The sequence below is a fragment of the Streptomyces sp. NPDC006925 genome (genome assembly GCF_042869575.1).
In the GTDB taxonomy this organism is placed as follows: domain Bacteria; phylum Actinomycetota; class Actinomycetes; order Streptomycetales; family Streptomycetaceae; genus Streptomyces.
In genome coordinates this window covers 1-454,348 of record NZ_JBIAGB010000002.1, presented here as the reverse complement: position 1 = coordinate 454,348, position 454,348 = coordinate 1, and the positions used below count along the sequence as shown (strand labels likewise).

Genomic DNA, 454,348 nt, shown 5'->3' with positions numbered 1-454,348 from the left:
CCCGCGCACGGCCGCCGAGCGGCTGGCCCGGGTGGGAGAACTCCAGCCCCCCGAGGCCGAGGCGGTGCAGCGGATCGCACTCGCGGTCGAACAGGTGCTGTACGCGCCCGAGCCGCGGCCGGCCCCCGGGATCACCCGCGACGTGCAGCGCGTCCGGGCCGGGCTGCGCGCCGCGGCGCCCCGCACCCTGCGGGTCCGGGCCCTGCTGCTGCCCCCGTCCACGGGGCGGCTGCTGCGGGCCGCCGGCCACCGCGGGCGGACGCTGCGGGCCCGCTGGACCCGCGCGGCGCGCCGACCCCGCCCGGCCGAGTAGCCGGGCGGGGCAGCCCGGCACCGGCTCCGGGTCCGGTCGGGTGACCCGGGGCCGCACGGCGGTGCGCCGGACACGGTGGGCGGGACAGCATCCCGCGGGAACACGTGCGGCGGTGCGGGAGCCCCGTGAGGGTTCCCGCACCGCCGGAGGATCTGCGTTCGGAGGACCGCGCCGCCGTCGCCGTAGGGGCCGTCGCCGCGCAGCGGGGGCACCGCGGGCACGACACGGGCGGTTGTCCGGGCCGCGTCACGCCGCCGCGTGACGTTGCGAGGAAGGGCGAAAGTATGCGGAACGGGGTGGTGACCCCGCCGTCAGTGGTGGCCCTCGTCGCGGCGGCGCTGCCACCGCTCCTCGATACGGGACATCACCGACCTGCGGTTCCGTGGCTGCTGGCGACGCGCCGAACCCGAGCCCTGCGAGGACTCGCCCTGGCTCGCGGCCTGCTCCTCACCCTGCTTGGGCGCCTTCCGCCACCCGGTCACGGCGAGGACCGCACAGCCGAGCATGACCAGGAAGCCGACGACGCTGATCCAGATCTGCTGAGCGACCATTCCGGCCATGAGGAGCGCGATACCCACCAGAAAGCCCGCCACCGCTTGGTAGACCCGCTTGCGGGTGTACCGACGCAGCTCACTTCCCTCGAGCGCTGTTGCGAACTTGGGATCTTCGGCGTACAGCGCTCGCTCCATCTGCTCGAGCATCCGCTGCTCGTGCTCAGAGAGCGGCACGGAGTCCTCCTACTCGTCGGTCGCGGGGGCGACCGGATGCGACTCTTTCAGGATAGGCAGGGAATCGCCCCCGTGAAACCCGCCCCTCTACGCCAATTCCTCCCACCACACCCGATATGACGGACGGGGTGCCCACGGTGTGCTCCGTTCATTCCCGCACCACCTTTCCGCCATGCCGGACGGCGTGCTTCGATCATACGGCGCGCAGCGGTTGATCGGGCGGTCGTGCGAGCAGACCCCCGCCGGACGGCGGGTGCGGCGTCAGCGGTCGGCGGGTCGCAGCCCGCGGGGCGGGATCTCGGCGAGCACATGGAGCTGGCTGGCCACGGACTGGAAGTCGGGCAGCTCGGCGGCGGCCGCCTCCAGCCGGGCCAGCGCGTCCAGCGCGTCCGGCTCGGTGTCCACCAGCGCGCCGGGCACCAGATCGGCGAAGATCCGTACGCCGTGCACGGAGATCACCTCGAGCCCGGTGCTGGTCACCAGCGCCGTCAGCTGCTCGGGGGTGAAGCGGCGGGGCATGGGGTCGCTCTCGCCCCACCGCCCGCCGGGCGAGGCGAGGGCGTGCCGGGCCTCGGTGAAGTGCCCGGCCAGCGCCCGCGCCAGAACGGCCCCGCCCAGTCCGGAGGCCAGCACACTCAGCGTGCCGCCCTCCTCGCGCAGCGCGGCGACGGCGTTGCCGAGGCCCTCGGCCGGGTCGTCGACGTACTCCAGGACGCCGTGGCAGAACACCACGTCGTACGCACCCCGCTCGGCGACCTCGAAGAGGCCCCGCACATCGCCCTGGAAGCCGCGCACCCGGTCGGCCACTCCGGCTTCGGCGGCACGCCGCTCCAGCGCGAAGAGGGCGTCGGGGCTGGGGTCGACGACGGTGACGCGGTGCCCGAGGCGGGCGACGGGCACCGCGAAGTTGCCGGTGCCGCCGCCGGTGTCGAGGACCTCCAGTTCGGTGTGGTCCGCCAGTTCGGCGCGCTGGTCGAGGGCTCCCCTGAGGACGTCCCAGACCACGGCGGTCCGGAGGGTTGCGCTGGGGCGGGACATGCGGTGGCTCCTCGGCTCAGGGACGGGCGGATCCCACCCTATTGCCTCCGCCGCCCGCCGATCCGCCCGGCGGGGCCCTGGCCGCCACGGCTCCTCACCCCGCCCGCCGGTCCCGGGGGTGGGCGGGCCGGGCGGGGTGCTCGTCCCCCTCGGCCGTGCGGGGCTGCGGCAGCGCCGGCTGGGTGAGGAGCATCCGCTCGACGAGCCGGAGGAACATCCCGGCGTAGTGGGTCAGGTCGTCGGCGTCGCGCGGGTCGGCGGCTCCGGCTATGCCCGCCTCGGCCCGTGCCCGGCGGTCGGCGCCGGAGGCGAAGAGCGCCGCCCACTCGGCCAGTTCGGGGGCGACTTCGGGCAGCACCTCCCAGGCGCTGCGGATGGCGGGGCGGCGCGGCCTGCGCGGGGCGCCGCCCCGGCGGCGGGCGGGGGCGGGGTCGGCGGTGCCGCGTACGGCGAGGACGGCGGCGGCCGTGCGCAGTGCGGCGAGGTGGGCGGTGGCGTACCGCTCGTTGGCCGGCTGGAGCGCCGCCGCTTCGTCGAGCCCGTGCCGGGCCTGCGCGAGCAGGTCGCGTGCGGCGGGCGGGGCGGTGGCCCTGCGGAGCACGGGGTGGATGTCGTGGGGGTGGCTGGCGGGCGGCGCTGTCGGCTGCGGGGGCACCGGGCGTGCTCCCCGGGACGGACGCTTCACGTGGATCAACCTCCCGTCGGCTGATACCGGTTCGGGAACCGGTCGTATGGGCACATCGTGGCGCATGCCACTGACAATCGGCCCTGACCTGCGCATACACCGCGTCGAGCGGCGAACTGCCGGGACTCCGTCGGCCGGAGGTGCCGCCGGATTGGCGCACCGGGCGCGGTCTGCTGCATACTTTGAACTGACCAGTCAGTTCAAAAGTTGCCGTGCCCGGCGCCGGGGGGCCGGGCACGGCGCGCCGGCCGCGGCACAGCGTGTCGCTGCGCCGGCCCGCGCAGCGACACGCAGACACAGCGGGAGGGGCCGTGGCACACGGGCGAGGAGCCGCCGTCTCGGCGGCGGACTTCGGGCTGAGGGGGCCGCGCGGGCCCGTCTTCGACCGGGTGGGATTCACCGCCGGAGCGGGCTCGCTGATCGCGGTGACCGGGCCGTCGGGCTCCGGCCGCACCTGCCTGCTGCTGGCCCTGACCGGCCGGATGAAGGCAGGCAGCGGACACGCCGAGGTGGCCGGGCATCCGCTGCCCGAACGGCTCGCCGCCGTCCGCCGGATCACCGCGCTGGGCCCGGTGCCCGGCGTCAACGACCTGGACCCGGCGCTGACCGTCACCGAGCAACTCCGCGAGCGCGTGCTGCTCCAGCGGCGGTTCGACGGTCCGCTCCGCACCCTGCTGCGGCCCCGCCGGGAGCGGGCCGCGGCCAGCCGGGAGCGACTGGAGGCGGCCCTGGACACCGCCGGCCTCGACCTTGACGCGCTGCCCAGGGGCGGGCGCACGGCCGTGCGGGACCTGGGGCGGCTGGAGGAGCTGCGGCTCTCCATGGCGCTGGCACTGCTGGGCGAGCCCCGACTGGTGGCCGTCGACGATGTGGATCTGAAGCTGTCGGAGACCGAACGCGCCGCGGCCTGGGAGCTGTTGCGCGCGGTGGCCGACGGCGGCACCACGGTGCTGGCGGTGTGCAGCGAACCGCCGCCCGAGGGGGCCGTGGTGGTCCGTACCGGCGCGGCGCGCCCGGACGGCGCGCAGACGGGCCCGGACGGCACCGGGCCCTCCGGCGACGCCCCCGAGGACGACGAGACGGACGAGAAGGAGGGGGCGGAGGATGCGCTCGCCGAGGCTAGCCGCGCTTGAGCTCAAGCGGTTCGGCAGGGGGCGGCTGCCGCGGGCGGCGATGGCCGCGATGCTGCTGCTTCCGCTGCTGTACGGAGCCCTGTACCTGTGGTCGTTCTGGAACCCCTACGAGCGCCTGGACCGGGTGCCGGTGGCGCTGGTGAACGAGGACCGGGGCGCCACCGTGCAGGGAGAGAAGGTCGACGCGGGCGCCGACATCGTCAAGGGGCTGCACGACAGCGACTCGTTCGACTGGCAGGAGACCAGCGCGGCCGACGCCCGCAAGGGAGTCGAGGACGGGCGGTACTACCTGTCGCTGACGATACCCGCCGACTTCAGCAAGCGGGTCTCCTCCAGCTCGGGCGACTCCCCCGAGACGGGTGCGCTCAAGGTGCGCACCAACGACGCGAACAACTACATCGTCGGGCAGATCTCCCGCACCGTCTTCTCCGAGGTCCGCTCGAGCGCCTCCAGCAAGGTCTCGCGCGGCTTCTTCGACAAGATCTACGTCTCCTTCTCCACGCTGCACAGCAAGACCACCGAGGCCGCCGAGGGCGCGGACGACCTGGGCGACGGCATCGGCAAGGCGAAGAAGGGCGCGGGCAGGCTCAAGAACGGACTCGGTGACGCCGAGGAGGGCAGCGGCCGGCTGAAGAACGGCACGGCCGACCTGCACAAGGGCGCCGGGTCCCTGGAGAAGGGCGCGGACCGGGTCGCCGAGGGCACCCAGAAGCTCACCGACAAGGTCAACGGAGAAGCCGAGAAGGTCCGTCCATTCCTGCGGGCACACAGCGGCGACGTCGGCAAGGCGGCGCGGGAGGTGGCCCGGACGAGCAAGACGCTGAAGAAGAACCTCGGCAAGCTGCCCGGCGAGGCGCGGCGCGCGCAGACCGACACCCGCAAGGCCGCCGACGCGCTCTCCACGCTCTACGAAGCACGCTGCGGCAAGGGCGTCCCGGGGACACCCGCGCCGTCCCCGACCGGGACGCTCCCCGAAAGCGGCGGGAGCACCGGAGGCGAAGGCGCCGACGGCGGCGGCACGCCGCAGCCCGGCGCCGGGGCCTCCGCGACCGGGCAGCCCACCCCGTCCGCCGCCCGGCCCGCCGGCCTGGCCCCCGACTCCTGCCCGAAGCTGAAGAAGGCCGTGGCCGCCGCCGAACGTTCGGCGAAGGTCGCCGCGAAGGTCAACGGGTACGTCAAGAACGAGCAGAACCTCGACGAACTCGGCCGCCACCTCGACGACCTCAACCGCGCCGCGGACGCCGTCGCCGACCGGGCCCCGCACCTGGACCAGGACGTGGCCGACGCGGTGCGGCAGATCAACGAGCTCAACAACGGCGCCCACAAGGTCGCCAAGGGCGCCGGGAAGCTGCACACCGGACTGGGCACCGCCAAGAGCGGGGCCGCCTCGCTCGACACCGGACTGGGCAAACTCTCCGACGGCGCCGCCTCCCTCGACGGCGGTCTGTTCAAGCTGGCCGACGGCTCCGGAAAGCTGGCGAGCGGCCTGCACGACGGCGCGGAGAAGATCCCGGACTACGGCAAGAAGGAGCGCGAGGACCGCACCGGGGTGATGGCCGACCCCGTCGACCTCGCGTCCCACAAGGCGCACGCGGCACCCAACTACGGCACCGGATTCGCGCCCTACTTCATCCCGCTCTCGCTCTGGGTGGGCGCGATGATCGCCTACATGCTGCTCCAGCCGCTGAACCGGCGGGCGCTGGCCGCGGGCGCCCCGGCCTGGCGGATCGCGCTGGCGGGCTGGCTGCCGGTGGCCGCGATCGGAGTGGCCCAGGTGGCCGCGCTGATGAGCGTGCTGCACTGGGGGCTGGGACTGCAGATGGCTCGCGGCCTGGCCACGGTGGGCTTCCTGATGCTGGTGACGGCGTGCTTCACGGCCGTCGTCCAGTTCCTCAACGCGCGCTTCGGGCCCGCGGGCCGGATCCTCGTCCTGGCGATGCTGATGCTCCAGCTGACCTCGGCCGGGGGCACCTATCCGATCCAGACGAGCCCGCACTTCTTCAACGTGCTCCACCCGCTGCTGCCGATGAGCTACGTGGTGGAGGGGCTGCGGCACCTGATCACGGGCGGCGAACTGTGGCCGGTGCAGCGGGCCTGCCTGGTCCTGCTGGCCTTCACCGCGGGCGCCCTGGCGCTCACGACGGTCACCGCGCGCCGCAAGCAGGTGTGGACGCTGGACCGGCTGCGTCCGGAGATCTCGCTGTGAGGCCCGGACGGCTCCGAGAGGAGAATGACCGCATGACAAGCGCCCGGACCAGCCCTTCCACTTCCCGCAGCCGCAGTGCCACCAGGGACAAGCTCTTCCATGCGGCGGTCACCCTCATCGCCGAGCAGGGGTTCTCCTCCACGACCGTGGAGGAGATCGCCGAACGGGCCGGGGTGGCCAAGGGCACGGTCTACTACAACTTCGCCAGCAAGACCGAGCTGTTCGAGGAGCTGCTGCGGCACGGCGTGGAGCTGCTCACCGCCGATCTGCGCAAGGCAGCGGAGGAGACCGACGGCCGGGGCGGCAGCCGGGTGGACGCGCTCGACGCGATGGTCCGCGCGGGGCTGCAGTTCATCGACCACTACCCCGCCTTCACCCAGCTCTACGTCGCCGAGCTGTGGCGCACCGGACGGGCCTGGAACGACACGCTGCTGATGGTGCGCAAGGAAGCGGTCGCGGTAGTGGAGGGCGTGCTGCGGGCCGGCGTCGCGGAAGGGGAGCTGAGCGAGGAGATCGACGTCCAGCTCACCGCCGCCGCGCTGGTCGGGATGGTGCTGGTGGCCGCACTCGACTGGAAGGCGTTCCAGCCGGAGCGCTCGATCGAGGACGTGCACGGGGCGCTGTCCCTGCTGCTCCAGGGCCGGGTCGGCGCAGGCCGTCCCGGCTGACCGCGGACCGGCCCTCTCCACAGGTGGGGCGGCCCCGCCCCCCTCGCGGGGCCGCCCCACCTGTGGAGAGGGGTGGCTTCCGGAGGGGCGCCGGCACCGTTCCGCGGCCCCGTGTCGGCGGTGCGGCCCCGTGCCCTTCCGTTGCCCTCACTCTGCCGTCCGCACGGATGGCGGCCCATCCGTGCGGATACTCAAGATCTCTTCTGAGTACGGGTACCTACTCCGCCGTCACCGCTGTTCTCACTTCTCGCACTTGAGGGCGCGCCTCACGGAGTCCTCGAACCTCTTGGCCAGGGAGTCAGGGCCCGCCTGATGCTTCTCGCTGTACTTCCGGATGGCGTCCTGCTCGGACCCCGACCCCGGATACAGGACCTGCAGCAGATACTCCTGGCTGCCGCACCACATCACCTTGGAGCGTTCCCCTGATGTCGTGGACGGCGCCTGGCAGGGCCGGCGAGGCGCACAGCAGTCGGCCGAAGGGATCGGCGATGACCTGCACGTTCATCCCGTGCCTCTTGTGTTTGCCGGAGCAGAACGGCCGGTCCGCGGCAATGCGCTCGATCGGCAGGAGCGTGCCGTCCAGGATCGGATACGCCTTCACCGAGGCGGTCCGCACCGCGTCGGCCAGACAGGGGCGAGAGCGGCCAGGAGCCCGACCGCCTCGGTGACATAGCGGTAAGCCGTCGTGGAGCCGACGCCGAACCCGGCCGCGAGCTTGCGCACACATGTGTCCCATCCGTAGATGAGCGAGAGTGCGCAAGAGCCTGGCGGCCGGCGCTCAGGCGCCGCCATCGGCAGCCGACCGTACGGCGGTGCCGCCGCAACTGCTGCGTGAGGAAGCGGAGGGCGGAACTGGACACGTCGAGCCGGACGGGTAGACAAGCACGTGAAACCTCTGGTGGAGACGGTCCCCTTGGTCGAAAACCCACCTACCAGGGGCTTCACCCGACTGTCAGCCCAACTGGCCAGGACTACTGGCAGGTCGGAAAAGGCTCAGCCCATAGATTCTTAGACCAGTCAACTTCAGTTCAGCGCAGAGGCCACGTTAGCTTCATGGACGATGTCACTGAGACGACTACCAGTGTCCTTCATCGTGGATTCCAGGATCCCAACCGCGTGAGCCCGGTCATAGAGCAATCTACGCAACCATGGGAAGCCGTGTCGTTCATATTCACTGATACGCTGCGCCCGTTTATCATCACCGCTTCCAAAGGTATGGATCTTGATCCTGGCCAGTGAACCGACGACCCGGCCTGTCTGGTTTCCAATGACAATAGCTCGATCAACCTCGCCCTTCCGGGGAGATCGCGCAAAGTCTGAACGCTTCAACTCATCTATTCGGTTCTTGATATGGTCTTGTTGAGATTTCCTCAGCACCCGCCAGGCAGAATCATCGCGGGCGATGGCATTCAAAACGTGCACCAAAGACTCGCGCATCAATTTCGGTTCCTTGGCAGGTGAGCGCCCGCTACCCCAGGCGAGACTTTCGAACACCTCACCGGGATGCCGTGCAAGTGCCTCTGCTACGGCCGCACGCACCGGCCCAGGCATTTTCCTGGAATCCTTGGCAACACGACGTCCGTAAGCGTCAACCGTACTTTGCCGCACCTCCCTGTTACGCAGCATCGCCTGCTGCAGGTCGGAGGCGCACTCCTTCAGGGATCTGTTCGTGGTGCCCCCACCCACCGAGCCCTTCGCCAGGACTCGCCGACAGAAATCTCTCTCTTGCGTCTCGAGGTCATCGCCACGCGACCTAACGACGAGCGCACTCACCACTCCCACGGCGAGAGCAATCATGGCCACTGCAAATGAATATTTCCTACCTTTAGACCACATCAATCCGTTCCACCCGTACTGGATTTAGAATTAGTGATACCAGTCCCGTACCAAATCTTGCGCATCTCCGAGTAGATCTCCCATGCCGCTACCAGAATCCTTGATCTCATTTTCTGAGATTCCGACATCTATTGCTCTCCGGGTGAGCAGTTGCTGAAGCCGTGGGTACCCCTTTTCGGAATAAAAATCTATAAGCTCTTGACGCGTCTTATCGCCGGCCGCAACGTTCAGCGATTCTGCATGTTTACCCGCGACAATATCCACGAGGCGCTGAGCCGAATCTCCCACATAAGGGATACCCGTAAGCGGAGTCCCGATCAAGTGATACTGGTATGTTTTCGACCAGTTGTTCCTGTCGATCTCCGCATCACGCTCACTCCCTAGTACATCCGCACGTATACGATCCAACGCCCCCATCGTCTTTGCAGATTCCCGGACGACGTCCTTATCATCCGAGCCATGATAATTATGGAAGTCTTCATTATTCAAATTCGAGATAGACTTGGCGATTTCTGACATTTGCGAATCATGAATTGTTCGAAAAGCGCCGCCGTCCTCGGAAACACCACGCAAAAAGAGATGCATAGTCGGGTTACTAATCTTCAGGTCATTGGCGTCAGTGCCAGTTGACAACTGGGTATAATCCGCTGATCCGCCTATAATGTCACGCACATCTTGTGGATAGGAGGCTACAGTGTTTGCCAGGTTCTGACGTATACCTTCGGGAATCGAACTCAGATCGCGACCTGCATCAGCCCCGTAAGATTTCACAACTTTCTCGAACAACTGAGCCTCGGCCTCGCTGTGCTTGCCGAAGTCATCAGGCTTCGCGGCACCAGATGCGTCACCCGTCATCGCTGCTTCCAGCAAGGCGCCGTAGCCACTACGCGCGTCCTTGTCTTCCGTATCGTGAGCACTGATGATCTGCACCTGACCGGTTCCTGAGACATGCGAGACCTTACTGTTGACCAGGTCCCAATCACGTTCATTTTTCAGGTAGTTAAACCGGTCCTCACCTTCCTTCGTCTGTGGATCCAAATAGTCGGTCGCAGCTTTCGGATTCCTACTCATGACATCAAGCACACCGTCTAGCGGATCGTTGGCAAACCGTCCAGATCCACTATGGTCAAAGAGCCCGCTCTTCTTTCCCTTTTCTCCCGAGAAGTCACCTTCCAAGTCCCAGATATCGGGATCTCCGGGATCTCCGTCATTCTTGGGATCTTCAGCAGCGCGAATATCGTCGGCCAATCCATGAAGAAAATGGATTCCGTATTTTCTGTCGCTGTGTTCCATCAAGCTCGCGAGGGCCTGATAGCCACGGATCTTCTGTCCTCCACCTTTCTTCGAGGCCAGTTCGAGATCGTATTTCTTCAGCCCATCGCTGCGAAGTTCCGAAAGCCATTTGTCAGTGAATGCTCGGGCAGCGCCTGGGGGCGCCTTTGCGTCAACGCCATCCTTGCTCGTCGCCGTGGCGAGATTCGTCGCCAACCCGTCCCTCAAGGCAAGGTAGGATTTCTTGTTTCCCTTATCGTCGTAGTAGGCCAAGTCATCGAGACGGTTCTGTATCTTGATGACTCCCTCCGGACCGCCAACTGAGTTGAGTAGTGTGCGGCTGAACTCAGGATCGTCGCTCTGTCCCCGTACCAAAACGCTTGCTTCGCGCAGTTTCTCAGAGGATGGTGTCTTGCCGTCCAAGATACTCTTGTACGTCTTGGCAGCCCTCTTTGCGTTGGCCTTGACTGCGTCGTCGCCGATACTGCCATCGAATCCGTTGGGGAGACCCTTCTCCGACTCCTTCGGTTCTGCCATGAAGGCGGTCTTCATCGCCGAATCAGCAGCCTGCGCATCCTTCACAGCTTTCTTGATCGCATCTGTCCAGTGCCGCTCAACCTTGGTGCGAGAAGCTGCATCTTTCCGATATCTATCAGCAACGTCCTCGCCCTTTTGGGCCGCTACCCTGTCCAGGTCCATAGTGCATCGGCCGTGGGAGTCCACGTGCATCCCCGCGTCCTGAGCGTCATCCCGGACTTTCTCAACCGCCTTTTTGTGCGCATCAAGGGTGGCATGAGCCATCCGGAGCAGCGCCCCTACTCCACGCGCCTCTCCCTTGGCCTGATCATACTCCTCGGCTGTCTTGCCTCCCCATTTTCCGAACATTTTTGCTGACTCACCCTGCCAGCTGTCGGCATCCACAGCTGTGCGAACGTGATCTCTGTATTTCTGGCCCAGGCTTCCGAACTTCTTACCCATGTCCTCCCAAGCCTTGGCGGCATCCTCGAGGGAGCCCAAGTTCGCGTTCACAATGTCGTCGTATGAAATTGCCATGACGCTGTCCTCAGAGGTTGTCGAGCGCATTCTTGCGGCCGGAGCGAACGACTGAATCGTTCACTTTCTCTGCAACATGGAGATCGGTACCGCTAAGGATCTTGTTGGCATCGAGAAGCGCCTCACGTTCGTAGGCCAATTTTTGTGTGAGATGCTTATTATGCTTACGCCAAACCGTCAGACGATGACGTACAGCCGTCCATACCTCCCGCCCATGCAGCTTCCCACGCGGCGAGGTGGGACTCTGCGGATTCCCCGCGATCGGTTCGGTATCCTCGTCCGCCTTGGCACCGGCCTTCTGCGTCTCAGGGCCCAAAGTTTCTTCATGATAGCGGGCAGCGGTCCTCTTCTTCGACTCCGCATGCACCGAGTCCGAGTTCCGCGGCAGATGCCCTCCCGGCTTCATTCCGGGCATGGATTTCTTGGACTTTTCTCCGTCACTCCCCATGGCTACGCCCCCTCTCTCATTTGAACGGTCTTCGGTTTTCTGTAAATCTGGGCAATACTGTCGGATTCACACAGAAGTGACCCGTTGCTCGACTGTTCGGTAAGTCTCTCCAAAGTTAGCAGGGGCTATTACGTTCCGCTACTGACGGCGTCGGAGGGTGATAGGCGCTCAAGCTGTTGGGCCACAGCCCATGCAGCGCCGCTGCGTCCCATGCCGGGCGGCATCGACTCACTCGGCGCGCGCTACGCCTTCGTAGCCCGCGCGATGCGAGGGTCAGTCACGGCAGCTGTAGTTCTTGATCACAACTGATCGTGATGGCGGTGTCGTTGCTGGTGGCAGGCTGTCGCAACGGCTTGGTGCCGACGGCGCCAGGGGTCGGTGCAGGACGTGGGCACGGTCGTGGACAGGCAGCCGGCAGCACGAGGGCGCGCAGGAGGCGGAGGAGTTCGGGACAGGACAGCGGAGTGAGCCTGGCCGCACCAGCGGGGTGGGTGTGCGTCGTCGTGAACGCGAGGGTGAGGGGGAGGACGGCGGCGACGATCAGGGAAAGCAGTGACCAGCGCATCCAGGACTTCCAGCAGGTCACCTGACCTTGATCGAGTCCGGTGAAGCCCTTAGCGAGCTGGAAGGTCTCCTCGATCCGTCACCTGCGGGAGATCACTTCCACCAGCGTGCCGAGTGAGACGGAGCCCGGAGACCAGCAGCGGAAGTAGGACACCTCGCCGGTGGGCGGCGCGCGACGAGCACGCTCGTCCCCGCCACGTTCTCGTTCTCGTCGGGGGTGTCGTCGGGGCGGACGTCGAGCCAGGCCCAGTCGTATTCGCAGGTGCCCTTCGTGCCGTGTCCGGTCTGCCGACGCATCCGCTGCTCGGGCCGCACCTTGTTGATCAGTTTGGGGGCCTCCCACCGGCGGCCGGCCCCGTCGGTGACCTGGTACGTACCAGCGACGCCGACCGTGTAGCCGAGCCCCAGCGCCCTTGTGCCCCGGCGTAGACCGCGGCCGCAGTACACCTCGTCGCCGGCGAACCAGCGGGCGTGGATCCCGATCGAGAGCGCACCGGCGACCATGGACAGTTCGGAGTTCCGCTTCAGGAGCTACTCGCTTGGCGGTGGCTCTACCAGCGCACCCCGGGTGGGCGGTGACGTGTGGCTCGATAGGGTCGGTGGACATGGCACGGGTTGTGGTGGTCGGGGCGGGGATGGGCGGCATGGCGGCGGCGGCCAGACTGGCCGTCGCGGGACACGAGGTCGTGGTGCACGAGCGCACCGGGACCTATGGAGGCGCCGTGCGGCAGTACGCGCGCGACGGCTTCGCGTTCGACACCGGCCCGGGGCTGCTGCAGCTTCCGGCCGTCTACCGCGACCTGTTCGTCAAGACTGGCCGGGAGCGGCTGGAGGACGTGGTGGAGCTGGTCCAGGTTCCCGTCACCGCCCGCCACGTGTTCGCCGACGGGAGCGCCGTCACGCTGCCGGATGCCTCCCGGGGCAAGGTGATGGCCGCGCTGGACGGGGCGCTGGGCGAGGGCGCGGGCGAACGCTGGTCCGCGGTGCTGACCCGGGCGCGCACCGCATGGGAGGCCACCCGGCGGCCGCTGCTGGAGGAGCCGCTGCGCGCCGAGCCCTCCTCGCGGGACCTGCTCGCTGCGGACGGCGCCTATCCCGCGCAAGGCCCGAAGGGCCTGCTGCGCCTCTCCCGGGCGCTGCGCGGACGGGGGAGCGCCGGGCCGACGCTGGCCGAGGTCGCCCGCGACGAGCTGCGCGACCCCCGGCTGGCGGCGATGCTGTGCGGCTCCGTCTGGACGCAGGGCCTGGACCCGGCGACGGCACCCGCGAGCGCCGCCGCCCTCGCCTACGTCGAGGACACCTTCGGCACCTGGTACGTGCGCGGCGGTCTGCGGGCGCTGGCCGACGCGCTGCACGCGCGCTGCCGGGCCCGCGGGGTGGCCTTCCACTTCGACAGCCCGGTGGCGGGAGTGCGGGAGAAGGACGGGCGGGCGGCGGGTGTCGAACTTGCCGACGGCTCGGCGGTGGACGCGGAGGTGGTGGTCGCGAGCGGCGGACCGGCCGCACCCGGCGGGCAGGGAGGCGCGGACCGGGGGATGTCCCGGATCACCGTGCTGCTCGCGCTGCGCGGTGCCCGTCCCGCCGGTACCCCGCACCGCACGCTGGTGCACCGCGCGGAGGCTCCCGGACAGCCGCTGACCGTGCTGCGGCCGGACGATCCGGCGCTGCGCCCGGACGACTCGCACGAGACCGCCGTGCTCACGCTGCCGGTGCCCGGTGGCCTTCCGGCGGAGGCGGCGGAGCCGCTCGCCGAGAGCCTGCTGGCGGCGACGGACGCGGCGGGTCTGGGGCTGCGGGAGCGGGTGCTGTGGCGCGAGGTGCGCACCCCCGCCGACGTCGAGGCGGAGACCGGGGCCCCCGGCGGCCGGGTGCCGCCGCCGGGACTGTCCGGCGGCGGTGGGGCCTTTCTGTACCCCGCCAACACGACGGGGCTGCAGGGGCTCCACGCGGCGGGCGGCTGGTCCCATCCGGGCGGCGGACTGCCCGCCGCGGGGATGACGGGCGCCATGGTGGCCGGGCTGGTGCAGGACCCGGAGTGGCGCGGCTCGGTCTGAGCAGGCGGCCCGGGCCCGGTGCGGATCGTCGCCGTGGCGCGGCCGGGGCTCAGTACGGGCCGCTGCCGTAGTAGTCCTGCGGATACTGCGGGGCCTGCTGCGGATACGGCTGGGGCTGCTGGGCGGCGGCGTCGTCGGCGTACGGGTCGTAACCGTAGGGCTGCGGCTCCGCCGGGGGCAGTGGTGCGCCGCCCTCGCGCTGCTGGGGGACCCAGACCCCGCCCGGCGGTGTCTCGGGCACCTGGGGCTGGTAGGGCTGCTGCGGATAGCCGTATCCGTCGCCGCCGTACTGGCCGCCGTAGCCCCCGTAGGGGTCCTGGTACTGCTGGTAGCCGGCCTGGTCCTGGTATCCGGAGTGGTCCGCCTGGTCCTGGTATCCGGAGTGGTCCGCCGGGTCCTGGTATCCGGAGGGGTCCGGGTATCCGGCGACCCCGCCGACCGGGGTGTGGCCCTGGTAGCCGGCGTACTGCTCGTATCCGCCGTACTGCCCGTGCCCGCCGTCCCCGTGGGCGGGAGGCTGGTCGGAGACCGGCGCGAAGACCGAGGTCTCCTCCTCGTAGCCGCCGTAGCCCCCGTAACCGCCGTAGGGGCCGTAGGTGTCGTGGCCCGGGTAGCCGTAGCCGGTTCCCTGGCTGCCCGGATCGCCGTCCGCGCCGCCCCAGCCTTCGGGCTCCTGGTGGCCGTACCCCTGCTGGCCGTAGTCGTCGACCGGATCGGGCACCGGGGCGATGCCCGCGGCCGGGGTGTCGGCGGGGTCGTGGGTGCGCAGGTCGGAGACCTCCAGCGAGGCCGTGTCCGGACCGGGGGACGCGCCGCCGCGGCGGCGCCGGCTGGAGCCGGGGCCACCGCCGAGTGCCCACCCGGCGGTGAACCCGCTCCGTACCGAGAGCGTGACGAAGGTCTGGCCGACGGCGAAGGCCGCGATGCCGAGGCCGATCACGACGACCGACGGCAGCGCCGTCCCCGCCACCACGCCGAGGAAGCCGGTGAAGGCCAGCAACCGCCAGCGCAGCCGGGCCTTGTACTGGAGCAGTGCCTCGCCCAGCAGCCACAGCGCAACGATGCCGAACGCGATATAGAGGACCGTCCAGCCCATCTACGCCCCTCTTCCGCTCCCGCCGCCCCTTGGGCGGCCCCGTGGCTCAAGCCTTGCGAAGGCCCAGGGTAGCCCTCTCCCGGAGACCGAGATTCTGGTGGATCTCCAGCGTCGCCGTGGAGTGGTTGAGCGTGATGAAGTGCAGCCCCGGAACCCCCTCGGCGAGCAGCCTCGCACACAAGTCCGTGGCGTACTCGATCCCGACCGAGCGTACCGCCGCCGGATCGTCCTGGACCGCGTGCAGCCGCTCGATCATCCCGGCCGGCAGCGTGGCGTTGCTCAGCTGCGCGAACCGCTCGATCTGCTGCACGCTCGTGACCGGCATGATCTCCGGGATGATCGGCGTACTGCAGCCCGCGGCGGCGACCCTGTCCCGCAGCCGGAGATAGTCCTCCGCCTGGAAGAACATCTGGGTGATCGCGTAGTCGGCGCCGGCATTGCACTTGTTCACGAAATGCCGGATGTCGCTGTCCCAGTCGGCCGAGCGCGGGTGCATCTCGGGGAAGGCCGCGACACCGACGCAGAAGTCGCCGGACTCCTTGATCAGTTCGACGAGTTCGGAGGCGTAGTCGATCCCCTCGGGGTGCTTGACCCACTCGCCCAGCGGATCGCCGGGCGGATCGCCGCGCAGTGCGAGCACGTTGCGGATGCCCGCGTCGGCGTACTGCCCGATGACGTTGCGCAGTTCCGCCCGCGAGTGGCTGACCGCCGTGAGGTGTGCGACGGGGGTCAGCGTGGTCTCGTTGGCGATGCGCTCGGTGTTGCGGACCGTGCCCTCACGTGAGGAACCGCCCGCGCCGTAGGTGACGGACACGAAGGTCGGGGACGCCGCCTCGATGCGTCGCAGCGCGTCCCACAGCGTCCGCTCCCCTTTCGCGGTCTTCGGCGCGAAGAACTCGAAGGAGAAGGACTGCTCTCCGCTCGCGAGCAGATCACGCACGGTCGGCGGACGGTCTGTCCTGGGAGCTGAGATACCGATGGCCATATCTGCAGGCTAGCGGCCTGGCCTGCAGAGCGGCTCGACACCGGGGTGTTACGGGCGGATCTGTCCGTTTCCCGGATGGCCGAGGTCCACCTGTTGGACAGTCCCGCCCCCCGTGCTAAGCGGCCGGTGCGGTCACGGCGCCGGTGGACGGGCATCCGCGGCAGCCGCCTCCCGCAGCCGCGCGGCCAGCGAGGCGGCCGCTGCCCCGGGATCATCGGCCTCGGTGAGCGCGCGGACCACCACCACCCTGCGGGCCCCGGCGTCCAGCACTTGGTCGAGATTGCCCGCATCGATGCCGCCGATGGCGAACCACGGCCGAGACGTCGGATCTGCGGCGGTACGGGCGGCGGTGTGACGGACGAGATCCAGCCCCGGTGCGGGACGGCCCGGCTTGGTGGGGGTCGGCCAGCACGGACCGGTGCAGAAGTAGTCGACGCCCGGCTCGACCAGCGCCGCGTCCGCCTCGGCGGGGCTGTGCGTGGAGCGGCCGATCAGCACCTCGTCGCCGAGCAGGGCGCGGGCCGCGGGGACCGGCAGATCGCCCTGGCCGAGATGGAGCACCTCGGAGGCGGCGGCGTGGGCCACGTCCGCGCGGTCGTTCACGGCCAGCAGGGTCCCGTGCCGGCGGCAGGCCTCGGCGAACACGTCGAGCTGCGCCAGTTCCTCGGCCGCCTCCAGCCGCTTGTCCCGGAGCTGGACGATGTCCACACCGCCCGCCAGGACGGCGTCCAGGAACGCGGGCAGGTCGCCCTGCGCCGTGCGCGCGTCGGTGCACAGGTAGAGCCGTGCCTCCGCGAGCCGCTCACGGGCGGGAGCGGGCCGCGGGGACGCCGCGGACGGGGTGGTGGTGCTGCGGGACATGCGGGACATGGCGGTGTGCGGTTCCCCCCGGGAGGGGGTGCGCGGACCCCGGGAGGTCCACGCACCCGGTGCTGTCGGTGTGCTGGTGCGCCGCCGCGGGCGGCGGGGTCAGACGGCGAGTGCCTGCGCCCGGCGCTTGACCTCGGTGCCCCGGTTCTCCCGCAGCGCCGTCACCGGCGAGCCGGGCAGCGACTCGTCCTCGGTGAACAGCCATTCGAGCATCTCTTCGTCGCTGAATCCGTCGTCCCGCAGCAGGGTGATGGTGCCCGCCAGGCCCTTCACGATCCGGCCCTCGCCGACGAAGGCGGCCGGAACCTGCAGCACCCGGTTCCCGGACTCCGCCTCCCGCCGCACCGCGAGCAATTGGCCTTCCTTCACGAGCTGCCGCACCCGGGTCACCTCGACGCCGAGCATGTCGGCGACGTCGGGGAGGGCGAGCCAGGCGGGGACGAGCGCGTCGGTCTTTGCGTCAATCTCGGTCACGGGTTCCAGACTGCCATCCGAAACCGGCGGTCACTACCGCGCGGCCTTCTTCAGGGCCACGGCCGCGTCGCCCAGCACGGCCCGGTCCACGGCTGTGCCCTGCTGAATCAGCTTCCGGCCCTGCGCGAGATCGCGCGGACGGCCGACGGCCAGCAGCGCGGTCGGCCGCTCGCCACGCAGCCAGCACACGCTCCAGGCGGGGTCCCGCGGCGAGCCGCGCCACACCAGCTCGTCGCCGGGAGCGTGGTGGCCGACGTACTGCACGAAGCGGCCGAACTGCTCGGACCAGAAGTAGGGCACCGGATCGTAGGCGACGCTCTCCGGCTCGCCGTCGGCGTGCCCCTCGGCGAGCAGGTTCGCCGCGACCGTACGGGGGCCCTGGAGCGCGTTGTCCCAGTGGTGGATCAGCAGCCGCTCGCCGTAGCGGGCCGAGGGGAAGGAGGCGCAGTCCCCCACCGCGTAGCAGTCGGGGGCCGAGCTGCGCAGCCGCGCGTCGGCCAGCACGGAGCCGTCGGACCCGAGCGCCACCCCGGAGCCGGCCAGCCATCCCGTGGCGGGCCGGGCCCCGATCCCGACCAGGACCGCGTCCGCCGGCAGCCGCGCCCCGTCGGCGAGCAGTACCGCGCCGCGTTCGACCGCCGCGACGGCCGCGCCGGTGCGCAGTGTCGCCCCGGCCTCCGCGTACCAGTCCCGCATCGGCGCGGAGACCTCGGCCGGCAGGGCGCCCGGCAGCGGTGCGGCGGCGGTCTCCACCACGGTGACCTCGCAGCCCCACTCACGGGCGACCGTCGCGAACTCCGCGCCGATCCACCCTGCGCCGACCACCACGACCCTGCCGCGGGAGGCCAGCACCGGCCGCAGCCGCCGCGCGTCGTCCAGGGTGCGCAGCACATGGACGCCGGGCACGCCCTCGCTCCCGGGCAGGGTGCGAGGCTCGGCGCCGGTGGCCAGCACCAGCCGGTCGTAGTGGACCGGGCCCGCGTCGGTGACCAGCAGCCGCTCGCCGGGGCGCAGCCCGGTGGCGGTCCGGCCCAGTTCCAGCTCGATCCCCAGCGCCGCGAAGTCGATGTCGAAGAGCGGCACCTCCGCCTCCTCGCCCCTGCCGAGCAGCACGGCCTTGGACAGCGGGGGCCGGTCGTAGGGCGGGTGCGGTTCGGCCCCGAGGAGCCGCACGGAGCCGGGCCAGCCCTGTTCGCGGAGCTGCACGGCGGTCTGCACGCCCGCCATACCGGTGCCCACGATCACGACTCGCTGCTGTTTCTGACTGTCGCTCACATCGCTCACTGTAAGCCGGTCGGCTCCCGGAGCCATCGGCCACCGGACGGAGACGGCGTCCGGTCGCGGTCGTAGGGCCGCCCGCCGCGGGGCTCCGGCGGGCCTTACCGGCGCCGCGCGCACCGCAGTAGGGTGGGGCGCGGTAGTCACGACATACGCGGGAGCCCGGACGCACCGGGCTGAGAGGGAGGCTGCGGCGGCCTCCGACCGTCCGAACCTGATCCGGGTCATTCCGGCGAAGGGAGCAGCAGCAGCGCCATGCGCGGCACAGGAACCGGTACCCACGCGGCGAGCCCCGACGTGCTCGTCCTCGGCGGCGGCCTGATCGGCCTGGTGACGGCCTGGCGGGCCGCGAAGCGCGGCCTGGCGGTCACCGTGGCCGACCCCGAACCCGGCGGCGGCGCCGCACAGGTGGCGGCGGGCATGCTGGCAGCCGTCACCGAACTGCACTACGGCGAGGAGACCCTGCTGGACCTCAACCTCGCCTCGGCGGCGCGCTACCCGGAGTTCGTCGCCGAACTGGAGGACGCCTCCGGCCTGGACACCGGCTACCGGGCCTGCGGCACCCTCGCGGTCGCGCTCGACTCCGACGACCGCGCCCACCTGCGCGAGCTGCACACGCTCCAGCAGCGGTGCGGGCTGGAGTCGCAGTGGCTGACCGGCCGCGAGTGCCGCCGCCTGGAGCCGATGCTGGCGCCCTCGGTGCGCGGCGGAACCCGGGTGGACGGCGACCACCAGATCGACCCCCGGCGACTGGCCGCGGCGCTGCTGCGCGCCTGCGAGCGCGCGGGAGTCGCCTTCCGGTGCTCCCGCGCGGTGCGGCTCCTGCACCACCGGGACCGCGCCGCAGGGGCGGCGCTTGCGGACGGCACCGAGCTGCGCGCGGAGCAGACGGTGCTCGCGCTGGGCGCCCGCAGCGGCAGCCTGGAGGGCCTGCCCCCGTCGGTGGCGCCCCCGGTGCGCCCGGTGAAGGGGCAGGTGCTGCGGCTGCGGATGCCCGGCGGTACGGCCGGCCCCTTCCTCTCCCGCACGGTCCGCGCGGTGGTCCGCGGCGGCGCGCTCTACCTGGTGCCGCGTGCGGACGGCGAGCTGGTGGTCGGCGCCACCAGTGAGGAACTGGGCTGGGACACCACCGTCACCGCGGGCGGCGTCTACGAGCTGCTGCGCGACGCGCACGAACTGGTGCCCGGCGTCACCGAACTGCCACTGGCCGAGACCCGCGCCGGACTGCGCCCCGGCTCCCCCGACAACGCACCGCTGCTGGGGCCCACCGCGCTGCCCGGACTCCACCTGGCCACCGGCCACTACCGGCACGGCGTCCTGCTCACCCCCGTCACCGGCGACGTGCTCGCCGAACTGCTGGCCACGGGCGAGCTGCCCGCACCGGCCCGGCCCTTCGCACCGCAGCGCTTCGCCTCCGCAGACTCCCGCGCGACCCAGGAGCAGCCCGTATGACCTCCACCCCGACGACGACCGTCTCGGTCAACGGCGAGCCCCGCCGGGTGACCGCGGGTCTCACCCTCGACCGGCTCGTGGCCGATTTCACCGCCGCGCCGAGCGGGGTGGCCGCGGCGCTCAACGAGGACGTGGTCCCCCGGGGCCGCTGGGCTCAGACCCCGCTCGGCGAGGGCGACCGCGTCGAGATCCTCACCGCAGTCCAAGGAGGCTGAGCCGCCATGGCCGACGATCCGCTGACCATCGGCGACACCGCCTTCACCTCCCGGCTGATCATGGGCACCGGAGGCGCGCCCAGCCTGGACGTCCTGGAACGGTCGCTGCTGGCCTCCGGCACCGAGCTGACGACGGTCGCGATGCGGCGCCTGGACCCCTCGGTGGGCGGCTCCGTGCTGTCGGTGCTGAACAGGCACGGCATCCGCGTGCTGCCGAACACCGCCGGGTGCTACACCGCGGGTGAGGCGGTGCTCACCGCACGGCTCGCGCGGGAGGCGCTGGGCACCGACTGGGTGAAGCTGGAGGTCATCGCCGACGAGCGCACCCTGCTGCCGGACCCGGTCGAGCTGCTGGAGGCCGCCGAGACGCTGGTGGACGACGGCTTCACGGTGCTGCCGTACACCAACGACGACCCGGTGCTGGCGCGGAAGCTGGAGGAGGCGGGCTGCGCGGCGATCATGCCGCTCGGCTCCCCCATCGGGTCCGGACTGGGCATCCGCAACCCGCACAACTTCCGGCTCATCACCGAGCGCGCGGGCGTGCCGGTGATCCTGGACGCGGGAGCCGGTACGGCCTCGGACGCGGCGCTGGCCATGGAGCTGGGGTGCGCCGCGGTGATGCTCGCCTCGGCGGTGACCCGGGCCCAGGAGCCGGTGCTGATGGCGGAGGGCATGCGGCACGCGGTCGAGGCGGGGCGGCTCGCCTTCCGCGCGGGCCGCATCCCGCGCCGCCACTTCGCCGAGGCGTCGTCGCCCACCGAGGGCGTCGCGGCGCTGGACCCGGAGCGCCCGGCCTTCGGCTGAGGGCCCGCTGCCGCCCCGGCGGCGCCGCCCCATCCCTCGGTCGGGCACCACGGAGTGTCACCGTTCGGCCCCAGAACAGCGGCAACCCGCAACCGCGCGGCCCCGCCGCCGCACCGCCCTCGTAAACTCGGCGCAATGGACACCACCCTCCAGGACCCGTCGCCTGCCTCCGGACGAGGAGACCCGTTGGTCGGGCAGGTGCTCGACGGCCGGTACCGCGTCGACGCGCGGGTAGCCATCGGCGGCATGGCGACCGTCTACCGCGCGGTGGACACCCGCCTGGACCGGGTGCTGGCCCTGAAGGTGATGCACACCTCCCTCTCCGCGGACGAGACGTTCGTGACCCGCTTCATCAGGGAGGCCAAGTCCGCGGCCCGGCTGGCGCACGCCAACGTGGTCGGGGTCTTCGACCAGGGCACCGACGGCACCTACGTCTATCTGGCGATGGAGTACGTGGAGGGCTGCACGCTCCGTGACGTGCTGCGGGACCGCGGCGCCCTGCGCCCCCGGGCGGCACTCGACGTCCTGGAGCCGGTCCTGGCGGCGCTGGGAGCGGCGCACCGGGCCGGTCTCGTGCACCGGGACGTGAAGCCGGAGAACGTGCTGATAGGGGACGACGGCCGGGTGAAGGTCGCCGACTTCGGCCTGGTGCGGGCGGTGGACAGCCAGACCTCCGCGACGACGGACTCGATCCTGGGCACGGTCTCCTATCTGGCGCCCGAGCAGATCGAGGACGGCACGGCCACGCCGCGTACGGACCTGTACGCGTGCGGCGTGATGCTCTACGAGATGCTCACCGGCAGCAAACCGCACTCGGGCGGCTCGCCCGCGCAGGTGCTCTACCAGCATCTGAACAAGGACATGCCGGCGCCCTCGGCCGCGGTGCCGGGGATGGCGGCGGCCCTGGACGGCCTGGTGGCGCTGGCGACGGCGCGCACGCCCGAGCAGCGCCCCGAGGACGCGGTCGCCCTGCTGGCGCGGGCCCGCACGGTCCGCGCGGAGCTGACCGACGAGGAGCTGGACGCGGTCCCGCCGCAGGCCACACAGGGTGGCACCGGCCCGGCCGAGGACGCGGCGCGACGCTCGGGGGTCTCGGGGATCTCCGGAGACATCGCCGCCGCGGCCGCGCACGCCACCGCCGGAACCGAGGCCGACACCTATGTGATCCCGCGCCCCGCTGGGGGTCCCGCCGCCGACCCGGCCCCGGACGCGGATCTCAACCGCACGGCGCTGCTGTCGCCGCCGCCGTCCGACCCGCCGGGCGGCTCCGACGCGGGTTCCGGAGGACGGCGGCGGAGGGTGCAGCCGCGCTGGGTGCTGGTGACCCTGGCCGTGCTGCTGGTGGCGCTGGTCGGCACGGGCATCTGGTACGTCAACTCCGGGCAGTTCGTGCGGACCCCCGCGGTGCTGGACGAGACCCGCGCCGAGGCGACCAAGACGCTCTCGGAGGCGGGACTGGATGTGAAGGTGACGGAGGACTTCAGCGAGCGGGTCGAGCGCGGCCACGTCATCGGCACCGACCCGGAGCCGGGTGAACGCGTCCGCAAGACCGGCACGGTCACGCTGACCGTCTCGCGCGGCCCGCACGTGGTGAAGGTGCCCGATCTCAAGGACACCCCGCTGTCGGACGCCCGCCGCAAGCTCAAGGACGCCGGACTGGAGCCGGGGACGGTCGAGCGGCGGTTCGACGAGAAGACCGCGCGGGGCTCCGTGCTCGCCACCGACCCCGAGCCGGGCAGCAAGCGCAGGCCGGGCGCCGCGGTGGCCCTCACCGTCTCCAAGGGGGCGCCGGTCGAGGTGCCCGATGTGGTCGGCGACAAGCGGAGCGACGCGACCGAGGAGCTGGAGGACGCGGGCCTGAAGGTCCGGATCGCCACCGAGCGCGTCCACTCCGAGCACGACAAGGGCAGCATCGCCCGCCAGTCGCCGACCGACGGCGCCCGGGCCGCCGAGGGCGACACGGTGACGCTGACGGTCTCCAAGGGCCCCGACATGATCGAGGTGCCGGACGTGGAGGGCAGCAGCGAGGACGAAGCCACCGAGAAGCTGGAGGGTGCGGGCTTCGAGGTGACGGTGCGCCGCATCTTCTTCGGGGACACCGTCTTCAACCAGTCCCCCGACGGTGGCGAGAAGGCACCCCGCGGCTCGTCGATCACCATCTGGCTGCGCTGAGCCCACGTCGGGCGCGGCCCGGGCCCGTGCCAGGGCTGTCGCGGCTCCCGCGTACTGCGTCGGTCCCCGTCGGGCCTTCGCGGAGTCCTCGGGGCCTCGCGGCTCCTCCTCCGGCCCCGGCAGTTCTCCTCCGCGACCGGCTCGGGCCTTCGCAGCCCCGGAAGCTCCGCGGACGGCACCCGGTCCGCTGCGGAGTCCGGCAGCCGGCCCCGGCGCCCGGCGGCTCCGCGCAGGGCCGCACCCGGGGGCTGCCCCGGCAGCTCTCCGGGTGACCGACCCGCCGCACCCTGGCGCACTATGTCCGACTTGACGCGCATATCCCATCACGGGGTGTACCAGGCGACTTGGTGGCGTGTGACCCCACCCATAGGACGCACGTCACCTACGAAAACGCGTAGTGGAAAGAAATCCGCAGCGCGACCTGGAATGCAACTCCGGAACACCCGCCCACCGGCGACCCCCGCCACGAATTCGGGTAGTACGTCACACCTTTGATTCCGCAGAACGGGCCCTTTAACAATTGCGGTCGTCGCACGGCGCCGAATCAGCACTCGGCGCGTCTCCCCGGCTCCCCGCCACTGCGACACGACGCCAGCGATGAAAGGTTCCGTACTTCCTCATGCCCAGCATCTCCAGCCTCAGTCTCAGCCCCAAGGCCAAGAAGATCTCGACCATAGGCATCGGCACCGCGGGCGCGGCGGCCCTGGCTCTCACCGTCCTCCCCGGCACCGCGCACCACGGCGACGCCGGCCAGGCCACGGCGAAGAAGGTCCAGGCCGACAGCGTCGCCTTCAGCTCCGACTCCTCGGTGCTGCCCGCCCAGGGCAAGGACCTCACCGCCCAGCAGCAGTCCGTGGCCCCGGTGCCCGCCGACACCCAGCAGGTGGCGAGCGTGAAGAACGCGGCCACCACCGCCAAGAGCTTCACCAGCACCGACGAGGCGGCTGCCGCGATCAAGGCCGACGCCGAGAAGCGCGCCGCCAAGGCCGCGGCCGAGAAGAAGGCCGAGGCAGCGGCCGCCAAGGAGCGCGCCGCCAAGGCCGCGGCCGACCGCTCCAAGCGCGCCGCCGCGCCCAGCTACCCGGACAACCTGGACGGCTGGATCCGCGAGGCCCGCGCCATCATGGCCAAGCACGGCATCCCCGGCTCCTACGAGGGCATCAAGCGCAACATCATCCGCGAGTCCGCCGGTGACCCCCGCGCCATCAACAACTGGGACATCAACGCCCAGAACGGCGTGCCCTCCAAGGGCCTGCTCCAGGTGATCAAGCCCACCTTCGACACCTACCATGTCGAGGGCACCGCCTGGGACCAGTACGACCCGGTCGCGAACATCGTCGCCGCCTGCAACTACGCGGCCGACCGGTACGGTTCGATGGACAACGTCAACTCGGCATACTGAGTGGTGTGACCACGAACGAGACGCAGCACCTGCGCAATCCCATTGGCGGCCATGTCCCCGTAGCCGGGGGCCTGGCCGCCACTGGCCTTTCCTACGCCGCCGACATCGAAGCCGAGACGCTCCAGGTTTTCGTCGCGAATCCACGCGGCTGGGCGACGCCGAAGGGAAACGCGGAACAGGACGAAGCTTTCCGCACCGCCTGCGCAGCCCGTGGAATTCCGGTTTATGTCCACGCTCCTTATCTCATCAATTTCGGCTCGCACAACGAGGACACCGCGACCAAGTCGGTCCACTCGCTGCGGCATTCGCTGCGGCGCGGACGCGACATCGGCGCGCTGGGCGTCGTCGTCCACACCGGCTCCGCCACCGGAGGACGCGCCCGGGCGACGGCACTGGCCCAGGCGCGTGCGCTGATGATGCCGCTGCTGGAGGAGCTGACCCACGAGGACGACCCGTGGCTGCTGCTGGAGCCGACGGCAGGGCAGGGCGCGTCGCTCTGCTCCCGGATGCACGAACTCGGCCCGTACTTCGAGGCGCTGGAGCAGCACCCCAAGCTCGGCGTCTGCCTGGACACCTGCCATGCCTTCGCCGCGGGGGACGACCTGGCCGCACCCGGCGGGGTGGCGCGGGCACTCCGCGAACTGGAGTCGGTGACCGGTCCCGGAAGGCTGCGGCTGATCCACGCCAACGACTCCCAGGATGTGGCGGGTGCGTGCAAGGACCGGCACGCGAACATCGGCGCGGGCCACATCGGGACGGGCCCGTTCGCCGAGTTGCTGGCCCATCCGCTGACGGAGGGCGTGCCCCTGGTGATCGAGACACCGGGCGGCAAGGCGGGGCACGCGGGCGACGTGGCGTTGCTGAAGAAGCTCAGGGAGGCATGACCCGGGTGCCGGGAAGGCCGGGCCCCTCCGGGAGCGGGCGCGCGCCCGGAACGGAGAGCCCGACCCCTTCGGCGGCGCGCCCGGCCCGGAACCGGGACCGCGGCAGCCGGCGGCTCAGGGGTGCCCCACCGGGTCAGGGCTCGGGACCGTCCCCCGGCTCCTCCTGGTAGGAGTAGCGCTGCTCCCGCCAGGGGTCCCCGATGTTGTGGTAGCCGCGCTCCTCCCAGAAGCCGCGGCGGTCCGCCGTCATGTACTCGATGCCGCGGACCCACTTGGGGCCCTTCCAGGCGTACAGGTGGGGCAGCACGAGCCGGACCGGGAAGCCGTGCTCGGCGGTCAGCAGCTCACCGGCGCGGTGCGTGGCGAAGATTGTCTTCGCGGAGGTGAAGTCCGACAGCCGTACGTTCGAGCTGAAGCCGTACTCCGCCCAGACCATCACATGCGTGGCGTCGGGCGCGGGCGGGGCCAGTTCGAGGATGCTGCGCGCGAGCACGCCGCCCCACTCGGCGCCCAGCATGCTGAACTTCGCGACGCAGTGCAGATCGGCGACGACGGTGCGGTACGGCAGCGCGGAGAACTCCTCGTGGTTCCAGCAGTGCTTCTCGCCGTCCGCCGTGGCCCCGAAGACCCGGAACTCCCAGCGCTCCCGACGGAACTTCGGTACCGGGCCGTAGTGCGTCACCGGCCATCCGCGCTGGAGCCGCTGCCCGGGCGGAAGCTCCGGTTGCTCCCCTTCGCGGCTTTGCGGCTGACCCATGCCCCCATGGTGACAGACCCCGGGCCATGGTCTCGACCAACCCCCTGGCGGGTGGTCCGCGCGTTGTCGTCGCAGCTCACCTCCGCAAATACGGGCACATCCGGTAAGCCTTCACTTACTGGACCCGGCCGGTGGGCGGTGACAGGATGCGCGATTGCGCGCCACGCGCGTTCTGCCCGGTACCCGCGCCATGCCCCTGGAAGGAGCCCGCCACCATGCAGGGCGACCCCGAGGTCATCGAGTTCCTCAACGAGCAGCTCACCGCCGAGCTCACCGCCATCAACCAGTACTTCCTGCACGCGAAGATGCAGGAGCACCTCGGCTGGACGAAACTCGCCGAGTACACCCGCTCCGAGTCCTTCGACGAGATGCGGCACGCGGAGCGGCTCACCGACCGCATCCTCTTCCTGGAGGGCCTGCCGAACTACCAGCGGCTCTTCCATGTGCGGGTCGGCCAGACCGTGACGGAGATGTTCCGGGCGGACCGGCAGGTCGAGGTGGAGGCGATCGACCGGCTCAAGCGCGGCATCGAGCTGATGCGCAACAAGGGCGACATCACCTCGGCCAACATCTTCGAGGACATCCTCGCCGACGAGGAGCACCACATCGACTACCTGGACACCCAGCTCGATCTGGTCGACAAGCTGGGCGAGTCGCTGTACCTCGCCCAGCAGATCGAACAGAAGGCCGCGGACGAGGCCTGAGGACCGAAGCGGAGACGCAGCAGGCGGCGGGCGGCAGCGGACCGCCGTGCGAGTCGTGGTGCGCGGTCTCCGGGATCAGGCGGTGCGCGGCGTCCGTCCCGGATCAGGCCGCGTGCGCTGCCGCAGCCGGCTCCGCGGCGACGGCGATTCCGGCCGGTTCCGCGGCGACGGCCGACGCCGCGCGGGTGACGTGAGGTGCCTCGCCGCGGCCCGGCGCCGCCCTGCGGGGGCACTCACCGCGGCCCAGGATGCCCTGGATGCGGCGCACGCAGGAGCCGCAGTCCGTACCCGCCTTGCTGGCGGAAGCGATCTGGCGCGGGGTGCACGCCCCCGCCGCCGCGTGCTGTTGCACCTGCTCTTCGGTGATGCCGAAGCACGAGCAGACGTACACGCGGGTCACCTCCGCCTCGGATCGGTCAGCCTTGCTGAGGTTAACCTAACCTTACTCGTCCGGGTGTGTCCACATACACCGCTGGGGCCCGCGTCACACCGGACGCGGGCCCCAGCGGTGGGGTCGCGGAGCGGCTCACCCACAGCCGCGGCACCTCACTGGTCCCTCACTGGTCGCGGTACATCTCCGCGACGAGGAAGGCCAGGTCGAGGGACTGGCTGCGGTTGAGCCGCGGGTCGCAGGCCGTCTCGTAGCGCTGGTGCAGATCGTCGACGAAGATCTCGTCACCGCCGCCCACGCACTCGGTGACGTCGTCGCCGGTCAGCTCCATGTGGATGCCGCCGGGGTGGGTGCCCAGGCCCTTGTGGACCTCGAAGAAGCCCTTGACCTCGTCCAGCACGTCGTCGAAACGGCGCGTCTTGTGGCCGCTCGCCGCCTCGAAGGTGTTGCCGTGCATCGGGTCGCAGACCCAGGCGACCGTGGCGCCGGAGGCGGTCACCTTCTCCACCAGCTCGGGCAGCCGGTCGCGGATCTTGTCCGCCCCCATCCGGGTGATGAAGGTGAGCCGGCCCGGCTCGCGGTCCGGGTCCAGCCGCTCGATGAGCGCGAGCGCCTCCTCGGAGGTCGTCGTCGGCCCCAGCTTCACCCCGACCGGGTTGCGCACCCGGGAGGCGAACTCGATGTGGGCGCCGTCGAGCTGCCGGGTGCGCTCCCCGATCCAGACCATGTGCCCGGACACGTCGTAGAGATCGCCGCTGCGCGAGTCGACCCGGGTGAGCGCCGACTCGTAGTCGAGCAGCAGCGCCTCGTGCGAGGAGTAGAACTCGACCGTCTTCAGCTCTTCGGGGTCCGTGCCGCAGGCGTGCATGAACTTCATCGCCTGGTCGATCTCGCGGGCCAGGGCCTCGTACCGCTGCCCCGAGGGGCTGGACTTGACGAAGTCCTGGTTCCAGGCATGCACCTGGCGCAGATCGGCGTAGCCGCCGGTGGTGAAGGCGCGGACCAGGTTCAGCGTGGCGGACGAGGCGTGGTACATCCGCTTCAGCCGCTCCGGGTCCGGCCTGCGGGCCTCCGCGGTGAACTCGAAACCGTTGACCGAGTCGCCCCGGTAGGTGGGCAGCGTGACCCCGTCCCGGGTCTCGGTCGGCTTGGAGCGGGGCTTGCTGTACTGGCCGGCGATCCGGCCGACCTTGACGACCGGAACCGAACCCGCGTACGTGAGCACCGCGCCCATCTGCAGCAGCGTCTTGAGCTTGTTGCGGATGTGCTCGGCGCTGACCTGGTCGAACGCCTCGGCGCAGTCGCCCCCCTGGAGCAGGAACGCCTCACCCCGCGCGACCGAGCCCAGCCGCTCCCGCAACTGGTCGCACTCGCCCGCGAAGACGAGCGGCGGATAGGACTCCAGCTCGGTCAGAACCGTACGCAGCGCCTCGTGGTCCGGCCAGTCGGGCTGCTGTGCTGCAGGGAGGTCTCGCCAGGTCTGGGCACCGGCGTCGGAGTGGGCGTTCACAGTCACGGACCCAAGGTTACGGGGTTCCGCGCGCACTCCGTCCGGCTGCCCGCCATCCGAGACCGCGATCACAGCCCCGGCGAGACCGCGGTCACAGGCAGACGCCGGCACCGCTTGCCGTCGCCGGTTCCGCTGCCTGCGCCGCTGCCGGTGCCGTCGCCGCCCCGGGCCACCCCGTCGAGCCGCCGCGCGGGAGCCGCGTCCGCTAGGGTGTCCGGCATGCACGCGCTGTCGACCATGAACTGGTGGTGGCCCGCCCGCACGGCGGCCCGCCACGACGCGCGTATGCACTGAGAGCTCAGCCACGCGCCAGGCCGCCCGAGGGGCGGCCTTTCGCATGTCCGCGGCCGTTCCTCCGTACTCGCGAAGGGACCCCGCATGCACCACTCCGCCGCACCCGCACCCACCTCCCCACCCGCCACCGCTTCACCCGCCACCCTCGTCGCACGGCTGGCCAGGGACGACGCGCCGCCGTTCGCGCTGCTGCGCAGGCGCACACCCGGCCGGGACGCCGACGTCGTCGAGGTGCTCATCGGCAGCGTGCGGCACCCGGCGCGGCTGGCCGACCTGCCGGTGCCCCCGGCGGACCGCGCCGGCGCGCTGGCGCTCGTGCCCTTCCGGCAGATCCGCGAGCGGGGCTTCGACGTCCGCGACGACGGCACCCCACTGTCCGTGCTGCTGCCCGAGGAGCGCCACGAACTGCCCCGCGCCGACACCCTCGCCGCGCTGCCCGACCACCGCGTACGGGTCGAGCAGGGCGCCTTCGACGTGCCGGACGACGCCTACGAGGAGATCGTCCGCCGGGTCGTCACCGACGAGATCGGAGCGGGCGAGGGCGCCAACTTCGTGATCCGCCGGGACTACGAGGCACACGTCCCCGGCTTCTCCCGCGCCGACGCGCTCGCCCTCTTCGGCCGGCTGCTCCGCGGCGAGCAGGGCGCCTACTGGACGTTCGTCGTGCACACCGGCGACCGGGTGCTGGTGGGCGCCAGCCCGGAGGTGCACGTGCGGATGAGCGGCGGCACCGTCGTGATGAACCCCATCAGCGGCACCTACCGCTACCCGGAGCAGGGCCCGGACGCGGCGGGGCTGCTGGACTTCCTGGCCGACCGCAAGGAGAGCGAGGAGCTCTCCATGGTCGTCGACGAGGAGATGAAGATGATGTGCACCGTCGGCGACGAGGGAGGCGTCGTCGTCGGACCGCGGCTGCGGGAGATGGCTCACCTGGCGCACACCGAGTACGAGCTGCGCGGCCGCAGCACGCTGGACGTGCGCGAGGTGCTGCGCGAGACGATGTTCGCCGCCACGGTGACCGGCTCCCCGGTGGAGAACGCCTGCCGGGTTCTCGGCCGGTACGAGCGGGGCGGACGCGGCTACTACGCGGGAGCGCTCGCCCTGCTCGGCCACGACGAGGGCGGCGCCCAGACACTGGACGCCCCCATCCTCATCCGCACCGCGGAGATCGACCCCCGCTCCGGGCGGCTGCGGGTGCCGGTGGGCGCCACGCTCGTGCGCGCCTCCGACCCGGCCGCCGAGGTGGCGGAGACGCACGCCAAGGCGGCGGGAGTGCTCACGGCGCTGGGCGTGCGCGAGGCCCCTGCGGGCGCGGCCGGCGGCCCCCGCCCGCAGCTCGCGGACGACCCCCGGGTGCAGGCCGCGCTGGCGGAGCGGCGCTCCGGGCTCGCACCGTTCTGGCTGCGGATGCGGGTGGGGCAGCCCGCGCGGACCGGTGCGGCACCGGTGCTCGTCGTCGACGGCGAGGACACCTTCACCTCGATGCTGGCGCACCTGCTGGGCGCGACGGGACACCGGGTGCGGGTGCGCCGCTACGACGAGCCGGGGCTGCACCGGGCGGCGCTGCGGCACGAGGGACCCGTCGTACTGGGACCGGGCCCCGGCGATCCGCGCGACGCGGCCGACCCGAAGATGCGGCTGCTGCGCGCGCTGACCGCCGATCTGGTGCGCGCCCGGCGGCAGACGCTGCTGGGCGTCTGCCTCGGGCACGAGCTGCTCGCAGCCGAGCTGGGACTGGAGCTGGTCCGCAAGCAGCGCCCGCACCAGGGCGCGCAGGAGGTGATCGACCTGTTCGGGCGGCGGGAGACGGTCGGCTTCTACAACTCCTACACCGCCCGCTGCGACGAGGAGGCCGCCGGCGAGCTGGCGCTGCACGGCGTCGAGCTGAGCCGCGATCCGCTCAGCAGCGAGGTCCACGCGCTGCGCGGGCCCGGCTTCGCCGGGGTGCAGTTCCACCCGGAGTCGGTGCTGACGCTGGACGGCGCGGCGGTGGCGGCACGGCTGCTGACCGCGGCGGACGCGGAGCGCCCCGCGGCGCGGGGCGCGGCACGGACCGCGGACTGACCCCCGGGGCTGCCCGGGCGGGGGTGCGCCTCCCTTCCGGCCCGGGCCTCTCCGGCTGGGGCCTCTCCGGCTGGGGCCCGGCCGCCGGGCTCAGACCGGCCGCCGGGCTCGTGTCCGCCTTCCGGGCCCGGGCTCGCGGGGCCTCGGACTCGTCCGCCGGGCTCAGGCCCGGGGGCCGGGGCTGCGGTCGGGCCGGGGCACCGGCCCCCGCCCCCGTTGGCGTCCCGCGACGGCGACGGCGCCGCTCCGGGGACCGCCGGGCGCCGAGCGCCGGCCCGCCGCCGTCACCCGAAGAAGACGCCCGCCTCCTCGTAGAGCGCCGGGTCGACCGTCTTCAGCTTCTCTGTCGCCTGCGCGAGCGGGACGCGGACGATGTCGGTGCCGCGCAGGGCGACCATGCTGCCCCACTCCTCGCCGCGCACCGCGTCGATGGCGTGCAGGCCGAAGCGGGTGGCCAGCCAGCGGTCGTACGGCGTGGGGGTGCCGCCTCGTTGGATGTGCCCGAGCACCGTGGTGCGGGCCTCCTTGCCGGTGCGGGACTCGATCTCCTTGGCCAGCCACTCGCCCACGCCCGACAGCCGGACATGCCCGAAGGAGTCCGTGGACCCGTCCTTGAGGACCATCTCGCCGTCCTGGGGCATCGCGCCCTCCGCGACGACGACGATCGGCGCGTAGCTGGCCTTGAAGCGGGAGGTGACCCACCCGCAGACCTGCTCGGTGTCGAAGCGCTGCTCGGGGATGAGGATGCAGTTGGCGCCGCCCGCCAGTCCCGAGTGCAGCGCGATCCAGCCCGCGTGCCGCCCCATGACCTCCACCACCAGCACCCGCATATGGGACTCGGCGGTGGTGTGCAGCCGGTCGATGGCCTCGGTGGCGACCGTGACGGCGGTGTTGAAGCCGAAGGTGTAGTCGGTGGCGGACAGGTCGTTGTCGATTGTCTTCGGTACGCCGACGCAGCGGATGCCGTGCTCGCCGGTCAACCGGGCCGCCACACCCAGGGTGTCCTCGCCGCCGATCGCGATCAGCGCGTCGACCTCGTACTTGGCGAGGTTCTCCTTGATGCGCCGGACGCCGTCCTCCTCCTTGAAGGGGTTGGTGCGTGAGGAGCCGAGGATGGTGCCGCCGCGCGGCAGCATGCCGCGCACCGCCGGGATGTCCAGCCGGACCGTCTCCCCCTCCAGTGGTCCCCGCCAGCCGTCGCGGAACCCGGTGAAGTCGTAGCCGTACTCCTGGACTCCCTTACGGACCACGGCCCGCATGACCGCATTGAGACCGGGGCAGTCGCCGCCGCCGGTCAGCACTCCGACCCGCATGGGATCTCCCTTCTCCGCGTGGACGCGCCTGGACGCGCGCCGTGAGAACGGCGCACCGTCCGTCACGCTAGCGGTGATCCACGTCACACGGGATGCGGTGTGCGGGGGTTTTCGTTGGGAGATGCGGGATTTGAGCCCCAGGCCATCACTCGTACGAAGGACGGACGTCCGGATGCGCCCGGGTCAGCCGCACGGTGCTGCGCGCCACCGTGCGCGTACCCTTCGCGGCACCGAGCCCCCCGCACCCCCGCACCCCCGCACCCGGCAAGAACTCCTGCCCGCTGGACCGGAGCGGCGCCTCAGTCGTCCAGACCGCGCTCGATCGCGTACCGCACGAGCTCCACCCGGTTGTGCAACTGCAGCTTGCCCAGGGTGTTCTGGACATGGTTCTGCACGGTGCGGTGCGAGATGACGAGCCGCTCGGCGATCTGCTTGTAGCCCAGCCCCTTGGCGACCAGGCGCAGCACCTCCGTCTCCCGCTCGGTCAGCTTCGGCACGTCCGGGCCCTCCTCGGCGGCCGGGGCCGGGTCGGCGGCCAGCCTGCGGTACTCGCCCAGCACCAGTCCGGCGAGCCCCGGGGTGAAGACCGGATCGCCCAGCGCCGTACGTCGCACCGCGTCCAGCAGCTCCTGCGGGCCCGCGGACTTGACCAGATACCCCGTGGCCCCGGACTTGACGGCCTCCAGCACATCGGTGTGCTCGCCGCTGGCCGACAGCACCAGCACCCGCGGTGCCGCCCCGGGGCCGACCAGTTCGCGGCAGACCTCCACCCCGGGCCTGCCCGGCAGGTTCAGATCCAGTACCAGGACGTCGGGCGCGGCGGCGCGCGCCCTGCGGATCGCCTGCTCGCCGTCGCCGGCCGTGGCGACGACCTCGAACCCGGCCTCGGCCAGATCCCGGGCGACGGCCTCGCGCCACATCGGATGGTCGTCCACGACCATCACCCTGACGGGTGCCGCGCCGCCGTCCGGCCCGCTCCGCCGCTCCTCACTCGCCATCCTTGGGAACCCTCATCTCCACTTCCGTCCCCTGCCCGGGCACCGACACCAGCTCGGCGGTGCCGCCCAGTTCCCGCAGCCTTCCCCGGATGGACAGCGCGACGCCCATCCGCCCCTCCGCCTCGGCGGCCGCCAGCCGTCCCGCGGGGATGCCGGGACCGTCGTCCCGCACGGACACGATCACCGCGCCCGGCTCGTCCTCCAGCAGGATCCAGGCGTGCGCCCCGCCCTGCGTCCCGCGCCCGGCGTGCCGGTCCACATTGTCCAGCGCGGCGCCGACGGCGGCCGCCAGCTCCGCGGCCGTCCGGCCGGGCAGCAGCACCGGCGCGCCCGGCTCGGCGAACGTGACCCGGGCCCCCGCGTACGAGGAGAGCAGCGCCCGCACGTCGCACGGTTCCGCTCCGGCACCGGCCCCCGCACCGGCCCCGGGATCGGCCCCGGGATCCGCCCCGCCGCGGGGACCGTCCCGCGGGCCGGGCACGGCACCGGCCTCCGAGGCGGCGGCAGGGGCTCGTCCCGGTTCGGGCACCACCCCGCTGGAGACCAGGGCACGCAGGGCGACCTCCTGTTCGCCCGCCATCCGGCCGAGCTCCGCCGCCTCCCCGCCCAGGGCCGTGCCCCTGCGCTGCACCATGGCCAGCACCTGCAGGACGCTGTCGTGGATGTCGCGGGCCAGCCGCTCCCGCTCGCGGGTCGCCGCCTCTATCCGGAGCGCCCTCGCCAGGGTGCGCTCGCTGGCGCGGGCCACCTCGATGACGTAGCCGATGGCGACGCTCGCCACGCAGACGAGCAGCACGTTGTGGAAGGTGGAGCGGGTGATCATGCCGCGTTCGACGACGTTGGCGATCCCGACCAGCACCGAGGCACCCGCGGCCCAGCGCCAGCCGCCCTTGAGCGCGAACGCGAGGACGGGTCCCGCCACCCAGATGGACGGCAGGGTCGGGCCCACCTGATGGTGCCCGTCCACCACGGGCGTCAGGAGGATCCCGGCGAGCCCCAGCGCGATGTCCGTGACCAGGAACGGCAGCGTGCAGCGGTCGGCCGAGCCGAGATTGCGCAGGGTGGCGAACGTCCAGCAGCCGAGCAGCAGCAGGAACAGCACACCGGGGAGCGGCGTGCTGTACTGCGGGTAGCTCCAGGCGAAGACACCGGCGGCGTAGAGCACGGCGAGGATCCGGTAGCCGGTCAACGCCCGCCACAGCGGCTGCTCGACGGACATCGTGCGCACCGCCACACCCGCCCCCTCTCTCCGCGGCGAACGCCTCCCCGCGGTCGTTCCGCACTCCCCGCCCCGCGTCACGTCCGACCGGGCCGGGACCGGCCCCTCGGCCGGACCGGATCAGGCCCGCGGGCCCCGCACACCGGAAGGCCCGTCCGGGCAGCTCCCGGCCCGCCCGGACGGGTAGACCTCAGGCCGCCCGGCCGCCCCCGGCCCGGTCCTGCCCGTCCTGCCCCTGCGCCGGGCGCTCCTTGCGCGCGGCCTCGGCAGCCTTCTCCGCCTTCTCCGCCTTGGCCGCCTCGGCCAGTTGGCGCTTGGCCGCCGTCGCGTAGATGTCCACGTACTCCTGCCCGGAGAGCTTCAGGATCGCGTACATCACCTCGTCGGTGACCGCGCGCTGGATGAACCGGTCGTTGTCCATGCCCTGGTACCGGCTGAAGTCCAGCGGCTCACCGATCCGGATGCCCGGGCGCATCAGCTTGGGTACGACCTTGCCGGGCGGCTGGATCTTCTCCGTGTCGATCATCGCCACCGGGAGCACCGGCGCACCCGAGCGCAGCGCGACCCGCGCCAGACCGCCGGGCTTGCCGCGGTAGAGGCGCCCGTCGGGCGAGCGGGTGCCCTCGGGGTAGATCCCGAACAGCTCGCCGCGCTCCAGTACCTCCAGCCCGCTGCGGATCGCCGCCTCGCCCGCTCCGCGCACGCCGGAGCGATCGACCGGAAGCTGGCCGACGCCCTTGAAGAACGCCGCCGTCAGCTTGCCCTTGACCCCGGGTGAGGTGAAGTACTCGGCCTTCGCGATGAAGGTGACCTTCCGGTCCAGGACGGCGGGCAGGAAGAAGGAGTCGGAGAAGGAGAGGTGGTTGCTCGCCAGGATGGCGGGCCCCTCGGCGGGCACGTTCTCCAGGCCCTCCACCCAGGGCCGGAACGCGAGCTTCAGCGAGCTGCCGACCGACAGCTTCATCGCGCTGTAGAACAACCTCGACCTCCTTGGTGGGACCGGCACCGACCCTATCCCGCCCCGGTGCTCCCGGAACCCGGCCGCCCGCACCCGGCCGCGGACGGCCTGACTCCACCCGGCGGGGCTCCGGTCGGTCAGGTTCCGTCCCGCACGGCTGCGTCCCGCACGGCTGCGTCCGGCCCGGTCCGCCCCGGCACGACGGCCGCGCAGGGACCGGGCTGCCGCCGGGGGCCGCAGCCGCGCCCCGGCCGGGGTACTCCTGTGAGCCCCCTGGACACTGCCGGAGTGCCCGGCGACGAATTAGGGTGGCAGCACTCCTTGCCGAGTTCCGACCGCTGAGCCTCTGGAGGCCCACCGTGCCGCCCATCCTCCCCGGAGCCGAGCCCTTCCGCCACGACGGTTCGTCGACCGGCGTGCTGCTCTGCCACGGCTTCACCGGGTCCCCGCAGTCGCTGCGCCCCTGGGCCGAGGACCTGGCCGGGCACGGCCTGACCGTCTCCCTGCCACTGCTCCCCGGCCACGGCACCCGCTGGGAGGAGCTGGCGATGACAGGCTGGGAGGACTGGTACGCGACAGTGGACCGGGAGCTGCGACTGCTGCGCGACCGATGCGAGCGGGTCTTCGTCTGCGGCCTGTCGATGGGCGGTGCGCTGGCGCTGCGGCTGGCCGCCCGGCACGGCGCTGCGGTGCAGGGGATCGTCCTGGTCAACCCGGCGACGACGTTCCCGCGGATGCAGGGGCACGCGCTGACCCTCGGCCGCTTCCTGATCCGCTCGGCGCCGGGCATCGCGAACGACATCGCCAAAACCGGCCGGCACGAGCTGGGCTACGACCGGGTGCCCACCCGGGCCGCGTACGCGATGCGCGACCTCGTCCGCGTCGTCCGCGACGACCTGCCGAAGGTGACGCAGCCGCTCCTGCTGCTGCACAGCAGGACGGACCATGTGGTGCCGCCCACCGACTCCGCACTCGTCCTGAGCCGGGTCTCCTCCACCGACGTGACCGAGACCGTGCTGGAGCACAGCTTCCACGTCGCCACCCTCGACCACGACGCGGAGCAGATCTTCGCCGACAGCCGCGGCTTCATCGACCGGCTCACCGCCGCCGAGGACGCGCCGCTCAGCACGGCACGGAGCGCTCGTGACAGCGCGTGACCCGGACGAGGAGGAGCCGCACGAGTCCCGAGACGCGTCCGCAGCGCGCGGCGGCGGCTCGTCCCTGCCTCCCGAGGAGGAGGCGGCCTGGGCCGCGATCGTCGCCGCGTACGGCGAGGAGCCCGCGGCTGACACGGCGGACGGCGCGTCCGGGAGCCGCAGCACGGACGGGGACCGCGAGGAGGACCGGGACGGCGCCGGGGAGCCGGACGGCGACATGCTCGCCAAGCCCCGGCCCGCTCCCGACACGGAGCCCCCGGCGCGCAGCTTCACCGTCTACGCGGCCGGAACCGGGCCGCGCGACTGGCAGCCCGCACCGCCGGAGGGTGCGGACGACGAGGACGGCGAGGGGCACTTCGAGCCGCCGGAGCCGCCACCGCTGCCCGAGACGGACACCACCACCAAGTTCGCCTGGGTCGCCGCGCTGGGCGGGCCGCTGCTGCTGATCGGCGCCGTGCTGCTGCAGGCCGATCTGACGTGGTGGATCGTCACTCTGGGGATCGGCGGATTCCTGGGCGGGTTCGCCACCCTGGTGACCCGGCTGCGGGACGGCCGGGACGACGATCCGGACGACCCGGGGCGCGGCGCGGTGGTCTGACCGGACCCGGTTCACCCCGCGGGGACGCGCCCGGTTCATCCCGCGGGGACGCGCAGGGCCGCCAGCACCGGGAGGTGGTCGGTGGCGGCGGCCAGATCGGCCTCCGCCACCCCCGGCAGCCCCCGGGGCACACCCGCGCCCAGTACCTCGACTCCCTCCCCCGCGAAGACGGCGTCGATGCGCCGCCGCGGCGCCGCGGCGGGCGAGGTGTGCTCCCCGCTCCAGGGCGCGGCGGCCCAGGCGTCCCGCAGTTCCGTACCGAGCAGCGCGAACGTCCGCCCGCCCGCCCGCTCGTTGACGTCCCCGGCGGCCACCACGGCGGGGCCCAGCGCGGCGGTCCGCTCCAGCAGCGCGCGGGCCTGCTCCCGCCGTTCGCGGGCCTGCAGGCTCAGGTGGAAGCTGACCACGCCCAGCCGGGCCGCGGGCCCGAACCGCAGCCGGGCGAGGGCGAGCCCGCGCCGGTGCAGCCCGGGCGTACGCGGCAGCAGCACGTCCTCGGTGTCCTCCACGTGGGCCCGCAGCGAGGCGAGGAGGAGCGGTCCGGCAGCCGTCGCACCGCCGGTCACATAGGTGAGGCCGGTGCGCCGCGCCAGCCAGGCGGCACGCTTGCGCCAGCGGAAGAAGCGCGGCGCCTCCTGCACGCACACGACGTCCGGGGCGCACGCCCGGACGATCCGGACGAGCGCCTCCGGATCGTCGCGCAGGGAGCGGATGTTGTAGCTGAGCAGCCGGACGACGGCCGCGCCGTCGGGCTCCGTGCGGGAGCGCGGCAATTCCGCGGCCCGTGCGGGCCGCGCCCCGGTGGTGTGCCCCGTCATCGGCGCGGCCCCCGGTCCGGTCAGCCCTGGCGGGCGAGGTCCGCGACGCCCACGAGGCCCGCCTTGTTGCCCAGTTGGGCGGCGAGCACGTCGGCGTGCGGGCGCCAGCGGCTGCCGACGAGCCAGCGCCGGTAGGACTTGCGGATCGGGTCGAGGACCAGTTCACCCTCGTCGGAGACGCCGCCGCCGACGATGAAGGCACCCGGGTCGAAGAGGGAGGCCAGGTCGGCCAGGCCGGAGCCCACCCAGCGGGCGAGCTCGCGGAAGGAGTCGATGGCAACCGGGTCGCCCTGCCGGGCCGCCTGGCTGACGTGCTTGCCGTGGATGCCCTCGGTGGTGCCGTCCCCCAGCCCCAGCAGGATCTCGGCGTTGTCCGGGGTGGCGGTGGCGCGCTGCCGGGCGTAGCGCAGCAGCGCGCGCCCGGAGGCGTACTGCTCCCAGCAGCCCTGGTTGCCGCAGCCGCACAGCAGGCCGTCGGGGACCATCCGGATGTGGCCGAACTCGGCGGCCACTCCGTACCGTCCGCGGTGCAGCTTGCCGCCGATGATGGTGCCGCCGCCCAGGCCGGTGCCGATGGTGATGCAGACGACGTCCTCGTGCCCGGTGCCGACGCCGAACTTGTACTCGCCCCAGGCCGCGGCGTTGGCGTCGTTCTCGATCACGACGGGCAGGTCGATGCGCTGCTCGACCTTGTCCTTGAGCGGCTCGTGACGCCAGCTCAGGTTGGGCGTGAACAGCACGGTGGCACGCTTGTCGTCCACGTACCCGGGGGCGCCGATCCCGACGGCCTCCACCTGGTGTTCGGCACTGGCCTGGCGGACGGCGTCCGCGATGGCGTCGATCACGGCGTCGGGGGTGTCGGGTGTGGGCACCTTGCTGGTCTCGAGGATCGTGCCTTTCTCGTCCACAACGCCAGCCGCGATCTTGGTGCCGCCGATGTCGACCCCGATTGTGAGTCCCATGTGTCCCTCGGTCATCCGATGTGATCCCCGCCGCAGCCAACCGTACCGGAGCACACCGGCCCACCGGGCACGGTCGGGCACGTGCCGGGGACGGACAGGCGTCCGCCGGGCCGGGCGCCTGCCCCGGGTGCCTTCGGCGCCGACGGCTGCCGGGGGCCGGGCGCCTGCCCGGGGTGCCCTCGCCGGCGCCGACGCCGGTCGGGACGCTCAGGCGCTGCCGCGCGCCTCCGTGCCCCCGGGATCGCCGCCGTCCCCGTCGCCGCGCCCGGTGCCGCCCGACGCCTCGCCCCCGGACGGCTCCGCTGAGGGGCCCGCCGGAGCCGGGCCGGGTGCCGCGTCCGATGCGGTGCCGGAGCCGGGACCGGCATCGGCATCGGCATCGGCATCGGCATCGGCGCCCGGCTCGACCACGACCTCCTCCACCACCCGGGCGTCGCGGTCGGCGGCGCGGGTGCGGTCGGCGGCCTCCTCGACGTCGATCCGCTCGCCGCCGGCGGCCCGGCCGGACGCGTTCGCGTCCCGCGGCTCGCTCCAGCGGCGCTCGGACTCCTGGACCACGGAACGGTAGGCGGCCAGCAGCTCCCCGCCGGCCGCCGCGAGGTGGTCGAAGAGCTGGGGATTGCGCTCGACGACCGGCTCGAAGGTCGCCTTGGCCTGCTTGAACAGCTGCTGCGCCACGCCGTGCGCGGCGGCCGATCCGACCGTGCCCGCCAAGGGCTTGCCGAACTCGGCGACCTTCTCGGTGACCGCTTCCGCCAGCTTGCGCAGTTCCTCGGCCGCGCTGCTCGGCGGCGGGCCGTACCGGGCGCGACGGCGCGCCTTCTCGGCGGTCAGGTCCTCCTCGCACGCGGTGGCCCAGGCGTCGGGGTCCGGGGCGTCGGGGCGCTCGGCTTCATCGCTCATGGCGGGCTCCTACGGCGGCGGGTGGCGGACGGTGCGCGAAGGTGCGCGGCGGGTGCTGACGCGGGTCCGCGCACCTTCCGACGTTACCCGAACAGCGGCGCCGGGTGCGGGCGTCCGGCCGCGGAGGCGGACCGCCGGACGCGGCCGCCCGATCCCTGCCCGCCCGATCCCTGCCGACGCGTCCGTGCCGACGCGTCGGTGCCGACGCGTCCGTGCCGACGCGTCCGTGCCGACGCGTCCGTGCCGACGCGTCCGTGCCGACGCGTCGGTGCCGCCCCGTCCGTGCCGACGGGTCCGCTCAGTCCGTACGTCCGGCGGGCCGGGAACCGGCCTGCTCGGGCCACAGCTCCGGGTCGGGCGTGAAACGGACCCCCAGCACCCCGCCCTTGAGGCCGGCGCCGGAGACACGGCAGCGGCGCAGCGCCGAGGGGAGCGGCAGCACCCGGCGGTAGGGGCCGACGCCGACGGTCAACTCGTCCCCGCGGCGCACCAGTTCCAGCTCGCTCCGGTCGGCGCCCGGCAGCGGAAGCTGCCACACCAGCCGGCCGTCCCCGGCCAGCCGGTCCTCCAGCCAGCCGTAGGCGACATCGGTGCCGGACCCGCTCTCGGCCCCGGCGGGCGGGTGCAGCCCGGGGCCGCTGTCCCGGTCGGGCGTCACGGCGGTGCGGGCTGCGGCGGCCAGTGCCCCCAGGTCCGCGGGGCCGCGCGGATCCCGGCCCAGGTGCGGCAGCTCGCACAGCGGGACGCCCTCGGCCTCGCACTTCTCACGCAGTGCGGCGAGCGCGGTCTGCTGCTGCCCGACCAGCTCCGCCAGCCAGGAGTCCGCGGAGCCTGCGGGCAGCAGACGGTTGGCGACGACGGACTCCAGCGCGAGCCCGTGCAGCCGCAGTCCGGCCCCGGCCGTGCGCAGGGCCTCGGCAGCGAGTGGTCCGGGCTCGGTGACCAGTCGGACGACCGTCGCCGGGGACTCCACGACCCGCTGGACCGCGGCCAGCTCCTGCGACCAGCGCGTGGCGGACTCGTACAGCCACTGCGCGGGCATCGGAGCGCCGGCGAGCTGGGCCAGCACAGGGCGCAGGGCGCGGGCCGCCTGCCGCTCGGCGGGGACGAGGCGGCGCAGGTAGCGGCGCAGCTGTGCGGGCAGCGCGAGCAGGTTGATCCCCTGCGGGGAGGGGGGCATGTCCGCGACGACGATGTCCCAGCCGACGTCCCAGCCGGCGTCCCCATCGGCGTCCCAGCCGGCGCCGTCCCGGCCCTCGCTCCCACCGCGGTCCGCCGTCCCGTCGGCGCTCCCCGCGGCCTCGTCGTGTGCCAGCAGCAGCGCACGCAGCAGCGCGAACGTCTCCGCGCCGGGCAGTTCGGTCAGCTCGTCCTCGTCCAGCGGTACGGCGCCCAGCAGGTCGAGCACGGTCTTGCCGCGCTCCTGGAGGGCGACGGCCCGGCTGCGGAACTCCGCGCCGGAGTCGATGCGCAGCAACCACAGCCCCGGCACCGCGGCGACGGGTTCCGGCACGCCCGCCGCGGACGCGTCCGGCGGGGGAACCGGTGCGGCGGCCGCCGCACCGTCGGGTGCCGCACCGAGCAGCGCGGCCAGGTGGCGGGCCGGCTCGGCGCTCAGCAGCAGGGTGCGGTGCCCCTGGGCGGCGGCCGCGCACGCGGTGGCCGCGGCCACCGTGCTGCGCCCCGCTCCGCCCGCGCCGGTGACCAGGACGGTCTGCGGGCCGGTGGGCGCGGAGCCGGGGGCCGTGCCGGTCAGTTGCCGGCCTCGGACGCCTCGGCGCCGCCCGCCTCGACACGCTTCTTCAGCCCGTCGAGCGCGCGGTCGATGATGACCTTCTCCGCCTTGCGCTTGATCATGCCGAGCATGGGGATCTTGACGTCGACGGTGAGCTGGTAGGTGACCTCGGTGCGCGCGCCGCCGTCGACGGGGGTGAGCCGGTAGAGGCCGTCCAGGGAGCGCAGCATCTGGGACTTGACCAGGGACCAGCGCACCTCGTGCGGCTCGGCGCCGCCGATCCACTCGTAGGCCAGGGTGTGCTCGTCCTTGATGGCTCCGGCGTCCAGCAGCAGGCGCACCTGTTCGGCGTGGCCGTGCTCGTCCCGGCCGAGGACCTCGGCCTCCTTCACCTCGCCGGCCCACTCCGGGTAGCGGGGGAAGTCGGAGATCACGCCCATCACGGCCTCGGGCGCCGCGTCGACCGTGATGCTCGAGCTGGTGTGTTCCGCCATCGCCATGGCCCTCCGATATACCGTGTCCGAATTGTCCGCCGCGCGACACCCGCCGCACAGGGACGAGCGCGCGACACCCGCCGCACAGGGACGAGACCGTGCGGGATGCCCGCCGGGGGGCGGGGATGCGTCTGCCGTCGAAGGCTACCCCGCGCCCCCTGGGCGCGGGCCCGCACGGGTCACCACTCCAGCACCCAGGGGGTCCCGGTGGCGTTGAAGTGGCCGACATTGACGCACTCGGTGGCGCCGATCCGCATCCGCCGGACCAGCGGCTGATGGACGTGGCCGAAAAGGTGGTAGCGCGGCCGCACCTCGTGCAGCGCCTCCAGCAGGTGCGTGCTGCCCCGCTCGAAGCGGCGCGCGACGGTGTCGTAGCACAGTTCGGGCACCTCGGGCGGGATGTGGCTGCACAGCACGTCGACCTCGCCCAGTGCGGCGACCTTCGCCGCGTAGGTCTCCTCGTCGATCTCGTAGGGCGTGCGCATCGGGGTGCGCAGACCGCCGCCGACGAAGCCGAACCGCCACCCCCCGATGTCGGCCGTCTCGCCGTCGAGGACCCGGACGCCCTCGGGCGCGTACTCCGGCCACAGGGGCGGCACGTCGACGTTGCCGTAGGTGGCGTACGTGGGCGTGGGGAAGGCCGCGAAGAGTTCGGCGTACTGCTTGCGCACCGCCCGCTCCGTCGCCGCGTCGCGGTCGATCCCGGCCCACAGCTCCCGGGCGAAGGCGCGGGCCTCGGTGAAGCGCCGGGCCGTGCGCAGGGCGACGATGCGGTCCGCGTTCTCGACGCCGAACAGGTCGGGGAAGATGCCGCGCGAGTGGTCGGCGTAGTCCAGGAAGAGGACGAGGTCTCCCAGGCAGATCAGCGCGTCCGCGCCTGCGCCCGCCTTTCCGAGGTCGGCGCTGTTGCCGTGTACGTCGCTGACCACGTGGACTCGCATGCACCCACCCTAGGTCGCCCCGCGCGCGGCCGGGAGAGGGAGCCGCCCCCGGGCGGCGGGCGCGGACCGGTGCTCCCGTCCGCCGGGACGGCCGAAAAGTGCGGTACGCGCCGCTGTTCCCGCTCTCTCCCCCTCGCGACTTCCGTGTCCGTGAACACCTCTACTAGGCTGCTATCAGCCATCTCCACCTGTGACGCACAAAACATCTGTGCGCCACCCTCTACCCCCACCCCCATACCGATGGGTAACGTCCGGGCCGTCATTCTTCCGGGATCGTCCGCCGACCCCGGACCGAGCCAACGGAGGCCGGCCCCCGCGGCCCCCTTTTTGGCGCGCCGACGAGGAGCAGCAGTCTTGCGCGAGTACAGCCTTCCGGCCCTCTATGAAGTCCCCGCAGAGGGAAACCTGACGGACCTCATCCGCCGGAACGCGGCTCAGCACCCGGACCTCCCCGTCATCGGGCGCAAGCGGAACGGCCGCTGGGAGGACCTGACCGCCGCCGCGTTCCTCGCCGAGGTGCGGCAGGCCGCCAAGGGCCTGATAGCCGCGGGTGTGGAACCCGGCGACCGGGTGGGTCTGATGTCCCGCACCCGTTACGAATGGACGCTGCTGGACTTCGCCATCTGGAGCGCGGGCGGCGTCACCGTCCCCGTCTACGAGACCAGCTCGCCCGAGCAGATCTCCTGGATCCTGGGCGACTCCGGCGCCGTCGTCTGCCTGGTGGAGACCGAGGCGCACACCGCCGCCGTGGACTCCGTCCGCGACCGGCTGCCCGCGCTGCGGAACGTGTGGCAGATCGAGCCCGCGGACGCCGAGAGCGCCGAGGAGAGCACCGCCGTCGCCCGGCTCGCCGCGCTCGGCGCCGGGATCAGCGACGAGCAGGTCGAGGAGCGCAGCTCCGCCGCCGACGCGGACTCCCCCGCCACCATCGTCTACACCTCCGGCACCACCGGCCGCCCCAAGGGCTGCGTACTCACCCACCGCAGCTTCTTCGCGGAGTGCGGGAACGTCGTCGAGCGGCTGCGCCCCATGTTCCGGCCCGGCGAGGGATCGGTGCTGCTGTTCCTGCCGGTCGCCCACGTCTTCGGACGGCTGGTGCAGGTGGCGGCCGTGATGGCGCCGATCAAGCTGGGGCACGTCTCGGACCTGCGGAACCTCACCGACGAGCTGGGCTCCTTCCGCCCGACGATGGTGCTGGGCGTCCCCCGCGTCTTCGAGAAGGTCTTCAACTCAGCCCGGGCCCAGGCCGTCGCCGGTGGCAAGGGCAGGATCTTCGACCGGGCCGCCGAGGTCGCCGGCGCCTACAGCAGCGCCCTGGACGACCCGGCCGGCCCGTCGCTCAAGCTGCGCATCCAGCACAAGGTCTTCGACAAGCTGGTCTACAGCAAGCTGCGCGCCGTCCTCGGCGGCCGGGCCACCCACGCCATCTCCGGCGGCGCACCGCTGGGCGCGCGGCTGGGCCACTTCTTCCGCGGCGTCGGCTTCACCGTGCTGGAGGGCTACGGGCTGACCGAGTCCTGCGCCGCGACGGCCTTCAACCCCTACGACCGCCCCAAGATCGGCACCGTGGGGCAGCCGCTGCCGGGCTCCGTGGTGCGGATCGCCGACGACGGCGAGGTGCTGCTGCACGGCGAGCACCTGTTCACCGGCTACTGGAACAACCAGCAGGCGAGCGACGAGGCGCTGACCGACGGCTGGTTCCACACCGGCGACCTGGGCACCCTGGATGCCGACGGCTATCTGACCATCACCGGGCGCAAGAAGGAGATCCTGGTCACCGCGGGCGGCAAGAACGTCGCCCCCGCCGTGATCGAGGACCGCATCCGGGCGCACGCGCTGGTCGCCGAGTGCATGGTGGTCGGCGACGGCCGCCCCTTCGTCGGCGCACTGCTGACCGTGGACGAGGAGTTCCTGCCGCGCTGGGCCGCCGAACACGGCAAGGAGCAGCTCGCCCACGAGAAGCTGCTGGCCGACCCCGAGCTGCTCGCCGAGCTCCAGACCGCCGTGGACGAGGGCAACAAGGCCGTCTCCAAGGCCGAGTCGGTCCGCAAGTTCCGGGTGCTGCGGGAACAGTTCACCGAGGAATCCGGCCATGTCACCCCCTCGCTGAAGCTCAAGCGGGGCGTGGTCGCCAAGGACTTCGCCGACGAGATCGAGGCCCTCTACACGGCGTAGGCCCGCACCTCGCGGGTCCGGTACCGCATGCGGCGCCGGGGCGCCGCCCCGGCGCCCGGGTCACAGCAGTTCGCGCAGCCGTTCGGCCAGCAGGTCCCAGCGCCAGCACTCCTCCACCCATCGGCGGCCCCGGGTGCCCATCCGGGTGCGCAGCGCGGGGTCGCGGAGGAGTTCGATCAGGCGGTCCGCGGTCCGCGCGGGGCTGCCGCCGGGGACGACGTGGCCGGTCTCGCCGTCCAGCACGGCGTCCGGTGCGCCGCCGGAGTCCCCGGCGACGACGGGCAGTCCGGTCGCCGACGCCTCCAGGTAGACGATGCCGAGCCCCTCCACGTCCAGCCCGCCGCGCCGGGTGCGGCACGGCATCGCGAACACGTCGCCCGCGCCGTGGTGCGCGGGCAGTTCCTCCCAGTCGACCGGGCCGGTGAAGCGCACGGCGTCGGTGAGGCCGCGGGCGGCGGCCAGCCGCTCCAGGTCGGTGCGGCGGGGGCCGTCGCCGACGAGCAGCAGCACCGCGTCGGGCACCGCCTCCAGCACCCGGGGCATGGCCTCGATGAGGGTGTCCTGCCCCTTGCGGCGCACCAGGCGCGAGACGCACACGACCACGGGCCGGTCGCTCAGGCCCAGCCTTGCCCGGACCGCGTCGCCGCCCGAGCCGGGATGGAAGGTCTTCTCGTCGACGCCGGGCGGCAGTTGCACCATCCGGTCCGCGGCCCCGGGAGAGAGCACGGCGGCGATCCTGCGGCGGGTGTAGTCGCCGAGGTAGGTGAGGGTGTCGGTGCGGTCCCCGATCCTGCGCAGCAGTCCGCGCGCCACGGGGAGCTGCGCCCAGCCCGCCTCATGGCCGTGCGTGGTGGCCACGATCCGCTCGGCGCCCGCCCTGCGCAGCGCGGGCGCCATCAGCCCGAGGGGTGCGGCGGCCCCGAACCACACCGCGCGGCAGCCGTGCTCCGCGAGCAGCGAGCAGGCACGCTTGGTCACCCGCGGAGTGGGCAGCAGCATCGTCGTACGGTCGCGGACCACTGTGAAAGGCTGCTCGGCGTCGAAGGCCGCGGTGGCCTCCGCGCCTTCGCGGCCCCGCTTCCAGGTAGAGGCGTAGACAACGACCTGGGACGGGTCCAGGCGCAGCGCCATGCTGTGCAGGAACGCCTGGATGCCGCCGGGGCGCGGCGGGAAGTCGTTGGTGACGATCAGGGTCTTGTGCATCGTCGCCGACAGTACCGCGCGGCGGTCCGGCCGGATCGGGCGGCGGCGCGGCGCAGGGCGCGAGGAAGGACAGGTGTGCGAGGCGAGCCGAGGAGGGCCCGCGGTGCGGTGGCGCCCGTGCTGGTGTGGTCGGTCACCCGGGCGGTGCTGCTGTTCTACGTCTTCAAGGTCCTCACCGTGCCCGGCGGTATGGACATCACGTCCGACGTCTCGGTGATCTACCACGGCTGGTTCGGGCAACTGAGCGACGGAACGTTTCCGTCCGACGATGTGACCTGGCAGTACCCGCCCGGCGCCGCGCTGGTGATCCTCTCCCCCGGGCTGCTCACCGGGGTGCTCCCGCTCGGCTACGCCTCCGCGTTCTTCGTGCTGGCCTGCGCCGCCGACGCGGTGGTGCTCGGACTGCTGCTGTACGCCGCCCGGCGGCGCGGGCCGCGCGCCCCGGAGGCCGGCCTGCGCGGCCGGGCCGGGGTGTGGGCCTGGGTCGTCGGAGTGCCGCTGCTGGGGCCGACGGCGTACGCGCGCTACGACCTGATGGTGACCGTTCCCGCCGTCGCGGCGCTGCTGGCCGCCGCCCGGCATCCTCGTGCGGCGGGAGTGCTGGCCGGGCTGGGGGCGCTGGTGAAGGTGTGGCCGCTGCTGCTGCTGCTCGGTACCCCGCGCGGCCGGGCGACCCGCGCCGCCTGGCTGAGCGCGCTGCTGACCGTGCTGCTGGTGACGGCGGGCTTCGCCGCCGCGATGCCGGGTGCGCTGGACTTCCTGTCGGCGCAGGGCGGCCGGGGAACCGAGGTCGAGTCCGTCGGCTCGCTGGCGCTGCACGCCGCCCGGCAGTTCGGCTGGGAGGGCCGGGTGCTGCTGCGGTACGGCTCGATGGAGTTCGTGGGCCCGGGCGTACAGGCCGTGAGCGACACCGCCGTGGTGCTGACGGGGGCGGTGTTCGGCTGGCTGCTGCTGTGGCGGCTGCGGGCGCGGAACTGGTCCCCGACCACCCTGGCGGACGCCGCCCTCACCGCCGTGCTGCTGTTCGTCGTCACGAGCCGGGTGCTGAGCCCGCAGTACCTGATCTGGCTGCTGGGGCTGGCCGCGGTGTGTCTGACGCTGCGGGCCGGACGCCAGGCGCTGCCCGCGTGGCTGGTGCTGGTGGCGACCGGGCTGACCCAGTTGGAGTTCCCCGTCTGGTTCGCCGACGTGGTCACCGGCGAGGCCCGGGGCACGATGGTGCTGGCCCTCCGCAACATGCTGCTGGTCGCCGCCGCCGTGCTGTCCTGCGTGCGGCTGTGGCGCTCGACGGTGCCCGGCAAGCCGGAGGGCACCGCGGACCGGGACGGCGGCCGGGAGGCGGTACCCGCCCCGCGGAGCACCTGCCCCGGCACGGACCCGGAGCGGGACGGCGTGCCCGGGATGCGCCGCCCGGACGGCGACCGGATCCCGGCGTCCGACCCGACCGGTCCCTGATCCGGGGTCTCCGGCCCAGGGTTGTCGACTTGACCCGGTCCTGAAGGACCGGGCTTGGAGGCAGTGCCCAGCTGGCTGCTGGGTGGACTCCTCCGTCCAGACACCCCTTATGGGGTGGCAGGGACGCGTGACTCACGCCCCGCGTTCCACACCACGGCGCCTCGCTGGGCGATGTTGTCAACAGCACAGACTCGTGGACACCCGCGGGTCAGAGCGATCCAGAGAAGCGCTTCCTCCCGGGCGTAAACGCCCGGGGTTCCGCGCTAGATCAAGCTGAACCTGACCCCCTGGTTCCGGGGGTCGGCCCGACCGTGCCGAGCGGCCCGCGCGAAGGGCTCTAGGGTTCCAGCACCCGGGTGGCGTACGCACGCCAGCGCTCGGTGAATTGCGCCTTCCCCACGCCCAGTACGGACCGCAGCGCCGCGTCCGGATCCGGGCGCCCGCCGCCGTTCGCACGGCCTGCCCGCGTGTACAGGGCGAGCAGCTTCTCGGCCCCCCACTCCTCGGCGACCATCCGGCAGGCCAGCCAGCCGCCCTCGTAGGCACGGGCCAGCCCGGCCGGGTCGTTGCCGAAGCGGAAGTCGGCGTCCGTCGGCAGGGCGCGCAGGGCCGGGGCGGTGCCGCCGTCCGCCGTCCGGCCGGCGAGCGCACGCGCCAGTTCCGGCGCCGCCTCGCGGGGCGCCAGGTGCGAGCGGCGGTAGCCCGCCCAGTCGGCGATGCCCTCGGAGAGCCACAGCGGGGTCGCCGAGGTGGTCTGCCGCCGGGTGGCGACATGCGTCGTCTCGTGGGTCAGCACCACGTGCCGCCCCTCCTCGCTGAGCAGCCCGTAGGTCTGCGGGTTGACCACGATCCGGTCCGCCGGTGCGTCCCCGCCGCCGGTCCGGGAGGCGCCGCCCGCCTCGCCCGTGGTGACGGCGGCGATACCCGCGTATGTGCCGGAGTCCGCGGCGGGCGTCCCCAGCAGGCGCGCCATCTGCCGCGCCGAGGCGGGCGCCTCCAGCACAGTCCTGCGGGACCAGCCGTCCGGCCAGGTACCGGCGACGGCGGGCACCGCACGGTCGGCGGCTTCGGCGAGGGCCCGCAGTTCGGTGCGGTCCCGGCCCACTCCCATGACCAGGCTGTGCGCGCCCCGTACGACCGTCATGGCGCCCTGCTCCCACAGTTGGGAGTCGCTGCCGGACGCCTCGCCGGCGATGCGCCATCCGCTCTCGCGCCGGACGAACCGGAACCGCTCGGTCGCCGTGGTGGTGACCCGGTCGTAGTCCGCGAGCCGGTAGCGCAGCGCCGCCTCGACGGTCACCGTGTCCCCCGCCGCCGTCCCGGACCCCCCGGCCTCGCCACCGTCACGCTGCGGCGCTGCGACCTCGCGGACCTCGTACGCCCAGCTGGACAGCGGCAGTCGGCGCAGATTGTGGAAGGCCTGCCGCTGTGCGCCGCGGTGGCGGGGGGCCTGCGGGTCGACGGCGTCGAGGTAGCCGCGCTCGTCACCGGCGCGCAGGGCCGCGGCCTGCCGGTCGAGCACCCGCTGGAAGGGCGCCGGGTCCTGGCCGTCCCGGTCGGCGACCACGAAGGCGCCGAGCGCACACAGCAGCGCGAGCGCCGCGGTTCCGCTCAGCGCTCGCGCGTACCGGAGGATGCCGTGCCGCCGCTCGCCCACGCCACCGAGGGTACGGGGGTGGGATCCGGGCCGGCCGGGGCCTCCCGAGCGGCCCGCCCGCCGCACCCGCCATGACCGCCGCGACCGCCGCGACCGCCGCGACCGCCGCGACCGGGGGGAACGACGGACCGGGCCGTCGGGGCCGACCGGTCTGTCAGGGTCTGGTGACCGCGGAGACCGGCAGCATGCCGACCGGGTCGTAGCGCACGGACGCGCCGGGGTGGGGCGCGTGCACGACCTGGCCGCCGCCCACGTACATGGCCACATGGCTGGCGTCGTCCCGGTAGATCACCAGGTCGCCGGGGCGGGCCCGGCCCAGCGGTACCTGCTGCCCGGCCGAGCGCTGGGCCTGCGAGGTGCGCGGGATCGAGGTGCCCGCCTGCCGGTACGCCCACTGGGTGAGCCCCGAGCAGTCGAAGGAGCCCGGCCCTGCGGCGCCCCATGCGTAGGGGCGTCCGACGGCGGACCTGGCGGCGGCGACCGCGGCGGCGGCCCGCTGCGAGGACGGGGCGGAGCCGCCGGGACCGATGCCGGGGCCGCCGGCGCGGGAGCGGTGGCCGTCCCGCGAGGCGCGCTCCTCGGGGGAGAGCCTCGCCAGCAGCCGCCGCGCCTCGGCCAGCTTCCGCCGGACGTCCTTCTTGCGCTGTTCGAGGGTCTGCTGGAGTCCGGCGAGCTGCTCCAGCTTGTCGGCCGCCTCGGTGCGCCGCTGTCCGAGGACGCGCTGCGCGGACTGCAGTCGGCGCAGCTTGGCGAGCTGGCGGCTGCCGATGCGGTCGAGGGTTGCGGCCTTGGCGAGGTAGCTGTCGGGATCCTCGGTGAGCATCAGCGTCAGCGCGGGATCGATGCCCCCCGAGCGGTACTGCGCGCCCGCGAGCGCGCCCAGCGCGTCGCGCAGCCCGTTCACCTCCGTCTGGCCCCTGGCGACACCGTCCTGCGCGTGGGCCACCTGCTCGCGCAGCTTGCCGGTGCGCTCGGCCACCCCGTTGTACTTCTCCGTCGCGACTTCCGCCTGCTCGTAGAGCCGGTCGATCCGGGAGTTGAGGGTGGCGGCGGAGAGCTGGTTGTCGGGCTCCGCGCCCGCGGGGGCCGCGGGGACGAGGGCGACCGCCGCGCCGGCGGCTGCTGCCGACAGCACGGTGACCCGCGCCGGCCGGCCCTGGCCGGGCAGCGGGGTATGTCGAGGGGACCGGTGCGATGCCACTGGAGGAGGCGTTCCTTCCGCTAGGCGACGTGCGCCCGCAGAATGTAGCCGTGCCTCCAGGGGGGACAAAGGACCGTGGACCGCCGGTAAGTCCGCTCCCGCGCCCCGGGGTTCACTGATCGCGCAGGTCACCGGGCGGGTCGGAAGTCCGCCCCCGCCAGGGCGGGTTCACTCGGAAGGGCGAAGTTTAAAGGTCATCACACTGGCGGGTGATCTTCCGGGAGGACCCGGCCGCGTTCCGCGGCCCTGCCCCCTACGGTCCCTGCGCCGGAGAGGGGTCCGGTCGCCCGCCGGGTCAGCCGACCCGGACGCCGAACTGGAACGGCATGTTGCCCATGGCCTCGAACCGCACCGAGGCGCCGGGCTTGGGTGCGTGCAGCACCTGCCCGTTGCCCGCGTAGAGGCCGATGTGGTGCAGGTCGCCGTAGAAGAGCACCAGGTCGCCCGGCTTGAGCTGGCTCTGGCTGGAGATCCTGGTCCCGGCGTTGGCCTGCGCCTGCGAGGTGCGCGGCAGCGAGACGCCGGCCTGCTTGTAGGCCCACGAGGTGAGCCCGGAGCAGTCGAAGGAACTGGGGCCGGTGGCACCCCACACGTACGGGCTGCCTATCTTGCCCTTGGCGGCGGACAGCGCGGCAGCCGCATGGCCGGAGCCGGGGGGCAGGTCGCCGAGGTCGGCCCGGTTGCTGGAGGCACGGTCGGCGTGCTGCTGCTTCTCGGCGAGACGCGCCTTCTCCTTGGCGGTCAGCGTGTTGAGCAGCCGCTGGGCCTCGGAGAGCTTGCCCTGGATCTTCTTCTTCTTCTCGCCGAGCTCCTTGCGGGTGCTGGCGAGGTCCTTGAGCTTGCCCGAGGCTTCCTTGCGCTGCTGCGCGAGGGTGCGCTGCTTGGCCTGGACCTTCTTGAGGGCGCCGGCCTGCTTGGTGCTCAACTGGTCCATGGCCGAGGCCTTGTCCAGGTAGCTGTCCGGGTCGGAGGAGAGGAACAGCTGCACCGACGGGTCGATCCCGCCCGAGCGGTACTGCGCGGTCGCCAGCGAACCCAGCTTGTCGCGCATGCTGTTGAGCTCGCCCTGGCCGCGGGCCACGCTGTCCTGCAGGTTCTCGACCTCCTCGGAGAGCTTGGACTGCTTCTCCTTGGCGCCGTTGTACTTCTCGGTTGCCGCCTCGGCGTCCTCGTACAGCTTGTCGACCTTCTCCTTGACGTCCTTCTTGGACGACTGGGGGTCGGCATGGGCCGCCTGGGAGGTGAGTGCGACAGCCGCGGCCGCGGTCATGGTGAAGACACTGACACGTGCGCGACTCGGCTGCTTGGGACGACGGTGGGACGCCACTGGGGCGAGCTCCTTCTTCCTCAGCCGCCTGCCGGTCTGGTCATCTCCGGCTCCACAGCACAGGACTGGGCGATCCCGGCGTGCGGAACGAGGCGGTCCTCCGCTGCCACCCCGGATAGGTGATCAACCGAGCGGAGGTTCGGGCCAGACATTAGCCACGCGTAGTGATCCGATCAAATCCCTCAGGAAAAAAGACGTCCCGCAGCCGCATTCTTTACCCGGCACCCACGCACGGCGAGCACAGCCTCACACACCGCGCACGACCCCGTCCGTCGCAGCCGCTCCCCGACACCCCGCCCCGGCACCGGAGCGGACCGGCGCGGCAGCGGAGTTGAGAAGATACCGGCGCCGGAGCACGAGGGCATCCACGGGCGCCGGGCAGCGGCATGCGCGCCTGCGGACTGCGCCCTCAACTACGGGCGAGCCGCTTGAGCAGCAGCGCGGAGGCGACGGGCCGCGCCCCGGCCGCCGCACAGCCGTCGGCGACCTCGCGGTCGCTGGAGACCACCACCACCGCGCGGCCCGGCGGTTCGGCACGCACCAGGCGGCGGATCAGCTCGTCCGCGGTCTGGCCCGGCTTGGAGAAGAGCACCCGGACTCCGCGCGGCGGCGCCAGCAGCACCGGCGCCGCCAGTTCGGCCCCGTCGAACACGCAGGTGACCTCGGCACCGGACTGGGCGGCCAGCACCGCGAGGCCACCCAGCAGCCGCAGCCGCTGCTTCTCCAGCGGCAGCGCGGGATAGCCGGTCTTGGTGACGTTGTAGCCGTCCACCACCAGGTGGGCCTGCGGCAGGGCCAGCAGTTGGTCCAGCAGCGCCGGATCGGTGTCCGAAAGCGCCCGGGCCGCCACGTCCTTGGGCGACATCCGGCCCGGCTCGACCGCGTCGACGGTGTCGGCCGGCCGGGTCTCGGACGGCGGGAGCGCCAGTTCGCGGCGCAGGCCCTGGGCCGCGTCCAGCACGGTGTCCAGGAGCAGCCGCACCCGCATGTCCTCCACGCTGCGGCCCTCGCGCGCCGCGCGCCGCCCGGCCTCCAGCGCGGACTCGGCCTCGGCCAGCCGGGACTTGAGCCGGCGCAGCTCGCTGTCCAGCGCCGCCTTCTCGGTGCCGGCCGACGCGCGCACCCCGTCCAGCTCCTCCTGCAGCTTGCGCAGCGACGCCTCCCGGCGGCGGACGTCGGCCTGCGCGCTGCGCAGCTTGCGCTGCGTGCCGTCCAGCTCCTTGCGCAGCGCCTCCTGCTCGCGGCGGCCGCGCTCGGCCTCGTCCCGGGCCGCCCCCCTGGCCTGGGAGAGCTCCTCGCGCAGCTGGGACAGTTCGCGCTGGGCCTCCTCGCCCGCACGTTCGGCCTGCGCCCGCTGGGCCTCCTCGCCCGCCGCCGCCACCAGTTTGGCCCAGCCGGAGGGCCGCAGCACATAGGCGGCGGCCGCCACATCCACCGGGTCGGCGGCCGGCGGCGGCGTGCCCTCGTCGAGCGCGGTCGTCAGTTCCGGGAACTGCTCCCGCACCCGGGAGGCGATGCGCTGCCGGAAGACGGCGTCGCTCTCCAGCGCCGCGGCCATCGCGTTGCCGCCGAACTTGGCGCGGCGCTGCGGGGTGAAGCGTGCGTACTGCCGCAGCGGGGGCGGCAGTTCGGCGACCGTCAGGCCGCCCAGCGCGTCCCCGGTGAAACCGACCACCCGCCGCCGGACCTTCTCCGGCAGCGGGCGCTCCAGGCTCTCCGGCTCGGTGTCCGGGCGCGCCCCCGGATCCGACGCCGGCTCCGCGCCCGGGTCCGGCTCCGGGTCGGCGCCCGGAGCCGGCGCGGCGGAGCGGGGCTCGGCGGAGTCCGGGCCCGCCGGGGCCGCGGCACTCTCAGCGGCCGGCCGGGCAGCGGGCCCGGCGCCCTCCCCGGCAGCCGGGTCCGGCCGCCGTTGGTCGCCGCCCGTCCGTTCCTCCACCGGTCACACCTGCCGTCTCTGGGACCTGAGCCCTATACCTGAGCGCTGGGCCGGTCCACCAGTTCGACCTGATCCACGGCATTGCACCATCTGCAGCGCACGGATTCGATGCTCTCACTGAGCACCTCCTGCTCCTCGACCGCCGGGGCGCCGGCCAGGTCCAGATGGACGTACTCGACCACCTTGCTGGAACGCGTCACGTCGAACCGGGTCAGGTTGCCGCACAGCGTGCAGCGCCAGCGGGTCTCGTCCGTGGGCGTGGGGACCGCCATCGTCTCGTCCTCGTTTCCTGAAGAGTCGGTACTGGTCGGTGCTGGTCGGTGCTGCTCAGCGCCGCCGTGCCGCGGACCATCACGGATACGCGGCGCGGGGTCACGTCCCGTAAACCCTACGGCCTAGGACCGTCCGCGTGCCCCCCGCGTGTGTCGAGGAGCATGCCCGGGCGGCGAGGCGTCATGATCCGCTCATGGACGGCACCGGCCACGCCGAGACCCGGCACGCGGACCCCAGCGCGGAGCCGCGGCCCCTGGTCACCTACGCCCTGATCGGCTGCTGCTGCCTGGTCTTCCTCGTCGGACCGGCCTCCGGCCTCCTCCCCTCCCACGGTACGGGGCAGGCGCTGGAGGAGGTCAGGGCGGCCTACTTCCGCCGGTGGGGCGTGGTGCCCCACACGCTGTTCAGCGGTGCCCTGCGTCCACTGCCGACTCCGCTGACCGCGCTGTTCCTGCACGCCGGCTGGCTGCATCTGCTCGGCAACCTCCTGTTCCTCGTCGTCTTCGGCGGCCCGGTCGAGCAGCGGATGGGACCGCTGCGCTATTTCCTCTTCTACCTGGGCACCGGCTACGCGGCGATGCTCTGCTACGCGGCAGCCCACCCGGTCTCGGACGAGACGCTGGTCGGCGCCTCCGGAGCGATCTCCGCCGTGCTGGGCGCCTTCCTCTGCCTGCACCCGCGTACCCGGGTGACGAGTGTCTTCCCCTTCCTCTTCTTCCTGCCGCTGCGCTTCCCGGCCTGGGCGGTGCTGCTCTTCTGGCTGACCCTCCAGTGGCTGGCCGCCCGGCAGGACGCGGAAGGGCCCGGCGTCGCCTACCTGGCCCACGTGGCCGGATTCACGCTGGGCTTCCTGTCCGTCTGGCTCCACCACCGCCGGGCTAGAGTGGCCGGGCCAACCCCGGCGTCCGAGGGAGAGACCCCACCGTGATCACTTCCATCGTCCTCATCCGGACGAGCACCGACCGCATCCCCGAGATCGCCGAGCAGATCGCCGCCATCGAGGGCGTCAGCGAGGTCTACTCCGTCACCGGTGCACACGATCTGATCGCCATGGTCCGCGTCGCCCAGCACGACGACCTCGCCGACATCATCCCCGGCCGGATCAGCAAGGTCTCCGGCGTGGAGTCCACCGAGACCCACATCGCCTTCCGCACCTACTCCCAGCACGACCTGGAGTCGGCCTTCGCCATCGGCCTGGACGCCTGAGCCCGCCTGCCTCCCGCGGCGGGCCGGACGGTCAGCGGTCCCGCCCGACCCTCGCCCGCGGTGCGGCCGCGGGCTCCGGGACACAGCGGCCGCCCTCCGCACGGTAGGTCCAGCGTGCGCCGTCACGCACCAGCTCGCGCACGGCGGTGACGAACCGGTCCACGTGCTCGTCCGGCGTCCCGGCGCCGAAACTGACCCGGATCGCGTCGAGCGCGGGCGCCTCCCCGGCCGACTCGCCGAGCCCCCCGCACTCGCCGGGCGCGTCCCCCTGCTGTCCGAGCAGGGTGCGCAGCAGCGGATGGGCGCAGAAGAGGCCGTCCCGGACCCCGATCCCGTACTCGGCGGAGAGCGCCGCAGCGAAGTGCGAGCTGCTCCATCCCTCGACGACGAAGGAGACCACCCCCACCCGGTCGGCGTCCTCCCCGAACAGCGAGAGGACCCGCACCTCGGGCAGCTCCGCCAGCCCGCCGACAAGCCGGGCCAGCAGCTCCTCCTCCCGGGCGACGAGGCGGTCGAACCCGGCCTCGGCCAGCGCCCGGCAGGCGGAGGCGACGGCGTACGCGCCGATGACGTTGGGCGAACCGGCCTCGTGGCGGGCCGCGGTGGTGTGCCACTCCACATCCACCCCGCCGTCCGCGGCACGGGCCACCCGGCGGCTCGCACCGCCGCCTGCCAGATACGGCTCCGCCGTGCTCAGCCAGTCGGCGCGGCCCGCCAGCACCCCGGCGCCGAACGGCGCGTACAGCTTGTGCCCGGAGAGAGCCACCCAGTCCGCCTCCAGCTCCGTCAGGCTGACGGGCCGGTGCGGGGCGAGCTGCGCCGCATCCAGGACCAGGCGGGCGCCGTGCCGGTGGGCGGCGCGCGCGAGCTCACGCACCGGCCACACCTCACCCGTCACGTTCGACGCACCGGTCACGCAGACCAGCTTGGGTCCGGCCGGCGCGGCATGCAGCGCCGACTCCAGCGTGGCGACCGCCTGTTCGGGCGAGCGGGGTGCGTCCAGATACGCCACCTCGTGCGCCCGCCACGGCAGCAGCGAGGCATGATGCTCGGTCTCGAAGACGAACACCCGGGTGCCGGACGGCAGCGCCCCCGCCAGCAGGTTGAGCGAGTCGGTCGTCGCCCGGGTGAAGACGACCTGGTCGCCCTCGCGGCACCCCAGGAAGTCGGCGACGGTCCGCCTGCTCTGTTCGAACAGGTCCGTCGACAGTTGCGAGAGGTGGCCCGCGCCCCGGTGCACGCTGCCGTAGTACGGCGCGTACGCCGCCACGTCGTCCCACACCCGCTGCAGCGCGGGCGCGCTGGCCGCGTAGTCCAGCGCCCCGTACGTCACCTCCCCACCGGTGACCAGCGGCACGCGGACGTCACGGCCCAGGACGGGAAGCGGGGCGGACTCCTCACGACAGGAATCAGAAACCGGTACAAAAGGTGCGGTGAACGGCATGGAAGTACTCCGGACGGGGTGAGCGGCAAGGAGGCGCCTGGCGGCGCGCCGAAACATGACAGAACGTCAGGAGGAGGGCCGAAAACGGGTGTGCGGCGCTGCGGCGCTGCCCGTCGGCCCTAGCGCATTCGCTTGCTCACGGAGAACTCCCTCGAAGACCAGGACCCCTGGCGTGAGGGATCCGCGCTTGCCGCAGACCTTGTTGTCCTACGGCCTGGTCATCACCCGGGGCACCCCGCCACGGACGGAGGGTTGCCGGACAGCGGGCCGGGGCCCTTTCTCGCTGTCACTCGTGACCTGCGAGGCAGTATGCCACACCCTTCGCGGAGTACGACGTCGCGGGGTCGGTTCCCCCTCCGCGGACTGCGTTTGCGTTGTGGGGGCACGCCCCCCGTCGTTTTCGGCTGCCGCCGAGAGGTCGTGTCGGGGGGCGCTGCCCCCCAACGGCCCCCCGCCAAGGGGGCTCCGCCCCCTTAGACACCCCAGGCACCCAGACCTGAGCCTCTCCTTTCCCGTATCCGGCAACCGCCGGAGGAATCCCGACTGCGGGAGCGCTCTTGCGCTGTGACGGACGGCATCAGGACACTTCCCGCAGACAACGGACCAGGACACTGGTCCGGAGCACACGAACGCAAGCTCTCGCGTGGGTGCGGCTGGGGGTCCTAGGGGGCGAAGCCCCCTAGCGGGGGGTGTTGGGGGGCGGAGCCGCCCCAACGCCCGTCCGGCGAGGACAAGGGGGTTCGGGGGCGAAGCCCCCGACAACGAACGCCGCACCCGGCAAACAACGGACGGGGGCCCCGGGGGCCCGGGGCAAAGCCCCGACAGGCGAGGCGGCCCGCGGAGGGGGCCGCGCCCCCGCAAGGGGGCGGCGTCAGGGGGCGCAGGCCGCGGCGGGATCGAGGGCGATGCGGTACCCGCGTTTGGTGACGGTCTGCACCACAGAGGGCGCCCGGAGGGCGGCCCGCAGACGAGCGACGGCAGCCTCGACGGCATGCTCGTCGGTCCCCCCGCCGGGCAGGCACCCCAGCAGATCGGCGCACGAAACCACCGCTCCGGGCCGCCGCGCAAGCGCCCGCAGCACGGCCATGGGTGCCGGGCTGACGGGCCGCAGTTCGCCGTCGAGGAGGGCGGCGGTGCCCCGCACCTCCAGCGTATGTCCCGCCGCGGGCAGCACCGGCGCGGTGGCGGGCAGTCGCTCGCCCAGCAGTCGGACGAGGGCGCCGACCCGGAATCGCTCGGGCCAGTAGGCGGGGATGTCCCGGTCGAGCAGGGGCGCGGCGGTGACGGGGCCGACGCAGGCGACCTGGGTACGGCTGCGGAGTACCCGGGTCAGGTCGTCGACCGCTTGCGCTCCGCGTTCTTCGGCGCGGGTGTAGAGCCCGGCGGCGGCCAGCGCGCTGGTGAAGGTGAGGGCGTCCACGCCGCCGGCCAGCACGGCGTCGATGAGCCGGTCGAGGGGGGCGGGGTCGACGGGGCCCGTCCACCGGTAGACGGGCACCGGCACGACCTCGGCACCGGCGCCGCGCAGTGCGTCGATGAAGTCGCGCAGCGGTTCCCCGTGGAGCTGGACGGCAATGCGGAGTCCCTCCAGGTCCGCGCGGGCCAGCAGGCGTTCGAGGACCTCGGTGGAGGACTCCGAGGCCGGGGACCAGGCTTCGCGGAGGCCGGCCGCGCGCAGCGCGCCGCACGCCTTGGGGCCGCGGGCCAGCACCTCGCTCCGGGCGAGGACGCCGCGCAGGGCTTCGCCCTGGCCCCAGCCGTCGGCGGCCTCCATCCAGCCGCGGAAGCCGATGCCGGTGGTGGCGACGGCCACGACCGGCGGGCGGGCGAGGAGTTCCTCGGTGGCGTCGCGGAGTTCCTCGTCGTCGGCGAGCGGGGCGATGCGCAGTGCGGGTCCGTGGACGACCTCGGCGCCGCGCCTCTCCAGCAGCGCGCCCAGCTCCTCGGCCCGGCGCGCGGCCGTGACCGCGACGGTGAACCCCGCCAGCGGGGGAACGGATCCCGTGCGGCTTCGCGACGGTTGAGGTGCCGACACCGCGTCTCCTCTCAGTTCCTATGTGGGCGCTGGGTGCTGTTCATACTCCCCCGACCAGCGTTTCCACCGTATTTCGCCGGGCCGAGACCTCGATCACTCTGCCGGTCAGCCGCACGTCGTGGACGGGGAGACGGGCGGTCTCGTCGTCCAGGCAGCGGCCGGTGGCCAGCTCGAAGACCTCCTTGCCGAGAGGGCCCGTGACGACGGGGACGCCGTCGCGGTCGCCGACGATGCCGTGGCAGATCACGGGTGCCCCGCTGAAGGGGTCCAGATTCCCGACCGCGTACACCTCACCGGTGTGCAGCCGGAAGAGGGCGACGGCGCTGCCGTCGGGCAGCAGCGCGGCGCGCCCGTGTTCGACGGGAAGGACGTCCAGCGGGCAGACGGCGGACCAGTCGGCCGTGGAGTCGGCGGGATCGGAGGCAGGGGTCATGGTGGTCATGGCGGTCACCTTTCGGCTCTTACGGGCGGGAGTGCTCAACGGGCGCGCGCCCCCTCGGCGGCGGGCACCTCGGGCATGCCGAGAGACATCGGGCCCGGCACAGGCACCGGCTGCTCCCGCTCGACGGCGAAGGAGATCGCCGGGTCGGGCGTCCCGGGGGCGTTGACGAAGGAGGTGAAGCGGGCCAGCTTCTCGGGGTCCTCCAGGACGCCGCGCCACTCGTCGCGGTAGTCGGCGACGTGGCGTTCCATGGCGGCGTCCAGTTCGGCGCAGATGCCGAGCGAGTCGTCCATGATGACGGCCCGCAGGTGGTCGAGGCCGCCCTCCAGGTTCTCCAGCCAGGCGGCGGTGCGCTGGAGGCGGTCGGCGGTGCGGATGTAGAACATCAGGAACCGGTCGATCGTGCGCACCAGGGGGTCGTGGTCCAGGTCGGACGCGAGGAGTTCGGCGTGGCGGGGGGTGAAGCCGCCGTTGCCGCCGACGTAGAGGTTCCAGCCCTGCTCGGTGGCGATGATCCCGAAGTCCTTGCTGCGGGCCTCCGCGCACTCCCGGGCACAACCCGAGACGCCCGCCTTGAGCTTGTGCGGGGCGCGCAGCCCCCGGTAGCGCAGCTCGAGTTCGATGGCGAGCCCGACCGAGTCCTGGACTCCGTAGCGGCACCAGGTGGAGCCCACGCAGGACTTCACCGTACGGACGGCCTTGCCGTAGGCGTGTCCGGACTCGAAGCCGGCGTCGGTGAGCCGGCGCCAGATGGCGGGGAGCTGTTCGAGGCGGGCGCCGAGCAGGTCGATGCGCTGGCCGCCGGTGATCTTGGTGTAGAGGTCGAAGTCGCGGGCCACCTCGCCGAGCACGATGAGGCGGGCCGGGGTGATCTCGCCGCCGGGTACCCGGGGCACGACGGAGTAGGTGCCGTTGCGCTGCATGTTGGCCAGGTGGCGGTCGTTGGTGTCCTGGAGTCCGCCGCGCTCGCCGTCCAGGATGTGGGTGCCGCTGTCGCGGGAGGCGAGGATCGCGGCGACGGCGGGCTTGCACACGTCGCAGCCGCGCCCGCGCCCGTGCTCGGCCACCAACTGCGAGAAGGTGGTGATGCCGGTGGCCGCGACGATCTCGAACAGCTCGGCCCGCGAGTGGTCGAAGTGCTCGCACAGCGCCTTGGACTGCTCGACGCCGGCCGCTTCGAGAAGCTGCTTGAGCGCCGGTACGCACGAGCCGCAACCGGTCCCCGCCTTGGTGCAGGACTTCAGCGCGGGGACGTCGGCGCAGCCCTGTCCGGTGATGGCCTCGGTCAACTCGCCCTTGGTGACGGCGTGGCAGCTACAGATCTGTGCGGCGTCGGGCAGTCCGGCCACTCCGGCGCCGGTCGCCCCGCCGCCCTCGGACTGCGGAGCCAGTAGCGCCGACGGGTCGGCGGGCAGGGCGCTGCCGACCAGGGGGCGCAGCAGCGGATAGCCGGAGGTGTCGCCGACGAGGATGCCGCCGAGCAGCGTCTTGGCGTCGTCGGAGACGACGAGCTTGCCGTAGGTGGCGGCGACCGGGTCGTTGAGGACGACCTCCAGGGCGCCGGGCGTGGTTGCGTGCGCGTCCCCGAAGGAGGCGACGCCGACGCCGAGCAGCTTGAGCTGGGTCGCGGTGTCGGCGCCGGGGAAGCGGGCCTCGCCGCCCAGCAGCCGGTCGGCGACCGTCTCGGCCATGGCGTACCCGGGTGCGACCAGCCCGAGGGTCCGCCCCTCGACGCAGGCGACCTCGCCCACGGCCCACACATGGGGGTCGGTGACGGAACGGCAGGTCTCGTCCACGACGACGCCGCCGCGCTCCCCCACCTGAAGGCCGGCTTCCCTGGCGAGTTCGTCGCGGGGCCGCACGCCCGCGGCGAAGACCACCAGGTCGGTCTCCAGGAAGGTGCCGTCGCTCAGCTCCACACCGGTGGCGGCGCCGGTCTCCGGGTCGGTGACGACCTGCTTGGTGCCGGTGCCGGTGTGGAGGGCCACGCCCAGCTCGCCCACCATGCGGCCGAGCAGCGCGCCGCCGCCCTCGTCGAGCTGGACGGCCATCAGATGCGGGGCCATCTCGACGACGTGGGTGGTCAGGCCCAGCAGCCGCAGCGCGTTGGCGGCCTCCAGACCCAGCAGCCCGCCGCCGACGACGAAGCCGCGCCCGGTGGTGGATTCCTCGGCCGCGGTCCGGATGGCGTCGATGTCGTCCAGGGTGCGGTAGACGAGGCAGCCGGGGGCCGTGGAGCCGGGCAGCGGCGGCACGAACGGCCGCGAGCCGGTGGCCAGGACGAGCGCGTCGTAGCGCACCCGCTCGCCGGACGCCGTCAGTACGGCGTTCGCCTCGCAGTCGAGCGCGGTCACCGGGTCGCCCAGCCTCAGGTCGATCCGCTCGGGGTCGTGCTCGGGCAGCCGCAGGGCGCTCTCGTCGGCGCCGTCGAAGCAGGAGGAGAGGGTCACCCGGTCGTAGGCGGGACGCCCCTCCTCGGCGAGCACGGTGACCTCCCACTGCCGCTCCGCGTCACGGGAGTCGAGGGCTTCGACCAGCCGGTGGCCGACCATGCCGTGGCCGACGACGACGAGCTTGCGCGGGGCTTCGGAGTGCTGGGGGATGGTCATGGTGTTCACCTCGGGGCGGTCGTGGCAGGAGTGTCACGGCTGGAGAGCGGGTCGGTCTCGGCGAGCCAGGCGGCGATCTTCTCGACGGCGCCGCGGCAGCCGCCGCAGCCGGTGGTGGCGCGGGTGGCGTCGGCCAGTTCGCGGGCCGAGCGGGCGCCGTCGTACCAGGCGGAGCGCAGGGCGCCCTTGGTGACGCTGTTGCAGCGGCACACCATCGCGTGGTCGGGCAGCGCCTCGCCCGTCTCGCCCGCCGTCTCGGGCGGCAGCGCCCGGCCGAGCATGAGGGCGAGGCGGTCGGAGGGGGCGGGCGCTCCCTTGTCGTAGAGCTGGACGAGGCCGGCGGCGGCGTCGGGGACGCCCAGCAGGATGGCGCCGGTGACCCGGTCGCCGTGCAGCACGAGCTTGGCGTAGCGCTCGCGGGACGGGTCCTCCAGCCGGAGGACCTCGGGGCCGCCGTCGTCCGGGAAGTCCCCCTCCGCGGGACCTTGCCCGCCGGGACCGCCACCGGCCGGGGCGTGGCCGGCGAAGCCGTCGTCCGTCACGAACGGGTCGCCCAGGCAGGCGAGTTCGATACCGGCCGCCTTCAGTCGGGTCACCCGCGGGGAGCCCAGGTAGCGCGCGTACAGGTCCTCGCCGGTCAGCCGCCCGGCCAGCACGCTCGCCTGCTCCCAGCCGGGCTGTACGAGCCCGGGCTCGGCGTCGGCGCAGTCGCCGAGCGCGTGGATGTCCGGGTCGGAGGTGGTGAGGGTGTCGTCGACGGCGATCCCGGCCGGGCCGACGTCCAGCCCGCACTCCTCGGCGAGCCCGGTCTCGGGCCGCGCGCCGGTGCACAGCAGCAGTCCCGCGGCGGTCAGCACACTGCCGTCGTCCAGGTGCAGCCCCTTGCCGGGCTCCCAGCGGACCGCCATCACGCCCAGTCGCTGCTCGATGCCGGTACGGCGCAGCGCACGGCCCAGCACCCGCCCGGCGGGCGCGTCCAACTGCCGGTCCATCACATGCGGTGCCGGGTGGACGACGGTGACGGCGACGCCGCGCGCCACCAGGGCCCGCGCCGCCTCCAGGCCGAGGACGCCGCCGCCGAGGACGGCGATCCGCGCGCCGACGGCTCGGGCCCGGTCGGCGAGGCGGCGCAGTCGGCGCGCGTCGCCGAGCGTGCGCAGCGCGGTGACGCCCCGTGCCAGTGCCCCGATCCCCTCCTCCGTCTCCTCCCGCAGCCCCGGCAGCGGCGGTATGGCGGTGCCGGCGCCAGTGGCCAGCACGAGCCTGTCGTACGGGAGTTGCCGTCCGTCGGCGGTACTGACGGTGCGGGACGTGCGGTCGATTCCGGTGACGGTGGTGCCGGTCGCCAGCGGGTTCTCCCCGGACTCCGCGGGCGCCAGATCGTTCTCCGTCAGCGAGCCGGACAGCAGTCCGGGCAGCAGGACCCGGTTGTAGCCGCCGACCGGCTCGGCACCCAGCACGGTCATCCGCACCCGCCTGCTCCTGGGGTCGCGCCGCAGTGTCTCCTCGTACAGCCGCGCGCCGACCATTCCGTTGCCGACGACCACGACGTTCAGGGCCCGGTTCACGCGGCCTCCTCGGGACTCGTGGCGCCGCCCCCGTCGGCACGCTCCAGCCGTACCGCGCTCAGCTTGAACTCCGGCATCCGGCTCACCGGGTCGAGCGCGGGGTTGGTGAGTGCGTTGGCGGCCCCGTCGCCGGGGAAGTGGAACGGGAGGAAGACGGTGTCCGGGCGCAGGCTGGCGACGCAGCGGGTGCGGGCGAGGACGGCGCCGCGCCGCGAGACGATCCGCGCGGTGTCCCCCTCGGCGAGCCCGGCGCGGCGGGCCGTGTCGGGGTGCACCTCGACGTAGGGTCCGGGCCCGGCGGCGGCCAGTTCGGGCACCCGGCGGGTCTGGGCTCCGGACTGGTAGTGCTGCAGCTGCCGCCCGGTGGTGGCATACAGCGGGTGTGCGGCGTCGGGCAGTTCGGCCGCGTCCCGGTGCTCGACGGGCAGGAAGCGGGCCCGCCCGTCCGGGTGTGCGAACCGGTCGAGGAAGAGGCGCGGGGTGCCGACGGCGCCGGTAGGCTCCGCCGCACCGGCACTGGGCGGCGCCGCGGGGACGGGCCAGTACACGGGCCGTTCCGCGTCGAGGAGTTCCGGCGCGGCACCGGCGTAGTCGGCGGTGCCGCCCGCCGAGGCGCGGCGCAGCTCGTCGAGGACGGCGGCCGGGTCGGTGGGGAACTCGTGCCCGGCCCGGCCCAGCCGCACCGCGAGGCCGTGCAGCACCTCCAGGTCGGTCCGCACGCCGGGCGGCGGGGGCTGGGCGGCGCGGCGGCGCAGGACGCGGCCCTCCAGGTTGGTCATGGTGCCGGACTCCTCGGCCCACATGGCGACGGGCAGCACCACGTCGGCGAGTTCGGCGGTCTCCGAGCGGAAGAAGTCGGCCACGACCAGCAGGTCCAGCGCTCCCAGCCGGTCGGCGACGTGGCGGGTGCGCGGCGCCGAGACGACCGGGTTGGAGCCCATCACCAGCAGCGCGCCGGGACCGTCCGGGCTGCCGAGCGCGTCCAGCAGCTCCCAGGCGCTGCGTCCGGCGCCGGGCAGCGACGCAGCGGGCACGCCCCAGACCCCGCCGACGTGCGCGCGGGCCGCGGGGTCCTCGATGTGCCGGTAGCCGGGCAGCTGGTCGGCCTTCTGGCCGTGCTCGCGGCCGCCCTGCCCGTTGCCCTGCCCGGTCAGGCAGCCGTAGCCGGAGCCCGGGGTGCCGGGCAGTCCGAGGGCCAGGGCCAGGTCGATCCAGGCGGAGACGGTGTCGACGCCCTTGCTGTGCTGCTCGGCGCCGCGCCCGGTGAGGATGTGGGCGCGCGGGGCCCGGGCCAATGCGGCGGCGGCGCGGCGCAGGTCGGCGGCGGCCACTCCGGTCAGCCGCTCGGTGCGCTCCGGCCACCAGCGCGCGGCACATTGCCGTACGCCCTCCCAGCCGACGGTGCGCTCCCGGCGGTAGGCAGTGCGCTGCGGCGTGTCCAGATGGCCCTCCACCAGCGCGACGTGGAGCAGGCCGAGCGCCAGCGCGAGGTCCGTACCCGGAGCCGGCTGGAGGTGGATGCCACCGCCGTCCAGCGCGGCCTGCGCGGTGGCCGTGCGGCGCGGGTCGACAACGATCAGCCACGCGGGGTCGAAGTGGCCCATAAGCGGCGGCATCGTCTCGGCGGGGTTGGCTCCGACCAGCACCACGGCCTGGGAGTTGTCCAGGTCGGTGACGGGGAACGGCAGCCCCCGGTCGAGCCCGAACGCCTTGTTCCCGGCCGCCGCGGCCGACGACATGCAGAACCGGCCGTTGTAGTCGATCTGCGAGGTGCCCAGCGCGATCCGGGCGAACTTGCCGAGCGCGTACGCCTTCTCGTTCGTCAGCCCGCCGCTGCCGAAGACGGCGACGGCGTCGGCTCCGCGCCGCTCGCGCAGGGCGGCGAAGCGCCGGGCCACCAGGTCCAGGGCCTCGTCCCAGTCGGCGGCGCGGAGCGGGCCGGCCGCGGCATCCCGGATCAGCGGGGTGGTCAGCCGGTCGGGCGAGTCCAGCAGCTGCGCGGAGGTCCAGCCCTTCTGGCAGAGGCCGCCCCGGTTGGTGGGGAACGGGCGCGGGGCGACGGTGGGGCGGGCCGGTGCGGACGGCGTGCCCGGTGCGGCGCCGGGGGCGGGCCCGGGGATGAGGGTCATGGCGCACTGCAGGGCGCAGTAGGGGCAGTGGGTGGCGGTGGCGGGTCGGGGGGCGGCGGAGGTCACCTCAGGCCCCCCGCTCGGCGGCGGCCGGCTGCGGCTGGGCATCCGGCGCCGGTTGCCGCCGCACCTCGGCCGCCCGGGTGGCGGGGCCGGCGGCGGGCCGCCGCAGGTATCCGGCCCAGGTCACCACCAGGCACAGCAGATAGAAGACCAGGAAGGCGCCGATCGCCGCGTCCGCGTCACCCGTGCTCCGGTACGACTGGCGGAAGGCGAGATTGATGCCGACCCCGCCCAGGGCCCCCATCGCGCCCGAGACGGCGATGACAGCACCGGCCAGTCGGCGTCCCCGGGCCAGGGCGGCCTCGGGGTCGGCCCCGGCCTCCACGGCGCTCCGGGCGCGTGCGGCGTAGCGGGCGGGGATCATCTTGTAGGTGGCGCCGTTGCCCAGTCCGGTCAGTACGAACACCGCCGTGAAGGCGGCCACGTAGGCGGCGAACGAGTCGGCGGCCGAGGCGGCCAGCACGCATCCGGCGCCGCAGGCCAGCGCGAGGAACGACCAGGCGGTGACCCGGGCGCCGCCGCACCGGTCGGCGAGCCGGCCGCCCAGCGGCCGGGAGAGCGAGCCCAGCAGCGGCCCGAGGAAGGTCAGCGCGGCGGCCTGCGCGGGGCTCTTGCCGAACTCGTTCCGCAGCACCAGCCCGAAGCCGAAGCCGAGGCCGATGAAGGATCCGAAGGTACCGATGTACAGCAGGGAGAGCGTCCAGCAGTGGACGTCGCGCACCGCGCTGCGGAAGGCGCCGTAGTCGGTGCGGTTGGTGGCCAGGTTGTCCATCCCCCGGTGGGCCAGCAGCGCGGCCAGCAGCAGGGCCGGGACGAACAGCAGGGGCAGCATCTCCGGGTGTGCGACCCCCGCGGTGGCCAGTACGGCCAGCCCCAGCAGCTGCACGGTGGCGACCCCGAGGTTGCCGCCCCCGGCGTTCAGCCCCAGCGCCCAGCCCTTCTCCCGCTCGGGGAAGAAGCCGTTGATGTTGACCATGGAGGAGGCGAAGTTGCCGCCTCCCAGACCGGACACGGCGGCGCACAGCAGCAGCACCCACAGTGGTGTGTCCGGGCGGCGCACCAGTAGCGCCGCCGACGCCACGGGTATCAGCAGGGCCAGTGCGGAGCACACCGTCCAGGTGCGGCCCCCGAACCGGGTGACGGCGAACCCGTAGGGCAGCCGCAGCAGCGCGCCCACCAGGGACACCAGCGACACCAGCAGGAACTTCTCGTCCGGGGTCAGGGTGAAGCCGGCCTGCGGCGTCATGAACAGCACCAGTACCGACCACAGGCTCCAGACCGCGAACCCGATGTGCTCGGCGAACACGGACAGCCACAGGTTGCGCCGCGCCGTGCGCCGTCCCTCGCTCGCCCAGAAGCCCGGGTCCTCCGGCTCCCATCGGGTGATCCACCGTGCTCGCACATCGTCTCCTGTCCGCTGGAAGGAACACCGATGCTAGGAGCGGGCCGTTACCGCCTCCGGGCGGTCTCGTAACGCACACGAAAGGGAGTGCTCACGCGGGCCGCGGGGACGGTGTGAGGGCATCTCACCGCGGGGCCGATGAATTCCGGCGCCGCGGCCGGTCTCTCCTCCGAGGACACCCTGGCGGCCGATCCGGTACCCCGGTCCGCCGCACCGATCGCTCAGGAGGGCGCACCATGATGCAGCCGCAGAAGATCAAGACGTTCCTCTGGTACGACGGGCAGGCCGAGGAGGCGGCGCGGTTCTACGTCTCCCTCTTCGGCGACTCCCGCGTCGTGGAGGTGACCCACTACAACGACGCCGCCCCCGGTGAGACGGGCTCGGTCATGACGGTCGTCTTCGAGTTGGCCGGGCAGCAGTTCGTGGCGCTCAACGGCGGCCCGGAGTTCTCCTTCACCGAGGCGATCTCGCTGCAGGTGGACTGCGAGTCGCAGGACGAGGTGGACGACCTGTGGGCGAAGCTGACCGCCGACGGAGGGCAGGAGGGACCGTGCGGCTGGCTCAAGGACAAGTACGGCCTCTCCTGGCAGATCGTCCCGCGCCGGCTGCTGGAGCTGGTCGGCTCCTCGGACCCGAAGGTGTCCGAGCCGGCCACCCGCGCCATGCTCCGGATGCACAAACTCGACCTGAACGCGCTGGAGGAGGCCGTGCAGCAGGGATCCGCCTGAGCGGCGGGTGGCCGCTCGCGGTGTGCGCGGCCGGGCCGGAATCCGGGCCGGGCCGCGCACACCCGCCGCGGCCGGCGGCGGGCCGCCGTCCTGGCCGTTCTAGGGGCGGTTGCTGGCCGCCACCCACCGCTCCAGCACCGCACGCGCCGCGCCCGAGTCGAGCGACTCGGCGGCGCGGACCATCCCCGCGGCGATCTGCTCGCTCAGCGGGGCGCCGGTCGGGTCCAGCGCCGCCAGCGCGGCGGCGGAGTTGAGCAGCACGGCGTCCCGCACGGGACCGCGCTCCCCCTCCAGCAGCCGGCGCGCGACGTCGGCGTTGTAGGCCGCGTCCGCGCCCCGCAGCGCCTCCACCGGCACCAGCTCGATGCCCACGTCACGCGGGTCGAAGGTCTCCTCCCGCACGGTGCCGTCACGGACGGTCCACACGGTGGAGGTCGCCGTCGTCGTGAGCTCGTCCAGCCCGTCGTCCCCCCGGAAGACCAGCGCCGAGGAGCCGCGTGCCGCCAGCACCCCGGCGATGATCGGCGCCATCCGCGCGTCGGCGACCCCGGTCGCCTGCGCGCCTACCCGGGCGGGGTTGGTGAGCGGGCCGAGGAAGTTGAAGGGGGTGGCGACTCCCAACTCCTTGCGGGCCACGGCGACGTGCCGCAGCGAGGGGTGGAACCTGACCGCGAAGCAGAACGTGATTCCCGCCTCGTCCGCCATCCCCGCGACCCGGTCGGGCGGCAGCTCCAGGTTGACGCCGAGCTTCTCCAGCACGTCCGAGGCGCCGCTGGCGCTGCTCGAGGCGCGGTTGCCGTGCTTGACGACCCTGGCGCCGGTGCCGGCGACGACGATCGCCGACATGGTGGAGATGTTGACGGTCTTCGCCCGGTCGCCGCCGGTGCCGACGATGTCGACGGTGCGGCCCGGCACCTCGATCGTGCGGGCGTGCGCGTACATCGCCCGGACGAGGCCCGAGATCTCCTCGACGGTCTCGCCCTTGGCCCGCAGCGCCACGGCGAAGCCCGCGATCTGCACATCGCTCGCCTCGCCCCGCATGATCCGGTCCATCGCCCAGGCCGTGGCGTCGGCGTTCAGGTCCTCGCCCGCCAGCAGGGCGCTCAGCACGTCGGGCCAGGTACGCGCCGCCACGGTGTCGCCTCCGGCGGGGACAGCAGCGCTCATGGGGACCACTTCCTGGCAATAGAACCGACGCGTATGTGCGGGCCACCCTACCGATTCCGGGGGCTCGCCCGGTCATCCGTCCGACCTGCGGGCAGGAGGCGCGCAGGCGGTGCCCGGAATGCCGGAAGGGGCCCACGGGCGTACCCGTGGACCCCTTCGGTGTGGCGTGTCCGGTTGCCAGAACCGGTCAGTGGTGCCCGTGCCCGCTCTCGACCTCGCGGTACTCCTCGCGGGTGGGCTTGGGGATCTGTCCCGACTCCCCGAAGTAGCCCTTCGAGAGCTTGGCGCGCAGCTTCTGCCCGCGGGAGATCTTCCGCTCCACGCCGTTCTCGTCCGTGCCGGGACCGACCTCCAGCGGCTGGTACTGATCGTGCGCGGTGAGCGAGTGCAGCTGCTCCTGGGAGAGCGGCTCGTGGATCTCCACGAACTCGCCGTGCGGCAGCCGCTTGATCGTGCCGGTCTCCCTGCCGTGCAGGACCTTCTCGCGGTCCTTGCGCTGCAGGCCCAGGCAGATCCGCCGGGTGACCCAGAAGACCAGGACCGGCAGGACGAAGAACGCCACGCGGACGAACCAGGTGATCGAGTTGATCGACAGGTTGAAGTGGGTCGCCCACAGGTCGTTGCCGCCGCCGACCAGGAGCACGAAGTACCAGGCGATCCACGCCGCCCCGAAGCCGGTCCGGGTCGGCGCGTTGCGCGGCCGGTCCGCGATGTGGTGCTCGCGCTTGTCGCCGGTGACCCACGCCTCGATGAACGGGTAGACCGCGATCGCGACGAGGACCAGCGGGAAGACGATCATCAGCGGGATGGCCACACCGGGTACCAGCGTGTGGCCCCACAGGTTGATCTCCCAGCCGGGCATCACCCGGATCAGGCCCTCGGAGAAGCCCATGTACCAGTCGGGCTGCGCGTTGGTGGAGACCTGGTCCGGTCGGTAGGGGCCCAGCACCCAGATCGGGTTGATCGTGAAGAGCGCCGCGATGGCCGAGATCACGCCGAAGACCAGGAAGAAGAAGCCTCCCGCCTTGGCCATGTAGACCGGCAGCAGCGGCATGCCGACCACGTTGGAGTTCTTCCGGCCGGGACCCGCGAACTGGGTGTGCTTGTGGTAGAAGACCAGGATCAGGTGCGCCACCAGCAGTCCGAGCATGATGCCCGGCAGCAGCAGGATGTGGGCCGAGTAGAACCTGGCCACGAAGTCGTGTCCCGGGAACTCCCCGCCGAAGAGGAACATCGACACGTAGGTGCCGACAATCGGCGTCCCGAGGATCGCACCTTCCATGAACCGCACACCGGTGCCGGAGAGCAGGTCGTCCGGGAGCGAGTAGCCGGTGAAGCCGGTGAACATGCCCAGGACGAAGAGCAGGAACCCGAAGACCCAGTTGACCTCGCGCGGCTTGCGGAACGCCCCGGTGAAGAAGACGCGCATCATGTGCACGAACATCGCCGCCAGGAAGATCAGCGCCGCCCAGTGGTGGATCTGCCGCACCAGCAGACCACCGCGCACGTCGAAGCTGATGTCCAGGGTCGAGGCGAACGCCTCGGACATCCGGACGCCCTGCATCGGCGTGTACGCGCCGTGGTACTCCACCTCGTTCATCGACGGGTGGAAGAACAGCGTCAGGTAGACACCGGTCAGGATGATGATGATGAAGCTGTAGAGCGCGACCTCGCCCAGCATGAAGGACCAGTGGTCCGGGAAGATCTTGCGCATGTTGGCCTTGGCGAGGCTGTAGATCCCCAGCCGTCCGTCGGCCCAGTCGGCGACCCGCTCACCCGCGGGTGCCTTCTTCTTGCCCTCGGCAGCCGCGCTGCCCGGGGTCTCGGTTGCAGTACTCATCCGCGCTCCCAGAAGGCCGGACCGACGGGCTCCGCGAAGTCGCCCTGCGCTTCGAGGTAGCCGTCCTTGTTGACGCTGATGTCGAGCTGCGGCAGCGGGTGGCCGGCCGGACCGAACAGCACGCGCGCACCGTCGGACAGGTCGAAGGTCGACTGGTGGCACGGGCACAGGACGTGGTGGGTCTGCTGCTCGTAGAGGCTGACGGGGCAGCCGACGTGGGTGCAGATCTTCGAGAAGGCCACGATGCCCTCGTGCGACCAGTCCAGCTCGCGCTTGTCCTTGATGTCGCTCGGCTCCAGCCGCACGATCATCAGTGCGGCCTTGGCGATCTCCTTCTGGAACTCCTCGTCGTCCTCCTCCAGGCCCTCGGGCTTGGCGAAGGTGAGCGAGCCGACGGCGATGTCCTCCGGACGCAGCGGCTCGTTCGTGTTCTCGTTGACGAGCAGCTTGCCCTTCTTCCAGGCCGTGTGCCGCAGCTTGTCCTCGGGCAGCGGGCCCAGGTCGCGCAGCAGGACGACGCCGGAGAGCGGCACCAGGGCCACGGCACCGAACATCGTGTTCCGGATCAGCTTCCGGCGGCCGAGCGCGGACTCCTTGGCGCCCTGCTTGAAGTCGGCGAAGACCTTCTCGCGGACCTCGGGGGGCGCGGCGACGGCGTGCCGCTCGTCGACCATCTCCTCGTCCGACATCAGCGTGCGGGCCCAGTGGACCGCTCCGGCGCCGATGCAGAACAGGGCGACACCGAGGGTGAGGCCGAGGGAGAGGTTCAGCGCGCTGATGTGCCCGAGCGGCCAGACGTAGATGATCTCGTCGATCGGGAAGGCCACGAAGGAGGCGATGAAGCCCACCGTGGCGAGCATCGACAGGGTGAAGAGGAAGGCGACGGTGCGCTCGGAGCGCTTGGCCGCCCGCTCGTCGATGTCCTGGATGCGGTGCTCGTGCGGCGGCAGTCCAGGATCCACGAAGGGGTCGCCCTCGGCGACTTCCGCGCCGTGGGCCGTTTCCTGCTCAGCAGGCAGGTTCTCGTCTGACACGTTCTCGTCCGGTCCAGTCTCGCTACTCATGACTTCTTGGCCTTTGCGGTCCGAGCGGCGACCCAGACAGCGACGGCGATCAGCACGCCGAGACCGAAGACCCAGGCGAACATGCCCTCGGCGACCGGGCCGAACCCACCGAGCTTGAACCCACCGGGGCTCTCCGACTTGCCGCTGTTGACCTCCTTCACGTACGCGACGATGTCCCGCTTGTCCTTCTCGGGAAGGGCACCGTCGGTGAAGGACGGCATGTTCTGGGGGCCGGTCTGCATGGCCTCGTAGAGGTGCTTGGGGTCGACGTCGCCGAGGTCGGGGGCGTACTTGCCGTGGGTGAGCGCGCCGCCCTCACCGGTGAAGTTGTGGCACTGCGAACAGTTGGTGCGGAAGAGTTCCCCGCCCCTGGCGATGTCGGCGCCGGCCGGGTCGTACATCTCCTTGGTGGGCCGGCTCGGGCCCGAGCCCAGCGAGGCGACGTACGCGGCGAGCTGGTTGATCTCGTCCTGGTCGTAGATCCTCTTCTTCTTGGGCACCTGGGCGCCGGGCTGCTGGGCCGGCATCCGGCCGGTGCCGACCTGGAAGTCCACCGCCGCGGCCCCGACACCGACCAGGCTGGGACCGTCGCTGGTCCCCTGGCCGCCGGTCCCGTGGCAGCTGGAGCACCCGGTGGCGTAGAGCTTCTTGCCCTCCTCGATGGCGAGGGACTGGGTCGACTCCTGCTCGGCCTTGGCCTCGCCCGCGGGAGCGAACGCGGTGTACAGCCCCCCGGTGGCCGCCAGCGCGAAGAGTAGAACGACGAGCGCCGCCAGCGGATGGCGCCGTCGTGCGGAGAGCTTTTTCACGGATTACCCCGGTGTCAGGATCTTCTCGTCGATGCTGTGTCTGTCCGTCTGTTCCGTGGTCCGCCTGCGCGGCACGGCGCGCGCGGCGGAACCGCGCCCCGGCCCGTTACCGGATCAGGTAGATCGTGGCGAAGAGGCCGATCCAGACGACATCGACGAAGTGCCAGTAGTAGGACACGACGATGGCGGCGGTGGCCTGGTGGTGCGTGAACCGCCTGGCCGCATAGGTGCGTCCCAGGACGAACAGGAAGGCGATCAGACCACCTGTCACGTGCATGCCGTGGAACCCGGTGGTCAGGTAGAACACCGATCCGTACGGACTCGAGGAGAGTGAGGTGCCCTCCTTGACCAGCTCCGTGTACTCGAAGACCTGGCCGCCGATAAAGATCGCGCCCATGATGAAGGTGACGACGAACCACGCGCGGAGCTTCTTCACGTCACCGCGCTCGGCCGCGAAGACGCCGAGCTGGCAGGTGAGCGAGGAGAGCACGAGGATCGTGGTGTTCGTCGCCGCGAAGGGAAGATTCAGCTCGGAGGCATGCTCCTTCCAGTACTCGGCGCCGGTCACCGACCGAAGGGTGAAGTACATCGCGAAGAGGGCCGCGAAGAACATCAGCTCGGAACTCAGCCAGATGATGGTTCCGACGCTGGTGAGGTTCGGCCGGTTGACCGACGGGTGCGCGTGCCCGGTTTCTACTGCTGTTGCTGTCGCCACGACCGACATTATGTCGGTCGCTTATCCCGGCCTCACTTCGGGGGTGCCGTTCGGTGTGTCCGTACCCGGCGGCCGGGCTGTAACCAGGGACGACAGCCCCGGCGGCGGCCCCGGTTCCCGGGTACGGGTGCGTGCCGACCGGTGTTGACGGTGCGTCGGAGGGAGTAGCATCCGAGCGGCGCCACCGCGGAATGTGCCCGAAGCCGCCCGGTGCGTCAGCGGTTCACCCGATACGGACGCGGAGGAACGATGCAGCCGACCGCCACGGTGCTGGTCTACAGCGACAACGCCACCACCCGCGAGCAGGTGCGGCTCGCAGCAGGCCGCAGGCCCGCAACCGATGTGCCCGAGATCCGTTATGTGGAGTGCGCCACCCTGCCGGCGGTGCTCTCCACCCTGGAGGAGCTGCACGTGGACGCCTGCGTGCTGGACGGCGAGACCGCCCCGGCGGGCGGCATGGGCGTGTGCCGGCAGATCAAGGACGAGATCTTCGACTGCCCCCCGGTGCTGCTGCTGATCGGCAGGCCGCAGGACGCCTGGCTGGCGACCTGGAGCCGGGCCGAGGCCGCGGTCTCCCACCCGGTGGACCCCCTCGCGCTGGCCGACGCGCTGGCCGGGCTGCTGCGGGACCGCGCCGCCAGGAGCGACCTGGCCCGCGCCTGAGCCCCGGCAGGACCCCTTCTACAAGGTGACGCGCCCGTGCACCCCTCGTTCGAGGGATGCACGGGCGCGTCGTTCCGTTCTCCTCCGGGGTGGGTCACACCGAAGGACGCAGCCGCGCGGCATCCGCGGGGCCGCTGCCGACGGGCTTGGTGTTGACGGCACTGCCCGCGCGCCACTTCTTCCAGCCCAGATTCCAGTCGCCGAAGCCGTTGCCGAAGGGCGCCATCCGGTCGCCGGCCGTGTTGACGTGCTGGACGATGTCGCCCTGCCGGACGTGGTCGAAGAACCACTTGGCGTTCGAGCTGCTCATCCCGGTGCAGCCGTGGCTGGTGTTGGACACGCCCTGGGAGGCGACCGACCAGGGGGCACCGTGCACGTACTCGCCGCTGTTGGTGAGCCGGGTGGCCCAGTGGACCCCCAGGTCGTAGAAGTCCCCGGCGCCGATGCTGGCGCTGGTCATCCGGACGTAGGGCTCCTTGGTGAGGATCACCTTGATGCCGTTGCGGGTCTCGTAGCCCGACTTCCCGGTGGTCACGGGGATGGAGCGGATGGTCCTCCCGTTCTTCTTGACCCTCATGACCAGGGACGAGGCATCGGTGATCGCTTCTATTCGGTCCCCGGTCCGCATCCGGACGGGTTCGGTCTTCCCGCCGTAGAGACCGTTGCGCACTTTCAGCCCTTCGAGTGAGGAGCGGAGCGTGATGGAGGCGTGCGCGGGCCAGTAGGAGCGGGGCCGGTAGTGCAGCTCCTTGCTGTTCACCCAGTGCCAGGAGCCGTCCACATGAGGGGTGGACTTCACCTTCAGTGCACGCTCGACCAGCTCCCGCTGCGCTGGTTTCTTGATGGCCCGGCCCAGCTTCGCCGTGAGCGGCTGCCCGACGCCGTAGGTGCCGTTGTCCGGGCCCAGCTTGACGCTCAGGTGCTTGGAGGCCGCCTTGGTCCGGAAATGGACCGTGCGCCGCCCTGGGGCGCCCTCGTCGTTCTCGGTGCTGACCTTGAGGGTGTAGCGGGCATCGGCGGCCAGCGGCCCGGTGCTGCGCCAGTGCTTGCCGTCCTCGGACAGCTCGCCCTGGACCACGTGGCCCGAGGCGTCGCTGGCGAAGATGTCGGTCAGGGTGTCGCCGTGCTGGGCGGTGACCTCCAGCGCCTTGTCCGGGTCGACGTCCTTGCTGTCGGCGTCGGCATTGACGGCCACGGCGTCCGTGGCGTCGTAGGGCGCGGAGGCGAGCGAACTCCCGTCGCTGCCCCCGCTGCAGGCGGCCAGCCCCACGGAGAGGGGAGCGAGCAGCAGGGCGCAGCTGCGGACCACTCGGCGCTTGTGCTTGCGGGAGACGGTGCGGGGGGTGAGGACCCCCTCGGCTATCGCGGTGTTATGGCTGTGGCTCATGTGCCCAAAATATGAAGAATCGTCATTTCGGGCCCGCTGAGTGCGTACAAACGGGTCGGCCCCCCGGAGTGTCGGGGGGCCGGTCCTTGCTCTTCGGTTGTGGTGCTGTTCCGCCGGACCGCTGCGCGGCCGGCTCAGCGGCTACTGGGTGCGGCTCTCACCGTGGTAGTACTCGAACACCCAGCCGAACAGGCCGATCAGCAGCAGCGGCGCCGAGACGTAGACCAGCCACCAGCCGATGGCCACGCCCAGGAAGGCGAAGGCGCCGCCGAGGCCCAGCGCCAGCGGCTGCCAGCTCCACGGGCTGAAGAAGCCCAGCTCGCCGGCGTCGTCCGCGACGTCCGCCTCCTTGTTGTCCTGCGCCCCGGTGTCCACCCGGCGCGCGGTGAACGCCAGGTAGTAGCCGATCATGATCGACAGGCCGAAGGCCAGGAAGAGGCCGGTGGTGCCCACCGGCTCCTTCGACCAGAGCCCGTAGGTGATGGCGACTGCCAGCAGGAAGACCGACAGCCACAGGAACATCTTGCCCTGGATCTTCACTTCCCGGCCTCCTTGCTGCCGGCGAGCGCCTTGTCTTCCCTGCCCAGGTTCTCCAGCTCGTCGAGCGCGGAGATCTCCGGGTGGTGCAGGTCGAAGGCCGGGGATTCGGAGCGGATACGCGGCAGCGTGAGGAAGTTGTGCCGCGGGGGCGGGCAGCTCGTCGCCCACTCGAGGGAGCGGCCGTAACCCCAGGGGTCGTCGACCTCGACCTTCTCGCCGTACTTGTGCGTCTTCCACACGTTGTAGAAGAACGGCAGCATGGACATACCGAGCAGGAACGAGCTGATGGTGGAGATGGTGTTCAGCGCGGTGAAGCCGTCGGCGGCCAGGTAGTCCGCGTACCGCCGCGGCATGCCCTCGGCACCCAGCCAGTGCTGCACCAGGAAGGTGCCGTGGAAGCCGATGAACAGCGTCCAGAAGGTGATCTTCCCGAGCCGCTCGTCCAGCATCTTGCCGGTGAACTTCGGCCACCAGAAGTGGAAGCCGGCGAACATCGCGAAGACCACGGTGCCGAACACGACGTAGTGGAAGTGCGCGACGACGAAGTACGAGTCAGAGACGTGGAAGTCCATCGGCGGCGAGGCCAGGATGACACCGGTCAGACCGCCGAAGGTGAAGGTGATCAGGAAGCCGATGGTCCACAGCATCGGCGTCTCGAAGGACAGCGAGCCCTTCCACATCGTGCCGATCCAGTTGAAGAACTTCACACCTGTCGGCACCGCGATCAGGAAGGTCATGAACGAGAAGAACGGCAACAGCACACCGCCCGTCACGTACATGTGGTGCGCCCAGACCGTCACCGAGAGGCCGGCGATGGCGATGGTGGCACCGATCAGGCCGATGTAGCCGAACATCGGCTTGCGGCTGAAGACCGGGATGACCTCGGAGACGATGCCGAAGAACGGCAGCGCGATGATGTACACCTCAGGATGGCCGAAGAACCAGAAGAGATGCTGCCACAACAGCGCTCCGCCGTTGGCGGCGTCGAAGACGTGCGCCCCGAATTTGCGGTCCGCCTCCAGGGCGAACAGCGCGGCGGCCAGCACCGGGAAGGCCAGCAGCACCAGCACACCGGTGAGCAGCACGTTCCAGGTGAAGATCGGCATGCGGAACATCGTCATGCCGGGTGCGCGCATGCAGATGATCGTGGTGATGAAGTTGACCGAGCCGAGGATGGTGCCGAAGCCGGAGAGGGCCAGACCCATGATCCACATGTCGGCACCGACGCTCGGCGAGCGGACCGCGTCCGACAGCGGCGAGTAGGCGAACCACCCGAAGTCGGCCGCGCCCTGCGGGGTGAGGAAGCCGCCCACCGCGATGAGCGAGCCGAAGAGGTAGAGCCAGTAGGCGAACATGTTCAGCCGCGGGAAGGCCACATCGGGCGAGCCGATCTGCAGCGGCATGATCCAGTTCGCGAAGCCGGCGAACAGCGGGGTGGCGAACATCAGCAGCATGACCGTGCCATGCATGGTGAACGCCTGGTTGAACTGCTCGTTCGACATGATCTGCGTGCCCGGACGGGCGAGCTCGGCGCGCATGAGGAGCGCCATGACGCCGCCGACGCAGAAGAAGACGAACGACGTGATCAGGTACAGGCTGCCGATCTTCTTGTGGTCCGTCGTCGTCATCCAGTCGACAACGATCTGGCCGGGCCGCTTGGGCCGTCCGGAGGCTGTCGCCGGAGCTGTCGCGGCGGCGGCACCCTGGGGTTCGTTGAGGATGCTCACGGGTTATTCGTCTCCGCATTCTTGGCGCCGCCCGTGGTGGCGGTACCCGCCGGGATGTAGCCGGTCTGGCCCTTCTTCGCCAGGTCCTCCAGGTGCTTCTGGTAGCGCTCCGGGGAGACGATCTTCACGTTGAAGAGCATCCGGGAGTGGTCGACGCCGCACAGCTCGGCACACTTGCCCCGGTAGGTGCCCTCCTTGTTCGGGGTCACCTCGAAGCGGTTGACGTGGCCCGGGATGACGTCCTGCTTCATCAGGAACGGGATGGCCCAGAAGGAGTGGATGACGTCCCGGGAGGTCAGGATGAACTGGACCTTCTCGCCCTTGGGCAGCCACAGTGTGGGCCCCGGGTTCTTGGTCTGCGGGTTCACGTCGGCCGGGGTGCCCGCCGTGTAGACGCCCTCGGCGCCCTTCGGGAAGCCCTTGGTCATCCGGTCCGGGATGGCGCTCAGTTCCTTGTCCAGCGCCTTGTCCGTGTTGACGTCCGTCTTGGGGTCGCCGTCCACGTCCTCGATGTAGTTGAAGCCCCAGCTCCACTGGTAACCAACGACGTTGATCACGTGGGTGGGCTTCTTCGAGGTCGCCAGAAGCTTGGTCTCGTCCCGGGCCGTGAAGTAGAACAGCACCGCGATGATGATGATCGGGACCACGGTGTACAGGGCCTCGATGGGCATGTTGTACCGGGTCTGCGGCGGGATCTCGACCTTGGACCTGGAGCGCCGGTGGAAGATGACGCTCCACAGGATCAGGCCCCACACCAGCACGCCCACGGCGAGCGCGGCCGCCCAGGAGCCCTGCCACAGGGAGAGGATCCGCGGCGCCTCGTCCGTTACCGGGGTGGGCATGCCGAGGCGGGGGAAGTCCTTGGATGTGCAACCGGTCGCGGTTGCCAGGACCAGGCCCGCGGCCGACGCCTGCTGCAGCTTCCGCCGCATCGGGCGCCGCGACGTGGGGGTGCCACCCACGGCGCCCGAAGGGCGCTCGTGGGGGAGGTCGGAGCCGTTGGGACTCACGTAGCGCCTTCCCGAGAGTCTCGCCCGCGTCGGTCGGGCGCGGCCCTCTTACGTGGTCGGGCGCCGGCCCAGGCGCGGGCAGGGGTTTGGATGTTTATGCGGACCAAACCCTAGCCGACGCCATTTGGGGTCGCGCGGGGAGGGGGCACAACGCGCCGCGTGCCACCCCGATGGGCCGGGACGCACCCGCGCCGCCCCCGAACTGAGGCTGTACAGGCCGCTTCCCGGCCGGGAACGGCACCGAGTACGCACGGTACGGGTGCGGCGGTAGCGTACAAGTGTGTCCTATTTCGATGCCGCGTCCTCGCTCCCCCTCCACCCGGTCGCGCGGCAGGCTTTGCTGGCGGCAGTGGACGAGGGGTGGGCCGACCCGGCACGCCCGCACCGGGAGGGCCGGCGCGCCCGGATGCTGCTGGACGCGGCCCACGAGACGGCAGCCGAGGCGCTGGACTGCCGTCCGGACGAACTGCGCTTCACCTCTTCGGGTACCCAGGCCCTGCACACCGGGATCGGCGGCACACTCACCGCGCGGCGGCGCGCCGGGCGGCGACTGGTCGTCTCCGCGGTCGAACACTCTGCCGTGCTGCACGCGGGCGAGGCCCACGAGCGGGCGGGCGGACTGCTGCACCGGGTGCGAGTCGACCGTACCGGGCGGGTCGACGCACAGGAGTGGGCACAGGCGCTCGGCGACGACTGCGCGCTGGCCTGTCTGCAGTCGGCCAACCATGAGGTCGGCACCGTACAGCCGGTGGCCCGGGTGGCCGAGGTCTGCGCCGAGGCGGATGTGCCGCTGCTGGTGGACGCAGCGCAGTCACTTCCCTGGGGGCCGGTGGAGGGGCCCTGGTCACTGCTGACCGGCAGCGCCCACAAATGGGGAGGGCCGCCCGGAGTGGGACTGCTCGCCGTGCGCAAGGGCGTGCGGTTCGCTCCGCCCGGGCCGGTGGACGAGCGGGAGTCCGGAGTCGCCCCCGGCTTCGGGAACATCCCCGCCGTGGTCGCGGCGGCCGCGTCGCTGCGTGCCGTACGGGCCGAGGCGGAGGCGGAGGGCGCCCGGCTGCGGGCGCTGGTGGACCGGATCCGGGCCCGGGTGCCCGGGCTGGTCCCGGACACCGAGGTCGTCGGCGACCCGGTGCGCAGGCTGCCGCACCTGGTGACCTTCTCCTGTCTGTACGTGGACGGCGAGGTGCTGCTGCACGCGCTGGACACCGCCGGGTTCTCGGTCTCCAGCGGCTCCTCCTGCACCTCCGGCACCCTGACACCGAGCCATGTGCTGCGGGCCATGGGTGTGCTCTCGGAGGGCAATGTGCGGGTCTCGCTCCCGCCGGGGACGCAGGAGAGCGAGGTGGACCGGTTCCTCCGGGCGCTGCCCGGGGCCGTCGCGGAGGTACGGGCGCAGCTGGGGGCCGGGGCCGTACCCGCGGCCGGGGTCGCCGAGCAGAGAGCCGGGGCCGCCGGCGCCGACCGGGACGCGGCCGCGGACGGCGACGCGGCGGGGGCCGCTGCCCCGGAAGGAGCCGGCGGGATCACCGTCGACGCGCGCGGGACGCTGTGCCCGCTGCCGGTGATCGAGCTGGCCAAGGCCGTGGGGCGGGCTCCGGCGGGGGGCTTGGTGCGGGTGCTGGCCGACGACGAGGCCGCCCGGCTCGACATCCCGGCCTGGTGCGAGATGACCGGACACACCTTCGAGGGGGCGGAAGGCACGGAGTACCGGGTGCGGAGGGCGGGGGGCACCGGGTGAGCGCCCCCGCGGCGGAGTGGGCCCCGGTCACAGGAACGCCCCCGAGGGGATGTACGGCGACGGGGGCCGCAGGCCGCGGAAGCAGACGAACCCCTCGGAGCGGAGTTCCAGGCCGGCGCGGAGACCCACGTCGACCGCCCACTGCTGCTCGGCGGTGACGTCCTGCACCTCCACCTCGGTCCCCTCCGGCACCCCGTGCAGTGCGGCGGTGAGCACCCGGGTGGCGATCCGCCGGGAGGTGGCGCCCAGCAGGGCGACTCTGCTCCCGTCGGCGGTGAGATAGCAGTAGCCGCTGCCGGCCAGGTCGTCGGCGACGACCAGCCGGTGGTACCGCATCAGGAAGTCGTGGTCGGGACCGTGCGCCCCGCCGCGCAGCCGCCGGTCCACGGAGTCGAGCAAAGCGCGGTCCCGGGGGCCGCCCTCGACCGCGGCGCCCTCGGCGCTGCCCAGTCCGGCCCGGTCGACGGCGCCCCGCATCCGGATGGTGGGGTGCAGCGCGAACCCGGCCTGCCGGTAGACGCGCGCGGCGGCCGGGTGGCGCGAGCAGCAGATGATGCCGCGCAGGCAGCCGCGCCCGTACTCCAGAGTGCGCTGCAGCAGGGCCCGGCCGACGCCCTCGCCCTGCGCCCCGGGGAGGACGACCAGCAGGGCGAGGCCCCAGGTGCCCTCGCGGATGTGGGACTGGGCGGCGCCGACGGCCCGGCCGTCGGCGTCCTCGGCGATCCAGCAGCCCGCGGGGTCGTGCCGGACGATGTGCAGGATCTGCGCGCGTTTGTGCGCCGCACGGTCCGCCGAGTGCGGATGCGGGGCGTCACCCTTGAGTTCGTGCGAGGCCCCGAACGCCGCCTCGGCCAGCGTCCGTACCGTCTCCGCGTCGTCTTCGGTGTCCCTGACAGGTCGCAGCAGCATCGGAGCACGCTACGGCAGCCCGCCGCGACCCGGCGAGCGCCGCCGCGGCCGGGGCCGGCACCGCGGCGGCGGGACTCGCGCCCGGGAGTGCCGGAGCGATGCCCGGCCCCGGCCGTCACGGCAGGGCGAGCATCCGCTCCAGGGCGAGCTTGGCGAACTTCTCCGTCTCCGCGTCGACCTCGATCCGGTTGACGACGGTGCCGTCGGCCAGCGACTCCAGGGCCCACACCAGGTGCGGCAGGTCGATGCGGTTCATGGTGGAGCAGAAGCAGACGGTGCGGTCCAGGAAGACGATCTCCTTGTCCTCGGCGGCGAAACGATTCGCCAGCCGTCGGACGAGGTTCAACTCGGTCCCGATGGCCCACTTGGATCCGGCGGGAGCCGCTTCCAGGGCCTTGATGATGTACTCGGTGGAGCCGACCTGATCGGCCGCGCCGACGACCTCGTGCTTGCACTCCGGGTGCACCAGGACGTTGACGCCGGGGATGCGCTCGCGCACCTCGCGGACCGAGTCCAGCGAGAAGCGGCCGTGCACCGAGCAGTGGCCACGCCACAGGATCATCCGCGCGTCGCGGAGCTGCTGCGGGGTCAGCCCGCCGTTCGGCTTGTGCGGGTTGTAGACGACGCAGTCGTCCAGCGTCATGCCCATGTCGCGGACGGCGGTGTTGCGGCCGAGGTGCTGGTCGGGCAGGAACAGCACCTTCTCGCCCTGGCCGAAAGCCCACTCGAGCGCCCGCTTGGCGTTGGAGGAGGTGCAGATCGTGCCGCCGTGTCGCCCGGTGAACGCCTTGATGTCCGCCGAGGAGTTCATGTACGAGACCGGGACGGTCGTCTCGGCGACCCCGGCCTCGGTCAGCACGTCCCAGCACTCGGCGACCTGCTCGGCGGTGGCCATGTCCGCCATGGAACAGCCGGCCGCCAGGTCGGGCAGGACAACCCGCTGCTGCTCCGAGGTGAGGATGTCGGCCGACTCGGCCATGAAGTGCACACCGCAGAAGACGATGTACTCGGCCTCGGGCCGGGCCGCCGCTTCCCGCGCCAGCTTGAAGGAGTCACCGGTCACATCGGCGAACTCGATGACCTCGTCGCGCTGGTAATGGTGGCCGAGGACGAAGACGCGGTCGCCGAGCTTCTCCTTCGCGGCGCGCGCCCGGGCCACCAGGTCCGGATCGGAGGGGGCGGGGAGGTCGCCGGGGCACTCGACCCCGCGCTCGCTCCTGGGGTCGGCCTCGCGGCCGAGCAGCAGCAGCGCGAGCGGGGTCGGCTGCACGTCCAGCGGCTGGGCGGCACTCAACAGGACCAGCCCTTTCTGTAGCTCAGTAGCGTCGGAGGCGCCACACGGAGCCGTACCGGTCAGGCGCGGGACACGCTCCCCGCGCGGCCTTCCGGTGCGGCCTCCCATCGGATTCTCGTCTAAGTGACGCTATCTATCATAACCGCTTCACGTCAGTTTGACGATGCCCATCGCGTCGATGTGACGCATTCCCACGCGCTCCGGCGGTGTGCGAGCATGAAGTGACCACTCCTGGAATGAATCCGGGATGCCGCCGGTTGAGCCGACGGTAAGAGTGCAGTCCGTACAACCCGGGAGAGAAGCAGATGTCCGTTTCGGACGAGACCGCTGTAAGCGAGGGCATCATCCTGTCCGACGCCGCCGCCGCGAAGGTCAAGAACCTGCTGGAGCAGGAGGGCCGCGACGATCTGGCGTTGCGCGTCGCCGTCCAGCCGGGTGGCTGCTCCGGCCTGCGGTACCAGCTCTTCTTCGACGAGCGCTCGCTCGACGGCGACGTGGTCAAGGACTTCGGTGGCGTCAAGGTCGTCACCGACCGGATGAGCGCCCCCTACCTCGGCGGTGCCTCCATCGACTTCGTCGACACCATCGAGAAGCAGGGCTTCACGATCGACAACCCGAACGCCACCGGCTCCTGCGCCTGCGGCGACTCGTTCAACTGAGCCACCGGCCCGCGGGGCCGCCGACGGCGGACACCGGGCGGCCCGGGCCGGGTCACGGCCATGGCGAGGGCGGCGGACTCCCCCCACCAGGAGTCCGCCGCCCTCGCCGGTTCCGGGCGGGCGGCGCCGCGCTCACTTCCTCGGCAGCTTCTCGCCGTTCCGCGCGTCCAGCACCTTGCGGTCGCCCAGCTTCTTGTCGAGTTCCACCTCGACCGTCTGCCGTTTGGCGATCTTGACGCAGACCTTCTTGCCGGCCTTGCCGGCCTTGCTGGCCTTGTCGCCCTTGCCGGCCTTCTTCTCACCGGCTTCGACGGAGACCCGCACCGCGGACCCCGACTCCTCGGCCTCGGCCCGGTAGGTGTCGCACACCCCGCCCCAGAAGCTCAGCTCCAGCGTGCGCCCGTGCACCTCGTACGACTCGACCGCCTGCGAGGGCTTCTTCCCCGGCCCCGTGCCGCCGTCCGGCACCGGAGGGTGGCCGGAGGTCTTCGACGGCTCGAGGTACTCCGGCGACACAGCCGGATGGGTGACCTCCAGGTCTCCCCCGCCCGACCGCTTGACCTGGTAGATCCACGCCGGCACCAGCAGCGGCTCGCCGTGCGAGCGCTCCAGCGCGAGCCCGAAGGACGCGCCGCCGATCCTGGTCGGCTCGTTCCCCTGGGCCCCCTCGCGGTGGCCGCCGCGCGCCTGCTCGGCCTTGTTCAGCCGGTCGAGCGTCGCGGTGGCGCTCTCCACCGGGTAGTCGTCGCCCTTGCGGGTCTTGTTCCAGTTCCCCTGCGCCCGGGTGACCGCACCCTTGTCGTCCACCACGAAGGTGCTGTCCCAGCCGTGCGTGGGCAGACCTGCCACCTCGGGCGAGGCGGTCACGGTACGGGTGCCGCCGACCGGGGACCCGGCGTCCAGCGAGGCCTCCTGGAGCCCGAGCGCGCGCAGCGCGGGACGCACGGCCTTCTTCGCCTCGGCGGCGGAGAGCGGCTCACCGCCGGGCGCGGGGTCGGGGTCGGCGTCCAGCGGCACCGTCCCGCCGTTCTGATACGTCCACGCGCCGCCGCCGGCTCCCCGCTCGACGGTCAGCCGGGGGTCCTTCCCCTTGCTGTCGCCGCCCGCCTGCCAGCGGCCCGCCTCGGCCTCGACCCCGCCCTCGATCTCGAACGCCTTCGCGAGCCGGGCCGCCTCGGCGCGGCTCACCCGGTGTCCGGGCTTGCGGACGGCGGCGGACTCGGGACCGTCCGGCAGCTCTCCCTCGGCCCGGTAGCCGCGCGGTCCCATCGGTTCGCCCGGCGCGATGCCCTCGCCGCTGTCCTGGGCGGACGCGGTCGTGCCGTCCAGTGCCAGCTTCGGAGGGCCGCCGTCCCCGTCGGCTGCGGCGCTCTCGGAGTCCGGGCCGCCGGAGAAGGCGGAGGACGCCCAGTACGCGCCACCCCCGCCTGCCAGCAGTACGGCGGTCGCCACGGCCGCGACGGAGAGCCGCCGCCGCCTGCTCCGGGGGGCCGGCCGGTCCTCGGTCTCGGGGGACTGGTCTGTACTCACCGAAAACTCCTTTGGCTCCGCATCCATGGGACGCTCCCTCGTCGCGAGGTCCTCCCGCACACCCTCCCCTCACGCGAGGGAGATGCGCTCCCTCATGCGAGGGGACGTGAGTGGGACGGGGAGCGGGAGCCGACGGTTCCAGGCGGGCGCCCGGCGAGCGGTTCGGCGGCCTCAGTCGCCGTACTCGGACATCCCCTCCAGGAGGCGCGCGGAGCGTACCGGAACGCGCACGCCGTGCAGCACAGGCAACGGCGCGCGGTGCCGCTCCTGCGCCCCCGCGGGCGGAACCGTCCAGTGCGGGGCCATCCGCGCGCAGTCGCCGAGGAGTTGCTCCATCGACTCGTGCTCGGCGTATCCGGCCGGGAAAAGCGCTGTTTTCGGCATGAGGATCACGCTACGGATCCGATGACCTGCCCGTAAGACCCTACTATGAGGTAGTTGTGTCCTGTTCGGCTCGGCGGGCCCAGCGGGTAGCGTGGCGCTGGCCTTCCCCCCGTGCGCTGGGCGTACGGGGGTACCCGATGTCTCTCAGGAGCAGAATTCGTCGTGCGTATCGCAGTCTGCGGCTCCATCGCAAACGACCACCTGATGACCTTCCCGGGGCGCTTCTCCGACCAACTGGTCGCCGACCAGTTGCACACGGTCTCGCTCTCCTTCCTCGTCGACGGCCTCAACATCCGCCGAGGCGGCGTCGGCGCCAACATCGCCTTCGGCATGGGCCAGCTCGGCGTCCAGCCGATCCTCGTCGGTGCGGCGGGAGAGGACTTCGAGGAATACCGCGCCTGGCTCGAACGACACGGTGTGGACACCGAGTCCGTGCACATCTCCGAGGTCGCGCACACCGCACGATTCGTCTGCACCACCGACGCGGACAACAACCAGATCGGCTCGTTCTACACCGGCGCCATGACCGAGGCCCGGAACATCGAGCTCAAGCACGTCGCCGACCGGGCGGGCCGGCTCGACCTCGTCCTCATCGGGGCCGACGACCCCGAGGGCATGATGCGGCACACCGAGGAGTGCCGCGCCCGCGGCATCCCCTTCGCCGCCGACTACTCGCAGCAGATCGCGCGGATGGACGGCGACGGCATCCGGGCGCTGACCGACGGCGCCACCTACCTCTTCTCCAACGAGTACGAGAAGGAGCTGATCGAGACCAAGACGGGCTGGAGCGACGAGGAGGTCCTCCAGCGCGTGGGCACCCGCGTGACCACCCTCGGCAAGAACGGCGCCCGCATCGACCGCGCGGGCGAGGAGCCGATCCTGGTCGGCTGCGCCGAGGAGAAGCAGAAGGCCGACCCCACGGGCGTCGGCGACGCCTTCCGCGCCGGGTTCCTCTCCGCGCTGGTCTGGGGCGTCGGCCTGGAGCGGGCCGCGCAGGTGGGCTGCATGCTCGCCACCCTCGTCATCGAGACGGTCGGCACCCAGGAGTACGAGCTCAGGCGCGTCCACTTCATGGAGCGCTTCACCAAGGCGTACGGCCACGACGCCGCCACCGAGGTCCAGGGCCACCTGGCCTGATCCCGGATCGCCGCGACCCCGCCCCCTACCGCCCCGCCGCGGGTGGTACGGGGCGGCGGCGCCGCGCACCGGGCCGGCCGATCGCCCCGGGACAGCACGCTCGGCCGACGGTCACTCCGGGACGGCGGGCCGCACCAGCCCGCTCTCGTACGCGGCCACCACCAACTGCGCCCGGTCCCGGGCGCCGAGCTTGGCCATGGCGCGGTTGACATGGGTCTTGACGGTGAGCGGGCTGACGTCGAGCCGGGCGCCGATCTCGTCGTTGGACAGCCCCCCGGCCACCTGCACCAGCACCTCGCGCTCGCGGGCGGTGAGCGCGTCGAGCCGGGCAGCGCGCCCCCCGGCCATCGGATCGTCTCCCTCCGCGGCGCCGCCCTGCGCCAGGAACCTGGCGATCAGCCCCTTGGTCGCCACCGGCGAGAGCAGCGCGTCCCCCTTGGCCGCCGTCCGCACCGCGGAGAGCAGTTCACCGGGCTCGGCGCCCTTGCCCAGGAACCCCGAGGCCCCGGCGCGCAGTGCGGCGACCACGTACTCGTCCACCTCGAAGGTGGTCAGGATGACGACCCGCACCTCGGCCAGCGCCGGGTCGGCGCTGATGGCCCGGGTGGCGGCCAGCCCGTCGGTGCCGGGCATCCGGATGTCCATCAGCACCACTTCCGCGCCCTGCTCCCGCACCAGCGCGACCGCCTCGGCCCCGTCCGCCGCCTCGCCCACCACTTCCATGTCGGGCTCGGAGTCCACCAGCACCCGGAAGGCACTGCGCAGCAGCGCCTGGTCGTCGGCGAGTACGACACGGATCATGCGGGGGTCTCCTTCCGGGGCGCCGTCGTCTCCAGCGGCAACCGTACGTGGACCCGGAATCCGCCACCGGGCAGCGGCCCGGTCTCGCAGACGCCGTGCAGCGCGGCGGCCCGCTCCCGCATGCCGACGAGGCCGTGCCCGCCGGTGCCGCCCGCGGCCCGCCCCGGCTCGTCCCCGTCCGCGGGGTCGGCCGCTTCGTCGGGAACGGTGTGCGTGGTGCCCGCCCCGTCGTCGACGACGACGATCTCCAACGCCTCCGCGTCCCGCTGTATCCGCACCTCGGCGTGGGCGCCGCTGCCCGCGTGCTTGTGCACGTTGGTCAGGGCCTCCTGGACGACCCGGTAGGCGGTCAGGTCCACCGCCGAGGAGAGCGGCGGCCCCCCGGTGGTCGGCGGCGCCTCCACGTCGACGGACATCCCGGCGTTGCGGAAGCCGTCCACGAGGTCGTCCAGCACCTCCAGACCGGGCGCGGGTTCGGTGGGCGCGGTGCTCTCCCCGGACTGGCGCAGCAGCCCCACGGTGGTCTGGAGTTCGGCCAGGGCGTGCCGGCTGGCGTCCCGCACATGGGACAGCGCCTGCTTGGCCTGGTCGGGACGCGTGTCCATGACGTGCGAGGCCACCCCGGCCTGGACGTTGACCAGGGCGATGTGGTGGGCGACCACGTCGTGCAGCTCGCGGGCGATGCGCATCCGCTCCTCGGCGACCCGCCGCCTGGCCTCCTCCTCACGGGTGCGCTCGGCGCGCTCGGCCCGCTCCTGGATGGCGTCGACGAAGGCGCGCCGGTTGCGCACGGCCTCGCCGACGGCGGCGGCCAGCGCGGTCCAGGCGAAGATGCCGAGGTTCTCCTGCGCGTACCACGGCCGGGCCCCGAAGAGCATGCTCGCGCCCGTGAGCACACCGACGCTGACCGCGCCGACCTGCCAGCTGGTACGGCGGTCGGTGGTGTTGCTGACGGTGTAGAGCGCGATGACGGCGGCCGAGACGAGCGGCGCCTCGGGCGCCGATCCGCCGGTGGGCCCCTCGCCCGCGGCGAGCGCGAGGACCGATATCGCCCCGGTCAGCAGCAGCACCGGCATGGGAGCCCGGCGGCGCAGCGCCAGCACCCCGCAGGAGAGCGCCGCCAGCAGTACCGTCTGCCCGCTGATCTCGCGCTCCGCGAACCGGGGCTGGCCGTCGGGTCCGTGCGGCTCCGTCGAGGCGCCGAGGAGGATGCAGCAGAAGGTCCCGACAGCGATGAGGGCATCGACCGCGTGGGGATGCGCGCGGAGTCGCTCGCGGATGTCGCGGAGGGTTACAGCAGGCACCGTATGCCCGGCTCTCCTGGTGTGTGTGCCGTCGTGGTCTGCGTGCGGGTCGTGGGGCGGGCGGGGGAACGGGGGCGCCGGTTCGTGCGGCGCGGGTCGCGGGCTAGCCGGGGATGAGTCCGTCGTCGCCGAGCATCTTGCGCACCTCGTCCAGATCGGCCTCGGGCGCGGGCAGGATCAGCTCGGAGGGTTCGAGCGCGTCGTCGGGCAGCGGGCTGCCCAGTCGGCGGACGGCGTCGAGCAGCGCGTGGAGCGTGCGGCGGAAGCCGCTCTCGTCTCCGCTCTCCATCTCCTCGAGCAGCTCGTCATCGAGCCGGTTCAGTTCGGCGAAGTGGCTGTCGTCCAGTCTGACCTGGCCCTCGCCCATGATCCGTACGATCATGCCGTTCTCCTCCTCAGGCTGCGCGGGGTGCCGCTGAGGCCCGGTTCACTCCTTGTTGAACCTGGGCGCGTCCTGCTGCCGGCCGTTGGCCTGGCCTTCCTGGTCCTGGCCCCCCTCGATGGCCTGCTGGCCGCCGCTGCCGCTGCCACCGGCCAGCTCCGCCTTCATCCGCTGCAGCTCCAGCTCCACGTCGCTGCCGCCGGAGAGGCGGTCGAGCTCGGCGCTGATGTCGTCCCTGGCCATGCCGGAGGGGTCGTCCAGCGCCCCGGAGGCCAGCAGCTCGTCGATGGCGCCGGAGCGGGCCTGGAGCTGGGCCGTCTTGTCCTCGGCCCGCTGGATGGCCATGCCGACGTCGCCCATCTCCTCGGAGATGCCGGAGAACGCCTCACCGATCCGGGTCTGCGCCTGAGCGGCGGTGTAGGTGGCCTTGATGGTCTCCTTCTTGGTGCGGAAGGCATCCACCTTGGCCTGCAGCCGCTGCGCCGCCAGAGTGAGCTTCTCCTCCTCGCCCTGCAGCGTCTGGTGCTGCCCCTCCAGGTCGGTGACCTGCTGCTGGAGGGCGGACCGGCGCGAGAGAGCCTCCCGGGCCAGGTCCTCGCGGCCCAGCGCGAGCGCCTTCTTGCCCTGCTCCTCCAGCTTGGAGGACTGCCCCTGCAGCTGCGTCATCTGCAGCTCCAGGCGCTTTCTGGAGGTGGCGACGTCCGCGACGCCGCGGCGCACCTTCTGCAGCAGTTCGAGCTGCTTCTGATACGAGTAGTCGAGCGTCTCACGCGGGTCCTCGGCCCGGTCCAGGGCCTTGTTGGCCTTCGCGCGGAAGATCATCCCCATACGCTTCATGACACCGCTCATGGGCCTCGCGCGCCCCCTTCGTAACGGACTCAAACCCTCGGCAACCTACAGACCCCAGGGTACGGGGCTGTCTTCCATTACCGCACCGTTCGAGTGCGGAAACGCTCCTCCGTGAGGACGATCAGCCTCCCGCGCTCTCCGGCGCAGGGAGTAGGCACCCGTCCGCGACAGGGACCGGTGATTCCGGTCCCTACCCCTGGGGGCTGGGGCGCACTCCGCGGCACACCGTACTCTTGAGGTGTGTTCCGTAGCCGTTCGAAAGCAGGGCAGGTCGGCTCATCCCAGGTGATGGCGGCCGAGCCCCACCAGCCCCGCGACCCGCAAGCACCCAAGGGTCGCCCCACTCCCAAGCGCAGCGAGGCGCGCGGTCCGCGCCGCCCGATGGCCTCCGGGCCGCAGGGCCGCAAGGACGCGGCCAAGCGGCAGCGCGAGGCTCGCCGGGCCGAGCTGGCCAAACAGCGCGAGGCGCTGGCCAGCGGGGACGAGCGCCATCTGCCCGCCCGCGACAAGGGTCCGGTGCGGCGCCTGGCGCGCGATTTCGTGGACTCCCGGTTCAGCGTGGCGGAGTTCTTCCTGCCGCTGGCCGTGATCATCCTCGTCCTGAGCATGCTGCCCTCGCTGCAGCTCAAGAACATCTCGCTGCTGCTGTGGCTCGTGGTGATCGTGCTGATCGTCATCGACTCCATCGGCACCACGGTGCGGCTCAAGAAGCGGATCCAGGAGCGCTACCCGGACGAGAACCGCCGGGGCGCCATCGCCTACGCGCTGATGCGGACCCTTCAGATGCGCCGCATGCGCCTGCCCAAGCCGCAGGTAGCACGCGGCGAGAAGCCCTGATCAGGCAGGAGCTGGTCGCCCGGCAACTCGAGGAGCGGATAGCCGCGCACTTCGAGGTGGGGCGCCGGCTCCGGGTACTGGACGCCGGGCTGGGCGACGGCGCGCAGGCGCTGCGGCTGGCGCGGGCCGGTCATCAGGTCACCGGCCTGGAGTCCGATCCGACGCGGCTCGCGGCGCTGGACGCGGCGCTCGCGGAGGAGCCCGAGGGGATACGCGCCCGCTTCCGCACCCGGGCCGGCGGCGGCCAGGACACCGGGGCGCACTTCCTGCCCGGCACCTTCGACCTGGTGCTCGGCCACGACGTCCTGGGCCGGTCCCGGGACCCGGACAGCACACTGGCCGGGCTCGCCCGGGTGCTCGACACCGGCGGGCTGCTCTCGCTCGTCCTGCCCAACGTGGCGGCCCGGGCGATGCGGCCCGGGCTGGCCGGGGACTGGGCGGGTGCCCGTGCGGCGCTGGAGGCCGAGCCCGGCGAGAGCGACCGCTTTCTGCGGCTGGAGGCCCTGACCTCCTTCCTCGCCCGGATCGGAGTGCCCATGGACCGCTGGTACGGCGTGGGGGTGCTCGCACCCGGCGACCCGGCCGGTCCCGCCGAGGCCCTGGAGGCGGAGGAGCGGGCCTGCCGCATGGACCCCTACCGGGGTGTGGCCGAGTCGCTGCACCTGTTCGGGGTGCGGGGCTGAGGCCCGGAGTGCGGGGCTGAAGCTTGTTCGGGGTTCGGGGTCCGAGGGCCGAGGGCCGAGGGCCGAGGGCCGAGGGCCGTGGGCCGAGGGCCGAGGCCGCTGGGTGCGGGGCCGAGGCCGCCCGGCCGTGCCGGGGCCGTCCGGACGGTGCCGGGGCCCGGTCTGCGCAGCCCCGCTCGGCTCTCCCGGAGACGGCCGCAGCTCAGCCGGCGGCGGGCCGGAACTCGGGAGGATCGCGCAGCTCGATGTCGGCCGGCTCGATGCCCTGCTCCCGGGCGAGGTGGGCGAGGGTCTCGGACCGGGCCTGCTCCGGCGCCTGGGTGTCGATGAAGGCGCCCAGCCACTCCCCCGTCCGCCGGTTGTAGGCCAGCTGCCGGGCGGCCGCGGCGCTGCTGATGGTGCCCGTCTCCTCGACCGTGAAGTCGGTGCCGATGGCCGCCTTGGCCACGTGGGCCGCGCACACGTCCATGAAGCGGGGACTGGGCCGCTCGTCACCCCCGTGGAAGAAGGCCTCGACCGCGTCGGGCCCGCGAACCGACCGTTCGGCGAAGATCCCGGCCTTCTTCAGCGTCGCCAATGTCCGCTCCACCTTTTCAGCCGGGCCCCGCAGCACCACGTAAACCGCACCTCGTACGTCCATGCGCACCGAGGGTAGCGGCTGTCCGACACCGGCGAGACCAGTCGCCGACCGGGCTGCCGCACGGGCTTCGGGCCGAGCGCGGGGCGGGCTCCGTGGTGCGCGGGGCGCCGCCCCGTCACCCGGAGGCGGTGTCCCCGGTGTCCGCCTCCGAGGCCGAATGCAGGCTCATCGGGCCGTAGACGGTGCTGTCGTCCTCCCGGAGGGTCACCTGATCGGTGCCGCCCTCCAGCAGCTCCCGCCACACCTCGCCGATCCACGACTCGGCGTCCGACTGGGTGGGGAACTCCTCCGGCTCCACGGCCGGTTCGGTCTCCGTGCCGTCGGCCTTCTCGAACCGCCACGTCCACGCCATCAGTGCCTCCGTAAGATCGCCGGTTGCTCCCGGAAGCGTAGTCCCCCGTGCGCACGCGACGGCAGGTCACGAGACGATCGGAGGGTGGAACTCACTCTGCTCGGCACCGGCGGTCCCGCCGGCCTCCCGCTGCCCGACTGCCCCTGCGCCCGCTGCGCCGCCGCCACCGGCAGCGAGGCACGGGCGGCGACGGCGGTGCTGGTGGACAGCACCCTGCTGCTCGATCTGACCCCGGGGCCCGCGTTCGCCGCGGCACGGGCCGGGCGGTCGCTCAGCGGGGTGCGGCAGGTGCTCCTGACCCATCCGCACGACGGTCCGGCCCCGGAGGTGCCCGCCGGGCTGCCGGCCCCCGTCCGGCTGCCGGACCGCCAGGAGTTGGCGCTGATCAGCGGGCACCGGGTGCGGGCCCTGGCGCTGGACTCGCCCGGCACCGGCTATCTGGTCACCGGCCCCGACGGGGAGCGGCTGCTCCACCTGCCGCCGGGCGCCGCACCCGCCGGGCTGGGCGGCGGCGTCGGGCACGGCGGCCCCTGCGACACCGTGCTGATGGACGTCGCCGGGCGACCCGGCGCGCTGGCCGGGCTGCGGGAGGCGGGCCTGGTCGGCGCGGGCACCGATGTCGTCGCCGTCCACCTGGGGCACGCGGTGCCGCCGGGTGCGGAGCTGCACCGGCGGCTGGCCGCCGCCGGGGCCCGGGCCGTGCCGGACGGTACGACGCTCACCGTCGGCGCGTACCACGGTGGAGCGGACGGCCCCGAGGTCCCGCGCCGGACGCTGGTGCTGGGCGGGGCACGGTCGGGCAAGTCGGTGGAGGCCGAGCGGCGGCTGGCGGCGTTCCCCGGGGTGGTGTACGTGGCGACGAGCGGCACCCGCGACGGCGACCCCGAGTGGGCCGCGCGGGTGACCGAGCACCGCGAGCGGCGTCCCGCCTCGTGGCGCACCGAGGAGACCTGCGACCTGGTACCGCTGCTGGAACGGGAAGGGCCGCCGCTGCTGATCGACTGCCTGGCGCTGTGGCTGACCCACGCCATGGACGAGGTGGAGGCGTGGGACGACACCCGCTGGGCGCGGGGCGGCGCCGCCGAACTGTCCGCGCGGGTGCACACGCTGCTGGAAGCCGTACGCCGCACGCCGCGGCTGCTGGTGGCGGTCAGCAACGAGGTGGGGTCCGGGGTGGTGCCGGCGACCTCGGCCGGGCGCCGGTTCCGCGACGAACTGGGCAGGCTAAACGCGCGGTTCGGCGAGGAGTGCGAGCACGTGCTGCTGACGGTCGCCGGAGTGGCGCTGCCGCTGCGGTGAGGAGACGGGGCCGGCCGCCGGTGCCGTCCCCGCTCCCCGCTCCCCGCTCTCCGCTCTCCGCTCTCCGCTCTCCGCTCTCCGCTGAACTGCCGTACGGGGGCTGCTGAAGCGGCCGTGCCACTCACGTACGCTCGGCGAGCATGAGCGAGCGCAGCCTGGATCTGGACGACTTCTCCGACCTCATCGAACGGCCGCACGGCGGCCTGCGCCAGGAGGCCGAGGAACGGCGGGCGCTGACCGGGCTGCCCCCGCGGGCCCTGGGACGGCTGGAGGACGTGGGCGAATGGCTCGGCTCCGCGCAGGCCCGGGTACCGGTGCGGCCGGTCGCCCGCCCGCGCGTGGTGGTCTTCGCCGGGGACCACGGCGTCGCCGAACTCGGCGTCTCCACCCGGCAGCCGGGCACCGCCGCCGAACTGGTCCGCGAACTGCTGGACGGCGCCTCCCCCGCGGGCATCCTCGCACGGCAGTTCGAGGTGCCGGTGCGGGTGGTGGACATGGCGCTCGACTGCGACCCGGAGACGCTGCCCGCCGAGGTGACCCGGCACCGGGTGCGCCGCTCCTCGGGCCGTCTGGACACCGAGGACGCGCTGACCCGCGAGGAGGCCGAGGAGGCGTTCCGCGCGGGGATGGCACTCGCGGACGAGGAAGCCGACGCCGGGACCGACCTGGTGGTGCTCGGCGACCTGAGCGTCGGCGGCACCACCGCGGCCGCGACGCTGATCGCCGCGCTGTGCGGCACCGACGCGTCGGTGGTGACCGGACGCGGCGGGGGCGGGATCGACGATCTGACCTGGATGCGCAAGTGCGCCGCCGTGCGGGACGGGCTGCGCCGCGCCCGGCCGGTGCTGGGCGACCAGCTCCAGCTGCTGGCGGCGGTCGGCGGCGCCGACCTGACGGCGATGACGGGCTTCCTGCTGCAGTCCGCGGTCCGGCACACCCCGGTGGTGCTCGACGGTGTCGTCTCCGCGGCGTGCGCGCTGGTCGGCCAGCGGGTGGCCTTCCGGGCCCCGGACTGGTGGCTGGCGGGCCAGGCGGGCAGCGAACCGGCGCAGGCCAAGGCCCTGGACCGGCTGGCCGCCGACCCGCTGCTGGAGCAGGGCGTCGAGCTGGGCGGCGGCACCGGTGCGCTGCTGGCGCTGCCGCTGGTGCGGGCGGCGGCGGCGCTGGCAGCCGAACTCCCGGTCCGGGAGGGCCCGGTGGCGGACCCGGAGGAGCCGGCCGGGGACCCGGTCGCCGGACGGGGCAGCGGGCCGGAGGCCCTGGACGCCACCTGAGCACCGGCGGGTGCCGGGCAGCCGGGCGGGACGGCGCGCGTCCTCGGCCCGTGCGGAGCCCGGCCCGCTCCGGCGGGTGCCGCCGGCCCCGACCCCGGGACCGGGGCCGGGACCGGGACCGGGACCGGGCGGAGGGCGCGGGTAGCCTGCTCCGCCATGGACGCCTCCTCCCCCGCCGGTACTCCCGCCGGTACTCCCGCCGGCGCTCCGGCCTCCGCGGCCGAGGGACTGCGGTTCGCTTTCGGCACCTTGACCGTGCTGCCGGTACGGGTCGCCCGCTGGGACCGGTCGGCCGCGCGGGCGGGCATGGTGTGCGCCCCGGCGGTCGGGCTGGTGGTGGGCGGCCTCGCTGCCGCGGCGGGGACCGCGCTGCTGCTGTGCGGCGCCTCCGCGCTGCTGGCCGGGGTCGTGAGCACGGCGGTGCCCGCCGTGCTGACCAGGGGACTGCATCTGGACGGGCTGGCCGATGTCGCCGACGGACTGGGCAGCGGGAAGCCCGCCGACGCGGCGCTGCGGGTGATGAAGCAGTCCGATATCGGACCGTTCGGCGTGGTCACTCTGATGTTCGTGCTGCTGGCGCAGGTGGCCGCGCTCGCCGAGCTGTACGCGCGAGGGTGGGGCGCCGGGGCGGCCGGTGCGGTGGCCGCCGCCGTCGCCGCCCGCGGCGCGCTGGTCCTCGCCGCCCGCCGGGGCGTGCCCGCCGCGCGGCCCGAGGGCCTGGGGGCCGCCGTCGCGGAGACCGTGCCGCGGGCGGCGGCGCTGACCGCTGCGGGCTGCTGCGCCGTGCTGTCGGCCGGGTGCGCCTGGCCGGCGGGCCGCACGGCCGCCGCAGGGGCAGCAGCCGGCACGGTCCTGGGACTGTGCGCCGCCGAACTGCTGCTGCGGCACTGCGTCAGGCGGTTCGGGGGCGTGACCGGGGACGTCTTCGGCGGGGTGGCCGAGGCCGCGACGAGCTGCACGCTGGTGGTGGCGGTCCTGTTGTGAGCGCCGCGGCCCGCCGCCGGCAGGCCGGAAGGTGGCAGGAGGACCTGCGACGGGAAGAAGAGGGCGGGCATACCATGCCCGGAGCGTCCGAAACCGGAGCCGCTTCGCTCTCCGGAGCCCCGTCCAGGAAGAAGGTCTTTCCCACGTGTCTGCACTGACTCTCAGCACCTCGTCCGCTGCGACGCTGCGCGCGGACGCTGTCGTCATCGGTATCGCCAAGGGCGGCTCCGCCGGCAAGGCGGGCCGGGCGGGCGGCTCCGCCGTCGTCCTCGCCTCCGGCGCGGAGGCCGTGGACAAGGCGTACGGCGGGAAGCTGGCCGCGACGCTCGAGACGCTCGGCGCCGGCGGCGGCGAGGGCGAGGTCACCAAGCTCCCGGCGCCGGCGAGCGGGGTGAAGGCCCCGCTGGTACTCGCGGTCGGCCTGGGCGACGCCCCCGGCAAGCAGGAGACGTACGGCACCGAGGCACTGCGCCGGGCGGCGGGGGCCGCGGCGCGCGCGCTGGCGGGCAGCCGGAAGGCCGGGTTCGCGCTGCCGCTGGAGGACGCCGAGGCGGTGGCCGCGGTCGCCGAGGGCGCGCTGCTGGGCGCCTACTCCTTCACCGCGTACCGGGGCAAGGGCAGCGAGTCCGAGGACGGCAAGGGCGGCAAGGGCAGCAAGGACGCCTCGGCGCCGCTGGCGGAGGTCGCGCTGCTCGGCGGCAAGCCGCGGGACAAGGCGCACAAGGCGGCCGTCGACCGGGCCCTGGTCGTCGCCGAGGAGGTGCACCGCGCCCGCGACCTGATCAACACCCCGGCCAACGGGCTGGACCCCAAGGCGTTCGCCGCCGAGGCCCGCGCCGCGGCCAAGGCGCACGGCCTCACCTTCGAGGTGCTGGACGAGAAGGCGCTGGCCAAGGGCGGCTACGGCGGCATCCTGGGGGTCGGCAACGGCTCGGCGCAGCCGCCGCGGCTGGTGCGGATCGGCTGGTCGCACCCGAAGGCGAAGACGTCCCTGGCGCTGGTCGGCAAGGGCATCACCTACGACTCGGGCGGCATCTCGCTCAAGCCCGCCGGCCACAACGAGACGATGAAGTGCGACATGAGCGGCGCCGCCGCCGTCTTCGCCGCGGTCGTCGCCGCCGCCCGGCTGGGGCTGCGGGCCAATGTGACCGGGTGGCTGGCGCTCGCGGAGAACATGCCGTCCGGCTCGGCAACCCGTCCGGGTGATGTGCTGACCATGTACAGCGGCAAGACCGTGGAGGTGCTCAACACCGACGCCGAGGGCCGGCTGGTGCTGGCGGACGCGCTGACCCGGGCCGGCGAGGAGCGGCCGGACGCGATCGTGGACGTGGCCACCCTGACCGGCGCGATGGTGCTGGCGCTGGGCAACCGGACGTTCGGGATCATGGCGAACGACGACGCGTTCCGCGGGGCGGTGCACGAGTCCGCGGAGGAGGCGGGCGAGGCCGCCTGGCCGATGCCGATGCCCGGCTACCTGCGCAAGAGCATGGACTCGCCGGTCGCCGACCTCGCCAACATCGGCGAGCGGATGGGCGGCGGCCTGCTGGCCGGGGTCTTCCTGAAGGAGTTCGTCCCCGAGGACACCCGCTGGGCGCACCTGGACATCGCGGGCCCGGCCTTCAACGAGTCCGGCCCCTTCGGCTACACGCCCAAGGGCGGCACGGGCTCGGCGGTCCGTACGCTGGTCCGGCTCGTGGAGCGCACCGCGGAGAGCGGTCTGGACTGAGCCCCGCGGCGGGCGCGGGTCCACCGCGGCCCGCGCACCCGGCGCGACCCCGGCCGCCACCGGCACCCGACGGCGGCCGCCGCACGCCCCGGGCCCGGGGTTTTCCGGGTAGCGGGGGCCCGCGTCCCGGTTTCCGGCAACAGGTGCGAAGATGGATGACCGGCAGGACAGGGCCCCGCACGGCTTGACAGTAGCCGACACGACAAGGGCCGAGCAGACACACAGCGGCCGAACCTCAAGCCGCCCGGTCACAGGAGACCGGCTACGGCGTACCCATGCATGGAGGACGTGACGTGGCGAACGACGCCAGCACCGTTTTCGACCTAGTGATCCTCGGGGGCGGCAGCGGCGGTTATGCCGCCGCCCTTCGCGCCGCGCAGCTCGGTCTCGACGTCGCCCTGATCGAGAAGGACAAGCTGGGCGGTACCTGCCTGCACCGGGGCTGCATCCCGACCAAGGCGCTGCTGCACGCGGGCGAGGTGGCCGACCAGTCCCGCGAGAGCGCCGAGTTCGGTGTCAAGACCTCGTTCGAGGGCATCGACATGGCCGGTGTCCACAAGTACAAGGACGGCGTGATCTCCGGCCTCTACAAGGGCCTGCAGGGGCTGGTCGCCTCCCGCAAGGTCACCTACGTGGAGGGCGCCGGCCGCCTCTCCTCGCCGACCTCGGTCGACGTCAACGGCCAGCGCTACGAGGGCCGCCACATCCTGCTGGCGACCGGCTCGGTGCCGAAGTCGCTGCCGGGTCTGACCATCGACCACGAGCGCATCATCAGCTCCGACGACGCGCTGGTCATGGACCGGGTCCCGAAGTCCGCGATCATCCTGGGCGGCGGCGTCATCGGCGTCGAGTTCGCCTCGGCGTGGAAGTCCTTCGGCGCGGACGTCACCGTCGTCGAGGGCCTCAAGCACCTGGTGCCGGCCGAGGACGAGAACAGCTCCAAGCTCCTGGAGCGGGCCTTCCGCAAGCGCGGCATCAAGTTCAACCTGGGCACCTTCTTCGACAAGGCCGAGTACACCGACGGCGGGGTCAAGGTCACCCTGGCCGACGGCAAGGAGTTCGAGGCCGAGGTGCTGCTGGTCGCCATCGGCCGCGGCCCGGTCTCCGAGGGCCTGGGCTACGAGGAGGCCGGGGTCGCCGTGGACCGCGGCTTCGTGACGGTCGACGAGTACTGCCGCACCAACGTGCCGACGATCTCCGCCGTCGGCGACCTGATCCCCACCCTGCAGCTCGCACACGTGGGCTTCGCCGAGGGCATCCTGGTCGCGGAGCGGCTGGCGGGGCTGAACCCGGTGCCGGTCGACTACGCCGGGGTACCGCGGGTGACCTACTGCAACCCGGAGGTGGCCTCGGTCGGCCTGACCGAGGAGCAGGCCAAGGAGCGGTACGGTGCCGACAAGGTCGTCACGCTCAAGTACAACCTCGCGGGCAACGGCAAGAGCAAGATCCTCAAGACGGCAGGCGAGGTGAAGCTCGTCCAGGAGCGCGACGGTGCCGTGGTCGGCGTCCACATGGTCGGTGACCGCATGGGTGAGCAGGTGGCCGAGGCCCAGCTCATCTACAACTGGGAGGCGCTGCCCGCCGAGGTGGCCCAGCTCATCCACGCCCACCCGACGCAGACCGAGGCGCTCGGCGAGGCCCACCTGGCGCTGGCCGGCAAGCCGCTGCACTCCCACGACTGACCGCCGAGTTCGAGTCAGGGCGCGACCCATCCGCACAGCTTTGTAAGGAGCAACAGAAACCATGGCGGTTTCCGTAACCCTGCCGGCGCTCGGCGAGAGCGTGACCGAGGGCACCGTCACCCGATGGCTGAAGGCCGAGGGTGAGCACATCGAGGCCGACGAGCCGCTGCTCGAGGTCTCCACCGACAAGGTCGACACCGAGATCCCGGCGCCCGCGTCCGGGACCATCTCCTCCATCAAGGTCGCCGAGGACGAGACGGTGGAGGTCGGCGCCGAGCTGGCCGTCATCGACGACGGCTCCGGCGCACCGGCCGCGGCACCGGCCGCCGCCGAGGAGCCCGCCGCCGCACCGGCGGCCGAGCCCGAGCAGCCCGCGGCACCGGCCGCCCCGGCCCAGCCCGAGCCCGCCGCCGCTCCCTCCGGCGGCGCCGCCGAGGGCACCGACGTGGTGCTGCCCGCGCTGGGCGAGTCCGTCACCGAGGGCACCGTCACCCGCTGGCTGAAGCAGGTCGGTGACGAGGTCGAGGCCGACGAGCCGCTGCTGGAGGTCTCCACCGACAAGGTCGACACCGAGATCCCGGCGCCCACCGCCGGTACTCTGCTGGAGATCAGCGTCGGCGAGGACGAGACGGCGGAGGTCGGCGCCAAGCTGGCCGTCATCGGTGCCGCCGGTGCCGCGGCGCCGGCCCCCGCCGCGCAGGCCCCGGCGGCCCCCGCGGAGCCCGCCCCGGCCGCGCAGGCCCCCGCCGCCGCTCCGGCGCAGCCCGCCGCGCCGCAGACACCTCCGGAGCCCTCGCAGGGCCAGCCGGCTCCCGCGCAGCCCGCCCCGCAGGCCCAGCCCGCCCCGGCGGCGGCTCCCGCCCCGGCAGCGCAGGCCCCGGCGGCACCGGCACCGGCATCGGCTCCGGCGCCGGAGAGTGACGGCGCCTACGTGACGCCGCTGGTCCGCAAGCTGGCCGCCGAGCAGGGCGTCGACCTCTCCGCGGTGCGCGGCAGCGGTGTGGGCGGCCGGATCCGCAAGCAGGACGTCATCGAGGCCGCCGAGGCCAAGAAGGCGCAGGCCCCGGCCGCGGCGCCCGCCGCCGCGGCGTCGGCCGCTCCGAAGTCGCCGAAGCTGGAGCCGTCGCCGCTGCGCGGCCAGACGGTGAAGATGCCGCGGATCCGCAAGCTCATCGCCGACAACATGATGAAGGCGCTGCACAGCCAGGCGCAGCTCTCCACGGTCGTCGAGGTGGACGTCACCCGGGTCATGCAGCTCCGGGCCCGCGCGAAGGACTCCTTCGCGGCGCGCGAGGGCGTCAAGCTCTCGCCGATGCCGTTCTTCGTGCAGGCGGCGGCCGAGGCGCTGAAGGCGCACCCGTCCGTCAACGCGCGGCTGAACGACGACGGCACCATCACCTACCACGACGTGGAGAACATCGGCGTCGCGGTGGACTCGGAGAAGGGCCTGATGGTCCCGGTCATCAAGGAGGCCGGGAACCTCAACCTGGCGGGCATCGCCCGCAAGACCGCCGATCTGGCCAAGAAGGTCCGCGAGGGCGGGCTGGGCCCGGACGACATGTCCGGCGGCACCTTCACGATCAGCAACACCGGTTCGCGGGGCGCGCTCTTCGACACCATCATCGTGAACTACCCGCAGGTCGCCGAGCTGGGCATCGGTGCCACCGTGCGCCGCCCGATGGTGGTCAACCACCCGGACCTGGGCGAGACCATCGCGATCCGCGACATGGTCTACCTGACCCTGTCCTACGACCACCAGCTCGTGGACGGCGCCGACGCCGCCCGCTACCTCAACGACGTCAAGGCCCGCCTGGAGGCCGGCGAGTTCGAGGGCGAGCTGGGGCTGTAAGCCCGCGGTCGCCGCGTACCGAAGGTGCCCCCGCCATGGCTGTGGCGGGGGCACCTTTGTACAAGAGTCCGGTCTGCACCAAAGCACTGCCCCTGCGGGGTGGCGGGCTATTCGATGTCCGACCTGAGGTTTGAGCCCCGGGGGGCTCTTGAGCGGTCTCCCCCAAAGGAGCGCCGTCCGGACAGAGGGAAGTCATCCACAATCCCTTGGTCAGGGTCTCCGGCTCCGGAAGATGCAAGCACCTTCGGCAGGAAGGCTGAAGAACCGCAGGGCTGTGTCGTACCGCGAACCGATCCTGAAGGCAGCACCCGGTCGGCGGCCTCATCCGGTACCCGCACACCCAGCTTCCGGTTCAGCGACACTGGTGGTTGCTTTCTTCCAGCAGCACTTCTTTTTCTGTTCGGTCTGATCCGACTCCGCCGCGTCGGCGAGCAGCGACCTCGCGACAACCAGCGCAGTGACACCGCCCCCGACTGCGGCATCGATCTTACGAGCCAGGCGCGAAGTCAGAGCATGGTCCTGCTGGTGATCCTCAGGACCTGTCGGCTCTGGACCACCGCGTGCGACTGTCTCGGCTACCTGAACGCGACCTGGACCCTCCAAAGTATCGGTTGGTGATTGGACCGCACCGGCGAACCGACGGTCGGGCGTTTGTCTGATCACCAATCTCGTTTTCGACCAGTCGACCGACGATTCGGATGCCTACGAAACTTGATCAAATCCAGGCCGGGTGACCGGATCAAGGGCCGCCACATCGCCACACCCGCCGGAGTCACCGCACCGGGATATCCGGGGAGACGATGGGCCCTGCCCTTGTGGTCCGTACGTGTATATTTACTCACGTGTCGTGGTAGACGCTGGAGGACGGCGCCCCGGGGGCTCGGCGCCGACTTGCAACGGGGGGAGAGGCATCATGACCGATGCTCACCAGGCGGGGAAGCCAAGCGAGGCGGCCCAAAGACGAGCGGCCCTACTCCAGGATCGGTACGAAGATGCGATGGCCGACCTCTCCAGCCTCCGAAGCAAAGGATTGACAGACGCGGACGTCCTCACCCCAGAGGCCATCAGCTTCTTCGAGCAGTTCGGCCCCGCCAGTAGCTCGATACTCGACGCGTGGTTCGAGGAGGTAGGACACAGCCTCACCCAGTCGTTCATCGACCTTGGAGCCGCAGAGAGCGATCTCGCCCTCCTGGAATTCCTCCAAGTTCCAGGACCCGAAATCACCGCTGGTTGTGAAACCTATAGTGACGGCTCGTCATTGATCCGTATGTATGACGGGATGATCGCACTCACGGTTCTCTACACCTCGCATCTTGCCCTCACCTACGTCAAAGAGGGAATTTGGGCCACGCTCCGCGAGGCGGCACACAGAGCTCGCGGACTACCTGGAACTGATGATGAACTACTCGTCGCTGCACTGCGATATGCCGCGTTGAACCAACGCATGGGTTTTAGACTACTGGTGCCGTACTTAAAGTTGGATGACCGTCCGATGGAGCACGCGGAGGCACTCCAGACGCACACCTTGCGATTCATCATCGCGCACGAATTAGCGCACCTGACGCTCGGACATTCCAGACTGTCCGGCGGTGGATCCTGTCATTCCGACCCGGCGCGAGAAGCAAGAGCGGACCAGTTGGCCGTGCAGGCGGTACTCAAGACTCATGAACGTGAGGGGTCGGGGCCCGCGACCTACGCCGCCCTGGGGGCTCTCGTTGCCGTGGTGGCAATCTCCTTCTCGGAACAGGCCCTCCTGCTGCGCCGCGGCGGCACCCACCCTCCGGCCCTGGAGCGTCTGGAGTATCTGCTCTCAGCGATGCCGCCTCGGCTCTCTGCGCAGACAAAGATATTCGGGTTCCATCTGGTGCATCTTACGGGGCGCGCATCCGACTTCTCCCTGAATTCCCCGCGGATACCATGGGAACTGGCAATCGATCACCCACTGACCGGCTGGCAGCCGGGTGATGACGCAGCACGCAGGCAGCTGGCTACAGCGGCAGAGATCCTCGCGACCAGCCCGGACGAACAAATACAGTACCTCCGAGAGGAGGATACCCGGTGCGGTACGAGATTGACTGCAGGCGCCGAAGCCGTGCTGGACGACCGCATTCACGAAGGACTGCGCCTGTGGGGCGTAAAGGAGCGTGAATTGGGGGCGATCACGGACCCCTTCATAGCGCTCAGCTTTTCAGGACTACTCAAACAGATTCAAAATGGTCTCGGCCTCAGCGGCCTACAGGCGGACTTGCGAGCTACGACACTCGTAGCACAACGTCTCACAAGGTTGGAGAATAGTGCATGACCATCTCACAGGATGTTCTCCGTAAGTACGAGGCCATGGATGAGGATGAACTCTTCGAGCAGCTAGGGTTCGTGCTCCTTGGTTCTGGCCCGGGAGCAGCTCCGGAGGACAGGTCAGAGGCGGGGGAGCACGGACGTCGCTGGTTCAGGAATCGATACAGCCAGCTGCAGAGGGCCATCTGTCTGAACTCTGGAGCGCCCCGGAAGGTCAATTCCGCCGTGGACTCACTCACTGCTGCCGATATTCTTGACTTGCTGCCATCCGAGTATAGCCAATCAGTCCATGGCGCAATCATTGCAGCCCTCGTCGTGCGCATGGGGCTCACGTCCTTCTGTGCCGGAGTCACTCCGCAGGACTAGCCAGCACTGGGGAATCGCGGCAGCGAAAGCGAGGAGCCCGTCCCCACCTGGGGCTGTCAAGGCGGGCACGGAGGCCGGAAGGAACCTGCCGATCACCGCCAGGCTTACTGACACAGGGTGACGGTCACGTCGATGTGGGACTGTGCACATGTCGACTACCAACCTCAGTGGGCAGCACGAGGGCGCACGGCAGCAGGCGGGTGTACGCAGCCGCCCGGCCACGGGACCTCATCAACCGCGTTCGCGCTTGTCCCGTCTCCCACTGGAACCGGCACGGAAGAAGGTCATAAACGGCGCAGGGCATCAAGACGACCACGGCCGATTTCGCCCCAGAGCACGGATATTAGTGCTGTGCGCCTGCTTGCCCGGCAGCCAGGTTCGCCCGGCAGCTCCCGACGGGGCAGACGCAATGTACCCCCGCCCCCGACGGCACCCGAGGCGCGGCGGTAGTCCCGGTGCCCAACGAGGTCGGGGCCGGTCCAGGGTCGTTCCCTCCCGACGCCGGACGTCCCTACCCACGCGCCGAGCATCACGCTGCGCAAAGAGGCGGCGGGTTCGTGGCCGGGTCTCCGTTTCCGGTGATCGGCTCGGCTCGGTCGACCACCCGGCCGGAGTAGTCGCGTGACGGATACCTCACCGTACGCAGTGGCACTGCGTGCCCGGTCACGCCGTATCGTCTAGGAGCCCACCACCTCGTTGCGAGGAGCATCTTCATGACCCCGCCCGTCGTCCAGTCGCTGCGCGAGCAGATCCGCGAGCATCTCGTGGAGGGGATCGTCAGCGGGCGGTGGAAGCCCGGTGAGCGGATCGTGGAGCGGCGGATCGCGGTGGAGCTGGAGGTCAGCCAGACGCCGGTGCGGGAGGCGCTGCGGGAGCTGGAGGCGCTGCGGCTGATCGAGTCGGCGCCGAACAAGGGCGTGCGGGTGCGGGAGCTGTCGGCGGCGGATCTGGAGGAGATCTACCCGGTGCGGGCCGGGCTGGAGCAGATCGCCGCCGAGCTGGCGGTGCCCCGGCTGGCCGGGGACGTCTCCGCGCTGCGGCCCCACGTGGAGGCGCTGTACGAGGCGGACCGACTCGGGGACGGGGAGGCCCAGGTGCGGCACACGGTGGCCTTCCACCGGGAGCTGGTCCGCGCCGCGGGCAACAGCGTGCTGCTGCACACCTGGGAGGGGCTGGGGATCGAGGTGTGGACGGCGCTGTCGATCCGCTGGCTCGGCACGGTGCAGGAGTCGTACGCGGAGGAGCACGAGGCCGTCATGGCGGCCATCGAGCGCCGCGACCCGCACATCGGTGCGCTGGTCAAGGAGCATGTGCTGGGCTGCGCGCCCGCCCCGCGGGACTGAGGCACGGCAGCCTGGCATTCGGTGCCGAATTTCGGGGCACGGAATGCCATTTTCGGTCTGCGGGCGGGTTTTCCCTTCAGAACCTTTGATCGATCATCGATCAGAGGCGTACAGTCCCTTCGTTGGGTTCCCCTGTCCTGCCCGTCAGGGTCCACAACCCACCCGCACAACCGCCCTCCCGACCCGTTTGGAGGGGCCTACACGTCCGGAAGGTGGCCACCATGCCCGATCCCGTACGCCCGCCGTATCCGAGCGAGCTGGACCAGCTCCCGGACCGTGATCCGCAGGAGACCGGCGAGTGGCGCGAGTCGCTCGACGCCGTCGCGGCACACGCGGGCGACGAACGAGCCGCGTACCTGGTGCGTCGTACCGTCGAGCACGCCCGGGACAGCGGCCTGGCCGTACCGGCGCTGCTGGAGACGGAGTACGTCAACACGATCCCGACCTCGGCCGAGCCCGCCTTCCCGGGCGACGAGGCGATGGAGTCCCGCATCACGGCGTGGAACCGCTGGAACGCGGCGGCCATGGTCACCCGCGGCAGCCGCCAGGGGCTCGGCGGCCACATAGCCACCTTCGCCTCCGCCGCCTGGCTCTACGAGACCGGGTTCCAGCACTTCTTCCGCGGGAAGGAGGGCGAGGACGGCTCCGGCGACCAGCTCTACGTCCAGGGGCACGCCTCCCCCGGCGTCTATGCCCGCGCCTTCCTCGACGGGCGGCTCACCGAGGCGCATCTGGACCGCTTCCGCCAGGAGGCCGGCGGCGAGGGACTGCCCTCGTACCCGCACCCGCGGCGGCTGCCCTGGCTGTGGGAGTTCCCCACCGTCTCCATGGGTCTGGGCCCGATCTCGGCGATCTACCAGGCGCGCTTCAACCGCTATCTGACCCACCGCGGCATCAAGGACACCGCCGGATCGCACGTGTGGGCCTTCCTCGGCGACGGCGAGATGGACGAGCCGGAGTCGACCGCGGCGCTGGCCCTGGCCGGGCGCGAGCAGCTGGACAACCTCACCTTCGTGATCAACTGCAACCTCCAGCGCCTCGACGGCCCGGTGCGGGCCAACTTCAAGATCGTGCAGGAGCTGGAGACCCAGTTCCGTGCGGCCGGATGGAACGTCATCAAGTCGCTGTGGGGCAGCGCCTGGGACGAGGTCTTCGCGCTGGACACCACAGGTGCGCTGACCCGGCGGCTGCGCGAGGTGCCGGACGCGCAGTTCCAGACCTACGCCACCCGCGACGCGGCCTACATCCGCGAGCACTTCTTCGGCGCCTCCCCCGCGCTCGCCGAGCTCGGCAGGCTGCTGACCGACGACAAGATCACCGAGCTGTTCACCGCCTCCCGCGCAGGCCACGAGCCGCGCAAGGTGTACGCGGCCTACAAGGCGGCCGTCGAGCACGAGGGCGCGCCGACGGTGATCCTGGCGCAGACGGTCAAGGGCTGGACGCTGGGCCCGGGCTTCGAGTCCCGGAACGCCAACCACCAGATGAAGAAGCTCACGGGCAAGGAGTTCCGCGCCATGCGGGACCTGCTGGAGCTGCCGATCCCGGACAGCAAGCTGGACGACGAGCTGGTGCCGTACGTCCACCCGGGTGCCGACTCCCCCGAGGTGCGCTACCTGCAGGAGCGGCGCGCCGAGCTGGGCGGTCCGGCCCCGGCCCGCAAGGTGCACTCCGTCGGCCTGCCCGCGCCCGCCGACAAACCCTTCGACGTGCTCAAGAAGGGCTCCGGCTCGCAGGAGATCGCCACCACGATGGCGTTCGTGCGGCTGGTCAAGGACCTGATGCGGGACAAGGAGACCGGGAAGCGCTGGGTACCGATCGTGCCCGACGAGGCCCGCACCTTCGGTATGGAGTCGCTGTTCCCCTCGGCCGGCATCTACTCGCCGCTCGGCCAGAACTACGACCCGGTCGACCGCGACCAGCTGCTGTACTACAAGGAAGCCAAGGAAGGCCAGATCCTCAACGAGGGGATCACCGAGGCCGGTTCGCTTGCGGACTTCACCGCGGCCGCGACGTCGTACGCCACCCACGGCGAGCCGATGATCCCGTTCTACATCTTCTACTCGATGTTCGGGTTCCAGCGCACCGCGGACCAGTTCTGGGCGCTGGCCGACCAGCTCGGCCGCGGGTTCGTCATCGGCGCCACCGCGGGCCGCACCACGATGACCGGTGAGGGCCTCCAGCACGCCGACGGCCACTCGCACCTGCTGGCCTCCACCAATCCGGCGGTCGTCTCCTACGACCCGGCGTTCGCCTACGAGGTCGGTGCCATCGTCAAGGACGGCCTGCGCCGGATGTACGGCCCGGACGCCGCGGCGCAGGAGGACGTCTTCTACTACCTGACGGTCTACAACGAGACCAAGGTGCAGCCGCCCATGCCCGCGGGCGAGGGCGTCGAGGAGGGCATCCTCAAGGGGCTGTACCGCTTCCAGGAGGCGGAGGACGCAGCGGACGACGCGCCGCGCATCCAGCTCCTGGCCTCCGGTACGGCGATCCACTGGGTGCTGGAGGCGCAGCGGATCCTCGCCGAGGAGTGGGGCGTGGCGGCCGACGTGTGGTCGGCGCCGTCCTGGACGGAGCTGCGGCGCGAGGCCATGGAGTGCGACGCGGCGGCGCTGCGCGGCGAGGAGCGGGTGCCGTATGTGACCCGCGCGCTGGAGGGCGCTCCCGGTCCGGTGCTGGCGGTCAGCGACTGGATGCGGGCCGTGCCCGACCAGATCAGCCAGTGGGTGGAGCAGGACTGGGCCTCGCTGGGCACGGACGGGTTCGGGCTCTCCGACACCCGGGAGGCCGCGCGTCGCTACTTCGGTGTGGACGCCGAGTCGGTCGTGGTCGCCGCGCTGTCCCGGCTCGCGCGCCGGGGCGAGGTCAAGGCGGAGGACGTCCGCCGCGCCGCCGAGAAGTACGGCCTGGCCTGACGCGGCCCGCCGCGTCCCGCCTCGGCGGCTCGGAAGAGCTCCGCGGGGGACACGGCGGAAGGCACAGCAGGAACGCGCGAAGGCCCTGCCCCGAGGAATGGGGGGCAGGGCCTTCGCGCTGCTCCGGTGCGCGGTGGCCGGTGGCCGGTGTCAGTACCGGTCATCGGCCACCGGTCGCCAGTCACCGCGCTCCGGTCACTCCTGCTCGGGGTGCTTGCGCAGTCGGAGAATGGCGGCTACCAGGCCGCCCCAGACGATGAGGATGGCCACGGCCATCATCACGATGGCTCCGGTCGACATCAGCGCACCTCCTCACTGTCGGCAATGCTCTCGGCCTCTCCCCCACCGGGTGCCCCGCGCCAGGGGATGAGCGAGATCAGTACGCCCACCAGCAGCGCGCCGGCGGCGACGCCCCATCCGGCCCAGGCGAGGAAGGAGAGGGGGTATCCGGCGTAATTCTCGTCCAGCTCCTTGCGGAAGCTGTCGATCATCATCCAGCCGAGCACCAGCGGGGTGATGACCCCCAGGCAGACCCGCCACCACGTGCCCAGCCGCACCGCCGAGGTCTCGTCGGCGTGGGCCTGGAAGGTCCGCAGCCGGCGCAGCACCCAGGCCATGACGACGAGGAAGACGAGCGCGGCGAGCGCGATGCCGTACTGGTTGATGAAGTGGTCGGCCGCGTCCAGCAGGGACAGGCCCGTGTCCGTGGGGAAGAGGGCCAGCGAGACCACCGCCAGCAGGCCGCCGACGGTCCACACGGCGGGCACCCGGCGCATGCCGGTGCGGTCCTGCACGGCCGAGATGACCACCTGCACGATGCTGATCAGCGAGGAGAGTCCCGCGATGGTCAGCGAGACGAAGAAGACCACCCCGAAGGCCGCGCCCAACGGCATCTGCGAGATGACCGCCGGGAAGGCGATGAAGGCCAGCCCCACCCCTTCGCTGACGACGTCGCCGACGGCGGCGCCGCTGGACTGCGCCATGAAGCCCAGGGTGGCGAAGACTCCGATGCCGGCCAGGATCTCGAAGGAGCTGTTGGCGAAGCCGGCCACCAGCGCGGAGCCGGTCAGGTCGGCGCGGCGCCCCAGGTAGGAGGCGTAGGTGACCATGATGCCGAAGCCGATGGAGAGCGAGAAGAAGATCTGCCCGTAGGCGGCGACCCAGACGCTGCCGTCGGTCAGCGCGCTCCAGTCGGGGGCGAAGAGCGCATCCAGGCCCTTGGCCGCGCCGTCCAGCGTCACGGCGCGGACCACCAGGACGACGAAGAAGAGCACCAGGGCCGGGATGAAGATCTTGTTGGCCCGCTCGATGCCGCGGCGCACACCCAGCGCCAGGATGACCAGCACGATCAGCCAAACGGCGAGCAGCGGCCAGAAGACGTTGCCGACGAAGGAGCTGGGGAGCCCGGGTTCGGCCGCGGCGTGCAGGAAGTCGCCGCCGAAGAACCCCTCGGGGTCGTCGCCCCAGTCCTTGCCGAAGGAGAATCCGGCGTACCGTACGGCCCACGCCACGATCACGGCGTAATAGGAGGCGATGACGAAGCAGATGGCGACCTGCCACCAGCCGATCGCCTCGGCCGGGCGGGAGATCTGCCGGAAGGCCGCGGGCGGCGACTTCCGGTACTTCCGACCGACGGTGTATTCGAGGATGAGCAGCGGGAGGCCCGCTGTGAGCAGCGCGACGAGATACGGGAGCAGGAAGGCCCCGCCGCCGTTCTTGTAGGCCTCAGCGGGAAAGCGCCAGATGTTTCCCAACCCGACGGCGGAACCGATGGCCGCCATCAGGAATCCGGCCCGCGAGCCCCACTGTTCGCGCTGTTCGCGATTTTGCTGAGACATGACCGTTTCCTAGTTCGCTGTATAACGGGCGGAACGTTAACAGCGGGCCACGGCCCACGGGAGGAGTATTCAGCATGCGGGCAGCCCGGCTGATCAGGATGGTGCTGCTGCTCCAGGCGCGGCGGGAGCTGACGGCCGCGGAGCTCGCAGCGGAACTGGAGGTCTCCGAGCGTACTGTCTCACGTGATGTCCTGGCACTCTCCGAGGCTGGCGTGCCGGTGTACGCGGACCGCGGACGCGCGGGCGGATACCGGCTGGTCGGCGGCTACCGCACCCGGCTGACCGGGATGGGCCGCAGCGAGGCGGAGGCGCTGTTCCTGTCCGGGGTGCCGTCGGCGCTGCGGGACCTGGGGCTGGCCGACGCGGCCTCGGCGGCACGGCTGAAGGTCTCGGCGGCGCTGGACCCGGCGCTGGGCGATGTGCACGACAGTGCGGCGCAGCGCTTCCATCTGGACGCGCCCGGCTGGTGGCAGGCGCCCGAGACGCCGGCGCTGCTGCCCGCGCTGGCCGACGCCGTCTGGTCCGACCGGAGGATTCTGGTCCGCTACCGCCGCGGGAACGCACCCGGTGACCGGGAGGTCGAGCGGGAGCTGGAGCCGCACGGCCTGGTGCTGAAGGCGGGCCGGTGGTATCTGGCGGCCCGCGTCCCCGCGGACGCGGGGCGTGCGGACCGGTCCCCCTGGCGGGTCTACCGGGTGGGGCGGTTCACCGAGGTCGCCGTGCACGACGCGCACTTCGACCGGGACGGCGGATTCGACCTGGCCGGCTTCTGGACCGAGCACGCGGCGGCGTTCGCGCGCTCGCTGCTGCGGTCGGAGGTGACGCTGCGGCTCACCGGTCCGGGCGCCCGCCGGCTGCGGTACGTCACCGACCGGGCCGCTGCCGACGAGGCGCTGGCGGGCGGCACCGAGGACGGGCGGGGCCGCACGACGGTGGTGCTGGGGGTGGAGAGCGAAGAGGTGGGCTTCGAGCAGCTCCTGATGCTGGGGCCGGAGTGCGAGGTCCTGGGGCCGCCGTCGCTGCGGCAGCGCTTCGCGGACGCGGCGCGGCGGACGGCGGCCCTCTACCTGGACGCCGCGGACGATCCCGGCCCGGGGGACGCCGGGCCTGGGGACGCCGGGCCGGGGGACACCGGGCCGGGGGACACCGGGCACGGGCCGCCTCCGGAGCCGAGGCCGCAGAGGGCCCCGGGACCGGAAAGGGACCCGGGGCCGCGGAAGGACCCGGGACCGGCGGCGGGTCTCGCGGCGAGCCCGGTGGTGGGCGCCGCGGCTGACCCGGATGCGGGCGCCGCGGCGGACCGGGAACCGGGCGCGGACGCTCAGCGGTAGTCGGCCGCGTCCACCGGCGTGTCGTCGTCGGCCTGCTCGATGTCGACGAGGTAGCGCCAGGCGTCCGGCGCCGAGCCGTCCGCGTCGGTGAAGCCGTAGACCCGGGCCAGTCCGCCGCTGGAGAGGGACTGCCCGCTCCAGCGCGCCCGCTGCGCGTCGGCGGCGAGCGCGGCCACGGCGCGGCCCACGAAGACGGGGCTCTCGGAGATGGCGAAGTGCGGGTCGACGGCGCAGCCGGCCCGCCAGTTCTCCTCCGTCACCCGGAAGTGGGTGTCCAGCATCGCCTCCGAGCGCAGCCAGCCCGGGGTCAGACAGACCACGGTGGTGCCGTACTCCGCGGTCTCCTGGGCCAGCGCCCGGGCGACGCGCAGCGGCGCGGACTTGGCCAGGTCGTAGTAGACCGGCTCCCGGTAGCGCCGGTTGTACTCCTCGGTGCCGTCGGTGACCTCGACGAGCAGCCCGCCGGGACGCCGGGTCAGCAGCGGCAGCGCATGGCTGCTGGTGATCAGGTGGGCGTCGATGCTCAGCCGCAGCACCCGCAGCCCGTCGGCCAGGTCGTGCTCCCACAGCTTCTTGCCCCAGCCGACCAGATGGTCACCACCCCACAGGTCGTTGACCAGGATGTCGAGCGCGCCCGCCTCCCGGTCGATGCGGGCGATCAGCGCGCGCACCCGGTCGGGGTCGAGGTGGTCGACGGCGACGGCGGTCGCGCTGCCCCCGCTCTCCCGACCGGCTTCGCTCGCCAGTTCGGCCGTCTCCTCGATCGTCTCGCTCGCCCGGCCGACCTCGCTGGTCGTGGCGCGGGTGGTACGGCCGGTGGCGTAGACGGCGGCCCCGGCGCGGCACAGTTCGACGGCCATCGCCCGGCCCGCTCCCCTGGTGGCTCCGGCGACCAGGGCGACCTTGCCGGCCAGCGGCCCCGGGGAACTGCTCTGCTCCTGCACCTGTTGCTCCTTCTCACGCTTCACACGCTTCTCACGACGTGTCTCGGCTTCGCACGGACCTCTCGCGGCGTCTGCGACCTGCCGCGGCGCACCGCGGCGTCCGGGCGCCGCTGCCGCGTCCGTTCCGGTGGGACACGCTGCCCGCGATACCGGACACGGCCTGTCGGGTATCGGAACCGGAATTGCCGCGCGGTGCACCTCTCGTAACGACACAGCCGCATCTGGCGCACTCCGCGTGCATTGCGGGCCTCCAGGCCCGATGCTGAGGGCGTGATGGACGAGACGGAGTTCTGGGAGCTGATCGACTCCACCCGGCAGGAGGCCGACAGCGACCCCCAGGAGCAGGCGGATCTGCTGGTCGAGCGGCTGACGCAGCTCGATCCCGACGCGGTGACGTACTTCGCCCGCCACTTCGAGTCGCGCTACAACCGGGCCTACCAGTGGGATCTGTGGGCGGCCGCCTGGATCCTGCTGGACGGCGCCAGCGACGACGTCTTCGACGCCTTCCGCTGCTGGCTGATCGGCCAGGGCCGGGAGGTCTTCGAGGGCGCGGCCCACGACGCGGACGCGCTCGCCGAGCTGCTGGACGACTTCGACGAGGAGCTGGACGGCGACGGCGAGGAGCTGGGCTTCGCGGCGGACGAGGCGTACGAGCAGCTCACCGGCACCGTCCTGCCCGACCTGGGGCTGCCGGAGGCTCCGCCCGACCCGGAGGGCGTCGCCCTCGACATGGAGGACGCCGGGGCGCTGGCCGATCGCCTGCCCCGGCTGTGGGACCGCTTCCGGGGCGAGTGACCCCGGCACCCGCGAGCCGGTCCGCGCCCGCCGTCGGAGACGGAGCCGCGACCACGGCCGGCCCGGCCGCGCCTCCGAGGGCGGGCTGCCGGCCCTCGCGTCCGGCGCCTCACTCCGGCCGTACCGTCCCCAGATACGCCTCGCACCGGCCGAGCAGCGCGATCAGCTGAGCCCGCTCCTCCTCGGTGAACTCGGCCGACAGGCCTCGCTCGACCCGTACGGCGCCCTCGTCAGCGCGGGCCAGGGTGTCGGTGCCCAGTTCGGTCAGCCGGGTCTCCAGCACGTTGCGGTGCCAGGCGTGCGGGGTGCGAGTGATGAGCGCGCGCTGTTCCAGGTTCTTGAGGATCGTGTTCATCGTCGGGGCCGTCACCCGGCAGGCCCGGGCCAGGGCGGCGGCCGGCATTCCGGGGTTCTCCGCGAGCTGGAGCAGCGCCGCGTACTGCGGGACCGTCAGCCCCGCGGGTTTGAGCACGGCGTGCTTGGCCGCCATCAACGCGTTGGACGCGTCCTTGAGGTACGAGCCCAGGCGCTCGCCGACGGGCATGGAGGTCATCCGGGCATCGTAACGACCAGCACGGGGATAAGCATCTTGACGATGATTAGAGTTCTAACTAATGTGCGTGCACATCTCATAACGAGAGGTCTTGGTCCTGGACCGCCGCGCCCGGCGCCGGACCCCGTCCTGCCCCTGGAGGCACACCATTCCCCGCACGGCTCCTTCCCGCACGGCACCCCGCCCGTCCGTCCGCCGCCGCACCGCCCTGGCCGCGCTCGCCGCCACCACGGCGGCCACCGCACTGACCGCGGCCGCTCCGGCGCCCGCCCCTCCCGCACCCGCACACTCCGCGTCCGCCACCTCGGCAGCGCACCCGTCCGGCCTGCGCATCTCCACCGCGTACGAACTGCCCGGCGACCGCGTCTACCCGGAAGGGATCACCCACGACCCCCGGACCGGCAGGCTGTACGCCGCCTCCTACGAGACCGGCGCCGTCTACCGGATGACGCCCGGACACCGCGTGGCCGAGACGTTCCTGCCCGCCGGTGCCGACGGGCGGCACACCGCCAACGGGCTGGAGGTCGACCGGGCAGAACGGCTGTGGGTCATCGACTCGACCCGCGGAGTCTCCGTCTACGACCTGCGCTCGCGACGGCTGCTCGCACGGTTCGACGTCCCGGGCGACGCCCCGTTCTTCATCAACGACCTCGCCCTGACCCCCGACGGCACCGCCTATCTGACCGACAGCGTGCGCAACGTCGTCCACCAGGTCACTCCCGCGCAGTTCGCCCGCGCCCGCGCCACGGGCGGACGCGGAGAGCTGAGCACCCGCTTCGACCTGACCCGACTGCTGCCCTCGCACCCGGACCGGGCACCGGCGCTGAACGGGATCGCCGCGGGACCCGGCGGCCACTGGCTGCTCACGGCCGACATGGTCGGGGGCGGCCTCTACCGGCTCGACCCGCGGACCGGCCGCGCCTCGCGGGTCGACACGCACGGGACGCGGCTGCGCAACGCCGACGGCCTGGAGACGGCGGGCAACAGAATGTGGGTCGTGCACAACACGGACGACGCGCTGAGCAGATGGCGGCTGAGCCACGACGGCACCAGGGCACGCCAGGAGGCCCGCCGCAGCGACCCCGACCTGCAACTGCCCACGACGCTGACCCGCTCGCGCGGCACGCTGTACGTGGTCCGCTCGCAGTTCGACCAGGGCGGCCCGATGGGACCGGGCACGCCGCGGACACCGTTCACCATCGCCGCCGTACGCGGCCTGTGAGCCGCGGCCGACAACACCCCGGTGCGTAGGTCAGGATGGGCGCATGCGTATCGCGGTCACCGGCTCCAGCGGACTCATCGGCTCGACGCTCACCCGCTCCCTGCGGGCAGCGGGCCACGACGTGCAGCGGCTGGTACGGCGCCCGGCGGCCGCGGGCGACGAGGTGCGGTGGGACCCGAGAGCGGGCCGGGTGGACACCGCGGGGCTGGCCGGATGCGAGGCCGTCGTCCATCTGGCGGGCGCCGGAATCGGCGATCACCGCTGGACGGACAGCTACAAGCGCGAACTGCGCGACAGCCGGGTGCAGGGCACCCGGACCATCGCCGAGGCACTGGCCGGACTGGACACCCCGCCCCGCACCCTGATCGTCGGCTCGGCGATCGGCTACTACGGCGACACCGGGGACCGGGTCGTCGACGAGTCCGCCCCGCCCGGTGAGGGATTCCTGGCGGAGCTGTGCCAGGACTGGGAAGCGGCGGCCGGTGCCGCGCAGGACGCCGGGATCCGCACGGTCCTGGGCCGCACCGGCCTGGTCGTCGCCCGCGGCGGCGGCGCGTGGGGGCGGCTCTTCCCGCTGTTCAAAGCGGGCCTCGGGGGGCGGCTGGGTGACGGGCGGCAGTACTGGAGCCATATCGCACTGCACGACCATGTGGCGGCGCTGCGGTTCCTGTTGGATGAGGAGGCACCGGCGGGACCGGTGAACCTCACCGCACCGGAACCGAGCACCAACCGCGAGGTGACCGCCGCCATGGGGCACGTGCTGCGCCGCCCCACCCCGTTCCCGGTGCCCGCGCCCGTCCTGCGGGCCGCCCTGGGCGAGTTCGCCGGGGACGTGCTGGGCAGCCAGCGCGTCCTGCCCCGCCGGCTGCTGGACGCGGGCTTCCGGTTCGCCTTCCCCACCGTCACCGAGGCCATCCGCAGCGCCCTGTGAGCCGCTGCCCCTCCGGCGGCGGACCCGGGCGACCGGCGCCGGGTCCGGAAGCGGGTCCGGGAGCGGCGTGCCGCGGCGGTGGACGCCGGGGATGTGCATCCGGGCGCCCCTCGCGCGACGTACCGCGCGGACGGCCGCACACGAACGCTCGAACACGGGTATGAGCTGAGCGCGCGGGGGCATCAGGACGGCAGCCGACGCCCGCAGCAGCACAGGGACCCACGCACCCGGACAGGTCGGAACACGCCCGCACAGGCGCGGACACCGGCACACGCAGCAGCCGCAGGCAGCACTCGCGGCACACGTACCCGCACACGCACGGACGCGGAGAAGCACCGCCGCACACACGCACAGCAGCACCGCCGCACACGCACAGCCGCACACGCACAGCCGCACAGCACGAGAACAGGCAGCAGCGAGAAGGCAGACCCATCGGCCCGTACGCGCGTCGACGTCGGGAGGAAACGTGCTGATCAGCAGCGCATACGCAGGCACCCGGACAGGGACCGGCGACGAGGAGGTGGAGGGCCGGGGCAGGGCCAGGACCGCGGACGTGGTGATCGTCGGGGCGGGACTGGCAGGACTGGCCGCGGCGCACCGGCTGACCGGCGCGGGGTTGCGCGTCCTGGTCCTGGAGGCGGCGCACCGCGTCGGGGGCCGGTCGCGGACCGACCGCGTCCAGGGATTCCGGCTGGACCGGAGTCCCGGTGTGCTCAGCCTGGACCGGGACACGGAGGCGCTCACCCGGCTGCCGGCCCTGGAGGGGCTCGCGCTGCGCCCGTTCCCGCCGGGGGCGCTGCTGCACTCGGAGGGCCGCACGCACCATGTGGCGGCCCGGTCGGCGGAGCGCCACTGCCCGCCGCCGCGGACGGGCCGTGCGGTGCTGTTCGACCGGCGCACGAGGGGCGCAGGGAGCACTCGGGGCGCATTCACCACCGCCCGCGCGCTCACCGGGGCGCGGAGCCGGGCCGACATGTCCGACGCCCTGGGCCTTGCCCGGCTGCGCGCCTCCCTGGACCGGTTCGCCGCGGTGCCGCCCCAGGGTCTGCTGTCGCGGCCCGAACTGCCGGCCAACCAGGCGCTGTCCGCACGCGGGCTGCCCACCCGGCCGACGGAGACGCTGGTGCGCCCGCTGCTCACCGCGCTGCTGTCGGATCCCGCGCTGACCACCTCCAGCCGGGTCGCCGATCTGACCCTGCGCGGTTTCGCCCGCGGCGGGCTGGGCGTACCGGCAGGCGGTCAGGAAGCCGCCGTGGAGTTGCTGGCCGCCGCACTGCCACCGGACTCGGTCCGCACGGGCGTACGGGTCACCTCGGTGAGCACGCACGCCGTGCGCACCGCCGAGCACGGCACGTTCGGCTGCGAGGCGGCGCTGGTGGCCACCGGTGCCCGGTCGGCCGCCGCGCTGCTGCCGGGGCTGCGGGTACCGGAGTTCCACCCGGTGACCGTGCTGCACCACGCCGCGCCCGAGCCCCTCCCGCCCGGCGCGGACGGACCGTCGTTCACGGTGTGCGCCGAGCGGGAGGGCGCGGAGCCGGGTCCGGTCAGCCACACCTGGGCGGCCTCGGCCGTGGACCCGTCGCGTGCCGCGCCGGGCCGGGCGCTGCTGACCTCGGTCGTGCTGGGCACGCGTGCGAGTGAGCCGGCCGCTGCACTGGACACGGCCGCCCGCTGCCAACTGGCCCGTGTCTACGGGGTGCCGACGGACCGCTGGGAGCTGCTGGCCGCGTACCACGACCCGGACGCGGTACCGGCGATGCCCGCGCCGCACGACCCGCGTCGTCCCGTCCGGGTGCTGTCGGGCCTGTACGTGTGCGGGGAGCACCGGGACACCAGCACACCGCGCGGGGCCCTGCGTTCGGCCGAGCGCGCGACGGAGCAGATCCTGCGGGACTTCGGCCGCCCGGCAGCCCTGGGGCAGGGCGCGCACGCGTCCGCCGCGCCGGACGCGCGAGAAGCGGCGCGGGAGCCCGTGCGAGAGGCGGCGCAAGAGACCGCCGCATAATCGAACACGAGTCCCGAACTCCGGGATGACCAGCGGGTTTTGTCAGTGGGGCGGGGTAGAATATGGGGTAGTAATCAGGAAGCGCACCGACGTCTGGAGGAGGCCGTCGATGACTGCTGTCCGTTCCCGAACCCCTCGTTCGCACTCCCGCCCCACGACCCGTACCACGACCCGCACCACGACCCGCACCACCCGCGCGGCGTCTCCGCAGCAGCAGCACCTGCCGAAGATGTCCACCCTTCCCGTGCTGCCCAAGAAACCGCTTCCGCCCGGCCGGCCGCGCGAGTGGTACGAGGCGCACAACCGGCGCCTCAAGGCCATGCGGATCGCGATAGCCCTGCTCGACACCGGTGTCCACACCGCCGCGCAGGCCCGGAACCGCACCATCCGTACGACGGCGCACCGCATCGGCGTGCACCCGCCGTCCCTCACCACCTGCCGCATGGTGCGCTCGCTGCTGCCCTGATCCCGTCCTTCCGCGCCGCCCGGCCCTCGCCATCGGCCGGGCGGCGCGGGGCGGCTCCGCCGCGCCGACATCGGGCACCGAAAAACCGGTGGCGTCATGAGCATGGGTGCTTTACGGTCCTGACAGTCACGGACGGTCAGGCGAACCCATGAAGGAGCCCCCATGGCGGCAGACGAAAGACGTACCGATGCCAAGGCGCTGGTGGCGGCCGCCGTCACGGTCGTGCTGTGGGCCTCGTCGTTCGTCTCCATCCGCAGTACCGGCGAACACTTCACCCCCGGCGCACTGGCCCTGGGACGACTCGGAGCCGGTTCCCTCGTACTGTGCGCGGTGCTCCTCGTGCGCCGGGAGGGAATCCCGCCGCGCGCCGCCTGGCCCGGCATCATCACCTCCGGACTGCTGTGGTTCGGCGGTTACATGGTCGTCCTCAACTGGGGCGAGCGCCTCGTGGACGCCGGGACGGCCGCGATGCTCGTCAACATCGGCCCCATCCTGATGGCGCTGCTGGGCGGCTGGCTGCTCAAGGAGGGCTTCCCCACCCGGCTGCTGGCCGGGATGGCGGTCTCGTTCGCGGGCGCCGTCGTGGTCGGCCTGTCCGTCTCCGACGGCGGGGGTTCCTCGCCGCTGGGGGTGGTGCTGTGCGTACTGGCGGCCGTCGCCTACGCGGTCGGGGTCGTCAGCCAGAAGCCCGCGCTGCGGCACGCCTCACCGCTCCAGGTCACCGCGTTCAGCTGCCTGATCGGATTCGTCGCCTGCCTGCCGTTCGGCGGGCACCTGGTCTCCGACATGGCGGACGCGCCGCTGTCCGCCACCCTCAACACCGTCTACCTGGGAGTGTTCCCGACCGCGCTGGCGTTCTCCACCTGGGCCTACGCGCTCTCCCGCAGCACCGCGGGCCGGATGGGATCCACCACCTACGTCGTGCCCGTCCTCGTCGTGCTGATGTCCTGGATCGTCCTGGACGAGGTGCCCGGCCCCCTGGCCCTGGGCGGCGGTCTGCTGTGCCTGGCGGGGGTCGCGGTCTCCCGCTCCCGAGGCCGGAGCCCGCGCCCCCCGCAGCCGGTCGCCGCGGCTACCGCGACGCCAGCCGGGCAGCCGACGTCCCCAGCCCCGTCGGGCCGTCGAACGGCCAGTTAGGAAGGAAGTGGCGGCGCAGATCGGCCTCCCCGTAGCGGCGGCAGTCGCGGTGCCACACCAGGATGCCGGACATCCAGTTCTCCAGTTCCCGCACATAGCCGTCCAGCGCGGCCCGGCTCGCCTCGTCCAGCCCGAAGTCGTCGTAGAGCACGGGGAACTCGTGCGCGGCCACATGCTGGAACTGCCGCATCCGGGACTTCATCAGGTCGTCGACGATGCGCAGCGCGGTGGGGTAGTCGCAGTCGAAGAAGTTGCGCACCACCAGCACCCCGTTGTGCAGCTCACCCTCGAACTCGATCTCCTTCTGGTACGAGAAGACGTCGTTGAGCAGGCAGGCGTAGTCGGCGGCGGCGTTCTCCAGCGACTTCATGGGCCCGCTGCGGTAGACGGCCTCCGGGATCGTGTCCGGCTGGGCCAGCCGGCACAGGCTCATCGTCAGGTCGGAGCCGAAGGTCCTGCGCCGCATCTCGACGTAGTCGACGGGGTCGGGGATGCGGTTGAGCGCCTGGTTGTCCAGCTCCCACAGCCAGCTCTCGGCCATCACCTCGATGGCGGTGCGGAAGCGGCGGCGCTTGGCGGGCGTCATCGGGCCGGCCGTCCTGGCCCACAGGTCGGCCAGCGAGCACTCCAGCGGACTGCCCGGCGGCGGCGCGGGCTCCCCGTCGACGGGCATGAAGAGGGAGAGCCGCCGGGTGCACTCCCTGGCGCCCGCCAGGTCCCGGGTGCGGCCGAAGCGGACCGGATAGTAGTCGTCGCCCCAGGTGCCCCAGGCCAGCCAGGCCGAACTCAGGTCGAGTTGGGCGGCGCTCGCGTCCGGGTGGATCCCGGCGGCGCACAGCGGCAGGTCGTAGTCCCGGATCAGACCCTCGTCCCACACCCGGCCGCCCGCCACGTCCGGCTGCGGGCCCAGCAGCCCCGTCCCGTGCGCCCAGGCGACGACCCGCTCCCGGGCCCCGTCCAGATGCGGGCTGAGCCGGTCGGGGAAGGGCATCTCGAACTGCGGCAGCACCGAGGGGCCGGTGCGCTCGTGCGGTGCGTGCGCGAAGGAGCGGGCCCGGCGCGCCTGCGCCCGGGGAGCGGGGCGCAGCGTCGCCAGCGCCGAGGTGCCCGGCCCCGAAGGGGCGAACGGCAGCCGCGCCGGGCGCCCGGCGACCGCTCCCCCGCCGTTCATGTAGCGGCTGGAGCGCATGTGCCACTCGTGACCGCCCGACTGCCAGTCCTGGAGCCCCTTGACATAGGCGGCGACATCGGCGCAGGCGGCCTGATCCAGCCCCTCCTCGGCGCAGAGGGCGGGCAGTTCGGTCAGCGCCGTGTGCTCGAACTGCTGGAGCCGGGAGGTCAGCAGGTCGTTCACGGACTCGGCGGCCTCCTGGGTGGTGCACTCCAGGAAGGTCTCCAGCACCAGCACGCCGTTGGACAGTTCACCCTCGTCGCCGATCTCGCGCTCGTAGGAGAACAGGTCGTTGCGCAGGTGCACGGCGTCGGAGAAGGTGTCGCGCAGCACGCACAGCGGGCGGGACGCGGCGACGGCCGCGGGCACCTCGGCGTGCTCGGCGAACTCCACCAGCCCGGCCGACCAGGGGGCGCCGCCGACCTTGCGGCGCATCTCGATGTACTCGACCGGGTTGGGCACCCGGCCGATGTTGATGTTGGACAGCTCCCACAGCGACTCGTTGAGCAGGTTCTCGGTGCTGACGGCGAACCGCGCGCGCCAGTCCGCCGACATCGACGGCACCGTCCTGGCCCACAGGTCGGCCAGCCCCGCCTCGACCGGGTTGGCGGGCCGGGGCGGCGGCACCGTCGGGTCGTCCTCCAGCGGCATGAACAGCGGCAGCCGGTCCAGATACGCCTTGCCGCCCACGCGGTCCTGGGTGCGTTTGAACTCTTCCAGGAAATGGTCGTCGAAGAAGAAGACCCACACGTACCAGTCGGTGACCAGCGCCAGGTCGTCGGCGGTGGCGTCGGGGTGGGTGTAGGCGCACAGCAGCGCGTAGTCGTGCGCGTCCAGGTCGGCGGTGTCCCAGATCCCGGACCCCTCCAGCATTCCCATCTGCCGTGCCCACTCCCGGGAATGGGTGCGCGCCTGGTCGACGTGCGGGTTGAGACGGGCGGGGTAGGGCACGTAGAAGTCGGGCAGTTCGAAGGGTTGCGACAACGTTCGTCCCTCGGCTCGTCGATTCGGTGCGGGATCGGCCTACCCGGCCTGGAATGACGAACATCCTTTTTCACCCGGATGTGTGAGGGGCGCTCCGAGGCGCTGTCGAACAAAACCGTTGGCTGTGCGCCGAGTCGGGCTGCTAGCTTCGCTTTCGTGGCGAAGCTGAATCAGATCATCGCAGTCGAGAAGGGCGTCAAGTCCAAGGTGGTGCAGGACCTGGCGCAGGCCCAGCACGGGCTGACGAAACCGCAGATGCTCGCGGGTATCTCGCGTACGTACCAGCCCAAGGACGAAGAGGGCGAGCAGCTTCCGCCGGAGTCGACACGCGTCCAGGTCAAGGCCGAGGATGTACTGAAGGAAACGGCGAAGATCCTCACGCGGCTGTTCGATGTGACGGCCACCAAGGACTGGTCGAACCTCACAGCCCGCGCGGACGTCTCGGTCGACGGCCGTACGGTGCTCTCCGACGTGCCGGTCTCCTACCTGCTGTTCCTGGAGAAGCAGCTGGGCGAGCTCGGCTCGTTCCTGCGGAAGCTGCCGATCCTGGACGGCGCCGAGGCGTGGGAGATCGACCCCTCCACCGACTGGTGGAAGACGGAGCAGGTCCGCACGGTGCGCACCAAGAAGGTGCCGCGCAACCACGTGAAGGCGGAGGCCACCGAGAAGCACCCGGCCCAGGTCGAGGTCTACTACGAGGACATCCCCGTCGGCTACTGGACCACGGTCAAGTACTCCGGGGCCCTCCCGGCCCGACGGGTCAACGAACTGCTGGAGCGGCTGGACAAGCTCGCGGCCGCGGTGAAGTTCGCCCGCGAGGAGGCCAACGGGACCGAGGTCGCCGACAAGCGGGCCGGCGAGGCCGTCTTCGGGTACCTGTTCGCCTGACCGCTCGCACCGGTGCCCCGCTCCGGTGCGGGCGTCCGCGTCCCGGACCTCCGCGTCCCCGACCCTCCGTATCCTGACCGTACGGCTGTCCGTGTGCCGTCCACCCGACCGATCCGGGAGAGTGCCCGCGACCGACCGACACCCCAGACTCCCCGGGCCAGGGGCCGACGCCCCGTCGGCCCGGGGTGCGCCAGGAGCGCAAAGCTGAAACTGAAGCTGATGTGTGAACCCCCGGCCGCACTGTGTCTCGCAGGCGCCGGTCAGTCTCAACCTCTCGCTCCACGCTCAGCATCGCCGTTCATCGCCCGGCAACCGGGGCGGTGACGACCTCGAGACGCTGGTTCGAACCCAGCCGGCGCGTCCACGCTGCGCCGTGGTGGAGTGGCTCCACGCGAGGACATCGCCGAACGATCCGCCCATGAACCGTCAGGGCGTGCGAACGAGCGGCACCCAGGACCCCGGGGCCGGGTAAAGCCCCGGGGTCCCTTCTCCTCTCCCCCTACGCAGGGTTCCGGGGCACTGCCGCGCCCGTCCCCGGCGTCCGGGTGCGTGGTACGTTGCAGCAGCCAGTCAAACCCTTGATCGGGTCAGGGAATCCGGTGCGAATCCGGAGCTGACGCGCAGCGGTGTGGGACTGGGGCGTGCACGAGGCCACTGGGGCGCAGCCCCCGGGAAGGCGCACCGCCCCCGCAGTCCCGAGTCCGAAGACCTGCTGGCGGCCGCGCCCGGAAAGCCCCCGGCGCGGTACGACGCCGGGCCCCGCGATCGGGCCTCTGACGGAGAAGGATCTGCTGGCCATGCGCCGACCGCGCCGCATCCGCGCCCTCGTGCCGGGCCGTCCCCCGGGAGCCGCCCGCAACCGCTCGGCCGCCGCCGGCCGGACCGCCGCACACCCGCGCCCGCCGCACCGCACCGGCCGCGCGGTCCTCACCTCGCTGCTGCTGATATCCGTGACCGCCTGCGCCGGGGGGTCCGGCGACGGAGGCGGAGACGCGCGCGGCTCCTCCGCCGAGGGCTTCCCGTACACCGTCACCAACTGCGGGGTGAAGACCACCTTCACCGAGCCGCCGCAGCGGGCGGTGACCATGAACCAGCACGTCACCGAGATCATGCTGGCGCTCGGCCTGCAGGACCGGATGGTCGGCACCGCCTACCTGGACGACCGGATCCTGCCCCGCTACGCGAAGGCCTACCAGGGCATCGACGTCCTGGCGAAGAAGTACCCGTCCAAAGAGACGCTGCTGGGCGCCGCACCGGACTTCGTCTACGGCGGCTACGCCAGCTCCTTCGACAAGACGGAGGGCCGGTCGCGCGCGGCACTGCGGGAGAGCGGCATCACGACCCGGCTCGACCTGGAGTCCTGCACCGAGGACGTGGACATCGACACGCTGCACCGGGAGTTCCGGGAGGTCGGCCGGATCTTCGGCGTACCGGAACGCGCCGCGGCGCTGGTCAGGAAGCAGGACCGGCAGCTGGCAGCCACCGCGAAGCGGCTGAAGGGGACGGAGAGCACCCGGGTGTTCGTCTACGACAGCGGGGAGAGCTCCGCGTTCACGGCGGGCGGCGCGGGCATCGGCGACGAGATCCTGCGCCGGGCCGGCGCCCGCAACGTCTTCGCCGACCTCGACAAGACGTTCGCCGACGTCTCCTGGGAGCAGGTCGTCAAGCGCGAGCCGGAGGTCGTGGTGATCTACGACTACGGCGGAACGACCGTCGCGCAGAAGAAGAAGCGGCTGCTGGAGGACCCCGCGCTGGCCGACGTGCCCGCGATCGAGCACGAGCGGTTCGCCGTGCTGCCGCTCTCCTCGGCGGTACTGGGCCCGCGGGTGCCCGACGCGGTGGACGCGCTGGCCCGGCAGCTGCGCCCGGAGGACACCGGTGCGCAGTAGCACCGCGCCGCGCGCCTCCGCCGATCCGCTGCGGTGCGCCCTGGTCTGCGGCGTGCTGGCCACCGTCCTGGTCGCCGGGGCGCTGGCCGGGCTGGCGCTCGGCGCGGCCCGGATCCCGCTCCCCGACGTGCTGGCGGCCCTGACCGGCCGGGCGCAGCCGGGCCCGTTCACCACCATCGTGCTCGATGTGCGGCTGCCGCGGGTGCTGCTGGCCGCCGTCGTCGGCGCCGGACTGGCACTGGTGGGCGCGGTGCTGCAGGCACTGGTGCGCAATCCGCTGGCCGATCCGTATCTGCTGGGCATCTCCTCCGGCGCCTCCACGGGCGCCGTCCTGGTCGTCGTCCTGGGCGTCGGGGCCGTCTCGATGCAGGCGGGCGCGTTCGCCGGGGCGCTGCTGGCGATGGTGACCGTCTACGCGATGGCGCGGAGCGGCGCGGCGGTGACGACGGGACGACTGGTGCTGGCCGGAGTCGCGGTGCAGTACGTGCTCTCCGCGCTGACCAGCCTGGTGCTGGTGACCTCCGCGGAGAACGAGCATCTGCGGGCCATCCTCTTCTGGACGCTGGGCGGGCTGGGCCAGGCCCGCTGGCAGACCCTGCTGCTGCCCGCGCTGGTGCTGGGCGCCGGGCTCGCCCTGCTGCTGGCGCTGGCCAGGCCGCTGGATCTGCTGCTGGTCGGTGAGGAGGGCGCCACCGTGCTGGGGCTGGACACCGGACGCTTCCGCGCGGCCTCGTTCGTGCTGGCCTCCCTGGTGACGGCGGTGCTGGTCACGGTGAGCGGCGCGATCGGCTTCGTCGGGCTGATGGTGCCGCACGCGGCGCGGATGGCGGTCGGTGCCGGGCACCGGGCGCTGCTCCCCGTCGCGGCGCTGGGCGGGGCGGCCTTCCTGGTGCTGGCCGATCTGGCGGCGCGCACCGTCGCAGCGCCCGAGGAGATCCCGGTCGGTGTGCTGACGGCTCTCACCGGCGGGCCGTTCTTCCTGTGGCTGTTGCGCCGCACCCGGCGCGCCGAGGGGGTGATGGGGTGACGCCGCCGCACGCCCTGGACGTCGAGGAGGTGTCCTACCGGGCGGCGCAGGGACGCGTCCTGCTGGACGGGGTGCGCCTGCGGGCAGCGCCGGGCGAGACCGTCGGCGTCGTCGGGCCGAACGGCAGCGGCAAGACCACCCTGCTGCGGTGCGTCTACGGGACGCTGCGGCCCACCGGCGGCCGGATCACGCTGGGCGGCCACGACGCGGCGGCACTGAGCGTCAAGGGCCGGGCGAGGCGGGTGGCGGCCGTGCCGCAGGAAGCGGGCGGCGGATTCGGACTGACCGCGGGCCGGATCGTGGCGATGGGCCGCTCCCCGCACAAGCGGTTCTGGGAGGGCGACACCGCAGCGGACACGGCCCGGGTCGCCGAGGCGCTGGAGCGGACGGGCGCCGCCGCGCTGGCCGGGCGGCCCTTCGACGAGCTGTCCGGCGGCGAGCGGCAGCGGGTGCTGGTGGCCCGCGCCCTGGTGCAGGACCCCGGACTGCTGGTGCTGGACGAGCCGACAAACCATCTGGACGTGCGCTATCAGTGGGAGTTGCTGGCGCTCGTGCGGGACCTGCCCGCCACCGGTCTGCTCGCGCTGCACGACCTCAACCTCGCCGCGTACTTCTGCGACCGGCTGTACGTGCTGGAGGCGGGCCGGGTCGTGGCGGACGGCACGCCCGAGGAGGTGCTCACCCCGGGACTGCTGGCCGAGGTGTACGGGGTGCGGGCCGAGGTGGACGTGCATCCGGAGACGGGTGCGCCGACGGTGGTGTACCTGCCGCCGCGGGAGCCGCGGGGGTTGCCGCACCCGCGGGAGCCGCGGGAGACACAGGAGCCGCGGGAGCCGCGGGAAGGGCTGCGGGGATGACCGGCGCGGGCGGGCCCGCCGAACCGGACGAACTGACGGCGCTGTGCGCGCTGACGGACCTGGCCTCCGCGCACGGCCCCCGCTACCACATGCTGCCGGGCGAGCCGCCTCCCGCGGAGACCGCCGCCGGGGCGTGGCTGCCCGCGGACCGCCTGCTGGACGCGGACAGCGCCGAGCTGGCGCGGCTGCTGTCCGCCGAGTGGCAGGGCAGCGGACACCGTTCGGCGCACGCGGCGGCGCTCACCCTGATCGCGGTGTACGCGGGGCGGGTGACGGCCGCGGCGGTGCTCGACTGGGTGCTCGACGGGCGCGTGTGGGACGTGCGGCCGGGGAACATCCTGGTGCGGCCCGGCGGCCACGGGATCGCCGGCGTACGGCTGCGGACTCCGCGGCTGCTCGCCGCGCCCTCCGCCGAACCGGCCGGCACGCTCTCGGCGCTCCACGAGGCCGTGCTGGACTCCCATCTGCTGCCGCTCGCCGCCGCGCTGCGCCGCGCGACCCGTGCCGGACTGCGGCAACTGCACGGCGGAGTGGCCCACGGCTGCGCCACCGCGCTGAGTGCCGCCGCGGCCCGCCCGCCCCAGGAGCTGGCCCGGCGCTGGGCGGAGTTCGTCGGCCCGCGGCCGGAGCTGGTGCGGCTCGGTGACCTCGCCGAGGTCACCGGTGCCGACGGCGGCCGCCGGCTGCGCTACCTCCGCAACACCTGCTGCCTCTACTACACCAGCGCGGAAGCGGTCCGCTGTGCGAGCTGCTGCCTGACCCCGCGCGCCGACCGGCTGCGCGCCTACGCGGCGCGCTGAACCGGCCGGACGGTCGGGACGGCACGGCCCGACAGCCGGGACCGTGCCGCTGGCTGCCGGGCCGTGCCGTCACCACAGCTCGGTGCTGTGCCGCTCCACCAGGGTGCCGATCCGCGCGACGACGTCGTCCTCCGGCAGCGGGTCGAGCCGGCGTCCGTCGCGCAGCCGTACCGCGATCCGCCCGGCTGCGGCCTCCCGGCGGCCGAGCACCGCCTGGTAGGGGACCCGGCGGGCCTCCCGTACCCGGGCGCCCAGGCTGCCGCGCTCAGGCGGAGCGAGTTCGGCGCGCAACCCCGCGGCGGTGCAGCGCCGCACGAACGCCTCGCCCGCGGCCCGTTCCGCTTCGGACACCGGCAGCACGGCGAGCTGGAGGGGCGCCAGCCAGGCGGGGAACGCGCCGCCGTGCACCTCGATCAACTGCGCCACCGCGCGCTCCACGCTGCCGAGCACGGCGCGGTGGACCATGACCGGCCGGTGGGCCCGGCCGTCCGCGCCGGTGTAGCGCAGATCGAAGCGCTCGGGCTGGTGCAGGTCGACCTGGACGGTGGAGAGGGTCGCCTCCCGGCCCGCCGCGTCGGCGATCTGCACGTCGATCTTGGGCCCGTAGAAGGCGGCCTCGCCCTCCGCGGCCTCGTACGGCAGCCCGGCGTCCTCCAGCGCCTCGGTCAGCAGCGCGGTGGCCTGCCGCCACGCGTCCGGGCCGGGCAGCCGGTCGCCGCCCGGCGCGGGCAGGGAGAGCCGGTAGCGGGCCGCCTCGATGCCGAGCGCCCGGTAGGCGTCCCGGATCAGCTCCAGTGCCGCCCGGGCCTCGGCCGCCACCTGGTCGAGGGTGCAGAAGATGTGCGCGTCGTTGAGCTGGATGGCGCGTACCCGGGTGAGTCCGCCGAGCACTCCGGAGCGCTCGGCCCGGTACATGGTGCCGAGTTCGGACATCCGCAGCGGCAGTTCACGGTAGCTGTGCGCGCGGGAGCGGTAGATCACCGCGTGGTGCGGGCACAGGCTGGGGCGCAGCACCAGCACCTCGCCCGCCCCGGCGTCCACCTCGTCCGCCTCGTCCGCCTCGGCGTCTCCCTCGGGGGCTTTCTCGGCGTTCCCCGCACGCCGCTCCAGGGGCGGGAACATGTCGTCGGCGTAGTGGTCCCAGTGGCCGGAGAGTTCGTACAGTTCGCGCTTGCCGAGGACGGGCGAGCAGACGTGCCGGTACCCGGCGCGGCGCTCGACTCCGCGGATGTACTCCTCCAGCGCGTGCCGGACGGTGGCGCCGTCCGGCAGCCAGTAGGGCAGTCCTGCGCCGATCAGCGGATCGGTGCCGAAGAGCTGCAACTCGCGGCCGAGCGACCGGTGGTCGTGGCGGGCTGCGGTCATGGGGTCCTCCCTCGTGGGCACGGGCCGCCCGAGGGGGACGACGAAGCCCCGGGCACTCGGCCCGGGGCTTGACGGGTTCGTCGGTCAGCGCGCCGGGACTTCGTCCGGCGTCGTCGTCCTGGCGATCTGTACGGCGCGCTGCTGCATGGAGGCAACCTAGCAGCGCGGGCCGTACCCCGTCCGCCGGGTTTTCCGGGCCCCCAGCCGGAGCCCGGGCCCCGGTCGGGGCGGTGGGGCCCCGGTCGGCGCGGTGGGTAGCATCGCGGCACTGCGCGCGGCACCGCGGCAGTCGATCGATATACGGGGGAGCACGTGTTCGGGATCGTCAGGCCCTGCAGGCACCGGTTGCCGGAGGGACTCAGGGCCGAGTGGACGGCGCATCTGTGCGGGCTGTGCCTCGCACTGCGCGACGGCCACGGGCAGTTGGCGCGGATCGTGACGAACTATGACGGGCTGCTGGTCTCCGTGCTGACCGACGCGCAGGCCGGGACCACCGCCTCCCGGCGCCGCACCGCGGGACCGTGCCCGCTGCGGGGCATGCGGACCGCTTCGGTCGCCCGGGGTGAGGGGGCGCGGCTGGCGGCCTCGGTGTCCCTGGTCCTCGCCTCGGCGAAGATACGGGACCACATAGCCGACGGGGACGGGGTGCTGCGCCGCCGTCCGCTGGCCGCCGCCGCCCGCCGGACGGCCGCGGGCTGGGACCGGGCCGGTGCCCGGACCGGGGGCGCGCTGGGCTTCGACACGGCGCTGCTGGTCGACGCGGTGGAGCGGCAGACGGACGTGGAGCGCGCCGCGGGCCCTGGCACTCCGCTGGCGACCGTCACCGAGCCGACCGCGACGGCCACCGCGGCGGCCTTCGCGCACACGGCGGCCCTCGCGGGCCGCCCCGGCAACGCGGCCCCGCTCGCCGAGGCGGGCCGTCTCTTCGGACAGCTCGCGCATCTGCTGGACGCGGTCGAGGACCGTGCGGCGGACGCCGCGGAGGGGGCCTGGAATCCGCTCACCGCCACCGGCACCACCCCGGCCGAGGCGCGGAAGGTGTGCGACGAGGCGGCGCGGGGCATCCGGCGGGCGCTGCGCGGTGTGGACTTCGCGGACCGGCGGCTGGCGCACGCCCTGCTGGCGCACGAGGTGCCGCGCGCCGTGGACCGCGCGTTCGGCACGGCGGCGTGCGCGCACTCCGGTGCACCGGCTGCGGTCGCGGGCCCGCACGGGGACGCCGGGCCGCACCCGCAGCCTTACGGGCAGCAGCCCTACGGGCAGGAGCTGTACGGGCAGCAGCCGGGGCGGCCGCCCTACGGTCAGGCACCGCCCACTCTCAACGGCCCCGGAAATCCGTTCGCGGGCGCGGGCGCGGCCGGCGGGAGCGGCGACGGAGGCGGCAGCACCGGCGGCCCGGGCGATTCCGGGGGCCGCGGTCCGGGCCGGCAGCGGCCGCCGCGCGGCTTCTGGGCGGGCTGCGCTGCCTTCGTCGGCCTCTGCTGCACGTGCCAACTGTGCTGTGCCTCGGAGTACGAGGGTCCCTGGTCCCGCAAGAAGCGGGAGGGGTGCCTGGACTGCGGCGATTGCTGTGACTGCTGCGACTGCTGCAGCAACTGCAACTGCGACGGGTGCGGTTGTGACGGCTGCGACTGCTGCGGCTGCGACTGCTGAGGGCGCTGCCCCCGCTCACCCTCCTTCCCGCCCCGATGGCCCCGCCGGCCCGGGGGGAGGAACTGACGTGGTTCCCATGGCCGTCCGCGGGCACCCGTGCGCGGACGATGGGGAGGATCCATGGACATCACCGTCCCGAGACGTCGCAAACAGGGCGGCCGTATCCGCGGATTCCGCGGCAGGGCAGGGAAGTCAGGCGCCGGGAAGGCGACACGGCAGGCCAGGTCCACGGCGCGGCCGGTGCTGAGCGGTGCCGCGCGGGCCGGGTTCACCGGGCGCGGCGTGACATATCTGCTGGTCGGCGTGCTGGCGGTGCAGGTGGCGTTCACCGGCGGGAAGGGCGGCGAACAGGCCGACCGGGGCGGGGCGCTCCAGCAGGTGGCGGAGCAGTCCTTCGGCGGCCTGCTGCTGTGGGCGCTGGGCCTCGCGCTGGCCGGCATGGCGCTGTGGCGGCTGTCCGAAGCGGTCTGGGGCGCCGCGGGGCCGGACGGCGACAAGGCGACCAAACGCCTGGCATCCGGGGCACGGGCCGCCTTCTACACGTTCGTCGCGTACTCCGTACTGGCCTTCGCCGCGGGTGACAAGGGCAGCGGCAGCGGCGCCTCCGACAAGCGCTCGCGCGATGTGACGGCCGACGCGCTGGGGCTGCCCGGCGGGCAGTGGCTGGTGGGCGCCGCGGGCGCCGCCGTGGTGATCGGCGGTGTGGTGCTCGGCGGGCGCGCTGCGCTGCGGAAGTACCACAAGCATCTGCGCACCCACCGGATGTCGGCGCGGCAGCGGAAGTTCGTGGACACCACCGGGGTGGCGGGCGGGCTCGCCCGCGGTCTGGTGTTCGCCGCCGCCGGCGGCTTCCTGATCCGCGCCGCGCTCACCTACGACCCCGACCGGGCCAAGGGCATGGACGACACCCTGCGCGCCTTCGCCGAGACCCCGGCGGGGCCGTGGCTGCTGGTGGCCGTGGCGGTGGGGCTCGTCCTCTTCGGGCTCTTCTCGTTCGCGGTGGCGCGCTGGCGCAGCACCTGAACCGCAGGCGGGCCGGGGCCGGGGACCGCAGGGCCCGGGAACGTCCGGTGCCCGGAGAAACCGCAGGGCCCGGGAGCGGCGTCGGCCGGTCCCGGGCCCCATGGGCGAGCGAGTGCGAGGTCAGCGCAGCACGGCCAGCGCCTCGTTGAAGGTCTTCGACGGACGCATCACGGCCGCCGCCTTCTCCGTGGACGGCTGGTAGTAGCCGCCGATGTCGGCGGGCTCGCCCTGCACGGCCAGCAGCTCGTCGACGATCGCCTGCTCGTGCCCGGCCAGCGTCCCGGCCAGCTCCGCGAACGCCTGGGCCAGCTCCGCGTCCTCGGTCTGCGCCGCCAGCTCCTGCGCCCAGTACAGGGCGAGGTAGAAGTGGCTGCCGCGGTTGTCGATGCTGCCGAGCTTGCGGCTGGGCGACTTGTTCTCGTTCAGCAGCGTGCCGGTGGCGCGATCCAGGGTGTCCGCGAGGATCTGGGCGCGTGCGTTGCCCGTCTTGTGCGCGAGGTGCTCGAAGCTGACGGCCAGCGCGAGGAACTCGCCCAGGCTGTCCCAGCGCAGGTAGTTCTCCTTGACGAGCTGCTGCACGTGCTTGGGTGCCGAGCCGCCCGCACCCGTCTCGAAGAGCCCGCCGCCGTTGATCAGCGGAACGATGGAGAGCATCTTCGCGCTGGTGCCCAGCTCCATGATCGGGAACAGGTCGGTCAGGTAGTCGCGCAGCACGTTGCCGGTGACCGAGATGGTGTTCTCGCCGCGGCGGATGCGCTCCAGGGAGAACGTCATCGCGTCGGCCGGGGACATGATCTCGATCCGCAGCCCCTCGGTGTCGTGCAGCGGCAGGTACTCGCGGACCTTCCCGATCAGGTTCCGGTCGTGGGCGCGGGTCTCGTCCAGCCAGAAGACGGCCGGGTCGCCGGTGGCGCGGGCGCGGGTGACGGCCAGCTTGACCCAGTCCTGGATCGGCACGTCCTTGGTCTGGCACATCCGGAAGATGTCGCCCTCGCCCACGGCCTGCTCCAGCACCAGCTCGCCCGCGTCGTCGAGGACGCGGACCGTGCCGGTCGCCGGGATCTCGAACGTCTTGTCGTGGCTGCCGTACTCCTCGGCCTTCTGCGCCATCAGGCCGACGTTGGGCACGGAGCCCATGGTGGCCGGGTCGAAGGCGCCGTTGGCCCTGCAGTCCTCGATGACGGCCTGGTAGATGCCCGCGTAGCTGCTGTCGGGGATGACCGCGAGCGCGTCCTGCTCCTGGTCGTCCTTGTTCCACATGTGCCCCGAGGTGCGGATCATCGCGGGCATGGAGGCGTCCACGATGACGTCGCTGGGCACGTGCAGGTTGCTGATGCCGCGGTGCGAGTCGACCATCGCCAGGTCCGGGCCCTGGGCCAGCTCGGCGTCGAAGGACGCCTTGATCTTGTCGCCCTCCGGCAGCGACTCCAGACCCTTGTAGATGCCGCCCAGACCGTCGTTGGGGGTCAGCCCGGCCGCGGCGAGCTGGTCGCCGTAGGCGGCGAACGTCTTCGGGAAGAAGGCGCGCACGGTGTGGCCGAAGATGATCGGGTCGGACACCTTCATCATCGTCGCCTTCAGGTGCACCGAGAACAGCACACCCTCCGCCTTGGCCCGCTCGACCTGCGCGGAGAGGAACTCGCGCAGCGCGGCGACGCGCATCACCGCGGCGTCGACGACCTCGCCGGCCTGCACCGGCACCGACTCGCGCAGCACCGTGGTCGAGCCGTCGTCGCCGTGCAGCTCGATCCGCAGCGCACCGTCCTGGGCCAGCACGGCGGACTTCTCGGTGGAGCGGAAGTCGTCACCGTCCATGTGCGCGACGTTCGTCTTCGAGTCGGCGCGCCAGGCGCCCATGCGGTGCGGGTTGGCCTTGGCGTAGTTCTTGACGGAGGCCGGCGCGCGGCGGTCGGAGTTGCCCTCGCGCAGGACGGGGTTGACGGCGCTGCCCTTGACCTTGTCGTAGCGGGCGCGCACCTCCCGCTCCTCGTCGGTCCGCGGGTCGTCCGGGTAGTCCGGCAGCGCGTAGCCCTGCTCCTGCAGCTCCGCGATGGCGGCCTTGAGCTGCGGGATGGACGCCGAGATGTTCGGCAGCTTGATGATGTTGGCCTGCGAGGTCTTGGCCAGCTCGCCGAGCTGCGCCAGCGCGTCCTCGATGCGCTGGTGCTCCTCCAGCCGCTCGGGGAAGCCGGCGATGATCCGGCCGGCCAGGGAGATGTCGCGGCTCTCGACGGCGACGCCGGCCGTCGAGGCGTACGCCTCGACCACGGGCAGGAACGAGTACGTCGCCAGGGCCGGGGCCTCGTCAGTGTGCGTATAGATGATGGTCGAGTCAGTCACCGCTACTCCGCTTCGCGTCTACATCGTCTCGATATCAAGATATCCCGTGACGGGGCGGCGCGGTGAAGCGGCCCGCGCTTGGCCGCGCGGAAGCCGGGCGCCCTGGCCGCCGCCCGGGGCACCCCCGTACGACACCGCCCCGCGGCACCCGGTCCCACCAGCGGCGACGTGCCGGGCCGGCCCGGAGACCGGTGCCCGCAACCCGCACCGGCCCGCGCCGACGGATGTCGGGGCGGGCCGGAGTGAGGACCGGGGTCAGGGCCGACGTGGGAGCCGGACGCCGGAGTCAGGAGCACAGCCGGGCGCCGGGTCCGGGTCCGGGCGGGCTCGCCCCCGGCCCCGCGGCCGGTTCAGGCCACCGGGGCCGGGAAGGTCGGGTACTCGGCTCCGGAGACATGCTGGACAACCCGGACGACCTGGCACGAGTAGCCGAACTCGTTGTCGTACCAGAGGTAGAGGATCGCGTTGTCCCCCTCGACCTTGGTGGCGCCCGCGTCGACGATGGAGGCGTGGCGCGAGCCGATGAAGTCGTTGGAGACCGCGTCGGGGGCGCTGGTGAAGTCGATCTGGCGCTTGAGCGGCGAGGTCAGCGAGACGTCCCGGAGGTGGTCCAGCACCTCCTCGCGGCTGGTCTCGCGGGCGAGCTGCAGATTGAGGATGGCGATCGAGACGTCCGGCACCGGGACGCGGATCGAGCTGCCGGTGATCGTCGCCTCGAGGTCGGGCAGCGCCTTGGCGACGGCCGAGGCGGCGCCGGTCTCGGTGATGACCATGTTGAGCGGCGCCGAACGCCCGCGCCGGTCGGACTTGTGGTAGTTGTCCAGCAGGTTCTGGTCGTTGGTGAACGAGTGGACGGTCTCCACGTGACCGCGCAGCACCCCGTACTCGTCCGCCATCGCCTTCAGCGGCGGGACGATCGCGTTGGTGGTGCAGGACGCGCAGGAGATGATCCGCTCGTCCGGCTTGATCATGTCGTGGTTCACGCCGTGCACCACGTTGGGCACGTCGCCCTTGCCGGGCGCGGTCAGGATCACCTTGTCGATGCCGGGGCGCAGGTGCTGGGAGAGCCCCTCGCGGTCGCGCCACCTGCCGGTGTTGTCGATGAGGACGGCGTCCTTGATGCCGTACGCCGTGTAGTCCACCGACGTCGGGTCGTCGGAGTAGATGACCTTGATCTCGTTGCCGTTGGCGATGATGGTGCTGTTCGCCTCGTCGACGGTGATGGTGCCCTGGAACTGCCCGTGGATCGAGTCGCGGCGCAGCAGCGAGGCCCGCTTGACCAGGTCCTGGCCGGCGGCCCTGCGGACGACGACGGCGCGCAGCCGCAGGCCGTTGCCGGAACCGGCCTTCTCGATGAGCAGGCGGGCGAGGAGGCGGCCGATGCGGCCGAACCCGTAGAGGACCACGTCCCGGGAGGCCCGGCGGTCGATCTTGTCGGCGCCGGTCGCACCGGCCACGGCCTGCGCCGTGAACTCCGCCACGGACAGACCGCGGTCGTCGTTCCGGTAGGTCGCGGCGAGCATCCCGATGTCGATCTGGGAGGGGCCGAGGTCGAGCGCGGTGAGCGCGTGGAGGAACGGCAGCGTCTCGGTGACGGACAGTTCCTCCCCGGCTATCTGCCGCGCGAAGCGGTGGGCCTTGAGGATGCTGATCACCGACTTGTTCACCAGGGAGCGGCTGTGCAGCAGGACAGTGACGTCCCGCTCCCGGTGCAGCTTCCCGATGATCGGGATCATCGATTCCGCGATCTCCTCGCGGTGCTTCCAGTTGGTGAACACGTCGTCGTTGACAGTCACAGATCTATCTTTCGAGCTAGGCGGCGCTCATATGCTAACCCGTCCACGGAGCGGCCCGTACGAGCGGCCGGACGAACAGCCGAACACCTGGGCGAGGCGGCCGGGCTCCCCGGGCCGGACCCTGGATCCGGTGCCGACCGCCCCCGGGCGGCGGACGCGACGTCTCCCGCCGGGACGTCCCCGGGTTCGGTACGCGGCCTCGCGGGCAGGAAGGCGCGGGGAGGGATATCACACGCCCGACCGCCTCAGGAGCACCGTCCGGGCCGTCCCGCCGCCCGGCGCAGAGGGGAGAGAGGTGCCGATGTCTCCCGCACCACGGCCCGAGGAGCCCCCGGCCCCGCCGAGCGCACCGGGATCCCTGACCCTGCTCGGGGCGGCGGTGGTCGTCCACGACCCGGAGACCGGCCGCATCCTGCTCCTCCAGCGCGGTCCGGACGCTTCGTTCGCACCCGGCATGTGGGACATCCCCGGGGGCAAGAGCGAGCCCGGCGAGCCGGTCACCGGCACCGCGGTGCGCGAGTTGACCGAGGAGACCGGTCTCACCGTCCGGCCGGAGCACCTGCGCCTCGCGCATCTGACCCACGGCGCCCGGACAGCCGGTGTCCCCCACGGCTTCCTCACCGTCGTCTTCGCCGCCCGCACCTGGTCCGGCACGCTCGAGAACCGCGAACCGGACAAACACCCCCAGGTGCGCTGGGTCGACCCCCGCAGCCTCCCCGAGCCGTTGGTGCCCAGCACGGCGACCGCCCTGCGCGGATACCTCGACCTCGCCGACGGCCCCGGCATCGCACTCCGCGGCTGGTGAAGACCCCCACCGCACGACGACTCCCCGCGGACGGCGAAGCCCCGCGGCGCCCCTGTGGCGACGCAGGACCGGCCGTGTCCCGGTACGCAGTCCGGCCGCGCCCGGCGCCGGGCCGGGCCGCCGGTCACCGCCGGTGGCCCGTCCCGTCGGTCCCATCGGTGACGCGGATCGCGAGGACGGCCATGTCGTCGTGTCCCGGGGAGTTCTTCACGCCTCGGGAGAGCGCCTCCAGGAGCTGCGGCAGGGGACGGTCCCCGTACGCGGAGAGGGTGGACATCGCCCGCCGGATCCCCTCTTCGATGTCGCTGTGCCGGCGTTCCACCAGGCCGTCGGTGTACAGCAGGAGAACGGCGCCCGGCGGGATCTCGTACTCGTGTTCGTAGCGGTCGAGGCCGATCGCGGCGTCGAGCAGCAGGAGGTCATGGTCGTCCAGCGTCGAGACCCGGCCGTCGGGCAGCCGCAGCAGCGGCGGCGGATGCCCGGCGTTGGACATCGTCAGCCGCCACCGGTCGTGGTGCGAGTCCAGCCGGGCGTGCACGGCGGTGGCACCCGGCCCCAGCGGCAGGGCGGCGAAGGCAGCCTCGACCGCCGCCAGCGCGACGGCGGGCGAGCGCTCCGGGTGGCCCAGCGTGGCCTGGCGCAGCATGCTGCGCACCTGCCCCATGACGACGGCGGCCCGCATGTCGTGCCCGATGACATCCCCGATGGACGCCACCAGGCAGGGCTGCAGCCCACCCGGTCCGGGCGGCAGCACGTAGGCGTCGTACCAGTCGCCCCCCACCATGTCCTGGTCCTCGGCGGGCAAGTACAGGGTGGACATCTCCAGACCGGGCACATCCGGCAGTTCGGTGAGCATGGCGGACTGGAGCTGCTGCGCCGTGCTGAGCCGGCTCTCGACGAACCGCATCCGCTCCACGGCCTGGCTCACATATCCCGCGACCGCGGTGAGCACGGCCTCCTCGGTCACACCCATCGCGTGGGCGCCCGCCCAGGACCAGGTCAGCACCCCGCGGCGGCGGGCCAGCGGGACGCAGAACGCGGAGGCGAGCCCGAGGGCGTCGTACCCCGCCACCGCGTCCGCGCTGTAGCCGGCCTCCAGGGCGGCATGGTCGGGGACGAAGACCGCCCGCTGCTCACGCATCGCCCGGGCGCTGGGGAAACCGGAGTCCACCGCCATGGACGGGACGGCGGCCTCCACCGGCCGCACGTCGTCCGGTTCGACGACGCGCCGCAGCTCCCGCCCGTCGGCGAGCAGCAGGCCCACGTAGGACGGCTTGGCGGAGCCGTCGAACAGGTGGCGCAGCCGGCGGACCACATCCGTCAGGTCGCGGGAGCGCGCCAGCTCGACCGACGCGCGCAGCAGGAGCCCGGCGTGGTCCCGGTCGCGCCGGACCTGCTCGCTGGCGATCCGCAGCCGCAGCTCGACCGAACAGGCGGCCGCGAGGTCGGCCAGGTCGTGCAGCTCCGACTCGGTCCACTCGCGGGGCTCGTGATCGATCGCGCACAACGACCCCAGGACGTGCCCGTCGGCGTCCGTCAGCGGCATCCCCGCATAGGCGATCACCTGGAGTTCGGAGACCGCCAGACTCGAACGCGTGAGCGAGTCGAGTCGCGAGTCGTTCAGGACGAGCGGCTCGCCGCTGTGGACGACGTGCTGGCAGAAGGAGCGGTTCAGGGGTGTCTGGCGCCGCCCCGCCCAGGGCTCCGCCAGCCCCACCATGCCGGGGAAGACCTGCCGCTCGGTCTCCAGCAGGGACACCAGCGCCACCGGGACGTGGAGGAACCGGGTGACGAGCCGCGCGAACCGGTCCATCCCGGGGTCGGCGGCGGCCGTGAGCCCCGCGAGCCGCAGCGCCTCCGACCTGCCCAGCTCCCCCGTCACAGTCCCTCCACCGATGGCTCACGGGAGTCGCGGCACCGACCCGGCACCCCCACTGCGCACAGCCCGCATCGATGCCGCAACCGACATCCGCCAAAGCGAATGTATGCGGATACAAGTGAATATATCGCAAGAATCTGACGCTGTCGTGCGGCTGCCGTGCACCTTTCGCAGACATGACAGGCATTCCGCCCGGCGCGCCGCCCCTCCCCCACACCCTTCCGGGCCCGGCGGAAGGTGTTCCGCCGGGCCCGGAAACAGGCGCCTCATCCGCGGGTCTGATCCGCGAACCCCGTCCGCGGGCCCCGTCCCCGGGCCCCGTCCCCGGGGGCTCATCCGCGGGGCTCAGCAGCGGGGCTCAGCAGCGGACGAGACCGTTCGCTCACCCGCGGTTCCCCTCGTCCGGAGCCACGGCGCCATCCGCCGCACCGGCCGCGTCCGCCGCCCAGGTCTCCCCGGAGGCCAGCGGCGTCATGCGGGGCAGGAGCTGCGCGGCGAGCAGCGTCGAGAGCGCCGAGCTGTCCCCGCTGCCGCCGTCGGTACGCACGACGACCGGCCGGGGTGCCTTCCCCGCCAGCTCCGCGCCCACCTCGAGGCGGCGGCGGGCCAACTCGTACTGCAGCACCGCACGGTTGTCGCGGTAGGCCTTGGCCAGCGCGCGCTGGGCCCGGGCCTCGTTCTCGGCGGCGATCAGACCGCTGCGGCCCTCCGTCTCGATCTCGAACCGCACCCGCTGCGCATTGGTCTCCTGCTCCTCCAGCAGCTGCGCCACCTGCTCGCGGGCCTTGTTCAGCGCGGCCTTCACCTCGACGATGCGCGCGTCCCGCACCTTCTTGGCCCGCTCGATGTCCATGCCGAGGCTGTCGATCCGGCGCTTGCGCGTCAGACCCCACTCCTGCTCGTAGGCCGTACGCTCCTTGGCGACCCGCTCCCGGGTGGCCAGGTGCTGCTGGTACTGGGCAGGGAGCTGGACGTCCGGGATGTTGGAGCCGGTGATGCGCACCCCGTAGCGGGACAGCAGGCGGTTGAGCAGCTCCTGCATGTCGGCCACGTCGGAGCCGCGCAGGTCGTACGCGTGCTCGGTGTGCACCAGGCGGGCACGCTGGCGGATGGCGTCCTGCACGGCGCTGGAGAGGACCAGGTCGAAGTTGCCCGCGCCGATCGTCCGGACGAAGAGCACCGCGTCGTTGATGCGGAACTTCAGGAAGAACTCGATCGACCGCAGCGGCACGTTCTCCTGCGTCGGGCAGGCCATCACCGGCGCCGAGTACGGGATCTCGGTGGCCGTGTCGACCACGAAGTCGACCCGCGACCAGGGGTGCCACAGGTAGTGCCGCCCCGCGTCCAGGGTGCGGGTGACCGCACCGTACCGGGTCAGCACCCCGTGGGTGCCCTGCTCGATCTCCACGATCGAGGAGCGCCACCACCAGAGCCCGCCGATCACCAGCAGCACCGCGCCGAGGGCGTAGGAGAGCCCGGCGAGCGCGCCGTAGGCGAGATCGGAGGCGCCCTCGGCGTCGGCCCCGCGCAGCGAGAGCATCACTCCCGCCAGCAGGGCGAACAGCCCGAGCCACAGCGGCAGCATCCACCACAGCCGGCGCCGGTGGCGCGGGATGATGACCGGGATCAGGGTGCCGGCCTCGCCGCCCCGCAGCAGTTGGGCAATCTCGCTCCAGGGCGCCACCGCCTCGGAGATGACCGACCTGCGATTCGTGTGTGCGCTGCTCACTGGTCGCCCTCCTCGGAGTGGTGCGGGACGTCGGTCGCGGACCCAGCGGACCCAGCGGACCCGACGGTCCTGGCAGTCCCGGCGGTCCCGGCGGCCGCTTCCGTCTCGTCCCTCCAGGCGGGCTCACCGGCCCCGCCCGACCGGCCGGAGGCCTCGGGGGCGCCAGGTCCGTCGGGAGCACCGGGCACGTCGGACGTCCCGGTCGGCTCGGGGGCCACCGTGGGCCGCTCGGCCTCCAACAGCGCACCGATCTCGCTCTCGCGGTCGGAGATACGCGCGGACACCTCGTCCAGGCGCTCCCGGACAGCCGCCATGTCGGCCTCCGTGAACAGCTCGCCGCCGTGCTCCCCCACCAGTTCGCGGGCGAGCCGCAGGAAGTCGACCCCGGCCGCGTCGCCGCCGTCGGCCGTACCGCCGATCCGCACCAGCCGCGGCAGATGGTCGGCGACCTCCACCAGGGCGTCGAGGATCTGCCGCTGGTAGCGGTACTCCAGGATCTCGGGCGCCTCGGCCGCCGTCACGGCCCGGATGTCGAGAGCCTGGGCCTCCAGCAGCGCCGCGTTCGCCTTCGCCTCGGACTCGGCCTGCACATAGCGCTGCCGGGCCAGTGCCTCGGCCCGGTTGGTCTCGCGCTCCACGGCCGTGTCCATCTGCGCCTGGTACTGGGCGATGTCCGCCTGGATCGCGGAGAGCGTCTCGTGGCTGGTCGCCAACTCCTTGGTCAGATCGCCCTCGTCCTGCTCCTTGCGCAGCATCAGCGCGTACTCGTGGGTGTACGCCTCCTTCGCCATCCGCACCATCTCCGGAGCGGCCAGGTCCATCCGGTAGCCCCGGTCGGCCGGCTCGGCGTGCGTGATGTTGGCGTTGGTCAGCTCGACGGCGGGCCGGAACTGCTGGTTGAGCTGCTCCAGCAGCCGACCGGTGTCCTCCCCGACCATGTCGTAGATCCCGGCGGCCTCCTGCTCGTAGATGAGGCTCCGGATGGTCTCGCTGACGGCGTTGCTCAGCTTCTCCTCGAAGCCGCGGACCGCACCGAGCGTGTAGACGAACTCAGTCGGGTCGCTGATCCGGAACTGGATGAAGAGGTCGATCGACGCCTTCACCCCGCCCTTGGTCGGCGCCTCCCGCACCGGCGCGTTGAACGGGTACTCGCGAACGGTGTTGACGATGTACGACACCCGCTTCCACGGGCTGATCAGAATGACCCGGCCGGGCCCGACGACCTTCTCCAGCTTCCCGAACCGGGTGATCAGCGCCTGGCAGCCGTCCGGAACCATGACCATGCCCTGCCGCCACCACACGAAGCCGATCGCGGCCAGCGCCACGACCCAGTAGTGCAGTCCGAAGAGCGGATTGGTCAACGGCGAGTCGTCCACGGTCGACACCACCGCGGTCCCCACCGCGCCCAGCACCAGCAGCATCAGCACCGGGAGCATGCTCAGGAACGAACGCCCCTTCGGCAGCACCATCGGGCAGATCTCATGAACCTGCTCGCCGTCCTCGCGCTTGTGCCCGCTCTGGTTGAGCGCCTCACCCGCCTCGTCCAGCGAAACGGTCCGCTGCGCCATCACCGTGGCGATCGAACCGCCCTGCTCCCGGGCGGCCGGGAAGTCCGCGGGATCCATCCCCTCGTCCTGCGGTTCCTGCACGTCCTGGCCCGCCTCCCCCTGGCTCGTGCCCTCGGCACTCCGCCCCCGCGTGGGCCCCCGCCCGGCGGAGCGGCCCGTACGCCTGCGGACCTCCTCCTCCGCCACCTGCCGGGGATCGGCACCGGAAGCCACCGCGGAGGCCACCCTCCGTACGTTCTGCGCTCTCGCTCGCGCCACAGTTCCCCCTTTGTCTCATCGTGCGCTCCCGCCATCCCACACCACGAGCAGCGCCGCGGCCACGGCGGGAGCCCCGATCGTGACAGCACGGCGAACCCTTCGTTGCCTCCGGTACACAACGCCCGCCGCCCACACGGGCCGCCATCCCGTGCGGGCGGCGACCACCCGGCCCTGGAGGCCCGCCGGCCCGACCCACTACGCACCCAGGGACGAAGTCGGACGGACGAGCAACAAGCTGAAGGCCCATCGGGCTGTGGCAACGCGCGCTGATGAACGGGCTGCATCTTCCACGGCACCGTCACCGCCGCCGGGATCCGGCTCTGGCCTCCCCCGGGAACCAGGCCCGGCTCATCACTCGGCACGTGCCGATCGGCTCAAGGGTCGCCAGGCCGAGGGCCAGACCACGTCCCGGTTGACCTGACCAGTCACCCCCAGACTGGCCCTCGCGCACTCGAGGTACCGCCGCTGTGCATCTCTGAACTCCGAGTACGCCTGGTCCCAAAGCTGCTCGACTTCCGTGGGCACGCCCCGCGCCAAGTGCTCCAGCCGCCACAGGCAGTGGTTCAGCGTCTTGGAGGCGGTGTTCGTGTCAGTGTCGCCCAACAATTCGCAGATCTCTCCCAGCGCCGAACGGCGGGCCTCAGCCACGCCGAGCTCGGCGAGCACCTCGGCGGTGAGCTCCAGCGGTGGTGGACCGGTCACCAGCCCGCGGCCCGCAGCGATGCTCTGATAGCGGCCCGCAAGCTCTTTGACCACGTGGATGTACTCGCCATAGGCGTCCAGACGCCGCCCATCCCAGCGCACGGACTGCTCACGCCGCCACCGTGCCCGGTCGTTCAAACTGCTCACCAGGAAGGATCCGACAGCGCCCAGCGCAACACCCACCAGCGGAAGTATCTGTCCCGACAAACTCACAGGGCCCCCTCACATAGTCGAACGGCTCCCCATTCTCCCGACCGGAGCCCAGCGAAGCCGATGATGCCGTCACCCGCAGCCACTGGTGACTCCTCGGACACGCCCTGGCTGACCCGGCCTTCTGCTCATGACCCCCAAGCCCGTGGAGCCGAACGCGTCGGAGCCGGCATGCTCGCCGAGCAGACGCCTGCCGGAGGGGGCAGCCGCGAACAACGTCCCGGAGACGGTGAGACCGGACTCGAAGCGGCATCGCTTCTGCTCAAGAGCTGGCGCAGCGAGCCGGCCATTCGTCTCGCCGGCCGGGGACGACAAGCATCTCCTCCATGCCCTTGCGGACCGCCAAGCGGCTCCTCAGTCGAACAAGTGACGTCTTGGACGATGAGTGTGGCGATGCGGCCCGGTGTCGCGGTCAGCAGCACGACGAACCGCCCCGCTGCGCCCGACCGGGCATCTTCTACCCGGAATCTGGTGGGTGTCCGCTGAGCGGCTCTCTCATGTGGCAGAACAGGAACCGTTGCGGATCGAGAAGCTGACGGAGCTGTAGCCGTACTTGTTCGCCAGCGCGGTGACGGTGAGGCACAAAGCGGTGTCGGTGCCGTCGGCGGTGACGGTGTAGTCCGCCTCCTCCACACTCTCGCCGAAGTAGTCGTGCTCCGGCTGCGGGGAGGCGAGCGCGGCCACGACCCCAGCATCGTGCTCGCTGCTGTGGGGGCTCTCGCTGTGAGGGCCGTGCTTCGCAATCCGCGACTGCAGGACCTCGCCGTAGCTGGGCATGCCAGGGCCGAACTGCGCCTCTTCCGACAACTCGGCTGTCGCTCCCTTGACGGCCGACCGCAGTTCGCCCTCCTCCCACTGAGGAGTGCTCCGGTGATTGCTGGCATAGAGGAGACCGAAGACGAGCAGTCCCAGGCCGACGAAGACCACACAAGCGACCGGGTTGCGGAAGTTGAACACGTAGTCGTTGGTGCCCCACCGGCTGCGGATGAGTATGCGGTCGTCACGGTCGTCGGCCATGTACAGGATTCTCCTGCTCGAGCACGTCTCACCGGTCGGCACCCCCGCCCTCCGCAACCCGACCGCCACAACCGTCGTCTGAAGCGTCGCTGAGGGGCGGGTTGCATCCGCCCCACGAGTACGCGTTCACCGCCGGTGGACCGGGACGTGCTCAGCTTCGGTGTGGCTCCTGATCGGGTGCGCGGTGGAGTGCGGTGAGGCGGGCGGTTTCGTCGTCGCGGAAGTTGCGGACTTCCGTGCAGCGGTGGCTCATGACGAATTCGCCGAGGGGGATGCAGAGGTCCATGCGCTGGATGCAGACGCCGATCATGAAGGGGCCGTTCTTGGCCCTCGCCTCCGTCCAGGCCGAGGCCCACGCGCACCTGGGCAACCTCGACTCTTGCCAGCGCGCCCTGGACGAGGCCAGAAGGTCACCGACCTCCCCGGCCCCGTCCACAACGGGGGATGGCTCCGCTTCGACGGCTCCCGCCTCCCCGAAGAACGTGGAGCGCGCTTCGTCCAACTCGGACGGCTCGACCTCGCGGAGAAGGCCCTCAAGAGCGCCCTCGACTCCACCGCGCTGGCCAAGGGAACCTCCTACCGTCGCCGAGGCTCCGTCCTAGTCGACCTCGCGCTGATCGGCGCCAGACGCCACGACGCGGAACAGGCCGTCGTCCATGGCCGCGAGGCGTTGCAGCTCGCGCGGCAATCGGGCTCGGGCTACGTCGCCCGTAGACTCCAAACGCTACGGGACGATCTCCGCTCTCACGGCCGCGATCGCCGCGTAGCCGAACTGGCCGCCGACATCGGCAGCCTGCACGCGACGTGAGGAGAGGGGTAGGCATGACGGACACCGAGGGCGCCCGCCTGTTCCGGGAGACTTGGATCGCGGGAGTCACCAAGCACTACCCGGGCGAACCCAAAGCCAGCTACGTCACGCCCTGGGAAGACACCCCCGACTGGGAACGCGAAGCCGCCGGAGCCGTCTACCAGCAGGTGCGCCACTTCCTCGGCCTGAGCGACGGCAACGCCAAGCGCCTCACCCGCGAACAGAAGGGCCGCTTCGTCGCCACCTGCTGGACGGCCCAGATGTACAAGCACTTCGGCGACCCCAAGCCCGCCTACGTCGCCGACTGGCCCGACCTCCCGGACTGGCAGAAGGAAACCGACTCCGACATCTTCGAAGCCATCGAGACGGCAGCCCCACAGCAGTAGGCAAGTGGATCGCGGCTGTGGGAGCCAGCAGGAGCACGTACCCGCGATGCCCGCGACAGTGTCGTGGTCTGTCATCCGAGGTCGAGGTCCCCGAGACCGCGATCAGTCCCCTACTGGAGGACCCGCGTGGAGCTGATCACCGGCGTCGAACGCAACCTGCTCATTGAGACCTGTGAGCACGACGCGTTCCACCTGGAACTGCGGGACGACTACTCGGTGCCCGACGAGGACGGCCCCTTCGAGAGCTGGCTGCGCGACGAGCCGGTGGACTACGCGTTCATGAAGCCGTGGACGCAGATGGTCAAGCGGCTGACGGGCGAGGGGAGAGCCGTTCGACGCGTCCGCGTCGTCTCCCACCCTCACACGCCGTACATCCGATGGGAGCACCGCACCACTCCCCGCAACGTGGAAGCCGGTGAGGACATCCGCTGGCTCCCCCGCCACACCGTTCCCGGTGAACTGGTCTTCCCGTTCGACGGCAAGGACTGGTGGCTCATGGACGGCCGCCTCCTGGCGGTGGGACACACCGTTGCCGGACGGGTGACGGGACACGAGATCATCGACGACCCCAAGTGCATCGCTGAGGCCGTCGCGCTCCGCGATGCCCTGTGGTCCCTCGCCATCCCGCACAGCGAGTACCGGCCTTGACATCCATGATGCGGGCCAACGGTGGCCGAGCCGACGACGAGGGCCGCCATCCCGGGCAGGGACGGCGGCCCTCACATCTGTCCTGACGTCACGCCAGGGAACCGACCGGTCGGTGCACACCTGGTGTACAGGAGCCCGGAAGTCAGCCGGGACCAGTGAGAAACAGAAAGCACTGTTTCCGCAGTTCGCAGCAGATTTCCAGGGCCCCTGCCCAGGTAGCCCGACCCCGCTCTTTAGAGGTCGAAGTACAGCTCGAACTCGTGCGGGTGGGGGCGGAGCTGCATGGGGGCGATCTCGTTGGTGCGCTTGTAGTCGATCCAGGTCTCGATCAGGTCGGCGGTGAAGACGCCGCCGGCCTGGAGGTACTCGTTGTCGGCCTCCAGGGCGTCCAGGACGGCCGGGAGCGAGGTGGGGACCTGGGCGACGTCGGCGTGCTCTTCGGGGGCGAGCTCGTAGAGGTCCTTGTCGATCGGCTCGGCGGGCTCGATCTTGTTCTTGATGCCGTCCAGGCCGGCCAGCATCAGCGCGGAGAAGGCCAGGTACGGGTTGGACGAGGGGTCCGGGGCGCGGAACTCGACGCGCTTGGCCTTGGGGTTGGAGCCGGTGATCGGGATCCGCATCGCGGCCGAGCGGTTGCGCTGCGAGTAGACGAGGTTGACCGGGGCCTCGAAGCCGGGGACCAGGCGGTGGTAGGAGTTCACCGTCGGGTTGGTGAAGGCCAGCAGCGAGGGGGCGTGGCGCAGGATGCCGCCGATGTAGTAGCGGGCGGTGTCCGAGAGGCCCGCGTAGCCCTGCTCGTCGTAGAAGAGGGGGTTGCCGCCCGACCACAGGGACTGGTGGACGTGCATGCCGGAGCCGTTGTCGCCGAAGATCGGCTTGGGCATGAAGGTGGCGGTCTTGCCGTTGCGCCAGGCCGTGTTCTTGACGATGTACTTGAACAGCATCAGGTCGTCGGCCGCGGCCAGCAGCGTGTTGAACTTGTAGTTGATCTCCGCCTGGCCCGCGGTGCCGACCTCGTGGTGCTGGCGCTCGACCTGGAGTCCGGCGCGGGTCAGCTCGAGGGAGATCTCGGCGCGGAGGTCGGCGAAGTGGTCGACGGGCGGGGCCGGGAAGTAGCCGCCCTTGTAGCGGACCTTGTAGCCGCGGTTGCCGCCGTCCTCGAGGGCGCCGGTGTTCCAGGCGCCCGCCTCGGAGTCGATCTCGTAGAAGGAGCGGTTCGCGGTGGTCTCGAAGCGGGCGCTGTCGAATACGTAGAACTCCGCCTCCGGGCCGAAGAACGCGGTGTCGGCGATCCCGGAGGAGGCGAGGTACGCCTCGGCCTTCTTGGCCACGTTCCGCGGGTCACGGCTGTACTGCTCGCCGGTGATCGGGTCGTGGATGAAGAAGTTGATGTTGAGGTGCTTCTCGGAGCGGAACGGGTCCAGCCGCGCGGTGGACAGGTCCGGGACGAGCGCCATGTCGGACTCGTGGATGGCCTGGAATCCGCGGATCGAGGAGCCGTCGAACATCAGGCTCTCGGCCGGGTCGAAGGACTCCGCGGGAACGGCGAAGTGCTGCATGACGCCGGGCAGGTCGCAGAACCTGACGTCGATGAATTTGACGTCGTTGTCCGCGATGTACTTCTTGGCCTCGTCGGCGTTCTGGAACATCCATCCTCCTAGTCCCGCCGCGTCGGGACGGGTTTGCTCCGGCTCCGGGTGCGGGCACGAGGGCTCCGCACGCCTGGTGGCCGACATTAGGCAGGGGCCATTTCTCCAGCATGACTCAACTGTTTCGCTGATGTTAACCACCAGGCGGGGCCGGTATCGGTTAACCGTGCGGAGTGCGACTGTTACGTTCGGTTTGCGCGGGTCTTGCGAACCGTTTGCCCGGGGAGGCGCCCAGGGAGGCGTCCGACGCCCGGCAGTGGGCTCGCGGAGCCGTCCCTCCCGGGGCCTCCGGGGGCGGAAGCCCGCGGAGACGTACGCCGTACGGTGATCATCGTACGGCGTACGGGCTGCCGCTGCCCGCCGGTCCGGAGCGTCGCCCGGTCACCCGGTCGCCCGGCGGGCCGGTCGCCGGACGGGGCCGGTCCGCGGGGAAGGCGGCGCGATACCGTTGCCGGGTGGACAACAGGGAAGCAATCGGGTCATGGCTGTCCGGACCGCGGGCGGCCGCGGAGGAGATGGGCGCCGACTTCGGCTACCGCGGCAAGCGGCTCGGGCTCCCCGCCGAAGGGCCCGGCTCGATCGCGCCGGTCGGGCGGAGGGTCGGTGCGCTCTTCATCGACTGGGCGCTCTCGGCCCTCATCGCGTTCGGGCTGCTCGCAGGGCGCCGCCTGGAGGCCACCAACAACTGGGCGCTGGTCGTCTTCCTCGTCATGAGCCTGCTGACCGTCGGCACGGTCGGCGCCACCCCCGGGAAGCGGCTGCTGGGGCTGCGTGTGGTCGCGCTGGACGGGCTGGAGAGGCTGCCGGTGTGGCGGGCCGCGGTACGTACGGTGCTGCTCGGCCTCGCCGTGCCGGCGCTCGTCTGGGACCGCGACAACCGCGGACTGCACGACCGTCTCTCGGGCTCGGTCCAGGTGCGGGCCTGAAGCGTTCGCACCCGTCCCCGCACCGGGCATGAGGGCTTCGCACCCGTCCCCGCACCGGGCATGAGGGCCGCCCGCCCCTCCCCGCACCCGGCAATGAGGCCCGCGCCCCTCCTCGTCGCACCGGGCATGAGGAGGGGGCGGAGCCCCTCTTCGGAGCCCCGCCCCCTGCCGCTGCCTCTTGGCTCGCCGCCCCGTGCGATTGCGCGAAACGCCGCTAGCGGCCCTGCGGGCCCTTGGGGAGCTTCATGCCCTTGGGCATCGGGCCCTTCGGGATGGGCATGTTGCTCATGAGGTCGCCGAGCGCGCGGAGGCGGTCGTTGATCTGGGTGACCTCGGAGCCCTGGAGCGTGCGGGGCAGCTTCATGATCCTGACGCGGAGTTTCTTCAGCTCGACCTGGCCCTCGTCGTTGCCGACGACGAGGGTGTGGACCGGTACGTCGCCGACGACGCGGCTCATCTTCTTCTTCTCGGACGCCAGCAGGCCGCGCAGCCGGTTCGGGTTCCCCTCGCCGACCAGGACGATGCCCGCCTTGCCGACCGCGCGGTGGACCACGTCCTGGCTGCGGTTCATCGCCACGGCCGGGGTGACCTGCCAGCCGCGGCCGATGTTCTCCAGTACGGCGGCCGCCGCTCCCGGCTGGCCCTCCATCTGCCCGAACGCGGCCCGCTCAGCGCGGCGCCCGAAGATGATCGCGCACGCCAGCAGGCCCAGCAGTACGCCGACGATCCCCAGGTAGACCGGGTGACCGATCAGAAAGCCGACCGCGAGGAGTACACCGAAGGTGACAAGCCCCACGCCGGCCAGGATCCAACCGATCTTCCGGTCCACGCGCCGGGTCATCTTGTACGTCTGGGCGATCTGCTTGAGCCGCCCAGGATTCTCGGTGTTGTCCTTCCTCGCCATGCGGGGAAGTTTACGTGGGAGCGGGGGCGGAGTGCTGCGCGGCCGGGGCTACTGAGCCCGGCGGCCGAAACCGGCCCGGTCGGAGCCCGGACGGGAGGCTCGGTTCGCGCCCGGACAGGCCCCGGGAAGGCCGCCGACCTCCGGCGCGAACCCGCAGGCCGGGACCGGCGGGACCACCCCACGGACCAGGCCTGTCGGGACGACCCCGCGGACCAGGCCCGCCGGTGCGAACCCGGGGGCCGGGACCGGTGGTGGACCGGGCGGGGCTCAGCCCCGGGACGTCAGCAGTGCCCGGTGGTCCGAGGCCGCCTCCAGCACGGTCTCCGCCTCGTGCCGGGCCCGGGCCCGGCGGCGGTCCTCCAGGACGGCCGTCCATGCGTTGCGCCGGGCGACGCGCTGCCCGTTGCCGAAGAAAAGGTGTTCCAGACCTTCCAGTGCCCACAGGGTGGTCCGCACTGTCGTCCCCTCCGTCACATCCGTCTGAACCGGGCGCCTCGCACGGCCGTACGGGCCGTGTGTGCGCGGTACGTGGTTTCAGCGTTACGCATTGGTGTTACCAGGCGATGACCGGAGGGTCAAAGTCCATGAAAGCCTGTGCGGCGAAGCTCACGTCGATGAAGCCCGCATTCCGCTTCGCCGCACGGGTCGAGCCGCCCGGATCCGGCCACCCGGGATCGCTCATGGGCGGGCTCGCCCATGAGCGACCGGTGCGGCCCCGGAGGCCGCTCAGGCTGCCGACGTCGTTCCGGCGCGCCGAGCCTCGACCGCCTGCTGGTACAGGCGTCCGGCGCGGTAGGAGGAGCGGACCAGCGGTCCGGACATGACGCCCGCGTACCCGATGGCGTCGGCCTCGTCCTTCAGTTCGACGAACTCCTGCGGCTTGACCCAGCGCTCGACGGGGTGGTGACGCGGGGAGGGGCGCAGGTACTGGGTGATGGTGATCAGCTCGGTACCGGCCTCGTGCAGGTCCCGCAGGGCCTCGCTGATCTCCTCGCGGGTCTCGCCCAGGCCCAGGATGAGGTTGGACTTGACGACCAGCCCGGCCTCGCGGGCACGGGTGAGGACCTCCAGGGACCGCTCGTAGCGGAAGCCGGGGCGGATGCGCTTGAAGATGCGCGGCACGGTCTCGACGTTGTGCGCCAGCACCTCGGGACGGGAGGAGAAGACCTCGGCGAGCTGGTCGGGTTCGGCGTTGAAGTCGGGGATCAGCAGCTCGACACCGGTGTCGGGCATCATCCCGTGGATCTGGCGCACGGTCTCGGCGTAGAGCCAGGCGCCGCCGTCGTCGAGGTCGTCGCGGGCCACGCCGGTGATCGTCGCGTAGCGGAGTTCCATGGTGCGGACCGACTCGGCGACCCGGCGGGGCTCGTCCCGGTCCAGCTCGGCGGGCTTGCCGGTGTCGATCTGGCAGAAGTCGCAGCGGCGGGTGCACTGCTCGCCGCCGATCAGGAAGGTCGCCTCGCGGTCCTCCCAGCATTCGAAGATGTTGGGGCAGCCCGCCTCCTGGCAGACCGTGTGCAGCCCCTCGCTCTTGACCAGGCTCTGGAGGGCGTTGTACTCGGGGCCCATTTTCGCCCGGGTCTTGATCCACTCGGGCTTGCGCTCGATGGGGGTCTGGCTGTTGCGGACTTCAAGGCGGAGCAATCGCCGGCCGTCAGGCCTTGGCATTGACTGCCCGTCGGGTGCGACAGCGGACACGTCCGGCTCCCTACGTACTTTCGATTCAGCGGCGGCTCTCAGCCTACGCCTGCGGTTCACTGCTTGCGCACGGGCCGGAGCCCGGGAAATCTCGCCGGCCCGCACGCGGGCCGGCCGGTGGACCCGCCCCGGACCCCGGGCGGGGTCAGACTGCGCGAGGCATCGGGGTGTCGGACTCCAGCACCTCGCGCAGGTGCTTCTCCATGAGGGGAAGCACTTCGGCGACCGGGACATTCCTGCCCAGCTCCTGGGAGAGCGAGGAGACGCCCGCGTCGCGGATGCCGCAGGGGACGATCCGGTCGAAACCGGTCGTGTCCGGGTCGCAGTTCAGGGCGAAGCCGTGCATGGTCACGCCCTTGGCGACCCGGATGCCGATCTGCGCCAGCTTCCGGTCCTCGCCCCGCTGGCCCGCGTTGGAGGGCGCGTACTCGGGGCCCATCAGGCGCGGGTCGTAGTCCTCCGGAACCGGCGGCCGGCCGTCCTGGCCGAGCCGCGGATCGAAGTCCAGGGCCAGGCCGGAGGCGGCGGGCGGCCCGGCGGCCCGGCCGAGGTCCTCGCCCAGGACCCACACGCCGCTGCGGCCCTCCACGCGCGTGGTCTCCAGACCGAGCTCGGCGCAGGCGCGGATCATGGCCTCCTCGAGGCGGCGCACGTGCGCGACGACATCCACGGGGCGCGGCAGCTTCAGGATCGGGTAGCCGACCAGCTGCCCGGGGCCGTGCCAGGTGATCTTGCCGCCGCGGTCGACGTCCACCACCGGGGTGCCGTCGAGCGGGCGCTCGCTGTCCTCGGTACGCCGTCCGGCCGTGTAGACCGGGGGGTGCTCCAGCATCAGACAGGTGTCCGGCACCTCGTCGGCGAAGCGCGCGGCGTGCACCCGCTTCTGCTCCTGCCAGGCGTCCAGGTAGTCGACGGCGTTCTCGCCGAATCCGAGGTGGACGAAGCGCAGTTCGCCGTCCGCCGGACCCGTCGGCCGGGAGTCTCCCATGCCTTCTCTCCTTCGTAAGCCCGCTGCGCGCACCCGGGGTGGCGGGCTGCTCCACACGCGCGCCCCCCGCCACTCTACGGCTGCCGCGGACCGTCCCCGCAGGTGGTCGCCTACTCACACGTACGGATGAATGCGCGACGAAGGGGGCGAACGCCGTACGGGGGGCCGTTACATTCGCGCCGTTCCAGCAGGGCGCCCCGGCGTCTGACACAAGCCGTGAGGGCAGGAGACCGCATACCTGATGACGATGGAACGACCTGGGGAAACCGTGGCCGACGCGGCACCGTCCTCCCAGCAGCGCATCCCCAACCGCCAGCTCGCCGCTCTGATCGCGGAGGCGGGCTTCTCCAACGCGGGCCTGGCCCGGCGGGTGGATCAGCTCGGCCTCGAACACGGCCTCGACCTGCGCTACGACAAGACGTCGGTGACCCGGTGGCTGCGCGGCCAGCAGCCCAGGGGCACCACACCCGCACTGATCGCCGAGGTCTTCACCCGGCGCCTGGGACGGCGGCTGACGGCGCAGGATCTCGGACTCGACGCGTGTGCGCCCGTGTACGCCGGGTTGGAGTTCGCGGCGTCCCCCGCCGAGGCGGTGGACATCGTCAGCGGGCTGTGGCGCAAGGACTCCGGCAGCCACGCGGAGCTGCGGAAGATCGCGTTCACCCCGGCGGGGCTCGTGGTGCCGAGCCGGGACTGGCTGATCGGCAGGGCTGACGAGCGGGTGGCCCGCGGGCCGGAGCCGGAGAGCCCGGGCGGGCCGACGGGACCGGGTGGCGGCGGTGCCGGCGGTTCGGGCGGCCCGCCCGCGGCCGGGGTCGGCGCCGCCGTCGGCGCATCCCGCGGGCAGGGCTCCGGACCCGGGCTCGGCGCCGCGGCTGCCAGGCCGGGCGGCGCGGGTCCCGGTGGCGGGCTGCGGGTTCCGGCCCAGACCCGGGTCGGCGGCGGCATCGGGATGGCGAGCAGAGCCCCGTCGCTGGCGGCCGCCCGGCTGGAACGGGTGGAGCGGGGCCCGGGCCAGCGGGTCTCGGGAGGCGACGTGGCGGCGCTGCGCTCGGTGTGCGAACTCTTCCGGGCCCTGGACCACGCCTACGGCGGCGGGCACGCGCGGCAGGCGCTGGTGCGGTATCTGGAGCACGAGGCGGAGCCGATGCTGCGCGGCGTCTACGGCGAACAGCTCGGCAGACGGCTCTTCGGCGCCGCCGCCGACCTGACCCGGCTGGCGGGCTGGACCTCCTACGACATCGCCGCGCACGGGCTGGCACAGCGCTACTTCGTGCAGGCGCTGCGGCTGACGCAGGCCGCGGGCGACCGCGCGTTCGGCAGCTATGTGCTGGTGACGATGAGCAGGCAGGCCGTCTACCTGGGGCACGGGCGGGAGGCGGTGCAGCTGGCCCGGGTTGCGCAGCAGGGCGTGGGGACCTCGGTACCGCCGGTGGTCCAGGCGCTGCTGCACGCGGCCGAGGCGCGCGGGCACGGGGTGCTGGGCGAGGTGCGAGCCTGCACGGCGTCGCTGGCCCGCGCCGAGCGGGCGCTGGAGGCGGCCCGCCCGAGCGAGGACGTGCCCGGGTGGGCGCGGTTCTTCGACGAGGCGCAGCTCGCCGACGAGTTCGGGCACTGCCATCGCGATCTGCAGCAGTACCGCGCCGCGGCGCAGCACGCGGAGCGGTCGCTCCAGTTGCGCGGCGCCGGGTTCGCCCGCAGCCGGCTGTTCTGCCGGGTGGTGCTGGCCTCGGCGCGACTGGGCCTGGGCGAGATCGAGCAGGCGTGCGGGCTGGCCGCCGAGGCCGCGCACCAGGCCGCGGAGATGCGGTCGGTGCGGGCACACGAATATGTACGGGACTTCGAGCGGCGGCTGGAGCCCTACCGGGACGCGGCGGCGGTGCGACAGTACCGGGAGAAGGTCTCAGCCCTGGTGTGAGGGCCGGAGCCGGAGCGCGGCCGCCACGGGCAGCACGGCGGCCGTCAGGGCGGCGAGGACGCCGAAGGTCGCGGGCAGGCTGAGGGAGAAGGTCTGGGCCACGGCGCCGGTCAGCAGTGCACCGGCACCGTAGGCCGAGTCGAAGGTCATGTTCCAGGCGGCGCTGATCGCTGCGTGGCGCTCGGGTCCGGTCCGGTGGAACATCGCCACGAGTGTGTCGTTCTGCAGCGCACCCATGCCCAGTCCGAACGCGAGGGCTGCCGCAACTGCCGCGACCGTGCCTGCCGCGGCGCCGCCGCCCTCCGGCGCCGCGGGGCCGCCTCCGACGACGGCGAACGCCGCTGTCGCCAGCGCGCACAGGGCCGCGCAGGGTGCCATGAAGCGTCCGGTGCCGCCGCGCCGGTCGCTCCACTCCCCCGCGGCCCAGCGGCCGATGGTCAGCGCGGCGGAGAGCGTGAGCAGCGCGGCCGGTGCCGCCTGGGGCGCGAGCGCGAGCGGGAGGAAGGACATCAGGCTGCCCAGCGCGCACACGGGCGCCAGCAGCAGGAGGACGGGCGCCGCCAGCAGACGTATGGGCAAGCCGCGCATCGGGCCCGGTCCGCTCCCGGTGCCCGGCGCCGAGTCGGTACGGACCACCACCGTGCGGGCGCTGCAGGCTCCCGGTCCTGAGGTGCCCGTCCCCGGAGTACCCGGCCCGGCGGTGCGTGCCCGGAGGCTGAGGCCGCGGGAGGGATCGCGGCCGGCGAGGACCGCGGCGCCGAGCGGGACGCCGAGCATCCCCAGCACGGCGGAGGCCGCGAAGACGGGGACGAAGCCGAACTCCGCCACGGCCCACACCGCTGCGGGGACCAGCGTCGCGGCCGGGAGCCCCACGGCGACGCCGTACCAGCCCAGCGCCCTGCCGCGCTGGCCCGGGCCCGCCAGGCGGGCGGCGAGTGCGCTGCCCGCGACGGTGACCAGACCGAAGCCCGTCCCGCGGAGGGCCGAGACCGCCACCGTCCAGGGGAGCGCTGCGGTGAGCGCGTACCCCAGGCAGGGCAGGCCGATCAGCAGCGCTCCCCCGGCCAGCACCCAGGAGGCCGGTATCCGGCGCAGGATGCGGCCGGTGGTGAGCTGCGTCGCCACCGTTGTCGCCATGTGCACGGCTGTCGTCGCACCCGCTCCGCCGTGTCCGCTTCCGCCGTGCTCGGCCCACAGCGGGACGATCGAGAGCATCGGGGTGGCGCTGCCGAAGACGGCGAAGGTGGCGGCGAGCAGGAGGAGGAAGTCGCGGCTCGCCAGCCCGGGCGCGACGGCGCCCCCGGGCGCGACGGACGTCCCGGACGCGGGACCGGACGGGGCTCCGGCTGCGACCGCGGCCGCAGCGGAGGGACGGTCGGGGGAACTCGGCCGCGTCCGGTGGGGGCGGCGGAAGGGGAGAGTGCTCATGAACGAGTTGTAGAACGCCGGTACTCATCGAGTCCAACGAACGTTCCCGATCAGATGCATCGGCAGTGCCGATGCATGGAGTTAGCCTCGACAGCCATGGAGCTGAAGCATCTGGAGACCTTCCTGGTCGTGGCCCGCCACCTGCACTTCACCCGCGCGGCACGGGAGTTGGGATATGTGCAATCGAGCGTCACGGCACATGTCAAGGCACTGGAGACGGAGTTGGGGGTGGCGCTGTTCGAGCGCCCGGGGCGGCGGGTGACGCTGACCGAATCGGGCCGGGAGCTGTGCGGGCACGCGCGGGTGCTGCTGGGCCGGGCCGAGCAGGCCCGGGACGCCGTACGCGGCGCGGGCGAGGATCCGGACCGGATGCGGGGCACGCTGCGGATGGCGGCGCCGGAGAGCCTGTGCGCGCACCATCTGCCGCCGGTGCTGCGCGCCATGCGCACCCGCTTCCCCCGGCTGCACCTGGCCTTCCGGCCCGCGGGACGCGGTCCCCTGCTGGACGCGCTGGCCGAGGGGACGATCGACGCGGGGTTCCTCCAGGAGGAGGCGGTCACCGCGCCCGGGGTGGTGGCCGAGCGGATGCGGCGCGAGCCCCTCCGGCTGGTGGCCCGGCCGGAGCATCCGCTGGCCGGGAAGCGGCGGGTCGCGACGGAGGAGCTGGCCGGGGAGACGGTACTGCTGCTGGAGCCGGGATGCGTGCAGCGGGTGGTGATGGAGCGCGAACTGAGCCGGGCGGGGCTGTGCCCGCCCACGGTCGAGTTCTTCAGCCTGGAGGCGCTGCGGCGCTGCGCGGCGGCGGGACTGGGAGTGGGGGCCGCGCCGGCCTCCTCGGTGGACGGGGAGATCGCCCGCGGCGAACTGGCTGCCCTGGCCTGGGAGCACCGGCCGGTGCTGGACGTCTTCTTCGTCCGGCATGCCACCCGCTCGGTGCCGCGGGCCGTCCGGGAGCTGGCGGCGTTGGCCCGCGAACTGTGGTCCGGCCCGGAGCCGGCGGCCTGAACGCCGGGGCCGGAGACGGGCCCGCGTCCGGACCCGGAACCGGCCGGGAGTCGCCGGGCTCGGGCCGGTCCGGGAGGCGGCGCGGCCGGCGGACCACGAGGCGCGCGCCCCGGAACCGGGGCGGGAGCAGCGCCGGGCTCAGGCCCGGGGCCGGGCGCCGGGCACCGGGCGGCAGGGGATCTCCAGGGTGACCATGGTGGGGCCGCCGGGCGGGCTGCTGACGGCCACGATGCCGTCGAAGGGGCCCAGTCGGCGCTCGATTCCGGCGATCCCCGACCCCTTCGAGGCGTCGGCGCCGCCCTGTCCGTCGTCGGTGACGGAAATCCGCAGCATGCCGCCCGCTTCGTAGGAGTAGTGGATGTCCAGCCAGATGCGCGCGGCCCGGGCGTGCTTGACCGCGTTGGTGAGGACCTCGCTGACCGCGAAGTACGCCGCCGACTCGACCGGTTCGGCGAACCGGCCGGGCAGCTCGATGTCGGTCTCGACCGGTACCTGCGTCCGCAGCGCGAGGGCTTCGGCCGCGTCGCCCAGCCCCCGTTCGGCGAGCACCGGCGGGTGGATGCCCCGCACCAGGTCGCGCAGTTCGGTCAGCGCCTCCGCCGAGGAGGTCCGGGCCTGGCCGAGGAGCTGCTTGGCCTTCCCTGGGTCCTGCTCGACCAGCGCCTCGATGGTGCCCAGGCTCATGCCCATGGCGACCAGCCGGGCCTGCGCGCCGTCGTGCAGATCCCGCTCGATGCGGCGCAGTTCGGCCGCCGAGGTGTCCACCGCGTCGTGCCGCGTCTCGTACAGCTGCTCGACGCGCTGGGACAGCCGGGCGCCGCGGGTGGGGGCCAGCAGTCCCCCGGCCAGCCGGAAGTGCGCGGTGACCAGGTGCGGATTGACGTACCGGGCCAGCACCAGCAGGGCACTGCCGAGGGCCGCGCACAGCGCCGCGTCGCCGAAGGTCTCCAGGTGGACGAAGCCGTACCAGTAGTCGCCCGCGACGGCCCGCCACACGCCCGCGAACATCACCCAGCCCTCCAGGCCGTAGCCGATCAGCGCGGTCGGCAGCAGCGCGAGGACGAAGCCGGCGACGGCATCGGTGAGCAGCCAGCACAGGTCCCGCCAGGTGGCCGGGTCCTTGAGCATCAGCACGCAGCGCTCGACGTGCCCGGCGAGGCCGTGCGGGCCGGGCGGCAGCGGCCGGTAGGGGCTGGGGATGTCCAGGCCCGCCCACTCCCGGGCGAGCACCCGGCGCTGGTCGGCGTGCACCCGCACGACGTGCAGGAGCCACGGGGTGCTGGCGGCTCCGATGCCGAGCAGCGTCAGCACCAGCGACACCAGCGTCATCACGAACAGGGCCAGGGAGACGCCGAGGGAGAGCGCCATCAGGACGAGGCCGCGCCCGGCCGCCAGCAGCGCCGCGCCCGTCGGGCCGCCCACCCGCCGCCCCGGGGGCGCGGCTCCCGGCCGCCTCTCGTCCGTCCGCCCCGCCGCTTCCCGGGCTTCGGCCGCCCCGCTCACGTCCACCGTCCGACTCCGGTCACCGCTGGTCCCCGCCTTCCTCGCACGTCGCTCAAGCCTCGTACGTCTCGTCCGCCGGGTGCACGCCACCCGCGGAGCGGGCTCGGTTCCGACGTCCGGACACGGGCTCCAGTCTGCGTTGCCGCGGGCCCGCCGGCACGGGCCCGGGCCGCCTTACCGGGGTGCACCTAGCACCACCACCGGGGTCTCCTTCCGGCTCCGCGGTATGGGGGCTCGGCGCTCCGCGGTACGGGGGCTCGGCGGCTGTGGGCGGCCGCCCGGCGTTCCTAGCGTCGTTCCTGCCCGGCGCGGACAGGATCGGCGGCCGCTTCGGGGCCCATCGGCGCAGTATCGACGAGACGGGGAGCACCCATGCGCAGAGCGACCACACCCAGCAGCCCTCCGGGAGGTGCCACCCGGCCGTCCCCGCGGGGAGCGGCCGCGCGGCTCGCGGACTGGAGCGTCCGGCACCGCAGGTCGGCGGTGATCGGCTGGCTGCTCTTCGTCGTACTCGCCACCGCGCTGGGTGGGATGGCCGGGCTGACGGAACCGACCGACAGCGAGCAGTCCGTGCGGGACTCGGCGCGGGCGACCGCCATCCTGGAGGACGCCGGGATCGACGAGCCGCCGGCCGAGTCGGTGATGGTCACCAGCCCGGACAAGGGCGGATGGCGGGCGACCGCGGACGAGGTCGCCCGCGCCGTCCGCGCGACCGGCGAGGTCGAGCACGTCCGCGAGCCCGTACCGTCCGCCGACGACCGCGCGGGCCTGATCGGCTTCCGGATGCGGGACGAGACGGACGGGGCCGACGAGGGGCCGATCGACAAGGTGCTCGGCGCCGTGGACCGGGTCCGCGACGCGCACCGCGGCGACGGCGTCGAGATCCGCCAGTACGGCGAGGCCAGCGCCATGAAGTGGCTGAACGGGATCCTCGGCGACGACTTCGCCAAGGCCGAGTGGACGGCCGTCCCGCTGGCACTGGGCATCCTGCTGGTGGCCTTCGGGGCGCTGGTGGCCGCGCTGCTGCCGGTGGCGCTCGCGCTGACGGCGTTCCTCGCCGCGAACGGCATCCTGGCGCTGGTCTCCGGCGCGCTGCACATCGACGAGACGACCAACTCGGTGATGCTGCTGATGGGCCTCGCGGTCGGGGTCGACTACTGCCTGTTCTACCTGCGGCGGGAGCGGGACGAGCGGGCCGCGGGACGGGATCCGGAAACCGCGCTGCGGATCGCCGCCGCCACCAGCGGCCGCGCCGTGCTGGTGTCGGGCCTGACGGTGATGGTGGCGATGGCGGGCATGTTCTTCTCCGGGCTGCTGCTGTTCAAGGGCTTCGCCGTGGCCACGATCCTGGTCGTCTGCATCGCGATGCTGGGCTCCGTGACGATCCTGCCCGCGCTGCTGTCCTGGCTGGGCGACCGCGTCGAGAAGGGCAAGGTCCCCTTCCTCGGCGGTCGCAGGCGGGACCGGGCGGCCGGGCGGCGCAGGCCGGCGGGCCGGATCTCCGGTGCGCTGCTGCGCCCGGTGCTGGCGGCCCCTGGGGTGTGCGCGGTGCTCGCCGCCGTGGCGATGCTGGCGCTGGCGGCCCCCGCGCTGGGGATGAGGACCGAGCAGCTCCCGCTGGACAAGCAGATGCCGAAGGACGCCGGGCTGCGGATCGACGCGGAGAAGATCGGCGAGCGGTTCCCCGGTGGCCCGGCCCCGGCCCGGGTCGTCCTCAAGGCCGACGACGTGGAGGCGCCGAGGACCCGCGCGGCGCTGGCGGAGTTCACCCGCACGGTGCGCGGTGACAGCGGCCACTTCGGGCGCGGTGTGGAGACGGCGGTGCACGCCGGGCAGGACGTCGCCGTCATCGACGTCCCGCTGGCGGGCGACGGCACCGACGCGACCTCGCTGGCCGCGCTGAAGGTGCTGCGCGAGCACATCGTCCCGGACACGCTGGGCCCGGTCGCCGCCGACGGGCAGGTCTACACGGCCGGGGAGCTGGCCGGCTCGGAGGACTTCAAGGACCAGTTGAAGGACGGCATCGTGCCGGTGCTGGTCTTCATCACCACCGTCACGTTCCTGCTGATGCTGGTCTGCTTCCGCTCGGTGCCCGTCGCGCTCGCCTCCATCGTCCTCAACCTGCTGTCGGTGGGCGCCGCCTACGGGGTGATGACGGCGGTCTTCCAGCACGGCTGGGGGGCCTCGCTGTTCGGCACCGAGGCAGTGGGCGCCATCGAGTCGTGGATGCCGCTGTTCGTGCTGGTCGTCCTCTTCGGCCTGTCGATGGACTACCACGTCTTCGTGGTCTCCCGGATCCGCGAGGCCAGGGACCGGGGCATGAGCACCCGCGATGCCATCGGCGACGGGATCCGGGCCACGGCCTCGGCGGTGACCGGTGCGGCGCTCATCATGGTCGCCGTCTTCGCGGTCTTCGCGACGCTGTCGATGCAGGACATGAAGCAGATGGGCGTGGGGCTCTCGGTGGCCGTGCTGCTGGACGCGACCGTCGTGCGGATGGTGCTGCTGCCGGCGGTGCTGATGCTGCTGGGCGAGCGCAGTTGGTATCTGCCGCGCGCACTGCGCGGGCTGCCGCACCTGGCGCACGGGGACGGCGGGAGCGAGGGGACCGTCGGGCCCGACGGGTTCGACGTCGACGACGGGTTCGGCCCGAACGCGACAGGTGCGGCCGCGGGCGCCGCACCGCGGGACGCCTGGGGCGCCGGACCCGGTGGGCACACCGGGCGCCGCTCCGGCGAGCGGCCTCCCGAGCGCATCGGGTAGCCGGCACGGCCCGGTCGGACGGCGGCGCTCCGCGGATCTCCGCGGGGCGCCGCCGCCGCGCTCAGCGCGCCGCGTGCCGGGGCTGGGGCACCGCGTCGCCGGACGGGGCGTCGCCGCGACCGTAGTGGTGGGTGGTGAACATGTACACCAGCCCGGCGGCGACGACGACTCCGCCGCTGAGCAGCACGATGTAGTTGGAGTACCAGGGCTCCTCGGGGGTGCGGGCCCAGCAGATGTTGACGATGGCGAAGATGCCGTAGGCCAGGGCCGCCCCGTTGACCAGCAGGCCCCAGCGGCCGAGGGTGAACTCGCCGGTGGCGCGCCAGCCCTTCAGCCGGGCCCGCAGCGCGGCGAGGACGACCATCTGGAACGAGCCGTAGATGCCGAGGATCGCGAACGACACGATCTTGGTGAGGGCGTTCTCGGAGACCAGCGAGCCGAAGGCGATCAGTCCGGGGATGACGGCGGCCACCAGCAGCGCCACCTCGGGTACGGCCCGCTTGTGCGAGAAGCGCCGCAGCAGCTTGTGGCCGACGACCATCCGGTCGCGGGCGTAGGAGTAGATGAGGCGGCCCGCGGCGGCCTGCAGGCTGATGGTGCAGGAGAGGAACGAGATGAGGACGACGGCCATCACCAGACGCGCCCCGGCCTCTCCCATGGCGTCGAAGAGGACGTTGACCACCGGGTCGGAGTCCTCGCCGGAGATCACCGCGCCGTAGTCGGTGACGGACAGCAGCAGCGAGCCGCAGGTGAAGGTGGCCGCGGCGCCGCCGACGTAGATGGTGCGGCGCATCGCCTTGGGGATGACCAGGCCCGGGTGGGCGACCTCCTCGGCGGTGTCGCCGCACGCCTCGAACCCGTAGTACTGGTAGAAGCCGATGATGGCGGCGGCCAGGAAGACCGGCGCGTAGGAGCCGTCGCCCTGGGTGCCGTAGGTGTCGAAGATGACGCCGAGGCCGTGTTCGCGGTGGGTGACCAGCAGATAGACGCCGACGATGAGCGCGCCGATCAACTCGGCGCTGAAGCCGATCAGCGCCGCCAGCGACAGCGCCTTGGTGCCCGCGTAGTTGATGAGTGCGGCGACGACGATGAGGACGACGGTGCAGATCACCGTGTTGTGCACGCTGGCGCCGAAGCCGAACAGGATCGCGATGTAGGGGCCGGCGCCGTAGGCCACGCTGGTGATCGTCACCAGCAGCGCCCACATGTAGACCCAGCCGGTCATCCACGCCCAGCGCATCCCCCACAGCCGCCGCGCCCACGGGTAGACGCCGCCCGCGATGGGGAACTGGGCGACGATCTCGCCGAAGACCAGCGACACCAGGAACTGTCCGCAGCCGGCCAGCAGGAACGCCCAGATCATCGGCGGCCCGCCCTCGGCGAGGGCCGAGCCGAAGAGGGTGTAGGTGCTCACCACGGGTGAGAGGTAGGTGAAGCCGAGGGCGAAGTTCGCCCAGGGGCCCATCTCCTTGCGGAACTCCGAGCCGGGGGCTCCGTTCCCACCGTTCCCGCCCGCCGCGGCGGCCGCGGGCTGGGGTGCTCCGCCCATCAGCGCTCGCCCCCCTCGGGCTGCGGGCCGGGCCGTCCGGTGATCAGGTCGGCGGCGCGTTCGGCGACCAGCAGCACCGTCACCATGGGGTTGATGCTGGGCATGGTCGGGAAGACCGAGGCGTCGACCACCCGCACTCCTTCCTGGCCGCGCAGCCGCAGCAGCGGGTCGACGACGGCCGTCGGGTCGTCGGCGGCGCCCATCCGGCAGGTACCGGCCGGGTGGTAGACGGTGTGGGCGACCCGCCGCCCGTACTCCGACAGCTCCGCGTCCGAGGTCACGCCGGGTCCGGGCGCGATCTCGCGCTTGAGCCAGCCGCGCAGCGGTGCGGTGTTCGCCACCTCGCGGGCCAGCCGCAGCCCGTCGACGATGGTCTGCTCGTCGTAGCCCTCGGGGTCGGTGAAGTAGCGGAAGTCCAGCGCGGGGTGGGTCTCCGGATCGGCGCTGCGCAGCCAGAGCCTGCCGACGGAGCGGGCCCGGGGCACGTTCGGCGTCATGCACACGCCGTGCGGAGGGGTCGGATAGCCGAGGCGCTCGGTGTTGACGGTGAAGGGCACCTGGTAGAAGTGCCACATCAGGTCGGGCCGGGGCTGGGCGGTGTCCCGGCGGACGAACAGCCCGGCGTCGGAGTCCATCGCCGAGTTCGGCGGCAGCGGTTCGTGGGTCTCCCAGACGATCACCGATTCGGGGTGGTCGAGCAGGTTCTCGCCCACCCCCGGCAGGTCGGCGCGCACCTCGATGCCGAGCGCCCCCAACTCGTCGGCGGGGCCGATCCCGGAGAGCAGCAGCAGCCGCGGGGTGTCCACGGCCCCGGCGCACAGCAGCAGCTCCCGCTCGGCGCGGACCGTGCCGGTGGTGCCGTCGGCGTTCCGCACCCGGACGCGGGTGAGCCGCCCGGCCTCGTCGGACTCCAGGCGGTAGGCCCACGTCCGCAGCTTCAGCGTGAGGTTGGGCCGCTTGTCCATGATCGGATGGAGGTAGGCGACGGACGCGGAGGAGCGGGTGTTGGTGGCCGGGTCGTAGGCGAGCGAGAAGAATCCGGCGCCGTCCGCGAAGGGGCGGCGGTTGAAGTCCTCGACGACGGGCACGTGCAGCGCCTCGGCGGCGGCGGTCACGAAGTCCCGCGCGATCGGATTGCGGTCCTCCTCGCCGACGGGGACGATGGTGTTCCGCAGCCGTCTGCGGTAGGGCAGCACGGTCATCGGGTCCCAGCCCGCGCAGCCCATCCCCACCCACTCGTCCAGGTCCTGGGGGAAGGGCAGGAAGCTGATCAGCGTGTTGTGCGAGGAGCAGCCGCCCAGCACCTTGGCGCGGGAGTGCACGATGTGCGAGTTCCCGCGCGGCTGTTCGGTGGTGGTGTAGCCGTAGTCGTACTCCGACTCCAGCAGGTTGATCCAGTTGCGCAGCCGCAGCACCCGCTCGTCGCCGACGTCGCTGGGCCCACCCTCGATGACGCACACCCGGCAGTCCGGGTCCTCGCTCAGCCGGGCCGCCAGCACGGAGCCGGCGGTCCCGCCGCCGACGATGACGTAGTCGTAGCCGTGCTCGCCCGTGTCCTGGCCGTTCTGGTCCGTCGCGTTCATGCCGGTCCTCTTCTCCCCGTCGTGTTCCGCAGCTTCGTCAGCCCTTGAACCAGCCGGAGGGGGCCGGTGAGAGGTTCTGGTAGATGTGCTTGGCCTCCTGGTACTCGCGCAGCCCGGTCGGGCCCAGTTCGCGGCCGATGCCCGAGCGGCCGAAGCCGCCCCACTCGGCCTGCGGCACGTAGGGGTGGAAGTCGTTGATCCAGACGGTGCCGTGCCGCAGCCGGTTGGCGACCCGCTGGGCGCGGCTCGCGTCGCTCGTCCACACCCCGCCGGCCAGCCCGTAGCGGGTGTCGTTGGCCAGTTCGACCGCCTCGTCCTCGGTGCGGAACCGCTCGACGGTGACGACCGGGCCGAACACCTCCTCCTGGACGATGCGCATCGAGCGGTCGCAGTCGGCGTAGACGGTCGGCAGCAGGAAGTAGCCGTCGGCCAGTTCGGGGTCGTCGGGCCGCCGCCCGCCGGTGACCAGCCGGGCGCCCTCCTCGCGGGCGATCTCCAGGTAGCGCTCCACCTTCGCGCGGTGCTCCGCCGAACTGAGCGGGCCCGACTCGGTCATCGGCTCCAGGCCGCTGCCCAGCCGGATGGCGCTCGCCCGCGCGCCCAGGGCCGCCACGAACTCGTCGTGGATCTCCTCCTGCACCAGCAGCCGCGACCCGGCCGAGCAGACCTGCCCCGAGTGCAGGAAGGCGGCGTCCAGCGCGTAGTCGACGGCGGCGGCGAAGTCCGCGTCGGCGAAGACCACGTTGGGGTTCTTGCCGCCGAGTTCCAGCGCGAGGTTCTTCACGCCGGGCGCGACACTCTCCATGATCTTCTGTCCGGTCGCCAGCCCGCCGGTGAAGGAGACCAGGTCCACCTCGGGGTGGGTGGTCATGGCCGCGCCGACCGTCGTACCGGAGCCCAGCACCAGGTTGGCGACCCCGGGCGGCGCTCCGGCCTCCGCGATCAGCCGGATCATGGCGAGGGTGGACAGCGGTGTCGTCTCGCTGGGTTTGAGCACGAAGGTGTTGCCCGCGGCCAGCGCGGGGGCGACCTTCCAGGACGCCTGGAGCAGCGGATAGTTCCACGGCGCGATCAGGGCGCAGACGCCGACCGGCTGGTGCACGACGCGGCTGAGCACGTCGGGCCCGACGTCGACCACGCGGCCACCGTCCTTGCCGGCGAGTTCCGCGAAGTAGCGGAAGGCGCCCGCCACGTCCTCGATGTCGACCCGGGCCTCGGTGAGGGTCTTGCCGGTGTCGAGGGTCTCGGTGCGGGCGATCTCCTCCTGGTCGCGCAGCAGCAGTTCGTGCACCCGGTAGAGCACGTCGGCGCGGACCCGGGTGGGCGCCGCCGACCAGTCGGCCCGCTCGAAGGCGCGTTTGGCGGCGCGTACGGCCAGGTCGACGTCCGTCGCGTCGGCCTCGTCGACGGTGGCGAGCACGGAGGCGTCGAACGGATTGATCACATCCCGCCGCCCGCCCGCGGTGGCCTGCCGCCACTCCCCGTCGATGAACAGCTCAGCCATCGCCCGTCTCCCTCGCTCGCACCCGACCGGCGTCACGATCGCGCCGTGCGGCACCGCTGGCTACGGGACGCACCGGGCGGCGGCGCCTCCGCGGCGATAATCGGCACCGATGGGGCAATCCGCGCCGCTCCCGAGCCGCCTGCGCGGAGCTCGGCACAGGGGCGCGGGTGCCGTCCGGGTACGCCGGTCCCGAGCCGCCTTCGCACCGGTCCGCGGCGGGCCCGGGACGCGGGGGACGTGGGACGCCGCGGACGCGGGACGCCGCGGGCGTACCGCCCGTACGCTGCTCGGTATGAAGTTCGGACTGCTGGGCACCGGGCCCTGGGCGGAACGCACGCACGGCCCCGCGCTCGCCGCGCACGAGGAAGTGGAACTGGTCGGCGTCTGGGGGCGCCGCGCCGAGCCGACCCGGGCCCTGGCCGAACGCCTCGCGACCCGGCCGTTCGAGGACGTGGACGCGCTGCTCGGGGCGTGCGACGCGGTGGCCGTGGCCCTCCCGCCGGACGTGCAGGCACCGCTGGCGCGCCGCGCGGCCGACGCGGGATGTCATCTGCTGCTCGACAAACCCGTCGCCACCGCGCCCGAGGGTGCGCGCGGCGTCGCCGAGGCGGTGGAGCGGGCCGGGGTGGGGTGCGTCGTCTTCTTCACGCTGCACTTCAGCGAACCGACCGGTGGCTGGCTGCGCGAACAGGCGGCGCACGGGGCCGCCGTACCGCCGCAGGCCCCCGGCGCCGGGGCGCGGTCATCGGCCGGGAACGGCTGGCTGCTCGGGCGCGCCGACTGGCTCTCCCCCGTCTTCGGCGGCGCCGACTCGCCGTACACCGCCTCCCCTTGGCGGCGCGAGAAGGGCGCGCTGTGGGACGTGGGGCCGCACGCCCTGTCCGTGCTGCTGCCGCTGCTGGGACCGGTCGCCGAGGTGACGGCGGCACCCGGCGGTTTCGGCGACACCGTGCACCTCGCCCTGCGGCACGACTCCGGGGCCTCCAGCAGCTGCACGCTGAGCCACTCCGTGCCGCCCGCCGCCGCCGGCGTCACGGCCGAGGTGCGGGGCGCCGCCGGCGTGGCGGAGCTGCCCGTGCGGGAGGAGGCCCCGGCCGCCGCCTTCGGCCGCGCCGTGGACGCCCTGCTGCGGGAGGTCCGCACCGGCGAGGCGCACCTGTGCGGGGCGCGCTTCGCCGAGACGGTCACCGCGCTGCTGCACTCGGCTCAGCAGCAGTTGCCGACCCGGTGAGCCCGGACGGCTTCCGGCCCGTCGGGTCCTTCCGGCCCGTCCGGTCCGGCAGCAGCGCGAGGGCGAACGCGCACAGCAGCAGGGCCGCTGCCGCCACCGGTACGTAGCGGACCCCGGCCGCGCCGATCACCGCTCCGCCGAGGGCCCCGGCCACGCCCGTGCCCAGATAGAGGCCGGAGATGTTCAGCGCCAGTGCCGTCATCCCGGCCTCCGGACCGGCAGCAGCCAGGACGCTGCCCTGCACCGGGGGGTTGAGACCCCAGGCGAAGACCGCCCAGCAGCCCACCACCAGGGCGAGCACGGCCGCGCCGACCCCGCCCGCGAAGACCGCCACCGCCGCGGCGCCGAGGGTCAACGCGTGCCCGCCGAGCACCAGGAGCAGCCCGCGGCGGGGTCCCCAGGCGTCCGTGGCCCGGCCCGCGAGCAGCGCCCCGGCGAGCCCCGCCGCACCGACGAGCAGCAACAGGAGGGACAGCAGCCCGTAGGAGCCGGTGGCGACCTCGGCCGTGTAGCTGCCCAGATAGGTGTAGAACATCAGTCCGCCGCTCGCGGCGAGGAACGTCACGGCGACCACGCGCAGTACGGCCGCCTGCCGCAGCGGTGCGAGCCGGCGGCGCAGCGGGGCGGGTGCCGCGCCCGGCACGGCCGGTGCCGTGGCCAGTACGCCGAGGGCTGCGACGGCGCCCACGGCGGCGATCAGCCAGAAGGTGGCGCGCCAGCCGAACGCACCGCCGAGCCAGGAGCCGACGGGGACGCCGGTGAACAGCGCCGTCGTCATACCGGCGGTGACGTAGCCCAGGTAGCGGCCCTGCGCACCCGGGGGCGCCCCGGCGGCCGCGGTGGCGAACGCGGCGGCGGTGACGACGGCGGCGCACAGTGCCGCGGCCACCCGGGCCGCCAGCAGCCACCAGTAGCCCGGCGCGAGCGCCGCCACGATGTTGGCGGCGACGAAGAGCGCGAGCCCGGCCGCCGTCACCGTACGGCGCGCGAAACGCTCGCACAGCACGGCCAGCGTGGGGGCGCCGAGCGCGTAGACGACGGCGAAGACGGTCACCAGCTGACCGGCCGCCGGGACGCCGACGTCCAGGTCGTCGGCGATCCGGGGCAGCAGTCCGGCGATGATGAACTCGTCGGTGGCGGTGGCCACCAGGGTGAGGAAGAGGAGGTGCAGCCAGTTCGGCAGCCGGCCGACGGCCGCGGTCGGGGTACTCATGCGGCGCACGGTAGGTGGTGACACCGGTGTCACCCGCAAGCCGGAGACACCGCTCAGGGGACGGAGCCCGGCCCGGAACGGACCGGACCCAGGACGGACCGGACCGAGCACGGGCCGGCCCGGGGCGTGGACCCGGGAACGGGGCAGGGCACCCGTCCGGGCGGGGACCGGGTCCCGCGCACGGACGGCCGGTGGTCAGGCGTCGGGCTCCCGGGCGGCGCCGCGGCGGAGGAGTTCGGCCAGCGCTGTACCGGGCTCGTCGGCGCGGAGCTGGGCGATCCGGTGCACCAGCCGGGCCCGGTACCGGTCGAGTTCGGCCGCCTTCTCCTCCAGCGCGGCCAGCCGCCGCTCGTACATCTCCAGCGTCTCCGCGGGGCTGGCCCGGCAGGTGAGGAACGCCTCGGTCTTCATGTCCAGGCAGGGCGCGACCTGGCGGATGTCCTCGGTACCGAGGCCCGCGGCGAGCAGTTCCCGCACGTTGCGCACCCGGTTGACCGCACTGTCCTCATAGGTCCGCCAGCCCTTGGCCGAGCGCCGGGAGGCGAGCAGTCCCTGCTGCTCGTAGTAGCGCAGGGAGCGCTTGCTCACGCCCGTCCGCTCGGCCAGTTCCCCGATCAGCATGGAAGTCGCCATGCCCGGTCCAACGCGGCGGCGGGCGGCGGGCTTCCCGCCCGACGCCGCGCCCCGCGCCCGGGTCACCGGGACCGGGGGCGTCGGCCCGTCAGGACGGTGGCGGACAGTTCGGGGTCGGTGCTGACGGCGGTCTCCAATCCGGCGTCGGCCAGGATGCGGGCGGCCGCGGCGGCCTGCCGGGAGCTGGTCTCGGTGAGCAGGGTGCCGCCCGGGGCGAGCCAGTCGGGCGCGGCCGCGGCGACCCGTCGCAGCAGGGCCAGGCCGTCGGGTCCGCCGTCCAGCGCGGGCCGCGGTTCGTGGTCGCGGGCCTCGGGCGGCAGGAAGGGTATGTCCGCGGTGGGGACGTAGGGCACGTTGGCCGTCAGCACGTCGATCCGGCCCCGCAGCCGGTCGGGCAGCGCGGCGAACAGGTCGCCCCGGTGGACGTGGTCGCCGGGCACCGGGAGGTTGCGCCGGGCGCACCGTACGGCGGCGAGGTCGAGGTCGGCGGCGTGCAGTTCGCCGCGTCCGCCGAGGGCGGCGAGCAGTGCCGCACCGACGGCGCCCGTGCCGCAGCACAGGTCCACGAGGACGGGGGCGCCGGTGCCGGGCGCGCCGGCGGCGGCGCACCGCACCAGGAACTCGGTGCGGCGGCGGGGGACGAAGACGCCCGGGTCGACGGCGATCCGCAGGCCCGCGAACTCTGCCCAGCCCAGTACGTGTTCGAGGGGGTGCCCGGCGATCCGGCGGGCGGTCATCCGGGTCAGTTCGGCCGCGTCGCGCGCGGTCTCGGACAGCAGTCGTGCTTCGTCCTCGGCGAAGACGCAGCCGGCAGCGCGCAGCTGCCGGGTGAGTTCGGCCTGCGGGGTGGTGTGGTGCATGGAAGCCCTTCCAGTACTGGAGCGCTCCCGTCGCCCGCGGCGGTCTCCGCTATTCGGTGCGGGGCCGTCCGCCGTGAGGCGAGAGCGCGTGGTCTGCCGGAGCGGAAATGCCTCTCACCTCCCTCTGTCACCGCGTCGAACATCCGTTGCCGGTCGGCCGCACCTTATCCCGAGCGCGGGACCGGTGCACCCGTGGGGCCGCGCCCGGCGGGCCGGCGGCGGGCCCGCCGGGCGGAGTGCCGGCTCGGGGAGCGCACGCGCCGGTCCGGGGAGACCTCCGGTGGTCACGCCAACGCCCCATGGACAAGCGGAAGTTGAGCGGATGGGATGGGCCCCTCCACCGGCGCCGGGCGGCGTGCGCCGGTCGGTGGTCCGGTGCCGAGACGAACGGGAGAAGAGGACATGCTCATCACAACCAGCAAGCGCACTCCGGGAAACCGCCAGGACCGGCGCACCCTCCCCGGCACCGGCAGGACCGCCCGCACACTGTGCGCCTCCGTGCTCGGGCTGGGCCTGGCGATGGCGGGTACGACCGCGCACGCGGCCCAGGACGCGAGCAGCGGCGGCGGCTCCGGGGCCGGCACGACGATCATCGGCGGCGGGGAGTCGACCGAGGAGTACTCCTTCGTCGTCTCCCTGCAGAAGCAGCGGGGCGACGACCCCGACGGCCACTACTGCGGCGGGACGCTGGTCGCGGCCGACTGGGTGCTGACGGCGGCGCACTGCGTCACCACGACGGACGGGGTGAACGACCCGGAGGCGTACCACGTGCGGGTCGGCTCCCTGGACCGCACCGAGGGCGGCGAGGTGGCCGGGGTGGCGGAGTTCGTCGTGCACCCGGGCTACACGGCGTACGAGGACGAGGGGAGCGCCCACGACCTGGCGCTCATCAAGCTCTCCTCCGCGGTCTCGAAGACGCCGGCCCCGCTGGCGGCCCGCACCCCCGCCGCCGGGGACAGCATCAAGGCGACCGGATGGGGCTACACGAAGGCGACCGGCAACGACCCCTCGCAACTGCCCGTCGAGCACCGCGAGGTCGACCTGCCGGTGCTCGCTCCCGACAGGCCCGAGTGCGTCTCCGGAGCGGCGGACGGAGACGCCTGGGGCATCCGCGAAGGCGACTTCTGCACCGGCAACCCGGACGGCCGTGCCGGTACCTGCGGAGGCGACTCGGGCGCGGCGGCGCTGACGCGGGCGCACGGCCGCTGGCTGCTGTCCGGCGTCACCAGCCGGGCGGTGGGCGACTGCGGGACGACACCGGACATCTACCCGAGCGTCGCCGAGCACCGTGACTGGATACACGACGTCGTGGGCTGATCCGCGACGTCGCGTCCGGGTGGGAGGGACCCGGCGGTGCCGGCACTGCCCACGACGTCTCCGATGCCCCGCGGGGAGGGGCGGCCCGGTAGATTCAGAGCGCCCTGCGGCCATCCGGCCCAACCTGTCGTGTATTTGGAGTTCTCCGTGCGTGTCGTGATCGCCGAAGACCTGTTCCTGCTCCGGGACGGGCTCGTACGGATGCTGGAGGCGTTCGACTTCGAGATCGCCGCGGCGGTGGACAACGGGCCGGAGCTGAGCCGGGCGCTGCGGGAGCAGGAGCCGGACGTCGCGGTGGTGGACGTCCGGCTGCCGCCCTCCTTCAGCGACGAGGGGCTGCAGTGCGCGCTGGAGGCCCGCCGCAGGCGGCCGGGGCTCCCGGTGCTGGTGCTCTCGCAGCACGTCGAGCAGCTGTACGCGCGCGAGCTGCTGGCGGACGGCAACGGCGGGGTGGGATACCTGCTCAAGGACCGGGTGTTCGACGCGGACCAGTTCGTGGACGCCGTCCGCCGGGTCTCCGCGGGCGGTACCGCGATGGATCCGCAGGTCATCCAGCAATTGCTGTCGCGGCGTGCGCAGGATGCGCCGCTGGGGAACCTGACGGCGCGGGAGAAGGAGGTGATGGAGCTGATGGCGCAGGGCAGGTCGAACGCGGCCATCGCGGCGCAGCTCTTCGTCACCGAGCGGGCGGTCGCGAAACACACCTCCAACATCTTCGGAAAGCTGGGGCTGCCGCCCTCGGACGACGACAACAGGCGGGTACTCGCCGTGCTCGCCTACCTCGACCGGGGCTGACCGCTTCGTTACCGTGCCTCCCCGTACGTGTCTTTGGTCACATACGGCAGGACATCCGCCACTGGAGGCGCCCCCCATGTACGAGCCGATCAATGAGCGTGAAAGATACGACAATAACGACCAGTCCGGTCATACCGGTAATCGGTCCGTGCCCCCGGCCCGCTCCGCTCCCGGCAGACGCGCCGTCCTGGGCAGCACCGGAGCGCTCGGCGCGGGTCTCGCGCTGGGCAGCGGGTATGTCCCCGCCATGGCAGCGGACCGGACCGGCACACCGCGCGAAGCGTCCCCCACCGACGCCGCGCAGGCAGCGCTGCGGCGGCTGCTCCCCCGGCACGCCGACCAGATCACGCTCCAGCAGATCGGCGGCCCGGAGCGCTTCAAGGTCACCGGCGGCGCGGGCCGGATCCGGGTGGCGGGTACCGGCCCCGTGGCCCTGCTCACCGGCGTGCACTGGTACCTCAAGTACAGCTGCGACGCGCACCTCTCCTGGGCGGGCAGCCGGCTCGACCTCCCCGAAACCCTGCCCGCGCCCCGCGCGCAGCACGCCCGGCGCGCCACCGTGCCCAACCGCTTCGCGCTCAACGACACCCACGACGGGTACACAGCCCCGTACGCCGACTGGACGCACTGGGAGCGCTTCCTGGACATCCTGGCGCTGCACGGCTTCAACGAGGTCCTGGTCACCGCGGGCCAGGAGGCTGTCTACCACCGGACGCTCCAGGACTTCGGCTACAGCGACCGGGAGGCCCGCTCCTGGATCCCGGCGCCCACCCACCAGCCGTGGTGGCTGCTGCAGAACATGGCCGAGTACGGCGGCCCGATCAGCACCGAGCTGCTGGAGCGGCGCACCGCCCTGGGCAAGCGCATCGTGGAGCGGATGCGCGAGCTGGGCATGAAGCCGGTGCTGCCCGGCTACTTCGGCACCGTCCCCGGCGACTTCGCCAAGCGCAACAAGGGCGGCCGCACCGTCCCGCAGGGCAAGTGGGCCGGGCTGGACCGGCCGCCGTGGCTGGACCCGCGCACGGCGGTCTTCCGCAAGGTGGCGGCCGCCTTCTACCGCCACCAGAAGGAACTGTTCGGCGACGTCGACCACTTCAAGATGGACCTGCTGCACGAGGGCGGCGACCCCGGCGACGTGCCGGTCCCGCAGGCGGCGCGGGCCGTGGAGAAGGCGCTGCACACCGCACGGCCGGGCGCCACCTGGGTGATTCTGGGCTGGCAGGAGAACCCGCGCCGCGACCTGCTCGACGGGCTCGCCGCCAAGGACAGCATGCTGATCGTCGACGGCCTCTCCGACCTGGACAGGGTCACCGACCGGGAGCAGGACTGGGGCGGGGTGCCGTACGCGTTCGGCACCATCCCCAACTTCGGCGGCCGCACCACCATGGGCGCCAAGACCCACATGTGGACCGAGCGCTTCACCGCGTGGCGCGACAAGTCGGGCAGCAAGCTGGCCGGCACCTGCTACATGCCCGAGGCCACCCACCGCGATCCGGCGGCGCTGGAGCTGTTCGGCGAGCTGGCCTGGCGGGAGGAGGCCGTGGACCGGGGCGGCTGGTTCGACGACTGGGCGAGAATCCGGTACGGCGGCGCGGACGGCAAGGCGAAGGAGGCCATGACGGCGCTGCGGGAGACGGCGTACCGGATCAGCAGCAAGGACGGACGGCCGCACGACAGCATCTTCGCCGCCCGCCCCAGCCTCTCGGCCCGCTCCGGCGCCTATTACGCCACCCACACCCCCGCCTTCGACCTGCCCGCTTTCGACGCCGCGTTCGACGCGCTGCTGGGCGTCGACAAGGCGCTGCGGGACAGCGACGCCTACCGCTACGACCTCACCGACATCGGCCGCCAGGCGCTGGCCAACCGGTCCTGGTCGCTGATCGGGCAGCTCCAGGACGCCTACAAGCGCAAGGACGCGGCCACCTTCAAGAAGCTGGCGGCGCTGTGGCTGAAGCTGATGGAGCTGGCCGACGACATGTCCGGCGGCCACCGCGCGTTCCTGCTGGGCCCCTGGCTGGCGGCGGCCCGCGGCTCCGCCGCCTCCGCGCAGGAGCGGGCCGACCTGGAGCGCACGGCCCGGGTGCTGGTCACCACCTGGGCGGACCGCCCGACGGCGGACGGCGGCCATCTGGCCAACTACGCCAACCGCGACTGGCAGGGTCTGATCCGGGACTTCCACCTCCCGCAGTGGCGAGCGTTCCTCGACGATCTGCAGGACGCGCTCGACCAGGGGCGCGCACCGAAGAAGTTCGACTGGTACGCCCGCGAGGAGCCCTGGACCCGGAAGACCGACGAGTACCCCAGCAGGCCACTCACCGACCCGTACGCCACCGCCACCCGGGTCCGCGACGTGCTGGCCAAGGCCCCCTACCAGGGCTCGCTGAAGGTCGCCGCCGAGCCGCGCGCGGTCGCGCCGGGCGAGGCGAGCACCGTGCGCGCCGTCTTCCGGAACGAGAACGGGCTGAGCCCCACCGGCGCCGTCGACCTCGGGCTGCGCGGGCTGGACGGCGCCCGGGCGCAGGACCCGACCTCGCACCGGGCCGTCAGCCCCGGCGGTACGGCCACCGTGCGCTGGCGCTTCACCGCGCCCGCCGGACGGCAGACCGAACCGCTGGAGCCGCTGGAGTACACGGTGGAGGCCGAGAACGGCCCCGCGGGCCAGGAACGGGTCACCCTCGGCCGGGCCGGCCGGATCTACCGCGCGGGCCCGCTCCCCGGCGGAGTGCGGACCGCCACGACCAACGAGGCCGTCTTCGGGCACCTGGACGGGCGCTGGGCCGTCGACGGCGCCGGGGCCGACCTGTGGCGGTCCACCGCCGAGTTCGGCACCGTCTACCGGCCGCAGGCGCTGCGCGACGGCGGCACCGTGACGCTGAAGGTCGTCTCCCAGGAGGACAGCGGCCCGTGGGCGCGTGCGGGCATCGTGGTCCGCAACAGCCTCGCCGAGCCGGACGCGGCGGGCTTCGTGAACCTGGCGGTGACCCCGGCCCACGGCGTCGTACTGTCCTACGACAGCGACGGCGACGGCACCCTGGACACCTACCGGGCCGTCTCCGGCATCAGGACTCCGGTGCTGCTGCGGCTCTCCCGATCCGGCTCCTCCTACAAGGGAGAGCTCTCGACCGACGGCGGGAAGAGGTGGCGTACCGTCTCAACCGTCGAGGTCCCCGGCGCGTCCGGCAGACAGGACGCCGGGCTTTTCATGTCCGCGACCAACGGCGGCAGTGGTGACCGCGCGCTGGTGGAGTTCGCGGACTGGCGGACCGGGTAGCACGGCAGGGCGGGCGGAGAACGGGTGGAGGACGCGGAGACGTGACGGAGGACAGACCGCGGGCCGCGGTGCAGTCGCACGAACTGATGCTGGCGCTCGTGAGGGGGCCCGCCCTCGCGGTCGTCACCCTCCCGCTGTCCATCCTGCTGTTCACCCTCTCCCTCGTCTCGATCGTGCTGCTGCCGATCGGGGTGGGCGTCGTGACCACGCCGCCCACCCAGCAGGCCGTGCGCTGGTACGCCAACCAGCGGCGGCGGCTGGTGCACGCCTGGGCCGGGCTGGAGGTGCCCGAACCGTACCGGCCCTGGCCGCGGGACCTGCGCGGCGGTGTCGTCGGGCAGGTGGAGCGGTGCACCCTGCTGCTCAAGGACCCGGCCACCTGGCGCGACATGGCGTGGCTGTCCGCCGACACGACGGCCGGTTTCGTCACCGCGCTGCTGCCGCCCTTGCTGCCGCTCAACCTCCAGCTCACCAAGGGGATGCTGGAGCCCACCCGGGAGATGCTGCTGTCCCGGCGGGTGACGGAGCTGTACGAGACGCGGCACGACGCGGTGGACACCTCGGCGGCCGAACTGCGCCGCATCGAGCGGGACCTGCACGACGGCGCACAGGCCCGGCTGGTCGCCATGGGCATGAGCCTGGGCACCATCGAGGCGCTGGTCGAACGGGATCCGGCCCGCGCCAAGCAGATGATCGCGCAGGCGCGGGAGAACTCCGCCGAGGCGCTGACCGAACTGCGCGACCTGGTGCGGGGCATCCACCCCCCGGTGCTCGCCGAGCGCGGGCTGCCCGACGCGCTGCGGGCGCTGGCGCTGCGGATGCCGGTGCCCGTCGAGGAGGACATCGAGCTGCCGGGCCGATTCGAGGAACCCCTGGAGTCGGCGGTCTACTTCGCCGTCAGCGAGCTGCTCACCAACGCCGCCAAGCACTCCCGGGCCGCGAAGGTGTGGCTGGACGTGCTGTACGTCGGCGCTCCGGACGGCTCCGCGATCCGGGTGACGGTGACCGACGACGGCCGGGGCGGCGCTGCGCTCGGCTCCGGCTCCGGCCTGGAGGGCGTCCAGCGCCGGCTCGCCCAGTTCGACGGCGTACTGGCGCTGAGCAGCCCGCCCGGCGGACCCACGATGATCACCCTGGAGGTCCCGGCCGTCCACGCGGCCGAGTGAGGTGACCCCCGGCCCGGACACCTCGTTCAGTGGGTGTGAGTGAGCGGACCGCGACGCTGGACGTCGAGCAGGCCGAACTCGCCCTCGTGGAGCACTACGGGAGGCTGGTCCGGCTCGCCTACTGCGTGCTGGAGGACGGCCCCCGCCGCGCTCCCGCCGCGCACGCGGTGACCTGCGGGGCGCTGCCCCGCCGGTGCACGTCAACGGCGGCCCTTCCCCGCCCGCAGACGGCGGACGAGGACCCGGTCTACGTGTGGCTGCGGCTGCGGGTGCTCCGCGCGGCACTGGCCCGGCCGCGGGGCCCGTGGCTGCCGTGTTCCCTCCCCCGCGGCGGTGCCCCGGCCCGCGCCGCGTACGCGCTGCGGCACCTGGAGCGGATGGCCGATCCGGACATCCGGCAGCTGCTGCGCGCCGCCCGCGTCCGGGACCCGGACGCGGCGCTGGCCCGGGCCCGGGCGGCGGCCCCGGCACCAGCGGCGGCCGGCCCCGCCGCACCGGAGCGGCCCGCGAGCGGCACGGGTGCAGCGGACGCAGTGGACGCGGCGGACGTGGCGGACGCAGTGGATGCGGCGGACACGGCAACGGACACGCCACAGGCGCCGGCCGCGGCGAAGATGCCGGACGCACCCGGTGGCCCCGGAGCACCCGCACCCGCCTCCGCACCGGGCGGGAAGCCGTGCCCCCTGTGCGGGGGCGGCGCCGGGATCCGGCACGCCCTCGACACGGTGCGGCGGCGCCGGCAGCGGCGGAGGTCCGGGGCCGCGGCGCTCGCGGCGCTGGTGTGCTGCGGGCTGCTCGGGGTGCCGGGCGACACCTGGGGGCCGGACGCCGCCGCCCGGCCCCCGCTGGTGCGCGGCTCCGACGCGGAGCACGCCCTGGATCCGGGTGCGCTGGTGCGGGCGCGGGCCGGTGCCTGGCGGCGGGCCTCCCGGACGGACTTCGGGGCCTGGCCGGCGCGCGGTGCGCTCACCCGCGACGAATCGTTGCTGCGCCGGGCGCTGGTCACCTGGGCGCGGCCACGGGCCGACGTCCGGGTCGAAGCCGCTCCCGGCACCCCGAAGGGCCCACCGCCCGGACCGCCGCAACTGCTGTACGCGGGGCGGCCGGCGGGGGCCGCCGTGGTGCTGCTGTACGACGGGCTGCGGGTGGCGCGGTACACCGAGCCGCTGGACCCGGACGACGGCTCGGCCACTGCCAGGGACGGGGTTTCGCTGGAGCTGGCCCGCGCGGCAGGTGCGGGGACGGCGGAGTCCGGGGCCCTGGCCGTGACCCGGCGCGGCGGCGAGGTGCGGTATCTGACGGCGCCGTGGATCACCCGCGCGGCCCGGGTGGACCTCCTGGACCCGGCGGACGAGGCGGGCCGGACGCTCTCCCGCAGCGCGGACGGGGTGACCGGACCGGTGCCGCTGCCGGTCACGCTGCCGCGGCACTGCGAGAGCTGGCCGGGGCTGGCGCTGCGGGGCAGCCCGGGGGCGGCGCGGCGCCTGCAGCTCTACACGGATCTGGGCGAGTTGACCCCGGCACGGCTGACCGACGGCGCCGAGCGGGCGCCCGCGACCGGCGCCGCGGCCCGCAGGCGACTGGCGCGTACGGCATGCCACCTCCCGGCGGTGCTGGACCGGGGGGTCAGGGCCGTCAATTCCTGGCAGTTCGCACGGCAGCGGCTGCCGGACGGGGACGGCGAGGCGGCGTGGGTGTGCACCAGGGCCGCGACCTGGCGGGGGACCGGGGCCCGGGTGATGACGCAGTTCCAGCCGCCGGCGGGTGCTCCGGGCCGCCCCGGGGCGGTGACCTCCCGGCTGGAGGACAGCCGGGTGTGCGGGCCGCAAGCGCGGGCGGTACTGACGGGGCTGCTGTGGCGGTCGACGGAGGGCCGCTGGTATGTGCTGGCCGCCGGGGACGAGGGCGTCAGCCGGCTGCGGGCGCGCGGCGAGGGCCTGTTGGGCGGCCCGGCGGAGGCGGTGGGCAACACGCTGGCGGTGCGCGCCGGGCGGGAGGCGTCGGTCCGGCTCGCGGCGACGCGCGGGAACGGCACCGCCCCGGCGGTACCGCCCGCCCCCGTCGACCCGCCGGACTGACCCGAGACCTGCCGCACCCCGGCCTCCGGCCCGACACCACGTCACCAGGCGCCGGGTCACCGGGCACCGGGTCACCGGGCACCGGGTCACCGGGCGCGGCCGGCGCTGGTGGTGCGCTCCTGGGTGGGGCTCGCCGGGACCACGGCGCCGTCCTGGTCGGAGGCGCCGCGGGCGCTGCCACGCCAGGAGCTGGAGAGCCGGCTCGTGCACAGCTTCGTGGCGCCGGTCGCGGTGAGCGCGCTGCACGACGAGCAGAGCCGCCGGGTGCTGCGGGCATCGTGCGGCAGGAATCCGAGGACGGCCCCGCTGGGCGAACTGGCGGCCCGGCTCGCCGCGTTGGCGCCGGGCCGCCGAGCCCGCAAACCGGCCTCACGCATCCCGGCGGCGGCTCACCATCGCGGCCAGCAGCAGCGCGCCCAGCGCCCACACCAGCAGGGCCAGCAGTCCGCCGGGCCGCTCCACAGTGCCGTTGCCGCCCAGCAGCCAGGCTTCGGAGGCGCTGCCCGGCAGCAGGTCGATCGCGGTATCGGCGCCGGGCACCGGGTCCAGCGCCACCGGGAGCAGGAACAGCAGTCCGAACAGCGCCGTGATCGTGCCCGCCGAGCGGCGCACCACCACGGCCAGCCCCAGCGTGAGCGTGCCCAGCAGCGCGGCGTGCACCGCGACGGCCAGCAGCTGACCGGCTGTCCCGGCGGCGTCGAACGTGCTCCGGTCCAGGGCCAGTGCGCCGCAGACCGCGCCCAGCAGCGCGCACGCCAGCCCGGCGGCGAAGACGACCGCGCCCAGGGTGAGCGCCTTGGCGGTCAGCAGCCGGATGCGGTCGGGTACGCACAGCAGGGCCGTCGCCGCACCTCCGGTGGCCTGCTCGCCCGTCACCGCCAGCATGGCGAGCGAGGCCAGCACGAGGCAGGTGCCGTTGAGTTCGGCCACCACGGCCGGGTCGCCGGGCGAGGCGCCCGGATCGTGGGTGAGCACCCCCGTGGCGGAGGCGACCAGCCCGGTCAGGGTGAGCGCGCCCAGCAGCAGGTACCAGGTCGAGCGCAGGGACACCAGCTTGGTCCCCTCGGCGGCCACCGCCCACCGCAGGGCGGTACGGCGGCGGACCGTGCGGGCAACCGGTTCCGCGGCGGCGGTCACCGGACCACCTCCGCTTCCCCGGCGGCGACCCGGTCCTGGTCGGCCGCGCCGGTCTGCGCGTACTCCACGCTGTCCGACGTCAGCCGCAGGTACGCCTCCTCCAGCGACGCCTCCTCCGCGCGCAGTTCGTGCAGCCGGACGTGCGCCCGGTGGGCGAGGTCGCCCACGTCCTCGACCGACGCTCCGGCGACGGCCAGCGCTTCCGGACCGGTCCAGTCCACCTCGGCGCCCGCCGCCACCAGCCGGTCGGCCAGCAGCCGCAGCCCCCCGGGCTCGGGCCCCCGCACCCGCACGGTGCGGCGGGTACCGGCGGCGACCACCTCCGCGACGGTCCCGTCGGCCAGCAGCCGGCCGCGTCCGATCACCACCACCCGGTCGGCGGTCAGCTCCAGTTCGCTCATCAGGTGGCTGGAGAGGAAGACGGTGCGGCCCTCGTCGGCCAAGGAGCGCAGGAACGTGCGCACCCAGCGGACCCCGTCCGGGTCCAGCCCGTTGACCGGCTCGTCCAGCAGCAGCACCGCCGGGTCGCCGAGCAAGGCGGCGGCGATGCCCAGACGCTGGGACATGCCCAGCGAGAAGGACCCGGCCCGCTTGTCCGCCACGTCGGCCAGGCCGACCGCCTCCAGCACCTCGGGCACCCGGCGTGCGGGGATGCCGTTGCTGCGGGCCATCGCCAGCAGGTGCCGGTGCGCGGTGCGGCGGGGGTGCGCCGCACGGGCGTCGAGCAGCGCGCCGACGGTGCGCAGCGGGCGGTCGAGACCGGCATAGGGCCGCCCCTGGACCAGCGCGCTGCCGGAGGTGGGCCGGTCCAGTCCCGTGATCATGCGCATGGTGGTGGACTTGCCCGCGCCGTTGGGGCCCAGGAAACCGGTGACCTTGCCGGGCGCCACGTCGAGGGTCAGGTCGTCGACGGCGGTCTTCTCGCCGTATCTCTTGGTGAGTCCGCGCAGTGTGAGCATGCCGGGGACGCTATGCGGCCCCCGGAGCGGGGACAGGGCACGTGGGTCAACGGCATCCCTGCACTTTCGTCAGGGTCCGCGGCCACGGCACACGGAGGTTAGCGTGAGAGCCTCACCACGGGTGAGGACACGGGCGAGGACGGGGAAGACACCATGATCCGGGTACTGCTGGCGGACGACGAGGCGATGATCCGGGCCGGGGTCCGGGCGATCCTCGCGTCGGCCGGGGACATCGAGGTGGTCGCCGAGGCCGCCGACGGGCGCGAGGCGATTGCGCTGGCCCAGCGGCACCGTCCGCACGTGTGTCTGCTCGACATCCGGATGCCGCACCTGGACGGTCTGCGGGCCGCGGCCGAACTGCGCCGTACCTGCCCACAGAGCGCGGTGATGATGCTGACCACCTTCAACGAGGAGGAGTACATCGCGACCGCACTCGGCTCCGGTGCCGCCGGGTTCGCGCTCAAGTCGGGCGACCCCGGTGAACTGCTCGCCGGGGTGCGCGCGGTGCACGGCGGAGGTGCCTACCTCTCCCCCACCGTGGCCCGGCATGTGATCACGCAGATGGCGGGCGGGCGGCTGGGCCGCCGGGCCGACGCGCGGGCCCGCACGGCGGCCCTGACGCCGCGCGAGCGCGAGGTGCTGGGTCTGGTCGGCGCGGGCCTGTCCAACGCCGAGATCGCGGACCGGCTGCATGTGGTGGAGGGCACGGTGAAGACCTACGTCAGCCAGGTCCTCGCCCGCCTGGAGCTGAGGAACCGCGTCCAGATCGCGGTCCTGGCCCACGAGGCGGGCCTGGTGCCGGACGGTACGGACGCCGGCGCGGAGGGCTGACCCCGCGGTCGACGCGGCTCCCGTCGGCCGGGACCTGGCGGGACCGGCCGGGACCGGGCGGGACCGGGCGGATCAGCGGCCGTCGCGGACCGAGCGGAAGCCGGGGTGCACGCCGGGGGCGAGCCCCTGCTGTTCGGCGACGCACTGCAGCAGCCCGGTGAGCTGTCGGCGCTGCGCGTCCGAGAGCCCCTCGGTCAGCTGTCTCTCGTGTCGGGCTCCCAGCTTCCGCAGTTCGCCCAGCAGTTGTTCACCGCGGTCGGTCAGGTGAACCGCGTACAGGCGTCGGTCCGCGGGATTTCTGCGCCGCTCGATGAGGCCGCGCTGCTCCAGTTCGTCGGCGAACGCGACGAATCTGCTCGGCGGCATGCCCAGGTCGTCGGCGAGTTCGCGCTGGCTGCGGCCCGGAGAGCCGGCCAGCAGCCGGAGCAGGCCGCTCTGCGGCGGGGTCAGGTCGAGCTCCGCGATGCGCTCGGCGAACAGCTTGGCTGCGTGCGAACCGAGTTGGGCCAGCAGGAACGCGGCGCCGACCGGGGGCGCGTCCGGTCGCTCGCCCTCATGAGTCATTCCCATGGGGACATCATAGCGGCTTGACAATCGTTTCGTACTGTAATCATTATCCAATGCATCGACCGTCTGGTCGGCCAACGGGAGGAGCACCCATGTACCCGTCCACTCCGGCCGCCGCCGCACCGGCCCCCGAGCACGGCACCGCGTCCGGCCCCGAACCCGACCGCCACCCGCACGGCGGCCCTCCACTGCTGGCACCCGTACTCGCCTTCGTCGCGCTGACCATCGGCTACGTCGTCGCCAACAGCTCGACCCCGCGTCCCGACGCCGAAGGCCGAAAGGTGCTCGCATACGCACGGGACAGCAGCACCACCATCGAGGTCGGCTCCCTGCTGCTGCTCGCCTCCGCGGTGCCGCTGGCGCTCCTGGCAGCTCTCGTCCACCGTCGGCTGCGGGCGCTCGGGGTCACCGCTCCCGGCCCGACCATCGCCCTGGCCGGCGGCGTGCTGGGGGCCGCAGCGCTGAGCGGCAGCGCACTGTTCGGCCAGGCCGTCAGCCGGCTGCCCATGGACGCCGATCCGGCGCTCGCCCGCGCGCTGGCCGACCTGTCGTTCCTGTTCGGCGGCGTCGCCTACACGGCGATGTTCGCCCTGCTCCTCGCGGGCGTCTCGGTGACGGGCCTGCTGAGCGGGCTGCTGGCCCGCACGCCGGCCTGGGCCGGACTGGTGCTGGCCGGGGCAGGAATGCTCTCGCTGCTGTCGCTGGTGGCCGACCCGTTCAACTTCCTGCTGCCGGTCGTCCGCTTCGGCGGGCTGGTGTGGCTGGTGTGCGTCGCGATCCTGCTGCCCCGCGCCCGGCCCACGCCCCGCCGATGAGCCACCGGCCGCGGCCACGACGGGTGCCGCACCCCGCGGGGTGCGGCACCTCCGGCGCACCGGTCAGCCGCGGGGTGCGTGCGCCGTCGAGCCCCGGACCACCAGCTCCGGCTGGAAGACGAACTCCGTGTCCGCCATCGGGCTGCCGCCCATCGGCTCCAGCAGGGCGTGCACGGCGGCGTTGGCCATCGCCCGGACCGGCTGACGGACGGTGGTCAGCGGCGGATCGGTGAAGGCGTTGAACTCGGAGTCGTCGTAGCCGACCACCGACACCTCCCCCGGTACCGCCAGCCCCCGCTGCCGCGCGGCCCGTACCGCGCCCAGGGCCATCGGGTCGCTGCCGCACACGATGCCCGTGCAGCCCGCGTCCAGCAGCGCCCCGGCCGCCGCGTGCCCGCCCTCGACGGTGAAGAGGGTGTGCCGGATCGACGGCTCGGCCCCACCGCGCTCCATGGCGCGGGTGAACCCGGCCACCTTGCGCCGGGTGGGGACGAACCGCTCCGGGCCGACGGCCAGCCCGATCCGCTCGTGGCCCAGTTGGCGCAGATGCTCGACGGCCATCGCCGCGGCCGCCTCGTCGTCCGGGGAGACGAACGGCGCGCTGATCTCGTCGTTGTACCCGTTGATCAGTACGAACGGCACGCCGCGGGCCGCCAGTCGGGCATAGCGGGAAGGATCGGCCGTCAGGTCGGCGTGCAGCCCGGAGAGGAAGATGATCCCGGAGACATCCCGCTCCACGAGCTGACCGACCAACTCGTCCTCGGTGGCGCCGCCCAGCATCCGGGTCCCGAGCACCGGCGTGAACCCGTACCCGGACAGGGACTGCTCGATGACCTGGGCGAACGCGGGGAAGATCGGATTGGTCAGCTCCGGGATGACCAGCCCCACCAGCCCCGCACTCCGCTGCCTGGCCCGCGCCGGGCGCTCGTAGCCGAGCACGTCGACGGCGGCCAGCACCCGCTGCCGGGTCGCCGCTGCCACCCCCGGCTTGCCGTTCAGCACCCGGCTGGCCGTGGCCTCGCTGACCTCGGCCTGCACGGCGATGTCGGCCAGCCGCGCGGTGAGCGCCGTGGTCATCGCCCGGCCCACCAGGCGGTCGTGTCGCCGGGCAGTACGGTCCTGCCGGGCTCCGCCCCGGGCAGCGGACCGCTGGCGAGGAGGAGTGCGCCGGTACGGAAGTCCAGTGCGACCGGCTCGGTGCCGGTGTTGGCCGCGCACACGAACCCACCGCGGCGGAAGGCCAACACTCCCCCGGGCGCCGTGAGCCACTCCAGCGGTTCGCCGTCGCCCAGCTCGGGGCGCTCGCGGCGCACCCGCAGCGCGGTCCGGTACAGCTCCAGGGTGGAATCCGGGTCGCCGGTCTGCGCCGCGACGGACAGCTCGCCCCACTCGGGCGGCTGCGGCAGCCAGCTTCCCCCGGTCCCGAAGCCGAAGGAGGGCCCGTCGCTCTCCCAGGGCAGCGGTACGCGGCAGCCGTCGCGGAGGCCGTCCTGCCCGTTGTCCCGGAAGAACGAAGGATCCTGGCGGGCCTCGTCGGGCAGTTCCGTCACCTCCGGGAGGCCCAGCTCCTCGCCCTGGTAGACGTAGGCGGAGCCGGGCAGCGCCAGCATCAGCAGCGAGGCGGCACGGGCGCGGGACGCACCGCCGCCCAGCCGGGTGCGGTGGCGGACCACGTCGTGATTGGACAGCACCCAGGTGGCCGGTGCGCCGACGGCGCCGAGCGAAGCGAGGGAGGCGTCGATGACCTCGCGGAGCGCCGGCGCGTCCCAGCCGGTGCCCAGATAGTGGAAGTTGAACGCCTGGTGCAGCTCGTCCGCGCGGACGTACAGCGCGGTGCGCTCGGCGCTGGGCGCCCACGCCTCGGCGACACCGATGCGCTCCCCGGGGTACTCGTCCAGCACCTGCCGCCAGGAGCGGTAGATCTCGTGCACCCCGTCCTGGTCGAAGAACGGCAGCTCGGCGGTGCCCAGCAGACGGAGCTGCTCGCCGCTGCCCATGTCGGGCAGCCCGGCCGCCTTGACCAGGCCGTGGGCCACATCGACGCGGAAGCCGTCCACCCCCAGGTCCAGCCAGAACCGCAGCACGGAACGGAACTCGTCGCGTACCGCGGGATGCTCCCAGTTGAAGTCGGGCTGCTCCGGCGCGAACAGGTGCAGATACCACAGCCCTGGAGCGCCGGGCACCGGGCTCCAGGCGGGACCGCCGAAGACCGACTCCCAGTCGTTGGGCGGCAACGCGCCCCGCTCCCCGCGGCCCGCGCGGAAGTGGTAGCGCTCACGGGCCGCCGGATCGCCCGCCAGCGCGCGCACGAACCACTCGTGCCGGTCGGAGGAGTGGTTGGGGACGATGTCGATGATGACGCGCAGCCCGAGCGCGTGCGCGTCCCGGATGAGGGCGTCCGCGTCGTGCAGCGTGCCGAACATCGGGTCGATGGCCCGGTAGTCGGCGACGTCGTAGCCGGCGTCGGCCTGCGGTGAGGCGTAGAAGGGGCTGAGCCAGACGGCGTCCACCCCGAGCGCGGCCAGGTGCGGCAGCCGCTGCCGCACACCGGGCAGGTCGCCCATGCCGTCCCCGTCGCCGTCGGCGAACGAGCGCGGATACACCTGGTAGATCACCGCGTCCCGCCACCAGCCGGACGCGCCGGACGGCGCCGAGGAGGCGGCGTCCGGACGCGCGGCCCGGACGCGCGGGCCCACGGCGCCGTCGGCCTGCGGTGCGCTGCTGTGCTGAGTCATGTCGTCCCTGAGGGGTTGGCGTGGTCCCGCCGTCGGCGGGATACGGATCGGGGTTCGCCGCGGGGGCGTGGGCCTAGGTCTTCGTGGCGCCGGCCGTGAGGCCGCCGACCAGATGGCGCTGCGCGAAGCCGAAGACCACGGCGGCCGGTACGGCGATGACCACGGCCGCCGCCGTCATGGCACCCCAGTCGGCGCCGTAGCGGTTGACGAAGGTCTGCAGGCCGCCCGCCAGAGTCAGGTTCTCCTCGCCGGTCATGAAGGCCGTCGCGTAGGCGACCTCCGCCCACGCGGTCACGAAGGTGTAGAAGCCGGTGACGGCGATCCCGGGCTTGGCCAGCGGCAGGATCAGCCGCCAGAACGTACCGAAGGGGTTGAGCCCGTCGACCCGGCCCGACTCGTCGATGTCGACGGGGATGGTGTCGAAGAAGCCCTTCATCATCCACGCGCAGAACGGCACGGCGATCGTCAGATAGGTGATGATCAGCCCCAGCGGCTGGTTGAGCAGGCCCAACTTCGCCATCGTGTTGTAGAGCGGGACGATCAGCACGGCCATCGGGAACATCTGGGTGATCAGCAGTACCCACATCAGCGGCCGCATACCGGGGAAGCGGAACCGGCTGAGCGCATAGCCGGTGGTGGCCGCGATGAGCACGCCGACCACCGTGGTGCCGACCACGACGATCAGCGAGTTGCCGAACCAGGTGAGGAAGTGCGTGTCGGCGATGACATGCCGATAGTTGGTGAAGGTGAAGTCCCTCACCAGCGCCGTGGTGAACGACTCGCTCTCCGGTTTGAACGAGGTCACCAGCAGCCACAGTGGCGGGAACAGCGCGCACACCGTGCCCAGCAGCAGGCCCGCGTGCAGTCCGGCGGAGGCGAGCGGAGTTCTCTTCGTCGTTCTCATGGTTGTCACCACGCCTCTCCCTGGCGGCGCAGCGCCCGCCGGTAGACGACCGTGAACAGGGACAGCAGCAGCAGGATGAGCACGCCCCAGGCCGCCGACGTGGCGAAGTCGCGCGGGCTGTTGACGAACGAGAGCCGGAAGGCATAGGTCACCAGGATCTCCGTCGAGTCCTCCGGCCCGCCCCGGGTGAGCAGGAAGATCACCGGGAACATGTTGAACGTCCAGATGGTGCTGAGCAGGACCACCGTGCTGCTGACCGAGCGCACACCCGGCAGCGTGATGTTGCGGAAACGCTGCCAGGGGCCGGCGCCGTCCATCTCGGCCGCCTCGTACAACTCGCCGGGTATCGCCTGCAGCGCGCCCAGCATCGCGACGATCATGAACGGTACGCCGAGCCACACATTCACCGCGATGACCGACACCTTGGCCCACACCGGGTCACCCAGCCACGGGACGCCGTCGACGCCGCCACCGGAGAGAACCTTGTTGAGCAGCCCGTGCTTCTCGTTGAACAGCATTTTCCAGGCGAAGACCGAGACAAACGCCGGAATGCCCCACGGCACGATCATCGCGACCCGATAGAACGAGCGCCCGCGCACCTTGCGGTTGAGCATGACAGCCAGCGTCAACCCCAGCGTGAACGTGACCCCCACGCACCCGGTGGTCCACAGCGCCGTCCAGCCCAACCGGTCCCAGAAGACGCTGTCCGAGAGGATCGCCCGGTAGTTGTCCAGACCGGTGAACTCATAGGTGGCCGGGATGTGGTTGACGCCGATCGTACGCTCGACGTTCGCCTCGTCGGCGTCGGTGAGCGACAGGTAGACACCTCTGCCGAGGGGGTACCCGACGATCAGCCCGATCACCAGGACCACCGGGGCCACCATCGTCCAGGCGTACCAGTGCCGCGCCGCCCAACTTCTGACCTTCCTCATCCGACCTTCCCAAGTCCTCGTCCACCCCCTTCACGGGGGTGCGACTCCCTTCGCGGGGGGCGTCTTCGCGGGGTCCGGTTGCCCTCCGCGGGGGGCCTTGCTTTGTGGGGGCACACCCCCTGGCGTTTTCGGCTATCCCCTTCGCGGGGTGCGTTGCGTTGTGGGGGCACGCCCCCGTCGTTCTCGGCTGCCGCCGAGAGGTCGTGTCGGGGGGCGCTGCCCCCCAACGGCCCCCGCTAAGGGGGCTCCGCCCCCTTAGAAGCCCCCAGGCACCAACACCTCCCCCTCCCGTATCCGGCGACCGCCGGAGGACTCCCGACTGCGGGAGCGCTCTTGTGCTGTGACGGACGGCATCAGGACACTTCCCGCAGACAACGGACCAAAGGCAGCCCCCGGAGTACACGAACGCAAGGCTTCACATGGGTGCGGCTGGGGGTCCTAGGGGGCGAAGCCCACTAGCGGGGGGTGTTGGGGGGCAGAGCCGCCCCAACGCCCGTCCGGCGAGGACAAAGGGGGCTCGGGGGCGAAGCCCCCGACAACGGCGCCGCACCCGGCAAACAACGGGATGGGGGGGGCGCACCCCGCAAAGGGGAACGCACCCCGCAAAGGGGCGGCGGCGCCCCCGCGAAGGGGGCGCCCGGCGAGGGCTAGTGGTAGCCCTTCAGGAGTTTGCGGAACTTGTCGCCAGTCCCCTCCGCGGCCGCCGCAGGCGACTTCCCCCCGGCAAGGACCCCGTCGACGCCGACCCGAATCGGCTCGAAGAGCGAGTTGCCCTCGGCGATCCAGGGCCGCTGGACGGCTTTGGCGACGGCGGGGCGGAAGAACTTGACCATCTCGTTCTTCTTGACGGCGTCCTTCTCGTACACGGACTTGCGGGTGGGCAGGAGCGACAGCTCCTCCGTGGTGCGGGCCTGCACTTCGGCGCTGCTCATGTACTTGGCAAACTCCTGCGCGGCGCGCATGTTCTTCGTTCCGGCGTACACGGACAGGTTCCAGCCGCCCTGCGGGGAGCCCTGGGCTTTGCTGCCCGCGGGGACGGGGGCCACGCCGAGGTTGTCGTCCTTGTCCCTGTTCTTGAACTCCTTGCCTTCGCGGGCGAGGGCGATGTCCCAGGGGCCGTCGATGATCATGGCGACGTCGCCGTCCTGGAACGCCTTGATGCCGTTCTCCTGGCCGTCGCTGGAGTCGGTGACGGCCGCTTTGGAGTCGACGAGGTCCTTCATGGTGGCGAGGGCCCGCACGCCGGGCTTGTCGTCGACGGTGACCTTCTTGTGCTCGGCGTCGATCAGGTCGCCGCCCTCGCCGTAGAGGTAGGGGAGGAACCAGTAGGGGTCGTCGCCGCGGAGGTAGAGCGCGGTGGCGCCGGTCTTGTCCTTGATCTTCGCGGCGTTCTTCTTCAGTTCGGCGAAGGAGGTGGGCACCTCGACTCCGGCCTTCTTCAGCAGCCGCTTGTTGTAGAAGAGCCCGAGTGTGTCGTGACCTGCGGCACGGCGTAGGTCTTGCCTCCGAAGCGGGTGGAGCCGGCGGCCGTCTCCAGGTAGTCGGAGGCGTTGTCGAGTGCGGGGGTGCCGTCCAGCGGGGCGAGGTAGCCGAGGTTGGCGAAGTCGGCGACCCAGGCGACTTCGGTGCGCATCACGTCGGGTGCTCCGGAGTTGCCGCCGGCGGCGTTCTTGAACTTCTGGTTGGCGTCGCCGAAGTTGACGTGCACGTACTTGACGTCGACTTTCGGGTGCTTCTTCTCGAAGTCCTCGGCGATCTTCTTGTAGGTCGCCTTCTCCCCGTCGTTCGAGGTGTCCCAGTAGGTGACGGTTCCCTCGATCTTTCCGTCGGCGCCGCTTCGGGCGTCGTCCGAGTCGCTGCCGCAAGCCGTTGCCGCAAGTGCCAGCCCCGCTATCAGCGCGGTGGCGCCTATGCCACGCCGCATGTCCGATCCCTCCGCAAGGTGAAAGAGGCGCACGCCCTGGCTTCTGCCGGTATGTGGCGGCGCCCGGCTGCGGAGGAACGTAACAGTGCTCACACCTGGAAGAAAGACCTTGCCGCAAATTTCTGCAAGGCACCGTGTGGCTGACGCCGTTCGACACCTCTCCGCAGGCCGACGGCGGCTACGACGTGTCCGACCACCGCGCCGTCGACCCGCGGTTGGGGGTGCCGGTCTTCTCCCGGCCCGGCCCGGCCCGGCCCCGGTCTGGTCTGGTCTGGCCCGGCCCGGTCTGCCTGCTCAACACCCGGGACGAGACGGTGTGCACGACGGCCCCGGGCGAACTGCTGCTCTGCTCCGTGCCGGAGGAGTCCCGGGATGCCATGGAGGCCGGAGCGCCCGCGGACCAGTTGCGCATTCCGGCCAATTCCCGCATCTGGTGGGCAGCGTGATCCGCGGCCGGTAAGGTCCGGTCCTGTGACCGCGCGGCTGGCTGACATCGCAGTACAAGCGGGGGTCAGCGAAGCCACGGTCAGCCGGGTGCTGAACGGCAAGCCGGGAGTGGCCGCGACCACCCGCGAATCCGTGCTGGCCGCGCTCGACGTGCTCGGGTACGAGCGGCCGGTCAAGCTGCGCCGCCGCAGCGAGGGCCTGGTGGGGCTGATCACGCCCGAGCTGGAGAACCCGATATTCCCGGCCTTCGCGCAGGTCATCGCGCAGGGCCTCACCCGGCAGGGCTACACCCCGGTGCTCGCCACCCAGACCCCCGGGGGCTCCACCGAGGACGAGCTGACGGAGATGCTGGTGGACCGGGGTGTCGCCGGGATCATCTTCGTCTCCGGGCTGCACGCCGACACCACGGCCGACACCGGCCGGTACGAGCGGCTGCACGGCCAGGGCGTCCCTTTCGTCCTCGTCAACGGCTTCTCCGAGGGGGTGCGGGCGCCGTTCGTCTCGCCCGACGACCGGGCGGCCATGCGGCTGGCCGTCACCCATCTGGTCTCGCTCGGCCACGAGCGGATCGGCCTCGCCCTGGGCCCCGAGCGCTTCGTGCCCGTCCAGCGTAAGATCGAGGGTTTCACCCGGACCGTGCGGGAGCACTTCGGGACCGACGGCCGCGATCCCGCCGAGTTCGTCCAGCACTCCCTGTACACCCTGGAGGGCGGGCAGGCCGCCGCCGCAGCACTGCTGGAGCGGGGCTGCACCGCCGTGGTGTGCGCGAGCGACATGATGGCGCTGGGCGCGATCCGCGCGGCCCGGCAGCGGGGGCTGGCGGTGCCCGGCGACGTCTCGGTCATCGGTTTCGACGACTCCCCGCTCATCGCCTTCACCGACCCGCCACTGACCACGATCCGGCAGCCGGTCACCGCGATGGGGCAAGCCGCCGTACGGACTCTGCTGGAGGAGATCGGCGGCACCCCGGCGCCGCACAGCGAGTTCGTGTTCCTGCCCGAGCTGGTGGTGCGCGGCTCCACCGCATCCCGTAGGAGGAGCGGCCCCGCGGCCTCCGCCGAGCGGACGACGGCGGAGGTCCAAGACCCGACCGCAGGATGATCGGGGCCTGCCCCCCGTCTGGCAGACTGTCGGTCTATGGGGGCACCGACCACGAGGACCGAAGACAGCAGCCGGCAGGACTCCACCGAAGCCCCGGCGGAGCAGAGCGCTGCGCGCACCGAAGCGGATGCGGCGCAGGCCCCGGCGGGACAGGACACCTCCGCCGATGTCGGCTCCGCAGGGCGTGGGCTGCTGGCGCGGTGGCGTTCGCCCCGGCATCCCCGGCTGTGGTTCGAGATCGTCCTGATCGCGGTCAGTTACTGGACGTATTCGCTGATCCGGAACGCGGTCCCCGAGCAGCGCACCGAGGCGCTGCACAACGCCGACTGGATCTGGCGGACCGAGCACACGCTCGGTATCGCCGTCGAGCAGTCGATCAACCACGCGATCGGCGGGGTGACCTGGCTGATCGTCTCGATGAACTACTACTACGCCACGCTGCACTTCATCGTGACGATCGGCGTGCTGGTGTGGCTCTACCGGGCGCATCCGGGGCGGTACGCGGCCACCCGGCTGGTGCTCTTCGCGACGACCGGCAGCGCGCTGCTGGGCTACTACCTCTTCCCCCTGGCGCCACCGCGGCTGATGGCCGGCGGGCACTTCATCGACACCGTGCAGGTGCACCAGACGTGGGGGTCGATGGCGTCGGGGAACCTGGCGCAGATGTCCAACCAGTACGCGGCCATGCCGTCGATGCACATAGGGTGGTCCGTCTGGTGCGGCATCACCATCGCGATGCTGGCGCGCCCGCTGTGGGGGAAGATCCTGGGGGTGCTGTACCCGGTGGCGACGCTCACCGTCATCGTGAGCACCGCCAACCACTTCTGGCTCGACGCCGTCGGGGGGCTGCTGTGCCTCGCCCTCGGCTACGGCCTCGCCCGCGCCTGGTACGGGCGGCTGCCCTACCGGCTGCCGCGGTTGGCCGCAGCGCCGGTATGAGCGGGCCCCTCGCGCCCGGCGGGGGCCGTCCCGGGGGAGAGCCTGCCCGCCGGTGCGCGGCGGCGCTTCACTCCGTGTCGTAGAAGAGCCGGTCCACGACGGCTCGGGCCCTCCTGGTGACCCGGCGGTAGTCGTCGAGCATCTCGCCGACGTGCCCCGGCTCGTAGCCGAGGTAGCGGCCGACGGCCCCCAGTTCCCGGGACTCGGAGGGGAAGGTGTCGCCCGGCCGGCCCCGCACCAGCATCACCGCGTTGCGCACCCGCGAAGCGAGCACCCATGCCTCGTCCAGCACCTCGGCGTCGTCGGCGTCGATCAGTCCGGCCTCCCGGGCGGCGGCGAGCGCGACCCGGGTGCGGGTGGTCCGCAGCGCGGGCAGCTCGGCGGCGTGCCGCAACTGGGTGAGCTGCACGGTCCACTCGACGTCGGTCAGCCCGCCGCGGCCCAGCTTGGCGTGGGTCGTCGGGTCCGCGCCGCGCGGCAGCCGCTCGCCCTCCATCCGGGCCTTGAGACGGCGGATCTCCCGTTCGGCGTCCTCGCCAGGGCCGCCCCGCGGATAGCGCAGCGGGTCGATCAGTTCGATGAACCGCTCCCCCAGTCCCGCGTCGCCCGCGACGAACTCGGCCCGCAGCAGCGCCTGGCTCTCCCACACCACGGACCAGCGGTCGTAGTAGGCCGCGTAGGAGCTCAGCGAACGGGCCAGCGCCCCGGATTTGCCCTCGGGGCGCAGATCGGCGTCTATCAGCAGCGGCGGATCGGACGTGGGCAGTTGCAGCAGCCGCCGCATCTCGGTGGCGACGGCGAAGGCCGCCTTGCCCGCCTCGTGCTCGCTGACCCCGTCCCGGGGCTCGTGCACGAACAGCACGTCGGCGTCGGAGCCGTATCCCATCTCGTGGCCGCCGAAGCGGCCGACGCCGATGACGGCGAACCGGGTGGGCAGCTCGTCGCCCCACTGCTGGCGGACGGCCGCCCGCAGCGCTCCGGCTAGGGTGGCGGCGTTGAGGTCGGTGAGCGCGTCGCCCACCCGGTCCAGGGCCTCGGCGGGCTCCTGCTGTGCGACGTCCTCGGTGCCGTACGCGCCGATCAGGTCGCCGGCGGCGGTGCGGAACAGCTCGCGGCGCCGCACCCCGCGCGCCGCGGCGACGGCCGCCTCGGAGCCCTCCGCGCGGCCGACGGCGGCCAGCGTCTCCTGGGTGAGCGCGACCCGCGACCGGGGGCGCAGCCCGTGCTCGTCGCCGAGCAGGGCGACCGCCTCGGGTGCGCGCAGCAGCAGGTCGGGCGCGAACCGGCCGGCGGACAGGACGCGGGCCAGGTTCTCGGCGGCGGCCCCCTCGTCGCGCAGCAGCCGCAGATACCAGGGCGACTTGCCCAGCGCGTCGGAGACCTTGCGGAAGCCGAGGAGCCCGGCGTCCGGGTCGGAGGAGTCGGCGAACCAGCCCAGCAGCACCGGGAGCAGGGTGCGCTGGATGGCGGCCTTGCGGGTGACGCCGGAGGCCAGCGCCTCCAGATGGCGCAGCGCGGCGGCCGGGTCGGCGTAGCCGAGGGCTTCCAGCCGCTGTCGGGCCGCCTGCGGGGAGAGGCGTTCGTGTCCGGCCTCCAGCTGCGCCACGGCGTCCAGCAGCGGCCGGTAGAACAGCTTCTCGTGGAGTCGGCGGACCGCGGCGGCGTGCCGCCGCCAGGCCTTGTGGAGTTCGGTGACCGGCTCGCTGCGGTAGCCCAGCGAGCGGCCGAGGCGCCGCTGGTCGGCCTCCGCCTCGGGCATCAGGTGGGTGCGGCGCAGTTGGTGGAGCTGGATGCGGTGCTCCATGGTGCGCAGGAACCGGTAGGCCGCGTCCAGGGCGGCGGCGTCCTGGCGGCCCACGTAGCCGCCCGCGGCCAGCGCGTCGAGCGCCTCCAGCGTGGTGGGGCTGCGCAGCGAGGTGTCGCTGCGGCCGTGCACCAGTTGCAGGAGCTGGACGGCGAACTCGACGTCCCGCAGTCCGCCGGGCCCCAGCTTCAGCTCCCGGTCGAGCTGGGCGGCGGGGATGCTGGCGACCACCCGGCGGCGCATCTGCTGGACGTCGGTGACGAAGTTGTCCCGTTCGGCAGCCTGCCAGACCATCGGGGTGACGGCGTCCACGTACTCGTAGCCCAGCTGCGCGTCGCCCGCCATCGGCCGGGCCTTGAGCAGGGCCTGGAACTCCCAGGTCTTGGCCCAGCGCTGGTAGTAGGCCAGATGGCTGCTGAGGGTGCGGACGAGGGGGCCGTTGCGGCCCTCGGGGCGCAGGTTGGCGTCGACCGGCCAGATGGTGCCCTCGCCGGTGGTGTCGGAGCAGATCCGCATCATGTGGGCGGCCAGCCGGGTGGCGGCCTTGAGTGCCTGCTCACCGTCCTCGGGGGCGTCCGCGCCCCGTCCGCCGGTGGCGCCGCCGGGCGGCTCGGCGACGAAGATGACGTCGACGTCGGAGACGTAGTTGAGTTCGTGCCCGCCCGCCTTGCCCATGGCCACGACCGCCAGCCGGCAGGCGGCAGCGTCCTCGGGCGCCGCCGCCTCGGCGAGCGCGAGCGCCCGGCGCAGGGTGGCGGTGGCCAGGTCGGCGAGCTCGGCTGCGGTCTGCGCGACATCGCTGGTGCCGCACACGTCGCGCGCGGCGATCGACAGCAGTGCCCGGCGGTAGGCGACCCGCAGCGCGTCCGGTCCGTCGACGTCCTGCATCGCGGTCTCGAACTCCGCGATGCCCGGGTTGAGGTCCGCCGACTCGTAGGTGACCAGCGCCTCCCAGTCGTGCGGGTGGGCGGCCAGGTGGTCGCCCAGCGCGTCCGAGGAGCCGAGGACGCCGAGCAGCCGGTCGCGCAGCGGCTTGGCGGTCAGCAGGGTGTCCAGCAGGGGCTGCGCGTCCTTGTCGACGGCCTCCAGCGCCTCGATGAGGCGGACGAGGCCGACGAGCGCGAGGTCCGGATCGGCGGTGGCGCCGAGCGCGTCCAGGAAGAGCGCGTCGTCGCGGACCGTGGCCAGGGTGGCGGCGTCGAGCAGCCGGGTGGCGGACTCCGGGTCGGTGAAGCCGTGCCGCAGCAACCGCCCGTACCGGCTTCCCCGGCGCCCCTCAGGTGTCACGCTCACTCCCTGCCGTCCTTTCCCAGCCCCTCCCCGGCCCTCGGCCGGGGGTACCCGCGCCCGCGGTGCGCTCCCGCGGAGGGCGCGCCGCGCGCTCCCGCGCGGAACGTCCTCCCGGCTGCGGCGCGGGCCGCCCTTCCGGTCGCGGCGCGAGCCGCCCTCCCCGCGGCTGCGCCGAGCGCTGTCCGCGGCGCCCGGGGTGCTCCGGACCCGGCGCCGCGACCGGCCCCGCGGGCCGGTCACCTCACAGCACGGGAAGGGATTTGCGCAGCTCGAAGGCGGTGACCTCGCTACGGTACTCCTCCCACTCCTGCTTCTTGTTCCGCAGGAAGAAGTCGAAAACATGCTCGCCGAGCGTCTGCGCGACCAGTTCGCTGCGCTCCATCAGGCTGATCGCCTCGCCGAGGTTCTGCGGCAGCGGTTCGATGCCCATGGCGCGCCGCTCCGCATCCGAGAGCGCCCACACGTCGTCGTCGGCGCCCGCGGGGAGTTCGTACCCCTCCTCGATGCCCTTCAGGCCGGCGGCGAGCAGCACGGCGTAGGCGAGGTAGGGATTGGCGCCCGAGTCGAGGGAGCGCATCTCGATCCGCGTCGAGCCGGTCTTGCCGGGCTTGTACATCGGGACGCGGACCAGTGCGGAGCGGTTGTTGTGGCCCCAGCAGATGTAGGACGGGGACTCGCCGCCCTCGCCCGCGGTGCGGTTGGCTCCGCCCCAGATGCGCTTGTAGGAGTTGACCCACTGGTTGGTGACGACGGAGATCTCACCCGCGTGAGTGAGCAGCCCGGCGATGAAGGAGCGGCCCACCTTGGAGAGCTGGTACTCGGCGCCGGACTCGTAGAAAGCGTTCCGGTCGCCTTCGAACAGCGACAGGTGGGTGTGCATACCGGAGCCGGGGTACTCCGAGAACGGCTTGGGCATGAACGTGGCCTGGACGCCCTGTTCGAGGGCGACCTGCTTCATGACGAGGCGGAACGTCATGATGTTGTCGGCGGTGGAGAGCGCGTCGGCGTAGCGCAGGTCGATCTCCTGCTGGCCGGGGGCGCCCTCGTGGTGGGAGAACTCGACGGAGATGCCCATCGACTCCAGCATGGTGATGGCCTGGCGGCGGAAGTCCATGCCGACGTTCTGCGGGGTGTGGTCGAAGTACCCGGAGGAGTCCGCGGGGACGGGGCGGGTGCCGTCCACGGGCTTGTTCTTGAGCAGGTAGAACTCGATCTCCGGGTGGGTGTAGAAGGTGAACCCGAGGTCCGACGCCTTGGCGAGCGCGCGCTTGAGGACGTAGCGCGGGTCGGCGTAGGAGGGGGAGCCGTCCGGCATGAGGATGTCGCAGAACATCCGCGCGGTACCGGGAGCCTCGGCCCGCCACGGCAGTATCTGGAAGGTGCCGGGGTCGGGCTTGGCGATCATGTCGGACTCGTAGACGCGGGCGAATCCCTCGATGGCCGAGCCGTCGAAGCCGATCCCCTCGTCGAATGCCTGTTCGAGTTCGGCGGGGGCCACCGCGACCGATTTCAGGAAGCCGAGGACGTCGGTGAACCAGAGTCGGACGAACCGGATGTCGCGCTCCTCCAGGGTGCGGAGGACGAATTCCTGCTGCTTGTCCATGAGCCTATCCTTGCAGGTCGGAGAGGTTCGCTCAGATCCCCCGGCGCACGGGGCCGTCTCAGCATTCCACCACGGGGTTTCCACGGGGTTGCACGCCCCGATCCGATCGTTTCACAGCAGGTGCCGACGAGCACCGCGCACCCGCCCGGGCACGCAGCGCGACCTGCCGCCGGGGCGTCCCGGGGACCGGCCCCCAGGATCGTCCGACCGGAGCGGCCCGGGACCGGACGACGGGACCGGCCCGGGATCGGACGGCGGGAATTTCCGGGCACCCGTATGCATTGAGGCGGGCAGAGATAGTTCAATGGTCAACCATTTCAGCCCGCACCCCGGGCACAGCAGCCCCCAGCCACACGGAGGACGGCGAGCACCATGACGGCCACCCCCATCCAGTTCGGGATCTTCACCGTCGGCGACGTGACACCCGACCCCACCACCGGGCGGACGCCGACCGAGCACGAGCGGATCAAGGCGATGCTGGCCATCGCCCTCAAGGCCGAGGAGGTGGGGCTCGACGTCTTCGCCACGGGCGAGCACCACAACCCGCCGTTCGTGCCCTCCTCGCCGACGACCATGCTCGGCTACCTGGCGGCCCGCACCGAGCGGCTGATCCTCTCGACCTCCACCACGCTGATCACCACCAACGACCCGGTGAAGATCGCCGAGGACTTCGCGATGCTCCAGCACCTCGCCGAGGGCCGCGCGGACGTGATGATGGGCCGCGGCAACACCGGCCCCGTCTACCCCTGGTTCGGCCAGGACATCCGGCAGGGCATCCCGCTGGCGATCGAGAACTACGCGCTGCTGCGCAGGCTGTGGACCGAGGACGTGGTCGACTGGCAGGGCCGCTTCCGCACCCCGCTGCAGGGCTTCACCTCCACCCCGCGCCCGCTGGACGGCGTACCGCCGTTCGTCTGGCACGGCTCCATCCGCAGCCCGGAGATCGCCGAGCAGGCCGCCTACTACGGCGACGGCTTCTTCGCCAACAACATCTTCTGGCCCAACGAGCACTTCAAGCGCCTCATCAACCTCTACCGCGACCGCTTCGAGCACTACGGCCACGGCACCCGCGCCCAAGCCCTGGTCGGCCTGGGCGGCCAGGTGTTCATGCGGCGCAGGTCCCAGGACGCGGTCCGCGAGTTCCGCCCCTACTTCGACAACGCGCCCGTCTACGGGCACGGCCCCAGTCTGGAGGAGTTCACCGACCAGACGCCGCTGACCGTCGGCAGCCCGCAGGAGGTGATCGAGAAGACGCTGACCTTCCGCGAGTCCTTCGGCGACTACCAGCGCCAGCTCTTCCTGATGGACCACGCGGGCCTGCCCCTGAAGACCGTGCTGGAGCAGTTGGACATGCTCGGCGAAGAGGTCGTGCCGGTGCTGCGGAAGGAGATGGCCGCCCGGCGCCCGGCGGGCACCGCCGACGCACCGACCCACGCGGCACGGGTCGCCACGGAGCGCTCCGCGCAGGCCGCCGGACGGACCGCCGAGCAGACAGCAGGAGAGCAGAACGAGAAGGGAGCCGCCGTATGACGTCGCACGACAGCGCCCGGGCGGTCCGGCTGGCCGTCGTCTCCGCCGGGCTGAGCGAGCCCTCCGCCACCCGGCTGCTGGCCGACCGGCTGGCCGAGGCGACACGGGTCGCGTTGCGCACGGACGCCGACGTGGACACCGACGTGGACGTCGAGGTCACGACGGTCGAACTGCGGGACGTGGCGACGGAGATCGCGCACAACTTCACCACCGGCTTCGCCGGCGCGTCGCTGCGCGAGGCGATCGGGAAGGTGACGGAGGCGGACGGGCTGATCGCCGTCACCCCCGTCTTCTCCGCGTCCTACAGCGGGCTGTTCAAGTCGTTCTTCGACGTCCTGGAGAAGGACGCGCTCGCGGGCAAGCCGGTACTGCTGGGCGCCACCGGCGGCACCCCACGCCACTCGCTGGTCCTGGAGCACGCCATGCGGCCGCTGTTCAGCTATCTTCGGGCGGTGGCCGTACCCACGGCCGTGTACGCGGCGACCGACGACTGGGCCGCCCCCGACGACGGCGTCACCCCCTCGCTCCCCCGCCGCATCGCCCGCGCGGGCGGCGAACTGGCGGGCCTGATCGCGCCCCGCGCCGCCACCCGGGACGCACGTCCGCAGGAGCCGGACGTGGTGCCGTTCGAACAGCAGTTGGCGGCACTGCGGGTCGAGGACTGAGGGCGGGCGGCCTCCCCGGCCCGTGCGGGCCGGGGAGCTCCCGGGCCGGGGAGATCCTGCCCCTCGGAGCGGCCCCCGGTGATTCCGTCGCTCCCGGCGCGGGCCGGGCGATGGCTGCCTGTGCACACTCACAGCTCCGCGAATCCGCGCAAGTCCGTGCAAGTTCGTGGTGTCTGCTGCCGGGTGGGGGCAAGCTCGTCAGTGCCGTCCCGCACTGAGCACCCGGAGGAGAGCATGGCGCTGCACCGGCTGGGCAAGGACCCGGAGAGCCCGAACAACGGCTCGCCGACCGTGTATCTGGACGACGAGACCGGGAACTACGTCCTGCAGGGATGGCGCGTGACCGATCCGGGGCGGCTGGCGCAGATGGACGTGCCGCCCCATGAGACAGTGATCGAATTTCCGCCCCGCATGATGCAGTTCTTCCCGGAGGTGATCGACCGCAGTGGCAGCGACGTTTGAGGAACTGTTCCGTGCGGCGCGATCCAGCGCGTACCACCTGGAGACACGCGACGGCTACGAGCAGGACGAAGCGTATGCCGAGTGGCAGGCAGGGCACCGGTTCGACGCAGCGGAGCGCTGGCCCTGGTGGATCGAACTGGTGTCGTCGGCTGTCGCCCGGGGGGTCGAGGTCCATCGGGCTCGCGTCATCTCCGAACCGGTGAGCTCCTACATTCGATACGAGCACGCTCTGACGAGCGGGCACAACATCAAGGCGGGCGAAGAGGTGCGCTGGCTGCCACGCCGTCGAGCGAGCACGCTGTTGCTGCCTGGAAACGACCTGTGGCTGTTCGACCGCTCGCAGGTGTTGTTCCATCACTTCGCCGGTGACGGCCGGATGACCGGACAAGAACTGGTGACAGACCCGGCAGTCGTGTCCCGCTGCGCCACCGCCTTCGACGCCGTCTGGGACGCTGCCGTTCCCCATGAGGACTACAGGCTCGACGGCTGAGCTCGGACACAGGACGGAACGTGACGTCTTCCTCCAGCGTGCTGCAGGCCCGCGAAGCCCTTGGCAAACGTCTGCGCGAGCTCCGGAAGGAAGCCGGACTCACTGCCCGGGAACTGGCCTCCAGGGCCGGTTGGCACGAAAGCAAGTGCAGCCGGATCGAACACGCACGCACCGCTCCGGCAGACGACGACCTCCGGACCTGGGCACGGCTGTGCGACGCAGTGGAGCAGACCGCCGACCTGCTCGCCACTTCCCACACCATCGAAGGAGCATACGTCCAGTGGCGCCGCCTGGAGCGCCCCGGCCTGAAGCGCGCGCAGGAATCCGTCCTGCCGTTGTGGAACCGCACGAGGAATTTCCGTGCCTATGCATCTTGGCTGATCCCGGGGCCCTTCCAGACCCGCGCGTACATCGAAGCCCTGCTCTGCGCCATCCGGGACCGTCGTAACGTTCCTGACGATGTGGAAGCGGCCGTTGAGGTACGAGTGGACAAGCAGGAGTTTCTGCACGAAGGGTGCCGCCGCTTCGCGGTTGTACTCGAAGAGAGCGCGCTTCTGCATCGCATCGGCGGCCCGGACACCATGAAGGGTCAGCTCCGGCACCTGCTGTCCGTTGCCACACTGCCGAACGTGAGCCTTGGAGTGATCCCCATGAGCGCCGACCGTTCGGCGCTGTGGCCGGTCGAGGATTTCTGGGCCTTCGATGACAAACAGGTGAATGTGGAATTGGTGTCAGCGTTTCTGACCATTACGCAGCCGAACGAGATGCGTGCCTACCATCAAATCTTTGCGGAACTGGTCGAATTGGCTGTGTATGGAACCCGGGCGCGGACGCTGATCGCTGGGGCGATCGATGCTCTCGATTGAGGGTTTGCAAGTTGGTGCACGTTCGTTGAGAACCCCTCTCCACCGACCATAGCGTCATAAAGGTGAGTTCGGCGGAAGCCGATCACATCGACGCAGAGGAGGCTCATTGATGGGCGGTCATGAAAAGCCGAAGGACGACCCGGAGGACCCGCTCCCGGGTCAGCCTTGGACTCCGCCGCAGGGGCCGCCGGCCCCGGACGGTGGCGCCCCGGAAGGCGACGGGGACCATCGCAAGTGAGCGGCGGCCACGGAAAGGTGGACCGTGCCGATTCCTCCGAGGAGTTGGCACGGTTCCTCCTGAGCTCCGGTGCTCTCTCCTGCGACTGGCTCAGCGCCTTCAGAAACGCACCGCGAAGTGCTTTCCTGCCGGACCTCGTGTGGCCGTACGACATGGCCACGGGTACCAGTCATCCCGTGGACCGACGAGCGGACGCCAAGAGCTGGCAACTGTGGGTGCACAAGAACGTCCCCCTGACGATCCAGTGGGACGACGGCCGGCACAGCGGCAAAGCACCCGGTCACCTCCCGACGAGTTCGGCGAGTATGCCATCGGTCGTCACGCGCATGCTGAGCGATCTGGAGGTGTTCCCGGGTTCCCGGGTGCTGGAAATCGGTACTGGTAGCGGGTGGAACGCAGGTCTGCTGTCGACCCGGCTGGGAAGCCGGAGAGTTGTCACGGTCGAAGTGGACTCGGCAGTCGCGGCACAGGCACGCGCAGCCCTCGCGGAGATCGGGTTGCACCCCGAGGTGATCTGCGCGGACGGGCGGTTCGGCTGGCCGGCGGAGGCCCCCTACGATCGAGTGATCGTAGCGGCTGGTGTGCGGGAGTTCCCCACCGCATGGGCCGAGCAGACCCGCCCGGGCGGGCTCATCGTGGCTCCCTGGGGAACCCACTACTCCGACGAGGACGCGCTGGTCCGGCTGACCGTCGCGGAGGACGGCAGCGCGAGCGGACCCTTTCTTCGGCCTCTGGAGTTCATGAAGCTGCGGGCTCAACGCCTCGACTGGCGCCGGTTCGCCGAGCATGTCGGGGAATTCCCCGGCAATGCCACAGTCTCGTCGACATCGGTGGGCCTGGCGGAACTGAGTCAGGGCCGACGATTCCAGGGAACCGCCTTCATCCTGGGTCTTTGCGTACCGCACTGTGCTCATGTGGTGAACACCGACGCAAGCGGATCGACATTCTGGTTCTTCGACATGGCCGAAGGTTCTCGCGGCTGGGCGTCGGTCGCCTTCCGCGCGGGAATGCGTAGGGCCACGGTTCACCAGAGCGGCCACCGCAGGCTCTGGGACGAGGTCTCGCGGGCACTGGAGTGGTGGCGTGGTGAGGGAAGCCCCACGTTGGATCGCTTCGGGCTCACCGTTACGTCCGGCGGCGACTGCCGACCGTGGCTGGGCGACCCTGCCCACCGCATTCCGGCCTTCGCCCGGTGACCACGCGCGGGACCGCTGCGGTCAAGCGGCCGGTCCGTTGCCGTCGTCCCGAGTCGTCCCCGCGGCGGACCCCGTCGAAGGGGTTCATGAGCGATGCCCAACAACTGCGCCCGGCATTGCACCGCTGTGCACCGGTGCGCTCAGAGTGCACCCTTCTCAATCCTCGGAAGCCGCAACTTCACGATGCACGGTGCTCATTGGATCCGCGGGAACAGGGAGTTCCTCTGGCGCCCATACCGACGTCGACCTCAGGCTCACGGCGTGAAGTCCAGCTTGAAGTTGAAGCCCTGTGCGTCGTGGCCGCCGCCGGTTGGACATACACCCTTGTTGGGCTCGCCGTTCCAGAACATCAACCGGCACTTGCCACAGAAGCGCCACTGGTCCTGGCCGCCTCCCCCGTGGTCGTGGGGCAGGAAGAAGTTGTAACCCTGGGCGTTGTGGACTCCCCCGACCGGGCAAACTCCTTGATTTGCCCGGTCACCAGACCAATACATGGCAAAGCACCGATTGCAAAAGCGCCAGTCGGGCTGCCCGCCATCCGGACCTGCATGCTCGTGCGGGAGGTAGAACATCCAGCCTGCTGCGGCATGCCCCCCGCCAGCGGAACAGACGCCTTTGGACGGAAAGCCGTCGAAGAACATGCTGTGGCAGCGGAAACAGAACCGCCAGGCAGCCTGGCCACGGTTGCGAGCCTGGAACGTCGTGGTGTAGTTGCCGCCGTCTCCGCTGAAGCGCAGGGAGCGTCGAGCTGGATTACCGGTCTCCGCAAGCGCTATGTCCTCGCGCGTGAACCGAAGCTCCTGAGGGTCACCGACGCGATCGTCGAAGTTCGGCGCACCGGTGGGAGTCTCCATCGCCGAGATGAACGCCTGCCGGATCAGATTGACCCGGGTGGTGCGGTCGGCATTGAGGCTGGAGAACAGGGCGCTGTTGACCTGGGCGGCCACCAGGCCGCGCAGTGCCTCTGCGCTGCCGTTGTCATTCTCCATGAGGCCCACCATGAAGATCGCATCGTCGGGGTTCGACAAAGCTCGTTCTTCTCCGTTCAGACCCCAGAAGGAAATGAAGGGAGCGCCGTGCGTTTCCTTCGCGTCGACGTCCTCGAAGGGGCCGTAGCGGTACGCACGCGATGCAGGAATGGGGAGCGGAAATCCGGCGACAGGGAGGCTGGCGGACAAGTCGACTGCCGCGACGATCACGTAGGGTTCGTCAGCGCCGACTTCGTCGGTCTCTGTGTGGCAGCGGATGCTCTCCAAGGTTGCATAGATCATGGAGTGCGCCTTCCGTTCGTGGATTACATCTGTGTTCCCGGCAGCTCGTTCAGCTGAGAGGAGTTGGCGATGCAGGAAAGTTCCGGATGTACTGAGGGGGCTGCGCAAGAATTCATCGCCAACGACTTTTCCGATCGCCCTCCGGACAAGAGGAACCTGCAAACCGATCACGGAAGGGGCGTTCGGCACAGCAGCTGCATTTTCTGATCACAGATGGTCGTGACGGTGGTGTCGGCGCTGGTAACGGGCTGTCGCTACCGCTTGGTCCCGACGGCGCCAAGCGCTCCTGTGCAGGACGTGGTCGCGGTCGCGGACCGGCGGGGACAGCACGGGGGCGGGCAGGAGGTAGACGAGTTCGGGGCCGGCCAGGAACGAACCCGATACCGACGCCGTCGTCGAAAGAAACGCAGTCGGTCCCCTCCGCCTCGCGGTTCATCCTGCGTTCGAGTGCTCCCCGTCTTCGCAACGGGTGTTGCCCAACGTATCAACGTGCGTATGGTGAGTCACCGGCATTCCGGCCGACCCAGCACCCCCTTGGGTCCGGTGCGCGCCGCGGCTGCCCCCTGCGGTGGCCGACAGCGGAGCGACGTGGTGTCCGAACCTGACGTCGTCACAATTCGGCTGGGCGACGCCAGGGCGACCGCGGCGGATTCAGACAGTCCGTTCACCCGGCGCACGCGAGCCTCGCCCGGGTTTTGCCCCGTCCGCATCCGGAGAACCACGCAAGGCCCTCGGACGTGGAGCCACACACGAGGACCAGACGACCGGGAACCGGCCGCATCAAGCCTTGATGTCACCGACGAACGCCCGCCAGGCGGCCTGCGGGAACGACAGCGCTCCGCGCTCGACGGCCTTACTGTCCCGCACCGGAACCGGGCCGCCGTCGGACACGAGACCCGGCGCCCACTCGACGCAGTTGCCCCCTTGGCCGTCGCTGTAGCTGGACTTGATCCATTGCGTTTCGCTCATGGTCATCCTTCACAGAGCTGATGTAGTCCAATGAATGGTCAGGGCTCAGCGCACAGGCGCGCAAGCGATCAAAGATCTCCACAGTGTCGCGTACGGCTTTCGGAGCGTCATAACACTGTCCGACCTGCGGCCCCTCGACGTAGACGCGGGGCGCGTCGCTGGGGAGTTCAAGGATCGCGAAGGGGGTGCTGATTGCCACCTCCGCTTGGGGGTACGGGAGCACCTGCAGTGTCAGCGTCTGCCGCCGTCGCATCTCTGCGATGAGGTACCGGAGTTGCTCCGCCATCACACGTGACGAGCCCACCTGCACGCGCAGGCACGCCTCGTGCAGCACTACGAAGATCCGCGGCGGGTCGGCCCTCTCCAGGATCTCCCGTCGGCGCAGACGACTCACAGTTTTCGCTTCCAGGTCACGGTCGGAGACCGAAGTCCGCCCTTGCCGCAGAACTGCACGCGCGTACGCCTCCGTTTGAAGCAGTCCCACGATGAACGTCGTTGAGAAGTCACGAATCGTCTCAGCTTCCCGCTCGGCATCCATGTGAGGGGCGAACCACGCGGGGTACTCCCCATCGATCACGCGCCGCAGTTGCCGCACGAACAGATCCCCCGTGCCGAATGTGCGGTCGCACGCCTCGGCGAACTTCAGGGAAGGCATGAACTCGCCCGACTCCACGCGGCTCACATAGCTCTGGGTGTAGCCGGTGGCGGAGGCGAATGCCGTCTGGGAGATACGGCGGGCTCGTCTGACGCGGCGGACGTCCTCACCAAGACTCGGCGGAATACTCATCCCCGCTGGCCACTTGCGTGTCCCACCCATGCCGACCTGCCTTTACGTTCCCCAGTACAAGTCCGTTGCCGAGCAACCTCATGAGAAGAGGTGCTCATAACGCACCATCCTAGCCGTTTGCGTGTTGTTCTCACCACAGAAAGTGACCAGCGGACGGCAGGGCAGGCACCATGGAGCGAAGCAAACCCCCCGGCGGTCACCGGGAAGAGGACTCCCCGCAGGAGGAGGCGCGGCCCTGCGAGGACTGTGCCTGGTTCCGCACGATGATCAACCGGGCGGCGGGGGATCCGGAGCCGCGGGCCGATCTGGAGGCGCTCTTCGGCGCGCATCTGCGCCGCAAGCACACCCCGGCGGCGTCCGGCGCCGGCCGGCACCTGCGGAGCGTGTGACATGTGGGCGGTCGGCGAGGTGGCGCAGGACCGGAAGAGCGGGAAGACCGGCGAGATCATCCAGGCGACGGGGCCACCACCGGTCATCTACCGGCTGATGCTGCACGAGGGCACCCCGCCCATCGTCGTCTACCGGTACGGCGACCAGTTGCGGCGCGTGCCGGCTTCCGCGCGTCCGCCGGAGGAACGAACGTTTCCTCCCCCCGCTCCGTCCTCGTCCTGAGCGAGGCCGTCCGAGCCTCGGCGGCCCCGTGCGCACCGAGCGTCATACCCGAGAGGGACACCGCGGGTGCGCTCCGCGGAGGGACGTGCGTGCGGGGGCGGGATTCCTAGCGTCGGCCGGGCACCCGGTCCCCGCACGGAAGGCCCCCGGTCATGGCGATGCGTACTCCTCTCGCGGCGCAGGGCGCCCGCGTCCCGTTCGCCCACCGCATCGGCGCCGCCACGCCGCCCGGGCGCGACCGGGGCGCCGACTCGCTGCGTGCGCTCGCGGTCTGCGGAGTGGTGTGCGGGCACTGGCTGGTGACGGCGCTGGTGTCCGACGGCGGCGCTCTGCACGGGGCGAGCCCGCTGACGTATCTGCCCGAACTCGTCCCGGCAACCTGGCTGTTCCAGACGCTGGCCGTCTTCTTCCTGGTGGGTGGCTGGGCGGCGCACAAGGGATGGGCTGCGGCGCGGGAGCGGGGCGTCGGCTACCGGGCGTGGCTGCGGGCCCGGCTGGTGCGGCTCGCGCGGCCGGTGGCGGCGCTGCTGTGCGTGTGGATGCTGGCGGCGGGGCTGCTGCTCGTGTGCGGCACCGACGCGGGGACGGTACGGACGCTGCTGAAGCTCGTCGTCTCCCCGCTGTGGTTCCTCCTGGTGTACGCGGCGCTGACGGCAGCCACGCCGCTGGTGGCCTCTCTGCATCCGCTGTGGCCGTTCGCCGTCGTGCTGCATGTGGACCTGCTGCGGCTGGCGCCGGGCGGACCGCAGTGGCTGGGCTGGGTCGATCTGGGTGCGGGCTGGCTGGTGCCGTACTGCCTGGGGGCGGCCTGGTCGCGCGGGGCGCTGCGGGAGCGGAGGACGGCCTGGGCGCTGCTGCTGGGCGGCTCCGCCGCCACCGGTGTGCTCGTCCTGGCGGGCGGCTATCCGGCGGCCATGGTCGGGGTGCCGGGTGCGGCACTGTCGAATCTGAACCCGCCGACGCCGGCGGCCGTCACCTTCGGGCTCGCCCAGTGCGGCGGTGCGCTGCTGCTGCACGGGCCGTTGCGGCGCTGGTGTGCGCGGCCGCGCGTATGGGCGGCTGTGGCGCTGGTCAACCTGTCCGCGATGACGGTCTTTTTGTGGCACCAGAGTGCGCTGCTGGCGGTCACCCTGGCCGGTCTGCGGGCGGGCGCGCCGCTGCCTGGACTGCACACCGCGCCCGACGGGCTCGACTGGGTGCTCGCCAGACTGCTGTGGCTGCCGGTGTTCGCAGCGGTGCTGTCGGCCTGTTGGGCCGTCTTCCACCGGTACGAGCGGGGGCGGCGGCCCCGGAGCGAGAGCAGGGTGGTGGCCACGGGCTCACCGGCCGGTTCGGCGACGGTGGGGCGTGTCTAGGCTGACGGTCATGACGGGGGTGAGGCGATGAGGCGCCGGGTGCGGGGCCTGGGGAAGGGCGTGCGGAACCTGCCCCGCGCGCTGCGCGAGGACCTGTTCGGCTGGGCCGGCACTCCGCGAGGGCGGACGGGGTCGGGCGCCGGAAACGTGAGCGGCACCGGGCACGTGAGCGGCTGGCTGATCTGGCGGCCGATCGTCGTCCTCGCCACGTCGATGGCCGCCTTGGTCATCGCCATCTTCCACATCAACATGCTCACCGGCGGCCCCTTCCGGGTCTTCGGCGCTGCGGACGCGGTGCTGTTCGGGGGTGCGCAGGCGGCCGCGCTGGTGCTGGCCGTCTTCCGGCCGGTGATGGCCTGGTGGGTGGTGACCGTCACCATGGCGGTCATCGCACTGGCCGCCGGTGCGCCGCCCCCGTATCTGCGGCAGTCCCCGTGGACGGTGCCGGAAGTGGTCTGCCAGGCGGGGGTGCTGCTGCTGCTCGCGCTGCGCAGGCGTCCCCGGGCGGCGCTGGGGGCACTGCTGCTGACGGTGCTGAGCGGTGTGCTGTGCGCCCTGGCCGACGGGCAGTTGCTGGGCCCGCCCGCGATCCGCGACTTCCCCGTGGACGTCCTCGTCCTGACGCTGGCCGTGGTGGTCGGCAGCGCCCTGCACGGTCGCCAGGCAGCGCGCACCGAACTGGTCGTCCAGGAGGAGCGGACCGCCGAGGAGCGCACCCGGCGCACCCTGCTGGAGGAGCGCAACCGCATCGCCCGTGAGCTGCACGACGTGGTCGCCCACCACATGTCCGTCATCTCCATCCAGGCGCAGGCCGCGCCGCATCTGACGGAGAACCCCTCCGAGGAGCTGCGGGAGTCGCTGGCCGGGATCCGGCAGAACGCCGTGGAGGCGCTGGCCGAACTGCGCCGGGTGCTGGGCGTCCTGCGCGCCGAGGACGCGCTCACCGACCGGCACGCGCCGCAGCCCACGCTGGAGCGGTTGCCGGAGCTGGTCGCCAACGTCCGGGCCGCCGGACTCACGGTGACCACGCGGATCAGCGGCGAGCCCTGTCCGCTGCCTCCCGGCATGGAGGTGTCGGTCTACCGCATCGTGCAGGAGGCGCTCAGCAATGTGCTGCGGCACGCGCCGGGGGCCGAGGCGGAGGTGGAGATCGGCTACCGCCCCACGGAGGTGACCGTGCGGGTGGTCGACGGCGGGCCGGCGCCGGGCAGGACCGCACCGGCCGCAGCCGCTCCGGCCGCGCCCGGTGCGGGTCACGGGTTGCCGGGAATGCGCGAACGGGCCGCGATGCTGGGCGGCACGCTGCGGGCCGGTGCGACGCCGGGCGGCGGCTGGCGGGTGGTGGCGGCGCTACCCCTGCCCTCCCCCGCCGGTGCCGCACCGAGCACCGGGAGTGCCCGGCCCACGGACATCACCCGGACCGCCAAAACCACCGGGGACGCCGGAACCATCCGTACCGCCGAGACCGCCGAGGACCCTTCGTGACCACGATCCGCGTACTGCTGGCCGACGACCAGAAGATGGTCCGCCAGGGCTTCACCGTGCTGCTGGACGCGGAACCGGACATCACCGTGGCCGGTCAGGCGGTCGACGGGCTGGAGGCGGTGGAGCGCACCGCCGAACTGGCGCCCGACGTCGTGCTGATGGACGTGCGGATGCCGCGGCTGGGCGGCATCGAGGCGACGCGCCGCATCACCGAGGGGCGTACCGGCGGCGCCGCTGACCCGAAGGTCCTGGTGCTGACCACGTTCGACCTGGACGAGTACGTCTTCGAGGCGCTGCGCGCCGGGGCCTCCGGGTTCCTGCTCAAGGACGCCTCGGCGGCCGAACTCGCCGACGCGGTCCGGGTGGTGGCCCGGGGGGAGGCGCTGCTCGCGCCGAATCTGACCAAGCTGCTGATCGAGAAGTTCGCGGGGATGCCGGACGGGCCGGGCGGGGCCCGGCTCAAGGAGCGGGTCGCCGATCTCACCGAGCGCGAGACGGAGGTGCTCGCGCTCGTCGCGCGCGGACTGTCGAATCTGGAGATCGCCGGAGAGCTGGTGGTCGCCGAGCAGACGGTCAAGACCCATGTGAGCCGCGTCCTGGTCAAACTGGGCCTGCGGGACCGCACCCAGGCCGCGGTCTTCGCCTACGAGACGGGGCTGGTGCGGCCGGGCCGCCTTTGAAGGCGCCCCGCGGCACGCGACCGCGGCCCGGTGTGTGGGGCACCGGGCCGCGGAAGGTGGGGGGTGTGCCGGGCGTCGTCGTCACCCGGCCGTGTTGCGGGGTGTCACTCGACGATGTTCAGCAGCAGGTTGGGCGAGCCCTGCCCGGGGTTGCCGACGACGTCCGCGGAGGCGCCGTCGGTCAGCGCCTTGGAGACGGCCTCGGGGGTGGCGTCCTTGTGGCCCGAGAGGTAGACCGCCGCGGCGCCGGCGACGTGCGGGGAGGCCATCGAGGTGCCGGAGATGGTGTCGGTGGCGTCGTCGCCGGTGTTCCAGGCTCCGGTGATGTCGACGCCGGGCGCGTACAGGTCGAGCGCGTCGCCGTAGTTGGAGAAGCTCGCCTGCGCGTCCTTGTCGTCGGTCGCACCGACGGTGAGGGCTTCCTTCACCCGGGCGGGAGAGCTGTTCCCGGCGTCCGAGGACTCGTTGCCGGCCGCCACGGCGAAGGTGACGCCCGCCTTGATGGAGTTCTGCACGGCCGTGTCCAGCGCCTCGTCCGCGCCGCCGCCCAGCGACATGTTGGCGACCGAGGGCGACTCGGCGTTCTTGGTGACCCAGTCGATACCGGCGACGACCTGCTCGGTGGTGCCGGAGCCCTGGTCGTCCAGGACCCGGACGGCCACCACGTCGGCCTTCTTCGCCACGCCGTGCGCCTCGCCCGCCACGGTGCTGGCGACGTGGGTGCCGTGGCCGTTGCCGTCCGAGGCGTCGTCGTCGCCGTCGACCGCGTCGAAGCCGCTGGTGGCGCGGCCGCCGAAGTCCTTGTGGGTGGTGCGGACACCGGTGTCGATGATGTAGGCGGTCACGCCCTCGCCCGCGCTGTCCGGGTAGGCGTACGTGTCGTCCAGGTTCAGCTCGGGGGTGTCGATGCGGTCCAGGCCCCAGGAGGGCGGGTTGGCCTGCTCGCCGGTGACGGTGTGCTTCTGGTTGGCGTAGACCTTGTCCACCGCCGGGTCGGCGGCCAGCTCCGCGGCCTCGCTCGCCGACATCTTCGCGGAGTAGCCGTTGAGGGCCTTGGTGAAGGTCCTGCGGACCTTGCCGCCGTGCTCGGAAATGACCGAACGGCCCTTGGCCGCAGCCGCTTTGGTGCGCACGGCCGACTTCTTCATGGTGACGATGTAGCTGCCCTTGACGGCCTGCGCCGAGTGCGCGCCGAGCACGGTGCCGTGCGCCGGGGCCTCGGGGGACGCGTTCGCGGGGAGCGCTGTGACGGTGCCGACCGCTGCCGCGGCCACCGCGGCCGAGATGCCGAGGGCGACTTTGCTGCGCGTCACTGCCATGGGGAGGGTTCCTCCTCGTGTGGGGGGTGCGCATGTGGGGTGCGCGATCGGCACGCTAGAGGCATGGTCACGAGCAGGACAAGGGTTCGATCTGTCGCCCGGCCGAAGAGCAATTGCCCAACGAGCGGTCATACTTGGCGATTCGGGCGTGGCTCGGATGTCCCCGACTGCGGAAGCCAGCCGAGGCTGGCGGCGCGCATCCCGAGCTGGAACCGGGTCGTCGCCCCCAGCCGCCCCATCAGCCCGTGCAGCCGCCGCTGGAAGGTGCGATAGCTGATGCCGAGCTGCCGGGCCATCACCTGGTCGGTCATGCCGGTGGCCAGCAGGGCCAGCAGCTTGGACTCCTGCGCGGTCGGGCCGTCCGGGGCACCGGGGCTGCGGCCCGAGAGGTACTCCGAGATCGGCAGCGCCCGCCCCCACAGCACCTCGAAGAAGTCGCACAGCACCTCCAGCAGGCCGGAGGGGTGCACGACGACGCTGCTGGCCAGCTCGTTCGGCGCGGCGCGCAGCGGGATCAGCGCCATGCAGTCGTCGGCGATCAGCATCTTCGTCGGGGTGTCGGCCATCACCCGGGCATCCTCGCCCAGTTCGGCCGCCGCGCCGATGTCCGTGTCGAACCGGTGGGAGGTGGTGAGCCCGTCGGTGTCGTAGATGACCCGGTAGTTGACGCCGCGCCGCAGCATCTGGGCCTGCACCGGCATCATGCCGGTCTTCGGGTCGAGCCGGTCGGGGTCGCTGTTGGCGTAGGGCGGCCGGTCGATGCCCCGGATCTCGGCGCGCGCGCTGCGCTGGAGCTGGTCGACCTGGCGGATCACGGCGGCCCGTCCCGTGACGATCTCCACCAGCTCCAGGGGGTCGCGGCCCGCCGCCTGGACGCGGAACCGCGCGGCCAGGTGCTGGATGTGCCGCCGCGTACGATGGATCTCCTCCTCGCGGGCGAGCAGCAGCGACTCGAAGGCGATCTCCGGTGCCACCGGCAGATAGCGCTCGGCGCCTCTGCTGCCCCGGTCCGCGGGGAAGCGCCCCACGAGGTTGAGTCTCTCCAGTGCGGCGAGCGCGGCCCGTACCCGCGCGGCCCCCACTCCCGCCGCTGCCCGCAACTCGTGGACGGTCACGGCGCCGTCCACCAGTGCCTCGTAGACCTGCTGCTGGACAGGGTCGAGATCAAGAGCCTCCAACATGCTGGGCATCCTGTGTGTGGTGGCGAGTTCACGTCAATGACCGAACGCCGCCACCGCCTCGTCATAAATGCAGGAAACCTGCGAATTCCGACGCGGAGCACCGGCGCATACCCCCTGCGGGCATCCGGCCGGGCTGCCCGCGTGCGACCCAGGCCGACCGGCCCCGGGGAGGAGACGGCCACGACATCTTCCGCAGCCGGTTCGGGGTGAGGACGGCACTCGCTACCGCACGTAGCGCCCCGGTGCGGTCTCCGTACGCGCACGGCCCCCCGGAGGCTTCGGACGAGGCGGAGGCGGGTCCCGGGCGCGCCCATGGGCCCGCGCCGTGGGCGGCAGGGGCCGCACCGGGCGGGTGCCCCGAGCCATAACGTCAGCCCGACGATTACACTCGGGCGCGTGGCTCAACTACGTCTCGCGCTGAATCAGATCGACTCCACCGTCGGCGACCTGGAGGGGAACGCCGCCGCGGTCCTCCGCTGGACCCGGCACTCCGTCGAACGGGGCGCCCACCTGGTCGCCTTCCCGGAGATGATGCTGACCGGCTACCCGGTCGAGGACCTGGCGCTGCGCAGGTCGTTCGTGGAGGCGAGCCGCACCGCCGTGCGGGAACTCGCCCGGCGGCTGGCCGACGAGGGGCTCGGCGAGGTGCCGGTCGTCGTCGGCTATCTGGACCGCTGCGCGCAGGCCCGGCCGCACTACGGCCAGCCCGCGGGCGCTCCGCAGAACGCAGCCGCCGTGCTGCACCGGGGCGAGGTCGTGCTGACCTTCGCCAAGCACCACCTGCCGAACTACGGGGTCTTCGACGAGTTCCGGTACTTCGTGCCGGGCGACACCATGCCGGTCGTCCGGGTGCACGGTGTCGATGTCGCGCTCGCCATCTGCGAGGACCTCTGGCAGGAGGGCGGCCGGGTCCCGGCGGCGCGCAGCGCGGGGGCCGGACTGCTGCTGTCGATCAACGCCTCGCCCTACGAGCGGGACAAGGACGACACCCGGCTGGAGCTGGTGCGCAAACGGGCGCAGGAGGCGGGCTGCACCACCGCCTACCTCGCGGAGGTCGGCGGCCAGGACGAGCTGGTCTTCGACGGCGACTCGATCGTCGTGGACGCGGACGGGCAGGTGCTGGCGCGGGCGCCCCAGTTCGAGGAGCGGTGCGTCGTGCTGGACGTGGAGCTGCCGGCGGCTGCCACCACCCCGCCGTCGGGCGAGGTGGACGACGGCCTGCGCATCGACCACCGCGTCGTCTCCGCCGAACCGCTGCCCGCCTACCCGCCGGAGGCCGTCGGCAGCGAGGCACCGCGGCTGGCCGACGACGAGGAGATCTACACCGCGCTGGTGGTCGGACTGCGCGCGTACGTGGTCAAGAACGGTTTCAGCTCGGTGCTGATCGGGCTCTCCGGCGGCATCGACTCGGCACTGACCGCCGCGATCGCCTGCGACGCGGTCGGAGCCGAGCACGTATACGGCGTCTCGATGCCCTCGCGCTACTCCTCCGAGCACTCCAGGGAGGACGCGGCGGAGCTCGCGGAGCGCACCGGGCTGCACTTCCGCACGGTCGAGATCGAGCCGATGTTCGCGGCCTACATGGACTCGCTGGGCCTCACCGGGCTCGCGGAGGAGAACCTCCAGGCGCGGCTGCGCGGCACGACGCTGATGGCCCTCTCCAACCAGGAGGGCCCCATCGTGCTGGCCCCGGGGAACAAGTCGGAGCTGGCGGTGGGCTATTCGACGCTGTACGGCGACGCGGTGGGCGCCTACGGCCCGATCAAGGACGTCTACAAGACGAACGTGTTCCGCCTCGCGACGTGGCGCAACCGCGCGGCCGAGGAGCGCGGCGACACCCCGCCCATCCCGGAGCGCTCGATCACCAAACCCCCCAGCGCCGAGCTGGCACCCGGGCAGGTGGACAGCGACTCGCTGCCCGACTACGACGTGCTCGACCGCGTCCTGAAGCGCTACGTCGACGGCGACCAGGGCGCCGAGGCGATCATCGCGGCGGGCTTCGACGCGGAGACGGTGACCCGGGTGCTGCGGATGACGGACCGGGCCGAGTACAAACGCCGGCAGTACCCGCCGGGCACGAAGATCTCCCCCAAGGGCTTCGGCAAGGACCGTCGGCTGCCGATCACCAACCGGTGGCGGGAGGGCTGACGGCCCCCGCCCGGAGCTGCCGCCGGCCGCGGGAGACCGGCGGCATCCCGTCCCGTCGGCCCCGCCGGCTCGCGGGGTCCGGGACGGGTGCCCCTACCCGGCGGAGGGGACCTCCACCGGGGCCTCCTGCGCCCTTGCGACCACGCGCGAGTCGCCGCGGTCCAGTACGCCTGCCGTGACGGCGACGGCGAGTCCGGTCAGCGCGAGCACGGCGCCGACCAGAGTGGGGGAGGTCCAGCCCCAGCCCGCGGCGATGACGACACCGCCGAGCCAGGCGCCGCCCGCGTTGGCCAGGTTGAACGCCGAGTGGTTCGAGGCAGAGGCGATCGTGGGCGCGTGCGAGGCCGCCCGCATCACCAGCATCTGGACCGGCGTGGTGATCAGGAAGCCGACCGCGCCCAGCAGGCCGACCAGCAGCAGCGCCGCCCACTTCACCGGCGCCGCGAAGTGGAAGGCCACCATCAGCACGGCCATCAGCCCGAGGGCCGCGTACAGGGTGCGGCGCGGTGCACGGTCGGTCAGCGGCCCGGCGATCAGAGTGCCCAGCGTCATACCGATGCCGAAGAGCGCCAGCACCCAGGTGACCGACGTCTCGGCGAGGCCGGTGACCTCCGTCATCATCGAGGCGAGGTAGCTGTAGACGGCGAAGACGCCGCCGAAGCCGAAGACCGCGGTCAGCAGTCCGAGGACGACCTGGCGGTTGCCCAGGGCGCGCAGTTCGTGGCGTACGCCGCCCTGGTGCTCCAGCGGCATCCGGGGCACGAGCAGCGCGAGGGCCGTCATGGCGAGCAGCCCGATGAGGGTGACGACCACGAAGGTGGCGCGCCAGCCGAGTTGCTGGCCGAGCGCGGTGCCGCCGGGCACGCCGACGATGTTGGCGACGGTCAGGCCCAGGAACATGGTGGCCACGGCGCGGGCCGCCCGGCCCTCCCGGACCAGCCGGGCCGCGACCACCGCGCCGACGCCGAAGAAGGCGCCGTGCGGCAGCCCGGCCAGCAGGCGCCCGGCCAGCAGGGTGCCGAAGCCGGGGGCGAGCGCCGAGGCGAGGTTGCCGAGGGTGAACAGGCCCATGAGCAGCAGCAGCATCAGCTTGCGCGGCACGCGGGCGCCGACGGCGGTCAGCAGCGGGGCGCCGAGGACGACGCCGAGGGCGTAGGCGGACACCAGGTATCCGGCGGTCGGTACGGAGGTGCCGAGGTCGTCGGCGACGTTCGGCAGCAGGCCCATCATCACGAACTCTGTGGTGCCGATACCGAAGGCGCCCACGGCGAGTGCGAGCAGAGCCACAGGCATGCGGAGAGAACCTTTCGAAGCGGGCGGGGCCCCGGCGGGACGCGGCGTCGCGTACCGGGCACCGGGGAGTACCGCGCGCCGGGCGGCAGGGCGGCCCGGCGCGGAGGGGTGCGGTGTGAAGCAGTGTGAAGGGGTGTGAAGGGGAAGGAGCGGACAGTGGGCGGAGGCGGCACTGCCCCCTATGTATTGCTCCGCAACAAAGTCTCGCAGCCAGATGTTCCGTGGGGCAAAACGACCCACTGCCGCCGCGGGAGCGGCCCCGTCCGGTTCAGTCGGCCAGGTCGATCTTCGCCGCGATCGGGAGGTGGTCGCTGTCCGTCGCCGGGAGCGTCCAGGCCGAGACGGGATCGGCTCCCTTGAGCATGATCTGGTCGATCCGGGCCATCGGGAAGGAAGCGGGCCAGCTGAACCCGAAACCGTCGCCTGCCGCACCCTGCGCGGAGCGCATCTGGGAGGTGATGGGCGCGAGCGCGCGGTCGTTCATGGTGCCGTTGAGGTCACCGAGGAGGAGGACCTTGTCCGCGGGGTCGTGGGCGATCGCCTCGCCGAGCGCCTCCGCGCTGCCGTCCCGCTGCCCGGCGGTGAAACCGGAGCGGAACTGCACGCGCACCGAGGGCAGATGCGCCGCGTAGACGGCGACCTCGCCCTTCGGAGTGCGCACCGTGGCACGCATCGCGCGCGGCCAGCCCATCTTGATGTCGACGGTCCTGGCATCGGAGAGCGGATACTTGCTCCAGATCCCTACCGTGCCCGCGAGCTTGTGGTACGGGTGCGTGCGGTCGAGCGCGGACCGGTAGGAACCGGCCTGCGACGAGGAGACCTCCTGCAGCGCGATGACGTCGGCCCCGGAGTCGACCAGCGCCTCGGCGGTGCCCCGCGGGTCGGGGTTGCCGGCGTTGACGTTGTGGGTGACGACGGTCAGATCGCCGGCACCGCCGCCGGTCTTGTCGCTGAAGAGACCGCCGAACAGGTTCACCCACATCAGAGCGGGCACCAGCAGCGCGACCAGCGCGGTCGCCGAGCGGCGCAGCACGGCCGCGACCAGCAGCACCACGATCAGCAGACCGCCCCACGGCAGGAACGTCTCCCACAGCGAGCCCAGGTTGCCGACCGCGTTGGGCACCTCGGCGTGCAGGAAGAACGCCAGCCCCAGGAGCAGCGCGACCGCCGCGAGGACCAGGCCGCGCCGCCAGGTGCCCGAACCCCACCGCCCCGGAGCGCTGCCCCGCGGCAGCCGACCGGACCAGCGGGACCAGAATCCCCGCCGCTCGTCGCCGTCCTCGCGGTACGTGGCCTCCGACGTGTAAGCGCGCGCCATCCGCCGTCCTCACTTGCCTGTGCTGGTGCTCGATGAACGATAGGCGATAACGGTTTTCATCCAGTCGAACCCTGCGGTCCCACCGCCGCCCGCCCTGATTCCGGTTTGCGGAGTCGAGAGGAGGACGAGGCGCAGCGCTCCGGGAGTTCCGGCAGGTCGGGGCCGGACCGCGACTGTGACACAACCCGGACACCCGGCAGCGGCAGCCGGTGTCCGCCCGGCGCGCCCGGCGCGCCCGCAAGCCGGTCACAGCGGCGTCCGGGCCGTTCGCGACGCCGTCCGGCGGAGCCGCCCGTACGCCCCGAGCCGACTCCCGCCCGGTGCCGGGTGGGGCAGGCACCGCCGGGGCCGCGGCCCTCCCCGGCCATGATCCGCTTCCGGACGGGGCCCCTACCGGACCGCGAAGGGGCGTGCCAGCATGGACCTGGATCCGGAGACGCCGTTGGGGCGCTTCGAGACGACAACAGGAGTCAATGCCATGCCGCAGACGCTCTACGGGGGTACCCGTAATCGCCGTGTGACCGTGCGCGACCTCGCACTCGCCAAAGAGCGGGGCGAGAAGTGGCCCATGCTCACCGCCTACGACGCGATGACCGCCTCCGTCTTCGACGAGGCCGGTATCCCCGTCATCCTGGTCGGCGATTCGATGGGCAATTGCCACCTCGGCTACGAGACGACCGTGCCGGTCACCATGGACGAGATGACGATGCTGACGGCCGCGGTGGTGCGGGGCACCAGCCGCGGCCTGATCGTCGCCGACCTGCCGTTCGGCTCGTACCAGGAGGGGGAGGTGCAGGCGCTGCGCAGCGCCACCCGGCTGGTCAAGGAAGCCGGCGCGCAGGCCGTCAAGATCGAGGGCGGGGAGCGCTCGGCCGACCGGATCGGCCTGCTGGCGCGCTCCGGCATCCCCGTGATGGCACACATAGGGCTCACCCCGCAGTCCGTGCACTCCATGGGCTACCGGGTGCAGGGGCGCGGCGAGGAGGCGGCTGCGCAGCTCATGCGGGACGCCAAGGCCGTGCAGGAGGCCGGAGCCTTCGCGCTCGTCCTGGAGATGGTGCCCGCACCGGTCGCCGCCGAGGTGACCCGGGCCCTGCAGATCCCGACGATCGGCATCGGCGCCGGGAGCGAGTGCGACGCGCAGGTTCTGGTGTGGACCGACATGGCGGGCCTCACCCCCGGCAAGCTGCCGCGCTTCGTGAAGCAGTACGCCGCGCTGCGCTCGGTGCTGGGCGACGCGGCCCGCGCGTTCGCCGAGGACGTCACCTCCGGGACCTTCCCGGCCGCGGAGCACTCCTACGAGTGAGCCGGAACAGCGTCGCCGGCGGCGCCGTGCACGCGGGCGCCCGGTGACGGTGCCGCGCCGCGCAGCGGTCCGCCGGTGACGGCGACAGCCCGCCGACAGCGCTTCGAGGTGCTGTCGGTGGGCTGTCGGTCGTTTGTCAGTGGCGGCTGTCATATTGGCCGCATGACGCGAGAGAAGACGACGAACGCGGTCGAGGTCCGCGGGCTGGTCAAACACTTCGGGGAGACGAAGGCGGTCGACGGCATCGACCTCGACGTGCGCGAAGGCACCGTGATGGGTGTGCTGGGCCCCAACGGCGCGGGCAAGACGACGCTCGTCCGGATGCTCTCCACCCTGCTGCAGCCCGACGGGGGCACGGCGAAGGTCGCCGGGTACGACGTGGTGCGCCAGCCCCGCGAGCTGCGCCGCACGATAGGTCTGACCGGCCAGTACGCCTCGGTGGACGAGAAGCTGTCGGGCTGGGAGAACCTGTACATGATCGGGCGGCTGCTCGACCTGTCCCGCTCCCAGTCCCGCAGCCGTGCGGACGAACTGCTGGAGCGGTTCTCCCTGACCGAGGCGGCCCGGCGCCCCGTGATGAAGTACAGCGGCGGTATGCGCCGCCGGCTCGACCTGGCGGCCTCCATGATCGGCCGCCCCAAGGTCCTCTACCTGGACGAGCCCACCACCGGTCTCGACCCCCGCACCCGCAACGAGGTGTGGGACGAGGTCAAGAACATCGTGGCCGACGGCAACACCGTTCTGCTCACCACCCAGTACATGGAGGAGGCGGAGCAGCTCGCCGAGGAGCTGACCGTCATCGACCGCGGCCGGATCATCGCCGAGGGCCGGGTGCCCGAGCTGAAGGCGAAGGTCGGCGGCCGCACCCTGGAGGTCCGCCCGGCGGACCCCGGCGAGCTGCAGCGGATGGTCGGCGCGCTGGCCCAGGCCGGGCTGGACGGACTGGCGGGTGCCACCGCCGACGAGGCGTCGGGCGTGGTCAGCGTCCCGATCGTCAGCGACGAGCAGCTCACGGCCGTGGTCGCGCTGCTGGGCGAGCGTGGCTTCGCACTCGCCGACATCGCCACCCATCTGCCCAGCCTGGACGAGGTGTTCCTCGCCCTCACCGGCCAGAAGGCCACCCATCAGGACGACGACAACGAGCTCGAGGAGGTCGCGGCGTGAGTACCGCCACCGTCAAAGCGCCCCAATCCGGGGAGTCCCCGACCGGGTCCGGGACGGGCAGCGGCTCCGCGCCCGGGAAGCCCGGCACGGTGGAGGGCCGGATCGGGCTCAAGGCCAATCTGCGGCACATCGGCGCGCTCGTGCGGCGCAACGCCCTGCAGATCAAGCAGGACCCCGAGTCGATGATGGATGCGCTGCTGATGCCCATCATCTTCACGCTGCTGTTCGTCTACGTCTTCGGCGGCGCCATCGGCGGGGACGGCGCCAGCGGCGACCGGGACCAGTACGTCCAGTATCTGATCCCCGGCATGATGGGCATGATGGGCATGTCCATCGCCATGGCGGTCGGCACGGGCATCAACGAGGACTTCCGCAAGGGCGTGATGGACCGCTTCCGGGCCATGCCGATCGCCCGCTCGTCGGTGCTCATAGCCAAGTCGGTCGTCGAGATCGGCCGGATGCTGGTCGCCGTGACCGTCCTGCTGACCGTGGGCTTCCTGAACGGCTTCGAGATCAACGGCCACTGGCTGGGGATGCTGGCCGCCATCGGGCTGACCGCGCTGTTCGGCGCCTCGCTGCTGTGGATCTTCATCCTGCTGGGTCTGACGATGAACACGGCGCAGGCCGTGCAGGGCGTCTCGTTCCTGGTGCTGATGCCGCTCCAGTTCGGTTCCTCGGTCTTCGTGCCGCCCGGCACCATGCCCGGCTGGCTCAAGGCGTTCACCGACGTCAATCCGCTCACCCACCTCGCCGACGCGGCACGCGGGCTGATGCTCGGCCAGGGCGAGATCGCCAACCCGGTGATGTGGACGGTGATCTGGTCGGTGGGGCTGACGGTCGTCACGGCGCCGATCGCCATCGCGAAGTTCCGCAAGAAGACCTGACGGTGCCGGGTACCGCGACCGGCCCGGCCGGAGCGGTTCCGGGCCGGCGGCAGCGGAGCCGTCAGCCGGTCCCGGGCGCGGTGCGCCCGGGACGGCGGCGCTCCGGTTCAGGCATCGCGCACCAGGTCGACGGCTTCCGCCAGGGTGAGGCCCGCGCCGGAGGCGTACGCCTGCGCGTACGCTCCTCCTCCGGGCAGCGCTTCCCGCACGGTCGCTTCGGCGGCCTTCCGCGACTCCCGCTCGACAGGGTGCGGGAAGTGCCCCTCCGGCAGCTTCGAGAGGCCGTCGTAGGCACCGACCAGGCGCCCGGCCTCGGCGCCCCGGCCGAGCAGGGCCAGTGACCGTGCGGCGGTCAGCAACTGGCTCAGCGTCAGGTGCGGGGCGATGGCCTCCGCCACCACCTCGCGGGTCTTGACGATCGACTCCTGGACGATGGCCAGCGCCTCGTCGCCGTGACCGTCCTCGACGTACGTCCAGGCCAGCACGCCCTCGATCATCCCCCCGAAGAGCTGGGGGATCCGCTCGGCGAACTGGTCGACCAGCGGGATCAGCAGCGCCCGCGCCGATGCGGTCCGGCCCAGCCGGGTGAGATGGATGGCCCACTGCACGGCCGCGAAGTTGGGGCCTTCGCCGCCCATGTGCTCCGATTCCTCGGTGGCCTCCTCCATCAGCCGCTCGCCCTCGGCGACCTGCGCCGGGTCGTCCAGCTCCACCAGCACCGACCCCAGCCGGGACTTGAGCTGCGGCACCTGGCTGTGCGCACCCAGTTGGTCGGCCCGGGCGATGGCGTGCCGGCAGTCCTCGGCGGCGCGGGCGAATTCCCCCCGGGCGGTGAGCGCCTCGGCACGGCCCGAGAGTGCCTCGGCCTCCCCCCATGCGTCCCCGACCCGGCGGAAGATCTCCAGGCTCTCCGCCGCGTCCACGGCCGACCGGTCCCAGGTCTCGGGGTGGTCGCTGGTGAGTTTGGCGCGGAGCTGGAGGGCGAAGGCCAGCTCCCACTCATAGCCCAGTTCGCGGCAGCCCGCCACGAAGGCGTCGGACAGCTCGGCGAGCTTGCCCACCTCGCCGGTCATCATCCAGGCGAAGAACCACATGCACCCGGGGATCCGGCACACCTGCGGCATGCCGGGCGAGTAGACCCGAGTGATGGTGCGCAGCTCCGCCTGCCGCTGCGCAGTCGCCAGCTCTCGCACGCCCTCCTCCGCGTCCGCCAGCACCATCAGCCGTGCCCCGCGCCGGGCCTCCCACAGCTGTTCCTCGCTCATGGGCGGCGGTTTCGCGGTGCACGGCTCGTACAGCGGCGGCGCGGGGCGGGCCGGGGCGGCGAAGGGGTCGGGGCCGAGGGTCAGCGCGGCGTCCCCCCAGTGGCGGGCGTCGCCGCGGTGGCCGCGCAACTGCCAGAACCAGCTCATCGACAGGATCATGCACAGCGCCTCGTGCTCGTCCCGTGCGGCGACGGCCCTGCGCAGTGCGGCGCGGATGTTGTCGTGCTCGCGCTCCAGCCGGTCCAGCCAGGTGACCTGCTGGGGCCCGCGCAGCAGCGGATCGGCGTTGCGGGCCAGTTCGCGGTAGACGACCAGATGGCGGCGTTCGGCGTGCTCCCGTTCGCCCGGCACCGCGTCCAGCTTCTCGGCGGCGTACTCGGCGACGGTCTCCAGCAGCCGGTAGCGCATCCCGGCCGCGTCGTCGTCGGGGGCGGCCACCACCAGCGACTTGTCGACCAGGGAACTCAGGAGGGCGGCGATGTCCTCGTCCGTCCGCTCGGCCAGGTCCGCGCACACCTCCTCGACCTGCTCCAGTTGGCAGCCGCCCACGAAGACCGACAGCCGCCGCAGCACATCCCGCTCCGCCGCGTCCAGCAGCTCCCACGACCAGTCGACCACCGCGCGCAGCGTCTGCTGGCGCGGCAGCACCGTCCGGTTCCCGCTCTTGAGCAGCCGGAACCGCTGGTCGAGACGGCGGGCGAGCTGACCGGGGGTGAGGGACCGCAGCCGGGCCGCCGCCAGCTCGATCGCCAGCGGCAACCCGTCCAGCCGGCGGCAGATCTCCGCACACGCCTCCGGATCGTCCTCGACCCGGAACCCGGGACGCGCGGAGGCGCCCCGTTCGGCGAGCAGCCGCAGCGCCACCGGGTCCGGCAGCGGCTCGACCGGACGGACGAACTCACCGGGCACGCCCAGCGGTTCACGGCTGGTGGCCAGCACGCTGACCCCCGGGCACTCCACCAGCAGCCGCTCCACCACCCGCGCCGCCGCCCCGACGAGATGCTCGCAGTTGTCCAGCACCAGCAGCATCCGGCGGGCCGCGCAGCGTTCGGACAGCTGAGCCAGCGGATCTCCCGCCGTCGGGTCGGAGGCCGCCCGCAGCCCCTCGGCGGTGGTGCCGGTCAGCAGCGTCTCGCGCCCGCCGAGCGCGGTGAGCACGGCCTCCGCCGTCGCCCCCTGGTCCTCCGGATCGCGTACGGCGGCGAGTTCGGCCACCCACACGCCGTCCGCCCACTGCTCGCCGCGCTCCGCGCGGGACCGCGCCGCCGCCTCCAGCGACAGCCGTGTCTTGCCCGCCCCACCGGGCCCGGTCAGCGTCACCAGCCGCGCCGCACCAAGCTCCCGGCACAGCGCCGCGATCTCGGCTTGCCGGCCGACGAACGAGGTCAGGCCGGCCCGCAGATTCCCCGGCGCCCGCCGGGACGGCCGTCCCGCGGCGGGCTCCGCGGAGCGCTCCGGGACGACCTCCGGAGGATCGTCGGCCAGCAAGCGGGCGTGCAGCTCGCGGAGTTCGGCGCCCGGATCGGTTCCGAGCTGGTCGGCGAGCCGAGCGCGGACCACCTCGTAGGCGGCCAGCGCCTCGGCGGTGCGACCCGCGTCGTGCAGCGCGCGCAGCAGGACCGCCTGCAGCGGCTCGTCGATCGGATGTTCGGCGGCCAACTGCCGTACCGAGGGCAGCACTTCCTCGGCCCGGCCGAGGGCGAGCGCCGCCTCGGCCCGGTGCCGGCGGGCGCCCAGCGCACGGTCGGCGGCGCGGACACCGGCGGCCCCTCCCCCGTCGGGCAGGTCGGTCAGCGCGGGACCGCGCCACAGGGCGAGGGCGTCGTCCAGAAGGTCTGCGGCCTTGGCCGGGTCGTCGTCGGCGAGCGCGGCGGCCCCCTCGGTGGCCAGCCGCTCGAAGCGGTACAGATCGATGTCGTCGCGGTCGGCCACCAGCCGGTAGCCGCCTTCCCCGGAACCCACCGCCTCCCGGCCCAGGGACCTGCGCAGTCGTCCGACGAGTGCCTGGAGCGCCGCCGTCTCGTCGGCCGGCGGGTCCTCGTCCTCCCCCCACACCGAAGCGGCCAGTTCGCCGGAGCGCACCGTGCGGCCCCCGGCGAGGGCGAGCGCGGTCAGCAGAGCGCGCAGCCGCGCTCCCCCGATCGGCACGGCGGTGCCGTCCTGGCGGAGGGCCTGGGTGGTTCCCAGAACGCGATAGAGGTAGCGCACCCTCACATACTGCCATCGGCTCTCCGGCACCCGGCGGGCAGACGGTCGGCGCGGGCCGCTCCGGCGCCTCCGGCGGGGACCGGGAGGGGCGGATTCCGTGGGTGCCGAGGGACGGCCGCCGGGGGCCGGAGCGCGGACGGGTCCGGCCGGTGGCCGCCGCTTCGTGGGCGGACCGCCGGACGCCGAACGGGCCGGGCGCACGGTGGAGTCCGTGCACCCGGCCCGTGGCATGCCCGCCGGTCAGGCGCGGCGGCAGTCCTTACCGCGCACCCACCTGGGGGTGTTGGCGTAGCCGGAGCCGCCGTGCCTGCTCACGCAGAGCACCTTGTGGTGGCCGTGCCGGGTCTGGATGGTGAACGGTCCGCGGATGTCGCCGCGACGCGGGGCGTTGATCGCGTGGCACCGGCCGCTGCCGACCGCGGAGTGGTGGTGGTCGCGGTGGTCCCACTCCAGCCGGTCGCAGACGTAACCGCGCTTGTGGTGGTGACCGCCGTCCGGCCCGTCACCGGCCACCGCCGCCACCGGGGCCATGCCCACCAGCGCGGTCGCCATCGCCGCCACCACGGTCAGGGCCCGTGCGCGGCGGGTTGTTGCCGTCTTCCTCATCTGGCTGTCCTTTCCACTTCCCGCGTCTGCTCCGCCCCTGTCGGCGGGACGTCGGGAGATGTGCACTCGCACCGGTTCAGAACAGCAGGCATCGCGGCCTCTGGCCCGGAATACGCCGTAACGTCACTCTTTGAGCGAGTCCACACCACCCTGTCGGTGGCATTGGCAGCGCGCGGGGGAGGGAACGGCGCTCGCCGCCTCCCGCAGGACGCGCAGCGCCACCCTGACCGCCGGGCGACGCAGCAGCCCGTCCCGGGTGACCGCGAACAACCGGCGGGTGGGCGTGGGCTCCAGGGGGCGCAGGACCACCCCGTCGGGCAGCGGCCCCCGCCCCAGCCGGGGCAGCAGGGCGATGCCCAGCCCCGCGGCCACCAGGGCGACCTGCGTCTGGAACTCGGCCACGTAGTAGGCGACATCCGGCTCCTGGCCCGCGGTGCGCAGCGTCGTGTGCAGCCAGTCGTGGCAGACGGTGCCCGGCGGCTGGCACACCCAGCGCCGGCCCGCCAGGTCCGCCGTCTCCAGGGTGTCCAGCGCGGCCAGCGGATGCCCGACCGGCACCAGCACCTCGCAGGTGTCCACGCCCAGCGGAACGCTGCGCACCCCCTCGGGCGCGGGCATCGGGGTGATGTCCCAGTCGTGGGCCAGGGCCAGATCGATCTCGCCCCTGGCCACCAGCCCCACCGACAGGTGCGGATCGACCTCCGACATCCGCAGGTCCAGTTGCGGGTGGTCGGCGGCGAGTTGCGCCAGCACGCGGGGCATCAGCCCGCGGGCGCCGCTGGGGAAGGCGGCGAGCCGCAGCTGGCCGGCGGGGTGCCCCTTGCGCTGCTCCAGTGCGGCCTCGGCCTGTTCGACGAGGCCGAGCACCTCCTCCGCGGTCCGCACCAGCATCAGCGCGTCGTCGGTGAGGGCGATCCCGCGCCCGGCCCGCTCCAGCAGCGCGGTACCGGTCTCCCGTTCCAGCTTGGCGACCTGCTGGGAGACGGCGGACGGGGTGTAGCCGAGCGCCTGCGCGGCCTTGCCCACCGAACCGTGCAGGTGGACGGCGTGCAGCGCACGCAGTCTGGACAGGTCGAGCATGTCTCTGCGCCCCTCCGGTTTCCGCGTCGGCACGGCCGCGCGGCGGCACGGCGGTCCAGCGGCGCGGACGATTCAGTATTGCTGAATCCAATCATGAAGAAACCTGTGCTGGTACTGAACAGTCCGGCCCGCGACGATCAGAGCATGCGTCTGCGTCCCCTCCACTGCGCCCTCGCCGTGCTCGTCACCGCCGTCTGGGGTGTCAACTTCGTCGTCATCGAGGTCGGACTGCGGCACTTTCCGCCGCTGCTCTTCTCCGCGCTGCGCTTCCTGGTCGCCGCGCTCCCCGCCGTCTTCCTCGTCCGCCGTCCCGGCGTCGCGCTGCGCTGGATCGTCGCCGTCGGGCTGGCCCTGGGGGTGGCGAAGTTCGGGCTGCTGTTCATCGGGATGCGCGCCGGGATGCCCGCGGGTCTCTCCTCGCTCGTCCTCCAGGTGCAGGCGGTCTTCACCGCCGTCTTCGCCGCCGCGTTCCTCCACGAACGCCTCGGTCGGGTGCGGCTCGCCGGTATGGCGGTGGCGCTGGCCGGGATCGCGGTGGCCGGTGCGGGGCAGGGCTCGACCGGCCCGCTGGGCGGCTTCCTCCTGGTCGTCGCGGCGGCCGCGGCCTGGGGCGTGTCCAACGTGCTGACCCGGAAGGCGGCACCCCCGGACGCGCTCTCGTGGATGGTGTGGGTGAGTCTCGTCCCGCCGCTGCCGCTGGCGGTGCTCTCCCTCCTCTTCGAAGGCCCCGCCGCCGACCTCGCGGCGCTGCGCTCCCTCGACCTGGGCGGACTCGGCGCCGTGTGCTTCGTCGCCTGGGTCGCAACCCTCTTCGGCTTCGCCGCCTGGGGATTCCTGCTGCGGCACTACGACGCCTCGGCCGTGGCGCCCTTCTCGCTGCTGGTGCCGGTCTTCGGCATGTCCTCGGCAGCGGTGCTGCTGGGCGAGCGCATCACCGCGCCGGACACCCTGGCCGCCGCGCTGCTGATCGGCGGCGTGACGCTGGTGTCCCTGGCGGGACGGCGCGGCGGCCGGGTGGTGGCGGCCGGGGCACGCGGGGCGACGACGGCGGAGGAGCCCCCGGCAGCGTCCTCCGCGACGTCCCCCGCGACCTCCCGCGCAACGTCCCCCGCAGCGCCCGGAGCAGCGCCGAAGTCCGCCGCGGGGGCGCCGTAGCGCTGCTCCGAGGCCGCCGCGGAGCGCGGGGACCGAGCCGGACCCGGCGGCGGCAGGGCACACGGGGTGCAGAGCGTCCGATACGGGTCGATGCCCCGCTCCTTGCGCACCAACGGCGGGTGTCGGGCGCGGGGTTCGCGGGGTCCGGCCGCTGCGGGTACGGTCTGGCCCCATGACCAGCACCGCCACCCACCCGGACCATCACCGGATCAGTCCGGTCTTCCTCGGGCTCGTCGCCGTCATGGCGGTCTCCGGCTGGGCCGTCTGGGCCGGCTGGGCCGAGGTGACGGGCGTGGCCGTGTTCTTCTTCGTGGTCTCCGGGTGGATCATCTCGCTGTGCCTGCACGAGTACGCGCACGCCCGGTCGGCGCTGCGGGCCGGAGACGTGTCCGTGGGGGCGAAGGGGTATCTGACGCTCAACCCGCTGCACTACACGCACGCCGTGCTCAGCATCGTGCTGCCGGTGCTCTTCGTCGTCCTCGGCGGCATCGGCCTGCCCGGCGGTGCGGTCTACATCGAACGCGGCCGCATCCGGGGCCGCTGGAAGCACAGCCTGATCTCGGCGGCCGGACCGCTGACGAACGCGCTGTTCGCGGCCGTGCTCACGGCACCGTTCTGGCTCGGCGCCATGCACGACGTCCCCGTCGCCTTCCGCTGCGCACTGGCCTTTCTCGCGCTGCTCCAGGTGACCGCCGCGCTGCTGAACCTGCTGCCCGTGCCGGGGCTCGACGGCTTCGGCGTCCTGGAACCCTGGCTGTCGCCCCGCGCCCGGCAGCAGGCCGAGCCCTTCGCCCCGTTCGGGCTGCTGATCGTCTTCGGGTGCCTGTGGATTCCGCAGGTCAACGAGGTCTTCTGGGACTTCGTCGACACCCTGCTGCGCGGTATGGACGTCTCCGAACCGGAGACCTACCTGGGGCTGGAGTACTTCCGCTTCTGGGAGGGCGAACCCCAGAACGTGTTCGTCCCCTGAGCGAGCCGCCTCAGAGGTCCTGGTGCTCCGCGGCCCGGGCCGTCCTGCGGTGGTAGTACCAGGCCATGTTCGAGGTCAGGCCCGCCAGCAGTACCCAGACGACACCGAGCCAGCTCCCGTTGGCGAAGGAGACCACAGCCGCGACGGCGGCCAGGACGCAGATGAGGGTCGCGTAGAGCGCGAGACCTTTGGGGATGCGGCGGGCGGGGGCTGGCATGGCTCGGTCTCCAACGAGGGGTGCGGTGCTGCGCTGCGTACGCACGGACGTGCGCACCGGACATTGTCCCTCACCCCTCCCGGCGGGCGGCGCGCCGCCCGTACAGGACATCGGCGACGGCCACCACCAGCGCGGCCGCGACGAAGCACACGGCGGTGAGCAGACCGTAGTCCAGCGCTGTCGCCCAGTCGCGGCTGTCGGCCAGCCGCGCGAAGAAGACCGCACCCACCGCGGCGATCCCGGCGGCCGAACCGATCCGCTGGCCCGTCTGGATCACCCCTCCCGCCGCCCCGCCCTGCGCGACGGGCACCGAGCGCAGGGCCAGCGTCTGGTTCGGGGAGATGACCAGTCCGGAGCCGAGCCCGGCCCACAGCATCGGCCCGGTCAGCGCCCAGCCCACCCCGCTGTTCTGCACCTCGTGCACCGCGAGCGCCGCGCCCGCGAGACCGGTCAGGACGAGTCCCAGCCCGACGGCGATCAGCGGACGGCCCACGCGGGTGATGAACCGGCCGCCGATCGCCGACGAGGTCGCCGAGCCGATGGCGAAGGGCGTCAGGGTGAGTCCGGCCTGCAGCGCGGTGTAGCCCATGCCGTTCTGCAGGAAGAGGGTGAAGATGAAGAAGATCGTGGTGAACCCGGCGAAGTAGACCAGTCCCAGCAGGGCGCCCAACGAGTACGAGCGGTCCCGGAAGAGCCGCAGGTCCACCAGGGGCTCCCTGCCCCGGCGCTGGTAGTACCGCTCCCACCCCACGAACGCGCAGATCAGCAGCGCGCCCGCGGGAACCAGCAGCCACTTGCCCTGGCCGTGCCACTGCCGCTCCTCCACCAGGGGCAGCATCAGCGCGAGCACCCCCGAGCCCAGCAGCGCCACACCGACCGGGTCGAGGTTGTGCCGGTGCCCGGTGTCGCGCTCGGCACAGGCGTGCGGCACCAGCCGCAGCGCGAGCAGGAACGCGACGATGCCGATGGGCAGGTTCACGAAGAACACCCAGCGCCAGCCCTCCGAAGCGCCGAAGATCTGGATGAGCAGCCCGCCCAGCAGCGGTCCGACGGCGGTGGACAGGCCGATGGTGGAGCCGAGCAGACCGAACGCCTTGCCCCGCTCGGCACCCCGGAAGAGCTGCTGGATCATTCCGGAGATCTGCGGCATCAGCAGCCCGCCGCCCACGCCCTGCACTGCGCGGGACCCCACCAACCATCCGGCTCCCTGGGCGAAACCGCAGGCCATGGAGGCGGCGGTGAACAGGACCAGCCCTGCGAGGAAGGCGGTGCGCCTGCCCAACGCGTCCCCGACCCGGCCGGAGGGGACGAGGACGAGGCCGAAGGTGAGGGCGTAGCCGGAGACGACCCAGGAGAGGTCGGACTGCGAGGCGGCCAGCCCCTTCTCGATCGCGGGCAGCGCGACGTTCACGATGGAGACGTCCAGGAGGGACATGAAGCCGACGATCAGGCACACCGACAGCGCCTTCCAGCGCCGCGGATCCGGCGTGTACGGCTCCTCGTCCGCCGTCGTCCCGGCCCGCCCGGAGGCGGGTTCGGGCTGCTGTGCCATCAGTGCCTCCCCGGCGGGCGCGCCCCGCGACCCGCCTTCGCCGACCCCATCATGGTCGGGGTGCGGTCCGCATGTCCGCGACGCGCCCGGCCCGGGACCGCCGGGTTCCGACGGCCGTCAGTACACGAAAGAGCCAGCGGCGTCGGTACGAGAGGAGGACCGGCGTCAGCCGCGCCGGCCGGCCGGCGGACTCTGCTCGGGAGCCCGGCCACGGGCCTGCTCCGCGAGCCGGGTGGCCAGATCCGCGACCTGGTCGCGGGAGAGCCGGGTGCGGTGCTCGCCGATGCTGAGGACGAGGGCGACATCGCCCTCCCCGGTGACCGGCAGCCGCACCGCGGCGACGTTCCCGCTGGAGGTGAGCAGGGCCTCGCCCCCCTTCGCGCGCTGCGCCCGGCCCGCGTAGTCGAGCAGATCGTCCATGGGGATGCCCGCGTCGTGCTGGATCTGCGGAAGGAGCACGCTGACGGCGTACCCCTTGGTGACGCCGACGGTGAAGAGGCGCACCTGCTCCTCGCCGAGGCGGTAGCCGCAGTCCACCAGCGCCCCGTCCGACTGCGCCAGCGGCGAGTCGGCGCCGTCGGGCAGCTCGCCCTCGACGGAACCGTCCTCGACAGCGCCGTGCACGCCCGCCGCGCGCGCCGCTCCCGCCATGTCATAGCGGACAGGGCAGCGGGATCCCGGCTCGGCGGCCATCCGCCCGACGGCGGCGACACTCAGCGGCGCGGACGCGGACCGCTCACCCCGGCCGTCCCCGTGACCGTCACCGCCGCCGTCCTCGCCTCCGCCGCCGTCCTCACCCAGGCCGGAGCAGCTCGCGAGCACGGCGGCGATCACGACCGCGACCGTCAGGCCGCCGCCGGGGATCCGCCACTTGCCCACCCCGCTCCGCTCCTCAGATGTCGGTGAGCCGGACGCCCGCGTGCGCCTTGTAGCGCCGGTTGACGGAAATGAGGTTGGCCACCAGGGACTCCACCTGGTGCGCGTTGCGCAGCCGCCCGGCGAACACCCCGCGCATCCCCGGGATCCGGGCCGCCAGGGCCTGCACGATCTCGCAGTCGGCCCGCACCTCGCCCAGCACCATCACATCGGTCTCGATCTCCTCGACGTCCGGGTCGGAGAGCAGCACGGCGGACAGGTGGTGGAACGCGGCCGTCACCCGCGACTCCGGCAGCAGCGCGGCGGCCTGCTGGGCGGCGCTGCCCTCCTCCGGCTTCAGCGCGTAGGCGCCCTTCTTGTCGAACCCGAGTGGGTTGACGCAGTCCACCACGAGCTTGCCGGTCAGCTCCTCGCGCAGCGACTCGATCGTCTTGGCGTGCCCCTCCCACGGGACGGCGACGATGACGATGTCGGACTCCCGGGCGCAGGCGGCGTTGTCCGCGCCCCGCACCCCGTGCCCGATCTCGTCGGCGGCCTGCTGCGCCCGCTCGGCGGCCCGCGACCCGATGGTGACGGCCAGCCCGCTCCGCGCGAGCCGGTACGCCAGCCCGCGCCCCTGGTCCCCGGTACCCCCGAGCACCCCCACCGTCATCCCGGACACATCGGGCAGCTCCCAGGGGTCCTTCTTGGGTGCGGCGGCTTTGGCATCGGACGAGGCAGCAGAAGTCATACGGCGCATCCTGCCATCGCCCGCCGGAGGTTACCCGGCGTCCATCTCGTGAGGGTGATCACGTCGCCCACCCGCGCGCCGGCCTCACGAGCCGGACCTCACCCTGCCGACCCGCTCCCCTCCTGGCAGGACAGCTTCCCCACGACCTCCCCCATGACGAGCTCCGCCAGCTTGCCGAACACTTCGTGAGCACGGTCCGGATCCTCGTCGAGAGGAGCATCCGTACTGACGTCGATCAGAAACCGGGTGAAGTCCTTGTCCGGATCCCCGTTCGCCCGCCGGCAGTCCACAGCGGCAACAGCCCCACCGGACCAGGTGGCCACCTCGTACGACCCCTTGTATCTCCGCGGCTTCTCCGGAGTGTTGTGCGCCTTGATCTGCTCATTCGGGGTCGAGGGGGCCACCTCGTCGTTCTGTTTGGCCCAGTAACCGTTCACGTCGACCCTGGGAAGGCCGTCCACCCGGTAGCGACAGCCTTGCGTCGTCACATGCATCTCCCCCCACTCGGCGAGGGAATCCTTCTCCAGCTTCTCCCCGGGACCGAAGAGGGCCGCATAGTTCTCCTGCCCCAGGTCCAGGCCGCACAGGCGCTCAGGGACCGCGTACTTCCGCTCGGGTTCGCCGGCGCACGAAGCCAGTACCAGCACCGAGGCGACGGCGATCAGCAGAGCGCCCCGACGGCGCCCGGCACCGGAGACGCCCCTACTGACTCGGGGGCACAGTGCCGTGCTGCCCGGCGGAGTGGGAAACCCTCCAAGCATCCAGCCGCTCCCCCTTGCACCCACCGTCCTTGACCGGCGTCCCGCAGCCCTTCCGCGCATGTGCTTACCGTGACGAAACGAGCACCCTACCGGCCTGTTCGGGCGCCAGGTCAACCGCACCGGCGGACGGGCCGGTTCCGCGCCGCACCGGTCCCGGGGCCGCTCATCGGCGCTGGCGGGATGCCTCGTAGAGGGCTGCCGTTGCCGCGCCGGCCGCGTTGAGGGACGAGGCGGCGCCGTGCATGGGGATGTGGACGGTGCGGTCGCAGCGCTGTCGCCAGGTGGCGCTGAGGCCGGTGGTCTCGTTGCCGACCAGGAGGAGGAGCGGGCCGGTCAGGTCGGCGTCGAAGAGCGGGGTCTCGCCGTGTTCGTCGGTGCCGACGACGGTGACGCCGCGGCCGGAGAGCCAGTCGTCCACCTGGCGCGGGGAGCCGACGCGGACGGCGGGCAGCGAGAAGAGGGAGCCGGTGCTGGCGCGGACGGACTTGGGGTCGTAGACGTCGGCGGCGTGGCCGCTGACGACGAGACCGTCCGCGCCGAAGGCGTCCGCGGCGCGGATGAGGGTTCCGATGTTGCCGGGGCTGGTGGGACGGTCGAAGAGGACGCCGAGGAAGGCCGGGCCGACGGGGATGCGGGACAGGTCGTCCGGCGGCAGCCCGGCGACGGCGACGAGTTCGGCGTCGCCCTCCTCGCGCTCGCTGAGTTCGGCCAGCAGTTCGGGGGCCATGGCGACGCGCTCGCCGGGGACGTGCGAGTCGAGGAGTTCGTGCGCCCACTTCGACAGCCTGCGGCCCTCGGCGTACAGCAGGGCGCTGATCGGCCAGTCGGCCTGCACCGCCAGGGAGATCGGACGGACCCCCTGGACCAGGAACTCCCCCGCGCGCTGCCGCTTGGTGCGGTTCGTCAGCAGGGCCTGCCACTGCTGGAAGCGTGCGTTGCGAGTGGTGACCCGGGTACGCCGGTGGACGGTACGCATCCCGCCGAGAATATCGGGTGCCGGGGCGGCACCCCCGGTTCCCGTCGGCTGCCCGCCGGCTGCCCGCCGGCTGCCCGCCGGCTGCCCGCGGAACGGCTCGCGGCGCATCGGGCGGTACGCCACCCTCCGGAAACGCTACACAACGAGGCAGGGCTGTGCCGTTTCATCGACAGGCGGTGCACCATGTGGAGATCTTGAGACGAGTGGCGCCTCAAGTGGCGGGCACCTGCGGCGACGTGTTTCTCTTTCTGGGCAGTCGGGCGGAACCAGTGCTACCGGTTCGTGTTCGCCCGGTTTTCCGGGTGTGCCCAACGCCCGGTCGATGAGCGCCCTGATCGGCATTTTGTGCCACCCGGGGCGAGTCCCCCTCATAATCCCGAAAGCAATGAAGGGAAGCGCATTCATGCGTCACCAGATCGAGACCGCCGAGCTTGCCGACGCCGAGCTGGACGCCGTCTCCGGCGGCCTGCTGAACGAGACCCTCGGTTCGGTCGGCGGGACCGTCGACGGCGCCGAGGGCCTGGTCGGCAACACCGTCAACGGTGTGAGCACCAACGGCCTCCCGAGCGTCGGCGTCTCCCTCGGCGCTCAGTCCTGACCTCTCGGCCAGGAGACAGGTGTCCTTGACCGACACCTTTCCCGCGTCGTCACGGAAGTGTTCCCAATTCCTCTGACGTGGGGCCATGCATAAGCCCCGGAACCTCGTTCCGGGGCTTATGCGCACGTTCACGTGCCGCTTTTGACATCCCGGTGAACGATCGCGGAAAAAGCGTGAAGGAAAGGTAAGGAAAGGTGCCGTGGAGTTCCGCAAGAAGGCGCTTGCCAAGTTGCAGTCGCCCGAAGAACTCGACGTTCCGGTGCGATTCGCACGGCCGCAGGGCCTGCTCGTCCTCGTCGTCACACTCGTGGTGATGGCGGCGGGCTGCGTGTGGGCCGTCACCGGAACCGTCTCGTCCAAGCTCACCGCACCAGGCGTCCTGACCCGTGCAGAGGGCAGCTATCTGCTGCAGAGCCCCGTCTCCGGCCAGGTGACCTCCGTGCACGCGGAGGCCGGGCAGCGGGTGGACAAGGGGGCGCCGGTGGTGAGCGTGCACACGGCCCGCGGCGTACGCGCCGTCCGCGCGGTGGCCCGCGGCCGGGTCACGTCCCTGGCGGCCGAGACCGGTGCGGTGCTGACCACGGGCGCGGACGTGGCGACCGTCGAGCGCGTCGAGGGGCCGGACGATCCGCTGGTGGCGATGGTCTACGTGCCGGCCGACAAAGGCACGACCGTACGGGTGGGCGCCACGGTGGACCTGACCGTGGGCTCCGTATCCGCGGACCGGTACGGCCTGCTGCGCGGCACGGTGCGGGCCGTGGGCCGGACCCCGCAGAGCCGGGAGCAGATCAGCGGCTTCCTGGGGGACGAGGAGCTGGCGCGCGCCTTCACCCGCGGGGGCCGCCCGCTGGCCGTCCAGGTGCGGCTGGACCGCTCGGCGTCGTCGGCTTCGGGGTATGTGTGGTCCCGGGGCGGTGGTCCCGAGGCGGCGCCCGAGTCCGCGACGCCGGTCCGCGGAGCCGTCCATCTCGCGGCACAGCGGCCCGTCGACTGGCTGCTGCCGTGACCGCGCGTCAGCAGACCCCCGCACAGGCCCCCGCACAGGCCCCCGAGCCGAGCCCCGAGCCGGGCCCGCGGCAGCGCGCGCAGCAGCACCGGCGCAGACATCGCGGCGGCCCGGCGCCCGCGCCCCGCACGGGACGGTCGCGCACGGCGCCCAAGGGCAAGCAGCGCAGCGTGCGGACGCCCACCGTGCTCCAGATGGAGGCCGTCGAGTGCGGCGCCGCGGCGCTGGCCATGGTGCTGGGACACCACGGGCGGCACGTGCCGCTGGAGGAACTGCGCATCGCCTGCGGCGTCTCCCGGGACGGCTCCCGGGCCAGCAGCCTGCTGAAGGCCGCACGCGGCTACGGGCTGACGGCCAAGGGGATGCAGATGGAGCCCGCGGCGCTGGCCGAGGTGCGGGCACCGGCCATCCTGTTCTGGGAGTTCAACCACTACGTCGTCTTCGACGGGCTCGGCCGCCGCTTCGGCCGCCGTGGCGTGCACATCAACGACCCGGCCCGCGGGCGCAGGTTCGTGCCCATGGAGGAGTTCGACTCCGCCTTCACCGGCGTGGTGCTGACCTTCACGCCGGCCGAGGACTTCCGCCGGGGCGGCCGCAGGCCGGGCGTCACCGCCGCGCTGCCCGCACGGCTGCGCGGCACCTCGGGCACGATGCTCGCGGCGCTGGTGGCCAGCTTCCTGCTGGTCGTCGTCGGCGCCTCGGTGCCCGCGCTCAGCCGCACCTACATCGACAGCTTCGTCTTCGGCGGGCAGGACTCGCTGCTGAAGGTGCTGTTCACCGCCATGGGCGCCGCCGTCCTGCTGACCGGCGTCCTGACCGCGATCCAGCAGGGCAACCTGCTGCGTGCCCGGCTGATCTCCTCCACGCTCAGCAGCGCCCGGTTCCTGCGGCACCTGCTGCGGCTGCCGGTGACCTTCTTCGCGCAGCGCAACCCGGCCGACCTCGTCCAGCGCCTGCAGTCCAACGACACCGTCGCCGAGACGCTGGCCCGGGACCTGGCGGCGGCGGGGGTGGACGCGGTGGTCGTGGTGGGCTACGCGGCGCTGCTGTGGACCTACGACCCGCAACTGACCCTCGTCGGCGTGGGTGTGGCGCTGCTGAACGTGGTGGCGATGCGGGTGGTGGTGCGGATGCGGGCCACCGGGACGCAGAAGCTGCGTGCCGAACGGGCCAAGCTGACCAACATCTCCTACAGCGGTCTGCAGCTCATCGAGACGATGAAGGCGACCGGCGGGGAGGACGGCTACTTCCGCCGCTGGGCGGGCCGGCACGCCGGCACGCTCGACGTGCAGCAGCGGCTGGGGGTGCCGAGCGCCGCGCTGGCCGTGACCGCGCCCACCCTGGCCACCCTCAACAGCGCCCTGATCCTGCTGATCGGCGGGACGCGGGCGGTGGAGGGAGCCATCACGGCGGGGCTGCTGGTCGCGTTCCAGGCGCTGGTCACCAGCTTCACCGCGCCGCTGACGCGGCTGAACTCGGTGGCGGGCCGCATCCAGGACTTCGCCGCTGACGTCGCCCGGCTCAAGGACGTGGAGACCTTCCCCGCCGACCCGCTCTACACCCGGCGCGAGCCGCCCGCCAGCACCCGGCGGCTGGCCGGGCACGTGACGCTGGAGAACGTCACCTTCGGCTACAACCCGCTGGACAAGCCGCTGCTGAGCGGGCTGTCGCTGGCCGTGGGGCCCGGTCGGCAGCTCGCGCTGGTCGGCGGTTCGGGCAGCGGCAAGTCCACCGTCTCCCGCCTGATCGCCGGCCTGTACACGCCGTGGGAGGGCGCCATCCGGATCGACGGGCGGCGGCTGGAGGACCTGCCGCGCGGGGCGCTGGCCGCCTCCGTCTCCTTCGTCGACCAGGACGTGTTCCTCTTCGAGGGCACCGTGCGGGACAACGTGGCGCTGTGGGACCCCTCGATCACCGACGACGCGGTGGCGGAGGCGCTGCGGGACGCCGCGCTGCACGAGGACGTGGCGCGCCGCCCCGGCGGCCTGCACAGCCGGGTCGAGCAGGACGGCCGCAACTTCTCCGGCGGCCAGCGGCAGCGGCTGGAGATCGCCCGCGCCTTGGTGCGGCGGCCCAGCATCCTGGTGCTGGACGAGGTGACCAGCGCGCTGGACGCCGAGACCGAGGCCGTCATCATCGACAACCTGCGGCGGCGCGGCTGCGCCTGCGTGCTGATCGCGCACCGGCTGAGCACCGTGCGGGACAGCGACGAGATCGTGGTACTGGACCGGGGCACCGCGGTGGAGCGGGGACGGCACGAGCAACTGCTGGCCGCGCGGGGGCCGTACGCGCGACTGGTCGAGGAGCACTGAGGCATCCGGTGACATACGCCCATCCGACCGGGGACACGCCGCAGCATCCCGCGGTGGACCCGGCCGTCGACCCCGCGGTGCACGGCGGGACGCACCCCGCGGCGCCCGGCACCGGGACCGCGACGGTGCCCGACGCCGTGACCGACGTGGTGGTCGCGCACTTCGGGCAGCTCGGCGAGGCCGTGGCGCACACGCCCGCCGGCGGTGCCGCGCTGGAGGGGCCGCACGTGCTGTGGCTGGTGGCCGGCGGCGCCATGGACGTGTTCGCGGTGGACGCCGCGGGGCAGGGCCACTGGCACTTCCTGGGACGGCTGGAGGCGGGCACTCTGCTGCTCGGCCCCGTCCAGGGCCCGCGGCACACGTTGGTGGGACGCCCGGTGCGCGGCGCCGTGCTGCGCCGGATACCGCTGCTGGAGCTGTTCCCGCAGTATCAGGAGGGGTACGGCGTCGGCGGATACACCGGCTACGACACCGGCACGTACCCGACGTACGGCACCGCCGGTGCGGCGGTGTACGGCGACCAGGGCGGGCTCGGCCCGCTGGAGGACGCCTTCGTGCGGGGTGTCGGACGCGGGCTGCGGGCGCTGTTCGAGGCGCCGCTGGACGGCCGTCCCGGACAGGAGCGGCACGGAGCCGGGCAGGACCCGGCGACCGACGACGACATCCTGTGGATGCCGGTGGCACCGGGCAGCGTGCGGTACGGCACCGCGGGCGAGCTGCTGGTCGACGGGGCGACCTGGCAGCTCATGGTCGACCAGCTCGCCCGGCTGCTGTCCACCCTGGACCGCTGGATAGACCAGCTGGAGCGCGCCCACGAGGACCGCACGGCCGCCGGGATGGAGGCGGGCGAGACGGTACGCGCCGAGGCCGACGAGGCGCTGCTCGCCTCGATCGACACCTCCGTACGGAACGGTCCCGGCGGCGCGGGAGAGCGCACCGAGGACAGCACGCTCGCGGTGTGCCGGGCGGTCGCCGAGGCGGCCGGAGTCACCCTGCGGCCGCCTCCCGAAGGGCTCTCCCGGGACGACCGCATGGACCCCGTGGAGCGGCTGGCGCTCACCTCGGGGCTGCGTACCCGCCCGGTGAAGCTGTCCGGCGAATGGTGGAAGGAGAACGCCGGCCCGCTGGTGGGCCACCGTGCCGCGAGCGGTGCGCCGGTGGCGCTGCTGTGGCGGCGCGGCCGGTACGAGGCCGTGCAGCCCGGCAGCGGCAGCCGGTGGCGGATCGGCCCGTCGAACGCCGGTACCTTCGCATCGCGCGCGGTGATGTTCTACCGGCCGCTGCCCGAACAGCCGCTGCCCGCCCGGCGGCTGCTGCGGTTCGCGCTGCACGGCGCCCGCGGCGACCTGCTCACGCTGGTGCTGAGCGGGCTCGTCGCGGTCGGTCTCGGTGCGCTGGTGCCGGTGGCCACCGGGCAGGTGCTCGGCGCGTACGTACCGGCCGCGGAGAAGGGCCTCATCGTGCAGGCCGCCCTCGGGCTCGTGGGCACGGCGGTGGTGGCGGCGGCGTTCATGCTGCTGCAGAACACCGCGCTGCTGCGGCTGGAGGGCCGGATCGAGGCGAGTCTGCAACCGGCGGTGTGGGACCGGCTGCTGCGGCTGCCCACGCGGTTCTTCGCCGAGCGCTCCACCGGGGAGCTGGCCAGCGCCGCCATGGGGGTGAGCGCCATCAGGCGGGTGCTGTCGGGCATCAGCTCGACCGTCGTGCAGTCCGGCACCCTGGCCGCGGTCAACCTGGTGCTGCTGCTGGCCTACAGCGTGCCGCTCGCCCTCGCGGCGCTCGGTGTGCTGACGGTCGTCGCGGTGGTGTTCGCCGCGACCGGGCTGTGGCAGCTGCGCTGGCAGCGCCGGCTGGTCAAGCTCAACAACAAGCTGAACAACCAGGCGTTCCAGACGCTGCGGGGGCTGCCGAAGCTGCGGGTGGCGGCGGCGGAGTCGTTCGCGTACGCGGCCTGGGCCACGGAGTTCGCCCGCAGCCGGGAGCTGCAGCGGCGGGCCGGGCGCATCCGCAATGTGAGCACGGTCGTCAACGCGGTCTATCTGCCGCTGGCGATGCTGCTGCTGTTCGTGCTGCTGGCGGGTCCGGCCCGGGGCACGCTGTCCCCCAGCGGGTTCCTCACCTTCACCACCGCCATGACGCTGCTGCTGACCTCCGTCACGCAGTTGACCAACGCGCTCATCTCGTGTGCCGCCGTACTGCCGATGTACGAGCAGCTCAAGCCGGTGCTGCGGGAGCTGCCCGAGGTGCGCGGCGGCAGCGTGCAGCCGGGCACGCTCTCGGGCGCGCTGGAGGTGCGGGACGTGGCGTTCCGCTACTCCGAGGACGGGCCGCCGGTCCTGGACGGCGTCTCCTTCCGGGTCGAGCCCGGGGAGTTCGTTGCGATCGTGGGGGCGAGCGGCTGCGGCAAGTCGACGCTGCTGCGGCTGCTGATCGGCTTCGAGAGGCCGGTCTCGGGCGAGGTGCGCTACGACGGGCAGGACCTCTCCTCGCTGGACCAGGCGGCGGTGCGCCGCCAGTGCGGGGTCGTCCTGCAGAACGCGCAGCCGCACGCGGGCTCCATCCTGGAGTGCATCTGCGGTGCCGAGACCTTCCCGCTGGAGGAGGTGTGGGAGGCGGCGCGCAGGGCGGGGGTCGCCGACGACATCAAAGCCATGCCCATGGGGCTGCACACCATGCTCTCCGACGGCGGCGGCACCGTCTCCGGCGGTCAGCGGCAACGCCTGATGATCGCTCAGGCGCTGGTACGCCGCCCGCGCCTGCTCTTCTTCGACGAGGCCACCAGCGCGCTGGACAACGCCACCCAGCGCGTGGTCACCGAGTCCACCCGGGAGCTGCGGGCCACCCGGATCGTCATCGCCCACCGGCTGTCCACGGTGCTGGACGCCGACCGGGTGATCGTCATGTCGGAGGGGCGGGTCGTCCAGCAGGGCGCACCGGCGCAGCTGCTGGCCGACACCGGGGGCCTCTTCCACGAACTGGTGCGCCGCCAGCGGTAGGGGTTGCGGTGAGCGTTGTGGTCAGGTGCGGCCTCGGTTTCCCGCCGGACCTGCGGCGTCCCTTCACGTACGACGCACGGCGACGGGCTCGGGCCGGTGAACGGCCTGCAACTGGTCGCCGTACCGGTAGACGACGAGGGGCGGTTGGCCGTCCTCCCGGACCTTGAGCCGGTAGATGAACGGCGCGGGTCCCGTCACCTGGATGATCTCCCCCGTCCTCCCGGTCTTCCTGTCCTGCGCCGCGTCACCCACGGCCCACATCTCACACACTCCGGAGCCGTGATTCGGTCGGCGCGTGCTTCCGGTGCAGATGTGCGCCAAAGAGCGCTTCGAGGTCAGCCCGCGACTTCGGGTCCCAGGCAGCCCTGCTGATCATCATTCGGAACCATTCACAGTCCTGACAGGGCACCGACTGCTCCTGCTGAGAACCCTCTTGCTCCATGCTTCCCACCTGCTGCGGTAGTTGCTGGCTACTTTCTGTGGTGAGAAGAACACGGAAGGATCTAAGATGGCGCGGGTTGAGCGGAAGTATTCAACGTTGGAAGCGTTCGATTGCCCCTGTCTGAAAGGGCAACTTGCATGTCACGCACGAGGAAGAGTCAGCCTGGGAAACCAAGGTTGAACCACAAGCCAAGCGGCGCGTTCGGTGAAGACGTGCTGCGGTTCCGGGAAGCCCGGCGCATGTCGCAGGAAGCGTTAGGGCACGCGACGGGCTACAGCAAGAGCTATGTGAGCAAGGTCGAATCCGGGTCGCTCATCCCCTCGCAGCGCTTCGCGGAGGGGTGCGACAAGGTGTTCGGCACAGGAGGACTCTTCGCACGACAGCTTCGCCGCATCATCGAAGGCGAGCATCCGTCGTGGTTCGCGCCCTTCATCGACGCAGAGCACGAAGCCGAGGTGATCGAGGACTACTCAACCCTCTTCATCTACGGCCTGCTCCAGACTCCGGAGTACGCGCGGGCAGCGTTGGAGGCAGTCACGCCTGGGGCAGATCCTCGGGAACTGGATGCCAAGGTGGCGGGCCGCATACGGCGCCGCGACGCGATGAACCGAGAGACATCGCCCCGGATCTGGGTTGTGCTGCATGAAGCCTGCTTGCGCGCAAACGTCGGAGGGCCGGACGTAATGGCTGCCCAACTTCGCTTCCTCCGGGACGCAGTCACGCGATACCCGACGCTGACACTGCAAGTCCTGCCGTTCTCCGTGGCGGCTGCGGCAAGAGCAACTCCCTTCACGCTGCTGGGCTTCGAGAGCGGGCAGCTCTCGGTTCATGTGGAAGGGCCGCAAGGTGGGCGCCCGTATGACGACAGGGGAGCGGTGACCATGTCGCGCGGTGTCTATGATCACTTGCGGGCATGTTCTCTCAGCCCGCATGCTTCATTGGACTTCATCGAGACCGTGAGGGAAGCATATGAGCGAGAAGCCCGTATGGATCAAGTCCAGCTACAGCGACGGAGGGGGCGGCAACTGCGTCGAGTGGGCCCCGGCGCTCGCGTCCGGCGACGGGATCGTCCCAGTGCGTGACAGCAAGGACACCGCCCGCGCCCCCCTCGCGTTCTCGCCCGACGCTTGGCGGGCGTTTGTCGAAGGTGTGCAGACCTCCGGGCGCTGACCACCACCGACACCTCGGGAGCAGAATGCCCCGCACCAAGCCAGTCGCCGCGCTCGCGATGGACGAGAGGGCGGCGGAGGCCGTGCTGAAGCCCGCCACACGGCTCCGGTTCGGCGAGGTGGTAAACCTCGCCGAACCGGTGCTGAGCGACTTCACCACTCAGGCGGCCCGCAGGGTCCTCCCCGAGGTGGAGCTCCTCATCACCGGCTGGGGCTGCCCGCCGCTGGACGCCGCCGCGCTCGCCCGCGCCCCGGAACTGCGCGCCATGGTGCACACCGCGGGCAGCGTGCGGGGGCATCTCACCCCCGCGTGCTGGGCCCGCGGCATCGAGGTGTCGACCGCGGCGGCGGCGAACGCGGTCCCCGTCGCCGAGTACACGCTCGCGATGATCCTGCTGGCGAACAAACGGGTGCTGCCCTCAGCCCGCACCTACCGGCAACAGCGGGCCCGCGAGGACTGGCTCTTCCCCGATCCGACGCTCGGCAACTACCGCCGCACCGTGGGCATCCTGAGCGCCTCGCTGATTGGCCGCCGCGTCATCGAACTGCTCCGCGCCCACGACCTGCGGGTCCTCCTGTACGACCCGTACGTCGGCGAGGCCGAGGCGGCGGCGCTGGGAGCGGCGAAGGCCGAACTGGCCGAGGTGTTCGCCGCGTCGGACGTCGTCAGCGTGCACACTCCGCTGCTGCCCGCCACCCGCGGCCTGGTGAGCGCCGAACTGCTCGCACTGCTGCGGGACGGCGGCACCCTGATCAACACCGCGCGCGGCGCTGTCGTCGACCAGGAGGCGCTCACCGCGGAGGTGCGCGGCGGCCGGCTGCGGGCGGTGCTGGACGTCACCGAGCCCGAGGTGCTGCCGCCCGGCCACCCGCTGTGGGAGTGCGAGAACGCGCTGATCACCCCGCATCTGGCCGGTTCGCAGGGCAACGAGCTGGACCGGCTGGCGGAGGCGGCGCTCCAGGAGGTACGGCGCTGGTCAGCGGGCGAGGGCTTCGCGCACGCCGTGCCGCCCGACGGCAAGGAGCTGTTGGCCTGACCGGGCCGGGGACCGTACCCGGAGCGGGTCGCCGACGGCGCCCCGCGGGAGAAATCGGGTTGCCGACGCCGTTCGGGCGGCGGAAGGATGCCCCCTCGTGCTCCCCGATCTCTCCCCGTGGCGGGAGTCCCGCGACTTCCGCATCCTGTGGACCGCGGGCCTGGTCACCACCTTCGGCAGCTTCCTGACGTTCGTCGCGCTGCCCCTCCAGGTCAAGGAGCTGACGGGCTCGGCGACCGCGGTGGGAGCGCTGGGCGCCGTGGAGCTGGTACCGCTGATCGTCTTCGGGCTGTACGGCGGAGCGCTCGCCGACGCGTTCGACCGGCGCACCCTGGTGCTGGGCAGTGAGATCGCGATGGGCGCGGTGGCGCTGGGGCTGCTGCTCAACACCCTGCTCCCGCACCCGATGGTGTGGCCGCTGTATGTCGCGGCGGCGCTCAGCAGCGCGCTGAACGGCATCCAGCGGCCCGCGCTGGACGCGCTCCTGCCGCGGATCGTCGCGCACGAGCAGCTGAGCGCGGCGGCGGCGCTCAACGCGCTGCGCTGGCAGGTGGGCGGGGTGGCGGGCCCGGCGCTGGCCGGGGTGCTGCTCGCGTACGCGGGGCTGGAGACGGCGTACGCGATCGACCTGGCGAGCTATCTGCTGTCCGTGCTGATGGCGCTGCGGCTGGCCGCCTCGCCGCCGGGGCACGACGCGGCGAAGCCGTCACTGCGCGGGATCGCGGAGGGCGCGCGGTACGCGTGGGGCCGCAAGGACCTGCTGGGCACCTACGCGGTGGACGTCGTGGCGATGCTGTTCGCGTTCCCGCTCGCGCTGTTCCCCTTCCTGGCCGACCAGTTGGACGCGGAGTGGGCGCTGGGCCTGATGTACGCGGCGTTGCCGTTCGGCTCGATGCTGGTGAGCGCGACCAGCGGCTGGTCCTCACGGGTGCACCGGCACGGGCGCGCGGTGCTGCTGGCCGCCGCGGGCTGGGGCGCGGCCATGACGGCCGCCGGGCTGGTGCGCAACGTGTGGCTGGTGCTGTTCTTCCTCGTGCTGTCCGGCGCCTTCGACATGGTCAGCGGGATCTTCCGCTCGACGATGTGGAACCAGACCGTCCCGGACGCGCTGCGCGGCCGGCTCGCCGGCATCGAACTGCTGTCCTTCTCCGCGGGCCCGCAGCTGGGACAGGTCCGCTCGGGCGGGGTGGCGTCGCTCACCTCCGTCCGCACGTCCGTGTGGTCGGGCGGGCTGGCCTGCGTCGCGGGCGTGGCGCTGCTGGCCGCCGCCCTGCCGCAGCTGCTGGCCTACGACGCGCGCACCAGCGGGTACGCGCGGGCCGTACGGGAGGCCCGGGCCTCCCGTACGGCCGGGAGCCCCCAGGAGGACGGGGACCGCCCGGAGCCCCCGGAGGACGCAGCTGCCGGGGGCGGACCGGCCGGGCAGCGCCCGGTGGACGGAGCGCCCGGGGCGCGGGCCTGATCCGGTGGGGGTGCCGCCCCCCGCGGATCAGCCTCCGGCTCGCCCTCGGACCGACCCTCGTGCTCGTCCGCGGGTCAGCTTTCGTCCTCGTCCCGGCCGCGGGCGCCGTCGTGCCAGCGCGGGTCGTTCTCCCACTCGGAGGTGCGCTCCCGGGCCGTCTCCAGGGCGTGGGCCGCCTCCTCACGGCTGGCGTACGGGCCCATCCGGCTCTTGCCGGGCGACTGCGGCCCCTCCTCGACGGTGCCGGTCTCGACGTTGAAGAACCACTCTCCGGGCTTGCCGACCGTCTTGCGCTTGAACAGAGCCATGACCTCATCGTCCCGCACCCGCGCGCCGGACGCAGCACTGCGGGGCCGGGAGCGCGCAGGCGGGCGCGGCAGCAGGGCGCCCGCCCGGACCGCGGTGGCGGCCCGGAGCGGGGTGGACGGCCCGGATTAGACTCGCGGACATGTCTGGCCAGTCACTCCTCGTTCCCGGCACGGTCTCTCCGCCCCGGGCCGTACCCGCCTCGATCCCGCGCCCCGAGTACGTCGGCAAGCCCGCACCCACGCCCTACGACGGGCCCGAGGTGCAGGACGCCGCGACGGTGGAGAAGATGCGCCACGCGGGGCGCATCGCCGCCCGCGCCATGGAAGAGGCGGCCAAGCACATCGCCCCCGGCGTCACCACCGACAAACTGGACGAGGTGGCGCACCAGTACATGATCGACCACGGGGCCTACCCCTCCACGCTGGGCTACCGGAAGTTCCCCAAGTCGCTGTGCACCTCGCTGAACGAGGTGATCTGCCACGGCATCCCCGACTCCACGGTGCTGCGCGACGGCGACATCGTGAACCTGGACGTGACGGCGTTCGTCGGCGGGGTGCACGGCGACAACAACGCCACCTACCTGTGCGGCGACGTGGACGAGGAGTCCCGGCTGCTGGTGGAGCGCACCCGCGAGGCGCTGCACCGGGCGATCAAGGCGGTCAAGCCGGGGCGCCAGCTCAACATCGTGGGCCGCGTCATCGAGTCGTACGCGAAGCGCTTCGGATACGGCGTGGTCCGCGACTTCACCGGGCACGGGATCAACACCTCCTTCCACTCCGGGCTGATCGTGCCGCACTACGACGACCCGCGGGCCACCACGGTGATGCGGCCCGGGATGACCTTCACCATCGAGCCGATGCTGACGCTGGGCACCCACGAGTGGGACATGTGGGAGGACGGCTGGACGGTCGTCACCAAGGACCGCAAGCGCACGGCGCAGTTCGAGCACACCCTGGTGGTGACGGAGACGGGCGTGGAGATCCTGACGCTTCCGTAGCGGACGAACGGGGCAGGGGTTTTCCGACAGGGTGTCGGCAACTGCTTGACTTAGGTAAACCTAAGCAGCAGGATCGCACCGTGTCGGAGCCCCGCACGCCCGCTGCCGTCCACCCTTGGAGTCAGCCTTGCCGTCCACCGCATCCCCCTCCCAGGACACCCCGACGGACTTCTCCGCACTCCTCCGCGCCGCCTCCCACGCGCAGCACTCCGAGGTCAGGACCTCCTCCTTCATGAGCGAGCTGCTCGGCGGCGAGCTCGGCGTCGGGGCCTGGAGGCGCTACACCGAGCAGCTCTGGTTCCTCTACGCCGCGCTGGAGGAACCCGCCCGCACCCTGGCCGAGGACCCGGTCGCCGGCCCCTTCGTGCGCGGCGAGCTGCTGCGGCTGCCCGCGCTGGAGCGGGACCTGACCCATCTGCACGGCGGCTCGGACCGCTGGCGCCGGGAGACCGCCCCGCTGCCGGCCACCACCGCGTACGCGGCCCGCGTCACCGAGGTCGCCCGCACCTGGCCCGCCGGGTACGTCGCCCACCACTACACCCGCTACCTCGGCGACCTCTCCGGCGGCCAGATCGTCCGCGACACCGCGGAGAAGACCTGGGGTTTCGCCCGCAAGGGCGACGGCGTCCGGTTCTACGTCTTCGACGCCATCGGCAACCCCGCCGCCTTCAAACGCGAATACCGCGCCCTGCTGGACGCCCTGCCCTGCGACGACGCGGAGAAGCGCCGCGTCGTGGACGAGTGCCGGCACGCCTACGCGCTCAACGCCGCCGTCTTCGAGGAGCTGGGCGAGCGCTTCCCGAACGCCGCGTAGCACTCCGCGGCCCCGTCCGGCCGCCGCCGGACACCGGGCCCGACCGGTCCCGAGGTCTGCACCGCACCGCGCTCACTTCGCGGTGCAGACCTCCTCCTTCCGCTCGCCGCGGACGAACGCCTTCGCGAAGCGGAGGGTGTTGCGGCGGGTGGCCTCCGCGCCCTTCTCCCCCTCGGTGAAGGAGAACCGGAAGGAGAGCGAGTCGGCCCAGTCGGCACCGCACGGCGCGGACAGGTGGATGCGGCGGTCCCCCTGCACGGCCCAGTGCGTGCCGGGGACACGCACGTTCTTCGCGTGCTCCAGGGACTTCAGGGAGACCCGCCGGTCGGCGGCGGTGAGCGGCTTGTCCAGCTCGGTGACCGTGACGTCCACGACGGAGGGACCGTCGACGACGTTCATCCCGCAGGAGGTCGCGGTCCCGTCGAGCGGCCGCAGGGACCGGTGCAGCTCCTCCCCGTCGGGCAGCAGCGGCTCCACCGCCTCGGACGGCATCCGGACCCCGCAGAACTTCTCCGGCACCGCGTACTCCCGGCCGCCGGAGCAGCCGGCGAGCAGAAGCGCGAGCAGCGCGAGGAGTGCCGGAGCCCGCCGGCCGCGTGGGGCTCTCACGGCTTGCCGCGGTGTTCGGAGGAGTTGATGCGGCCGTGATCGGCTGCCCCGCTGATCTTGTTCCATGCTCCGTGATCCTCCGAGTAGCCGTCGCGGCCCTGCGCCCAGTCGGAGTTGACGCTGTACCACTCGTTCTTGAGACCGGTGAGCCGGGACTCCTGGCGCAGCGAGACCTGCTTGTTGTCGTCGATGGCCTCGCTCTCGATCCGGGCGTTCTCGTCCTGGACGAGGAGCTTGCTGAGACCGAACGCCGCGTTCGCCACATGGCCACTGCCATAGGGCAGGAACGAAGTGGCGGTGGCGGTGGCCAGATAGCCGCCCGTGCCCTTGGGACCCCAGCCCGCGGCCTTGAGGTCCTCGGCCTTCTGGTCGCCGATCGCCTTGTAGCGGGCATCCTCCAGGAAGCCCACCGTGCGGCCCGAACGGTCGAGGCTGTCCCCGGGGCTCTCCTTCTCCGTGTGGATGTCGTCGACCATCGCAGCGTTCATGGACTCGTTGAGCACCTGGTAGGTGTCCGGGTCGCGGGAGATCTGCTTGCTGACCTCCAGCAGGTCGTCCCGGTCGAGCACCTGCTCCTCCGGTGATCCACCCATCGTCATATGGGTGTCCGTTCCGTGGTTGCCCAGCAGCTTGGCCATGTCGTCGCGGAGTTCGGCGGGCATCTCGTCCTTCTGACCGGCCAGCCGCTCCAGCGCGTTGTCGAGCACGTTGTCGTGCTCCCGGGTGTGCTCGACGTAGGTGGCCGTCGGGTCGTCCGGGTTCATGCCGCTGCCTGCCGCGAACAGGGCGTCGCCCAGGGCCTCCCGGGAGGGGAGTTCGACCCCGTCGTCGGGTCCCATGCTGTCGGGCTGGTCCTCGTCGAACCACGTCCGGCCGCCCTGGTCCTTGCCCTTGAGGAAGTAGTCGGCCTTCTCCGGGTCGTCGAACACCTCGGTGGCGGCGTCGGGGTTGTGGCTGAGCGCCTTCAGCCAGCCCGTCATCGGGTCGGCACCGGTGGACTTGTCGCCCGGGTCCAGGTCGGTGCCCATGCCGACGAGCCCCCAGGCGGAGGGCGCGTCCGGCTTGCTCTTCTCGAACTCGTACATCTCGTCGCCGTACCGGTCGAGGAAGCCCTGGTCGAACTTGCCCTTGCCCATCAGGCTGCTCATGATCTGGAAACCGTAGGGCTTGGCCATGATGCCCTCGTGGCCGAACTGCTTGGTGCCCGCGTTGATCACCTCGGTCTCCCAGGCGCGCATCCCGGGGGTGTCCTGGCGGGTGGCGTTGCCCAGGGTCATGCTCAGGTTGCCCTGGATGTGGTCGAGCAGCGTGGCCCGCTCCCCCTCGGGGGTGTCGCCGTGGCCGGGGTCGACCAGGTCCCGCCAGAACTGCAGGGTTCCCTCGCCGCCCATCTCGGTCGCGAAGTGCGTGGTGAAGGCCGGGTTGTCCCGCTGGTTCTCCAGTGCGGTGTTGAAGCGCTCCAGCTCGTCGTCGGGCAGCTCCCAGACCTTGACGTCGCCGCCCTTGAGCTTCTTCGCCCAGTAGTCGGCCGCGGCCTTGCCCTGGCGCGCGTCGGCGTTCTTGACGCTGTCGGCGCCCGTGCCGGAGAAGTCGTACTTGCGGTTGGCTATGTGCCGCAGTTCCTCGGAGACGATGCGGTCGGTCTCGCCCGCGTCCCACAGCACCCGGTCGATCCGCTTCTCAGCGGCGCGGATCTGGTCGTCGGTGGGCGGGTCGATCTCCGCGTCGCCGGCAACCGCGGGCGGGGGCACCGAGGCGACACCGAGGCCCTTGTCGTTGATGTAGATGTTGTCCTCGGCGACGTCGTCGACGATCTTCTCCAGATCGCTCTGGTGGTCGGTGAAGGCGCTGTGGGCCGTCTTCAGCAGCCCGTGCACGTCCTCCGCCTCCCTGCGCAGCTCGCGGAACTGCACGGCGGTCTTGTGGGCGAACTCGCCCGTCGCCGTGGCGTTCTGCCCCTTCCAGTCCGCGCCGAGCACGGCCGCCAGGAAGTCCTGTGCCGTGGTGTCGGGTGTGCCCTTGGCCGCCGGCCCCTTCCCGCTGCCGTCGTGCAGGTCGCGCAGTTTCTGGACCAGCGCCTTCCAGTCGGTGACCGCGGTGTGCAGCTTCCCCAACTTCAGATCGCGCAGTTGCGCGAAGCCCATCTTCTCCGTCTCGGCCACAGTGCCGTCCCCCGTCGGGTGCCTACTTGATCCGGTCGTCCAGCGTCGCGATGGAGGACATCGCTCCCTTGATCTTGTCCTCGTCCTTGTCGTGCTCGGCCCTGGTGTAGTCGAGGTGGTCGGAGAGCTGCCCGCAGGCGTCCTTGAGCGTCTTGAGTTTGGTCTCCCACGCGTCGTTGAGGTCGCCGAGTGCCGCGCCCATGTCCAGGCCCTCGCCGGTCAGCGAGGTCGCGGCCTCGCCCGAGGCCGTCGCCGCGTGCCCGCCGTCGGCGCCGAGCTGCTGGCGCAGGCCGTAGGCCAGGTTGCCGAGCTTGCCCAACTCGTCGTCCTCGACGACGAGATCCAGGCCGCCGCCCGATCCGCACCCCGGATGGTCGGTCGCCGAGTAGCCGTTCAGCCGCATCCTGGTGTCGCCCGCCGCGTGTGCCTTCGCCTCTTCCCATTCGGTGAACGTCACGTCCGCACCCCCGTTCGATCTGTGCATGGTGAAGGATTCAACGTAGGTGGCCGCCCTGTGCGCAGCAACCCGGGCCGTGCGCCCGGCACGCCGAAAAACCTTTGCCCCTGCGGGGGCTTCCCGGCCCACAATGAGGGCCGGGAAGCCCGGCACGGGGGAGCGGGCTTCCCCTCTTCTCGATGGGATCTCATCGATGTTCTGTTACGGGGGAGTTGAACGACCATGACACACGTGGAGATGCCCGGTGCCCGGGTACCGATCCGGATGTGGGCGGATCCGGGCACCGTGGAGGACGTCGCGCTGCGGCAGCTCCAGAACGTCGCCACGCTGCCCTGGATCAAGGGCCTGGCGGTGATGCCCGACGTGCACTACGGGAAAGGTGCCACCGTCGGTTCCGTCATCGCGATGCACGGCGCCGTCTGCCCGGCCGCCGTGGGGGTGGACATCGGGTGCGGGATGTCTGCGGTGCGCACGTCGCTGACGGCGAACGACCTGCCCGGAGACCTCTCGCGGCTGCGCTCGAGGATCGAGCAGGCCATCCCGGTGGGGCGCGGCATGCACGACGAGCCGGTGGAGCCCGGGCAGGTGCACGGGCTGCCGACCACCGGCTGGGACGACTTCTGGGCGCGCTTCGACGGCGTCGCCGAGGCCGTGCGGTTCCGGCAGGAGCGGGCCACCAAGCAGATGGGCACGCTCGGCGGGGGCAACCACTTCGTGGAGGTGTGCCTGGACACCGAGGACCGGGTGTGGCTGATGCTGCACTCCGGTTCCCGCAACATCGGCAAGGAACTGGCGGACTTCCACATCGGCCAGGCGCAGCAGCTCCCGCACAACCAGGGCCTGGTCGACCGCGATCTCGCCGTGTTCGTCAAGGACACCCCGCAGATGGCGGCCTACCGGCACGACCTGTTCTGGGCCCAGGAGTACGCCAGGCACAACCGGGCGCTGATGATGGGGCTGCTGCAGGACGTGATGCGCAAGGAGTTCAAGAAGGCCAGGCCCGCCTTCGAGGAGACCATCTCCTGCCACCACAACTACGTGTCCGAGGAGCGGTACGACGGGCTGGACCTGCTGGTCACCCGGAAGGGTGCGATCCGTGCGGGCAGCGGCGAGTTCGGGATCATCCCGGGCTCGATGGGCACCGGCTCGTACATCGTCAAGGGGCTCGGCAACGCGGCCTCGTTCAACTCCGCCTCGCACGGTGCCGGGCGGCGCATGAGCCGGAACGCGGCCAAGCGGCGCTTCACCGAGCGGGACCTCGCGGAGCAGACCCGCGGCGTGGAGTGCCGCAAGGACGGCGGTGTCGTGGACGAGATCCCCGGTGCCTACAAGCCGATCGAGCAGGTCATCGACCAGCAGCGCGATCTCGTCGAGGTCGTCGCCAAGCTGCGGCAGGTCGTGTGCGTGAAGGGCTGACCCGCCGGGCGGCCCGCCGCCCGGCGGCCCGGCGGCGGGACCGGCGCGGGGGCTACTGCCGGTCCCCCGCCACGCACGCGGCCGCCAGGCGGCGCGCGTAGTCGGGGCCGAGGCCGCCGGGCCGGAAGAGGATGCGGTACATCATCGGTGCCACGACCTGGTCGAGGACCGTCTCCACGTCGGGCAGCCGATGCTCCCCGCGCGCGTCGGCCCGCCGGAGGACGACGTCGATCTGCTCGGCCGCGTAGGCCGAGCAGCGGCCCGCGTTGTCCCCTTCCGGGTCGCCGAGCAGCGCGTCGCGGATGGCGGCCCGGCCGGGGGGCGAGGCCATCTCGTCCAGGAACTGCTCGGCCCAGGCGGCCAGATCGGCGGTCAGAGCGCCGTGGTCCGCCGGGTCCGTCTCGGGCCGCAGATGCTCCACGGCGACGTCGGAGAGCAGTTCCCGCAGGTCGCCCCAGCGGCGGTAGACGGTGGAGGGGGTGACCCCGGCACGGGCCGCGATCAGCGGCACGGTCAGCGCGTCGCGGCCCACCTCCGCCTCCAGCGCGTGCACGGCGTCGTGCACCGCCTGCTGGACCCGGGCACTGCGCCCGCCCGGGCGCGCCATCGCTCTGGCCATGGGCGCCATGCTAAAGCACAGTCGTCGCGTGAGTGCCGGCTCCGCCCGGGGCGCGGCCGACCGGGGCGAGGGCGCCGGGCTGCCGGGTCCGCTCGTAGGCGTGCCCGGCGCGCAGGAGCACCTCCTCCTCCAGCGGACGGCCCATGAGCTGCATCCCGATCGGCAGTCCCGCCCGGTCGTGGCCCACCGGCACGGTCAGCGCGGGGACACCGGTGATGTCGGCGGGAGCGGAGAGGCGCACGTAGCTGTCCGAGACGCTCTCGACGGTGCCGTCGGGCCAGCTGCGGTCCGCCCGGCCGACCTCTGCCGCGGTGGTGGGGACGGTCGGCGCCGCGACGACATCGACCGCCTCCAGCATGCGCAGCCAGCTCTGCCGCATGAGGGTGCGGGCCCGCTGGGCGCGCAGGTAGTCGGCCGCGGGCAGCAGCGCACCGGCTTCCAGGAGGATCCGCACGTCCGGGGCGTACAGCTCGGGGACGGTGCGCAGCGTCCGCTCGTGGTACGCGGTGGCTTCGGGGACCATCAGGCCCCACTGGACGGCCTGGATGTAGCGGGCCATCGGGATCTCGACGTCGACGAGTCGCGCGCCGAGCTCCGCCAGCCGGTCGATGGCCTGCCGGACGGCCGCCTCCACCTCGGGGTCGACGCGGTCGAAGAAGTAGTTGCCCGGCACCCCCACACGGAGGCCGGTGAGGTCGTGGACGGGCGCGGTCGGCGGGCCGGGGTCGCGCGGGGTGTTTCCGGTGAGCACGGCCAGGGCCAGGGAGGCGTCCTCGACGGTGCGGGTGAGCGGGCCGACATGGTCCAGCGACCAGGACAGCGGGGTGACGCCGTGCCGGGGGACGAGGCCGAACGTCGGTTTGAGTCCGACCACGCCGTTCAGCGCGGCGGGCACCCGGATCGATCCGCCGGTGTCGGTGCCCAGCGCGAAGGTCGCCGCCCCCGCGGCCACCGCCACGGCGGAACCGCCGCTCGATCCCCCGGCGACGCGCCGCTGGTCCCAGGCGTTCCGCGTCTGGGGCGTGGTGAGGCCGTAGGCGAACTCGTGGGTGTGGGTCTTGCCGACCAGGGCCGCTCCTGCGGCGGTCACCCGCGCGGCGACCGTGCTGTCGGTGGCGGCCCGGTGCCCGGAGCGCACCCGGGAGCTCGCGGTCGTCGGTTCACCGGCCACGTCGATCAGGTCCTTGAGCCCGACGGGGATGCCCGGCAGGGGGACCGCCGCGGGGTCGGCGGCGAGCTGGTGCCCGGCCTCGCGCGCGGCCCGGCGGGCCCGTTCGGCGGTGACGGTCACATAGGCGCCCAGCCGCGGTTCGGTCGCCGCGATCCGGTCCAGCACCGAGTCCACCAGTTCCAGGGGGGACAGCGCGCGGCTGCGGAGCTGCTCGGCGGCGTCGGTGAGGGTGAGTTCATACGGCTGCATGGTGCTCCCCCGCCGGGTGGGTGTCCGGGTGGCCGGCTTCGGGGCGGTAGTCGGCCGCGGGCGGCGTGTCGGCGAAGTCCAGTTCGCGCAGGACGGAGACGACGGCGTGGATGTGCTCGGCGGTGGCCGCCACCTGGGCGTGGCGGTCGCCGGGCAGCGGGAGTCCGGTGCGGGCGGCCCAGCGGGCCGCTTCGGGCGGGGTGAGTCCGTCGGTCGGCATCAGCGCTCTCCTCTGGTCGGAGCGGTGCGGCGGTGCGGCGGTCGGCCTGGGGCAGGCCGGCGGCCGGGGTGCGGGCACCGACAGCAAAAGCGAATCTTTTGCGTTAGCTGCACCGTAGGGACTACGGTGCATTAATGCAAACGGTTAGCTTTAACTCTGCCGGGGTCGTCCCCTCCTGGACCGTGGGCGAGCTCGTGGTCCACCGCGTGGACGAGGTCCCGCTGCCCGCGCCGACCGGCCGCTGGCTGCTGCCCGGGGCCACCGCCGAGGTCGTCGCCCGGCACGACTGGCTGCGGCCCGACTTCGCCGACCGCGCCGGCGTACTGCGCCTGGCCAGCCACAGCTTCGCCTTCTCGGTCGGCGGGCTGCGGGTCCTCGTCGACACCGGCATCGGCAACGGGAAGCCCCGCGCGAACCCGGCCTGGCACGACCTGCGCACCGACTACCCCGAACGCCTCACGGCCGCCGGATTCCCGCCGGACTCCGTCGATCTGGTGCTCCTGACCCATCTGCACACCGACCACGTCGGCTGGAACACCCGCGCACAGGACGGCGGCTGGGTACCCACCTTCCCCAACGCCCGCTATGTCGCCTCCCGCACCGAGCGGGAGTTCTGGGCCGGACACCCCATGGACGAGGCACGGGCCCAGATGTTCCGCGACTCGGTGCACCCCGTCGAGGAGACGGGGCAGCTCGACCTGGTGGACCTCCCGGAAGCGGGCCTCGACCTCGCCCCCGGTCTGCGGCTGCTCCCCACCCCCGGACACACCCCCGGCCACTTCGCGGTCCGGCTCGACAGCGCCGGAGAGGCCGCGCTGATCACCGGCGACTGCGTCCACCACCCCGTGCAGCTGCCGGAGCCCGGGATCGGGAGCTGCGTGGACATCGACCCCCGGCAGTCCGAGGCCACCCGGCGCACCCTGCTGGCCGCCCTCGCCGACACCGGCACCCTGGTCCTGGGCACCCACTTCCCGCCGCCCACCGCCGGCCGGGTCACCGGGAGTGCGGGCCGCCACCGGCTGGCCCCCGTCCCCCCGGACGGCCGTCCGGACGCCGTCTGACCGCGGCCGGGGCCGGGCCTCGTCCCGGCCGTCCGCGGATCGGTGTCCCGAAGCCGCGCGGCCCCGTACCCGGGGCGCGAGGCCACGAGGACCGGCGCCTCCGCGAGCCCGGCGCGTGCCTCCGTCAGCCCGCCGCCCGCACCGGCGTGCCGCGCAGCGCGGCCCGCAGCCGGTCGCGCACCTCGACCTGCGCGGCGATCCGGGCCTCCAGGACGGCGAGCCGCTGCTCGGCGATCCGCAGCCCCTCCGGCGAGGGCGGGGCCGTGGCCATGTCGCCGTCCAGGCAGGCGGCGAAGCAGCCGACGTCCTCCAGCGTCAGCCCGGCCTGCAGCAGGTGGCGGATGTTGCGGACGCGGACCTCGGCGGACGCGTCGTAGCAGCGGTAACCGTTGGGGGCGCGGCGGGAGGTGAGCAGTCCGGCCTGCTCGTAGTGGCGCAGCGCCCGCGCCGTCGTCCCGGTCCGCCGGGCCAGTTCGCCGATCCGCATGCCACCGCCCCCTCCCGGAGGGACTAATACCACAGCGGATGGCGGCACGGCGCGGGCAGCCGGCGTGCGCTCCCCGGCCGCCTCGCACAGCCCCCTCACGCCAGCACCGCGCCGCCGTCCACCGGCAGCACGGCACCGGTGACGAACGACGCCTCGGGCGCGGCCAACCCGACCACGGCCCAGGCCACTTCCTCGGGCCTGCCGACGCGGCCCAGCGGCGTGCGGGCGATCTGCCACTCGCGGATCCTGCGGAGCTGCTCGGGGTCGAGTCCCCGGTGCTCGCCGATGGGGGTGTCGACGGCACCCGGCGCCACGGCGACCACCCGGACACCGCGCGGTGCCAGCTGAACGGCCCAGCTCCGGGTGAGCAGTTCGAGGGCGGTCTTGGAGGCGGCGTAGAGCGGGTTGCCCGGCCAGGCGCGCTGACCGACGGAGGTGCTGATGTTGACCACCACGCCCTGCCCGGAAGCGGCCTCCAGCGCGGGAAGCGCGGCCTGGGTCAGCAGCACGGGCGCGGTGAGGTTGGTGGCGAACTGGGCCTCGACGCCCGCACGGGTGTGGCTGCCCAGGCTCTCGCCTCCGACGACGGCCGCGTTGTTGACGAGGACGTCGAGCCGCCCGGTCAGCTCCAGCGAGGCAACCACGATCCGGTCGGGGGCGTCCTCCTCGGTGAGGTCGGCCGGGTACGGGGTGATGGCACCGGAACCGGGCTCCGTGGCGGTCTCGCGGAGCGGCTCGGGGCGGCGCCCGACGGCCAGTACATGTGCGCCGCGCGCGGCGAAGGCCCGTGCGGTGGCCCGGCCGATACCGGTGCCTGCGCCGGTGACGACGACGGTGCGGGGCTGCTGGGCGGTGTGCGTCTCGGTCAGCTCGTCCATGCCCGCATCCTCGGACCCTGCCGCCTGCGTCAAGGTCAAGTCCGGTCCAGGACCGGGGCGGTCCTGGCGGGACCTCCGGTGCGGCGTCGGACTCCGTGTGGCGGGCGCGCGGCCGGCGCTGCCCGGAGGGGATATTCCCCGGCGAATCACCCGCAAAATACGCGCACCGTCTGACAACCCCCTCCACACTCTCCGCACTTCTCATGGTGAAGTGAACACACGGGCACGCAGAGTGCTCATATGACTTAAGGTCTGGGTGGTCGGCGCATCCCCGTACGCCTGGGGAGGGTTTCGGTGCGCTGTGGGGGTTCCGCGTACCTGGGGGGGTTCATGCGGCGCGACTCTGCGTTCGTGTCCGAGGTGGGGAGACCGGCCGAGCCGGGAGCCGGAAGAAGCAGCAGCGACACCGCCCCGGGACGGCACGCCGTCCACGGCGACCGGGACGGCAACCGGGACAAGGCCGGCTGGTACGGGCCGGTGGCACTGGCGGTCGACACCGCGGGGATCGCCCTTCCGGTGGCGCTCTGCTTCCACCGGGCCGCACTGCCCCACACCGGCGTGGCCACCGCGACGGCCACCCTGACGTGGCTGGCGGTACTGGCCGCCCACCGGCGGTACGAGCGCCGCTGGCTCGGCGAGAGCCGCGGAGTGCTGACAGCCCTGCACGACTGGCTGACCCTGCTGGGGCTGCTCGCCGTCGTCCGCGTACTGACGGGAGAGGACTCACCGCCCGCCGTCGCGCTGCTGGCGCTCGCCCCCGCGCCGCTGCTCACCACGGTCTGCCGCGCGCTGACCCACCACCATCTCGCCGGCCAGCGCCGGGAGGCCCACGTCGTGCAGCGGGCGCTGGTCGTCGGCGAGGGCAGCGCCGTGGACCGCGTGGTCCAACAGCTCGCCAGCCGCACCGACCATCCGTACGTCGTCATCGGAGCCGTTCCGGTGGGCCCGAACGGCAACCGGAGCGGGGTACCGGAGACGGGGCGGCTGGAGGCCGTCCCGCCCGGCCCGGACGACAGCGGCCCGGACGGCACCGCCGTGGTCTCCGCTGCCCGGCAGCACGCCGCCGACACCGTGCTGGTCGCTCCCGGATCGCTGCTGTCCGGCCAGCGGCTGCGCTCCCTGACCTGGGCGGTGCAGGACGCGGGACTGCCGTTGGTGATCTCCTCGGGGCTGGCCGACGTGGCCCTGCGCCGGGTGCGCCCGTCCACCGCGGCGGGACTGCACCTGCTGCACGTCGACCCGCCGCTGCGGCGCGGCCCGCAGCTCGCCCTCAAGTCGGCGCTCGACCGGACGGGAGCCGTCCTCGGGCTGGTGCTCCTCGCGCCGCTGCTGGCGCTGACCGCCCTGGTGATACGACTCGACTCACCGGGTCCCGCGCTCTACCGGCAGACCCGCGCGGGCCACCGCGGCGCGCCCTTCACCATGTGGAAGTTCCGCTCCATGGTCGTGGACGCGGACCGGTTACGCCCGCAGCTCGCCGCCGCCAACGAGGTGGACGGGCCGCTGTTCAAGATGCGCGCCGACCCCCGGATCACCCGGGTGGGACGTGTACTGCGCCGCACCTCCCTGGACGAGCTGCCGCAGTTGGTGAACGTGGCGCGCGGCGAGATGTCGCTGGTGGGCCCTCGCCCCCCGCTGCCGGACGAGGTGGCCGCCTACGGTTCGACGGCGCTGCGGCGGCTGCTGGTCAAGCCCGGGCTGACGGGGCCGTGGCAGGTGAGCGGACGCTCGGACCTGTCCTGGGACGAGAGCCTCGCGCTGGATCTGCGCTACGCGGACAACTGGTCGCTGACCACGGACCTGGACCTGCTGGCCCGCACGGTGCGCGCCGTGGTCGACGGACGGGGTGCCTACTGACATGCGGCCGCGGGCAGCGCAGCGGGGAGGAGCGGCGGCACGGCCGTACGCGGGTGCGCCGGCACCCCGGCCGCGACCGGCGGCCGCGCCGCGCGCCGGTGCGGTCCGGCCGGAGTCCGCGCGCCCGGTGGGGTACGGACGGGAGGCGTCAGGAAGCGGCGGTGCGCAGCCACCACTCGTAGGTGGAGCGGATGCCCTCCCGCAGCGGGATCGAGGGGCGGAAGCCGAGCGCGGACAGTCGGGAGACATCCAGCAGTTTGCGCGGCGTACCGTCCGGTCGGCCGGTGTCCCACTCGACGGCGCCGCCATAGCCGACCACGTCGCGCACCGTCCCGGCGAGCTCGGCGATGGTCAGGTCCGCGCCGCAGCCGACGTTGACCGGCATCTCGTCGTCGTACTCCCGCAGCAGCAGCACGCAGGCCCGCGCCAGGTCGTCGACGTGCAGGAACTCCCGGCGCGGCGTGCCGCTCCCCCACAGCACCACGCGCTCCGCGCCGTCCCGCGCGGCGTCGTGGAAGCGGCGGACGAGGGCGGGCAGCACATGCGAGGTCTCCGGGTCGAAGTTGTCGCCGGGGCCGTAGAGGTTGGTGGGCATCGCCGAGATGTAGCCGGCCCCGTACTGGCGGCGGTAGGCGCGGATCTGGCTGATACCGGCGATCTTCGCCAGCGCGTACGGCTCGTTCGTCGGCTCCAGGGCACCGGTGAGCAGAGCCTCTTCGGTGATCGGCTGCGTCGCGTGCTTGGGGTAGATGCAGGACGAGCCCAGGAAGAGCAGCCGCGGCACGCCCGCGGCGTGCGCCCCCGCTATGACGCTGAGCTGGATGCGCAGATTGTCCTCCAGGAAGGGCACGGGCCAGGTGGCGTTCGCCATGATGCCGCCGACCTTGGCCGCTGCCAGCACCACCGCGTCCGGGCGCAGGGCGCGCAATCGGCGCCGGGTGTGCTCCGCGTCCCGCAGGTCGAGCGCCGCGCGGTCGAGGGTGAGCGCCTCGTACCCCTCGGCGGCCAGCCGGCGGACCACGGCGGAGCCCACCAGCCCGCGGTGTCCGGCGACGAACACCCGGGCGCCGGGCGGCAGCAGCCCGCCTGCCGGGGCCGGGGGGCGGGCGGGCGTGGCGGGGTGCGGCGTCGGCTCCATGCTGCCGGATTCTGCCAGTCGGCACCCCCATTGCGGGAGGTAGCCGACAAAAACGAGGAAACCACCCGGCCGGTTCCCGCGGAGCGGCTGCTCCCCCTTCCCTCCCTCGTCCCCTTCCCTCCTCGTTCCCTCAGCCCCTCGTCCCCTCGTTCCCTCGGCCCCTCGTCACCACCACTCACCGCCCATCCCCAGTCAGCATCACCAATCCCACCAGGACGGCAGATGGCCAAGAGCGCACTGATCACCGGCATCACCGGGCAGGACGGGTCGTACCTGACCGAGCTCCTGATCGGAAAGGGCTACACGGTGCACGGGCTGCTGCGCCGGTCCTCGTCCTTCAACACCGGACGCATCGACCACCTGTACGAGGACCCGCACGACGAGGGCCGCTCGCTGGTGCTGCACCACGCCGACCTCGCCGACGGCGTCGCACTGGTCAACCTGCTGCGCGACCTGCGGCCCGACGAGGTCTACAACCTGGGCGCGCAGTCCCATGTGCGGGTCTCCTTCGACTCCCCGCTCTACACCGGCGACGTCACCGGCATGGGAACCGTGCGGTTGCTGGAGGCGATCCGGGCCAGCGGGATCGACACCCGGATCTACCAGGCGTCGTCCTCGGAGATGTTCGGCACGGCGCCGCCCCCGCAGCACGAGGCGACCCCGTTCCACCCGCGCAGCCCTTACGGCTGCGCGAAGGTCTTCAGCTACTGGTCGACGGTCAACTACCGTGAGGCCTATGACCTGTTCGCAGTGAACGGGATCCTGTTCAACCACGAGTCGCCGCGCCGCGGAGAGACCTTCGTGACCCGTAAGATCACCCGGGCCGTCGCCCGGATCCGGGCCGGGCTCCAGCGGCACCTTTACCTGGGGAACCTGGACGCGGTGCGGGACTGGGGGTACGCGCCGGAGTACGTCGAGGCGATGTGGCGGATGCTGCAGGCCGACGAGCCCGGCGACTACGTCGTCGCCACCGGGGTCGCCGCCACCGTACGGGAGTTCCTGCACGAGGCGTTCCGGGCGGGCGGTCTGGACTGGCGGGAGCATGTGCGGTTCGATCCGAAGTACCAGCGGCCGTCCGAGGTCGACGCGCTGGTCGGCGACGCGGCCAAAGCGGAGGCCGAACTGGGCTGGAAACCGCGGGTGACGTGGGGGGAGCTGGCGCGGATCATGGTCGAGGCCGACATCTCCGCGCTCGCGGCGGAACTCTCGGGCGAGGCGGTGCGCGTCGACCGCGGCTGACGCCCGCACCCGCGGGACACCCTGCCCGCCGCGCACCGCGGCGGGCCGCAGAGGACACCGGAGCGCAGCAGTACCCAGGCCCGCACGCGAGGCGGCGGCGCTGCACGAGGCACCAGCGAACAGTGGGGAACAGCAGATGAAACGACGTACGGCCCCGCGCACGGTCACGGCGGCGGCAGCGGTCCTGGCGCTGGCGGCCGCCGCGCTGATCGGCCCGGCCCTCACCGAGCGCGGCGCCCCGCAGGCGCACGCGCTCACCCCGCCGGTGGCGATGACGGCAGACGACTTACCGACCTGGCAGACGAACGGCGTCGTGTGGGCCATGGCCCAGTCCGACGGCGTCGTCTTCGCGGGCGGCACCTTCTCCGCCGTCCGGCCGCCGGGCGCGGAAGCGGGCACCGACGAGCGGAAGGCCGTCAACTTCGCGGCGTTCGACGCCGCGACGGGCGCCCCCACCGACTGCGGGCTCGACTTCACCGTGGGCAGCGGCACCGCGACGGTCCGGGCGCTGGCCGTCTCACCGGACGGCGAGACCCTCTACGCGGGCGGCAACTTCGCCGCCGTCAACGGCACCTACGTCAGCCGCGTCGCCGCGATCGACATCCCCACCTGCACGGTGAAGCCGGAGTTCAACGTGTCGGTGTCCGCGACCGTGCACGCGCTGGCCGCCACCGACGACACCGTCTACCTGGGCGGCGCCTTCACCTCGGTGGACGGGCAGAGCCGCAGCAAGTTCGCGGCGCTGAGCACGGACGGCGAGCTGCGGTCCTGGAAGGCGGACGCGGACGCGACGGGACGCGCCGTGGAGGTCACCCCGGACGGCCGCAGCGTCGTGCTCGGCGGCGACTTCGCCCGCGTGCGGAACACCGACTCGCACGCGCTGGCCGTCGTGGACGCGGACTCCGGCGCGCTCAAGCACGGCTACGGGCGCTCCTTCGTGCCGCGCAACTCGGTGGTCAAGGGCCTGTACGTGGACGGGACCGGGATCTACACCGCCAACGAGGGCACCGGCGGCGGCGTGTTCGACGGGCGGATCGCGCTGAACCTGGACGACTTCTCGCAGCGCTGGCGGGACACCTGTCTGGGCGCCACCCAGGACGTGACCGTCTACAAGAAGGTGCTCTACAGCAGTTCGCACGCGCACGACTGCTCCAGCATGGGCGAGTTCGGTGAACTCCACGAGCGCCAGCATCTGCTCGCCGAGTCGGTGGACGACCCCACCCCGCTGCTGTCCTGGTTCCCGGACACCGACGACGGCCCGCTGAACGTGGAGCAGGTGGGGCCGCGCGCCATGGTGGTCTCCTCCCGCGGCGGCAAGGACTACATGTGGGTGGGCGGCGCGTTCTCGCGCATCGCCAGCAACGGCAACACACCGCAGCAGGGCCTGGTCCGGTTCGCCAACGGGCCCGACACCGGCGCCCCGACCGTCCCCGAGGACGTGAACGCGGCCAACGTCCTCGGCGGTGTGCGGGTGTCCTGGCCGGCCAGTACCGACCTGGACGACCGCACCCTCACCTACCGCGTCTACCGCAACGGCGGCTCCGAGCCGGTGGGCACCGTCCGGGCCGACTCCGCGTTCTGGGACCGGCCCACGGTCAGCTTCACCGACACCACCACCGACTCCGGCACGGACTACACCTACCGGGTCACCGCGAGCGACGACGGGGACGCCAACACCAGCTCCCGCTCGGCGGGCGCGAAGGTGCGGACCCCGGGCACGCCCTCGGAGACGACCGTCGAGCGGGAGGCGAGCGCCGACGCCTATGTGAACGGCTCCTCGGCCAACTCCACCTACGGCACCCACATGCAGCTCGCCGTCCGCGGCTCCGCCCCCTACGAGAGCTACGCGCGCTTCGCCGTGCCGTCCGCACCCGACGGGATGGAGCTGGCCAAGGCCCGGCTCACCGTCACCACCAGCGGCGACAGCTACGCGGCCAGCGCGGACACCGTCAAGGTCCGCCCTCTCACCGGCAGCTGGAGCGAGAGCGGGGTGACCTGGGCAGGGCGGCCCTCGGTCGGCTCGGCCGAACTGGGCTCGCTGGACGGCGCGCCGGAGCGGAGCACGGCCTACGACATTCCGCTCAGCACCGACGCGGTCAGCGACGCGGAGGGCGAGAACCTCGATCTGGCGCTCACCAGCAGCGGCAGCGACAGTCTGTGGCTGGCGGCCCGCGAGTCCGGGGGCACCGGCCCCAAGCTCACGCTGACCTTCAGGAAGCCGTGAGCGCCCGCAGGGCGGCACCCGCGGCGGCAGCTCTCGTGGCGGCCGTCCTGGTGCTGACGGCGGGCTGCGGCGCGGGCGGGGACGACGGCGGGGAGGCCGCCGAACGTCCCCGGGCCGAGAAGAGCGCGGAGCGCGGCGGGAGCCCCACTGCCGTGCCGGAGAACGAGCCGCCGCCGCCCGGGGACGGGCGGGAGCGGCAGCCGGAGGACGCGCAGGATCCGAAGGAACCCAGGAACAAGGACGTGCCCAAGGTGCCGCGCGCCTCGCTCTCCCCGGCCACCGGCTCGTTCACCGAGAAGGAGAAGGAGTATCTGGTCGGCAGAGTGCCGCAGGGGCTGGAGCCCGCCGCGGTGCTGGAGGCCGGGCGCACCGCCTGCGCCCGGCTGCGCAGCACGGCCGAGGCGAGCAGGAAGGACGCGATCAGCGCGCTGAAGGCGGGCGAGATCGACAACGCCGAGCCTGCCGTGCAGCACCTGTGCCCGCAGTTCGAGCCGCTGCTCGAAGCGGCGGGCAGGAAGTGACCCGCCGTCGGCCGCCCCCGGAAGCCACCCGAGAACCCGAGAAGTGCCGTCCCAGGAAAGCTACGGAGAGAGCCCCCGTGCAGAAACTGCCCGTCGTCGTCGCGATACCGACCCGGAACGAGGCCGAGAACATCGCCACCACCGTCCGGTCGGTGATCGACCACTTCGCGCACGTCGTCGTGGTCGACTCGGACAGCACGGACGACACCCGCGCGCTCGCCGCGGCGGAGGGCGCCGAGGTGCTGCCCTACACCTGGGACGGCGGATACCCGAAGAAGAAGCAGTGGTGTTTGGAGCACGTTCACCCGCGGACCGACTGGATCCTCTTCCTCGACGGCGACGAGACGCCGAGCGCGGAACTGCTGGCCGAGCTGCGGCAGCTCTTCACTCCGCCGCCCGGGCGCACGCTGCGTCCGGCGGCGTTCGACATCCCGCTCGGTTACTGGTTCGCCGGACGCCGGCTCCGGCACGGGTACACCATCGTCAAGCGGGTGCTGCTGGACCGCACCCGCTGCCGCTTCCCGGAGCCCGACGACTTGGCCGCACCGGGCATGGGCGAGCAGGAGGGCCACTACCAGCCGCTGGCCGACCCGGTGGTCCGGCTGCGCTCCCCCATCGAGCACCGGGACCTGGATCCGGTGCGTACCTGGTTCGAGCGGCACAACCGGTACTCGGACTGGGAGGCGTGGCTGGAGGCGCACCCGGTGGTGCGCGAGCAGATCCGGCAGGCCAAGACCCGGCAGGGCCGGCTCTTCCACCGGGCCCCGCTCAAGCCGCTGGTGTCCTTCGCCTACGCCTACGGCTGGAAGCGGGGGTTCCTCGACGGCCGGGCCGGGCTGGACTACGCGCTGGCGATGAGCTTCTACCGCTGGCAGATCGGGCTCAAGGCCCGCGAGGCGGCCGCCGGGGGGCCGGGCGGGGCCGGAGAGCCGGGCGCGGTCAGCGCGTCGTCGGCGCCGGGCGGGAGCCGGCCCCGGCCCGTTCCCGCACCTGCCCGTACACCTCCCGCAGAGTGCCGACCACCGCGTCGAGGGTGAAGCTCTCGCGCGCCAATTGCCACGCGGCCCGCGACGCGGCGGCACCGGCCGCCGCGTCCAGGAGTTCCAGCACGGCGCGGCCGATCCGGGGCCCGTTCTCCGGGTCGTCCGGCGCGCTGTCCACCACCCGCCCGGCGCCCGCCGCGGCCACGTCGGGCGCCAGACCGCTGGTGCGGGTGACGACGACCGGCAGCCCCACCGACAGGGCCTCCAGCACCGAGACGGAGAAGGCGTCCTTGATGGACGGCAGGACATACACCTCGCTCTCCCGCAGCCGCGCGAGCACACCCGCGTGGTCGAGCGCGCCGATGTACTCCAGCGCGTGCCCGACCCCCAGCGACCGGGCGCGCGCCAGCATCTCCTCGGCCAGTGCGCCGGTGTCCGGCCCGGCCAGCACGAACCGCGCCTCGGGGTACTTCTCCAGCACCGTCGGCATCGCCCCGACGAAGTCCTGCGGGCGCTTGCCCTCCTGCACCCGTGCGCAGTACAGCACCGTGGGCGGCCGGCCCGGTGCCCGCCGGGTGCCGCGGGCGGGCTGCGGGGCGACACCGTTGACCAGCCGGTACGCCGGGCCCATCGGCTCCGGCGCCACCACCGCCTCGGTCAACTGGCGTTCCTGCTCGGTGAGGTGGAGCACGGCGTCGGCCTTGCACAGGACCCGGCGCAGCCCCAGCACGTCCACGGCCCGGGCCACCCGCTTCTCGGTGGGGTCGATCATCCCGTGCGTCTGCAGCACCAGGGGGCGGCCCAGCGCGGAGGCCAGCAGCGCGACCGGGAGCGTGACCAGGTCGCGCATCAGGTGGACATGGACGACGTCCGCAGAGCGCAGCATGCGCGGCGCCGCCGCCAGCAGCGCCGCCGAGGTGATACCGCTGACCTCGAACTGCGGCAGCAGATGGCGGGCCTGGAAGAGGCGGGCCGGAACGCCGTCCACGGTGCGCGGCAGCCGCCGGCCCGCGGGGAACCCGTCGCCCAGCGCCACCAGGGCCGCCTGGTCGCCGCGCGCCCGCAGCCCGCGGCACAGGTTCAGGGCGACCCTGGTGGGGCCGCCGAAGTCGTGGGTGGGCGTGTGCAGCGTGACGATGTGCAGCACCTTCAACGGTGTCCCCTCCCCTGGCCGTACCGATGATATTAGTCGGTACATCTGCTTTCGCCCCGGTCTTTCACGGTTTTCACGTCCTCCGGGGGCTCAGCGTCCCCGGCGGGCTCAGCGTCCTCAGCGTCCTCAGCGTCCTCAGCGTCCTCCGCGGGGTCCACGGGTTCCGCCTCCCGCCGTTGCGGGGCGGCGCCGGCCCCGGGAGCGGCGATGAGTACGGGCACCTCGGCCTCCGCGCCGCGGCAGCGGTTCGCCGCGACGGCGCCCCGCGCGGTGCTGTCCCGGGCGCTGGCCGTCCCACTGGTGGCGGCACTCGTGGCGGTACTGCCCGCGGCGGTCGCCACCCAGCCCGGGCCCGGACCGCACGACGCCGCCTTCTGGCTCCAGACGGCCACCTGCGCCTATTCCGGCACCCGGCTGGCGGCCATGGTGCTGACAGCGCACCGCCGGCTCATCCAGGGCGCCTTCTGGCTGTTCTGCTACATCGCCATGGGGATCGCACCGCTGGCCCAGACGGTGCTGGACAGCACCCCGACCCCGGTGGTCGGACCGCGCGCGGACACCGTGCTGGCCTCGGCGCTGGTGCTGGCGGGCCTCGTCGCCTTCGACGTGGGCGCCCTGCTGGCCCGCCACCGGCCGCCGCTGCGCAGCCGGATGCACGAGCGCCACCGGCCCGCGGCGGTCGTACGGCCGCGCAGGCTGTACGCGCTGTGTGCGGTGGCACTGGCGGGCAGCGGGCTGCTGATCGCCCGACTGGACGGGCCGGGCGTCTTCTTCAGCAACCGGCAGGAAATCAGCGAGACGCTCGGCGGGGCGGAGGCCGCCTCGCAGGCGGGCTCCGCGTTCCTGCGCGGGTTCGGCACCGTACCGGCGCTGCTGGCGCTGCTCTTCCTCACCCGCTGGCTGGTGGTCTCCCGCGCGGCCCGCCGCAGACCGCTGGTCCCGGTGCTGTGGCTGGTGATGCTGGCCCTGAACACCGTCGTCAACAACCCGGTCTCCAACCCGCGGTACTGGTTCCTGACGGTGCTGTTCTCGCTGTTGTTCACCGCCTTCCCGCGCAGCCCGGTGATGTACCGGGCCGCGCTGGCGACCGGAGTGGCGGTCGCCTTGGTGGTGTTCCCATTCGCGGACCGGTTCCGCTACGAGGAGGGCACCGACCGGCCACGGCAGGCGACGGACTCGCTGCTGGAGCCGCTGACGATGAAGGACTACGACCAGGCCGGCATGCTCGCCAACACCGTCACCTTCGCCGAGTCGGGCGAGGGCCACAGCTACGGACGCCAATTGGCGGGCACCGCGCTGTTCTTCGTCCCGCGCTCGGTGTGGGACGGCAAGCCGCACGACCCGGGCACCCGGGTGGGCACCTGGATGGGGATGCCCTACCCGAACCTCTCGTCGCCGCTGTGGGCCGAACTGTGGCTGGACTTCGGTCCGCTGGGCATGGCGCTGGGCTTCGCCGCCGTCGGCTACGGCGCCGCCCGCGCGGACCGGCGCTACGCACGGCGCACCGCCGAGGAGGCCGCGGCGGGCCCCGGCCCGCGGAGGCGACGGGACCGGGCCGAGCCGGGAAGCGTGGCGGCGGTGGCGGTGCCGCTGGTCGCCGGCTACAGCTTCATCCTGCTGCGCGGCTCGCTGCTCCAGGCCACGGGCCGGGTGGCCATCGCGGTGCTGTGCCTGCTGCTCGTCACGTCTTTCCGACAGGTCCGGCAGGACCGGCAGGTCCGGCAGGACCCACGGGACCGGCAGGGCCGCCCGCCCCGGGGCCGGGAGCGGGCGCCGGATCGAACGCGCTGACGCCGCCCGAGCCCGCCGTGCGCAGCAGCCGGGCCGCGCGCAGCCAACTGGCCGCCCCCTTCGCCGCGGAGCCCAGGCACAGACCCCAGGCCGCACCCAGCACCCCGCCCAGCAGGTAGCCGCCCAGCAGGCAGCAGACGGAGGCGAGGGAGAAGACGAGCTGGAGGGGCAGCGTCGTGCGCGGCCGCAGCACCCGCAGCGTCAGCAGCCCGCAGGTGCCCAGCGCCATCGCCGCGTACTGGCTGCCGGTGGCGGGCAGCAGCCGGGCCGCGGAGGCCCAGGTGTCGCCCAGCAGGGCGCGCCCGTAGCCGTCCGGCAGCAGCAGAAGAACGGTGGTCCAGGCGGCGGCGAGCGCGGCGAGCACGCCTCCCGCGGCGGCCGCGGCGCGGGCCGCTCGTCGTCCGCCGCCGGTGCGGTTCAGCAGCGGGGGGCCGAACCCGGTGGCGGCGTTGAACAGCACGTTCATCGGCCCGTAGAGCGTGGTGGCGCCCCGCAGCGCGCCCACCGCGAGCGGGTCGGCAAGCACTCCCAGGCCGATGACGGCCAGTTGGCTGCCCGCGTTGCCCACCCCGAACTCGACGGCGAACCGGCGGCCCAGGTGGTCCCGGCACAGGAAGCGGGCCGGGTCCTGGCCCGCGCCCCGGGTGTGCCGCCCCAGCAGCCACAGCGCCACCGCGAGCGCGGGCAGCGCCGAGACCCCCCAGGCCAGCAGCAGCCGCGCCGCACCGGCGCCGGACGGCTGGGCGGCGAGCGCGGGCAGGACGGCCGCCAGCCGCAGCACGTCGGCGAGCAGCGCGTACTGGGGCCGGTGCAGGGTGGCGAAGGCGTAGCGGGTGGTCTCCTGCGTCAGCGCGAGGGGCAGCACCAGCGCCAGCGCGGCAAGCGCGGTGCCGGTCCGGCCGCCGACCGCCCACAGCACGGGCGCGGCGACCACGGCCGGGGCCGCCGCGGCCAGCGCGGTGAAGGCCACTCCCGAACGGCAGGCCCGCGCCACGCGTTCCGGCGCGCCCTGCTCCAGGACGAGGGCCTGGCCCACGTAGGCGACGGTGAGGCCGAGGAGCACGGTGAAGACGGTGTAGACGAGGGAGAACGTGGCGAAGGCGTGCACATCCGACCGGCGCGCCGCCACCACCAGGACGGCGATGTTCGTCGCCGCCGCCACGCCCTGGTCGGCGACGGAGCAGACCAGCGCGGTACGGGTCCGCGGCATCCGCCGCTCCGGCCCCCGCGCCGGACCGCCGCCGGGGTGCTGCACCCGGATCCCCCTCCTCAGCCGCCGGAAGCGCTCAACGGTCCAGCACCCGCAGACCGACCCCCTCGCGGACGAACTCCGCGGGGTGGGGGCGCGGGGGCAGGCCCCGGTCCGGCGGTGCGGCGGGGCCGGACGTGCCGCCGCGCCCGGAGTCGCCGCCGGTGCCCTCGGAGTGGAGGAGGGCACCGAGCACGCAGCCGCCCGCGCCGGCCACCAGTTCGCGCACCCGGGCCAGGTCGTCCCGCCGCACCTCGCGCGGGTCGCAGACGAGCAGAACGCAGTCGACCCGGTCGATGAGCGCGATGGCGTCGGCGTACGACAGCACGGCGGGCGCGAGCACCAGCAGCACGGAGTCGCTGTCGTCGGCGTGCCCGATGAGCTGGGTGACGGCCGAGGAGGTGAGCGCACGCGGCACCTTGCTGACGCGGTGTCCGGGTACCAGGTCGAAGACGCCCGACTCGCCCGCGTCGATCGGGACGCGGTGCCCGGCGGGCCAGCCGATCGTGCCGTGCCCGGGAGCGCGGGCCCATCCCCCAGGCCGGACACCGTCGGCGTGCCGCAGCCGCTCGGTGAGCGAGGGGGTGCGCAGATCGGCCTCCAGCAGCAGCACCTCCTTGCCCATCTCGGCGAAGGACGCGGACAGGTTCACGGAGGCGGCCAGCGCGGTGTCGATGCCGCCGCGCGGCGGGACGACCAGGACGCGGCGGCGGCGCGCGAAGGTCTCGTCGTAGGCGAGCCGGAACGCGACCGAGCGGTACTCCTCGGCGAGCCGGCCGGCGGCCAGCAGCGGACGGGAGCGCGCACGGCGCTCGGCCCGCTTCCCGCGGCGGCGCCCACGCCCGCGCGGCAGGGTGCCCAGTACCGGGGCGTGCAGGGCGCGCACGACATCGCCGGGGGTGCGGACGGCGGGGTCGAAGACGAGCCGTACCCAGGCGGCGAGCAGGCCGAGGCCGACGCCGACGGCGGCACCCAGGCCGAGCATCAGCAGCAGCCCGGGACCGGCGGGCGCGTCGGGCGGGACGGCCTCGGTGACGACGCGGCCCGGGGTGGTGTCCTCGGCGCGCAGGTCGCTGATGCTGCCGTTGAGTTCGGCGATGCGGCTGACGACGGAGGAGTGCGCCGATAGCGTGCCGTCGAGCGCGCCCTCCCGGCCGGAGGAGGCGATCTCCTCGGCGAGCCGGTCGCGCTCCTTCAGCAGCGGCTCGCGCTGCTTCTCGTAGGAGTCGACCATGCTCGCCGCGCGCGCCTCGGCGTCCTGCTCGCGGTTGCCGAGGTAGGCAGCGGCGAAGGCGTTGGCGCCGCGCGCCGCGGCGCGGGGGCTGTGCGCGGTGTAGGAGAAGCGCAGCATCCGGGTGTCGGGCGGGTTGGTGACCTGGAGGTCGGCGGCGAGCTGCTGGGGGCGGCGCCCGGAGCGCAGGGTGTCCGCTGCGCGTTCGGCGACGACGCTGCTGAGCGCGGTGCGCCGCTCGGATCCCATGCTGGTCCCGCCGGCGGCCGAGGAGGCGCCGCTGCTGTCGAGGGGCAGCGGCCGGACGGTGATCTCGGTGGTGGCGGTGTAGGAGTCGGCACCGCTGACGCCGAGCCAGCCGCCGCCCAGGACGCCGAGGGCGATGCCGAGCGCGATCAGCCAGCGGTAGCGCAGGAGCTGGCGGAACTGGTCGCGGAGCAGGTCGGGTTCGTCGTCAGGGTGGACGGCCGGGGCCGGGTCCGGCTCGCCGCCGGGGCCGGGTGCGCCGCGGCCGCTCACGCCGGTCCGCCCTGCTGCCGGACGGCGCCGGCCGCGGCGCCCCGCGGGGAGCCGGGCCGGGTGTGGGGGCCGGTGCGGTGGCCGCCGGGTGCGGGGGCCAGGGCGCGGGCCTCTTCGAGCAGCGCGGTCAGCCGCTCCAGCGCCGCGGTGCGCCCCAGGTGGCCGGTGGCGTACGCGCGGCCCGCGGCGCCGAGCACGGCGGCGCGGGCGGGGTCGGCGGCCAGGTCGCGGAGGCCGTCGGCGAGCGCCGCGGGGTCCTCGGGCGGTACCAGGACCCCGGCGCCGGAGCGGCGGATCTCGCCGGCGGTGCCGCCGCTCCCGGCGACGGAGGCGAGGACCGGGCGCCCGGCGGCGAAGTAGGAGGTGAGCTTGGAGGGGACGCTCATGTCGAGCACGGAGGCCCGCTGGGTGACGGCCAGCACGTCGGCGGCGGCCAGCACCTCGGGGAAGTCCGCCTCGTCGGCGGGTGGCAGCAGTTCGACGCCGGGCAGCGGGGCCGCCAGCCGGCCGAGCCGGCGGCGCTGGTTGCCGTCGCCCATCAGGACGACGCGTAACCGCTCGCCGCGGAGCAGCCGGGCGGTCTCGATCAGCACGTCCAGGCCCTGTTTGAGGCCCATGTTGCCGGAGTGCAGCAGCACCGTCTCGTCCGGCCGCCAGCCGAGCCGGGAGCGGGTCTCCTCGCGGGGACGGGACGGGGCGGATATGTGCGTCCAGTTGGGCACGGTGCGGATGCGGGAGGCCGGGACGCCGAGCGCGATGACCCGCTCGGTGAAGCTCTCGTGGATGACGCCCACCAGGGTCGCCGCCGCCAGTACCCGGCGCTCCACGGCACCGGCGAGGGCGGCTGCCCGGTCGCCGCCGCGGATGCCGCTCTGCGCCGCACCGGCGCCCATCAGGTCCTGTACGACCGGTACGAACGGTACTCCGGCGCGGCGGGCGAGCCGGGCACCCAGCAGTCCGCCCGCGAGGCTGGGGAGTTGGGCGACGACGGCGTCGGGCAGTCCGCCGAGCCGGGGCGGGGCGAGCAGTCCGTGGGCGAGCACGGACGCCTCGTACAGCGCCCGGCGCGCGGCGGTCTGCCGGGGCGGGACGGTGTGCCTGCGGCGGTGCACCCGGACTCCGCCCCGCTCCTCGATGGCCCGCCAGACGCCCCGGTAGGCGGGGTCGGTACGCCAGGCGGGGTAGTGCGGCATACCGGCCAGGACGTGCACGTCCCAGTCGGGGCGCGCGGCCCAGTGCTCGGCCAGCTGGGCCGCATAGGGCCCGATGCCGGCCTGCTCGGGTGCGTAGTTGGTGGACACCAGCAGCACCCGGCGCCCGGATGCCTCCTCGCGCAGCCCACCGGGCGCGGCCCCGTCTCCGGGCACCGCGTCGCCGTTCACCATGGATCCCCCCACAGGTCCGCCGCTCGTTCCCCCGGGGCAGCGTAACGCCTGCCGTGCACGCTTTCGCCAACCTGTGCCTGTTTCCCACCGGTTGTGGTTGCATGCAGCGATGCGCGGCGGCCGGGGAGGGTTGCGGCGCGGTCAACGGCATGCGTCCTGGGGGGACTTCACATGACCCACACCGTCGGCTACGCACCCGGCGCCTACGACCTGTTCCACGTCGGCCATCTGAATCTGCTGCGGCACGCCCGCTCGCGGTGCGACTACCTGGTCGCGGGCGTGGTCTCGGACGGGATGGCCGAGCGCGCCAAGGGGCGCCCGCCGGTGATCCCGCTCGTCGAGCGGCTGCAGATCGTCCGCAGCATCCGGTTCGTGGACGCGGCGTTCGTGGAGACGGTGCCGGACAAGCTGGAGACCTGGCAGCAGGTCAGGTTCGACGTGCTGTTCAAGGGGGACGACTGGCGGGGTACGCCGAAGGGCGAGAAGCTGGAGGCCGACTTTCGTACGGTCGGCGTAGAGGTCGTCTACTTCCCGTACACCATGCATACCTCCAGCACTCAGCTGCGGCGCGCACTCGACGCACTGGCCGCACCTTCCGGGCCCTCCGCGCCGGTCACCCCGGAGGCGGGGCGGACAGCTCCCGGAACCATTTGACCGCGAACGCGGCGAGGAAGAGCGCGTAGCAGGCGAACAGGGCGGCGTACCCGGCGCGGAACAGCCCCGGGGCGCCGAGCAGCAGGAAGACGGCGCAGAAGACCCCGTGGTCCACCGGGAGCAGCGCAACAGCCCGCAGCGTCGGGGGCGGCGCGGCGTCCGGTGGCGGCGCAGCAGCACGATGGTCCGGCCGGGGCCGGAGCTTGTCGGTGAGCAGCCCGCCGAAGAAGATCAGCACCGCCACGAGCTGGAAGCCCAGCGGCAGCAGCAGCCAGCTCTCGTGCGGCAGATCCGCGAAGCGGTAGAAGGAGATCAGCACGGCCGAGTGCAGACCGGTGATCTTCGCGCAGTCCACCACGTGGTCCAGCCACTCCCCCGCCGGGCTGCCGCCGCCCCGCAGCCGGGCGAGTTGCCCGTCGGCGGAGTCCAGCGCGAAACCGACGAAGAGCGCGGCCCACACGGCAGCCCCCAGCCCCCAGGACGGCCGCACCAGCGCCACACCCGCCACCCCGGCGAAGCTGCACACCGCGCTCAGCAGCGTCACCTGGTTGGGGCTGAGCCCGGCGCGGTACGCGGCGGCCGCGAAGACCCTGCCCAGCGGCCGGTTGAGGTACCGCGAATAGAGCGAGACCCCCTTGGCCGTCTTCTGCGCGGCCCGTAACCGGCGCAGCGCCGTACCGAATTCCGCGGCCTCCGTGGCCTGAACCATGCACGCCCCCTCGCTCGTCCTGCCGCGCATACTGGGCCAGGCACCGCGCGGCACGCCAGACCCCGCAGGGTAGGGTGCCTTCGCCGACAGCACCGGGAGGGTGGGAACAGGTGAAGGGGTTGAGGGCTGGCAAGCCCCCGCGCATACCGCTGGCAGCGGCCGTGACGACCGGAGCACTGCTCGCCTCGCTCACGGGCTGTGTGACCGTGCACGGCGAGAGCGCCGTGGTCCCCGCGCTGAGCGAAGCCGAGGCGGCGAAGGTGCTCAAGACCTTCGTGGCGAAGAACAACCGCGCCAACACCGCCTACGACGCCGGGTTGAACGCCCGGATCGAGACGGGCGCCCTCGGCGCCATCGACCAGGCGGGCCTCAAGTCCCGCAAGGAGGTCCGCCCGAAGGGGAACCCGGACTACCAGCCGCTGAAGCTGACCGACACCCGCTATCTGATCCCCGAACAGGCGGGCTGGCCGAAGTTCTTCGTCACCGACTCGCGCAGCAACCGCAAGGGGCAGGGCCGCTGGCTCTTCGTCTTCCAGCGCCAGCGGGCCGACGGGCCGTGGAAGGCGTCCTACCTCTCGGTCGTCGCGCCCGATCGGATCCCCCGCTTCGCGCGGGACGAGCACGGCCGGGTGAAGACCGTGCCGGTGGGGGGCGGCTCCGGGCTGACCGTCCCGCCGGACGAACTGAGCAAGCGCTACACCCGCTATCTGCAGGAGGGCGCGGGCGACGACTTCGCGGCCGGGCGGCACACGACCGCGCTGCGCGAGAAGCGGAAGAAGGCGCTCAAGCGTGAGAACGTGCGCAACGAGTTCGCCGACCGGGCCGCGCAGCCGCCGCAGTACGCGCCGTTCGGGCTGCGCACGAAGGACGGCGGGGCGCTGGTGTTCTTCACCACTCTGCACCACCACAAGCAGACGCTGCCGCGGGGCTACAAGCCGCAGATCAAGGACCCGCTCGTGAAGGCGATGATGTCGGGCACGCCCAAGCAGTCGGTGACCTTCGTGCGGGTCTCGGAGCAGGCCGTCACCGTTCCCGCTGAGCGGGCGCGGGGGAAGTCCGGCGGCTCCGGCGGCTCCGGCGGCAAGGTCGACTTCCTGAGCCGCATCGAGGGGCTGACCGCCGCACGCGGCGAGTGAGCCCGTCCCGCCGGGCCGGGGGCGCCCCGGTCCGGCGGCGGCGTGCGCACCGCACCGGCCCCGCGGGGCCGCGGGGCCACCGGCCGGAACGGGGCGCCGCCCGGTGGCGGTCGGCGCCGGACCTCAGCGCACCGGCCAGGGGGTGTGCTCCTCCAGGCCCTCCACCGTCACGGCGTACTCCGCGCAGGCGTCGGTGAGGGTCTCCAGCAGGGCGAGGGGCTCGGGGAGCGCGTCCCCGTCCTGCGGGGGGCGCAGCCAGCGGACGCCCTCGGCCGTGTCGGGCAGCCGCGAGGGCGGCAGCAGCACGTAGCTGCCCCGGCAGTGCCAGCGCAGTCCGGGGTGCTCCTCCATCGTCTCGGGGTGGCTGTCCAACTCGCAGGGCCACCACTCGTCCTCGTCCTCGGGTGTGCCCCGGGTCTTGGTGAAGAAGAGCATCCGGTCGCCGCCGTGCAGCGCCACCGGCCCCAGCTCCGGCTCGGCGCCGGGGTCGGCCGCCCGCTCCCGCTCCTCCAGCACGGCCAGCGCCGCGTACCCCGCCTCGGCCGGGACGTCCAGCACGTCGTGGGCGCGGCCGGTGGCGGTGATGAAGTTGGCCTCCGGTTCGGCCCGCAGCCAGCGTTCGACCTGGGCGCGGTCGGTGGTGGCCTGGGTCTGCCAGGCGAAGGAGACGGGGTGTCTGCCGGGGGTCGGACAGCCGATCCGGACACAGGAGCAGCCGTACCCGGACGGGTGAGCGGCGGGGGCCAGCGGGAACCCGGCCCCGGCGGCCGCGAGCAGGAGCGTTTCGCGGTCCTGGGCCGCTTCCGCCGCGGCGGCCGGCCGGTTGCCGCGGCCGCCCCAGCGCCGTCCCCCCGAGCCGCGGCCCTGCGCCGGGGAGCCGGTGTCGGACGGCTCGCTCGTGCCGTGCCCGGCCCGGCGGCCCAGCCATCGGGCGATCCTGCTCTCGCGTTCCATCTACCGCCTCACTCCGCGACCGGGAACCATGAACTCCGAGGGTACGCAGCCCCGCGGCGCGCTGAGGCGGATTCCACGGATCGCCGATGTCCCCCTGCCATCCTGCTCCTCCCTGCGGCGGCTCCGGCGGCCGGGGTCGGGACGTCACCCGCCGGGGCGCCACCCGGCCGGACGCGCTGCCCGGCGGTCCGCCCGCTTCGCCCCTAGTTTGGGATCATGGCGACAAAGGCGGCTTCTGCTCCGATGGTCTCGTTTTTGACCCTGGCTCTCGTCGCGGTACCGGCCGCACCGGCCGCCTCGGCCGCGTCCGCCGACCCCTCGCCCCCTGGGCAGGGAGTCAGCCGCACGGTGGCACCGCGGCTCTCCCGGCTGTCCGGCACCACCGTCACGGCACACCGCGGCGGCGCCCTGGAAGTCCCGGAGAACAGCATGCAGGGGATGACCGCGACCCGGCGGCGCGGCTACGCGCATGTCCTGGACGCCGACATCCGCCGCCTGCGCGACGGGACGCTGGTGGCGATGCACGACGACACCCTGGACCGCACCACGGACCGGCACGGCAGGGTCGGCGCACTCGACTGGAAGGCGTGGCAGAAGGTGCGCCTGACCCCGAAGAGCAGCCTGCCCGGGCAGTGGCGGCCGGAGCGCCCGCCGGCCGCGCGGGAGATCCTCGACCGGTTCGGCGGGGACATCCTGCTGATGCTGGAGCTGAAGGACCCCGCGGGGCTGCCGCGGCTCGCCCGGCTGATCCGCGAGCGGCATCTGACCCGGTCGGTCCTGGTGGAGTCCAACGATCCGCGGGTCGCCGCCGCCGCGCACGAGGAGGGGCTGCTGACGGCGGTGTGGCGCTCGGCACGCCAGGCGGCCGACGACCGGCCCGAGCGCTGGAAGGACTATGTGACGATGCTCAGCATCGACCACCGGGCCGAGGCAGGGGACGTGCGCAGGGCCGTGCGCTCCGGGATCACCTACGTCTGGTCGCACACGGTCAACACGCGCGCGGCCCGGGACCGGATGCTGAGGCTGGGCTGCGAGGGCATCGTCACCGACCGGCCGGGCAGCCTGGCACCCACCGGGGCGGAGCCGTGACGGCGGGCGGCGCGTGCCGGGGAGGTCGGCGCCGGGAGTTCGGTCCGCCGTGCGGTCCCTGGTGCCGCGCGGGGTCCGGTTCCCGGTGAGGTGCGGGGTTCAGTTCCCGGCGGGCCGCGGCGTGAGCGCGCGCAGGACCAGTTCGACCAGCCCGTCGGTGAACTCGTGGGTGAGCGGGCCGGTGCGGTTGAGCCAGCGCTGCTGGAAGGGGCCGAGCAGCAGCTCGACGGCGAGGTCGGGATCCACGGCGGGGTCGATCTGCCCGGCACGCTGCGCGGCGCGCAGCCGTTCCGCGTACAGCTTCCGGCCGGGGCCCTGGAGCCGGACGGCGAACTGCTCGGCCAGCTCGGGATCGGCGGCCGAGGCGACGGCCAGTGCGCGGTAGGGCGCCTCGAACCCGGCGTCGGAGAACTCGTCCGCGGTGGCCCGCAGCACTGCCTTGAGGTCGGCCTCCAGGTCTCCGGTGTCGGGCAGGCCACCGCCGTGCTCCTCGGTGTGGACCAGGTCGGTGAACGCCTCCAGCAGCACCGCAGCCTTGGAGGGCCACCAGCGGTAGATGGTCTGCTTGCCGACGCCGGCCCGCGCGGCGATCGCCTCGATGGTCAGCCTGGGATACCCGACCTCGCCGACCAGTTCGACGCTGGCCCGCAGGATGGCGGTGCGGGAGTGCGCGCTGCGGCGGGAGACGTCGGGATTCTTCGGGGTCGCGGAGGGCATGCCCCGAATCTAGCAGCGCTTCGAGACGAGACGAACCGTCTTGACAGGGCGGAGCGTCCCGCTCATCCTTTCCTCCGGGGCGAGACGATACGTCTCGCCCCGATCAGGGTCCGGCACGAGGAGAGGAGACGCTCATGAGCAAGGGACGCGGCGGAAGGATGCTCGGTTCGGCGGGGTCCGCAGCCACCTGTCCCGGCAGCCGGCTCCGCGGCTCCGGGGGCGGCCCAGGCGCTCCCACGGGCGGGAACGACCCGCAGGCCCAGAAGCGCGAACTGCTGTGCACGCTCCGGGAGTCCCGCAGGTGACCCGCCCGCCGCCGGGCACTCACACGTACTTGACCGGCAATCCACACGAACAGGCTCCTCAGGGAGCACCATGGGCGCACCGCATCACGCACGTTCCCTGAGGAGCCTGAGATGTACGCAACCCGTCGCTATCTGATGTGTCCTCCGTCCCACTTCCGCGTCACCTACTCCATCAACCCCTGGATGGACCCCGGCAAGCCCGTGGACCTGCCCCTCGCACTCGCCCAGTGGGAGGCGCTCCGCGACCGCTACCGCGCCCTCGGGCACACCGTCGAGCTTCTCGACCCCGTACCGGAGCTGCCCGACATGGTGTACGCCGCCAACGGCGCGACCGTCGTCGACGGCCGCGTGCTCGGCGCCCGGTTCGCGCACCCCGAACGCGCCGGGGAGGCGGCCGCACACCGCGACTGGTACCGCGCGCACGGCTTCGGCGACGTGACCGAACCCACGCACATCAACGAGGGCGAGGGCGACTTCGCCGTCACCGCCTCCTGGCTGCTGGCCGGGCGCGGCTTCCGCAGCAGTCCGCTCTCCCACGGCGAGGCCCAGGAATTCTTCGGGCGCCCGGTCATCGGCCTCGACCTGGTGGACCCGCGCTACTACCACCTCGACACCGCGCTGTGCGTGCTGGACCCCGAGGCGGAGGACGTGATGTACCACCCCGCGGCCTTCTCCCCCGGCAGCCGGGCCGTGCTCGCGCGGCTGTTCCCCGACGCGCTGCTCGCCGAGGAGCCCGACGCGCTCGCCCTCGGCCTCAACGCCGTCAGCGACGGGCGGCACGTCTTCCTGCCCGAGGCCGCCACCGGCCTCTTCGCGCCCCTGCGGGACCGCGGCTACGAGCCCGTGCCGGTGGACCTGACCGAACTGCTCAAGGGCGGCGGCAGCGTCAAGTGCGTCACCGCCGAACTGCGGTCCTAGCCGGCTCCGGGCCTGCTGAGCGGACCCGGGCGGCGGGAACCGCGCCGCGCGGTCACCACGGGTCGCCCCAGGCGGCCTTGCGGGCCGCGCGGTAGTCGGCGCCCGCCCGCTTGGTGACGGGACGGCGGTGCACGGCGCCGCCGTCCTCGCACAGGTCCAGCAGCACCTGCCCCTTGCGGAGCTGCGGCCTGCGGACGATCCGGGCGCCCGCGGGGGTGCCCGGCACCGTCTCCCGCACCGCCGCCACGTAGCTGAACTTCTCGTCCTCGTACGGCAACTCGCCGCCCTTCACCCGGCGGTGCAGCGAGGAGCGGGCGACCCGCACCGCGAAGTGGCACCAGTCCTGGCCGGGCACCAGCGGGCAGGCCCCGTCGTGCGGGCACGGCGCCAGCACCCGCAGCCCCGCCCCCAGCAGCGCGTCCCGAGCCGCGCGGATCCGCAGATAGCCCTCCGGGGTCCCGGGCTCCACCAGCACCACGGCGCCCCGGGCCGCGCGCGCCGCCGCGTCCACCACGGCGTGCCGGTCCGCCTCGGCGAGCTCCCCCAGCACGTAGGAGACGGTCACCAGATCGGCGGACGCCGGCTCCGGCAAGCCGCCACCCGCCGCACCGCCGCCGCGCAGCGAGCCGCGGCGCCACTCGGCCCCGCGCAGCGCCGCCACCCCGGACGCCAGCTCGCGGCCCAGCGCGAGAGCCGGCTCCGCCCAGTCGAGGACGACCGTCGTGCGGGCCGCCCGCTCGGCCCGCCACACGCGCTCCGCCGCCCACACCGCGGCGCCCGTGCCGCCGCCCACGTCCAGGTGGCTGCCGGGGGTCCAGTCCCCGGCGCGCTCGGCCAGCTCGGCCAGCGCGGCGGAGGCGGCGGCGAAGGTGGCGGGCATCCGGTAGGCGGCGTAGGCGGCCGCGTCGGCGGCGTCCCGCAGCACGGGAGCGCCGGTGGGGGTCTCCCCGCGGTAGTGGGCGATCAGCCGCTCGACGGCGCCCGACGCCTGCCGCGCGGGCAGCCCGTCCAGCGCTGCGGCGAGCGCGCCGCGCAGTTCTTGCTCGATCACTGCTCCAGTGTAGGAAGTCCGCCGGCGGCAGGCTCCGGCGCCGGGCGCCGCCGGGGCCCGCCGGGCGCTGACCGCAGGGCCCGGCGGCGGCGCTCACCGCACGGCGCGGGCCAGCAGGCCGGCCGCGGCGGCGCGCGGAGCACTGTCGGGGGGCCGGCGTACCGGGTGGACGGTGTTGGCGAGGAGCACCAGGAAGGTGTCCGTCACCGGATCGAGCACCAGGCTGGTCCCGGTGAAACCGGTGTGCCCGGCGCCCCGGGAGCCGGGCCCGGCGAGCTCGCCCATGAACCAGGGGGCGCCGGTGCGGAAGCCGAGGCCGGGCGGTTCCAGGAGCTGGGCGGCCGAGGAGGGCGCCAGGATGCGGGCGGGCCCGTAGGAGCCGCCCGACAGCAGGGTGCGGCAGAGGACCGCGAGGTCGCGGGCGGTGGAGAAGAGCCCGGCGTGCCCGGCCACCCCGCCCATGGCGTAGGCGTTCTCGTCGTGGACCCGGCCGTGGACCAGGCCCCGGTTGAGCTTGGCCCACGGTCTTCGCATGTCCTCGGTCGCGGCGATCCGGTTGCGCCAGGGGCGGGGCGGGTTGAAGCGGGTGTGGCGCATCCCGAGCGGTGTGGTGATGCCCTCCCGCACCAGGACGTCCAGCGTCCGGCCCGTCACCTGGTACAGCACGCTCTCCAGCAGCAGCAGGTTGAGGTCGGAGTACAGGTGGGCGGAGCCCGGCTCGGTCAGCGGCTTCTCGGCCCACAGCAGCTCCGGGTGCTCGGCGGTGTTGTGCTCGTAGAAGGGCAGCTCGGCACGGAGTCCGGAGGTGTGGGTCAGCAGGTGGCGGACGGTGATGCCGTGGTCGGTGACCGGCGCGGCGCCCGCCTGGAGGTGGTCGGCGACGAGCCCGTCCAGCGCGAGCGCACCCCGCTCGATCTGCTGGACGGCGGCGATGGCGGTGAACAGCTTGGTGAGCGAGGCGAGGTCGAAGACCGTGTCCACCCGCATGGGCAGCCACTCCTGGCGCGGCAGCTCGACCGGGAGCCCGGCGGCGGGATCCCAGGCGGCGTACCGCAGCGCCCAGCCGGTGGCGTGCTCCAGCGCGACGCAGGGACCGCGGCCGGCCAGCACGACGGCGCCCGCGCACCAGCCCGCCGCAGGCAGTGCGTCGGTGCTGTCGGCCAGCTCGGCCAGCCGTCCGTCGTCGAGCCCGGCCTTCTCCCGGAAGCGGCGCCGCGCCTCGGCACCGTCCAGGGAGGCCACGCTCCTCAGTCTCGTACGCGCCATGGGCGGCAGAGTGCCACGAAGGCGAGGGCGGCGAGGGTGACGGCACCGAACTGGACCAGCGCCATGGGCACGGCGGTCTGCTCGCCCGCCACTCCGACCAGCGGGGAGGCGGCGGCGCCGACGAGGAACTGCGAGGTGCCCAGCAGCGCCGAGGCCGAGCCGGCCGCGTGCGGGGTGCGCATCAGGGCCTGGGAGTTGGCGTTCGGCATGATCAGCCCCATCCCGGACATCAGCACGCACAGCGCGGTGGCCAGCGGCGCCAGCCCCGCGTGCCCGAACACCCCGGTGGTCAGCACCAGCAGTGCCACGGTCGCGGCGCCGACCATGCACAGCCCGAAGGCGAGCACCCGGTCCAGGGACACCCGGCCGACCAGGACCTTCCCGTTGAGCTGCCCGAAGGCGACCAGCCCGATGGAGTTGACCATGAACAGCAGGCTGAAGGTCTGCGGCGAGGCGCCGTAGATCTCCTGGACGACGAACGGCGAGGCCGCGACGTAGGAGAACAGCGCCGCGAAGGCGAGGCTGGAGGCGAGCAGGTACCCGGTGAAGACCCGGTCGGCGAGCAGCCCGCGCATGGTGCGCAGCGCGTCCGGCAGCCCGCCCTTGTGCCGGCGTGCGGCCGGCAGTGTCTCGGGCAGCTTGCGCAGCACGACGAGGACGAGCAGCAGGCCGATCCCGGCCAGGATGCAGAAGACGCCGCGCCAGTCGGTGAAGCGCAGCACCTGGGCGCCCAGGACGGGGGCGAGGACCGGTGCGGTTCCGGAGATCAGCATGAGAGTGGAGAAGAACCGCGCCATGGCCAGCCCGTCGTACAGGTCGCGGACGACGGCGCGGGCTATCACCACCCCGGCGGCGCCCGCGAGTCCCTGGGCGAGCCGGAAACCGGTGAGGGTGGCGGCGGTGGGAGCCAGCGCACAGGCGAGGCTCGCCAGGATGTAGCAGCCCATGCCGACCAGCAGCGGGCGCCGCCGACCGAAGCGGTCGCTCATCGGACCCGCGACGAGCTGACCCACGGCCAGCCCGACGAGGCAGGCGGTGAGGGTGAGCTGGGCGCCGGCGGCCGGGATGTGGAGCGCTCCGCTGACCTCCGGGAGGGCCGGGAGGTACATGTCGATGGAGAGGGGCGGGAGCGCGGTCAGTCCGCCGAGGATGAGGGTGAGCAGCAGCCCGGCGCGACGGCGGCGGGTCAGTTCGGGGGCGGCGGCCGCGGCGGTGCCCGACCCGGTGGAGGCGGACCCCGGGGGATCGGACTGCGCGGCGTCGGTCTGCACGTCCTCGGGTGTGGCGTCTTCGGGTGTCGCGGCCGGGGCGTTGACGGACGCTGCTTCCCGGGCGGTGCGGGCGCCGCGCGCGGACGGTGCCGCGAGGTGCGGGTGTTGCGGATGCTGCGGGTGGTGCCGGTGCTGCGGGGCGTCGGCGGGTACGGCGGCCGGTTGCTGGGGGCCGGTCTTGGTCATGCACCTCTCCAGGAGATTGTCACGGACTCGAACATTCTCCCAGGAATTCCGGTACGGGCCCACACGTTTGTTCCCCCTCCCCCTCGTCCCCTTCCCCCCTCCCGTTCTCCTCCCGGGCGCAGAACCGGATCGCCGCGCAGCCGGGATCGCCCGGCGGGCAGGCCCGCGTACGCTGCGCCCATGACGCGCGAGAACCACCCGACCCACGGGGCACACGAGGCGGCTCAGGCCGGCGACGCACCGGGCTCCCGGACCGCCGAGCGGGCCGCGCCGACCGCCGAGAGGGTGGCCCGGACCGCCGGCACGGCCCTGGTGACCGGAGCCGGCTCCGGAATCGGCCGGGCCGTCGCCCTCACCCTCGCCGACGCGGGCTGGACGGTCGTGCTCGCGGGCCGCCGCCGGGCGTCGCTGGAGCAGACCGCGCAGCTCGCCGGAGGCGCCGCCACCCGGTGCGTCCCCGCGGACGTCACCGACCCGGCCGCCGTCACCGCGCTGTTCGACTCCGTACGGGAGCACGAGGGCCGGCTCGACCTGCTGTTCAACAACGCGGGCACGTTCGGTCCCGCCGTACCGCTGGCGGACCTCTCCTTCGAGGACTGGCGCGCGGTCGTGGACGTCAACCTGCACGGCGCCTTCCTCTGCGCCCAGGCCGCCTTCCGGCTGATGAAGGACCAGCAGCCGCGCGGTGGCCGGATCATCAACAACGGCTCGATCTCCGCCCACACCCCGCGGCCCGGCTCGATCGCCTACACCGCCACCAAGCACGCGATGACGGGCCTCACCAAGTCCCTGTCCCTGGACGGCCGCGCCCACGACGTCGCCTGCGGTCAGATCGACATCGGCAACGCCGCCACGGAGATGACGGCCGCCATGTCCCAGGGCGTCCCCCAGGCCGACGGGAACCGCGCCCCGGAGCCGACCATGAACGCCGACGACGTGGCACGCACCGTCCTGCACATGGCCTCCCTGCCGCTGGAGGCCAACGTCCAGTTCGCCACCGTGCTGGCCACCAAGATGCCGTACATCGGCCGGGGCTGAGCGGCTTCCCGGGCCGGGCACCGGCACCGCGGGCGGCCCCGCGGTGATGGAGGTACCGGCAGGGCCGGCCGCACGGATGCGCGCGGCGCCGTCCGTGCCTGCACGACCGACAGCGCCTGCGGTGCCGCCGGTGCGTTCGGGCCGCCGGTGCCGTCCGGGGTGTGGCCATCGGCCGCCGGGGCGGAGAGACTCGGCGCGCAGCGACCCGTGAAGGAGCCCGCACGTGACCGACCCCGCACCCCCGCCGGAGAACTTCGCCGGCTACCAGAACGAGATATACCTGCACGGCCTCGAGGACCGGGTACCGCCCTTCACCACGGATGCCACCAGACTCGGCGCCTCGGCCCGCGAACGGCTGGACGCGGGCGCCTTCGGCTACGTCGCCGGAGCCGCGGGCTCCGGCGCCACGCACCGCGCCAACCGCGAGGCGTTCGACCACTACCGCCTGATCCCGCGCATGCTCACCGACGCCACCGACCGCGACCTGCGGACGCGGGTACTGGGCACCGCCATGCCCGCACCGGTCGTCCTCGCCCCCCTCGGCGTCCAGTCGATCCTGCACCCGGACGGCGAGACGGCGACGGCCCGCGCCGCCGCCTCGCTCGGCCTGACAGCGGCCCTGTCGACCGCCTCGTCCTACTCGCTCGAGGAAGTGGCCGAGGCAAGCGGAAACGCCCCGCGCTGGTTCCAGCTCTACTGGCCGAACGACGACGAGGTGTGCGTCAGCATCCTGCGGCGGGCCCGCGCCGCCGGCTACAGCACGCTGGTCGTCACCCTCGACACCTGGACGCTGGCCTGGCGCCCGCAGGACCTGGACCAGGCGTATCTGCCGTTCATCCGCGGGGTCGGCACCGCCATCCCGTTCTCGGACCCGGCCTTCCGGGCGGGCCTGGACAAGCCCCCGGAGGAGGACCTGGGCGCCGCGGTGCTGCGCTGGGTCCCGATGTTCACGGGGACCGACAGATCGTGGGACCGGCTGCCGTTCCTGCGGCAGCACTGGGACGGTCCGATCGCCCTCAAAGGCATCCAGCACCCCGACGACGCCCGCCGGGCCGCCGACGCGGGCATGGACGGCGTGATCGTCTCCAACCACGGCGGCCGCCAGGTCGACGGCGCCATGGCCTCCCTCGACGCGCTCCCGGGCGTGGTCCGGGCGGTGGAGGGCACCGGGCTGGACGTCCTGTTCGACTCCGGCGTCCGCACCGGCTCCGACGCCCTCAAGGCGCTCGCGCTCGGCGCCCGCGCGGTCCTGCTCGGCCGCCCGTTCGCCTACGGGCTGGCGCACGGCGGCGAGGACGGCGTCCGGCACGTGCTGCGCTCGTTCCTCGCCGATCTGCACCTCACCCTGGGCCTGTCCGGCCACCGCACGCCGGACGAGCTGAGCCCGGACGACCTCTGGCACCGCTGACCGCGCGGCGCCGAGCCCGCGGAGCCGCGAAGGGACCGCCCGGGGTCCCCGGCGGTCCCGGGGCCCCCGGGCGGGCACCGCCTCCGGGCCGGGCGGCGGGTAGGATGGGGCACACGGCGGACGAGCCGGCCGGGCGGCCGCGTCGGGGGCGTGCAGCGCTCTCGCCGAGGAACGTCCGGGCTCCACAGGGCAGGATGGTGGGTAACGCCCACCCGGGGTGACCCGCGGGACAGTGCCACAGAAAACAGACCGCCGGACCCGTCTTCGGACGGCAGTCCGGTAAGGGTGAAACGGTGGTGTAAGAGACCACCAGCGCCCAGGGTGACCTGGGCGGCTCGGTAAACCCCATCCGGAGCAAGGTCAAGAGGGGCCGCGACGCGGCCCTGCGCGGATGTTCGAGGGCGACCCGTCCGAGTCCGCGGGTGGACCGCACGAGGCCGGTGGCAACACCGGTCCCAGATGGATGGCCGCCACCCCGGCCGCCGCGAGGCGGCCGAGGCCACAGAACCCGGCGTACAGGCCGACTCGTCCGCCCCCTCCGGGCACTCTGACCAGGGCAGGGCTGGTATCCGGCCGGCGACCGCGACCCGCGCATACGCACTCCACCCGCGAGGGCATCGACTACGCTGACACCAGTCGCGTGGCCTGTGTCCACAGTTCGGGCCCGAGGCCCGCTCATCTTCCTGAAGGCGCCTGGAGGAAGCCGTGACCGCCGAACTCCCCGACTGGATGATCCCCCCCAGGCCGAGCGGTTGGGAAGCGGACGACCTCGACCATCTTCCCCAGGCGCCGCGGCACACCGAGTTGATCGACGGAGCCCTGATCTTCATGCTGTCGCCGCAGCGATCCTGGCACTCCCGGCTCGTGGAGAACCTCACCTTCGCCCTGCGGCAAGCCGTCCCCGGCGGGTTCGAGGCCGAGCGGGAGATGACCGTCCGCCTCGACAAGAAGAGCCGCCCCGAACCGGACATCCTGGTCAGCAGCGCGGCGTACGACCCCGACCGGACCTGGTACGCACCCGAGGACCTCGCACTCGTCGTCGAGGTCGTCTCCGAGGAATCGGCCGACCGCGACCGGTCGCTGAAGCCCTTCAAGTACGCGCAGGCCGGGATCCCCCACTTCTGGCGCATCGAGGACGAGGGCGGCGCCCCCACGGTCCACACCTACGAACTCGACGCCATGACCGGCTCCTACGTCGCCACCGGCATCCACCGGGCCCGGTTGAAGCTCGCCGTCCCGTTCCCGCTGGACCTCGACCTCCACGCGCTGGTGCCCTGACGCCCGGCCCACCACGCTCGTCCCGGTCTGCGCGCACCGATCGCGAAGCGCACGGTCCCGGCACCTCACGCGGCAAGCCGCCGAGCGGCTCCTTCCGAGGCGATCCGGTGGCCACGTGGCCGCCGCCCGGCCGAGCAGCCGCCCGGACCGGGGCCTTCGGCCCTGTGGGCGGGACCTGCGGGCCTGGCTCGCAGGAGCTGTTCCCTGCTGAGCTTGTACGACGTTCGAACTCTTGCAGGAGCCTGATCCCCGGCCACCGATCGGGCCATGTGCACGAGCCGGGCGGGCGTACCGCGGCGGCGCCGTCCGCGGCCGGTGCGACGTGAAGAAAACCGTACCCGGGGGCTCGATGCTCCCGGCCCCGAGGGCCATGCCGTCGACGACCCGGCGCCGCGCCGCACGCTGCCGCTGGACCGGCACGAGGCTCTGCGCCTGCTGGCCGGGCCGCCGCCACCGCACCGTGTCCGCACCCCGGTCCCGGGCCGGGCACCGCCTGACCGGGCCGGCCGCCTCGCTCTCCGGGCCCGGTCGGCCGGACGGACAGGGCCGGTCGGCCCTCCCGGCGCACACCCGTGCGAGCCGATGCTGAAGCCGTGGGACGACACCGCGCCCCACGGCACACCACGAGCGTCACGACACATCGGCCCCACGGCCCGGAGGGTGACCGTGCGGCGGAGGACAGGCGGGAAGAGCATGACGGACACGGTGATCACGGCCGGGGTCGACGGCTCCACCGAGAGCATGGCCGCGGTGGACTGGGCGGCCGACGAGGCCGTACTCCACGGCACGCCGCTGCGGCTGGTGCACGCCTGGCTCTGGCAGCCCCTGAACGTGCCGGTCGAGCAGGAACGGGAGACCGAGGAGCGGGCCGCGAACGCCATCCTGCGCGAGGCCCGGGACCGGGTGACCCGGCGCCACCCGGACCTGCCGTGCACTGCGACGATCCTCCCGGACAAGGCGGTTCCGGCGCTGCTGCAGGAGACCCGGCAGGCCCGGAGCCTGGTGCTGGGCACCCGAGGGCACGGGCGGCTGCTGGGCTTCCTCCTGGGTTCGTGCGGGCAGCAGGTGGTCGCGGCGGCCGAATGCCCGGTGGTCTCGGTCCGCGCCACGGATCCGGAAGCGCGCCCGGCCGACGACGCCGAGGTGGTGGTCGGACAGCAGGGCACCCCGCAGGAGAGCGCCGACGTCCTGGAGTTCGCCTTCCGGGCAGCCGCTGCCCGGAAGGCCACCCTGCGGGCGGTACGGGCCTGGAACCTGCCGCCGGTCCAGACGTACGCGCTGACCGGACTGGGGGCGATGGAGGAAGCCGACGGCCCCGTCCCGTACGAGAAGAAGGCGCTGAGCGAAGCCCTCGCACCCTGGCGGGACCGCTATCCGCAGGTCCCGGTGGTCGAGCACGTCGAACTGGCCGGCGGCGGGCAGGCGCTGCTGTCGGCGTCCGAGGGAGCGCGGTTGGTGGTTCTCGGGCGCCGGGTGCGGCGTTCGCACTTCGGTACCCACATCGGCTCGGTCGCCCAGGCGGTGCTGCACCACGCGCGCTGTCCGGTGGCCGTCGTCCCGCACGCCTGACCCCGTCCGACCACGTCGGCGGTGGCCGAATCCGCACCGGCGGAGGCCAGTTCCACGATGGCGGCCGGTCCCCGACCGGCGCTCGTCCGCCGCCACGGGCCGCCGCCAGGGGCCGCCGTCACCGGTCGCCGTCGCCGGTCGGCAGCGGAGGCCGCCGCACCAGATGGCTGCCGCCGCCGTCCCCGCGCCGCCGTGCTCTCGAAGACCCGCGCGCCGTGGCTCGCGGGCGCATCCGGCCCGCGCGGGCGGAGCCCGGGCGGCAGGGTCGGTACCGCCGGCGCCGCCGGGGGCCGCCGGGGGCCGCCCGGCGCACCGTCCGTCGCGGCTCCGGACAGCTGGGCGGCGAGCACCGCCGCCTGCACCCGGCGTTCGACGCCCGCGCCCAGCGTGGCGAGCAGCCGGGAGAGATTGTTCTTGACGGTCTTCTCCGCGAGGCAGAGGCGGCGGCCGATCTCGCGATTCGTCAGCCCCTCGTCCACCAGAGCGAGGATGTCCCGCTCCCGCTCGGTCAGCGGCGGCAAGTCCCGGCTGCTGCTCCTCCTGCGTGGGCTCGTCGCGCAGTCGGGCCCTCACCAGGGCCGCCGCGCCCGGGTCCGGGTCCGGGTCCGGGTCCGGGTCCGGGTCCGGGTCCGGGTCCGGGTCCGGGTCCGGGTCCGGGTCCGGGTCCGGGTCCGGGTCCGGGTCCGGCAGGGACTGTCCCGAGGCCACGGTCCGTACGGCGGACACCGGGTCCGTACCGGTGATCTGCTTCGGCGCGCAGCCCGACGCGCGGGCCAGGATGGCGTCCGGCAGCGCCTCCTCGTCGTCGAACGAGGTCAGCATCAGGCAGGCCCGCTCCGGCATCCGGGAACACAGCTCCCGGCAGACGCTCACCCCCTCACCGTCCGGCGGTCGCACGTCCAGCACCGCGACGTCGGGGCGCAGCGCGGGGATGCGGGCCGGCGCATGCTCGGCGGTGTGCCGGCCTCGTCGACCACCGTCAGGGCGGATTCGGTGTCCAGCAGGTCGTGCGCCCCTCGGCGTACCACCTCGTGGTCGTCGAGCAGGAAGACCCCCGACCGGCTTCCGCGTCGTGGCGGCGTCGTCCGTCCTCAAGCAGCTCCGTCGTCCCGGCTCGCCCGCTCACCGCAGACACGCGGGGACTTCCTCGACAGGACGCGCCGCGGCGGGGCGGATCGGCCAGGCCCGACCGGCCCCACCTGGCACGTCGGTCCGGAGGGCGCGCGTGGCGGCAGGGTCCGAACGCCGCGGCGGGGTGCGACGGAACGCCGAAGGGGCGGCCGTGGTCGGCCGCCCCTTCGGTACACGTCCGCGTCGTGCTCCCCCTCGGCGGTCAGCGGAGCCAACGGTTCCGGCGCACCAGCGGCTGCCGCTCCCACCAGCTCCCCAGGCCCCAGGTACGACCCGCGCAGGTCACCGCGAGAACCATCAGGAGAGCCGCGTAGAGCACGTGGTAGTCCACCAGCGGGTTGGTGGACATGCTCGGCGCCCCGTCGGAGAGGTGACGCGCGGGCGGCCACTCCGCGGCCCACATCAGCGCCATCATCAGCGTTCCGGCGACCGCGGTGGCCCGGAGCGCCACCCCGCTCGCCAGTGCGACGCCGATGCCCAGCAGCCCCAGCATGAACAGCCAGTCCGCCCACGCCGCTCCGGCCCAGGAATGGAAGACCTCCTCCAGCGGACCTGCGGAGACGCCGCTGAGGAAACCCCGGGTCGGTGAGCCCCCGTCGATCCAGCCCTTGCCGGCCGGGGTCGCGTAGCCCCAGCCGAAGGTCTTGTCGCCGAAGGCCCACAGGAAGGTGAGCGCCGTCAGCAGCCGAGCGGCGGCCGCGGTACGGGCCGGAGCCGCGGATCCGGCTGCCGGATGCCCGGGCACCGCGGAGGTGCCGGGGTCCGGGACGGGGGCGGAGCCGTTCGTCAGGTCCCGGTCGGTGCGAGGTCCCGGTCGCTGGTGCAGTGCCATGGCGGGTTCCCTTCCACGAGGAGACGCACTGTGCGTGTCCATGACCACCTTGTCGGCCGTTTCCTCACGCGGCGCCGGGCGAACGGGGTACGGACTCGGCACCGCCGGCCCCTTCCGCCGGGGACCATCGGTCCCCGGAGGGGCTTCAGACGTGCGGCACCGCTGCCACCGGCGCGGCGCAGTGGTGCGGCGCAGCGGTGCGGCGCAGGTGCGGCGCCGCGGATGTCGCGGAACCGGTGCGGAGCCCCTGCCGGACCGAGGCCGGACGGGGGGGCGGAGCGGGACAGGCCGCAGCGGTCGATCAGGCGCTGATCGTGCGCAGGAAGTGGTCGGCGTCCTCCGGCTCGCCGAGGCGGCCGACCTGGATCCAGGATCCGTCGGCGAAGCGGATCCTGAACGTGGCGAACCCGCGCGGCTGGCCCGCCTCGCCTTCGAGCCGGGCCGCGTCGAGGGGGAACTCCGCGACGGGCAGGAAGTCCCCGGCCTTCATGGGTGACAACCTGCGGCGCGGGGAGGCGGCCAGGCAGATGCGGTCGTGCGCCAGCATGACCAGTCGACGAGGGTTGGGCGAGTGGCCGTACCAGCGCAGCAGCAGCCGGCCGGCGGTCAGGTTCCAGTCGCCGTCGAAGACGCCGTCGGCCGGATCGTCCACGCGATCATCCGCAGCGCCGCGGTCGCGGGTGGAACGCTGCGGGCCCGCGCTCCCCGTCCCCGGTGTGCGAGCGGTCTTCTTGCCGAGCTTGTCGATCAGCATCATCGGCACGACGACGAAGAAGAACACGACGGCGCCGACGTACAGCAGCCAGTGGTGCCCCGGCTTCAACCGCCCCTTGCCGACGGCACGGTGCACATCCTTCGGCGGCACGGGAAGGGGCTTGTGGAGCTCGCACCAGACCAGCGCCGCGGGCTTCCCGCCGAGAATCTCCCGCGCCCGCCGCTGCACCTTGCGCTTCGCCATGCCCGACATCGTAGACAGGCCCGCCGTTCGCCTCCCCGCCCACCCGGAGGCCGCGGGCACGTGGAGCAGGGCGCTCGGCTGCCCGCGAGCCCGGCCGGGCTCGAGCCCTCCCTCAAGGTCACTGGCCCCCCGTGTGCGTTCTGTTCCTGATGGTGCTCGGACCGCTGACCGTCCGCCCCGCCCAGCCCATCGCCGTCCGGTTGGCACGAAGCCGCAAAGGGCCGCGTCGATGTCCCCCGTCGGGCTGCGGCTCGCGTCTCCCCGACGGTCGGGGTCACTCCCCCGGCCCGGCCGGAGCGGCGGGTGTCATCAGTGCGTTGGCCTCGGCGTAGGGGATCGCGTCCGCGCCGAAGGTGAAGGTGCCCAGCTCCTGGATCTCCCGGGCCGCGCGGACGACGGCGCCGAGCGCGGCCCGGGAGAGCGCGGAACCCACGCTGATCCGGCGCACGCCCAGCGCACCGAGTTCACGCACGCTCAGCCGCAGGGCGGGCGATCCCATCAGCACGTTCACCGGGCGGCCGACGGAGGAGCAGACCGCGCGGATCGCGTCGGCGTCCGGCAGCGCGGGCGCGTAGAGCACATCGGCGCCCGCCTCCTCGTACGCCTGGAGGCGGCGGATGGTGTCGGGCAGGTCGGGCCGTCCCTGGAAGAAGTTCTCGGCGCGGGCGGTGACGGTGAAGGGGAAGTCGAGTTCCCGGGCGGCGGCGACGGCCGCGGCGACCCGCTCGGCCGCCTCTCCCAGGGGACGGACGGGGTCGTCGTCCCGGCCGGTGGAATCCTCGACGGAGCCCCCGACCAGACCGGCCGCGGCGGCGCGCCGGATCGTCTCGGCGACGTCGTCGGGCGTCTCGCCGAAGCCGCTCTCCAGGTCGGCGGAGACCGGCAGCGGCGTGGCTTCGGCGACGGCCCTGGCGTTGTCGAGGAGCACGTCCCGGGTGACGCGGCTGTCCGGCAGTCCGCGGGCATGCGCCAGGCCCGCGCCGGTGGTGGCCAGCGCCGCGAAGCCGAGCCCGCTCAGGACCCGCGCGGTCCCGGCGTCCCACGGGTTGGGCACCACGAAGGGGTCGGGACCCTCGTGCAGCGCCCGGAAGGTGACGGCACGGCGGTACTGGTCGGGGACGGCCGCGGACTGCTGCATGGTGGGCCCTCTCTGCGGTGCGCGGGTTCGCTCTGTGCACTGCTCCGGGACGCCGTGCGGACGCGGACCCGCGCCCCCGTCGCCCGGGATCGGCCGGGATCGGCCGGGATCGGCCGGGATCGGCCGGGTCACTCCGCGTCAAGGTCGACGCGGACGGTCAGCAGATCGGTGCCCACCGCGCGGACCACGGCGCTGTTCAGCCGCGGCAGCGCGGCGAGGCGGGCGTACGGGTCGTCGTCGGGGAGGAGGCGGGCCGTCCCGGTGTACCAGCGGCCGGAGGCCCGGACCCGCACCCGCGGGTCGGCGCGGATGTTGCGCACGTACTGCGCCCGGTCACCGTGTTCGGACACCAGCCAGAACCGCCGCCCCTCGCGGCGCCCGCCGACCGGGGTGCGGCGCGGGACACCGCTGCTGCGGCCCGTGGTCTCCAGCAGGGTCTGACCCGGCATCCGTCGGGAGAGCGGATTGACCACATGGCGCTGAAGCGCCGTGACGGCCCGGAACTTCGCCGCACTCCCCTTGCCCGCCGCTCCCGCCATGTGCGTTCCTTCCTTCGTCCGCCGAGCGGCCCCGCCGCGCTGTCGGCGGGGCCTTCCGTCCACACGCAGCCAGCATGATGGTTACGGATGTCCAGGAGTCTGCCACCGGCCACTGACAACGGCTCCGGAACGACGACCGGCGGGCCGTCCGTCGCCCGCGGCATCCGGCCCCGTCCTCTCTCCCGAGGACGCGTGCGGCCGCCGCGTCCCGTCCGCGCTCCCCCGGGTCCTGGACCGCTGCCCCCGGTCCTGGACGGCTGCCACGGGTGCGGGCCGCTGCCACGGGTGCGGGCCGTTGGCCAAAGTTGCACTCTGGAGCTATGACCCCTCCGATCGTCGTCCACCCTCCGTCGCAGACCGGTGGACGGAAAGTGACCGCACACACCGAGAGCCTCGGCTTCGCGCACCGGCCCGAGGACGTCGTCGAGTTCCTGCGCCGCGCCGGTCTCGACCCCGCCGAGATCCAACTCGACGACCCCAACCTGATCGAGTGGCGCGGCGGCGGCCCCGACGTATGGCGGTGACCCTCCGCCGCAAGAACCGGGCGAGCCTGCGCGGAACGGGCCCGCGAGCCCCCGCGGCAAGATCCGGTGAACCCGCCGGACGCGGGGCCGGGCGTACGGAACAAGAGGCAGGTGTGCGGCCGATTCGGGCACCGGAGTACCGTCGGGTACGCCCACGGGCCGCGAAGTGAGGAGCTTGATCACACCATGCCGCCAACGCCGACTCCCCTGCCGATGCCGTCGCACGTGCCGTCCGGGCGGGGCAAGCAGGGCCAGCAGGTCCCACAGGAGCAAGGCAACCGCACCGCTCTGGTCGAGGACCTCATGGAGCGCTTTCCGCATATTCCGCGGGAGGCCGTGCTGAAGGAGGACCTGCTCCGCGGCGGGATGGCCTTCGACGACTCGGCGCTCAGCGACACCGCCGACAAGGCGACGGGCGAGATCAAGCCGAAGTCGTACTTCATCTTCTCCTTCGACCACCGCACCCTGCCCGAGCTGGGCGAGGCCGCGCTGCGGCGGCCGCCGGAGGAGGTCGTGCTGACCGGCGGTCCGTACGACCTGAGCCGCACCGTCGTCTCCGTACGGGTGAACCCGAGCTCGCCCTACCGGGTGCGAGCCGGTGAGGACGGCGCACTCGGCCTCTACCTGGACGGGCGGCGGATCGCGGATGTCGGCCTGCCGCCGATGCCGGACTACTACCGGCACACGCTCGCCAACGGAAAGTCCGTGATGGAGGTGGCGCCCACCATCCAGTGGGGCTACCTGATCTATCTGACGGTCTTCCGGGTGTGCCAGTACTTCGGCGCCAAGGAGGAGTGCCAGTACTGCGACATCAACCACAACTGGCGCCAGCACAAGGCCGCCGGGCGCCCGTACACGGGGGTCAAGCCGGTCGAGGAGGTGCTGGAGGCGCTGCAGATCATCTCGGACCACGACACGCTCGGCGCCTCGCACGCCTACACGCTCACCGGCGGCTCCATCACCTCGCAGGTGCAGGGCAAGGACGAGGCGGACTTCTACGGGCAGTACGCGCAGGCCATCGAGGAGCGCTTCCCGGGCCGCTGGACGGGCAAGGTCGTGGCCCAGGCGCTGCCCAAGGACGACGTCAAGCGGTTCCACGACCACGGCATCCGCATCTACCACCCCAACTTCGAGGTGTGGGACAAGCGGCTGTTCGAGCTGTACTGCCCCGGTAAGGAGCGCTACGTCGGCCGCGAGGAGTGGCACCGCCGCGTGCTCGACTCGGCGGACGTCTTCGGAGCACGGAACGTGATCCCGAACTTCGTCGCCGGCGTGGAGATGGCCGCGCCGTACGGCTTCGACACGGTGGACGAGGCCATCGCCTCCACCACCGAGGGCCTGGACTTCTTCATGTCCCACGGCATCACCCCGCGCTTCACCACCTGGTGCCCGGAGCCGACGACCCCGCTGGGCAAGTCGAACCCGCAGGGCGCCCCGCTGGAGTACCACATCCGGCTGCTGGACGCCTACCGCTCGGCGATGCAGCGGCACGGGCTCTCCTCGCCTCCCGGTTACGGTCCGGCGGGCGCGGGCCGCGCGGTCTTCTCCGTCAGCTCGTTCATGGACACCCTGCCGGCCGAGGAGGGCGCGCCGGTCGTGTGAGGCAGGCCGCCCGTCACCGATGATTTCCGCCGAGGGCCCCGGTCTCTCCTGCAGCGGGAGAGACCGGGGCCCTCGGCACGCGGGGACCGGAGGCGCCGGGGCACGCGGGAGAACACGGAGGCGAGGACCATGGCCAAGCTGACACTGACCACGATGCTGTCGCTCGACGGTGTGATGCAGGGGCCCGGCGGTCCCGGGGAGGACCCGCGCGACGGGTTCGACCTCGGCGGCTGGGTGGTGCCCTACGCGGACGAGGGGATGAGCGAGGTCATCGGCGACTGGTTCGCCCGTGCGGGTGCCTTCCTGCTGGGGCGGCGCACCTACGAGATCTTCGCGGCGTACTGGCCGCAGGTCGGCGACGAGGAGGACCCGGTGATCGCGCGTCGGCTGAACTCCCTGCCCAAGTACGTCGCCTCGACCACGCTGCGGAACGCCGCGTGGCAGGGCACCACGGTGCTCGGGGGCGACGTGGTGGAGGCCGTGCGGGAGCTGAAGCAGCAGCCGGGCGGCGATCTGCAGATCCACGGCAGCGGCGTGCTGGCCCGGTCGCTGATGGCGCACGGCCTGATCGACGAGTACCGGCTGCTGGTCTTCCCGGTGGTGCTGGGCAGGGGCCATCGGCTCTTCGCGGAGGGCGGCGTGCCCGCGGCGCTCGCGCTGGAGACCGCCGAAGCGCTGCCTTCGGGCGTCACGATGCAGACCTACACCCCGGCGGGACGGCCGGCGTTCGGATCGTTCTGAGCGCCGCCGGCCGGCCGCCCCTCGTTCGGCGGGGCGGGTCCGGCCCCGGTTCAGCGGCCGGTGGCGCCGTCGGTCTGCTCGCGGAGGATGTCGGCGTGCCCCGCGTGCCGGGCCGTCTCCTCGATCATGTGCACGAGGATCCAGCGCAGCGTCGGCGGCGGGGTCTCGCGCAGGGAGCGCGCCCCGGGCCGGTCGAGGTCGTCGCAGTCGGCGACGATCGCGTCCGACGCGTTGATCGCCTCCTGGTACGCGGCGATCAGCGACTCGCCGGTCTCGCCCGCCTCGGGGGGCGCGTCGTCGTCGAGGAGTTCGCCCTGCCCGGCGTAGGCATGGCCGAACCAGTTGCGCTCCACCAAGGTCAGATGCCGCACCAGGCCCAGCAGGCTGGTCCCGGAGGGGACGCCCGGGGCGAGGCCGACCTCGTCGGTGAGTCCGGCGGCCTTGGCGATCACCGCCTCGCGCAGATACCGCAGGAACGCCAGCAGGGTTTCCTTCTCGCCACCCGCCACGGCAGGGGGCCTTACATCGCCACGCGCGGAAAAGCCGGTCACATCAGTCATGCCGCCGACTGTAACCAGAATTGGCTGGCGGGGGTGCGGTGGTACTGGTTGGCTTCCAGGGTGACCGCCACCCGCACTCCGCCGCCGTACGGCGCGGCCGGTCGTCACCGGTGGCCCTGCTCACCCGCCCGCGGGGCGGGACGCACCGCCGCACGGTCCGCTGCCGGCCCGCGCCGCCGGTCCGCACTCCGGTTACCGGAAGGAACCACGTCACCCGACGATCCGTCCCCTCCCACGGCGGAGTGGATCTTCGTCGAGGAGCGGCGGGACGAGCGGAGCAAGGGGCGGCGCACATGCCGGGAACGGCGGCGGGGGCGGGGCGCGGACTGCCGCGGGACCGGGACGACGAAGCGGCGCGGAGCGCGGCGGGGAGCGCGACAGCGGCCAGGGGGACGCGGATGACGGAGTGCGAAACGGGCCCGGGGAACGGGACGGACACAGCGGACGCGGGGAACGCAGGGAACGCGGGGAACACTGAGGATTCGGGGGACGCGGGGAGGACCGCGGACACGGCCGGTGGGACGAGCACGGCGAGCCCCGCGAGCCCGCCGAGCCCCGCGAGCCCGCCGAGCCCCGCGAGCCCGCCGAGCCCCGCGAGCCCGCCGAGCCCCGCGAGCACGGCGAACGCCGGGACCGCCGCGGACACCACGAGCGCGGCGTGGAGGGCGCTCGGCAGCGGGCTGGACGGAACGTTGCTGCGCCCCGGCGACCGGGACTTCACCGCGGCGCGCAAGCTGTTCAACCCGCGGTTCGACGCGGTGCGCCCGGCCGCGGTGGCGTACTGCGCGGGGCCCGGCGACATCGCCGAATGCCTGGCGTTCGCACGGCGCAACCGGATACCGGTGTCGATACGCAGCGGGGGCCACTCGTCAGCGGGCTGGTCCAGCGGCAACGGCCGGCTGGTCATCGACGTGCAGCGGCTCGCCGGGGTGCGCGCCTCCGGGCGCCGGGCCACGGTGGGCGCCGGGGCCAAGCTGATCGACGTCCACGCCGGCCTCGCGGCGCACAAGCGGACGATACCGGCCGGGTCAGGGCCGACCGTGGGGATCGCGGGGCAGGCGCTGGGCGGCGGGATCGGCGCCGTCGCCCGCGTCTACGGACTGACCTGCGACAGCCTCACCGGGGCCAGCATCGTCACGGCCGACGGCACGCTGCGCGAGGTGTCCGCGGACGGCGGGGCAGGCGAAGCCGAGCTGTTCTGGGCGCTGCGCGGCGCGGGGAACGGCAACTTCGGCGTCGTCACCTCGCTGGACTTCCGCACCCATGTGGCGCCCGCCTGCCAGACGTTCTTCCTCTCCTGGCCCTGGTCGCGGGCGGCGGCCGTGGTGCGCGAGTGGCAGCGGTGGGCGCCGGTGGCGCCTGAGGAGATCTGGTCGCATCTGCGGCTGTCGGCACCGGCGGGCGGGCGGCCGGGCAGTGTGCGGCTGGGCGGGCTGTCGCTGGGGGCGCGCCGCGAGGTGGAGACGCAACTGGACCGGCTGGCGGGCCGGATCGGCACGACCGCCGACCTGTCGCTGCGCAGGCACGGCTACCTGGACGCGCTGAAGGTGCTGGGCGGCGTCTCGGGCTGGACGCTCGCCCAGGCGCACCAGCGCGGCACCCTGCCCGGCCGCACCAAGCGGGGCAGGGTGGCCCGCGAGTCGTACGCCGCCCGCTCCGACTTCTACACCCGCCCGCTGCCGCACGCCGGGATACGGGCGCTGCTCGACCGGGTGGAGCGGGTGGCCGAACTGCGCGACGGCGGCGCCGGAAGCGTCGTCCTCGACGCGCTGGGCGGAGCCGTCAACCGGCCCCGCCCGGACGCGACGGCGTTCGTGCACCGGAGTGCCCGCTTCCTGGCGCAGTACGCCGTCGCCTGGCCGGACGCCTCCGGCGCCGAGACGGTGGCCGGACACCGCGGCTGGCTGGACGCCACGCACGCTGCGATGCGGCCGTGGGCCAGCGGGTTCGCCTACCAGAACTGCCCCGACCCGGCGCTGCGCGACTGGCGGCGGGCCTACTACGGTGCCAACGCCGAGCGGCTGGCCAAGGTCAAGGCCGTGTACGACCCGGACCGGGTCTTCTCGTTCCCGCACGCCGTGTGAGTGCCCCGCGGCGGTGTTCCGCCTCCGGGCCCGTACGCTGGGGTCCCCTCCGGCGGCCGGAGGGGATCGCACCACCGGCGCCGCAGGCGGGCGCCGTACCGAGGAACCGAGGAGAAGTGCCGTGCTCGTGCTGCTGCCGCCGTCCGAGGGGAAGGCCGAGGGCTCGCGGGGGCGCCCGCTGGACCTGGACTCGCTCTCCCTTCCGGGGCTGAACCCGGCGCGGGAGACGGTACTGGAGGAGCTGATGGCGCTCTGCCGGGCCGACGAGGAGAAGGCGCGCGGCGTGCTGGGGATCGGCGAGGGGCTGCGCGGCGAGGTCGCCAAGAACGCCCGGCTGCGGACCGCGCCGACCCGTCCCGCCGGGGAGATCTACACCGGCGTGCTCTACGACGCGCTGGGACTGGCCACCCTCAGTCCGGCGGCCAAGCGGCGGGCCGCGCGCTCGCTGCTGGTCTTCTCCGCGCTGTGGGGGGCCGTCGGGGTCACCGACCGGATCCCCTCCTACCGGCTGTCCGCGGGTGTGAAGCTGCCGGGCACGGGTGCGCTGGGCGCCTTCTGGCGCGGCCCGGCGGAGTCGGTGCTGCCCGAGGCGGCGGGCGGCGGGCTGGTGCTGGATCTGCGCTCGTCGGCGTACGCGAGCATGTGGAAGCCCAAGGGTGAATTGGCGCGCCGCACGGCGACCGTGCGGGTCCTGCAGTCCCGGCTGGTGGACGGGGTGGAGAAGCGGTCGGTGGTCAGCCACTTCAACAAGGCGACCAAGGGCCGCATCGTGCGGGCGCTGCTGGAGTCCGGCGCGGCGCCGAAGACCCCCGCGGCGCTGGCCGGGACGCTGCGCGAGCTGGGCTACGCCGTGGAGGGCGACGAGGATCCGGACGCCCGGGCGCTGGATGTGGTCGTCACCGAGCTCTGACCCCCGGATCAGCCTGGTTGCACATGCCGCAACGTCCGTTGCGAAGCATGCTGCTCACGGGCACGATACGGGCATGACTTCCGCGCCTTCCGTGCTCGACCTCGCCCCCGTCCTCCCGGTCGTCGTGCTGGAGGACGCTGCGGACGCCGTCCCGCTGGCCCGGGCGCTGGTGGCCGGCGGCCTGCCCGCGATCGAGGTGACGCTGCGGACCGGCGCGGCACCGGAGGCGATCCGCGCCGTCGCGGACGCCGTCCCCGAGGCCGTCGTCGGCGCGGGCACGGTGCTGGGTCCGCGGGACGTGGAGACGGCGGTGGCGGCGGGCGCGCGCTTCCTCGTCAGCCCCGGCTGGACCGACACACTGCTGGAGGCCATGCGGGCTTCCGGAGTGCCCTTCCTGCCCGGCGTCTCGACCGCCTCCGAGGTGATGGCCCTGCTGGAGCGCGACGTGACGGAGATGAAGTTCTTCCCCGCGCGCGCGGCAGGCGGCACCGGCTATCTGAAGTCCCTGGCCTCCCCGCTGCCGCAGGCCCGCTTCTGCCCTACCGGCGGCATCACCGCCGCCGACGCGGCCGACTATCTGGCGCTGCCCAACGTCGGCTGCGTCGGCGGCACCTGGATGCTGCCCGCCGACGCGCTCGCGGCCAGGGACTGGGAGTCGGTCCGGGCGCTGGCCGCCGAGGCGGCGGCGGTACGGCCGGGCCGGTAGACGGACGTTCCCCACGCGCACGGACGCCGAGGCGCTGATGGCGGAGGGGCTGGTCGAGGGCCGGGACGTTCCCCGGGCCGACGGGCGCCGACCGGACACGTCCGCCGCCTGCGCCGGGGCCGCCCGTCACCGCATGACCGCCGTCTGCGCCACGGCGTACACACGCGCCCCGTCCCGGCACCCCGACCGTCGTCTCACACCGCGACCACACCCCCGTCCAGCGCGAGCCGACTCCCCTCGAACCGCCCGCGCAGCGCCCGGTCGTGCGTCACCAGGACCACAGCGCCCGGGTATCCGGCCAGGGCCTCCTCCAACTCCTCCACCAGGGCGGGGGATATGTGGTTGGTCGGCTCGTCCAGGAGGAGCAGGTCCGCGGGGTCCGCGACCAGGCGGGCCAGGTCGATGCGCCGACGTTGGCCGTAGGAGAGGCCGCCGACGCGCAGGCCCAGTTCCGCCGGGCGGAAGAGGCCGAGGGAGAGCAGCGCGTCGGCGTGCTCGTCGGCGGATCCGGGACGGCCCAGCGCGAAGGCCTCCGCCACCGTCAGGCCGGGCGGCCACGGCGTCTCGTCCTGGCGCAGGTGGCCGACCCTGCCCGGCACGCGTACCGCGCCCTCGTCCGGCCGCAGTTCACCGGCCAGCAGCCGGAGCAGGGTGGTCTTGCCCGCGCCGTTCGGTCCGGTGACCAGCAGCCGGTCGGTGGGGCCCAGGGTGAGGGAGTCCAGGCGGAGACGGTCTCCCACCCGTACTCCGGTGAGTTCGGCGGCTTCGCCGGACCCGGCCGCCGCGGTACGGATACGGGCCGTGAAGGACAGCGGGTCGGGCGGCGGCGCCACCGGATCGGCCCGGAGGCGGTCGACGCGCTCGCGGGCGTTGCGGATACGCGCCATCGCGCCGTGTGCGCGGCCGCGGGCCCGGAAGCCGCCGTGGCCGAAGTTGGCCAGCGGCAGCTTGCGCGGAACGCCGTCGAGGCGGGCGGCGTTGCCGGTGGCCAGCTGCTCGTTGCGGGCCAGCTCCGCGCGCCACTCCTCGTACTCCTGCAGCCGTCGGCGGCGGTCGGCGGCCTTGGCGGCCCGGTAGCCGGGGTAGCCGTCGCCGTAGCGGGTGATCCTTCCACCGTCGGCCTCCAGGATCGTCGTGGTCAGGCGCTGGAGGAAGACCCGGTCGTGCGTGACCGCGAGCACCGTCCCGCGGTGTGCCCGCAGTTGCTCCTCCAGCCAGGCGACGGCCCCGTCGTCCAGGTCGTTCGTCGGCTCGTCCAGCAGGAGCAGCTCCGGGCGGCCCGCCAGCACCGCGGCCAGGCACAGCCGGGAGCGCTCGCCGCCGGAGAGCGTGCCGATGCGGCGCTCGCGGGGCAGCCCGGGCAGGCCGAGGTGATGCAGGGCGGTCTCCACCCGGTGGTCGGCCGCGTAGCCGTCCCGGGCCTCGTAGCGCTCGACGAGAGCGGCGTACGCGTCGGGGCTGCCGCCGTCGCCGAGTGCCCGCTCGGCCCGGCGCAGCTCGGCCTCCAGCGCGCGCAGGTCCGCCATCGACAGGTCGATGGCCTCCTGGACCGTGGCGGTCGGCGGGAGCGGTAGGGTCTGCGGCAGATAGCCGACGCCGCCCGCGGCGGTCACGGTCAACTCGCCGTGATCCGGGTGCTCCCGGCCCGCGAGGAGTTTGAGGAGCGTGGACTTGCCGGAGCCGTTGTCGCCGATGAGTCCGGCCTTCTCCCCCGGCTTGAGCGTGCAGGAGACCTGGTCGAGGACGGTGCGGCCGGAGTAGCGCTTGGTGACGCCGCGAAGGGTGAGTTGTGAGGTGCGCATGGGTCGGTCCCTCCTGGCCCGGGACGGGCCGGAACGAGGTGAATGACTGCACGGCGGAGCGCGGCGACGGCGGAGCGGTGCTCTACGCGGTCGGCGCCATCGGTCTCACAGGGAACCCATGGGCACGAAGGTACGGCACGTCCGGGGCCTTGACAAGACGATACGTCTCGCCTCACCCAGGTGTTTCTCCCGAGCCCCCGGCGGGCGGGGGTCCGGAGACCGGCGGACGTCGCAGCCGACCTCCCGGCACGGGGCCGCCGCGGGCGCCGGTAGGTTGCCCGCATGACGACTGACAGCGTGCCCGGCGGCGACGGGACGACATGCCCCGGCTGCGGCAGCGGCGACACCCGGCCCGTGTCCGAGGCGCGCACCGGCAAGGGCGCGCTCCGCAAGGAGTTGGGCACCCGGCTGGCCAAAGGACCGGAGAAGACCGGCGACGGCTGCATGCACTTCCTGGAGGGCATGGTGCTCACCGGGATGGGCGTGGCGCTCGCCTGGACGGGCATGGACCAGGACAAACCGCTCCACCTCGGCGGCGGCATCCTGCTGGCCGTCGTGTGCTTCGTCGGCACCGTCGTCGTGGTGCGCGGGGACCGGCAGGAACAGGACGCGGAGTCGGCCGGAGCGGCGCGGGCCGACGCGCTCTGGGCGCCCGCCCGCTACTGCTACGGCTGTGAAGCCGTCTTCTGCCCCGGCGGGGAACCCTGGCCCGGTGTGCTGACACCGGAGGAGTTCCGCACCCACGTGTGGACGGAGGCCGGCTACGCGGACCAACTGCCCCAGCACGCACCCCGCGGCGGGACGCGCGGGGGCCGGCACCGGGGCACCGGCTAGGCACACCGCACGGGCACCCCGTTCTGCCCCGTTACGCCCCGCCGTGCCCCGCTACGGGTGCAGGTGCCCCGTATCGTTCAGCAGTCGCAACGAGGCGTTGCCGTCGGCGTAGTAGGCGACGGCGGAGAGGGAAGCGGCCGACAGCTCCATCCGGAACAGCGCTTCGGCCGGGGCGCCCAGCGCGAGCCGGGCCAGTGTCTTGACCGGGGTCACATGGGTGACGAGCAGCACGGTGCGACCGGCGTAGCGGGCCAGCAGCCTGTCCCGGGCCACCGCGACCCGCCGGGCGACCTCCTCGAAGGACTCGCCGCCTCCGGTGGGGCGGGCCCCGGCGGAGGCGAGCCAGGCGTCCAGGTCCTCGGGGTGGCGCTCGCGCACCTCGGCGAAGGTGAGGCCCTCCCAGGCGCCGAAGTCGGTCTCGCGCAGCCCCTCGTCGGTGCGCACGCCCAGCCCGAGGCGGTCCGCGACAGCGGCCGCCGTCTCCTGGCAGCGGCGCAGCGGCGAGGCGACCACGGCCTGGACGGTGCCGCGCGCGGCGAGCGCCTCGGCGGCCGCGGCGGCCTGCTGACGGCCGACCGCGGAGAGTTCGGGGTCGGAGCCCCCGCTGCCGGAGAACCGCTTCTCGGGCGTGAGCGGCGTCTCCCCGTGCCGCAGCAGCACGAAGGTGGTGGGGGCGCCCAGGTCGGGCCCCCAGCCCGGGCGGGCGGCGGGAGCGGCGGTTCCCGCCGTGCCGGGCCGGTCGTCCGCCGCGGAGGAGGGCACGGTCGCCGCGCTGCCCGTGCTCCCGCCGGAGCCGGACCCGCTCCGGTCCGCGCCGGGCCCGGTGTCGAGCTCCGCGCGGGACGCGTCCGGCTCCCAGCGCGCGCCGCGCTTCCCGGCGTCCATCGCCTCGTTGGCGAGCCGGTCCGCGTGCTTGTTCTTCTCGCGCGGGATCCACTCGTAGCTGACCGCGTCCGGCGGGAAGACCGCGGCGGCCTCCGCCGCGAGGGGCCGCATGTCCGGGTGCTTGATCTTCCAGCGGCCCGACATCTGCTCGACGACGAGCTTGGAGTCCATCCGCACCAGCACCGCGGCGTCGGCGTCGAGTTCGTGCGCGGCGCGCAGCCCGGCGACCAGGCCCCGGTACTCGGCGACGTTGTTGGTGGCCCGGCCGATGAACTCGGCGGTCTCGCGGAGGGTCCCGCCCGAGGCGGCGTCCTTGACCACGGCGCCGTATCCGGCCGGGCCGGGGTTGCCGCGCGAGCCGCCGTCGGCCTCGACGAGGAAGGTGCGGCGCGCCTGGCCCCCGCTCATCGCACGCCTCCGCCGACCGCCGGGCTCACAGCCCCGACTCCGGGGTGCGCACCAGGATGCGGCGGCAGTTCTCGCAGCGCACGACCGCGTCGGCGGGCGCCTCGCGCACCTCGTTCAGCTCGGTGATGTTCAGCTCCAGCCGGCAGCCCTCGCAGCGGCGCTGGTAGAGCTTGGCGGCGCCGACCCCGCCCTCGCGCTCCCGGATCTTGTCGTAGAGCTTGAGCAGTTCGCCGGGGACGGCGCCGGCGACCGTCTCGCGCTCCTTGCGGACCCGCGTCAGCTCGGCGTCGATCTCCTCCAGCGCGGCGTCCCGGCGCGCGGTGGCGTCCTGGACCTTGGCGCCGACGGACTCGACCCGCTCGCCCAGTTCGGCGGAGCGCTCGGCGGCGGACTCGCGGCGCTCCATGACCTCCAGGACGACGTCCTCCAGGTCGCTCTGGCGCTTGGCGAGCGAGGCGATCTCGCTCTGCAGGTTGGCCAGGTCCTTGGGGTTGGTCACCGCGCCCGAGTCGAGGCGCTGCTGGTCGCGGACCGCGCGCTGGCGGACCTGGTCGACGTCCTGCTCCGCCTTGGTCTGCTCGCGGGTGGTGTCGCTCTCCTCGGTCTGCGCGGCCACGAGCAGGTCGCGCAGCTGGGCGAGGTCGGCGTCCAGCCGCTGGATCTCCTCGTGCTCGGGCAGGGTCTTGCGCTTGTGCGCGAGCTGCGTCAGGCGCGTATCGAGTGCCTGGACGTCGAGCAGGCGGATCTGATCGGCGGGCGCGGCGTTCAGTTGGGGGCTCCCGGAGTGAGGTCGTGGTCGGTCGATGCGGTCTGCTGGCCCGTGGCCGGGCGGGAGAGCGGTGACTCCTGCGGCAGCGAGGGCGCGTGCGCGGTCCACGGGTCGGTGACGGTACGCGAGACCTCGGTGCGCAGGTCCCAGCCCTCCCGCTCGGCGACGGCGTCGAGCTGCGCGGCCGCCTGCTCGCACCAGGGCCACTCGGTGGCGAAGTGCGCGGCGTCCAGCAGGGCGAGCGGGGAGTGCTCCCGCGCCTCGGAGGCAGGGTGGTGGCGCAGGTCGGCGGTGAGATAGGCGTCGACGCCCGCGGCGCGCACCGTCTCGAAGAGGCTGTCGCCGGAGCCGCCGCACACGGCGATCGTCGCCACCGGCATGGCGGGGTCGCCCGCGGCCCGGAGGCCCTGCGCGGTGACGGGCAGCGCGGCGGCGGCCCGCTCCAGGACGTCGCCGAGCGGCAGCGGGCGCTCCAGCTCGCAGATCCGGCCCAGCCCGCGCCGGCCCGCGGGGTCGGTGGGGTCGGGCACCAGCGGCCGCAACACGCGCAGCCCGAGCGCCCCGGCGAGCGCGTCGGAGACGCCGGGGTCGGCGGTGTCGGCGTTGGTGTGCGCGACGTGCAGGGCCACGCCGTTGCGGATCAGGGTGTGCACGACGCGGCCCTTGAAGGTGTCGGCCGCGACGGTGGTGGTGCCCCGCAGATAGAGCGGATGGTGGGTGACCAGCAGCTCGGCACCCTTGGCGACGGCCTCGTCGGCGATCTGCTGCACAGGGTCGACGGCGAACAGGACCCGGCTGACACGTGCTTGCGGGTCGGAGACGTCGCCGCAGACGGTGCCGACGGCGTCCCACTGCTCGGCGCGGTCGCGCGGCCACAGGGTGTCGAGCGCGGCGATGACTTCGGAGAGTGTGGGCTGTGCTGGCACGGGGGCAAGGCTACCTGTCCGCGGCAGCGGCGCTCCCAGCCCGGTGGGCACACGTGCGGGCGCCCGGCACCGGCCGCGGAGCGGGCGGCTCGACGCTGCCGGACCCCCCGCGGACGAACACGAATTCGGTCACTCGTACGCGTGAAGCGGTTCATCTCCCGCTGTCCGCGCACGAATACGGGGCCTAGCTTCGTGACCGGAGGTGACCGCAACATGACGGTGAGTGCCGCCAGGGTCATGAACGAGAGCTTCACGGTCGCGGCGGACGGCTCCTACGCCGCCCGGCTCACCGCGCACGCCGGGACGGAGCTCTGGTATCCGGAGCGCTGGACTCTCGACGGACCGGAGCCGTACGCGGTGCCGCTCCCCGTGGCGCAGCCGGAGGACGCGGACAGCGGCGTACTGCCGCTGTCGGACGGGCGGGTGCTGATCGCCCGCCGGACGCAGGGACGTTACTCCCTGGCGCTGCTCTACCCCTCGGGCCAGGAGACCGGCGAGCGACGGCTGGGCACCGTGGAGACGGACGCGCTGCGGCTGCTGCCCCCGGCGCCGTGCGGGACGCGCGCCTATGCGCTGGCCCGGGAGCCGGACGGCCGCACCACCGGTGTGTGGCTGGTGACCGACGGCTCGTCCCGGCCGCCCGCGCGGCTCGCCCGGCTGCGCGGCCACTGGTCGGGAGGCGCGTGGCTGGATCGGGAGGGCCGGATGCTCGCGCTCGACACCGCCGGGCCGGACGGCGGCGGCCCCACCAGGACCCTCGCGGTGGACCTCGGTGCGGACGGCGAGGCCTCCCCGCTGCTGGAGATCGCCGAGGGGAGCGACGACCGGCTGCTGCTCGCCGACCCGGACAGCGGCCTGCTGCTCGTCCGCTCGGATGCCCCCGGCGAGCCGCGGCTGGGCTGGGGGGTGCTGGGCAGCCACCGCCCGGTCCGGTTCCCCGAGGCGCTGCACCCCAGAGGCACCCGGCTGACGCCGATCGCCGTCCAGCCGGGGCAGCCGCTGCTGCCCGAGCGGTGCGCCGTGGCGCTGCGCGTGGACGGGCCGCAGGGCACCTGGCTCGCCGTGTGGCGGCCCGGCCTGCGCGAAGTGCGGCACCTCGCGAGCCCGGCAGGCTGGTTGGCGGGGCACGGCCTGTGGACGGCCGACGGCGAACTGCGCGTCCCCTGCTCGACGGTGCACAACCCGTGCGGACTGGCCCGGATGCGGGCCCCGCTGCCCGAACCGGAGGCACCCCAGGCCACTCCCGAGCCCGTGCCCGCACCGGCGGCTCCACCGGCCCCGACGGACCCGCGCGCGGTGCGGGTGCCCGCCGCACCAGACGCAGAGCCGCCGCGCGCCGCGCCGCGCCCGCCCGAGCGACCGGAGCCCACGGCTCCGCCCGCCGGGGACGTCACGGCTCTACAACATCACGATCACGGAGGGCCACCCTCCGGACTGCTGGGTTCGCTGGTGGGCAAAAGGGTTTCCGCAGGCAGTACGGCGCCGTTCGGGGCCCTGGGGGACGCGGCGCGGAAACCGGTCCCGCTCCAGCAGGCCCCACTGCCCAGCGGAACGGCGTGACCAGCGGATGAAACGCTCTGAAGGACGTCGCCCCGGCTCGATAAACTCCGCCGGGTACGACGGCAGAGCAAGAGATTGACGGAGTGACATCACGATGTCGGACACCCAGACCGAGACGCCCAGCACCACGCAGACGGCCGGCGAGGGGACTCACCGGGGGAAGCACAGGGGGGAAGCCGCCGCACGGGAGGAGCAGACCGTACCGGCGCAGGGCCGGCACCGTCGGCCCGAGCCCGCGCAGTAGCCGACGGCAGGCCGTCGGCCGGCGCCGCACAGGCGCAACGGCACACAGCGGGGCCCCGGCCACCTTCCGACCGGTGGAGGCCGGGGCCCCGCCGGGTGCGCAGCCCGTGTTCAGCCCTTCCGCAGGCTCAGCACCTCGACCGCGGCGAAGGTCTCCTGCGGGTAGCGCTCGGCGAAGTACGGGGTCAGCAGCCCGTCCAGCTCCCCGACGGTGAACAGCTCCGCGGCGGTCTCGAACGTGGCCGCCACCCGGGGCCGTTCCAGCAGTGCCACCATGCCGCCGTGCACCACCAGCACCTGCCCGGTGATCCGGGCCGCCGCGGGCGAGGCCAGATACCCCACCAGGGGTGAGACATGTTCCGGCGCCAGCGGGTCGGGACCCCGGTCCGGCACCTCGAAGCCCGCGAAGGCGTCCTCGGTCATCCGGGTGCGGGCGCGGGGGCAGATGGCGTTCGCCGTCACCCCGTACTTCGCCAGTGCGGCCGCCGAGGAGGTGGTCAGTCCGACGATCCCGCCCTTGGCGGCCGCGTAGTTGGGCTGGCCGGGCGAGCCCACCAGGAACGCCTCGGACGAGGTGTTGACGATCCGTCCGTAGACGGCACCGCCCGTCGCCTTGGCCGCGGCACGCCAATGCGCGGCCGCGAAGTGGGTGGTGTTGAAGTGGCCCTTGAGGTGGACACGGATCACCGCGTCCCACTCCTCCTCGCTCATCGAGAAGACCATCCGGTCCCGCAGAAACCCGGCGTTGTTGACCAGGATCTCCAGCGGACCGAAGGTGTCCACGGCCAGCCGGACCAGTTCGCGGGCCTGCGCGAAGTCGGCCACGTCGCCGTGGTGGGCGATCGCCTCGCCGCCGGCGGCCCGGATCTCGGCGGCGACCGCCTCGGCGGGCGGCTCCGGGGCCGCACCGTCCGCCGACGCCGGCTCCGCCGCCTCGGAAGCGGGCCCCGGACCGGCCGCGGCAGCCAGGTCGTTGACGACGACCCGGGCGCCCAGCCGCCCCAGTTCCAGCGCCTCGGCGCGCCCCAACCCGCGCCCCGCACCGGTGACGACGGCGGTCCTGCCCCGCAGGCACTCCTGCAAAGAATCCTGCGCACTGCCCTGTACGGACATACGGTCCCCTCCATGGCTCGGCTCACGGTGGCGGAAGCTCCGGCGCAGCCCCCCGCCCCGAACGGCCCGCCCGAAGGCGGGTCACGCTCCAGGAAGCCCCTCCCTAGAGGGAGATGCTGGTGCGAAGTGCCTCTCCGGTACGCATCTGGTCGATGGCCTCGTTGATCTCCTCCAACCGCACCCGGTGAGTGATCATCCCGTCCAGATCGATCCGGCCCGCCCGCCACAGCGCCACCACGCGGTCGTAGGAGCGCAGCACGTCACCGCCGCCGTAGAGGGAGGGCAGGATGCGCTTCTCGTCGAAGAACAGCTCGAACATGCTGAACCGGAGCTCGTCGTCCGCGGCGCCCGCGCCCACCACGCACAGGGTGCCGCCGCGCCGGGTGGCGTCGTAGGCGGTGCGGGCCGTCGCCGACCTGCCCACCACCTCGAAGACGTGGTCGAACCCCTCGTCGCCGGTCACCCGGCGCTTGGCGTCGGCGAGGCCGTCGGGCGCCACCGCCTCCGTCGCCCCGAAGCGCAGCGCGGCCTCGCGGCGCCCGGCCACCGGGTCGACGGCGACGATCTGCGCGGCACCACAGGCCCGTGCCCCCTGCAGGACGCTGATGCCGACCCCGCCGCAGCCGACGACGGCCACCGAGGAACCGGCCTCCACCCGTGCGGTGTTGAAGACCGCACCCAGGCCCGTGGTGACGCCGCAGCCGATGAGCGCGGCGATCTCGAAGGGCACGTCGTCCGGGACGGGCACCGCGCAGGGCGCGTCGAGGACGACCTCCTCGGCGAAGGTGCCGGTACCGGCGAAGCCGAACACCTCTGCGCCTCCGGCCCCGGCGCGGCGGAAGTTGGGGGTGCCCGCGTTCATGAACCCGGCCAGGCACAGGTGGCGCTGGCCGCGGCGGCAGGCAGGGCAGTCGCCGCAGGCGGGCAGCCAGCAGACCACGACCCGGTCGCCCGGCGCGACCCGCGTCACCCCCTCCCCCACCTCGAGCACTTCGCCCGCCCCCTCGTGTCCGGGCACGAACGGGGCGGGCTGCGGCAGCACCCCGCTCATCGCCGACAGATCGGAGTGGCACAGCCCCGTCGCCCTGATCCGGACCCGCACCTTGCCGGGGCCGAATCCGGCCGGTTCGATGTCGTCCAGCACATCGAGTCTGTCCTGCCCGGTCTCGCCCAGTACTGCTGCGCGCATGTCGGCTCCCTCCGGAGGCGCTGATCGGGGTGTGCGGATCGGATGCGGATCGGATGCGGTCGGATGCGGGTCAGGTGTGGGTGAGCACGGCGTCGCCCAGCACCGGCGCATCGTCCCGCTCGGCGGCGGTCGCCGTCAGCTGGAGGCGCCCCTCCGTCAGGCGCCAGGCGCGGATCCGCAGGGTCTCCCCGGGGTGGACGACTCCGGAGAACCGCACCCCGTACGAGGCCACCCGGGTCACGTCGCCGTCCAGCACCCCGTCCACGACGGCCTTGAGCGCCATCCCGTACGAGCACAGCCCGTGCAGGATGGGACGGTCGAACCCGGCGAGGCGGGCGAACTCGGGGTCGGCGTGCAGCGGGTTCCAGTCGCCGGAGAGGCGGTAGAGCAGCGCCTGCTCCTCACGGACCGGGCGCTCGACGGCGAAGTCGGGTTCCCGCTCCGGGACGTCCAGACGGCCGGAGGGCCCGCGCTCGCCGCCGAAGCCGCCTTCGCCGCGTACGAAGATCTGGGCCTCGGTGGTCCACAGCGGCCCCTCCGCGTCGGCGACGTCCGTGACCAGCACCAGGACCGCGGCCTTGCCCTTGTCGTAGACGTCGGCCACCCGTGCGGTGGAGGTGGCCCGGCCGTCCACCGGGATCGGGCGGTGCAGGGTGACGGACTGGGTGCCGTGCAGCACCGCGGCCAGGTCCACGTCGATACCGGGCGCCGAGAGCCCGCCGACCACGCCCATGCCCCCTCCCGCGACGGTGGCGAACGACGGCAGGACGTGCAGCCGGCTCTCCAGCGTGTAGCGCAGCTCGGCCGGGTCGGTGGCGGGCGATCCCGCGCCGAGACCGAGGTGGTAGAGCTGGATGTCCTTGTGCCCCCAGGCGATCTCGGTGCTGCGGGGCTCGGCCGCCAGGGCTTTGGCTACGTCGATGGGCATCGGGTGCTGGGCTCCTTGCTCCTCGGGGTCCTCTGGGTTCTGGGTTCTGGGTTCCCTGGGGCCTCTGGGGCCTCTGGGGCCTCTGGGGCCTCGGAATTCTGCGGGGTTCCTCTCGGGTACGGGCGTCGGTCACCCCCGGTGAACGCACCCGCACACAGGCGGAACACAGGTGGAACACGTTCTAACCGATCGACCCCTGTATAACGCAGCCTTCCGGGCAAGGGAAGAGCTGATGTCACGTCAGATGACGGGGGCCGGGGCCGGACCGGACCTGTGACCGGAAGGAACCCCGGCGCGGCCCGGGCAGGCCGGGGCACCACGCCGGTGACATTTGTCCCGACCGGCCTCCCACATTTGCATCTGCCCAGCTCACGACCGTGCGTCGTACCGTCGACGACATGACCGCAGCCATGAGTGTGACAGGGACGGATCCCGGGCCGGCCGCAGTCGAGCGGCCCGGTGACAGGAACGCAGCACGGCGCAGCCGGTGGGCCGCCAAGGGCAGCGGCCCGGGCAGATACGCCTTCCTGCCCTGGCTCCTGATGGGACTGGGCGCGTTCTCGCACGTCATCGAGGGCCGCTCCGGCAATCCATGGCTCGGCGGAGCGGCGCTGCTCGCCTTCAACTCGCTCTACGTCTTCGTGGTCTTCGCCGCGTTCGCCCCCCGCCGCCGCGCAGGGCACGCGCCCCTGTACGGGCTCGCCGGGCTGACGGCCGTCACCTTCGCGACAGCCCTGGGGTACGGCGGCTCCTGGATGATGTTCTTCCCGCTGCTCTCGCTCGCCGCGGGAACGGTGCGCCGGCTGCGGGGCAGGCCGCTGACGCTGGGAGTGCTGGCGCTGAGCTGTGTCGCCGGAGCCCTCACCTACTGGGACCACGGACACGGCGACCTCGCGCACGCGGTGTCCATCGGCTACGGCACCTTCCTCTCCGGGCTGGTCACCGCGGCCGTGCTGAGCCTCTTCGACACGGTGCGACAGCTGGAGACCACCCGCCAGGAACTGGCGCGCAGCGCGGTCGAGCAGGAGCGGCTGCGCTTCTCCCGGGATCTGCACGACCTGCTCGGGCACACCCTGTCGGTGATCGTGGTGAAGGCCGAGGCGGTGCGGCGCCTCGCGGAGCGCGACGCGCAGGCGGCCCTGGCCCAGGCCGCCGACATCGAAGCCGTCGGCAGGCAGGCACTCACCGAGATCCGGGAGGCGGTCAGCGGCTACCGGGACGGCAGCCTCAGCACCGAGCTGGAACGTGCGGACTCGGTGCTGGAGGCGGCGGGGATCGAGCCCGTCGTACGGCGGTCGGGTCCGCCACTGCCGCCGCAGACCGAGGCCCTGCTGGGCTGGGTGGTGCGGGAGAGCGTCACCAACACGGTGCGGCACAGCCGCGCGGCGCGGTGCGAGATCGAGGTGCGCGCGGCGGCCGGGCGGGTACGGCTGACGGTCACCGACGACGGGCGCGGCCCCGCGGACACCGCTGCGGGAGCAGCCGGCGCGGCGCGGCGCGGCACCGGGCTGAAGGGGCTGGCCGAACGGCTGGCAGCGGCCGGCGGGACGCTGGACAGCGGCGCCGACGGACGGCACGGCTTCCGGGTCGTGGCCGAACTGCCGCAGGATGCGGAGGAGGCCGCGGGGACCGGCGACAGCGGACACCGGGCGGACCGTGCGGCGGCCCCGGGCGAGGAGGGAACGGCACAGTGATCGGAGTGCTGCTCGCGGAGGACCAGGGCATGATGCGCGGCGCGCTCGCCCTGCTGCTCGGCCTGGAGGAGGACATGGAGGTCGTCGCGCAGGTCGCCTCCGGCGACGACATCGTGCCCACCGCGCTGGACGCGGAGCCGGACGTGGCGCTGCTCGACATCGAACTGCCCGGCCGCAGCGGGCTGGACGCGGCGGCGGAACTGCACGAGCGGCTGCCCTCCTGCGCGGTGCTGATCCTGACGACGTTCGGCCGGCCCGGCTATCTGCGCCGCGCCATGGAGGCCGGTGCCCGGGGCTTCCTCGTCAAGGACGGGCCCGTGGAGGAGCTGGCCGGGGCGATCCGCCGGGCGCTGGCGGGCGAACGCGTCATCGACCCGTCGCTCGCGGCGGCGGCGCTGAGCGCGGGGCCCAATCCGCTCACCCAGCGGGAGCGGGAGGTGCTGTCGGCCGCCGCCGACGGCTCGACCGTCGCCGACATCGCCGAGCGGCTGCACCTGTCGGGGGCGACCGTACGCAACTACCTGTCCGCCGCCATCGGCAAGACCGCCACCCGCAACCGGGCGGAGGCGCTCGGTGCGGCCCGCCGCAACGGCTGGCTCTGAGCGCCGCCGCCGGCTCCGAGCACGGCGGCGGGCGCCGCCTGTGACGGGCGATCGCCGCGCGTCCGGCGGGCGCCGGGCCGGAGCCGCAGCGCTTCGGCCGCCGCTCACCGCCGTCGGCCGCAGCGCGGGCTACGGCGCCTCGGCGGACGCCGGGTCGGCCGCCGGATCGGCCGCCGGGGAGGTCCGGTCGCGCACCGTGCGGGGCAGCGCGACGAGCATGAACAGCACGCACGCGCCCAGCAGTACGGCGCCCGCCCGGAAGGCGCTGCCGTATCCGGCGGCGAGCGACGCGGGGTCGTGCCGCCCGTCGGTGCGGGCCGCGGCGACGGTGGAGAGCACCGCCAGGCCGAGCGCGCCGCCCATCGTGCGGCCGGTGCCGAACAGCCCGGAGAGCAGGCCCGCCTCGCCGGGGTCGTCGGTCGCGGTGGCGATGGTCGCCAGGGGCGTGGCGGCCAGCCCGGCGCCGAGTGCCATCAGCACACCGGGTGCCAGGATCGTCGTCGCGTAGGCCCCGTCCGCGTCCATGGTGCTCTGCCACAGGTAGCCCGCGCCCGCCATGGCGGCACCCGCGACGGCCAGCAGCCGGTCCCCCGTCCGCGCCATCAGGAACGGGGCGATCTTGGAGCCGAGGACGATCGTCATCGAGTGCGGGATCAGCGCCAGGCCCGCCTGCAGCGGCGTGTAGTCCAGCACGTTCTGGGTGTAGAGGGAGAGGAAGTACCACATGGCGAACATCGCGAGGCCGTTGATGAAGATGGCGGCGTTCGCGGCGGACACGGCCCGGCTGCGGAACAGCCGCAGCGGCACCAGCGGTTCCGGGGAGCGGGCCTCGACGGCGACGAACAGCGCGAGCAGCACCAGTCCGCCGACCAGCGGCCCCAGCGAACCGGCCGCCGCCCAGCCCGCGCTGTCCGTGCGCACGATGCCGTAGGCCACCGCGCCCAGCCCCAGCGTCACCAGCAGCGCGCCGGGCACGTCCAGGCGCCGCACCGAGTCCTCCCGGCTCTCGGTCAGCCACCAGGCAGCCGCCGCCAGTACCAGCACGCCGACCGGGACGTTGATCAGCAGTACCCAGCGCCAGGACAGCGCATCGGTGAGCACCCCGCCCACCAGGCCGCCCGCCGCGCCGCCGCCCGCGCCGACCGCCGACCAGGTGGCGACCGCCTTGGTGCGGGCCGGGCCCTCCGGTACGGACGTGGTCAGCAGCGTGAGGGTGGCGGGTGCCAGGATCGCGGCGCCCGTGCCCTGGATGCCGCGGGCCGCCAGCAGCTGCCAGGGCTCCTGGGCCAGGCCGCCCGCCAGGCTCGCGGCGGTGAACAGCGCCAGTCCGGCCAGGAAGACCCGCTTGCGGCCGAAGAGGTCGGCAGCCCGTCCGCCGAGCAGCATCAGGCCGGAGAAGGTGAGGGTGTAGGCGTTGACCACCCACTGCAGCCCGGTCTCCGAGAGGGCGAGGGTGGCCCGCATGGAGGGCAGGGCGACGTTGACGACGGAGACGTCGAGCACGACGAGGAACTGGCCGGCGCAGGCGGCCAGCACGACCGCCCACAGGCGGGGCGCCTTGGCGGCTGCGGAGCCGGATATGGAGCGGGAGCTCGTCGGCGGTGCGGTCTGCGGCATGCGCGTAGTGTGACAGCTGCCGCCCGGCCCCTCGCGCTCGTTTTCCGGGCGGGAGGCCGGGCGGGGAGCCGGGGGCTACTTCGGCGGTTCCGGTCCCGTCACCCGCACCGGGCCGCATCCGGCACGCTTCGCCTCGGCCGCGACGTAGTCCGGCAGCAGTTCGACCGTCGGGTCGTCCCCCCTGACGAGCGAATCCTCCCGCTGCACCAGGAAGGCCACCGGACCGGTCTGGCAGGTGGCGACGTAGACGCTCATGTCGCCGAAGACGCTGCCGAACCCGTCGCCGCGGAACCGCGGGTTCCCGCTGTAGCCCAGCGGGACGACGAACGACGCCAGGCGCGGGTCCTCGATCGTGGTGAGCCGGACGCCGTCCAGGTCGAAGTCCCTGCCGTACTCGCACGAGTGGGCGGGCCCCGAGGTGTCGCCGGTGGTCCGCATCGCGCGCGCGTAGTCGCCCTTGCCCGTCAGCCAGGACGGCGCGCGGACGCCTTTCAGTCCGCACAGCCGGTCCTTCGGGTACTCGCCGGGCTGCTGCCGCTCCACGACCCGGGCCAGGTCACCCGGCTCCCGATAGCTGCCCCGGCACTTCTTCCCCGCCAGCACGCCGTTGGCCAGCTCGACCACCGCGTCGGCCAGCGCGGCCCGATAGCGACGCCGCTCGGCCGGATCGTCGTTGTCGGAGGAGCCGAGCCGGCCGGAGGAGAGCGAGACGACGGTCGGCGGCTCGTCCCGCCGTCCGCCCACGCAGGACTCGGGCAGCGCCATCCAGGCCCGCCCGGCGGAGACCATCCCCGGGAGGTCGCCGCCCAGCGGAACCATGGCCGGGGAGAGGAACTCGCGCGTCCACTCGCGGGCACCCCTGCCGTCGAACTGCGCGAGCTGCTCGACCCGAGCCGATATCTCCCACTTGAGCTCGTCGTCCTTCCACCGCTGGAGCCGGCACTCGGTGCTGTACTCACCCAGGCGGCCGGCGCTTCTGAGCGACAGCTCCCGGGTGCGGATGTCCCCGTCGGAGAACAGCCGGTCGACCGTGTCCGCCGAGAGCGCGCCCCAGCACCTCTCCCGGGAGACGAAGGGCAGTTCCCCGGCCTGCCAGGCCAGGCCCCCCGCAGCCAGCAGCGCACCCACGACTGCACCGATCACGGCTGCGCCGGACCTGCCCCGCACCAGGCGCCGCAGCCGCCCCGACGGCCGCGGCGCGGGACGCGGTTCCGCCGTCGCGGCGGACTCGGGGCCCGGCCCGGCGGCGGGCTCGGGCTCAGCGACGGGCTCGGGCTCAGCGGGGTCCGGTTCGGGGTTCGGTTCGGGGTCCCGTCGCGGTTCGGAGTCCTGCCGCGGGGCGGGCCGCTCGGTGTCGGGTGCCGGCTCCGGACCGGACCGGGCGCCCTGCGCGGAGCCCTGCTTCTCCTCGGACATCTGGTCCCTCTCCCTGTGCTGTTCGCCACTCATGAGCCGGGTGCCACCGCGGGGCAGCCGAGGCGGTCGGCGACGGAGTTGGCGGCGGCCGCGAACGCCCGCCGCGGGTCGGGATCGGCGTGTGCCGCCAGGAAGGCGTCCAACTGCAGGAAGAAGACGGTGGGCCGGCCGGCGCAGGTGGCGGTCAGCAGTCCGTGTTCCTCGCCGATCTCGCCCGTGCCGCGCCAGCCCTTGCCCGGGGACCCCTCGTCCGCCAGGCCGGTGAACAGGGCGGTGAGGCGGGGCCGGGAGACCGCCGCGAACAGCGCGGCCCGGACAGGCTTGCGCACGTCCGCGGTGTCGAGCACCGAGCAGGTCTGCAGATCGTCGCGGACGGCACCGACTCCGGCGTCGTAGTGGTCGTCCTTGTCCAGGTCGAACCGGAGCCCGGGGATCCGGCACAGCTCGCCGCCCTGCGCCGTGAGGCCGTCGTCGGCGCCGGCCCGGGCGAGCGGTGAGACGGCCTCGAACGGCTCCTCCGGCGCGCAGCCCGACGTGTCGGCCGCCGTGCCGGCCAGCGACAGCAGCAGGTCGGCGACCTCCTCCTCGCTTCCCATGGAGGCGGTCAGCGGAGAGGTCCTGGCTCCTTCGACGGTCACCGCGGTGGGCAACCCGTCTGCGCTGTCGCACTCCTCGGGGAGCACGAAGACGGCGCGGGCCCTGCCGACCAGGCCGGGCAGGCCGTCCGGCAGCGGCGCCGAGTCCGCGTCCAGGTAGGTCCGCAGCCAGGCGCGCCGCTCCTTCGCACCGCGCGGCACCGTCGCGACCTCGGCCTCGACCCGCTCGTCGTACCCGGCGCCGCTCGTGTCGCGGAGCGTCACCGAGCAGGTGGCGCGCCGCCCCTTCCGGGGCGGCGCCGACTGCTCGCCGCTGCGCTCCTCGTCCTCCGACGTCTCGTCCAGGACGCGGGGAACGCGGTCGCCCTCGCGCGCCTCCCAGGCACCCCAGCAGTAGCTCTGCCGGTCGAAGGGCCAGGTCCCGGTGGCCCAGGTGCTCAGGCCGGCGCCGGCCAGTACGGCGATCCCGAGCAGGAGCGCCAGGCTCCTGCGGCGACGCGCGGCGGGCGCCGCGGCGGATTCCGCGGACATGTCGCTTCCTGTCACTCCACTCCCCCTGTGTGCCGGGACCGGCGCCGCCGCACTCCCGGATCGACAGTCCGTCGAGGCTACCTGTCGCCCGGAGGGGTGACGGCGGTAGGGCAGCATGGCACCGGACGGGCGCACGCCGGGCGTGCGTCCTCGCCGCGCGCGGGCGCACCACGCCCCTGCGCCGGCGAGCACCCCGGTCGCGAGCGAGCACATCTGCGGCACCGGACCAGAGCAGACGACGGCGGACAACAGCAGAGGAACGTGTGATGAGCCCTCAGGTACCCGAGGCTGGCACCCTGGCCGCGTTCGAGGCGGCGAAGGGTTTCATGCCGCTGGACGAAGGGCTCGCGCTGTACGCTGCCGCGGTCGAGGCGGGCACCCTCGGGCTGCCGCTGCTGGAGGTCGGCACGTACTGCGGCCGCTCCACCCTGCTGCTGGCCGACGCCGCGCGGCAGGCGGGCGTGACGGCCGTCACCGTCGACCACCACCGCGGCAGCGAGGAGCAGCAGCCGGGGTGGGAGTACCACGATCCGGAGGTCGTCGATCCGGTCGTCGGCCGGATGGACACGCTGCCCGCCTTCCGCCGCACGCTGCACGCTGCGGGGCTGGAGGAGCACGTCGTGGCGCTGGTGGGCCGCTCGCCCCGGGCAGCCGCCCTGTGGGGCACGCCGCTCGGGCTCGTCTTCGTCGACGGCGGCCACACCGAGGAGCACGCCACCGCGGACTACGAGGGCTGGACGCCGCATCTGGCACCGGGCGGGCTGCTGGTCATCCACGACGTCTTCCCCGACCCGGCCGACGGCGGCCAGGCCCCGCACCACATCCACGAACGGGCCCTGGCCTCGGGCGACTACACCCCCGGGCCCGCCACCGGGTCGCTGCGCGTGCTGCGGCGGAGGTGACGAGGCGGGAGGGGCCTCGGAGTCCGCGCGAGGCAGGCTCTACCATCTACGCCTGTGTCGAATGGATGCGCTTCGTGAGGCGGCGGACAGCCCGGCGGACGACGGCCCTGCTGGTCGCGGGGGTCGTGTGCGCAGGGGCGGCCGGGTGCGGGATGTCCGGCGGCCATGGCGGCGACTCGGGAAGGAGCGGCAAGCCCTCGCGCTCCTCCTCGGCCGGGAAGGGATCCGGGTCCTCGGCCGGGAAGGGATCCGGGAAGACCGCCGGGAAGGGCTCCGGCAAGAAGAGCGGCACGAGCGGCAGCAAGCACGGCGGTGCGGACAGCCGCAGCAAGGACGGCGGACCGCACTCCGGATCGCACCCGCACGGCAAGACCCCGCTGCGCGGCAAGGTGATCGTCATCGACCCCGGTCACAACCCCCACAATCGCGACCAGCCAGGCAAGATTTCCCGCTCCGTCGACATCGGCACGGGAAAGAAGGAATGCGACACCACGGGCACCGCGACCAATTCCGGTTACAGCGAGGCCGAGTTCACTCTCGCTCTCGCGCACCGCGTCCGCACAGAGCTGCGGAAACGGGGAGCGACCGTGAAGTTCACCCATGACGGCGAGGAGCCGTACGGACCGTGCGTCGACGAGCGCGCGGAAAAAGGGAACCGGGCGCACGCCGACGCCGCCGTTTCCCTCCACGCGGACGGCGCCCCCGGCGGCAGCCGCGGTTTCCATGTGATTCTTCCCGCATCCGTGCACCGGGGCGACGCCGACACCCGGGCCATCGCGGGCCCCTCCCGGCGGCTCGGCACCGACCTGCGCGACGCCTTCCGCAAGGCCACCGGCGAACGCCCCGCCAACTACCTCGGGAATGGCGAAGGTCTGGACACCCGGGACGATCTGGGCGGTCTCAACCTCAGCACCGTCCCCAAAGTCTTCCTCGAATGCGGCAACATGCGGGACGCGGCCGACGCCGCACTCCTCACCTCCCCGAAGTGGCGGGAAAAGGCCGCCCGGGGGGTCGCGGACGGAATCTCCGCTTTCCTCACCTGAGGGGTGGGGGAAACGTGGAACCGACAGGCGAACCCCGGGGGTCTACCCGTAGTGTCGTCCGTACGATGGGGTGCTCACCCCCGGCAGACCTCAACCATGACAAGACCGACTAAGGACCCCACGTGAACATCCGCTCGCTCACCCGAGGCGACGGCGCGGTGATAGGAGCAGCGGTGCTGCTGTTCATCGCTTCGTTCCTCGACTTCTTCTCCGCAGACTGCGATGGCTCGTCCTGCCCCGAAATGCCCAACGCCTGGGACACGGACCTTCTCCAGCTCACCCTCCCGTCGATCTTCCTGGCGGGGCTCATCGGCACCGGTCTGCTGGTCGGTGGTCGTTTCCTGCCGGAGGGCCGCAAGTTCGGTGCGGTCTCGCTCCCGCAGGCGGGTGTGACGCTGCTGCTGGTCGCGCTGTGGTCCTCAGTCTGGAAGATGGCTGTCGCACCGGACCAGGCCGACATGGGGGCCGGCGCCATTCTGGCGCTGATCTCGCTGCTGATCGGCGCGGTGATCGCGATGATCACGCCGGTCGTGCCGGCTCTGGCGGCCCCGCTGCTGCCCGCGAACACCGGCGGACCCGCGCCGTACGGCCAGCAGTACCCGCAGCAGGGTGGCGGCTACGGCTACCCGGGCGGCCAGCCGGGTCCCTACGGGCAGCAGCCCGGTCAGGGCCAGCCGCCCTACGGGCAGCAGCCGGGCCAGCCGCAGGGTGCCCAGCCGGGCCAGCCGGGCCCCGGTCAGTCCCTCGGCGGCCCGCAGGGTGCCGCAGCGGGCGCCCCGGACCCGAACTTCCAGCCGTTCTGGTTCGCCGTCCCGATGGCGCGCCCGCTCTTCCCGGAGGACGGCTCGCCGCAGCCGATCGCCGAACTGGCGCCGGGCACCTGGTACCTCGCGGTGGAGCAGCGGGGTCAGGCCCTGATCGCGCAGACACAGGACGGCCGGCGCGGCGTCCTGCAGGACACCTCCAACATCCAGCGCGGCTGAGCCCTCGGCTCCGCGCCGCACCAGCGGCCCCCCGCCCTTCCGGGCGGGGGGCCGCTGCCGTACGCTGCCGGACCAGCGGGCTGACTCGCTGTCAACTTCGGCCGGTGGAAGGGGAGACGGCACATGCGGCTCGGACTGGCGCTCGGCTACTGGGGGCGCGGGCCCGACCCCCGCCATCTCGAACTGGCGCGGCAGGCCGAGGACCTCGGCTACCACTCGGTATGGACGGCCGAGTCCTGGGGATCGGACGCGTTCACCGCACTGACCTGGATCGCCGCGCACACCTCACGGATCCGGCTGGGCACCGCGGTCGCGCAGATGGCGGCCCGCACGCCCACCGCCACCGCGATGCACGCGCTCACCCTCGACCACCTCTCCGGCGGCCGGATGCTGCTGGGGCTGGGGCTGTCGGGCCCGCAGGTGGTGGAGGGCTGGTACGGCCGCCCCTTCCCGGCCTCACCGCTGACCCTGACCCGCGAATACGTGGACGTCGTGCGGCAGGTGCTGCGCCGCGCGGAGCCCGTCCGGCTGGAGGGCCGCTACCACTCCCACCCGTACGCGGGCTCGGACGGCACCGGCACCGGGAAGCCGCTCAAGCCGATCACGCACCCGCTGCGACCGGACCTTCCGGTGCTGCTGGGCGCCGAGGGCCCCAAGAACGTGGCCCAGACCGCCCGGATCGCGGACGGCTGGCTGCCGCTGTACTGGTCGCCCACCCGGGCCGCCGCCTGGGACGACGCACTGGCAGAGGCACCGCCGGGGTTCCTGGTGGCGCCCATGGCGCAGGCGCGGATCTGCGAAGACGTGGCGGAGGGGCTGCTGCCGGTGAAGGCGATGCTCGGCTTCTACGTCGGCGGCATGGGACACGCCCGCCGCAACTTCCACGCCGACCTGATGGCGCGCATGGGCTACGGGGAGGCCGCGGAGCGCATCGGGGCCCTGTTCGCCGCCGGGCGCCGCGAAGAGGCGGTGCAGGCCGTGCCGGACGCCTTCGCGGACGAGATCTCCCTGGTCGGGCCGCGGGAGCGGGTGGCCGAGCGGCTGGAGCTGTGGCGCGCCGGTCCGGTGACCGACCTGCTGGTGACGGCGGCGGACCCGGTGACGCTGCGGGTGCTGGCCGAGTTGAACGCGTAGCGCCTTGAGTCGGGAAACCGGTCCAGGCGTCCCGCGAGGTGGTCGAGGCCTTCGTCGGCGGTCGTCGCAAACCCCCGCTCATGCGGTGGATTCCCGACTCGGGACACCAGGGCCGAATCCGGGGTGTGTCCCCGATGCCGTCGGGGCCGGATTCGGTTCATATTCGGGAGTACGACCGTACTCCCTCCGAGTCCCTTTGAAGGACCTCCTATGGCTCCGCCCACACCCGGCAGTTCCCGACGCCACGTCCTCGCTTCGCTCGCCGCGCTCGGCGTACTGGCCCCCGCCGGTCCGGCCGGCGCCGCCCCCCTGCCCACCGGCGCCGGGCGCCGCGGGCCACAGGTGGTGCACGCGGAGGACGTAGGCGACCGCATCACCGACCTGATGCTCTGCTCCCCGGCCCTCGGCGGAAAGGGAGCCGTCCGGCTGCTCACCCCGAGGGGCTGGCACCGGCGCCGCAACGGGGCACGCTGGCCGACGCTCTACCTGCTGCCCGGGGGTGACGGCGACCATCTGATGTGGACCCGGCATCACGGCATCCACCGGCTGGCCGACCTGCGGGACGCCCTCGTCGTCATGCCCGACATGCCGCTGTACGGCTTCGCCACCGACTGGTGGAACCAGGGCGCCGGCGGCCCGCCCCGGGTGGCCACCTACCACCTCGACGAGGTCATGCCCCTGATGGAACGGCACTTCGGCGCCGGGCCACATCGCGCCGTGGCCGGGGAGTCGCAGGGAGGCTTCGGCGCCCTCTCCTACACCGCCCTCCGGCCGGGCCTGTTCCGCGCCGCAGCCGCCTACAGCGGCTACGTCCACCCGCTCCAGCACCCGCACACGGTCCGGGCCGGGATGACCTACCTCGGCCTCGACTGGCTCGCGCTGTGGGGCCACCCCGTACGGCAGCGCCGGATCTGGGAGGCGCCCGACCCTGTCCGTCTCGCGCACCGGCTCCGCGGCGTCCCCGTCCATCTCTCCTGCGGAGACGGCCGGCTCGGTCCGCTCGACCCGCCGGGGACGGAACCCGACGAGCACGTCCCCGGCCTGGAGGACCCCGAGAACCCGTTCCCGGAGGACGTGTACTCGCCGACCGAGGCGATCATGCGAGAGGAGAACGAGACGCTGGCTGCCCGACTCGGGACGGCGGGCGCCCGGCTGACCACCCGCTTCTACGCAGGTACCCACGACCCCGCCTACTGGTCGCGGGAGTTCCGGGCGTCACTGCCGCTGCTCCTCGCCGCCCTGCACGGCTGACCGGCTCCCTCCCGCACACCGGCGGGCGGGGGCCGGGATCGGCCAGGAGCAATCGCACCAAGGGCCGGAAGGGGAGGGCCGATGGCCGCGCCGGTGCTCTCGAGGAGCCCCGTCCCGCTGGACCCCGGAAGATCACCGATGTCGGGGGCGAGTCAGGGGGTGGGGCACGACGCCGAAGGCCATGCCGAGGGGCGCCACCCGACAAGCCCTACCAGTCCTCCGCCTGGGTTCCGCGGCGCGCGCAGCGCTCTCACCCTCATACAGTGACCGAACGGTCGTCCAGCGAGTAGGCTGCCGTTCCGGCACTGCCCGGCAGACCGGCACTGCCCGGCACCGGAACAGCACTGGACGGCGCTGCACCACACCGGCGCAGCGCGGACGGAGGGCGGAGGAGCGTGGCGGCGACACGGCTCGACGGACGCGTCGAACGCGGCAACCAGACCCGGCGGCTGGTCCTGGACCGCGCCGCGCGGATCGCCTCCGTGGAGGGGCTGGAGGGGCTCTCGCTGGGGCGGCTCGCGAAGGAGCTGGAGCTGAGCAAGAGCGGGGTCTTCACCTTGTTCGGTTCCAAGGAGGAGCTCCAGCTCGCGACCGTGGAGGCCGCACGCACCATCTACACCGACCACGTCGTGCGGCCCGCGCTGGAGGCACCGGCCGGGCTCGCCAGGGTCGTCCGGCTGTGCGACCGCTGGCTCGCCTACTCCGAGGAGCGGGTCTTCCCCGGCGGCTGCTTCTTCTTCTCCGTCGCCGCCGAGTTCGACGCGCGCCGGGGCCGGGTCCACGACAGCATCGTGCAGGCCCGCACCGCCTGGTCCGCGTTCGTCACCCGCACCCTGGAAGAGGCCCTGCACAGCGGCGAGCTGGCACCGGACACGGACATCCCGCAGCTCGCCTTCGAGGTCATGGCGCTGCTGGAGGCCGCCAACGCCGACTCGCTCCTGCACGACGAGGAGCAGCCCGCCGGGGTCGGTCCCTACCGCCGGGCGCGCCGGGCCATCCTCGGCCGGCTCGCCGGTGCCGCCGCGGACCCGTCAGCGCTGCCGGTCGCGGCCGACTGAGCGGCCGCGACCGGACGAACGGCGACAGGCGGCCGGAAGACGGCGGTCAACCGGAAGACGGTGCTCAGCCGGGAATCCGCGGCCGACCGGGTGGACCGGAGCGGCGCGGAGGCGCACCCGCCGAGTGCGGACCGTGGCCCGGCCGCGGTCAGCAGCAGTCAGGTTCCAGCCCCGTCGGCAGTTCGTCGCCGCGGAAGACCTGCACCGTCGCGTCGTCCCCGCCGAGCGCGGCCACGGCCAGCAGCACCGCGCCCGCCGTCCAGGCCGTCCGCTCCTCGGGCCAGATCACCTCGTCGTCGAAGACGTACCCCGTCCAGTACATGCCGTCCTCGGCCCGCAGGTGCTGCATCCAGCGCAGGATGTCCAGGGCATGGTCCGACTCGCCCGTCGCCCACAGCGCCAGGGCCAGCTCCGCGCTCTCCCCGCCGGTCACCCACGGGTTGGGGACCACACAGCGCACGCCCAGTCCCGGCACGACGAAGCGGTCCCAGCCCTCCTCGAGGCGTTCCTTGGCCGCGGGCCCGCGCAGCGCCCCGCCGAGCACCGGGTAGTACCAGTCCATCGAGTAGCGGCTCTTGTCCAGGAACCGCTCCGGGTGGCGGCGGACGGCGTGCCCCAGCCATCCGGCGGCCAGTTCCCAGTCCGGCTGCGGCTCCTCCCGGCGTTCGGCCAGCGCCAGCGCGCACCGCAGGGCCTGGTAGACCGAGGAGGAACCGGTCAGCAGCGCCTCGGCGGTGGCGGTGCCGTCCTCGTCGCGCTTCCAGCCGATCTGGCCGCCCGGCTGCTGGAGGCGCAGCACGAACTCCACGGCGGCCACCACCATGGGCCACATCCGGTCGACGAAGGCGTCGTCGCCGGTGGACAGGTAGTGGTGCCACACGCCGACGGCCGGGTACGCGCAGAAGTTGGTCTCCCGCGTGCGGTCGGTGGGGCGGGCCGCGTCCCCGTCGGCGTAGGCCGCGTACCAGGAGCCGTCCGGCAGTTGGTGGGTGGCCAGCCAGTCGTAGGCGGCCGCGGCGCGCTCGTGCTCCCCGGCGGCGTCCAGCGCCATCGCGGCCTCGACGTGGTCCCACGGGTCGAGGTGGTGGCCGCGGAACCACGGCAGGGCGCCGTCCGCGCGCTGTCCGGCCAGAATGCCCTCGACGGTCGCCCCGGCCTGCTCGGCGGTCAGTACGCCGGGCAGCACCAGCCGCTCGGTCCGCTCCGGGCTGGTCACTTGGCCGCCGCGGCGGACTCGTCCGGCACCTGCCGGCCGGCGGCTGCGCCCGTCGGCTCGCCGGCTCCCGGGAGCCGGGACAGCGGGGGCAGATGAGGTTTGGTGGCGTAGGCGACGAAGCTCTTGCCGATCAGCGGGTCGAGGGCGCGCTCGGCGACGCGGGTGGCCAGCGGGCGCTTCATGATGTCCCACACCAGCAGCTTGTGGTAGGCGCGCACCGGCAGGGCGGCCCGGTCCCCGTCGCGGTCGACGCCGAACGCGCACTTGAGCCACCAGTACGGCGCGTGCAGTCCGTGCGCGTGGTGGGTGCCGTAGGGGCGCAGTCCGGCCTCCCGCAGCCGGGCCAGGAGTTCGGTGGCGCGGTAGATGCGGATGTGGCCGCCCTCGACCTCGTGGTACGCGTCGCTCAGCGCCCAGCACACCTTCTCCGGGCCGTAGCGCGGCACGGTGACGGCGAGCCGGCCGCCGGGCCTGAGCACCCGCACCATCTCGGCCAGGACGCCCTTGTCGTCCGGGATGTGCTCCATGACCTCGGAGATGATGACGACGTCGAAGCTGTCGTCGGGGAAAGGCAGAGCGAGCGCGTCGCCCTCCATCGCGGTCGCCGTCGCGCCCTCGGGCGCCTCACCGGCCTCGGCCATCGCCGCGAACCAGGTGGCGACTTCGCGGATCTCCTCCGCGTTGCGGTCGAGCGCGACCACGCGGGCGCCGCGCCGGTAGCACTCGAAGGCGTGCCGCCCCGCCCCGCAGCCCAGGTCGAGCACACGATCGCCGGGGGCGAGCGGGAATCGGGAGAAGTCCACGGTCAGCACGGAGGATCAGCCTTCCACATCAGCGTCTGGGGGCGGGGGCAGGGTGCGGCGAACAGGGTGCGGGGGCAGGGCGGAGTCCGGGTACGGCTGTCCGCTCACCGGCTCTGGGCGAGGGCGGCGGGCGCCTCCGCGGGCCGATGTACCGCGGGTGGCCGGGTCCGGCTGGACGGCTCCCCCATGGCCGCGCGATAGCACTCCACAGTGCGCAGCGCCGCCTTCTGCCAGGTGAACTTCTCCAGCACGCGCTGCCGTCCGGCCGCTCCGAGCCGGGCCCGCAGCTCCGGATCGCCCAGCAGCCGCACCAGGCCGTCCGCCAGCGCCCCGGCGTCCCCGGGCGGCACCGCCAGGCAGGTCTCGCCGTCCCGCCCGGCCACCTCCGGGATCGCTCCGCCGGTGGTGGCCAGCAGCGGGGTGCCGGTCGCCATGGCCTCGGCCGCGGGCAGCGAGAAACCCTCGTAGAGCGAGGGCACACAGGCGACCTGCGCCGAGCGGACGAGCCCGGCCAGCTCGGCGTCGCTGATGCCCTTGACGAACTCGACGGCCCCGGCGAGCCCGTGGACGGCGATCGCGTCGGCGACCGGCCCCTCCTCGGGGCATTTGCCGACGACGACCAGATGGGCCTCCGGGCACTGTATGCGCGCCTTGGCCAGCGCCTCGATCAGGAACACCAGGCCCTTGAGCGGAACGTCGGCGCTGGAGGTGGTGACGATGCGGCCCGGCACCTCGGGCACCCCCGGGTCGGGGGCGAACAGGCGGGTGTCGGCGCCGATGGGCACCACGTCGATGCGCTCGCGCGCCACCCCGAGATCGTCGGCGATCTCCTGCCGGGAAGAGCCGGAGACGGTGACCACCGAGGGCAGTCTGCGGGCGACGCGGCGCTGCATGCGGGTGAAGCCGTACCAGCGGCGCACCGAGGCGTTCTGCCGCCAGCCGGTGGCCGCCTCCAGCTCCAGGCGACGGTCGACGGTGATCGGATGGTGGATGGTGGTCACCAGCGGTGCGCCCAGCGCGCGGGGGCCGCCGAGCAGGCCGTAGCCGAGCGTCTGGTTGTCGTGGACGACGTCGAACTCGCCGTGCCGTGCGGCCAGGTGGCGGCGGGCGCGGAGCGAGAAGGTGAGCGGCTCGGGGAAGCCCCCGGTCCACATCGTGGCGACCTCCAGCAGGTCCACCCAGTCGCGGTACTCACCCCGGCGGGGGGTGCGGAAGGGGTCGGGCTGGCGGTACAGGTCGAGGCTGGGCAGCTCGGTGAGGGTCAGCCGGCCGGGTGCGGCCGCGGGCCGCTCGTCACCGCGCACGGAGCCGGGCGGCGGTTCGGGCCGGCCGGGATCGTCGAGCACCGGGTAGGGCTGCGCTCCGATGACCTCGACACTGTGGCCGAGGCGGGCGAGCTCCCGGGACAGATGGCGTACGTAGACGCCCTGGCCGCCGCAGAAGGGGTTGCCCTTGTACGTCAGCAGCGCGATGCGCAGCGGGCGGTCGGTTACGGCCTCTGCGCTCACTCGCGGCCCCCTTCGTCACTGCGTTCCGCCGGAGCGTAGCCGCTCGCGCTAACCTAGAACAAGTTTCAGGATTCACTTTCGGGAGGGCCCGGATCCCGTGCGCGTACACCGCGGACCCGTGCCCGGACTCAAGAATTTACCGGCCAGTCACTTCGGGCGAGCCGCCGCGGCAGGTGATTCGCGCCACCTCGGCGGCGCCTGCAAGAATGCACGGCTCCCCACAGGGCTTCAGAACGCCACGGAAACGGGACCAACAACGCGATGCCGACACCGCCGCAGCCCAGACCCAAGCCCCGGAGCGGGGCCGGCGCCCTGCCGGACCTGTCCCCCGCCGCGCCGCTGACCGAGCGCCAGGAGGCGCGCCGCCGCCGCATCCTGCACGCGAGCGCACAGCTCGCCCGCCGCGGCGGGTTCGACGCGGTGCAGATGCGGGAGGTCGCGGAGTCCTCGAACGTGGCGCTCGGCACCCTCTACCGCTATTTCCCCTCCAAGGTGCATCTGCTGGTCGCCACCATGCAGGACCAGTTGCAGCACATGCACGCGACCCTGCACAAGCACCCGCCGGAGGACACCGGGGCAGCGGCCCGGGTGGCCACGACCCTGATGCGCGCCTTCCGCGCCCTGCAGCGGGAGCCCCAACTGGCGGACGCCATGGTGCGGGCCCTCAACTTCGCGGACCGCTCGGTCAGTCCGGAGGTGGACACGGTCTCGCGGCTGACCACGGCGATCATCCTGGACGCGATGGGCCTGCAGGATCCGCCCACCCCCGAGCAGCTCTCGGCGGTGCGGGTGATCGAGCACACCTGGCACTCGGCGCTCATCACCTGGCTCTCGGGCCGGGCCTCGATCGCCCAGGTGAAGATCGACATCGAGACGGTGTGCCGACTGATCGAGGTGACCGCCCCCCGGGACTGACCGGCCCCGCAGCTCCCCGGGACCGGCCCGGCACACGCCGCTGCCCGTACGTCAGCGGGGCGGCGGGACCCCGGCGGATCCGTGGACCGACCCGGAACGCACCGGCGTGAAGCGGACGGCCGTACCGGGCGCGGCCTGCGCCGCGGCGCTGAGCGCCGCCGCCGGGACGACGCCGATGACCGGATAGCCGCCGGTCGTGGGATGGTCGGCGAGGAAGAGCACGGGCCGTCCCTCCGGCGGCACCTGGATCGCGCCCAGCGGCATGCCCTCGCTGGCCAACTCCCCCTCCCTGCGGCGGGCGAGGGCCGGGCCCTCGGTCCGCAGGCCGATCCGGTTGCTGGCCGCCGACACCCGGTAGGTGCCGGTGACCAGCGTGCGCAGCCCCTCGGCGGTGAACCAGTCGTCCCGTGGCCCGTAGCCGACGGGCAGCACCAGTTCGGGCCCCGGGGTCCGCCAGGGCGCCGCGTCCGGAACGGCGCGGCCCCCCGCCGGGGAGGGCGCCGCCCCCAGCGGAAGCACCGCCCCGTCGCTCAGCGGGGCAGGACCGAGCCCGGAGAGCAGATCGGTGGCACGGCTGCCGAGCACCCGGTCGACCTCGACGCCTCCGGCGAAGCCCAGGTAGGAGCGCACTCCGTGGGTGGCGGCGCCCGCCTCCAGGACCGCACCGGCCCGCAGGCGGACCGGCTGCCCCCAGGACGCCGGTCGCCCGTCGACCGTCACCGGGCAGGGCGCCCCGGTGACCACGGCCGTGGTGGGGGCCAGGGCCCGCACCGCGCAGCCGGTCAGGGTGGTCTCCAGCGTCGCGGCGCTCTCCGGGTTGCCGACCAGCAGGTTGGCGAGCCGGTGCGCGGTCAGGTCGAGCGCGCCCGAGCGGGGTACCCCCAGGTGCGCATACCCGGGGCGCCCCAGGTCCTGGACGGTGGTGAGGACTCCGGCCCGTACGGTCTCCAGTCCGCCGTCAGCGGTCACGGCCGCTCCTCTCGGTCCGGAGGGCCGCCCGTGTCCGAGGGCCGGTCTCCGTCCAGGGGGACGAAGCGGACGCGGGTGCCGGGAGCCAGCAGCGCCGCCGGGGTACGGGCGGTGTCCCACAGCACCGTCTCGGGCGCCGTTCCGATCAACTGCCAGCCGCCGGGTGAGGAACGGGGATACACACCGGTGTAGGCACCGGCGAGTCCCACGGCACCGACGGGCACTCTGGTGCGCGGGGTGGCGCGGCGAGGTACGTGGTACGGCTCGGGCAGCCCGGTCAGATAGCCGAAGCCCGGCGCGAACCCGCAGAACGCGACGCGGAACTCGGTGGCCGCGTGCCGCCGGGCCACCTCCTCCGGCGCGACGCCCCACAGCGCGGCGACGTCGGCGAGGTCGGGGCCGTCGTAGCGGACGGGTATCTCGACCACCGCCTCGCTCCCGGCGGTGAGCGGCGGCACCTGCCAGCCGGGGAGTTCCGCGGCCAGCCGGCGGGCCTGCGCGCTGCTGCCGAATTCGTCGAGCAGCACGGTCCTGGCGCCGGGCACGATCTCACCCACGGGCGGCAGGCTGCCGTCGGCCCGGCGGCGCAGCAGTTCGGCGTGGAGGGCCTCCGTCTGCTCGGCGGTGGCGAGCTCCACCAGCAGTCCGCTGCTGCCCACCGGGCGGATCACCGGCGGGGCGGGCACGGCGGCCCGGTCCGCGACGGCGGCCGGGCCGGCTGCGGCAGGCGGGTCGGGGGCGGCGGTCGGGTCGGCCGGGGCGGTCATGCGAAGGCCCGGACCTGGACGCCCGCGGTGGCCAGTTCCGCCCGGATGCGCTCGGCGAGCCGGGCGGCCGCGGGGGTGTCGCCGTGCACGCAGAGCGAGCGGGCCGCGGTGCCGAGGACGGTGCCGTCGGCCGCGGTGATCTCCCCGTCCCGGGCCAGCCGCACCGAGCGCTTGACCACCTGCTCGGGGTCGTGCAGCACCGCGTCCGGTTCGGAGCGCGGCACCAGGGTGCCGTCGGCCCGGTAGGCGCGGTCGGCGAACGCCTCCTCGACGGTGGGCAGTCCGGCCCGCTCCGCGGCGGCCAGCAGCCGGGAGCCGGGCAGCCCCAGTACGGGCAGCGGCCCGCCCGCACCGGTCGCGGCCCCGGACATCCCAACCCCCGCGACGACGGCGGCTGCCTGTTCCGCGTCGTGCACGGCCCGGTTGTAGAGGGCGCCGTGCGGTTTGACGTAGGCGACGGCGGAGCCGGCCGCGCGGGCGAAGACCTCCAGGGCGCCGATCTGGTAGGCGACCTCGGCGGCGAGTTCGGCGGCGGGCACGTCCATCGCCCGGCGTCCGAAGCCGGCCAGGTCGCGGTAGGAGACCTGGGCGCCGATGCGGACGCCGCGCTCGGCGGCCAGCTCGCAGACGCGGCGCATGGTGACGGGGTCGCCGGCGTGGAAGCCGCAGGCGACATTGGCACTGGTGACCGAGGCGAGCAGGGCCTCGTCGTCGGTGAGCTGCCAGCGGCCGAAGCCCTCACCGAGGTCGGCGTTAAGGTCGATCTTCCGGTCCATCGGCAGCAACGTAAGCGATTGTTGAACAATCCGGCAAGAGGTTCGCGGTCTCGCACTCCGCGACACCCCTGTCACCCGCCGCATCCGGGACCGGCCGGCGCCCGTCCACCCGAGGGAGACCACGATGACCGCCGACCCCTCCGCCGCCCTGTCGGCGCTCGCCGCCGACAGGGGGCTGCTCGGCCGCACGAGCACGGCCGAGCGCGTGGCGGCGATCCTGCGCGAACGGATCGCCCAGGGGGCCTTCCCACCCGGCATCCGGCTCTCCGAGGAGCGGATCTGCACCGCGCTGGGCGTCTCGCGCAACACGCTGCGGGAGGCGTTCCGGCTGCTGACCCACGAGCGGCTGCTCGTGCACCGGCTCAACAGGGGCACCTTCGTGCGGGTGCTGAGCGACACCGACATCGAGGACATCTACCGGGTGCGCCACCTGATCGAGTGCGCCGCCGTACGGGGGCTGGGCGCGCCGCCGTACGACGTGTCGGAGGTGCGGGCGGCCGTCTCGGCGGGCGAGCGGGCCGCGGCCGAGGGGCGGTGGCAGGAGTGCTCCACCGCGAACATCCGCTTCCACCAGGCGCTGGCCGGGCTGGCCGGGAGCGCCCGCACCGACGAGATGATGCGCGGCGTACTGGCGGAACTGCGACTCGCCTTCCACATCATGGGCGACCTGCGCCGCTTCCACGACCCGTACCTGACCCGCAACCAGGAGATCGTGCGCGCCCTGGAGGCGGGGGACGCGACGGGCGCCGAGCGGCTGCTGGACACCTACCTGGCGGACTCGCTGCGGCAGCTGCTGGACGCCTACCCCGAAGAGGCGGCGGACGCCGACGCCTGAGGTCCGGCCCGCCTACGACGAACCGGGCCCGCACGTGGCACGCGGACCCGGACACCCCCCAGCCCCCTCGGCCGCGCAGGCGCGGTGCGCGGGCAGCGGCGCGCTTTCCGGCCACCGCTGTCCGCGCACCGAAGGCTCCGGCCGCACAGCAACCGGAGGGTCACGTTCCAGATAAGTGAGGTGCCTCACTCTTGTCGGATCGTTGAACAATCCCCTAGCCTCCCGAGGAATTCGCTCACGGAAGGCGGACGAGATGATCGTTCTCCTCGGCGTCCTCGTAGTGGTCCTCGGCTTCGCGACGCGCCGTAACCCCCTGCTCGTCGTCGGCGTGGCGGGGATCGTCACCGGACTGCTGGGCAAGCTCTCCCCCGTCGAGATCCTTCGGACCTTCGGCGAGAGCTTCGCGTCCAGCCGCTCGGTGACGATCTTCGCCATCACGCTGCCCGTCATCGGCCTGCTGGAGCGCAACGGCCTCCAGCAGCAAGCCCGCACGCTCATCGGCAAACTCGGCACCAACCTCACGACAGGGCGCTTCCTGACCCTGTACCTGCTCCTGCGGCAGCTCACCGCCGCCGTCGGCCTGCAGACCATCGCAGGGCCCGCGCAGAGCGTCCGCCCCATGATCGCGCCGATGGCGGAAGCCGCCACCGAGCGCCGCAACGGCGGACGGCCGCTGCCCGAGAAGGTCCGCGAGAAGGTCCGCTCGCACTCCGCGGGCACCGACACCGTGGGCCTGTTCTTCGGCGAGGACTGCTTCCTGGCCATCGGCTCCATCCTGCTGATCACCGGCCTGGTCAACAGCACCTACGACACGCATCTGGAACCGCTGCACCTCGCCCTGTGGGCGATACCCAGCGCCGCGTGCGCCTTCCTCATCCACGGCGGACGGCTGCTGCGGCTGGACCGCGCGCTGGAGCGTGAACTGGTCACCGCGAACGCACAACTGGCCGTCGAGCGGGCGGACACGCAGGACGGCCGCAGCGAGGAAGACGGGGCTGCCAAGTGATCAAGTCCGAGTGGTTCTTCTGGCTCGTCGGAGCCGTCTTCCTCGCCATGGCGGCGCAGATGGTCTTCGACCGCACCAACCCCAAGCGCCACGGCACCGCGGCGTTCTGGGGCCTGCTGGGCGCCTGCTTCTTCTACAGCACCTGGGTCAACGAGAAGTCCCTGCCCGCCGAACCGCTGGGCGTGGCCGTCCTCGTCCTCATCTGCCTGGGCGGGTTCAACCTCACCGGCAAGGGCAAGCCCGACACCACCGACGAGGGCGAACGCGCCCGGCTGGCCGGACGCTTCGGCAACAAGCTGTTCATCCCGGCGCTGACCATTCCGCTGGTCGCCATGGTCTGCGCCGTCCTCGCCGACAAGTGGCGGATCGGCGGCACCCCGCTGCTGGAAGAGGGCAGCGAGACCATCCTGGGGCTCGGCCTGGGCGCCGTCCTGGCGCTGGGCGTGGGCATGTGGGTGCTGCGCGAACGCCGTCCGAGCGTGCCGCTGCACGCCGGCCGCGGACTGCTGGAGTCGATGGGCTGGGCCCTGCTGCTGCCGCAGCTGCTCGCCGTGCTGGGCGCGATATTCCAGGCCGCGGGCGTCGGCGACCAGGTCGGCAAGGTCACCGAGTCGGTGCTGCCGGACGGGCAGAAGCTGGCCGCCGTCGCGCTGTACTGCGTGGGCATGGCCGTCTTCACCATGATCATGGGCAACGCCTTCGCGGCCTTCCCCGTCATGACCGCCGCCGTCGGCTGGCCGGTGCTGATCGAGCAGATGGACGGCAATCCGGCCGCCGTGCTCGCCGTCGGCATGCTCGCCGGGTTCTGCGGCACGCTGTGCACACCGATGGCGGCCAACTTCAACCTCGTCCCGGCCGCGCTCCTCGAACTCAAGGACCAGTACGGGCCGATCAAGGCCCAGGTGCCGACCGCCGGAGCGATGCTGGCCTGCAACATCCTGATCATCTATCTCTTCGCGTTCTAGGCGCCGGGCGGAGCTGAGCACATGTCATCCACCTCTTCCACCAGGGTCCTGGTCACCGGATTCGCGCCGTTCGACGGCGCGGAGGTCAACCCCTCCTGGCAGGCGGCCCAACTGCTGGCCGCCGGCCCGCCGGACGGAGTCGAGATCACGGCCACCGAACTGAGCTGCGTCTTCGGCACCGCCCTGGAGGAACTGCGCGCCGCGGTGGACGCCGCGGGGCCCGACCTGGAACTGGTGCTCTGCCTCGGCCAGGCCGGCGGGCGGACCGACCTCACCGTCGAACGCGTCGCCGTGAACGTGGACGACGCGCGCATCCCCGACAACGCCGGCCGACAGCCCGTGGACGAACCCGTCATACCCGGCGGCCCCGCCGGATACTTCAGCACCCTGCCGATCAAGGCATGCGTGGCCGCAGCGCGGGCCGCCGGGGTTCCCGCATCGGTCTCCCAGACCGCCGGGACCTTCGTCTGCAACCACGTCTTCTACGGCCTCGCTCATCTGCTCGCGACCGAACGCCCCCACGTGCGGGGCGGCTTCGTACACCTGCCGTTCTCCCCGCAGCAGGTGGCGGACCGCCACCCGGCCCCGCCCTCGCTCTCCGTGGCCGACGCCGTGACCGGGCTGGCCGCGCTGCTCCAGGCGGCCGCCCGCACCACCACCGACCTGCGCGAACCGGGAGGGGCCACACATTGAGCACGTCACCGGATGCGGCAGCGGACCCGGCCCTGCCGGACCACGCGGCGGCGTTCGCCGAAGTGGCACTGGCCAACATCACCCGCGAGTATCCGAACGCGCCCGCTCACCTGTTCGCCGGGCCCGAGGAACTCCTCCCGCCCCGGCTGCTCCATCCCGCCTTCTACGGCGCCTACGACTGGCACTCCTCGGTCCATATGCACTGGCTGCTGCTGCGCCTGCTGCGGACACCGTGGCGGAGTGGCGACCAGAGGCGACGCGCGGCAGTGGTGCGCGCGTTGGACGCTCATCTGACCCCCGACGCGCTCGCGGTGGAGACGTCCTACCTGCGCACCCACCCGTCCTTCGAGCGGCCCTACGGCTGGGCCTGGCTGCTGGCGCTCACGAGTGAGAGCGCCGCAGACACTCCGGAGCACCCGGCCGGTGGGGGAGCAACGCCCCGGGACGAGAGCGGTGCTCCGGCGGCGCGGCGGCGGTGGCGGGCGGCGCTGGCCCCCGCCGCGGAGACCGTCGCCGACCTGGTCCTGGAGTGGCTGCCGAAGGCGACCCGGCCGGTACGGCACGGCACCCACACCAACAGCGCGTTCGCGCTGGGCCTCCTGCTGGACAGTGCCGCACGCGCCGGACAGCCACAGCTCCTGGCGCCCGTCGAGGCGAAGATCCGCGCGTGGTACCTCCCCGACCACGGGGCGGCCACCCGGTGGGAGCCGTCCGGGCAGGACTTCCTCTCCCCGCTGCTCTGCGAGGCGGACGCGGTGCGCCGCGTGCTGCCGGGGGACGAGTTCGCCGCATGGCTGGGGCGTTTCCTGCCCGAGCTGAACCACGCCACCGGGCCGGATTTCCTGCCGCCCCCGCACGTCGCGGACACCGCCGACCCGCAGCTCGGGCACCTGCTCGGGCTCTGCCTCAGCCGGGCCGCCGCACTGCGCGGCATCGCCGCCGCCCTTCCGCCCGGCGACCCGCGGACGGCCGCGCTCACCACGGCGGCCGAGGCCAACCTGGCCGCGGGCCTCCCGGCAGCCGTGTCCGGCGACTTCACCACGGATCACTGGCTCGCGACGTTCGCCGCGCTCGCCCTGGGCAGCGGGATCGCCGACTGACGATGCGGGCCCTCGCGGTCGGGAGTGCCCCCGCGCCCCGAGTCCTCCGCAGCCGGGAGAGGAGCCGCCCGGCTGCGGAGCCGCTCGCGCACGCGGGCCGTTCGGCGGGCATCCGCGCCGTACGCGGGTATCGACACACGCGGGTATCCGTGCAGGGAGATGTCCGCGCCCGGGACCGACGTACACAGGACCCGACGTACGAGCCGACGTACGCGGACGCCGTGCCGGAGACACCGGCACGCGGGGACACCCGCACGCGGGGACGGTGGCACCCCGCCCTCCGGTCAGTCCTCCGGCGGGAAGACCGGCTCGCCCGTCCCGGCCAGGGTGAGGGAGATCGCCTCGACCGGGCAGCCCTCGGCGGCGGCCAGCACCTCCTCGGCCGGTTCCCGGTCGGGGGCGACGGAGCGGGAGCGGCGGGCCGCGTCCAGCCGGAACGCCTCCGGTGCGCTGCTCACGCACATCCCCGACCCGACGCACAGGTCCCGGTCCACCTCGACATGCCAGCGATCGGTCATCGGCCCTCCCCTCCTCGGGTGTTCGCGCGGGCTGCGGCGGGGCGCCGCGCGGGCTTCGCGGGTGTGCACGGACTCTGCGGGGTCGGCGTGCCCGCCGGAGGCCGGGCTCTACGGGTTCCGCGGGTTCCGCGGGTTCCGCGGGTTCCCGCGGGTTCCGCGGGTCCGCGGGTCCGCGGGTCCGCGGGCCCGCTCGGGTCATCCCTCCGCGGGCAGGTGGATCATCTTCTGCTCCAGGTACTCGGCGTACCCCTCGGGGCCGAACTCGCGTCCGATACCGGAGTTCTTGTAGCCGCCGAACGGGCCGAGCATGTCGAGGCTGAAGGTGTTGACGGAGTAGGTACCGGTACGCACCCGGCGTGCGATGTCGATCCCGTGCTCCGTGTCGGCGGTCCACACGCTGCCGGAGAGGCCGTAGTCGGAGTCGTCGGCGATGCGGACCGCTTCGGCCTCGTCCTCGTAGGGCAGCAGGCAGACCACGGGGCCGAAGATCTCCTCGCGGGCGATCCGCATCGCGTTGTCGACGTCGCCGAAGAGGGTGGGTTCGACGTACCAGCCGGTGGGCATGCCCGCGGGACGCCCACCGCCCGCCAGGACGGTGGCGCCCTCCCGGCGGCCGAGGGCGATGTAGTCGAGGGAGCGGCGGCGCTGGCGTTCGGCGACCAGCGGGCCGACCTCGGTCGCCGGGTCCAGCGGATCACCCACGGTCAGCGCCTCGGCGGCGGCCGTGAAGCGCTCGGCGATCTCGTCGTAGCGGCTGCGGGGTGCGAGGACGCGGGTCTGGGCCACGCACGCCTGGCCGTTGATCATCCAGGCGAACGGGGTGATGCCCGCGACCGCCGCGTCCAGGTCGGCGTCGGGCAGGATGATGGCGGCCGACTTGCCGCCCAACTCCAGTGTGATCCGGGTCAGATGGCGGGAGGCGACTTCCATGACCCGCTTTCCGGCGGCCACCGAGCCGGTGAAGGACACCTTGTCCACACCCGGGTGCCCCACGAGGTACTCGCTCACCTCGCGGTCCGCCGGGAGGATCGACAGCACGCCCGAGGGCAGCCCGGCCTCGTCCACGATCCGGGCGAGCAGGTAGGCGTCCAGCGGCGTCTCCGGCGAGACCTTCAGCACCGCCGAGCAGCCGGCCAGCAGCGCGGGGGCCAGCTTCGCGGCGGCGGTGAACTGGGGCACGTTCCACGGGACCACGGCCGCCACCACCCCCACCGGCTCCCGGCGGACGAGCAGCGGCCCCAGCGCCCCGGCCCGCCGCTCCTCGTACGGGAAGTCGGCCGCGATCTTCAGCGCGGAGTCCCACACCATCATCGCGGCCAGCGACTGGACCAGCAGCCCCGAGGTACGGGGGCTGCCGTTCTGGGCGCTGACGAGGTCGGCGATCTCCTCGCTGCGGGCGGCGAACCCGTCCCGGATCCGGCCGACGGCCGCGATCCGCTCGGCCAACGGCAGCCCGGCCCACACCCCGGAGTCGAAGGACTCGCGCGCGGCCCGTACCGCGCGGTCGACATCCTCGCGTGCGGCGGCCGGCACGCGGCCGATGGGCCGCTCGGTGTGCGGCGAGACCACCTCGATCGTCCCCGCGCCCGCCGGGTCGGTGAAGGCGCCGCCGAGGTAGAGCTGCCGGTGCTCGGTGTACGCGAGGCCGGCACTCCCGCCGGGGCCGGGACTCCCGCCGGGGCCGGGACTCCCGCCGGGGCCGGGATTCCCGCCGAGGCCGCCGGGGTGTTCGGGGCCATGGGGGTTGTCGGGGCCTTCGGGGCCGCCGGGGTTGTCCGTCATGACCGTGCCCTCCCTCCTCCGGCCACCCTCCGGTGGCCGTGGCGCGCGTACCGGGGCACCCGGCGTCCACGTGTGACGCCCGACACCTTGCTGACAGCGCATCAGAACTAGTACCAGTTCTAGTTCCAGGGAACAATGCCTCTGCCGTCCCGCCAACCGTCCCGCTCGCGCACACCATCGGGGGAGCTGCCGTCCATGACGAACGAGCCGCAGGTCACGGAGCACGGAGGCGGGATATGGAGCATCCCGGTACCCATTCCGGACAACCCTCTGGGCCACACCCTCGTCCACGTGATCGAGACGGACGCCGGTCCCGTACTGATCGACACCGGCTGGGACGACCCGTCCTCCTGGCGAGCGCTCCGGGACGGCCTCGCCGCGTGCGGCACCTCGGTGGACGCGCTGCACGGAGTACTCGTCACCCACCACCACCCCGACCACCACGGCCTGTCCGAACGGGTACGGGAGGAGTCGGGGGCCTGGATCGCGCTGCACGAGGCGGACGCCGCCGTCGTCCGCCGGACCCGCGAGGTGGACCCGAGCCGGTGGCTGGGCTATCTCGTCGAGAAGCTCGCGGCTGCCGGCGCCCCCGACACCCATACGGCGCCGCTGCGCGCGGCCCTGGCGGAGGGCCGGGCCGGGCGGCCGCCGGGGAGGCGGGCCGCGCTGCCCGACCGGGGGATCGAGCCGAACGCACTGGTCGACCTGCCGGGCCGGCGGCTGCGCGCGGTCTGGACCCCGGGGCACACGCCCGGACATGTGTGCCTGCACCTGGAGGAGCGGCACCCGGGACGGGCGGGACCGGGCGGGCGGCTCTTCTCCGGAGACCATCTGCTGCCGACGATCAGCCCGCACATCGGCCTCTACGAGGAACCGGACGACGACGGGAGCAGCGACCCGCTCGGCGACTACCTCGACTCCCTGGATCGGATAGCCGGCCTGCGGCCCGCCGAGGTGCTGCCCGCGCACCAGTACGCGTTCTCGGACGCGCAGGCCCGTGTCGACGCGCTCACCGCTCACCACGCGGAGCGCCTCTCGGATCTGCGAGCACTGCTCACGCAGCGGGACCTCACCCCCTGGCAACTCGCCGAGTCCATGCGCTGGAACCGCCCTTGGGAGGAGATCCCGTTCGGCTCCCGCACCATCGCCGTCGCCGAGGCCGAGGCCCATCTGCGCCGACTGGTCAAGCTCGGCCACGCGGAGGCCGTCCCCGGCAGCCACCCCGTCGCCTACCGGGCCACCGGCTGACCCGGCGGCCCCGTCACCGGCTGCCCCACGGCCTCGCCACCGACCGTGCCGGCGGCCGACATCGCCGGGCGTCCTGGAAACCCCGTCACCGGGTCGGCGCCACGGGGCCGCGGCCCGCCGCCCACGCCCGCGGACCGGGCCGACCGCCCTGCCCGCACGGCCCGCGGACCGGGCCGACCACCGTGCCCGCACAGCCCGCGGACCGGGCCGACCCGACAGCCGCGCGAGCCACCCGGCTACAGTGGCCGACAGCCAGACAACGCCTCCGCCCGGGGGAAGCCGGTGCGAATCCGGCGCTGACCCGCAACCGTGAGCGGTCCGCCACACCGTCGCGTACGTCCGACACAGATCGCCTCCCGCGATCCGAACGGCGTGCGCCGCGCGGCACGGCCGACCGCGAGCCGGAGCGCCCGTGCGGAGGCGGGCTCCTGTGGCCGCCCAGGCCACCGGCCCGTCGAGGTATACGGAGCCGAGCCCGGTGCACCGTGGTGCGGGCCGCGCAGTCGCGCGTCCGTCCGGCGGGGCGGCCGTGCCCGGCTGCGGTCCGCTCCCGTCATCGAAAGGCATTCGCAATGTCACCGCGCCGCCGCCGCGCCACGGTCCTCGCCGCCGCCACCGTGCTGAGCGCGGCCGCCGCACCCGTGGCATCCGCCGCCGCACCGGCCACATCCGCCGCGGTATCCCCGGCCCGGACCACGGCGTCCGAGCTGCCGGACGGGCTCTACGGAACGGCCGATCCCAAGTACGACGGAGTGTGGCGGCAGTCGATGGCGCTGCTCGCGCTGGACGGCGCGAAAGCCGTCCCCGCGCGGAAGGCCGTGGACTGGCTCACCGGCCAGCAGTGCGCCGACGGCTCGTTCGCCGCGTACCGCGCCGAACCCGGCAAGAAGTGCGACCCGGACGACACTCCGGCGAACATCAACGCGACCGCGCTGGCCGTCCAGGCGCTCGCCGCCGTGGGCGGCCGGAGCGACGCGGTGCGCGAAGGGCTGGAGTGGCTGGTCTCGGTCCAGAACGGGGACGGCGGCTGGGGCTTCGCGCCGCACGCCGACTCGGACGCCAACTCCACCTCGCTGGTCATCGGCGCGCTGCACGCCACGGGCCGGAACCCCGCCAAGACCACGGCAGAGGGCGGGGACTCGCCATACGACGCGCTGCTGTCCTTCCAGCTCACCTGCGGCTCGAAGGGAGTCGAGGACGCCCCGGGCGCGCAGGGCGCGTTCGCCTACCAGCCGGACAAGAAGGGCAGGCTCGCACCGAACAACGACGCCACAGCGGCCGCCGTCCTGGCCGCGCTGGGCGAGGGCGCGCTGCCCGAACCACCGGCCGAGGACGCCGAGAACACCCCGGTCACCCCGCTGAAGTGCGCTTCGGGCGCGGACCAGGAGAGCGGGAAGAGCGTCCCGGGCGGCCGCAAGGCTGCCGCGGGCGCGGGTGCCGCGCACCTGGCGGCGACGCTGAAGGAGAACGGCGGTCACTTCACCTCGGTGGCCCCGGGCTCCTCGGACGAGCAGCCCGACTACGCGAACACCGCGGACGCCGTCGTCGCGCTGGCCGCGGGCGGACACCGTGATGCTGCCGCCTCCTCGCTGTCCTGGCTGGCCGACAACCTCGGCAAGTGGGACAAGGCGCGGAAGGACCCGGCCGCCATCAGTTCCCTGATGCTGGCCTCCCGCGCCACGGGCGGCGACCCCACCGAGCTCGGTGGCACCGATCTCCTCGCCCGTCTCAACCGCACCGGCCCGAAGCCCGCCAAGATGCCCGAGGACGACGCCGCCGCGAAGAAGAACTCCGGCGCCACCATCCCCATCTGGGCCTTCGTCCTGATCGGCCTCGCCGTCGGCGCCGGATTCGGCATCCTGCTCAGCGGCCGCCGCAAGAGGCAGCAGCCGTGAGGGCCCGCATCGCCGCCGGGCGCGGCGGACCCGGCACGGTCGGCCGGAGCGGCAACGGGACCGGAACGGCCGGAGGAGCCGGCCACGGGCCGGGGACCGCCCCGCACGACGGGACGGCCACGGGCGGGCCGGCGGCGGTGCGGAGCCGGGCGCCGCGGTGGGGCGCGACCGCGACGGCCGCGCTCGCGGGCCTCGCGGCGCTCGCGAGTCTCCTCCTGCTGCCGTCCCCGGAGGCGCACGCCTCGACCGCGCGGCAGCCCGCCGCCGAGTCGAGCGGCTACCGGTACTGGTCCTTCTGGCAGCGGCAGGGGGGCGGTTCCTGGTCGTACGCCACCGAGGGACCGGCCACCCAGCGCCCCGAGGACGGAGACGTCCTGGGCTTCCGGTTCGCGCTGAGCGAGGACTCCGGACAGGCCGACAAGCCGCGCGGCGCCGTGCACTTCGCCGCCGCCTGCGACGGGACGAAGGCCGGGAAGGACAGCAAGCGGGTGGCCGTGCGGATCGACTTCGGGACCCGCGCCGACGCCCCGGACGGCGAGTCCGAGGACCCGCCCGGCGCCCGTACCGGCTGCGCCCGCATACCGGAGAACGGCACCGCGGCCGACGCCCTCGCCAAGGTGGCGTCCCCGCTGCGCTACAACTCCGACGCCCTGCTGTGCGCCATCGACGGCTACCCCGCGACGGGATGCGGCGAGCAGGCGAAGGGCAGCGGCGGGAGCGGCAGGAGCGAGGACGGCGACAGCGACAGCACGGCGGACGCCGAGGGCCGGAGCGCGGACGGCGAGGCCGACGGCGGCCGGGGGGACAGCGCCTCGACCGCTGCGGGCGTCGCGGCGGGCGCGGCGGCCGTGGCGATCCTCGGCGCCGCGGCACTGTGGCAGGCCCGCCGCCGAAAGCGCTAGTCGATGCCCCGCTCCACATCCAGAGCAGTGCTCTCCCGGGCGGCAGCGTCCCCGCGGCGGACGGCGCGCCCCGGAGTCCGTTCCGGAGTGCGCGCCGTCCTCGGCTTCCGCACCCGTCCCCGACCGGCACCGGGACCGGGGCCCGGGAAGGCGTCGGGGCCGGGGCGAGGGACACCACCGGGCACGGAGTCGGGGACAGAGCGCCGGGCAGAGCCCGGGGCTCGTACCGGGCCCGTGACCCGCTCTCCTGTGCGAGCACCGCTCTCCACCCGGAGCACCGCCCTGCACCCGGGGGCGTGGTGGCTCTGGGCCCTGGGCCTGGCCACCGCTGCCTCCCGCACCAGCAATCCCCTCCTCCTGGGACTGCTGATGGCGGTGGCGGGCTACGTCGTCGCGGCCCGCCGCACCGACGCGCCCTGGGCCCGCTCCTACACCGCGTTCCTGAAGCTGGGCCTGCTGGTCCTCACCATCCGCCTCGTCTTCGCCTTCCTCCTGGGCTCCCCCATCCCCGGCAGCCACGTACTCGTCGAACTCCCGGAAGTGCCGCTGCCCGACTGGGCCCGTGGGGTACGGATCGGCGGACGGGTCACGGCGGAGGGCATGGTCTTCGCGCTGTACGACGGGCTCAAGCTGGCGACGCTCCTGGTCTGCGTCGGCGCCGCGAACGCGCTCGCCAACCCGGCGCGGCTGCTGAAGTCCCTGCCCGGCGCCCTCTACGAGGCGGGCGTCGCGGTGGTGGTGGCGATGACGTTCGCCCCGCACCTGGTGGCCGACGTACGGCGGCTGCGCGCGGCACGGCGGCTGCGCGGGCGGGACGACCGCGGGCTGCGCGGGGTGGCGCAGGTCGCGCTGCCGGTCCTGGAGGGCGCGTTGGAGCGCTCGGTCGCGCTCGCGGCGGCGATGGACGCGCGCGGCTACGGCCGGACGGCGCGCGTTCCGGCCGCGGTGCGCCGCACCACCACGGCGCTGACGCTCGGCGGGCTGCTCGGCGTGTGCGCGGGTACCTACGGCCTGCTGGCCGCCGCGGGCGCCGGGTTCGGACTGCCGCTCCTGCTGGCGGGCCTGGTCCTCGCGCTGGCCGGGCTGCGGCTCGGCGGCAGGCGGGCAGCCCGCACCCGGTACCGCCCCGACCGCTGGGGAGTCCGGGCCTGGCTGGTGTCGGCGTCCGGTGCCGCCGTCGCCGCGCTGCTGACCGCGGCGGCCGGCGCGCTGCCGGACCCGATGAACCCGCCGGCCGTCCCGCTGGCCGCTCCCCCGTTCCCGCTCTGGCCCGCTGCCGCCGTCCTGCTCGGCCTGCTGCCGGGCTTCCTCGCGCCCGTACCGGCCCTCCCCGGAAACCGGCCCGGCGGCGGCCCCGCATCCGCCGGCGCCCGCCGTGCGCCCATGGCCGAGGCGCACCGGGCCGCACCGGCCACCGAACGCCCCCGAGCAACCGGAGCCCAAGACGACCAAGGCAAAGGCAAGGGCAAGGGCAAGGGCGACCCCACCAGCGACAGCAGCCACACCCGCACGGACCGCACCAGCGACAGCAGCGGCGCCCGCGCCAACAGCACCGTCGACGGCAGCGGGCGCGAACCGCACGAGCGGGAGGCGGGACCGTACGCGCGGACGGCCCCCAGGGCCCGGATCCCGCGGGCACTGCGGGACCGGCAGCACGAGGAGGAGAGCACCCGGTGATCACCTTCGAGCAGGTCAGCGTCGTCCACGACGGCGCGGACGGCCCCGCCTTCCCGGTGGTGGACGCCCACATACCCGAGGGCGAGCTGTGTCTGCTCGTCGGCCCCAGCGGGGCGGGCAAGTCCACCCTGCTGGGCACCGTCGCGGGCCTGGTACCGCACTTCACCGGCGGCACCCTGCGGGGCCGGGTGACCGTGGCGGGCCGCGACACCCGGACCCACAAGCCGCGCGAACTCGCGGACGTCGTGGGCACGGTCGGCCAGGACCCGCTGGCCCACTTCGTCACCGACACGGTCGAGGACGAACTGGCCTACGGCATGGAGTCCCTGGGACTGCCGCCGGGGACCATGCGCCGCCGGGTCGAGGAGACCCTCGACCTGCTCGGCCTCAACGAATTGCGGGACCGCCCGATCGCCTCCCTCTCCGGTGGCCAGCAGCAGCGCGTGGCCATCGGCTCGGTCCTCACCCCGCATCCCAGGGTGCTCGTCCTCGACGAACCCACCTCGGCATTGGACCCGCCCGCCGCCGAGGAGGTCCTGGCCGTGCTGCAGCGGCTCGTGCACGACCTGGGCACCACTGTGCTGATGGCCGAGCACCGGCTGGAGCGCGTGGTGCAGTACGCGGACCGGATGCTGCTGCTGGCGCCGGACGGCGAGCGGGGCCGAGGGGCGGGACCGGCGGACGCGGACGCCCCTGGCTCCGGAGCCTCCGTCCTCGGCGCCCCCGGCACCTCCGACCCCGCTGCGGCACCGTCCGGCGGCGGCGCGGACCACCGGGGTACGGCCCGCATCGGCGATCCGGCCGCCCTGCTGGCGGTCTCCCCGGTGCGGCCCCCGGTGGTGGAGCTGGGCGAACTGGCGGGCTGGAACCCGCTTCCGCTGTCGGTACGGGATGCGCGCCGCCGCGCGGACGCGCTGCGCCGACGGCTGGCGGACCGGCCCGCGCCCACTGCCGCGCCCGCGGCGGCGGACTCCCCGGCGGCAGGGAGGCGACCGGTCGCCGAGGTCTCCCGGCTCGGCCTGGTCCGCGACCGCGTCACCGCTCTGCATGAGGTCTCCCTCACGCTGCACGCCGGGCGCACCACGGCGCTGATGGGGCGCAACGGCGCGGGCAAGTCGACCCTGTTGAACACACTCGTGGGAATACACCGGCCCACTTCCGGCCAGGTCTCCGTCGGCGGCCGGACTCCGCACCGCACGCGGCCGGCCGAACTGCTGCGGCACGTCGGCCTCGTCCCGCAGGAGCCGCGCGACCTGCTCTACGCGGAGACCGTCGGCCGCGAGTGCCGGACCGCGGACGCCGACGCGGACGCCGCACCCGGCACCTGCCGGGCGCTGGTCTCCCGGCTGCTTCCCGGAGTGCCGGACAGCACCCACCCCCGCGATCTGTCCGAGGGACAGCGGCTGGCCCTGGCGCTGTCGATCGTGCTGACGGCCCGGCCACCGCTGCTGCTGCTGGACGAACCGACCCGGGGGCTGGACTACGCGGCCAAGTCCCGGTTGGTGGTGCTGCTGCGCGAGCTGGCGGCGCAGGGCCGTGCGATCGTGCTCGCCACCCACGACGTCGAGCTGGTGGCGGAGCTGGCGCACCGCGTCGTCGTCCTCGCACAGGGCGAGACCGTGGCGGACGGGCCCACCGACGAGGTCATCACCTCCTCACCGGCCTACGCCCCGCAGGTCTCCAAGATTCTCGCCCCGCAGCCCTGGCTGACGGTCGGCCAGGTGCGGGAGGCGCTGTGAGCCGCCGTACCGCGGCGCCGGACACCGGCCGTGACGGGCGCGGCGGCCGTGACCGTCGTGACGACCGGAGCGAGCGCGGAGACCGGGCCGGGCGCGACGACCGTGCCGTGCGCGCGGTGCGGCTGGGCCCGCGGTCGGTGGTGGCGCTGGTGCTCACCAGCGCCACCGGTGTGGCGGCCTTCGCCTGGCCCCTGCTGGCCGACCGGGCGTCCGGGCTGGCGCACTCGCGGGACGCCCCCTGGCTGTTCGCGGCCCTGCTCCCGCTGCTGCTGGCGGTCGCCGTGGCGACCGTCTCCGAGACCGGGCTGGACGCCAAGGCCGTGGCGATGCTGGGCGTGCTGGCGGCGGCCGGTGCCGCGCTGCGGCCGCTGGGGGCGGGCACGGCGGGCCTGGAGCCGATGTTCTTCCTGATGGTGCTCTCCGGCCGGGTGCTGGGACCGGGCTTCGGGTTCGTGCTGGGTGCCGTCTCGATGTTCGCCGGGGCGCTGCTGACGGGCGGGGTGGGCCCCTGGATGCCCTTCCAGATGCTCACGATGGGCTGGGTGTCCATGGGCGCCGGGCTGCTGCCCGCCCCGGCCACGCTGCGCGGCGGCCGGGAGCGGGTGCTGCTCGCCGGCTACGGCGCGGTGTCCGCACTGCTCTACGGGTTGATCATGAATCTGCAGGGCTGGCCCTACATCGCGGGCCTCGGCTCGGGCCTCTCGTTCGTGCCCGGTGATCCGCTGCCGGAGAACCTGGCCCGGTACGGGGCCTACGTGCTGGCCACTTCGCTCGGCTGGGACGTGCCCAGGGCGCTGCTGACCGTGGTGCTCACCCTGACCCTGGGGGGCACCGTGCTGCGCGCGCTGCGCCGGGCCACCCGGCGCGCCGCCTTCGAGGCGGCGCCGGTGTTCGCGGAGCCGGCCCCGGGCCCGAGCGAACGGGCAGGCGGCGCGGCCTCCGCGCCGCCACCGGGATCCGGGGGATCATCGGCGGGGTGAGGCCCCGTGTTCCTGCCCGACCCCGACGGGCAGGAACACGGGTCTCAGGGCGAGCCCGCGGTCCGCGGAGGCTCGCGGCTCTGCTCCCGGCGGCGCGACCCGCTGCCGTGGCCCGGGACGTCCGGTGCGCTCAGCGGGGGGTCACCGGAGCCGGCTTCCGTGCTGGGAGGGGTCCGCGCGTACGCGGCCCGCGCGCAGGGCGGCCCCGCAGCGCAGCGCTTCGCGGCGGGCTGCGCAGGGCGCTCGGCCCGGTCGGCGGCGCCGTTGCGCTCGGGCCGGCGACGACCGGGACCGCATCCGGCCCGGTCCCCGCCGGCTCACCCGAGCGCGCCGCGTACCGCAGCGGGTGCTCGACCACGCTCGGGTCCCCCGTTCTCCCCGTTGACGATCGGAGAACGCTCGTTCTCCGATCGGGCAAGACAGTATCGTAGAGAACGGAGGTTCTCAAGACGTGGGGAGAACGGGGAGTATGGACAGCGACGCCACGACCGAGGCGCGCATCCTCAGCGCGGCGGATGCGCTCTTCTACGCACACGGCGTGCAGACCGTGGGCATGGACCGGGTCCGGGACGCCAGCGGCGTCTCGCTGAAGAAGATCTACAAGTGCTTCCCGTCCAAGGGCGCGCTGGTGGAGGCGTATCTGCGCCGCCGGGACAGGTGGGCCAGGAACGCACTGGAGGAGCGGGTGTCCCGGCACACCGACCCCGAGGAGCGGGTACTGGCGGTCTTCGACTGGCTCTACGACTGGGTGGACGGTCCGGACTTCCACGGCTGCGCGTTCATCAACGCCTTCGGCGAACTGGGCGCCGACTCCCAGGGAGTGGTCGACGCGGTACGCGAGCACAAGGGCGCCGTCCGCGGCTATCTGCGGGGCCTGGCGCACGAGACCGGAGCTGCGGAGCCGGAGTGGCTCGCCTCTCAGCTGGCCGTGCTGCTCGACGGCGCGATGAGCAACGCCTCCATCACCGACTCACCGACCCCGGCACAGCACGCCCGCTCCGCCGCCGAGACACTGCTGCGCATGGCGACCGCCCCGGCACACACCGCGGACCCGGCCCGGTAGCCGCGGCCGGGCACCGCCGGTCCCGCAGCCGTCGGAGGCCGCGGGCCCTGCGTCCGCCGGAGCCGCCGCACCCTACAGCCGCTGCAGGATGGTGGCCGTGGACAGGGCGCCGCCCGCGCACATGGCGATCAGGGCGAACTCCTTGTCCGCGCGTTCGAGTTCGTGGAGTGCGGTGGTGAGGAGCCGGGCGCCGGTCGCACCGACGGGGTGACCGAGGGCGATGGCGCCGCCGTTGACGTTGACCTTCGCCAGGTCCTGCTCGAAGACCTGGGCCCAGGAGAGCACGACCGAGGCGAACGCCTCGTTGATCTCGACGAGGTCGATGTCCCCGAGGGACATCCCGGCCTTGCCCAGCACCGCGCGGGTGGCGTCGACGGGCCCGTCGAGGTGGAAGTGCGGATCGGCGCCCACCAGGGCCTGCGCGACGATCCGGGCGCGGGGGCGCAGCTTCAGGGCCCGCGCCATGCGCTTGGAGGCCCACAGCACCGCGGCGGCCCCGTCGGAGATCTGCGAGGAGTTGCCGGCCGTGTGGACAGCGGTGGGCAGCACAGGCTTGAGCCCGGCGAGGGCCTCCATGGAGGTGTCGCGGAGCCCCTCGTCGCGGTCGACGTGGCACCACATGCCCTGCCCGGCCGCCTGCTCCTCCTCGGTGGTGGGCACCTGCACCGCGAAGGTCTCCCGCTTGAAGCGCTCCTCGGCCCACGCGGTGGCGGCGCGCTCCTGGGAGAGGAGGCCGAGCGCGTCGACCCGCTCCCGGGACAGGCCGCGGTGGCGGGCGATGCGCTCGGCGGCCTCGAACTGGTTGGGCAGGTCGACGTGCCACTCGTCGGGGAAGGGTTTGCCAGGACCGTGCTTGGACCCGCTGCCCAGCGGAACGCGGGACATGGCCTCCACGCCGCAGCCGATGCCGACGTCGATGACCCCGGCGGCGACCATGTTGGCGACCATGTGGTTGGCCTGCTGGGAGGAGCCGCACTGGCAGTCGACGGTGGTGGCCGCGGTCTCGTAGGGCAGGCCGACGGCCAGCCAGGCGTTGCGGGCCGGGTTCATGGACTGCTCGCCCGCGTGGGTGACGGTGCCGCCGACGATCTGCTCGACGCAGTCGGCCTGCAGACCGGTGCGGTCCAGGAGTTCGCGGTAGGTCTCCCCCAGCAGATAGGCGGGGTGCAGGGTGGCCAGGGCGCCGGAGCGCTTGCCGATGGGGGTGCGCACTGCTTCGACGATGACGGGTTCGGCGGCCATGACTCGTCCTCTCCAGCCCGGCTGGCTCCCCACCAGCACAACTAGTACGCGTTCTAGTTCTCCGGGACAGTGTGCGGAGCCCACTCGCCGGGGCGCAAGGGTCTTGCGCACCCCGCAGCACACACCTTTGCACGCTCCGTACACGGGAACCGGGCCGCGCCTCTTGCCTCCTGTGGAACCCGTTACTACCTTCAGGGCGATTCTGACGGAACGTCAGGAGGGCTCGGGCGGCGTACCCGTGCGCCGCCACCGCCCCGGGCACCCACGCGCGCCGCGGACGCCGCCGTCAGCACGCCGACGATGGAGTGGAGCTGCCGATGTCCTCCTGCCCCGCGCTGCCCGACGGGTTCGACCTCACCGACCCGGACGTCTACCAGGACCGCGTCCCGCTGCCCGAGTTCGCCCTGCTGCGCGAGACGGCGCCGGTGTGGTGGGTCCGGCAGCCGCGCGGCGTGGCGGGCTTCGACGACGAGGGGTACTGGGCGGTGACCCGGCACGCGGACGTGAAAGAGGTCTCCACCCGTCCGGAGCTCTACTCCTCCAACCTGAACACCGCCGTCATCCGGTTCGCCGAGCACATGAGCCGCGAGCAGATCGACATCCAGAAATTGATCATGCTCAACATGGACCCGCCCGAACACACCCGGGTCCGGCAGATCGTGCAGCGCGGCTTCACGCCCCGCGCCGTCCGGGCGCTGGAGGCCGCCCTGCGCGAGCGCGCCAACCGGATCGTGCGCAGCGCCCGGGAAGGCGGCAGCGGCGACTTCGTCACCGACATCGCCGTCGAACTGCCGCTGCAGGCCATCGCCGAACTCATCGGCGTCCCCCAGCAGGACCGCTCCCGCATCTTCGACTGGTCCAACAAGATGGTCGCCTACGACGACCCCGAGTACGCCATCACCGAGGAGGTCGGCACCCGCTCGGCGGCGGAGCTCATCTCGTACGCCATGACGATGGCCCAGGCCCGCAAGGAGTGCCCCGCCGGGGCCGCCGGCGACATCGTCAGCCGGCTCGTGGCGGCCGAGGGCGAAGGCAACCTCAGCGCGGACGAGTTCGGGTTCTTCGTGATCCTGCTGGCCGTCGCGGGCAACGAGACCACCCGCAACGCCATCAGCCACGGCATGCACGCCTTCCTCACCCACCCCGAGCAGTGGGAGCTCTTCCGCCGCGAGCGGCCCGCAACGGCGGCCGAGGAGATCGTGCGCTGGGCGACGCCCGTGGTCTCCTTCCAGCGCACCACCACCCGGGACACCGAGCTGGGCGGGGTGCGGATCCCGGCCGGAGACCGGGTCGGCCTCTTCTACTCCTCGGCCAACAACGACCCGGAGGTCTTCGCGGACCCGGGCACCTTCGACATCACCCGCGACCCCAACCCGCACCTCGGCTTCGGCGGCGGGGGCCCGCACTTCTGCCTGGGCAAGAGCCTGGCCGTGCTGGAGATCGACCTCATCTTCCAGGCCGTGGCCGATCTCGCCCCCGGTATCCGGCTGGCCGGACCGGAACCCCGCCGCCTCCGCTCCGCCTGGATCAACGGCATCAAGGAACTGCGGGTCGACTACCGCTGACCCCGGGCCGGCAGCCGGGCCGCGGCACACCCCCGGCCCGCGCGTAGCCGCCCGGTGTGACGCCGTAGGAGCGGACGAACCAGCGGTGCAGATGCGCCTGGTCCGCGAACCCGCAGACCGCGGCGGCCTCGGCCGCTGTGGCGCCCTCCGAGAGCATCCGCCGGGCGCCCCGCAGCCGCAGCTGCCGCTGGAAGTCGCTGGGCGGCATCCCCAACTCCGCGCGGAAGGCGCGGTAGAGGGCGAACCTGCTGCAACCGGCCGACCGCGCCAGCAGCTCCGCCGGAACCTCCCGGTCCCAGCTCTCCGCCAACAGCTCCCGGGCCCGGCGCACCGCCGCCGAACCGACGCGCGGGGCCGTCGTGTGGGCCGGGGTGCGCGCGCCGCGGCGCACCATCGCGATCACCGTCTCGGTGAGCCGCTCCTCCCGGACCAGCGCGCTCGCGGCGGGCCCGCCCGCCAGGGCGGCGTGCAGCCGCAGCAGCGCCGTCCGCAGCACCCGGTCGGTACGCACCGGCTCGGGGAACAACGGCATCGGGGCGTCCCGGCCGACGGCGTCGGTGAGGACGGAGCGCACCAGATCGGGCCCCAGGTGGACGATGCGGTAGGTGAAGCCGGCCGGTCCCGCCGACTCGCCGTCGTGCGGATCGTCCGGGTTGAAGGCCATCACCATGCCCTCGGCGCTGGTGTGGTCCCCGCCGCGGCAGCGGAACCGCTGGGCTCCGGTCTCGGTCACCGCGAAGGAGTACGCGTCGTGGCTGTGTCGGTGGAAGACATGGCCGGTGAAGTGGGCCCGCATGGCCTCCAGCGGCCGGTCCGGCGCCCGCCAGTAGCGCACCCAGTCGCCGGGCGCTGCGCCCGTCGGCCCGGAGCCCTCACCCATACCGCGGCCCTCCTTCACATCCCGCCTCGCGACGCGTTCCCCCAGGTCACAGTCTGCCAGTCCGACGGCCGGCCGCCGCGCCGCCGCCGCACCGGCGTTCAAGACGGCCGGGGCCGGCCGCACGCAGAGTGGGCGCATGCGTTTCGACACCAAGGCCGCCGTGCTGGTCCGCCCGGACCTCGCGGACTGGCAGAAACTCAATGTGACCGCGTTCCTGGCCAGCGGGATCGCCGGCGTCTCCGGCGAGGTGACCGGCGAGCCGTACGAGGACGGCTCGGGCAACCGCTACCTTCCGCTGCTCCGCGAGCCCGTGCTGTGCTTCGCCGCCGACCGGGAAGGGCTTGCCGCGGCCCACCGGCGCGCACTCTCCCGCGGACTGGCGATCGCCGTCTACACCGACGAGATGTTCGCCACCGGCAACGACGCGGACAACCGTGCGGCCGTGCGGGCCGTCGAGGCGGAGAAGCTCAGTCTCGCCGGGCTGGCGCTCTACGGTCCCCGGAACTCGGTGGACCGGGCGGTGAAGGGGCTGAAGCTGCACCGCTGACGGCATCCGGACCGTCCGGGCCGTCCGGCAGGGCCTCGGGACCGCTCCGCGTGCCGGGCGGCCCGTCGTCGGTCCCGTCGCCCCCGGCAGCACCCCGGCCGGGTCGGTCGGCGGACGCGTCGGCGGACCGGCCCCCGGCCCGCTTCCCCGTGCCCCGGATCCGGGCGAACCGGCGCTGGCCGTAGAAGCCCGCCGTCACCACGGCGACCCCGCCCACCGCGTCGAGCAGATAGTGGTTGGCGGTGGCCATCACCACGAAGGTGGTCAGCAGCGGATAGAGCGCGCCCAGCGCCCGCAGCCAGCGGTTCCGGGTGAGCAGGAAGACGACGATCGCGCACCACAGCGACCAGCCCACATGCAGCGAGGGCATCGCCGCGTACTGGTTGGAGAGCTGGGTGAGCGCGCCGAAGTCCGGGTCGGACAGGTCCTGCGGACCGTGCGCCGTGTCGATGTAGCCCAGCCCCGGCATCAGCCGCGGCGGTGCCAGCGGGTACAGCCAGAAGCCCGCCAGCCCCAGCAGGGTGGCGAAGCTCAGCGCCGTGCGCGCCGCGCGGTACTGCGGCGCCCGGCGCACGTACAGAAAGCCCAGCAGGACGATCGGCACCAGGAAGTGGAACGTCGTGTAGTAGGTGTCCCCGGCCTCCCGCAGCCATTCCGTGCGCGCGGCCAGCTTGTTGAGGCTGTGCTCGACATCGAGGTGCAGGAACCGCTCGGCGGCCAGTATCTGGTCCCCGTGCCCCTCGGCGAGGGAGCGCGAGTCGGGCGCGTGGCCGCGGACGTAGGAGTAGGCCCAGTAGCCGACCCGGATGAGCAGCAGCTCCAGCATCAGGTTGGGGCGGCTGAGCGGGCCCGAGGGCTGCGGCGCCGCCCAGGCCGGGGCCTCCCGCAGCAGGAACGGCACGACGCAGGAGGCCAGCAGGGCCGCGAGCAGCACCGCGTTCTCGCCGAGCATGCCGAACGCGGCGATCTTGGGGACCAGCGCGCTGCCGTCCAGCGTCATCACCATCACCACGAAGACCGGCCACACGAGCCGGTCCCCGGTGCGGCGGCCGACGCGCCCCACGAGCGCCAGCAGCACCCACAGCTGCTGGTGCTGCCAGGCGGTCGGGGAGGCGGCCACGGCGGCGCATCCCACCACGGCGGCGGCGAGCAGGAGCTGCCCGTCCCGCGCGTACCGCACCGCCCGGCGCAGCGCCAGCCACCCGACGGCGGGGACCAGCACCGCCAACAGCACCGCCTCCGGCGCCCCGTGCAGTCCGGCGCGCAGCAGCGCTCCGTGCAGCGACTGGTTGGCGGTCGCGTCCGCTGCGTCGCCCAGGCCGACCCCCGCGACGTGGTGGATCCAGTAGGTCCATGAGTCGTCCGGCATGGCCGCCCAGGCGGCCAGGGTGCAGATCAGGAACGTCCCGGCGCCCGAGACGGCGGCTCTGCGGCGCCCGGTGAGCCACAGCAGCGGGACGAAGAGCAGGGTGGCGGGCTGCAGCGCGCCGGCCACCCCGATCAGTACGCCCTGCGCCTTTCCGGCGAGCGCCACCGCGGCCTGCCCGCGCGGGCCCGCGAACGGCCCGCCCGCCGGGCCGTGTTGCTTCCGGTGCCGGTCCGCGCCGCCCGCCAGCCAGCCGACCAGCACCAGCAGCACCGGCAGAATGCTGGTCTGCCCGAGGTGGAAGGTGTTGCGTACCGGGACCGAGAGCACCAGCAGGCTCAGCGCGGCCGGGAGGGCGAAGAGCGCGGTGCGCCGCGAGACCGGGCCGGGCAGTGTCCGGGCGGCCACGGCGCCGACGGCGGCGACCAGCAGCAGGGTGCCGAACGTCCAGACCACGCCGAGCCCCTGTTCGGCGGCCCGGGTGAGGGGCTTGAGCACCAGGCCCGCGAACGGCGTCCCGGTGAACGCCGCGCCCCCGTCGTAGAGGGAACCGTGCACCCGCAGCACGCCGTTGTCGCCGGTCCAGGAGAACAGGTCCACGAGGCGTTCGTCCCTGGGGAGCCGCAGCACGGCGGCCGCCTGCCGGACGGCCAGCGCCAGCGCCAGCAGCCACAGCCCCGCCAGCAGCATTCCCGCGCGGGAGCCCAGCCGCCCCCACGGCCCGGGGAGCTTCCCCAACGGCCCGCCCCCGGACAGGTGTCGTTCGCCGCCCCGGTCCGGCCCCTCGCCGTCCGCCACCGTTTCCGCCGCCACGCCCCGCCGTCTCCGTCCTGTCCGCCGGTGTTCCGTCCGCGTTCCCCCGCGGACACCCGGATCCGCTCCACCCCCCGAGGGCGAGCCCTCAGGTTCAGACGCGAGAAACCTACTCGCTACCTGACATCTCCGCGCGCCCGGCCACCGGGACGGCAGGAGCGGGCGCACGGGACCGGCCGGCGCGCGGACCGTCCGCACCGGACCAGCCGGCGCACGGGGCGGGCGGAGCCTGCGGGGCCCGGCTGCCGGGGGGCGGGGACGCCCCGGCAGCCGGGGCGTCCCCGGGCGGTGAGCCGGCCCGGGGCGGTGCGGCAGGATGGGCCCATGAGCATCGTCAAGATCAACGCGCTGACCGTACCGGACGACCAGCGGGAGGTGCTGGAGCAGCGGTTCGCCGCGCGCAAGGGCTTCGTGGAGAGCGCCGACGGATTCGAGTGGTTCGAGCTGCTGCGTCCGTTGGAGGGAAGCGACCGCTACCTCGTCTACACCCGGTGGCGGGACGAGGAGTCCTTCCAGGCGTGGATGAACGGCCCCATGAAGGGGGCCCACCAGCGGGCGAAGGGCGACGACGGCGGCGCGGAGGGCGCGGGGTCCGGCGGCGGGGGCGCCGAGCGGCCGAAGCCCGCGGCGACCGGCTCGGAGACCTGGTCCTTCGAGGTCGTGCAGCAGGCGCCGCCGAAGAAGTGAGTCAGCCCTCGAAGGTGAGGCGCACGCGCCCGTCCTGAAGGCGGGTGGCGCGCACCCGGTCCAGGTCGGCGACGTGCACCGTGGGGCCGTGCTCTGCGGCGCGCGGGCCGACGCCGACGACCGGCATCCCGGCGGCCAGGCCCGCGGCGACACCGGCGCCCGAGTCCTCGAAGGCGACGCACTCGTGCGGCGGGAAGCCCAGCTCGGCGGCGCCCTTGAGGAAGCCCTCGGGGTCGGGTTTCCCGGCGCCGACGTCGGAGGCGGTGACCCGGACCGCGGGCATGGCCAGCCCCGCGGCCGCCATCCGGGCCGCGGCCAGCTCGGCCGTCGCGGAGGTCACCAGGGCGTGCGGCAGGTCCCGGAGCGCCGCCAGGAAGGCGGGGGCGCCGGGCACGGGGACGATCCCCTCGGTGTCGGCGGTCTCCCGGGCCAGCAGGACGCGGTTCTCCGCGCGGTTCTGCTCCATGGGGCGGTCCGGCAGCAGGGTGGCCATCGTCAGATGGCCCTGGCGGCCGTGCGCGACCGACATGACGTGGTCGGGGTCGAGTCCCTGCTCGGCGGCCCAGCCCCGCCAGACCCGGGTGACGACGGCGTCGGAGTCGACGAGCGTGCCGTCCATGTCGAGCAGCAGCGCGCGGACGGTGAGCTGTGGTGCGGGCATGCGGAAGGCTCCCGGGGTCGCGGTCGGCGCGCGGGGCTCGCGCGGGGCGGGCGGCTTGGCGGGCTCATGGGCGAGGAAGGACAGATGGCCCGCCCGCCGGTCAGGGACGCCCCTTCCGTCAGGCGAGGGGCACGGGCGGGACCATTTGTTTCCTCATCATACAAAGCGGGAGCGGCTCCGGGCCAGTCCGGGCGCGGCCCGGGCTCACCCCGAGGTGCGGGCCTCCAGGTGGCGGCGGGTCGCGGGACCGTACTCACCAGGGGCGTCGTCCCACAGCCGGTAGTGCGCCTGGTACCGGAAGACGCCCTCCTGGACGCGCGAGGAGTACACGCCGTCCTCCTCGGCCCGCAGGTCGTAGTAGCCGGCCTGCTTCAGCCTGCGCTGGAGTTCGACGACCGCGACGCCGGAGTCGCCGGGGCGCAGCGTCTTCCCCGAGCGGCGCTCCGGATGCTCCGGGCGCCGACGCCCTCGCTCCCGCCCCTCGGACCGGCCCGTCGGCTCCGCCGCCTCTTCCCGGCCACCCCCGGAGGGCGACGGGCTCGCCGTGTGCTTGCCGCTGTCGCGGTCGGCGCGCGGGGACGCCGGGGCGCTCGACCGGGAGGGAGACGGCGCGGGGCGCTCGCGCTGCGGCGTCGGGGTCGCGGACGGGGAGGCGGGGTGCGGGTCCTCGTCGGGCGCACCGGTCGGCGTGTGGCGCAGCGCGCGGCCGTCCGCGGCGCGGCTGCCGTCGTCGGTCAGCAGCTGGGTGGTCAGCAGGCCGCCGCCGAGCACGGCGGCCACCCCGACCCCGGCGAACACCGCGGTGCTGGGTCTGCGGCGCTCGGCCATCCGGCGGTGCCGTACGGGAGCCGGCCCGTCGGCCGCGGGGCGCTCCGCGCGGTGGAGGCCCGCGGCTATCGCGGCGTCGGACCCTGCGGCGTCCGCGGCATCCGCACCGTCCTGTCCTGCGGTGCCCGCGGCGTCCGGTCCTGCGGCGTCCGCGCCGTCCGGTCCTGCTGCGTCCGGGAGTCCGGCCGTCTCCTGCGCGCCCCGGGCCGCGGGCGGAGCGAGGTCGGGCAGCGGCACATGGGCGTCCGCGCGGGCGTCCGGCACCGGCGGCGGACCGGATCCTTCGGGCGCGCCCGCCGGAGCACCGTCCTGACCCTCACCCGGGGCTTCCCCGTCCGGCGCCCGCACGGGGTCGCTCCCCAGCAGGCGCACATAGGGGCGGATGTGCAACGGGTCGGCGGACGCGGGCTCCCGGGCGGTGCCCGGGACCGGCTCCCGGACCGCCGGGCCGCCCTCCTGCCCGGCTCCGCCGCCGCAACCGGGCCGGTCGGCGGACGGGCACTCCGCCGCGCTCCGACCGCACCCGGGACATGGTCCGTCCCCCGCCATCCCGCTCCCCTCCCCCGGCACCAGCACGCCGTCCGGTTCACGGCCGCCGTGCCCGAATCGCCAGTAACTGTCCAACGCTGGACGATACGCGGTCCGGGTCGGTCAGGGTCAAGCACACAGGAAAAGCCGACAGGGCGGGAAAGGGCCCACGGCGGACGAGTCGGCCGATGTCGCGACCCGCGCGGGCGCCCCGGCCGGGCGGTTCACCCGGGCGGCTGCGACCGGCCGCTCTCCGCGGTCAGTTCGCGCACCAGCTCCGTCAGGTCGGTGGGGCGGTCGGGCGTCCACCAGTCCCCCAGCAGATCGGCCAACTCCTGCTGCCGGGCGTCCGCGAGGGCCCGCGCCGCCTGCTCGCCGCGCGGCGTGGCCACCAGTTCCAGGCCGGCCCGGGTCGCCAGCCCGCACTCCTCCAACTGCCGTGCCCCCTCCGCGACAACGTGCGGCGGCACCGACCCGGAGTCCTCCAGCAGCGCGGGCTCGACGGGACCGTCGTAATGGACGCGCAGCAGCATCCACACGGCGGCGGGAGCCAGATCGGGTCCGGCACCGCGGGCGATCTCCGCGTACAGGCCGCGCCGGCCCTCGATGGTGCTGAGCCGTGAGAGGGCCCGGGTGACCTCGTCCGCCGAGCTGCGCTCGACCGGGCAGGCGCCCAGCGTCTCGCTCTCGTCCGGCACCTGCACGCTGCGGCGCAGCCGCTGCTGACGCAGCAGCCAGGTCAGCGCGAACGCGAGCGCGGCCAGCGGCGCGGAGTAGAGGAAGACATCCGTGATGGAGGCGGAGTAGGCGTCCAGCACCCCGCGCCGGGCGCCGGGCGACAGCCGGCCGATCGACTGCGGGTCGCGGCGCAGGGTGTCGGGGCTGATCCCGGCGGGCAGGGCCCTGCCGCGCAGCGCAGCGGAGAGTTCGCCGCCCAGCCGGGAGGCGAACAGCGCGCCGAAGACCGCCACCCCGACCGCGGCGCCCACCGAGCGGGAGAAGGTGATGCCCGAGGTGGCCACGCCCAGGTCCGCGTAGCCCACGGCGTTCTGCGCGACCAGCACCAGCACCTGGAACACCAGACCGAGGCCGAGGCCGAAGACGGCGAAGTAGCCGCCCATCTCCCACTGTGAGCTGTCCGGGGTCATCCGGTGCAGCAGGAGCAGCCCGACCGTGGTCACCGCCGTGCCCAGCACCGGGAAGACCTTCCAGTGCCCGGTGCGGGTGATCAGCTGTCCGGAGAGGGTGGAGGAGAACAGCAGCCCCAGCACCATGGGCAGCATGTGCACGCCCGACATGGTGGGTGTGATCCCGTGCACGACCTGGAGGAAGGTGGGCAGATAGGTCATGGCGCCGAACATGGCGAACCCGACGACGAAGCTGATCGCCGCGCACAGGCTGAAGTTGCGCACGGCGAAGAGGCCCGGCGGCAGGACCGGCTCCGCCGCCCGCCGCTCGACCGGCACGAAACAGCCCAGCAGGAGCACCGCCAGCACCGCCAGCCCGTAGACCTGCACCGAGTCCCACGGCCAGGTGGTGCCGCCCAGCGAGGTGACGAGCACGACGCAGGTGGCGGCGGACGCGATCAGGAACGTGCCCAGGTAGTCGATCCGGTGCCGCTCGGAGCGCGCCGGGATGTGCAGCGCGAGCGCGATGACCGCCATCGCGACGGCGCCGATCGGCAGGTTGACGTAGAAGACCCAGCGCCAGTCGAGGTGCTGGGTGAAGAAGCCGCCCAGCAGCGGTCCGAGCACGCTGGTCGCTCCGAACACCGCGCCAAACAGGCCCTGGTAGCGGCCCCGCTCCCGGGGCGGCACCAGGTCGCCCACGATCGCCATGGACAGGGTGATCAGCCCGCCGCCGCCCAGGCCCTGCACGGCGCGGTAGCCGATGAGCTGCGGCATGTCCTGCGCCGCTCCGCACAGCGCGGAGCCCACCAGGAAGATCACGATCGCGGCCTGGAAGAGGCGCTTGCGCCCGTACTGGTCGCCGAGCTTGCCCCACAGCGGGGTGGCCGCCGTCACCGCCAGCAGATAGGCGGTCACCACCCAGGAGAGGTGGTCCATGCCCCCGAGGTCGCTGACGATGGTGGGCAGGGCCGTCGCCACGATCGTCTGGTCGAGTGCGGCCAGCAGCATCCCGAGCAGGAGCGCCCCGATCGGCAGCAGCACCCCGCGGGGCGCCGGTGCCGCGTGTTCCCCGCTCATACCGCCCACGGTGCCGTGCCGGGCGGCGCCCGGCCCGCCGGCCGCCTCCGTTCGGGGGACGGCGCGGCGGCCCCGCGGTGGCCGGCGGGGGCCCGGCTGCGACTGCGGCACGGCGGCTCCGGCGGCGGCCCGCCCGCCGGACCGGTCCGCGACCCGACCGGCCCGGCGGGCGCTCCGGCTAGGGAGCGAGCGCCTCGTAGAGGCTGAAGGCGGCCAGCGCCAGCATCAGCAGCGCTGCCACCCGGGTGATCAGCCGCAGTGGGACGTACTTCATCAGGGTGCGGCCTCCCAGGATGCCCAGTGCGGCCACGGCCCACAGGGCGAGGACGGCGCCCAGGCCCACCGAGAGGGGGTCGTCGTAGCGGGCGGCGAGGTTGGCGGTCATGATCTGGGTCAGATCGCCGAACTCGGCGACCAGGATCAGCATGAAGCCGCTGCCGGCCACCTTCCAGAACGACTGGTCGGCGGGCGTGCGGGTCGGCTCCTCCTCGTCGTCCTTCTTGAACAGCAGGGTCGCGGCGCCCAGCAGGAACAGCACGCCCACGATGCCCTGCACCAGCCGGTGCGGCAGCAGGGTGAGGACGCTGCCCGCCGCGACGGCGAGCGTGACGTGCACGAGGAAGGCCGCGGCGACGCCCGCGAAGACGTAGGAGGCGCGGTAGCGGGTGCCGAGCATCAGCCCGGCCAGGGCTGTCTTGTCCGGCAACTCGGCGAGGAAGACGACGCCGAACACGACGGCGGCGACGGAGAGGCTGAGCACGGGGTCCTCCGTGGTCGGGCTGCCGCACCGGCGCGAGCACACACTTCGGCACGGCAGCGTCATGGCTGTCCGTGCACGGGGCACGGGTGCGGACACTGCGGGCCGAAGGTCTCGCTGGCGCGGCGCCGCCACCTGTGGCGGACGTCACGCTCCGGGCGCCGGGTCCGCGCGCGGCGGGCCAGTGTGTCGACGGTCCGGCGAAGAGCTACTCCCCTTCAGACGCATCCGACTCTACGCGATGCCCGCCCACAGGTGCGATCGACGCTCCGCCGGCCCGCTTCGCCGGTGTCGGGGCAGCGGCGGCCGCGGTGACCAACTCCCGTACGCCGTCCGTCGGATGGGTGTATCGCGGGTGGCCGGAGGCGGATTCCCGGGCAGGCTCTTGATGTGACGTGCACACGACCGCCAGGCTGTGTGCCGCACGGTCCGAAGCAACGACTCTCGCAGAACTGCTCGACTTCCCCCCACATCACGGGAGTTCGCATGGCGCACACACACCGGACAACCCTCACCCGCTACGCGCGTCGACGCTGGACAGCGCTCCTGGCCGTCCTCGCCGCCGCCGTCAGCGGCCTGCTGGTGGCCCTCACCCTGGGCGCCTCCCCGGCCGCCGCCGAGCCACCCACACCGCCGAGCGCGTCCGAGGCGCGCACGATGCTCGACGGCCTGTCCGAACAGGCCGAGGGCTCGATGGACGGCTACTCGCGCGACAAGTTCCCGCACTGGAGCAGCCAGGGCGACAACTGCAACACCCGCGAGGCCGTCCTCAAGCGGGACGGCGAAGGGGTGGAGACCGGCGACGACTGCTACCCGACGAAGGGGAGCTGGACCAGCCCCTACGACGGCGAGACCTGGACGGAGCCCTCCGACCTGGACATCGACCACGTCGTCCCGCTCGCCGAGGCGTGGCGCTCCGGTGCCTCCGGCTGGACCCAGGACAAGCGCGAGGAGTTGGCCAACAACCTGGAGATCGCCCAGTTGCTCGCGGTCACCGACAACGTCAACCAGGAAAAGGGCGACAAGGACCCCGCCGAGTGGATGCCGCCGTCCTCCGGCTACCACTGCACCTACGCGCGCATGTGGGTCTGGGTCAAGGACACCTACGGCATGACCGCCGACACCGAGGAGAAGGCGGCCCTGGAGAAGGTGCTCTCCGGCTGCTGATCCGCGGACTCCGGCCCGCTGCCGCAGCCTCCGGCGTCCGGGCCGGAAGCTGCCGGAAACTGGTCGGACAGCTCCCTCGTTCCGTACGGTGCGGGTCCAAGGCCCGCACCGTACGGGTGCCACACGGACGAGGGAGATGCGCATGACCGGCCTCCGACTGGGCCCGCTGCTGCGCTACGTCGACCAGGACACCGCCACCGTCTGGGTGGAGACCTCCGGACCCAGCCGGGCCGAGGTGCACTGCGAGGGCACGACGGCGGGCGGCTCCGCCCGCACCTGGCAGGTCGCCGGACACCACTACGCGCTGATCACCGTCGTCGGACTGGAGCCGGGCACCGAGACCCCCTACCGCGTCACGCTCGACGGCGAACAGGTCTGGCCACTGCCCGACTCGTCCTTCCCCACCAGCACCATCCGCACCCTGCCGCCGCCCGAGGCGGCCCCCGAGGAGACGGCCCCGCTCCGGATGGCGTTCGGGTCCTGCCGCTGGGCCGCCCGCCCCGCGGACTCCCGGCACGACCCCATGGGTCCCGACGCGCTGGACGCGCTGGCCCACCAGATGCTCTCCGGCGGCCCGCGTCCGGACGTACTGCTCCTGCTGGGCGACCAGGTCTACGCGGACGAGACCTCCGAGCGGGTCCGCGCGAAGCTCGCCCGCGACCGCGACCTGGCCGAGCCGCCGTGGGGACAGGTGGCCGACTACGAGGAATACACCGAGCTGTACTACGAGTCCTGGCTGGACCCGGAGGTGCGCTGGCTGCTGTCCACCGTCCCGAGCTGCATGATCTTCGACGACCACGACGTGATCGACGACTGGAACACCAGCGAGGCGTGGCAGCGCGAGATCCGCGCCACCGACTGGTGGCGCGAGCGCATCCTGGGCGGTCTCACCTCGTACTGGGTCCATCAGCACCTGGGCAACCTCTCCCCCGCCGAACTCGCCGAGGACCCGGTCCTGGCCGCCGTACGGCAGGCCGACGACGGGGCCGCGCCGCTGCGCGCCTTCGCCGAACGCGCCGACCAGGACCCGACCGCGGCCCGGTGGAGCTACCGCCGGGACTTCGGCCGGGTCCGGCTGGTGATGATCGACACCCGGGCCGGCCGGGTGCTGCCCGAGAACGAGCGGCGGATGCTCGACGACGAAGAACTGGACTGGCTGCACGAGCAGGTGCTCGACGGCGGCCCGGGCGCCGTCGACCATCTGGTCCTGGGCACCTCGCTGCCGTGGCTGCTGCCGCCCGCCGTGCACGGCCTGGAGAGCTGGAACAACGCCCTGTGCTCGGGGGCGCGCGGACCGCGCTGGGCGCGGTTCAGCGAGAAGCTGCGGCAGCGCGCCGACCTGGAGCACTGGGCGGCCTTCCCGCGCTCCTTCCGCGCGCTGACCGAACTGATCGAGCGGGTGGCGGCCGACCAGGAAGCCCCCGCCTCGGTCAGTGTCCTCTCCGGCGACGTGCACCACGCCTACGTCACCGAGCCGGAGTTGGACGGATTGAAGGTCTCCGGGGGCGGCCGGCGGTCCCGGGTCGTGCAGCTCACCTGCTCGCCGATACACAACGACATCCCCGCGGTGCTGCGCTCGGGCTTCCGCTTCGGCTGGAGCCGGGCCGGGCGGCGGCTCGGGCAGGCCCTGGAACGGCACGCCCGCACCGAGAAGCCGCCGTTCCGGTGGCGCCGCACCGGCGGCCCCTGGTTCGGCAACATGCTGATGACGCTGACCCTGCACGGCCGCGACGCCTCCTACGCGCTCCACCAGGCGCGCCCGGCGACCTCCGCGCCGGACGGCACCCCGCGCTCCGGCCTGGAGCGCGTCTTCGCCGGCCGGCTCGACCAGGCCGACTCCACCACGGGCGGAGCGGGCTGACCCCCGCTCACACCCGGGCGGGACACCCGGTCGCCGCTCAGCGGATCAGCCGCCGCTGAGCGGGACCGTGAAACAGCCCAGCCGGGCACCGGCCGCACCCGCGTGCCCCTGCCCGGTCCGGGTCGCCCGCTCGTGCAGCACGACCGATCCGGCCCCGCCCGGCCGGAAGGTCCAACCGTGCCGCGAGACGGCACTGCCCCGGCCCGCGGAGTCGGTGGTGACGTCGAGCCACACCTCGTTGCGCGGATTGGCGTAGCGGGGGTCGGTGGAGGGCTGCCGGGGGGCCCGGCGGTGCTGGTAGTGCGGCCCCGCGTCACCGGGCCGGCCCCCGCACGGCCGGGTGTGGACATGCGCCCCGTAGGTGCGGTCCGGGAGCAGGCCGCGCACCCGCAACCACACGGTGGTGCCGTGCCGGGTGGCCCGCCGCGCCACCGTGATACCGGCCCCGGCCGGGACCCGGGCCTGGTCGTAGGTGATCGCGTCGGGACGGATGAAGGCGTTCGCGGGCGAGAACTGGTCCTCGCGCACCAGGAACGGCTGCTGGAAGGGCTGCCGGTCGGCGGCGTGGGCCGTGCTGTCCGTGCCGTCGACGCCATGGGGGCCGTCGGCCGCCCGCCGGGAGGCGGCGCCGCCGGGCGCCGCATGGGCGGCACCGTCCGGACCGGCGCGCCCGCCGGGGGCCGCCGCACGCGGCGGGACGCCGTCCGCGGCCCGTTCCCCGGCCGTGCTCGTCCCGCTCCCGGCGAGCAGCGCCACCGCCGCGGCGGCCGCGGCTCCCACCGCTCCCGCGGTGCGCATCCCTACTCTCATCCCGGCCTCCACTGCCGCATGGTGCTCCGCTGGTCCGATCTTGTGAGATCGGTGTCCGGCGGAGCCGCAGGAGTGTCGCGGCACGCCCCCAGCGCCCCTGAGCGAGGGATCCGGGCGTACGCTGTACGGCGGTAGACCGCCGAACGGCGAGAGACCGGGCAGGGGAAGAAACGGGGACAGCAGTGCCGGAAATCCTGGGGTCGGTGACCGGATCCCCGTGGATCTACGTGGTCATCGCCGTGTCCGTACTGCTCGATGTCTTCGTGCCCGTGCTGCCCAGCGGCGTCCTGGTGATCGCCGCGTCCACAGCGGCCGCCGGGACCACCGCCGCGGACGCCGCCGACCTGCCCAGCGCCGCAGCGCGCAGCGCGGCCGGGAGCGGCCAGCCGGTCGAGGTACTCCTGCTGATGCTGTGCGCCGCCTGCGCCTCGGTGCTGGGCGACCTGGCAGCCTGGCGGCTGGCCTGGCGGGGCGGTGACCGCTTCGACCGGGCCGTCGCCCGCTCCCGCAGACTCACCTCGGCGCAGGAGCAGCTCGGCCGCGCGCTCTCGCAGGGCGGCGGCGCCCTCGTCGTGCTCGCCCGGTTCGCACCCGCCGGACGCTCGGTCGTCAGCCTCACCGCGGGCGTGACACACCGCAGGGCACGGGAGTTCGTGCCCTGGTCGGCGCTGGCCGGGGTGGCCTGGGCCGCCTACAGCGTGGGACTGGGCTACCTCGGCGCCCAGTGGCTGGGGGCCAGTTGGCTGGGCACGGCCGTCTCGGTGCTGGCGCTGTTCCTGGCGGGCGGGCTCGCCGCCTACCTGATACGGCGTGAGCCGGACACCGACGCCGACGCCGCGCCGGAACAGGAGCGGGCGGAGAGCGCCCGCGCGGCGGAACCGGAGCCGGAGGTGTCCACCGCGGGCTCCCTGCTGCCCGGCCCGACCACGTTCCCGGTGCTGCCGATCTTCGCGACCCTCCCGGCGATGCGCGTCGGCGGCGACGCCGTCGAGGAGCCCACCGTCACCACCGCGCTCCCGTCAACGCCCGGGTGAACGCCCACGGCCGCTGGGCGACTCCCGAACAGCGGTCGGCTGCCGGATAGGGCAGCGTGCCGCACGGCCGGTCCCGGTTGACCGACCAGAACGCCAGCCGGGCCAACCGCCGTTCGCGCGCGTAGCGCGCGATGGCGCGGAAATCCGCTACGGTGACGCGTTCCTGATGCACCGTGATGCCGTTCACGGTGGAGATGCCGCTGTGCGCGTAGGCGGTGGCCGCGTCGTAGCCGTACGCCGCACGCAGCCGCGCGGCCAGCCCCTCGGCCGCCCGCACCGTGGCGCGGCCCATGTCCAGCTCGCGCGCCTGCTGCACACCGCTCGCGGTGGTGGGCGGCCCGCTCCCGAAGGCGAACGGCATGATCGTCCAGGAGTCCGGCTCCAGTCCGGCCCGCGCTGCGGTCCCGATCAGCCGGGCGTCCGGCCCGCTCCGGCCGCTGGGCAGCGTCACATGGACGGCGAGTCCGGGATGGGTGGCCTTGACCCGCTTGAGCGCCTCCACCGTCCGGCGGCGGGCCGCGGCGCTCTCGTAGGTGCGCGTCTCGATGTCGATGTCGATCGCGCGCAACCCGTAGGTGCGGATCACCTTCCGGTAGGCCCGGGCCAACGCCGCGGCGTCGGCGCAGTCCTGCTCCAGCTTGCGTCCGCTGCCGCCGCCGAAAGAGACGACGGGCTGGCCACCCGCGACCCGCACCGCCCACAGGGCGCGCTCGTCCGCCCCGCCGCTCAGCGGCCGCACCCCGTCCCAGCGCGGCTCGCACCCGCCCGCGCTCAGCATGAACGCGAAGGTGAACCCGTCCGCTCCCGTCTTCCGCAGGACCGCTCCCGGATCGGGCGGATCACCCCAGCCCTGGGAGTAGTACGGTGCGACGACCGGCCGCGGACGCTCCGCCGCCGCGGCCGACTCGCCGCTCCCGGTCGCCGCTCCCAGTACGGCGAGCCCTGCCGGCAGCAGTACCGCCGCTCGGCCCGCCGGTCCGCGTCCGCGCGCTCTCGTCACCCTCATGCCGACCATCCCAGCCCGCGGCGGCCCGACAGCCCGGCAGCCACCCCAGCAGTTCATACCAACTGATGAACGCCCTTGGCCGATCGCTTCTGGCTGCCCGGCGGTGCGGCGGTGCGGCGGAGTCTGCCGACGGTACGGAGCACTCGGCCACCGCCGTGGACCAGCCGCACCAGGGCGGTTTCCTCCGGATCGGACAGGAAGAGGCGCTCCTGGGAGCTTCGATCGGTCGATTCGCGGGAAAGTCCGCAATATCACCTATGCGCCGGGCCCGGGAGCGGACGATGGCTGATCACATCAAGGGCATCGACGTGGCGTCGTACCAGTCCGAGAACTACGGCACGCGGGGGCTGGACTTCGTCATCATCAAGATCACCGAGGGGACGTCCTACACGAACCCCAAGTGGGTGGCACAGCGGCAGACCGGCCGGGACGCCGGGCTGGTCACCGGCTTCTACCACTTCGTCAGACCCGGCAGCATGAAGGCGCAGGCCGACTACTTCCTCTCGAAGATCAACCTGCGCGCCGGGGACGTCCTCGCCCTCGACTGGGAGGACTCGGGCGTCTCCTCGGCCGACAAGGACGCCTGGATCAGATACGTGCAGGGCAAGGCGGGCGGACACCGGGTCCTGCTCTACTGCAACGTCGACTTCTGGCTGAACCGCGACACGTCCTCGTTCGCGGGCGACGGGCTGTGGATCGCCCAGTACAACGGCCGCCCCGGACAGCCGAGCATCCAGCACCCGTGGCTGCTCCACCAGTACACCAGCGACCCCATCGACACCAATCTCGCCCGGTTCGACAGCCGCGCGGCGATGCGCGCCTGGGCGACGGGCAGCCAGGAGGACGACATGCCCAGCCAGAAAGACCTCTACGACGGAGTGTGGGAACTCGACGGCCAGATGACCGTGCCCTGGGGCAGCGACACCAACCCCGAGTGGAAGCCCAAGAGCGTCCTCATCCACATCGGCGAAGTCGCACGGGAGACCCGGGGCCGCGTGAAAGGGCTGGAGAACGCGGTCGCCGAACTGACCGCCAAGGGCGCGGCCCGGGACGCCGTCCTCGCGAAACTCGCGGAAGGCGGCGGACTGACCGCCGCCGAGATCCAGGCCGCGGCCGAAGCGGGCGCCCGGGCCGCCCTCGACAGGCTGGCGGACGCACTCACCACGGAGGAGTGACCCGATGCAGGTGGACACCAAACGCGTCATACGCACCGTCCTCCAGACAGCCGTGGCCCTGGCCGTCCTGCTGCCGGCGCTCGTGGAGGCGTCCGGCATCCCGGAATCCCTGCCGTGGGTCGCCGGATCGCTCACGGTCGCCGGGGGCCTGGCGCGGGTCATGGCACTCCCCGGGGTGCAGCGGCTGCTGCCGGAGTGGCTGCGCACAGGAGGCGATCCGGACGGTGGCCTCGACGGGCCGGCGCTCCGGGCAGGTGGGGGCCGCGAGTGACACCGCAACGCCATGGGAGTCGGCCGCCGGGTTCCCCCGGCGCCGACCGCCCCCGAGCCGACGACCCGCCGACCAGGCCGGGCCGGCGGCGCCCGGCGGCGCCCGGCGGGAACCTGCGTCGTTTCCCTGCGGACGGGCTCCCGCGGACGGCCTTTCCACCTCGCAACGCACCGGTCGAACCGCCCGCTGTGGGCGGACAGCTCCACTACGCTCTCGAGCGGGGCCCGGGTCTTGTCTGACAAAGGATCTCGGGTGGGTTCGCGTTCGCGGAGCCAGAGGATGAGTGCGGCGAGGTGGACTCCGGCCTTGTATCGGGCGGCGAGTTCGTCGAAGCGGGTGGCGATCGCGCGGAACTGCTCGCGGCGGTTGAAGCAGCGTTCGACCACGTTGCGGGCCCTGTAGACCTCGCGGTCGAAGACGGGTGGCCTGCCGCCGCGCTGTCCGCGCCGCGCACGGTTGGCTTTCCAGTCCGACCGCTGTGGGATCACTGCCCGGGTGCCCCTGCGCCGCAGGGTCCGGCGGATCGCCCGGGAGGAGTACGCGTTGTCCGCGGTGACCGCCTCGGTCTGCAACGGGGCCGCCCGGGTCCGGCCCGGGGCACCCTCAAGCCATCCATGACCTCGTCGAAGACGGTGGAGTCGTTGATGTGTCCGGGCGTGACGACGACGGCCAGAGGCAGGCCCCGGCCGTCGGCGGCGAGATGGACCTCGGTCGTCAGTCCGCCGCGGGAGCGGCCGAGTGCCTGGCGAGCCGCCGCAGATGCCGGATCTTCCAGTTCGTCCCCGCCAGGCGCCCCCTTTCACGGGCTCCGGCGGCGTGCTGGTGGGCCCGGCTGACGGTCGAGTCCACCGAGACCCTCCACGCCACCGCCCCGACCGCGTCGTCACGGACCTGGACCTCCTCCAGCAGACGGGCCCAGGTTCCGTCCGCCTCCCAGCGGGCGAAACGTTCATAGACGGTCTGCCACGGCACATAGCGTTCCGGCAGGTCACGCCACGGAGCACCGATCCGCAACCGCCACAGCACCCCGTTGACCACCTGCCGGTGATCCCGCCACGGACGACCACGACCATCCGCCCCCGGCAACAACGGCGCTATCCGCTCCCACGCCGCATCCGTCAACTCACCACGACCAACCACAAGATCAATTATCAGAAGCGGCCAAGAGTCCCTTTGATCGAATCCGCGTCCCGCCGGGGTGCACGGATTCGACTCGACTGATGTCAATTCCATCCGTTCGCGTGAATCGAACGGAGAAAGGTTTTTTTGGGATCTTTCGGCCGCTCTGGGACATAGGGTGACCCTGGTCACTGCGGAGAAGGAGGAGGAAAAATGAGTGCTTCAGACGGTCCAGGCGAGCCGAACGATGTATTTGAGGAACCTCTGGACATCAGCAAGGGTCAACCGACGAAGGCCTCGGTCCAGTCACTCAAGGATAATTTGCATGCGATCGGACTGACCTGTGAGCTGACCGATGATGAAAACCTCGAGCGGTTCATCGAGCAGGTCCGTAATGACCTGCCGAACGGCGGGGAAAATCAGGCATTCTTCATTGGCAGGCGTTTTGAAGAGGACTTTCAGCAAGCGGCGCCGCAGGAAGCCCAGCTCTTCGCTTCTGCGGTCTGCGGCATCTCCCCTTCCGATACGAGCTACACCACCCGCGAGGCTTTCGGGCACGAGGGAGCGGCCTCCTTCTACGAGTACCTGCTGGACGAGAACCCCCAGAGCAGGGAGTTCATCAGCCAGTTGGCCGGCGTCTCCGTGGAGGCCCCGGACTTCGTCGAGCAGTTCGCCAGGAGCAATCCGTCCGGCATCCAGTTCCTTGCGGAGTTGGCGCAGAGCGGTATCACTCCGGCCGGTGCCGCGACATGGATCCCCGGCACCGACCGGGTGGCCGGGAAATGCGCCGGCTATCTGGCTGAACTCGTCAACGAGGGGCGATTCGACAAGTTGCAGAGCATGGAGGTGAAGAACCGGAGACCCGAATGCAGGAAGGGCGAGCAGAGCGACCGGCGATGGGGATTGGCGAACTACCGCAAGGAGAAATACGAAGGAAGGTATTCGTCCGCCCAGGCCGTCAAGGACCAGTTCAAGAAGAACGCGCTGATGGCTCACACCGCTGTGACGGGGGGTGTCAGCAAGGAGGACCTGGAGGCCTTCGTCTCGTCCGAGGTCCTCCCGTACACCGACGAGAGCGAAGCGGACTACGACACCACCAAGGCGAACAAGGGGAAACTCCGCGAACTCCTCCTCTTCCTGGTGAAGGAGCCGAGCGGACAAGGGGCTTCGGGCACGAACACCGGGCTCGGAGTCATCTCGATCAAGTGGCACCTGAAAGTCAAGAGATACAAGGAGAAAAAGTCGGAGATCAGGCATGACACCACCATGGAGTTCTATTCCCGTTCCATCGTCTACCCTTCGGTATACGATGTGGATGCCGATCCGCCCAACAGAACACGGGTAATCGATCAGGTGAAGGACGACAGGAATCTCTTTCCGTAGCACATTCCCGGTACTGTTTCAGAATTCGACACCGAGACGGAGGATCCAGGAATGGTGAACAAGAGCGCGGTACCCGCCACGACTCCCGAGCCCAACGACGAGGACGAGGTGACGATCTTCCAAGCGCGACCGAGTGCGACCAAGGACACGTTCGACCAGTCCGTGGTCTACGAGTCGGGGTCCGACGAGCGTTTCGCCGTTGTCCTGTATGCGCCCGATCTACAGAACATCGGCTCCATCGACAATACGCAGTCGACCGCCTCGGCCACCTACATCAGGTCCGTCACCGAAGGATTCAGCGTAGGCTCCACGATCACCTTCTCCTCCACGTTTTCGGTCGAAGTCAGCGCCGAAGTCGTCAAGGCGTCCATGCAATTGGGTATGAGCATTTCCTTCACCGCCCAGTACAACAAGTCGACTACCGAATCGATCAGCTTCACCGTCCCGGCCGGCAAGAAGGCATTCCTTTACCAGGGATACCTGCGGACCGTGATCCTCAAGCACGATGTCGGCAGAGGAACTTACGCCTACGTGCCGAACTCGGATGGACGCTTCCTCAGCAACCTCACGGTGACCGCGGAGAAGCCCGTGGTCGGGGCCACCACCGTGCGGCAAAGCTGAAAACGGCCGCAGCTCCGCGGTACGGTCCCGCGGCCCGCCCCTCGACAGGGCGAGCCGCGGGGCCCGGCCGAGACGGTCCCCGCTCGACGGCCGACCGGGCAGGGCGGCGACGCCGGGTACCGCGCGTGAGCCGCGCCTCAAGACGCCCTCGTCGTCGGGCGGGCGGCGGTGAGTCCCCTCGCCCGCGCCCGTACCGCCTCGGCCCGGGCGAACCTCACGTGAGCCCCGCGTCCCGGGCCGGCAGCGCCGCCTGGCCGCGTTCGGTGACATCCAGGGCCGTGAGGATACGGCTGACGTGGGCCTTGACGGTGCTTTCGCGCATGCGGCGAGGACGATCCCGCCGTTGATGTCGCCGCGGGCGAGCAGGGCCAGGACGTCGTGCTTGCGCGGGGTGAGCGCGTCGAGGCGGGCGCGGGCGGCGGCCCGGGGGCGGCCGGAGTGGTGGTAGCGGTCGATGAGGCGACGGGCGGCCGTGGGGGTGGAGCATGGGCGGGCCGGAGGCCACGAGGTGGACGGCGCGCAGGATCTCGGCCGGATCGGTGTCCTTGAGGCGAGAGTGCGTGCATGGCGTCGCACCGGACGCAGACCCGAGTTCACCCAGTACGAAGGCCCACGCCCGGCACAGAGCGAGCATGCACCCGGCGTTGCGAGGCCACCCTCCGGGCAACGACGCGAATCGTCAGACACGGCCCAGTGGCCCGAACGGGACCTGTGGCCCGTTAGGACCTGTGGCCCGGTGGGACCCGTGCCTCAGCCTCAGCCCGGCCCCCAACCCCGGCGCCACGCCCGCGCCACGCCCGCGCCGAACGACGAAGTGCGCGTCGTTCACCCGTACATCGGCGCCGTTCTGCCGACGCTCTTGGCCCGGTCAGGGCGCCGCAGGACGGGGCACGCTCCGCCGATGGACCGAGCGACGCTCACTCCGCCGATCCGGAGTGTTTCCGCCGGCTGGCATGGAAGCGCGCCTTCTTCTGACGATTCCCGCACGTGTTCATGTCGCACCATTTACGGGTGCGACTCTGACTTGCGTCGAAGAAGGCGGCCCGACAGGTCGGTGATGCGCACAAGGCCAATTTTCCGTCTCGTTCACCGGCGATGATCTCGATCGCGTCGGCGGCGATCACCCCGAGGGCATCTTCCACGCGGGAAGCCGAACTGAGCTGCCATTGCCGCTTGCCCTCGGGCGTGAGGATCGCGGCAGCCCGCCCCTGAGCGCTGCAGCCGTTGATGACGTGGACGGCGGATGCGGGGAGAGCCTCCTGGAGTGCGGCCGCCGTCGCGGCGACATCGATCGACTCCCGCAGTTCCCGGGCGAGTTCGAGTTGGGCGGTGGTGCAGGAGTCCACGGCGAGGCCGTACACCGCCAGCCAGTCGACGAGCCGCTGCGGGGTGGGAATGCGCTCCACGGCGTCGCCATGACGCTCCGTCAGAGTCGCCGTGAAGCTGGTGGCCAGCACATTGCCGAGGCGGAAGTCAGGGAACCCAGCGCGCATGGAACCACCCTAGCCGGTTGCAGGTCGATGCGCCGCCATGCTAGAACCGTCTTAGCCGGTTCCGTAATGGCCAGGAGGTCTCATGCCCCGTCCGACCAGCGACGTCGAAGCATTTGAAGCCCACGCACCTGACGCCGACCTCGACGATCTGCGCGCACGGCTGGCCGCGGCGCGGCTCCCGGAGCCCGAGACGGTCCAGCGCGCCGCGCCCGGCCCCGGCCGCTGGGAACAGGGCGTCCCCCTCACCGACCTCGTCGATGTCGTGGACTACTGGCGCACCGGATACGACTGGCGGGCGTTCGAAGCGCGGCTCGACCGGATCGGCCAGTTCCGCACGACCGTCGACGGTCTGGGCATCCACTTCCTGCACCGCCGCTCCCCGCGCGCAGACGCCACGCCGCTGATCGTGACGCACGGCTGGCCGGGCAGCATCGCCGAGTTCATCGACGTGGTGGACGAGTTGGCGGAACCGGAGAACGCGGACGCGCCGGCGTTCCACGTCGTGGCCCCCTCCCTCCCGGGCTTCGGCTACAGCGACAGGCCGACCACCACCGGGTGGGGAACCGAGAAGATCGCAGCCGCATGGGTGGAACTGATGGAAAGGCTCGGCTACGGCACCTTCGCAGCCCACGGCGGCGACTGGGGAGGCAACATCACCACGGTCCTCGGCGGCCGGTTCCCGGAACACGTCCTCGGCATCCACACGACGTTCGCGGAGGCACCGCCCGGATTGACGACGGACGGACTGACAGAGGTCGAGCGCACCTGGACCGAGGAGACCCGCCTTTTCTGGCGCCACCGCGCGGCGTATGCGAAGCAGCAGGCAACCCGGCCGCAGACCATCGGCTACTCCCTCGTCGACTCGCCGGTCGGACTCCTCTCCTGGATCCTCGACAAGTTCGCCGAATGGTCGGACACCGAGGACAGCCCCTTCGAGACGATGTCGCGGGACCGCATTCTCGACGACGTCACCCTGTACTGGCTGACGCGGACCGGCGCATCGGCGGCCCGCATCTACTCCGAGAGCCACAACTCGCTCGATCCCGAACTCCGGGTCGACGTCCCGTCAGCGATCACCATGTATCCCCGCGACATCGAGAAGAGTCCCCGCCCCTGGGCACAGGAGCGGTACCGGCAGATCGTCCGCTGGAACGCACCCGAAAGCGGCGGGCACTTCCCGTCGCTGGAGGTTCCCGAACATTTCGTCAAGGACCTGCAAGAAGGTCTCGCGGCAGTACTGGCCGCCCATCGGTGAACGCGCAGACCGGCGCCGCGGCACTCCCTGACCGCTGGCGACGGCAGCGTGCTGCCCGAAACCGAGCCGCCGGCCCTCGAAGATCACCGGCAGCGACCGGGCCGTGCCGGTCGATCCGACAAAAGGCGCACGCGGTTCGGCTGCAGGCCCGGCCGCCGGATGCACCACAGTGCCGTGGGGCAGACCACGCCGACCGGCCCACCGGACACGGTGTGAACGCGGAGAAGGTCCGACGCAGCCGCGGCCGCCCCATCCGGCCCCGCTCGTGACCGGGCGACGACCAAAGAGGCGGCGGCCCTGCTGCCCGGGAACAGGTCAGGGGCCCGCCGACTTTTGTCGGTGGGCCCCTGACCTGCGTCTATGGTGTGGGCACAACTGGGATCGAACCAGTGACATCCTGCTTGTAAGGCAGGCGCTCTACCGCTGAGCTATGCGCCCGGAGCACGTGCGGGTCGACAGCGTACCTTGCCTGGTGGCAGACCACGCAAACGTGAGGTGCGGGAGCACCCCGCGAACGAATCAGCTCGTGTGTTCGTTGAGCCCAGGTGGGAGAATGAGCACCGGTCCAGGAGTCACAGGCACATACGGGGAGAGGTTACGTGACGGCGATGAACGGCGGTGGAATCCGCCGCTGGGGCTGGGGCAGTGGCCGCGCGGAACAGCTCCGGGCCGACGCGCAGACCGCGAAGGACTCCGCCGCCGCCGCGTTCTACGAACTCGACACGGCCCAGCGCGAGCTGCGCATCTCCATAGAGACCATCAGCGCCGTCGACAGCTCGCCCGCCGGCCGCAAGGCCGCGGCCGACTTCGCCGAGCTCGGCAGGCGCATCGACAGCGTGAGCCACGACTACATCACCGCGGTCGACTCCCACGACCTCGACCGCGACGACCTGGACGGCGCCGCCGCTTCCCGTGCCCGCGCCGAGCTGGACCGGGCACGTGGCGAGCTGGAGCGGGCCAAGGGCGACCTGGACCGGTTCGCGCAGAGCCTGGGCCCGCTGCTGAGCAGCGCGGAGAACCAGCTCGCCCGCCTCGCACCCGCCGTCGAGCGGGCCCGGCAGTCGCTGCTGGGCGCCAGCAACGCGCTGGACGCGGTGCGGGCCGAGGGGCTGCGCGCCGACGACCTCGCGGCGCGGCTGGCGGCGCTCTCGCCCGAGCTGACCAAGCTCAACGAGGGCGCGGGTACCCACGGGGTTCAAGAGACCGTCCAGCGCGCGGACCAGGTCGTACGGGAAGCCGAGGCGATCCGCGCGCAGGCCGAGGGGCTGCCGCAGCAGGCGGCCGACATCGACAAGCGGATCGCCTCCCTGCGCACCCGCACCGAGGCACTGCAGAACCGGGCCGGGAAGGTGGAGCCGGTTCTCAGCGAACTGCGGCGGCGGTTCAGTGCCGCCTGCTGGCAGGACCTGCAGCAGGTGCCGCAGCAGGCGGAGCGCTCGGCTCGGCAGGCCGGCGAGAAGCTGCGGGAGGCCCGCACGGCCCGCGAGGAGCAGCGCTGGCCGGACGCGACGGCGCTGCTGTCGACCGTACGGGCGCTGCTGAACACCACCGACGAGGCGGTGAAGGCCGCCGGGGACCGGCTGCAGCGGCTCAACGAGGTCTCCTTCGACCACAGCCGCGAGGTCGAACGCACCCGCTTCGCGATCCGCGACGCGCAGCGGCTCGCGATGGCCGGGCGCGCCACCCCTGATCCCCGGCATGCGCAGCCGCTGGACAACGCGGTGGAGCGGGTGGACCGCGCGGTCGCCTCCCTCACCGGCCGCCACCCGGACTACTGGCACCTGCTGACCGAGCTGGACGCGGTCAAGGAGACGGTGCAGCAGGTGGTCGACCAGATCCGCCAGGAGCGCGCGTCGGGCAACTGAGGCGGCGGACCCCGGCCCCCTGAGCTGCCGGGCCGCGCCAGGAGCGCCCGGGCCGTCACCGAGCGTCGCTGTTGAGGCGGGGTCGCAGCGGGCTGATGCTGGAGGGGACAGCCGAGCGCTTTCCAGCCGCCCCGAGGGGGTCCCCGTGGCCGCGTCGCCGTCCCCCGCCCGTGCCTCCCGCCCTCGCCGCGTGCTGCCGCGCGGGCGCCGGGCCCTGGACGAGCACATGCCGGTGCACCACAAGCTGAGCCGGATCTATCGCCTGGGCTCGGCCCTGGTCGGGGTCATCCTGACGCTCTTCGGCATCCTGGGCCTCACCGACAACATCGGTTTCTTCGACACCGGTGGCGACCAGGTGGGCGGCCTGAGCACGAACGGCGCGCTCAGCGTGCTCTCCGTCGTCGTGGGCCTGCTGCTGTTCGCCGGGATGGTGCGCGGCGGGAACTTCGCCTCCAGCCTCAACATCACTTTCGGCGGCCTGTTCCTGCTCAGCGGATTCGTCAATCTGGCGCTGCTGGAGACGAGCTTCAACATGCTCGCGTTCGAGCTGCAGAACGTGCTGTTCAGCTTTGTCGTCGGGCTGCTGCTGCTCGTCTTCGGGATGTACGGGCGCGTGGGCAGCGCCCTGCCGCACGACAATCCGTACTGGCAGCAGCGCCATGTGGACGAGGTCACCCGTGCCCGGCGGGAGCACGACCGGAACGAGCAGCGGACCCGTGCCCGGTTGCGGGGCGAGGAGCTGCGGCGCCGGGCCTCGCTCTTCGGCGGCGCGGAGGACGGCGGGGCCTCCGGCGGGGAGGACGAGCCGGATCCGGGCGGCGACGGCGGGCAGCAGGACGCCGACGTCGAGAGGGGCGGCGACGGCGGGCAGCGGGGCGATCGCTGACCGGGCCGGGTCACCCCTCCGGCACCACCGCGGGCGCCCCGCTCGGCTCCGGCCCGCTCGGCTTCGTCGTAAGCGGCTCTGTCGTGACCGGGTCTGTCGTGACCGGGTCTGTCGTGACCGGGTCTGTCGTGACCGGCTGAGCCGTCACCGACTCCGTTCCGGTCGGCTCGGCCAGCGCGGAGCCCATCCCGCGCAGTACGGCCTCTCCGGCCAGGACGCCGCGGTCGGGCAGCACCCGCAGGTGCGGCAGTCGCAGACCGCTGTCGGCGAGTTCGCCGTGTGCGGGGCGCCATGCCGTGTCGGCGAAGCGCAGCAGATCGGCGTCGAGCAGGGAATCGCCCGCCGCGAAGGTCCGCGTCGTGCCGGCCCGACGGACCACCTCGGCGACGGCGGCGCTCTTGGTGAGCGGGTTCGGCACGGCGTAGACCTTGCGCCCCTGCAGGGAGACGCTCCAGCCCTGCGGGCCCGCCCAGTCGGCGAGCTCCCGGACCCAGGAGCCGGGCAGCAGCGCCCGGTCGACCACCAGGTAGGCGAACAGTCCGTCCGCGACGCGCTCCTTGAGCAGCCACTCGGGGCGGGCCTGCCGCAGCATATGGGCGCGGACCAGGTCGAGCGGGGCGCACGCGGTCAGCCGCTCGCGCACCCGCTCCCGCCACGCGGGATCGCTCACCCCGTCGACCAGCAGGTGGCCACCGTTGGCGCAGACCGCGTAGCGGGGCGGCGGGCCGGGCAGCCGCACCCGGCGGTACTGCTCGGGGGTCCGGGTGGTGGCGGGCACGAAGACGGTGCGGTCGGCGAGCTCGGTCAGCAGCCGGGCGGCGTCCTCCGTCAGGAAGGACAGCGGACGACTCTCGTACGTCTCGACGCACAGCAGCCGGGGTGCCCGGGCGTCTGGCATGGTCAGTTCCAGCGCAGCGGCGGAGTAGATGAGCGTGCGGTCCAGATCGCTGGCGACCAGGGTGCTTCCCGCGCCCGGGACCGGTCCCGGGCCCCGGTGCGGGCCCGCGTCCGTGCCGCTGTCCGGACCTGCGGCCGTGCCCATGCCGATGCCCGGGTCCGGTGTCGCCGGTGTCATCGTGCCGCCTTCCCGTCGGCGCCGGTCGCACCGCGCGTGTAGCGGGGGTGGACGATGCCGACGCAACGGTAGGGCAGCGCGTCGACCTCCTCGACGGGCACGCCGCGCTGGGCGGCCAGCAGCCGTACGTGGTCGAGGTCGGTGCCCGCGCCGCGCCGCGCCAGGATGCGCCACGGGACGCGGCGCAGCAGGACCCGGGTGGTCTCACCGACGCCCGGTTTGATCAGGTTCACGTCCCCGATGCCGTACGTCTCGCTGATCTCCTCCACGGCACGCCAGCCCGCCCAGGTCGGTGTGCGGTCCGCGGAGGCCGCCGCCGCGGCGTCCCGGGCGGCGTCCGCCCGGACCGCGGGGAAGCGCGCCGAGACGGTGTCCACGAAGTGCCCCGACAGGTCGCTCCCGGACAGCTCGCGGTAGAACTTCGCGCCGTGGAAGTCGTGCGGGCCCACCAGGTCGGCGCGCAGCACGGTACGGGAGATCAGTCCGGAGACAGTCGAGTTGAGGCAGGCGGAGGGGATGAGGAAGTCCTCCCGCGTGCCGAACGTGCGCACGCAGGAGCCGGGGTCGGCCAGCACCGCCAGCTCCGGGTCGAACCGGGGGTGCGCGGCGAGGGCCCGGGCCAGCTCGTGGGTGATGGCGCCCTTGCCCGTCCAGCCGTCCACGAAGACGACATCGGCCGGGTCGTGGTGGGCGGCCAGGTAGGCCAGCGCGTTGGTGTCGATGCCGCGGCCGCGGACGATCGAGACGGCGTAGTGCGGCAGGTCCAGACCGTGCGCGTAGCGCGCCCAGCGGCGCATCAGCACCCCGACGGGCGTACCCGCCCGGGCCAGCGAGACCAGCACGGGGCGCGGCCCGCGCTCGGCGAGCACCGTGTCGGTGACGGTGCCGACCGCGCGGGCCAGCCGCTCGGCCGCGGACTCCAGCGCGTCGTGGAAGAGCCGCTGGTATTCCGCGGACGGCTGGTACTCCACGGGCAGCGACTCCGCGTAGTGCGCGCCGCCCGCCTGGATGGCCTCCTCGCGCTCCTCGGTGGGCGCCTCCAGTTCGACGTCGGACAGATCGCGCAGCAGCCACGCCACCTCGTCGTGCGCGTACGAGGAGAAGGCCGGGCCGTGCAGCGGCGCGGGAAGGCGCGGGCCGGTGCCGTCCGGGACGTAGGAGGGGACGACGGCCAACGCCACCTCGGGGACACATCCGGCGAGCTGGTCCAGCAGCCCTCCGGGGGCGTGCAGCGCGGGGGTGTCGCCCACGCTGTCCACGACCGCGACGACGGCGTCGAAGCCCTGGCCGGCGATGTTGTAGGCATAGCGCTCGACGGGGCCGTGCGGACCGTCCGGGCCGGTCCCGTCGTCCGCGCTGTCCGCGCTGTCCGCGCTGTCCGTACTGTCCGTGCCGGCCGGTCCGCCGTGGTGCGGCAGGTCGTGTGCGGGGAAACGCAGCGCGGTGCGTATCGCATACCCGGGGTCGTCGACGGCCAGGACGGGCGAGCGGGTCGTGGTGGAGAAACGGATCTCCGCCCGCCCCTCGGTGCGCCGCTCCAGCTCGGCCGCGAGCAGGAGCGGCGCGTACATCAGCTCCTCGCTGCCGAGGACCAGGACGCGGGGCGGCGCGCCGTCCGGGCCGTCCGGCTGAGCCGCGCCGTCCGCGGGCGCCGCCCCGACGCAGTCCAGCGCGGAGAGCACCCGCGCGGCCATGCCCGGCAACGCGGCCTCCAGGCGGAGCTGCTCGCGCGGCCCGAAGCCGTGCCGCGCGCCGTCCGGAACCCCCTGCGGCCAGCCCGGTTCCACCCGGCGCACGGCGCCCCGCGCCTCCGGCGGCGGTGCCGGGTGCGGTGCGTCGCGGTGCGCAGCGACCAGCTCCCGGCCGCGCTCCAGCACGTCGTCGGGGAGCCCTACCCGGCCCGCGGCCAGCGCCACCACGTCGATGCGGGCGCCCAGTTCGGCGGCGAACTTCTCCAGCGCCGCCACGTCCGCGCCCCCACGCGTGTCGACCAGTGCGGCCACGACATACCGGTCGCGGGGGTGGACGGCGTGCAGCGCCGCGACGGTGTTGCGCACCGTCCGGCCGGTGGAGAGCTCGTCGTCCACCAGCACCAGCGGCCCGTCGGTGCGCAGCGCGTCCGGGTCCTCGGGCAGCAGCAGGTGCGAGGTGGCGTGGCTGTGCTCCTCCTCGAAACCGCCGTACCGGGCCACCCCCGGCACCGGGCGCCGCGTGGAGTGCAGTGCGCTCGCCCGGCTGCCCATGCCGTGCGCGACGGTGAGTCCGAGTCCGGTCGCGGTCTCCGCGAAGCCGAGCACCACGGAGCGGGCGGCCTCCGCCGCACCGAGCCGCTCACGCACCCGCTCCCCCAGACGGCGGCCCGCGCCCAGGACCGCCGAGGGGCGCTGCGGAACATGCTTGCCCAGGACGGTGGAGACCAGCAGATGGGCGCGCTTGGGGTTGCGCCGCAGTGCCAGGCCCAGGAGCCCGCGCAGCCCCTCGTCCTCCAGCCGTACCCCGAGCCGTTCGGCCACCCAGGTGCCCGTCCACCCCTGCGGGTCCGACCCCGCCGCGGTGTGCGGGCCGGTCCCGGCCTCCGTCACGGCCGCACCGGCCTCCCGTACGCTCGCGTTCACTTGACTCCCGCCGCCAGCAGTTCCACGAAACTCACGCCCTCGCGCGCCACCCCGAAGACCTCGCCGCGCAGCAGTGTGCGCTCGGCCCAGGCCCGGTGCGGCTTCACCTCGTTCATCTTGTTCGTATAAGCGGAGCGGACCACTCCGCCACCGCCGCGCTCGGGGCGCAGCACATCGGTCGCATCGCAGAACTCCTCGTGGCTGACGACCGACAGCGCATGGACGGGAGCCACGTGCGAGGGATGGATGCAGGTCTTGCCCAGCAGGCCGTTCGCCCGGTCCAGCTCGATCTCGCGCAGCAGACCGTCCAGATCGTGCTCGATCAGCGCGGCGCGCACGTCCTCGGCGCGACCGCTCAGGAAGGGGCTCCGCCGCAACTGCGGCTTGAACATCCTCTCGTGCTGCCGGAAATATTCCCATACGGGGCCGGTCACCGTGAAGCCGGTGCCGTCGGCCCTGCCCAGCACGTTCACCACGTCCGCGATGACCGAGGCGACGATCTGCACGTCGTAGGCGGTCATCTCCGGCGTGCGCCGCAGCCCGTAGGCGGCGCAGAAGTCGGTGACGCCCAGCCGTAGCGCGAGGACCCGCTCGCGGTACTTCTCCAGGGCGCGGGCGATCCCGGCGAGCGCATCCGTGCGGGTCTCCCGGTGCAGCAGCTCGGGCGACTCCAGGACGGGCATCGCGAACAGCCGCCGCCCGCACGCCGCCTCCGCCTCGGTGAGCGCCTCCAGGAACGGCACCGAGCGGTCCCCGGTGAACTTGGGCAGCACGAAACCCGACAGCAGCCGCGCTGCCGGACCCAGCCTGCGCACCAGGCCGGTGATCTGCCCGGACTCCCGCACCCGGACGAACAGCAACGGCAACTCGTCCGCCGCGGCCCGGTCGGCCAGCTCCCGGAGCTGGCCGACGAGGTTGGCCTCGGCCAGCGGCACCTCGGCGTCCGCGATCGAGTCCTCCAGGCAGAGCACCATCGAGACCACGCCGCGTGCCGCCTGCTTGAGCACGTCGTCGGCGAGCGCGGGCCTGGTGGCCGGGCTGTAGAGAGTGGCGCCGAGCGCGATCGCGAGGGTGCCCGCGTCCGCCTCGGAAGTGAACTCGGCCGGCTCACGGTGGAAGAGCGCGCTTCGGCGCTCAGGCGTCAGATGCCTGAAATGCCGCATGGATATCCCCGTCCCGCCGTCCCGGCGCCCGTGCGCGTCGCTCCGGCGTACCTGTGGCGTCACGCGGTGGCGGTGGTCCTGCCGGGGCCGCCGTGGTGCCGCGTCGCTGCTCATCGTACGTTCGAGCGTCGGTCATGAGTTCCCCTGCCTCGGCAGTGGCCGCCCGCGGCCCCCGCTCCGGAGCCGCCGGGCGCCCCTGCGACCACGCCCCGTCGCCACCGCGGCACATCCCGCGTTGTCGAGGGGGTCCGTCCGGGGGCAGGATGAAGACATGACGCACGCGATGACGAAGGGGTCGAACATCCCGCTGGAGTCCAGGACGGTACGCGCCGTGCTCTGCTGGGCCCCCGGCGCCGGAGTACCGGATGTCGATGCCTCGGCTCTGCTGCTCGGCCCGGACGGCAAGGTCCGCTCCGACGACGACTTCATCTTCTACAACCAGCCGCGCCACCCCTCGGGACTGGTGCGGCACCTGGCCAAGAAACGCGAGCCCGAAGGGCTGCGCGACACCGTCGAGGCCGACCTGGGTGCGCTGGACGCCTCCGTGGACCGCGTGCTGCTGGCCGCCTCCGCGGACGGCGGCAGCTTCGCCGCGGTCCGGGAACTGCGGCTGCTGCTGCACGACGCGGCCAACCCGGACGGCGGAACCGAGCCCGGGCCCGGCGGAGCGCTCCTCGCCCGCTTCGACATCGAACCGGAGACCGGCGGCGAGACGGCCATGGTCTGCGGCGAGCTCTACCGGCGCGGAGACAGCTGGAAGTTCCGCGCGCTGGGTCAGGGCTACGACACCGGGCTGGTCGGCCTCGCCACCGAGTTCGGCATCACCGTCGACGAGAGCGAGGCCGCCCAGGCCGGATCCGGGCAGCGCACCGACCCGCAGCCGCACTCCCCCGAGCACGATCCGGACGCGACCGTGGCCCACACGCCCCGGCCCGACACCCTCGGCTCCGAGGACTTCCGGCTCGGCTCGCCCGCCGGGACGGTGCCCCAGCCGCCGCCCGAGCCGGGCTTCCCGGAGCCCGACCCGGTACCGCCCGAGCCGCACCCGGAACCCGGGCCGCCGCCGGAGCCCGGCCCCGAGCCGGTGCCGCCGGGTCCGCCCGGTCCGCCGCCGGGGCCCACCCCCGGGCCCGGTCCCGTGCCCGGGCCGGACCCCGCGCCGCCGCCGCAGCCGCCCGCGCCGGAGCCCCCGGAGCCGCAGCCGGACCCGGCCGGCGTGTCGGCCTCGGCCGTCACGGCGCAGGTGCCGCCGCCCGGCGCGCCACCGTTCGGGCCCCAGGGGGTGGCGGGCGTCCCGGCCCCGCCGGAGCAGCCGCCCGGCTACGGCTTCCCGCAGCCACCGCACCATCCGCCCCAGCAGCCGCCCGCCACCCAGCCGGCCTACGGCTACCCGCAGCCCACCTATGGCTACCCGCAGCCGGACCCGGCGTTCGCGCTGCCGCCCCAGGGCCCGCAGTTCCTGAACCGCTGAGCGCGGCCGGCCGGCGCCGGGCGCGGCCCGCGGGCAGCGTCCCTGCTGGCGAGGGCTTCCGCCTCGGCGCCCTACGGCATCGGGGGCGCCGGGGTACGGCACGACGGGGCACCGGCCGGTGCGGACCGGCCGAGGCCCCGCCACATGCACGCCGCACCCGCGTCACGGAGGTGTCGCGGCGTCGGGGCGCGTCGGGGCGCGGCGTCGCAGCATCAGGGCGTCGCGGCGGAGGTCCGGCGGGTGGCGGCGGGCCGGGGCCTGTCGTCGGGCTCAGACCTTCTGCGTCTTGTAGCCCCGGCCCCACTGCAGGCCCCAGCCGTAGAGCCGGTCCAGCTCCGCCTGGAAGCCGTAGACGTAGCGGACTTCGCGGCGCACCTTCAGCTCGCCCTTGACGTTCTCCATCAGCAGCACGGCGCACGAGCGGGCCTGCGGAGCGCGCTCGTCCAGCCCCACCTCCACATGTGGTCCGTTGCTGGGGATGAGCGTGACGACCGCGTGCGTCCGGTCGAAGGCCGGGGTGCCGTCGTAGATGTAGACGAAGAAGAGCAGCCGCTTCAGCTCGTCCCGGTGATCGAGGTTGACGTAGAGCGTCTCCCCGGAGGGCGAGCCGAACCGGTCGTCACCGGTGAGCTTGATGTAGGGGGGCGCGTTCCAGTCCCCCAGGAAGTTGCCGAGCGGCTGGACGACGCCCTTGGTACCGTCCGTCAGCTCGTACATGCACGCCAGGTCCAGGTCGACGTTGACGACGCCCTGGGTGTGGGCCTGCACCACGGTCGGTTTGAACGCTCTGAGCGGGTGCCGGAGCGAACCGCCGGTCCGCCGGCCGACCCCCTCCACGTCCGAACTGCGCATCCGCCAGGAGAGGTTGACCTGCAGGCTGCCGGTGTCGGCACCCTGTTTGGTCAGCGACAGCTCCGCGTGCCGTTTGGTCAGCTCCATCGCATACGTCGAAGGACCGCCGACCGTGTCGAACTTGGGTCCGCGCCGGGACATGCCCACACCCCGCCGCCAGTTCTCCCACAGGGAGACCATCCCGCACCCCCACTCGCGCTCGAGCCCCGACTCACTGCAGCGGGGCGGCTCCGGGACGCCCGCGCGGACCCCTTCGGCCCGCACCGTCACGGAAGCCGCCCCGCTGGGAGCGTTCCTCAATCAGCAGCCTGTCACACGCGCGCGGTGACCTCGGATTGCTCTGGATCCTCCCCATCGCTCCCGCCGTCCCCGTCGCCCCCGGCCGCCTCGATGGCGCGGTTGCGGCGCAGCGAGGACCAGAAGGAGAGCGCGATCAGCACGACGCCGACCAGGCCGGTGATCACTTCGTTGATCTGGTACTTGACCGTGACGAGCAGGATCACCGAGAGGGCGCCGATGGCGTAGTGCGCGCCGTGCTCCAGATAGATGTAATCGTCCAGAGTGCCCTGGCGCACCAGGTAGACCGTGAGCGAGCGGACGTACATCGCGCCGATGCCCAGGCCGAGCGCCATCCAGAAGATCTGGTTGGTGACCGCGAAGGCGCCGATGACACCGTCGAAGGAGAACGACGCGTCCAGGACCTCGAGGTAGAGGAACATGAAGAAGGCCGCCTTGCCGGCCAGCCCGACGGCCGAGGGCTGCTTCCCCGCCTTCTTGGCCTGCTCTTCCTCCTCGTGCTCGCGCTCCTCCTCCTCTTCGAGTTTGTCCTCGAAGTGGCCGGAGAGTCCGTTGACGATCAGGTAGGTGATGAGTCCGGCGACACCCGAGAGCAGCACCGTGCCCGACTTGTCGGCGTGCCCGGCGTGCTGGTGTGCGGTGGTGGCCAGCGTGGTCGCCGTGACCAGCAGGGCGACCAGGGCGATGCAGACGGAGAGCCCGTCGATCTTGGAGAGCCGGGCGAGCGGGCGCTCCAGCCAGCCGACCCAGGTCTCCTCCCGCTCCTCGAGGATGAAGTCGAGGAAGATCATCAACAGGAACATCCCACCGAACGCGGCAATGGCCGGATGCGCGTCCGTGACCAACTGCTCATAGCGGTCGGGGTTGTCCAGCGCGACCCGTACGGCCTCGATCGGATCGACCTGCGCACTGATGGCGACAATGATGACCGGGAAGACCAGCCGCATGCCGAATACCGCGATCAGAATGCCGACGGTGAGAAAGATCTTCTGCCAGAAGGCATTCATCTTCTTCAGCACGCCGGCGTTGACGACCGCGTTGTCGAACGACAGGGAGATCTCCAGGACGGAAAGGATCGCCACGAGGGCGAACGCCTCCCACCCCCAGAAGAACGCCGCTGCGGCCAGTCCGACGGCGGTGACGCCGAAGGACCAGCCAAAGGTTTTCAGGAGCACTGGCTTCCCAATCCGCTGTCCGGTCTGCATAGGTTCACAACAGGGCGAAGGCCCTTTGACGACTGCGACCTCGAAGTCGTCCAGTCGACATGAGTCGTCTAGGCGACATTGACGCCGAAGTCTAGAGCGATGCCCCGCAGGCCCGACGCATACCCCTGACCGACGGCACGGAACTTCCATTCCCCGCTGTAGCGGTAAAGCTCTCCGAAGATCATCGCAGTCTCGGAGGAGGCGTCCTCGGTGAGGTCGTAGCGGGCCAGCTCGATGCCGTCCTCCTGGTTGACGACGCGGATGTACGCCTCGGCGACCTGGCCGAAGGTCTGGTGCCGGCCCTCGGCCTCGTAGATCGAGACAGCGAAGACGATCTTGTCCACCTGCGTCGGCACGAGCGGAAGGTCCACCAGGACCGTCTCGTCGTCGTCACTGCCCGTGCCGCCGACCAGCTCGTCGCCGGTGTGCTCGACGGAGCCGTCCGGGCTCTTGAGGTTGTTGTAGAAGATGAAGTACTCGTCGCCGAGAACCCGGCCGCCGGAGCACAGCAGTGCGCTGGCGTCGAGGTCGAAGTCGGCGCCCGTGGTGGATCGGGCCTTCCAGCCCAGACCGACCCGCGCCTGGGTCAGGTTCGGTGCGGCCTTCGAGAGGGAGACGTTTCCCCCTTTGGCGAGCGTGACGCTCATGTGTTCTGGTCCTCTCCCCGGCTGGTGGCTCGGCCGTGCGGCCCGCGCCACAGTGCGTCCAGTCTCTCCGTACCACCGGGCGCCGCACACCTCCGGGGCACGGAAGTCTGCGGCGCCCGTGGCTGCCGGTCTCCGGCAGGGGCGCCCTGCGGCCCGTCGACCGGGCCGGTGGGCGCATGCCCTGCGGTTTCCCTCAGACGTTCACGCCGAAGTCCTGCGCGATGCCGCGCAGACCCGAGGCGTAGCCCTGGCCGATAGCACGGAACTTCCACTCCGCACCGTGCCGGTAGAGCTCACCGAAGACCATCGCCGTCTCGGTCGACGCGTCCTCGCTGAGGTCGTAGCGCGCCAGCTCGGCGTTGTCGGCCTGGTTGACGACGCGGATGTAGGCGTTCCGCACCTGGCCGAAGCTCTGCTGGCGGCTCTCCGCCTCGTAGATCGAGACGGGGAAGACGATCTTCTCGACGTCGGCCGGCACTCCGGCGAGGTTCACCTTGATGACCTCGTCGTCGCCTTCGCCCTCGCCGGTGAGATTGTCACCGGTGTGCTCGACGGAGCCGTCGGGGCTCTTGAGGTTGTTGAAGAACACGAAGTTCTGGTCGTTGGCGACCTTGCCCTCCGCGTTCGTCAGCAGGGCGCTCGCGTCGAGGTCGAAGTCGCTGCCGGTGGTCGTACGGGCGTCCCAGCCGAGACCGACGATGACCGCGGTCAGGTTGGGCGCTTCCTTGGTCAGCGAGACGTTGCCGCCCTTGCTGAGGCTGACTCCCACGAGTCCTCCTGGTCAGTTGTTTCGTGAGGACACCGCGTGCCCCCGTTTCGGATGCCGTCGGATCAACGATTCGATCCTAGTGAGCGGTTCCCCGGGACACAGCCCTCTTACCGAGCGGAATCGGGGGTGTTCCGAGCGTTGCCGGAGCGCCCGGAGGCGCGCCCCGGCGCGACGGCCCGGCCGACCGTCAGAGCTTCTCGAGCTCCCGCTCGTACTCCTTGAGGTCCCGCGCGTCGGGCAGCCCGTTGACGACGGTCCAGCGCACGGTGCCCTCCTTGTCGATGATGAAGGTGCCGCGCACCGCGCAGCCCTTCTCCTCGTCGAACACTCCGTAGGCGCGCGACGCCGCACCGTGCGGCCAGAAGTCGGACAGCAGCGGGTACTCCAGCCCCTCCTGCTCGGCGAAGACGCGCAGCGCGAACGGCGAGTCATTGGAGACCGCCAGCAGCTGCACGTCGTCGTTGACGAAGCGGGGAAGCTCGTCCCGCAGGGCGCACAGCTCCCCGGTGCACACGCCGGTGAAGGCGAACGGGTAGAAGAGCAGGACGACGTTCTTCTCGCCCTGGTAGTCCGAGAGCCGCACGGTCTGGCCGTGCTGGTCCTTGAGCTCGATGTCGGGTGCCTTGGTGCCGGCCTCGATCGCCATGGCGGGTTCCCTTCGGTGGGCGGAAACGGTCGCCCCCACCCTATGCACCGAGCCCCCGCCGGCCGGGGGCCGGTCAGGGGCTCGGTTCGTTCGCGTCGGAACGCGTCGGACACGCACCGGAAGCGGTCGTGAGGCGGTAGTCGGCGGCAGCCGGCGCGGAAGGAGGCCCGAAACGGGCTCGGTCTCCGCGCAGCACCGTCCGTGGTGTACCGATGCGGGGCGCAAGCGCCGGTCAGCGCTTGTTCGGGGATCCCTTCGGAGTGACCAGACGGCTGCCCGTCCAGTCCTTGGCCGCGTTGAAGCTCTTGGTCTGGGCGAGCCCGGCGGTCTGGGCTGCCTCACCGATGTCGCTGGGCTCCACGTAGCCCTCGCGGCCCGTCTTGGGGGTCAGCAGCCAGACGGGGGCACCTTCGTCGATCATCGTGGTGGCGTCCACCAGCGCGTCCGTCAGGTCGCCGTCCTCGTCGCGGAACCACAGCACCACGGCGTCGGCCACATCGCCGTAATCCTCGTCGACCAGTTCCGCGCCGGTGATCTCCTCGATGGACTCGCGGAGCTCCTGATCGACGTCGTCGTCGTAGCCGATCTCCTGGACCACCTGTCCGGGCTGGAAACCCAGCCTTGCGGCGGGGTTGGTCCGCTCCTCCGCGTGGTCCGCGGTCGCGCTCACGGATTGCCTCCAGTCATGTCTTACGAATATGGGGTTGCGACCCCGCGCGTACGCGAGGCATGGGCCGTAGTCCACACGGGCGGGCCGGATCACGCAAGTACCCGGCCTTCCATCCCGCCCAAACGTTGACGTCTCATACCACAATGCCTGATCGAGAGTGATTCAGGCCACATTGCAGCCGCCAGGATCTGCCAGGTTTGCCCCGGCTGACCCGGGGGAGCCGCAAGGGTGCCCGCAGGGCCGAACGTACGTTTGGGGTGGTCGGTGCAGAGCGCGGACCTCGCCCCGGAACGGGCGTAAGGTGGCAGGTCGACCGCGTCGTTGCACCTGCGTACACCCCTTTCCGGCCCGCCTCGAAAGGCGCTGGGTTACTTATCGGTAGAGATGACGTCACAGCGGCGGCGGTCCACGATGGAGGCGGCGCGCCGCTCCGCTGAGCACGATCCAGGGCGTCCGCCGCCGCCCGGCCCCGAGCACCATCCGACCGATACAGCGAAGGAACAGCGTGGCTTCCGGATCCGATCGCAACCCGATCATCATTGGCGGCCTTCCCAGCCAGGTCCCGGATTTCGATCCTGAAGAGACCCAGGAATGGCTCGACTCGCTCGACGCAGCCGTCGACGAGCGCGGACGGGAACGCGCCCGCTACCTCATGCTCCGGCTCATCGAGCGCGCCCGCGAGAAGCGTGTCGCCGTCCCGGAGATGCGCAGCACGGACTATGTGAACACCATCGCGACCAGGGACGAGCCCTTCTTCCCCGGCAACGAGGAGATCGAGCGCAAGATCCTCAACGCGACCCGGTGGAACGCGGCCGTCATGGTCTCGCGTGCCCAGCGGCCCGGGATCGGGGTGGGCGGTCACATCGCCACCTTCGCTTCCTCCGCCTCGCTCTACGACGTGGGCTTCAACCATTTCTTCCGCGGCAAGGACGAGGGCGACGGCGGGGACCAGATCTTCTTCCAGGGCCACGCCTCCCCCGGTATCTACGCTCGCGCCTACCTGCTCGACCGGCTCAGCGAGGCCCAGCTCGACGGCTTCCGTCAGGAGAAGAGCAAGGCGCCGCACGGGCTGCCCAGCTATCCGCATCCGCGGCTGATGCCGGACTTCTGGGAGTTCCCCACCGTCTCCATGGGCCTGGGTCCGATCGGCGCGATCCACCAGGCGCGGATGAACCGCTACATGGAGTCCCGCGGTATCGCCGACACCTCCAAGTCCCGGGTGTGGGCCTTCCTCGGCGACGGCGAGATGGACGAGCCCGAGTCCCTCGGCCAACTCTCCCTGGCCGCCCGCGAAGGGCTGGACAACCTCACCTTCGTCATCAACTGCAATCTGCAGCGGCTGGACGGGCCCGTCCGGGGCAACGGGAAGGTCATCCAGGAGCTGGAGTCCTACTTCCGCGGCGCCGGCTGGAACGTGATCAAGCTGGTGTGGGACCGCTCCTGGGACCCGCTGCTGGCCCAGGACCGGGACGGTGTGCTGGTCAACAAGCTGAACACGACGCCGGACGGTCAGTTCCAGACGTATGCGACCGAGAGCGGCTCCTACATCCGGGAGCACTTCTTCGGCGGCGACCAGCGGCTGCGCAAGATGGTCGAGGGCATGACCGACGACCAGCTTCTGCACCTGGGCCGGGGCGGCCACGACCACCGCAAGGTCTATGCGACCTACAAGGCGGCGGCCGAGCACAAGGGACAGCCGACCGTCATCCTGGCGCAGACGATCAAGGGCTGGACGCTGGGCCCGAACTTCGAGGGCCGCAACGCGACCCATCAGATGAAGAAGCTGACGGTCGACGATCTGAAGGGGTTCCGCGACCGGCTGCACCTGCCGATCCCGGACAGCGAGTTGGAGTCGGGTCTGCCGCCCTACTACCACCCCGGCCGCGACTCCGAGGAGATCCAGTACATGCACGACCGCCGCCAGGAGTGCGGCGGCTATGTGCCGACCCGGGTCAACCGGGCCAAGCCGCTGCGGCTTCCGGACGAGAAGGCCTACGCCACGCTGAAGAAGGGCTCCGGGCACCAGCAGATCGCCACCACGATGGCGTTCGTGCGGCTGCTGAAGGACCTGATGCGGGACAAGGAGATCGGCAAGCGCTTCGTGCCGATCGCACCCGATGAGTACCGCACCTTCGGAATGGACTCCTTCTTCCCCTCGGCCAAGATCTACAACCCGCTGGGGCAGCTCTACGAGTCCGTGGACCGGGAACTCCTGCTGGCCTACAAGGAGTCGTCCACCGGACAGATGCTGCACGACGGCATCTCCGAGGCGGGCTGCACCGCCGCCACCATCGCCGCGGGCTCCGCCTACGCCACTCACGGCGAACCGATGATCCCGATCTACGTCTTCTACTCGATGTTCGGCTTCCAGCGGACCGGCGACCAGTTTTGGCAGATGGCTGACCAGATGGCGCGGGGCTTCGTCCTGGGGGCGACCGCGGGGCGCACCACGCTCACCGGCGAGGGACTCCAGCACGCCGACGGCCACTCGCAGTTGCTGGCCTCGACCAACCCCGCAGTGGTCGCCTACGACCCGGCCTTCGGGTTCGAGATCGCCCACATCGTCCGGGACGGGCTGCGCCGGATGTACGGCTCCAGCGCCGAGCATCCGCAGGGCGAGGACGTCTTCTACTACCTGACGGTCTACAACGAGCCCATCCAGCAGCCCGCCGAGCCGGAGAACGTGGATGTGGAGGGGATTCTCAAGGGCCTCTACCGCTATCGGGCTGCCGAGCGAGGCACCCATGCCGCGCAGGTTCTGGCCTCCGGTGTGGCCCTGCCGTGGGCGCTGGAGGCGCAGCGGATCCTCGCCGAGGAGTGGGACGTCAAGGCCGATGTGTGGTCGGCGACCTCCTGGAACGAACTGCGGCGCGACGCCGTGGAGGTGGAGGAGCACAACCTCCTGCACCCCGACGAGGAACAGCGCGTCCCCTACGTCACCAGCAAACTGCAGGGGGCCGAGGGGCCCAAGGTGGCCGTCTCGGACTGGATGCGGGCCGTGCCGGACCAGATCTCGCGCTGGGTGCCGGGCACCTACCAGTCGCTGGGCGCCGACGGGTTCGGCTTCGCCGACACCCGGGGTGCCGCGCGCCGCTTCTTCCACATCGACGCGCAGTCGATCGTGCTGGGCGTACTGACCGAACTGGCGAAGGAGGGGAAGGTGGACCGCTCCGCGCTGAAGCAGGCCATCGACCGCTACCGGCTGCTGGAGGTCGCGGCGGCCGATCCGGGCACCGCCGGAGGCGACGCCTGATCCAGGTCCTGTCGGTCGGGAGCCCGCAGGCTCCCGGCCCGGCTCCGGTGGCCGGGTGCGGTCCGTTCCTGGACCGCACCCGGCCACCGGACTGGGGAACGCGGTCGAGTGCCCCGCGCGCCCGGTGCGCACCTCAGTGCTCCCAGACCTTGAAGGCCCGCACCCGATAGGGCAGCTCGGGCGTCCAGGATCCCGAGGGGTGGGTGTGGAACTCGGCCGTCTCCGCACACTCCTCGCTCTGGTAGAGCGTGACCGGGCGGCCGGTGCGGTTGGCCGCCGAGGTGGCCGAGGCGCCACCCCTCAGCGGCGTACAGCTCTCGATGTCGATACCACGCAGCTCATGGACGCGCGGTTCGCCCTTGAACTCCGTACGCTCCCACAGACACAGCTCCCCCGGTCCGCACTCTCCCAGCCTGGGCGCGGCCTTCCTCTCGGCGGTCTGGTGGTGCACGGCGGAGCCCCGCGCCGCCGCCCGCTGCTGGGGCTGCGCCCCCACCGGCTGCGCGGTGGCTGTCAGCGCCACCGCCAGCGCGGTCACGGCCAGGATTCCGGCCGCCCTCCTCGGACCTCGTCCGAACATGCCTTGCACGGCTGATCACTCCCCCGCTGAAGGCCGGGCACGTCGTCGCCCGGCGTGTGACCAGCATGTCCGCGCCGCGGAAGGGCAGCCAAGGGCAAACGGCCCGGTTCACCGGGACAGGTGGTGGAGTTGTCCACAACTCGCGAGTTGTCCACCGTCACCGGCGACACCGGGCCGGGAAACGATCCGGTCCGCCACGCTGTGCTCGGTCCGTACGTGGCAGCGGCCGGAGACAGCAGCGGGACGTGTCGAGCGCGGGTCCACCGAGCCGGGAGGGTCCTGGAGCCGGGAGGCCGGGGCGCCCCGGCCTCCCGTCGGCGGGTCGGCAGGGTTCGCCGAGGACCCGCTCCGTACCCCGCAACCGGCAACCGGCTCCGGAAGGCAGTTCCCCAGGGGCCTCGTGTGCGGCCCTCCGGGCAGGACCCTCCTCAGACGTGCACGGAGGGCCCGGCGTCGTTCTTGCCGCGGCTGGTGAAGACGGCCACGCCCGCGGCCAGGACCGAGACGATGCCCGCGCAGACGAACGCCAGGCCCATGCCCGAGACGAAGGCGCCGTGCACGGCGTGCTCGATCGCCTCCGCCATCCGTTCCGGCGTCCCCTTCGGCACGGGTGCGATGCCCACCTCGGCCGCGTCCCTGAGGGCGGCCTCCTTCTCGCCCGACAGCGGCGGCAGCTTGGCCTCGGCCCACTTGCGGGGCAGTTCGCTGCCGACCCGGGAGGCCATCACGGCGCCGAGCACGGCCGTGCCGAGGCTGCCGCCCACCTGCATGGCCGCTTGCTGGAGCCCGCCCGCGACACCCGCGTGCTGCAGCGGCGCGTTGCCGACGATCACTTCCGTGGCGCCGACCATCACCGGTGCGAGCCCGAGGCCCAGCAGGGCGAACCACAGGGAGGTGACGCCCATCCCGCTGTCCGCCTCCAGGGTGGAGAGTCCGAACATGGCGACGGCCGCCAGAATCATGGCGGCGGCCAGCGGAACGCGGGGGCCGACCTTGGTGATGACGGCGCCGGCCAGCGGTGAGGCGACGATCATCATCGCGGTGAGCGGCAGCAGGCGCAGCCCGCTGTCCACCGGCGAGAGGCCGTTGACGTTCTGCAGGTAGAAGGTGACGAAGAAGATGCCGCCCATGAAGCCGAAGGCCATGAGCACCATCAGCACGGTTCCGGCGGTCAGCGGTATGGAGCGGAACATGCTCATCGGCAGCAGCGGTTCCGCGACCCTGGTCTCCCAGAAGCCGAAGACGCCGAAGGCCAGCACGGAGACGGCCAGGAATCCGAGGGTCCGGGGGTCGCCCCAGTGCCAGTCCGGCGCCTTGATGATGGCCCAGACGAGGCAGAACATGGCACCGGACAGCAGGAGGATGCCGAGCAGGTCGAAGGACCGGGGGGCGTCCTTCGACCGCCGGTCCAGCAGCAGGACGAGCCCCATCACCAGTGCGAGTGCGCCGACCGGGATGTTGATGAAGAAGACCGACTCCCAGCCCTTGTGCTCGACCAGCAGCCCCCCGACGATCGGCCCGGCCGCCGTCGAGGCGCCGATGACCGCGCCCCAGATGCCGATGGCCGCGTTCAGCCGCTCGGCGGGGAAGGAGGCACGCAGCAGGCCCAGCGCGGCCGGCATCAGCAGAGCACCGCACAGGCCCTGGAGCACCCGGAAGGTTATGACGAGCGCCACGCTGCCGGACAGGCCGATGGCGGCGGAGGCAGCGGCGAAGCCGACCACGCCGCCGAGGAAGGTCTGCCGGTGCCCGAAGCGGTCGCCGAGCTTGCCCGCGGTGATCAGCGAGACCGCGAGCGCGAGCAGATAGCCGTTGGTGATCCACTGGACGTCGGCCAGGGAGGCGTCGAGGTCGTGCTGGATGGCGGGGTTGGCGATGGCGACGATCGTCCCGTCGAGGGCGACCATCGCGACCCCGAAGGCGACGGTGACGAGGGTCAGCCACGGGTGTCCGCGCAGCCCGCTGCGGGGCTCCGGGCCGCCGCCGTCGGCGGGTGCTGGATCCGGCGCGTCGTCCGCGACGGTGCTGGTCTGGGTGGTCATGGCCGGAGGATAATGACAGCCGCTGACAATTGACAAACTAAATTATTAGTCGGTAAATGACAGTTGGCACTCACGCATCGTGAGCGCATCGCCGGAGAGAGGAAGCGGCATTGACGGGGCTGCGCGAACGGAAGAAACAGCGCACAAGAGACGCGCTGATCGTGGCCGCCCACGAACTTTTCGTCACGCAGGGCTACGAGTCCACCACCGTCGACCAGATCGCCGAGGCCGTCGACGTCTCCCAGCGCACCTTCTTCCGCTACTTCGCGAACAAGGAGGAGGTCGCGCTCTTCCTGCAGAACATGGTGGAGCGCATCTACTACGAGGCCGTGTGCGCCCGCCCGGTGGCCGAGCCGCCGCTGGAGTGCCTGCGCAGCACCCTCGACGACGTGTGGGACGAGGTGGGAGTGGCCGTCGAGGAGATCACCCCGCTCACTCTCCACCTGAAGATGTGCCAGGTCATCGAGGTGACCCCGGCCCTGCTGGCCGCACATCTGCGGCACTCGCTGCTGATGGAGGAGAAGCTCGTCCAGGAGATCGCCCGGCGCACCGGGGTGGACGCCGACCGGGACCCCCGGCCGCGGGTGCTGGTCGCCGCCTTCACCGGGGTGATGCGCACCGCCGCCCGGCAGTGGAGCATGCGCAACGACGCCTCGCTGGAGACGGCACGCGAGGTCACCCGCGACTACATCGCGCAACTGGGGCCCGCACTCGCCTCCGACTGGGGACGGCGGAGCTGAGCCCGACACCCGGCCCCAGGGCGGCAGTTGCACACCGTGACCGCCGCGCGGTACGGACACGCCACTCCGGCCCGACCGCACAGTACGAAACGTGAGATGACTCACCCGGGGTTCCTGAATGCGGGACCGCTCATCGGCATCTCCTAAGGTGTCGCCCCAGTGACTTACTTCCCCGCACCAGGCAACCCGTTGTCCGGACTCGGCGTCCCCGCACCAGGCGCCCCGGGCATCACGGTCTGGCGTGCGGTGCTCGCCCTGGCCGTCGTCCTCGTCCTGCTGGCGACCTCCGGCTGGACGGCGGTGCGCAAGCATCAGGCGGCGGACGGTCCGCGCGCCGCGGCGGTGCACGCCTGGAAGAAGGCATCCCTCGCCGGGCGCCCCCTGCCCGCCCCCGACGCCCCGCCCCGCAGCATCGCCCGATACTTCGCCGGACTGAGCCGGGCCCAGCAGCGGGACCTCGCCACACGCTTCCCGCTCGTCGTGGGCAACCTCGGCGGCGCGCCCCTGGAGCTGCGCTACCGGGCGAACCGCACCGCGCTGTTCCAGGCCCGCGACACCGAGCGCAAGCGGATGCGGGACGAGCGGCTGACCGAGGAGGGCCGCAGCCAGGCGGAGCACCGGATGCACCGCTTCACCTCGATGCTGAGCCCGCAGCGGCAGATCCTCGCCTTCGACCCGACGGGGCGCGGCCGGGCCGCCGAGGTCTTCGGCGACCTGCGCGACGCCCGGCGGGTCTCGGTGGTCGTCCCCGGCGTCGACACCGAGCTGCTGACCTTCGAGAAGTCGGCGCGGCAGTATGCGGCGCCGGTCGGCATGGCCGACGCGCTGCAACAGCAGCAGCACGCCACCCGCCCCGGCGTGCACACGGCGACCATCGCCTGGGCCGACTACACCGCGCCCGCCGGGCTCGGCGTGGACGCCGCCTCGGGCGGAGACGCCGAGGACGGCGCGGTACGGCTGGACGATCTGGTCCGCGCCCTGCCCGCGACCTCGGCCGCGGCCGCTCCCGAGGTCGCACTGTTCTGCCACAGCTACGGGTCGGTGGTCTGCGGGGTGGCGGCGCGCCGGCTGCCGGACAGCGTCACCGACATCGCCGTCGCGGGCAGCCCGGGGATGCGCGCCGACAACGCGGCGCAGCTCGGCACCCGCGCCCGCGTCTGGGCGATGCGGGACGGCGACGACTGGATCGCCGACGTCCCCCACCTGGACGTCGGAGGGCTCGGGCACGGTGCGGACCCGGTGGCGGACGGCTTCGGCGCCCGGCACCTGTCGGCCCGCGGCGCCGTCGGCCACACCGGCTACTTCGTGCCGCACACCGGCAGCCTCGCCAACTTCGCCGCGATCGGCACCGGCGCCTACCAGGACATCGTCTGCGCCTCCTCCGACCCTGGGTGCTCTCTGGTCCCTGGTACCTCCTGACGGCACGCACGGCGCCCGCAGCACTCCGCCGGGTCGCATCCCACGCCCGAATCTGCGCGCGTAGCGCCACGGAGAGCGGCGGAGGGGGGACGGACAGCCGACCGCCGCATACGATGGCCCACATGGGTGACGTACTGGCTGGAATTCACTCCACCTGGGAGTTCACAACGGACTCCGTGCTCATCCGCTTCGAACGGGGGATTCGCACGCCGAAGCTCTTCCAGGTGCTCGGGGAACGGCGTATCCCGTACGAGGCGCTGAGCACCGTCGAGCTGACCCCGGGCGGAAAGCGCGGCACCGTCGTACTGCGCGCCGTGCCCCGGGAAGGCGCGGACCCGCTGCTGGAAGCGGCAGCCGGACAGCTCAAGGAGAGCAGCGACCCCTACCGGCTGGTGCTGCCCGCCGAGCGCGAGCCGCTGGCGGACCGCTACGCGGCCGAGTTGCGAGCCGCCCTGCCCGCGGAGGCGGCCAAACCCGCCCAGGACCACCTCGTCGCCGCACCCTCCGCCCCGCAGAGCTTCAAGGCGTACGACGGGAAGGCGTCCTTCGACGGCACGGGAGTCGGCTTCCGCTGGTTCTGGACGGGTGCCTCGACGGCCAAATGGAAGGCCGGCGACCAGTACTTCCCCGTCGGCGAGCTGGAGAGTGTCGAGTGGAGCTCGCCCGAGGGCCCCGGCGGCCATCTGCGACTGCGCCCGCGGGGAGCCGAGATCCTCGCGGAGGCCGACCAGGACCCGGCCTCCGTGGTGTTCGGTCTCGGCTACGGCCCCGTCTACGAGTCCCTGCCCTTCGCCGCCTCGGTCCTGGAGGCGGTACGGGCGGCCGGGCCGGTGCGGGATGCTGAGAGCGTCTGCTCGGCCCCCACGCCGCAGCCGCCCCGTTCGAACCCGGCGGACGTCGCCGAACGCATCCGGCACCTCGGCGAGCTGCACGACGCCGGACTGCTGACCGACCACGAGTTCACCGCCAAGAAGGCGGAGCTGCTGGCGGAGCTGTGACCCCGGGATCCGCGCTCTCCCCGCTGTGGGGCCACCTGCGCTCACTCGCCCTCGCACTGGCCACCCCCGCCGCCTCGCGTGAGCCGCTGCTGGGGCACGCGGCCTCCCGCACCGTGCGGCTGCTGCCCTATGTGCTGGCGTCCGGCTTCACGATCGTGCTCCTCCCGGTGACCGCCCAGGTGCTCTCCCACGACTTCGCGGTACCCGGCGGCTGGGCCGGTGCGCTGAGCGTGGCGCAGACCGCGCCCCTGCTCCTGGCGGTGACCCGCCCGCTGCCCGCCTGGTGGATCGTCTTCGGTGCGGACCTGGCCGGCGCCCTGGTACTGCTGGTGACGGGCGGAGGCGCCGGACGGCCCTGGCCGTGGCCGCCGATGGTGATCGTGGGCTGTCTGGTGCTGTATCTGGCGCTGGCGCTGCGCGAGGGCCGCCGCACGCTGCTCGCCGTCTGGCTCGTGACGGTGTCCGCCTCGCTCGCACTGGGGTTCGCCGCGCCCGAGCGCAGCGAGGGGACGAACGTCCTGCTGATCGTGCTCAGCGGCGCCGTGCTGCTGCTCGGGGCCACCCTGCGGGAGCGGGCCGAGGCGCAGCGGCGACTGGCCGAGCAGGAGCACATCAGCGAGGCCGAACGCGCCCAGCGCACCCTGCTGGAGGAGCGCGCCCGGATCGCGCGGGAACTGCACGACGTGGTCGCGCACCACATGTCCGTCATCACCGTCCAGGCCGACAGCGCGCCCTACCGGATCGCGGAGATGCCACAGGAGGCGCGCGAGGAGTTCGGCTCCATCGCCGCCGCCGCACGCGAGTCGCTGACCGAGATGCGCCGCCTGCTCGGCGTCCTGCGCAGCGAGACCACCCGCGGTGAACGCGCCCCCCAGCCCGGCCTGGAGCGGCTGGAGCAGCTCGTGGAGGCGACCGTGCGCGCCGGAGTGCCCACCGAGCTGAACCTCTCGCTGCCCGGTGCGGGGGACGGGACCCGGACGGGAGACGGCACCGGTGCGACGGGGGCGGATTCCGCTCCGGCGCCGACCGTGACGCTCTCGGCGTACCGGATCGTCCAGGAGGCGCTCGCCAACGTCGTGCGGCACGCGCCCGGCGCCCGGACCCGCGTCTCGGTGACGGTGCCGGACGAAGGGTGGCTGTCCGTACTGGTCGTCAACGGCGCCTCGCCGGAACCGGAAGCGGCCCCGCTGGAGACGACCGGCACCGGGCACGGCCTGGTCGGGATGCGGGAACGGGTACGGCTGGTCGGCGGGAACCTGCAGGTCGGTGCGGTGTCCGACGGCGGGTTCCGGGTCGCGGCCCGGCTGCCGCTGCACCCGCCCCCCTCCGCTCCGCCCGGACCGCACGACGAGGCGCCCCCCGGGGCCGGGGCGCGGGACGCGGAGCAGGACCGGGCCTCCGAGCCCGCACCCGACCCGCAGCACACCGGCTCCAACCCGACCGTATGAAAGGCACCCCCACGGCATGAACGTCATCGGCGCGTCCGGCGTCTCCCCGACCGGCCGGGTGACCCGCCTGGTCATCGTCGACGACCAGGCCATGGTCCGGGCGGGTTTCGCCGCACTGCTGACAGCCCAGAGCGACATCGACGTGGTGGGCGAGGCGCCCGACGGCGCGGCCGGTGTCGAGCTGTGCCGCCGCGCCCACCCCGACGTGGTGCTGATGGACGTGCGGATGCCGCGACTGAACGGCCTGGAGGCGGCCGAGCAGCTCCTCGACCCGCCCCCGGGGGTCACCCACCGGCCCAAGGTGCTGATGCTGACCACGTTCGACGTGGACGACTATGTGTACGAGGCGCTGCGGCTGGGCGCCAGCGGCTTCCTGCTCAAGGACGCGCCGCCGGCCGACCTGATCGCCGCGGTGCGGGTGGTCGCCGAGGGCGAGGCTCTGCTGGCACCCTCGGTGACCCGGCGGCTGATCGCCGAGTTCGCCCGGCAGCGGTCCGGGAGCGGCCCGCGGCGGGGGCGTCCCCCGGCGTCCGAACTGCGGCTGAAGGCACTCACCGAACGGGAGACCGAGGTGCTGGAACTCGTGGCCCGCGGACGGTCCAACACCGAGATCGCCGAGTTCCTCGTGCTGGCCGAGCAGACGGTGAAGACCCATGTGAGCCGCGTCTTCGCCAAGCTGGGGCTGCGTGACCGGGCCCAGGCCGTCGTCTTCGCCTACGAGTCGGGGCTGGTCGCGCCGGGCGACCAGTAGCTCCGCCGGCCCGCGGCTGCGCGGGCCCGTGCCTCCGCCGGCCCGGGGCCCGGCGGTCCTCTGCCCCACCGGCCCGGGGCATCCGCGGCCCGCCGGGCGCGGGCCGGCGCGCCCTGCGCCACCCCCTACCCGGGTAGCACCCGTCGGTTGGCTCCGCAGTGTGACGCCCCACGTACGGCCGGAGCCGCACGCTCCTTCTGCCGCCTCCGGAGGTTCCTCGGGCGGCGGGAGGAGGGACAGGCCCATGAAGCGCCGCCGCACGCGTGCTCTGCTCGTCGCCCCGCTCGTGGGAGCGGTGCTCGCCACCACGGTGGGGGTGACCAGCGGCACGCAGCAGACCCCGGTGACCGGGCCCGCGCCGGGGGCCGCCGCCTGGCGCGCGGACCGTGCGCTGGGGCGCCCGCTGCCGGACCCCGCAACGGCCGACCCCGAACGGGTCGCCGGATTCTTCGCGGGGCTGAGCGGAAGCGAGCGGCGGGGGCTGGTGCGGCGCCATGCGATGACGGTGGGGAATCTGGACGGCGTCCCCCTGCGTGTGAGGTATCAGGCGAACCGGCTGGCGCTCAAGCGGGAGCAGCGGAAGCAGTCGGCGCGGGCACGGGCTGAGGAACTGACCCGGGAGGACCACCGGGAGGCCCGGAGGAAGGTCCGGCGGTACGCCCGGCTGCTCGCCCCCGGACGACGGATCCTGGCCTTCGATCCACGCGGCCGGGGCCAGGTCGCCGAGGTCTTCGGAGACCTCGCGCACGCCACCAGGACCGCAGTCGTCGTACCCGGCTCCGACATCGACCTGGCCGGCTTCGACCGCGGCGGCGGGAACCGCTACGGCAGGCCCGCCGGGATGGCCGCCGCGCTGCACGACCGGATGGTGCGGCGCGCCCCGCACACCCGCAGCGCCGTCATCGCCTGGGTCGGCTACACCACACCGGTCGGCCTGGGCCCGGACGCCGCGACGGGGAAGCTCGCGGACGCCGGAGCACCGCGGCTGGTGCGCTTCCTGGACGGGCTGGCGCAAAACGGGACTCCGGCTCCCGCGGTGCTGTGCCACAGCTACGGGTCGGTCGTGTGCGGCCGGGCCGCGGCCCGGCTCGACCGGTCCGAGGCCGCCGGGCTGATCGTCTTCGGCTCCCCCGGGATGCGGGCCGACTCGGTGGCGGACCTGCACACCCGGGTGCCGGTGTGGGCGGCACGGGCTGCGGAGGACTGGATCGGCCGCGTGCCGCACGTGCGACTGCTCGGCCTGGGGCACGGCACCGACCCCGCCGACACCGGGTTCGGAGCCCGGGTCGTCACCGCGGCCGACGCCGACGGGCACAGCGGCTATCTGAAGCCGGGCACCGACTCGCTGGACAACTTCGCCTCGATCGCGCTGCGCGCCTACGGATCGGTCCGGTGCGCCCCCGCCTCCCGGGAGTGCGCCGCCGTCCGCTGAGGCACGCGCGCCGAGCGGGTTGCGGACGGGTGGTCCGGACGCCGGGCAGGTACCGGGCGGCCGGACGCCGATGCAGGCGCACGTGGCCTGGGGCACGCCGGGCCCCGGGCTGCCGGATGCCGGCGCGCGCCGTGAGCGCATTCGCGCGCCCGGGCACCGGCGGGCCGACGGCCGCGGCTACGCTTCCGCGGCCGAGTGCGGGGATCGCCGCTCGGCGGAGGCGTCAGCGGCGGCCGAGGCCATGACCGCGCGGATCGCCGGGAGATCGTCGGTGCTGCGCGAGTAGTGGTCGATCTTGTAGTCGAGGACCTCGAGGGTGTCGCGCAGCTCGGCGATCCGGGCGAGCACGTCCTCGCGGGTGGCCTCCAGGAGGGCCTTGCGCTCGCCGAACGTCTGCTCGCCCTGGCGCACCATTTCCGCGTAGCGCACCATGTCCGCCACGGGCATCCCGGTCAGCCGGAGTTTGCCGACCAGGTCCAGCCAGTCCAGGTCCCGGTCGGAGAAGCGGCGCTGGCCGGTGTGGGACCTGTCCACATGCGGCATCAGGCCGATCCGCTCGTACCAGCGCAGGGTGTGCGCGCTCAGTCCGCTCAGTTCCGCTGCCTCGCTGATGGTGTAGCGGTGCTGCCCGTCGGACCGTCGGCCGGTGCGGGGAGCCTCGGCGCACCGTGCCGGTGCCTGGGGCTGCGATGTCGGCGGTTTCTCCGGCTGCGTCATGGTCACAAGTGAACGCTACGGACTTGGAGTGCACTCGAAGCAAGGGGGGGAATCGGCGGCACTTCGGCGCCGTTAGGCTCGGTGCCATGGACAGCCTGCGGATGATCGAGACCTGGCCGGTGCCCACAACCGCGGCGGCCGTCGTACGCGCCGACGGGACCGTGGCCGGAACACGCGGCCCGGCCGCGCAGCGCTTCGCACTGGCCTCGGTCACCAAGCCGCTGACCGCCTACGCGGCGCTGATGGCACTGGAGGAGGGCGCCGTAGAACTGGACGAGCCTGCCGGGCCCGAGGGTTCGACAGTCCGGCACCTGCTGGCGCACACCTCGGGGCTCGCCTTCGACGAGCACCGGACCATGGCCGAGCCCGGCACCCGCCGGATCTACTCGAACGCGGGATTCGAAGCACTGGCCGACCACCTCGCCAAGGCGACCGGGATGCCCTTCGCGCAGTACCTGCGCGAGGGCGTGCTCGATCCGCTGGGCATGACCGGCACCGAACTGGACGGCTCGGCCGCCAAGGACGGCTTCTCCACCCTGGCCGACCTGACCCGGTTCGCCGCCGAACTGCAGTCCCCCGCCCTGCTGGACCCCTCCACGGTGCGGCAGGCGACCTCGGTGGTCTTCCCCGGGCTCAGCGGCGTGCTGCCCGGCTACGGCCACCAGAAGCCGAACGACTGGGGCCTGGGGTTCGAGATCCGCGACGGCAAGTCCCCGCACTGGACGGGCGAGACGTCCGCACCCGGCACTTTCGGGCATTTCGGCCAGTCCGGCACGTTCCTGTGGGTCGACCCGCGGGCAGGCGCGGCCTGTGTGGTGCTGACCGACCGGGACTTCGGCCCCTGGGCCGTGGAGGCGTGGACACCGTTCACGGACGCGGTGCTGGCGGAGCTTTCGGGCTGAGGCAGCAGGCACACGACGGCGCATGCGTGGCGGCAACACACGACGGCGCACGCGGGAGTGCGTACATGCGTGCGTACACGGGACTGCGTACATCTGACGGCGCGCTCGTGACGGCGTGCTCATGCCGGCGTACGCGGCCGGCCGCCGACCGCCTGCGTGCCGCGCGGGCTCGGTGGCAGGCGGGGTGGGGGCTCAACCGTAGGCGGGTTCCGCATGCATCTCCCACAGCAGCAGTTCGGCCCCGCCCTCCGCGCGCAGCTCCCGGCCCTGCTGCTCCCCGGTCAGCCGTGCCGCGTCGCCCGCACCCAGCGCCACGCCGTCCAGCGCCACGCCGTCCAGCAGCACCCGGCCGCGCGCCACATGGACGTAGCAGTACGCGGCGTCGGGCACCGCCGCGCGCTCCCCGTCGGCGAGGCGGCGCACGTGCAGCACGGCCTCGGTGCGCGGCAGCGCGAACGGGGTGCTGTCCGCGATGCCCCGCACCACCTCGTACTCAGGTGCGGTGCCGAAGACGCCCGGAACCAGCCACATCTGGACGAAGCGCAGCTCAGCGGTGCCCGCGTTGCGCTCGCTGTGCCGCACACCGCTGCCGGCGCCGAGCCGCTGCACATCGCCGGGGCGCACCACGGTGGCGTGCCCGGTGGAATCGGTGTGCTCCAACTCGCCCTCGACGACCCAGGTGACGATCTCCACATCTCGGTGCGGGTGCGTGTCGAATCCGGCGCCGGGTGCGAGTCGCTCCTCGTTGCAGGCCACCAGCAGTCCGAAGCCGGTGTTGCCGGGGTCGTAGAAACCGGAGAAGGAGAAGGCGTGCCGGGTGTCGATCCCGGCGCTCGGGTCACCGCCCGGATACCTGTCCTCGGCCCGCCACACCACCTGTGCCATGCGCCCCACGGTAGTCGCGGAGGCGGCGGGCGGGGCACGGCCCCCGACCGGCGCGCAGACGGCGGAGCGCGCCGTGCGCCGGCCTGCAGGCGCCCCCGCTGTACTCCACGGCCGCGCCGACGTCGAGGGCCGATCCTGGCCCCTCGACGGGTCCCCCTCGCGCCCCCGCGCCCGGCACGGGCATCCGGTAAGGCAGGCTTGTCCCGTGCCCGAAGCCTCAGATCCACCACCCCAGCACCCCCACCTGGCCACCCTTCGCCGCCTGGAACAGTCCTCCGGGAAACTCGCCGCCGCCGCCATCGCGCGGATGGACGAGCAGCTCCCCTGGTACCGCGCCATGCCGCCGGAGAACCGCTCCTGGATCGGCCTGGTCGCGCAGGCGGGCATCGCGGCCTTCACCGAGTGGTTCCGGCACCCGGAGACGCCGCAGGCCATCAGCACCGACGTGTTCGGCACCGCGCCGCGGGAACTGACGCGCGCGATCACCTTGCGGCAGACCGTGGAGATGGTCCGCACCACGATCGAGGTCGTCGAGACGGCGATCGACGAGGTGGCGGCACCCGGCGACGAGGCGGTGCTGCGCGAGGCGCTGCTGGTGTACGCGCGGGAGATCGCTTTCGCGACCGCGCAGGTGTACGCGCAGGCCGCCGAGGCGCGCGGCGCGTGGGACGCCCGGCTGGAGTCGCTCGTCGTCAACGCGGTGCTCTCCGGAGAAGCGGACGAGGGCGCCGTCTCCCGGGCCGCGGCGCTGGGCTGGAACTCTCCCGAACATGTGGCCGTGGTCCTGGGTACCGCGCCGGACGGCGACAGCGAACTGACCGTCGAGGCCATCCGGCGCGCCTCCCGGCAGGCGAAGTTGCAGGTGCTCACCGGGGTGCTCGGCAGTCGCCTGGTGGTGATCACCGGGGGTTCGGACGATCCGCTGAAGGCCGCCAAGTCGCTGATCGGGCCGTTCGCGGCGGGTCCGGTGGTCGCGGGGCCCGTGGTGGGCGACCTGCTGGCCGCGACGCGCTCGGCACAGGCGGCGATGGCGGGCCTGAAAGCGTGCGCCGCCTGGCCCGACGCCCCCCGCCCGGTCCTCGCGGACGACCTGCTGCCGGAGCGCGCGATGGCGGGCGACCCGGTCGCGCGAGAGCTGCTGGTGGAGGAGATCTACAGACCGTTGGAGGAGGCCGGGTCGGCGCTGCTGGAAACGCTCAGCGTCTATCTGGAGCAGGCGAGTAGCCTGGAGGGCGCGGCGCGGATGCTGTTCGTGCACCCCAACACCGTCCGCTACCGGCTACGACGTGTGACGGACGTCACCGGGTGGTCACCGTCGGATGTCCGCTCAGCATTCACTCTGCGTGTCGCCCTGATCCTGGGGCGTCTCGCCGACTTCGGAGGTCAGCCGTAAGCTGGCGGGCACCTTTTGTCGAGGGTCCACAATTACCCTCCCCGTTCTTCGTCTCGGTCCCCACCGGCCGAGACCCGTGTCCACAGGAGAGAGTGAAAGAGTGCTCGTACTCGTCGCTCCCGGCCAAGGCGCCCAGAAGCCTGGCCTGCTGACCCCCTGGCTCGAACTCCCCGGCGCCGCCGACCGGCTGGCCCAGTGGTCCGCCGCCATCGACTTGGACCTGGTGCATTACGGCACCGAGGCCGACGCCGACGCGATCCGGGACACGTCCGTGGCCCAGCCGCTGCTGGTGGCCAGTGCCCTGCTGTCCGGTGACGCGCTGCTGGCGGCCGACCCCGCGCAGGACGTATCCGCCCGGGCTGCCGCCGTCGGTGCCTTCGCCGGGCACAGCGTCGGCGAACTGGCCGCCGCGGCGCTGAGCGGAGTGCTCACCCCGCTGGAGGCGCTGCGCATCGTCCGTGCCCGGGGCACGGCGATGGCCGAGGCAGCCGCCGCTGCCGAGACCGGGATGTCCGCCGTGCTGGGCGGGGACCCGGACGTGGTCGCCGGGCACCTGGAGAAGCTCGGCCTGACCCCCGCGAACATGAACGGCGCGGGCCAGGTCGTGGCCGCCGGTACCGCCGAGCAGCTCGCGGCGCTCTCCGCCGACCGCCCCGAGAAGGCGCGGGTCATCCCGCTGAAGGTGGCCGGGGCCTTCCACACCGACCACATGGCGAGCGCGCTGCCCGCCATGGAGGCGGCCGTCGCGGACGTGACACCGGGCGCACCCGTCACCCGCTATGTCTCCAACTTCGACGGCGAGGTCGTGGAGTCGGGCCCGGACGTCGTACGCCGGCTGGTGCACCAGATCTCGGCGCCGGTGCGCTGGGACCTGTGCATGGAGACGTTCCAGCGGCTGGGCGCCACGGCGCTGATCGAGCTGTGCCCCGGCGGCACCCTGACCGGCCTGGCCAAGCGCGCCCTGCCGGACGTACGGACGCTGGCGCTGAAGTCGCCCGACGACCTCGCCGCGGCACGGGACCTCGTCGCCGCTCACACGTCCGCCTGACCTCCAAGGAGTCCGAGAAGCATGACCGCGAAGATCAAGCCCGCACAGGGCTCGCCGTATGCGCGCATTCTCGGCGTCGGCGGATACCGACCGACCCGTGTGGTACCGAACGAGGAGATCCTCAAGCACATCGACTCCTCCGACGAGTGGATCCGTTCCCGTTCGGGCATCGCCACCCGGCACTGGGCGGGGCCGGAGGAGACAGTCGCCGAGATGACCCTGGAGGCCGCGGGCAAGGCCGTCGCGGACGCCGGAGTCACTCCCGACCAGGTGGACGCGGTCATCATCTCGACCGTCTCGCACTTCAAGCAGACCCCGGCGGTGGCCACCGAGATCGCCGACCGGATGGGCGCGGGCAAGGCGGCGGCCTTCGACATCAACGCGGGCTGCGCCGGCTTCGGCTACGGCCTCACCCTGGCCAAGAGCCTGATCGTCGAGGGCAGCGCGCGGCACGTGCTGGTGGTCGGCGCCGAGCGGCTCTCCGACCTGACCGACCTGACCGACCGCTCCACGGCGTTCCTGTTCGGGGACGGCGCCGGAGCCGTCGTCGTCGGCCCGTCCGACGAGCCCGGTTTCGGCCCCTCGATCTGGGGTTCGGAGGGCGACAAGCGGGACGTCATCTCACAGACCATCCCCTGGGACGGCTTCCGGGTCGGCGACGTCGCACAGCTTCCGCTGAGCGAGGACGGCTCGGTGAAGTTCCCCGCCCTGCGCCAGGAGGGCCAGACGGTCTTCCGCTGGGCCGTCTTCGAGATGGCCAAGGTCGCGCAGCAGGCCTTGGACGCCGCCGGGATAACCCCCGAGGACCTGGACGTCTTCATCCCGCACCAGGCCAACATGCGGATCATCGACTCGATGGTGAAGACTCTCAAGCTGCCCGAACACGTCACGGTCGCCCGGGACGTGGAGACCACGGGCAACACCTCGGCTGCCTCCATCCCGCTGGCGATGGAGCGGCTGCTGGCGACCGGGAGGGCGAAGAGCGGCGACACCGCCCTCGTCATCGGCTTCGGGGCGGGTCTCGTCTACGCCGCCACGGTCGTTACCCTCCCCTAGTCAAGATCCAAGCAGCCCCGTACGACAGGGTCGGGCGCTGCGGACTCACCGCAACACGAAGGAGCGCCGCAATGGCCGCCACTCAGGAAGACATCGTCTCGGGCCTCGCCGACATCGTGAACGAGATCGCCGGTATCCCGGCCGAGGACGTTCAGCTCGAGAAGTCCTTCACGGACGACCTCGACGTGGACTCGCTGTCCATGGTCGAGGTGGTCGTCGCCGCCGAGGAGCGCTTCGACGTGAAGATCCCGGACGACGACGTCAAGAACCTCAAGACCGTCGGCGACGCGACCGACTACATCCTCAAGCACCAGCCCTGAAACATCCGTTGACGCGTTTGTCGCCACCCGGCATGCGGGTGGCTCAAACGAGTCACCCCCTACCGTGGAGAGAATTCCAGTGAACGCGACCAATCACTCCGTGGTCGTCACCGGTATCGGCGCAACCACACCGCTGGGTGGCGACAGCGCATCGACCTGGGAAGGGCTCGTTGCCGGGCGCTCGGGCGCGGCGCTCCTCGACGAGGAGTGGGCCGCCGACCTGCCGGTACGGATCGCGGCCCGGGCCGCGGTCGACCCGAGCGAGGTCATCCCCCGCCCCCAGGCCAGGCGGCTGGACCGCTCGGCGCAGTTCGCGCTGATCGCGGCCCGCGAGGCGTGGGCCGACGCGGGCTTCACCGCCCGGGCCGGCGAGGACGCCTCCGTCAACCCGGACCGGCTGGGCGCCGTGGTGGCGTCCGGGATCGGCGGCGTGACCACGCTGCTGGACCAGTACGACGTGCTGCGCGAGAAGGGCGTCCGCCGCGTCTCGCCGCACACGGTTCCGATGCTGATGCCGAACGGCCCCTCGGCCAACGTGGGCCTGGAGGTCAACGCCAGGGCCGGGGTGCACACCCCGGTCAGCGCCTGCGCCTCCGGCTCCGAGGCGGTCGGGTACGCGATCGAGATGATCCGCACCGGCCGCGCCGACATCGTCGTCGCGGGCGGTACCGAGGCGGCCATCCACCCGCTGCCGATCGTCGCCTTCGGCAACATGATGGCGATGTCCAAGAACAACGAGGACCCCCAGGGCGCCTCCCGCCCCTTCGACGTGGACCGCAACGGGTTCGTGCTCGGCGAGGGGGCCGGGGTGATCGTGCTGGAATCGGCCGAGCACGCCAGGCGCCGCGGGGCCCGGGTCTACGCCGAGGCGGTGGGCCAGGGCATCTCCGCCGACAGCCACGACATCGTGCAGCCGGAGCCCTCGGGCAACGGCATCGCGCACGCGCTGCAGCACCTGGCCGCCAACACCGACCTGGACCCGGCCGAGGTCATGCACATCAACGCGCACGCGACCTCGACCCCGCAGGGCGACCTGGCGGAGCTGAAGGCGCTGCGCAAGGTGTTCGGCGACGACGTCGACCACATGAGCATCTCGGCGACCAAGTCGATGACCGGGCATCTGCTCGGCGGCGCGGGCGGTGTCGAGACGGTGGCCACGCTGCTGGCGCTGCACAACCGCATCGCACCGCCGACGATCAACATCGACAACCTCGACCCGGAGGTGGACGGCGACATCGTGCGCGACGCCGCCCGCGAGCTCCCGGCCGAGGGCCGGATCACGGCGCTGAACAACTCCTTCGGCTTCGGCGGCCACAACGTGGTGCTGGCGTTCCGCACGGTGTGATCCCGCGCCCGGGCCGTGTCCCGGACCGTGATCCGAACCGGGTCCTGTCGCGACAGGGGTGAGGGGTGGCCTCCCGGAGGCCGCCCCTCACCCCTTCTCGGTCCCCGGCCCTCGTCCGGTGGCGCCACCGCCCCCCGGCCACCGGGGCACCGGAAGCGGTGGGGCGGCGCGAGCCGGGGTGGTGGCCGCTATGCCGAGCCCCGGGCATCGCCCCTGCCGTAGTCGGACGCCTCGTAGCTGGCGAAGTACGAGGCGACCGCGTCGTCCCCGCCGTGCCCCTGCGCCTCGGCGCGCCGCAGCCGCTCGGCCACCGCAGGGGCTGCATCGAGCCGCACCCCGCTCTCCCGGGCCGCCCGGGCGATGAGCTCGGCGTCCTTGCGGGCGCCGGAGAGCGGGAAGCTCGCCTTATAGCCGCCCTCCAAGAGGAGCCGGGCCTTCGCCTGCAGATACGGGGCGTCCAGCGGACCGCCCGCGACGGCGCCGAGGAACGCGTCGGGATCGACACCGAGGCCCTCGGCGAGCGCCAGGGTCTCGGCGGTGCCGTTGACGAGGGTGAGAACCCAGTTGTTGACCACGAGCTTGAGGCGGCTGGCGGCACCGGGTTCCGCCCCGAGCCACAGGGTCCGGGCACCGATGGCGTCCAGGACCGGAGCCGCGCGCTCGCGCACCTCGGGGTCGTCCGAGGCGCCGGACACCAGCACGGTCAGCTCGCCCGCCTCGGCGGGTGCCTTGGTGCCGAGCACGGGTGCGTCCAGGAAGCACAGCCCGTGCGCCCGGGCGAACTCGACCAGCGGTCCCAGCCCGTCCGGCCCGACGGTGCTGGTCTGGAGCCACACGGTGCCCTCGGACAGGCCCTGGGCGGCGGCACGCATGGCGTCCAGCACGGCGGGACCGTCGTGCAGGGAGGTCAGGACGGTGCCCGCGCCGCGCACCGCCTCGGCCGGGTCCTCCGCGACACCGACGCCGTGCGCGGCCAGCGGCTCGGCCCGGCCGCGGGTGCGGTTCCAGGCGCGGACCCTGAGCCCGGCCGAGGACAGGTTGCGGGCCATGGCGGCCCCCATGGTGCCGGTGCCGAGCACCGCGACAGAGGTTTCGTACGACATGCCGGAACGGTAGGCGTTCGAGCGCACCCGAAGGCAAGCGGCGCGCATGCGCGGTGCCCGGCTTCCGGCGAACGGCACGCGCGGCGGGAGCAGCTGTCGGCACCCGCCGCGGAGGGCAGGCGGCCCGAGTCAGACCACCTGGTGCAGCCAGCGGACCGGAGCGCCCTCGCCGGCGTAGCGGAACGGCTCCAGTTCGTCGTCCCAGGGCTTGCCCAGCAGCCGGGAGATCTCCGCTTGCAGATCGCTCTCCCCGCGCCCCGCGCGGGCGACGGCCGCACGCAGCCGGTCCTCGGGGATGAGGATGTCGCCGTGCATGCCGGTGACCGCGTGGAAGATGCCGAGGCCGGGGGTGGCGCTGTAGCGCTCCCCCTCGGCAGCCGCGCACGGCTCGGCCGTCACCTCGAACCGCAGCAGGTGCCAGCCGCGCAGCGCGGAGGCCAGTTTGGAGGCGGTGCCGGGATCCCCCTGCCAGGAGAACTCGGCCCGCCAGGTGCCGGGAGAGGCGGGCTGTCTGATCCAGTCGAGGTTGACGCGCGCGCCCAGCACACCCGCGACCGCCCACTCGACGTGCGGGCACAGGGCGCGGGGCGCCGAGTGGACGTACAGAACTCCACGTGTCGTCACCGGGACCTCCAGTGCGCTCCGAGGGTCGCCACCGGGCGGCCTCGATCACCTACCGGTCACGCGCCGGGAAAGCGCCTGACATTTTGCACCACCGGTCACTTCCCTACCAGCTCCCGAGGTTACGAATAGTAAACACCATTGCGCCCAATTCTCCCTGAAAGGGACAGGAAGTGACGCGAGGTAATATTCACCAGTCGCCGTGCCGATCGACCCACCGCTCATCGACCATGGCACAAGCTATCGCGAGGCGGCACGTGGTGGGTGACGTACCGTCGGTCGGGCACGGGTGAAACAGGGGGGCGGATGACGGAGAGCCACGAACCGGGGAACGCGCATTCGGCGCGTGCGCGGCCCGCCGCACGCAAACGGTCCCGTACCGTCGCCATCTGCGCTTTCGTGCTGATCACCGTAGCGGGCCTGGTGCTCGCCGTCTCGTGCGGCGACTCCTCCGGTGGAGGCGACGAGCACGGCGCGCAGCGCGCCGAGGGCTCCTCACGCCCCCATTCCCCGCCGACCCCGCGGAAGATCTGGAACCGCGAGCCGGACTCCCTGGCGGCGGTCGGGGACTCCATCACCCGAGGATTCGACGCCTGTTCGCTGCTGGCCGACTGCACCGAGGTCTCGTGGGCCACCGGCACGGCACCCGGTGTCGACAGCCTCGCGCGGCGGCTGCTGGGCGACCCCGAGGGGACGAGCTGGAACTACGCGGCCAGCGGTGCCGTGATGGCCGACCTGCCCGGGCAGATGCGCCGGGCCGCCGCCCGGAAGCCGGACCTGGTGACCGTCATGAGCGGCGCCAACGACGCCTGCCGCAGCACGACCGAGCGGATGACCCCGGTCGCGGACTTCCGTACCGACTTCCGCGCGGGACTGCACGCACTGCGCGCCGACGCACCCAAGGCGCAGGTCTACGTCTCCAGCGTGCCCAACCTCAAGCGGCTGTGGCAGGAGGGCAGAAAGAACCCGATAGGGCAGCGGGTGTGGGGGCTGGGCATCTGCCAGTCGATGCTCAAGGACCCGCAGTCGATGGCTGCCGCCGACCGGGAGCGCCGGCAGGAGGTCCAGGACCGGGTGATGGCCTACAACACCGTACTCAAGCAGGAGTGCGCCAAGGACCTGCGGTGCCGCTACGACAACGGCGCGGTCTTCGACTACCGCTTCACCGAGGCCGAGCTGAGCAACTGGGACTGGTTCCACCCCAGCAAGAAGGGCCAGCGCAGCCTGGCGGAGCTGGCCTACGAGGAGATCACCGCACGGCGTCCCGCCGGATGAGGCGAGCGGCCCGACCGGATGAGGGGCCGGCGCCAGGATGAGGTGGCCGGTGTCCGGGAGAGGCCGTCGCGGGCCGGCAGGTCCTCGCCGGGCCCTCCGCTCTCCGCAGCGCGCTCCGAGCCGCCGGGCCCCGGTGCTCCCGGAACCACCGGACCGGGGTCGGGGACACGGCTCGGGCTCCGGTTCCGGCTCCGGGCCCCGGCCGGGAGGCGGCCGGCACCTCCGGGCTCGGGCCTGTCCGGGCCGCGGGGCGCCGCCGGTTCGACGGCACTCCGCAGCCCGACCGCTCGATCAGGCGGTCTGCAGGGTGACCTCGATGTTGCCGCGCGTGGCGTTCGAGTACGGGCAGACCTGGTGGGCCTTCTCGAGCAGGTCCTTGGCCGTGGCCTCGTCCACGTGCGGAATGGTGGCCCGCAGGCTCACGGTGAGGCCGAAGCCGCCCTCGGGAGTGTTGCCTATGCCGACCTCGGCGGTCACGGTCGAACCGGAGATGTCGGCGCCCTCCTTGCGGGCCACGACACCGAGCGCTCCCTGGAAGCAGGCGCTGTACCCCGCGGCGAAGAGCTGCTCGGGGTTGGTGCCCGCGCCGCTGCCGCCCATCGCGCGCGGCGGGTTGACGACGACGTCGAGCTGGCCGTCATCGCTGGCCACGCGGCCGTCGCGGCCGTTCTCCGCGGTGGCGACGGCGGTGTACTTGACGTCGATCGGCTGTATCGCCATGGATTTCCTCCTGTTGATGGCACGACCGGGGGAACTCGCGCCCAGGTTCCCTCCGGTGCGGTGCCCAGCGTAGGCGCTCGGTCCGAGGGCGGTGCAGGGAGCCCGGCCGGACCCGGCCCGGGCCGGAACCCGGCCGGGCCCGGCTGAACCCCGGCCCGCCCCCTGCGCAGCGCTTCAGTCGCCGAGGGTGACGATCATCTTGCCGACGTTCTCCCCGCGCAGGAGGCCCAGGAAAGCCTCCAGGTTGTTCTCGATGCCCTCGACCACGGTCTCCCGGTACTTCAGCTCCCCGGAGCGGATCCAGGGGGCCACCTCCTCGACGAACTGCTGCTGGAGGTCGAAGTGGTCCATGACCAGCAGCCCCTCCATCCGGAACCGCTTGGCGATGATCTGGGCCAGATTGCGCGGCGCCGGGGTCGGTTCGGTGGCGTTGTACTGCGAGATCATCCCGCACACCGCGATCCGGCCGTGCAGGTTCATGGCGTCGATGGCGGCCTCCAGGTGCTCGCCGCCGACGTTGTCGAAGTAGACGTCGATTCCGCTCGGCGCAGCCTCCTTGAGCTGCTCGGCGACCGGGCCGTGCTTGTAGTTGAAGGCCGCGTCGAAGCCGTACTCGTCGGTGAGGACCTTGACCTTCTCATCGGAGCCGGCCGAGCCGATCACCCTGGAGGCACCCTTCAGCCGGGCGAGCTGGCCCACCTCGCTGCCGACCGCACCCGCCGCGCCGGAGACGAAGACGGCGTCGCCGGGCTGGAAGCCGGCCACCCGCAGCAGGCCCGCGTACGCCGTGAGGCCCGGCATGCCCAGCACTCCGAGGTAGGTGGAGAGCGGGGCCGCCTGGGAGTCGACCTTGGTGGCGTACTTGGCCCGGAGCGTGGCGTACTCGCGCCAGCCCAGGTCGTGCAGCACGTGATCGCCAGGTGCGAAGGCGGGGTCCTCGGAGGCGAGGACGACACCGATGGCGCCGCCGGTCATGGGCTCGTTCACCTTGTAGGGGTCCACGTAGGACTTCGCCGAGCTCATCCTGCCGCGCATGTACGGGTCCACGGACAGGTGGATGTTGCGCACCAGGATCTGCCCCTCGGCCGGAGCCCGGACCGGCTCCTCCCGCAGCGCGAAGTCGTCCGTGGTGGGCCAGCCCTGCGGCCGGGCGGTCAGGTGCCAGGCGCGCCCGGTGGCCGGGATCCGGTTCTCGGCGGAGTCGGGGGATACGGATGAGGTCACGCTGTCGCCTCCAGAATTGCTTCAGGTACTGAAACAACCATGCGGGCCGATATTTCATGTTGTCAAGCATCGCCCGCCGCCCGCTAGGCTGGTCGCATGGCAGGAGGAGACGGTCGCACCCCGGACGCGCTCAGCGTCGAGGTGGCCGAGCTGATCGGCACCGTGGTCGCGCGCTACCACGAGGAGTACGAGCTGGCCGCCGCCGAGCATGCGCTGACCGGCGCACAGGCACGCGTCCTCACCCTGCTGTCGCACCGGCCCACTCCGATGCGGCAGCTCGCCCGCCATCTCAAGTGCGAGCCGTCGAACGTGACGGGGATAGTCGATCGACTGGAGGCAAGGGGCCTGGTCGAGCGCAGACCCGACCCCGCCGATCGCCGGGTCAAGGTCGCCGCCGCCACCGAGGAGGGCCGCGCCACCGCGACCCGGCTGCGCGGCGAGCTGGACTTCGCGGGGGAACCCCTCCAGGAACTGACGCCGGCCGAACGCCGACTGCTGCGCGATCTGCTCAGGCGGATGCTGGGCGGGACCGCGCACTGAGCCCGGCCACCAGCAGGTCGAGCCCCGCCCGGAACTCCTCCAGACGGTCGCCCTCGGCCGAGGCCGTGGCGATCTCCACCACCCGCGGATAGCGGCCCCCCGGGAGCGTCCGCCCGCGCTCGATCACCTCGTCGGCCGAGCCGCCCGACAGGCGCAGGGAGGCAGCTCCCGACTCGCTCTGCGCGAAGCCGATGACGAACCCGACCACCAGCCGGAAGGCCACGAGCAGGTCACGCCCCGACCGGCCGCCCCTGGCCAGCGCCTCCAGCATCCGCTCCCCGAAGGCCAGCGTCGACTCGTCCGTCGTGCGGCGCGCCACGATCAGCGGCACGACCTGGGGATGTCGGCGGACGGTCACCCAGTAGGACTCGGCGAGGACCCGCACCTCCTCGCGCCAGTCGTCGGCGGGCTCCGCCGGATAGGCGGCATGCCGGACGACGGCCTCGATCACCAGCGACTCCAGCCCCTCCCGGCCGTCCACGTAGTTGTAGAGCGTCATCGGACCGGTGCCCAGCCGCGCGGCGAGAGCACGCATCGAGAGGGCGTCCAGCCCCTTGTCGTCGGCCAGCTCCAGAGCCGCCGAGGCGAGTTGGTCCCTGCTGAACTTCTTCGGTGCGGGCACCGGGCGTCCGCCTTTCCTGGCCGTCTTCCGGCCACTGGCCCTCCTGGCCTTCCCTTGACCACGTACGCCGTACGTGTTCCACTGTCTTCACGTACACCGTACTTGATGAAGAGGTGGCCACCATGACCGCGGTAGACCTGTTCTCCTCCATGATCCGACTCGGGCCCGACGGCGACGTCCGGGCCGGGGAGCGCCGGATGTCCCCGGACATCGGCGGCTGGACGGTGGTGACCCTGCACGTCGAGAACGACGCGGACGCACACCCCGAGTCGTGGGAGTGCCACCCGGACGGCGAGGAGGTGATGTGCGTGCTGACCGGCACTGTGCGGGTCCACTTCCGCAGCGAGACCGATCCGCGGGACCCGGACGGGGAGCCGGCGGCCCGGCTGGGCCCGGGCACCGCCTGCGTCATCCCGCGCGGGCGCTGGCACCGCATCACCGTCGAGGAGCCCAGCGACATCATGGCGTTCTCGCGGATCGCGGGGACCCGCATGGAGCGCCGCACCGGCTGGTGAGCGACGGCGTGCCGGCCGGGAGCACGGGCATCCGGCGCACCGGACCACGAGCGGACGGCAGGGCGGCAGGGCGGCAGGGCGGCAGGAGACGGATGTCCCTCAGGGGTCCGGTTCGCCGAAATCTGCTGAAAAAGAGCTGCGACAGGCCGATAAGTTCTTCCACAGACGGCGGTCAGGATCCATGAACGGTGTGGCAGCAGCCGCGAGCGGTGAGGGCCTCGCACCGATCCGCCGAGAACCGACACCAGACACCGAGGACCTGAGATGCGCACTCTGATCAGCACCGCCTTCATATCGCTCGACGGCGTCGTGGAGGCTCCGGGTGGGGAGCCCGGCTATCGGAACGCCGGGTGGACCTTCAAGGACATCGAGTTCGTCCCCGAGGCCTTCGACATCAAGAGCCGGGAGCAGCAGGAGGCCGCCGCCATGCTGATGGGGCGGACCAGCTACGAGGCGTTCAGCCCGGTGTGGCCCGACATGGAGGACTTCGCCGACTACAAGGTGCTGCCGAAGTACGTCGTCTCCACCACGCTCGGCGAGGAGGACTTGGTGGAGAACTGGGGCGAGACGACGATCCTGCGCTCGCTCGACGACGTCGCCGCGCTGAAGCGGACCGAGGGCGGCCCGATCATCCTTCACGGCAGCGCCTCCCTGAATCAGGCGCTCTCGGACGCCGACCTGATCGACCGCTACCACCTGCTCGTCTTCCCGCTGCTGCTCGGGGCGGGCAAGCGGCTGTTCAGCACCACGGACAAGGACACCCAGAAGCTGAAGCTGGTCGAGCACGACGCCTACGCCAACGGCCTGCAGAAGAACGTGTTCGACGTCGTCCGCTGACCGGTGTCCGGGGCCCGGGGCCTGCCGCTCCCGCGGATCGCGGCCGCCGGTGGCCGAGGGCCCGGGCGTGCCGATCCGCCCGGCGGACGCGTCCGCCGGGCGGCCGGACCGGCGCAGCGGGCACCGGGCAGGGGCGGGGGACGGTGCCGGAGTGGGCGCCTGGCGACGGCGGCGCAGCCAGGCGCCGACTGCCCGGCCGGCCGGCCGGTTCGACGTCCCGCACCCGCACCCGCACCCGCACCCGCACCCGCACCCGCACCCGCACCCGCACCCGCACCCGCGGCAGGATGCGGGACGCACGGAAGGCACGGGCGTCGGACCGTCGACCTCGGCCGGTACCGGCGCCCGTCGCGATCGGCACACCCGGCGGCGGAGCGCACGGGGGGCTGTGCCTCCGGTCAGGCGGTCTTGCGGGGCCGCGCGGACTTCTTCGCGGCGGTCCTGCCCGCGGCGGCCTTCTTCGCCCCGGTCGACCCGGTCGCACCCGCCGACTTCTTGGCAGCGGCCTTCTTGGTGCCGGTCTTCGTGGCAGCAGCCTTCTTGGCGGCGGTCTTCTTGGCGGCGGTCTTCTTCGCCGCGGTCTTTTTGGCGGGACTCTTCCCGCCGGCCGACTTCGCGCCGGACCCCGCGGCTCCGGACCTGTGGGCCCCCTTGCCGCCGCTCCGCCCGGACGCCGCCCGCTCGCCCGTCTCCTTGCGGCGGTCCGAGATCTCGTGGACGGTCGCCTCGCCCTCCTGGCGCCCGCTCCTGGCCTCCTGGACGCTGCGTTCCAGCACGGACATCAGGTCCACCAGCTTGCCGCCGCCCGCCTCGGTACGGCGGCGCAGTTCCTCGGGCGGCGGCTCGGCGCCCTCCGCCTTCGCCCGGACGAGCTCTTCCAGCGCCTCCCGGTACTCGTCCCGCAGGTCGCCCCAGTCCAGCTCGCCGAGGGTCTCCATGAGGGTGTCCGCGAGGTCGAGTTCGGCGTCCCGCACCGTGACCTCCTCCTCGGGTGCGACGCCGCTGACCGAGCGGATCTCGTCGGGCCACAGCATCGTGTGCAGCGCCAGCGCGTCCTCGTAGACGCGCAGCATCCCGAGGCTCTCCCGGGCCCGCAGGGCCAGCTTGGCGACGGCGACCTTGCCGGAGCGCTTCAGCGCCTCACGCAGCAGGACGTACGGCTTGTCGGCGCGCTTGCCGTCGGCGGCCAGGTAGTAGGAGCGGTCGAGCTGGATGGGGTCGATCTCCTCGGCGGGGACGAAGCCGAGGATCTCCACGGTCTTGGCGGTGGGCAGGGGGAGGGCCGCCATGTCGTCGTCGGTCAGCAGCATGGTGCGGCCCTCTTCGGTCTCGAAGCCCCGGCCGATCTCCTCGCGCGGTACTTCCTCCTCGTCCAGCTCGCACACCTTGCGGTACCGGATGCGGCCCTGGTCGGCCGTGTGGACCTGGTGGAAGGAGACGCTGTGGTTCTCGGTGGCCGCCACCACCTTGATCGGGATCGAGACCAGCCCGAACGAAATGGTCCCTTTCCAGATTGAACGCATACTTTGTCCCTTCTATGGGACTCTCAGGTTATGCCGCACACGGAGATCGGGGGCCACCGTCTGGCCCTCAGCAACCTCGACAAGGTGCTCTATCCGGCGACGGGTTTCACCAAGGGCGAGGCGATCCGCTACTACGCCGCCGTCGCCGATGTCCTGCTGCCCCACCTCGATGGACGCCCGCTCTCCTTTCTGCGCTTCCCGGACGGCGTGGAGGGCGAGAAGTTCTTCACCAAGCACGTTCCGCCCGGCACCCCCGACTGGGTGACGACACGCAAGATCACGGTGGTGAGCAGGACGCCGCTGAACCAGGTCCTCATCCAGGACGAGGCGACGCTGATCTGGGCGGCCAATCTGGCGGCCCTGGAGCTGCACACCCCGCAGTGGCAGTCCGACCACCAGGCCGAGGCGGACCGGCTGGTCTTCGACCTCGATCCGGGTGAGGGCGCAGACATCCTGGACTGCCGCAGGCTCGCCGACTGGCTGCGCGAACGGGTGGCCGACGACGGGATCACCCTGCTGCCCAAGACCTCCGGCTCCAAGGGCCTGCACCTGATCGCGGCGATCGAGCGCACCCCCTCCGACCGGGTCTCGGCGTACGCGAAACGGCTCGCCCAGCAGGCCGAGGCGGAGCTTCCCGACCACGCGGTCAGCAAGATGGCCAAGGATCTGCGGCCGGGGAAGGTCTTCGTCGACTGGTCGCAGAACAACCAGGCCAAGACCACGGCAGCGCCCTACACACTGCGCGCCAAGCAGCGCCCGACCGCCTCCACCCCGCTGACGTGGGCCGAGCTGGCCGCCGCCGACCGGCCGGAGGACCTGGTCTTCCTCGGCACCGACTTGCCGCAGCGGATCGAGGAGTACGGCGACCTGCTGGCCCCGCTGCTGGAGAGCGCTGCGGGGAGCGGCCGTGGCCGCATCCCGGAGTAGCGGCGTGCGCACACCGCCCGGGGAGGTCCGTCCGCACGCCGGGGGAGGACGGAAGCAGCCGTGGCCGCTCCCGTCCTCCCCCGGACCGCTTCCGCGGCGGCCCCCGGAAGGGCCCGCCGACCGGTGTCAGTGCGCTTCCGCGCCCCAGTCGCTGCCCGCGCGGGCACGGTAGTCGCGAGCCGTGCGGACCCGGTCGGCCACCGAGGAGGGGAGCCGGTCCTGGACGGCGTCGGCGGCCTTCGCCGCGGCCTGCCGGCTGCTGAGCGCCGCCGCCTCCCCCGCGTTGCGCACCGCCGGGTTCTCGGCGATCCTCCGCGCGCCCTTCCTGATCTGCTCGTAGCGCTCGCGTCCCGCACGGGCGCCGAGCACGTAGCCGATGGCCAGTCCGGACACGAATGTGAGCCGGTAGCGCATAGCTTGCCCCTTCTTTCGGCTGGTGGTCCTGCTGCCGGTACCCGGGGACTGCGGCAGCCACCGGGGTGCCTCAGGGGTACCGCGTTCGGGCGGCGGCAATACCGATTTCAGAGCACCCCCTGGCATGCGCTAATGTATTCCTCACCGCAAGGGAGCGCCCCGGGGATCCGGAGTGCGACCGGCGAGACGGTCCCGTGTAGCTCAATCGGCAGAGCAGCCGGCTGTTAACCGGCAGGTTACTGGTTCGAGTCCAGTCGCGGGAGCACCACTCGAAAGGGCCCCTCCCAGGGGCCCTTTTTGCGTGCCGCCACTGCGTCCGAGGCCCGGCGCAGGGTGTTCTTCCGTACTGCACAACGAAGTTGGCCGCGAACTGGAACCAATCACCCTTGGTTCGGGGTCCTCACCTGCGTAGATCTCCCCCGCCGCGGGCGGCAGATCCTATGAACGGTTATGCTGCGGCAGACGGCGCGCACAGATGTGCGCGGCGCGCCGTTACGGGGCGGTAGCTCAGCCGGTTAGAGCAGCGGACTCATAATCCGTCGGCCGTGGGTTCGAGTCCCACCCGCCCCACCTCAGCACAACCGAGCAGAAACGTTCCAAGCTGGACCTCCACCGGGGCGCCTCCGCACGACGGGCGCCCCGTTCCGCGTTCTCCGACGGCTGTTGACCTCCGCGCCGGCCCGCCACCCCCGTCACCCGTTCGGGGCGCCCGACCCCGGTCCTCGAAGAACCCCTCCGCCCGCTCGGACCGCACGCTCCGCGGGTGTGCCGTGCGAGCCGCCCGGAACAGCGCCCGCGCCACCCTCCGCGCCATCCGCACGCCCCCTCATCGGCACCCATCCGGCCCCGCCCCACCCTCCGCTCTGCCCGGCGGCACCCGGGACGACGCTCCGGGCGACCCGGATCACCCCTCCCCCGTCGCGCCGTCACCAGAAGCGCTGTCAATTATGATTGACAAGCATCTCACGTCATCCTAGGTTGACATGCATGGCAGGAACGGAAGCAACAGGAACGGAAGCAGGAGGGGCGGACGAGGCGGTCCACACCGCGCAGGCCGCCCTGGACGGCGACCCGGCCGTGGGGTTGCGGGCCATTGCCGCACTGCGGCGGCTCACGGAGCGCCTGGAGGAACTCCAGGTCGACAGCGCGCGCCGCCGGGGGTGGTCGTGGGACGAGATCGGCGCGGCCCTCGGAGTCAGCAGGCAGGCCGTACACAAGAAGCACTCGAAGCGCACTGGGAGGTAGGGGCGATGTTCGAAAGGTTCACCGGGGAGGCACGGGACGTGGTGATCGGCGCGCAGGAGGAGGCCCACTCACTCGGACACGACCGGATCGGCACCGAGCATCTGCTGCTGGGCGCGATGCGGCGCCCCGAACAGACGGGGGCCGCGACCCTGTACCGGTTGGGCGTGAGCGCGGCGTCGTGCCGGGCGGCGGTCGCGGGAGTGGTCGCCGGGTCCCGCGAGGATCTCGGCCCGCAGGACGCGGAGGCGCTGCGCGCCCTCGGGATCGACCTGGCGGAGGTCCGCAGGCATGCGGAGGAGTCCTTCGGGGCGGGCGCGCTCGACGCGGCGCCGGGGTCCGCCCGCACGGGGCGCGGCGGCGGGACGGCCACCCGGCACATCCCGTTCTCCGCCCGTGCGAAGGACGCGTTGAAGCGGGCACTGCGCGAGGCGTCGGCACGCGGGGACCGGGAGATCGGGACCGCGCATGTACTGCTCGGCGTGCTGCGGTCGGAGGACAACATCTCCGTCGCGGTGTTCTCGCGACTCGGCGTGGACCCGGATGTGGTGCACGAACTGGTGCTCGACGACCTGCGAACGGCAGCGACAGCGTGAGGAGACCTCCGCGGCCCACGTGACCGGGGCCCTTTGAGGCTCCGGTGGCGGGTGGGACCGGTGGTATGACAGGCGTCAACTGCCCGCACAGAGCCGGGTGATAGCGTACAACCCCCCGAGGCAGCGATGTGTCGTACTGGGTATCCCGCGCATCGCGCCCATTCCGGCGATGCCATGGAAAGCACGCATACGACTGCGTCTTCACCGAAGAGGGGGAAAAATCACGATGCGTTCCACCCGCTCCACCCGCTTCTCCAAGGGCGCGCTGGCCGCTGCCGCGACCTCCGCGCTGGTACTCCTGCCCGCCGGGGCCGCCTACGCCGGCAGCGGCCCGGCCACTCCCCCGTCGCACCCGCAGAAGCTGACCCGCAGCACGGCCCCGTCCCCCGAGGGGAACCCGGCCAGCCGGGCGGCCCGGGCGGCGGGGGTCTGCGACGACGCCGTGCCGATCGGCACCCGCGGACTGATCAAGCGGGGCTCGGAGACGATCGCCTCGGTCAAGCAGTTCTACTCGAAGAAGTGCAACGAGAACTACGGGTACGTGTGGGTCTGGGAGAGCTTCCGCAAGACAGCCGCGCCCTACGACATCACCGCCGGCGTCTACAGCTACAGCGACGACTCGGTGCACGCGGCCAAGGCGTGGAAGTCCACCAAGCAGCAGGAGTTCTGGACGGACGGGGCGAACACCGTCGACCACTGCACCTCCGGCGTGGGCAGCCTGCGCCCGGCCGGCGCGCCGCAGAGCTACCAGGCGTACTCCCAGAAGCGCTGCTGAGCAACGCACCCGGGCGGCCCACGACGGCCGGAGGGGATGCGCAAGAGCCGGGGCCCGGCGCCGCTTTGCCGGTGGCGCCGGGCCCCTTCCGCGCCCTTGCGCGCCCCCTCCTCCACGACCCGCCGCCGCGCGCGTGAATCCCCGCCACGGGCATCGCCGCCTCGTACTGTGAGGTTCTGGTCTGACCGTTGTGACCGGAAAATCCCGTACTCCCATCAGGAGGAGACTCATGCGCACCTCGTCCGCCTTCAAGGGCGTCTCGCCCGTCAAGGGCGCCCTCACCGCCGCCGCCTGCGCGATGGCGCTGCTGCCCGCCGGCGCCGCCCAGGCCGACGCCACGGCGCCGGCCCCCACCGAGGCCCGGGCCGGCTCGGCGGCGGCATCCGCCGGCATGCCCGAGAGCGCCCCGGCGGCCGACGAGGCGGGCATGTCCGCCGACCGATCCGCCATGGCCGCGCACATGTGCAGCGACGCCTACCAGATCGGCTCGACCGGCTACATCAAGCGCAAGGGCTACACGATCGGTTCGGTCAAGCAGTTCTACTCGAAGAAGTGCAACCGCAACTACGGCTACCTGTGGGTGTGGAAGAGCTTCCGCGACCACCACCGGAACTACGCGACGAACGTCGGCGTGTACGACTTCCACGCCAAGAAGCTGGTCGGGCTGCGCATCTGGCGCCACACCTCCGCCGCGGAGTTCTGGTCCTACCCGGCGGACACCGTGCGCCACTGCACCGCTGCGCGCGGCGCCGTGACGGTGCCCGGCGAGAGCAAGAACTACGCCTACTCCTCCAAGCGCTGCTGACCCTGTCCGGCCGCTGACCGCCCGAGCCGCAGCGGGCGGGGGAGTTCACAGCACCGAGGCCATCCGGCGCACCACCTCCGCCAGGATCTCCGGAGAGGTCGCCAGGTTCAGCCGGACGTGCCCCGCTCCCCCGGAACCGAAAGCGGGCCCGGAATTGAGGGCGACCCGGCCGCGCCGCAGGAACACCGCGGCCGGGTCCTCGCCCAGCCCCAGCGCCCGGCAGTCGAGCCAGGCGAGGAAGGTGCCCTGGGGCTCCCGGTGGCCGACCCCGGGCAGTTCCCGGGCGAGCAGCTCCCCCAGCAGCCGCCGATTCTCGTCCAGGCCCGCCAGCAGGTCGTCGAGCCAGCCGGTGGCCTGCCGCAGCGCCGCCGAGTGCGCGATGACACCCAGGTGACTGGGCCCATGGCCGACCTCCTCCGGCATGGCGGCCAGCTCGTCGGCTGCCGCGCTGCCCGCGACCGCCAGGCCCGCCTTGAGCCCGGCCAGGTTCCACGCCTTGGAAGCCGACAGCAGACAGAACGCGTCCTGGCTGCCCGGCACCGACAGATACGGCACCTGCCTGGCTCCCGGCAGCACCAACGGCGCGTGGATCTCGTCGGCGACCACCCGCACGCCGTACGCGGCGGCGAGCGCCGCGACGCCCGCCAGCTCCTCCGCGGTGTGCACCGTGCCGGTGGGGTTGTGCGGGCTGCACAGCAGGAAGGCAGCGCGCCGCCCGCCCGCGGCGGCCCGAGCGAACGCCGCCTCCAGCGCCTCCGGATCCAGCCGCCCGGCCCCGTCCAGCGGGGCCTCCACGACGCGGCGGTCCAGGTGCGCGACGAACTGGTAGAAGGGCGGGTAGACGGGCGGATTGACCACCACCGCGTCGCCGGGTCCGGTGACCAGTTTGAGCACCTCGACGACGCCGAGCATCACGTCCGGCACCAGCGCGGTGCGCTCCGCCGGGATCCGCCAGTCCCAGCGGCGGCGCGCGAAGCCGTCCCACGCCTCCGCGTAGCCGGTGCCCGCGGGGTAGCCGGTGTCGCCCGTCCGGACCGCCTCGCGGATCGCCTCGGCGACCGGCTCCGCCGGCAGTACGTCCATCTCCGCCACCCACGCGGGCAGCACATCGGGGTCGTAGGCGCGCCACTTCATGCTCGTACGGCGGCGCAGCTCCTCCAGGCTCAGCGTGCGCAGGGGGTTCGGCAACGGTGCTCCTTCCGGTCGTCGTGCCTGTGGGCCTGTGGGTCGTGCCGGTGGATCGTGCCTGTGCGGCCCGGGGCGGTCGCGAGGCCCGGCGGGAGGCGCGGCGTCCGTCACCGGGGCGGGGTGCCGGGCCCGGTACGGGCGGCTATGAGGCATCATTCCGGCCATGGGGATAGTCGCCGGCCTGGACAGTTCAGCCGAGTACACGAGCATCGTCGTCTGCGATACCGAAACGGGTGCGGTCGTCCGGCACGGGCACGCCGAGCACCCCGGTGAGCGCGACGATCCGCAGTCCTGGCTGCGCTCCCTCGGCACGGCAGCGGGCGGCGGGCAGCTCGCCGACGTGCAGGCGATCGGTGTCTCGGCGCAGCAGCAGGGCCTCGTCGCGCTGGACGGCACGGGCGAACCGGTCGGCGCCGCGCTGCTGGGCAACGACCAGCGGGTGCAGACGGCCGCGGCGGACCTGGTGGAGGCGTTCGGCGGGCATGCGGCATGGGCGGCGGCCGTCGGCACGGTCCCGCAGGCCGCGCACCCGGTCTCCAAGCTGCGCTGGCTGGCCCGCGAACAGCCGGCGGCGGCGCGGCGGACCGCCGAGGTCATGCAGCCGCACGACTGGCTGGTGTGGCAGTTGCTGGGCCGCCCGGCGCGGCGGGTGACCGACCGCGGGGACGCCTCGGGCACCGGCTACTGGTCGGCGGCCACCGAGTCCTACCGGCCGGACCTGGTCGAGCTGGCACTCGGACACCGGGTGGGGCTGCCGGAGGTGGCCGGTCCGGCGGAGCCCGCCGGGCACACCCCTGAGGGGCTGCTGATCTCCGCCGGTACCGGCCAGACGATGGCCGCCGCGTTCGGCCTGGGGCTGGGCCCAGGCGATGTGGTGATCTCGCTCGGCGCGACCGGTTCGGTGTGCGCCGTCCACCACGAGGCGCTGGCCGATCCTTCCGGGACCATCACGTCCTACGCGGACGCCACCGGCATGCATCTGCCGGTGGTGCGCACCCTGAACGCGACGCGGGTGCTGCGCGGCACCGCCGGGATGCTCGGCACGGATCTGGAGGGCCTCTCCGAGTTGGCGCTCTCCTCCACCCCCGGCTCCTCGGGTCTGGTGCTGCTTCCCTATCTGGAGGGCGAGCAGACGCCGCAGCTGCCGCACACCGCGGGCTCGCTGCACGGGCTGCGGCGCGAGAGCATGCAGCCGGAGTTCCTGGCGCGGGCCGCTGTCGAGGGCATGCTGTGCGGGCTGGCGGACGCGCTGGAGGTGCTGCGCGCTCGCGGGGTGTCGGTGCGGCGGGTCTTCCTGCTGGGCCAGGCGGCGGGACTGGGCGCGGTCCGGGAGGCGGCGCCCGCGCTGCTGGACGCGCAGGTCGTGGTGCCCGAGCCGGCCGACTACGCGGCGATCGGCGCGGCCCGGCAGGCGGCGTGGGCGCTCTCCGGCTCCGGCCGTCCACCCCAGTGGCCTGCCGCGGCCTGCCAGGTGTTCGAGGCGGGCGAGCAGCGGGCCGTCGGGCAGGCCGTGCGGCAGCAGTACGCCACGGTGCGCGAGGAGATGTATCCGGGGGCGCTGGGCGTCTGACCCCCGCGGCGCACCAGCGCCCCGCGCCCCCGCGCAGCGCCGGTGCGCCGGGAGCGGGAGGCCCGTGACGGGAGCCCGAGGCGGACGATCCGCGACGGGTGCTGGAGGCGGGTGTCCCGCGGTCCGGGCCGGGAGCGGGCGGCCCGCGGTGCGGGCCGGAGGCGGGTGCTCGGCGGCGCGCGTCGAGGGCCGGTCGTGCGGCCATCCGGACCGTCCAAAACCGGAGGCGGCCCCGTACCGGACACTTGTACGCTCGATCACTTGCGCCTTCCGTTCTCCCGACCTGACCGACCGAGGAAATCCGTGTGCTGATCCGCCTCCTCCGCGCCCGGCTGCGCCTGTACCAGCGGCCGATCGCGCTTCTCGTGCTGCTGCAACTCGTGCAGACGAGCGCCACGCTGTATCTGCCCACTCTGAACGCGGACATCATCGACAACGGTGTCGTTCTCGGCGACACCGGCTACATCCTGCGCCACGGCGGCCTCATGCTGGCGGTCTCGGTGGTGCAGGTGGTGTGCAACATCGGTGCCGTCTACCTGGGCGCACGGACCGCGGCCGCGGTGGGCCGCGACATCCGCGCGGGCGTCTTCGACCGCGTGCAGTCCTTCTCGGCCCGCGAGGTCGGCCGGTTCGGCGCGCCCTCGCTGATCACGCGCACCACCAATGACGTGCAGCAGGTGCAGACGGTGACGCTGATGGCGTTCACCCTGATGGTCACCGCTCCGATCATGTGCTTCGGCGGCATCTTCATGGCGCTGGGCCAGGACGTGCCGCTGTCGGCCGTGCTGCTGGCCGTCGTGCCGGTGCTGGGCGTCACGGTCGGGCTGATCGTGCGCCGGATGCGGCCGCTGTTCCGCTCCATGCAGGAGCGGCTCGACCACGTCAATCGGATCCTGCGCGAGCAGATCACCGGTGTCCGCGTCATCCGGGCCTTCGTCCAGGACGCCTACGAACGCCGCCGCTTCCACGCGGCCAACACCGAGCTGACCGACATGCAGTTGCGCACCGGCCGGTTGATGGCGCTGATGTTCCCCGTGGTGATGACCGTGGTGAACATCTCCAGCGTGGTGGTGGTCTGGTTCGGCGCACACCGCATCAGCGGCGGCGAGATGGAGATCGGGGCGCTGACCGCGTTCCTCGCGTACCTGATGCAGATCGTGATGTCGGTGATGATGGCCACCTTCATGTTCATGATGGTGCCCCGCGCCGAGGTCTGCGCCGAGCGGATCCAGGAGGTGCTGACGACCGACTCCAGCGTCACACCTCCCACCACGCCGGTCACAGCACTGCGGCGGCACGGCCATCTGGAGCTGCGCGGCGCCGGGTTCGGCTACCCGGGAGCCGAGGCACCGGTGCTGCACGGCATCGATCTGGTGGCGCGACCCGGCGAGACCACCGCCGTCATCGGCTCCACGGGCAGCGGCAAGTCCACCCTGCTGGGCCTGGTGCCCCGGCTGTTCGACGCGACGGCGGGGGAGGTCCTGGTGGACGGGGAGGACGTGCGCGCGCTGGACCCGGCGCTGCTGGCGGACACCGTGGGGCTCGTGCCGCAGCGCCCGTACCTCTTCTCCGGGACGGTTGCCTCCAACCTGCGCTACGGGCGGCCCGACGCAAGCGACGAGGAGCTGTGGCACGCCCTGGAGGTCGCGCAGGCCAAGGACTTCGTGGAGCGGATGGAAGGCGGTCTGGAGGCGGCCGTCGCACAGGGCGGCAGCAACGTCTCCGGCGGGCAGCGGCAGCGGCTGGCCATCGCGCGGGTGCTGGTGCACCGGCCGGAGATCTACCTGTTCGACGACTCCTTCTCGGCGCTGGACTACGCGACCGACGCGGCGCTGCGGGCGGCGCTCGCGCGCGAGACGGAGGAGGCCACGGTCGTCATCGTCGCGCAGCGGGTGGCGACCATCCGGGACGCCGACCGGATCATCGTCCTGGACGAGGGCCGGGCCGTGGGAACGGGGCGGCACCACGAGCTGATGGAGAGCAACGGGACCTACCGGGAGATCGTGCTCTCCCAGTTGACCGAGAGCGAGGCCGCGTGAGCGGGGCACACACCACCGTCCGGCCGCGGGCAGCGGGGATGACCGGCCCCGTGCACCGTGCGCGCGTGGCGGCGAGCGGGAAGGACACACCATGAGCGGGCCCGGGGGGATGGCCGGAGGGCCGCCCCGACGATCCATGGACTTCGCCGGCTCGGGCAAGCGTCTGCTGCGGCAGTTCCGGCCGGAGCGGGGCCTGCTGCTGATGATGCTCGGGGTGCTCGTCGTCAGCGTCACACTGAGCGTCGTCGGCCCCAAGCTCCTGGGGCATGCGACGGACCTGGTCTTCGGCGGCTTCGTCGGCCGGAAGCTGCCCGCCGGACTGACCAAGGAGCAGGCGCTGGAGAACCTGCGCCAGCGCGGGGACGACGGGGTGGCCGACATGCTCTCCGGGATGGACTTCACCCCGGGCCAGGGCATCGACTTCGGCGCCGTCGGCGCGGTGCTGCTGGGTGTGGCGGCCGTGTACGCCGCGGCCGGGCTGCTGATGCTGTGGTCGGGACGCATATCCGTCCGGGTGATCACGCGTACCGTCTTCCGGCTGCGGGAGCGGGTGGAGGAGAAGCTGGGCAGGCTGCCGCTGTCCTACCTGGACGGCCAGTCGCGCGGCGAGGTGCTCTCCCGGGTCACCAACGACATCGACAACCTCGGCCAGACGCTGCAGCAGACCATGGGCCAGCTCATCAACTCGCTGCTGACGATCGTCGGCGTGCTGGCGGTGATGTTCTGGATCTCGCCGCTGCTGGCGCTGGTCGCACTGCTGACGGTGCCGCTGTCGGCGCTGGTCGCCACGCGGGTGGGCAAGCGGGCGCAGCCGCAGTTCGTCGCCCAGTGGAAGTCGACCGGCACGCTGAACGCGCACGTCGAGGAGATGTACACCGGGCACGCGCTGGTGAAGGTCTTCGGGCGGCAGCGCGAGTCGGCCGAGGTCTTCGCGGAGCAGAACGAGGAACTCTACCGGTCCGGCTTCAAGGCCCAGTTCATCAGCGGGGTCATGCAGCCCGCGATGATGTTCGTCGGCAACCTCAACTATGTGCTGGTGGCGGTCGTCGGCGGACTGCGGGTGGCCTCGGGAGCCCTGTCCATCGGGGACGTGCAGGCGTTCGTGCAGTACTCGCGGCAGTTCAGCCAGCCGCTCACCCAGGTCGCCTCGATGGCCAACCTCGTGCAGTCCGGGGTGGCCTCGGCCGAGCGGGTCTTCGAGATCCTCGACGCCGAGGAGCAGTCGCCCGACCCCGACGAGGCGCGTGCGGTGCGGCCGGCCGCACCGCGGGGACGGGTGGAGCTGCAGCACGTCTCCTTCCGCTACGCGGAGGACACCCCGCTGATCGAGGACTTGTCGCTCTCGGTCGACCCCGGCCGGACGGTGGCGATCGTCGGCCCCACCGGTGCCGGGAAGACCACCCTGGTCAACCTGCTGCTGCGGTTCTACGAAGTGCGGGGCGGCCGGATCCTGCTGGACGGCACGGACATCGCCGCCATGTCCCGCGAGGACCTGCGCGCGGGTATCGGCATGGTGCTGCAGGACACCTGGCTGTTCGGCGGCACCATCGCGGACAACATCGCCTACGGGGCGCAGGGAGCCACCCGCGCGCAGGTGGAGGAAGCCGCGCGGGCCGCGCACGCCGACCGGTTCATCCGCACCCTGCCGGACGGCTACGACACGGTCCTGGACGCCGAGGGCGACAGCGTCAGCGCGGGCGAGAAGCAGTTGATCACCATCGCCCGCGCCTTCCTCTCCGACCCGGTGATCCTGGTCCTGGACGAGGCCACCAGTTCCGTGGACACCCGTACCGAGGTGCTGATCCAGCAGGCGATGGAGCGGCTGGCCGCGGAGCGGACCAGCTTCGTGATCGCCCACCGGCTCTCCACCATCAGGGACGCGGACGTGATCCTGGTGATGGAGAACGGCGCCATCGTCGAACAGGGCAGTCACGAGGAGCTGCTGTCCGCGGGCGGCGCCTACGCGCGGCTGTACCGTTCGCAGTTCGCCGAGGCGGTGGCGGAGGTGGACTGACCCGCCCCGCCGCCATGCGGGCCGCTCCTCGCCGCCGTGCGCCGACCGGATCCGGTCCGGCCCGGACCGGGTGGGCGGTGCCGCGCGGCGGGCGGGCGCGTCAAGCGAGCTGTCAGTCCAGATAGCCCCGCAGCTGGTCCGCGAAGGCGTGGTCGCGCAGCTTGGTGAGGGTCTTGGACTCGATCTGCCGTATCCGCTCCCGCGTGACGCCGAAGAGCCGGCCGATCTCCTCCAGCGTGCGGGGCCTGCCGTCGATCAGTCCGTAACGGAGCTGCACGACCTTGCGTTCGCGCTCACCGAGCGTGGAGAGCACCGCCTCCAGATGCTCGCGCAGCAGCAGGAACGCGGCCGACTCCACCGGCGAGGGCGCGTCCCCGTCCTCGATCAGGTCGCCGAGGTTGACGTCCTCCTCCTCGCCGACCGGCGCGTGCAGCGAGACGGGCTCCTGGGCGAGCCGCAGCACCTCGGTCACCCGCTCCTCGGTCAGGTCCAACTGGGCCGCGACCTCCTCGGCCGCGGGCTCGTACCCGCGCTCCTGGAGCATCCGGCGCTGCACCCGCACCACCCGGTTGATCAGCTCGACGACGTGCACCGGCACGCGGATCGTCCGGGCCTGGTCGGCCAGGGCCCGGGACATGGCCTGGCGGATCCACCAGGTCGCGTAGGTGGAGAACTTGTAGCCGCGCGCGTAGTCGAACTTCTCGACCGCGCGGATCAGCCCGAGGTTGCCCTCCTGGACGAGGTCGAGCATGGTCAGGCCGCGGCCCACGTAGCGTTTGGCGACGGACACCACCAGCCGCAGGTTCGCCTCGATGAGGCGGCGCTTGGCCAGTCTGCCGCGCACCACCAGGCGGTCGAGGTCGAGCGCGAGCTCCCCGTCCAGGGTGGGCGAGTCGGCGAGCTTCGCCTCGGCGAAGAGCCCCGCCTCCACACTCCGGGCCAGCTCCACCTCCTCGGCGGCGGTGAGCAGCGGGATGCGGCCGATCTCGCGCAGGTACTGGCGGAAGAGGTCCGCCGAGGCGCCGGTCGCGGGCGCCTCCGGCTGCGGCGCCGTCGGCTCCGCCCCCTCCTCGGCCCGGGGCGCCCCGCGCTGCTCCGGCACGGTCCCGCCGGGCTCCGGAACGCCGGGCGCGCCGCCCGGGGAGCCGGGCTCCGCGAGGGGCACCTGGGCCGGTGGGCCGAGGAGGGCCGCGGCCGAGGAGGCCGGCACGGGCGATTCGGCGACGGGCACCCGCCCCGGGTGCGCCGGGGGCGCCGGGGGCGCGGAGTGCGCGTCCAGCGGGGCGGTCGAGGCGGCGTGGGGCGCCGCATTCCGGGTCCGGGTCTGCACGGGGGCGACCTCCAGTGTGATCGCTGCCGGTTCGGGGGCGGCGTGCGGGACGGGAACGGCCGCGGCCGGGCCGCGCTCCATCCCGTACGGAACGTGCGGTTCCGCGGGGGACTTTGGCCCGTTCCGGCCAGCACCGCCCCGCTCCGAGGACTCAGGCACCGCTCACCAGTGTGGGGTACGACACATGCCCGCCACGAGAGGCGTGCGGGCAGTTTTTCCGCCAAACGTCACCCTCAGCACACGATCCGCTACGCGCCATTGGGGCTGCTGAGGCCGCTGTTCTCCCTGGGGCACCGGCAGTGGCAGCTCCGCGAAGCCCGACGGCGCACCCGCCGACCGCCCCGAGGCGCTCACCGGGCCCGGGGGCGCTTACCGGGAGCGGCCGCAGCGCGGCGAGCCCGAAAACGTGCGCCAGGCGCGCCGTCCCACGCCCGCGGCGGGCACCGCAGGCCGCCGGGGCGGGCCGCAACAACAGCCCGCCGGGCGCGAGTCGGCCCCGCGCGGCCGGACACCGCAGCCGGCTGCTCCCCCGCCGCCGGACGGTCCCCGTTCGGCGTCAGAGCGCCGCGGCACCCCGCTCGCGCAAGGCGATGCCGTACTGCTGGAGCGTCCAGATCTGCCGGCGCACGCCGGCCGACTGCTCGTACTCCTGGCGCGCCTCCAGACGCCGCGCCGCGCCCTCCAGTTCGGCGATGCGGGCGTTGACGGCGGCGCGGCGCACCGCGACCAGCTGCTCGCCCGCGTACGCCTCGTCGACCTCCCGGTTGCGGGCGCTGCGCAGCGGCTCGACGGCCAGCTCGGTGACCAGGGAGCGCACCGTGTCGTCCGGTGCCGCGTCCCGCACCCGTCCCAGGTAGCCGCTGTCCCCGACCCCGGCCTCGGCGCCGCCCCCAGCCTCCACCGCCTGCCGCACCACGGCGTAGGGCGGCGCGGTGAACTCGTCCGTCCCGTAGGCGTCGAAGGCGGGCGAGACCAGCTCCGGTCGCTGGAGCGCCAGCTTGAGCAACTCGCGCTCGACGCGGTGGGCGGGACTGCGCAGGTTCAGATCCGGACCGCGGGGCACGAAGGGTGCCTGCACGGCCGGGCTCTCCTGCGCGCGTGCGGCGCGCCCCGCGGTGCGCGGCGGCGCCTGGCCGCGCTCGCGCGCCCACCGGGAGAGCTGGGCGACGCGGCGGACGACGAACTCCTCGTCCACGATGCCCAGCAGCCCGGCCAGCCGTACCGCGTAGCCGCGCCGGATGGAGGGGTCCTTGATCTGGGTGACGACCGGCGCGCCCTCCTCCAGTGCGGCGGACCGCCCCTCGGCGGTGTCGATGTTGTGCCGGTCCACGATGGAGCGGATGGCGAAGTCGAAGAGCGGGGCACGGTCCTCGATCACCTTGGCCACGGCCTCGTCGCCGTGCGCGAGCCGCAGATCGCACGGGTCCATACCGCCGGGCGTCAGCGCGATCCAGGTGCGGGCCGCGAACTTCTGGTCGTCCTCGAAGGCGCGCAGCGCGGCCTTCTGTCCGGCCGCGTCGCCGTCGAAGGTGAAGACGACCTCCGACTGCGCGTTGTCCATCAGCACCCGGCGAAGGATCTTCACGTGCTCCCCGCCGAAGGCGGTGCCGCAGGTGGCGATGGCCGTGGTCACTCCGGCCAGGTGGCAGGCCATCACGTCGGTGTAGCCCTCCACGACGACGGCGCGGTTGGCCTTGGCGATCTCCCGCTTGGCCAGGTCGATGCCGTAGAGCACCTGGGACTTGCGGTAGAGGGGTGTCTCGGGCGTGTTGAGGTACTTCGGCCCCTGGTCGTCCTCGCGCAGCTTGCGGGCGCCGAAGCCGACGACGTCGCCGGTGATGTCGCGGATCGGCCACATCAGGCGGCCGCGGAAGCGGTCGATGGGCCGGCCGTTGCGCGCCTCCTGCGCGAGGCCGGAGAGCGTGAGCTCCTTGTCGGTGAAACCCTGCCCGCGCAGATAGCGCACCAGGTGGTCCCAGCCCGCCGGGGAGTAGCCGATGCCGAAGTGCCGGGCGGCCTCCTGGTCGAATCCCCGGTCGGCGAGGAAGCGGCGGCCGACCTCGGCCTCGGGCCCGTCGAGCTGCTCGGCGTAGAAGCGGGCCGCGATCCGGTGCGCCTCCACCAGCCGGGTGCGCTCCCCCTGCTGGGAGGCGCGGCCGTAGCCGCCCTCCTCGTAGCGCAGGGTGATCCCGGCGCGGGCGGCGAGCCGCTCGACGGACTCGGAGAAGGACAGGTGGTCGACCTTCATCACGAAGTCGAGGGTGTCCCCGCCCTCCTGGCAGCCGAAGCAGTGGTAGAACCCCTTGCTCGGGCTGACGTGGAACGAAGGGGACTTCTCGTCATGGAACGGGCACAGCCCCTTGAGGTTTCCGCCGCCCGCGTTGCGGAGCTGGAGGTACTCGGACACCACGGAGTCGATCGGGACCGCGTCCCGGACCGCCTTCACGTCCTCATCGTTGATCCTTCCAGCCACGTGGGAAGTCTACGGCCGCCCGGTGACACTCCCCGACCCCGGTGCGGCGGCGCGGCTCAGGGCCGCGGGATGTTGCGCAGATTCGACCGCGCCATCTGGACCATCCGCCCCACTCCCCCGTCCAGCACGGTCCGGCCCGCGGAGAGCGCGAAGCCGCTCACCTGCTCCCGGGTGATCTTCGGCGGCAGGGAGAGCGCGTGCGGATCGGTCACGATGTCGAGCAGCGCGGGCCCGTCGTGCGAGAGCACGTCCCGCAGGGCGCCGCGCAGCTGCTTGGGCTTCTCGACCCGTACGGCGTGCGCGCCCGCGGCCTCGGCGAGGGCCGCGAAGTCCGGGTTGCGGTTGTGGGTGCCGTAGGCGGGCATCCCGTCGACCATCATCTCCAGCTCGACCATGCCCAGCGAGGAATTGTCGAACAGCACGATCTTGACCGGCAGGTCGTACTGGACCAGCGTGAGGAAGTCCCCCATCAGCATGGTGAAGCCGCCGTCCCCGGAGAGCGAGACCACCTGCCGGCTCCGGTCGAGGAACTGCGCGCCGATGGCCTGCGGCAGCGCGTTGGCCATCGAGCCGTGGCTGAAGGAGCCGATCACCCGGCGCCGCCCGTTCGGCGTGAGATAGCGCGCCGCCCATACGTTGCACATCCCGGTGTCCACGGTGAAGACGGCGTCGTCGGCCGCCTCCTCGTCCAGCACCGAGGCCGCGTATTCGGGGTGGATGGGGGTGTGCTTCTCGACCTTGCGGGTGTACGCCTTGACGACGCCCTCCAGCGTCTCGGCGTGCTTGCGCAGCATCCGGTCCAGGAACCGGCGGTCGGTCCTGGCCCGCACCCGGGGGGTGAGGCAGCGGAGCGTCTCGCGCACGTCGCCCCACACCGCGAGGTCGAGGGCGGTGCGCCGGCCCAGGTGCTCGGGGCGCACGTCGACCTGGACGATCCGGCAGTCCTTGGGCAGGAACGCGTTGTACGGGAAGTCGGTCCCCAGCAGGATCAGCAGATCGCACTCGTGGGTGGCCTCGTAGGCGGCACCGTAGCCGAGCAGTCCGCTCATGCCCACGTCGTAGGGGTTGTCGTACTGGATCCACTCCTTGCCGCGCAGTGCGTGCCCCACCGGGGTCTTGAGCCGCTCGGCGAACTCCATGACCTCGCCGTGCGCACCCGCGGTACCGGCGCCGCAGAACAGCGTGATCTTCTCCGCGTCGTCGATCAGGTGCACCAGCGCGTCGATCTCCGCGTCCCCGGGGCGCACGCTGGGGCGCGAGGTGACCAGCGCATGCTCCTCCGGGCTGTCGGGCGCCGCCTCGGACGCCAGATCGCCGGGGAGCGCGACGACGCTGACCCCCTGCTGCCCGACGGCGTGCTGGATGGCCGTCTGGAGCACCCGCGGCATCTGCTGCTCGCTGGAGATCAGTTCGCTGTAGTGGCTGCACTCGGCGAAGAGCCGGTCGGGGTGGGTCTCCTGGAAGAAGCTGGTGCCGATCTCGCTGCTGGGGATGTGCGAGGCCAGCGCGAGGACGGGCGCCATCGAGCGGTGCGCGTCGTAGAGCCCGTTGATCAGATGCAGGTTGCCGGGGCCGCAGGAGCCGGCGCACGCGGCGAGCTTCCCGGTGAGCTGTGCCTCGGCGCCGGCCGCGAAGGCGGCGGTCTCCTCGTGGCGGACCTGGATCCAGTCGATGGCGGGGGTCCGCCGAATGGCGTCGACCACCGGGTTGAGGCTGTCCCCCACCACACCGTAGAGGCGCTCCACCCCGCAGCGCACCAGCGTGTCGACGAACTGCTCGGCCACCGTCTGTTTCGCCATCGTTCACCGGTCCTTCGCTCGCCGCGCCACGGGAGGGCGGCGGTACGGGGTGTCGCTCTTCCGCTGAACGTATTCCCCGTCCGCCGCTCAAGCATCACGTGAATCTCCCCTACCGGCACGGCGTCGGCCGGTACGGCGGCGGACCACGGTGGCGGAACGGCGTACCGGTGGGCCGCCCCGCGCGGGGCGGCCCACCGGTACGGACCCGCCCGCGCGGGGCGGCCCACCGGTACGGACCCGGCGAGCCCGGGCTCACGGTAGGGCTCAGGCCGGATCGGCAGCGCCCAGCGACTCCAGCGGCACACCCGGGTCGGCCAGCGCGTCGGGGTCCACCGCGGCGCCGGACCTGATCAGGTCCTGCACGGCCCCGGTCACGTCCCAGACATTGGCGTTCAGCCCGGCCAGCACCCGGTTGTCCCGCAGCCAGAACGCGATGAACTCGCGCTTGGCCAGATCCCCCCGGCACACCACCTGGTCGTAGGAGCCGGGCGGGGCGTGCCCGGAGTACTCCATGCCCAGGTCGTACTGGTCCGAGAAGAAGTACGGCACCCGGTCGTAGGACACCTGCGCGCCGAGCATGGCCCGGGCCGCCGCCGGACCGCCGTTGAGCGCGTTGGCCCAGTGCTCCACCCGCAGCCGGTCGCCCAGCAGCGGGTGCGCGACGGCGGCGGCGTCGCCGGCGGCGTGGATGTCCGGATCGCTGGTGCGCAGCGAGGCGTCCACGGCGATCCCGCCGCCCGGGCCCGGCGCCAGCTCCAGACCCGCGCTCTCGGCCAGCGCGGTGCGCGGCGCGGCGCCGATGGCGGCCAGCACGTCGTGCGCGGGGTGCTCGTCACCGTCGTCGGTGCGCACACTCTGCACCATGCCGTCGGTGCCGGTGATCTCGGTCAGCCGGGCGCCGAAGTGGAAGCGGACGCCGTGCTCGCGGTGCAGGTCCGCGAAGAGCGCGCCCAGCTCCGGGCCGAGGGCGCCGTGCAGCGGCGTGGGCTCCGGCTCGATGACGGTGACCTCCGCGCCGTAGGTGCGCGCCGCCGCGGCCACCTCCAGGCCGATCCAGCCCGCCCCGGCGATCACCAGGTGGCCGTTCTCCTGGCCCAGCGCGCTCAGCACCCCACGCAGCCGCTCGGCGTGCGCCAGCCGGCGCAGGTGGTGCACACCGGCCAGGTCGGTCCCGGGGATGTCCAGCCGCCGTGGCTCGGCACCCGTGGCCAGCAGCAGCTTGTCGTAGTGGATGCGCGTGCCGTCGCCCAGCCGGACCGACCTGCCCGCCCGGTCCAGCTGCACCGCGGGCTGCCCCAGGTGCAGCTCGATGTCGGCGCCCGCGTACCAGGCGGGCTCGTGCACGAAGACGCTGTCCCGTTCGTCCGAACCGGCGAGGTAGCCCTTGGAGAGCGGAGGGCGCTCGTAGGGATGGTCGCGCTCGTCGCCGATCAGGATGACGCGGCCGGTGAACCCTTCCGCGCGCAAAGTCTCGGCGGCTTTCGCCCCCGCCAGCCCTCCGCCGACGATGACGAACGTACGGTGTGCGTCGACCACTTGAAGCCTCCTCCTCGAAGACGCTGCCCCCTGCGGGCCCTGCTGTCCCCCGTCGTCCACACGTGAGCGTCCCGCATCGGGGCGGGCCCGGGAAGAGGCAGGGGGCATGGATGGGACGTATGAGCCCCGCGACGAGTTCCGAGGCGCCGGACGACCCCGGGGGGGCGCCGGACACCCGGCCCGGTGCCCGGCCGGCCCGGCGCGGGCGCGGCCCCGGCCGGCCGCGCGTCCCATGCGGAGCGCCGCGCACCTCATCCGTGCTGCCCGCGCATCGCCAGCGCGCGGTGCAGGGCGCGGGCGGCGGCGTCGGTGAGCGTGGAGATCTGGTCGACGACCACCCGCAGCCGCGCCGTGTCCGGGTCCGGGGCGAGCGCTGCCTCCGCGTACAGGTCCGCGTACTGCGGATCCAGCCCCTCCGGCGCTCTGGCCAGCAGCGCCTCGGCCAGTTCACGCAGGACCACCCGCTGCTCGCGCCGCAGCCGCTCCAGGTCGGGCCGCTGCATCACATAGCGGTCGGCGACCGCCTTGAGCACGGCGCACTCCAGTCGCGAGGACTGCGGGACGATCAGTTCGGCCGCGTACCGGGTCAGCGGGCCCGAGCCGTGCGCGGCCCGGGTCGCGGCCTCGGCGGCCATGCAGAAGCGGCCGATGAGCTGGCTGGTGGCGTCCTTGAGGCGGGCCTGGGCGTGTGCGGTGCCGTCGTAGGAGTGCGGCCACCAGTCCTGCTCCAGGAGCCGGTCGAGCGCGGCGGCCAGCTCGCCCTCCCCGGCTCCCGGCGCGTAGCGCTCCGCGGCCACCTCGAACACATCGCCGCGCTCGGGTCCGGACCGCAGGATGCGCGGGTCCAGATGGCCGGCCCTGATTCCGTCCTCCAGATCGTGCACCGAGTAGGCCACGTCGTCCGACCAGTCCATGACCTGCGCCTCGAAGCAGGTGCGGCCCTCCGGCGCGCCCTCGCGCAGCCAGCCGAAGACCGGCAGGTCGTCCTCGTAGACGCCGAACTTGGGCGAGGCGGGGTCGTCCGGATGACCGCCGCGCCGCCACGGGTACTTGGTCGCTGCGTCCAGTGCGGCCCGCGTCGCGTTGAGCCCGACGTAGCCCTGGCCCTCCAGTTGCGCGGAGAACCGCTTGGGCTCCAGCCGGGTGAGCAGCCGCAGCGACTGCGCGTTGCCCTCGAAGCCGCCCGCCGGTGCGGCGATCTCGTCCAGCACGGCCTCGCCGTTGTGCCCGAACGGCGGGTGCCCCAGGTCGTGGGCGAGGCAGGCCGTCTCGACCAGGTCGGGGTCGCAGCCCAGCGCGGCACCCAGCTCCCGGCCCACCTGGGCGCACTCCAGGGAGTGCGTCAGCCGGGTGCGCGGCGTCGCGTCCCAGGCGGGGCTGGCGCTGCCCGGTGCGACCAGTTGCGTCTTGCCCGCCAGCCTGCGCAGCGCCGCTGAGTGCAGAACCCGGGCGCGGTCGCGCTGGAAGGCGGTGCGCCCCGGCCGCTTGTCCGGCTCCGGCACCCAGCGCGCGAGGTCGGCGGGACCGTAGCGCAGCGCCGCGGGGGCGCCGCCCTCTACCGCGAAGGAGGGTTCCATACACCGACCGTAACCGCAGGGCCCGGGCTCACGGCTGCGGGGCGGGCCGCGTCTCCTCCTCCACCCACCGCAGATAGTCCGCGCTGCCGCGCACCACGGCCGTGGCGATGATCTCCGGCACCTCGTACGGGTGGGCCTCGCGGAGGTAGTCCTCCAACGCGCCGTAGCGGTCGGCGCAGGTCTTGAACAGCACCTGCCACTCGGAGTCCGTCTGCACCGCGCCCTCCCACCGGTAGACGGCGGTGACGGGGCCGTTGAGCTGGGCACACGCCGCCGCCCGCCGGGTGATCGCTCCGGCGGCGAGCGTCTGGGCCTGCTCCTGGGAGGCGGTCGTCGTCAGCACGGTGAGGATCTCGGTCATCCGGACAGCGTAGCCACCGCGCGCGACCGCACCCGGTGCCGTAGCGGCCGGGGCGGACAGCGGAGGCGTCCCGGCGCGTGCGGACTCCGGAGGCGACGAGGGCCGAAACGTTCAAGACAGCCGGGACGCGGCGCTCTAGCGTGGCCGTATGACACCGCGCTTCGACCTCATCGGCATCGTCACTTCCGACATGGCCGCCTCGCTCGCCTTCTACCGGCGGCTGGGTCTCGACATTCCCGCGGACGCGGACGGACAGCCGCACGTGGAGCACGTCGGGCCGGGCGGCGTGCGACTCGCCTGGGACACCGAGGAGGTCGTCCGCTCCTTCGACCCGGGGTGGACGGCTCCGTCGGGCAGCGGCCGGATCGGGCTCGCTTTCCTGTGCGACTCACCCGCCGAGGTCGACCGGCTGTACGGCGAGCTGACCGGCGCGGGCTACGCGGGCCATCACGCCCCGTGGGATGCCGTCTGGGGGCAGCGCTACGCCGTCGTCCTGGACCCGGACGGCAACGGCGTCGACCTGTTCGCGCCGAACGACTGACCGGCCCGGCGGCCGGCTCCGGGCACCAGTGCGGTCAGCGGAGCGCCCGCCAGGGCGTGGACCTCGCGGGAGAGGTGCGCCTGATCGGCGTACCCGGCCCGCTGCGCCGCCCCGGCGAAGGGGGTGCCCGACCGGGCCAGGTGCAGCGCCCGCTGCATCCGCAGCACCCGGGCCAGGGTCTTGGGCCCGTACCCGAACGCGGCGCGGCACCGGCGGTGGAGCTGGCGTTCGCTCAGGCCCACGCCGCGGGCCGTCCGCGCCACCCCGGCCCCCTCGCGCAGCGCCGCGACGACGGCTTCCTCCTGCGCTGCGGCACGCCGGTCGGCGGCTGTGCGCTCCGGTACCGCCAGCCGCTCCGCCGCGGCCTCCTCCAGCGCCGCCAGCGGGTCGCGGGCACCGGCGACCCGCTCGGTCAGCTCCCGCACCCGGCCGGCGGGCCACAGGTCGGCCAACGGCGTGCGCCGGTCCCGCAGCTCCCAGGCCGGCGGGCCGAAGACCCGCGGGCCGGCGCCCGGCGGCAGCCGCAGGCCGTACGCCGGGAGTCCCGCGCGCTCGGTCGCCGGATGCGCGCGGGTGTCCGGGCCCGCGACGACCAGCTCGCCGTTCCACAGCAGCAGGTCCATGCAGCCGTCCGGCAGCACCCGCCCGGTGGTGCCCGGGGGCACGGCGGGACGGCTCCAGCACACCGCGCCCTCCAGCCGGGACGTCCGCTCCTCGTACATGGCCCCAGGATGCACCCGGCCACCGACAGCCCGGCCGCCGGGCGCACGGCAGTCGGGCGCACGGCAGTCGGGCGCCGGCAGCCGGGCGCGCCGGGGGCTCAGTCCGGGACGCTTTCCGCCAGGTACGCCGTGGGGCTGACGCCGCGCAGCCGCTTGAAGGCCGCGCTCAGCGCGAAGCCGTCCCCGTAGCCCACCCGGCGGGCGACGGCGCCCAGCGTCGCGCCCTGCTCCCGCAGCAGCCGGGCCGCCAGATCGATGCGCCACTGCGCGAGGTAGGACATGGGCGGCTCGCCGACCAGTTCGGAGAAGCGGCGGGCGAGACTCGCGCGGGACACCCCGGCTCCGGCCGCGAGCGCCGCCACGGTCCAGGCGTGCCCGGGCTGTTCGTGCAGCAGCCGCAGCGCCACCCCCACCACCGGGTCGCTCTGGGCGCGGTACCAGGCGGGCGCGTCCGCCTCGGGCCGCGCGAACCAGGCGCGCAGCACGGAGACCAGCAGCAGGTCCAACAGCCGGTCGAGGACCATCTGCTGTCCCGGTGCGTCCTTGCCGACCTCCGCGGCGACCAGCCGCATCAGGTCCGCGTCCCACTCGGCCGCGTCCAGCACCAGCACCGGCGGCAGCGCGTCCAGCAGCCGGGCGCTGAGGTCGCCGTGCAACTGGTAGCTGCCGCTCAGCAGGACGGCGGGATCGGCAAAGCTGCGGCCCCAGGTCCGCACCCCCAGCGCGAGCTCCTCGCACATGTCGGTCCCGTCCACAGTGGTGCAGCAGTCACCCGGCTGGATCAGCAGCCCCGGTTCGGTCTCCGGATCGTCGGCGAGCACATAGGGGGCCGGTCCGCGCAGCACCGCCACATCGCCGGGCGCCAGCCGCACCGGCTCCGGCGCCTGGGAGTGCCGGACCCAGCCGGTGCCGCGCAGCATGGACGCCAGCGACAGCGGCGCGCCGTCCTGCACCCGTACGCCCCATGGGGGTGCGAGCACCGCCCGGTGGAAGAGTCCGCCGCGCGCCCGGGCGCCGCCGAGCACGTCGGTCAGCGCCTCGGTCAGCCCGTCGGCACCCCCCGTCCGCCACGCCTCCGCGGCCCGGCCGGACCGCCCGCCCCGTTCGGCGCCCCGCGCCGCGACCGTTGTCACGGCAGCAGCCTAGACGCACGGACATGCGGCTGAGCCGCCGGCCGATGTCCCCGGGGGGCCCGGACGGCGTCGGCTTGCGGCACGACACCAGCGGAAGAGTGAGCACGCGGCGGAGCGGCAGCACGCCCAGGACCCGGTCCTCGTGCTGTGCGGCACCGGCAAGAACGGCGCCCCGGTCGTCGGACGACCGCGGACCCGCGGCTGCTCGTGCGCGTGGGCTCCGGCACCGGGCAGAGCCACCCTTCGACCGGGAGGACCCGCAGGCGAATCCGCCGCGCCCGCGGGTGGCCCGGTTGCGTCGCGTGCCGTGCGGGGCACGATGGACGCATGGATGATGTGACCGCCCTGGCAGCCGAGCACATGGCGCTGGCACGGAATGACCCGCACGGCCGCAGCGCGTACCTCTTCCTGCACGACGGGCCGCTGCGGCAGTCCGTCATCGCGCTGACGGAGGGGTCGTCGCTGGAGGAGCACAACACGCCGCCCGCGGCGAGCGTCCACGTCCTCCAGGGCAGCATCCGGCTCACCGAGGGCAGCGCCGACCAGGACGTCGCCGCCGGGCAGATCCAGCGGGTTCCGCACCTGCGGCACGGTGTGCTCGCACTGGAGGACACCGTGTTCGTCCTGACGGCGGTGACGGGTACCGACTGACGGGCCCGCGGGCAGCGCTCAGGCGCCGTCGGCGGCGCCCCACTCCGCGATGCGGTGCAGTACGGAGCGCAGCGCCAGCTCGTAGCCGAAGACGCCGTGCCCGGAGACCATGCCCTGGCACACCGGCGCGGTGACCGAGGTGTGCCGGAAGGCTTCGCGGGCGTGCACGTTGGAGATGTGCACCTCGACGCAGGGGATGCCGAGCGAGGCCACCACCTCGACGGCGTCCCGCAGCGCGTAGCTGTAGTGCGCGTAGGCGCCGGGGTTGAAGACGATGCCGCTGTCGCCGCCCCGGGTGGCGTGGATCAGGTCGATCAGCGCTCCCTCGCTGTTGCTCTGCGCGCAGCGCACCTCGGCACCCAGTTCGGCGCCGAGCGCCGTGACCCGCTCCTCGACGTCCCGCAGCGTGGTGCTGCCGTAGGTCGCCCGGTCGCGTTCGCCGAGCAGGTTGAGGTTGGGGCCGTGCAGGAGCAGCACGCGCGGCCTCGCGGAGGGGGACCCGGCTGCGGGGGAGTTCGCGTTCATGGGGGCAGCCTAGAGCCCGGCGGCCGCGGCTCGCCCCGGTCGCCGGACCGGATGCGGCCGCAGCGGGGCACGCGGTGCGGCACCGGTCGTGGCGCGGCTGACCTCGACCGCCCCGGGGCCTGCCGCTAGCCTCCACAGGAGAGAGTCGCTGAACGAGCGAGGAGCAGGGCGGGCGATGGGCTGGACAGCGCGGAACATTCCGGACCAGAGCGGCCGTACGGCGGTCGTGACCGGTGCCAACAGCGGGCTCGGCTTCGTGACGGCGCGGGAGCTGGCACGGCGCGGAGCGCGGGTGGTGCTCGCCTGCCGGGACGAGGAGCGGGGCGGCCGGGCCCGGGACGCGCTCGTGCAGGAGCTGCCCGAGGCAGGGCCGCGCACCGAGCTGCGTCGGCTCGATCTGGGCGACCTGGCGTCGGTGCGGGCCTTCGCCAAGGAGTTGCCGGACGAGCGAGTGGATCTCCTCGTCAACAACGCGGGAGTGATGGCGCTGCCCTACGGCCGGACGGCGGACGGCTTCGAGCGGCAGTTCGGCGTCAACCACCTGGGCCACTTCGCCCTCACCGGACTGCTGCTGGAGCGGCTGCTGGCGGCCCCGGCACCCCGCGTCGTGACGCTGTCCAGCGGGCTGCACGTACTGGCCAACATCGACATCGCGGACCTCAACAGCGAGCACTCCTACCGGCGCTGGATCGCCTACGGCCGGTCCAAGACGGCCAATCTGCTCTTCACCCACGAGCTGGCCCGGCAGCTTGCGGACACCCCGCTGGTCGCCGCCGCCGCGCACCCCGGCTACGCGGCCACCAACCTGCAGACCGCCGGAGCCCGTATGGAGGGCCGGAAGACCGCCGAACGGGTGATGGCGCTGGGCACCCGCGTCGTGGGGCAGTCCGCCGACGCGGGCGCGCTGCCGACGCTGTACGCGGCGACCGCTCCCGGGGTGGCGCCGGACTCCTACACCGGGCCGAGGCTGCTGGGCTGGCGCGGTGCTCCGGCGCCGTCCTGGCGGGCGCCCTGGACCCTCAGCGACGTGGCGGCCGAGCGGCTGTGGGCGGCCTCCGAGCAGTTGACGGGGGTCACCTACGGGGTTCCCTCGTGATCCGGGCGGTCGTGGTCGACGACGACTTCATGGTGGCCCGGCTGCACAGCACCCTGGTCTCCCGGGTGCCCGGGTTCGAGGTCGCCGCGGTGGCGCACAGTGGTGCGGAGGCGCTCACCGCGGTGCGCGAGACCGCACCGGACCTGGTGCTGCTGGACCTGTACCTGCCCGACGTCAGCGGGCTGGAGGTGCTGCAGCAGTTGCGCGGCGACGGCGCGCCGGGCGGCGGCCCGGACGTGCTGGTGATCACGGCGGCGCGGGACGCGGCGAGCGTGCGGGCCGCACGGCACGGCGGGGCCGTGCAGTACGTCGTCAAGCCGTTCGAAGGGCAGCTGCTGAGCGAGCGACTGGAGCGGTACGCGCGGGAGCGGCAGGACCTGGAATCGCTGACGGCCCCCGGCCAGGAGGAGCTGGACCGGGTCTTCGGGCTTTCGGGCGGCGGTGCGACCGCGGCACTCCCGGGAGCCGCGGCGGCGCGCGTGACCGCGCAGGTACCCGACGGCGCCGGCGTGGCACTCCGGACACAACCGTTGCCCAAGGGGCTGACCGAGCAGACCGCGGCCCTGGTCCGCGCGGCCCTCCGGGCGGGTCCGCGGGCGACGGGTGTGTCGGCTTCGGAGTGCGCCGAGCACAGCGGTCTGTCCCGGGTGAGCGCCCGCCGCTACCTGGAGCACTTCGTGGCGATCGGGGCCGCGCGGGTCACCCTGCGGTACGGCACCACGGGCCGCCCCGAACGCCGCTACCACTGGATGTGAGGTGCGGCCGGGCGGCCCGTTCGCCGTCGCGGGTCAGACCTCGGTGAAGCACATGGTGTGGTCGCCGCCGCGGTTGCTGGAGTACTGGATGCCGTAGTCGTACTGCGCCGGGCATTCCTTGTCCGGTCCGAAGAGCCGCTCTCCCGTCTTGTACTCGGCCTCCGGGGAGCCGCAGTCGACGATGGTGGGCAGCGGGTCGTCGTCGGTGCCCTCGATCTTCACGCAGTCGCCCTGCTGCGGGTCGTGCGTCTTCTGCTCCTCGATCCGCGCGGACTCCGACGCTTCCGCCTTGGCCTTCCCGCCGTTGGGATCGGTGTTGTAGTCGTACACGTACCAGCCGACCCCGCCGAACACCGCCAGGACGAGGACGGCGGCGATCAGACCGCGCAGCGGGCTCGCCTGCGGACGGCGCTGCGGGCCGCCGGGCGGTGGCGGAGGGCCCTGGGGCTGCTGGTACTGGTACTGGTACGGCGGTGGTGCGGACATGGGTGTGCCCCCGTTGAGGTGATGGCTTGACATGCGCTGACGCGCACATGACGGCATTACTGTAAGGGCACCCACGCGCGGCCGGGTGCCACCCCCGCCCTCGCCGAACAGCGATGTTTCCGCCCGGCGTTGCGTCGACGTCGGCTCCCGGCCCGAGCACCGCCGGACGGCGCGGCTCGGCCTGGACGAGCCGCGTTGGGACGCCGGGGGACGGGGTCGGGCCCGGACCCCGGCATCGGGCCCCCGGCCCCCGGCCCCCGGCCCCTGGCCCCTGGCCCCTGGCCCCGGCGGACGCAGCGCGATGGACCAAGGGCCGAAGACCGGGGGCCGAAGACCGGGGGCCGAAGACCGGGGGCCGAAGAAGAAGGAGGCGGCACCCCCGCACGGGTACCGCCTCCTGGGCCGGGTTCCCCGTCCGCGGTGAGGGTCGGTGCGGACGGGGAGCCCGGGAGTGGGATGGCTCGGGTTACGCGGTCGCGTGCTGCTGGGCCGCGGCCGCCCGGCCCGCCTCCAGGCGGGCCACCGGGATGCGGAACGGCGAGCAGGAGACGTAGTCGAGGCCCACCTCGTGGAAGAAGTGCACCGACTCGGGGTCGCCGCCGTGCTCACCGCAGACACCGAGCTTGAGGTCGGGCCGGGTGGCCCGGCCCGCCTCGGCGGCGCTGCGGACCAGGGAGCCCACGCCGTCCTTGTCGATGGTCTCGAACGGGGAGACGCCGAAGATGCCCTTCTCCAGGTAGGCCGTGAAGAAGCTGGCCTCGACGTCGTCGCGGCTGAACGCCCACACCGTCTGGGTCAGGTCGTTGGTGCCGAAGGAGAAGAAGTCGGCGCACTCGGCGAGCTGGTCGGCGGTGAGCGCGGCGCGCGGCAGCTCGATCATGGTGCCGAGGGTGAGCCCCAGCTCCACGTTGTGCCGCTGCTCGACCTCCGCGATGACCTGCTCGGCCTCCTCGCGGACGAGTTCCAGCTCCTGCACGGTGCCCACCAGGGGAATCATGATCTCGGCCCGCGGGTCGCCGCCGCCGGCCTTCCGTGCGGCGGCCGCTTCGGCGATGGCGCGGATCTGCATGGTGAACAGGCCGGGGATGACCAGACCGAGGCGGACGCCGCGCAGCCCCAGCATGGGGTTCTGTTCGTGCAGCCGGTGCACGGCCTGCAGCAGCCGCAGGTCGTTCTCGTTGGCGTCCTTGCGGGACTCGGCGAGCGCGACCCGGACCGACAGTTCGGTGATGTCGGGCAGGAACTCGTGCAGCGGCGGGTCCAGCAGCCGCACCGTCACCGGCAGTCCGTCCATCGACTCGAACAGCTCGACGAAGTCGCCCTGCTGGAGCGGGAGCAGCGCGCCCAGCGCCCGCTCGCGCTCCTCCTCGGTGTCGGCGAGGATGAGCCGCTCCACCAGCTCGCGCCGCTCCCCGAGGAACATGTGCTCGGTGCGGCACAGGCCGATCCCCTGGGCACCGAACCGGCGGGCACGCGCGGCGTCCTCGGCGTTGTCGGCGTTGGCCCGTACCCGCAGCCGGCGTACCCGGTCGGCGTACGCCATGATCCGGTGGACGGCCTGGACCAGCTCGTCGGCCTCGTCGGCCCCCGCGTGCGTGCGGCCCTCGAAGTACTCCACGACCGGCGAGGGGACGACCGGCACCTCACCGGCGTAGACCTTGCCGGTGGAGCCGTCGATGGAGACGACGTCGCCCTCCTCGATGATCCGCCCGTCCTGGCTCTTGAGGCAGCGCCGCTTGGTGTCGACCTCCAGCTCCTCGGCGCCGCACACGCAGGTCTTGCCCATTCCGCGGGCGACCACGGCCGCGTGCGAGGTCTTGCCGCCGCGCGAGGTGAGGATGCCCTCGGCGGCGAGCATCCCGTCCAGGTCGTCGGGGTTGGTCTCGCGGCGGATGAGGATGACCTTCTCGCCCGAGCGCGACCACTTGATGGCGGTGTAGGAGTCGAAGACCGCCTTGCCGACGGCGGCGCCCGGCGACGCGGCGATGCCCCAGCCGATCTGGTCGGCGTCCTTGACCCCGCCGTTGCTGTCGAAGCGGGGGAACATCAGCTGCGCGAGCTGGGTCCCGTTGACCCGCTGCAGCGCCTCGGCCTCGTCGATCAGGCCCTGGTCGACGAGCTGGGTGGCGATGCGGAAGGCGGCCGCCGCGGTGCGCTTGCCGACGCGGGTCTGCAGCATCCACAGCTTGCCGCGCTCGATGGTGAACTCGATGTCGCACAGATCCCGGTAGTGGTTCTCCAGGGTCTCCATGATCTGCATGAGCTGGTCGTAGGACGCCTTGTCGAGCTGTTCGAGGTCGGCGAGCGGCACGGTGTTGCGGATACCGGCGACGACGTCCTCGCCCTGGGCGTTCTGCAGGTAGTCGCCGTAGACGCCCTGCTGGCCGCTGGCCGGGTCGCGGGTGAAGGCGACGCCGGTGCCGGAGTCGGGGCCGAGGTTGCCGAAGACCATCGAGCAGATGTTGACGGCCGTTCCCAGGTCGTGCGGGATGCGCTCCTGGCGGCGGTAGAGGCGGGCGCGGGCGCCGTTCCACGAGTCGAAGACCGCGCGGACGGCCAGGTCCATCTGCTCACGGGGGTCCTGCGGGAAGTCGCGGCCGGTCTCCTCGGAGACGATGGCCTTGAACTTCTGGACCAGTTCCTTGAGGTCGTCCGCGGTCAGGTCCACATCGGTCACAGCGGCGCGTGCGCTCTTGACCTCGTCCAGGGTCTCGGAGAAGCGCTCACCGTCGATGCCGAGCACCGTGTCGCCGAACATCTGGATGAGGCGGCGGTAGGAGTCCCAGGCGAAGCGCTCGTCGCCGGACTGGGCCACGAGACCGTGCACGGACTCGTCGGAGAGCCCGATGTTGAGGACGGTGTCCATCATCCCGGGCATGGAGAACTTGGCGCCGGAGCGCACGGAGACCAGCAGCGGGTCGTCGGCCTGGCCGAGCTTCTTGGCCATGCGCTCCTCAAGCGCGGCCAGATGCCCGCTCACCTCGTCCCGGAGGGCCGCGGGGGCCTCCCCGGACTCCAGGTACGCCTTGCAGGCTTCGGTGGTGATGGTGAAGCCCGGAGGGACGGGCAGACCGAGGTTGGTCATCTCGGCGAGGTTGGCTCCCTTCCCGCCGAGGAGGTCCTTGAGGTCCTTGTTGCCCTCACTGAAGTCATAGACGAACTTCCGCTGCTGCGACTGCTGCTGCGACGCGCCTACTGCGGACTCTGCGTTCGCGGACTCTGTGTTCTTCGCGTGAACCGGCACCGGACTCGGCTCCTCGTGGTCGGCTGCCCTGACGGCGGGGAGCGTACCCAGATCGAAGGCTTACGAGTACGTCCAACAGCACGTCACACGGCTGTAACCACCCGTGTGCCGAGAGATCGAAAGTGGATGGCCGTATCAGCTAATTGGTCATACCATTCAAAACTCGAATTGATGACTACTTTGCGCTGATCGAACCAGCGGATTCACCGACGCGGAGTAGGGATTGCTTACAACTCAGGAACCAAGGGTCGGTAAAACCGCAATCTGCTCCTTGGAGATGTACAGCTCACATTTGAGCGCTCATCTGAGCGCACCCCTGATCAAGGTGGCGCGAATCACGCGGCTGAACGGGTGAACGTCTCACCATCCGGACGAGGTGTGGCCCGCAGTAGATTGCCGTGGTGACCGATCCGAACACCGCTGAGAATCCGGCCGCCCGGCACGCCCGTCTCGCCCCTGTCGACACCGCGGCGGACACCCTGTTCGTCTACGGCACGCTGCGCTTCGACCGCATCCTGACCGCCCTGCTCGGCCGCGTCCCGCCCGGCACTCCGGCCACCGCGCCCGGCTGGCGCACCGCGGCACTCGCGGGCCGCCCCTATCCCGGTCTCGTCCCCTCCTCCGGGCACTCGGCCGCGGGGCTGCTGCTGACCGGACTGAGCAAGAACGAGTGGCGCGCGCTGGACGACTTCGAGGACGACGCGTACGAGCTGCGCCGCCTCGCCGCGGAACGGGGGCCCGCGGCAACGCGAGCGCCTGCCGCGGAACAGGGTCTTCCCGCGGAACCCGGCGGAGCAGCGGACAGCCTCCCCGTGCCCGGCCGGATCTGGACGTACGTCTGGGCGGCACCGGACCAGGTCGCCGCGGAGGACTGGTCGGCGGACGTCTTCGCAGCCCGGCAACTGGCGGGCTACGCGGACCGGCTGGAGGCCGTCGCGGCCGCGGCGGCGCGGCACCGGGGCGGGCGCCCCGACCGCGGCTGAACGCTGCCCGGGGCAGCCGCCGTGCCGGGTGGCCGGCCGCCGAAGGTGGTCAGCCGCCGGAGGTGGCCAGCTCGGCGTCCGCGCCGAGGCCGGTGTCGCACGCGTTCGGATCGTCCAGCCAGCCGTCCGGCAGGACGACCTTGTTGCGCGAGTGGGTCCGCCCGCGCGGACCGTCGGCGCCCTCCGGCCATTCCTGGGACAGGTCGAGCCCGTCCAGCAGGGAGCGCAGCTCGGCCAGCGAGGCCGCGACGGCGAGCTGCTTGCGCATCTCGGAGCCGACCGAGAAGCCCTTGGTGTACCAGGCGACGTGCTTGCGGAAGTCGATGACGCCCCGCGCCTCGTCCCCCAGCCACTCCCCCAGCAGCCCGGCGTGCCGCACCATGACGTCGGCGACCTCGCCCAGCGTCGGCCGGGCGCGGACCCCGGTGTCCGCGCCGCCGAGCGCGGCCACCAGGTCGGCGAACAGCCAGGGCCGCCCCAGGCAGCCGCGGCCGACCACGACGCCGTCGCAGCCGGTCCGGCGCATCATGCGCAGCGCGTCGTCGGCCGACCAGATGTCGCCGTTGCCCAGCACCGGGATCTCGGGGACGGCGTCCTTGAGGCGTGCGATGGCGTCCCAGTCGGCGGTCCCGCCGTAGTGCTGCGCCGCCGTACGGCCGTGCAGGGCGATGGCGGTGACGCCCTCCTGCGCCGCGATGCGCCCGGCGTCCAGGAAGGTCAGATGGTCGTCGTCGATGCCCTTGCGCATCTTCATCGTCACCGGCCGGCCGCCCGCGTTGTGCACCGCCTCGTGCAGGATGGCCCGCAGCAGCGGCCGCTTGTACGGCAGTGCGGAGCCGCCGCCCTTGCGGGTGACCTTCGGCACGGGGCAGCCGAAGTTGAGGTCGATGTGGTCGGCGAGGTCCTCGTCGGCGATCATGCGTACCGCCTTGCCGACGGTCACCGGGTCGACGCCGTAGAGCTGGATGGAGCGCGGCTTCTCGCTCGCGTCGAAGTGCACGAGCTGCATCGTCTTCTCGTTCCGCTCCACCAGCGCCCGCGTGGTGATCATCTCACTGACGAACAGGCCCCGGCCGCCGGAGAACTCCCGGCACAGCGTCCGGAACGGCGCGTTGGTGATCCCGGCCATCGGCGCCAGCACCACCGGCGGCTGGACAGCGTGCTCTCCGATGTGCAGCGGCTGGATCGACGGGCTCATACGGCAGGGGTTCCTCGGCTCGTTCGGCGTTGTTCGGCGTTGTCCGGCGTGGCGGACAGCTTCCCATTGTCCCCCATCCGGCGACGGACACCGCAGGTCGGTCTCCGTCCCGCTCACCGACCGCCGGCGACCAGGCCGAGCAGCCGCTCCACCCGCGCCTGGGTCTCCTCGTCCCGCGGCACATACGTCCCCAGGCGCGCGCCCTCGGCCGGGCCGAGCCACAGCCCGTGGTAGGTGAAGGAGACCATCCCGACCCGCGGGTTGCGGAAGCGCTTGGTGTGGTCCATGGCGCGGACCACCTCGTGCCGCTCCCACAGCGCGCGGAACTCCGCGGAGGTACGCATCCGCGCCAGCAGCGCCTTCCACGCGGGCTCCGCCAGATGCTCGGCCATCCGGGAGCGGAAGCGGGCCACCATCAGCCGGATCGCCTCCTCCCGGTCCGGCATCGCCGCGGCCCAGTCCGGATCGGTGAAGGCCAGCCACATGCAGTTGCGGTCCTCGGGCGGATGCGCGTCCAGATCACCCAGCAGACGGCCGTAGACCCGGTTGTAGGCCACGATGTCGTAGCGCGCGTTCTGCACACAGGCCGGAAAGGGTTCGAGCCGGTCGAGCACCTTGCGGATGCCCTCCGGCAGCACGGGCGTCTCGGCAGCGGGCGTCGGATCGGCAGTCCCGCCGAGCGCGAACAGATGAGCGCGCTCGCTGGAGTCGAGCATCAGCGCCCGGGCGAGCGCGTCCAGCACCTGCGCCGAGACCTGGATGGCACGGCCCTGCTCCAGCCACGTGTACCAGGTCACGCCCACGGTCGACAGATGCGCCACCTCCTCGCGACGCAGCCCCGGTGTCCGGCGGCGCGGCCCCCTGGGCAGCCCCACCCGCTCAGGCGGGATCCGCTCGCGCCTGCTGCGCAGGAACGCCGCGAGTTCCTTGCGGCGGACGCTGTCGGCGGGGGCGGGGGATTCCGGTGCGGGCGCCGCCGGTTCCGGTGCGGGCGATCCCGGTGCGGGGCCTGCCGATCCGAAGCGGGTCGCTCCGGGAGTGCTGACGCTCATGGCACCAGGATGGCGCACGCCGCATCCTGGTGCCGGGTAGTTCCGGTACCAGGATGAGGACCGCCTGGTACCAGGCCGGCAGGCGGTCGAGGCTCGTCCTCATGAGCCACGAGACCTCCACTGCCGCGCGGTCGGCCTCCCCCCGGACGCCGAGCCCGTCCGGCCGGACGCGGGACCCTTCGGACCGGAAACACGGCCCGTACCCGGCCCCCGTACCGCAGGCGCCGCAGGCCCCGGCAGCGCTGCACCCTTCCGGCCTGATCACGCTGCTGCTGGGCGCCGCACTCCCCATGATCGATTTCTTCGTCGTCAACGTCGCCTTCCCGAACATCGAGAGCGACCTCGGCGCCTCCCCGGCAGCGCTGGAGATGGTCGTCGCCGGATACGCTGTCGCCTATGCCTCGCTGCTGGTCCTGGGCGGCCGGCTGGGCGACGCACTCGGCCGGCGGCGGCTCTTCCTGTGGGGCGTCGCCGCCTTCGGAGCCACCTCGCTGGCCTGCGGATTCGCCCCCGGCGTGTGGTGGCTGACCGCCGCCAGGGCAGCACAGGGTGCCGCCTCGGCGATGATGTTCCCGCAGGTGCTCGCCACCATCCAGGCCACGAGCGAGGGACCGGCGCGATCCCGGGCCATCGGCCTGTTCGGCTCGGTCGGCGGGATCTCCGTCGTCACCGGGCAGGTGCTGGGCGGCGTGCTGGTCGCCGCCGACCTGGGCGGCACCGGCTGGCGGGCCATCTTTCTGATCAACGTCCCGGTGGTGCTGGTCATACTCGCCATAGGCGCCCGCACGGTGCCCGAGAGCCGCTCGGAGTCGCCCGCACGCGGAGACACCGCCGGAACAGTGCTGCTGGCCTGCGGGCTGATCGCCCTGCTGCTGCCCCTGACGGAAGGGCGCGCGGCAGGCTGGCCCTGGTGGTCCGTCGCCCTGCTGGGGGCGGCGGCCGTGCTGGCATATTCCTTCTTCGCCGTCGAACGCCGGGAGGAGCGCGCGGGCCGCAGTCCCCTGCTGCCGCCCTCGCTGCTGCGGGAGCCCGGCGTCCGGCGCGGACTACTCATCGGCGCCCCCGTCTTCCTCGGCTTCAGCAGTTTCATGTTCGAGAGCGCACTGCTGCTGCAGCAGGGGCTGCGGTACGGCGCGCTCAAGGCGGGGCTCACCCTGGTGCCGATGGGCCTTGCGCAGTTCACCGCCTCCGTGCGGGCCCCACGGCTGACCGAACGGTTCGGCGCGGGACGAGTGCTGGTGCTGAGCGCCGTCGCCCAGGGCGCGGGCCTGGGAGCGCTGCTGCTGGCACTGTTCGCGCAGTGGCCCGGACTGCCGCCGGTGGCGCTGGCGCCCGCCCTGCTGCTGTGCGGACTGGGCCAGGGACTCCAGTTGCCCACGTACTACCGCATCCTGCTCTCCGGCGTTCCCGCCGCCAGAGCCGGCGCGGGCAGCGGCCTGGCCGCCACCGCCCAGCAGTCCGGCCTCGCCCTCGGCGTCGCCACCCTCGGCTCCCTCTTCCTCGCTCTGACGCCGCAGTACGGCATGCGCGAAGCCCTGGCAGCCGTCCTGGCCCTCCAGGCGTGCGGACTGCTGGCCCTGGTGGTGATGGGAGTGCGGATGCCCCGCACGGTGGGCTGAGGGCCGAAGCCCGGGAAGCGGAGCCGCCGGTGGGCGTCTTCTCAGCCGTCCTGGCCAATGGGGGCGACGCCCCGCAGCCGGTTCCCGGCATGGACCGCATCCGCGCCTCAACCGGTGTGGGACGCCACGGCATCGATGAGCTGGGGCCAGAGTTCACGCGGGCGGTCGTGGCCCATGTCGGGGACCAGCCGGAGTTCGGCACCGGGCACCAGCTCCGCAGTGCGCTCGCCGCCACTGGGATCGATCAGCGTGTCGTCCAGGCCGTGGATCACCAGCGTCGGCACCCGCAGTTCGCGCAGGACGTCCGCGCGTGAACCGCTGAGGACCATCGCGCCGAGCTGTCGTCCGAGCCCCGCGGGGTAGTAGGCGCGGTCGTAGCTTGCGGCGGCCAGCTCACGCAACACGGCACCGTTGCCGTATCGCTTGGAGGCCCACACCAGTTCCTTCTCCGCCGCCGCGACGTATCCCTCGCGGTCCGCGGGCTTGGGACCGGAGACCACCGCCCGGGCCTGCGGGCTGGGCCGACCGTACTCACTCTCGCCGGTCGAGGACATCATCGACGTCAAGGTCAGCACCCGCTCCGGACGGGAGTGGGCCATCGTCTGGGCGATCATCCCTCCCATCGACGCGCCGACCACGTGGGCACGTTCGATACCGAGCTCGGTGAGCAAGCCGAGACCGTCGTCGGCCATGTCGACCAGCCGGTAGGGAGCCATCGCGAGGGCGGCGGGCATGTCACCCGAGCTGACGGCTGCCATGAACTCACCCACGTCCACGGGGTGATCGTCGAACTTGGTGGACAGCCCGCAATCGCGATTGTCGTACCGGATCACGTAACGGCCGCGGTCGGCCAGCGCCCGGCAGAAGTCCTCGTGCCAGCCCAGCAGCTGCGCGCCGAAACCCATCACCAGCAGGACCGGAGGGTCTCCGGGATCGCCGAAGCTCTCGTACGCGATGGACACCTCGGGGGACACGGCAACGATCGGCATACCCGGAGCCTGTCACAGCCGCCCAACCAGCGCAGCCAGAATTTCGGCGGGTGACCTGCGCATACTCCTCTGGTTTCGCCCTCGATCCGTCGGACAGGGCCTGGTGCCGTACCGGTCGGCGTTCGCCCTGTGGTGCCTCGGATCGCGGATGGCACAGGACTCGGCGACCGCGACGTCGGAAACCCGCCAGCACGCTCACGGTCGGCCGGGCGAGCATCCGCTCATGAGCGCTGAAACGCAGGGAATCCGCATCCGGCACCGCGGGTACGAGCCGCAGGTCCATCCCACCGCCTACGTCGCCCCGACGGCCACGCTCGTCGGCGATGTCCGCGTGGGGCCGAGGGCGCGGGTGATGTACGGCGCGGTGCTCGATGCCGAGGGGTCCCGGATCGAGATCGGGGAGGCGGCGGTGATCTGCGAGAACGCGGTGTTGCGCGGGTCTGCGGTCGCCGGCGATCAGCCGGTGCTTGTCGCCGACCACGTCTTCGTGGGGCCGCACGCCACCCTGCTGGGCTGCCAGGTCGGCAGATGCGGCTACGTGGCGACCGCGGCGACGGTCCTGCAGCGCGCACGGTTGGGGGCCGGCTCGGTCGTCGCCGTCGCCGCGCTCGTCCATGCGCGCACCGATGTGCCGGACGAGTACTTCGTGCCGCCGCACACCGTGGCGCTCGACGCGCCGGTGCGGCTGCTGTCACCCGGCGATCCGGACCTGGCCGAGGCCGTCAGACAGGTGGGCTTCGCGCAGGTGGCGTTCGGCGTCGACGCGGAGTGGACCGACCGCATCAGTCGGTACGAGAACATCGCGGAGGTGCGCGTCGACGAGTTCGGCACGCACGCGGACGATGAGATCCTGCATCGCGGCTAGCGCCGCATCAGCGGTCCTTGTACCTGTTCGACGGCACCGGCCACGCCGACGACCGGCGCCAACGCGCCGCCGTCGACAGGGCGGACGTTGCCCGACGCGACGCTAGTCCTCTCCCTCGCGGCGCACCGCGAGATGCACCCACACCGTTTTGCCCGCACCCGTGCGGGGACGTACGCCCCACGCCTGCGACAGGGCGTCGACCAGGAGTAATCCGCGGCCCGATGTCTCCTCCGGTGCGGGTTTGCGGAGTTCGGGCATCTCCCACCGGTAGGAGTCGGAGACCTCCAGGACGAGGACCCCGTCCCGGCGGCGGAGCACGAGCTCCAGCTGGTCACCGATCCCCTGTGCGGCATGGGTGACCGCGTTGGTCGTCAACTCGCTGACGACGAGTGCCGCTTCGTCGCAGAGGTGGCCGAGTTTCCACTCTCTGAGCACCAGCCGCACATGCTCCCGCGCCCTCGGTACGGACGCCTTGCTGAGACGGAACCTTGCGATGTTCGTACGCCCGGACATGGGGCCTCCCGCGGGCTGAGCAGGTCGATTCATTCACCCTTGGTGCGCACACGGGTGCGCTAAGTGAGGCTGCTCACGCTACGGACCCATGGAGATATTTGGCAAGTGATTCGATTGGCAAGTTTGCCAACTACGCTGCGTCTCAAACTCCTGTCCCACTCACCCGGTTGGTGTGCAGACTTGGAGCAGCACGAAGGGGAGGACACATGCCCTCGGACCGAAGGCCGACAGTGCGCGGCAGACGACTCGGCTCTGCGCTGCGGCGGTACAGGCTGGCCGCAAAGCTCGACCAGGAGCACGCAGCCAAAGCATTGGGCTGCTCGACGGCGAAGATGAGCCGTATCGAGTCGGGCGCCAACTGCGCCCGCGTGCCCGAGGTCCGCTATCTCCTGGACCTCTACGAGGTGAACGACGAGGCGACACGCTCGCAGCTCGAACGGCTGGCCCGGAGCGCCACCAAGCGCGGCTGGTGGGTCAACCAACCGGTTCCGGTCCCGGACAAGCTGGGCGACTATCTCGCGCTGGAATCCGACGCCACGTTCATCCGCACCTGGCAGACAACTCTGGTACCGGGCCTGTTGCAGACGGAGGAGTACACGAGAGCTCTGGCTGCTGCGAATCCCATGCCTCGGGAAGAAGCGGACGTCGAACACATCGTCGCGATCCGTCAGCAGCGACGGCAGCAGTTCCTCCGCTCCGGCGCCCGACTGGCTGCGGTCGTCTGGGAGCCCGCGCTCACATCCATGCCCGACCCGAAGACACACCGCGCCCAACTACTCGATCTGCTGTGGCTCGAACAGCAGCCGCTGATCAGCTTGCAGGTGCTGCCACTGGGCGAGTGGTCGGCAGCGACGAGTTCACCACCGTTCGTGATGCTGTCCTTCGACGGGGAGTGGGCTCCGTCCGCCGTCGCACAGGACACCCACCAGGAAAGCGTCGTCATGGAGGACGACGACTTGACAATGCCCTATGCGCACGCCTTCGACGCGCTGCGCTCCGCCGCCCTGACCACCGACCGGACCCGCGCTTTTCTTCAGAGGCTCGTCGCCGACCTTCCCGAGGCAGAGGAATCCGAGTGAACCGCAAGACCGTCGTCCACCCCTTCCGCACATCGTCGTACTCGGGCGGCGGCTCCGCCAACGAGTGCGTGGAGGTCGCCAGCACCGTCACCGGCGGGCGGGCGGTCCGCGACAGCAAGGACCCGGCGCGGGGGACGGCGTACTTCGGAGCCGAAGCCTGGCAGGCGTTCATCACAGCGCTGGGAAGCGGCCCGGAAGCCGGCTGAGCCCAGGACCAAGCATGGGTGCCCCCTACCGCGGTAGGGGGCACCCATACATATGTGGCTCCGTGGTAGCTCCCGCGCGGCGTATCCGGCGCCATAGCTTCCCGCCATGAACGCTTCCCGGAACGCCACAGCACCCTCCCTCTCCGCACCCTCCGCCTCGCGGCGGTTCGGACGGCGGCTGGGAGGGGCCGTCGCCCTCTTCCCGGTCGGGCTGTTCGCCCTCCTCGCGGGACTCGGCGGACAGAGCGGGTCCGCACGCAGGGCGCTGCGCGCGGACCCCGGAACGAGCAGCCCACGGGTACTGACACAGGCGCTGCTGACCGTGCTGCTCGGCGTCCTGGCACTGATCCTGGCCGGGGTGCTCGCCCTCGGCACCGCGCGCGGGCTGTTCTACGGCTTCGTGGACAGCGGCCCCTACGACGACTCCTGGGGCGGCCCCGGCAAAGCCGGGGCCTGGCTGGCGCACTTCGGGGTGAGCGTGCCGATCTGCGGAGCGGCGGTCGGGCTGCTGTACGGCCTCGGCGCGCTGCACCGGCGGATGACGGCCCCGCTGCGCGGCGAGCACCGGCCCGCGTGGGTACTGCCGACGGTGCTGCTGAGCTGCGCGGCTGCCGCCCTGTTCCTGGTCGCGTTCGTGCACCAGTTGGGCTGAGCCCCGCCCCCGCGGGTGTCCTCACTCCCCCTGGGACCAGGCGGCGACCGGGAGCGTGAGGTAGACGCCGAAGTCGTCGAGGCCGGTCGCCTCGGCGATGCTCTCGTGGAGCCGGTCCACGCGCTCCTGGCGGTCGGTGGCCCGGCTCTCGAACCACTTGGAGCGCACCTCGATCACGATGTCCAGGCCGCAGCGGTCGAGGGGGCCGAGCTGCCGGAAGCGGAGCTCCACGTCGCCGGGTTGCAGGTCGCCGTCATAGGGCTCCTCGGGGCACTCGACGGCCACGGAGACCAGGTGCGGCAGCACCGCGCCCAGTTCGCGGAGCGTCTGCTCGGGCACGTCCGGCGCACAGGTCACTTCGACGAGGGGCATCGCTCACTCCTGGCAGGCTGGACGGACGCCGGTCCCGGCGTCACAGCGCCAACAGTAGGCACGGCGGGAGCCGGTGACGGCATCGGCTCCCGCTGACCGCCACCGGCCCCCTGTCGACCACCGCCCCAGGCCTCCGATCCCTGGTCCCCGGTCCAGCCGAACGGGCCCGGCTACGCCCGGTGGTACTGGACCGGGCGGCGCGGCTCGACGTCCAGTTCCACCGCGGCCTCGTTCGCCCAGTACGGGCGGCGCAGCAGCTCGCGGCCGAGGAGGACCGCATCGGCCCGGCCGGAGGCGACGATCTGCTCCGCCTGCCGGGGCTCGGTGATCAGGCCGACGGCGGCGACGGGCAGGTCGGTCTCCTTGCGGACCCGCTCGGCGAACGGCACCTGGAAGCCGGGGAGGGCCTCGATGCGGGCGTCGGGCGCGTTGCCGCCGGTCGAGGCGTCGAGCAGGTCGACGCCGCGGGCGTGCAGTTCCTTCGCGAAGCGGACCGTGTCGTCGCCGGTCCAGCCCTCGCGGTCGTCCTCGGTGTTCTCGCTCAGCCAGTCGGTCGCGGAGATCCGGAAGAACAGCGGCAGTTCCTCGGGCCACACCGCGCGGACGGCTTCGACGACCTCCAGCGCGAACCGGGTCCGGCCCTCGAAGGAGCCGCCGTACTCGTCGGTGCGGTGGTTGGTGTAGGGCGAGAGGAACTCGTTGATCAGGTAGCCGTGCGCACCGTGGATCTCCACGACGCGGAATCCGGCCTCGTGGGCGCGGCGAGCGCTGTCCGCGAACTGCCGCACCAGCTCGGCTATCTGCTCCCGGGACAGTTCGTCGGGGGTGGTGTGCCCGTCGGTGAAGGGCACCGGGCTGGGGCCCAGCGGCTGCCAGCCGTGGTTCTCGCCGGGTGCCAGGGGTGCGCCGCGGTCGACCCAGGTGCGCTCGGTGGACGCCTTGCGGCCCGCGTGCGCGAGCTGGATGCCGGGGACGGTGCCCTGCTCGGACAGGAACCGGGTGAGGCGGGTGAACGCCTCCTGCTGTCGGTCGTTCCACAGGCCCAGGTCGTAGGGGCTGATCCGACCCTCGGGGGTGACGGCCGTGGCCTCGACCAGCACCAGCCCGACTCCCCCGGCGGCGCGCGCGCCCAGGTGCGCGAGGTGCCAGTCGTTGGGGGCGCCCTGGTCGGGGCCGTCCGGCGCGGCCGAGTACTGGCACATGGGCGCCATCCAGACGCGGTTGGGCACGGTCACCGACCGCAGGTCGAAGGGCTCGAACAGTGCGCTCACGGCGCTCTCCAATCGGGGTGGGAGCCGTTGCCGGCACAACGGCCTTAGTACGATACTCGCCGTACTACGACACCTGTCAAATTTCGATGGTTGCCGTAGTATGGACCTGTGCCGAACACGACCGCCGTACGCGAACTCCCGCATCCCGCGCCGGAGGAGATCCACCTGGAGACGGTGCTGCACGCGCTGTCCGACCCGATCAGGCTGCGCATCACCAGCGCACTGGGCGCCCACGGCGAAGGCGACGGGGACGGCGCCGCCTGCTCCCAGGTCGAGCTGCCGGTCTCCGCCTCGACCGCGACCCACCACTTCCGGGTACTGCGCGAGGCGGGCGTGATCAAGCAGTGCTACCGCGGCACCGCGAAGATCAGTTGCCTGCGCCGCGCCGACCTTGAGGCCCGCTTCCCGGGCCTGCTCGACGCGGTACTGCGCGCGGCAGCGAGCTGAAACCCACCCTTCCGAGGGTCCCGTCGAGGGATCCGCTCACATTGTCGGTCCATCCGGCTACGGTGCGTGGCAACTGGCTCACAGCACCTGAGGAGCGCATCATGACGGAGACGCTGGAACGACCGACGGCCAGGACGACACCCATGACGCCCATAGAGACCCCCGAGGGACCACCGCGCTACCAGGCGCTGTTCCGGACACTCTTGACCATGGAGGTGCCCGAGGGATACCGGGCGGAGATCATCGGGGGAAACATCGTCATGTCGCCGTGGTCGAAGGGGTACTACCTGCGCGTCATGCGTTCACTGCGGACGCAGATCGAGCCGCACCTGCCGACCGGACTGGTCGTGGACAGCTCCCCCTACCTCTTCGCCCTCCCCGGACAGGAGCGGGCATACGGTCCGGACGTCTTCGTGGCGGCCGAGCGGGCCTTCGACACCGAAGAGCGATGCATCGACGGTGAGTCCCTCACGCTCGTCGCCGAGTTGACCTCTGACTCGACGCGCCGTGTCGACTGGACCGACAAACTGCCGGTCTACGCCAAGGCGGGAATCCCCGTGTACCTCCTGCTCGACATGCAGGAGGACACTCTCTCCGTCTTCTCGACTCCGACCTCGCTGGGGTACGCGGAACGCAAGACCTACCGGTTCGGCGAAAAGGCATCGATGCCCCCACCGTTCGACTTCGAGCTGGAGACGGACGGGTTCGGCCAGGGACCGGCCCCGGAAAAGGAGAGCTGAGAGAACCTCCGCTCTGCCAGAGTTCCGGCATGGACCGACAGACGCGCTCTCTGCTCGCGCACGCCGACCACCCCGTCGCGGCGCCGCTCGAGGACTCCTCCGTGGACCGGCTGCTCTCCCGGGCGGTCGTCCGCGGCGACGAACACGTGATCGACCTCGGCTGCGGCGAAGGAGCGTGGCTGCTGCGCGTCCTGCGGGGGCATCCCGAGGTCACCGCTGAGGGAGTCGACCTCTCCGCGGAGGCGCTGCGGCGGGCCCGAAGCGGCGCCGAGGAGGCGGGGGTCGCGGAGCGGCTGGCGCTGCACCAGGAGGAGGCCGCGGCGTTCTCCGCCGGTCGGCCCGGCGACGTGGTGCTGAGCGTGGGCGCCGCGCACGCGTTCGGCGGGCTGCTGCCCGTGCTGGAGGGCGCGCGGCGGCTGCTGGCGCCCGGTGGCACGGTGCTGGTCGGGGACGCGTACTGGGAGCGGGAGCCGAGCCCGCGGGCGCGGGAGATCCTGGGCGCGTACGAGGACTTCGCGGGAACGGTCGAGAAGGTCACCGCGGAGGGCTGGACCCCGGTGTACGCGCACGTCTCGACCCGGCACGAGCTGGACGACTACGAGTGGAACTGGACCGGTTCCCTCTCCCGCTGGGCACTGGACCACCCCGGCCACCCGGACAGCGCGGAGGCCCTGCGCGCGGCGGCCGAACACCGGGAGGAGTGGCTGCGCGGGTACCGGGAGAGCTTCGGCTTCGTGTGCCTGCTGCTGCGCCGCACAGCCGGGTGAGACCCGGCGGGCGGCAGCGGGGGGGGGGGGGGGGGGGGGGGGGGGGGGGGGGGGGGGGGGGGGGGGGGGGGGGGGGGGGGGGGGGGGGGGGGGGGGGGGGGGGGGGGGGGG

Annotated in this window: 392 protein-coding genes, 3 tRNA genes, 1 other RNA gene, 10 pseudogenes and 4 riboswitches (1 of these 410 cut by a window edge); of the genes and pseudogenes, 196 read left to right on the top strand and 210 right to left on the bottom strand. The window is 72.9% G+C overall.

Annotation, left to right across the window (positions count from 1 at the left end):
* On the top strand, positions 1-313 hold the 3' portion of the coding sequence (locus ACFYNS_RS04680; RefSeq protein WP_388600762.1) for a DUF3488 and DUF4129 domain-containing transglutaminase family protein. The gene continues 2,096 nt to the left of window position 1, outside the view; only the last 313 of its 2,409 coding nucleotides appear in the window; its start codon lies off the left edge, out of view; it ends in the stop codon at positions 311-313.
* A 311-nt stretch (positions 314-624) separates the two neighbouring features.
* Here the strand turns inward: ACFYNS_RS04680 and ACFYNS_RS04675 are convergent, their stop codons facing one another.
* The 3 genes from ACFYNS_RS04675 to ACFYNS_RS04665 all read right to left on the bottom strand — a co-directional run bounded on the left by ACFYNS_RS04675 (position 625) and on the right by ACFYNS_RS04665 (position 2,734).
* Positions 625-1,041, bottom strand: coding sequence for a DUF3040 domain-containing protein (locus tag ACFYNS_RS04675; protein ID WP_360303795.1), 417 nt, complete (start codon positions 1,039-1,041; stop codon positions 625-627).
* Positions 1,042-1,302: 261 nt separating this feature from the next.
* Positions 1,303-2,079 (bottom strand): methyltransferase, encoded by a 777-nt coding sequence (locus ACFYNS_RS04670; RefSeq protein WP_360303797.1) that lies wholly within the window; start codon positions 2,077-2,079, stop codon positions 1,303-1,305.
* Between the two features lie 94 nt (positions 2,080-2,173).
* The gene (locus tag ACFYNS_RS04665; protein WP_388600761.1) at positions 2,174-2,734 is read right to left on the bottom strand and encodes an SAV_6107 family HEPN domain-containing protein; all 561 of its coding nucleotides are present in this window, start codon (positions 2,732-2,734) and stop codon (positions 2,174-2,176) included.
* 341 nt (positions 2,735-3,075) lie between these two features.
* On the opposite strand from ACFYNS_RS04665, the gene ACFYNS_RS04660 reads away from it, so the two are divergent.
* Genes ACFYNS_RS04660 through ACFYNS_RS04650 form a run of 3 tightly spaced genes read left to right on the top strand, consistent with a single transcriptional unit; the run spans position 3,076 to position 6,771 of the window.
* The gene (locus ACFYNS_RS04660; RefSeq protein ID WP_388600758.1) at positions 3,076-3,897 is read left to right on the top strand and encodes an ATP-binding cassette domain-containing protein; all 822 of its coding nucleotides are present in this window, start codon (positions 3,076-3,078) and stop codon (positions 3,895-3,897) included.
* Positions 3,869-6,103 (top strand): YhgE/Pip family protein, encoded by a 2,235-nt coding sequence (locus ACFYNS_RS04655; protein WP_388600756.1) that lies wholly within the window; start codon positions 3,869-3,871, stop codon positions 6,101-6,103. Before ACFYNS_RS04660 ends, ACFYNS_RS04655 begins: the two co-directional genes overlap by 29 nt.
* A 32-nt stretch (positions 6,104-6,135) precedes the next feature.
* Positions 6,136-6,771, top strand: a complete 636-nt coding sequence (locus ACFYNS_RS04650; RefSeq protein WP_074998309.1) for a TetR/AcrR family transcriptional regulator — start codon at positions 6,136-6,138, stop codon at positions 6,769-6,771.
* 240 nt (positions 6,772-7,011) lie between these two features.
* On the opposite strand, the gene ACFYNS_RS04645 is transcribed toward ACFYNS_RS04650, so the two are convergent.
* The 6 genes and pseudogenes from ACFYNS_RS04645 to ACFYNS_RS04620 all read right to left on the bottom strand — a co-directional run bounded on the left by ACFYNS_RS04645 (position 7,012) and on the right by ACFYNS_RS04620 (position 12,448).
* Positions 7,012-7,176: a hypothetical protein gene (locus ACFYNS_RS04645; protein WP_360296684.1), complete on the bottom strand. Its 165-nt coding sequence runs from the start codon at positions 7,174-7,176 to the stop codon at positions 7,012-7,014.
* Positions 7,169-7,657 (bottom strand): annotated as a pseudogene (locus ACFYNS_RS04640) (transposase family protein); the annotation flags it as partial. The gene ACFYNS_RS04645 and the pseudogene ACFYNS_RS04640, both read right to left, overlap by 8 nt.
* A 137-nt stretch (positions 7,658-7,794) precedes the next feature.
* A complete protein-coding gene (locus ACFYNS_RS04635; protein ID WP_388600754.1) occupies positions 7,795-8,574 on the bottom strand; it encodes a hypothetical protein in 780 nt (259 codons plus the stop codon).
* A gap of 63 nt (positions 8,575-8,637) precedes the next feature.
* Positions 8,638-10,932 (bottom strand): DUF6571 family protein, encoded by a 2,295-nt coding sequence (locus ACFYNS_RS04630; RefSeq protein ID WP_388600751.1) that lies wholly within the window; start codon positions 10,930-10,932, stop codon positions 8,638-8,640.
* A gap of 10 nt (positions 10,933-10,942) precedes the next feature.
* Positions 10,943-11,380 carry a hypothetical protein gene (locus ACFYNS_RS04625; protein WP_360296674.1) on the bottom strand — a complete coding sequence of 146 codons (438 nt, stop codon included), beginning with the start codon at positions 11,378-11,380 and terminating at the stop codon, positions 10,943-10,945.
* Positions 11,381-12,037: 657 nt separating this feature from the next.
* Entirely contained in the window at positions 12,038-12,448 is a 411-nt protein-coding gene (locus ACFYNS_RS04620; protein ID WP_360296671.1) for a hypothetical protein, read from the bottom strand.
* Positions 12,449-12,549: 101 nt separating this feature from the next.
* On the opposite strand from ACFYNS_RS04620, the gene ACFYNS_RS04615 reads away from it, so the two are divergent.
* Positions 12,550-13,998, top strand: a complete 1,449-nt coding sequence (locus ACFYNS_RS04615; RefSeq protein WP_388600749.1) for a phytoene desaturase family protein — start codon at positions 12,550-12,552, stop codon at positions 13,996-13,998.
* A 49-nt stretch (positions 13,999-14,047) separates the two neighbouring features.
* Here ACFYNS_RS04615 and ACFYNS_RS04610 read toward each other — a convergent pair whose 3' ends face one another.
* The 5 genes from ACFYNS_RS04610 to ACFYNS_RS04590 form a co-directional block, all read right to left on the bottom strand.
* Positions 14,048-15,094: a hypothetical protein gene (locus ACFYNS_RS04610; RefSeq protein ID WP_388600748.1), complete on the bottom strand. Its 1,047-nt coding sequence runs from the start codon at positions 15,092-15,094 to the stop codon at positions 14,048-14,050.
* A 46-nt stretch (positions 15,095-15,140) separates the two neighbouring features.
* Entirely contained in the window at positions 15,141-16,079 is a 939-nt protein-coding gene (gene metF, locus ACFYNS_RS04605; RefSeq protein ID WP_360296662.1) for a methylenetetrahydrofolate reductase [NAD(P)H], read from the bottom strand.
* 132 nt (positions 16,080-16,211) lie between these two features.
* Positions 16,212-16,949 (bottom strand): thiamine phosphate synthase, encoded by a 738-nt coding sequence (gene thiE, locus ACFYNS_RS04600; protein WP_360296659.1) that lies wholly within the window; start codon positions 16,947-16,949, stop codon positions 16,212-16,214.
* 99 nt (positions 16,950-17,048) lie between these two features.
* On the bottom strand, positions 17,049-17,423 hold the full coding sequence (locus tag ACFYNS_RS04595; protein WP_360296656.1) for an Rv2175c family DNA-binding protein: 375 nt from the start codon (positions 17,421-17,423) through the stop codon (positions 17,049-17,051).
* 33 nt (positions 17,424-17,456) lie between these two features.
* Positions 17,457-18,734, bottom strand: a complete 1,278-nt coding sequence (locus tag ACFYNS_RS04590; protein WP_360296653.1) for an FAD-dependent oxidoreductase — start codon at positions 18,732-18,734, stop codon at positions 17,457-17,459.
* Positions 18,735-18,845: 111 nt separating this feature from the next.
* Positions 18,846-18,959, top strand: a riboswitch (TPP riboswitch).
* Between ACFYNS_RS04590 and thiO the strand changes: the two genes are divergently transcribed.
* From thiO to ACFYNS_RS04560, 6 genes are all read left to right on the top strand, one after another.
* Positions 18,957-20,153: a glycine oxidase ThiO gene (gene thiO, locus ACFYNS_RS04585; protein ID WP_388600745.1), complete on the top strand. Its 1,197-nt coding sequence runs from the start codon at positions 18,957-18,959 to the stop codon at positions 20,151-20,153. Its footprint overlaps the riboswitch before it by 3 nt.
* Positions 20,150-20,368, top strand: a complete 219-nt coding sequence (gene thiS, locus ACFYNS_RS04580; RefSeq protein WP_360296648.1) for a sulfur carrier protein ThiS — start codon at positions 20,150-20,152, stop codon at positions 20,366-20,368. The genes thiO and thiS overlap by 4 nt, the downstream gene beginning before the upstream one ends.
* Positions 20,369-20,374: 6 nt before the next feature.
* Entirely contained in the window at positions 20,375-21,172 is a 798-nt protein-coding gene (locus ACFYNS_RS04575) for a thiazole synthase (RefSeq protein WP_360296645.1), read from the top strand.
* Between the two features lie 135 nt (positions 21,173-21,307).
* Complete coding sequence (gene pknB, locus ACFYNS_RS04570; protein ID WP_388600743.1) at positions 21,308-23,344, top strand: Stk1 family PASTA domain-containing Ser/Thr kinase; 2,037 nt, start codon at positions 21,308-21,310, stop codon at positions 23,342-23,344.
* A gap of 619 nt (positions 23,345-23,963) precedes the next feature.
* Entirely contained in the window at positions 23,964-24,746 is a 783-nt protein-coding gene (locus ACFYNS_RS04565; protein ID WP_360296640.1) for a transglycosylase SLT domain-containing protein, read from the top strand.
* Between the two features lie 5 nt (positions 24,747-24,751).
* A complete protein-coding gene (locus ACFYNS_RS04560; RefSeq protein ID WP_360296637.1) occupies positions 24,752-25,630 on the top strand; it encodes a deoxyribonuclease IV in 879 nt (292 codons plus the stop codon).
* Between the two features lie 133 nt (positions 25,631-25,763).
* On the opposite strand, the gene ACFYNS_RS04555 is transcribed toward ACFYNS_RS04560, so the two are convergent.
* The gene (locus ACFYNS_RS04555) at positions 25,764-26,387 is read right to left on the bottom strand and encodes a sulfite oxidase-like oxidoreductase (protein ID WP_360296635.1); all 624 of its coding nucleotides are present in this window, start codon (positions 26,385-26,387) and stop codon (positions 25,764-25,766) included.
* Positions 26,388-26,602: 215 nt separating this feature from the next.
* Here ACFYNS_RS04555 and bfr point away from each other — a divergent pair, with 215 nt between their 5' ends.
* A complete protein-coding gene (gene bfr, locus ACFYNS_RS04550) occupies positions 26,603-27,091 on the top strand; it encodes a bacterioferritin (RefSeq protein WP_360296633.1) in 489 nt (162 codons plus the stop codon).
* A 103-nt stretch (positions 27,092-27,194) separates the two neighbouring features.
* Here the strand turns inward: bfr and ACFYNS_RS04545 are convergent, their stop codons facing one another.
* The 3 genes from ACFYNS_RS04545 to ACFYNS_RS04535 all read right to left on the bottom strand — a co-directional run bounded on the left by ACFYNS_RS04545 (position 27,195) and on the right by ACFYNS_RS04535 (position 29,213).
* Complete coding sequence (locus ACFYNS_RS04545) at positions 27,195-27,482, bottom strand: bacterioferritin-associated ferredoxin (protein ID WP_388600740.1); 288 nt, start codon at positions 27,480-27,482, stop codon at positions 27,195-27,197.
* 166 nt (positions 27,483-27,648) lie between these two features.
* Positions 27,649-28,998 carry a class II 3-deoxy-7-phosphoheptulonate synthase gene (locus ACFYNS_RS04540; protein ID WP_388545097.1) on the bottom strand — a complete coding sequence of 450 codons (1,350 nt, stop codon included), beginning with the start codon at positions 28,996-28,998 and terminating at the stop codon, positions 27,649-27,651.
* 62 nt (positions 28,999-29,060) lie between these two features.
* On the bottom strand, positions 29,061-29,213 hold the full coding sequence (locus ACFYNS_RS04535) for a hypothetical protein (protein ID WP_388600737.1): 153 nt from the start codon (positions 29,211-29,213) through the stop codon (positions 29,061-29,063).
* 157 nt (positions 29,214-29,370) lie between these two features.
* Here ACFYNS_RS04535 and ACFYNS_RS04530 point away from each other — a divergent pair, with 157 nt between their 5' ends.
* The gene (locus tag ACFYNS_RS04530; RefSeq protein ID WP_388600735.1) at positions 29,371-31,350 is read left to right on the top strand and encodes an anthranilate synthase family protein; all 1,980 of its coding nucleotides are present in this window, start codon (positions 29,371-29,373) and stop codon (positions 31,348-31,350) included.
* A gap of 284 nt (positions 31,351-31,634) precedes the next feature.
* On the opposite strand, the gene ACFYNS_RS04525 is transcribed toward ACFYNS_RS04530, so the two are convergent.
* From ACFYNS_RS04525 to ACFYNS_RS04510, 4 genes are all read right to left on the bottom strand, one after another.
* The gene (locus tag ACFYNS_RS04525; protein ID WP_360302811.1) at positions 31,635-32,663 is read right to left on the bottom strand and encodes a 6-phosphofructokinase; all 1,029 of its coding nucleotides are present in this window, start codon (positions 32,661-32,663) and stop codon (positions 31,635-31,637) included.
* 299 nt (positions 32,664-32,962) lie between these two features.
* On the bottom strand, positions 32,963-33,661 hold the full coding sequence (locus tag ACFYNS_RS04520) for a response regulator transcription factor (protein ID WP_360302817.1): 699 nt from the start codon (positions 33,659-33,661) through the stop codon (positions 32,963-32,965).
* Positions 33,651-34,880 (bottom strand): MacS family sensor histidine kinase, encoded by a 1,230-nt coding sequence (macS, locus tag ACFYNS_RS04515; RefSeq protein WP_388600882.1) that lies wholly within the window; start codon positions 34,878-34,880, stop codon positions 33,651-33,653. Before macS ends, ACFYNS_RS04520 begins: the two co-directional genes overlap by 11 nt.
* A 190-nt stretch (positions 34,881-35,070) precedes the next feature.
* Positions 35,071-35,859, bottom strand: a complete 789-nt coding sequence (locus ACFYNS_RS04510; RefSeq protein WP_360302820.1) for a lysophospholipid acyltransferase family protein — start codon at positions 35,857-35,859, stop codon at positions 35,071-35,073.
* Between the two features lie 338 nt (positions 35,860-36,197).
* On the opposite strand from ACFYNS_RS04510, the gene ACFYNS_RS04505 reads away from it, so the two are divergent.
* The gene (locus ACFYNS_RS04505) at positions 36,198-36,995 is read left to right on the top strand and encodes an alpha/beta hydrolase (protein ID WP_388600732.1); all 798 of its coding nucleotides are present in this window, start codon (positions 36,198-36,200) and stop codon (positions 36,993-36,995) included.
* Positions 36,982-37,593 carry a hypothetical protein gene (locus tag ACFYNS_RS04500; RefSeq protein ID WP_360302826.1) on the top strand — a complete coding sequence of 204 codons (612 nt, stop codon included), beginning with the start codon at positions 36,982-36,984 and terminating at the stop codon, positions 37,591-37,593. The genes ACFYNS_RS04505 and ACFYNS_RS04500 overlap by 14 nt, the downstream gene beginning before the upstream one ends.
* Before the next feature lie 35 nt (positions 37,594-37,628).
* Here ACFYNS_RS04500 and ACFYNS_RS04495 read toward each other — a convergent pair whose 3' ends face one another.
* The 6 genes from ACFYNS_RS04495 to ACFYNS_RS04470 form a co-directional block, all read right to left on the bottom strand.
* Positions 37,629-38,411, bottom strand: coding sequence for an endonuclease/exonuclease/phosphatase family protein (locus ACFYNS_RS04495; RefSeq protein WP_388600730.1), 783 nt, complete (start codon positions 38,409-38,411; stop codon positions 37,629-37,631).
* A 20-nt stretch (positions 38,412-38,431) separates the two neighbouring features.
* Positions 38,432-39,373 (bottom strand): ROK family glucokinase, encoded by a 942-nt coding sequence (locus ACFYNS_RS04490; RefSeq protein ID WP_360301031.1) that lies wholly within the window; start codon positions 39,371-39,373, stop codon positions 38,432-38,434.
* A gap of 207 nt (positions 39,374-39,580) precedes the next feature.
* Positions 39,581-40,276: a DUF5304 family protein gene (locus tag ACFYNS_RS04485; protein ID WP_388600726.1), complete on the bottom strand. Its 696-nt coding sequence runs from the start codon at positions 40,274-40,276 to the stop codon at positions 39,581-39,583.
* Between the two features lie 298 nt (positions 40,277-40,574).
* Positions 40,575-41,984: an ArsA-related P-loop ATPase gene (locus ACFYNS_RS04480; protein WP_360301037.1), complete on the bottom strand. Its 1,410-nt coding sequence runs from the start codon at positions 41,982-41,984 to the stop codon at positions 40,575-40,577.
* A 44-nt stretch (positions 41,985-42,028) separates the two neighbouring features.
* Positions 42,029-42,505: an SRPBCC family protein gene (locus ACFYNS_RS04475; RefSeq protein WP_360301034.1), complete on the bottom strand. Its 477-nt coding sequence runs from the start codon at positions 42,503-42,505 to the stop codon at positions 42,029-42,031.
* 179 nt (positions 42,506-42,684) lie between these two features.
* Positions 42,685-43,446 carry a metallophosphoesterase gene (locus ACFYNS_RS04470; protein WP_360301028.1) on the bottom strand — a complete coding sequence of 254 codons (762 nt, stop codon included), beginning with the start codon at positions 43,444-43,446 and terminating at the stop codon, positions 42,685-42,687.
* 354 nt (positions 43,447-43,800) lie between these two features.
* Between ACFYNS_RS04470 and ACFYNS_RS04465 the strand changes: the two genes are divergently transcribed.
* A complete protein-coding gene (locus tag ACFYNS_RS04465; protein WP_388600723.1) occupies positions 43,801-45,621 on the top strand; it encodes an AMP-dependent synthetase/ligase in 1,821 nt (606 codons plus the stop codon).
* Positions 45,622-45,681: 60 nt separating this feature from the next.
* Here the strand turns inward: ACFYNS_RS04465 and ACFYNS_RS04460 are convergent, their stop codons facing one another.
* Entirely contained in the window at positions 45,682-46,824 is a 1,143-nt protein-coding gene (locus tag ACFYNS_RS04460) for a glycosyltransferase family 4 protein (protein ID WP_360301023.1), read from the bottom strand.
* A gap of 75 nt (positions 46,825-46,899) precedes the next feature.
* Between ACFYNS_RS04460 and ACFYNS_RS04455 the strand changes: the two genes are divergently transcribed.
* Complete coding sequence (locus ACFYNS_RS04455) at positions 46,900-48,279, top strand: glycosyltransferase family 87 protein (protein WP_360301020.1); 1,380 nt, start codon at positions 46,900-46,902, stop codon at positions 48,277-48,279.
* Between the two features lie 337 nt (positions 48,280-48,616).
* On the opposite strand, the gene ACFYNS_RS04450 is transcribed toward ACFYNS_RS04455, so the two are convergent.
* The 5 genes from ACFYNS_RS04450 to ACFYNS_RS04430 all read right to left on the bottom strand — a co-directional run bounded on the left by ACFYNS_RS04450 (position 48,617) and on the right by ACFYNS_RS04430 (position 54,672).
* The gene (locus ACFYNS_RS04450) at positions 48,617-49,936 is read right to left on the bottom strand and encodes a hypothetical protein (RefSeq protein WP_388600719.1); all 1,320 of its coding nucleotides are present in this window, start codon (positions 49,934-49,936) and stop codon (positions 48,617-48,619) included.
* A 154-nt stretch (positions 49,937-50,090) separates the two neighbouring features.
* Entirely contained in the window at positions 50,091-51,137 is a 1,047-nt protein-coding gene (locus ACFYNS_RS04445) for an NlpC/P60 family protein (protein ID WP_360303481.1), read from the bottom strand.
* A gap of 295 nt (positions 51,138-51,432) precedes the next feature.
* Positions 51,433-52,464, bottom strand: coding sequence for an NlpC/P60 family protein (locus ACFYNS_RS04440; RefSeq protein WP_360303483.1), 1,032 nt, complete (start codon positions 52,462-52,464; stop codon positions 51,433-51,435).
* Positions 52,465-52,873: 409 nt separating this feature from the next.
* The gene (locus ACFYNS_RS04435) at positions 52,874-54,175 is read right to left on the bottom strand and encodes an NYN domain-containing protein (RefSeq protein WP_388600880.1); all 1,302 of its coding nucleotides are present in this window, start codon (positions 54,173-54,175) and stop codon (positions 52,874-52,876) included.
* A gap of 257 nt (positions 54,176-54,432) precedes the next feature.
* Positions 54,433-54,672 carry a hypothetical protein gene (locus ACFYNS_RS04430; protein ID WP_019359381.1) on the bottom strand — a complete coding sequence of 80 codons (240 nt, stop codon included), beginning with the start codon at positions 54,670-54,672 and terminating at the stop codon, positions 54,433-54,435.
* A 194-nt stretch (positions 54,673-54,866) separates the two neighbouring features.
* Here ACFYNS_RS04430 and ACFYNS_RS04425 point away from each other — a divergent pair, with 194 nt between their 5' ends.
* Entirely contained in the window at positions 54,867-55,601 is a 735-nt protein-coding gene (locus tag ACFYNS_RS04425; protein ID WP_360303549.1) for a rhomboid family intramembrane serine protease, read from the top strand.
* Positions 55,598-55,879: an Lrp/AsnC ligand binding domain-containing protein gene (locus ACFYNS_RS04420; RefSeq protein WP_360303547.1), complete on the top strand. Its 282-nt coding sequence runs from the start codon at positions 55,598-55,600 to the stop codon at positions 55,877-55,879. Before ACFYNS_RS04425 ends, ACFYNS_RS04420 begins: the two co-directional genes overlap by 4 nt.
* 31 nt (positions 55,880-55,910) lie before the next feature.
* Here the strand turns inward: ACFYNS_RS04420 and ACFYNS_RS04415 are convergent, their stop codons facing one another.
* The 7 genes from ACFYNS_RS04415 to ACFYNS_RS04385 form a co-directional block, all read right to left on the bottom strand.
* On the bottom strand, positions 55,911-57,323 hold the full coding sequence (locus ACFYNS_RS04415) for an aminotransferase class V-fold PLP-dependent enzyme (RefSeq protein ID WP_388600717.1): 1,413 nt from the start codon (positions 57,321-57,323) through the stop codon (positions 55,911-55,913).
* 178 nt (positions 57,324-57,501) lie between these two features.
* Positions 57,502-57,621: riboswitch (SAM riboswitch) on the bottom strand.
* A gap of 573 nt (positions 57,622-58,194) precedes the next feature.
* On the bottom strand, positions 58,195-59,358 hold the full coding sequence (locus ACFYNS_RS04410) for a uroporphyrinogen-III synthase (RefSeq protein ID WP_360301535.1): 1,164 nt from the start codon (positions 59,356-59,358) through the stop codon (positions 58,195-58,197).
* Positions 59,359-59,398: 40 nt separating this feature from the next.
* Positions 59,399-59,800, bottom strand: a complete 402-nt coding sequence (gene nirD, locus ACFYNS_RS04405; RefSeq protein WP_360301532.1) for a nitrite reductase small subunit NirD — start codon at positions 59,798-59,800, stop codon at positions 59,399-59,401.
* Between the two features lie 35 nt (positions 59,801-59,835).
* Positions 59,836-62,409 (bottom strand): nitrite reductase large subunit NirB, encoded by a 2,574-nt coding sequence (gene nirB, locus ACFYNS_RS04400; RefSeq protein WP_388600715.1) that lies wholly within the window; start codon positions 62,407-62,409, stop codon positions 59,836-59,838.
* 5 nt (positions 62,410-62,414) lie between these two features.
* Positions 62,415-63,977, bottom strand: a complete 1,563-nt coding sequence (locus ACFYNS_RS04395) for an FAD-dependent oxidoreductase (RefSeq protein WP_360301526.1) — start codon at positions 63,975-63,977, stop codon at positions 62,415-62,417.
* Complete coding sequence (locus ACFYNS_RS04390) at positions 63,974-66,214, bottom strand: molybdopterin oxidoreductase family protein (RefSeq protein WP_388600713.1); 2,241 nt, start codon at positions 66,212-66,214, stop codon at positions 63,974-63,976. Before ACFYNS_RS04390 ends, ACFYNS_RS04395 begins: the two co-directional genes overlap by 4 nt.
* Positions 66,174-67,571 carry an MFS transporter gene (locus ACFYNS_RS04385; RefSeq protein ID WP_388600711.1) on the bottom strand — a complete coding sequence of 466 codons (1,398 nt, stop codon included), beginning with the start codon at positions 67,569-67,571 and terminating at the stop codon, positions 66,174-66,176. The genes ACFYNS_RS04390 and ACFYNS_RS04385 overlap by 41 nt, the downstream gene beginning before the upstream one ends.
* 236 nt (positions 67,572-67,807) lie before the next feature.
* Between ACFYNS_RS04385 and ACFYNS_RS04380 the strand changes: the two genes are divergently transcribed.
* The gene (locus tag ACFYNS_RS04380) at positions 67,808-68,299 is read left to right on the top strand and encodes a VOC family protein (protein ID WP_388600709.1); all 492 of its coding nucleotides are present in this window, start codon (positions 67,808-67,810) and stop codon (positions 68,297-68,299) included.
* A gap of 99 nt (positions 68,300-68,398) precedes the next feature.
* Here ACFYNS_RS04380 and trpD read toward each other — a convergent pair whose 3' ends face one another.
* From trpD to ACFYNS_RS04355, 5 genes are all read right to left on the bottom strand, one after another.
* Positions 68,399-69,466, bottom strand: a complete 1,068-nt coding sequence (gene trpD, locus ACFYNS_RS04375) for an anthranilate phosphoribosyltransferase (protein ID WP_388600707.1) — start codon at positions 69,464-69,466, stop codon at positions 68,399-68,401.
* A 187-nt stretch (positions 69,467-69,653) separates the two neighbouring features.
* On the bottom strand, positions 69,654-71,306 hold the full coding sequence (locus ACFYNS_RS04370; protein ID WP_360296454.1) for a ubiquinol-cytochrome c reductase cytochrome b subunit: 1,653 nt from the start codon (positions 71,304-71,306) through the stop codon (positions 69,654-69,656).
* Complete coding sequence (locus ACFYNS_RS04365) at positions 71,303-72,370, bottom strand: Rieske 2Fe-2S domain-containing protein (RefSeq protein ID WP_388600706.1); 1,068 nt, start codon at positions 72,368-72,370, stop codon at positions 71,303-71,305. The genes ACFYNS_RS04370 and ACFYNS_RS04365 overlap by 4 nt, the downstream gene beginning before the upstream one ends.
* The gene (locus tag ACFYNS_RS04360) at positions 72,367-73,179 is read right to left on the bottom strand and encodes a c-type cytochrome (protein ID WP_360296448.1); all 813 of its coding nucleotides are present in this window, start codon (positions 73,177-73,179) and stop codon (positions 72,367-72,369) included. Before ACFYNS_RS04360 ends, ACFYNS_RS04365 begins: the two co-directional genes overlap by 4 nt.
* Before the next feature lie 106 nt (positions 73,180-73,285).
* Complete coding sequence (locus ACFYNS_RS04355; RefSeq protein WP_026004777.1) at positions 73,286-73,903, bottom strand: heme-copper oxidase subunit III; 618 nt, start codon at positions 73,901-73,903, stop codon at positions 73,286-73,288.
* A 240-nt stretch (positions 73,904-74,143) separates the two neighbouring features.
* Between ACFYNS_RS04355 and ACFYNS_RS04350 the strand changes: the two genes are divergently transcribed.
* Positions 74,144-74,557, top strand: a complete 414-nt coding sequence (locus tag ACFYNS_RS04350) for a hypothetical protein (RefSeq protein WP_019357414.1) — start codon at positions 74,144-74,146, stop codon at positions 74,555-74,557.
* Positions 74,558-74,651: 94 nt separating this feature from the next.
* On the opposite strand, the gene ACFYNS_RS04345 is transcribed toward ACFYNS_RS04350, so the two are convergent.
* From ACFYNS_RS04345 to coxB, 4 genes are all read right to left on the bottom strand, one after another.
* Entirely contained in the window at positions 74,652-75,944 is a 1,293-nt protein-coding gene (locus tag ACFYNS_RS04345) for an Ig-like domain-containing protein (protein ID WP_360296444.1), read from the bottom strand.
* 141 nt (positions 75,945-76,085) lie between these two features.
* Positions 76,086-76,484 (bottom strand): cytochrome c oxidase subunit 4, encoded by a 399-nt coding sequence (locus tag ACFYNS_RS04340; protein WP_019357416.1) that lies wholly within the window; start codon positions 76,482-76,484, stop codon positions 76,086-76,088.
* Entirely contained in the window at positions 76,481-78,211 is a 1,731-nt protein-coding gene (gene ctaD, locus ACFYNS_RS04335; protein WP_360296442.1) for a cytochrome c oxidase subunit I, read from the bottom strand. Before ctaD ends, ACFYNS_RS04340 begins: the two co-directional genes overlap by 4 nt.
* Entirely contained in the window at positions 78,208-79,221 is a 1,014-nt protein-coding gene (coxB, locus tag ACFYNS_RS04330; RefSeq protein WP_388600705.1) for a cytochrome c oxidase subunit II, read from the bottom strand. Before coxB ends, ctaD begins: the two co-directional genes overlap by 4 nt.
* Positions 79,222-79,501: 280 nt before the next feature.
* On the opposite strand from coxB, the gene ACFYNS_RS04325 reads away from it, so the two are divergent.
* Entirely contained in the window at positions 79,502-80,959 is a 1,458-nt protein-coding gene (locus ACFYNS_RS04325) for a cysteine desulfurase/sulfurtransferase TusA family protein (RefSeq protein ID WP_388600704.1), read from the top strand.
* 27 nt (positions 80,960-80,986) lie between these two features.
* On the opposite strand, the gene ACFYNS_RS04320 is transcribed toward ACFYNS_RS04325, so the two are convergent.
* Both ACFYNS_RS04320 and nadA read right to left on the bottom strand, forming a co-directional pair.
* The gene (locus tag ACFYNS_RS04320; protein WP_360296436.1) at positions 80,987-81,868 is read right to left on the bottom strand and encodes a GNAT family N-acetyltransferase; all 882 of its coding nucleotides are present in this window, start codon (positions 81,866-81,868) and stop codon (positions 80,987-80,989) included.
* Positions 81,869-81,983: 115 nt separating this feature from the next.
* Entirely contained in the window at positions 81,984-83,162 is a 1,179-nt protein-coding gene (nadA, locus tag ACFYNS_RS04315) for a quinolinate synthase NadA (RefSeq protein WP_360296434.1), read from the bottom strand.
* Between the two features lie 305 nt (positions 83,163-83,467).
* Between nadA and ACFYNS_RS04310 the strand changes: the two genes are divergently transcribed.
* On the top strand, positions 83,468-83,821 hold the full coding sequence (locus ACFYNS_RS04310; RefSeq protein WP_360296431.1) for an iron-sulfur cluster assembly accessory protein: 354 nt from the start codon (positions 83,468-83,470) through the stop codon (positions 83,819-83,821).
* Positions 83,822-83,953: 132 nt separating this feature from the next.
* On the opposite strand, the gene ACFYNS_RS04305 is transcribed toward ACFYNS_RS04310, so the two are convergent.
* Both ACFYNS_RS04305 and ACFYNS_RS04300 read right to left on the bottom strand, forming a co-directional pair.
* Positions 83,954-85,351: a hypothetical protein gene (locus tag ACFYNS_RS04305; protein ID WP_388600702.1), complete on the bottom strand. Its 1,398-nt coding sequence runs from the start codon at positions 85,349-85,351 to the stop codon at positions 83,954-83,956.
* 171 nt (positions 85,352-85,522) lie between these two features.
* The gene (locus ACFYNS_RS04300) at positions 85,523-85,735 is read right to left on the bottom strand and encodes a hypothetical protein (RefSeq protein ID WP_360296426.1); all 213 of its coding nucleotides are present in this window, start codon (positions 85,733-85,735) and stop codon (positions 85,523-85,525) included.
* Positions 85,736-85,897: 162 nt separating this feature from the next.
* Here ACFYNS_RS04300 and ACFYNS_RS04295 point away from each other — a divergent pair, with 162 nt between their 5' ends.
* Positions 85,898-86,872, top strand: a complete 975-nt coding sequence (locus ACFYNS_RS04295; RefSeq protein ID WP_360296423.1) for a carbohydrate kinase family protein — start codon at positions 85,898-85,900, stop codon at positions 86,870-86,872.
* Positions 86,873-86,983: 111 nt separating this feature from the next.
* Here ACFYNS_RS04295 and ACFYNS_RS04290 read toward each other — a convergent pair whose 3' ends face one another.
* The 4 genes from ACFYNS_RS04290 to ACFYNS_RS04275 form a co-directional block, all read right to left on the bottom strand.
* Complete coding sequence (locus ACFYNS_RS04290) at positions 86,984-87,673, bottom strand: response regulator (RefSeq protein WP_388600698.1); 690 nt, start codon at positions 87,671-87,673, stop codon at positions 86,984-86,986.
* The gene (locus ACFYNS_RS04285) at positions 87,670-88,977 is read right to left on the bottom strand and encodes a sensor histidine kinase (RefSeq protein WP_388600696.1); all 1,308 of its coding nucleotides are present in this window, start codon (positions 88,975-88,977) and stop codon (positions 87,670-87,672) included. The genes ACFYNS_RS04290 and ACFYNS_RS04285 overlap by 4 nt, the downstream gene beginning before the upstream one ends.
* A gap of 103 nt (positions 88,978-89,080) precedes the next feature.
* Entirely contained in the window at positions 89,081-89,359 is a 279-nt protein-coding gene (locus ACFYNS_RS04280) for a hypothetical protein (protein WP_360296414.1), read from the bottom strand.
* Between the two features lie 45 nt (positions 89,360-89,404).
* A complete protein-coding gene (locus tag ACFYNS_RS04275) occupies positions 89,405-90,208 on the bottom strand; it encodes a PspA/IM30 family protein (protein ID WP_037706751.1) in 804 nt (267 codons plus the stop codon).
* Between the two features lie 240 nt (positions 90,209-90,448).
* On the opposite strand from ACFYNS_RS04275, the gene ACFYNS_RS04270 reads away from it, so the two are divergent.
* A complete protein-coding gene (locus ACFYNS_RS04270) occupies positions 90,449-91,045 on the top strand; it encodes a DUF3043 domain-containing protein (protein ID WP_360296410.1) in 597 nt (198 codons plus the stop codon).
* Positions 91,042-91,728 (top strand): methyltransferase domain-containing protein, encoded by a 687-nt coding sequence (locus tag ACFYNS_RS04265; protein ID WP_360296460.1) that lies wholly within the window; start codon positions 91,042-91,044, stop codon positions 91,726-91,728. The genes ACFYNS_RS04270 and ACFYNS_RS04265 overlap by 4 nt, the downstream gene beginning before the upstream one ends.
* A gap of 202 nt (positions 91,729-91,930) precedes the next feature.
* On the opposite strand, the gene ACFYNS_RS04260 is transcribed toward ACFYNS_RS04265, so the two are convergent.
* Together ACFYNS_RS04260 and ACFYNS_RS04255 are read right to left on the bottom strand one after the other, a co-directional pair.
* Complete coding sequence (locus ACFYNS_RS04260; RefSeq protein ID WP_360296407.1) at positions 91,931-92,368, bottom strand: hypothetical protein; 438 nt, start codon at positions 92,366-92,368, stop codon at positions 91,931-91,933.
* Between the two features lie 115 nt (positions 92,369-92,483).
* Positions 92,484-92,720 (bottom strand): hypothetical protein, encoded by a 237-nt coding sequence (locus tag ACFYNS_RS04255; protein ID WP_360296404.1) that lies wholly within the window; start codon positions 92,718-92,720, stop codon positions 92,484-92,486.
* Between the two features lie 84 nt (positions 92,721-92,804).
* Here ACFYNS_RS04255 and ACFYNS_RS04250 point away from each other — a divergent pair, with 84 nt between their 5' ends.
* The 9 genes from ACFYNS_RS04250 to aceE (ACFYNS_RS04210) all read left to right on the top strand — a co-directional run bounded on the left by ACFYNS_RS04250 (position 92,805) and on the right by aceE (ACFYNS_RS04210) (position 108,453).
* Entirely contained in the window at positions 92,805-94,019 is a 1,215-nt protein-coding gene (locus ACFYNS_RS04250) for a bifunctional adenosylcobinamide kinase/adenosylcobinamide-phosphate guanylyltransferase (RefSeq protein WP_388600690.1), read from the top strand.
* A 140-nt stretch (positions 94,020-94,159) separates the two neighbouring features.
* Positions 94,160-95,293 (top strand): nicotinate-nucleotide--dimethylbenzimidazole phosphoribosyltransferase, encoded by a 1,134-nt coding sequence (locus ACFYNS_RS04245; protein WP_388600688.1) that lies wholly within the window; start codon positions 94,160-94,162, stop codon positions 95,291-95,293.
* 156 nt (positions 95,294-95,449) lie between these two features.
* On the top strand, positions 95,450-96,277 hold the full coding sequence (locus ACFYNS_RS04240) for an adenosylcobinamide-GDP ribazoletransferase (RefSeq protein WP_388600686.1): 828 nt from the start codon (positions 95,450-95,452) through the stop codon (positions 96,275-96,277).
* A 145-nt stretch (positions 96,278-96,422) separates the two neighbouring features.
* Positions 96,423-98,003 carry a leucyl aminopeptidase gene (locus ACFYNS_RS04235; RefSeq protein WP_360303519.1) on the top strand — a complete coding sequence of 527 codons (1,581 nt, stop codon included), beginning with the start codon at positions 96,423-96,425 and terminating at the stop codon, positions 98,001-98,003.
* Positions 98,004-98,278: 275 nt separating this feature from the next.
* Positions 98,279-99,685, top strand: a complete 1,407-nt coding sequence (gene lpdA / locus ACFYNS_RS04230) for a dihydrolipoyl dehydrogenase (RefSeq protein WP_360303521.1) — start codon at positions 98,279-98,281, stop codon at positions 99,683-99,685.
* A 61-nt stretch (positions 99,686-99,746) separates the two neighbouring features.
* Positions 99,747-101,534, top strand: coding sequence for a 2-oxoglutarate dehydrogenase, E2 component, dihydrolipoamide succinyltransferase (gene sucB, locus ACFYNS_RS04225; protein ID WP_388600683.1), 1,788 nt, complete (start codon positions 99,747-99,749; stop codon positions 101,532-101,534).
* Positions 101,535-102,531: 997 nt separating this feature from the next.
* Positions 102,532-103,836, top strand: coding sequence for a phage exclusion protein Lit family protein (locus ACFYNS_RS04220; protein ID WP_388600681.1), 1,305 nt, complete (start codon positions 102,532-102,534; stop codon positions 103,834-103,836).
* Positions 103,837-104,908: 1,072 nt separating this feature from the next.
* Positions 104,909-105,538 carry a GntR family transcriptional regulator gene (locus ACFYNS_RS04215; protein WP_360696842.1) on the top strand — a complete coding sequence of 210 codons (630 nt, stop codon included), beginning with the start codon at positions 104,909-104,911 and terminating at the stop codon, positions 105,536-105,538.
* Between the two features lie 221 nt (positions 105,539-105,759).
* Positions 105,760-108,453, top strand: a complete 2,694-nt coding sequence (gene aceE, locus ACFYNS_RS04210) for a pyruvate dehydrogenase (acetyl-transferring), homodimeric type (protein WP_360302192.1) — start codon at positions 105,760-105,762, stop codon at positions 108,451-108,453.
* 195 nt (positions 108,454-108,648) lie between these two features.
* Here aceE (ACFYNS_RS04210) and ACFYNS_RS04205 read toward each other — a convergent pair whose 3' ends face one another.
* A complete protein-coding gene (locus tag ACFYNS_RS04205; protein ID WP_360297492.1) occupies positions 108,649-108,753 on the bottom strand; it encodes a methionine/alanine import family NSS transporter small subunit in 105 nt (34 codons plus the stop codon).
* Positions 108,753-110,291 (bottom strand): sodium-dependent transporter, encoded by a 1,539-nt coding sequence (locus ACFYNS_RS04200; RefSeq protein WP_360297489.1) that lies wholly within the window; start codon positions 110,289-110,291, stop codon positions 108,753-108,755. Before ACFYNS_RS04200 ends, ACFYNS_RS04205 begins: the two co-directional genes overlap by 1 nt.
* Positions 110,292-110,365: 74 nt before the next feature.
* Here ACFYNS_RS04200 and ACFYNS_RS04195 point away from each other — a divergent pair.
* Positions 110,366-111,358, top strand: a pseudogene (locus tag ACFYNS_RS04195) (helix-turn-helix transcriptional regulator); the annotation flags it as partial.
* Between the two features lie 254 nt (positions 111,359-111,612).
* Here ACFYNS_RS04195 and ACFYNS_RS04190 read toward each other — a convergent pair.
* Positions 111,613-112,566, bottom strand: coding sequence for an SDR family oxidoreductase (locus tag ACFYNS_RS04190; RefSeq protein ID WP_388600676.1), 954 nt, complete (start codon positions 112,564-112,566; stop codon positions 111,613-111,615).
* 273 nt (positions 112,567-112,839) lie between these two features.
* Here ACFYNS_RS04190 and ACFYNS_RS04185 point away from each other — a divergent pair, with 273 nt between their 5' ends.
* Complete coding sequence (locus ACFYNS_RS04185) at positions 112,840-113,361, top strand: DUF4240 domain-containing protein (RefSeq protein WP_360297503.1); 522 nt, start codon at positions 112,840-112,842, stop codon at positions 113,359-113,361.
* A 109-nt stretch (positions 113,362-113,470) separates the two neighbouring features.
* On the opposite strand, the gene ACFYNS_RS04180 is transcribed toward ACFYNS_RS04185, so the two are convergent.
* On the bottom strand, positions 113,471-113,914 hold the full coding sequence (locus tag ACFYNS_RS04180) for a MarR family transcriptional regulator (protein ID WP_360297480.1): 444 nt from the start codon (positions 113,912-113,914) through the stop codon (positions 113,471-113,473).
* Between the two features lie 91 nt (positions 113,915-114,005).
* Here ACFYNS_RS04180 and ACFYNS_RS04175 point away from each other — a divergent pair, with 91 nt between their 5' ends.
* From ACFYNS_RS04175 to ACFYNS_RS04155, 5 genes are all read left to right on the top strand, one after another.
* Complete coding sequence (locus ACFYNS_RS04175; protein ID WP_360297477.1) at positions 114,006-115,136, top strand: SMP-30/gluconolactonase/LRE family protein; 1,131 nt, start codon at positions 114,006-114,008, stop codon at positions 115,134-115,136.
* Between the two features lie 43 nt (positions 115,137-115,179).
* Positions 115,180-116,067, top strand: a complete 888-nt coding sequence (locus ACFYNS_RS04170) for a TIGR01777 family oxidoreductase (protein ID WP_360297474.1) — start codon at positions 115,180-115,182, stop codon at positions 116,065-116,067.
* A 466-nt stretch (positions 116,068-116,533) separates the two neighbouring features.
* On the top strand, positions 116,534-118,072 hold the full coding sequence (locus tag ACFYNS_RS04165) for an FAD-dependent oxidoreductase (RefSeq protein ID WP_388600672.1): 1,539 nt from the start codon (positions 116,534-116,536) through the stop codon (positions 118,070-118,072).
* 229 nt (positions 118,073-118,301) lie between these two features.
* The gene (locus ACFYNS_RS04160) at positions 118,302-118,538 is read left to right on the top strand and encodes a hypothetical protein (protein WP_360297498.1); all 237 of its coding nucleotides are present in this window, start codon (positions 118,302-118,304) and stop codon (positions 118,536-118,538) included.
* A gap of 162 nt (positions 118,539-118,700) precedes the next feature.
* Positions 118,701-119,675, top strand: coding sequence for a DMT family transporter (locus ACFYNS_RS04155; RefSeq protein WP_360297471.1), 975 nt, complete (start codon positions 118,701-118,703; stop codon positions 119,673-119,675).
* On the opposite strand, the gene ACFYNS_RS04150 is transcribed toward ACFYNS_RS04155, so the two are convergent.
* Complete coding sequence (locus ACFYNS_RS04150) at positions 119,611-121,830, bottom strand: germacradienol/geosmin synthase (protein ID WP_388600669.1); 2,220 nt, start codon at positions 121,828-121,830, stop codon at positions 119,611-119,613. The genes ACFYNS_RS04155 and ACFYNS_RS04150 overlap by 65 nt on opposite strands.
* Before the next feature lie 156 nt (positions 121,831-121,986).
* Between ACFYNS_RS04150 and ACFYNS_RS04145 the strand changes: the two genes are divergently transcribed.
* The 5 genes from ACFYNS_RS04145 to ACFYNS_RS04125 all read left to right on the top strand — a co-directional run bounded on the left by ACFYNS_RS04145 (position 121,987) and on the right by ACFYNS_RS04125 (position 127,291).
* Positions 121,987-122,718 (top strand): hypothetical protein, encoded by a 732-nt coding sequence (locus ACFYNS_RS04145; protein WP_360297465.1) that lies wholly within the window; start codon positions 121,987-121,989, stop codon positions 122,716-122,718.
* Positions 122,719-123,268: 550 nt separating this feature from the next.
* A riboswitch (cobalamin riboswitch) is annotated at positions 123,269-123,450 on the top strand.
* Positions 123,451-123,515: 65 nt separating this feature from the next.
* Positions 123,516-124,607 carry an ABC transporter substrate-binding protein gene (locus ACFYNS_RS04140; protein WP_388600666.1) on the top strand — a complete coding sequence of 364 codons (1,092 nt, stop codon included), beginning with the start codon at positions 123,516-123,518 and terminating at the stop codon, positions 124,605-124,607.
* Positions 124,597-125,634 (top strand): FecCD family ABC transporter permease, encoded by a 1,038-nt coding sequence (locus ACFYNS_RS04135; RefSeq protein ID WP_388600664.1) that lies wholly within the window; start codon positions 124,597-124,599, stop codon positions 125,632-125,634. Before ACFYNS_RS04140 ends, ACFYNS_RS04135 begins: the two co-directional genes overlap by 11 nt.
* Positions 125,631-126,491, top strand: a complete 861-nt coding sequence (locus ACFYNS_RS04130) for an ABC transporter ATP-binding protein (protein WP_388600661.1) — start codon at positions 125,631-125,633, stop codon at positions 126,489-126,491. Before ACFYNS_RS04135 ends, ACFYNS_RS04130 begins: the two co-directional genes overlap by 4 nt.
* Complete coding sequence (locus ACFYNS_RS04125) at positions 126,488-127,291, top strand: (2Fe-2S)-binding protein (protein WP_388600658.1); 804 nt, start codon at positions 126,488-126,490, stop codon at positions 127,289-127,291. Before ACFYNS_RS04130 ends, ACFYNS_RS04125 begins: the two co-directional genes overlap by 4 nt.
* A 69-nt stretch (positions 127,292-127,360) precedes the next feature.
* On the opposite strand, the gene thrS is transcribed toward ACFYNS_RS04125, so the two are convergent.
* Complete coding sequence (gene thrS / locus ACFYNS_RS04120; RefSeq protein WP_360297453.1) at positions 127,361-128,656, bottom strand: threonine--tRNA ligase; 1,296 nt, start codon at positions 128,654-128,656, stop codon at positions 127,361-127,363.
* Between the two features lie 312 nt (positions 128,657-128,968).
* Between thrS and ACFYNS_RS04115 the strand changes: the two genes are divergently transcribed.
* A complete protein-coding gene (locus ACFYNS_RS04115) occupies positions 128,969-130,309 on the top strand; it encodes a DUF5685 family protein (protein WP_388600654.1) in 1,341 nt (446 codons plus the stop codon).
* 120 nt (positions 130,310-130,429) lie between these two features.
* Positions 130,430-131,332 carry a DUF1206 domain-containing protein gene (locus tag ACFYNS_RS04110; protein WP_388600651.1) on the top strand — a complete coding sequence of 301 codons (903 nt, stop codon included), beginning with the start codon at positions 130,430-130,432 and terminating at the stop codon, positions 131,330-131,332.
* 120 nt (positions 131,333-131,452) lie between these two features.
* Here ACFYNS_RS04110 and ACFYNS_RS04105 read toward each other — a convergent pair whose 3' ends face one another.
* On the bottom strand, positions 131,453-133,672 hold the full coding sequence (locus tag ACFYNS_RS04105) for an NADP-dependent isocitrate dehydrogenase (RefSeq protein ID WP_388600647.1): 2,220 nt from the start codon (positions 133,670-133,672) through the stop codon (positions 131,453-131,455).
* A 350-nt stretch (positions 133,673-134,022) separates the two neighbouring features.
* Positions 134,023-135,468: a glyceraldehyde-3-phosphate dehydrogenase gene (locus tag ACFYNS_RS04100; protein ID WP_360295233.1), complete on the bottom strand. Its 1,446-nt coding sequence runs from the start codon at positions 135,466-135,468 to the stop codon at positions 134,023-134,025.
* 301 nt (positions 135,469-135,769) lie between these two features.
* On the opposite strand from ACFYNS_RS04100, the gene ACFYNS_RS04095 reads away from it, so the two are divergent.
* Entirely contained in the window at positions 135,770-136,273 is a 504-nt protein-coding gene (locus tag ACFYNS_RS04095; protein ID WP_360295236.1) for an NUDIX domain-containing protein, read from the top strand.
* Between the two features lie 124 nt (positions 136,274-136,397).
* On the opposite strand, the gene ACFYNS_RS04090 is transcribed toward ACFYNS_RS04095, so the two are convergent.
* The 6 genes and pseudogenes from ACFYNS_RS04090 to ACFYNS_RS04065 form a co-directional block, all read right to left on the bottom strand.
* Entirely contained in the window at positions 136,398-138,155 is a 1,758-nt protein-coding gene (locus ACFYNS_RS04090; RefSeq protein WP_388600644.1) for a GAF domain-containing SpoIIE family protein phosphatase, read from the bottom strand.
* A 379-nt stretch (positions 138,156-138,534) separates the two neighbouring features.
* Positions 138,535-139,881: an SPFH domain-containing protein gene (locus tag ACFYNS_RS04085; RefSeq protein WP_360295239.1), complete on the bottom strand. Its 1,347-nt coding sequence runs from the start codon at positions 139,879-139,881 to the stop codon at positions 138,535-138,537.
* Entirely contained in the window at positions 139,878-141,707 is a 1,830-nt protein-coding gene (locus tag ACFYNS_RS04080) for an SPFH domain-containing protein (protein WP_388600641.1), read from the bottom strand. The genes ACFYNS_RS04085 and ACFYNS_RS04080 overlap by 4 nt, the downstream gene beginning before the upstream one ends.
* 351 nt (positions 141,708-142,058) lie before the next feature.
* Positions 142,059-142,592, bottom strand: coding sequence for a hypothetical protein (locus tag ACFYNS_RS04075; protein ID WP_360295245.1), 534 nt, complete (start codon positions 142,590-142,592; stop codon positions 142,059-142,061).
* A 522-nt stretch (positions 142,593-143,114) separates the two neighbouring features.
* Positions 143,115-143,636, bottom strand: a complete 522-nt coding sequence (locus ACFYNS_RS04070) for a hypothetical protein (RefSeq protein WP_360295248.1) — start codon at positions 143,634-143,636, stop codon at positions 143,115-143,117.
* Positions 143,637-143,787: 151 nt separating this feature from the next.
* Positions 143,788-143,967: pseudogene (locus ACFYNS_RS04065) on the bottom strand (radical SAM protein); the annotation flags it as partial.
* A 48-nt stretch (positions 143,968-144,015) separates the two neighbouring features.
* Between ACFYNS_RS04065 and ACFYNS_RS04060 the strand changes: the two are divergent.
* From ACFYNS_RS04060 to ACFYNS_RS04050, 3 genes are all read left to right on the top strand, one after another.
* On the top strand, positions 144,016-144,444 hold the full coding sequence (locus ACFYNS_RS04060; protein ID WP_388600638.1) for a tetratricopeptide repeat protein: 429 nt from the start codon (positions 144,016-144,018) through the stop codon (positions 144,442-144,444).
* 14 nt (positions 144,445-144,458) lie between these two features.
* On the top strand, positions 144,459-144,830 hold the full coding sequence (locus ACFYNS_RS04055; RefSeq protein ID WP_388600634.1) for a hypothetical protein: 372 nt from the start codon (positions 144,459-144,461) through the stop codon (positions 144,828-144,830).
* A gap of 126 nt (positions 144,831-144,956) precedes the next feature.
* Positions 144,957-145,478, top strand: a complete 522-nt coding sequence (locus ACFYNS_RS04050; RefSeq protein WP_388600632.1) for a DUF6879 family protein — start codon at positions 144,957-144,959, stop codon at positions 145,476-145,478.
* 233 nt (positions 145,479-145,711) lie between these two features.
* Here ACFYNS_RS04050 and glnA read toward each other — a convergent pair whose 3' ends face one another.
* Complete coding sequence (gene glnA / locus ACFYNS_RS04045; protein WP_360295256.1) at positions 145,712-147,127, bottom strand: type I glutamate--ammonia ligase; 1,416 nt, start codon at positions 147,125-147,127, stop codon at positions 145,712-145,714.
* A 455-nt stretch (positions 147,128-147,582) separates the two neighbouring features.
* Between glnA and ACFYNS_RS04040 the strand changes: the two genes are divergently transcribed.
* A complete protein-coding gene (locus ACFYNS_RS04040) occupies positions 147,583-148,053 on the top strand; it encodes an RDD family protein (RefSeq protein ID WP_360295259.1) in 471 nt (156 codons plus the stop codon).
* A gap of 214 nt (positions 148,054-148,267) precedes the next feature.
* Here the strand turns inward: ACFYNS_RS04040 and ACFYNS_RS04035 are convergent, their stop codons facing one another.
* From ACFYNS_RS04035 to lipB, 4 genes are all read right to left on the bottom strand, one after another.
* Positions 148,268-148,957 carry a DUF4191 domain-containing protein gene (locus ACFYNS_RS04035; protein ID WP_074998397.1) on the bottom strand — a complete coding sequence of 230 codons (690 nt, stop codon included), beginning with the start codon at positions 148,955-148,957 and terminating at the stop codon, positions 148,268-148,270.
* A 267-nt stretch (positions 148,958-149,224) separates the two neighbouring features.
* Positions 149,225-149,413, bottom strand: coding sequence for a hypothetical protein (locus ACFYNS_RS04030; RefSeq protein ID WP_360295261.1), 189 nt, complete (start codon positions 149,411-149,413; stop codon positions 149,225-149,227).
* A 270-nt stretch (positions 149,414-149,683) separates the two neighbouring features.
* Positions 149,684-150,625 (bottom strand): lipoyl synthase, encoded by a 942-nt coding sequence (gene lipA / locus ACFYNS_RS04025; RefSeq protein ID WP_360295281.1) that lies wholly within the window; start codon positions 150,623-150,625, stop codon positions 149,684-149,686.
* Between the two features lie 175 nt (positions 150,626-150,800).
* A complete protein-coding gene (gene lipB, locus ACFYNS_RS04020) occupies positions 150,801-151,643 on the bottom strand; it encodes a lipoyl(octanoyl) transferase LipB (RefSeq protein ID WP_360295264.1) in 843 nt (280 codons plus the stop codon).
* 241 nt (positions 151,644-151,884) lie between these two features.
* Here lipB and ACFYNS_RS04015 point away from each other — a divergent pair, with 241 nt between their 5' ends.
* Complete coding sequence (locus tag ACFYNS_RS04015; protein ID WP_388600628.1) at positions 151,885-153,561, top strand: regulator; 1,677 nt, start codon at positions 151,885-151,887, stop codon at positions 153,559-153,561.
* Here ACFYNS_RS04015 and ACFYNS_RS04010 read toward each other — a convergent pair.
* Complete coding sequence (locus ACFYNS_RS04010) at positions 153,547-154,989, bottom strand: MFS transporter (RefSeq protein WP_388600625.1); 1,443 nt, start codon at positions 154,987-154,989, stop codon at positions 153,547-153,549. The two genes, ACFYNS_RS04015 and ACFYNS_RS04010, sit on opposite strands and share 15 nt — an antisense overlap.
* Before the next feature lie 96 nt (positions 154,990-155,085).
* Here ACFYNS_RS04010 and ACFYNS_RS04005 point away from each other — a divergent pair, with 96 nt between their 5' ends.
* Entirely contained in the window at positions 155,086-155,994 is a 909-nt protein-coding gene (locus ACFYNS_RS04005) for a LysR family transcriptional regulator (protein WP_360295271.1), read from the top strand.
* A 138-nt stretch (positions 155,995-156,132) separates the two neighbouring features.
* On the opposite strand, the gene ACFYNS_RS04000 is transcribed toward ACFYNS_RS04005, so the two are convergent.
* Entirely contained in the window at positions 156,133-157,503 is a 1,371-nt protein-coding gene (locus ACFYNS_RS04000) for a sensor histidine kinase (protein ID WP_388600623.1), read from the bottom strand.
* A gap of 366 nt (positions 157,504-157,869) precedes the next feature.
* Here ACFYNS_RS04000 and ACFYNS_RS03995 point away from each other — a divergent pair, with 366 nt between their 5' ends.
* Positions 157,870-160,260 carry an MMPL family transporter gene (locus tag ACFYNS_RS03995; RefSeq protein WP_388600621.1) on the top strand — a complete coding sequence of 797 codons (2,391 nt, stop codon included), beginning with the start codon at positions 157,870-157,872 and terminating at the stop codon, positions 160,258-160,260.
* Between the two features lie 61 nt (positions 160,261-160,321).
* On the opposite strand, the gene ACFYNS_RS03990 is transcribed toward ACFYNS_RS03995, so the two are convergent.
* The 3 genes from ACFYNS_RS03990 to ACFYNS_RS03980 are packed head-to-tail and all read right to left on the bottom strand — an operon-like array spanning position 160,322 to position 164,896.
* A complete protein-coding gene (locus tag ACFYNS_RS03990; RefSeq protein WP_360303850.1) occupies positions 160,322-161,809 on the bottom strand; it encodes an APC family permease in 1,488 nt (495 codons plus the stop codon).
* The gene (locus ACFYNS_RS03985; protein ID WP_388600617.1) at positions 161,809-163,392 is read right to left on the bottom strand and encodes a GMC family oxidoreductase; all 1,584 of its coding nucleotides are present in this window, start codon (positions 163,390-163,392) and stop codon (positions 161,809-161,811) included. Before ACFYNS_RS03985 ends, ACFYNS_RS03990 begins: the two co-directional genes overlap by 1 nt.
* A 37-nt stretch (positions 163,393-163,429) precedes the next feature.
* A complete protein-coding gene (locus ACFYNS_RS03980; RefSeq protein WP_360303559.1) occupies positions 163,430-164,896 on the bottom strand; it encodes an aldehyde dehydrogenase family protein in 1,467 nt (488 codons plus the stop codon).
* A gap of 292 nt (positions 164,897-165,188) precedes the next feature.
* Here ACFYNS_RS03980 and ACFYNS_RS03975 point away from each other — a divergent pair, with 292 nt between their 5' ends.
* On the top strand, positions 165,189-166,127 hold the full coding sequence (locus ACFYNS_RS03975; RefSeq protein WP_388600615.1) for a Gfo/Idh/MocA family protein: 939 nt from the start codon (positions 165,189-165,191) through the stop codon (positions 166,125-166,127).
* Here ACFYNS_RS03975 and ACFYNS_RS03970 read toward each other — a convergent pair.
* From ACFYNS_RS03970 to ACFYNS_RS03960, 3 genes are all read right to left on the bottom strand, one after another.
* Entirely contained in the window at positions 166,081-167,340 is a 1,260-nt protein-coding gene (locus ACFYNS_RS03970; protein WP_388600611.1) for an MFS transporter, read from the bottom strand. The genes ACFYNS_RS03975 and ACFYNS_RS03970 overlap by 47 nt on opposite strands.
* A 195-nt stretch (positions 167,341-167,535) precedes the next feature.
* Positions 167,536-167,973 carry a MerR family transcriptional regulator gene (locus tag ACFYNS_RS03965; RefSeq protein WP_074998410.1) on the bottom strand — a complete coding sequence of 146 codons (438 nt, stop codon included), beginning with the start codon at positions 167,971-167,973 and terminating at the stop codon, positions 167,536-167,538.
* 62 nt (positions 167,974-168,035) lie between these two features.
* Complete coding sequence (locus tag ACFYNS_RS03960; RefSeq protein ID WP_360301754.1) at positions 168,036-168,833, bottom strand: putative protein N(5)-glutamine methyltransferase; 798 nt, start codon at positions 168,831-168,833, stop codon at positions 168,036-168,038.
* A gap of 402 nt (positions 168,834-169,235) precedes the next feature.
* Between ACFYNS_RS03960 and ACFYNS_RS03955 the strand changes: the two genes are divergently transcribed.
* From ACFYNS_RS03955 to ACFYNS_RS03935, 5 genes are all read left to right on the top strand, one after another.
* Positions 169,236-170,150, top strand: a complete 915-nt coding sequence (locus ACFYNS_RS03955) for a S1 family peptidase (RefSeq protein WP_388600607.1) — start codon at positions 169,236-169,238, stop codon at positions 170,148-170,150.
* Between the two features lie 147 nt (positions 170,151-170,297).
* On the top strand, positions 170,298-170,945 hold the full coding sequence (locus tag ACFYNS_RS03950) for a response regulator transcription factor (protein ID WP_360301748.1): 648 nt from the start codon (positions 170,298-170,300) through the stop codon (positions 170,943-170,945).
* Positions 170,946-171,093: 148 nt separating this feature from the next.
* Positions 171,094-174,216, top strand: a complete 3,123-nt coding sequence (locus ACFYNS_RS03945; protein WP_388600605.1) for an alpha-N-acetylglucosaminidase TIM-barrel domain-containing protein — start codon at positions 171,094-171,096, stop codon at positions 174,214-174,216.
* A gap of 41 nt (positions 174,217-174,257) precedes the next feature.
* Positions 174,258-175,382 (top strand): histidine kinase, encoded by a 1,125-nt coding sequence (locus ACFYNS_RS03940; protein ID WP_388600603.1) that lies wholly within the window; start codon positions 174,258-174,260, stop codon positions 175,380-175,382.
* 29 nt (positions 175,383-175,411) lie between these two features.
* Complete coding sequence (locus ACFYNS_RS03935) at positions 175,412-177,460, top strand: hypothetical protein (protein ID WP_388600601.1); 2,049 nt, start codon at positions 175,412-175,414, stop codon at positions 177,458-177,460.
* An 86-nt stretch (positions 177,461-177,546) separates the two neighbouring features.
* Here ACFYNS_RS03935 and ACFYNS_RS03930 read toward each other — a convergent pair whose 3' ends face one another.
* From ACFYNS_RS03930 to ACFYNS_RS03920, 3 genes are read right to left on the bottom strand one after another with little or no spacing between them, the layout of a single operon-like run.
* Positions 177,547-177,837: a hypothetical protein gene (locus tag ACFYNS_RS03930; protein WP_388600598.1), complete on the bottom strand. Its 291-nt coding sequence runs from the start codon at positions 177,835-177,837 to the stop codon at positions 177,547-177,549.
* Positions 177,830-178,597: an ABC transporter permease gene (locus ACFYNS_RS03925; RefSeq protein ID WP_388600595.1), complete on the bottom strand. Its 768-nt coding sequence runs from the start codon at positions 178,595-178,597 to the stop codon at positions 177,830-177,832. The genes ACFYNS_RS03930 and ACFYNS_RS03925 overlap by 8 nt, the downstream gene beginning before the upstream one ends.
* Positions 178,594-179,556, bottom strand: a complete 963-nt coding sequence (locus ACFYNS_RS03920; RefSeq protein WP_360300807.1) for an ABC transporter ATP-binding protein — start codon at positions 179,554-179,556, stop codon at positions 178,594-178,596. The genes ACFYNS_RS03925 and ACFYNS_RS03920 overlap by 4 nt, the downstream gene beginning before the upstream one ends.
* A 153-nt stretch (positions 179,557-179,709) precedes the next feature.
* On the opposite strand from ACFYNS_RS03920, the gene ACFYNS_RS03915 reads away from it, so the two are divergent.
* Positions 179,710-180,387, top strand: coding sequence for a response regulator transcription factor (locus ACFYNS_RS03915; RefSeq protein WP_360300805.1), 678 nt, complete (start codon positions 179,710-179,712; stop codon positions 180,385-180,387).
* A 72-nt stretch (positions 180,388-180,459) separates the two neighbouring features.
* On the opposite strand, the gene ACFYNS_RS03910 is transcribed toward ACFYNS_RS03915, so the two are convergent.
* The gene (locus tag ACFYNS_RS03910) at positions 180,460-180,957 is read right to left on the bottom strand and encodes a MarR family transcriptional regulator (protein WP_360300802.1); all 498 of its coding nucleotides are present in this window, start codon (positions 180,955-180,957) and stop codon (positions 180,460-180,462) included.
* Between the two features lie 89 nt (positions 180,958-181,046).
* On the opposite strand from ACFYNS_RS03910, the gene ACFYNS_RS03905 reads away from it, so the two are divergent.
* Positions 181,047-181,769, top strand: a complete 723-nt coding sequence (locus ACFYNS_RS03905) for a DUF4386 domain-containing protein (RefSeq protein ID WP_360300799.1) — start codon at positions 181,047-181,049, stop codon at positions 181,767-181,769.
* Positions 181,770-181,832: 63 nt separating this feature from the next.
* On the opposite strand, the gene ACFYNS_RS03900 is transcribed toward ACFYNS_RS03905, so the two are convergent.
* From ACFYNS_RS03900 to ACFYNS_RS03880, 5 genes and pseudogenes are all read right to left on the bottom strand, one after another.
* On the bottom strand, positions 181,833-182,846 hold the full coding sequence (locus tag ACFYNS_RS03900; protein WP_360300797.1) for a LacI family DNA-binding transcriptional regulator: 1,014 nt from the start codon (positions 182,844-182,846) through the stop codon (positions 181,833-181,835).
* Positions 182,843-184,504, bottom strand: coding sequence for a glycoside hydrolase family 13 protein (locus tag ACFYNS_RS03895; RefSeq protein WP_388600590.1), 1,662 nt, complete (start codon positions 184,502-184,504; stop codon positions 182,843-182,845). The genes ACFYNS_RS03900 and ACFYNS_RS03895 overlap by 4 nt, the downstream gene beginning before the upstream one ends.
* A gap of 73 nt (positions 184,505-184,577) precedes the next feature.
* Positions 184,578-185,408, bottom strand: coding sequence for a carbohydrate ABC transporter permease (locus tag ACFYNS_RS03890; RefSeq protein ID WP_360300792.1), 831 nt, complete (start codon positions 185,406-185,408; stop codon positions 184,578-184,580).
* Positions 185,409-185,413: 5 nt separating this feature from the next.
* Complete coding sequence (locus ACFYNS_RS03885; protein WP_360300789.1) at positions 185,414-186,340, bottom strand: sugar ABC transporter permease; 927 nt, start codon at positions 186,338-186,340, stop codon at positions 185,414-185,416.
* A 647-nt stretch (positions 186,341-186,987) separates the two neighbouring features.
* Positions 186,988-188,264, bottom strand: a pseudogene (locus ACFYNS_RS03880) (extracellular solute-binding protein).
* Between the two features lie 134 nt (positions 188,265-188,398).
* Here ACFYNS_RS03880 and ACFYNS_RS03875 point away from each other — a divergent pair.
* From ACFYNS_RS03875 to ACFYNS_RS03865, 3 genes and pseudogenes are all read left to right on the top strand, one after another.
* A pseudogene (locus tag ACFYNS_RS03875) lies at positions 188,399-188,485 on the top strand (alpha-amylase family glycosyl hydrolase); the annotation flags it as partial.
* A 250-nt stretch (positions 188,486-188,735) separates the two neighbouring features.
* Positions 188,736-189,812: a LacI family DNA-binding transcriptional regulator gene (locus ACFYNS_RS03870; protein WP_360293417.1), complete on the top strand. Its 1,077-nt coding sequence runs from the start codon at positions 188,736-188,738 to the stop codon at positions 189,810-189,812.
* Between the two features lie 36 nt (positions 189,813-189,848).
* Complete coding sequence (locus ACFYNS_RS03865) at positions 189,849-190,751, top strand: phosphatase PAP2 family protein (RefSeq protein ID WP_388600588.1); 903 nt, start codon at positions 189,849-189,851, stop codon at positions 190,749-190,751.
* Between the two features lie 67 nt (positions 190,752-190,818).
* Here the strand turns inward: ACFYNS_RS03865 and ACFYNS_RS03860 are convergent, their stop codons facing one another.
* Together ACFYNS_RS03860 and ACFYNS_RS03855 are read right to left on the bottom strand one after the other, a co-directional pair.
* Complete coding sequence (locus ACFYNS_RS03860; RefSeq protein ID WP_388600878.1) at positions 190,819-193,842, bottom strand: bifunctional [glutamine synthetase] adenylyltransferase/[glutamine synthetase]-adenylyl-L-tyrosine phosphorylase; 3,024 nt, start codon at positions 193,840-193,842, stop codon at positions 190,819-190,821.
* 244 nt (positions 193,843-194,086) lie between these two features.
* Entirely contained in the window at positions 194,087-195,448 is a 1,362-nt protein-coding gene (locus ACFYNS_RS03855) for a glutamine synthetase family protein (protein ID WP_019358688.1), read from the bottom strand.
* A 387-nt stretch (positions 195,449-195,835) separates the two neighbouring features.
* Between ACFYNS_RS03855 and ACFYNS_RS03850 the strand changes: the two genes are divergently transcribed.
* The 6 genes from ACFYNS_RS03850 (at position 195,836) to ACFYNS_RS03825 (ending at position 200,895) form a co-directional block, all read left to right on the top strand.
* Positions 195,836-196,978, top strand: a complete 1,143-nt coding sequence (locus tag ACFYNS_RS03850) for an LLM class flavin-dependent oxidoreductase (RefSeq protein ID WP_388600876.1) — start codon at positions 195,836-195,838, stop codon at positions 196,976-196,978.
* Positions 196,975-197,643, top strand: coding sequence for an FMN reductase (locus ACFYNS_RS03845; protein WP_388600585.1), 669 nt, complete (start codon positions 196,975-196,977; stop codon positions 197,641-197,643). The genes ACFYNS_RS03850 and ACFYNS_RS03845 overlap by 4 nt, the downstream gene beginning before the upstream one ends.
* Positions 197,644-197,877: 234 nt before the next feature.
* A complete protein-coding gene (locus ACFYNS_RS03840; RefSeq protein ID WP_388600583.1) occupies positions 197,878-198,105 on the top strand; it encodes a hypothetical protein in 228 nt (75 codons plus the stop codon).
* Entirely contained in the window at positions 198,089-198,595 is a 507-nt protein-coding gene (locus tag ACFYNS_RS03835) for a DUF6879 family protein (RefSeq protein ID WP_388600580.1), read from the top strand. The genes ACFYNS_RS03840 and ACFYNS_RS03835 overlap by 17 nt, the downstream gene beginning before the upstream one ends.
* A 20-nt stretch (positions 198,596-198,615) precedes the next feature.
* Positions 198,616-199,461, top strand: coding sequence for a helix-turn-helix domain-containing protein (locus ACFYNS_RS03830; protein WP_388600578.1), 846 nt, complete (start codon positions 198,616-198,618; stop codon positions 199,459-199,461).
* A 234-nt stretch (positions 199,462-199,695) separates the two neighbouring features.
* Complete coding sequence (locus tag ACFYNS_RS03825) at positions 199,696-200,895, top strand: methyltransferase domain-containing protein (RefSeq protein ID WP_388600576.1); 1,200 nt, start codon at positions 199,696-199,698, stop codon at positions 200,893-200,895.
* Between the two features lie 254 nt (positions 200,896-201,149).
* Here ACFYNS_RS03825 and ACFYNS_RS03820 read toward each other — a convergent pair whose 3' ends face one another.
* The 3 genes and pseudogenes from ACFYNS_RS03820 to ACFYNS_RS03810 all read right to left on the bottom strand — a co-directional run.
* Complete coding sequence (locus ACFYNS_RS03820) at positions 201,150-202,166, bottom strand: hypothetical protein (protein WP_388600573.1); 1,017 nt, start codon at positions 202,164-202,166, stop codon at positions 201,150-201,152.
* Positions 202,167-202,946: 780 nt separating this feature from the next.
* Positions 202,947-203,135: a DUF397 domain-containing protein gene (locus ACFYNS_RS03815; RefSeq protein ID WP_388600571.1), complete on the bottom strand. Its 189-nt coding sequence runs from the start codon at positions 203,133-203,135 to the stop codon at positions 202,947-202,949.
* A gap of 28 nt (positions 203,136-203,163) precedes the next feature.
* Positions 203,164-203,922: pseudogene (locus ACFYNS_RS03810) on the bottom strand (helix-turn-helix transcriptional regulator); the annotation flags it as partial.
* 170 nt (positions 203,923-204,092) lie between these two features.
* Between ACFYNS_RS03810 and ACFYNS_RS03805 the strand changes: the two are divergent.
* From ACFYNS_RS03805 to ACFYNS_RS03785, 5 genes are all read left to right on the top strand, one after another.
* A complete protein-coding gene (locus ACFYNS_RS03805) occupies positions 204,093-204,311 on the top strand; it encodes a hypothetical protein (protein WP_388600568.1) in 219 nt (72 codons plus the stop codon).
* Position 204,312: 1 nt separating this feature from the next.
* On the top strand, positions 204,313-204,534 hold the full coding sequence (locus ACFYNS_RS03800; RefSeq protein ID WP_388600565.1) for a hypothetical protein: 222 nt from the start codon (positions 204,313-204,315) through the stop codon (positions 204,532-204,534).
* A gap of 152 nt (positions 204,535-204,686) precedes the next feature.
* On the top strand, positions 204,687-205,889 hold the full coding sequence (locus ACFYNS_RS03795; protein ID WP_388600563.1) for an acyltransferase: 1,203 nt from the start codon (positions 204,687-204,689) through the stop codon (positions 205,887-205,889).
* A 27-nt stretch (positions 205,890-205,916) separates the two neighbouring features.
* Complete coding sequence (locus tag ACFYNS_RS03790; RefSeq protein ID WP_388600560.1) at positions 205,917-207,374, top strand: sensor histidine kinase; 1,458 nt, start codon at positions 205,917-205,919, stop codon at positions 207,372-207,374.
* Positions 207,371-208,054, top strand: coding sequence for a response regulator transcription factor (locus tag ACFYNS_RS03785; protein ID WP_360293438.1), 684 nt, complete (start codon positions 207,371-207,373; stop codon positions 208,052-208,054). The genes ACFYNS_RS03790 and ACFYNS_RS03785 overlap by 4 nt, the downstream gene beginning before the upstream one ends.
* A 104-nt stretch (positions 208,055-208,158) precedes the next feature.
* Here ACFYNS_RS03785 and ACFYNS_RS03780 read toward each other — a convergent pair whose 3' ends face one another.
* Entirely contained in the window at positions 208,159-209,373 is a 1,215-nt protein-coding gene (locus ACFYNS_RS03780) for a S8 family serine peptidase (protein ID WP_388600556.1), read from the bottom strand.
* Between the two features lie 128 nt (positions 209,374-209,501).
* Positions 209,502-210,554, bottom strand: a complete 1,053-nt coding sequence (locus ACFYNS_RS03775; RefSeq protein WP_388600552.1) for a helix-turn-helix transcriptional regulator — start codon at positions 210,552-210,554, stop codon at positions 209,502-209,504.
* 396 nt (positions 210,555-210,950) lie between these two features.
* On the opposite strand from ACFYNS_RS03775, the gene ACFYNS_RS03770 reads away from it, so the two are divergent.
* Positions 210,951-212,702, top strand: coding sequence for an NAD+ synthase (locus tag ACFYNS_RS03770; RefSeq protein ID WP_360293447.1), 1,752 nt, complete (start codon positions 210,951-210,953; stop codon positions 212,700-212,702).
* A 93-nt stretch (positions 212,703-212,795) separates the two neighbouring features.
* Here ACFYNS_RS03770 and ACFYNS_RS03765 read toward each other — a convergent pair whose 3' ends face one another.
* Together ACFYNS_RS03765 and ACFYNS_RS03760 are read right to left on the bottom strand one after the other, a co-directional pair.
* Positions 212,796-213,995: an MFS transporter gene (locus ACFYNS_RS03765; protein ID WP_360293450.1), complete on the bottom strand. Its 1,200-nt coding sequence runs from the start codon at positions 213,993-213,995 to the stop codon at positions 212,796-212,798.
* A 268-nt stretch (positions 213,996-214,263) separates the two neighbouring features.
* A complete protein-coding gene (locus ACFYNS_RS03760; protein ID WP_360293453.1) occupies positions 214,264-215,313 on the bottom strand; it encodes an endonuclease/exonuclease/phosphatase family protein in 1,050 nt (349 codons plus the stop codon).
* A 478-nt stretch (positions 215,314-215,791) separates the two neighbouring features.
* Here ACFYNS_RS03760 and panB point away from each other — a divergent pair, with 478 nt between their 5' ends.
* The 3 genes from panB to ACFYNS_RS03745 all read left to right on the top strand — a co-directional run bounded on the left by panB (position 215,792) and on the right by ACFYNS_RS03745 (position 218,667).
* Entirely contained in the window at positions 215,792-216,619 is an 828-nt protein-coding gene (gene panB, locus ACFYNS_RS03755; protein ID WP_360293482.1) for a 3-methyl-2-oxobutanoate hydroxymethyltransferase, read from the top strand.
* Positions 216,620-216,781: 162 nt separating this feature from the next.
* Positions 216,782-217,783 (top strand): ATP-binding cassette domain-containing protein, encoded by a 1,002-nt coding sequence (locus ACFYNS_RS03750; RefSeq protein ID WP_360293456.1) that lies wholly within the window; start codon positions 216,782-216,784, stop codon positions 217,781-217,783.
* Positions 217,780-218,667 (top strand): ABC transporter permease, encoded by an 888-nt coding sequence (locus ACFYNS_RS03745; RefSeq protein ID WP_360293459.1) that lies wholly within the window; start codon positions 217,780-217,782, stop codon positions 218,665-218,667. The genes ACFYNS_RS03750 and ACFYNS_RS03745 overlap by 4 nt, the downstream gene beginning before the upstream one ends.
* A 107-nt stretch (positions 218,668-218,774) precedes the next feature.
* Here the strand turns inward: ACFYNS_RS03745 and ACFYNS_RS03740 are convergent, their stop codons facing one another.
* From ACFYNS_RS03740 to ACFYNS_RS03730, 3 genes are all read right to left on the bottom strand, one after another.
* Complete coding sequence (locus ACFYNS_RS03740; RefSeq protein WP_388600874.1) at positions 218,775-222,146, bottom strand: BTAD domain-containing putative transcriptional regulator; 3,372 nt, start codon at positions 222,144-222,146, stop codon at positions 218,775-218,777.
* A gap of 234 nt (positions 222,147-222,380) precedes the next feature.
* Positions 222,381-222,746, bottom strand: a complete 366-nt coding sequence (locus tag ACFYNS_RS03735) for a hypothetical protein (RefSeq protein ID WP_360293462.1) — start codon at positions 222,744-222,746, stop codon at positions 222,381-222,383.
* 123 nt (positions 222,747-222,869) lie between these two features.
* The gene (locus ACFYNS_RS03730) at positions 222,870-223,826 is read right to left on the bottom strand and encodes a LysR family transcriptional regulator (protein WP_360293465.1); all 957 of its coding nucleotides are present in this window, start codon (positions 223,824-223,826) and stop codon (positions 222,870-222,872) included.
* 150 nt (positions 223,827-223,976) lie between these two features.
* Between ACFYNS_RS03730 and ACFYNS_RS03725 the strand changes: the two genes are divergently transcribed.
* Together ACFYNS_RS03725 and ACFYNS_RS03720 are read left to right on the top strand one after the other, a co-directional pair.
* Positions 223,977-224,981: an EamA family transporter gene (locus tag ACFYNS_RS03725; RefSeq protein ID WP_360293488.1), complete on the top strand. Its 1,005-nt coding sequence runs from the start codon at positions 223,977-223,979 to the stop codon at positions 224,979-224,981.
* Positions 224,982-225,153: 172 nt separating this feature from the next.
* Complete coding sequence (locus ACFYNS_RS03720; RefSeq protein WP_360293468.1) at positions 225,154-225,951, top strand: site-2 protease family protein; 798 nt, start codon at positions 225,154-225,156, stop codon at positions 225,949-225,951.
* A gap of 10 nt (positions 225,952-225,961) precedes the next feature.
* On the opposite strand, the gene ACFYNS_RS03715 is transcribed toward ACFYNS_RS03720, so the two are convergent.
* The 6 genes from ACFYNS_RS03715 to ACFYNS_RS03690 all read right to left on the bottom strand — a co-directional run bounded on the left by ACFYNS_RS03715 (position 225,962) and on the right by ACFYNS_RS03690 (position 231,063).
* Positions 225,962-226,168, bottom strand: coding sequence for a hypothetical protein (locus tag ACFYNS_RS03715; protein WP_360293470.1), 207 nt, complete (start codon positions 226,166-226,168; stop codon positions 225,962-225,964).
* Positions 226,169-226,238: 70 nt separating this feature from the next.
* Entirely contained in the window at positions 226,239-227,720 is a 1,482-nt protein-coding gene (locus ACFYNS_RS03710; RefSeq protein ID WP_360293473.1) for an MFS transporter, read from the bottom strand.
* A gap of 165 nt (positions 227,721-227,885) precedes the next feature.
* Positions 227,886-228,599 (bottom strand): hypothetical protein, encoded by a 714-nt coding sequence (locus ACFYNS_RS03705; RefSeq protein ID WP_388600546.1) that lies wholly within the window; start codon positions 228,597-228,599, stop codon positions 227,886-227,888.
* Positions 228,600-228,612: 13 nt separating this feature from the next.
* Complete coding sequence (gene npdG, locus ACFYNS_RS03700; protein ID WP_360299149.1) at positions 228,613-229,326, bottom strand: NADPH-dependent F420 reductase; 714 nt, start codon at positions 229,324-229,326, stop codon at positions 228,613-228,615.
* Between the two features lie 98 nt (positions 229,327-229,424).
* A complete protein-coding gene (locus ACFYNS_RS03695) occupies positions 229,425-230,087 on the bottom strand; it encodes a hypothetical protein (RefSeq protein ID WP_360299152.1) in 663 nt (220 codons plus the stop codon).
* A 163-nt stretch (positions 230,088-230,250) separates the two neighbouring features.
* Complete coding sequence (locus ACFYNS_RS03690; protein WP_360299155.1) at positions 230,251-231,063, bottom strand: TrmH family RNA methyltransferase; 813 nt, start codon at positions 231,061-231,063, stop codon at positions 230,251-230,253.
* A 403-nt stretch (positions 231,064-231,466) separates the two neighbouring features.
* Here ACFYNS_RS03690 and ACFYNS_RS03685 point away from each other — a divergent pair, with 403 nt between their 5' ends.
* From ACFYNS_RS03685 to ACFYNS_RS03670, 4 genes are all read left to right on the top strand, one after another.
* Positions 231,467-231,661, top strand: coding sequence for a type A2 lantipeptide (locus ACFYNS_RS03685; protein ID WP_360299158.1), 195 nt, complete (start codon positions 231,467-231,469; stop codon positions 231,659-231,661).
* 199 nt (positions 231,662-231,860) lie between these two features.
* Positions 231,861-232,667 carry a DUF2118 domain-containing protein gene (locus ACFYNS_RS03680; RefSeq protein WP_360299160.1) on the top strand — a complete coding sequence of 269 codons (807 nt, stop codon included), beginning with the start codon at positions 231,861-231,863 and terminating at the stop codon, positions 232,665-232,667.
* A 194-nt stretch (positions 232,668-232,861) separates the two neighbouring features.
* Complete coding sequence (locus tag ACFYNS_RS03675) at positions 232,862-234,979, top strand: NHLP family bacteriocin export ABC transporter peptidase/permease/ATPase subunit (protein WP_388600872.1); 2,118 nt, start codon at positions 232,862-232,864, stop codon at positions 234,977-234,979.
* A 125-nt stretch (positions 234,980-235,104) separates the two neighbouring features.
* Positions 235,105-237,975, top strand: coding sequence for an NHLP bacteriocin export ABC transporter permease/ATPase subunit (locus tag ACFYNS_RS03670; protein ID WP_388600870.1), 2,871 nt, complete (start codon positions 235,105-235,107; stop codon positions 237,973-237,975).
* A gap of 63 nt (positions 237,976-238,038) precedes the next feature.
* Here the strand turns inward: ACFYNS_RS03670 and ACFYNS_RS03665 are convergent, their stop codons facing one another.
* Positions 238,039-238,236 carry a hypothetical protein gene (locus ACFYNS_RS03665; RefSeq protein ID WP_069991326.1) on the bottom strand — a complete coding sequence of 66 codons (198 nt, stop codon included), beginning with the start codon at positions 238,234-238,236 and terminating at the stop codon, positions 238,039-238,041.
* Positions 238,237-238,593: 357 nt separating this feature from the next.
* On the opposite strand from ACFYNS_RS03665, the gene ACFYNS_RS03660 reads away from it, so the two are divergent.
* The 4 genes and pseudogenes from ACFYNS_RS03660 to ACFYNS_RS03645 all read left to right on the top strand — a co-directional run bounded on the left by ACFYNS_RS03660 (position 238,594) and on the right by ACFYNS_RS03645 (position 242,085).
* Positions 238,594-239,499 carry a Scr1 family TA system antitoxin-like transcriptional regulator gene (locus ACFYNS_RS03660; protein WP_388600541.1) on the top strand — a complete coding sequence of 302 codons (906 nt, stop codon included), beginning with the start codon at positions 238,594-238,596 and terminating at the stop codon, positions 239,497-239,499.
* Positions 239,462-239,587, top strand: a pseudogene (locus ACFYNS_RS03655) (DUF397 domain-containing protein); the annotation flags it as partial. The gene ACFYNS_RS03660 and the pseudogene ACFYNS_RS03655, both read left to right, overlap by 38 nt.
* Before the next feature lie 25 nt (positions 239,588-239,612).
* On the top strand, positions 239,613-240,623 hold the full coding sequence (locus ACFYNS_RS03650; RefSeq protein WP_388600539.1) for a hydroxyacid dehydrogenase: 1,011 nt from the start codon (positions 239,613-239,615) through the stop codon (positions 240,621-240,623).
* A 97-nt stretch (positions 240,624-240,720) separates the two neighbouring features.
* On the top strand, positions 240,721-242,085 hold the full coding sequence (locus ACFYNS_RS03645; RefSeq protein ID WP_388600536.1) for an MFS transporter: 1,365 nt from the start codon (positions 240,721-240,723) through the stop codon (positions 242,083-242,085).
* A 74-nt stretch (positions 242,086-242,159) separates the two neighbouring features.
* Here the strand turns inward: ACFYNS_RS03645 and ACFYNS_RS03640 are convergent, their stop codons facing one another.
* Positions 242,160-242,393 carry a hypothetical protein gene (locus tag ACFYNS_RS03640; protein WP_360299171.1) on the bottom strand — a complete coding sequence of 78 codons (234 nt, stop codon included), beginning with the start codon at positions 242,391-242,393 and terminating at the stop codon, positions 242,160-242,162.
* Between the two features lie 140 nt (positions 242,394-242,533).
* On the opposite strand from ACFYNS_RS03640, the gene map reads away from it, so the two are divergent.
* Positions 242,534-243,391 (top strand): type I methionyl aminopeptidase, encoded by an 858-nt coding sequence (gene map, locus ACFYNS_RS03635; protein WP_360299174.1) that lies wholly within the window; start codon positions 242,534-242,536, stop codon positions 243,389-243,391.
* A 127-nt stretch (positions 243,392-243,518) separates the two neighbouring features.
* Positions 243,519-244,205 (top strand): heme oxygenase (biliverdin-producing), encoded by a 687-nt coding sequence (locus ACFYNS_RS03630; RefSeq protein ID WP_388600533.1) that lies wholly within the window; start codon positions 243,519-243,521, stop codon positions 244,203-244,205.
* Positions 244,206-244,277: 72 nt separating this feature from the next.
* Here the strand turns inward: ACFYNS_RS03630 and ACFYNS_RS03625 are convergent, their stop codons facing one another.
* The 3 genes from ACFYNS_RS03625 to ACFYNS_RS03615 are packed head-to-tail and all read right to left on the bottom strand — an operon-like array spanning position 244,278 to position 247,460.
* Positions 244,278-244,814: a hypothetical protein gene (locus tag ACFYNS_RS03625; RefSeq protein ID WP_388600530.1), complete on the bottom strand. Its 537-nt coding sequence runs from the start codon at positions 244,812-244,814 to the stop codon at positions 244,278-244,280.
* On the bottom strand, positions 244,811-246,976 hold the full coding sequence (locus ACFYNS_RS03620) for a hypothetical protein (RefSeq protein ID WP_388600528.1): 2,166 nt from the start codon (positions 246,974-246,976) through the stop codon (positions 244,811-244,813). Before ACFYNS_RS03620 ends, ACFYNS_RS03625 begins: the two co-directional genes overlap by 4 nt.
* Positions 246,977-246,998: 22 nt before the next feature.
* Positions 246,999-247,460: a hypothetical protein gene (locus tag ACFYNS_RS03615; protein ID WP_388600525.1), complete on the bottom strand. Its 462-nt coding sequence runs from the start codon at positions 247,458-247,460 to the stop codon at positions 246,999-247,001.
* Positions 247,461-247,655: 195 nt separating this feature from the next.
* Here ACFYNS_RS03615 and ACFYNS_RS03610 point away from each other — a divergent pair, with 195 nt between their 5' ends.
* Positions 247,656-248,849 carry an RtcB family protein gene (locus ACFYNS_RS03610; protein WP_360296990.1) on the top strand — a complete coding sequence of 398 codons (1,194 nt, stop codon included), beginning with the start codon at positions 247,656-247,658 and terminating at the stop codon, positions 248,847-248,849.
* A 52-nt stretch (positions 248,850-248,901) separates the two neighbouring features.
* On the opposite strand, the gene ACFYNS_RS03605 is transcribed toward ACFYNS_RS03610, so the two are convergent.
* The 3 genes from ACFYNS_RS03605 to ACFYNS_RS03595 are packed head-to-tail and all read right to left on the bottom strand — an operon-like array spanning position 248,902 to position 251,108.
* Positions 248,902-249,477, bottom strand: a complete 576-nt coding sequence (locus ACFYNS_RS03605) for a TetR/AcrR family transcriptional regulator (RefSeq protein ID WP_360296993.1) — start codon at positions 249,475-249,477, stop codon at positions 248,902-248,904.
* Between the two features lies 1 nt (position 249,478).
* Entirely contained in the window at positions 249,479-250,888 is a 1,410-nt protein-coding gene (locus tag ACFYNS_RS03600; protein WP_360296996.1) for an amidase, read from the bottom strand.
* Positions 250,875-251,108 (bottom strand): hypothetical protein, encoded by a 234-nt coding sequence (locus tag ACFYNS_RS03595; RefSeq protein ID WP_360296999.1) that lies wholly within the window; start codon positions 251,106-251,108, stop codon positions 250,875-250,877. Before ACFYNS_RS03595 ends, ACFYNS_RS03600 begins: the two co-directional genes overlap by 14 nt.
* 134 nt (positions 251,109-251,242) lie before the next feature.
* On the opposite strand from ACFYNS_RS03595, the gene ACFYNS_RS03590 reads away from it, so the two are divergent.
* The gene (locus tag ACFYNS_RS03590) at positions 251,243-252,169 is read left to right on the top strand and encodes an MBL fold metallo-hydrolase (protein ID WP_388600520.1); all 927 of its coding nucleotides are present in this window, start codon (positions 251,243-251,245) and stop codon (positions 252,167-252,169) included.
* Between the two features lie 124 nt (positions 252,170-252,293).
* Here the strand turns inward: ACFYNS_RS03590 and ACFYNS_RS03585 are convergent, their stop codons facing one another.
* Together ACFYNS_RS03585 and ACFYNS_RS03580 are read right to left on the bottom strand one after the other, a co-directional pair.
* Positions 252,294-252,656, bottom strand: a complete 363-nt coding sequence (locus ACFYNS_RS03585; RefSeq protein WP_360297005.1) for a MerR family transcriptional regulator — start codon at positions 252,654-252,656, stop codon at positions 252,294-252,296.
* 95 nt (positions 252,657-252,751) lie between these two features.
* Positions 252,752-253,534, bottom strand: coding sequence for an SDR family oxidoreductase (locus tag ACFYNS_RS03580; RefSeq protein ID WP_360297008.1), 783 nt, complete (start codon positions 253,532-253,534; stop codon positions 252,752-252,754).
* A gap of 351 nt (positions 253,535-253,885) precedes the next feature.
* On the opposite strand from ACFYNS_RS03580, the gene ACFYNS_RS03575 reads away from it, so the two are divergent.
* On the top strand, positions 253,886-255,391 hold the full coding sequence (locus tag ACFYNS_RS03575; protein WP_388600516.1) for a sugar transferase: 1,506 nt from the start codon (positions 253,886-253,888) through the stop codon (positions 255,389-255,391).
* A gap of 148 nt (positions 255,392-255,539) precedes the next feature.
* Here the strand turns inward: ACFYNS_RS03575 and ACFYNS_RS03570 are convergent, their stop codons facing one another.
* Complete coding sequence (locus ACFYNS_RS03570) at positions 255,540-256,529, bottom strand: GDP-L-fucose synthase family protein (protein WP_388600513.1); 990 nt, start codon at positions 256,527-256,529, stop codon at positions 255,540-255,542.
* Between the two features lie 222 nt (positions 256,530-256,751).
* Between ACFYNS_RS03570 and gmd the strand changes: the two genes are divergently transcribed.
* The 4 genes from gmd (at position 256,752) to ACFYNS_RS03550 (ending at position 261,550) form a co-directional block, all read left to right on the top strand.
* Complete coding sequence (gmd, locus tag ACFYNS_RS03565; RefSeq protein WP_360297018.1) at positions 256,752-257,768, top strand: GDP-mannose 4,6-dehydratase; 1,017 nt, start codon at positions 256,752-256,754, stop codon at positions 257,766-257,768.
* A 136-nt stretch (positions 257,769-257,904) separates the two neighbouring features.
* The gene (locus ACFYNS_RS03560; protein ID WP_388600511.1) at positions 257,905-259,992 is read left to right on the top strand and encodes a DNRLRE domain-containing protein; all 2,088 of its coding nucleotides are present in this window, start codon (positions 257,905-257,907) and stop codon (positions 259,990-259,992) included.
* On the top strand, positions 259,989-260,513 hold the full coding sequence (locus ACFYNS_RS03555; protein WP_360297024.1) for a hypothetical protein: 525 nt from the start codon (positions 259,989-259,991) through the stop codon (positions 260,511-260,513). Before ACFYNS_RS03560 ends, ACFYNS_RS03555 begins: the two co-directional genes overlap by 4 nt.
* 77 nt (positions 260,514-260,590) lie before the next feature.
* Positions 260,591-261,550: a glycosyltransferase family 2 protein gene (locus tag ACFYNS_RS03550; protein WP_360297027.1), complete on the top strand. Its 960-nt coding sequence runs from the start codon at positions 260,591-260,593 to the stop codon at positions 261,548-261,550.
* Here the strand turns inward: ACFYNS_RS03550 and ACFYNS_RS03545 are convergent.
* Complete coding sequence (locus tag ACFYNS_RS03545; RefSeq protein ID WP_360297030.1) at positions 261,453-262,649, bottom strand: glycosyltransferase; 1,197 nt, start codon at positions 262,647-262,649, stop codon at positions 261,453-261,455. The two genes, ACFYNS_RS03550 and ACFYNS_RS03545, sit on opposite strands and share 98 nt — an antisense overlap.
* 207 nt (positions 262,650-262,856) lie before the next feature.
* On the opposite strand from ACFYNS_RS03545, the gene ACFYNS_RS03540 reads away from it, so the two are divergent.
* Positions 262,857-264,440 (top strand): O-antigen polymerase, encoded by a 1,584-nt coding sequence (locus ACFYNS_RS03540; RefSeq protein WP_388600508.1) that lies wholly within the window; start codon positions 262,857-262,859, stop codon positions 264,438-264,440.
* Here ACFYNS_RS03540 and ACFYNS_RS03535 read toward each other — a convergent pair.
* From ACFYNS_RS03535 to ACFYNS_RS03525, 3 genes are all read right to left on the bottom strand, one after another.
* Positions 264,331-265,650: a hypothetical protein gene (locus ACFYNS_RS03535; protein WP_388600506.1), complete on the bottom strand. Its 1,320-nt coding sequence runs from the start codon at positions 265,648-265,650 to the stop codon at positions 264,331-264,333. The genes ACFYNS_RS03540 and ACFYNS_RS03535 overlap by 110 nt on opposite strands.
* A gap of 76 nt (positions 265,651-265,726) precedes the next feature.
* Positions 265,727-267,439, bottom strand: a complete 1,713-nt coding sequence (locus tag ACFYNS_RS03530) for a lipopolysaccharide biosynthesis protein (RefSeq protein ID WP_388600503.1) — start codon at positions 267,437-267,439, stop codon at positions 265,727-265,729.
* On the bottom strand, positions 267,436-268,824 hold the full coding sequence (locus tag ACFYNS_RS03525) for a glycosyltransferase family 4 protein (RefSeq protein WP_388600502.1): 1,389 nt from the start codon (positions 268,822-268,824) through the stop codon (positions 267,436-267,438). Before ACFYNS_RS03525 ends, ACFYNS_RS03530 begins: the two co-directional genes overlap by 4 nt.
* A 171-nt stretch (positions 268,825-268,995) precedes the next feature.
* Here ACFYNS_RS03525 and ACFYNS_RS03520 point away from each other — a divergent pair, with 171 nt between their 5' ends.
* On the top strand, positions 268,996-269,478 hold the full coding sequence (locus ACFYNS_RS03520; RefSeq protein ID WP_360303567.1) for an adenylyltransferase/cytidyltransferase family protein: 483 nt from the start codon (positions 268,996-268,998) through the stop codon (positions 269,476-269,478).
* Here the strand turns inward: ACFYNS_RS03520 and ACFYNS_RS03515 are convergent.
* Complete coding sequence (locus ACFYNS_RS03515; RefSeq protein ID WP_388600500.1) at positions 269,438-270,187, bottom strand: CDP-alcohol phosphatidyltransferase family protein; 750 nt, start codon at positions 270,185-270,187, stop codon at positions 269,438-269,440. The genes ACFYNS_RS03520 and ACFYNS_RS03515 overlap by 41 nt on opposite strands.
* Positions 270,188-270,348: 161 nt before the next feature.
* Here ACFYNS_RS03515 and ACFYNS_RS03510 point away from each other — a divergent pair, with 161 nt between their 5' ends.
* On the top strand, positions 270,349-271,323 hold the full coding sequence (locus ACFYNS_RS03510) for a hypothetical protein (protein WP_360303563.1): 975 nt from the start codon (positions 270,349-270,351) through the stop codon (positions 271,321-271,323).
* 123 nt (positions 271,324-271,446) lie between these two features.
* Here the strand turns inward: ACFYNS_RS03510 and ACFYNS_RS03505 are convergent, their stop codons facing one another.
* Positions 271,447-272,277 carry a bifunctional DNA primase/polymerase gene (locus ACFYNS_RS03505; RefSeq protein WP_388600498.1) on the bottom strand — a complete coding sequence of 277 codons (831 nt, stop codon included), beginning with the start codon at positions 272,275-272,277 and terminating at the stop codon, positions 271,447-271,449.
* 243 nt (positions 272,278-272,520) lie between these two features.
* On the opposite strand from ACFYNS_RS03505, the gene ACFYNS_RS03500 reads away from it, so the two are divergent.
* A complete protein-coding gene (locus tag ACFYNS_RS03500) occupies positions 272,521-273,366 on the top strand; it encodes a glycerophosphodiester phosphodiesterase (protein WP_388600868.1) in 846 nt (281 codons plus the stop codon).
* Positions 273,367-273,465: 99 nt separating this feature from the next.
* Here the strand turns inward: ACFYNS_RS03500 and ACFYNS_RS03495 are convergent, their stop codons facing one another.
* Entirely contained in the window at positions 273,466-274,083 is a 618-nt protein-coding gene (locus ACFYNS_RS03495) for a TetR/AcrR family transcriptional regulator (RefSeq protein ID WP_388600496.1), read from the bottom strand.
* Positions 274,084-274,217: 134 nt separating this feature from the next.
* Between ACFYNS_RS03495 and ACFYNS_RS03490 the strand changes: the two genes are divergently transcribed.
* Both ACFYNS_RS03490 and ddaH read left to right on the top strand, forming a co-directional pair.
* The gene (locus ACFYNS_RS03490) at positions 274,218-274,388 is read left to right on the top strand and encodes a hypothetical protein (RefSeq protein ID WP_388600494.1); all 171 of its coding nucleotides are present in this window, start codon (positions 274,218-274,220) and stop codon (positions 274,386-274,388) included.
* Between the two features lie 111 nt (positions 274,389-274,499).
* Entirely contained in the window at positions 274,500-275,306 is an 807-nt protein-coding gene (gene ddaH, locus ACFYNS_RS03485; RefSeq protein WP_037707480.1) for a dimethylargininase, read from the top strand.
* Between the two features lie 52 nt (positions 275,307-275,358).
* Here the strand turns inward: ddaH and ACFYNS_RS03480 are convergent, their stop codons facing one another.
* The 3 genes from ACFYNS_RS03480 to ACFYNS_RS03470 form a co-directional block, all read right to left on the bottom strand.
* The gene (locus ACFYNS_RS03480) at positions 275,359-276,357 is read right to left on the bottom strand and encodes a small ribosomal subunit Rsm22 family protein (protein ID WP_388600492.1); all 999 of its coding nucleotides are present in this window, start codon (positions 276,355-276,357) and stop codon (positions 275,359-275,361) included.
* Between the two features lie 93 nt (positions 276,358-276,450).
* Positions 276,451-277,623, bottom strand: a complete 1,173-nt coding sequence (locus ACFYNS_RS03475) for a serine hydrolase domain-containing protein (protein ID WP_388600489.1) — start codon at positions 277,621-277,623, stop codon at positions 276,451-276,453.
* Positions 277,605-279,080 (bottom strand): multidrug effflux MFS transporter, encoded by a 1,476-nt coding sequence (locus ACFYNS_RS03470; protein WP_388600486.1) that lies wholly within the window; start codon positions 279,078-279,080, stop codon positions 277,605-277,607. Before ACFYNS_RS03470 ends, ACFYNS_RS03475 begins: the two co-directional genes overlap by 19 nt.
* 180 nt (positions 279,081-279,260) lie before the next feature.
* On the opposite strand from ACFYNS_RS03470, the gene ACFYNS_RS03465 reads away from it, so the two are divergent.
* The 5 genes from ACFYNS_RS03465 to ACFYNS_RS03445 all read left to right on the top strand — a co-directional run bounded on the left by ACFYNS_RS03465 (position 279,261) and on the right by ACFYNS_RS03445 (position 284,373).
* Positions 279,261-280,118, top strand: coding sequence for an SDR family oxidoreductase (locus ACFYNS_RS03465; protein WP_388600484.1), 858 nt, complete (start codon positions 279,261-279,263; stop codon positions 280,116-280,118).
* 223 nt (positions 280,119-280,341) lie between these two features.
* Positions 280,342-281,526: a lactate 2-monooxygenase gene (locus ACFYNS_RS03460; RefSeq protein WP_360296969.1), complete on the top strand. Its 1,185-nt coding sequence runs from the start codon at positions 280,342-280,344 to the stop codon at positions 281,524-281,526.
* Positions 281,527-281,647: 121 nt separating this feature from the next.
* Positions 281,648-282,058, top strand: an RNA gene (gene rnpB, locus ACFYNS_RS03455) — RNase P RNA component class A.
* A 197-nt stretch (positions 282,059-282,255) separates the two neighbouring features.
* A complete protein-coding gene (locus ACFYNS_RS03450; RefSeq protein WP_388600866.1) occupies positions 282,256-282,804 on the top strand; it encodes a Uma2 family endonuclease in 549 nt (182 codons plus the stop codon).
* A gap of 693 nt (positions 282,805-283,497) precedes the next feature.
* Positions 283,498-284,373 (top strand): universal stress protein, encoded by an 876-nt coding sequence (locus ACFYNS_RS03445; protein ID WP_360296963.1) that lies wholly within the window; start codon positions 283,498-283,500, stop codon positions 284,371-284,373.
* A 335-nt stretch (positions 284,374-284,708) separates the two neighbouring features.
* Here the strand turns inward: ACFYNS_RS03445 and ACFYNS_RS03440 are convergent.
* The 5 genes and pseudogenes from ACFYNS_RS03440 to ACFYNS_RS03420 form a co-directional block, all read right to left on the bottom strand.
* A pseudogene (locus ACFYNS_RS03440) lies at positions 284,709-285,419 on the bottom strand (response regulator); the annotation flags it as partial.
* A gap of 287 nt (positions 285,420-285,706) precedes the next feature.
* Complete coding sequence (locus ACFYNS_RS03435; RefSeq protein WP_360296960.1) at positions 285,707-286,336, bottom strand: hypothetical protein; 630 nt, start codon at positions 286,334-286,336, stop codon at positions 285,707-285,709.
* 301 nt (positions 286,337-286,637) lie between these two features.
* Entirely contained in the window at positions 286,638-287,294 is a 657-nt protein-coding gene (locus ACFYNS_RS03430; protein WP_360296957.1) for a hypothetical protein, read from the bottom strand.
* A 274-nt stretch (positions 287,295-287,568) separates the two neighbouring features.
* Positions 287,569-288,432, bottom strand: coding sequence for an isocitrate lyase/phosphoenolpyruvate mutase family protein (locus ACFYNS_RS03425; RefSeq protein WP_360296954.1), 864 nt, complete (start codon positions 288,430-288,432; stop codon positions 287,569-287,571).
* 128 nt (positions 288,433-288,560) lie between these two features.
* Positions 288,561-288,971: a nitroreductase/quinone reductase family protein gene (locus ACFYNS_RS03420; protein ID WP_360296951.1), complete on the bottom strand. Its 411-nt coding sequence runs from the start codon at positions 288,969-288,971 to the stop codon at positions 288,561-288,563.
* Between the two features lie 320 nt (positions 288,972-289,291).
* On the opposite strand from ACFYNS_RS03420, the gene ACFYNS_RS03415 reads away from it, so the two are divergent.
* From ACFYNS_RS03415 to ACFYNS_RS03405, 3 genes are all read left to right on the top strand, one after another.
* Entirely contained in the window at positions 289,292-289,495 is a 204-nt protein-coding gene (locus ACFYNS_RS03415) for a hypothetical protein (RefSeq protein ID WP_074998500.1), read from the top strand.
* A gap of 213 nt (positions 289,496-289,708) precedes the next feature.
* Positions 289,709-291,097: a radical SAM protein gene (locus ACFYNS_RS03410; RefSeq protein ID WP_388600865.1), complete on the top strand. Its 1,389-nt coding sequence runs from the start codon at positions 289,709-289,711 to the stop codon at positions 291,095-291,097.
* 129 nt (positions 291,098-291,226) lie between these two features.
* Positions 291,227-291,838 carry a dihydrofolate reductase family protein gene (locus ACFYNS_RS03405; RefSeq protein ID WP_360296947.1) on the top strand — a complete coding sequence of 204 codons (612 nt, stop codon included), beginning with the start codon at positions 291,227-291,229 and terminating at the stop codon, positions 291,836-291,838.
* Positions 291,839-291,888: 50 nt separating this feature from the next.
* On the opposite strand, the gene ACFYNS_RS03400 is transcribed toward ACFYNS_RS03405, so the two are convergent.
* Positions 291,889-292,398: a DinB family protein gene (locus ACFYNS_RS03400; protein WP_360296945.1), complete on the bottom strand. Its 510-nt coding sequence runs from the start codon at positions 292,396-292,398 to the stop codon at positions 291,889-291,891.
* Between the two features lie 398 nt (positions 292,399-292,796).
* Between ACFYNS_RS03400 and ACFYNS_RS03395 the strand changes: the two genes are divergently transcribed.
* From ACFYNS_RS03395 to eda, 3 genes are all read left to right on the top strand, one after another.
* Positions 292,797-294,482: an FAD-binding oxidoreductase gene (locus ACFYNS_RS03395; RefSeq protein ID WP_388600478.1), complete on the top strand. Its 1,686-nt coding sequence runs from the start codon at positions 292,797-292,799 to the stop codon at positions 294,480-294,482.
* A gap of 121 nt (positions 294,483-294,603) precedes the next feature.
* Positions 294,604-295,392 (top strand): peroxide stress protein YaaA, encoded by a 789-nt coding sequence (yaaA, locus tag ACFYNS_RS03390; protein ID WP_360296940.1) that lies wholly within the window; start codon positions 294,604-294,606, stop codon positions 295,390-295,392.
* A gap of 73 nt (positions 295,393-295,465) precedes the next feature.
* Positions 295,466-296,098 carry a bifunctional 4-hydroxy-2-oxoglutarate aldolase/2-dehydro-3-deoxy-phosphogluconate aldolase gene (gene eda / locus ACFYNS_RS03385; RefSeq protein ID WP_360296937.1) on the top strand — a complete coding sequence of 211 codons (633 nt, stop codon included), beginning with the start codon at positions 295,466-295,468 and terminating at the stop codon, positions 296,096-296,098.
* A gap of 194 nt (positions 296,099-296,292) precedes the next feature.
* Here the strand turns inward: eda and ACFYNS_RS03380 are convergent, their stop codons facing one another.
* Positions 296,293-297,900 carry a TlrC/CarA/OleB/SrmB family ABC-F type ribosomal protection protein gene (locus ACFYNS_RS03380; protein WP_388600474.1) on the bottom strand — a complete coding sequence of 536 codons (1,608 nt, stop codon included), beginning with the start codon at positions 297,898-297,900 and terminating at the stop codon, positions 296,293-296,295.
* A gap of 282 nt (positions 297,901-298,182) precedes the next feature.
* Here ACFYNS_RS03380 and ACFYNS_RS03375 point away from each other — a divergent pair, with 282 nt between their 5' ends.
* Positions 298,183-298,734, top strand: a complete 552-nt coding sequence (locus ACFYNS_RS03375) for a hypothetical protein (RefSeq protein ID WP_360296931.1) — start codon at positions 298,183-298,185, stop codon at positions 298,732-298,734.
* Between the two features lie 51 nt (positions 298,735-298,785).
* Here ACFYNS_RS03375 and ACFYNS_RS03370 read toward each other — a convergent pair whose 3' ends face one another.
* From ACFYNS_RS03370 to ACFYNS_RS03360, 3 genes are read right to left on the bottom strand one after another with little or no spacing between them, the layout of a single operon-like run.
* Positions 298,786-300,027, bottom strand: coding sequence for a bifunctional RNase H/acid phosphatase (locus tag ACFYNS_RS03370; RefSeq protein WP_388600472.1), 1,242 nt, complete (start codon positions 300,025-300,027; stop codon positions 298,786-298,788).
* A gap of 25 nt (positions 300,028-300,052) precedes the next feature.
* A complete protein-coding gene (locus ACFYNS_RS03365) occupies positions 300,053-300,796 on the bottom strand; it encodes a C4-type zinc ribbon domain-containing protein (RefSeq protein WP_360302105.1) in 744 nt (247 codons plus the stop codon).
* Positions 300,793-301,722 (bottom strand): Nif3-like dinuclear metal center hexameric protein, encoded by a 930-nt coding sequence (locus ACFYNS_RS03360; protein WP_388600470.1) that lies wholly within the window; start codon positions 301,720-301,722, stop codon positions 300,793-300,795. The genes ACFYNS_RS03365 and ACFYNS_RS03360 overlap by 4 nt, the downstream gene beginning before the upstream one ends.
* A 213-nt stretch (positions 301,723-301,935) precedes the next feature.
* On the opposite strand from ACFYNS_RS03360, the gene ACFYNS_RS03355 reads away from it, so the two are divergent.
* Positions 301,936-303,282, top strand: a complete 1,347-nt coding sequence (locus ACFYNS_RS03355) for a hypothetical protein (RefSeq protein ID WP_388600467.1) — start codon at positions 301,936-301,938, stop codon at positions 303,280-303,282.
* Positions 303,283-303,636: 354 nt separating this feature from the next.
* Here the strand turns inward: ACFYNS_RS03355 and ACFYNS_RS03350 are convergent, their stop codons facing one another.
* The 3 genes from ACFYNS_RS03350 to ACFYNS_RS03340 all read right to left on the bottom strand — a co-directional run bounded on the left by ACFYNS_RS03350 (position 303,637) and on the right by ACFYNS_RS03340 (position 306,755).
* Positions 303,637-304,638, bottom strand: coding sequence for a 3-oxoacyl-ACP reductase (locus tag ACFYNS_RS03350; protein WP_388600465.1), 1,002 nt, complete (start codon positions 304,636-304,638; stop codon positions 303,637-303,639).
* A 103-nt stretch (positions 304,639-304,741) separates the two neighbouring features.
* Positions 304,742-305,827 (bottom strand): Zn-dependent alcohol dehydrogenase, encoded by a 1,086-nt coding sequence (locus ACFYNS_RS03345; protein WP_360302096.1) that lies wholly within the window; start codon positions 305,825-305,827, stop codon positions 304,742-304,744.
* A gap of 70 nt (positions 305,828-305,897) precedes the next feature.
* A complete protein-coding gene (locus ACFYNS_RS03340) occupies positions 305,898-306,755 on the bottom strand; it encodes a MaoC/PaaZ C-terminal domain-containing protein (protein ID WP_360302099.1) in 858 nt (285 codons plus the stop codon).
* A gap of 398 nt (positions 306,756-307,153) precedes the next feature.
* Here ACFYNS_RS03340 and ACFYNS_RS03335 point away from each other — a divergent pair, with 398 nt between their 5' ends.
* The gene (locus tag ACFYNS_RS03335) at positions 307,154-308,449 is read left to right on the top strand and encodes a histidine kinase (protein ID WP_388600460.1); all 1,296 of its coding nucleotides are present in this window, start codon (positions 307,154-307,156) and stop codon (positions 308,447-308,449) included.
* Positions 308,446-309,051, top strand: a complete 606-nt coding sequence (locus ACFYNS_RS03330) for a response regulator (protein WP_388600458.1) — start codon at positions 308,446-308,448, stop codon at positions 309,049-309,051. The genes ACFYNS_RS03335 and ACFYNS_RS03330 overlap by 4 nt, the downstream gene beginning before the upstream one ends.
* 129 nt (positions 309,052-309,180) lie before the next feature.
* Here ACFYNS_RS03330 and ACFYNS_RS03325 read toward each other — a convergent pair whose 3' ends face one another.
* The 3 genes from ACFYNS_RS03325 to ACFYNS_RS03315 all read right to left on the bottom strand — a co-directional run bounded on the left by ACFYNS_RS03325 (position 309,181) and on the right by ACFYNS_RS03315 (position 313,211).
* Entirely contained in the window at positions 309,181-310,668 is a 1,488-nt protein-coding gene (locus ACFYNS_RS03325) for an MFS transporter (protein ID WP_388600456.1), read from the bottom strand.
* Positions 310,669-310,743: 75 nt separating this feature from the next.
* Positions 310,744-312,084: a hypothetical protein gene (locus ACFYNS_RS03320; protein ID WP_360297583.1), complete on the bottom strand. Its 1,341-nt coding sequence runs from the start codon at positions 312,082-312,084 to the stop codon at positions 310,744-310,746.
* A gap of 29 nt (positions 312,085-312,113) precedes the next feature.
* Positions 312,114-313,211, bottom strand: a complete 1,098-nt coding sequence (locus ACFYNS_RS03315) for a hypothetical protein (RefSeq protein ID WP_388600453.1) — start codon at positions 313,209-313,211, stop codon at positions 312,114-312,116.
* 266 nt (positions 313,212-313,477) lie between these two features.
* Here ACFYNS_RS03315 and ACFYNS_RS03310 point away from each other — a divergent pair, with 266 nt between their 5' ends.
* The 6 genes from ACFYNS_RS03310 to ACFYNS_RS03285 all read left to right on the top strand — a co-directional run bounded on the left by ACFYNS_RS03310 (position 313,478) and on the right by ACFYNS_RS03285 (position 319,582).
* Positions 313,478-314,113: a class I SAM-dependent methyltransferase gene (locus ACFYNS_RS03310; protein WP_360297588.1), complete on the top strand. Its 636-nt coding sequence runs from the start codon at positions 313,478-313,480 to the stop codon at positions 314,111-314,113.
* A gap of 65 nt (positions 314,114-314,178) precedes the next feature.
* Positions 314,179-315,156 carry an N-acetylmuramoyl-L-alanine amidase gene (locus ACFYNS_RS03305; RefSeq protein WP_388600450.1) on the top strand — a complete coding sequence of 326 codons (978 nt, stop codon included), beginning with the start codon at positions 314,179-314,181 and terminating at the stop codon, positions 315,154-315,156.
* 122 nt (positions 315,157-315,278) lie between these two features.
* Entirely contained in the window at positions 315,279-316,139 is an 861-nt protein-coding gene (locus tag ACFYNS_RS03300; RefSeq protein WP_388600447.1) for a hypothetical protein, read from the top strand.
* 123 nt (positions 316,140-316,262) lie between these two features.
* Entirely contained in the window at positions 316,263-317,273 is a 1,011-nt protein-coding gene (locus tag ACFYNS_RS03295) for an LLM class F420-dependent oxidoreductase (RefSeq protein WP_360297597.1), read from the top strand.
* Between the two features lie 210 nt (positions 317,274-317,483).
* A complete protein-coding gene (locus tag ACFYNS_RS03290) occupies positions 317,484-318,524 on the top strand; it encodes an alpha/beta hydrolase-fold protein (RefSeq protein WP_360297599.1) in 1,041 nt (346 codons plus the stop codon).
* 395 nt (positions 318,525-318,919) lie between these two features.
* Positions 318,920-319,582 (top strand): TetR/AcrR family transcriptional regulator, encoded by a 663-nt coding sequence (locus tag ACFYNS_RS03285; protein WP_388600445.1) that lies wholly within the window; start codon positions 318,920-318,922, stop codon positions 319,580-319,582.
* Between the two features lie 148 nt (positions 319,583-319,730).
* On the opposite strand, the gene ACFYNS_RS03280 is transcribed toward ACFYNS_RS03285, so the two are convergent.
* The 3 genes from ACFYNS_RS03280 to ACFYNS_RS03270 form a co-directional block, all read right to left on the bottom strand.
* Complete coding sequence (locus tag ACFYNS_RS03280) at positions 319,731-320,798, bottom strand: prenyltransferase (protein WP_388600443.1); 1,068 nt, start codon at positions 320,796-320,798, stop codon at positions 319,731-319,733.
* Complete coding sequence (locus ACFYNS_RS03275) at positions 320,795-321,610, bottom strand: methyltransferase domain-containing protein (protein WP_360297607.1); 816 nt, start codon at positions 321,608-321,610, stop codon at positions 320,795-320,797. The genes ACFYNS_RS03280 and ACFYNS_RS03275 overlap by 4 nt, the downstream gene beginning before the upstream one ends.
* Positions 321,611-321,705: 95 nt before the next feature.
* The gene (locus tag ACFYNS_RS03270) at positions 321,706-323,109 is read right to left on the bottom strand and encodes a glycosyltransferase family 4 protein (protein ID WP_360297610.1); all 1,404 of its coding nucleotides are present in this window, start codon (positions 323,107-323,109) and stop codon (positions 321,706-321,708) included.
* Positions 323,110-323,370: 261 nt separating this feature from the next.
* On the opposite strand from ACFYNS_RS03270, the gene ACFYNS_RS03265 reads away from it, so the two are divergent.
* The gene (locus ACFYNS_RS03265; RefSeq protein ID WP_360297612.1) at positions 323,371-324,024 is read left to right on the top strand and encodes a TetR family transcriptional regulator; all 654 of its coding nucleotides are present in this window, start codon (positions 323,371-323,373) and stop codon (positions 324,022-324,024) included.
* A gap of 51 nt (positions 324,025-324,075) precedes the next feature.
* On the opposite strand, the gene ACFYNS_RS03260 is transcribed toward ACFYNS_RS03265, so the two are convergent.
* From ACFYNS_RS03260 to ACFYNS_RS03250, 3 genes are read right to left on the bottom strand one after another with little or no spacing between them, the layout of a single operon-like run.
* Positions 324,076-324,993: a biotin-dependent carboxyltransferase family protein gene (locus tag ACFYNS_RS03260; protein ID WP_360297615.1), complete on the bottom strand. Its 918-nt coding sequence runs from the start codon at positions 324,991-324,993 to the stop codon at positions 324,076-324,078.
* On the bottom strand, positions 324,990-325,760 hold the full coding sequence (locus ACFYNS_RS03255; protein ID WP_388600440.1) for an allophanate hydrolase subunit 1: 771 nt from the start codon (positions 325,758-325,760) through the stop codon (positions 324,990-324,992). The genes ACFYNS_RS03260 and ACFYNS_RS03255 overlap by 4 nt, the downstream gene beginning before the upstream one ends.
* Positions 325,757-326,536, bottom strand: coding sequence for a 5-oxoprolinase subunit PxpA (locus tag ACFYNS_RS03250; protein WP_360297621.1), 780 nt, complete (start codon positions 326,534-326,536; stop codon positions 325,757-325,759). The genes ACFYNS_RS03255 and ACFYNS_RS03250 overlap by 4 nt, the downstream gene beginning before the upstream one ends.
* A gap of 124 nt (positions 326,537-326,660) precedes the next feature.
* Here ACFYNS_RS03250 and ACFYNS_RS03245 point away from each other — a divergent pair, with 124 nt between their 5' ends.
* From ACFYNS_RS03245 to ACFYNS_RS03225, 5 genes are all read left to right on the top strand, one after another.
* Positions 326,661-327,371: a GntR family transcriptional regulator gene (locus ACFYNS_RS03245; protein ID WP_360297624.1), complete on the top strand. Its 711-nt coding sequence runs from the start codon at positions 326,661-326,663 to the stop codon at positions 327,369-327,371.
* 253 nt (positions 327,372-327,624) lie between these two features.
* Entirely contained in the window at positions 327,625-328,377 is a 753-nt protein-coding gene (locus tag ACFYNS_RS03240; protein ID WP_360297627.1) for a DUF969 domain-containing protein, read from the top strand.
* A complete protein-coding gene (locus ACFYNS_RS03235) occupies positions 328,374-329,342 on the top strand; it encodes a DUF979 domain-containing protein (protein WP_388600438.1) in 969 nt (322 codons plus the stop codon). The genes ACFYNS_RS03240 and ACFYNS_RS03235 overlap by 4 nt, the downstream gene beginning before the upstream one ends.
* 21 nt (positions 329,343-329,363) lie before the next feature.
* A complete protein-coding gene (pcp, locus tag ACFYNS_RS03230; RefSeq protein ID WP_360297632.1) occupies positions 329,364-330,035 on the top strand; it encodes a pyroglutamyl-peptidase I in 672 nt (223 codons plus the stop codon).
* A complete protein-coding gene (locus ACFYNS_RS03225) occupies positions 330,032-331,135 on the top strand; it encodes a DUF2891 family protein (protein ID WP_388600436.1) in 1,104 nt (367 codons plus the stop codon). The genes pcp and ACFYNS_RS03225 overlap by 4 nt, the downstream gene beginning before the upstream one ends.
* Before the next feature lie 284 nt (positions 331,136-331,419).
* Here the strand turns inward: ACFYNS_RS03225 and ACFYNS_RS03220 are convergent, their stop codons facing one another.
* Both ACFYNS_RS03220 and ACFYNS_RS03215 read right to left on the bottom strand, forming a co-directional pair.
* Positions 331,420-331,653, bottom strand: a complete 234-nt coding sequence (locus ACFYNS_RS03220; protein WP_360301428.1) for a ferredoxin — start codon at positions 331,651-331,653, stop codon at positions 331,420-331,422.
* A gap of 195 nt (positions 331,654-331,848) precedes the next feature.
* Positions 331,849-333,435, bottom strand: coding sequence for an aldehyde dehydrogenase (locus ACFYNS_RS03215; protein WP_388600433.1), 1,587 nt, complete (start codon positions 333,433-333,435; stop codon positions 331,849-331,851).
* Between the two features lie 195 nt (positions 333,436-333,630).
* On the opposite strand from ACFYNS_RS03215, the gene ACFYNS_RS03210 reads away from it, so the two are divergent.
* The 7 genes from ACFYNS_RS03210 to ACFYNS_RS03180 all read left to right on the top strand — a co-directional run bounded on the left by ACFYNS_RS03210 (position 333,631) and on the right by ACFYNS_RS03180 (position 342,939).
* Entirely contained in the window at positions 333,631-334,683 is a 1,053-nt protein-coding gene (locus ACFYNS_RS03210; protein ID WP_388600430.1) for an MBL fold metallo-hydrolase, read from the top strand.
* 272 nt (positions 334,684-334,955) lie between these two features.
* Positions 334,956-335,095, top strand: a riboswitch (cobalamin riboswitch).
* Between the two features lie 160 nt (positions 335,096-335,255).
* Positions 335,256-336,578: a prenyltransferase/squalene oxidase repeat-containing protein gene (locus tag ACFYNS_RS03205; RefSeq protein WP_388600428.1), complete on the top strand. Its 1,323-nt coding sequence runs from the start codon at positions 335,256-335,258 to the stop codon at positions 336,576-336,578.
* A 137-nt stretch (positions 336,579-336,715) separates the two neighbouring features.
* Positions 336,716-337,480 carry an SCO2322 family protein gene (locus ACFYNS_RS03200; protein ID WP_388600863.1) on the top strand — a complete coding sequence of 255 codons (765 nt, stop codon included), beginning with the start codon at positions 336,716-336,718 and terminating at the stop codon, positions 337,478-337,480.
* A gap of 249 nt (positions 337,481-337,729) precedes the next feature.
* On the top strand, positions 337,730-339,157 hold the full coding sequence (locus tag ACFYNS_RS03195) for an energy-coupling factor transporter transmembrane component T (protein ID WP_388600426.1): 1,428 nt from the start codon (positions 337,730-337,732) through the stop codon (positions 339,155-339,157).
* Positions 339,154-340,896: an ATP-binding cassette domain-containing protein gene (locus ACFYNS_RS03190; protein ID WP_360301446.1), complete on the top strand. Its 1,743-nt coding sequence runs from the start codon at positions 339,154-339,156 to the stop codon at positions 340,894-340,896. Before ACFYNS_RS03195 ends, ACFYNS_RS03190 begins: the two co-directional genes overlap by 4 nt.
* A gap of 107 nt (positions 340,897-341,003) precedes the next feature.
* Complete coding sequence (locus tag ACFYNS_RS03185; RefSeq protein ID WP_388600861.1) at positions 341,004-341,876, top strand: ECF transporter S component; 873 nt, start codon at positions 341,004-341,006, stop codon at positions 341,874-341,876.
* Positions 341,877-342,345: 469 nt separating this feature from the next.
* Positions 342,346-342,939 carry a TetR/AcrR family transcriptional regulator gene (locus ACFYNS_RS03180; RefSeq protein WP_360300310.1) on the top strand — a complete coding sequence of 198 codons (594 nt, stop codon included), beginning with the start codon at positions 342,346-342,348 and terminating at the stop codon, positions 342,937-342,939.
* Positions 342,940-343,011: 72 nt separating this feature from the next.
* Here ACFYNS_RS03180 and ACFYNS_RS03175 read toward each other — a convergent pair whose 3' ends face one another.
* Positions 343,012-344,181: a steroid 3-ketoacyl-CoA thiolase gene (locus ACFYNS_RS03175; RefSeq protein WP_388600422.1), complete on the bottom strand. Its 1,170-nt coding sequence runs from the start codon at positions 344,179-344,181 to the stop codon at positions 343,012-343,014.
* Positions 344,182-344,498: 317 nt separating this feature from the next.
* Between ACFYNS_RS03175 and ACFYNS_RS03170 the strand changes: the two genes are divergently transcribed.
* Positions 344,499-345,746, top strand: a complete 1,248-nt coding sequence (locus ACFYNS_RS03170; RefSeq protein ID WP_388600420.1) for a cytochrome P450 — start codon at positions 344,499-344,501, stop codon at positions 345,744-345,746.
* Here ACFYNS_RS03170 and ACFYNS_RS03165 read toward each other — a convergent pair.
* Positions 345,718-346,626 (bottom strand): AraC family transcriptional regulator, encoded by a 909-nt coding sequence (locus tag ACFYNS_RS03165; protein WP_388600417.1) that lies wholly within the window; start codon positions 346,624-346,626, stop codon positions 345,718-345,720. The two genes, ACFYNS_RS03170 and ACFYNS_RS03165, sit on opposite strands and share 29 nt — an antisense overlap.
* Positions 346,627-346,762: 136 nt before the next feature.
* Between ACFYNS_RS03165 and ACFYNS_RS03160 the strand changes: the two genes are divergently transcribed.
* Complete coding sequence (locus ACFYNS_RS03160) at positions 346,763-347,173, top strand: DUF2000 family protein (RefSeq protein ID WP_360300322.1); 411 nt, start codon at positions 346,763-346,765, stop codon at positions 347,171-347,173.
* Here ACFYNS_RS03160 and ACFYNS_RS03155 read toward each other — a convergent pair.
* Positions 347,094-349,352, bottom strand: a complete 2,259-nt coding sequence (locus tag ACFYNS_RS03155) for a bifunctional glycosyltransferase 87/phosphatase PAP2 family protein (RefSeq protein WP_388600414.1) — start codon at positions 349,350-349,352, stop codon at positions 347,094-347,096. The genes ACFYNS_RS03160 and ACFYNS_RS03155 overlap by 80 nt on opposite strands.
* Positions 349,353-349,676: 324 nt before the next feature.
* Here ACFYNS_RS03155 and ACFYNS_RS03150 point away from each other — a divergent pair, with 324 nt between their 5' ends.
* The gene (locus ACFYNS_RS03150) at positions 349,677-350,039 is read left to right on the top strand and encodes an antibiotic biosynthesis monooxygenase family protein (protein ID WP_388600412.1); all 363 of its coding nucleotides are present in this window, start codon (positions 349,677-349,679) and stop codon (positions 350,037-350,039) included.
* A 1-nt stretch (position 350,040) separates the two neighbouring features.
* Here ACFYNS_RS03150 and ACFYNS_RS03145 read toward each other — a convergent pair whose 3' ends face one another.
* The 4 genes from ACFYNS_RS03145 to ACFYNS_RS03130 all read right to left on the bottom strand — a co-directional run bounded on the left by ACFYNS_RS03145 (position 350,041) and on the right by ACFYNS_RS03130 (position 355,023).
* Positions 350,041-350,700 (bottom strand): HAD-IA family hydrolase, encoded by a 660-nt coding sequence (locus tag ACFYNS_RS03145; protein ID WP_360300328.1) that lies wholly within the window; start codon positions 350,698-350,700, stop codon positions 350,041-350,043.
* A 204-nt stretch (positions 350,701-350,904) separates the two neighbouring features.
* Positions 350,905-351,792 (bottom strand): peptidoglycan-binding protein, encoded by an 888-nt coding sequence (locus ACFYNS_RS03140; RefSeq protein WP_388600409.1) that lies wholly within the window; start codon positions 351,790-351,792, stop codon positions 350,905-350,907.
* A 488-nt stretch (positions 351,793-352,280) separates the two neighbouring features.
* Entirely contained in the window at positions 352,281-354,263 is a 1,983-nt protein-coding gene (locus tag ACFYNS_RS03135; protein WP_388600406.1) for an MDR family MFS transporter, read from the bottom strand.
* A 178-nt stretch (positions 354,264-354,441) separates the two neighbouring features.
* Positions 354,442-355,023, bottom strand: coding sequence for a TMEM165/GDT1 family protein (locus ACFYNS_RS03130; protein ID WP_360300339.1), 582 nt, complete (start codon positions 355,021-355,023; stop codon positions 354,442-354,444).
* Between the two features lie 483 nt (positions 355,024-355,506).
* On the opposite strand from ACFYNS_RS03130, the gene ACFYNS_RS03125 reads away from it, so the two are divergent.
* Positions 355,507-356,187, top strand: a complete 681-nt coding sequence (locus ACFYNS_RS03125; RefSeq protein WP_388600403.1) for an HNH endonuclease family protein — start codon at positions 355,507-355,509, stop codon at positions 356,185-356,187.
* Between the two features lie 142 nt (positions 356,188-356,329).
* Positions 356,330-358,048: an alkaline phosphatase D family protein gene (locus ACFYNS_RS03120; RefSeq protein ID WP_388600401.1), complete on the top strand. Its 1,719-nt coding sequence runs from the start codon at positions 356,330-356,332 to the stop codon at positions 358,046-358,048.
* A 45-nt stretch (positions 358,049-358,093) separates the two neighbouring features.
* Here ACFYNS_RS03120 and ACFYNS_RS03115 read toward each other — a convergent pair whose 3' ends face one another.
* Complete coding sequence (locus tag ACFYNS_RS03115) at positions 358,094-358,858, bottom strand: superoxide dismutase family protein (protein ID WP_388600398.1); 765 nt, start codon at positions 358,856-358,858, stop codon at positions 358,094-358,096.
* Positions 358,859-359,040: 182 nt separating this feature from the next.
* Here ACFYNS_RS03115 and ACFYNS_RS03110 point away from each other — a divergent pair, with 182 nt between their 5' ends.
* A complete protein-coding gene (locus tag ACFYNS_RS03110) occupies positions 359,041-359,892 on the top strand; it encodes a VTT domain-containing protein (RefSeq protein WP_360298688.1) in 852 nt (283 codons plus the stop codon).
* Here the strand turns inward: ACFYNS_RS03110 and ACFYNS_RS03105 are convergent.
* Positions 359,861-360,898 carry a chitinase gene (locus tag ACFYNS_RS03105; RefSeq protein ID WP_388600396.1) on the bottom strand — a complete coding sequence of 346 codons (1,038 nt, stop codon included), beginning with the start codon at positions 360,896-360,898 and terminating at the stop codon, positions 359,861-359,863. The two genes, ACFYNS_RS03110 and ACFYNS_RS03105, sit on opposite strands and share 32 nt — an antisense overlap.
* A gap of 281 nt (positions 360,899-361,179) precedes the next feature.
* Here ACFYNS_RS03105 and ACFYNS_RS03100 point away from each other — a divergent pair, with 281 nt between their 5' ends.
* Complete coding sequence (locus tag ACFYNS_RS03100; protein ID WP_360298683.1) at positions 361,180-362,073, top strand: glycoside hydrolase family 25 protein; 894 nt, start codon at positions 361,180-361,182, stop codon at positions 362,071-362,073.
* A 4-nt stretch (positions 362,074-362,077) separates the two neighbouring features.
* The gene (locus ACFYNS_RS03095; RefSeq protein ID WP_388600393.1) at positions 362,078-362,344 is read left to right on the top strand and encodes a hypothetical protein; all 267 of its coding nucleotides are present in this window, start codon (positions 362,078-362,080) and stop codon (positions 362,342-362,344) included.
* A 233-nt stretch (positions 362,345-362,577) separates the two neighbouring features.
* Here the strand turns inward: ACFYNS_RS03095 and ACFYNS_RS03090 are convergent.
* Positions 362,578-363,484, bottom strand: a pseudogene (locus ACFYNS_RS03090) (IS5 family transposase); the annotation flags it as partial.
* 192 nt (positions 363,485-363,676) lie between these two features.
* Here ACFYNS_RS03090 and ACFYNS_RS03085 point away from each other — a divergent pair.
* Both ACFYNS_RS03085 and ACFYNS_RS03080 read left to right on the top strand, forming a co-directional pair.
* Positions 363,677-364,846 (top strand): lectin, encoded by a 1,170-nt coding sequence (locus tag ACFYNS_RS03085; RefSeq protein ID WP_360298677.1) that lies wholly within the window; start codon positions 363,677-363,679, stop codon positions 364,844-364,846.
* A gap of 51 nt (positions 364,847-364,897) precedes the next feature.
* Positions 364,898-365,467 (top strand): hypothetical protein, encoded by a 570-nt coding sequence (locus ACFYNS_RS03080; protein ID WP_360298674.1) that lies wholly within the window; start codon positions 364,898-364,900, stop codon positions 365,465-365,467.
* Positions 365,468-365,681: 214 nt separating this feature from the next.
* Here the strand turns inward: ACFYNS_RS03080 and ACFYNS_RS03075 are convergent.
* Positions 365,682-366,017: pseudogene (locus ACFYNS_RS03075) on the bottom strand (LuxR C-terminal-related transcriptional regulator); the annotation flags it as partial.
* A 367-nt stretch (positions 366,018-366,384) separates the two neighbouring features.
* Entirely contained in the window at positions 366,385-366,960 is a 576-nt protein-coding gene (locus ACFYNS_RS03070; RefSeq protein WP_388600390.1) for a CGNR zinc finger domain-containing protein, read from the bottom strand.
* 82 nt (positions 366,961-367,042) lie between these two features.
* On the opposite strand from ACFYNS_RS03070, the gene ACFYNS_RS03065 reads away from it, so the two are divergent.
* Entirely contained in the window at positions 367,043-368,215 is a 1,173-nt protein-coding gene (locus ACFYNS_RS03065) for an epoxide hydrolase family protein (protein ID WP_388600388.1), read from the top strand.
* 366 nt (positions 368,216-368,581) lie between these two features.
* Here the strand turns inward: ACFYNS_RS03065 and ACFYNS_RS03060 are convergent.
* Positions 368,582-368,653, bottom strand: a tRNA-Val gene (locus ACFYNS_RS03060).
* A gap of 170 nt (positions 368,654-368,823) precedes the next feature.
* Between ACFYNS_RS03060 and ACFYNS_RS03055 the strand changes: the two genes are divergently transcribed.
* Together ACFYNS_RS03055 and ACFYNS_RS03050 are read left to right on the top strand one after the other, a co-directional pair.
* Entirely contained in the window at positions 368,824-370,080 is a 1,257-nt protein-coding gene (locus ACFYNS_RS03055; RefSeq protein WP_388600858.1) for a hypothetical protein, read from the top strand.
* Positions 370,081-370,225: 145 nt separating this feature from the next.
* Positions 370,226-370,966 carry a DUF4383 domain-containing protein gene (locus ACFYNS_RS03050; protein ID WP_388600385.1) on the top strand — a complete coding sequence of 247 codons (741 nt, stop codon included), beginning with the start codon at positions 370,226-370,228 and terminating at the stop codon, positions 370,964-370,966.
* Positions 370,967-370,976: 10 nt separating this feature from the next.
* Here ACFYNS_RS03050 and ACFYNS_RS03045 read toward each other — a convergent pair whose 3' ends face one another.
* The 3 genes from ACFYNS_RS03045 to ACFYNS_RS03035 are packed head-to-tail and all read right to left on the bottom strand — an operon-like array spanning position 370,977 to position 375,819.
* Entirely contained in the window at positions 370,977-372,008 is a 1,032-nt protein-coding gene (locus ACFYNS_RS03045) for an HAD family hydrolase (RefSeq protein WP_388600856.1), read from the bottom strand.
* Positions 372,009-372,037: 29 nt separating this feature from the next.
* Positions 372,038-374,623: a phosphoribosyltransferase gene (locus ACFYNS_RS03040; RefSeq protein ID WP_388600854.1), complete on the bottom strand. Its 2,586-nt coding sequence runs from the start codon at positions 374,621-374,623 to the stop codon at positions 372,038-372,040.
* A gap of 29 nt (positions 374,624-374,652) precedes the next feature.
* Positions 374,653-375,819 (bottom strand): HpcH/HpaI aldolase/citrate lyase family protein, encoded by a 1,167-nt coding sequence (locus ACFYNS_RS03035; RefSeq protein WP_388600383.1) that lies wholly within the window; start codon positions 375,817-375,819, stop codon positions 374,653-374,655.
* A gap of 271 nt (positions 375,820-376,090) precedes the next feature.
* On the opposite strand from ACFYNS_RS03035, the gene ACFYNS_RS03030 reads away from it, so the two are divergent.
* Entirely contained in the window at positions 376,091-377,290 is a 1,200-nt protein-coding gene (locus ACFYNS_RS03030; RefSeq protein ID WP_388600381.1) for a TerD family protein, read from the top strand.
* Between the two features lie 270 nt (positions 377,291-377,560).
* Here ACFYNS_RS03030 and ACFYNS_RS03025 read toward each other — a convergent pair whose 3' ends face one another.
* The 6 genes from ACFYNS_RS03025 to ACFYNS_RS03000 all read right to left on the bottom strand — a co-directional run bounded on the left by ACFYNS_RS03025 (position 377,561) and on the right by ACFYNS_RS03000 (position 382,376).
* A complete protein-coding gene (locus ACFYNS_RS03025; RefSeq protein WP_360292462.1) occupies positions 377,561-378,322 on the bottom strand; it encodes a Tellurium resistance in 762 nt (253 codons plus the stop codon).
* 131 nt (positions 378,323-378,453) lie between these two features.
* Positions 378,454-379,614: a DUF475 domain-containing protein gene (locus ACFYNS_RS03020; protein ID WP_360292459.1), complete on the bottom strand. Its 1,161-nt coding sequence runs from the start codon at positions 379,612-379,614 to the stop codon at positions 378,454-378,456.
* Between the two features lie 98 nt (positions 379,615-379,712).
* A complete protein-coding gene (locus ACFYNS_RS03015) occupies positions 379,713-380,291 on the bottom strand; it encodes a TerD family protein (protein ID WP_360292457.1) in 579 nt (192 codons plus the stop codon).
* 193 nt (positions 380,292-380,484) lie between these two features.
* Positions 380,485-381,060: a TerD family protein gene (locus ACFYNS_RS03010; protein ID WP_019356026.1), complete on the bottom strand. Its 576-nt coding sequence runs from the start codon at positions 381,058-381,060 to the stop codon at positions 380,485-380,487.
* A 187-nt stretch (positions 381,061-381,247) separates the two neighbouring features.
* Positions 381,248-381,706, bottom strand: coding sequence for a peroxiredoxin (locus tag ACFYNS_RS03005; protein ID WP_019356027.1), 459 nt, complete (start codon positions 381,704-381,706; stop codon positions 381,248-381,250).
* Between the two features lie 232 nt (positions 381,707-381,938).
* Positions 381,939-382,376, bottom strand: coding sequence for a DUF3052 domain-containing protein (locus ACFYNS_RS03000; protein ID WP_388600378.1), 438 nt, complete (start codon positions 382,374-382,376; stop codon positions 381,939-381,941).
* Between the two features lie 505 nt (positions 382,377-382,881).
* Here ACFYNS_RS03000 and aceE (ACFYNS_RS02995) point away from each other — a divergent pair.
* A complete protein-coding gene (gene aceE / locus ACFYNS_RS02995; protein ID WP_360292453.1) occupies positions 382,882-385,629 on the top strand; it encodes a pyruvate dehydrogenase (acetyl-transferring), homodimeric type in 2,748 nt (915 codons plus the stop codon).
* A 133-nt stretch (positions 385,630-385,762) separates the two neighbouring features.
* On the opposite strand, the gene ACFYNS_RS02990 is transcribed toward aceE (ACFYNS_RS02995), so the two are convergent.
* Positions 385,763-386,167, bottom strand: coding sequence for a peptidase inhibitor family I36 protein (locus tag ACFYNS_RS02990; protein ID WP_360292451.1), 405 nt, complete (start codon positions 386,165-386,167; stop codon positions 385,763-385,765).
* A gap of 470 nt (positions 386,168-386,637) precedes the next feature.
* A complete protein-coding gene (locus ACFYNS_RS02985) occupies positions 386,638-388,251 on the bottom strand; it encodes an MFS transporter (RefSeq protein ID WP_388600374.1) in 1,614 nt (537 codons plus the stop codon).
* 110 nt (positions 388,252-388,361) lie between these two features.
* Here ACFYNS_RS02985 and ACFYNS_RS02980 point away from each other — a divergent pair, with 110 nt between their 5' ends.
* The 6 genes from ACFYNS_RS02980 to ACFYNS_RS02955 all read left to right on the top strand — a co-directional run bounded on the left by ACFYNS_RS02980 (position 388,362) and on the right by ACFYNS_RS02955 (position 395,039).
* Complete coding sequence (locus ACFYNS_RS02980; RefSeq protein ID WP_360292446.1) at positions 388,362-388,991, top strand: TetR family transcriptional regulator; 630 nt, start codon at positions 388,362-388,364, stop codon at positions 388,989-388,991.
* 159 nt (positions 388,992-389,150) lie between these two features.
* Positions 389,151-390,410: an alpha/beta hydrolase gene (locus tag ACFYNS_RS02975; RefSeq protein ID WP_388600372.1), complete on the top strand. Its 1,260-nt coding sequence runs from the start codon at positions 389,151-389,153 to the stop codon at positions 390,408-390,410.
* A gap of 122 nt (positions 390,411-390,532) precedes the next feature.
* Positions 390,533-391,408, top strand: a complete 876-nt coding sequence (locus ACFYNS_RS02970; RefSeq protein WP_388600369.1) for a DUF4429 domain-containing protein — start codon at positions 390,533-390,535, stop codon at positions 391,406-391,408.
* Positions 391,405-392,856 carry a sensor histidine kinase gene (locus tag ACFYNS_RS02965; RefSeq protein WP_360292437.1) on the top strand — a complete coding sequence of 484 codons (1,452 nt, stop codon included), beginning with the start codon at positions 391,405-391,407 and terminating at the stop codon, positions 392,854-392,856. Before ACFYNS_RS02970 ends, ACFYNS_RS02965 begins: the two co-directional genes overlap by 4 nt.
* Positions 392,857-392,872: 16 nt before the next feature.
* Positions 392,873-393,607, top strand: coding sequence for a response regulator transcription factor (locus tag ACFYNS_RS02960; RefSeq protein WP_360292434.1), 735 nt, complete (start codon positions 392,873-392,875; stop codon positions 393,605-393,607).
* 244 nt (positions 393,608-393,851) lie between these two features.
* Positions 393,852-395,039, top strand: coding sequence for an alpha/beta hydrolase (locus ACFYNS_RS02955; protein WP_388600367.1), 1,188 nt, complete (start codon positions 393,852-393,854; stop codon positions 395,037-395,039).
* A 177-nt stretch (positions 395,040-395,216) separates the two neighbouring features.
* Here the strand turns inward: ACFYNS_RS02955 and ACFYNS_RS02950 are convergent, their stop codons facing one another.
* On the bottom strand, positions 395,217-395,756 hold the full coding sequence (locus ACFYNS_RS02950) for a MerR family transcriptional regulator (RefSeq protein ID WP_360292429.1): 540 nt from the start codon (positions 395,754-395,756) through the stop codon (positions 395,217-395,219).
* An 86-nt stretch (positions 395,757-395,842) separates the two neighbouring features.
* Here ACFYNS_RS02950 and ACFYNS_RS02945 point away from each other — a divergent pair, with 86 nt between their 5' ends.
* Positions 395,843-396,658, top strand: coding sequence for a serine hydrolase domain-containing protein (locus ACFYNS_RS02945; RefSeq protein ID WP_360292427.1), 816 nt, complete (start codon positions 395,843-395,845; stop codon positions 396,656-396,658).
* Positions 396,659-396,850: 192 nt separating this feature from the next.
* Here ACFYNS_RS02945 and ACFYNS_RS02940 read toward each other — a convergent pair whose 3' ends face one another.
* Entirely contained in the window at positions 396,851-397,543 is a 693-nt protein-coding gene (locus ACFYNS_RS02940; protein WP_388600364.1) for a pirin family protein, read from the bottom strand.
* A 205-nt stretch (positions 397,544-397,748) separates the two neighbouring features.
* Here ACFYNS_RS02940 and ACFYNS_RS02935 point away from each other — a divergent pair, with 205 nt between their 5' ends.
* The 5 genes from ACFYNS_RS02935 to ACFYNS_RS02915 all read left to right on the top strand — a co-directional run bounded on the left by ACFYNS_RS02935 (position 397,749) and on the right by ACFYNS_RS02915 (position 402,705).
* On the top strand, positions 397,749-398,936 hold the full coding sequence (locus tag ACFYNS_RS02935) for a helix-turn-helix domain-containing protein (protein ID WP_360292421.1): 1,188 nt from the start codon (positions 397,749-397,751) through the stop codon (positions 398,934-398,936).
* 100 nt (positions 398,937-399,036) lie between these two features.
* Positions 399,037-399,984, top strand: coding sequence for an ACP S-malonyltransferase (locus tag ACFYNS_RS02930; RefSeq protein WP_360292418.1), 948 nt, complete (start codon positions 399,037-399,039; stop codon positions 399,982-399,984).
* A 21-nt stretch (positions 399,985-400,005) separates the two neighbouring features.
* Positions 400,006-401,040 carry a ketoacyl-ACP synthase III gene (locus tag ACFYNS_RS02925; protein WP_360292415.1) on the top strand — a complete coding sequence of 345 codons (1,035 nt, stop codon included), beginning with the start codon at positions 400,006-400,008 and terminating at the stop codon, positions 401,038-401,040.
* 71 nt (positions 401,041-401,111) lie between these two features.
* The gene (locus ACFYNS_RS02920) at positions 401,112-401,360 is read left to right on the top strand and encodes an acyl carrier protein (RefSeq protein WP_360292412.1); all 249 of its coding nucleotides are present in this window, start codon (positions 401,112-401,114) and stop codon (positions 401,358-401,360) included.
* Positions 401,361-401,439: 79 nt separating this feature from the next.
* The gene (locus tag ACFYNS_RS02915) at positions 401,440-402,705 is read left to right on the top strand and encodes a beta-ketoacyl-[acyl-carrier-protein] synthase family protein (protein WP_360292409.1); all 1,266 of its coding nucleotides are present in this window, start codon (positions 401,440-401,442) and stop codon (positions 402,703-402,705) included.
* A 188-nt stretch (positions 402,706-402,893) separates the two neighbouring features.
* On the opposite strand, the gene ACFYNS_RS02910 is transcribed toward ACFYNS_RS02915, so the two are convergent.
* Both ACFYNS_RS02910 and ACFYNS_RS02905 read right to left on the bottom strand, forming a co-directional pair.
* Complete coding sequence (locus ACFYNS_RS02910; RefSeq protein ID WP_360292406.1) at positions 402,894-403,808, bottom strand: NAD(P)-dependent oxidoreductase; 915 nt, start codon at positions 403,806-403,808, stop codon at positions 402,894-402,896.
* A gap of 129 nt (positions 403,809-403,937) precedes the next feature.
* Entirely contained in the window at positions 403,938-404,432 is a 495-nt protein-coding gene (locus tag ACFYNS_RS02905; RefSeq protein WP_360292403.1) for a DUF3145 domain-containing protein, read from the bottom strand.
* 303 nt (positions 404,433-404,735) lie between these two features.
* On the opposite strand from ACFYNS_RS02905, the gene ACFYNS_RS02900 reads away from it, so the two are divergent.
* Positions 404,736-405,704 carry an SGNH/GDSL hydrolase family protein gene (locus ACFYNS_RS02900; protein WP_360292399.1) on the top strand — a complete coding sequence of 323 codons (969 nt, stop codon included), beginning with the start codon at positions 404,736-404,738 and terminating at the stop codon, positions 405,702-405,704.
* A gap of 291 nt (positions 405,705-405,995) precedes the next feature.
* On the opposite strand, the gene ACFYNS_RS02895 is transcribed toward ACFYNS_RS02900, so the two are convergent.
* On the bottom strand, positions 405,996-406,424 hold the full coding sequence (locus ACFYNS_RS02895) for an organic hydroperoxide resistance protein (RefSeq protein WP_360292396.1): 429 nt from the start codon (positions 406,422-406,424) through the stop codon (positions 405,996-405,998).
* Positions 406,425-406,598: 174 nt separating this feature from the next.
* Complete coding sequence (locus ACFYNS_RS02890; protein ID WP_388600358.1) at positions 406,599-407,648, bottom strand: NADP-dependent oxidoreductase; 1,050 nt, start codon at positions 407,646-407,648, stop codon at positions 406,599-406,601.
* A 96-nt stretch (positions 407,649-407,744) separates the two neighbouring features.
* On the opposite strand from ACFYNS_RS02890, the gene ACFYNS_RS02885 reads away from it, so the two are divergent.
* Entirely contained in the window at positions 407,745-408,188 is a 444-nt protein-coding gene (locus ACFYNS_RS02885; RefSeq protein WP_360292391.1) for a MarR family transcriptional regulator, read from the top strand.
* Here ACFYNS_RS02885 and ACFYNS_RS02880 read toward each other — a convergent pair.
* On the bottom strand, positions 408,157-408,810 hold the full coding sequence (locus tag ACFYNS_RS02880) for a TetR/AcrR family transcriptional regulator (RefSeq protein ID WP_388600355.1): 654 nt from the start codon (positions 408,808-408,810) through the stop codon (positions 408,157-408,159). The two genes, ACFYNS_RS02885 and ACFYNS_RS02880, sit on opposite strands and share 32 nt — an antisense overlap.
* A gap of 122 nt (positions 408,811-408,932) precedes the next feature.
* Between ACFYNS_RS02880 and ACFYNS_RS02875 the strand changes: the two genes are divergently transcribed.
* Both ACFYNS_RS02875 and ACFYNS_RS02870 read left to right on the top strand, forming a co-directional pair.
* A complete protein-coding gene (locus ACFYNS_RS02875; protein ID WP_388600352.1) occupies positions 408,933-409,325 on the top strand; it encodes a cupin in 393 nt (130 codons plus the stop codon).
* Positions 409,326-409,589: 264 nt separating this feature from the next.
* Positions 409,590-410,162 carry a dihydrofolate reductase family protein gene (locus ACFYNS_RS02870; protein WP_360292382.1) on the top strand — a complete coding sequence of 191 codons (573 nt, stop codon included), beginning with the start codon at positions 409,590-409,592 and terminating at the stop codon, positions 410,160-410,162.
* A 398-nt stretch (positions 410,163-410,560) separates the two neighbouring features.
* On the opposite strand, the gene ACFYNS_RS02865 is transcribed toward ACFYNS_RS02870, so the two are convergent.
* Complete coding sequence (locus ACFYNS_RS02865) at positions 410,561-411,685, bottom strand: Ku protein (RefSeq protein WP_360292379.1); 1,125 nt, start codon at positions 411,683-411,685, stop codon at positions 410,561-410,563.
* A gap of 30 nt (positions 411,686-411,715) precedes the next feature.
* Here ACFYNS_RS02865 and ligD point away from each other — a divergent pair, with 30 nt between their 5' ends.
* Positions 411,716-412,612 carry a non-homologous end-joining DNA ligase gene (ligD, locus tag ACFYNS_RS02860; RefSeq protein WP_360292376.1) on the top strand — a complete coding sequence of 299 codons (897 nt, stop codon included), beginning with the start codon at positions 411,716-411,718 and terminating at the stop codon, positions 412,610-412,612.
* A gap of 126 nt (positions 412,613-412,738) precedes the next feature.
* Here ligD and ACFYNS_RS02855 read toward each other — a convergent pair whose 3' ends face one another.
* Positions 412,739-413,026, bottom strand: coding sequence for a YtxH domain-containing protein (locus tag ACFYNS_RS02855; protein ID WP_388600348.1), 288 nt, complete (start codon positions 413,024-413,026; stop codon positions 412,739-412,741).
* Between the two features lie 190 nt (positions 413,027-413,216).
* On the opposite strand from ACFYNS_RS02855, the gene ACFYNS_RS02850 reads away from it, so the two are divergent.
* From ACFYNS_RS02850 to ACFYNS_RS02825, 6 genes are all read left to right on the top strand, one after another.
* Positions 413,217-413,289, top strand: a tRNA-Asn gene (locus tag ACFYNS_RS02850).
* Between the two features lie 233 nt (positions 413,290-413,522).
* Positions 413,523-413,596, top strand: a tRNA-Ile gene (locus tag ACFYNS_RS02845).
* A gap of 417 nt (positions 413,597-414,013) precedes the next feature.
* Positions 414,014-414,271: a hypothetical protein gene (locus ACFYNS_RS02840; RefSeq protein ID WP_360292374.1), complete on the top strand. Its 258-nt coding sequence runs from the start codon at positions 414,014-414,016 to the stop codon at positions 414,269-414,271.
* Between the two features lie 5 nt (positions 414,272-414,276).
* A complete protein-coding gene (locus ACFYNS_RS02835; RefSeq protein ID WP_388600345.1) occupies positions 414,277-414,864 on the top strand; it encodes a Clp protease N-terminal domain-containing protein in 588 nt (195 codons plus the stop codon).
* 226 nt (positions 414,865-415,090) lie between these two features.
* Complete coding sequence (locus ACFYNS_RS02830; RefSeq protein ID WP_360292368.1) at positions 415,091-415,639, top strand: hypothetical protein; 549 nt, start codon at positions 415,091-415,093, stop codon at positions 415,637-415,639.
* A gap of 229 nt (positions 415,640-415,868) precedes the next feature.
* Positions 415,869-416,444: a hypothetical protein gene (locus tag ACFYNS_RS02825; protein ID WP_360292365.1), complete on the top strand. Its 576-nt coding sequence runs from the start codon at positions 415,869-415,871 to the stop codon at positions 416,442-416,444.
* Positions 416,445-416,489: 45 nt separating this feature from the next.
* Here the strand turns inward: ACFYNS_RS02825 and ACFYNS_RS02820 are convergent, their stop codons facing one another.
* Positions 416,490-417,578 carry an aminotransferase class I/II-fold pyridoxal phosphate-dependent enzyme gene (locus ACFYNS_RS02820; RefSeq protein ID WP_360292465.1) on the bottom strand — a complete coding sequence of 363 codons (1,089 nt, stop codon included), beginning with the start codon at positions 417,576-417,578 and terminating at the stop codon, positions 416,490-416,492.
* Between the two features lie 217 nt (positions 417,579-417,795).
* On the opposite strand from ACFYNS_RS02820, the gene ACFYNS_RS02815 reads away from it, so the two are divergent.
* The 3 genes from ACFYNS_RS02815 (at position 417,796) to ACFYNS_RS02805 (ending at position 423,255) form a co-directional block, all read left to right on the top strand.
* Positions 417,796-419,202, top strand: a complete 1,407-nt coding sequence (locus ACFYNS_RS02815; RefSeq protein WP_360292363.1) for an FGGY family carbohydrate kinase — start codon at positions 417,796-417,798, stop codon at positions 419,200-419,202.
* 305 nt (positions 419,203-419,507) lie between these two features.
* A complete protein-coding gene (locus ACFYNS_RS02810) occupies positions 419,508-421,241 on the top strand; it encodes an ABC transporter ATP-binding protein (protein ID WP_360303270.1) in 1,734 nt (577 codons plus the stop codon).
* A 91-nt stretch (positions 421,242-421,332) separates the two neighbouring features.
* On the top strand, positions 421,333-423,255 hold the full coding sequence (locus ACFYNS_RS02805; RefSeq protein ID WP_360303268.1) for an ABC transporter ATP-binding protein: 1,923 nt from the start codon (positions 421,333-421,335) through the stop codon (positions 423,253-423,255).
* Positions 423,256-423,367: 112 nt separating this feature from the next.
* Here the strand turns inward: ACFYNS_RS02805 and ACFYNS_RS02800 are convergent, their stop codons facing one another.
* The 6 genes from ACFYNS_RS02800 to cutA all read right to left on the bottom strand — a co-directional run bounded on the left by ACFYNS_RS02800 (position 423,368) and on the right by cutA (position 432,331).
* A complete protein-coding gene (locus ACFYNS_RS02800; RefSeq protein ID WP_388600339.1) occupies positions 423,368-424,744 on the bottom strand; it encodes a sigma-70 family RNA polymerase sigma factor in 1,377 nt (458 codons plus the stop codon).
* 397 nt (positions 424,745-425,141) lie between these two features.
* Positions 425,142-427,058, bottom strand: coding sequence for a DNA primase (gene dnaG / locus ACFYNS_RS02795; protein WP_360294760.1), 1,917 nt, complete (start codon positions 427,056-427,058; stop codon positions 425,142-425,144).
* A gap of 56 nt (positions 427,059-427,114) precedes the next feature.
* Complete coding sequence (locus tag ACFYNS_RS02790) at positions 427,115-428,857, bottom strand: pyruvate dehydrogenase (protein WP_360294757.1); 1,743 nt, start codon at positions 428,855-428,857, stop codon at positions 427,115-427,117.
* A 264-nt stretch (positions 428,858-429,121) separates the two neighbouring features.
* Entirely contained in the window at positions 429,122-430,393 is a 1,272-nt protein-coding gene (locus ACFYNS_RS02785; protein WP_360294755.1) for an FAD-dependent oxidoreductase, read from the bottom strand.
* A gap of 251 nt (positions 430,394-430,644) precedes the next feature.
* Positions 430,645-431,970 carry a deoxyguanosinetriphosphate triphosphohydrolase gene (locus ACFYNS_RS02780; protein WP_360294752.1) on the bottom strand — a complete coding sequence of 442 codons (1,326 nt, stop codon included), beginning with the start codon at positions 431,968-431,970 and terminating at the stop codon, positions 430,645-430,647.
* Positions 431,971-431,998: 28 nt separating this feature from the next.
* A complete protein-coding gene (gene cutA / locus ACFYNS_RS02775) occupies positions 431,999-432,331 on the bottom strand; it encodes a divalent-cation tolerance protein CutA (protein WP_360294749.1) in 333 nt (110 codons plus the stop codon).
* 148 nt (positions 432,332-432,479) lie between these two features.
* On the opposite strand from cutA, the gene ACFYNS_RS02770 reads away from it, so the two are divergent.
* On the top strand, positions 432,480-432,872 hold the full coding sequence (locus tag ACFYNS_RS02770) for a VOC family protein (RefSeq protein WP_360294747.1): 393 nt from the start codon (positions 432,480-432,482) through the stop codon (positions 432,870-432,872).
* On the opposite strand, the gene ACFYNS_RS02765 is transcribed toward ACFYNS_RS02770, so the two are convergent.
* Together ACFYNS_RS02765 and ACFYNS_RS02760 are read right to left on the bottom strand one after the other, a co-directional pair.
* Positions 432,812-433,594 carry a helix-turn-helix domain-containing protein gene (locus ACFYNS_RS02765; RefSeq protein ID WP_388600334.1) on the bottom strand — a complete coding sequence of 261 codons (783 nt, stop codon included), beginning with the start codon at positions 433,592-433,594 and terminating at the stop codon, positions 432,812-432,814. The two genes, ACFYNS_RS02770 and ACFYNS_RS02765, sit on opposite strands and share 61 nt — an antisense overlap.
* A gap of 98 nt (positions 433,595-433,692) precedes the next feature.
* The gene (locus ACFYNS_RS02760) at positions 433,693-434,727 is read right to left on the bottom strand and encodes an AraC family transcriptional regulator (RefSeq protein WP_388600332.1); all 1,035 of its coding nucleotides are present in this window, start codon (positions 434,725-434,727) and stop codon (positions 433,693-433,695) included.
* Between the two features lie 327 nt (positions 434,728-435,054).
* Between ACFYNS_RS02760 and ACFYNS_RS02755 the strand changes: the two genes are divergently transcribed.
* Positions 435,055-435,378: a cupin gene (locus ACFYNS_RS02755; protein WP_388600330.1), complete on the top strand. Its 324-nt coding sequence runs from the start codon at positions 435,055-435,057 to the stop codon at positions 435,376-435,378.
* 18 nt (positions 435,379-435,396) lie between these two features.
* On the opposite strand, the gene aroQ is transcribed toward ACFYNS_RS02755, so the two are convergent.
* Positions 435,397-435,903: a type II 3-dehydroquinate dehydratase gene (gene aroQ / locus ACFYNS_RS02750; RefSeq protein WP_360294735.1), complete on the bottom strand. Its 507-nt coding sequence runs from the start codon at positions 435,901-435,903 to the stop codon at positions 435,397-435,399.
* Positions 435,904-436,078: 175 nt separating this feature from the next.
* Here aroQ and ACFYNS_RS02745 point away from each other — a divergent pair, with 175 nt between their 5' ends.
* Both ACFYNS_RS02745 and ACFYNS_RS02740 read left to right on the top strand, forming a co-directional pair.
* Positions 436,079-436,999: an oxidoreductase gene (locus tag ACFYNS_RS02745; RefSeq protein WP_388600328.1), complete on the top strand. Its 921-nt coding sequence runs from the start codon at positions 436,079-436,081 to the stop codon at positions 436,997-436,999.
* The gene (locus tag ACFYNS_RS02740; protein WP_360294729.1) at positions 436,996-437,754 is read left to right on the top strand and encodes a response regulator; all 759 of its coding nucleotides are present in this window, start codon (positions 436,996-436,998) and stop codon (positions 437,752-437,754) included. The genes ACFYNS_RS02745 and ACFYNS_RS02740 overlap by 4 nt, the downstream gene beginning before the upstream one ends.
* A gap of 33 nt (positions 437,755-437,787) precedes the next feature.
* On the opposite strand, the gene ACFYNS_RS02735 is transcribed toward ACFYNS_RS02740, so the two are convergent.
* Complete coding sequence (locus ACFYNS_RS02735) at positions 437,788-438,240, bottom strand: hypothetical protein (RefSeq protein ID WP_360294726.1); 453 nt, start codon at positions 438,238-438,240, stop codon at positions 437,788-437,790.
* A 466-nt stretch (positions 438,241-438,706) separates the two neighbouring features.
* Positions 438,707-441,484 carry a pyruvate, phosphate dikinase gene (gene ppdK, locus ACFYNS_RS02730; RefSeq protein ID WP_360294723.1) on the bottom strand — a complete coding sequence of 926 codons (2,778 nt, stop codon included), beginning with the start codon at positions 441,482-441,484 and terminating at the stop codon, positions 438,707-438,709.
* A gap of 401 nt (positions 441,485-441,885) precedes the next feature.
* Here ppdK and ACFYNS_RS02725 point away from each other — a divergent pair, with 401 nt between their 5' ends.
* Entirely contained in the window at positions 441,886-442,467 is a 582-nt protein-coding gene (locus ACFYNS_RS02725; protein ID WP_360294720.1) for a gamma-glutamylcyclotransferase family protein, read from the top strand.
* 49 nt (positions 442,468-442,516) lie between these two features.
* Here the strand turns inward: ACFYNS_RS02725 and dusB are convergent, their stop codons facing one another.
* Together dusB and ACFYNS_RS02715 are read right to left on the bottom strand one after the other, a co-directional pair.
* On the bottom strand, positions 442,517-443,665 hold the full coding sequence (gene dusB / locus ACFYNS_RS02720) for a tRNA dihydrouridine synthase DusB (RefSeq protein ID WP_388600323.1): 1,149 nt from the start codon (positions 443,663-443,665) through the stop codon (positions 442,517-442,519).
* Between the two features lie 113 nt (positions 443,666-443,778).
* Positions 443,779-444,717 (bottom strand): helix-turn-helix transcriptional regulator, encoded by a 939-nt coding sequence (locus ACFYNS_RS02715; RefSeq protein WP_388600320.1) that lies wholly within the window; start codon positions 444,715-444,717, stop codon positions 443,779-443,781.
* Positions 444,718-444,818: 101 nt separating this feature from the next.
* Between ACFYNS_RS02715 and ACFYNS_RS02710 the strand changes: the two genes are divergently transcribed.
* Positions 444,819-446,336, top strand: coding sequence for an MFS transporter (locus ACFYNS_RS02710; protein ID WP_388600318.1), 1,518 nt, complete (start codon positions 444,819-444,821; stop codon positions 446,334-446,336).
* Positions 446,337-446,443: 107 nt separating this feature from the next.
* Here the strand turns inward: ACFYNS_RS02710 and ACFYNS_RS02705 are convergent, their stop codons facing one another.
* On the bottom strand, positions 446,444-447,325 hold the full coding sequence (locus ACFYNS_RS02705) for an alpha/beta hydrolase (protein WP_360294708.1): 882 nt from the start codon (positions 447,323-447,325) through the stop codon (positions 446,444-446,446).
* Positions 447,326-447,548: 223 nt separating this feature from the next.
* Between ACFYNS_RS02705 and ACFYNS_RS02700 the strand changes: the two genes are divergently transcribed.
* Complete coding sequence (locus tag ACFYNS_RS02700) at positions 447,549-448,190, top strand: acyltransferase (RefSeq protein ID WP_360294705.1); 642 nt, start codon at positions 447,549-447,551, stop codon at positions 448,188-448,190.
* A gap of 102 nt (positions 448,191-448,292) precedes the next feature.
* On the opposite strand, the gene ACFYNS_RS02695 is transcribed toward ACFYNS_RS02700, so the two are convergent.
* Positions 448,293-448,703, bottom strand: coding sequence for an ATP-binding protein (locus tag ACFYNS_RS02695; RefSeq protein WP_360294702.1), 411 nt, complete (start codon positions 448,701-448,703; stop codon positions 448,293-448,295).
* Between the two features lie 206 nt (positions 448,704-448,909).
* Between ACFYNS_RS02695 and ACFYNS_RS02690 the strand changes: the two genes are divergently transcribed.
* From ACFYNS_RS02690 to ACFYNS_RS02680, 3 genes are all read left to right on the top strand, one after another.
* On the top strand, positions 448,910-449,782 hold the full coding sequence (locus ACFYNS_RS02690; RefSeq protein WP_388600315.1) for a helix-turn-helix domain-containing protein: 873 nt from the start codon (positions 448,910-448,912) through the stop codon (positions 449,780-449,782).
* Positions 449,779-449,988: a DUF397 domain-containing protein gene (locus ACFYNS_RS02685; protein WP_360294696.1), complete on the top strand. Its 210-nt coding sequence runs from the start codon at positions 449,779-449,781 to the stop codon at positions 449,986-449,988. Before ACFYNS_RS02690 ends, ACFYNS_RS02685 begins: the two co-directional genes overlap by 4 nt.
* A 106-nt stretch (positions 449,989-450,094) precedes the next feature.
* Positions 450,095-450,640, top strand: coding sequence for a hypothetical protein (locus ACFYNS_RS02680; protein ID WP_360294693.1), 546 nt, complete (start codon positions 450,095-450,097; stop codon positions 450,638-450,640).
* Between the two features lie 21 nt (positions 450,641-450,661).
* Here ACFYNS_RS02680 and ACFYNS_RS02675 read toward each other — a convergent pair whose 3' ends face one another.
* Together ACFYNS_RS02675 and ACFYNS_RS02670 are read right to left on the bottom strand one after the other, a co-directional pair.
* Entirely contained in the window at positions 450,662-451,012 is a 351-nt protein-coding gene (locus tag ACFYNS_RS02675; RefSeq protein ID WP_360294690.1) for a hypothetical protein, read from the bottom strand.
* Between the two features lie 170 nt (positions 451,013-451,182).
* A complete protein-coding gene (locus ACFYNS_RS02670; protein ID WP_388600312.1) occupies positions 451,183-452,283 on the bottom strand; it encodes an NADH:flavin oxidoreductase/NADH oxidase in 1,101 nt (366 codons plus the stop codon).
* Positions 452,284-452,391: 108 nt separating this feature from the next.
* On the opposite strand from ACFYNS_RS02670, the gene ACFYNS_RS02665 reads away from it, so the two are divergent.
* From ACFYNS_RS02665 to ACFYNS_RS02655, 3 genes are all read left to right on the top strand, one after another.
* Entirely contained in the window at positions 452,392-452,730 is a 339-nt protein-coding gene (locus tag ACFYNS_RS02665; protein WP_388600309.1) for an ArsR/SmtB family transcription factor, read from the top strand.
* Positions 452,731-452,831: 101 nt separating this feature from the next.
* Positions 452,832-453,470 (top strand): Uma2 family endonuclease, encoded by a 639-nt coding sequence (locus ACFYNS_RS02660; protein WP_360294681.1) that lies wholly within the window; start codon positions 452,832-452,834, stop codon positions 453,468-453,470.
* Between the two features lie 29 nt (positions 453,471-453,499).
* Positions 453,500-454,237, top strand: a complete 738-nt coding sequence (locus ACFYNS_RS02655; RefSeq protein ID WP_388600306.1) for an SAM-dependent methyltransferase — start codon at positions 453,500-453,502, stop codon at positions 454,235-454,237.
* The last annotated feature ends 111 nt before the right edge of the window (positions 454,238-454,348 follow it).

Bases quoted from the DNA above. Each gene is read 5' to 3' on its own strand.
- ACFYNS_RS03685 (WP_360299158.1), top strand. From the start codon at position 231,467: ATGCGTCACCAGATCGAGACCGCCGAGCTTGCCGACGCCGAGCTGGAC.
- ACFYNS_RS03315 (WP_388600453.1), bottom strand. From the start codon at position 313,211: ATGTCCGCGGAATCCGCCGCGGCGCCCGCCGCGCGTCGCCGCAGGAGC.
- ACFYNS_RS04245 (WP_388600688.1), top strand. From the start codon at position 94,160: ATGAGCGAGCGCAGCCTGGATCTGGACGACTTCTCCGACCTCATCGAA.
- aroQ (WP_360294735.1), bottom strand. From the start codon at position 435,903: ATGAACGCGAACTCCCCCGCAGCCGGGTCCCCCTCCGCGAGGCCGCGC.
- ACFYNS_RS04185 (WP_360297503.1), top strand. From the start codon at position 112,840: ATGGACGAGACGGAGTTCTGGGAGCTGATCGACTCCACCCGGCAGGAG.
- ACFYNS_RS03845 (WP_388600585.1), top strand. From the start codon at position 196,975: ATGACGTCGCACGACAGCGCCCGGGCGGTCCGGCTGGCCGTCGTCTCC.
- ACFYNS_RS02870 (WP_360292382.1), top strand. From the start codon at position 409,590: ATGCGCACTCTGATCAGCACCGCCTTCATATCGCTCGACGGCGTCGTG.
- ACFYNS_RS04650 (WP_074998309.1), top strand. From the start codon at position 6,136: ATGACAAGCGCCCGGACCAGCCCTTCCACTTCCCGCAGCCGCAGTGCC.
- ACFYNS_RS02655 (WP_388600306.1), top strand. From the start codon at position 453,500: ATGGACCGACAGACGCGCTCTCTGCTCGCGCACGCCGACCACCCCGTC.
- ACFYNS_RS04215 (WP_360696842.1), top strand. From the start codon at position 104,909: ATGACCCCGCCCGTCGTCCAGTCGCTGCGCGAGCAGATCCGCGAGCAT.
- ACFYNS_RS04525 (WP_360302811.1), bottom strand. From the start codon at position 32,663: ATGCGGGTCGGAGTGCTGACCGGCGGCGGCGACTGCCCCGGTCTCAAT.
- ACFYNS_RS04300 (WP_360296426.1), bottom strand. From the start codon at position 85,735: ATGCCGAAAACAGCGCTTTTCCCGGCCGGATACGCCGAGCACGAGTCG.
- nirD (WP_360301532.1), bottom strand. From the start codon at position 59,800: ATGACCACCATGACCCCTGCCTCCGATCCCGCCGACTCCACGGCCGAC.
- ACFYNS_RS03420 (WP_360296951.1), bottom strand. From the start codon at position 288,971: ATGGCGGGAGCGGCGGGCAAGGGGAGTGCGGCGAAGTTCCGGGCCGTC.
- ACFYNS_RS04035 (WP_074998397.1), bottom strand. From the start codon at position 148,957: ATGGCGAGGAAGGACAACACCGAGAATCCTGGGCGGCTCAAGCAGATC.
- ACFYNS_RS03895 (WP_388600590.1), bottom strand. From the start codon at position 184,504: ATGACTCAGCACAGCAGCGCACCGCAGGCCGACGGCGCCGTGGGCCCG.
- ACFYNS_RS03215 (WP_388600433.1), bottom strand. From the start codon at position 333,435: ATGACGGACAACCCCGGCGGCCCCGAAGGCCCCGACAACCCCCATGGC.
- ACFYNS_RS04260 (WP_360296407.1), bottom strand. From the start codon at position 92,368: ATGGACGTACGAGGTGCGGTTTACGTGGTGCTGCGGGGCCCGGCTGAA.
- ACFYNS_RS03220 (WP_360301428.1), bottom strand. From the start codon at position 331,653: ATGACCGATCGCTGGCATGTCGAGGTGGACCGGGACCTGTGCGTCGGG.
- ACFYNS_RS03080 (WP_360298674.1), top strand. From the start codon at position 364,898: ATGGTGAACAAGAGCGCGGTACCCGCCACGACTCCCGAGCCCAACGAC.
- ACFYNS_RS04205 (WP_360297492.1), bottom strand. From the start codon at position 108,753: ATGTCGACCGGAGCCATCGTGATGATGGCCGTGGCCATCCTCATCGTC.
- ACFYNS_RS02820 (WP_360292465.1), bottom strand. From the start codon at position 417,578: ATGAAGTGGCGCGCCTACGACCCCGATGTGCTGCCCGCGTGGGTGGCG.
- ACFYNS_RS03505 (WP_388600498.1), bottom strand. From the start codon at position 272,277: ATGGAACGCGAGAGCAGGATCGCCCGATGGCTGGGCCGCCGGGCCGGG.
- ddaH (WP_037707480.1), top strand. From the start codon at position 274,500: ATGTACGCAACCCGTCGCTATCTGATGTGTCCTCCGTCCCACTTCCGC.
- ACFYNS_RS03595 (WP_360296999.1), bottom strand. From the start codon at position 251,108: ATGCCGACCGACGGACTCACCCCGCCCGAAGCGGCCCGCTGGGCCGCC.
- ACFYNS_RS02735 (WP_360294726.1), bottom strand. From the start codon at position 438,240: ATGTCCGCACCACCGCCGTACCAGTACCAGTACCAGCAGCCCCAGGGC.
- aceE (WP_360302192.1), top strand. From the start codon at position 105,760: ATGCCCGATCCCGTACGCCCGCCGTATCCGAGCGAGCTGGACCAGCTC.
- ACFYNS_RS02790 (WP_360294757.1), bottom strand. From the start codon at position 428,857: ATGGCGAAACAGACGGTGGCCGAGCAGTTCGTCGACACGCTGGTGCGC.
- ACFYNS_RS02945 (WP_360292427.1), top strand. From the start codon at position 395,843: ATGGACAGCCTGCGGATGATCGAGACCTGGCCGGTGCCCACAACCGCG.
- ACFYNS_RS03415 (WP_074998500.1), top strand. From the start codon at position 289,292: ATGACCCCTCCGATCGTCGTCCACCCTCCGTCGCAGACCGGTGGACGG.
- glnA (WP_360295256.1), bottom strand. From the start codon at position 147,127: ATGTTCCAGAACGCCGACGAGGCCAAGAAGTACATCGCGGACAACGAC.
- ACFYNS_RS03405 (WP_360296947.1), top strand. From the start codon at position 291,227: ATGGCCAAGCTGACACTGACCACGATGCTGTCGCTCGACGGTGTGATG.
- ACFYNS_RS04590 (WP_360296653.1), bottom strand. From the start codon at position 18,734: ATGGCTCCGGGAGCCGACCGGCTTACAGTGAGCGATGTGAGCGACAGT.
- ACFYNS_RS04280 (WP_360296414.1), bottom strand. From the start codon at position 89,359: ATGATCGTACGGATCATGGGCGAGGGCCAGGTCAGACTGGACGACAGC.
- ACFYNS_RS02960 (WP_360292434.1), top strand. From the start codon at position 392,873: ATGAACGTCATCGGCGCGTCCGGCGTCTCCCCGACCGGCCGGGTGACC.
- ACFYNS_RS03305 (WP_388600450.1), top strand. From the start codon at position 314,179: ATGCGCTTCGTGAGGCGGCGGACAGCCCGGCGGACGACGGCCCTGCTG.
- ACFYNS_RS03710 (WP_360293473.1), bottom strand. From the start codon at position 227,720: ATGGCACAGCAGCCCGAACCCGCCTCCGGGCGGGCCGGGACGACGGCG.
- ACFYNS_RS03930 (WP_388600598.1), bottom strand. From the start codon at position 177,837: ATGCGTGAGGCCGGTTTGCGGGCTCGGCGGCCCGGCGCCAACGCGGCG.
- ACFYNS_RS03585 (WP_360297005.1), bottom strand. From the start codon at position 252,656: ATGCGGATCGGCGAACTGGCCCGGCGGACCGGGACGACGGCGCGGGCG.
- ACFYNS_RS03115 (WP_388600398.1), bottom strand. From the start codon at position 358,858: ATGAGAGTAGGGATGCGCACCGCGGGAGCGGTGGGAGCCGCGGCCGCC.
- ACFYNS_RS03395 (WP_388600478.1), top strand. From the start codon at position 292,797: ATGACGGAGTGCGAAACGGGCCCGGGGAACGGGACGGACACAGCGGAC.
- ACFYNS_RS03005 (WP_019356027.1), bottom strand. From the start codon at position 381,706: ATGGCGATCGAGGCCGGCACCAAGGCACCCGACATCGAGCTCAAGGAC.
- ACFYNS_RS04390 (WP_388600713.1), bottom strand. From the start codon at position 66,214: ATGCCCAGCCGCAGCCGGCCGCCGCCGAGCGGGGGGCCTGAGGTGACC.
- ACFYNS_RS03600 (WP_360296996.1), bottom strand. From the start codon at position 250,888: ATGCAGCCGTATGAACTCACCCTCACCGACGCCGCCGAGCAGCTCCGC.
- ACFYNS_RS04495 (WP_388600730.1), bottom strand. From the start codon at position 38,411: ATGACGGGGCACACCACCGGGGCGCGGCCCGCACGGGCCGCGGAATTG.
- ACFYNS_RS04095 (WP_360295236.1), top strand. From the start codon at position 135,770: ATGTCTCCCGCACCACGGCCCGAGGAGCCCCCGGCCCCGCCGAGCGCA.
- pknB (WP_388600743.1), top strand. From the start codon at position 21,308: ATGGACACCACCCTCCAGGACCCGTCGCCTGCCTCCGGACGAGGAGAC.
- sucB (WP_388600683.1), top strand. From the start codon at position 99,747: ATGGCGGTTTCCGTAACCCTGCCGGCGCTCGGCGAGAGCGTGACCGAG.
- ACFYNS_RS03920 (WP_360300807.1), bottom strand. From the start codon at position 179,556: ATGCTCACACTGCGCGGACTCACCAAGAGATACGGCGAGAAGACCGCC.
- ACFYNS_RS02910 (WP_360292406.1), bottom strand. From the start codon at position 403,808: ATGTCGTACGAAACCTCTGTCGCGGTGCTCGGCACCGGCACCATGGGG.
- ACFYNS_RS04055 (WP_388600634.1), top strand. From the start codon at position 144,459: ATGACGGACACCGAGGGCGCCCGCCTGTTCCGGGAGACTTGGATCGCG.
- ACFYNS_RS02710 (WP_388600318.1), top strand. From the start codon at position 444,819: ATGAGCCACGAGACCTCCACTGCCGCGCGGTCGGCCTCCCCCCGGACG.
- ACFYNS_RS04140 (WP_388600666.1), top strand. From the start codon at position 123,516: ATGCGCCGACCGCGCCGCATCCGCGCCCTCGTGCCGGGCCGTCCCCCG.
- ACFYNS_RS04275 (WP_037706751.1), bottom strand. From the start codon at position 90,208: ATGAGCGGTGTCATGAAGCGTATGGGGATGATCTTCCGCGCGAAGGCC.
- ACFYNS_RS02885 (WP_360292391.1), top strand. From the start codon at position 407,745: ATGGCAGGAGGAGACGGTCGCACCCCGGACGCGCTCAGCGTCGAGGTG.
- ACFYNS_RS02770 (WP_360294747.1), top strand. From the start codon at position 432,480: ATGACACCGCGCTTCGACCTCATCGGCATCGTCACTTCCGACATGGCC.
- ACFYNS_RS03995 (WP_388600621.1), top strand. From the start codon at position 157,870: ATGCGCAGAGCGACCACACCCAGCAGCCCTCCGGGAGGTGCCACCCGG.
- ACFYNS_RS03905 (WP_360300799.1), top strand. From the start codon at position 181,047: ATGTACCCGTCCACTCCGGCCGCCGCCGCACCGGCCCCCGAGCACGGC.
- ACFYNS_RS03760 (WP_360293453.1), bottom strand. From the start codon at position 215,313: ATGGCGCGCGCTTACACGTCGGAGGCCACGTACCGCGAGGACGGCGAC.
- ACFYNS_RS04460 (WP_360301023.1), bottom strand. From the start codon at position 46,824: ATGCACAAGACCCTGATCGTCACCAACGACTTCCCGCCGCGCCCCGGC.
- ACFYNS_RS04380 (WP_388600709.1), top strand. From the start codon at position 67,808: ATGATGCAGCCGCAGAAGATCAAGACGTTCCTCTGGTACGACGGGCAG.
- ACFYNS_RS04155 (WP_360297471.1), top strand. From the start codon at position 118,701: ATGGCGGCAGACGAAAGACGTACCGATGCCAAGGCGCTGGTGGCGGCC.
- ACFYNS_RS03730 (WP_360293465.1), bottom strand. From the start codon at position 223,826: ATGCTCGACCTGTCCAGACTGCGTGCGCTGCACGCCGTCCACCTGCAC.
- ACFYNS_RS02835 (WP_388600345.1), top strand. From the start codon at position 414,277: ATGTTCGAAAGGTTCACCGGGGAGGCACGGGACGTGGTGATCGGCGCG.
- ACFYNS_RS03515 (WP_388600500.1), bottom strand. From the start codon at position 270,187: ATGGTTCAGGCCACGGAGGCCGCGGAATTCGGTACGGCGCTGCGCCGG.
- ACFYNS_RS03750 (WP_360293456.1), top strand. From the start codon at position 216,782: ATGACGCGAGAGAAGACGACGAACGCGGTCGAGGTCCGCGGGCTGGTC.
- ACFYNS_RS03980 (WP_360303559.1), bottom strand. From the start codon at position 164,896: ATGGCTGAGCTGTTCATCGACGGGGAGTGGCGGCAGGCCACCGCGGGC.
- map (WP_360299174.1), top strand. From the start codon at position 242,534: ATGTCTGGCCAGTCACTCCTCGTTCCCGGCACGGTCTCTCCGCCCCGG.
- pcp (WP_360297632.1), top strand. From the start codon at position 329,364: ATGTCATCCACCTCTTCCACCAGGGTCCTGGTCACCGGATTCGCGCCG.
- ACFYNS_RS03525 (WP_388600502.1), bottom strand. From the start codon at position 268,824: ATGGTGAACGGCGACGCGGTGCCCGGAGACGGGGCCGCGCCCGGTGGG.
- bfr (WP_360296633.1), top strand. From the start codon at position 26,603: ATGCAGGGCGACCCCGAGGTCATCGAGTTCCTCAACGAGCAGCTCACC.
- ACFYNS_RS03805 (WP_388600568.1), top strand. From the start codon at position 204,093: ATGGAGCGAAGCAAACCCCCCGGCGGTCACCGGGAAGAGGACTCCCCG.
- ACFYNS_RS03865 (WP_388600588.1), top strand. From the start codon at position 189,849: ATGGGGGCACCGACCACGAGGACCGAAGACAGCAGCCGGCAGGACTCC.
- ACFYNS_RS04610 (WP_388600748.1), bottom strand. From the start codon at position 15,094: ATGGGCTGGACGGTCCTCTATATCGCGTTCGGCATCGTTGCGCTGTGG.
- ACFYNS_RS03340 (WP_360302099.1), bottom strand. From the start codon at position 306,755: ATGCCCATCGACGTAGCCAAAGCCCTGGCGGCCGAGCCCCGCAGCACC.
- ACFYNS_RS03355 (WP_388600467.1), top strand. From the start codon at position 301,936: ATGACGGTGAGTGCCGCCAGGGTCATGAACGAGAGCTTCACGGTCGCG.
- ACFYNS_RS04200 (WP_360297489.1), bottom strand. From the start codon at position 110,291: ATGTCTCAGCAAAATCGCGAACAGCGCGAACAGTGGGGCTCGCGGGCC.
- thiE (WP_360296659.1), bottom strand. From the start codon at position 16,949: ATGTCCCGCATGTCCCGCAGCACCACCACCCCGTCCGCGGCGTCCCCG.
- ACFYNS_RS03720 (WP_360293468.1), top strand. From the start codon at position 225,154: ATGACCAGCACCGCCACCCACCCGGACCATCACCGGATCAGTCCGGTC.
- ACFYNS_RS02985 (WP_388600374.1), bottom strand. From the start codon at position 388,251: ATGACCACCCAGACCAGCACCGTCGCGGACGACGCGCCGGATCCAGCA.
- ACFYNS_RS03150 (WP_388600412.1), top strand. From the start codon at position 349,677: ATGAGCATCGTCAAGATCAACGCGCTGACCGTACCGGACGACCAGCGG.
- ACFYNS_RS03915 (WP_360300805.1), top strand. From the start codon at position 179,710: ATGATCCGGGTACTGCTGGCGGACGACGAGGCGATGATCCGGGCCGGG.
- ACFYNS_RS04005 (WP_360295271.1), top strand. From the start codon at position 155,086: ATGGAGCTGAAGCATCTGGAGACCTTCCTGGTCGTGGCCCGCCACCTG.
- ACFYNS_RS03410 (WP_388600865.1), top strand. From the start codon at position 289,709: ATGCCGTCGCACGTGCCGTCCGGGCGGGGCAAGCAGGGCCAGCAGGTC.
- ACFYNS_RS03910 (WP_360300802.1), bottom strand. From the start codon at position 180,957: ATGGGAATGACTCATGAGGGCGAGCGACCGGACGCGCCCCCGGTCGGC.
- ACFYNS_RS03840 (WP_388600583.1), top strand. From the start codon at position 197,878: ATGGCGCTGCACCGGCTGGGCAAGGACCCGGAGAGCCCGAACAACGGC.
- ACFYNS_RS03470 (WP_388600486.1), bottom strand. From the start codon at position 279,080: ATGACCAAGACCGGCCCCCAGCAACCGGCCGCCGTACCCGCCGACGCC.
- ACFYNS_RS03170 (WP_388600420.1), top strand. From the start codon at position 344,499: ATGTCCTCCTGCCCCGCGCTGCCCGACGGGTTCGACCTCACCGACCCG.
- ACFYNS_RS03975 (WP_388600615.1), top strand. From the start codon at position 165,189: ATGAAGTTCGGACTGCTGGGCACCGGGCCCTGGGCGGAACGCACGCAC.
- ACFYNS_RS02745 (WP_388600328.1), top strand. From the start codon at position 436,079: ATGGGCTGGACAGCGCGGAACATTCCGGACCAGAGCGGCCGTACGGCG.
- ACFYNS_RS03960 (WP_360301754.1), bottom strand. From the start codon at position 168,833: ATGCACCACACCACCCCGCAGGCCGAACTCACCCGGCAGCTGCGCGCT.
- ACFYNS_RS03985 (WP_388600617.1), bottom strand. From the start codon at position 163,392: ATGAACGCGACGGACCAGAACGGCCAGGACACGGGCGAGCACGGCTAC.
- ACFYNS_RS04520 (WP_360302817.1), bottom strand. From the start codon at position 33,661: ATGGCGAGTGAGGAGCGGCGGAGCGGGCCGGACGGCGGCGCGGCACCC.
- ACFYNS_RS04475 (WP_360301034.1), bottom strand. From the start codon at position 42,505: ATGGCGGAACACACCAGCTCGAGCATCACGGTCGACGCGGCGCCCGAG.
- ACFYNS_RS04355 (WP_026004777.1), bottom strand. From the start codon at position 73,903: ATGTCGGTCGTGGCGACAGCAACAGCAGTAGAAACCGGGCACGCGCAC.
- thiO (WP_388600745.1), top strand. From the start codon at position 18,957: ATGCGCGGCACAGGAACCGGTACCCACGCGGCGAGCCCCGACGTGCTC.
- ACFYNS_RS03310 (WP_360297588.1), top strand. From the start codon at position 313,478: ATGAGCCCTCAGGTACCCGAGGCTGGCACCCTGGCCGCGTTCGAGGCG.
- ACFYNS_RS02840 (WP_360292374.1), top strand. From the start codon at position 414,014: ATGGCAGGAACGGAAGCAACAGGAACGGAAGCAGGAGGGGCGGACGAG.
- ACFYNS_RS03535 (WP_388600506.1), bottom strand. From the start codon at position 265,650: ATGCCGCGGACCCGTACCGCGCTGGTCTGCTCCGTCGCCGACCAGGGC.
- ACFYNS_RS03205 (WP_388600428.1), top strand. From the start codon at position 335,256: ATGTCACCGCGCCGCCGCCGCGCCACGGTCCTCGCCGCCGCCACCGTG.
- ACFYNS_RS03650 (WP_388600539.1), top strand. From the start codon at position 239,613: ATGCCCCGCACCAAGCCAGTCGCCGCGCTCGCGATGGACGAGAGGGCG.
- ACFYNS_RS04530 (WP_388600735.1), top strand. From the start codon at position 29,371: ATGCACCACTCCGCCGCACCCGCACCCACCTCCCCACCCGCCACCGCT.
- ACFYNS_RS04255 (WP_360296404.1), bottom strand. From the start codon at position 92,720: ATGGCGTGGACGTGGCGGTTCGAGAAGGCCGACGGCACGGAGACCGAA.
- ACFYNS_RS04310 (WP_360296431.1), top strand. From the start codon at position 83,468: ATGTCCGTTTCGGACGAGACCGCTGTAAGCGAGGGCATCATCCTGTCC.
- ACFYNS_RS03165 (WP_388600417.1), bottom strand. From the start codon at position 346,626: ATGGGTGAGGGCTCCGGGCCGACGGGCGCAGCGCCCGGCGACTGGGTG.
- ACFYNS_RS03350 (WP_388600465.1), bottom strand. From the start codon at position 304,638: ATGTCCGTACAGGGCAGTGCGCAGGATTCTTTGCAGGAGTGCCTGCGG.
- ACFYNS_RS03450 (WP_388600866.1), top strand. From the start codon at position 282,256: ATGATCCCCCCCAGGCCGAGCGGTTGGGAAGCGGACGACCTCGACCAT.
- ACFYNS_RS03675 (WP_388600872.1), top strand. From the start codon at position 232,862: ATGGAGGCCGTCGAGTGCGGCGCCGCGGCGCTGGCCATGGTGCTGGGA.
- cutA (WP_360294749.1), bottom strand. From the start codon at position 432,331: ATGACCGAGATCCTCACCGTGCTGACGACGACCGCCTCCCAGGAGCAG.
- ACFYNS_RS03015 (WP_360292457.1), bottom strand. From the start codon at position 380,291: ATGAGCGTCACGCTCGCCAAAGGGGGAAACGTCTCCCTCTCGAAGGCC.
- ACFYNS_RS04180 (WP_360297480.1), bottom strand. From the start codon at position 113,914: ATGACCTCCATGCCCGTCGGCGAGCGCCTGGGCTCGTACCTCAAGGAC.
- ACFYNS_RS03055 (WP_388600858.1), top strand. From the start codon at position 368,824: ATGAACGGCGGTGGAATCCGCCGCTGGGGCTGGGGCAGTGGCCGCGCG.
- ACFYNS_RS03520 (WP_360303567.1), top strand. From the start codon at position 268,996: ATGACCCACACCGTCGGCTACGCACCCGGCGCCTACGACCTGTTCCAC.
- ACFYNS_RS03970 (WP_388600611.1), bottom strand. From the start codon at position 167,340: ATGAGTACCCCGACCGCGGCCGTCGGCCGGCTGCCGAACTGGCTGCAC.
- ACFYNS_RS03615 (WP_388600525.1), bottom strand. From the start codon at position 247,460: ATGCACAGATCGAACGGGGGTGCGGACGTGACGTTCACCGAATGGGAA.
- ACFYNS_RS02715 (WP_388600320.1), bottom strand. From the start codon at position 444,717: ATGAGCGTCAGCACTCCCGGAGCGACCCGCTTCGGATCGGCAGGCCCC.
- ACFYNS_RS03345 (WP_360302096.1), bottom strand. From the start codon at position 305,827: ATGCGCGCAGCAGTACTGGGCGAGACCGGGCAGGACAGACTCGATGTG.
- ACFYNS_RS02815 (WP_360292363.1), top strand. From the start codon at position 417,796: ATGGGGATAGTCGCCGGCCTGGACAGTTCAGCCGAGTACACGAGCATC.
- ACFYNS_RS03475 (WP_388600489.1), bottom strand. From the start codon at position 277,623: ATGGCGCGTACGAGACTGAGGAGCGTGGCCTCCCTGGACGGTGCCGAG.
- ACFYNS_RS02705 (WP_360294708.1), bottom strand. From the start codon at position 447,325: ATGCCGATCGTTGCCGTGTCCCCCGAGGTGTCCATCGCGTACGAGAGC.
- ACFYNS_RS03965 (WP_074998410.1), bottom strand. From the start codon at position 167,973: ATGGCGACTTCCATGCTGATCGGGGAACTGGCCGAGCGGACGGGCGTG.
- ACFYNS_RS03045 (WP_388600856.1), bottom strand. From the start codon at position 372,008: ATGGGCACGGCCGCAGGTCCGGACAGCGGCACGGACGCGGGCCCGCAC.
- ACFYNS_RS04290 (WP_388600698.1), bottom strand. From the start codon at position 87,673: ATGATCCGTGTCGTACTCGCCGACGACCAGGCGCTGCTGCGCAGTGCC.
- ACFYNS_RS04070 (WP_360295248.1), bottom strand. From the start codon at position 143,636: ATGGCCGACGACCGTGACGACCGCATACTCATCCGCAGCCGGTGGGGC.
- ACFYNS_RS03290 (WP_360297599.1), top strand. From the start codon at position 317,484: ATGGCTCCGCCCACACCCGGCAGTTCCCGACGCCACGTCCTCGCTTCG.
- ACFYNS_RS03380 (WP_388600474.1), bottom strand. From the start codon at position 297,900: ATGCGCACCTCACAACTCACCCTTCGCGGCGTCACCAAGCGCTACTCC.
- ACFYNS_RS03095 (WP_388600393.1), top strand. From the start codon at position 362,078: ATGCAGGTGGACACCAAACGCGTCATACGCACCGTCCTCCAGACAGCC.
- ACFYNS_RS03245 (WP_360297624.1), top strand. From the start codon at position 326,661: ATGACCGCCGACCCCTCCGCCGCCCTGTCGGCGCTCGCCGCCGACAGG.
- ACFYNS_RS04370 (WP_360296454.1), bottom strand. From the start codon at position 71,306: ATGAGTACTGCAACCGAGACCCCGGGCAGCGCGGCTGCCGAGGGCAAG.
- ACFYNS_RS03990 (WP_360303850.1), bottom strand. From the start codon at position 161,809: ATGGGCGGAGCACCCCAGCCCGCGGCCGCCGCGGCGGGCGGGAACGGT.
- ACFYNS_RS03560 (WP_388600511.1), top strand. From the start codon at position 257,905: ATGAAACGACGTACGGCCCCGCGCACGGTCACGGCGGCGGCAGCGGTC.
- ACFYNS_RS03765 (WP_360293450.1), bottom strand. From the start codon at position 213,995: ATGCCTGTGGCTCTGCTCGCACTCGCCGTGGGCGCCTTCGGTATCGGC.
- ACFYNS_RS03425 (WP_360296954.1), bottom strand. From the start codon at position 288,432: ATGCAGCAGTCCGCGGCCGTCCCCGACCAGTACCGCCGTGCCGTCACC.
- panB (WP_360293482.1), top strand. From the start codon at position 215,792: ATGCCGCAGACGCTCTACGGGGGTACCCGTAATCGCCGTGTGACCGTG.
- ACFYNS_RS03890 (WP_360300792.1), bottom strand. From the start codon at position 185,408: ATGAGAACGACGAAGAGAACTCCGCTCGCCTCCGCCGGACTGCACGCG.
- ACFYNS_RS03400 (WP_360296945.1), bottom strand. From the start codon at position 292,398: ATGACTGATGTGACCGGCTTTTCCGCGCGTGGCGATGTAAGGCCCCCT.
- ACFYNS_RS03580 (WP_360297008.1), bottom strand. From the start codon at position 253,534: ATGGACGAGCTGACCGAGACGCACACCGCCCAGCAGCCCCGCACCGTC.
- ACFYNS_RS04485 (WP_388600726.1), bottom strand. From the start codon at position 40,276: ATGAGCGATGAAGCCGAGCGCCCCGACGCCCCGGACCCCGACGCCTGG.
- ACFYNS_RS02940 (WP_388600364.1), bottom strand. From the start codon at position 397,543: ATGGCACAGGTGGTGTGGCGGGCCGAGGACAGGTATCCGGGCGGTGAC.
- ACFYNS_RS04350 (WP_019357414.1), top strand. From the start codon at position 74,144: ATGCAGCCGACCGCCACGGTGCTGGTCTACAGCGACAACGCCACCACC.
- ACFYNS_RS04615 (WP_388600749.1), top strand. From the start codon at position 12,550: ATGGCACGGGTTGTGGTGGTCGGGGCGGGGATGGGCGGCATGGCGGCG.
- ACFYNS_RS02680 (WP_360294693.1), top strand. From the start codon at position 450,095: ATGAACGCTTCCCGGAACGCCACAGCACCCTCCCTCTCCGCACCCTCC.
- trpD (WP_388600707.1), bottom strand. From the start codon at position 69,466: ATGAGCGCTGCTGTCCCCGCCGGAGGCGACACCGTGGCGGCGCGTACC.
- ACFYNS_RS04535 (WP_388600737.1), bottom strand. From the start codon at position 29,213: ATGCCGGACACCCTAGCGGACGCGGCTCCCGCGCGGCGGCTCGACGGG.
- ACFYNS_RS04565 (WP_360296640.1), top strand. From the start codon at position 23,964: ATGCCCAGCATCTCCAGCCTCAGTCTCAGCCCCAAGGCCAAGAAGATC.
- ACFYNS_RS03690 (WP_360299155.1), bottom strand. From the start codon at position 231,063: ATGCGTACCGTCCACCGGCGTACCCGGGTCACCACTCGCAACGCACGC.
- macS (WP_388600882.1), bottom strand. From the start codon at position 34,880: ATGTCCGTCGAGCAGCCGCTGTGGCGGGCGTTGACCGGCTACCGGATC.
- ACFYNS_RS04015 (WP_388600628.1), top strand. From the start codon at position 151,885: ATGACGATGGAACGACCTGGGGAAACCGTGGCCGACGCGGCACCGTCC.
- ACFYNS_RS03465 (WP_388600484.1), top strand. From the start codon at position 279,261: ATGACGCGCGAGAACCACCCGACCCACGGGGCACACGAGGCGGCTCAG.
- ACFYNS_RS04555 (WP_360296635.1), bottom strand. From the start codon at position 26,387: ATGGGTCAGCCGCAAAGCCGCGAAGGGGAGCAACCGGAGCTTCCGCCC.
- ligD (WP_360292376.1), top strand. From the start codon at position 411,716: ATGCCGCACACGGAGATCGGGGGCCACCGTCTGGCCCTCAGCAACCTC.
- ACFYNS_RS04125 (WP_388600658.1), top strand. From the start codon at position 126,488: ATGACCGGCGCGGGCGGGCCCGCCGAACCGGACGAACTGACGGCGCTG.
- ACFYNS_RS03180 (WP_360300310.1), top strand. From the start codon at position 342,346: ATGGACAGCGACGCCACGACCGAGGCGCGCATCCTCAGCGCGGCGGAT.
- ACFYNS_RS03125 (WP_388600403.1), top strand. From the start codon at position 355,507: ATGGCGCACACACACCGGACAACCCTCACCCGCTACGCGCGTCGACGC.
- ACFYNS_RS03105 (WP_388600396.1), bottom strand. From the start codon at position 360,898: ATGAGGGTGACGAGAGCGCGCGGACGCGGACCGGCGGGCCGAGCGGCG.
- npdG (WP_360299149.1), bottom strand. From the start codon at position 229,326: ATGACTTCTGCTGCCTCGTCCGATGCCAAAGCCGCCGCACCCAAGAAG.
- ACFYNS_RS02955 (WP_388600367.1), top strand. From the start codon at position 393,852: ATGAAGCGCCGCCGCACGCGTGCTCTGCTCGTCGCCCCGCTCGTGGGA.
- ACFYNS_RS04575 (WP_360296645.1), top strand. From the start codon at position 20,375: ATGGCCGACGATCCGCTGACCATCGGCGACACCGCCTTCACCTCCCGG.
- ACFYNS_RS03780 (WP_388600556.1), bottom strand. From the start codon at position 209,373: ATGGCAGTGACGCGCAGCAAAGTCGCCCTCGGCATCTCGGCCGCGGTG.
- ACFYNS_RS03175 (WP_388600422.1), bottom strand. From the start codon at position 344,181: ATGGCCGCCGAACCCGTCATCGTCGAAGCAGTGCGCACCCCCATCGGC.
- ACFYNS_RS03085 (WP_360298677.1), top strand. From the start codon at position 363,677: ATGAGTGCTTCAGACGGTCCAGGCGAGCCGAACGATGTATTTGAGGAA.
- ACFYNS_RS03135 (WP_388600406.1), bottom strand. From the start codon at position 354,263: ATGAGCGGGGAACACGCGGCACCGGCGCCCCGCGGGGTGCTGCTGCCG.
- ACFYNS_RS03900 (WP_360300797.1), bottom strand. From the start codon at position 182,846: ATGACCACGGCGCTCACCGCGCGGCTGGCCGACATCGCCGTGCAGGCC.
- ACFYNS_RS03540 (WP_388600508.1), top strand. From the start codon at position 262,857: ATGAGTACGGGCACCTCGGCCTCCGCGCCGCGGCAGCGGTTCGCCGCG.
- ACFYNS_RS02700 (WP_360294705.1), top strand. From the start codon at position 447,549: ATGAGCGCTGAAACGCAGGGAATCCGCATCCGGCACCGCGGGTACGAG.
- ACFYNS_RS03605 (WP_360296993.1), bottom strand. From the start codon at position 249,477: ATGGCGCCCATGGCCAGAGCGATGGCGCGCCCGGGCGGGCGCAGTGCC.
- ACFYNS_RS03445 (WP_360296963.1), top strand. From the start codon at position 283,498: ATGACGGACACGGTGATCACGGCCGGGGTCGACGGCTCCACCGAGAGC.
- ACFYNS_RS03295 (WP_360297597.1), top strand. From the start codon at position 316,263: ATGCGGCTCGGACTGGCGCTCGGCTACTGGGGGCGCGGGCCCGACCCC.
- ACFYNS_RS03715 (WP_360293470.1), bottom strand. From the start codon at position 226,168: ATGCCAGCCCCCGCCCGCCGCATCCCCAAAGGTCTCGCGCTCTACGCG.
- metF (WP_360296662.1), bottom strand. From the start codon at position 16,079: ATGGCCATCGGTATCTCAGCTCCCAGGACAGACCGTCCGCCGACCGTG.
- ACFYNS_RS03325 (WP_388600456.1), bottom strand. From the start codon at position 310,668: ATGCCGCAGACCGCACCGCCGACGAGCTCCCGCTCCATATCCGGCTCC.
- nirB (WP_388600715.1), bottom strand. From the start codon at position 62,409: ATGACCATCCCCCAGCACTCCGAAGCCCCGCGCAAGCTCGTCGTCGTC.
- ACFYNS_RS03370 (WP_388600472.1), bottom strand. From the start codon at position 300,027: ATGAGCGGGGGCCAGGCGCGCCGCACCTTCCTCGTCGAGGCCGACGGC.
- ACFYNS_RS03955 (WP_388600607.1), top strand. From the start codon at position 169,236: ATGCTCATCACAACCAGCAAGCGCACTCCGGGAAACCGCCAGGACCGG.
- ACFYNS_RS02675 (WP_360294690.1), bottom strand. From the start codon at position 451,012: ATGCCCCTCGTCGAAGTGACCTGTGCGCCGGACGTGCCCGAGCAGACG.
- ACFYNS_RS03665 (WP_069991326.1), bottom strand. From the start codon at position 238,236: ATGTGGGCCGTGGGTGACGCGGCGCAGGACAGGAAGACCGGGAGGACG.
- ACFYNS_RS03375 (WP_360296931.1), top strand. From the start codon at position 298,183: ATGACGACTGACAGCGTGCCCGGCGGCGACGGGACGACATGCCCCGGC.
- ACFYNS_RS02690 (WP_388600315.1), top strand. From the start codon at position 448,910: ATGCCCTCGGACCGAAGGCCGACAGTGCGCGGCAGACGACTCGGCTCT.
- ACFYNS_RS03210 (WP_388600430.1), top strand. From the start codon at position 333,631: ATGACGAACGAGCCGCAGGTCACGGAGCACGGAGGCGGGATATGGAGC.
- ACFYNS_RS03035 (WP_388600383.1), bottom strand. From the start codon at position 375,819: ATGCGGCATTTCAGGCATCTGACGCCTGAGCGCCGAAGCGCGCTCTTC.
- ACFYNS_RS03775 (WP_388600552.1), bottom strand. From the start codon at position 210,554: ATGTTGGAGGCTCTTGATCTCGACCCTGTCCAGCAGCAGGTCTACGAG.
- ACFYNS_RS03065 (WP_388600388.1), top strand. From the start codon at position 367,043: ATGCCCCGTCCGACCAGCGACGTCGAAGCATTTGAAGCCCACGCACCT.
- eda (WP_360296937.1), top strand. From the start codon at position 295,466: ATGACTTCCGCGCCTTCCGTGCTCGACCTCGCCCCCGTCCTCCCGGTC.
- ACFYNS_RS02875 (WP_388600352.1), top strand. From the start codon at position 408,933: ATGACCGCGGTAGACCTGTTCTCCTCCATGATCCGACTCGGGCCCGAC.
- ACFYNS_RS02765 (WP_388600334.1), bottom strand. From the start codon at position 433,594: ATGTACGAGGAGCGGACGTCCCGGCTGGAGGGCGCGGTGTGCTGGAGC.
- ACFYNS_RS04160 (WP_360297498.1), top strand. From the start codon at position 118,302: ATGTCCACCCTTCCCGTGCTGCCCAAGAAACCGCTTCCGCCCGGCCGG.
- ACFYNS_RS03320 (WP_360297583.1), bottom strand. From the start codon at position 312,084: ATGTCCGAGGAGAAGCAGGGCTCCGCGCAGGGCGCCCGGTCCGGTCCG.
- ACFYNS_RS03025 (WP_360292462.1), bottom strand. From the start codon at position 378,322: ATGGTCTCCCTGTGGGAGAACTGGCGGCGGGGTGTGGGCATGTCCCGG.
- ACFYNS_RS03855 (WP_019358688.1), bottom strand. From the start codon at position 195,448: ATGGACAAGCAGCAGGAATTCGTCCTCCGCACCCTGGAGGAGCGCGAC.
- ACFYNS_RS03610 (WP_360296990.1), top strand. From the start codon at position 247,656: ATGACACACGTGGAGATGCCCGGTGCCCGGGTACCGATCCGGATGTGG.
- ACFYNS_RS02855 (WP_388600348.1), bottom strand. From the start codon at position 413,026: ATGCGCTACCGGCTCACATTCGTGTCCGGACTGGCCATCGGCTACGTG.
- ACFYNS_RS03240 (WP_360297627.1), top strand. From the start codon at position 327,625: ATGATCGTTCTCCTCGGCGTCCTCGTAGTGGTCCTCGGCTTCGCGACG.
- ACFYNS_RS03490 (WP_388600494.1), top strand. From the start codon at position 274,218: ATGAGCAAGGGACGCGGCGGAAGGATGCTCGGTTCGGCGGGGTCCGCA.
- ACFYNS_RS03495 (WP_388600496.1), bottom strand. From the start codon at position 274,083: ATGCCCTCCGCGACCCCGAAGAATCCCGACGTCTCCCGCCGCAGCGCG.
- ACFYNS_RS02755 (WP_388600330.1), top strand. From the start codon at position 435,055: ATGGATGATGTGACCGCCCTGGCAGCCGAGCACATGGCGCTGGCACGG.
- ACFYNS_RS04425 (WP_360303549.1), top strand. From the start codon at position 54,867: ATGGACGGCACCGGCCACGCCGAGACCCGGCACGCGGACCCCAGCGCG.
- ACFYNS_RS03265 (WP_360297612.1), top strand. From the start codon at position 323,371: ATGCCGACACCGCCGCAGCCCAGACCCAAGCCCCGGAGCGGGGCCGGC.
- ACFYNS_RS04630 (WP_388600751.1), bottom strand. From the start codon at position 10,932: ATGGCAATTTCATACGACGACATTGTGAACGCGAACTTGGGCTCCCTC.
- ACFYNS_RS03735 (WP_360293462.1), bottom strand. From the start codon at position 222,746: ATGAGGAAGACGGCAACAACCCGCCGCGCACGGGCCCTGACCGTGGTG.
- ACFYNS_RS04430 (WP_019359381.1), bottom strand. From the start codon at position 54,672: ATGGCGGTCCCCACGCCCACGGACGAGACCCGCTGGCGCTGCACGCTG.
- ACFYNS_RS04010 (WP_388600625.1), bottom strand. From the start codon at position 154,989: ATGAGCACTCTCCCCTTCCGCCGCCCCCACCGGACGCGGCCGAGTTCC.
- dusB (WP_388600323.1), bottom strand. From the start codon at position 443,665: ATGAGCCCGTCGATCCAGCCGCTGCACATCGGAGAGCACGCTGTCCAG.
- ACFYNS_RS04620 (WP_360296671.1), bottom strand. From the start codon at position 12,448: ATGGTCGCCGGTGCGCTCTCGATCGGGATCCACGCCCGCTGGTTCGCC.
- ACFYNS_RS04415 (WP_388600717.1), bottom strand. From the start codon at position 57,323: ATGCCGTTCACCGCACCTTTTGTACCGGTTTCTGATTCCTGTCGTGAG.
- ACFYNS_RS04670 (WP_360303797.1), bottom strand. From the start codon at position 2,079: ATGTCCCGCCCCAGCGCAACCCTCCGGACCGCCGTGGTCTGGGACGTC.
- ACFYNS_RS03640 (WP_360299171.1), bottom strand. From the start codon at position 242,393: ATGGCTCTGTTCAAGCGCAAGACGGTCGGCAAGCCCGGAGAGTGGTTC.
- ACFYNS_RS02950 (WP_360292429.1), bottom strand. From the start codon at position 395,756: ATGACGCAGCCGGAGAAACCGCCGACATCGCAGCCCCAGGCACCGGCA.
- ACFYNS_RS04320 (WP_360296436.1), bottom strand. From the start codon at position 81,868: ATGCTGCTGCGACCTGTCAGGGACACCGAAGACGACGCGGAGACGGTA.
- ACFYNS_RS02825 (WP_360292365.1), top strand. From the start codon at position 415,869: ATGCGCACCTCGTCCGCCTTCAAGGGCGTCTCGCCCGTCAAGGGCGCC.
- ACFYNS_RS04240 (WP_388600686.1), top strand. From the start codon at position 95,450: ATGGACGCCTCCTCCCCCGCCGGTACTCCCGCCGGTACTCCCGCCGGC.
- ACFYNS_RS03100 (WP_360298683.1), top strand. From the start codon at position 361,180: ATGGCTGATCACATCAAGGGCATCGACGTGGCGTCGTACCAGTCCGAG.
- thiS (WP_360296648.1), top strand. From the start codon at position 20,150: ATGACCTCCACCCCGACGACGACCGTCTCGGTCAACGGCGAGCCCCGC.
- ACFYNS_RS02970 (WP_388600369.1), top strand. From the start codon at position 390,533: ATGGGTGACGTACTGGCTGGAATTCACTCCACCTGGGAGTTCACAACG.
- ACFYNS_RS03885 (WP_360300789.1), bottom strand. From the start codon at position 186,340: ATGAGGAAGGTCAGAAGTTGGGCGGCGCGGCACTGGTACGCCTGGACG.
- ACFYNS_RS03435 (WP_360296960.1), bottom strand. From the start codon at position 286,336: ATGGCACTGCACCAGCGACCGGGACCTCGCACCGACCGGGACCTGACG.
- ACFYNS_RS03120 (WP_388600401.1), top strand. From the start codon at position 356,330: ATGACCGGCCTCCGACTGGGCCCGCTGCTGCGCTACGTCGACCAGGAC.
- gmd (WP_360297018.1), top strand. From the start codon at position 256,752: ATGGCCAAGAGCGCACTGATCACCGGCATCACCGGGCAGGACGGGTCG.
- ACFYNS_RS04220 (WP_388600681.1), top strand. From the start codon at position 102,532: ATGGCCGACCTCTCCAGCCTCCGAAGCAAAGGATTGACAGACGCGGAC.
- ACFYNS_RS04110 (WP_388600651.1), top strand. From the start codon at position 130,430: ATGGACATCACCGTCCCGAGACGTCGCAAACAGGGCGGCCGTATCCGC.
- ACFYNS_RS04490 (WP_360301031.1), bottom strand. From the start codon at position 39,373: ATGGGACTCACAATCGGGGTCGACATCGGCGGCACCAAGATCGCGGCT.
- ACFYNS_RS03795 (WP_388600563.1), top strand. From the start codon at position 204,687: ATGGCGATGCGTACTCCTCTCGCGGCGCAGGGCGCCCGCGTCCCGTTC.
- lpdA (WP_360303521.1), top strand. From the start codon at position 98,279: ATGCATGGAGGACGTGACGTGGCGAACGACGCCAGCACCGTTTTCGAC.
- ACFYNS_RS03800 (WP_388600565.1), top strand. From the start codon at position 204,313: ATGTGGGCGGTCGGCGAGGTGGCGCAGGACCGGAAGAGCGGGAAGACC.
- ACFYNS_RS02695 (WP_360294702.1), bottom strand. From the start codon at position 448,703: ATGTCCGGGCGTACGAACATCGCAAGGTTCCGTCTCAGCAAGGCGTCC.
- ACFYNS_RS03145 (WP_360300328.1), bottom strand. From the start codon at position 350,700: ATGCCCGCACCACAGCTCACCGTCCGCGCGCTGCTGCTCGACATGGAC.
- ACFYNS_RS03070 (WP_388600390.1), bottom strand. From the start codon at position 366,960: ATGCGCGCTGGGTTCCCTGACTTCCGCCTCGGCAATGTGCTGGCCACC.
- ACFYNS_RS03335 (WP_388600460.1), top strand. From the start codon at position 307,154: ATGACCGCAGCCATGAGTGTGACAGGGACGGATCCCGGGCCGGCCGCA.
- ACFYNS_RS03790 (WP_388600560.1), top strand. From the start codon at position 205,917: ATGAGGCGCCGGGTGCGGGGCCTGGGGAAGGGCGTGCGGAACCTGCCC.
- lipA (WP_360295281.1), bottom strand. From the start codon at position 150,625: ATGCCAAGGCCTGACGGCCGGCGATTGCTCCGCCTTGAAGTCCGCAAC.
- ACFYNS_RS02920 (WP_360292412.1), top strand. From the start codon at position 401,112: ATGGCCGCCACTCAGGAAGACATCGTCTCGGGCCTCGCCGACATCGTG.
- ACFYNS_RS02780 (WP_360294752.1), bottom strand. From the start codon at position 431,970: ATGGAACCCTCCTTCGCGGTAGAGGGCGGCGCCCCCGCGGCGCTGCGC.
- ACFYNS_RS04345 (WP_360296444.1), bottom strand. From the start codon at position 75,944: ATGAGCCACAGCCATAACACCGCGATAGCCGAGGGGGTCCTCACCCCC.
- ACFYNS_RS02805 (WP_360303268.1), top strand. From the start codon at position 421,333: ATGAGCGGGCCCGGGGGGATGGCCGGAGGGCCGCCCCGACGATCCATG.
- ACFYNS_RS03590 (WP_388600520.1), top strand. From the start codon at position 251,243: ATGCAAACGGTTAGCTTTAACTCTGCCGGGGTCGTCCCCTCCTGGACC.
- ACFYNS_RS02660 (WP_360294681.1), top strand. From the start codon at position 452,832: ATGACGGAGACGCTGGAACGACCGACGGCCAGGACGACACCCATGACG.
- ACFYNS_RS03820 (WP_388600573.1), bottom strand. From the start codon at position 202,166: ATGATCTATGCAACCTTGGAGAGCATCCGCTGCCACACAGAGACCGAC.
- ACFYNS_RS03815 (WP_388600571.1), bottom strand. From the start codon at position 203,135: ATGAGCGAAACGCAATGGATCAAGTCCAGCTACAGCGACGGCCAAGGG.
- lipB (WP_360295264.1), bottom strand. From the start codon at position 151,643: ATGGGAGACTCCCGGCCGACGGGTCCGGCGGACGGCGAACTGCGCTTC.
- ACFYNS_RS03430 (WP_360296957.1), bottom strand. From the start codon at position 287,294: ATGGCGAAGCGCAAGGTGCAGCGGCGGGCGCGGGAGATTCTCGGCGGG.
- thrS (WP_360297453.1), bottom strand. From the start codon at position 128,656: ATGACCGCAGCCCGCCACGACCACCGGTCGCTCGGCCGCGAGTTGCAG.
- ACFYNS_RS02865 (WP_360292379.1), bottom strand. From the start codon at position 411,685: ATGCGTTCAATCTGGAAAGGGACCATTTCGTTCGGGCTGGTCTCGATC.
- ACFYNS_RS02895 (WP_360292396.1), bottom strand. From the start codon at position 406,424: ATGGCGATACAGCCGATCGACGTCAAGTACACCGCCGTCGCCACCGCG.
- ACFYNS_RS03500 (WP_388600868.1), top strand. From the start codon at position 272,521: ATGGTCTCGTTTTTGACCCTGGCTCTCGTCGCGGTACCGGCCGCACCG.
- ACFYNS_RS04365 (WP_388600706.1), bottom strand. From the start codon at position 72,370: ATGAGTAGCGAGACTGGACCGGACGAGAACGTGTCAGACGAGAACCTG.
- ACFYNS_RS02900 (WP_360292399.1), top strand. From the start codon at position 404,736: ATGACGGAGAGCCACGAACCGGGGAACGCGCATTCGGCGCGTGCGCGG.
- ACFYNS_RS04170 (WP_360297474.1), top strand. From the start codon at position 115,180: ATGCGTATCGCGGTCACCGGCTCCAGCGGACTCATCGGCTCGACGCTC.
- ACFYNS_RS03030 (WP_388600381.1), top strand. From the start codon at position 376,091: ATGACGCACGCGATGACGAAGGGGTCGAACATCCCGCTGGAGTCCAGG.
- ACFYNS_RS03160 (WP_360300322.1), top strand. From the start codon at position 346,763: ATGCGTTTCGACACCAAGGCCGCCGTGCTGGTCCGCCCGGACCTCGCG.
- ACFYNS_RS04645 (WP_360296684.1), bottom strand. From the start codon at position 7,176: ATGTGGTGCGGCAGCCAGGAGTATCTGCTGCAGGTCCTGTATCCGGGG.
- ACFYNS_RS03255 (WP_388600440.1), bottom strand. From the start codon at position 325,760: ATGACCGCCCCGGCCGACCCGACCGCCGCCCCCGACCCGCCTGCCGCA.
- ACFYNS_RS02830 (WP_360292368.1), top strand. From the start codon at position 415,091: ATGCGTTCCACCCGCTCCACCCGCTTCTCCAAGGGCGCGCTGGCCGCT.
- ACFYNS_RS04655 (WP_388600756.1), top strand. From the start codon at position 3,869: ATGCGCTCGCCGAGGCTAGCCGCGCTTGAGCTCAAGCGGTTCGGCAGG.
- ACFYNS_RS03570 (WP_388600513.1), bottom strand. From the start codon at position 256,529: ATGGAGCCGACGCCGCACCCCGCCACGCCCGCCCGCCCCCCGGCCCCG.
- ACFYNS_RS03695 (WP_360299152.1), bottom strand. From the start codon at position 230,087: ATGCTTGGAGGGTTTCCCACTCCGCCGGGCAGCACGGCACTGTGCCCC.
- ACFYNS_RS04470 (WP_360301028.1), bottom strand. From the start codon at position 43,446: ATGCGAGTCCACGTGGTCAGCGACGTACACGGCAACAGCGCCGACCTC.
- ACFYNS_RS04625 (WP_360296674.1), bottom strand. From the start codon at position 11,380: ATGGGGAGTGACGGAGAAAAGTCCAAGAAATCCATGCCCGGAATGAAG.
- ACFYNS_RS02925 (WP_360292415.1), top strand. From the start codon at position 400,006: ATGACCGCGAAGATCAAGCCCGCACAGGGCTCGCCGTATGCGCGCATT.
- ACFYNS_RS03250 (WP_360297621.1), bottom strand. From the start codon at position 326,536: ATGGACCGGAAGATCGACCTTAACGCCGACCTCGGTGAGGGCTTCGGC.